Genomic DNA, 416,472 nt, shown 5'->3' with positions numbered 1-416,472 from the left:
GATATATTATTGGTTATTACAGCCAATTACGACCACATCAATATAATGGCGGATTAACACCGAATGAATCAGAACGATTATATTGGTTAACCTCTAAAACCGTGGCTAGTATTTGTTGACCACTACACAATACCCTAGTACATACATATTGGCTTAATCTTGAGGAGGAGCAGGAAGCAGCAATTTATGTGTTATTAAGCGGTACTATTCGCTCTTGGCGCAAGTTTGTTGAAGTGTTAGCCCACATGAATATCGAAGGTAAAAAACAAAGTTCAGATAATGCGCTTATAAATAACCTACAGCGAATAAATAAAATTTTAGATGGAAAACAGCAAATAGAATTTAATCAATGGATTGCTCAGTTAGCGAGTGTAAATTATTTAGATAATATGGGTATGATCCCTTCAACTCCATTCACCATTTATGATTTCCAACATAGAAAGCAAAAGAAAAGAGTATTAAAAATTTAATTTGGAGCTGCCGACAATAGCCAAATGTTATTGTCGGCACTAACTGAATACTACTTTACTGGTGTCGGTTGCTGCACCGCGCAGCGAAAACCATTGAGTGAGATATATCCATCTTGAGCTATGGCTTGGCCTGCTCGAGATGTTGTTAACCCCCCTCCTCTCATGACTTTTTTAGATCCTCTCGATGGCCCTTGAGGGTCGAGTTCAGGGGAGCGTTGATAATAATCTTCGCTATACCAGTCATTCATCCATTCCTTTACATTTCCTGCCATATCATACAAACCTAATGGATTTGGCGGATACAATTTAATTTGATTTAAATCTATAGAGCTACCAATATTCCATTCATCTTTTGTGTAATCAACATACCTTCCATCAACCAAATGCTGGTCACCTTTACGCTGAAGGTAACCGTTATTGGTTGCATAGTATAGATGCTTCCCACGATTTCTTGCCGCATATTCCCATTGTGCTTCTGTGGGTAAGTCAATCGGGTAATCTGTTAACTCACCCAGCCATAAACAATAATCCTTTGCCTCTTGCCATGCTTTAGTCGGTGTCGCTAGATCTTTAAACTTATCGTCAGAAAGGTCATGTTTTTCTCTCATTCCTGCTTTAACAACTGGGCGTTCATATGCTTTTTGAAAAGCATCAAAACCGTGATAAGTCGTTTCATGATTAGCTAAAGAGTAGTCACTTAAGGTCACTTTATGTATAAAATTAGCGCCAGTTTCAACATTCGACAAAGCGGTATTACACTTAGCATCTGGCGACCAATCCATTCTATCCGTAGAAATGGGGTTACAAGGTGCTTTAAATGCGCCCATCATGAAGGTTCCACCTTTGATAAACACCATGCTTTCTAGAGATTCAACAGCAACATCGATGATTTGATGTTGAAGTTTGGTATCTGCATCAGGGTAGAGCTTTTTTACTTTCGCTTCTATTTGAGTGATTTTTTCAGCTGGTACCGTTTTACTGGTTACTGAAGCGGTTGTCTCTCCAGTGCATGCTGTTAATACACATGCGCTTATTAATAGGCTCAGGTATTTTCTATACATTGCGCAATCAAATCCTTTCTGTACTCATTCTGTAAGGTAATGCATGTAACTTCGTTAAAATTCTTCTATTTTGATTTGCTACATTAAAACAACACTAAACTCATTATTCATTTAACTTAATGAATTAAAGTCAAATCTGTAATGATACATCACTACACGAGCAGGCAATAATTTGCCCGAAAAACAGTATATAAATATGTCTTTTAGAATTATGTTGAGCCAATTATTGCCCAGCAGTAATTAGGAGTACCCTTACCTATCTTAACTTATCAGTAGCCCCCCATAACAGCTTTATAGGCAGTAATAAGGATTAATAAATAATGCAAAAAGTAAAAATAGGTTACCGGTGGCTGTTATGTTTATGCCTGTTGTGCGCCTCACAAACACAGGCACAAACAACATACCCTGCGCCAAGCTCCATGTCTGTTGAAGATGCCTATCAATTAGGCGATTTACTCGTCGACCAATATAAAATAAAACAAGGGCAACCTTATTTGAAATACGCGGCAGATAAGGGGAATGCAAAAGCTGCTTTAGCTTATTCATGGACCTTTAGAACGAATATTATGGCCCAAACCCCTCAAGAACATGAATATGCTGTTAAAGCCGCGAAACTAGGAAGCGAAAAAGCTAAATTTGTTCTGTCGACAGATACAAATATTTATGGTGATAGAGAGGAATATCGTACGCCTTTAGTTAAAGAATTAAAAGTTAGAGCAGAACAAGGAGATGGTAACGCAATGAATATGTTATCCTTCTTATACCCTGATGAGTCTAATGACTGGTTGAAGAAAGCTGCTGACCATGAAAACTCAAAGGCACAGGCAAGCCTAGCAAGTATGTATGCTGGCGGAGATGGCTGGTTTTTCATACCTGGCAATCGAGAAAAAGAAGTAAAACGACTATACAATGCCTCTGCTGAACAGGGAAACTTTAGGGGAATGGAAGGTTATGCTTCTATAATTTATGATGAAGGCAATAAAAAAGAAGCGTTAGATATTTGGATAAAGATGGCAAATACTGGAGATGCTGGTTCTATAATATTTCTTGCTGCACGGTACCTACATTCATTACCACAAATCACTTACCCTGAAAAAGACGAAGTGCTTGGAGCTGCTTACTCAAAAATATATCTTGATTCAATGGGTACAGACAAAGAGCATGACCTTTATGATATTTATAAAGAACAATACCTTGAAACAATGAGTCATTTATCTGATGCCCAGAAAAAACAAGTCAACGACTTTGCTAAAGAGTTCTTAAGTAAACATACGGTGAGAGTACTTCGCTAATCTTGTATAGCCCTTATATTCATTGCCTTAAACGCTCCCTCTAATGGGAGCGTTTTTTATCGGTGAAAACAAAATACGTAAACTGTAACTTGAATATGTATCTACGATTTATCCAGAAAATTTAAGCCTTCAGGCCAATTATTGCCCAGCTGGTTATAGGTGTATTCTCAGCGAGGTGAAAAACCTCAAACTCGCGTTTTTTATGGAAGAGAGTAATAAAACATCCAGAATTTAAACTAAATATTTTTAGTTAACTTTGATTAGAATATCTCATCCAAAATTCTGTTAATACGATATGAATGAGCATTTACTCTGACTAATAATGGGGCATTTACGAGTTAGCAGAAAAGTTAACTCATTTGTGATTAGCCAACAGCCTATAGATATTCTGATATCCAGAAATGGTATATTCAACCTTCCTCAAACCAAGGCTAAAGATTATTTCTAGTATTTTTACTCTTTCCCCACCCTATCATGTGTTGCTGACGTTTGTTGTTGCCCTTTCTTACTCAAGTAGGCATGGATATAAAGAATGATTCCAATCCTCTTTATCATTTAAGAGTGATCTACTGCCAACTATGATAGAATTTCTATCAATAACTTAATAATGCAAGATATAACCACTATTTTTCTTGCGACCAATTTTAGTACCCCTGGTTGTACCCCAAGGGACACAAAGAACAAATAAAGAGCATATAAATCAAATGAGTAGTAACAGTATCCAGTGGTTTCCAGGGCACATGCACAAAGCCCGCAAAGAAATTGAAGAAGCGATGCCGAAAGTTGATGTGATCATCGAAGTTTTAGATGCTCGTATCCCATTTAGTAGTGAAAACCCACTGATCAAATCGTTCCGCAATACCAATGACGGTAAGCCTGTTGTTAAAGTTTTGAACAAGCGTGATTTGGCCGATCCTGAGATGACTCAACTTTGGATTGATCACCTTGAAAAAGAGCAAGGCGTTAAAGCCATTGCTGTCACCACTGAAAACTTAAACGAAGTTAATCAGATCATGGATTTATGCCGCAAGCTTGCACCTCACCGTGAGGAAGCAGGTAAAAAAATTCGCACCATGATTATGGGGATTCCTAACGTTGGGAAATCAACTATTATCAATACACTTGCAGGCAGAACTGTCGCAATCACAGGAAATCAACCTGCTGTAACACGCCAACAGCAACGTATTAACCTCGATAACGGTGTACTGCTTTCTGATACGCCGGGAATTCTTTGGCCAAAAGTAGAAAACCCACATAGTGGTTTCCGCCTTGCTGCAACGGGGGCAATTAAAGATACCGCGATGGATTATATCGACGTGGCTTTCTTTACCATTGAATATCTGATCAAAGCATACCCAGATATGATCAAGGCACGTTATAACCTTGATGATGACCTACCTGAATCTGAAATTGAGCTAATGGAAGAGATCGGGCGCAAACGAGGTTGTTTAAAAGGTGGTGGTCGTGTTGATCTGCACAAAGCCTCTGTCATTCTTATCAATGAATTGCGTAACGGTACACTGGGGAATATTACTCTAGAGCATCCAGATATGATCACTGAAGAGCTGATCAATGTGGCAGTAGAAGCTGAACGTAAAGCTGAACAAAAGATCAAAAAGAAAGAAGAACGACGTAAACGCTATCTAAAAAATAAACGTTAATCGACTTCAAAATATAACTAGCCATCTTACTCTGAGTGCCATATCGCTATAGTAAGGTGGCTTTTTAGTAAATGTAATCCAAACTCTTCATTAGAAACCAATTTTTTTTATATTATTTTGATAAAAATGCGCTTTTGTTTGTTCTTTTTTTGCATAGAACAACAATTACAACACTAATCATTATTTAAACTCCCCCCTGTTCCGCAACAGTAAAACCAGTTCTAATTCTTTAAAAATAAATATATTAATCAGATAAAGTACGATTTTGAGTTCAGTTTAATGATCACTACTCTAACGATTATTTTTTGGCATTAATCAATGTAATGAAATGCCCTGTTTCACATTAGTTTTTCTCATTTTACTAATGTTAGGTTAGGGTCAATAATCGCCGAGTTTTCTAATAAAACACTTTTTTAAACAGCTCTGTCTTGTTATCTCCAGTGATCATTCCTTGATTTCTGGTTTTTCGTTTTCTAAACGTATTTACCTTAAATAAAGACAGGTTATTTCAAACATTTCACTTGGAGACCAAGGTAGTGCAAGACATCACTACTTGTCGCAAAAGCGGCGGCATTTTTGTGCCTGTTGCTGGACTAACTGTATTCGCAATCGCATCAGGCTACCTAATGAGCTTGGTTCCGTTATCATTAGCAAATTTTAAAATTGATAGCAGTTATGCAAGTTGGTTAGCAAGCATCTATTACATTGGTCTTCTTATTGGCTCAATGATGATCGAGCCAATTATTGCGAAGATTGGTCACCGTGTGGCTTTTATTACTTTTTTAGCTTTGCTAGCAGTAACTGTTGCGGTTTTGCCAATTTTTCCAAATAAAGAAGTATGGCTATTTGCACGCCTCGTTGCTGGTATGGCTGTTGCAGGTATTTTCGTTGTTGTTGAATCATGGCTACTTATTGGTGATAACGCGAAAGAGCGAGCAAAACGTCTTGGTTTTTACATGACCTCACTCTATGGTGGCACCACTGTTGGTCAATTAGCAGTAGGCATGTTTGGTGTTAAAGGGTTTATTCCTTTTATCGTTATTCTAGTGCTATTGCTAATCGCAATTTTACCGCCTCTGTTTGTAAAACAAGGTCAACCTAGCAGTGATTCACACCAAGTGTTATCAATAAAGCAAATTGCACGTTTGAGTAAACCTGCAATTATTGGTTGTATAACGTCAGGTGTTGTAATGGGCAGTATCTACGGTTTAATGCCTTTAGCATTAAAACAAAATGCTCTAACAACAGATCAAGTAGGCGTGTTGATGGCTGCAATCATTCTTGGTGGTATGGTTATTCAACCTGTCGTTAGCAAACTTTCAATTAAAATGAGCAAAACGCTATTGCTTGCTTTAATGTCTTTGCTTGGTGTTTTTGCTATGGGTATTACTTACCTATCATCAGACTATGTCGTTCTGATCACGGCATTGGCGTTGTTAGGCATGTCTGCTTTTGCGCTTTACCCAATTGCAATTACATTGGCGTGTGACAACTTGGATTCTTCATATATTGTTGCTGCAACACAAGTTATGCTGTTTAGTTACAGCATTGGTTCAGCACTGGGTCCAATTGGTGCTAACAGCTTTATGGCAGAGCAAAATGGAATAATGGATTTCTTCTTCATTGTTCTACTTGCAACGGCAATTTACATGCTAGTAGCAAGTTTACAACGTAAGCCTCAAGTTCTGGCAAGTTAAAACAAAAGCGCGATACTATTAATATGTATCGCGCTTTTAACTTTTGGCTGACTCTTGTTTAACTGATGTTCTTTACTAAAGCTGCAGCGCCATACACACCAGCACTATCCCCTAGCTCTGGTTTTACAATCAAGGTATTAAGCTCTGTATTAAACAAGTGCGGTAAAATTTGTGTTTCTATATCTTGGTATAACGCGTCAATATTACCGACACCACCACCAATCACGATGATCTCAGGATCAAGTACGTTAATAATTCGTGCGACCGCTAAACCAAAATACTCACGTAAACGTGTTATTGTTTTCACTGCTTCATGATTATTCTGTTTGGCTTGCTCGACGATCTCAGGCAAAGATAACGCTTGCGATGAAAGCTCGTAATAATAACGCTCTAATCCTTTCCCAGAAATAACCGTTTCCACACAACCTTGCTTACCGCAATAACAATCCGCGCCATTATGCTCAAGAACATTATGCCCCCACTCACCAGCAATACCATGGCAGCCGTATAAACATTTACCGTCTACCACTATGCCAGACCCTACGCCCGTTCCCATAATGATGCCAAATACAATTTGAGCATCAGGTTTGATACGTTTGACGACCCCAAAATGTGTTTCTGCTAAAGCAAAACAATTGGCATCGTTAGCAATAATTGCATGGATTCCAAGCATTTCATTAAGATCTTTATCAAGAGGCTGACCATTTAATGCCGTTGTATTGCAGTTTTTCATAACGCCATGAATCGGATCAAGCGTACCTGGTGTTCCAAAACCAACCGCGTAAGGGTAATGTCCAACTATTTTTGCGCACCGCTCAATCAGTACCTTTATTTGACCAAGTATATGTTGATAACCTTTAATACTTTCTGTCTCAATGCGCTCACGAATAATGGGTTGATCTGAGTTACGATCTATCACAATACATTCGATTTTTGTACCACCTAAATCAACACCCCAGTAATAACGATCCATCTGATTCTCCGACTAAATTTACAGAGAAAGTATAACGGTATTTATCTTTACTTCTCTGTACTTGGTCACTATTTAAGAAATATTATTGTTATACATTGTGCGCTACTAAAATTAGCATTTTATGCGATGATCATTAGAAAAACAGTCATAATATTTTATTTTAAGCCCAAGCCACATTTTGTTTCACTTTTTCTCTTGCGGCAAATAATAACTCACCTAAAGTGACAAGCATTACTAACGTCTACGCAAATTTGCGTGAATCAGTGAAGTACACGATGAGTAAATTCCGTCCTTATATCGATATACCACTATTAATATCGATTTTAATTCTTATCACATTCAGTTCTTTGAGTGTATGGAGTGCAAGTAGCTTTAGTGAGCCAATTATAGAGCGTCATCTTATTCGTGCAGGAATTGCGATTATCGCATTATTGTTTATGTCATCTATTTCACCTGCCGCTTATGAGCGAAGTGCTCCATATTTGTTTTTTATTACTGTACTTTTACTTGTTGGTGTCTTTGTTCTTGGTGATAGCACCAATGGCTCGCAACGCTGGTTAGCATTAGGACCAATACGTTTTCAACCGTCAGAACTTGTAAAAATAGCGGTCCCAATCATGATGGCTTGGATCCTTGTCAGTGATGCGGGTCGACCTAGTATTAAAAAGATCATGATTTGTTTGATAGTAACTGCGATTCCAGCGGGATTGATTTTTATTCAGCCAGATCTAGATGGTGCTATCTTCACGGTAATGTACGCTCTATTTGTTCTATATTTTGCGGGGATGTCATGGAAGTTAATTTCATCTGTGATAGCCATTATTGGTGTCAGTCTTCCATTGGCGTGGTATTTCGTAATGGAGACCTACCAGAAAAAACGTATTCTTCAATTTTTAAATCCTGAATCAGATCCATTAGGCTCTGGCTATCAAATCATTCAATCCAAAATTGCGATTGGATCTGGTGGGATTTCTGGCAAAGGTTGGATGGATGCAACACAAGGTCATCTTGGTTTCATTCCAGAGAGTCATACCGATTTTATCTTCTCAACATTTGCAGAAGAATGGGGATACATTGGTAGCTTCACTATTTTAGCTATCTATACGTTTATGACTTTTAGAGTGTTATGGCTGGCGAATCAGTCAGAATCAACGTTTGCACGATTAGTCAGTGGCTCATTTGCTTTAAGTTTCTTTCTTTATAGTTTTATTAATATTGGTATGGTGAGCGGTGTATTACCTGTTATGGGAAGTCCATTACCTTTCTTTAGCTATGGTGGTTCAGCGATTATTACTCAAGGTGCTATTTTCGGTATTATTATGGCGCTTTGTTTAAGAAAGAAATCTATTTGCGCACCTAACATCTAATACCTAATAGATTGAGTCAAAAAAAGCGCCTTTCGGCGCTTTTTATTTATAGGTTATTTTCCATTGCGCAGCAATCTGGACGCTCAGCAGCATCTTCTGTGGCAATCTTTAATGCTGGTGAGTAAATCTCTACACGACGATTTTCTGCTCGACCTTTCGCGGTATCATTAGTCGCAATAGGGTTTGCTTCACCCATCCCTTTCGCTGTAATTTGGCTAGCGTCAGCAACATACTGAGAAAGCAAATCCGCTACATTTTTCGCACGCTTTTCAGATAATTTCTGGTTATAAGCTGCACTACCTGTATTTGATGTATAGCCCGTCACTTCAGCTGTTGCACTCGGGTAACGTGTTAAACGTTGAATCATTGGTTGAAGGCGTTGCTTATCTTTTTCAGTTAAATGCTTACCATCAACACCATAAGCAATCGTAACCGTTGAAGGCTCTACTGTTACTGTTGCAGCTTGAACTGGCGGTGCAGTATCAACAACTGGTGCAACAACGGCAGGCGCTGCTCCCCAGCTATATACAAGGCTCAAACCATAAAACTGTGTATCAAAGTTATAAGCTAGATTCGTGTTACGAGGCTTAGACTGAATATCGTGGTAAAGCTGGTACTCTAAACGGGTAGATAGATGGTTAGTCAATTTATACTCAACACCGACACCAGCCGTACCAAGTAAATGATCATCAAGGTCTTTAACGCCATAGCCATGGAAGTCAGCGAGCATGTAACTGCCACCTAACTTACCAAACACGCCCCATTGATCATTGAGGTTCCATGTCATTTTAGCTGTAAGATCAATAGCATGTTGCTTAATCTTATTATTTTCAAACTTAGCTTCACCTAACCATGTATAACCCGTTTCAACCGCAAACCAAGGTGTAAAGTTGTAACCTGCAAATACACCAGCCGCGACATCATCTTTATTAAGATTTATGCCAGTTATATCTTGATAGTTCTGTTGAAAATTTGAATAGTGAGCACCACCGAGTCGTGTGCCAACATAAAAAGGATTAACAGTAGCAGCAGATACAGCGGTTGATACAACTAATGCAAGCGGTAGTAATGCAATATATTTTTTAGACATGTGAAATTCTTATTATTGTTCAATTATTACTCTAACATACCCGATGAGAGGTAAATGTTTCCTGTAGGGAATAATATTCCATATTTATAATTTCAACTAGGTTATTCAGAGATAAATTAGTTCATAAAGATAATTTTAATATTCTTTATTCAATATAAAGCAAAAAAGGTTAATAAATAGTAATCGCAATACCTATTTCATTAGCAAGTTGTTGCAATTGCTCATTCGAATCTAACTTTATAGACCAATTAATCCCGCAACCAACAGCACTAACAACATTAGCGCCAGAAATAAGTGTTAGCTCATCAACTTGTGCTTGAAGGTTAATCCTGCAATTTCCATCAATTCTCACAACGACTTCTCGTTGAGTCGCGATAATTCGACCTTGTTCAAAATTTATTATCATCGGTTATTTTATTTCTTCTTTTTATTAATAATGACGGCCATTGTTAATCGGCTAGTACAAATTAATCGCTGTCTTTCATCTCTTATTTCGATTTGCCAAACTTGTGTGGTTGCGCCTAAATGAAGAGCACTAGCACGGCCAGTTACAACCCCCTCTCTTATTGCACGAATATGATTTGCATTAATATCTAAGCCAACGCAGTACTTATCATGATCTACACACAAATTTGCGGCTACTGACCCTAATGTTTCAGCTAAAACGACTGAGGCTCCACCATGTAACATACCCAGTGGCTGGTGTGTTCTGTGATCAACTGGCATTGTTGCCGAGAGTGATTCTTCGTCAAAAGTTGAGTAGGTAATACCTAAATGTTTAATTAATGTATTTTCTGAGGTTTTATTAAGGCTTGCTAAACTAAACTCTCTTTTCCAAATAGTCATTCGACTCTCATACCATTAAACTACGATAAAGTAATAGTTTAACATTGATTTTAAATTTTATTACAAACATAAAAAAAGCGCCTTGCGGCGCTTTTTTATAACTCAAAAGAGTTAATTACTGAACTACAGCTTCTGCAACTTCAGCTTGGATTTCAAAACCAGGAGTAGTTACATCTACACGACGGTTCTGAGCACGACCTTCAGCAGTGTCGTTTGAAGCTACTGGATCTAGCTCACCACGGCCTTCGCCTTTAACACGGCTTGCATCGATGTTGAAGTGCTTCATTAGATATACCGCTACAGTCTTAGCACGCTCTTCAGAAAGCTTCTGGTTGTAAGCTTCTGAGCCACGGCTATCAGTGTGACCGATAACAACTAGTTCTGCGTTAGGGAAGTTAACTAGACGCTGAGCGATAGGCTCAAGACGTGCTTGGTCTTCTGTAGTTAGTGTGTCGCTGTCGAATGCGAAAGGCATTGTTACAGAAATTGGCTCAACTTGAACAGTTGCAGCTTCAACAACTTCTTCAACTACTGGTACAACAACTGGTGCAGGAGCGCCCCAACCGTAAACTAGGCTCATACCGTAGTAGTGAGTATCCCAACTTACCTTCGTATCAGTACCAGTCGGCTTAGTTTCCATATCGTGGTAGTACTGGTATTCAGCACGTGCAGATAGGTTATCAGTGAAGTGGTATTCAGCACCTAGACCTGCAGTTGCAATTAGGCTGTCATCACGATCGGTTTCTGTTTGAGTTGGAAGGCCTTTAGCACGAGTGAACTGCCATGCACCACCAACTTTAGTGTATAGATCTACTTTATCAGTTGCTTGGTAAGTGAACTTACCTACAAGGTCGATAACTTGTTGTTCTACTTTACCTTTGTCATGATGCTTGTCACCTTTTAGAGTCACTTCACCTAACCAAGTGTAACCACCCTCAATTGCAAACCATGGTGTTACGTTGTAACCCATAAATAGACCTGCAGCGAAATCATCACGATCAATACGGAACTCAGAACTTGGATTACCGTAAGTAAAGCCACCATTAACTGCTGTCTTTGAATCGAAGTCAGCGTAATGAGTGCCGCCAGCACGAACGCCAGCGTAGAATGGGTTTTCAGTTGCTGCGTTCACTGCACCAGAAATTAAAAGTGCAAGAGGTAAAATCGCAAAACGTGCTTTAGACATGTTTTTTATCCTTTATTTTATGAATATTGCCACTACAGGTGCTTTTTTAGATGCTTAAACTCACAAATACAAACATAGTTTTTATTTTTGCGTATCACCTCAAAAAAACAGGGGTTAATTTACCAAACATAAAAATAAAAAGCTATAATAAAAAAATTTCTTGTAACATTTAACTTTTTTAAATGGTTGTATTTAAAAGATTCATGAATATTGCCCATCAAAATACTGCTTTTATAAAATAAAATAATTATCACATTTTAACAACAAACCCTATCGTACTTATGATTGTGTAATTTTATTTTCCAGCTATTGACTCGGTTTTTATATCCACTTTTCATTCATATTTCTGCTTAATTAAACAAAGCGGCTATTTTGCGAGCAAAAAAATAAGTGCGATTGTTCTAACTTTTGATCTAACTTTATATTTCTCTCGTAACTGTATCCTTGTAAAATACAATTGGCTTAACATCCTTAATTAAAGCCATACAATTTTTAACCTTATAACCACTATTGAATTTCACATTTAAGCCTAATCATTATGAATATTTCAGAGCGCCACTCTTCAGAAGGCATTAGCCATTCAACTGTTGGTATTATTGGTGGAGGGGTCGCGGGTGCTACGATTGCACTTCGTCTTGCTGAATTGGGAATTTCAATAAATCTATTCGAAGAAGGGATAAGTCTCGTTAACGGCCCACCTATTTGCCATCTTCATGCGGGCGGCAATTTATATCGTGAGATCTCTAGTCAACAGTGTCTCAACCTATTAGAGCAATCGATTGATACGCTCAGAGTGTTCAAACATACCGCGAACATTCGCCCAACTGTTATCGCTGTGCCCATTGACGATAACGGCTCGGCATTAGATTTAATACCTCGCTTAGATTTACTAAAAACCACTTACGAACAATTGGTGAAACGAGATAGTAAGAATAAAGTGCTAGGTGAGCCTAGTGATTACTTCACTCTCTATTCGCAGCAAGATATAGAAAAGTTAAAGCTCTTAGATAATCCAACATACCCAGTCACACCTGATGATTGGATGATCCCTGTCGCCAAATCGCTTCAATTAGATCAATTCAAATACCCTATCGTAATGGTACAAGAGTATGGTTTAAGTGTATTTCGAATTGCAGCAACCGCATCCCTAGCACTGAAGCAGATGGAGAACTGTCATGTATTACTTTCAAGTAAAGTGTGTGGGGTTGAATTTGACCAAGTCACTCAGCGATGGTTAATCACTTATGAAACTCAGGATAATCATAAGCAACAATGTACTGTTGATTACTTGATCAATGCTTGTGGCTATCGTTCTGGCACAATCGATGATCTTGCTCATATTCCACGAGAGCGAATGGTAGAATTTAAAGCCGCTTATGTAACACGCTGGGAGAAATGTGAGGGGCATTGGCCAGAAGTGATTATTCATGGTGAGCGTGGTACGCCAAAAGGCATGGCTCAACTCACACCTTACCCTAATGGCTACTTCCAATTACATGGAATGACAAAAGACATTACTCTATTTGAAAATGGGTTAGTAACCTCTGATCATTCCTCTGCTCAACCAAAACTTAATGACGCTTTTAAAGAAAAATTAAACCGTCAATGGTCTGAAGAAGAAGTGATTGAGCGTACAGAAAAAGCGATAAAACATGTCGCACAATATGTTGATACATTTAAAAGTGCTGTTGTAGGCGGAAAACCATTATTTGGCGCTCAGCAAATCCCAGGGACTGATGCAACGCTTCGTGCTGCAGATATATCGTTCTCTGGTGACAACTATGCGCGTTCTGAAATTGTAAAAGCTTCATCAGCACTATCAGCAGCCGATGCTATTGTGAATGAACTCATCACAAAAGGAATCATCAATTCGTATCATGATGATGTAACTACAAGAGAGCAGCTTTTTTCAACAACCTTGCAGTTAGATAAACAAGAAATAGTTTCGAATGCGGAAAAAATTGCCATTCAGCGCGGTTTTCCTGCTTCACTTGCTCAACCTATAGGTTAATAGCTAAATTATAAAAAGCCGCAATGCCTCATTTTATAGTGTCACTTCACTGTAAAAGATCAACATTGCGGCCTTTTTGAGGCTATTCCTAGCACTCAGAAAGAACCTTGATAAAGGTTAACCCATTACGCATTAATTTTCTTATTAAGCGTAGCTAACGACTGTTTTAACTGACTTTCTTGTGCTTTTAACGTATTAAGCTTCTGTTGAAAATCCGCGTAATTATCACAATCTTTTTGTGATACCCAGTTCCAGCTATTACCGGATTTAAACTCTGCACATGCTTTTTTTGCTTTTTTTATATCAGGGCTAAGAGCCACTATTTGCCTTTGAACTACAGCTAAATCATGCTGTGTCTTTGATTTTTGTTCAAACAACACATTTGAATTATCGATCACTTCTTTTTGTTGCTTGGTTTTAGTTTTTAGCGCTACCACTTCTTTATTAAGTTTCTTTTTGGTCACGACCAGTTTTTGGGTTGTCTCTTGCTGCTTTTGAATATTAGTTAATTGCTGTGTTAATTGCTCAAGCTGAACCTTTTGTTGATCTAACTGCAAATTTAGTGCATCTAACTTTTGATTAGAGCTTTCAACAAGTAACGCTTTCTCATCTGTTAACTGTTTAACTGATAACTTTTCTTTATTGAGTTCGTCAACTACTGACTGATAGTCACTTTTTAACGTACTATATGCCGTCGTCACAGGCACATTATTGTAATGCTGTATACCTGCGCCCAATGCCCCGCCAGCTAATAACCCAAGAAGTAACGACAATTTCCAGTTACGTTTTGTAGTTTTTCCTGTAGTACTACTCGACATATTTTTTTCTCCTAAACATACAGCAACAGCACATTTTTAATTTTTGTTATTATCTAAATGCGTAATTTAACATTTAATATGTAATCAATTGTCATATTTATAGCAAGGTTTCGAACAACCTCACTTCGTACAGTTTAATTTAAGACTTTATCTATAAATCTAGATTGCCGTCTCAGAAATAATAATGTGTATTACAAATAATAGTTTGTAATGTTAGCCACATTTTGATTGCCATAAGCACTAGTGTTTAAAGTAGGAACAAAATGTTGTCCTCGATTTACACTGATGTATGTCTATATGGTGCGCACTATGATTACACCACTACTTTTTCTCACTGTTTCTGCTTTTTCAACGCCTCTGCTTGAAAATTCAGTTTATATCCAAAACAATTCGGCTTGTACGTTACGTATAAAAGAAGAGCGACATCAAGATAAGATTATTTTGGCGTTATCATCTAACTACCATAGTAAATTTGATATTAAAATATATCATTTCAATGACTTATCCGCACCATCTCGAGGTAAATTAACTCAAGAGCCGATCTTTAATAAAACTAAAGCAGATATAAAGTACTTAGTCGATCATAACCTTTTCAAACGTATTGATAGTAAAAATGTCATCTACAGCACGACTATCGCGAATGATAATGTCAGCCCAAAATTATTCATCGATACTTTTCGCTCTCACGGCAACCGCTCGCGGATTTATATAGAAGGACTAGAGCAACCGCTCTCTTTTGTTGCTGATCATAAACAAGCACAAGCTTTCTATAATTGCGCTGATAGCTATACAACAAAGGCGGATGTTGTAGTTAAAAAAACGACATCATTATCGAGACTTAACAACAACTAAATATACTTAAAACACATTAAATTGTTAATGCTTGTATCATCTCGAAGAAATTTTAGAGTGACAACACACTATTTCAATATGAAACCGTATTGATATTTTCCATTATCACAAGTGTCTAATACCTTAATTATTACTAATTATAATTTAGAGGTTAGGCGATGATAAACATATTGACTGCTGCTGAAGTTTCCTCAAGAAAACATCTTAATTATATAAATAAACCGCTCTCACCTATCGCAGCATTAGTCATGCTGACACTTTCATTTTCTGCACAATCAACCCCTGAATTAATGAAAGCTAAAGCCTTAGATTTACAGCACCTTAATGACAAGAACAGTGTTATTGATAATATAGAATTCCCTGTCAGAGAATACCTTGTTAGTGAGAAGCTTGATGGCATTAGAGCTTATTGGAATGGCACACAACTTACGACAAAATCAGGTAGACAAATCCATGCTCCTCATTGGTTTATAAAAAACTTACCCGCAATAGCGCTTGATGGTGAACTGTGGCTACAACGTGGTAAATTCCAAGCTCTGACTAAAATAGTCATGGATCACGTCCCTAATGACAAGGCATGGCGTAACGTCAAGTATATGGTGTTTGATTTACCTACATCAGATTTACCTTTTGAACAACGCTACAACAGCTTAGTTAAACTTATCCAGACTCACAGTACAGTGCCAAACAACGTGCTCTATCTAGTTGAGCATAAACGTATTAACGAAATCAGTATTCTTACGCAATGGCTTGATATTATCGTTAATAACCATGGTGAAGGCTTAATGCTTCAGCATATCAATAACTACTATGTCGCAGGCAGAACAAATAAGTTACTAAAACTCAAACAACATCAAGATGCTGAAGCAATTGTTATTGGTTACGAAAAGGGAAATGGAAAATATCAGGGATTAATGGGATCTATTTGGGTAAAAACAATCAATAATAAAACCTTTAAGATAGGAACAGGCTTTACTGAACAACAACGCAAAAACCCTCCCCCCCTTGGCACTACCATTCAGTTTCGTTACAACGGGTATACCGAACGAGGTATTCCACGGTTTGCACGTTTTAGCCGGGTAAGATTATCGCCAGACACATAGCAACATAAAAGACCATAATTTACATCAATGATAAGCATAATTAACTACCATTTGTAAACAATAGGTCTTTTTTCCAATAAATTCGCTGTATTGTTTTGTTTACTGTTATATCAACGAGAAAGCTCAAGCAAGTTGCTGTCTATTCGTTACACTTAAATTATCCAGTTCAAGCCGTTATAACGATTCACTTCTTAGCAGAAAATAATAAAGAGGTGATAAAACACAAGGAGCTTGGGATGAATAGACAGACACAACCCATGCATCGTTATATAGATCACCGTGGTCATTTAGTCACCCCTCTTCCTGAGTGGGCTAATGATACATTGCTACAGCAATTTTACCGCGATATGGTTTTAGTTCGTCACTATGATAAAAAAGCAATTGCCTTACAAAGAACAGGAAAGTTAGGGACTTATCCTTCACACCTTGGCGCGGAAGCCATTGGTATCGCGATTGGTTCTGCTATGCAATCTACCGATGTGCTTGCCCCTTATTACCGTGATATGCCCGCACTATGGGCGCGGGGTATAAGTATGTTGCAGAACTTGCAATACTGGGGCGGCGATGAATTAGGTAGCAATTTCCCCTCAACATCCCCTGATATTTCACATAATGACGATATGCCATTTTGCGTGCCAATTTCAACACAATGCACTCATGCTGTCGGTATAGCAGCAGCAATGAAAATCAAAGGATTACATAGAGCAACCGTTGCCACTTGTGGTGATGGAGCAACCTCAAAAGGTGACTTCTTAGAATCTCTCAATTGCGCTGGTGTTTGGAATATCCCCTTAGTATTTGTAATCAACAATAATCAGTGGGCGATCTCTGTACCACTGCATTTGCAATGTCATGCCGAACACTTAGTCGATAAAGCCAAAGGCGCAGGAATCAAAGGTATCATGGTTGATGGCAATGATATTGTTGCCATGTACGATGCCCTTCTACAAAGTTTAGATCAGGCACGAAAAGGTAAAGGTGCGACATTAATAGAAGCGATAAGTTATCGACTTTGTGATCATACGACTGCTGACGACGCCTCTCGTTATCGTGAAGATGAAGAAGTCAAACAAGCATGGCAATTCGATCCTATTGCTCGATTAAAGACCTATTTAATCAATCAAAATTTATGGTCAGAAACCGAAGAGTCACAATGGTTAGCCATTTGCCATCAGCGTATTAACCAAGCCGTTGAACAATACCTTGCTCTCACTGTACAAGCGCCAGAATCAGCATTCGATTATCTTTACGAGAAAGCCGATCCCGATCTGCACTATCAACGCGACGCACTTATCAGTAAAGCGATGCGAATGGAGAAGCAAAATTCAGGAGGGAATAATGGCTGACATTACATTAATAGAAGCAGTTAACCTCGCCCTTCACTATGAAATGCAACACGATCCTAATGTCGTTATTTTGGGTGAAGACATTGGTGAAAATGGTGGCGTTTTTCGTGCCACACTCGGTTTAAAACAAGCTTTTGGTTGTAAACGTGTGATTGATACACCACTGGCAGAATCGTTAATTGCTGGTGTCACTGTTGGTATGGCATCACAGGGTCTCCGACCTATTGCTGAATTTCAATTTCAAGGCTTTATTTTTCCAGCAATGGAGCACCTAGTATGCCATGCAGCAAGACTAAGAAATCGTACTCGCGGCCGCTTAACCTGCCCTGCTGTGTTTAGAGCCCCTTTCGGTGGAGGCATTCATGCACCAGAGCATCATTCTGAAAGTATCGAAGCAATGTTTGCCCACATTCCGGGCTTAAAAGTTGTGATCCCCTCTTCACCGCAACGTGCTTATGGATTACTGCTCGCCGCGATTCGCAGTAACGATCCGATCTTATTCTTTGAACCCAAACGGATTTACCGAACCGTTAAATCACATGTCGAAAATAACGGTCTCGCTTTACCGCTTGAGCAATGTTTTACGTTGAGAAAAGGAATAGATATTACCCTAGTGACTTGGGGCGCTTGTGTGGTCGAATCACTTCAAGCAGCAGAAACCTTATCTCATCATGGCATAGAACTTGAAGTGATTGACTTAGCCAGTATCAAACCTATCGATATGGCGACCATTACAGCATCACTCGAAAAAACAGGCCGCTTATTAGTGGTGCATGAGGCAGCAAAAACCTGCGGTGTTGGTGCAGAGATCATTACAAGAGTAGCTGAAAGCGCGATGTGCTTACTGAAAGCACCGCCTAAACGCCTAACAGGGTTTGATACCATCATGCCTTATTATCGTAATGAAGATTATTTTATGATCCAACACGATGACATTGTAAATGCCGCTCGTGAACTCATGGAGGGTTGGCAATGAAAGCATTCACATTACCCGATCTTGGTGAAGGTCTGGCTGAATCAGAAATTGTGCAATGGCATATTAATATTGGCGATACTGTGAAAACCGATCAAGTGGTCGTCACTGTAGAGACAGCAAAAGCAACGGTTGATGTTCCTGCACCTTATAGTGGAAAAATTGTCCATCGTTATGGTAACGAAGGCGATGTTATTAATATTGGTCAATGCTTGCTAGAAATCGATGAGTTACTCGCGAATACTGCGAGCGTACTGCCAGAAAAAATCAGTCCAAGCTCTGCAAATCACAGATCCTCTTCGGCTACGGTTGTAGGCAACATCTCCCAGCTTGATAAACATGTTGATGTTGATCCGATCTGTGATGATGCAAATCAAACCGTTAATTTACACTCGATTGCTAATCAACATCATCCATTAATTGCGACCCCTTCAGCACGGTTATTGGCACAGAAGTTAGGTGTCAATATTAAAGAAATTACCGGATCTGGGGCTAATCACTTAATTATTGATAATGATGTCTATCTTGCTTACCAACAACAAATACCAGGGACTGAAATATTAAGAGGATCGCGCCGTAATATGGCAAAGAATATGACGCGATCGCACCATGATGTCGCTTCAGTCACTCTGACTGAAGAAGCACATTTATATCACTGGCAAAAAGATGACGACATAACGGTCAATCTAGTTAAAGCTATTAATAACGCCTGTCATATAGAGCCTGCGCTTAATGCATGGTTTGATGCGGAAACAATGACAAGGTGTTTACATAAAACTGTTAATATTGGTATTGCTGTCGATAGCAGCCATGGCCTGTATGTGCCTGTGTTACATCATGCAGAACAATATCATCAGGAAGGGATCAGACGCTGGATTGATCGTACCGCTGCCAGTATTCGCAGCCGAAAAATAGATCGTCATCAATTACAAAAAGCAACCATCACACTTTCTAACTACGGCGCTATTGCCGGTATTTTTGCCACTCCCGTTGTGACACCACCGCAAGTTGCCATTATTGGTGCTGGACGGATCATGGATAAAGTGATCATGGAAGACGAACGTGTAAAAACCATAAAAGTACTGCCTCTTTCTATTACCTTTGATCATCGAGCATGTACGGGAGGAGAAGCCGCGCGATTTATTAAGGCACTAGTCAATAGCTTAGAAAGTCCACCTTGTGACAACATTGAATCTTCATAACGTGATAACACTTACTTGGAATAAAGTTACTAACATATTGTTACATCAAACAATAACAAAATATTGCATGGTATAAACAACAGCTTATGATAGTAATTACCTTTCATTTTGCAGTCATATAAAAACTATGCGCTATTCATTTTTTACAGCAAGTCTTATCACGCTTCTCTTTTCAAGCTCACTTATGGCAATGCCTGATGGTGATGCCACCCAAGGTGAAATAAAAACGCCGAGCTGCCGTTTTTGTCACGGTAGCAATGGCATTGCACCACGCCCAGATTACCCGAATCTAAAAGGCCAAAATGCAGAGTATTTATATAACTCAATGCAAGCATATTTAAATGACAGCCGCACTGGGGGGATGTCGTCAATGATGAAAGCCCAACTTAAAAATTTATCTGATCAAGATATCGCCGATATCTCTGAATACTATTCACAAATGAAATAATCGCGCTCAACGTCAGTCGTCCTTCAATCTGAGTAGAACGACTGATTACTTATTAATCATACAAATCAATTGCCGTGTTTTATAACGGAAAAAACATCATAGGCAGACTATCTTTGTGGTAAGTTGAGATTAAAGCCTAGAATGAGAAACTAAAAATGAAAATCTTCAGTAACTTTGAAAGTGGAAGTATTAACGTTGTTAAAGCGGATAGCAAAGACGACATTCAGTTAACTATTCCTAACGATAATAACTCTGAACTTCATCAATGGTTCCACTTCCGTTTAGAAACAGAAGCTCAACAACCGCATAACTTTACAATCCTAGATCTGGCAAATTCAGCCTACCCTGAAGGCTGGAAAGGCTATGATGTCGTTGCTTCTTACGATCGTGAAGAATGGTTCCGCATTCCAGCTGAATTTGATGGCGATAAATTAACCTTCAGCGTGATCCCTGAAAATGAATCAATGTATTTTGCTTACTTTGCACCATACAGCTATGACCGCCATCAAGATCTTCTTCACCTTGCACAAAGCCACTACAACTGCCGTTTAGAAACATTAGGCCACACACTTGATAACCGAGATATGAGTCTATTGGTTATTGGTGATGAATCAACCGCTGAAAATAAAAAGAAAATATGGGTGATTGCACGTCAGCACCCAGGCGAGACAATGGCTGAATGGTTTGCTGAAGGTCTTATTCAACGTTTACTGGATGAAACCGATACTGTCGGTCGTGCTTTACTTGAAAAAGCCGTTTTCTACATTGTGCCTAACATGAACCCAGATGGTAGTGCGCGTGGTCACCTTCGCCTAAACGCGATTGGTGTAAACCTTAACCGTGAATGGCAAACACCATCACTAGAAAACAGTCCAGAAGTTTTCTACGTGCGTGAAAAAATGTTTGAAACAGGTGTGGATCTCTTCCTTGATATTCATGGTGATGAAGCGATTCCTTATAACTTCGTTGCGGGTTCAGAAGGGATTCCATCTTATGATGCTCGCTTTGAAAACCTTGAAAATATGTTCAAGCAAGCACTGCTAACAATTACACCAGAGTTCCAAGTTGAACATGGTTACGATAAAGATAAGCCCGGTGAAGCAAACCTAACAGTCGGCTCTAACTGGGTAGCAGAAGAGTTTAAATGTCTTTCTTACACCATTGAAATGCCATTTAAAGATCACAACAACCAACCAGACAGCTTATACGGTTGGTCACCAGAGCGAAGTGTGGCATTTGGTAGCGACACACTCGCAGCGGTGTTAGTCGTCATGGATCACTTACGCTAATAACTCGTCAGTAATAAATACATAAAGCGGTCACCTTGATCTGACCGCTTTATTACTTATTTTGCTAACATCGGATAAGTAAAGAAAATCAAATGCGTCAAATTAAACATAAAGTGTACTAACACAGCTACCCATAAACGCCCTGTCAGATAGAAAGCCAAGCCGTAACATAAACCGGCAAGACCTGCGAACACAACTAGCAACATGCCACCAGCTATATGTGCAAATCCAAACAGTAAGCTAGCAACAACAAGCCCGATTACCCAACCGAAACGCTTCGATAAACCTTGTTGGATAAAACCGCGAAAAAGTGCTTCTTCTGCTACACAAGTAAACAACAAGTTGTTTAATACAAATAACCACAACCAATGTGGTGTCGAAAAAGAAAACTTTAACGCTCCTAACCCCGCAGCAATAGGTAATAACGACAAGCATCCCATCACAACTAAAGCGAGTACTTTAAAATTGCAAGTTTTGTTACTCCCTAACAATGCTGGATAAGCCAATAACAAACCAAAGAAAACCAACGGTTTATCCAAATTTAAATACATAGTAAACGGTGTGCTATCAAGGCTAGCGTACACCTTATCTAGTACTTGTAGATTATCAAAACCGGGGATCGCGTGAGCAAAAAGCGCTAAAGACCAAATCAACATGAAGCTTAACCCAGCATAACGCCACTTCCCTTCTTGCTTCGCGGTGAAATACGCCACACAAAAACCAATCGCAACACCAGCGATAGCAATGATTGATAACCGCTCTTGAAATACCGCAGCAAGTAAAGCTAAAGTAACTAATACAGCAGTCAATAGTGTTTTACGATAAAACCCACTAACGACAGCGCATGCTAGTAAACCCCATATCCAAACTGTTGGTTCCATTTACTATTTCCATTCATAATAAGAGTTATTAACATCTAAATTATCAGAAAACATATCATACCCTGAAGAAATATTTGCTAACATCTTAATTTGAAAAGAAAATTAATGTTTTTTGATTTATTATTCGGTTATCTCATCCGTACCGTTCATCAAACGAGATCCACAATCAATGGCAAAAAATAAACCTATTATACACCTACACTCATACGGCATTTTCACCACTTGGGATGCAGACTCAAAAAAGCTACCGAAGATCAAAGAGTTTACCTTAGACATTCCAGCTGAAATTGATATTGAATTTGGCTTTACCGTTAATATAAAAAAAGCCAAAGGCGAAAAGGTTCATTACTGCATTTACCACCCCAACATCACTAATGACGACGGTGAAGTCTTAGAACCATTCGATGGGTATGTTTATGTTGGTAATAATGATTGGGATTTTTACCTTGGCGATACAATTTGGGCTCCCATCAGCAATAAAGTTGGCCCGTGGCGTATGACATTAGAAATGAATAACAACATAATTGCGGAAAAAACCTTCAATGTTTTCAATAATGATGAAGGGCAATTTTGGAAGCGTCGTGGACTTTAACCATTTTTGAAACAAAACTATTTCATTATTGGAATCTAACCTTGCTTCCTAATAATATTTTTTGAAACAAAGTTGTCACATAGTCGCTTTAACTTAGTCAGCAAATAACTAAGCCCCTAAAGGATACACATGACTAAGTCACTTCTTGCACTTTCATTAATTTTAAGTTCTGCGGCAGTATCTACATCGGCTATGGCTGCAGAACACATCGCCGTATCAGGTTCAACTTCTGTTACAGAGGTAATGGAAGTGTTAGGTGAAACCTACCATAAGAGCCACCCTGACGTATTTATTGACATCAACGGTACGGGTTCAACTGCAGGCATTAAGTCTTCAATCGAAGGTGTAAATGATCTAGGTATGGCTTCACGTAACCTATCAGCAGAAGAGAAAAAAGCAGGATTGGTTGAAACGGAAATTGCTCGTGACGGTATTGCTGTTGTTGTTAACCCAAAAAACCCGGTTAACAACCTAACAAAATCGCAAATCGAGCAATTATTTAAAGGTGATGTTACCCAATGGTCTCAAGTCGGTGGTAATAGTGACCCTGTAGTTGTAACAACACGTGAAAATGGTTCTGGTACTCGAGGTGCGTTTGAAGAGTTAATGGAACTAACCACAAAAATTAACGGCGTTAAAGTGTCGACTATCAGCCAACGCGCACAAGTTGCGAGTGGTAATGGTATTGAAAAAACAGTCGTTGCGAATAACAAAGATGCGATAGGTTTTGTGTCATTAGGTTCTATTGATAACTCGTTAAAAGCAGTTGAGGTAGACGGCCATAAAGCTTCTGTTGCAGATGTACTGAATAAGACTTACCCACTTTCACGTCCCTTCTTGGTGCTAAACCAACCGGGTAAACTAAAACCTGCAGCTAAAGAGTTCCTAGCTTGGATCATGTCGCCAGAAGGACAAAAAATCATTAAAGATAAAGGCTATATTGCAATGTCTTAATATATTTAAAAATCCACATTCCTTCTGTGGTAATGAATGAACTTTCCTCCCAGAGTACGTCAGTACTTTGGGTTGAAATATCCTCTCCAGCTGTATTTCCTGCCTCATTTTCTCCTATTCTTATCCTGATCCACAGACACCCAACAGTTCATCAAAAAGTTTGCGAAACCAGTGAACACAAGTGTTCGTAGCTATATTCATAAGGATTATTACTTCTATAAAAAATATACTCGTAAATTCATTATCGCTATCAAGAACAAATAGGGCGAAAATAAGACAGCTTCCCTTAAAAATAAAAAGAGAGAAAAGTTAACAATGAATATCGCTCAACTCCCCACACCAGCTTTGATCGTTGATTTCGACAAAATGAAAAACAATATACACGAAATGCAACAACGTATTAATGCTCTACAGTTAAATCTCAGACCGCACACTAAAGCACATAAAAGCCCCACTATAGCGAAAATGCAGATTGATGCAGGAGCACAAGGAATATGTACTGCGAAACTTGGGGAAGCCGAAGTTATGGCTGCCGGGGGAATTAACGATATTCTAATAACAACCCCTATAGCCGGAAAAAATAAGATTCAACGTTTAGTCAAACTTTATCAACAATATCCCGACTATCGCTTTATTCAGGTAATTGATCATAAGCAACATATCATCGATATCTCAGAAGCAGCAACAGATGCGGGAATTTGTATTGAATTAATGATTGAAGTAGAAAGTGGTCAACAACGTTGTGGCGTGGAGATAGGTGATGACTTAATTTCATTAATAGAAACAATTAACTGTTCTGATGGTGTAAGTTATGTTGGGTTGCAGGCATACAGTGGTCACTTGCAGCATATAAAAGGTTATCAAGAGCGAAATACTCAAGCAAGAACAGTCGTCGAAGATCTCTTTAATTACATTAATAACGTATTAACACCTAAAGGGCTGGCACCGGAGATTGTGAGTGGTGGTGGAACGGGCACATATGAAGCCTATCAAGGGCTAGGGTTTAGTGAAATTCAAGCAGGCTCTTACTTGTTTATGGATACTACTTATCAAGATATTGGTGATGAAAATGATCAGTATCAAAATAACCAATTTGATGTCACTCTAAAAGTATTAAGTACTGTTATTAGCCACCCTACCCCACAGCGAGCGATCATTGATGCAGGTATGAAATGTCTTTCTATTGATCTTGGCATGCCTAAAGTAGAAAGTGACGACATGCTTAGTTACAAATCGGGAGGAGATGAACATGGTATTATTCACCTCATTAATAACCATGAACCACTACAAATAGGCCAACAACTCATATTGCTTCCAAGCCATTGCGATACAACGCTAAACAATTTCAACACCTTGTATGCCGTAAGAGGAAGTGAAGTCATAGATCAATTCCCAATTATTGGCCGTGGTCGTTCTGATTAAACCTCTATTTAAATATCATAAAACGCAGCGTTTCACTCACGCTGCGTTGTGAGCAGAAAGGTAGCGCTAAAGTATGCTGTTAACGTAAATGTCTTTTACTGTACCTTTATTATCTGAAAACGATTTTACGCTCCCCCTCTATCTATGAAGTCAGTATCGAAGTTACCAATTGAAATTGGATACTCACAGCTCCACCAATGTTTAAAGGGAACATTTACATATCTATTATGTGTTTCCCTTTATATCCAACACTTTTCCAGACTTTTAACGAAAAGCTCACCCAAACCTTGTCATGTTTCTGCTAGTGTAAAAAACACAATTCGATTAAAATCGAAAACAGTATATCGATAAATTAATCATTTAGTTATCAAGGATAAAAGGAAGAACACATGGGTCTTTTTAATGCACTGTTAGGCAACGCTGGTGAAATGAGTATCGCTGATGCGACTGAGGAGCTATCAACCATCCTTGGTCCAAACGAAAATATTGAACTCGCATACAAACTTGTTCGCGATATGATCATTTTAACGGACTACCGCCTGATCCTTATTGATAAACAAGGTATTACAGGTAAAAAAGTAGAGTACCGTTCTATTGCTTACAAATCGATCACCATGTATGCCGTAGAAACAAAAGGCCACTTCGATTTAGATGCAGAATTAAAATTATGGATTTCTGGTCAACATGAACCACTGACTCTTGAGTTTAATGGCAAAACTAATGTCTACGCAATGCAAGGATTACTCGCGGCAAAAGTTGCCGGTAAATAACAGAACATAAGTAAAAAGCCTGCACTAATCAAAATAGATGCAGGCTTTATTATTAATTATCGTGACACACTAACTAGAGCATCTGCCAAGTGGTCGATATGCTTTTCTTGTAAGCCGGCAATATTTATTCGACCATCTCCTACCGCATAAATACCATATTGCTCACGTAGCGTTAAAATCTGCTCAGGCGTTAAACCTGTTACAGAGAACATACCTTTATGCTGTTCAATAAAATCAAACTGCTCACTACCACGTTGACGTATCGCTTGTGTTAGCCCTTGGCGTAGCGTCAAGATACGGCTATGCATGGTATCTAATTCATCTTTCCAGATATTTGTCAGTTTCTGATCATTTAAAATATCAGCAACTAAAGCCGCACCATGATCTGGTGGCATGGTATAACTTGAACGCGCTAAAGTAAGAATACGTCCTTTCGCTTTTTGTGCTTCTTGCTGACTATTACTAATAATAATCGCAGCACCCGTTCGTTCACGGTACAAACCAAAATTCTTTGAACAAGAAGTCGCGACAACCATCTCTTCTGTATTGTCAGCCATATACTTAAGGCCAGCACCATCTTGTTCTAAGCCATCGCCAAAACCAAGATATGCCATATCGACAAACGGCATAAAACCATTTTTGTTTGCCAATGCCGTAATCGCTTGCCAATCGGCAAAACTAATATCAGCACCTGTCGGGTTATGGCAACAACCATGTAATAACACCACATCTTTAGGGCCTGCTTTAGCCAGTTCGTTGAGCATCGCCTCGCTATTTACTTGCTTGGTTTCAGGATCGAAATACGGATAGAACTTCACCTTTAAACCTGCTGCTTCCATTACAGGTTTATGATTAACGTAGCTCGGATTGGTTAACCAAACGGTTGTATCAGGTTGTGCAACTTGAATAAGATCAGCAAGCATACGTAACGCACCGCTCGCGCCCGGTGTTTGCACCGCTGCAGCGCGAGAATGTGCCGATGTTCCTGAAAGTAAAAGATCCATCATCGACTGATTGAAGACTTCACTACCCGCTAACCCCACGTATGATTTTGTTGTTTGTGTCTTAATTAAGCGTTTCTCAGCAAGTTGAATCGCTTGCATGATCGGTGTTTCACCAAGGCTATTGCGGTAAACACCAATACCTAAATCTATTTTGTTGACACGCGGATCTTCTCGATATGCGATCGATAAGGAAAGAATAGGATCCAATTGGGCTGGAGAGAGCGATTTAAACATCAAATTAATTCCATTTATATAACAATGAAATTAAGTTATCACTTCATTTAATTAACGTCATTAGAAATAATGAAATCAAACATTAATTAATTGATTAAGTTAAGCATTATAACTTAATCAATTATCGTGTGTTGCATGTCTTACTTTAACATTTGGCTAGTTAAGTAACGCTTTCAACGAAGGGGCTTTTTCAAGGATCTGGTACAAACGCTCACTATGTTCTTTTAATAACTGACATGAGAGTTCAACATTACGCGATAATACTGCTTTCATCAGCGCTTCATGCTCACCATTGTCATGATATTGTTTCTCAGGTGATAAGTTCGCGCTTAATAAGAAATGTCGATAGCGTTCTTGCTGATCATAAACATTTGAGATCATATCAAGTATAAACTCAGAGCCTTCGCACGCAACAAGCGATAGATGAAACTCTTTGTGGCGTAGTTCCCATTCATCATAATCAAACAATACTGACTCAGGATCTAACCGGTTAAGCTTATGAAAAGCGGTTAAAACCTGTAATTCCCATGCTTCATCCCCCTTTTTAATCGCATCTTTTAACGCAACATGACCAAGCGCTAAACGTGCCTTCAAAATCCCACGTAACTCATCAAGTGAAACATCGGCAACCCAAAAACCTTTCTGCGGCTCCATCTTGACGTACTTCTGCCAAGTTAATTGCACCATCGCTTCTCTTAAAGGAGTACCGCCAACTTGATAGCGTTCTTTTAATTCACTCAATATCAGCTTCTGGCCAGCCTCAAACTCACCACATAAGATATCATGCCTAATCTGGCACATTACTCTATCGCTTATGGTTGCAAAATTATCTTTAGTCATACCAACCATCTAATCTTAATCATAAATAACACAATACAAATTCGGAATAATCCTATCACTTACATCTTACCGAATATTAAACATATCCACATTACGAAACATGGGATCCCCCCTGTTTTCAATGAAAACTTAATACAGTAATAATGAATAATAATTCAAACTTTATTCTATTCACAAAATAATGCTAGAACACTTTACCATTAAATAAGAGAAGTAATTATTCCTGACGTTTACTTTTTTTGTTCTAAAGATAGAAACTCACAATAGAGTCTGTATTTTTCACAATATAAATTAACAAGTTAACAAATCAATATTCACACAAATAAATTCTGCAATAGCATACAAGAAGGTTAAAAATACATATAAATGCGCTAAATGGCCAGTTTATTACCATAATGTTTAGAAATGACGGCTCTTCTTCATTTTATGCGCGGTATAGCGGTATTAATTTGAACACCACAATATAATCTTGCCCATTAATACCTAATTTCTCTTTTAAAACGATGACTTACCGAGCATATTCAATTATTAGCATCTTTATTATTAATGTACTTATGTTTAATTGGCACCCACAGCATAGTGTCTTTAGCTTTGCGCTTATTTTTTGGTCACTTCTGCCTCTGTTTAGTTTACATATTATTATTAAGCACTATGAATATTTTCATAACAAAACGCTCATCACTGTCCAATCATATTCTGCATGGTTGTTATTCTTTACATGGATTTCGATAACTTTTCTTTCTATTACAACACCTTATATTTTAAACATTATTAGCACATCACACCAATACTATATTTCATTTTACATTTTTTCCCCTGTTGTAATGTTATTTCTGGCGACAATAACCGGTCTATTCGCCAGCTTTTTAACATGGATTGTTAATCATCTCGCCATTAATGACCAAATATAACCACTAGGCATACATGCGCATATTGTATTCATTCATTATACAATTATTCCTAATTCGTAAATTGCTTAAAAATGCAAATTAAACAATCGGAATTTGGAATTAATTTCGCTTCACAAAATTACCGTTAGTCACTACCATAAAAATCGATTTTTGGACGTGGTAATTAAAAATATCGATATTTACCATGCTTTATAGCATTAGATGTTTTTATCTCATTACTGCTTAACTGATAGATTTTGAGGTCTACAATGGCTAGCTCCACCAACGCTTCTCCCGCTAAAATTGGCGTTTTCAGTTTCGTCATGATTACCGCTGCGGTTGTTATGAGTGTTCGTACACTCCCTATGACAGCGCAGCCAGGAATGATGACGATCTTTTTAACATTAGCTGCTGCAATCTGCTTTATGATTCCAACAGCACTTGTCTCCGCTGAACTTGCAACAGCATTCCCAGAAGATGGTGGTATCTTCATCTGGGTTCGCGAAGCATTTGGTGAACGTATGGGATTTATTGCAGTCTGGATGCAATGGATTCAAATGGTTTTTGGCATGACATCCATATTGATGATTGTCGGTGCAATTTTTGCCTATGCTTTTGACCCAGCGTTAGCACAAAATAAAATGTACATTCTTGCTGTTATATTAGTGGTTTACTGGGCATGTACATTGGGTAATATGCGAGGTGTTAAAACACTGGGTTGGGTATCCACTCTGTGTGTAATTTTAGGTGTATTCTTACCTTTCTTTGTACTTGTAGCTTGTGCTATCGCTTACCTTGTTGGTGGTCACCCAATTGTTACTGACCTTTCATTAACAACTGCAAACCTTATTCCTGATTTATCAAATAAGGGGACTTGGGCACTATTCATTGGCTTCGTATTCGTTGTTATGGGTATGGAAGTGTCAGCATCTAACGTTTCTCACGTTAAAAATGCTGAACGTAACTACCCTATCGCAGTGTTCTTAGTTGCATTATTTGTGGTTATCGTTTCTGTTGTAGGTTCTTTTGCAATCTTCATCGGTATTCCAACTAAGCACATTTCAATGACAGCAGGTCTTATTCAAGCATTCCAAACTTACTTTGATATGTGGGGGCTAGGCTGGTTAACACCTATCATGGCTATATGTATGGCTATCGGTCTTGCAGGTCAAGTTAACTCTTGGGTTTTAGGCCCCGTTCGTGGTCTTCAAGCAACAGCAAACGCTGGTGCACTACCTAAAGTACTTCAAAAGACAAATAAAGAAGGTGTACCTGTTAACCTTATTTACTTACAAGCTATCCTAATCTCAATCGTGGGTGTGCTTATTTGTGTGATGCCTAACGTAGATTCTTTCTACTTTATGCTTCTAGGTCTAACATCTCTTGTATATATCGTTGCTTACTTACTGATGTTCTCTGCTGCGATTTACCTACGCTATAAGCGTCCAGACGCACAACGTAGCTTTACAGTTCCTGGCGGTAACATTGGTATGTGGATCTGTTCAGGTTTAGGTATTGCTACATGTTTACTTGCAGGTTACTTCGGCTTCCAAGCACCATCAAGCTACGACGGTACTGCAAACAGTTACTTTAACTTCCAATTCTTTGGTTTAGTTATCATGATTATTATTCCAATTATTGTTTACGCTTGGGGTAAATATTCAAACCGAGCTAAAGCGGATAATGCAACGCCAGTAACTCACACAAACTAAGTCTTATTTATCATCAAATAAAAAGACAAAACAAATAAACAGGAGAAGTAGTTGTTCCCTATTCTACTTCTGCTTCTCCTGATGGTTGCACTTTATTTACAGCCCAGTTTTAAACCATTATTTGTTAAAACTAATTTAATTTTCTTTCTGACATATTTTTCACCGAACAGATAAATATAAACAGAAATAGTATTTCTATATAAAGATAAAATAGGTTTTATTATGAGCGAAAAAATGAATGTGGACGCACTTTTCCTAGGTCCTAAATCAGAAAACCAAGTATTCTTCAAAGAAATGATGGATTACGCAATTAGCGAACACATGCATTGGCGCTCAGACTTCCACCCAGAAGATGCACCTATGCTAAACCCTGTAATGCAACACCAACCAGATTTCCGCGATACACTTTATCGCACAGAAGGTATCTTACAGGGATTATCTGCACGCCTTAAAACTAAATCAGTGCCTTGGTTCTCTCCTCGCTATTTAGGCCACATGAACGCAGATACACTAATGGTATCAAACCTTGCATACGTGATGACCATGCTTTACAACCCAAACAACTGTGCACATGAAGCCTCTCCTGTGACGACAGAGCTTGAGTTAGAAGCAGGTCATGACCTATGCCGCATGTTTGGTTACGATGTAAATAAATCATGGGCGCACATTACTTCTGGCGGTACTGTTGCTAACTACGAAGGTGTTTGGGTTGCTCGTAACCTTAAAACAATGCCTCTAGCAATCGCTGCATGCGACAAGTCAAAAGACCTTGTTGAAGGCATGACTGAGCATCAACTTTTAAACATGAAATCTAAAGATATTTTAGATCTTACTGATGAGTTGAAAAAACGCGGTATCTTTGAAGAAGTTCGTGCATTAACAGCACGTGGTGTCGGTGTTGATGCCGGTAAACTTGGTAAATTCCTTGTTCCACGTTCTAAGCACTATTCATGGATGAAAGCAATGGACGTACTTGGCCTAGGTCAAGAGCACATTGTGCCACTAGACGTTGATGGTAACTACCGTACAGACGTTGAAAAAATGCGTGAAGTAACCTTCAAATTAATGGAAGAAGGTACACCTATCTTAGGTATGGTATCTGTTGTGGGTACTACCGAGGAAGGTTCTATCGATGCAGTTCATGAAGTGATAAAACTTCGTAAAGAGTGTGAAGAGAAATACGGTTCATCTTTCTACATTCACGTTGATGCTGCTTACGGTGGCTATGTACGTTCTATGTTCCTTGATGACAACAACGAATTCATGGAATACGACGCTTTAATCGAACGTTATCGTAGCGATGACATCATTCCTGAAGGTGTTATCTGGCCAAAACGTGAAGTGTATGATGCATTCCACGCCATGTCAGAAGCTGACTCTATCACTGTTGATCCACATAAAGTGGGCTTCATCCAGTACGCAGCTGGCGCAGTGGCAATGAAAGACAAGCGTATTGTTGACTTGATTTCATACCATGCCGCTTACGTATTCGAAGAAGCGGGTGACGAGAACGAAGCGGATAAGCAAGTTGTTCTAGGTTCATCAATCATGGAAGGTTCAAAAGCAGGTGCAACTGCTGCTGCAGTATGGGCTGCTCATCGCCTAGTACCACTAACTGTAAGTGGTTACGGTCATGTGATTGGCCGTGGTATCGTGACGGCTGACTGGTTTGCGAAGAAACTCGCAACGGCTGAACCATTTGTTATTGACGGTCGTCGCTTTGAGGTTCGCCCTCTAATGCACCCTGACTTCCACATGGTCGACTTTACTTTCAAAGAAATCGGCAATGATAGTCTTGAAGCACACAACCACCTAAACCAACGTATTTACGAACTATGCTCTTACGCAACAGGCCGTACTTACACTAAAGACTTCCTAACTTCTTCTACTTCTCTATCAGAAGAAGAATACGGTCAAACTCCTCGTCTATACGCTGAGAGCCGTGGCTTTAGTGAAGACGAATGGAATACTGTAGGTTCTGTTTACATTCTTCGTTCAGCGGTAATGACTCACTTCCTACGTGATGAAATTCGTTTCAATAATTACTGGAATAACCTTCGTGATGTATTCACAAGTCTTCTAAGTGAAATTATTGATGAAGAAAATAAACAAAAACTAGCACATACTGCTGCTTAAAAAGGAAAATAAACGCCAGTCTTTAAAGACTGGCGTTCTTCTATATACGATGAAAGATATTAATATCTCGATTAATTATCGCCGTCTTTTTGTTATTGATGGCTAGTTAATTACGTCCTAATAACAATCTTATTAGGTATTTTTTCAGGATACACGTCATGAATAAAAAAGCTATTGGTGCGACACTGCTTATTTCTGGCACAATGCTCGGCGCAGGAATGCTTGCACTTCCGCTAATTTCTGCAGGCTTAGGTATTTATAATGCAATAATCTTATTAACCGTTTTATGGGCGGTAATGACTTATACCGGATTAATGTTATTAGAAGTATGTCTTAATTACCCAACCGGTACAGGTTTTGAAGCGATTGCTTATGATCTGTTTGGTAAACCTGGTAAATGGGTAATAAATCTATCATTATTATTGCTACTTTATGCTTTATCTTGTGCCTATATTGCAGGCGCATCCTCTATTTACAAGAGTGATTTAACCGATTATTTTCATATTTCGGTCCCCTCTCATATCATTGCGATTATATTTACGTTAATAATTGCAACCATTGTATTTATTAGCACCAAAGCTGTTGATATGGCTAACCGCGTTTTATTTAGTACTAACATTGTTATCTTTTTTACACTTGTTATTACTATTATTCCATTCATTCATGGTCGGTTTTTAGTCAATATCCACGATTCATCCAAATATGCCTTAGCTGCTATTCCTGTTTTCATTACTGCCTTTGGTTTTCATGGCAGTGTTCCAAGCATGGTGAAATATATTGGCCGTGAAAATCCTAAAACATTACGGAATGTATTTATCGCTGGCGGTTTAATTCCTCTGGTCGTTTACATTGTTTGGGAAGTAACCATGCTCGGCTCGTTACCTCGATTTGGTAACCATAGTTTTCAATATATTGCACAGCATGGCTCAAATGTTGGGGTAATGCTTCAACAAATGCAGATATTCATTCAAGAAAATAGCATAATTTATCTAATTGGTGCTTTCTCATCCATCGCAATGTTCACTTCTTATCTATGTGTTTCATTGGGACTATTTGATTCATTGGCAAGTACCTTTAAACATGGTAATAATACCAAAGATAGATTAATTACTGCGGTACTATGCTACTTGCCACCCTTGGTTTTCACTCTTGTGTACCCGAATGGCTTTGTTCCTGCTTTAGGTGCCGCTGCAATTTTCTTGACTATATTAGCGATTCTATTTCCTGTTCTTGCCCTTAGAAAACTTCGTGGTAAACAACATCAAATTGAATATAATGTCGCAACAAATAATATCGTATTATTTGTTGTGGGATTAATTGGCCTACAAGTCATAATAAACCAGATACTGACATTGAATAATGCCGTACCTATTTTTAATTAAACGTAAATAAAATGATTATTGGAGAACACATGAATCATTTGAATTTAATTCAAGAGCTTAAAGATCGCGGTCTGATCGCTCAAATTACGGATGAAGAAGCTTTAAGCGAACGTTTAGCAAAAGGTCCGATTACATTATATTGCGGCTTTGATCCAACGGCTGATAGTTTACACCTAGGTCATCTGGTTCCTCTACTTTGCCTTAAGCGCTTCCAAGAAGCGGGTCATAATCCAGTAGCTTTGGTTGGCGGCGCTACTGGTATGATTGGAGATCCAAGCTTCAAAGCGACTGAGCGTTCACTTAACACTTTAGATACAGTTGCAGGTTGGGTGACAAAAATCCAACGCCAAGTTTCTCCTTTCTTGGATTTTGACAATGCAACAAACCCTGCCCGTATGGTAAATAACCATGACTGGTTCGGTAATATGGATGTTCTAACATTCTTACGTGATATTGGTAAACACTTCTCTGTAAACCAAATGATCAGCAAAGAATCTGTTAAGCAACGAATTAACCGTGATGAAGTAGGTATCTCTTTTACTGAGTTCGCATACAGCTTGCTGCAATCTTACGACTTCGCAAGTATGAACAAAGAAATGGGGATGGAACTACAAATCGGTGGTTCTGATCAATGGGGTAACATCACGGCAGGTATCGACCTTACTCGTCGTATGAACCAGCAGCAAGTGTTCGGTATGACAGTACCGCTAATCACAAAATCTGATGGTACTAAATTTGGTAAAACTGAAGGTGGTGCGGTTTGGTTAGATCCAACAAAAACAAGCCCATATAAGTTCTACCAATTCTGGATGAACACTGCAGATGCTGACGTATATCGTTTCCTACGCTTTTTCACTTTCCTTTCTGAAGAAGAAATTCAACAGATTGAAGAAGCCGATCGTAACAGTGGCAAAGCACCTGAAGCACAACGTATTCTTGCTGAGCAAGCAACGCGTTTAGTTCACGGTCAAGAGCAATTAGAAGCGGCACAGAACATTACTCGCTGCCTATTTGAAAACGATTTAGTGCACTTATCTGAATCTGATTTTGCTCAACTAGCGCAAGATGGTATGCCAAGTGCTGAAGCTGAAAATGGCGATGATTTACAACAAGTGCTAGTTAAATCTGGTCTTGCAAGTTCTCGTGGTCAAGCAAAAACACACATCAGCTCAAATGCAATCATGGTTAATGGCGAGAAAGTAAGCGAACCATTCTATGAGTTTACAGACGCTGACAAACTCTTTGGTCGCTACACTCTGATCCGCCGTGGTAAAAAGAACTACAGCCTGATCGTTTGGGGCTAATGAGTATTAAGTTAGCTGATAGCATCAGCTAACTTATCGATTTATGCCAAATAAGCGTTATGTAGATTCACAATCGGTTCGCTCCCGCATTCATGTGAAGCTATGTCTTATTTGGCATTTTCATTGCCGTAATCCTGTTCAAACTTCTCTCATTTCACTTACTTTCCTCTTTTTTATCTCTACTTTTATTGATTTAGCCCCCCATCATCTCGCCATTATTCCTATTAGAGTACTGTGTATTCCTCCTATTTAGTGGTTAGAAGCAATATGACAACAATTAATCAAAAACGCCTTATTTCTCATTTTATTGATCTCATCAAAATCGATAGCGAATCAAAAAACGAAAAGGCGATTTCACAAGCCTTAGCAGAACAACTCGGACAGTTAGGTTTCAGCGTTGCTAAATTACCTGTGCCTGAAAACATTTCTAATGGTTTTAACCTTTATGCCAAGCTTGAGGGTGAACTTGAAGATAGTATTGTTCTAAGCTGCCACATGGACACCGTAACGCCAGGCAATAGTATTGAACCGATTATTGAAGATGGGGTTATTCGTTCAAAAGGCGACACCATTCTTGGTGGTGATGATAAATCGGGAATTGCTGCCATCATCGAAGCGGTACGTACCATCAAAGAAAACAACAAAGCCCATAAAACAATAGAGCTGGCTTTTACTGTCCATGAAGAAGGTGGATTACAAGGCTCGAAGCATTTTGATATGTCATATATCACTGCAGATAAAGCTATTGTGCTTGATTCAGGCGGTGCTATTGGTGCGATTGTAACGAGTGCTCCCGGACAGCAAAGCTTAAAAGTGACTATTAAAGGTAAACCCGCTCACGCAGGACTTGCACCTGAAGAAGGTATTAATGCACTAACAGTCGCGTCTGATGCTGTGATGAATATGAAATTAGCGCGTATAGATCATGAAACAACCGCTAACATTGGCATTGTCTCTGGTGGTCAAGCAACGAATATCGTGATGCCTGAATTGTATCTTGCCGCTGAAGCGCGTTCACTTAACGATGATAAGCTTGCTACACAAGTTCAGCATATGGTTGATGTATTCAACACAACAGCAAACAAGCATAACGCGCAAATAGATATTCAATCTACACGCTCTTATAACGCCTACTCTATTGCTGATAATGACCCACATGTTATTGATATCATGGCTAGCTTTAAAGAAATGGGAATAGCACCATTTACCAAGTCTACCGGTGGCGGTAGTGATGCAAATATCTTTAATGAGAAAGGATTAAAAACTGTTAATTTATCAACCGGTATGAGCAAAGTACACACTACGGAAGAATTTATTACCGTCGAAGATATGACCAATATAACTGAGTTTTTATTTACTTACTTGACACAAAAATAATATTTCTATTAATAGCTTCTATCATTTTAGATAGAGGCTATTTAATTCCTAAAGAAATACCCTTCCCTCATTCAGCTTTTATTCAGTGTTTATTAATGCTCTCTCTGTATGATGTTGTAATAATTATAGTGTGATGAGGAATAAACCATGAAACAGACAATGAATAATGCCATCGACAAAGACATTTTTATTACCGCACTAAATGAATGTTACCGTCGACTGAATGATGCAAATCTAACCGTTAAAGATCTATCGAAAGAAGGCTTCACCTTACTCTTTAAATCTGCATACAAAGCAGTCACTACCAAATAAAGCAGGCTTAACTTCGTAAAAAAGCACTTTTGCCTGCTATTAATGAGTAATATTTTGAAGCAATTAGCCGCGATAGTAACGTTGAGGTACAAACGGCATTTTCTCGATTGTCATCGGTAATTTTTTACCGCGTACTTCAGCGTAAATTGTTTCACCAAGCTGATTTGATTCAGGTTGAATATACCCCATTGCGACAGGAATACCTTTTGTTGGGCCAAATGTTCCACTCGTTACAATGCCAATTTCATTATCTTCAGCATCAAACAACTTAGTCCCTTCTCGTACAGGCGCTTTTGATTGCCCCACTAACCCAACACGTTTTCTTGGAGCCTGTTTAGTTTGTAGTTGCTCTAAAATAATATCAGCGCCGGGGAAACCACCTTCACGTTCACCACCAGCACGACGACTTGGCGTAATTGCCCACATTAAGCTGGCTTCAAATGGCGTTGTTGTAGGGTCAAGATCATGCCCGTATAAACATAATCCGCACTCTAATCGTAGTGAATCTCTCGCACCAAGACCAATCCATTCCACCTCATTAAATGCCAGTAACGCGCGAGCTAACTCTTCGGCTTTATCATTCGGCACAGAAATTTCATAGCCATCTTCACCCGTATAACCTGAACGGCTAACATAACATTCAACATCTAATAACGTCACTTTAGCCGCATCCATAAACACCATATCGCTAACCACAGGGGTTAATTCAGCGAGTACCATCGCAGCTTTAGGGCCTTGTAAGGCAAGTAGTGCGCGATCTTCAATCACTTCTAATTCAACACCATCTGTTAAATTAGCTTTTAAATGGGCAATATCTTGTTCTTTACAGGCCGCATTCACGACAAGAAAAAGATGATCACCAAAATTTGTCACCATTAGATCATCTTCAATACCGCCATTTTCATTGGTAAATACGGCATAACGCTGTTTACCTTCAGGTAAATCAACAATATCAACAGGTACTAAGGTTTCTAATAATGCCGCGGCATGTTGCCCTTTTAAGCGTACTTGCCCCATGTGTGATACATCGAACAACCCAGCAGAATCACGACAATGTATATGCTCTTTTTTTACTCCTAAGCCATATTGCACAGGCATATCATAGCCAGCAAATGGCACCATTTTCGCTCCCATTTCAATGTGTAAGCCATGTAATGGGGTCTGCTTAAGTTGTTGAGACATAGTTGCACTCCGTTATCTAGTTGGTATCCATGTAAATGGTAACGTAATTGTAAAACTGGTTGATGCTATAAACCGTTCGATGACACTAAGATGCCGTCACCCAAAGAATTAATGCATCTTCTTCACTAACAGATGTCAGCATGTGGCCCATTGTCGCGTCGTAATAGGCTGAATCCCCTTCGACTAAATGAATCGGCTCATAAAACTCAGAGAAAAAAGTGATTTCACCTTTTAATACCAGTAAGAACTCCTCGCCGTCATGGCGGATCCACTCGCTATAATCATCAAACGATCGTGCACGCACGTGCGATTTAAACGGCATCATCTTTTTATTTGTTAATTGCGTAGCAAGCAGTTCATGTTCATAGGTTGAAGTGGGATGAGGTCGACCTTCACCATAGCGCGTAATATCACGTCTACCCGAGGCGGTGATGGTTTTCGGTGGTTCAAAAAGTTGTGGGATGTCGATAGCCAAGCCTGTAGCGAGTTTCTGCATCGCTTGAAACGTCGGAGATATTTGCTCATTTTCAATCTTTGACAAGGTTGAGCGTGCAAGTCCTGTACGCTTACTGGCTTCTTCAAGGGTTAGACCTAAAGAAACACGAATTTCTTTTAGCCTCTCACCTAACTTTAAAGGCGCAATATGCTCTGCGGCTTGAGTTTTTTCGATCCGCATCGATGGATAAACATCGTGGATATATTCATCTGTCATATCACTTCCTTCTTCAGCTCAGCCGCCACAACTCTCGACCTCCATCATAGTTTCTTATAGGAAACTTAATAAAACTCACATCACAAAGTCATGATCTTTTTAAAAAAATGTTACCTATGAGGCATACATTATCGTTAAATCCATTTATAAATAGGTAATATTATGGATTTAGTGATGAAAATCAGCGTTTATTAACTAAATTTAAACTTAGTATAACCATGTTAGAAACAAATAAACATGACAAATAGCAAACGTTTGCGTAGAATCGCACAATAGATATTGAAAACGTGTTCCACTATAAGAAACTTTTATCAAATAACCATATAACCGGTGGGTTAAGGAGTACAAACATGGAATCAACATTAAAGTTTACCAGTAGCCACGAATGGATCCGTGATAACGGTGATGGAACAGTGACAGTTGGTATTTCTGATCATGCGCAAGGTTTATTAGGCGATGTGGTATTTGTTGATTTACCTGAAGTTGGTGATACAACAGATGCTGGTGATGCCTTCTCTTTAGTGGAATCAGTAAAAGCCGCTTCTGACATTTACGCCCCTATCACAGGTGAAATTGTTGCGATTAATGAAGATTTAGAAGACAGCCCTGAACTGGTTAATGAAGAACCTTATGAAGGCGGCTGGATTGCAACCATCAAACTTAGCGATTCTGATGAATTGGCAACATTAATTGATGCTGAAACCTATCTTGCTTCAATTGAAGAAGACTAAATTATAAAAACAAAGATCGGGTACAGCACTCGATCTTTGTTGCTTTGCCATTTACAGCATTACCGATGAATACCCCTAAAGCCAGACACTGGTAATTAGGACAACGTTCAGGAAAGAACCATGACCAATACTACTTTTCTTCAAGCCCTCAGTGACGATAACGATTTTTCACATCGCCATAATGGCCCTAATGCACTCGAGCAACAGCGAATGTTAGAAACTATAGGTGTTGGTAGTATTGACCAGCTTATAGCGCAAACTGTTCCTGCTTCCATTCGTTTAACAGAGCCGATGACATTACCACAGGCACAAAGTGAAGCGGCAATGCTGGCAGATCTTAAGCAGATCGCTGGCAAAAATATCATCAATAAAAGTTATATTGGTCAGGGTTATTACAACACGTTTACCCCAAATGTTATTCTTCGCAATGTATTAGAAAATCCAGGTTGGTATACCGCTTATACCCCTTACCAACCAGAAATATCTCAAGGCCGTTTAGAATCTCTGCTTAACTATCAGCAAATGATCATGGATCTAACCGCCATGGAGCTGGCTAATGCATCACTGCTGGATGAAGCTACTGCCGCAGCAGAAGCCATGACGCTATGTAAACGCGCGGGCAAAAACAAAAGCAATGCGTTTTTCATCTCAACCGATCTTCACCCACAAACTATTGATGTTGTCATTACACGTGCAAAATACGTTGGCTTTGAAATCATTACAGGTAGTGCAGAAGATCTCGCGAAACACGATGTATTCGGTGCTTTACTGCAATACCCTGCCAGCAACGGCGAATTACAAGATCTAACCGACATCATTGATGCGGCACATGAGAAGAAAACACTCGTCGCGGTAGCATCTGATCTACTGGCATTAACGGTATTAAAAGCACCGGGTGAAATGGGCGCAGATGTGGTTATTGGTAGTGCGCAACGCTTTGGTGTGCCAATGGGCTTTGGTGGTCCACATGCTGGCTTTATGGCAACCAAAGATAAACACAAGCGTACGATGCCAGGTCGTGTCATTGGTGTATCTAAAGATGCCAAAGGCAATCAAGCACTGCGCATGGCAATGCAAACCCGTGAACAACATATTCGCCGTGAAAAAGCGACATCTAACATTTGTACAGCGCAAGCACTGCTTGCCAACATGGCAGCGTTTTATGCCCTGTACCATGGTCCTGAAGGCTTGAAGAAAATTGGTCGTCGTGTTCACCACTTTACTGCCGTTTTAGCTGCTGGCTTACGCAATAATGGTTTTGAACTAGAAAACCAACACTTCTTCGATACGCTAACAATCAAAACAGGATCTCAAACTGACGCGCTATATCAAAAAGCGCTTGATGCCGGTATCAACCTTCGTAAATACAGCGATAAGTTGGGTATCAGTATTGATGAAACCACCCTTGCAGAAGATATCGAGCAGCTACTTAGCTTATTTACCAATCAAGATCTTAAAGTGTCGATGTTCAGTGATGACATTGCCGCAGATGAATTCGCTGCTATTCCACCTGCGTGTCGCCGAAGCAGTGCATACTTAACCCACTCTGTGTTTAACCGCTACCATAGCGAAACACAAATGATGCGTTACATGAAGCAGCTAGAAAACAAAGACTACTCATTAACTCACGGCATGATCCCATTGGGTAGCTGTACCATGAAGCTAAATGCAGTAGCCGAAATGATCCCAGTTACTTGGCCTGAATTTGGACAACTGCACCCATTTGCGCCACAAACACAAACATTAGGCTATCAAGAATTAGCTAAAAACCTCTCTGAAATGCTGTGCTCAATCACAGGTTATGATGCGTTCTCGCTACAACCAAATTCTGGTGCACAAGGTGAATATGCAGGTCTAATCGCTATTCAGCGTTACCATGAAGCCAATGGCGATAGCCACCGTAATGTTTGTTTGATCCCAAGCTCTGCGCACGGTACTAACCCAGCGTCTGCGGCGATGGTTTCGATGAAAGTGGTTGTGGTTGGCTGTGATGAGTTAGGTAATATCGATATTGATGATCTAAAAGCCAAAATCGAAAAACACCGTGATGCACTGTCATGTATCATGATCACCTACCCGTCTACCCATGGCGTGTATGAAGAAGCAGTACAAGAAGTGTGTGATCTTGTCCATGAAGCTGGCGGTCAGGTTTACCTTGATGGTGCTAACATGAACGCGCAAGTAGGTTTAACTAGCCCAGGCTTTATTGGTTCAGATGTTTCTCACTTAAACCTACACAAAACCTTCTGTATTCCTCACGGTGGCGGCGGCCCAGGTATGGGACCTATTGGTGTTAAATCGCACCTTACACCGTTCTTACCGGGACATGTTGAAGATACAAATAGCGATGAACTGCAATATGCCGTATCTGCGGCAGCATTAGGTTCAGCGTCTATTTTACCTATCTCTTACGCTTACATTGCGATGATGGGAGAACAAGGTTTAACCCAAGCCACTGAACTTGCTATCTTAAATGCAAACTACGTGATGGAACGTCTTCGCCCACACTACCCTGTTTTATACCGTGGTACTGAAGGTCGTATTGCACACGAATGCATTATAGATTTACGCCCGATCAAAGATGCCTCTGGCATTTCAGAAGAAGATATCGCAAAACGATTAATGGATTATGGCTTCCATGCGCCAACCATGTCGTTCCCTGTTGCTGGTACATTAATGATTGAACCAACCGAATCTGAAGACATTACAGAGCTGGATCGCTTCTGTGACGCGATGATTGCGATTAAAGAAGAAATCAACCTTGTTCAGTCTGGCGAGTGGCCATTAGACGATAATCCACTGGTTAACGCACCACACAGCCAAGTTGATATGATGGAATCAGAGTGGAACCACACTTATAGCCGTGAAGTCGCTTGTTTCCCATCAGCACACACCAAAGCAGCGAAATACTGGCCAAGTGTTAACCGTGTTGATAACGTATTTGGCGATCGTAATCTTGTGTGCTCTTGCCCGAGTATTGAAAACTATATTGAAGACTAGAGCTTATTTGAAATAACGAATTACGTTCGTTAACTTATTACAAAATTAAAAAGCGAACCCACAAGGTTCGCTTTTTTTGAATGGGACAAATATACAGGGTGATCGATATTGTTCGGGTGAATATTTATTAATTTACGTCTATCAATACCGTTCTGAAATAGCAAAAGCCTTTAATATAAAGTTATAATTCGTGCCGTTCCCTCAAGCTTTATGCACTAATCCATCCAATTAAAATTAATATTAGCCCAACAATCCACTTTAAGTTTATTCCTTGTAATACAGGAATAGAGGGAATAACCGTGGTATTTTGAATAGATGACAATTTAAACTCCCAAGCTTTTTGAAATTCAGGATTGGTTACTATCTTATAAAGATCTCTTCTGCTTCTATATCTTATAATGAAAATAGCGTCCCATTCTTCTTCAGTAGTTGGTTGTGAAAAAGTAGAGAGTGGTTTTGATACGAGAACGGGGTGACAGCCATGCTTAAATAAAAGAGGGAAAACAACCTTAGCGTAATTTCTATCTATACTTTCAAGTGCTCCCATATCCTTACTTTCTAGATCTTTTTTGTCCTTAATAAGGTTGAGCATGTAAAACGCTTTTCCATTGTCAGTTCTAGCAAACAAATCAACGGCATTGGGGTTAACCGTGGTTTTAGGTTGATCTTCTACACGTTGCCCACTTACTGCTTTATATAAATCTTTTCCTTCCTTTTCGGTAAGTGGTGAAATCCACCACCCGTCATACCAGCAAGCAAAGCACAGAAATATAACTATCAGAATTATATATAGTATCATTGGAGTTTAATCATTATTTGAGAGATTTTTAAATTCTAGTACGAGACAATGAGCTATACCATCAATTCTCATCAGATTGTACTCGTTACCAGACATTATGCTCAGACAGCTCACCATGTAAGGCTATTTTAGAGTTCTAACAAATTAAGGCTTCTAGCAAACGTTGAGACAAAAACCAGTTAGGCTATCTGCTTTATTTAGACTGGTAGTATTAAGAAAAATAGGGTAACGGCTGCCATAAACAGTGCAAAATACACGGCTACACATAAGCGAAAATACCGTGTTTTGTCAGCCGATTTAATGGGCTTTGTTATGTAATTTTTATACTCTGACTTGGAAAAGATACCTCTAATACTAAACAATCCTCGTCGCAAATAAACGGGCCATGTACTTCTCCGGGTGGACGACTTGCAAAATGCCCTGCTTCCAACCACTGATCAAATGCCATATCATAAAGCCTACCGGAGATGATAAATATTTCCTCTGGATAATCATGTGATTTACCACCAAACTCTTTTGTATCTGCACCTGCCTTAAAACGAGTAAGTCGAGTGTAATCTCCTGATATTTCATCTATAGCAAGCGTTAATTGCTCAAGCATACCTGAACTATCTTCAATCGGTTCCCACTTGCTCTTATTTGATTCGGCCAATACATTCCAATATGTTGCTGTGCTTTTAGACATACTCCATTCCTTTATCTACATCAGTGTATTGATAAGTATTCTTACTTTTATACAAAAATATACTCATAAAATACCTTCATCATACTCGATATAATCTTTATATATTATGAGATTGATAGCATTTTTTTACACCTAATGATTCATGAGAGGATGAGTCTGATAAATAAGCTAGCCCAAATAGCTAACTCATGTGCCACAGAAATCATTTTCGGGAAAATTAGTACATCATGAATAACTGCAGGAATGAAAAGTCACTTAACGTTGTGGCCAGTATTTATTATGTCGGACATGAATGTTATTAGGAGTAACGAATATTATGTTCCCTGATAAAAAAGAAATGAAACTGAATTTGCAGCGGCTCATATTGAATAAAAAACAAACGCAAAAGTTTGCTTTATCGATCCAAGTTTTAAATTGTAATAACCCCTACTACCACCGCCACTAGGTAATTAATCACAGTTTGTCATTTTTTAATTTACGATACATTGTACATTGACAATGCCATTGATAGCCTTTTTTTCTCATATAATAAAGGGAAGTAACATTATGAGATATATAAGAATTATCAGTTGTGCTTTAGCAGTAATGCTTTTGTCTGGCTGTGTATCTAAAAAAGCAATGGATATTCCGTCTGACTTTTGGCAAACGGGAGGAGATAAAAATATCGCAGTTGCATTTGTCCAACCACCAGAAATGCAGGCGCATCGATCAGGTGCTGAAGGTTTACTTGATCTTGCTATCAACGAAATGGTGACTGATAGTGTTGAAACTCATATTCAATCACTAACGCATGATAAGTTTGAAGTAGGCAAGTCAAAAGTGGCGAAATTGATAGAGAACCGGGGAAGCCACAGCGTAATTATCCCAGAATATTATAAAGCGACCGAGGAACATAAACTTCCAAAAGATGAACTTAAAAAAGGTTACTTCGATTACGATGTTTCTGTCGTGAAGGATCAGTATCAAGCAACACATCTACTTGTTATCCAAATCATGGCTGCGGGCACGCTGCGTGATTACTACGGCTTTATTCCCCTTTCAAAACCTCGTGGCTATGTGAATGCGGAGGTCACGCTGGTTGATCTGGGAAACAATAAGATCGTAATGGAGCATCGAATTTTAGAAGAAGTACTGTTACCAGAAGATGTTGATTGGGATGATTCAGATAATCAATACCCGGAAATTACGAAGGTTGTCAATCTTGCGTTGGAAAGAGCGGCAAATCGACTACCGGAACTATTATAATTAAAGCCATTGAAAAAAGCCTATTGGGTAAATGCCGTTCACATAAGTGTGAACGGCATTTGTTGATTGTACCGCATTATGTTCCCTCGTAGATGTCATTACGAGGGAACATAACGAGATAAATACCAACCGATTCTGTAAGCCTGCTATCAATGCACGACCGCCTTCGAATTTTAGACACTAATCATATCGCCCCGCGGGTGATGGGAGAATACTCATCACCAAGTAAAAAACAATATTCAATAACTTATATTATTATTCAACTAAAATGTTTAGTTTTTTTGCCATACCAATATGCGTACTGTTGCTTTTATTGGTCTTATTTTATTGAAATATTTAACTAATTTAGAATCTTTTGAAGAAAATGAGAATGCTCTAGTGGTATCCAATGAAAAAAGATACTTTTTTGTACTTTTTTTAGCGCTTTTTGTTACATATCAAACATTTAGTTTTCATTCTAATTAGGTATTAATAATTCATCCTAATTCAGGATATTACAAGAGCAAACAAGAATGAAAATGAAAATGCTATCACTAGTCATTAGTGGCCTATTAAGCACAGGCGTTCTTGCTTCAGAGCATACATTAACCACCATAGCCGCAGATACGTTCGAAACCATCAATCAAATGCAGGAGATGGCATATAATCCAGAGAATGTCATAGAAAGAGGTGGTATACGGTACCTACAATTCAATGGAAAAGAGTACCAGTTAAACCATGAGAATGCACCGATATTCCCATTAAGCAACGCTAATGATGATTACAGTAGCGCGTTCCCATTCGTAGGCCCTGACTGGGAGTATATTTCATATAACGGTGGCTTTTATTTACTGCACCGCGAATGGGGGGTAATAAATCCTGATGGCAGCGGATGCTTTGCAGAATATGTACCTGCAGCGCGTGGCTCTCAAACTGATGACGGAAGTTATGAGTGGGAAACGGCAGAAGTACAACGAGTATTAACGTCTGAATGCAGTGATTCGTCAATACCTGTTATTACAGGATTTAAAGTGGCTTCAGTTTCTGATGTTGGTATGCAGCTAGCTTGGGATCAGACTGTCGAAGGCAACAGTTATAAAATCGAATTAACAGCAAATAAGCCGGGCGAGTCTTCAATAACATATCAATACAGTGCTAACAATTCAGGTTTTTATATACCAGAACTTGCACCCAATACTGAATACTCAGTAAAGTTAATTGAGTGTAATCAGCATGGGTGTGACGATAAGACGATTAGTGTCAAAACGTTACCGCTACGATTAAGTTACAATGATAGCCGTAATGGTATTAATCATTTGGCTGGCAATTTGAGTGCAAATGTTGCTATTGCACAAACACATACAAGCGTTGCTCCTTACGGGAATGATGAAATAAACCATCCTAATCTAATAATGGATCGAGAAGGCTTATTATTAGTAACACCTAAAGCGAGAAATATTCATCAATTATGGGTTGAAGTAGTTGTTGATGGAGTAACTATGGGGCGCCACCTCATGAACCCACCAAGCGCACTCCCTGATACAGATCAGCGCGATAACGGCAAAAGCAAAGTCATATTCTCACACCACGCATGGAGCCTACCATTAAGCTGGGAATGGATGAAACCTGGCTTGTCACTTAAATTTAGCGACAATCGCAACCGTGAGGGAGAAATAACGGAAAATCTTTTCGTTTTTGGTGGTGCACCTGAGCTAGTTCTTCAAAATATTGATATAGGTATGCTGGTTGAACCGCGCGACCAATATGAGATGATTGATGACATGGCACAGTTAGCTACTGATTATTTCCAAAAGATACCTGTATCTAAGATGGTTATGGCAGACTATACACCATTACATCTACGTAAAGTCACCATGCCTAACGGAAAGGTCTACACCAAAGCTAGTGAATATGAAAATGCCGGAATTTATGCTGGTGATATGCGTGAGTATATTGGCAAGAATCTGATTTCTTTAGGTATTAACAATGCAAACTTTGGCATAGTAGATACTGCTGGAGGTGATGCAAGTTGGCCTCGCCCATTTAGCCATATTACTGCCCACAACAATCGCGGACGCTACTTATCGAAAGATCCAGACACCGGAGTCATCACTTCTAATGTCGTCAACCATGGATTGAGCGGCGGTGGTGGCATAGTTACATTAAGTTCAACACGTGGCAATGAATGGTCTCATGAATTAGGCCATAACTATAATAGAGGCCACCATCCTCAAAACGCATCTATTCACGATATGGAGTCTGGTTGGGGCTGGGATGCACGATACCAACGTTTTATTGGAAATATTCATTGGTCAGATGATCCGATAACAATGACGAATGAAAATAGCGGAGAAAGTGTGCCGCCATTTGCAAATGAATTCCGCTTTATGCGTGAGGCTATGGGAGGTGGCGAGCATCCATTAACTGGCCTAATAAGCCATTATACTTTGGAGCACCCAATTGCAACTCGCATGACTCAGGATTGGTTTAATCAGTCTAACAACCTTGATCTAAATAGCTCCACAGGCTTTGTTCAATGGGATCATGAAAGTCAGCGATATACTGATTCAGAAACCAACTTTAATAAGCCAAGTCAACAAGGTGTGCCTGTAATTACTGTCTTAGGTATCTATGACCCAACAGAAAAAAATCCAAGTCAAATATACCCATTGATTTACTCAAACTACGGTAATTTATTCGAGCTACCAGAGCCCTCTACAACACCTTCTCAACTTGAAGGATGGGTTTCAACTGTCGAGTTAAATGAAGAGGATCGAAATAATACAGAGTGGCAAACAATTAAAATAGACAATAACTGGTTACCATTATGTCAGTTTAGTTATACTAACATGAACGGGCAGACTGCGAATTTTGTCGGCTTTGAAAATAGCGAAACAGGCATATGCCAAGTTTCTTCAGATATGTATTGGTCTGTAAACAATGAGCGCGAAGTACCAGTGTCGGCTTTCAATGACTACATGTTACTGGCCACGAAAGGCGAAACAGAAGGCTATGTAACCTACACTCCAACAATGGAACTGGGTGAAAAAACATTGTGTACATTAGATAAACCAGGAACATCCCACGATGGTGCTGGATTTATAGAAAACGATAAATGTATGCAAATTGATGGCGTAAAACATAATAATGGAGCTAATTGGTCATACGTAAATCACCAAGGCGGAATAAAACAATACAGCTTTACATCACAAAAGCAGTGCCAACTTATTGTTGAGACTGAAAATGGTGATGCCACTAAAATTGCATTGAACGGCCACCGCTATAACAATAATGAAAGCAACAAACTACACCTCAATTTACCAGCAGATAATCACCCAACACGTATCTCCATTGAGTGCGCATCAACTTCTGGTACAAAAACAGTGTTAGATTCACAATCGACACTTCGAAACCCTGCAGCAGATGACCTAAAAGGACCTGTAATTATAGGGCAAGAGCACGGGTACGAAGCTCTTGAATCGAATATTCCATCAAGCTGGTTTGCTCATACTAACGGCTTTGATCCTAGCACTTTGTCAGTAAGAGATCGTACCTCATTAGCGACAATGCGTGTAGGAAGTGAAAAGCCGTATCTTTGTAGATTTCCGTTAGCAATTAATGGTGTTGAACAAACAGTACATGGCTACGTTGAAGATTTTGGTAATGGAGATTATCAGTGCACAGGTGGTTCAGAAATTTCAGTGGCAAGTAATCAAGGCGAAATGCCATTGCAATCAATGCTGAACCAATTTGAGTGGATGTCTTTAAACAACCCTGCACAAGTAGGTCAATCAGTTAAAGCTGTTGAAGGAAGTCATGCAAATTTATGTAGCGTAAACACAAGTGGTTTTTATGGCGCAGGCTTCATTAATGCAGGTGGACAATGTACTCAAGTTCCAGGGATTAAGTGGTCTAACGGCAAGCATTGGACTTTTTCTAACGGCTTCGGTCAATATAGCTACCGTTAATAAATAACTAACCACATAAAGACACAATAATAGAAAACCCCTAGTCTTATTGATTAAATGACTAGGGGTTTTAATTAGTTGCAATGTGCCTGATTTTTATTCTTGGCGTCCCCTTAAAGAGCGATTCCACTGAATTTTCACTCAGAATCGATGACAGACGCTTTCTGAGCTCTGGAGTGTATTTTCTTATTGTGGCATGGAAGTATTTAACCAAGAGCTGCCAGCCTTGTGCCCTTAGAATAGAGTGAAAAAGTCACAAAAGGTTAATGGAGTAATCGCTAGAACGCCAAATCATTGTATTTCCTCATGACATAGTATTGGTCACGACACAGCCGCAGGTATACGTTCATGTTCAACGATTATTGAAGTTGTAGCCGATTTTGATGAAATTAAAGGTTTCCTTAAACACCTACAAACAGATCAAAAAAGAACTTAAACCAAACCTTTGAACTAACCACTGATGTATAACTCACGTTCAAGTTGTACATCGCGAATATATAGTTAGTTATTAATCAACACTAACGAGTCCAAAATCCCCTGCCCGCTATGTATTCCGCCCTCATTTTCACTCGCGGGCTTACTGCGTATTAAGTATCCAGCATAACCGTTATTTTCAGTAACAGGCTTGCCTTGATAATGCGCAGTAAAAAGCCCCACTTCACTAACAAGGTCGCTAACTAAGGTTTGCTTGCCATCTCGAACGGCAATGGTTGGGGTGTCGCGTTCATGTGGGTACAAGCGCTGCATTAACGTCCACGCATTGTATTCTTCTGGCTTTAGTCGTTGCAAAATAGCACTAATATCCTCTCCAAATACGCAGTGACCGCCACCTTCCCCTTGGTTCTTCAATACCCACTCTTTTTTATTCGCACTCTGATAAAACCATTCAATACTTTCTGCGGTGATCGCCTTCATCTCTGCCAAAACGCTTTTCACTAAATGGGCTTCATTAAGGGACAATCCCCATTGAATATAAGCTTCGGCTGGCATTTGCGTTAATAGCATTTGCATAGATTTGCTCGTCGCTAATTGTTGACTGATGGTGGCATTCATCGCCACGTAATGCTTTTCAATAAACAAGCGAGTTTGGCTCAATGTGTGACAACAAATGTCTTCATCCAACTCTGGCGCGCAGTAATCTGAATATTGGTAACCCGCGCGTAAATACACGGTATCAATAGCGCCAACACCATCAAGGATTAAACGCTGGTTATCACCACTTGAAAGTTGAGTGCTCAATTGTTCGAATGTACGCCTAACGGTACGAACGCCCAACTTATGTAATGCCACCTCCAATAGGTGTTGGTCATACACATTGTCTTCTCCTTTTTGGACGATCATTAAGAATGTTGGCTTTTGATCAGGATTTTTGCTTACACCATTCTTGTCAGAATCAGCAAAATGAGCTTGAACCTTTTTTGCTGCTGTTGCGATGCCTAGGGCTAATTGTTCCAATCCTTGGTTATCGGCAGGTGTTGCTGAATCATCTTCTAGCCACTCTCGGTAAACCTCGTTCCATTGGTTTTCAACAAAACGATGCAGCTCGAAAGCACGTTGACCGAAAGGGCCCATTCCCGCCGCTATGCCATTAAATTCAATAACTTTCGCCCCGTATTGTCGGTCATCCATAAAATCTGTTCTCATTAATAACAGCGGCTGACGAGCAGGTTGCTTAGGGGCGGTTTTATCGCCATGAGCTTGTTGATGGAGCTCCATTAAGCGACCAAAGAACGGGTCGGCTTTCGCCATCTCACTCAATGAGGTTTGCAGAAAACGATGATCTTCAGAAACGTTGCTCACCAATTTAGCAATCAATGGCGTGACCTTACGTAGGTGGTCATACGTTGAACGTTCCATTGTCATCGGCGCAATACTAAAGGGAACATGCCTTGCGGTATTGTCAGCCTGACGAAATGCTACGCCGTGCATGATTTCCCACTCAAGGATGTCTTCAATCACTTGCTCAGATACAAATTGTGTTTGATCAGTATCATTAGATTCGATGTGCGTTGTGTGGTTTTTCATAATGTTCTTGCTCGTCATAATTAAATATTTATGCTGCACTGGCGGCGGTTAAACCAAGCGTGCTGTTTTGAGTGTCATGTTCTTCTTGCGCTTTTTGACTTAGGTACAAATCTCGATAGTCGCCATCTTGAGCAATCAGTTCTTGATGTGTGCCTCTTTGTACGACCTTGCCGCTGTTCATCATCAAAATCTGATCAGCGTTTTGAATGGTAGATAACCGGTGTGCCACAGCAATAACCGTTCTGCCGCCCTGGATATTATCAAGCGCCTGTTTAACCGCTTCTTCCGATTCACTGTCGATATTCGCCGTGGCTTCATCGAGTAGAAATATTTTCGGATCGTGGGAAATCGCCCGAGCTAACGCCAATAACTGCCTTTCCCCAACGGAAAGCGAGGCACCGCCATTACCTGGTTTGTGTTCAAAACCATCAGGTAGACGATGAATGAATCGGTCTGCTTGCACCAATTGGGCTGCATGAATCGCTCTCTCACGGCTTTTCGCCAATGTGTTTGCACTTGTTTTATCAATGGTAAGAACATCGTGAGATAAGTTAATGTTATCTTCAATTGAACCACTAAAGATGGTTGGATCTTGCGATACCAAGCCAAACAACTTACGCAATTGTGCTTCTGGAAGAGTTCGAAGCGATTGCCCGCCAATGAAAATGTCACCCTGCTGTTGTTGATAAAAACGCATTAACAGATTGATTACGGAGCTTTTCCCGCTTCCGGTATGGCCGACAATTGCGGTGAACTCACCACTTTTTGCTGTAAAGCTAACGTCTTTAAGCACGGGGTTATCTTCTTCGTACCCCATAGTGACATTGCGAAACTCAATATCGTGACTATCATTGAACTCTACCTCTGGCATCACTTGATGATGAACCTCAGACTCATCGTCTAGTAGCTCAAAAATACGTTTTGACGATACCGTAGCAACCTGCAATTTATGCAGTTCCATCGATAACTGTCGGAACGGGTCAAAGAATCGCTCAACATAGTTTAAGAAAGCGTATAAGGTGCCCACTTCCACAACGGTCGACATTGAAGCCCCTGCAAACCAGGCAACAATACCCGCTACGGTCAGCGTCCCAATCAAACGGGTCAATGGCAACAACATCAAACTATCAATAGCTACCGATTTGGTTCTGAAGTTAAACCAGCTTTGATTTTCTTTCTCAAACTTGGTTTGAAAGCGTTTCTGCTGGCGAAACGCTTGAATCAACGCCATTCCCTGTAACGACTCATTGATTTGGCCATTGATGTTGCTGACTTGAACTCGAATGCCATCAAATACTGGCGTTGAAATCTTGCGATATAGATGCATGGTCACAAGTAATATGGGGATCAACACCAAGCTTAATAACATCAAACGCCAGTCTAAAAACGCCATAGCAATAAAAGTGGCTAAAATACGTAAGGATCCTTGAACCACGGTAGGTAGCGTCGACACGAACATATTTCGCAATGACTCAGTGTCGTTAGTAATGTAAGAGACCAGCTTCCCCGTCGGCAGCTTGTCGAATGTCGCAATGGGAAAGTTCAGCACATGGCGAAATAACTGCTCGCGCACATCTTTGACCACAAGCAATGCGCCGTGTTTAAAAGCGACCGCCTGAAAATACCCGAACACCGCAGCTAAAATGTAAAAAAACATAACCAGCCCAATCAAAAAGATAAGCTGTTGCCATTCAAATTGCTGAGGCACGATTACGTCATCAAGGACACTTTTTGCCAACCAAGGAATTGTCATTTCTGCACTGACCGCTAGCCCCAACATGACAAATGCAAAACCAAAACGAGCTTTGTGCGGCAATGCAAACGCTAACAAACGGCGATAAAGCGTATTATTTCCCATGGTAGATCTCCTTCAGAGCAGGATCGTTGTTAACGTTAAAAGTACTGCTTGAACGTGCATGCAATGCTTCTGCGCTCACCAACGGGCCTTTCTCCCCTAACTGACTTTGACGCTGATAAACCATGGAATACCAACCTTGGTTTGCCAATAATTGATGATGAGAACCGCGTTCCTCCACCTGACCATCGTTTAATACTAAGATTTGGTCAGCTTCAATAAGGTTGGTCAGGCGCTGGGTGACAAGCAGCATCGTTTTGTGAGAATAATACGATTGTAAATTTTGACGAACTTGCGCCTCTGTTTTTATATCTAATGCGCTGAAAGGATCATCTAACAACAAGATATCAGTGTCCGACAGGAGTGCTCTAGCAAGTGTTAATCGCTGCTTTTGGCCCCCCGATAGATTCGTACCGCCTTCTCTAAGTCGGGTATCAAAACCCTCGGGCATCGCTTCAATTTCTGCTCGAATAGAAGCCATGTCTGCCACATGCTTTATTTCAGCCAACGACGCATTCGGTTTTGACAGGGCAATGTTCTCTGCGATCGTGCCGGAAAATAAATACGGCTTTTGAGGAACCCAAGCCATTTTGCTGCGCAAAGCATCAAAGGTGAGGCTGTCACTTTGCATGCCTGAAACATGAATACTGGATGGCTGCTCAAGTTTAAATTGACGCAAAGCCAGATGCAGAAGCGTACTTTTGCCACTACCTGTTGGCCCAGTAATGCCCACTAATCCACCTGATGGCACTTCAAACTTTACGCTCTCCAAAACTCTTCGATTTGATTGCTCATAGCTAAATTCTCGGATATCAAATGACATACTTGAATCCGAATCTTTGGCTAATGTTAGATCCCCCTCAACCACTTCCGAGTGTTCCGCAAACAAATGCTCCAACCGACGCCAAGAGGTCTTACCCCGTTGAAAGACATTGAATTGCCAACCAAACTGCATAAATGGACCCAGCAGTTGACCAAGGTACAAAGTAAAAGTCGTAAAGAGACCGACAGTGATACTACCCTGTTCGATTAACCATGCGCCGTATCCAAGAGCGATCACAAACGACAATCCGTAAACCAATTGTATTGTTGGAGTGAACGCTGCATCGACTTTCGCTACAGTCAGATTGGCATCGACCGTTTGGTCTAAGGTTTGTCCAAAGCGTTGTTCTTGACGACCAGAAATACCGTGTGTACGAACCGCACGAATGCCCGATACCGTTTCACGCGTCTCTTCCGTTAAATCAGAAAATGCAGACTGTGCCTTTCCAAAAGCTTTATGTAGCTGCACTCCATAACGACGAGTGATCAGCACTAACAACGGAAAGGGAAGCAGCGCAATGGCGGTCAGTTCACCACTGACAACAAAAATCATCCCTAAAATGACGGTTATACCTGCGATGAAAGAGTCCGCTAACGTCATAATTCCCATGCCCATAGTCTCTTCAACAGCGTTAAGATCATTGGTTGCATGCGCCATTAAATCACCAGCACTGCGGCGAGCATAAAAAGCAGGAGGAAGTTGTGAGAACTTTTGAAACAATTCACTGCGCATTACACGAGTAATCGCAATAGACGCCCCATATAACTTGCTTTGCCACACAAAGCGCAGACCATACATTGCCGCACCCGAAACAATGATTCCACCGACGTAGATAACTAGGTTGTGTGCATCTAATGTTCCTTGATTAATGCCGTCGACTACTCGACCGATCAGCCATGAAGGCACCAAATTGATCAAAGCAACCAACTGCAAAGCGATAAGGGCAATGAGATAGTGCCGGCCATACATTTTGATGTAGCCTTTTAATTTCCAAAGCATATTCATAATTGATTAGCTGGCTCTTTATTGTCTTGAAATTGCATCGAATATCTTTGCATTGATAACGCGGCATCAGCCCGAGAAGGCATTTCACAATTGATATGACGTTTTTGGGCTAAATACTCATCAAAGTTTTCTTCATTTCCTGCCTCTAGCTGTTTTTGCTCAAGTAAAGAGTTGTATGCCAGCATTTGTAATTGTGTCATTTCATCGTCAGAGAGCGTATCGCTCAAATATCCTTGTTGGTGCTCGTCTGAATAGCTTTTCATTAACGTTGTGAAGTTTAGGTTTTCTTGCTCCATAACCGCTAAAATCTGTGCTGAAGGCGTTAACTGGCTGGCATCAAACTTGGCTTGTTCACGCATCACGGCTTTCTCATAGCCATTAGTATTCTGCCCGCCATCCATGATGGTCGCCATTTTGGCTAACAGGTTCATTAGTGGTTTCGCCAAATCCGTCAGTAGCACCTCACCATTCAAGGTAGGCAACATCAAATTCGGCTTTCTGCCCTGTGTCGCGACCAACTCTTGCCTTTGCATAATCAAGGTTCTTTCCTGCTTACTTATTTCAGGGCTAGGCGATAATGCGCTGTAAAGTAGAAATAGATCGATGAATTGACTTTGAAGTTCATCAATACCAAGCGGTAACAAAGGATTATTGTCCAAACTGCGTAATTCTATGTATTCCACCCCGTAATGACACATGGCCACCAATGGGCGCATTTGTGCATTGACAATTTTAGGACGTATGGAACCGTATAATTCATTTTCGAGTTGAAGAACCGAACCATTCAACTGTTGATGCTCTGCTAAGTATGAATATTGCACACTGGGTTGAGTTAATGCTTTGCATAGTCCGATCAGATAATCCTGTTTGCTATTAAAGCTGATCGGGAATCGAGATTGCTCACTACTTCCGTACCCTAAGTTACTTAAGCGCAACGATGTCGCCCAAGGTAAGTAATCTGTCGTGCTATCTAACTGCAGTAACTGATAAGGCTTATCTCGCAGATAGCTCTTGTCGGCTGCGGGTGAAGCACCAAACAAATATGGAATGATCCAACCATTGCGTAGAACATTGCGGATCAGATGAAAATATCGCTCAGAAATAAAATCTTCTAGCGGCAATTGACTTTCTGTATTTGCATGAAGCATCTGCCAGAAAGGTTTTGGTAACGAAAAATTGTAATGAATGCCTGAAATAAGCTGCATTCTTTTTCCATAACGGTTTGCTAAGCCTTCTCGATAACGCATCTTCGCCATACCCACATTGGATGTGCCATAATTTGCTATCGCAATATCACTATCTAAAGGTAGAGACGGAGGCATACTTGCCGCCCACATTGATTCACCTTCCGGCAAATGTGTAGCTACAAAGTGGTGTAACGAAGCCAATTTTTTAAATGTTTCCTTTCTACCGGTCACCGCAGGCGTCACTAGTTCCAACTGTGCTTCTGAAAAATCGGTCGTGATGTATGGGTGAGTCAGTGCGGAACCTAGCGATTTCGGATGGGGCCGGTGCGAAAGCTGAGCACTTGGTGTCACTCGAAGCATTTCACGCTCTATACCACGACGAACACCTTGCAGTGTATCTTGCACATCATCACTTGCTATAAATACCAACAGCGACTCATCAACCAGAGTCTCTATATCAATTGGGGTGGCTTTATTTTTCATTTGTCTTATTCAATAAAAGTGTTATTCACTCTGTGAAGACGCAATAAAACCAAAAAAGACGCAAAAATATTCGCTATTTTTATAATTAATTTTTGACGAAAATGTGGATGGGAAAGGCAAGGAAAAAACGCTGTTGTTAGGCAAGGTAATGAGGCAGTCACAAGTGCATCATAGTAAAAATCATGCAGTTGTACGCCCCAGTATTCAAGAAATCATCTAGAGTGTGGTCACCTGGGCTGATTGATGAACACCGTCATTCATCGCGCTTGTTTTGCAGAACTCTACGCACTTTGGATCAGGGTCAAAATCGACAATTCCCTCACCTCCTGCTTCGATGTTGCAGCAATCCATTAAGATCTCTTTTAGCTTTACGCGACCTCGTTGAATGCGACTCTTCGTTGCTGAAAGTGATAGCCCTAATTGTTCAGCAACAGCCTGCTGCGACAATCCATCAAGCTCTGCAAGAATCATCACTTGCCGGTATTTCTCGGGCAAGCAATCAAACATTGGACGTAAACACTGCGCCACCGCTTGCAGGTTAATTAGCTCTGCCGACATTTCTTCTGCCACTTGATTGTCAAGCAGCTCTTCGTGAATTTGTTGAGTCCGATAAAAATCCATAATCGTATTATGCGTAATGCGATACAACCAATTGTGGAGCTTATCTCTCGATTCTAGTTGTTCAATCTTTTGACTGGCCTTGATGTAAACGTCCTGCAAAATGTCATCAGCTAAATCAAGATCTCCCGTCTTTTTCACTATGTAACTTCTTAGTTGATCTTTGTGTATGAGCCACTCTGCTAACATAGCGTTTCCTCTATTATCGATACCTACTCACTATATTTCGATAATAATCGAAATATAGTGAGTAGGTAAAGCGCAAAGATCTAACAATTCAAGCAACCATTCCCTGTCACATTTAAGGCATCCCATGTCCGCGCAAATGAAAGCAACAAAATGAGCTACTTTTTCAGGCTTACGTTTCTTGTCGCCACGGTCACTCTCAATACCTCGCTAGTTTTAGGCGCAATATCTACTCCACTCAGCCCTGATAGTGATAGAATCTGCATATCAGAATTACCGAGAAACTCTATGTTTATCCATCACGTTAACGACATTGACTGGCTGGTGATCACAGCTTTTGAAGAATTCAAAACTATGTTTATCGAAGAAGCCGGTAAAATACCTTATTGCTTCTCTACCACCAGCGAATTAAGCCTGATTGATCAAGCCAAGCGGACTTATGGGTATTTGCCTGTACTCCGCGGTGTTATCACCGATACAGGTACATTTCAAAGCAAAGATAACGAAGAAGGTTTGAACCCACAACTTGCTTGCCTCGTTGAAGGACGCGGTCGAGTGTTCATCTATCACGGTGGCTTTGTCGCTTTTGTGGATGACGAGCAAACCTTTATAACCCGAATAGACTGAAAATTGATCAGTAATTACTCATCGAAAAATTGGCATCCCTCCCCGCTCATCCGTCAGCATTTCATTTATTAACAGCAGCCTATAAATATTGCCCGATTAAATACAGCAAAAAGGCTAAGTGTATTGCACTTAGCCTTTTTCATACGCTGAATAAGCGCTTTATTCTTCGAAACTAAAACCTACTTTCGAATTAACTACTTTGCCCATTCAATGCCAGTGCCATACGTTGATGAGTGCGGTAATTGGGAATCGAAATAAATTGATTCTGAATCGGTTTAGCGCGAGGGCTATCGTAACCGTAAATATCAGGACGTATCGCTAACTGACCATTCGGTGTTACCCATGCCGTTAAGTAAGCCACATCAAGATTCACATGTGTATCCAAGCCAATCTCACGGTGGTTGTTGGTATTAATCATATCGTCAACAGAAGGCAAGTTAGGCATATTTTGGTAAGACAAAATAAGTGTCGCCATTTTACGTGGTTGTTGTACACGCATACAGCCAGAGCTTAAATCGCGATGACGACGATTAAACAATGGATACTCTGATTGCGCTTCATCATGCATATACACAGAGAATGAATCAGGCATCAAAAATGCAACTCGTCCAAGCGCATTTTCAGGGCCAGGATCTTGACGAAACTCATGAGTAAATGTTTTTGGATTTACCGTTGCCCAGTCAATAGAACTCGGTGGCACAACAGAGCGATCACTCCAGCTATTAATCACATCCATACGACTATTCGTTAAGAAATTAGGATTTGCTTTAGCCGATGGAATCGTATTCTGCACTTTAATGGTTTCAGGTACATACCAGTATGGGTTTATCACAACCGTATTAATGTATGACTGAAACAAATTGGTTGGACGTTTTGGCATCCCATCAATAATTTTCGACTCAAAAACTGGCTTTTGATTATCGTATAGCGTCATTTTGTAATCAGGAATATTCACAATAATTTGTGGACCATCCCCTTCTAATTGGGCAAAACGCTCACGTTGTAAGTTTAATGCAGCAAGACGTACCAAACTTGAATAAGGGCGTGTTAATTGACTCATAACGTCAGGCCCGATAATGCCGTCCATCTTCAAGCCATAGTTTCCTTCAAAAGCTTTGATCGCTTGGTTAATCACACCAGTATTGGTAATTGTTGCTTGAGCCACAACTTGTTGATACTCAGGCTGAGTTAAATAACCCAGATTCCAAAGCACCGTTGCAACTTTGTCGCCATAAGGGATCGGCTCACCAATGCTAATAACCTTATCGAAGTGAACAACACTTGAATCCAGTGGGTTAGCTGGCAAACTTAATAAATGGTTAATCACCCCCATTGTTGGAACAAACTGCGAAGAAGGAATAAGAGAATTGATTTTTTGAACCGTTAATGGGAAATATTTCTGCGCCATTGTTAACGACAAAGGCGTTAATTTTACTGGCTGTGAATTGTATAACGGTCGAGGATCTTGCATTAACTGGTGCACATAATCCACGTACACCAAATAGGTATCCGTTAATAGTAAATCAAAGCCACGCTCATCTTGCCTTGTCTCTAATTTCTTCAACTCTTGTAGGCGCTGCTTCATACCAGGTAGTGTATCTGAATCTGCCAACGCTTGTAATTGCGGCATGATCGCACTGACAAGCGCAGGGTTTAACCAAAATGGCATGAAGTTATTATCAGCATATAGTGCATCTAAGATGTTATCGTTACACACTTTTACGGTTGATTGCGGACATAAAGACGCAGTGCTATTTATCTTAACACCATCTAACACATGCCAATCTAAATCTGGTTGCGCCACATTATTAGCAGCGAAAGCCGAGCCACAAGTCAATAAAGCCGAAACCGCCATTACCGAACCAATGAATGTATTTATTTTTTTTCGACTAAACTTCATCCAACATTCCTTAACTAAAACTAAGGAAGTAAAATTTTACCTCCTTAGCATTTAAATCATTCTCATTAAAAAGTGACAAAGATTTCAAAGTAACTAATAGTGAGTAATTTATGCTAAAAAACGATAAGTGGAAATAACACTTTCGGAATATTAAATTTTAACCTGAACTTTGTTCGATTGCGGTTGATAAAAAATGATGCAATAAAGATCATTAATTGTTTGTTTTGTTAAAATAAATTTCTCAAAAGTGCCAGTGAATCATTATTTACAAATAGTAAATAAAAGCGAAATAAATTGAACGATATTCGGTAATTTAAAACTAAATGCAAACCAATAATAGAAATGAACTGATTCTTTTTTTGTGCTCATGAATGCCGCTAGTTATTCTAGCTCATTTTTGCCCCATTATCATTCAGAGCAAATACTCATTAATATCGCATTAACGTGATTTTGGATTAGTTTTATTTACTGTATATATCAACAGTTATAATGAACGTGTTGATTTTATCACTTAATTTCCGTATTTAATAAGAAATATTTCTTATTCAAAACAGAGGTGTAGCTATACTAATTGATAATTAAAAAATTTAATATTTCACTTTATATTTAATAAGATTGATTAAATACATTTCTTACTTTTTACACCCTCTTTTAAATCCGTAAATGTAAAAAATTGCTACCAAGTTCATAATATGTAACGATTATATCGAGTATGGTAAAGGTATTTTATGAGTATATTTTTGCGCGAAAGTAAGAATGCTTATTAATATACTGTTAAGGCCACACAGGAAGATTATGCTAAATCGAATTATCGCAATTTTTGTAAGTGCTATTTTTATCTCTACAGTTGCACAGGGGAAAGAAGTGACTGATAAAACCGAAATAGGAAGCTCTGCGACAGAGTGGCGCCACATGTATTTCATTGGAATATCTAAAGGAAGCCCAAATGAAATAGATTTATCGGAGGGGCAAGTGCAAGGCTTGCTGTCTATGGTAAATGTTGGCCCTGCAATTTCTAATGGAGCAGCCATTAAGCCGGAATACCTTATCAATTCAAAAGGCACGACACCCTGGCTTGCTATGTTCGCATTAGTGCACGCCAAGCAGCCTTCTGCGCTTCCAATAATTGCAGAAGGGAAATCACGGATTCATATACCCACACAATTTATTAGTGGTACTTTTAATAGCCATAACAATTGGCCTCCCGAGATGCTTGCTAAATATGATATGAAATTAGAGGGGTATAATACGTTTGTAATACCTTTTCTAATCCACTCTAGCGCAAATCCAGTCAGTAATTTATCTCAATCAATGAAGGCGCCAGATGGCAGTCTAGAAATATTTAATGTTAATGAGTTTTCGGAGAAATCACCTGAGGAGCTTCTAGTTAAAATATCAGACATAGTGAAATTCATTAAAGAAAGTAGGCCTGATATTGCGCAAGCGGTGCAGCCTTAACAAGTCAAAGCACGCAGATAAGGATCGTATTTCAATGAAACAACAAACCCTGTTTTCAGATAATATATTTGTATCATACAGTCAATTTTACATTGAGTGTGAAGACCCAGATGATTCACTGCTACCTAGTAATCCTTTTCATAAACAACAAAATGGACTCTGTGGAGCTGCTCAGAGCGAAAGATTATTTTTTACAGCGGCTCCTACAGACTCATTAATCAACCTTGAAATCGAACTACTTGACTCAAAGCCAGAGGTAGATGAAAACTTCGATGAGATTGTTGAGGTGTCATTTACACGAGGTGCTAAAGATATACTTTTATGTGAATGGGCTCATGAAGAGGAATATCCATTAAATATACCAGAAGGAATCTATCGAGTACGTTATAACATAAAAGGTTTTGAGCTCGATTATGATTATGAAAATATAGAAGAGCCGGAAGATGACGAAGAACTATTACCTCCTCTCGACGGCCAAAAATACTTAATTCAGTTTTGGCCAAGTGATTTCAAAAGTGATCAAATACTTAAGAAGACTTCTGAATATGCTGCTTATTGGCATAATGTCGCAAAAGAGAAAAGCGTATAACCAACTGATATTTTAAAATTATTTGGAGTTACCCTTACTTTTTAGAGCAAAGTGCATAACAAACTTTTGTCCAAAAACGAGTTAGCTATTACGCTAACTCATTGTGAGCACTAAGCGACTTGCCATTACACTCACTTTAAAGAGAATATCTAGTAAATACTAAGAAAAATACCAACAACCTCCCCCTCTAAGCTGACAATTACCTGACATAACACCACAAAAATAGCGACTTTTGTCATAACCCTGTAAAAAGTAAGTTATTCTCACTGCAAATGATTGCTTTTAATTTATTAACAATCTAACATCTTCTGCAATATTTATTCATATATTGAAAAAGGGTTTTACATGAAGAAGTTATGTTTAGCAGCAATGGTAGCTACAGTACTTGTTGGCTGTAACGCAGGTGACGAAGTTGTAGAACACGGCGGTATCGACATCAATAATTTATCTCAAACCCAAAAACAAGATTACGCAAAGTTAACTGCCGATGCATTAGCAGTCATCGCGCAAGCGGCTGATAATTGTTCAAATGGAATGGCTGTTGGCGAGACAAAACAATGTGACCTTAGCGCCAGCAATACAACGACAAACATTATTGTAGCAAAAGGCCAAATTGACGTTGAACAACAGGAAAATCAAACTGTTATTGTTCATACAACAAAAGCAATGGAGTTTACCTCTCCAAATGCAGTGACAAACGGTGAAGTCATTTCACTTAATTTCAGTGAAAACCTTGATAAAGATTACAACATGACCCTTAAAACGCTACCTGGCGGAAATAACGTTACCTTTAAGGGAATGCTCATTAATACCGCTGACAGCGATGCAAAATATTGGTCTACTGAATCAACAACTGGACTAGCTCTTAAATATGATGCCAATATCAAGCTTCCATCCCTTATCAGCGGTAATGCCGTAATTACTGGTAAAGATAACCAGACATTTAATTGGTCTGCTGATAGTAATGGCGATATTACCGCTCAATAGAGTTACGCCTAGCATTCATTAACCAGCACTATAATCTAGTGCTGTTTTTTTACATTTAACCAATTGTTTATTAAACAATAAATTTCTTCCAGCTACGATAGCAGAAATAAGCAGTAACCTTTACTTTTCTAGGTTCAGTTAACATCATTTAATATCTGAGCAGTTCTGTTAGACAAGTGTCATGAAAATTATTTGAAAACAACCATTACTGTCATCTCTTTGTCAAAACCAAGTCATTAACACTGCGAATGATTGCTTTCAATTTATTAACAACCTACCCTCTCTCACAGTATTTATACATATATTGATAAAAGGTCTTGTATGAAGAAGCTATGTTTAGCGGCAATAGTAACAACAACATTATTAGGTTGTAATGTTGGTGATGAAGTTGTAAATCACGGCGGGATTGATGTTGATAACTTGAGCCATGCTGATTTACAAAACTATGCAGACGTAACTGCAGATGCCTTAACTGTTGTAGCAAAAGCAGCAAAGGACTGTGCTGAGAATCTACCGGTTGGTAATTCTAATGAATGTTATATTCCTGAAATTCAGGGAAATATTGATATTGCTGTTACAAAAGGCCGTATCAAGGTAGAAAAACAAACTGACAGAGTTGTTATTCATACCATTGAAGCGATGCAGTTTACCACCCACAACGCGATTGCAAATGGCGAAATTATTTCATTATCTCTGGATAAAAACACTGATGATGATTACATCATGGCGATGAATAATAGTAATCAAATCACATTTAAAGGTATGTTGGTTAATACTGCGGACAACGATACTACATACTGGTCTACCGAATCTACATCGCCACTGACTTACCGATACAATATCAATGAAGTTCATCCTTATATCACAAATGGTAGCGCGATTATTTCAGGTAAAGGTAACCAGTACTTTACTTGGTCTGCTGATGCAGATGGCGACATTTCTGTTATTCGATAAATGAATGATCGCCCAGCACGTCATTATACATTGGTCTATGCTGGACGATTAATAGAATCTTATTCATTACTATAATGAATCACGCTCTATTTTAAATTAGCTGTAACACTTGTTTAATTAACGTCACCCCTTCTGGGGTAAACGATAGAATAAACGCCGCGCAGTTAAGTATGATCATTGCCCATAATATGGCTTTAAATGGCTGTTTTTGAGATTTATGGCGCAATATCTTTTGTGCCCATAACGCACCAGGCCATCCCCCCACTAAGGCTAATATATGCAAGCTTGCTTCTTTGGTTCGCCATTTATCTAACTTAGCCGCACGTTTATCATGTGCATACACCGCAAACGTCACAACGCTTAATACTAAATATCCAATCAGTACTTGATAAGGGGTATTAAAAAGCGCCACTGATATCGCAACAAAAGCCAAAAAGATAACACTAAACCACTGTGACTTTGAAAAAGGTGCGGTGTATTTATCTAAACCTGAATGTGCTTTGGTCAATGTCACTGTTGTTGCTGACATGCGCCCTTTTTTATCTTTACTTATACGAAATGTTACGGCCTCATTGATACGAGGACGACACTGTTTATCCGGCAAGGCAGAGACATGAAAAAAAACATCTTGCTCGCCGTTATCTGGTGCAATAAATCCAAAACCTTTTTGTTGATTCCAGCTAATAATCTTTCCCGGTTGGGCCATGTTTGTTCCTAGCTTAAAAAATGTCGTCTATCGCGACGATAGACGTTGTTTTAAATGTTGATGGGCTGAATCAGAGATATCGCTACCCCATGCTTGACGCGCTAACCTATCGGCCGCCACTAATGTTGAACCTGAACCAAAAAACGGATCGGCAATAACATCACCTTCAACACTACTTTGCTCTATTAATATCTCTAATAGTGGGACGGGCTTTTCTGTCGGATAACCACGATAAACACGCTTACATTCCAATACATCTGGAATCGATAAGTTATTCAGTTTTCGCTTACCTTTTTCGAAAAACAAAATAAATTCATAACGTGCTCGATAATGGTATCCCATCCCTATCGCGACTTTATCCCACACGATGGGTTTCCAAAACTTAAACCCCACCTGCTCTGCAATCGGTTTAATGTGAAACATTGTTTCTTGATCACAGAACAAATAGAAATGACTGTTTGGTTTTAAAACGCGATAGGCTTGCGTCAATAAACTTTCAAATCGTTCATTGGGGAAAATATCAAACCATTGGTTACTCGATCCTTTACTTTGTTTTAATCGCGTTGTTGTTCCCACTGAGCGGTGTTTTTCAAGCGACTCATAAGGTGGATCGGTGATCATCAAGTCAATACTTTGATCGGGCAAAGCTGTTAACCACTCAATCGCATCTTTTTGGAAAATTTGCATCAACAAACCTAATCTAATATGTGGGAGGAGAAACACGCAAAATAATGTCCGTCATAATACGTTAAATAACAAAAAACTCATAAAAATGTGATCTAGAATTAAATGTGTGCATATTCTTAAAGGTAATATCGTCTAATTCCAATATGGAATAATTAAATCACCAAGGATAAGGAACAGTGATGAGTAAACGCGCTTTGGTTGTCGAAGGTGGGGCAATGCGTGGCATTTTTGCCACTGGTGTATTAGATGCTTTTATTGAACGTAGTTACAACCCATTTGATTTTACTATCGGCGTATCAGCAGGCTCTGTAGTACTCATGGGATATCTGTGTGAAAGTTATCAACGTAACTATAAAGTTATTACCGAATACGCACGTAGTAAGGAGTTCATTAATTACAGACGTTTTGTTAAAGGTGGTAACTTAATTGATATTGATTGGTTATGGAACACCAGTATCAGTCATCTTCCTTTAGAGCTACACAAATATGAGAATCGTAATGTCCCACTTTACGCCACAACAACGGTGGTCGATACGGGTGAGCCTAACTACGTTGAAGTAACACGTAACAACTTAAATGAAGTGATGACTGCAACATGCGCCCTACCGATCATTTACCGTCAATTTCCACAAGTTGACGGTATTGAAATGAGCGATGGCGGTATTGCCGATCCTATCCCAGTGATCGAGGCTTACAATAAGGGCGCACGTGATATCACAGTTATTCTATCTCATGCTCAAGGTTTGTTTGCTAAAAATCGACAAGTGCCATGGTTAACACGTCGCTTATTCCGAACAAATCCCGTGTTTGGGCAAGAGTTTTTAACCAAAGAGTCTCGCTATAATAAGGCATTGTATTTTATTCATAATCCGCCAAAGGATTGCAAAATCACCGCCATTGCACCTGATAAAACGTTTATGATCAAAAGATTAACTAAAGATATCAGTAAATTAGATCAAGGTTATCAACAAGGTAGAGAAGCAGGATTAAGGCTGATCAATAATGACCTTCAATTTAAGCCATGATATTTAATGACTTTTTTACTACAAATAGCATCACTATTACGTATACTGCCCGATTCAATTTACACCACGGTTAGTTTTAGATGATTATTTTTACCACCAATGTTGGCGATATTACGATTGAGCTGAACAAGCAAAAAGCGCCTGTTACGGTTAAGAACTTCTTAAAATATTGCCAAGACGGTTTTTACAACGGCACTATTTTTCACCGAGTGATCAAAGGCTTTATGATCCAAGGTGGTGGTTACACTGTGAAAATGAAAGAAAAACCAACCCGCGCCCCCATTGTTAATGAAGCAAACCGTGGTCTGAAAAATGTGATAGGTACTATCGCAATGGCAAGAACAGATGCCCCGCATTCAGCAACGGCTGAGTTTTTTATTAATGTTGCTGACAATGATTTTCTTGATCACACAGCAACAACAAATGCGGGCTGGGGATACACTGTTTTTGGCGAAGTAACTGCTGGAATGGACGTAGTAAACAAAATTTCAAAAGTAAAAACATTATCTGTTCGCGATCATGACGATGTCCCTCGTGATCCGATTGTGATTGAAAAAGTCACTATCATTGAATAGTAAAAAGCCCGTATACGTTTAACTCGCTATGATCGAGTTAGCGTAATACGGGCTTTATCGTTAACTGTAAAGGCTTAAATATCGCTACAAACCTAATGTAAGTTTTCTTGCTTCTCGCCTAGCTTGCGGCGTTAATATACCAATATTCGATATAAGAAAATGATCAACGAAAGGGAAATCGGTTTCACTGTAATTTCGCAATACTAACCCTATCGCTTGCTGCACCTCATAATCACTATCATCGGCTAATAGCAGTACTGTCTCGCACAGTAAGTCGACATTGGTATGCTGTTTGTGATGACAATGCGCCAATAATGACGCTCGTTTCAACCATTTATTATCAGACTCTCGCCATTCAATTAGTTTTGATTCAAATTCGCGATGCCCTAACACAACAGGACTGATTAACTGCTCAACTAAGCGATCAGCAATATCAACCCCATCAACAGTTTCCAGCATTTCTTGATAAGTATGAAAAGCATGTTCATTTCTAAATGCATGGTAATACTCACCAGCATCAAGTGCTAAATAACGCTCTTCACGATAAACACCGGACCATAGCCAAAGCAGTAAGCGACGATAATTTTCTGCATTATCAATTTTTGTATGTGCTCTCGCATCTTTAAAAATTTCACTTCGTTGCTCGGCATTAACCCCATAGCAAGGCTGATTTACCCTAAGTGTTTGTTTCATATTGGCAGCAACCGCTTTATCTGCAACTTTGGCTAAGTGCTGCTGTATATAAATAACCATAGGTATAACAAGTGACATTGGGCGAATCTTTCCTTTTGCACTGTGTAATGACGCTATGACACTACACATTATGGCCAATTGGCTGACTTTTTATTATATAAACGAACCAAATGGAACGCTGTTCGCTTAACTGTTTCATATTCACTCTAAACAATCAATTTATAAAACACTTTATAATCCCAAGCGATTCGAAACCGTTTTATTTTAGGTTATCAATAGCAAACTAGTTATCAGCACAATCTTCCATTTTTTGTATACAGATTAATTGAGCAGCGTGCAAAACTAAAAAGTGTAAACATCTAATAACACTTCTATCTTTTTTACAGAAATTAACTAATTCATTACAATTAATGATTTTCAACCCCGCCAATGCGTGATAAATATGTTAATTATGTAAACTCAATCAGTTTAAATAACTTTTTATTTTATGATTTATAGTCAAAGATTTTCATATTTCTCATAGTGAAAAGGATATTTAAGACTAAATATTTATAACAATTATGACTCACTACAATCATTAACAGGATGTTTTATGGACACATCAACTTCTCCAACCGCTAATCGTGGAAACTGGAGTTCACGAATTGGCTTTGTTATGGCCGCAGCAGGATCTGCTGTTGGTTTAGGAAACATTTGGAAGTTTCCTTATACTGCTGGCGACAATGGTGGCGGCGCGTTTGTTGCTATTTACTTGTTTTTCGTTATTTTCATTGGCTTTAGCGTCATGCTAACTGAATTTGCAGTGGGACGTAAAACAGGTTTGTCTGCCGTTGGCGCATTTAAAACCACCGATCGTCGTTGGACGTTTGTTGGCATCATGGGGGTATTAAGTGGCCTACTTATCATGGGGTTTTACCCTGTTGTTGGTGGTTGGGCCATTGCTTATATCTATAAAATTTCAACCGGATTATTAAGTACGCCAACGGCTATTAACGATAGTTTTGGTAGCTTTATTTCTGATCCTATACAACCGCTTTTCTGGATGGGACTTTACCTTTTATTTAATATTTTTGTCGTTATCCGAGGCGTTTCAGGTGGTATAGAAAAAGCAGGTAAAGTGTTAATGCCACTGCTTTTCATTATCTTAATCATTGTGTCTATCAAAGGCCTTACCTTACCTGGCTCAATGGCGGGCTTAGAGTTTTTATTCAAGCCTGATTTTTCAAAAATTGATAGTTCTGTTGTGCTTGCTGCACTGGGACAGGCGTTCTTCTCACTAAGTTTAGGTATGGGCTGTATGCTGACATACGGCAGTTACTTACGCAGAAAAGAGAATATCGTACAAACCACCGCTATGGTTACGGCGATGGATACGGGGGTAGCATTACTCGCCGGTATCGCTATGTTCCCTGCAATGTTTGCGTTCAGCATGGAACCTTCTGCAGGGCCAGGTTTGGTATTTGTCGTTGTTCCGCAATTGTTTGCTGAAATGGGTGGCATCGGCTTCTTACTTGCAATTTTATTCTTCGTTGCTTTAAGTGTGGCGGCATTAACCTCGTCAGTGTCATTACTGGAAGTGGTCGTTGCCTACTTAATTGACGAGAAAGGTTTTAGCCGTGTGACTGCGGTGATCAGCGCAAGTATTGTGATGGCGCTACTTTGTATTCTTGCTTCGCTATCTATTGGTGGCTTTGGTCCTAAGCTATTCGACACTGGCGCATTTGATGTCTTTGACTTACTTACTGACAAAATCTTCCTTGCTGTTGGTGGTATGTTGGTGTGTCTATTTGCGGGCTGGCGTTTAGATCGAAGTGAGCTAAAAAAAGAAATTACCAATAACGGAAAAGTGTCATTCCCACTGTTCAACCTTTGGTATGTATTGATTAAATATATCATTCCAGTGGCTATCGCTATTGTTGCAATTTCAGGTGTGAAAGCTGGATTTGATAGTGATAAAGGCGACATCATGTTATTAGGTTTAGCGATTATTGCACTGTGTGGGGTTTTCTCTAAAAAGCTGTAAATCTATTCGCTACAATCATGACAATATAACAATGAAAGGTTTGTCACTAACAATGACAAACCTTTTTTTTCTTATCGGTATACATTTATTACAAATGAAATCTGGCCATACTTGTATATTTTTATAAATTTGTATTCTCGTATTGAGACCCTTCATAATAATTCGTACACTGAGAGCGTTTAAATAATTAACTGCCATGCATACGGTTTTACTGTAATAAGCTCAATCATAAATCATATTTTTCCTCATTTTCTTATGAATGCGCGACTACACAGCTAATAACAAAATGCCAATACTAACTAGGTGAACTATGTTCAAACGCTTCGAAGGTTTCACGAACGCTTTTCCAAAGCAAGAGCCCACACAACCCCCCCAAGGTATTTTTGCATTTTGTCGCTATTACACTCGTGGATTTGAAAAGCCGTTAGCTTGCATGGCGTTACTTAGTGCTATTGTTGCAATTATTGAGGTTGTGCTATTTGGTTTTATGGGTAAGTTAGTCGATTGGCTAGCAGCAAGTGATCCTAAAACATTCTTAGCTGAAAACGGGACAACCTTAATTTGGTTATCCGTGGTCGTGCTTATCGTAATGCCACTATTAGTCTTGATCTCATCATTGCTATCACACCAAACGTTACTGGGTAACTACCCAATGTCCATTCGTTGGCAAGCTCACCGTTATCTGCTCAAACAAAGCCTGTCGTTTTACCAAGATGACTTTGCCGGACGTATTGCAACTAAAGTCATGCAAACTTCTCTTGCAGTAAGAGAAACGGTAATGAAAACGGCTGATGTTTTCGTTTACGTCTCTGTTTACTTTACTTCGATGTTAGTGATCCTTGCTCAAGCGGATTGGCTATTGATGTTACCTATGTTGGCTTGGTTAATCGCTTATATTGGTATTCAAATTCACTTTATTCCTAAGCTAAAGAAGGTCGCAGCAGAGCAAGCTGATGCCCGCTCGACCATGACAGGACGAATTGTTGACAGTTATACCAATATTGCAACAGTCAAACTGTTCTCCCACAGTAAATATGAAACCGATTATGCCGAAAAAGGGATGAAGGGCTTCCTTGCAACGGTTCATCATCAAATGCGCTTGGTTACCGGATTTGATATTTGCGTTCAATTAGCTAACTACTTATTACTTTTTTCTATTTCTGTCCTCTCTATTTACCTGTGGATGAACAGTGCAATTCAAGTAGGTTCGATTGCAATTGCGATTAGTTTAGCGCTGCGTATTAATGGCATGTCGATGTGGATCATGTGGGAAGTGGGTGCGCTATTTGAAAATATGGGTACCGTTGTCGACGGTATGAAAACGCTGTCTAAGCCAGTTGAAATTGAAGATGAGCCTAACGCTAAGCCATTAGCTGTGCAAAATGGTGGCATTGAATTTGATAACGTAAGCTTTAACTATGGCGAAAATAAAGATGTTATCAACCATCTCTCGTTGAATATTAAACCTGGTGAAAAAGTTGGCTTAGTCGGTCGATCTGGCGCAGGCAAATCAACCTTAGTTAACTTGCTATTACGTTTTCATAATTTAGAAGGCGGAAATATTCGCATAGATGGGCAAGACATTGCGAAAGTTACGCAAGATTCATTACGCAGTAAAATTGGCATGGTAACGCAAGATACGTCTTTGCTTCATCGCTCTATTAAAGACAACATTCTTTATGGTGATCCTGAAGCCAGTGAAGAGCAGTTGCTTTCCGCAACTAAACAAGCACATGCCCATGAGTTTATCGAAACATTGACAGACCCGTTTGGTAATATTGGTTACGATGCTCAGGTGGGTGAACGTGGTGTTAAACTCTCAGGAGGACAACGTCAGCGTATTGCTATCTCCCGCGTATTACTGAAAAATGCGCCAATCTTAATCTTAGATGAAGCAACCTCAGCGTTGGATTCTGAAGTGGAAGCGGCGATTCAGGAAAGTTTGGTTGAATTAATGGAAGGCAAAACAGTTATCGCGATTGCCCACCGTTTATCGACTATTGCAGCGATGGATCGTCTTATCGTATTAGATAAAGGCCAGGTTATTGAGCAAGGTACACACCAAGAGCTCATCAATCAGAAAGGTATTTATGCTCAGTTATGGGCACATCAAACTGGTGGCTTCATTGGCGAAGAAAATCATCACCTTGCCACTGAAAGTTAACTATTAACTTAGCCTATGTGTGATTGATGTTAAAAGAGGTCGCTTAGCGACCTCTTTTTTATAATAAGATTATCCGTATTCAATAGCACTGCCCCTTTCATACAACTCTTCCCTTGATTCACGTTGAAACGCCTAACAACAACATTCCTCATGAAGATAAACCACCAAAAAACAAAAGCTTAATTGAGTTACACGTTGTTACATAAGAATATTTGTTGATTATTTAATTAGCTATTATCATCCCGCTCCCTTTACAAATTTTAAATCCATTTTCCTTTTCTGAGCTTATATGGTTAATAGTCAATCAATTCTAATTGTCGATGACAGTGTAATTATTCAGCAAACGACTAAATTAATTCTGTTGAAAGCGAAATTTGAAGCACAACGAATTTATTTTGCATCAAATGCACAAGATGCAATAAAGCTTTGCCAACGCAATGTATTCGATATCATTTTTATTGATTTTAATTTAGGTCTTGGCAGCACAGGCCTTCAGTTACTTGAGCGCCTCCACCACAATCAATTGATCACTCATCATCCTTTGATTTTTATTGTTACTGCAGATGATTCAGAATCAATTTTGATGGGATTTTCTGAATACCAACCTACAGACTATTTAATTAAGCCTTTTCGTTTAGAAACACTGACAACGCGAATAAATCTCCATTTTAATAAGCATAAGTTTGAAGATGCTGTATTTAACACTTACCAATCAAAGGGTTGGTTAGGTGTACAAGAGTTTATTGAAAACTATTCTTATTGTGATAAATATTGGTCGAGTGTAACAGCCTTGGCTAAACGATTATTGCTAAATAAAGTGACGACAAGTTATAACGATATTGACGTCATGTTAAATAGTTTACTTCAACAAAATGACTATGTGCCTGCTAAATTATTATTAGCGCAATTATGGTTAGAGCAAAATAAATTTGACCAGCTGACTCCGTTGCTTACATCAATTAATTCTTCTAGCCCACAACAACACCTGACACTATTAGATCTTAAAGCTCGCTCTGCATTAAAACAGAACCGTATAAGCATAGGCTATGAATTTTGGTTAGCGGCGCATAAAGTAAGCCGTAATAATCTCTACCGCTTGTTTGGTTTAATATGGATTGAGTTTTGTCTTCAACACGACACTGAGATCGAACGTCATATCAGAGAAGCCTGTTTTTCACTGCGTTTTTCCATTTGGGATAAACCTCAAAACTACGCATTTTTAGTGTGGGTACAGCTACAACAATACAACAAAAAGCACCAGTCGATAGAGAAACTATGGTGCTCTATTAATCAGCAGCAGAAGATCACTAAGCACGATCGCGCCTATATCTATTTATTACAGGCATATCAGGCCGCTGAAAATGATTCTAATTTGATTGCGTATCGTGAATTTATGAATGCATTAAATTATGTAGAGCACCATGAATATAATGAATTACCAAGCGAATTTCTTATTATTGCGCTAAGTACAGCCATTAAGCTTTCAATGCATACTCATATAATTAAATTTGTAAAGCAGTTGACCAACATTTTCAATTTACAACCTAATGAACCACATAATGTCATTAAGCAGATGTGGCTAAAAGCGCAGACGGCTAAAATTAATGAGAGCAAGTGTGCTGAGTATAGTTATACCTTACAGTTGGTAAAACAAAAACAATTTGTGACGGCTGGACAGTTACTTTTTACATTATGGCCGATGTACCGTTTTGATATCACTTTGGCACGCTGCATAGTGGAACTATTTGCTCGTGGACACCTCGATTTATATGTTAGTGAAAAAAATACTGTCAACGAAGCAAGGTGGGTATTTGAGTCACAAGATATTAAACCTGAATGGTATAAAACATTAAAAACGAAACATACCGTACTCAACCAGCGCCTTTACTAAACGTTAATGAGAATTAAGTCATGCGTCACTTTACTTTACTAATAATTTTATTTATTAGCTCATTAACCTGGGCTGATGACAATGTTCAAAAAACAACATTAAAAGTTGGATACCTTTCATTAGATTGGTCACCGTTATCCTCACTCAATAAAAAGCAAGAAGTCGTAGGGCTATTACCTGACTATATGTCAATTATCAGCCATAACGCTGGGTACACTATTGAAAATATTGTTTATGATACGCCGACTGAAATTCTAACAGCATTAGCACGCGATGAGCTTGATGTTGCCATAGGGGTAAGCAACAGTGCAGAAAGAGAAAAGTTTTTTGCATTTAGTGAGCCTCTATTGGCTTTTCCTTACGCAATGCTTAGCTATTCGTCTTCTAATATTCTCTTAAATTTTGATGACAAGATAATCGCCATTGAAGAGAACAGTGTTCTTAGTGGTTTATTACCTCAAGTTAACGAAAGTATTACCACGATTTCAATGACTGATTCAAAAACCGCTCTCAATTCTGTTAAAAGAGGCGTGGCTGACGCTTACATCGGCAATTCAATTCTTTTAAATAAGCTACTAAAAAGTAATGATCCATCGATCCCATTTGAAGTAACAATACTTGAACAATTACCTTTAGAGCAGTTGCATCTTGCAAGTTCAATAAAAAATAGTGCCATTATCAAACAACTCAATAGCACTATCGTTGCCCTATCTAAAACAGAAATAAATTGGCTTCACAATAAATGGCTGACAAGTAATCAAATTGCTCTACTCAAGGATCCGAGTAAGATTAAACTTACTGGCGATGAAAGTCATTTTCTTGAGTCTTTAGCTACGCTAAAAATTGGTTACCAATTTGATGATAATCGTCTAAAAGATGAAGATATTCTATATCTGCAAGTTGAAGATATCGCTCAAAAAATGAGTTCAGGGCTCGGTATTAATTATGAGTTTATCCATATTAATGACTACTCCCAAGCTAAAGCGTTGCTTGCACAAGGGGATATACATATTCTTAGCGCCGTTGCCACGTCATCATTACGGAAAAAAGAACTGCTTTTTAGCATGCCTTATGGGCAAGAAGGCTGGGTTATTGTAAATAAAATATCAAAACGAAATAGCTACGGAATTACACCTAAAAATAGTATTGGTGTTATTAAATCAAGTTTTGTTAAAAACCTTGCTTTAAACTTATACCCAGATAATAAAACTATTAGTTTTGATTCAAGAAATGACATGCTTGCTGCATTGATTAATGATCAAATCGATTATGCTGTTATTTCACTTAGCCAAGCGCATGTGTTGTTACAAAATGAATACCTTGGCCAATTAAAAATTGTCCCTAGCAAGTTGGATAACCACCAACGTTCAATTAATTTTGCAGTAGATAATAACAATCTTCAGCTAAGAAATATCATTAATAAAGTGATAATGACATTGCCACCAGAAGATCTAACGAATAGTTTTAGAAAGTGGCATTCTATAACCATAAAATCTGACGTTAATTACAGCCAAATCATTGGCTGGGCGATCATCGTTACAACGGTAATTTTTAGTATTATTACTGTAATTATCTATTGGAATCGTCGTTTAAGTCGAGAGATCACACAACGGAAAAATGCCGAACAAAAGCTAACTTATCTAACGAATAATTTTGATGGTGTTTTGATTCAACACTTACAATACAGTGCAAACCCATTTGATATTGAATTTTTATTCATTAGCGAAAAAATCAATCTATTCATTGATTGTGATGCATCTAAACTATACGAAGATCCGGCTTTATTAATTGATATTTTGAAACAGCGTGAAGACTTCGAATCTCTTTATTTAACAATGCAACAGGCAGTTTCTATTGGCTATTGGAGTACTAATTTACAAATTCATTCCAACACGCTTAAACCGCGCTGGATAGAACTACGTTGCCAAATATCGGAAGTTGAAAACGGTTGGCAGTGGAATACTATTATTCTAGATATTTCGCAAACCAAAGAACAACAAGTAGCACTAATGGAAGCTAACGAGAAATCACTGGCTGCGACTGAATCTAAATCACGCTTCTTGGCCATGATGAGCCACGAGATCCGCACGCCAATCAGCGGAATTCTAAGTTTATTAGAGCTAATGGAACCACATGCGAAAACTAATGAATTACGCCAAATTCATCATAATTTGTCACAATCAGGGCGTAACTTGCTCAACATTGTCAATGATGTATTAGATTTTTCGAAAATTGAAGCTGGTAAGCTCAGTATTAACCCAAGTGAAAATAATATTTCGGATCTTATTCATGAATTAGTACAGCCCCACTCTATTCATGCACAGCAAAAAGAAATTACATTCACCTTGTGGCTCGATCCTTCCATCGCACACTGTTTGCTGTTTGATGAAGTACGTTTAACGCAAATTCTTAATAATCTTATTAACAATGCGATTAAGTTTACCGTGCAAGGAAACATTCATCTGGCTGTTGATATGATCCAAGAATCAGCATCAGAACAAAAGCTGACATTCTCTATCACTGATACGGGGATTGGTATTAAACCTAAAGATTTAGAGCGTTTATTTCAACCATTTGTTCAAGTTGAGCAAAACAGTAACCGTCGCTTTAGTGGTACAGGGCTAGGTTTATCCATTTGCCACCAATTAGCCCAACTAATGGGGGGTGAAATTGTAGCGAAAAGTGACATTAATGTTGGCACTACATTTAGTGTTACGATCCCCTTCACTGTTGTTGAAAAGAAATCTGTCAAGCCGTTACATAAACATTGTGGCTTTTTGGGCGATATTGACGAGCAGTTTTTAGAGTTATATTTACAATCATGGCATTGCTCATACACAAAAATTGCAATTGCAAATAAAGCTAAATTACCAGCATTCATTCTAACGAATAAAATCAATACGATTATCGTGAAAGACACATGGCTTACTGATCACAATATTGATGCAGCATGGTTTAAGGCTAATTTACCGTCAATAAACGTTATTACAATTAGCTCTCCGAGCCATTTTTTCACTCAAAGCACCTCGGAAGGTTATATCATTTCTTGTAATCCATTATTGCCGAATCTGTTCTATCAAGCGCTAGCAAAACAGACCTGTAAAAATACCCTATTCCCTGATATAACCACCACAGAAAAGCGTGTATACACCTATGAGCAGGCTGTTGCAAAAGGGCGTTACATTCTGGTTGCAGAAGATCACCCTATTAACCAGCAGATCCTTAAACAACAACTAGAGCAACTTAACTATGCCGTTGATATTGTAGATAACGGTCAAAAAGCACTAGATGCATTAAGCAAGAATTCATATGATCTATTACTAACAGATTGCCATATGCCAGAGCTTGATGGTTTTGAGCTGGTTAAAGCCATTCGTAAACAAGAACAGATAAAAGCTGCTAAGCCTCTTCCTGTATTGGCGTTAACAGCAGATGCGCTATCTAACGAACAATTTTTTAAAGAGATTGGATTTGATGCGTATTTAATTAAGCCAATAACATTAGATGAATTAAATACCGTATTAAACCAATGGCTACCGAGTAGAAATTGTGACAATGTCACGTCAACATATGAGCACCTCGTGCCTAATACGTTAACGGATAGTGAAAGCACAACGGATTTAGTTAATATTAACGAGCTTATTGATATCTTCGGTGATAGTGAAACAGCCTATACATTGCTCGATCAGTATCTTGCATCATGTATTAAAGACCAGCATGAATTGAATATGGCTATTAACGAAAATAATATTGAATTAGTAGGCTTAATTATTCATCGAATTAAAGGTGCAGCTCGCGTCATGACGTTCCACCAGCTTGATGCACTTTGCATCGATGTGGAAAAGGATATTCAACAGCATAGAATAGAGACTTTACAGCACCATTATGAATCATTAATAGCTTTAGTTGGTCAACTCACTCAACAAATCGATAATTTAAAAGGTAACTAAAATGCGCATACTATTGATAGAAGATCATGATTTTCAGCGCCAAGTGCTAACAACGCAGTTAGCTCGTATTATCGATCCTGTTAATGATGAAATTCATTGCGCGGTTAACGGTGCCGAAGCATTAAAAATTATGCAGCAATATCAACCACAGTTATTGTTGTGTGATTTAAATATGCCGGAAATGGATGGCATCAGTTTTCTTGGTCATATTGCAAAACAGCAGTTTAAGGGCGCTATTATAATCACCAGCGCCTTGAAACAAGATATCTTAGCCAGTGTTGAGAAAATGTGTCTTAACTATAAACTTAATTTATTAGGCACATTGGCTAAACCTACCTGTTTAAAGCAAATTAGTGCTTTAATTGAAACAGCAAAGCAAACTAATGCATTACCTGAACGCCTACCGTCTTGTGATATAAAATTGGATGAAGCCTTTATCGATCTCGCCTTTAAACAATACTGGTTTGTGCCTTACTTTCAGCCTATCGTATCGCTTGAAACAGGTGAATGGGTTGCTTGTGAAGCGTTAATACGTTTAGTGCATCCTGAATATGGTACGGTTCCGGCTTACCAGTTTATTGATCAAATCATGGCGCACAATAAAGAAAAGCAATTAGCAATTTACATTATTCATTACGTAATTTGTTATCGTTCATATTTCCATAATCGAAAAATTGCGATAAATATTTCATCTAAAACATTGGCTGATCCACATTTCATCAACTGCGTACTGAAATTAAAAGAACAATATTACGATTTAAATCAATGGTTATATTTTGAACTAACAGAGTCCGATATATTTGAATCAGTCGGTGAAGCCATTGAGTCTGCATCACGCTTGAGTATGCACGAGTTTGTTTTATCCATTGATGATTTTGGTACTGGCTATTCGTCACTTAAGCAGTTAGAAACATTAACGTTTAATTCCCTTAAACTTGATCTTGGCTTTATTCAGGCATTACCAACAAGCATTACGGCACAAGCCATTGTGGAATCATGCTTACTACTCACTAAACGCTTAGATTTAATCACTATTGCTGAAGGCGTTGAAAACCTTGCTTTATGGAAGCAATTACAGCAAATGCACTGTCAACAAGCACAGGGATATTTTATATCTCCCCCTTTGCCATATGACAGTATTGAGCAATGGTATCAACAGTGGCAACAAAAAAGCGCCTCGCTTGCTATTACTCACGCTGAATAAAAAAAAGAGTTAGTGTTTTAGAACGCTAACTCTTCTTATGCCCACTTAAAAATTACAATGTTGCCATCTCAGCTTTTCGCGTTTTAGAGGTCACACAAAAATTACCACGGCGAGTTCGACATTTTGAGCACCTTTCACACTCAACACCGATGCGATCCCCCTCTTTCCAACGTTTGATCAGTTGTGGCTCCGTCAGGAGCGGACGTGAAAACGCAAACAATTCAATATTTGTATTATCAGCAAGCGCTTCAATTGCACAGTAATTACTTAAACCACCAACGGTCATAACTGGCACTTTAACGTCTTCACTTATCACACGGCCATATTCGCTAAAGTAACCTTCAGCTTGAATCTCATGACCATCATGCACTTCACCAACCATAGTATCGGCTTTACCATGAATATTGCCTGAGATGATAATGGCATCAACACCAATCGCTTCCAGTTTTTTACAAATAACACGCGTTTCTTCAAAAGTTAAGCCACCTTCAAAAAATTCTGTTGCGGTTAATTTCACTAGAATCGGAAAATCTTTACCGACTAACTTTCTGATCGCATCGTAAATTTCAATTAAGAAACGCATACGATTTTCAAGGCTACCGCCGTACTGATCTTCACGTTGGTTATAGTAAGGGCTTAAAAACTGATTAATTAAATAAGTGTGCGCCGCATGAATTTCTACACCGTCAAAACCTGATTGTTGAGCACGTAAGCTTGCTTGTGCAAATGCATTAACGATGTAATCAATTTCTTCTTGTGTCATTGCTTTACCCAATGTTTGGGTACTTTTTTCACACACTGCACTGGGCGAAAAAATAACACGTTCGCCAAGATTATAGGTTGTTTTCGTGCCACCATAGGCTAACTGCATGACAATTTTTGAATCATATTGATGTACAAGCTCTGTTAGCTTTTTATATTCCTCAATAAAAGAATCGTTATACATCCCCATCATGCCCGCATTCGGCTTTTCTTCTTCTACAATATTGGCATAACCCGTGACAATTAAGCCAACCTCACCTTTGGCAAGCTCTTCATAGATAGCATAAAGCTTATCTGTCATATGCCCTTCTTCTGTCGCCATATTTTCCCACGTTGCACTGCGTACAAAGCGGTTTTTTAACGTCATCGAACCAATGTGAGTTGCAGAAAACAAATTACTCAAGGTGAAGCCTCTTACATCTTTTTATGATTTATCATCAGATTGAAGAACAAAAAAGAACAGCGATACGATTAAGGTATCGGTTCTTTTTTCTAATATCTGTCAACTTTGAACAGATGAAGGGGATAGTACTGATAAAGGAAGGTGAAAACTTTAATCTGGATTAAGTTAAAGGCAGTTCTGTAGCACGTAAAAGTAATAATTTGGCTTAAAAACGCAATATATCCAAATACCCTGTGTGTATAGAGCACAGCCTTGCTAGCGATTTAGTGCATCATAATGCTTTTACTTAACCGTTAGTTGCAAATGTCTGGGTTAAATGATGTCTTTTCAATACTAGCAACCCATTGCTGTAACTGCTGGTCTGTAAATAACGGTGCCTTAAATGTATGGATATAATGCATCATTGCACTTACTGATTTAACTACATTATCAGGCATCTCGGTTTTAAAAGTACAATCACCAACAAAGACCACTGTGGAATGAAATGCCGTTTCATCAACACCCAATAAATATTGAAGTGTCTTAGTATGTTTAGCATTTTGATGTAACGGGTTTTTAAATACTGATGAGCGATTATACGATGCTTGTTGCCATACTGGTTGATAGGTCCCACCAAAAATCCACCCTTTAATATTTATCGTTTCCACGACAAAAATACCGTATAGAGAAACAACAATATGGTCAATTTGCGATGTACCATTTTCAGTAGGCAAGGTTACATTAGTTAATACTTTGTAATGTTTTGCTGGCAAAAGTTTTAGACGGTAATGAACAATTAATTCACCGGCTCGACCTTTAAACCACGGTGATTTTACTAAAAACAGAATAAAAACAACCGGAATAATCCAACATAAAGGCTGTAGCGCATTAAATATTATTGATGTCATATCCATGAATTAGGTTATCCATTCCAGTAAGAACGATTACGCCTCTGTCTAACATTATTTAAGTGAAAAAATTAACGTTTTTAGAGATAAAATACTAAGTCAAAAATATGTCAGTATATTTACTGTTTTTAAAGGTCAAAAATGTAACGTTTTAATACACATGAAATTATATTGAAAAATACACATGACGTTACATATATAGCTATTATACAAATCATGAAATACAACTATTTGAGTATCGTTTGATTTTTACTTCTATTACTACAAATGGAATTTAATTATACCGCTGTTCCATAGTAAAACATTTGCATTATGAATGCGTAAAAGGCATGTTATTAGGCTTTGATTAAAATCGAGTTTCGTGGAGTTATATCAGTGTTTAAGCGTTCTACCTCACTTGTTGCACTTACTTTTTCTATTTTTAGTATTTCTAATGCTTTTGCTGACACCACTCAACATAATACTTATCAAGCTGTCCCATCAAAAAATGAGTTGATCACTCAAACTGATTTTGGCAATCAAACCTATGTCTTTCACTTTAGCAATGACTCACATCAACTCACCCGTATCGACTTTCTCGACCATATGCCTACTAACCAAAGTGTATGTAAAAGTTGGAAATATGTTTCAGCGCTAAGTAATTACAATGTTGCTAAACAAACCTTATTACGAGTTTCTACTAGCTTCGATCCAACCAATAATACCTGTACTGCTTATGCTTACGCCAGTAATAATGGCGCACAAATGTCGCAAGTTCTCGACCTATTTCAAACCAAAAACTACGTTGACATCGCAGGTTTCAACTTATCAGCTGATGGTTTTACCGCAGCAGTAAACGCATTGTAATCAAAGCGTTAATATCAACAAGAGATCCAAGTACTATTTAGTGACACTTAAATAATCATGTTCTTGGATCTTTACTCTCCTATACGTTTCACGACCATTTCTCCCCTTGTACTTAATCTAAAACTGATACGACAATAAATGGTAATAAATCTCATTATCTTTCATTACTGGATCCTTATCTCTCAATAAAAAATATTTATAACGATAATAGTTATCATTATTATTTTTAAAATTTTTTAAGGATAGCCATTTTGAAAACGCCCATTATAACGTTGCTTTCTCTTACTGTTGGTTTAACAGTTTCCAATATCGCTTTAGCAAGCACCTACCCCATCACAGTAACGGATGTTGCGGGTAGACAAGTTACCTTTGATCATCAACCTCAAAACATTGCACTTTCAACCAGTCGAATTTTTCCATTGCTAGAAATTATTTATCAAAAAGAAGCAGCAAAGCACCTTGTTGCAGCAAGAGATGATATGCGAGTTTCAGCGCCTAGCATGTATGCCAGTTATATTAAGCAATACCCCTCACTAAAAAATGTTCCGACTATTGGTCTTATTAAATCTGGTGAATTTGATGTTGAACGTTTTATTAACTTAAAACCTAAACCTGATCTTTTTATCGTTGACCTATCAAATATTAAATTGGCAGAAGATAAAGGCTTATTGAAAAAACTCAATGATGCTGGCATTAAAGTATTAACTGTCGATTTCCGTGAAAAGCCACTCAAAAACACAGTTAAATCAGTACAGGTTATCGCTGATGCTGTTAACCGTTCAAAGCAAGGCGATGCATTCGCCAAATACTATACAAATCACTTGAATGCGATAAAAGATACACTTGCACAGCACCCTAACGCACCAACTCCGCGAGTGTTTATTGAACGAGCTGCGGGTTACAGTGATTCATGCTGCCGTACTTTCGCTAATGGTAATATGGGCGCTTACATCCCAATGCTTAAGGCTGAAAATATTGCGATAGCGCCACTTGATGGTTCTGAAACTGGGCAGATGTCACCAGAGACAGTCATCACCTCACAGCCTAATGTTTATATTATGCAAACGACCGGTTGGATCACCAATGATGGTCAGGCAACAAGTGGTATTCCACTCGGTTACTCACCTAACCTCGCCGCAATTAAAAAAGCGACAACTGGTTTGATGAATCGACCATGGCTACAAGCACTAACTGCTTACCAACAAAAGAATGTTTATTCGATTTATATGCCATTTTACAACTCGCCTTATAACTTAGTGGCGATTGAGTATTTTGCAAAATGGTTACACCCTTCACTTTTTTCAAAGCTACAACCAGAAAAGACATTTGAAGAGATGAACCTTAAGTTTGGTAATCGTCATCTAAGTGGTCAGTTTGGTCAAAATAACGTTAAGGCAATGAGTCAGTGAACAGCATTACAGTCGAATTGAGAGCTCACCATATTCGTTCTCGTAATAAAAGAATTGCACTGATCAGCCTTGCCATTTTAAGTGTGTTATTTGTCATTATTGATGTTCTTATTGGCTCACAAGGTCTCTCTTTTTCACAAGTGATCCAAGCGATTTTTACACCAAGCCAAAGTGCTATCGCCAGTCGAGTCATTGTGTGGGATATACGCATGCCAATGTCACTCATGGCCCCTTTTATTGGGGGAGCATTAGCCTTGGCTGGCGCACAAATGCAAACAACATTGCATAACCCGCTAGCCGATCCTTATACCTTTGGTGTTTCAGCGGCGGCAGGATTCGGGGCGTCTTTAGTTATCACTAATGTCGTTGCTCTGCCCTTTATCCCTGCACAATATCAAATCGCTGTAATGGCGTTCATTATGTGTTTACTAACGACGTTATTGATAGCGGGGATTTCGTCGATAAAGCGTATTTCAATTGAAGGTGTGATGTTATTTGGTGTTGCCGTTATGTTTGCATACGATAGTTTGCTGATCATGATGCAATACATTGCCAGCGAAACCCAATTGCAAACATTAGTCTTCTGGCAGATGGGCTCGCTAGATCGCGGTAGCTGGGAAAAAATTGTTTTCTTACTGATTTTGTTACCCATTGTATTAATCATTATGATGAAAGATGCTTGGCGATTATCTTCATTAAAAATGGGACAAGAACGTGCAGAATCGATGGGAATTAATGTCAAACGTCTACGTATGAAGACCTTAGTGTTAGTTTCAATTATTACTTCTATCTCGGTTTCATTTGTTGGCGCAGTCGGATTTGTAGGTTTAGTGGCTCCGCATATTGCACGGATGGTTTTAGGTGAAGATCAACGCTTCTTCTTGCCCGCATCATTCTTAGTTGGAGCGGTATTATTAGAGTTAGCCTCTATTGCGAGTAAAGCAATTATGCCAGGGATCATTTTGCCTCTTACTGTTGTAATGTCGATTGTTGGGATCCCTTTCTTTATCTTTCTTGTGATTAAAAAAGGGGGACGCTAGCATGAGCCTTGATATCAATCATGTCACAGTGACATTTGGTAAACAGTCGGTCTTGAATGACTTAACATTGCCCACTATTCACTGCGGCGAAATGGTAGCCTTGATAGGAAAAAACGGTGCAGGTAAATCGACACTCTTGCGCCAAATGACTGCGCTGCTTAAACAATATCCTGAACAAATTCGATACCTTAAACAACCGCTTTCATTAAAGGATATAGGCTATTTACCGCAAGAGCATCGTATCCACGCTAACGTTACGGTACTCGAGTTATTGATCACGACAATGAACATTCACTCAACGTCTTTGATCGCGAAAAAAGAAAGTGCAGAGCAAGGGTTATTCTTATTAAAAGATATGGGGATTTTACATCTCGCTAATAAACAATGTTTTGCACTCTCTGGTGGTGAAAGCCAAATGGTAGGACTTGCCCAAGCGTTAATAAACACCCCTAAAGTATTGCTGTTAGATGAGCCAACTTCAGCACTTGATATGCAAAACCAATTGCGATTACTCAATTATGTTCGCTCCTATACTAAACGCACAGGGGCATGTGTAATTATGGTGATCCACGATCTTAACTTGGCGCTTCAATATGCCGACCATATTGCTGTACTACATAACGGCAAATTATTTGATTATGGCTCGCCTAAAACAACAGTAACGAGTGAGCTTATTTCTGCGGTATTTAATGTTGATTCGCATATCATTATGGTTGATCACACCCCTATTGTAGTCTTGAAAACAACGCATTAAATAATAATAACAACTAAAAAGCCCGTAACAGAACAATGTGCGTCTGTTACGGGCAAGTATTTGATGACTTATGATATGGGCTAAATATTAGTTTGTTGATACCACGATTTTCTTACCTAATGACATCGCAAGATTATTATCATAATAAGCGGCTTCATTAATAAAGTGAGGGTACGCTTCATAATCCCCTTCCCAGAAAATCTCTGTACCATCGAACAAGGTGAAAATAGGGTCGCCTGAGCGCAGTGGTTCAAAATCATTATCTTGAACAGATTGATGAACCATACCAATTCGCTCCCCTTGTTCATCTACTGGAAGCTTGAGGGTTTCTTCATAACGGTAAGCGTCATAACTTGCAGGTAAGTCAGGCACTTCATTAGTGTTATTTAAATGAACAAAATCCAAAATATGTTTTGTCATCGCTTCCATCCAATCTAATACATCCTGACGGATAACCGATTGTGGTTGCGGCCCTATTTCAACGATCACACCTTGCTTGGCAATTGAGCAAAGAAATAAATGCTCATTAACAGAGGTATGATCTTCAAATACCACCACTGCTTTTGGCATTTTAGACTTAACATACGCCCCTAACTGACGATTAAATAGATCAGACTGAAGTAAGATTAACGAAGGTCCCATATTACTGGTGGTATTATGCAGATCGATAATAAAATCAGTATTTGCCTTTCCTTTTGGTCCAATTTGCTGATTAATTGCTTTAGCGCGAGTCTGTTCATAACTCGTCAGCTCATTATTCACGAGATCATCAATACCAAATTGGCGATTCAAATCATGATCAACATATCGCTTATTTTCACCGTATGCTTTTGGGTTAGCAAAGACAGTGTCGACAGAAAAACTCTCACGCGCTAATTGTAGGGGATCACTTTGCCACTTTTTGAGTAAGTAAATACCACTAAATTCATTACCGTGAGTACCACCAACAACTGCAACTTTATTTATCTTACTCATCCTTGACCTTCCTAATATCCAAACCTTTTTATCAGTGTACTGATAATATACATCGATACCAGTCTATTTTATCAACCAAAAAGCTATAGATTAGAATTTAATAGGTCGTGTTTGCGCTAATTTAAGATACGAATGCAGCTCGCCATTTTTGTACTCGATGGCGGAATGGATATTAGCGTGACGGTTAGCAAAGACAGTAAAGCGATAGGTATTTTCTGCTTTTTTAATTTCTATTTCGATCGCTCCATCTACTAGCTCCCAATAGCCAGTGGTGTGTAGACGATTGAATAGCGTGTATTCATCAAGCGTTCCGTCATCATGTAACCTTAACTCTGTTATGTACCCTGCACTACAAGTTTTTAACCATACCTGCTCCACAATTTCATTGTGTTCAAAATTGCGTTTGGTTTCTAACCATAGATTCATTTGTTGTTGCTGTTCAACAGCTAATGGCAGGAGATCGTCTAAAGTGAATAAACGTACGCGCTCTGTTTCACGATAAAACAACTGTAAAAGTTGAAGTGTTTTTTTCTCAAACATCCCTGCCACCCAATAATAAATAAATGCAATAAAGTATTTACACAGCTATTGATAGCAAAGATATTCGGTTTGGTATCACAATGTCACTTCTTTACAGCAACTTATGCCGCAAAGGTCACATTAATATTGGTTAAAAATTCACTTTACCTCTGAGGTTTTTGGTTTTCCCTCGCTGGGTTTTCTTATCGACACGACGTACCTGTGAGTTTTTCGTAGGACGTGTCGCTTTACGCGCTTTTTGTGTTGTCATAACACTTTGAATAAGTGTTTTTAGACGTGCTAACGCTTCATCACGGTTCATCTCTTGGGTACGATGTTGTTGACTTTTAATAACAATGACACCCTCTTTTGTGATACGGCTATCAGATAGTTTTAAAAGGCGTTCTTTGTAAAAGCCAGGTAAGGATGAACGATTGATATCAAACCGCAAATGGATTGCGCTCGACACTTTGTTGACGTTCTGACCACCAGCACCTTGAGCTCGGATAGCGGTAAGCTCTATTTCCCAATCGGCAAGTTGGACTGAATTTGAAATAACTAACATGTATTTACTCTCTGCATTTCTTACGTCAATTTTACCATAGAGAGCGTTAAATCGTTATATAGCAATATGGAAAGAAATAGTTATGCCTTCTTCATACTCAGAGCCACAACAAGGATCTAAATACTGTAATAGAAGCCAGTTAAGTATATCTCTGTATGCCGTGATCTTCTTGGCAAGTTTGTACTACTACACTAGTTTTTTATCATCAACACAACTACCCTCAAACGTCATTATTTAGCAGAAATAGTATACTTACATGGAGCTCATTATTCGTCTTTTATCTGATTTAGGACACGATCTTCGTCCTTGGTTAGATGATATTTCAACCGCGATTGTCGCTTGTTCATTGGTTGTTTTCGGTGGGGATTTTAATCGTTTTTTACGCAGGCATTTGTCCCATTACAATTTTATTATTAGGACTATTGTATTTATTCTCGTCAATGCCTTCGGTTATGGCTTTTTAATTATCAATTTATCACCTTGGGTATATCGTGAGCTGTTAAATCTTCCTAATTATTTGTCAGTTTGTATTATAAGCATCTTTTTTATCTTTATTGGCTGTTGGGCACAACGAAATAAACATATATAAAAAAAGCGACCATAACGGTCGCTTTTTTTAAATTCATTAACAACTAGTACTGTGAATTAGTCACGACTTCTTCACCGAAAACACCATTTTTAGCAATTGGTCGGTTACTTGAGTTGGCAGCTCGCATAATACGAATGCCTTCTGCTCCCGCTTTGCGAGCTGAAATAATATCACCGTCAGAATCACCATAATATAACTTAATATTATTTTCTTTTATGTAAGGCGTTTTAGTAAATTCTGTTTTACTTGATCCTGCAAATATCACCTTATGCATATTTTTAATACCAAATACATCTTTTAAATATTGCGTGGTAATTTCACATTTTGACGCTGTACGACCTGTAATAAAGTAAATTTGATCGCCACGTTTTTGGTGCATAGCAATCAACTCTTTACCTATTTGCTTTGGTAAACTAAATTTCTCCCACTCACAGTTCATTTTATCCCAGAACTTCTGCTCATGCAGGTATGAAAAACTATTTGGAGAAAACTCCTGCTTACCACGATAGAAACCCGGTGTACTGAATAATACCGTGTCATCAATGTCAAAGCCGACAGCCATTGGTGGCTTACCTTTTAATTTTTCAGCAATTTGCTTAACTGAGATCCAATGGACGTCTTTTGGTTGCCCCATTTCCATTATTTGGATCGTACTATAACCAGGATCAGTCGCCGGTACTTTAGGATCCGCAAAAGCCGCTGTAGAAAGTGTAGATAAAGCAAATAATGAGCTAACGGCTAATAATGTAATTTTTTTATTCATAATAAGATCTCTGTTCATTCGTTATGAATAATTTACAACAAAAGTATTCATAATTATGCGCAATACATCACAATGATATTTTCAAATAATGAAAAATAAGATCTATATTTTATATAACAATTTAATTAACTCACTTTCTTCTATTGAATTTTTTATTTAAAAATAAACATTTCTATAATATTTAACAATTTGATTCAGGTTACATTCATACTCTATATCATTTAATTGGTGATAATTAATACGCTATCTAACGTATAGAGATAAAATGAAAAAACTAATTTTACCGCTTATGGTGACAGTACTATTAGCTGGCTGTAATGAAACAACAGTAGTTAATAATAAAGACTTTAGCCCTGAGCAAAAAGCGCAAATTGAAAAGATTGCCAGCCAATATATTATTGAGCACCCTGAAGTTTTAGTAAAAGCATCAGAAACACTGCAAAAGCAACAGATGGAAAAGCAGGTACAATCAGCGAAGCAAACTGTTGTCGCTTATGCTGACCAACTTATTAAAGATGCTAAAACACCATATGTTGGCCCTAAAGATGCCAAAGTAAACGTTATTGAGTTTTTTGATTACCAATGCATGTTCTGCTCAAAAATTTCACCTATCGTGAAACAACTTGAAGCTGAAAACCCCGATGTAAAATTCATTTTCAAAGAAACGCCAATCTTTGCATCACGTTGGGAAGCTTCAAAATATGCGGCAGATATGGGTAACTGGATTTTTGCCCATAAAGGCAGTGACCTTTACAGTAAATACCATAATGCCGTATTTGCCTCAGGTAAAGATGAAGGCAAATTAACCAAACAAGATGTTAATGATATTGCAACTAAGTTGGGCATTGATATTAGTAAGTTTGATGCAAACAATAGTTTTGAAGGCAACTTCCAGCTATTTAGTAAATTAGGTTTTCAAGGAACACCGGCATTAATTGTTATGCCAACAGATAATGTAACCACAGACAATGTTCACATTATTAATGGCTACGATCCTCAGGGGCTTAAAGATGCCATTGCGGAAGTAAAGAGCAACGCTAAATAATTCAGTACGTTATTAAGCGAGTATCAAGCCAGTCAGGAAGACTGGCTTTTTACTATAAAAAACCTACGTAAACACGAAACTCAAGCCTATAAATATAATCTAGTAATACTGAAACATCTTTTGTACATCACGATAATCATTTGTTTGCGTTAATGACAGCATTAATAGAATACGGGCTTTTTGGGGATTTAGAGTTCCGGATGCAACAAAACCATATTTAGTGTCATCGATTTCTGCCGCAAGTGTTGTCGCGCCAGTAGGTACACGAGAACTCCGAACGACCATGATCCCGTCTTTACTTGCTTTAGCGAGTTGTTCGAAAATACCTTTATAAATATTACCATTACCAACACCAGCACTCACAATACCATCAAATTTTGCATCAATTAGCGCTTTAACAGGTAAGTCAGAGGCGTTGGAATAGTTATAAACGATCCCGACTTTAGGTAAGGTTTTCACTTTCGATATATCAAACCTAGAATCTTTCGTATTATGACGCTCTGGACTGCGTTGATACACCGCATCGCCATTATGGATATAACCTAACTCACCAAAATTAGGTGATTTAAATGTATCGACAGCTGTTGTACTGGTCTTAGTGACATCACGCGCATCCAAAATCACATCATTCATCGCCATTAACACACCGCGGCCTTTTGAATCAGTGTCAGCAGCGGTGATCACAGCATTGTATAAGTTAACAGGTCCATCAGCACTCATCGCGGTTGATGGGCGCATTGCACCCACTAATACAACAGGCTTATCACTCTTCACGGTTAAATTTAAAAAGTATGCTGTTTCTTCCATGGTGTCAGTACCATGTGTAATAACAATACCGTCAACATCGTCTTTCGCTAAGAGTTCATTGACACGTTTAGCTAACGTAAGCCATACCTGATCATTCATGTCTTGCGAACCAATATTCGCAACTTGCTCGCCACTGATATCGGCAATTTTTGTCATTTCCGGTACAGCATTAATAAGGGCATCAATACCGACTTGTCCTGACGTATACGCACTGCCTGTTGCCGATTGCCCTGCACCAGCTATTGTTCCACCCGTTGCTAATATCTTAATATTAGGCAGTTCAGTACCTTGAGCAAAAGAGGATGATTGAAAACTTAAACCAGCAACCAAGATACCTAAGCAAACTAAATTCTTTTTCATTAATACTTCTCTCGATATTTATTACAAAATATTTATAAATTGAGAGTAGTTATTAATAGAAATCATTTTTGCGCAGAGAATCACCCTTCATATAAATGATAATTCGATATTCATCACACAAAGGAATAACGCAATACAAGCATTAACATTAATAAGACGTAATATTTTAATCCATCACATCAGAACAACATATTAATTATATTAATAACAAATTTTTAAGCACCAATAGCTGAGAATGGATCAACTTTAAAATAGTGGCTCTGACAACAATCTGCTAATTGAGCATCGACATAATGCTCAATCATTTCAAGAGATTCTGCTTCCCAAACACATTGAAACGTTTGATTATCAACATAAACTAAAGCAAGGTGTAATTGTAAATTAGATGGTAAATTGCACCCCATATACTGCGACTTAATGAAAAATTGCTCTTCATTTGTCATTTTATGTTCACTGGTAAAGAACATCACTGACCCTCCTTAACCGTTAAATTAACAATAAGTATAGGTCAGCTTTTTACATAATTAATTATGGGCGATATCTTTAACTGCACGTAAATAGGCTTTTTCAGATTCTATATACTCTAAAGACTTTTTGGCTCTTAACCATTCAGGATACAATAAATCTCTTTTTATCAATAAGTTATTTATAAAGGATTGTTGTTGTTCTGACGCCGGGTATTTTGTCTTAATACGTTGAATTTCAAACATCACATGAACTTTATTACTAACAATTTCTTTATAACTTTGAAAATCAAACTTTTGCAATTGCGGCCAAGTATCATAAAAAGCACTTAGACACTTTTGCTCTATGAGCGATAATTCATCGTCCATAATTTTGTACCACGCATAGGACTGTCCTAAGCGCTCATACATTACGCGTTCTCTTTCAGTATAATAAATCGGTGTTGTGTTATCCCTAACCTGTTGATCGATACTTCCCATCACATTCGACTGAGGTTGATATTTCACAAAACTACCTGTGGTTACTTTATTGTTCCTATTATTCAAATAATGCTAGATATTTTTGTCAATATAATGACAATTTATCTCAATCCGTATTAATTAGTTTATATAAAAGATGGATAAAGACTCATAGCTTTAGCAATAAATGACCACTATACATCATGTTAGATATTCCCCCTTTTTTGCACAGTAGTCTTATTTAACCTTCGATTATGTTTAGTTTGTAATCACTCTATGGTGGCATTTTAAACAGCAATGAAAGCGGCGTGTAAATTTTCATCGAAAAAACACAACACGCTAGGTTTTATAAGGGCTGGGAACAATTTTAAGGTATCCTATAGACTCCTTTTTTGCTTGGCGTTAATAACGACAAGCGAGCAAACGCTCATTACTCAGACTTAATTTATGCTTTACGATCAGAAAAGTCACATCCGCTACCCGAAAGGATTTTTTGCGATGTGGACAGTTTATAGTTTCACAGGTGCAGCTATTCTCGCCTCTATCATCTTCTCGCTGCTATTATTCCTTTCCATTGATGATGATCCATTAATGAAGTTTCTCTTTGGTGGATTGGCGGTTATTTTCGAACTAGGAAAATTCTTCGCATGGTACGAAGTTGGGGAACGTAAAGCACGTCGTAACTATACTGGCACACTATCTGCTTTTACTTTTTACGCCGTTCTTGCCGCAATTTCGATTGGTGGATCTATTGGCGGTATTAACAGCGCAACGAATAAAGCACAAAGTGAAGTTAACGTTCAAAAAAGCAAAATCAATGCATTCAACATGCAGATTGAAGCCATTGAAAAACAAATTGATCTCAATAACGTCGCAGCAGAAAAATACATCCAGATGGAGCGCATTGCCTCTGGTGTTGCACGCATTCAAAAACAAAATGATGAATTACGTAAGCAACAACAAAAGCTTGCAATGGAACGTGATAGCATTCCTGTCGTTAGCCAAGGCTCGGTTTTAGGATTGATTGATAGTCTTGCAGAATCGTTACATGTAACCCCTCAAGCCGCACAGTTAGGTTTAGTGGTGTTTCTATCAGTATTATTAGATTTCTTTGCTGCATTCTTTGTAGGGTTAATAGGTGAAGAGAATCGTTTTCGTCATCAGTATCGCCATAACAAAGTGTTAGAAATGGCAGGATACAATGAATTTGACCAACCTAAACTGCTAGAACATTTTGACCCTTCAACGATTGGAACATCAGAAGTTAATGTACATGAGCAAGAGCCAGAAGAAATTATTGTCGAACCTGAACAGCCTAAAACCCCTTATGAATTAACCGTTGATGCGCTTAGTCATAACAAAGTAAATTGCAGTAAACGCGCTGTAAGTAAGTTTTTAAATATTTCAACCGATGAGGTTGATAGTATTTTCAAACAGCTATTGGATGAAGGTATTGTGAGTAAAAAGCCTAACAATCATTACCAATGGCATGGACTTACAACCACGACGAGTTAACGCATCACTGTGATAGATTAACCAAAATACCAGCCCGAAATAAGCAATTATTTCGGGCTTTTTTTGACTCAATATAATAATAGATTCTTACTTTGTTACACTTCTTATCAGTTAGTTTTCTAAAAGCAGAAAATGATCACATAATGTATTTTTAATTACAGCTTACCCAATTATTCCTCTGTAGAATCCAGTCACATTTATTTTCAATGTCTTAGCCATGATCCGTATTAAAGATTATAAGAAGCTGTTATCTCGTACTATTATCGCAACAAGTATTCTAGCACTTGTTGGTTGTGCTCAACCGTTATCACTAGAAAAGCAAGCAAGCTATTCCAATGTTGATAATTTCAACACTAGCTTGTACCAAAGCTCTTTGCCTTATACCAGCATTCATCCTGATAAAACAGGCTTCTACCCTCTTGGTGATGGTCAAGCCGCATTACTTGCACGTTTGGCTATTATTGAACATGCACAAAAAACACTGGATGTTCAGTACTATATTTACCGTGATGATGCGACAAGTGGGTTGATGACATGGTATTTATATCAAGCTGCTGAGCGTGGCGTTCGTGTGCGCTTATTACTTGATGATATGCAAAATCGTGACGATCAAGCATTAGCAAGCCTCTCTGCTCATCCTAATGTTGAAGTACGCTTATTTAACCCATTTTCAAACCGTACTATTAAGCCATTAAGTTTCTTAACTGACTTTGATCGGTTAAATCGCCGTATGCACAATAAAGCCATTATTGCAGATGGTGTGTTTGCCATTACCGGAGGACGTAATATCGGCGACGAGTATTTCTCTGCCAATAGTGACGTAGAATTCGGAGACTTCGACCTCATTATGCTGGGTAAAGTGATCCCACAATTCGCACGTCAATTTGATGAATACTGGAACAGTAAACCAGCAACACCGATTGAAGCCTTAGTCTCATCAGCACATAAGCCTACAAAAGAACAACTGGCACAGTGGAAAGATGCTCAGCTTAAGTACATGTCATCAGACTATGCAAGTTCGCTAAAAAACCACCCAATGGTACAGCAGTTAATGGAAGAGACATTACCGCTATACTGGACAGATGCAGAACTGCTTTACGATACACCGTATAAAATTGCGAATAGTAAAGATGATTTATTGCTACATAAGCTATCAGAGATGATCGCGAAAGCAGAGCATGATTTCTTTTTAGTTTCACCGTATTTTGTCCCAACAGAAGAAGGGGCTAAAGTGCTAGCTAAAGCGGCAAAGAACGGCAAAAACATCACTATTGTTACCAACTCATTAGCTTCTAATGACGTTTTCGCTGTACATGGCTGGTATGCCAAATACCGTAAAATCATGCTAGAAGGTGGTGTTAAGCTATACGAAGTAAAAGTAGAACCCGGCCATAAAACAAAACACAAATGGCTAAGTCGCTCTCGTACAAGTTTGCATGCGAAAACGTTTATTATTGATAAATCGAAAATTTTCGTCGGTTCATTTAACTTTGATCCACGCTCTGCATACTTAAATACAGAGTTAGGCGTGATTGTTGATTCACCTAAATTCTCAGGTGAAGTTTACAACACGATCAATAACTCACTTGTTAAAGATGCTTACCGTTTAGCATTGGACGAAAATGGTGAGATCATATGGAATGATGATACAACGGGCAAGCAGTATACATCAGAGCCAGACAGTAGCATTTGGCTTAAAATGGGCGCTTGGGCGGCCGGTGTATTACCAATAGAGAAACAGTTATAAGTCGGTAAGATAACCATTAAATAGTGACAAAAAAGGCGCTCATTGAGCGCCTTTTTTATGCTTAATTTTTCAATTAGCCTTTATTGCGAAGTGTCGTTTTTTTCACTGCATTTTTTTCGATGTAATCGATGATCATGCCGGCAATATCTTTACCTGTCGCTTTCTCAATACCTTCAAGGCCTGGTGAAGAGTTAACTTCCATAACAAGTGGACCACGCTCTGAACGTAACAGGTCAACACCAGCAACACCTAATCCCATAATTTTTGCAGCTGCAACGGCTGTTTTACGTTCTTCAGGTGTGATCTTAACCAGTGCTGCGCTACCACCGCGGTGTAGGTTTGAACGGAACTCGCCTTCTGCACCTTGGCGTTTCATTGCTGCAATCACTTTATCGCCAATAACGAAACAACGGATATCTGCACCGCCTGCTTCCTTAATGTATTCTTGAACCATGATATTCGCTTTAAGACCCATGAAAGCTTCAATAACACTTTCAGCAGCTTTACGTGTTTCAGCAAGAACAACACCAATGCCTTGTGTGCCTTCTAATAGCTTAATAACGACTGGCGCACCACCAACCATATCAAGTAAATCTTTAACGTCATCAGGCTTACTTGCAAAACCTGTCACAGGCATACCAATACACTTACGTGATAGTAGTTGCATTGAACGTAACTTATCACGTGAGCGGCTTATCGCTACAGATTCATTAACGGTATATACACCCATCATTTCAAACTGACGCAAAACAGCAGTACCGTAAAATGTTACTGATGCACCTATACGTGGAATAATCGCGTCAAAATCCACTAAATCTTCACCTTTAAAGTGAATCTGAGGTTTTTGCGAGTTAATGTTCATATAACAACGCAGTGCATCGATCACTTTAATTTCATGGCCACGTTGTTCAGCGGCTTCAATCAAACGAGCTGTCGAATACAGTGAACGATTGCGAGATAAAATTCCAATTTTCATGACAACTAGCCTTGATTTTTAATAAGATAAGATGCTTCTGGATCAACAATAATACGATCATGCATAGCTGTACGCCCTAGTAGCATACGGAAAGCCATATTATCACGACTGGTTAGCGAAATTTCAATCGGCCACTGTTGACCATTAAAATCAATTGTAGAAACGATAAAGTAGCGCAGTTGCTCATCACCACCTGAGTTTCTTACAACGCGTTTATCAGCCACTTTAGCTTCACAAATTTGTTCTACGTCGGTGTTGTTATGGATTGGGTGAATCCAAAACTTCACCCAATCTTCACCGTCACGGGTAAATTCTTCAATTTTGAAAGTATGTAGGCACGAACTACGTGCACCAGTATCAATTTTTACATGAATATTATTGATACCCAGATCAGGTAATGTAGCAACTTCACGCCACCCAACAAGAAACTTATTATTTTTATTCACTATTGTATCTTTATTAACCATATTAGATGTCCAATATACTATAAAAGCATTAAACCCAATACCTTGAAATGATACTACTACAGTATAGAGAACATTAACCAGACCCTCTGGTATAAATTTTACATTGAAGAAATGTAAAATTTATAGCTAACAGCAGGGAAACAAATTGCTTATTTTCATTAAGCTAAGATTTTTCGCTCAGGACACCTCGGCGTATTTGGTCAAGTTCAATTGATTCGAACAAAGCTTGAAAATTACCTTCACCGAATCCTTGATTTCCTTTGCGTTGAATAATCTCAAAAAATACGGGACCAATCACAGTTCCCGTGAAAATTTGCAACAAAATACCATGTTCATCGCTATCGATCAGTATTTTGTCATGCTGCAACAATGCAATATTTTCATCGTGACAATCAATCCTTTTATTGACCAGTTCGTAATAAGTCTCTGGTGTATCCATGAAGATAACACCTAATTGACGAAGTTTTTTCACAGATGAAAGAATGTCATTAGTACTTAAAGCGATATGCTGAATCCCTTCTCCATTATATTGTTTTAAGTATTCTGCAATTTGAGAATGTTCATCGCTTGATTCATTGATAGGAATGCGGATTTTGCCACAAGGTGATGTCATTGCGCGAGATTTTAAACCAGTCAGTTTCCCTTTAATATCAAAATATTTAATTTCTTGAAAATTAGCAATTTTTTCATAAAAATCAGACCACTTATCCATGTGTCCAATTGCAACATTATGCGTAAGGTGATCAATCGTTAATAACCCTGTATCTATAGCGGCTAAACGCTGTTGTGCGTCTGGGTAATACTCAAAATCCACTTCATAAATATCTCGTTCGCCATAACGATCGACAAAATATAATAATGCACCACCAATACCTTCAATAGCGGGAATGTTGAGTTCCATAAGCCCAACATTATTTTCGCACCTCGTTGCACCATGCTTGATAGCATAGTCTAACGCCTTATTAACCTCTTTCACCCGAAATGCCATCGCATTAACGCTTGCGCCATGCTGCAATGCAAACGAACTTGCTTGCGAAGCTAACTCGCCATTAACTATGAAGTTTATGTCCCCCTGACGGTAAAGCCACACCATTTTATGTTTATGTTTCGCTATTTCCGCAAAGCCCATTTGTCTAAATAATTTTTTAAGCTTAGTGATCCCAACTTTTGTTGGAGCAGTGTATTCAACAAATTCAAAACCATCAGTGCCTAATGGATTACATACTTTTGACATACAGTGACTCCTATAAAACTTATTGTTAACTCTTTAAGCTTTAGCAGCACTTCAAAATAACGGGCAGTTTTATCTTTCGTCATTGTTCATTTAATTTATTCTTCATTGTAACGTACTGTTTCCATAATATTTACATACACAAATAAGCCTCATGTTTCAGCTGTAAACGTTTATTTGTTCTATATTTAGGGTTTAAAGTGAATTTTACTAGTTAGGCAAAATCATGCATAAGCGAGACACTTTTCAGCTTCCTCGAAAAACGTCAGGTGTTTATCCTATTCATTCTACTTTGCCACTATTTAAAATTATTCGCGCTCACGTATTACAGAGCTTCTCTTTTTGTGAAAACTATCAAAAAGGCATTGTAAAAGATGATGATCCTGAATTTCTTCATCAATATCGCGTTACCATGCGCCGTATACGCGCCATACTTAGTCTCCATCAATCACTTTTCATTCCAGAACAACTAAAAGAAACTAATTTAGCTATCAAAAGTTTAATGCAGCCCACTAATTTACAACGCGATCTCGATGTTTATCTCATGCAAATGGAGCATTACTTTTACTTAGTCGAACATAAGCATCATCAAGGACTGGCACGCTTTTTTGACGATCTGCAGCACCAACGCCAAAAAGCCTATAAGAAAAATAAGCATTGGTTAAAAAGCGAAGAATATAAAACGCAATATAAGCTCATCTGTATACAGTTAAAGCAGCTATCGCCTCTCATGGAAGATCTATCTACACCACCACAAGAAATGATAAACACGCTATTCGTGAACTTAAACAATCGTATTATCACCTCAATGAAGGCTATTGATTCAAAAACGTCTGACGCGCAACTTCATCGCTTGAGAATCAAATATAAAAAATTACGTTATGGTTTGGAGTACTACCACCCATTAACAGAACAGTTATCACTTCGTTTGAAATTAAAAACAGTGAAGTTTCTACAAGCCAAATTAGGTGACTTCAATGACAGCTCGGTACAAATTGACTTTCTTAATCATTATTTAGAGCAATACAAAACAACGGGGAGACGTGCGAAGGCGATTGGTTTATTACTTCAAAAAGCACAACAACGGCACCTAGAAAATAAGCAGCAATTGATTAATGAAGTCATCCTATGTAGTCAAAATACTGCTTATTAATCATTATGATAGTAGCTTGATAATATCATCTTCTAAAGCAAATGGTTTTGTGGTGGGTGCATAGCGTTTCATTGGTTCACCCTCTCTTGAAATCAAAAACTTGGTGAAATTCCATTTAATATCATTGCCTAGCAGACCAGGTAATTGTTTTACGAGGTAAGAAAATACAGGTTCAGCATCACGCCCTTTTACATCCACCTTACTAAACATCGGAAATGTCACGCCATAATTGATTAGACACTCCTGTTTAATTTGGCTTTCAGTTCCAGGCTCTTGTCCACCAAACTGATTACATGGAAAACCAAGTATTACTAATCCTTGATCACGATACTTTTCATATAATGCCTGTAATGCTTCATATTGAGGTGTAAAACCACACTTACTAGCAGTATTTACAACGAGTATAACCTTCCCTTCAAAAGCACTTAATGAAAGCGCTTCCCCTGAAAGTGCTTTAACCTCGAAGTCATAAATTTTTGTCATTCTCATTCCTATTTATTATTACTCGCTAATTGTCCATGTTATTCTGTGGACGTCCTTTTGTACGAAGTTAATAGCATGACAGATCTCAAACACTTATTTTTTTCTCTTGGCCTTGAACAACTTGATTTATCAGAAAAAGAGAAAAACATTATTAATGCTTTTATTCATGAATCAACACCTCGATTTAATGATATTTGCCACCAACGACAAGATAAAGAGCCTTTAGCGTTACTATTAGGCTATATGACGCAACAACATCACATTGCCTCGTCTCGTTGGACTGAACAACAGACCGCCTATCATCAAATGCAATCGGTATTTCAATCAACCGTAGGGGTTGAACACGCTAGCAAATTTATTAATCAAGATGTCGATGAATATATTCTGATCACTCTACTATGGTTGCTTGTTCAAGGGGCAAATAAAATTGATTATAGTTATGCTAATGAACAAGCAGAGACGCTGTTAGATCACATTAGTGAAGAGATAAAACAGTCGAATGACAGTAAAAAAGATGAACAGCTTCGACAACGGTTACTGCAAGCATACTATCAAGGAAAAAAAACGACGCAGCAAAGCCTTTTCACAAAACTAAAGCGTATGTTCAGGTTATCGCAACAACAATAGGAAATGACAGCATAACTTATCGCGATAATACGCGAACCAAAACGTAAATAGACTGTCACCTAATAATCTAAATATTTTGCTAACTCGATGAAATAGAGTCGTTATTTTACCGTTCTATTTTATCACCAAGACCATAGTATAAAATTTATACGCTCATGATCGTTGCAATGACATGCGCATTGTTAAAACGGAGTTCTAGATTGAAAAAGATATATCTCAATACTTATTTCGTCTGTGCCATGCTCGGCGCATTACTCAGTATCACTTTTTCCAGTCAAACCTTTGCGGCTACTGAGATTACAACTGGGTGGGTAACAAACCCACAGCATCCCCCTGTGCAAGTTAGGTTAGTGCTAACGGGTGAAAAAGACACAGCTAACCATACAGTTCAAGGACTGCTAGAAGTTAAACTTGATAAAGATTGGAAAACCTATTGGCGATCGCCTGGTGAAGGTGGTGTCGCACCATCTATAAACTGGGATATGTCTAGTAATGTTGAAAGTGTTGACTGGCAGTGGCCGATGCCAAAACGTTATGAGTTCTTAGGTGTTGAAACGCTGGGCTATAAACATGATGTTATTTTCCCACTTTCAATTCATGTAAAAGACATGAATAAGCCTGTATTCCTTGCAGGTAAATTAACCATGTCTTCCTGTACCAGTATTTGTGTACTGACTGACTATGAATTAGCACTTGATTTTAACCCTGAAAAACTCAGCTTATCGACTGACGCGATGTTTTTATACAACAAGGGTTATAGCCAAGTACCTAAATCGTCTCAAGCAGTAACATTGGATACTGTCTCTTATAACAAGGACAAAAAAGCAATTACGGTGGTTGCAACAAATAAGGCTGGCTGGATAAAACCAGATGTGTTGATTGACGGACATAATAAAGCCGTTAAAGACACCTCTTTTTTAGCGCCGAATGTTACGATTAAAGATAAAACACTGTATGCGGTATTACCGGTGACCAGTTGGTTTGGTACACCAAAGCTTGTTGGTGAACCACTTCAAATCACAATCGGTGATAATAATCTCGCTGTTGAGATCCCAGCAACAGCAACAGATACCCCAGTGATTGTGCCAAGTTCTAATAGTAACTTATTAGAAATAATTGGCATTGCGCTATTGGGCGGTTTAATTCTTAATATCATGCCATGCGTATTACCGGTATTAGGCATGAAGTTAAGTAGCGTTGTTTCAGCGAAAGGCTTAGAAAAACGCCAAATCCGTACCCAATTTATCGCTTCTGCTGCAGGTATTATCACCTCATTTTGGCTATTGGCTGGCTTTTTAGCATTAATGAAATTATCAGGCCAAGCGTTGGGCTGGGGAATCCAATTCCAGAGCCCTTGGTTTATTGGTGCCATGATTGCGATCACCGTCCTGTTTGGTGCAAATATGTTAGGCTTATTTGAAATTCGCTTATCAAGTAACACCAATACTTGGATGGCAACCAAAGGGGATAACTCACACCTTGGGCACTTTATTCAAGGAATGTTTGCCACCCTTCTTGCAACGCCATGTAGTGCCCCATTCTTAGGCACAGCTGTCGCGTTCGCATTAGGTGCTAATTATGTGACACTTTTTGCCATCTTCACCGCGTTAGCGATTGGTATGGCTGCACCATGGTTGCTCATTGCTCTCTTCCCACAACTGGCAAACGCATTGCCAAAACCTGGTCTATGGATGGATAGGGTTAAAACGCTGTTTGGTTTGATGATGCTGGCAACCAGTATCTGGCTATTAAGCTTAATGACTAGCTTCTTTTCTGCAGCGGTTGTTTGGGTGATTGGTCTACTGATCATGCTTGTTATCTTATGGCAATTAGGTCGTAAGAAAGGACGTAAAGCCGTTATCATCACAACAGCAGTTCTTTTACTGGGTGTTGCAGGTAGCCTTATCGTGGGTAGCTTAACCTCAAACCATTGGGCGAAGCCGCTAGCTGATGACCACCATTGGCAAACGCTAAACGTTGATAACATTGCAAAACAAGTCGCTGAAGGAAAAACAGTCTTTGTTGATGTTACAGCTGAATGGTGTATCACATGTAAAGCCAATAAAGTCGGTGTATTACTGCAAGAGCCCGTATATTCAGCCTTATCTGCTGATAACATCGTGTTAATGCGCGGTGATTGGACAAAACCTTCTGACTACGTCACAGGCTTCTTACAGTCACATGGACGTTTTGGTGTACCATTTAATATTGTATATGGTCCTAATGCGCCTCAAGGTATCCCATTGCCCGTAATTTTAACAAGTGACGAAGTGCTTAACGCAATTAAAAAAGCAAGTAAGGAATAAAGGAATAACATACATGACAAGGACGTCTGCCAAAGGATGGCTTAAAAACATACTTATCACTGCTATATTAGTAACAGCAATAAGTATTGTGGTTGATATCTGGCGAAATAAAGATTTAACGGTTTCTGTTGATAACCATTCGGTAGAAAAAACTATAAACCAGCATGATATTGATTGGCTAACTCTCAGTTATCAACAGCCTGTTGTACTCTATTTATGGGCAACATGGTGTCCAAGTTGCCGCTTTGTAAGTCCATCAATCAATTGGCTGCAGCAATATCAAAGTGATCTGAATATAAAGGTATTTAGTGTTGCTATTCGCTCTGGAGATGACCGTTCATTACGAGCATACATGAACAGTAAAGAATATCGCTTTCCTGTCATTAATGACCAAAATGGTTCTATTAGCCAACAATTAGGGATAAGTGCTACACCTACTATTCTTATTGTTAAAAATGGCGAAGTCTTTAATTCTACGACAGGTGTGACGACTCCTGTTGGTTTATTCGCTAGAGTAATGGCCGCAACATATTTATAAATAAAAAGCCCAGCTAGAGTAGCTGGGCTTTTTACCATCTAATTGTCATTGTGGTTTCGGCATACGTCTAATTTGCCAAAAATGTCGCTTCCAATAAGGATTATCTAAGCGTGAAATCATCACACCTTTTGATTGTGACGCGTGCATAAATTCTGAATTGCCTAAATATATTCCAACATGGCGTGTATTACGCCCCGTTCGGAAAAAGACTAAATCCCCTTCTTTTGCACTGTTACGTGAAACTTTACGTCCCTTTTTCACCAATTGTAATGTTGTTCTTGGCAACATCATTTGGTAAACGCTGGAATAACCTACTTGCACAAACGCTGAGCAATCAATGCCTTTCTTTGTTGTTCCACCAAGACGATAAGGTGTTCCTTTCCATGAATGGTAAACACCATCAAACATACCTGTATCTACAGAAGCGTTCTTTTTCAAACCTTCTTCCAACATATCATTGCTAACAGCAATTTTTTTGCCTACTGACGTTGTTTCAGCAGCCTTATTGTTTGATGTTTTATCATTTACAGAGTCAGTCGAAGAACACCCAATCATTGACACAAGCGCCAATGCAAATAATGCGTGTTTATTATATTTAAATCCGTTCTTCAAAATTTAGCCTGTACTGATCGTTTGATAATACTTTTATTGATTATGGCTTAAAATAATACCAATAATAAGGACAAAGTGCACACTATCAGAATAAATTTGACCTATTCCAAACAATAACAATTCTAATATCTTAAAATTAGATACAAACATTAAACGTATACGCTCAACAATATGACCTCAATACAATTTCATAATTATAATCCCCATTATGAGCAAGAATTGTCTCAGCTTTACTATGACGCTATTACAAAAATTGCGCCTGCTTATTATCATCCACAACAAGTCAAAATATGGGCTGATTATCCGCGCAAACACCCAAACGAATTTGCTAAATTATTAACACAAGGTGCTGTAATAATGGCAATTAACAATGAAGGGAGTGTCATGGGGTTCGGTCAACTTCATCCGAAAAATTATATTGCTTTACTCTATACCCGGCCTGAGTTTAATCGCTTGGGTGTCGCGAGTGCTATTTATAGTAAGCTCGAACAAATAGCACATATAAGCCATCAAACAACACTGAGTGTTACAGCCAGCAAACTCTCTCTACCCTTGTTTAGCAAGCTAGGTTTTGAATTAATCGATACAGAAATTGCTATCCGTGACGACATTACGTTCGAACGCTACAACATGGTAAAATTATTGTAGGGAAGGAAAAAAAAAGCTTACTGTTAAGTAAGCTCAAAAATTTATACAACAGAAGAGATAAAAACTACGTCTATAACGTATTGATTATCTATATATAATTTTTACTTTTATCCTATTTAAGATCCAGTCATTTACTTATCTATAAATACATATGCGATTATCTTCACGCCTAGATTGAAAATGTAACTGTTAATGTTATTAACAAGCAATATATCATCTGACCAGATACCGTATATTTTTATAAATCGTGATAACACACTATAAAATGTTAATTATTTGTAAAGCCACACTATCACAATAATAACTATTTAGGTAATGTATAAAGATGTAGTCATGCGACATAACTTAAACAGCATAAGGAGTATATGTGCTGGCTTTAATTCGAATTACCATCGCAACCCTTTTTATTATCATTACAACCTGTTGTGCACTACTTTACTGTCTAATAAACCGACCTCGTGCACCTAAACATGTCTACACCTTTTGCCGCTGGTTTAACCAATTGCAAAAAATTACAGGTGTTCGTGTTGAGCAACGTGGACTCAGTAACAGCGCCAATATTGCTAATGCCGTCTATATATCCAATCACCAAAGTGTTTATGACTTTGTTACGACCCCTGGTATGTTGCAACCAAATACCGTGTCACTAGGGAAAAAAAGCTTATTATGGATCCCTTTCTTCGGGCAGCTTTACTGGATCACGGGCAATATACTGATTGATCGTGAGAATAAAGCCAAAGCGCGTAATACCATTCAGCAAGTTGCTGATGCTATCCACCAGCGAAATTTATCTGTCTGGGTTTACCCAGAAGGCACGCGAAGCAAAGGACGTGGATTGCTGCCTTTTAAGACAGGAGCTTTTAGAATGGCGATAGAAGCAGGTGTACCTATTATTCCTGTCGTGATCAGTACGACACACAATAAGATTGATTTAAATAAACTTGATAACGGTACTGTTATAGCTGAAATGCTAGCCCCAATCGACACTCAAACATTTAAATCGACTGACGCAAGACAGTTAGCTGAAAAATGCCATCAACTTATGGCAGAAAAGATCGCCCAACTTGATAATGAATTATCGAAAGATTCTTATTTGGCGAGTGAAGAGACATCAAAAGAGAATAAAGCCTAAAATAATTACACCCAATGAGTTTCATTGGGTGTAAATTATATCAACAATCTAAAGCTTAGATGTAAAGCTTAGATGTAAAGCTTAGCAACATCGCTAGGCTCAACTTCCACACCTTCAAGACTTTCGTTCCAGTTCAAACCAACAAGAACACCGTCTTCAGCTAATGTGATCATCCAATCTTCTAAGAAAATATCTAGTGGCAATTCACTTGGTTGGAACTCAGCCCACTCATCAGCACATTGCGCTTTCGCATCTTCTTCATTTGACCAGAATGGCATTACTTCCGAATCTTCAAACTCAGATGAAGCAACAGATAGCCAATCACCTTCTTCATTACGAAGGCTCCAAACAATACGTGTATTTTGTGTTTCTTCAACAAACATTAATTTGTTAGCTTGGATATCTGACGTTAATTTAGTCATCTATTTTCTCTCAGTTGTAAACCTAAATGGCAAGCAACCATAGCTTATATCACCACAGCACTCTAACCCATGAAGTTTAACAAAAAACAGAATAAACAGTGATTAAATATTGTTTATATTTTTATGCTATATAGAGATAAAATAATATTGACATATACCTATTCGATGGCAAAATGTCGCGATTATCGTCTAGGTTCATTCTGTTCCACCCGATATGGCAAAGTCTTGCCAACACATTACATCAAACATTTACACTTACTGTTAGGTCAATCAATGCAATCTCGTCGTGCTGGAAATATGCTGGCGGCATTTTCTTTTGTGCTTTGGGGAATTCTCCCACTGTATTATCAGTTCTTGCCACAAGCCAATATTAATGAATTACTCGCACTAAGACTTATTTTTTCAGTGCCTGTTATGTTATTAGTCATAGTACTACTTAAACGGCCTTTACCTAACGTTACGGAACTGTTGGCAGATAAGAAATCGTTCTTCATGTGCGGTGTTGCTGGCTGTATTATGAGTGTATCTTGGTATGCTTTTACCTGGGCGATTACCCACGGTGAAGTGCTTGCCGCAAGTCTTGGTTATTTTATTAACCCATTATTTGCTATTGCCTTAGGTATGTTTTTCTTAAGAGAAAAGCTCACAAAAGCTCAAGTAATCGCTGTGGTTCTGGCTATCTTAGGTATTGCTTATCAAGTCTGGCAGTACGGGGAGTTACCTTGGTTGTCTCTTCTTATGGGCAGCTTTTTTGCTATCTATGGATTAACCAAAAAGTATATAAGATATGATGCATTAACCTCGGTGACTATTGAAGCCGCTATCCTTACCCCCTTTGCTGTAATTTATATGCTGTGGCTTTACTTCTCTGGTGATAGTGTGTCGTTAACATCAGGTACGACTACATTCCTATTATATGTAGGCTCTGCGCCAGTTACAGTCGCACCCTTAATCTTCTTCGCTTTAGCACTGAATCGTACTAGCTTAACAATGGTTGGATTAATGCAATATATCGAGCCAACATTACAGTTCTTATTAGCCGTGTTCTTGTTTGGTGAGGTCTTTGATCATACTAAAGCGATCAGTTTTAGCCTTATTTGGGCAGGTTTGATCTTTTGTACACTTGAAGCATTACCCAACTTATTCGATAAAAAGCGTAACGTTACCCTGCCTCACTCGTAATTGTCTTAAATGTAAACACCGTGCGTTGTACGGTGTTTTTGTTTATCCTTCAATTATTGTCCAAATAAGAACGTTTTATCATGTCATCAAACCCACCTTCAGAGCTACAGCAACTACAAGAACAACTCCGTCACTTTGCAATACAGCGCAATTGGGATCAGTTCCATACCCCTAAAAACTTAGTAATGGCCTTAAGTGGTGAAGTGGGTGAATTAACAGAAATTTTCCAATGGTTAACCCCCGAGCAAAGCCAACACCTTTCAGTTGAAAAAAAACGGCAATTAGAAGAAGAACTTGCGGATGTGATGATGTACTTGGTTCGATTAGCGGATAAGTGCGATGTGGATATTTTAGAGGCTTGCCAGAGAAAGATAATAAAAAATGCTGATAAATACCCTATTGAGAAATGTTATGGATCAGCGAAAAAATATAATGAGTTATAACAGCGTTCAGTAAGAACAAAAAAGCTGGCGATTATAGCCAGCCTTTTTCATTTACTTGCCAACTATTTTTGGCCAACACCGCGATTTTCTTTTTTCGCTAAAGCAATTTTACCAAAGCCTAGCTTACGAAAATAACTATCACGATAGTCACGGGCAGCTTTACTTGAATTTGAAACTGCTTCAACTTGCAATTCCATTTTTAGAAATGACGTTAAGTCGATACCTTCTGCAGCAGCTACCGCTTCATGAATATTACGGTATTGATCAAATGAAAAAATAAGCTCTTTTTCTTCATTTTTGTAGGTATAGATAATAGTGCGTGACATAACGTCCCCAGTAGAGCATAAAAATGGATACGAAATTTACCGTATATCCTTTTAAGATGGAAGCTTAAACAACGCGGTATTATTTAATAAATCCGTCACCATTAAACTATACCTCGATAGCTGCTACCTGCTTGGTTGTCAGATCATTATTTATATCGTTATTAGAAACAAAGTCTTGTAATAATTCATTAGCAAAAACATCTTGTTGCGACATTGGTCGATAGTAATAAAAACCTTGAATATAGCGTACCCCCACAGATTGAATAAATTCAACTTCTTTAAGATGCTCTACCCCTTCAACAACAATCTCAGCATTGGTGATCTTACCGAGTTGTACAGCTAAGCTAAACAGGTCTTTACCTCGCTGTGTTTCTAGATTCAGTACCAGTGTTCGATCAATTTTTACTTTATCAAAATCAAAACGCGATAAATAAGCCAGTGATGAATAGCCAGTACCAAAATCGTCTAATGCTACGGCAATGCCTAATTGATGTAATTGATCGATGACTTTCGCAACATCGGCTTCATTTTGCACCAATAACTCTTCAGTGATCTCAATTTCAATTTGAGAGAATGACAGTGAGCTCTCTTCAATATGTGTTTTAATCGTTTGGACAAAATTTTTCTTTAAGACAGTATCTGGTGAGATATTTATCGATAATCTAATGTTCTCATTCACTTTCGCAAATCGTTCGCCAGCACGTAATGCTTTGTCAAAAACCCAATAATCTAAATCTGGCATTAACCCTAATTGATTAAAGGCGGCTAAAAACGTCGGCGGTAAAATCTTTCCATCCTTATCATGATAACGAATAAGTGTTTCAAAACTAATGATCTTATTCGTATTCACATCAACCTGAGGTTGAAAATAGAGTAAAAACTCCCCTTCAGCTTGTAGCCGTTCGATCTCTTTTTGTGCTTTTAAATTTCGATGTAAAGACGGTATAAAACTGGTTAAACGTGTTTTAACTTCAATCTCATCACTGGTAAATAAGCGATTGGAGAAGACATCGGACACACCAATACCAAGGTTACGCTTATCCATTAGTTTAAAGAATGGGTAATAGATCGCGACACCAATTAGGATGATAACAGCCTGTAATATTGCGCCAGAAATAGCCCCTCCTGTTGCAACATAGCCGCTTAATAAAGGCGGCATTAACCAGCTTTGGATTTCACTTAATGGTGGCACAATTCCCCAATACATCGCCCCATAAGCCACCACAAAACCAATTGCAGGTGCAATCAGAAAAGGAATAATCATGATTGGATTAAATATAACAGGCACGCCATAGAGCACCGGCTCATTGACGTTAAAAAGACACAAGATAAGGGACGCTTTTGCTAATACTTTATAGCCTTCACTTTTTGCAAATAACAGCATACAAATAACTAAGCTCAATAAGTTGCCGCTACCACCAATGCCCGTAAAGAAATCATAAAAATTGGTGCTGATAATATTAAGATCTGCACCAAAATTATGCCATGCTGAAATATTCACCATAGTGATATCGTAAAGTTCAGCTTTGTACATATGAAGTACATTATGGCCATTGATCCCTACGGACCAAAACGCCCCGCGTAATAACTCATAAATAAGGCCATCAACAAAAGAGGTAGGATCAAGCGAGGGTAATAATGAAGATGAAATGCTTACCGAATTAACAACAAAGTAAATAAGCTGACTGGATGTTATCAATGCACCAATGGAGACTATCGCACCTAGTAGCATGTTTGCAGAGCTGTCGATGACAGAATCACGATCACTGCCTCTAAAAACACGAAATTTCTTTAATCGAGAAATCAGTCCACAAGTAATATATGCCGTTAATAACGACAACGGAAAACTATTAGGTAATGGCATAATTTGCGATAAAAAGCCCCATTGGTAGGACACCACAAAATACACAGTTAATGCACTGGCTATTGAGACCCCTTTAGGGATACGTTTTACAGAAGAGAGGTATGTAACAAGATAAAAGTTGATCAATATAGGAAACATCAAACCCGTTGATTCACCTACATACCTTATGGTACCAGTTAATGAGTCATAGCCGTAGTGCTCACAGAATACCGCTATAAGTTCACAGAACGTCGAGATTAATGCCAGCGGTAAGGCCATGATAAAGACATTCGAAACAGCAACAAGATATTTATTCGACGAGAGCTCTGACATTACTCTGTAAACAGTCATAACTATTTTCTTATTTAATTATGATAAATACTATCAGCTCGATGCTGCCTGTATTTCACTACTCAATACCAACATTCGTGTTAATAACATCAACTAATCATCACGAACAACGCTAACTAATTATTTTATTTCAGTAAATTATACTATCAATCATATCAGTTTATTATACATGAAAATTTATAAAATACTGTGCTACCTATCACTTCACACAAAACATGTAAGAGATTGTTAATAAAGTATACTTCGAACACTATTTAAAGCTGCATATCAAAGAAATAAGAGATAAATACCGTTATGTAACCACAGGAGTAATAATTAAAATGTGACATGTTTTAAACGTATTCTCGTTAATAGGGCATGGGTAAAATCATACACTGCCTTTTCCCATACTTATACACAGAAACAGTGGATAACTTTACTAACGCTGTGAAAAAACACACTTTTCGTGTATTTTTTATACAGGTGGGATTTTTAAATAATCAGTAAGTTACGATAGTAAGTCAAAATTATCATGTAATTCTCATTATGATTATTTTTTAGTTAAATAGTGGATAACTTGATTCTCACTACCACGCCATACCAAAGCAGGATCTCGTTGAGATTCTTCGTATTTTCCATCAACAAGAACATCGATAAGATCAACAATTTGCTGTTGCTGCTCAGTTAACTCAGCGAACGTGTACCCCGTCCATAACCAAATATCTTTACCAATACATTCACTACGGACACGTTTTACCAACTTTAAAATATCAGGCACGTTGTTTGGGTGTAACGGATCACCTCCAGATAAAGACAAACCACGGCGTTTAATTCTAGTATCGTTCAAATCATTAATGATCTGATCTTCCATCTCTTGGCTAAAAAAGTGCCCTGCATCTAGTCGCCATGTACTCTGGTTATAACAACCTCGACACTGATGAATACAGCCAGAAACAAATAAACTTGCACGAGTGCCCGGTCCATTAACAATATCGACAGGGTAATAGTTGTGATAATTCATATTGGTCACCTACACTCTCTAGTAATTTATTAAATAATAATCTTAAAAAGAAAAAGTGCCCTCTCAGGCACTTTTATCTTGTTACACTATGCACTCAAATAGAAATTACATGTGTTTAACACGACGCTTCACTTCTTCTTGTTTACCGAAGTTAAACGGGCGTGCGTCAGGGCTACCTAAGTAACCGCATACACGGCGTGTTACTGATACCTTAGATGGCTCGTGGTTACCACACTTAGGACATGTAAAGCCTTTACTTGTACAGTCAAACTCACCCGTAAAGCCACACTCATAACACTCATCAATGGGTGTATTAGTACCGTAATAAGGAACACGCGAATAGCTGTAATCCCATACATCTTCTAGTGCTTCAAGGTTATGCTGAATATTTGGGTATTCACCGTAACAGATGAAGCCACCATTCGCGATATCAGGGTAAGCCATCTCAAAGTCAATTTTATCGTATGGGTTTACTTTCTTTTCAACATCTAGGTGGAAGCTATTTGTGTAGTAGCCTTTGTCCGTCACACCTGCAACAACACCAAATTCTTTAGTATCGATTGCACAAAAACGACTACATAGGTTTTCACTTGGCGTACTGTATAAGCTAAAGCCATACCCCGTTTCTTTCTTCCATGCATCTGTTGCATCGCGTAAACGCTGAACAATGGCAACCGCTTTTTGGCGAAGCTCTTCACTGTCGTATACATGCGTATCATTGCCATATAGTGCATTCACTGTTTCATGAATACCAATATAGCCAAGCGAAATTGAAGCACGACCATTTTTGAAGATTTCTGATACGTCATCATCTTCTTTAAGGCGTACACCACATGCTCCTTCCATATATAAAATAGGGGCTACACGTGCTTTCACTCCATCAAGACGGGAGATACGTGCATCAAGTGCACGACGAGATAAGGCCAAACGCTCATCTAATAAAGTAAAGAAACGCGCTTCATCCCCTTTTGCTTCTAATGCAATACGTGGAAGGTTAATACTTACAACACCAAGGTTATTGCGGCCTTCGTGGATCAACTCACCATTTTCTTCATACGGACCAAGGAAACTACGACAACCCATCGGCGTTTTGAATGAACCCGTTACTTCAACTAACTTGTCATAGTTCAAAATGTCTGGGTACATGCGCTTAGAAGCACACTCTAACGCCAATTGCTTAATATCGTAGTTCGCGTCATCTTGTTTATGGTTTAACCCATCTTTAATGGCAAACACAAGCTTAGGGAATACTGCCGTCTTATGATTTTTACCCAAACCTGAAATACGGTTCTTCAAAATAGATTGTTGAATTAAGCGTGATTCCCACGACGTACCTAAACCAAAACCGAAAGTAACAAACGGTGTTTGCCCATTTGCGGTATGTAATGTGTTTACTTCATATTCTAGTGATTGGAATGCGTCATAACATTCTTTTTCAGTACGCGCATTAGCAAAAGCAACTGGGTCTTCAATGCCCCACTCTTTTGCTACTTCTAAATGCTTTTTATAACTAACAGTAACATAAGGTGCTAATACTTCATCAATACGGTTGATGGTTGTTCCACCGTAGATGTGGCTTGCTACTTGTGCAATGATCTGAGCTGTAACTGCTGTTGCGGTAGAAATAGATTTAGGAGTATCAATCTCTGCGTTACCCATTTTAAAACCATGGGTCAACATGCCGTTTAAATCAATCAGCATACAGTTAAACATAGGGAAGAAAGGAGAATAATCCAGATCATGGAAGTGAATATCACCACACTCATGTGCTTTAACAATGTCACGCGGCAACAAATGTTGAGTCGCGTAGTGTTTAGCAACAATACCAGCCAATAAATCACGCTGCGTTGGGATCACTTTACTGTCTTTATTCGCGTTCTCATTAAGTAAAGATGCATTGCTTTGCTCAATCAAACCACGAATTTCATTATTTAGGCGGCTTTTCTTTTCACGTGCAATATCGCGATCATGGCGATATTCAATATAGGCACGGGCAACTGTTTTGTGAGGACCAATCATCAATTGATTCTCTACAGCGTCCTGGATAGCGTGAATATCTACTTCTTCAGCATGCTGGAATTGAGCTAATGTCGCTTCAGCAACAGACATTGCATCCACTTCACTCATATTCATGTCATTGATTGACTGAGCTGCACCCATTACCGCTTCTTTAATGCGTTGCATTTCGAAAGGTACACGGCAGCCATCACGCTTAATCACAACAAGTTTCACACTAGGCTCCTAAATATACAATATTCATTACAGTGTCACGTAAACACAAAATATAGGCATTCGGTATACACGCAACAACAAGATGTGGGTATTAGGCGAGATTTTCAAAAAACAAACATTGATCCAAATCAATTTGTTTTAAAGAGAGATTACGATACGAACGATGCATCTGATGCGTCACAAAATTCTTTATAAAAGCAAATTTACATATACGCTTGTCAATAAAATTATTTGGTATTTAAGTAAAAATAATGAGAAAAAATTCTTGATTTTTTGCTGAATGAAGTAGACTGATTAAACACTTTTACCAGGCTGATTTGAATATTTAATGGATGGCTTAACACTTACACAGCGTATCAATAAAGTAACCTATAAAAACCTTCGTATTGGTTTTTTATGGTCATCTAAGATATCTCTGATGATCTTATCTTTAATGTTAGTCACATTATGGCTCAATCATTTCACTAATGACTCTGATATATCATTTTTGTTAACAGCCCAGTTTACTTGGCAAATGATACTTTCTGGTTTCGGGATCATTTATTTTAATCGCAGCACTGAACCTGCAAATTATCGCTTAGTGAGTGCCTTTTATAGCTTCACCTATGGTTTGAGTTGGGGAGCAACTATCTTAATCTTAGGCCTGTATGCACAATTCACTTTACTCTCTGAAGTATTAGCCAACCTGACAACTATGGTGGCATTACTTGGATTTTATACCTACCGAAATGCCTTATATTTAGCGATTACACCAATACTTGCTTTGAGTACTTGGATAACAATCAAAGATGAGCACTTAACATTACTGTTTTCGTTTGAAAAGTTTATGATCACTCTCATCATCATTGAATCTGGACGCCGTGTGCTATATCGCTGGTTCAGTAATCGTATTCAACAAGAACATGAGAATAAACGTTTACTAAAAGAGTTAAATCAACTCGCTTCTCGTGACCAATTAACCCAAATTAAAAATCGCCGTTTTTTCCAAATAGAACTTGAGAAGCAAATTAAAAATAGCCAACGCTTACATATCCCTTTGTCTCTAATTTTAATTGATATTGATCACTTTAAAGCATTTAACGACAGTCAAGGCCATATTGCGGGGGATGAGTGTTTAAAATTAGTTGCAAAAGTGATTGATGCAAGCTTGCTTCGAGGCACAGATAGTGTTTCTCGTTTCGGTGGAGAAGAATTTGCGGTTTTGTTACCAAATACCAACCTTGATGGCGCTATTTTAGTCGCCCAACGTATTCAGGAAAACTTAACTAAAGTAGCGATTGATCATCCCGCCTCACAAACCAGTCATATCGTGACAATCAGCCAAGGTATAACGACTTATGAGGAAAGCCAACGTTCAACGCAATTTATAGAAAAAGCAGATCACAATTTATATGATGCAAAAAAATCAGGACGAAATTGTTATATCGCTGCTTAGTAAATACCGCACTTTGAGCTATGTATAATAACCATCTGTGGCTATTTTGGTCATATTGCGTCAACGGCTTGCCGACATTTAGATACTCGTATCGACATTACACTTTTATAGTGTTCTGCTTGCGCTTTGATATACACAGCGCAGCCAGCACGATCATGAGATATCCATGCCTTTTCTGGCTCAAGCGCTACCTTTTTCCCTTCAGGAAAGACATAGTTCAAAATAACATTGCCATTAGGTTGAATCGCAAAACTATAAAATCGATCTAAATGCTCTAAATAGCCTACTGTTAAAAATAATACAGGTAGAAAAGAGCACTTAAACACAATGCTTTTAACGGTTAATGACTTAAATTTCATGTATGCTTCTACACGCAGCACAACATAGACCAATACAATAGATAAAGCAGCAAACCACGCAAGGATCTTAAATTTCCCCCACGAAACTTCGGGTTCAAGCAGTAGTATTTCCACCTTAGATTCCTTTCTAAAACAAAGCTGACAGTAAGATGCCACAAAAGTTATAACTCATGATTTTTGTTTGAGATAACACACTGCATACGATATTAAGAATAGCTTTCAAGTGGTGTGATAACTAACTCCAGAAAACTATGTTTACCAAGAATAGTGAAACTGAATTTTCATCATAAATATTATAATAAGGCTAAAAAATTAACCTAAAATAAGGAGAACATAATCCCGTATTTATTCTTTTTTGCGATTCAATTCATACTCGCTAATATTTGTCATGCACACTCATTAACGTTAATGACGTGGAATTTTCAATGGCTAGCAGATCATCCCAAAAACGACATACAACGAACAGCAAAAGACTACCAAGTATTAAAGCAAATTTTTCTTACTCACCAACCCGATATTCTCGCCTTTCAAGAAGTCGATAGTGCCTCAAGCCTTCATCGCATTGTTCCTAAAGACCAGTATCAAATATACATATCATCAAGAGTCAAAAACAAAGACGACGTTTTTAATGGGATCAACCAATTCACTGGTTTTGCCGTTAAAAAACACCTTACCGTTAAAGAACACCCAGATATAACCACGTTGAGCTCTCCCGCTATAGCATTAGGAAACAAGCCGTATTACCCACAAAAGTTACGTTATGGTTCAGCAATTAAAGTCAATCTTAATCAGCATGATATTATCGTTGTGAATGTACACTTAAAATCAGGTTGCTTTACTCCTAAACAGCTAAAGAACAACCGTAAAAAATCCTGTCGCACACTGAATTTACAACGAACATTAATCCAACAATGGATAGAACAGCAAGAAGTGAAAAGGCAGCCTTTTATCTTAGTTGGCGATTTTAATCATCGTATATCTCTTAATACAACAAATAACAAAACTTACTTTTTCTCCAATAATAATCAGCAAGGTTCTTTAAAATGGCTTACTCATAATGTTAAAGGTAACTGTTTAACAAAAAGAAGAAAGAAGAATAAAACCTATTATCGTCGTTATAAAGAATTAATTGACCATGGTTTTAGTAGTGAACATTTTACTATCTCATCTATCCAGCAGGTACCTTATTCCTTCAAGCAAGTATCAACTTACCAATTGAGTGATCACTGTCCAGTTATCTTTAGCCTCAGTTTTACACCGTTTATTTCTTCATGACTTATTAAGTTGTAAACTACAGTCAAAGAAAAGCCCACTTACCGACACCCTACGAGAAAGTGTTAAATAAGTGGGTATTGTTCATCAAATTTTATTCTGTCGCGTAATTGGAGCCATTGTAGTAACGTACATCAGGCACAATATTATGTTTATTCAACAAGCGGTACATTGTTGCTCTTGAAACACCAAGATCTTTTGCAGCTGATGCTACTTGACCACGGTGAGTTTCTAATACAGCAACCAGTACGTCTTTTTCTGCCTCATCTTTAATATTACGTAAACTTTGCTTCATATTAATTTTCTTAGGTAAGTCGAAGTGTTCAACACCCACTTCATTACCATCTGTTAATAACGAAACGCGTTTAACTTGATTTATTAGCTCTCGTACATTACCCGGCCAGTTATAACGGAGAAGTAACTGCTTTGCTTCTTCATTATACTGAGTTGCAATGGTGTTATATTCGCTTGAATACTTATGTAAGAAATATTCAGCTAAAGCAATAATATCAGCACCTCTTTCACGTAACGTTGGTACTGAAATATGGAAAACATTAAGTCGGTAAAATAACTCTTTACTGAATGTTTCATTCGCAATTGCTTGTTCTAAATTAGCACTAGAGCAGGCAATAACACGAACATCACACTCTCTGGTATCTTCTAAAGAGTCATTAGTCGGTTTTTGTAAATAAGCGAGAAGCTTCTGTTGCAAGTTTTTAGACAGTTCTTCAATACCATTAAGTAAAACCGTACCCGCTTTTATCGTGTTTTCAGATACATGTTCACCGTCTGAATTTAAAAAGGCTATTTGCTCATCATCGTCCATAACTGATGCGCAATTGATCATAGTAAAACTGTCATTTCTTCGTTTACTTAAATTATGGATAGAATTCGCAATAAGATCTTTTCCGGTTCCTTGCTCACCGCTAATAAAAATATTAACGTCTGTCATTGCAACACGCCGAACCATATCTCTCAAATGCTTAATTGATTTAGATTCACCAAATAAACCGACATCTTGCTGAGCATCTGTCCAAGAATTAGATTCAATTTCTAACATGCCTAATTGATGGCCGACAGTTTCCAATAGATGCGTCGATGGAATGGGAATTGAAAAATAATCAACACAATAATTATTTATAAATTGACAAATAGCATCCATACCAAGCTGTTCTTTCTTAATTACAGCAATCCATTTTACTTGCTTGGTTTTATTTGCCCTTAAAGAAATGCTATTTAAACTAAAATCATTATTACTAAGATCGACAATACAAATGCAAGGACTATATTCTTCCAAGATGGCATCAGCAGTACGAAGGTCATAACAACAATGTGTTTTCCATCCAGTTTGTTCTAATAACGCAATCCAAGGTTCATAAGTACAGCCAATAGCAACGAGTTTAGCTTTGAACGTTTTCTTATCACACTGTGCTAGCATTGAAGCCACCTTTATAATATCGTTGATTCCCCTCTTTTTTATAATATAGGCAACAAATGAATAATATGCCTCGTATTAATACCGCTAAATAAATAAAATATATACTATTTATTTTGCATACCAAAATGCAAAAAATACATTATTATATCTAATTCATCATCTTATTTATTAATTATAACTGTTTTTATGATGTTATATTTTTATCTGATTCTTTTTTTGACAAATAAATACAAGAGATAAATCCATTTTAAATATCTAATTAATTATGTTGTATTGTATAACTATATTTACATTCTTATTATAATAAGAAATTAAACAGCCATGACGGCAACCACATAAATTTCATTTTTGTTGTATCAGGCTCACCAGATCCATAAACATTAACTGGGTTATTTTGACTATCTATTGCCTGTTCATTCCCTACGATTTGGTATCCATTCTTTGCTCGTGAACGAATACTCTCCTCAATTTCAGCGACAAGCTGATCGTTGCCACGACAAAAAAGTCCCATTTCAGTATTATAGTGATTAGAACGGTTATCAATATTGTACGTCCCCACCATCACTTCATTTTGAGCATCACCATTGCGTTTATAAATTTGTGTTTTGGAATGCATTCCCCACCGTGCATTTTCCACCGCTTTACTCACTGATGCCGTTTCATTTAGCCATTCGCCAGCATGGAGATAGATATGCATTCCCTTAGCTTGCCAATCATAAACATGACTATAGAGTTGTGCCGCTACATAAGTGGCATCGGTTGAGGATAAAGAATTGGTGTATAACGTCATATCGATATTTTTATCGAGTAATATTTGCATTAAATGCTCTGATTTTCGATTATTCAGTAAATAAGGAGAGGCCAATATTAAACTGTTATCGACTGTCATCACTTTATCGAAAATAGTTTTACGTAAAAAACGATAATTATCACTATACGGATCTTTAAATCGCGTCCAGAATGATCCTCCTGGTGCGTCTGAAGTAAATGTCGTTTCAGGACATAAATACGTCTTTTTCTCCATTAAAATCGGTCTTGCGATGGCTTCTATTCTTGCTCTTGTCGCCTCTTCAATTTCTGTGTGAGCAAGAAAGGCTTGAACGGCTTCCTGTTTACGCTCGTATTTTTGCAATTCAATACGATTGTTAGGTACTTCAGGAGAGTGATAACGTTCACTGATATCATGTTCAAAAAACGCATTAAAAGAATCTTGCATCGCTTTAACAATAGACCCTGATACATGCAGATCGCGATCAAGAAAGTTATATTGTTCTGAAAGATCAAAATAATCATTTTCGATATTTCGTCCACCCGTTACCGCTTCTTTACCATCAACCACCAACAATTTACGATGATTACGAAAGTTTATCGTAGAAATATAATACAGCGGTGCGGCATTATAATAACGAACATCAATACCATGATCTTTCAAACCATCGGCGTAGTATTCATCAAACTCAAATACGGTGGCAGACTTATCAATTAATACCCGTACTTTTACTCCTCGCTTTGCTGCTGACACTAATTCTTGCACGATTATTTTCCCACTCATATCGGGCGAGAAAATAAAGTATTCCACCTCTATCGTTTTATGAGCACGTCGGATCATATCAATACGGGTTTGTAATGCTGCAATACCGCTATTAAGTACTGTTATGTCATTGCGCCCTACACCGCTATCCGGCTGATAAATATCAACTTGATGAAACGGGTAAGGATTCGATGACGAAAGATCATGATAGCTCTCAAAATCTTCATCCCAATAAACCCAATTACACCCAGAGAGTAGTAATGATAATGACACAGTGGTTGCAATAGAACGGTAAGTAAACAACACAGGCTCCTTGTGCTATATAGATAAATCCCTTTATTATTTCATCTTGCATGAGAACTTAATAAAACCCCATAAAATTGTAATAATCAGTAGGATAAAACAAGATCTCTGTTCTATTTTGATTTATTCTTACAATCAATCGACATAACTACCAAGGTAATACACCCATGTCTACGCCATTAGATGCAACAGCAATTGAAACAATCCAAGGTTTTGATGCCGAAAAGCGTTACAAGCATTTAGTTAAAGAAGTTGTCGCTAACCGTGAAATTTGGATCCTTATCGATGAACACGGTTGTGTAATGCTTAATACCGACGATGAAGACTGTGTACCAGTATGGCCAAATAAAGAGTTTGCAGAAGCATGGGCAACTGGTGAGTGGGATAATTGTAAAGCAGAAGCTATTTCATTAAACAAATGGCATAGCCGTTGGACACATGGCCTTGAAGATGACGAACTGGCAATCGTTGTATTTCCAATTCAAGATCAAGAGGGTTTAGTGATCTACCCTGACGAGTTAGATTACGAGCTAAAGAACCAAGCAAAAAAACAGCGTTAATCGCTGGACGAATTTACAATACTAAGGTCAGAGTTATTCTGGCCTTTTTTATAGGAGAAAAACGTAAATGGACGCACTACTTCAAACCATTAAACAAAATCCAACCATCGTTGAATTTGCACACGTTATGGCAGTGATCACTGAACATTACGATTACCAAGCCACCACATTTTACAATGGTTTAAAAGACGATACGTTAAAGAATGATGTAGGAACAAATGAAGGTTCATGCAAGATTTTTGCTTTTGCGCAATTAAATCAACTATCAGAACAAGAAACGCTAGCTTGTTTTGGTCAATATTACCGTCAAGATGTGTTAGAACATCCTGAAAACAACGACCACCAAAATATTCGTCATTTTATTAAATACGGTTGGTCTGGCATTCAGTTTGATACATTCCCGTTAACAGCTAAAGCTTAATCACAAACAAGCCATCACGATAATTACTCTCTATCAACTTAGAACAATACGATGATGGCTTGCTTAATATAATAATTGAAAAATTAACTTAACGGCTTATTACAATGACTACATTTCTGCGGCGGCTTCATAAAAAATGGTGAGCGAGTTGCCTGCCCACAGCTATCACAAAACTTGGTAGAACGAATAGTCAACAATGTTAATGGCACCAATAACACTAGAATCGCAACTAACCATACCGTTGGTGGTTGCATATAAATAATGAACCCGCCAATCACGACGTTACTAAACACGGTATAAATTGGCCATAATTTACGCTTTTTTGCTACATCCTTACCGCGTTGAAATATCATTACACTACCCACAACCAGTGCAACCCAAATAACGATAAAGCCAATTAATAGATTTTCCTGCATTACTTACTATCCCTACGATTAAACACTATAAAATTTCACATTGAACAAACTTCAAACAACAAAAGTAACTTATCCCCCTCATTGAAAGTATAATTAACCTCTCAATAAGTATGGTTTTATGACCCTTCTCACAATGTTGGATTATCGTTAAAAAAAATAAACATTTTTATTACCACTTTTCAAAATAAAGTATTATCTTTAGCGCCAGAACAGGACGTTCAGGAATAAATCACAGACTTAGCTGCCATTTGCTAGTGCGCTGTGCTAAAGGAGTAAAAAATGGTTGTTCACACTGTCGCTCGTACTCATCGTCTACTACCTTCTGCGGTTAGCAATGACACAATTGCTGATGCGATGTTTCAACATTCAAAAAATAGTCATAATTTTAAGCTCATTAATAAAACGAGTGTATTATTCAATTCACCGCATTCTATCAAAGAGCTACAGCAAATTCCTAGCTGGCGTCAGCATAATATTACACAGCCTTATAATCAGTTAGAGAAGTTATACCAGCACGCGTACCCAGCTCAACAAGAGCTAAATATGCTATTAGAATCCGCCGCACTCGCTAGCCATTCTCAGGCTTTTTTACCTGGAATTAAAAACCAAAAACGTGCTGAGAAGAAAATAGCCACAGAGTTACTCGGTAACGTAAATAAGCTAACCGATGTTGTACGAGGAAGTGTTGTCGCAACAAACATTAGCGATTTAGTGAAAGCTTATTACTACCTAGCTCAATATAGCGATATTGTTAGAGTGAAGAACCGTTTTGATTCCCCTGCAGTATCTGGCTATCGCGATATCAAAGTGTTAATTCGGTTAAGCAATAGTGGGCTTATCGCTGAAATTCAACTACACCTTGAAGCCATTGCAGAAATTAAAAATGGTGAAGAGCATGATATCTATGAAGCCATTCAAAACATCGAGCGTATTTCGATAATTAAACGTCGAGCGCTAGATGATATTGAAAAAATGCAAATCAAACGCTTACAGGAAAAATCCCAGGCACTATATGCAAAAGCGTGGCAAGCTTATACTCAGCATTTCAATCTAGCCAGCTAATAAAACAACATACAACAATGTGATCAGAACCGCATTTTTATGCGGTTTTTTTATCGTTTTATGAATATTGACACAGAGTTTACCTCCCATTCAGGCTATATTGCTAACATCAGATCAGAAAGTAAAACCAAGCGCCGACAAACTACACAACACTTTTAAATACTCTTTTTGTGTGTTTGATATTGAAGGACAATATCGTTGGGAGTTGCTTAATGGATGTAAAATCTGTTCTACGTACAAGCTTTATTCTGTTCTGTATGCTTAGCCGTTCTGTGGTTGCAGCACCCGCTGTTGCGCCTGCATACACAATCTCTGACCAACCATCACCAACCCGTTTATCTCAAGCAAGCCGGAAGTCATTTCAACGTGATTTAAGTGGTTTATATAGCATTCAATCTTGGAAAAATAATAACATTGCACAACCGTATGATGACTTTACTACCTTGTACCAAGCATCAACTCAAGCACAAGTTGAATTAGCACATCTTATGCGTAGCATTAGCCTAGTTTCATCAACTGAAGTATTAGTTCCTGCCGTTAAGTCAATGGCACGCGCACAACATAAAATTGAAACAGAGCTAAATGGTCAAACGAATAAAATTACGGATATCGCGCGTGCTTCTCTCGTTGCTAACGATGTTTCATCGTTAGTGCAATCTTTTGAACTACTAAGCAAAGAAGCGACCATTGTAGGTGTTAAAAACCGCTTTAAAAAACCAACAGCTTCTGGTTACCGTGATTTGAATGTATTAGTTGAACTGCCACAAAGTAAAATCATTGCCGAAGTACAACTTCACTTAAAAGATATTTCTGATGTGAAAAATGGTAAAGAGCATGATATTTACGAACAAATTCAGAAAATTGAACGTTTAGCTCTGCATCAAAAACGCCCCCTGACAGAGTTTGAAGAGAAAAAAATTAAAAAACTACGTCAAGAGTCATTACATTTATACCAAGCCGCTTGGCAGCAATACTTACAACCTAACAGCATTGCCGTCTAACTCACTTTCTATTCACTTCAACGCCCTACTCACTAGGGCGTTTTTGTATTTATCACTTGAATCGCAGATTTTTAATCATTCAAAAGCGCTACCTTTAAAAACAAACAGCAACACATAACTCTATGTGTGTAATTTGTCATTGGCTAACCGATAACAATAAGTAAAGCCCATCACGATAGTTCGTAATGGGCTTTTTGTATATTTATTAGAAATAAAGCATTAAGAATTTGAATTTATAATATTTTTAAGCAATACCTATAAAAACCTATTGTTTAAACGCAGGTAGACTTATGACTATCAAAAAGACAATTACACTTCTTATCACTCACTTACTTGCCGGTGCATTCGGTGTTGCCCTAGGGATCTATTTACTGCCTATTTTGACTGCGCCAACGGCACCAACACAATCTGAAGTCTCTCGCATTTCGAAGCAAGCCCAGTATTCTGGTGAGTTCACAAAAGGATTAGCTGGTAGCGACTTTCTCCATTGGGGCGAAGGTAAAGTTTCAATCTCACCAACAAAAATAACCTTAATGGGAAAACTCACACCAGGGCCTGATTATAAACTATACCTATCACCTAAATTTGTAGAAACCGAAACAGAATTTAACCAAGAAAAAGCCAATATGGTGTTGGTAGGAAACGTGAAAACCTTTGATAATTTCGTTGTCAATGTGCCTCAGAACATTAATATCACTGAATACGATACAGTGATCGTGTGGTGTGAATCTTTTGGTCAATTTATTACTTCAGCTAAATACCAATAAGATTGAACACAGCTACACTTTAGACGCGAATAACCTCTTATGGGTTGAATACAATAGTCTTAATATCCTCCACTCCAAATATTATTTTTAACTAACACTTGCTGAGCTTTTATTTTTAATACGAACAAAAAAGCGATCGTTAGATCGCTTTTTACTATCAATAAATCATAAGATTAATTAGAGCTAGATAAAGCAACCTTCGCGCCTAATGCCATTAACACCACACCCATGACTTTTTCAATATACTGCTGAGCTGATAAGAAAGCATTTTTAATGTAACTGCGGTTTAAGAAAATTGCGACCAGAGAAAACCAAACAAAACAGGTAAATGACACAATCGCACCATAGGTAATTTGAATAGCGATAGGTGTCGACGCACTAACTAACTGAGTGAATAAACTCAAGAAGAATAACGTTGCTTTAGGGTTTAACATATTGTTTAAAAAACCCATTTTAAAAGCTGCAATAGCACTAACATCCTTCTTTTTAAGATCACTATTCTCTAATGTTGTCTTCGCTGTGCTTTTTAGACTTTTATAACCAATATAAAGCAGATAGGCCGCACCAAGGTATTTAACGATAGAAAAGAGAACAATAGATTGAGAAAGCAATACGCCAATCCCTGCTAAGGTATAAAAAATATGTACCCAAATCGCAGCAGCAACACCTAATGCAGTGAGAATACCAGAACGCGTTGAATGAACGAGACTATTTCTAACCACAATCAGAAAGTCAGGTCCCGGTGTAATAATGGTTAAAACCGTGATAGTAACAACGGCTATTAATTCTGTTAGGTAGGTCGTAAATAATTCCATTTCAGTCTCCTTTTCTTTTCACTCTCCACAATAGTTAAAAACAATTAAAAAACAAACAATTTATTAACAACCTAATATACAGATCAAAATCAAAATACCTTACTTCCCTTTGTGCTACCTTACGCTTTCAATAAATAGAGACAACACCATGACCAAACCAGATATTCTCACAACTATTAAAGATTTCACTGCTATAGAGCAGGCACTTGATTACTTTGAGATTAGCTACGACAGCCAATTTATCAATGCCAATCGTGAGGCGTTAGTAAAGCGCTTTGGTGGTTATTTGATCATGGAAAAGCCTGATGATTGGTTTTCAGGCCGCCGAGCATTGAAAAATGCTTACTGTCGTGTACAACGTTCATTATTAGATAAATCAACAAGACAAGCTTGTCGCGGATGTACCAGTTGTCAACGTCGATAATAAACAAAAAGCCCATCACGTTTGTAATGGGCTTCATATGCAATATATTATTTTAATATGATGATACCTAGCCGGTTGGGATTCATCCTTTCACTATTGCTATCTTACTTTTTCTTCTTTACCTTGCCTTGTACTGCTTTAAATCTTGGATTTGATTTACAAATAACATAAAGGCGTCCACGGCGCTTAACGACTTGGCAATCCTTACTTCGCTGCTTTGCACTTTTTAATGAGCTTAATACCTGCATCGTTATTCCCCTTTTAGCCCTGTCATCGCAAACTGTTTATTAAATCGAGCAACACGCCCATCACGTTTCGTCATCTTCTGCTTACCAGTGTAAAACGGATGAGAGTGCATAGAAACATCTAACGTAACATAAGGATATGTTTCTCCCTCTAGTTCAACCGTTCTTGACGTTTGTATTGTTGAACCAACCATTATGTACTTATCTGCACCTGTGTCATGAAAAGCCACCGTTCGATATTCTGGGTGTATACCTTCTTTCATTATTACTCTCCCTCGCTGCCTTTTGGTTATGTTATAACATAACAATAAGCAAGATCAACAAAGATGATAATAGTTATCAGTAAGATTCATATCGAGATGCGGATAATGACTGAAACCACTTTTTTATACCGATCATTTTATAAAGCAGAAGATCTCTTTCTTATTCATCAAAATGAGAATGGGTTAGAACATGATCTTGTTGCTAATTACATTCAATCAAGTTTAAGCCTTGCGACTTGGTATAGAAAAGAATCTGATTTTGCGAATCCATTATTAGAAGAACTTTTTCTTCGCTGCCTCTTTTACAACCTTTTGAATACCATTAATGACGCACTTTAACAGCTTCATGATTAACATAAAAAACACAGAAAAAGAGAAACTTAAACATTAATCTGAATAACCAATGTAATAGCGATTAATTTTCCAACCTGATATTGCAAAATTAGCTATAATTAGGGGTGTCACAAATTTTCTCTTTAGTTAAAATATCGAAATAATATGGCTGATTATCATGCCATTGTTGGGCTTTTTTGCCCTTTTAAACATCATCATTCAGGAATGTACATTCATGAACCAACCAGTAGACACTGTTGATAAAACTGAGCGAGATAATTCAACGAATGATATGCAACTTGCACAGTTTAATATTGCACGCATCTTTAGCATCATTCTTAATGTGGTATTAATCCTCGCACAAATTAAGTTATTAAAAACACACGACGTTACCATTAAAACATACGGACTTTTTCTGCTATGTAACGTAAGCATTTTATTTAGTCTCTTTGCACCACGTTTAACAAGCTTTAAATTAAAACAAATTCTCAAATACGCTTATATGCCAACGGTTATTGCTGTATTTATTTTTATTGGTCAAGTCACTAACTAAATACTGATTAAGTACCGAGCATGAAGTGTTAAAAATAATGATTTCGATTATGCTAACACTTCATTAATTATTCTAATTCAGCTATCCCAATACTTCGTTACAAATAACCACTCAATAACAGAGTCATTCATTGTTTTATTAAAACATTCAAAAATGTATCACTCATCACAATCTTCTCTCTTACCTCCAGTAATGTTGCGCGATATGATAGCCCTACTAAACGTTATATCTGTTCCTTTCTCATTTAAGTTCATTCATGCATGGAGCAAAAATGAATATAGGTATTTATATTTACGACAATGCAGAAGTTCTCGACTTTTCTGGGCCTTTTGAAGTTTTTAGTACCGCTAAGCGCTTACATGCAAAAGATTGGGATATATTTCTCATTGCTGAAACGTCCGCTCCAGTGACTGCACGAGGCGGTTTCCAAGTTCTGCCACATTACAGCTTTAATGATCACCCGCATATAGATGTTCTCATTGTTGTCGGTGGTATTCACACTGAAGAAATGAATAAAGCAGAAGTATTAGCATGGATAAAGCATATTGATTCATCAGCAACACACGTTGTTTCTGTTTGTACTGGCGTTTTTTTACTGGCGAAAGCCCAGTTGTTTACTCAGTTGTTTGTTACCACCCATTGGGAAGACATTCCAACTTTAATCGAAACCTTCCCTGATCTAAATGTCATAGATAACAAGAGATGGGTTTGTGATGGAAAATATATAACATCCGGAGGTATATCAGCAGGGATAGATATGAGCTTATACCTCGTATCAAAATTACACAGCTTAGTGCTTGCAGAACAAGTGGCACATCAAATGGAATACCATTGGCAACAATACCCTTAAAATGATTTACAATAAATGCCAACAAGCAGGACGCCATGACGATCATATCAACCGTTAAAGATGCCCTTTCAGAAATAGGCTATCCCGCCAAAGCGATAAAAACCAGTCAGGTTCGGGCCCTTTCTGCTGCGCTTTTTAAACAATTAGAAATACAAGATATTGATTCAACTTTATCAGTGTGTGAAACATTGCTAAAACAGCGTGATTGGGCTTGTAGTATTATTGCTTACGATTGGGCATTTAAAATGAAGAAGCAATATACTCCTGAAACCTTTACAACCTTCCAACATTGGTTATTTACTTACGTAACTGACTGGAACGATTGTGATGATTTTTGTACCCATGCTTTTGGTGAATTGCTACTGAAGTATAAATCACTATTTCCTAAAATTTTGCCGTGGGTAAACCATGATAACTTTGCTGTTCGCCGCGCTACGGCAGTGATCCTGATTTATCCAATGAACAAAAAGGACTACAGCGACTTATTCCCATTAACCGTGGCGAATTTACTCCAGAATGATGAGCACTACTTGGTGCAAAAAGGATACGGTTGGATGCTAAAAGTACTGTCTAAACACGAACCTGAAACTGTGATTAAATACTTAATTCAGCACCGCAGCGCGATGACCCGTACGGCTTTTCGCTATGCATTAGAAAAGCTGGATAAAACCACGCAACAAAAATTAATGGCACTGTAAGACTACGAGCTCAATTGTTTTTTAAACGCTACATAAGAGGTTTTCTGAGCATTAATGCGAGCCTGGTTATGATGTACTAAGACCTCCCTTGCTCCAGCTCCCATCGCCAGTTCTTTTAACACTCGCTCTTCAATATCAGTGAGACCACCGTCTACTTTTTCCAATTGATGCATCACAATACGTGGGCTTAACACAAACTTGTTGTGACCTAATACTTCACGGACAGCATATTGCAGCAGCTTTTCTGCACATGCAAAATCACCGACAAACGAGCGTTTATGATCAAACGGATTAATTACTGTAATATTTGAACCTGATAAATGTTTTGCGTTATCTCCTACCGCTAGTACATTCTTTTTCTTACCTTCAATCGCAATATAAGGAGATAAAGCCACCCTTTCACCCGCCCCAAATACCTCAACAGATAACTGCTTAACACTCAACTCAACCAAAAGATCGCGTTTGAATTTTTGTAAAAACGACATTGCCTTGCTCTATCCTTAAATCCACGCAGCTAAAAGTGATGCTTAATGGGAGTGTCTAATTCAGGTTTCGTCACGATCATCGCATAATAGCCAAAACTAAGATCGTTTTTTCTCCCCACTAAAATGACGCGATCATTCAATGATAATTTACTCGCGACTTCAGAGGGAATATCACAAATACTATTATTCATAAATTGTGTAAACTCTTCTGGCTCAATACACCAATCCATGTTTCTATCTTGTGAAAGATCTTTAATAACAACAGTTTGGTACGCAATATTAATAGGAAGGGCAGAAATTACACTAGGGATCATTTTTATATAAAACATATAAATCAATAGTGGTGCAAGGACAAAAAAACAAAATACGGGTGCAATACTGAAAATCTTATTTCCTTTACTTGTGATACGAGTAAAAACGATTTTTCTAAAGGTATCATGCGTGACAAGAAAATAAACGAACAGCAAAAAAAGAATAATACAGGAACATATTGTCATCATTAACAACATCTTATAAGCATCTGCATACACCAATGTAGACGGCGTCAAAACCAGAAATAATAACCCACTGAAAATAAGAAATAGGTAATATCCCAATGATACGAATAACGACAACATTAGCTATTCACCATTTCTTTTCTAGGTGAACTTACATTCATTAAATTACCCACCAGCATAAAACTGGCACCTAAGAAAAGAGTCCAATCAATCCCTTCTTCATAAACATAAAAACCTACGAACGCAATTAATGGCAAGCGTAAAAAGTCCATCATAACCACTAAGGTTACATCGGCAGATTGCATGGCTTTGGTCATACAGAAATGGGCTAATAGTGCTGAAACAGACACTAAAACAATCCAACCCCAGGCAAAGATATTGGGTGATTGCCAACCTTGGTAAGCCAGTATTAACCCAAACGGAAGTTGTACTAAACACATGAAAAACAAAATAGTTAACGGCTTATCTGAAGTAGAAAGCGATTTAGTTGAAGCATGAGATACGGCATAACACATCGCCGCCCCTAGCACGATTAACGAAGCACTATTAATGATTTTAATACCGGGCTGAACAATAATCACTACCCCAGTAAAACCTAGCACTAAAGAAAAAAAACGCTTTGAGGTAAAGCGTTCATTTAAGAACAATGTGGCAATAATTGCAGTCCAAATAGGTACGGTAAACTCAATAGCAAAAACTTCTGCCAAGGGTAATAATGTTAACCCTAATAACCAGCCATATTGACCTGCAAAGTGGAATACATTGCGAAATACGTGTAACCGCAAGCGTTGCGTCTGAAATAAATATTTATCTCGATAATATAAGATAATCGCGCTAATAATACCTAATCCAATTATACTACGCAGTGCCATTAACTGCGCGGTAGTGATATCACCAGATAACTCTCTTGCACCAATAGCAATTAAACAAAACGAGCAAAGTGCACCCATCATCCATAATATTGACAGCATCACTGCTAACCCTTTTTTAATACTTCTGATATTAATGATTTAAAAGTCTAAACCAAGTCCATAACCCCAAATCAGATATAAATAATACGCACCAACTATAAAGCAATATAACGCCCTTTAATTCATGTGGTTTATTATTAAAGGCTCTAATTTTTCAACAACAGATGGAGCCCTATTAATATCCATTTCAAACCAACCATCAGTCCCCATCTGATATAACTGACTTATCTGTAACTCTTTACATTTTTTATTGTAAGTGCCGATAACGTTAAATATTCCAAAATCAGTGTTAATTCGACTTATATTAAATTTTTGCATTAATTCAACTTAATAATAAATTCCTCATCTTATAACTTCTTATCTTGTCTTTCTTTTCCAATACAAATAAAGGCGAAGTACGACACATCTTCATGTAACAAAAAAAACCATTACCATTTTCGTTATCGACGATTATGCAATTACAAAACGTATGTTTGCATAACTCAATAAAGACAGAATAAATTATCAAGAATATGCTTATCTCAATGCTTAAATATTGATTTTAAAGGGGTGAGATGATGAAAAAGGCGCTTAAAATAAATACTGTCTATATCAATATGGAAACAATTGTTGCTTTTGATCTTGACTATAAAATTGATGGTAATCGTGCTTTGTATCTAATGACCAATAGCAATGAGCTACCTTTTCTAGAAATTGAAGTCGCAGAAGATGGGCTGGCAGAATCTACCGACTATCAAGCACAAAAAGTAACGAATCGAGAATATAATCGTATCAAGAATGAACTCATGGCATACATGGGGTTATAAATCATTAGGTGCAATTATCTATGTAAGACTCGCAGCGCTTTATTCATCCAGATTTTATCGATAAAGCGTTGTTTCACTGTTTTCTTTCGTCAATAAAAGCCACTCAGAACTATGGGGAGTAGCGCTAAGTGGCAATCCTCTTCATAAAAAGAGGCAAGTGAAACCATTATATTTTTACTGGTATCTTTATTATTTTAAGATCGACTTAAGAAAACTATTCATTAAACGTAAGGATATGTTTTATAACGCACTCCCATCATCTGCTCCATGCAATGCACAACCTGACAGCTATAACCAAACTCATTGTCATACCAAATATACAAAACGGCACGATTATCTTGTGCAATGGTCGCAACACCATCAACCACTCCCGAATAACGCGAACCAACTAAATCTGTCGAGACAACTTCTGTCGAGTCAGTAAAATCAATTTGTGCAGATAACGTTGAAGAGAGCGCCATTTCTCGTAAATAAGCGTTCAACGCTTCTTTATCGGTACTTTGCTCTAATTGAAGATTCATTACCGCCATTGATACATTTGGGGTTGGAACACGAATCGCGTTGCCTGTTAATTTACCTGCCATTTCAGGCATGGCTTTTGCCACTGCTTTAGCAGCACCGGTTGATGTCAGCACCATGTTCAATGAAGCAGCACGGCCACGACGATCTCCGGTGTGGAAATTATCTATCAGATTTTGGTCATTAGTAAATGAATGTACTGTTTCAATATGACCAAACAATACACCAAACTTATCATGTACTGCCTTTAATACCGGAGTAATCGCATTTGTCGTGCAACTTGCAGCAGAAATTATCGTGTCTTCACGGTCAATAACATCTTCATTTACACCGAATACAACGTTCTTTATTTCTCCTTTACCTGGGGCGGTCAACAACACCTTTTTGGCACCTCTACAAACAAGGTGCTGGCTAAGCCCTTCAGTATCGCGCCACACACCTGTATTATCAACAACTAAGGCGTCCTTAATACCGAAAGTGGAGTAATCGACATCTTGCGGTTTATTGGCATAAATCACTTGAATGTAGTTACCATTCACAATGATGACTTTACGTTCATGATCGATGACTATACTGCCATTAAACTGACCATGCACAGAGTCTCGACGTAATAAACTGGCGCGTTTTTCTAAGTCACCGTCTTTTCCACCCCGCACCACAATAGCACGTAATCTTAATGGATAACCGGGCCCACTCTTTTCAACTAATAATCGAGTTAATAAACGACCTATACGACCAAAACCATACAGCACCACATCACGAGGCTCTGTCATTGGATCATCTTCAAGTGAATCTTTCAATGCTGTTTGCAAGAAATCATCCAGCCCATGTGTATCTACATTACTCTCCCAAAATGTATATGCGAGGCGCCCGACATCAATACGACAAGGTGACAAATCCATCTTAATAAGATGCTGAATAATTGGTTGCGTTTGTTCAACTGTAAGTGAACAACCAATGTAACGCTTGGCAACACGGTGAGCTTTGATGATGTCGATTGTTGTCGCATTAACTAATGTTTTACCAAAAAGTATAACTTCAACACCTTTTTGACGGTACAGTTGGCCTAAAACAGGAGCAATAGATTCGGCGTAAGTTTGACTCGTTTGCCATTCTCGGAAGTGCTTTTCTGGACTCATTTTTTCTCAGGACCTTTTCACGTTAAGTTTTTGCTTTCATGGCGATTGTAGGGGAGCCACTTAGCATTAAGAGTGCATTTCAAGTCATGGTCTTTAGTGCCACTTTAAAGACTCGAAAGCACAGCATTTCAAGCTGTAGTTTTTATATGATTGCGTTTAAGATGAGATTAGCTGTTCAGCTAGGAAAAATAAGTGTCACTCATGATTGATAACGAGTAAAAGCAATGGAGAGCTTAAATCGTTACACATGGCGTCAATAAGGCTGCGACACATTAAAAATGGGAATGTTTCATCCCCCATTTTTAACTTATTTAATTTACAGATAATTAAATCGCAACCCAATCAAGTATCAATAACACGAAGACATTACACATTGAAAAGTAAGGCCTCTCATTAAAAATTACTCAATCGTTAAAGTATCTGATCAAGGGCATTGAAAAAACGTTCGATTTCTTCTTCGGTATTATAATGCATTAAACCGACACGTAAGATCCCACCCTTTTTTGTTATTTTAAGTGCATCTGTCAACATATCAGCGTAAAGATGACCACTCCAGGTGTAAATCTCCTGCTCTCCTAAATGAGCGGCTACCTCTGTTGGGTTCAACTCACCAAAGCGCAGTGCAAACGTTGCCGTTCTATTACTAATACTAGGCTCGCCAAACAATTCAATTGAAGGGTAGTCTTTCAAACGTGTCAGGAACTTGCTCGCGAGAAAGTTCTCGTAATTTCCAATGTTCTCATAACCACTCTCTAATTGTTCTCGTAAACACCTTCCGTGGCCTAAAGACGCTAAGTAATCAATTGTCGAAGAGAATGCCGATAACGCCTCAAAATTTAGCGTTCCTGTTTCCCAGCAATTCGGTGAGTATGAAGGGGCTGGCTCCACCTTATAAGGAGAGTAATACTCTAACGCCTGTTGGCGACCGTACAAGACACCAAGGTGAGGGCCGAAGAACTTGTAGGCAGAGCCTGCAACAAAGTCAGCGCCTAAAGAAGCAACGTTAATGATTTTATGGGGTAAAAGATGCACGGCATCAATATAAACGACACTGCCATTTGCTTTACCAAGACGGGTTATTTTCTCAATATCGACTAACGTACCCGAAAGATTACTCGCTGCAGTCACAGCAATAAGTCGGGTTTTATCATTTAGTAGGCGTTCAAACGCTTCAAGGTCAAGTTGGCAAGTATTATCCAAGATAGGAATATAATGAACTTTTACCCCTTTATCTTGAGCAGCCATCGCCCATGATGAGCGATTTGAACCATGATCTGCAGTACTCAGTATGATCTCATCACCTTCTTTCCAATCGTTACTTATCGCACGGCTAAAATGGAAAGTCATCGAGGTCATATTAGCCCCAAAGATAATTTCTTCTTTTTTCTCTGCGCCAAAAAGTGCTGCCGCTTTCTCACGACATGTATCGACAAGCTCTACCGTTTTACGACTGACAGAAAAATGACCGCCGAGGTTAGTATTACCCTGCTTAAGATAATTACCATAACTCTCTATCACGCTAAGCGGTTGTTGTGCACCTCCTGGACCATCAAAATAGATAGCTTGACGACCATCAACCTCACAATTTAACGCTGGAAATTGTTTACGTAGAAGATCTACATGCTGACTAAGCGGTAAAGACGAAGACATCTCTTACTCCTTTTTGCCCTTCAATATTGGATAATGTTTCAGATATGTAATGATAAAAGCGTTCGTCATTGAGTATTACAAATTGGTTTTCTTCAAGCACTGTATTCATATGTGGATGCTGCTCTACTGGAGAAGCAAAGATTTGCGTATATCCGCCTGAGATATTTTTTCTTTGAACACAGAAAATACCAACATACCGAAAGCCATCTTGGTGTATTCCTTCTGGCGCAGGTGCACTTGCAGCATCATGGTCGCAAGTAACACGAATTTGGTGAACATCCACAACTGAGTGATCATCTATAGCCCCTGTGCGTTCCATAAATGATTTCAAAAGATGCTGAAATTCAACGGTATTTACCATGTCTTGTGATATATCAGAAAAGTCTCGCTCAACGTCACCGAGCACCCGGTTAACTTGAGATGACTGTTTAAATTTTGAATGGGGAAGTTTAATGATGCTTCCATTTTCAAACTGAAAACGCGCGTAAGCACGAAATCGATGATCGCTGTTGATGTACTTGTCAGGGGGGAGCAAGTCAAAGAATGGAGCAACTTTCGCTGCTACCTTTGACGGTACTTGGAAAGCTTCGATTAAGAATTTATTTTCTATCTCCATTAAACACCCTCGCCTCTATCCATGTTAATAACTCGTTAACTAACATTATAATATATTGCTAAAGTGTTTAATTTCAATCAAATAAGCCAAAAAGAACATAAATTCCAAAACCTAAATCCAGAAAAGAATAAAATTAAAACATTAATCTAATACAAGACAGAGAATCAGTGGTTTAATCCATTAATTATCAAAAAAAAAGAAGGCAGGTTACATTTATTCGGTTATGTCAATATTTTAATAAGCCGGAGAAAATATTCCATCATCAGCTGTGAATACATAAACCTATACGTAAAATAATCACAATAAAAAATTAAATTCAGAACTAAGCACAATATAATCAGTTGATAGGAAGGTTAACGCCTATTTATACATATTGCTCCTGCCGCTAAATGACAATGTGTTCTTTTCTAGTTAACAATCGTTTTCCTTTTTATTGCTCTAAAAATAACTTGACAGTTAAATAACACTTTTAATTTATATCTATTTAAAATTTAACCATTGTAATTATGAATTCTGCTATTCATAGTTGTCTTACTTAGATTCCTTTTTTCGATTTACACCGTTAGAGTATTACTATGAAAAAACGCTGGATTGTCGTTGCAACCCTAAGTGCTATTGCTGCCTTAGGTATTTATGCAGTTAAAGCTCCCTCTTCTGATGAACACCATTTCACCATGCTGACTGCTAAAAATGCGACGATTGAGAAACAAGCCATTGCGGTAGGACAAATCATGCCAGCTCAAGCGGTAAAGATTAAATCTCAAATAGAAGGGATAGTAGATAAAATTTATGTCAATCTAGGTGACAAAGTAGAGGCAGGCTCTCCCGTTATAAAGCTTCGTCCAAACCCTACACCGCAAGATCTGACTCGTGTTAATGCTGACTTATTAAAAAGCAAAGCCGATTTGGAATCAGCCAAAATAAAATTAGCGAATTTAAAACGTTTAGCGGCACAAAAAATTATTCCCGCTAATTTCGATGCCTATATTCAAGCACAAGCAGATGTGAAATCGAGAACCGCTGAGTTAAAACAAAAACAACAAGAATCTGATCTAATGAGTAAAGGCGAATCAGATGCAGGCTCCACCAAACTCACCTCTATTATTTATGCGCCGATTAACGGTACGGTATTAGATGTCAAAGTCGATGTCGGTGAACCGATCACTTCAACGGAATCAAACCAAGCAGCAACAGAAATTATGACCATGGCTGATATGAAAAATATCATCTTTAAAGGTTCGGTGAGTGAGCATGATGCAGCCCAACTAACAGAGGGAATGCCTGTTGAATTAACCCTTGCGCCTTATCCTGATCTAAAAATAGCGGGAAAACTCACGAAAGTTGCGGTGCAATCAGAAAAACTAAACAACGATAGTAATAATAATCAACAAGCACAAAGCTTTGACAATGGTTTTGCGGTTGAAGTCAGTGACATTCAGTTTCCTAAAGATATTACTTTACGCTCAGGCTTTACGGCTACTGCACATATCACATTGAAAAAAGCGACAGACGTAATGACGGTACCTGAACGCGCTCTGCATTTTAAAGGTAATGATCCTTTTGTACTTATCGCCGATGACTCAACGAAAGGCTATAAAGAGATTCCCGTGAAGCTAGGCTTATCAGACGGTATTAATGTTGAAGTCTTATCAGGCATTAAACCTAAACAAAGTATCATCGATGCTAGCATGGTCGAGGGCTTATAATGACAGCTTTATGGCGTAACACACTATTGAGTCTTTCACTGGGTTTGGTATGCACTCAAAGCTTCGCATTAACGATTGATCAAGCATGGAAAGCGGCAAAACAAACCAATCCTGATTACCGTATTAAACAGCTTGAAGAAAGTCAGAGTCAATACGGTGTATCACTAAGCAAAAGTGCATTACTTCCTAGCCTTCAAGGGAGTGCAACAACGGGCTGGACTAAAGATGGTGGCAACAGTAATGGCTACAATATTTCACTTAATCAATCGATTTGGAATAGTCAAAACTGGGCTGCATTGAATCAATCACAAGTAGATGTAGTTATTGCAAAAATCGCGATTACGCAAGCGAAAAACACACTGGCAGAAGAGCTTATCCAAGCTTATTTCGCTTTAGCACAAGCTCAACGTTCGCTCACCATTGCAGAGCAACAACGTAAAGATAGTCAACAACTTCTCTCACTGACAGAACAGCGCTACAAATCCGGATTGATTATGTCAACAGGAATTGACGATGCTAAAGCGCATGTCATTGGCACTGAGACCACTGTATTGCAACGACAATCAGATCTCGTTGAAAAACAGTCTGAACTCGCTATCGTGATCAATCAAACACCTGATCGCGTCAATGAAATCGACAGCCAAAATCTTCACCAACCAGCACTGGCCGTCAATGATGAAAAAGCATGGTTAAACAAAGCAAAAGATAACAGCCCTGAATTATTGATTGCGAAACAAAATGTAAAACGTCAGCAACTCGCGGTAGATCAAGCACAAGCGGGATACTACCCTACTGTTAACGGCTCTGTTGGCTACAGTAATAACTTTGACAATAATAGCGAAGGGATGAGTGCAAACCTTGGTGTTTCAGTGCCGATTGATCTTAATGGCGCGATTAAAACCAAAGTTTCACAATCTAAGCTCGAGTTACAAATAGCTAAACAGCAATTAAGAAAAGTCGAACTTAATCTCGAAAATAATGTGAAAACACGCTTTAACCAACTTGATCTGGATTGGAAACGCGTTGAAATGGGCGTAGAAAAAGTCAAGTCCGATGAAAAAGCACTTAAAACTAAAGAAATTTTATTTAATTCTGGCGCTGATGGTACAACAGCATTAGACGTTATCAACGTTCAAGATACGGTATATCAAAGTAAAGAAGACTTACAGCAACTTCTCTATCAATACTGGTTAAACCGAATTGAATTGCTAAAGCTAACAGGTCAACTCAATGACCAAACAATTACTCAGCTTTCTCAGGCCTTAATGCCATGATCACACTGCTTAGCCAAACCGTTCAAACACTGCTTACCCATAGGTTGAGAAGTGCATTGGCCATTATTGCGATAGTCTGGGGGATTGTTTCAGTTTTAGTCTTAGTCGCATTAGGCGAAGGGTTTTATCGTGAAAACTTAAAATCTTTTTCTATGCTGATGAGCGATACACAGAAAGTCTCTTTTGCACAAACGAGCAAACCGTGGCAAGGATACCCTGCGAGAAGAAAGATCACGACAACGGAAAAGCAGCTAAGTGCTTTGTCTGAGGTGCCTCAAATAAAACAAGTCTCTATTTTATATTCGAATGCCAAAGCACAAGTCACCGATATTGACGGCACTCAATTAAAAGGGAATGTCTTTGGTATTGATAATCACTTTCTGGCGCTTAATAACACACGTTTAGTGCTAGGCTCTCGTAAAATATCACCGAGTGATTTAGCCAACCATACTCGTATTGCCATTATAGGCTGGCGTCTCGCGAAACGCGGAAACATTCGTTTGAACGACAACATCAACATCAATGGTGTGCCGTTTCAAGTGATCGGTATTTCAAAAAAGACAGAAAGTAGCGGGCTTACCAGAATTAAACGTGCCGCCTTAATTCCAAGTACAACATTTAATGACTTATGGCTAAGTAATCCTACCGATCTGTTAGTGCAACCAGAGAAAGATATTTCAGGCATGGCATTACGTACAGCAATGCAAAGCTTTTTCGCTAAACAGTACCAATTTGATCCTAAAGACAAACAGGCTATACGAATGCCAGATTACAGCCGCTTTGCCGATTTCTACACCAGTCTGTTACGAGGTATCCAGCTATTTTTAGGCGCTAGCGGTGCAATGACACTCGCGGTAGGTGCATTAGGTGTTGCTAATATCATGTTTTTATCTGTAGCAGAAAGAACCCGCGAAATAGGCGTAAGGCTTGCCATTGGTGCGACCCCTACTCATATTTTGATGCAGTTTATGGTAGAAGGTGCTGTATTGGTGACAGTGGGAGCTATCACCGGTATTGCCGTTTCTGCCATCATCATTCAAAGCTTAAATCTTCTCTCATTACCCGATTGGCTCGGTCACCCAGTAATGACGTCAACATCTATCGTTTTAACACTCATGATCACAGCAGTACTTGCCTTATTAGCTGCATTTTTTCCAGCACGTAGGGCTGCACACTTAACGCCAGTGATAGCATTAAGTGCGAGGGCCTAACAATGTTTCCTGTTAAACAAATTTTCCATGAAATGTCAGCCGAGAAACTTCGCTTAAGTCTTACTTTTCTTGCCATTGTTTGGTCGACAGTCTGTATTAGTACCATGCTCGCAGCTGGTGAGGGTTTACGCCAAGGGTTAATTCGCAGTTCAACCAGTGGAAACGGCAATCTCATTTATGTATCAACCGGTGTCGCATCCATTAATTATGGTAATTTTTACAAAGGAAAATCACTTGATTTAGCCATTGAAGATCAAAAGCTTATTAAAGCATTACCAACAGTAAAAATGGTTTCAGCAACCGCAACATGGGAAGAAAGTGCGCATTATAAAGATCGCCAAGCCTTTATGTTTCCGCTTGCGGTTGAAAACAATTATAAAAAACTCAATGATTTAACATTAATGGCAGGTAGCCGCTGGTTTAACCCTCTTGATACAAAAGAACAGCGAAAAGTCGCTATTTTAGGGAAAACAACAGCAGCGCTATTATTTAACAAAGCTGCGTTTAGCTGGGATAAAGACGTAAAACTCGACAGCGATCCTGTTGGTAAACAATTTAAAATTGGTGATGAAGATTTCACCGTAATTGGTGTACTAAAAGATGATCGTAACATTGAGTCGGGGTCTTCCTCTGAATACAGCATATTGGTGCCGTTGGCGACATGGCAACGCTTTTATCCCAATTCTCCAATCCAAGGTATTAATGTAGAACCTCAACCCAACGCCAACCGTGAACAATTGGCCAAAACTATACGGCAAGTAATTGCACGAAAATACAACGCGGATATTGCTGATGAACAGTTAATTCAAACGGATGACATGCTGCTACAGCAAGAAACCATGCGTTCATTTTTACTCGGGCTACAGAGTTTCTTAGGCATTATTGGCTTTGTAACATTAGGCGTTGCGGGAATAGGTATTGCAAATGTCATGTACGCCAGTGTAAAACGCGCAACACGTGATATTGGGGTTCGGATGGCAGTAGGAGCAACGCCTAGCCATATTCGTTTACATTATATTGTGCAAGCTATGATGACGATGGCTATGGGTGGTTTTATCGGGTTATTAATGACGCTAGGCCTTGTCAGCATCATTGACGCAATCCCTATTTCAGATTCGGGTTTTTATGCTCGCTTGGGCAGCCCTAAACCTGAGTTGTCACTGTCCGTTATGTTAATCGTAATTTCTGCATTAATTCTGGTTGGTATTCTTGCAGCTTGGTTCCCTGCGAATAAAGCCGCAAGTATTACGCCATTAGAGGCATTACAAAGTGAATAAAATGACAAATACATTGGGTACCTCCCCGGCACACACAGCTTTAGTTGAGCTTAATCATATTTGTAAGTTCTATGGCGAAGAAAATAATTTAGTTAAAGCATTAGATAATGTCTCTCTCACTATTCATTCTGGTGAGTTTTTATCAATACTTGGCCCTTCAGGCTCTGGTAAATCTACCCTGATGAACATGCTAGGTTGTTTAGATAAGCCGACATCTGGCGAATATTTGCTGGATAATAACGATGTATCATCAATGACAAGCCACCAACTTGCAAAAATCAGAAACCACAAAATTGGTTTTGTTTTTCAAAGTTTTAACTTATTAGAATATGCCATTGCATTAGATAATGTTGCGCTACCTCTCGTGTACCGAGGCGTAAAAACAAAAGAACGTCGAGCAAAAGCGGCAGATTTATTAGCCCAAGTAGGACTCGCCGATCGTATTCACCATAAACCGAATCAATTATCGGGTGGTCAAAAGCAACGTGTGGCAATTGCGAGGGCTTTGGTTAACGATCCACAAATTATCCTTGCGGATGAACCAACAGGTGCATTGGACTCTAAATCAGGCGCAGAGATTGAAGCACTTTTTAATGACTTGCACCAACAAGGAAGAACCTTAATTGTCGTCACTCACGATGTCAGCCTAGCGGAAAGAACGCCACGCATTATCACTATCAAAGATGGACAAATAGTTTCTGATAAAAAGACAGGCTATAAACCGCCTTTAGCATCGGCAGTTATTTAATCTTAAATATAAAATAGCGGGCATTTTGCTCGCTATTTTATAATTTTCGTTCTAAACCGTATTTTCTTCTTATTTTTCAATAGTACATTGATATTGATAATCACCATTTGTTTCACCTGAACTTTTTTGTACTGATTTCTTTAAACATTTAGCATTTTTAATAGAAAGCTGTTTTAGTTTTTTATTATCAATATCATCGAGACCAATGAAAGGCTGTAACGTATCCACTAACTGTTGGGCTAATTCTTCTTTAATCGTGCGTTGCTCTGTCACTTCTTTATAATCACACTGCATTTCGTGCTGATGAGTATCGCAATGTATATCATCAACAATAACCCACGCTTTACCCATGCCATGCTCTACATATACGATTTTCGCCAATACGTTAAACAAAGACTGATCATTTGCCATTGCATGTGAACTAACTAATAACCCCACCAGCAACAGAGTTTTTCTCATGTATCTTTCCTCTTTTAATGTGGGTTAACTTTACCACATCAAAAAAGCGAAACTTTATATCCAGTAAAATTTAACACTACTCAAACATTTATCGCTAAACTCATGTTCACTTTTGCTTAGTTGTTTGTAAGAGATCTCTTACAAACAACTAAGACAATCACACTTAAATTTGAATATAGTGTCCATGTGATTTTTATAATCATTTGTTTTTAAACAAATAAGATCAATACATACAAATAATTAATCGATACAACAAAGAAAATTTCCCTCTCTATATCTATATTCTATTCCTACTTTTACCTATTATTAATGGTGTCAGAGGGAACTGGCGACAGGAACAGGATTGGAACCAAGGACGTTGGTGATCTCAGGATGAGATGTGATGAACTAGGATGGTTTATCAAACAAGGACTGTGATGGAGACTACTGGAAGTAGTAAAGGTAAATAGGATATTTACCGGTCAGGATGACACAAGGACACTTCAAGAAGAAGTAAAGGACACCTCTAAGGAAAGAGATGAGAGTTATAACAGGATGTTATGACGGGTTATGGAAGCCATAGGAACAACTTCAGGAAGAAGAAAAAAGGATTATGCTGAAGGATTACAGCAATCAAAGGAATGATGCAAGGAGCACGATAGTAGCAGGATGGCTGCAAGTAAGACCTAAGGGCGCAACGAAAGTTGCGCCCTCTCTTTTTTAATACTATGTAAAATAATGCTGCCTAAACCACTATTCGGCAAGTGTGTCTATGTTGAGCTGATTAAACTCAGTGATACGCCCTTTTCCTTGCATCTTTGATTGATACATCGCCATATCCGCACAATGTAAGACACTATCAATCCCCGTCACATCTTGAGGTTCAATATAGTAACAGCCGATACTCGCACCAATATTAATACTATAGCCTTTGATATTAATTGACTGGGAAATATTGTTAATAATACGCTCTCCTATATTTAAAATAGGTTCACGACTATTAACCGGATTGAGTACAGCTACAAATTCATCTCCAGCTAAGCGCGTAACAATATCGTTTTGACGAACACTCATCATTAATTTCTTCGCGACAATTTGAAGTACTTTATCGCCAATATCATGGCCGTAAGAGTCATTTACAAATTTAAAGCCGTCTAAATCAATAAACAGTACAGCCATTACATCGCTACGAGGTAAAGTAAGCGCTTCTACTAGATAATGGTGTAAGAATTCACGATTAGGTAAATGTGTTAATGCATCATGCTGAGCAATATACGCTAAACGTTGTGCTTCTTTTACTGAGCTGATATCGGAAGCCAACACAACAATTTGGCTCTCATTACTTTCAGTATCAATCAGTTGATTTATTTTTAAATGTAAAGATGTCGTAACACCTCTCTTACGATTAAAGAACGAACATTCTCCTTGCCATTGCTGATCTAAAGACAACGACATTAGAATTTCTTTTCTCATCAGTAGTGTTTCGGTTTCAATTAATACCGAACGGTAATATTTACCAATAATGGTTCCGTGCTCTTGACCAATCAATTCACAAAAAGCGAGATTCACCATCTCAATATAACCTTGGCCATTGAGTAATAAAATCGCTTCACGGCTATTTTCAAAAATCTTAGCCGCTAACTGTTGTTGCCGCTCTGCAACACTCCGTTCCGTCACATCTTCTAGCGCAAATAAAGTCTGGTTTTTATGCTGTAGCGGATGACTCACTACTTGATATATTGCCGTTCCCTTTATGCCAACCGTTTTAACTAAATCATGACTAAACTGCTTATTGCCCTGTAGTGTTTGATCTAATTGATCTTGAAATTTTTCAAGATCAACCGGTTTAATCACATCACAAATATGTTGGGATTGCAGAACTTGTGGTGAATCGTGAAATAGTTTCGAGCTGCTATCATTGGCTAATATTATATGTCCAGAATGATCAACAACTAACAGCGCATGCTGTACTGTACTAATCACATCGTCGGCAAATTCTTTCTCATATTCTAATTGAGAAATAGTCTGTTTAATTTTTAATTCACGCTGATTCAGTTTTATGATCATCGTATTAAAACAATCGATCAATTCACTTAGCTCATCTTTCGAACTTGTAGGATGCTGTACAACTTCAGTTTGATTAAAGTGAATCACATTAATCATCGCATCATTTAATTGACGGATAGGACTGATCATCCAATGCCGTAATCGACGGATAACGAAACTACTAAATAAAATTAAAATCACTAATAAATACAAGCTAATTTCTATCTGAGATGATTTAAGGGCATGTAATCTATCAAGAGACACAACAATGCGCATTTTTGCAAGCTCTGTGTTCTCTATATAGATAGGGATCTGCATATATAAATACTGTTTACTAAAAACATGCCCTTGCGCTTTAACTATGACCTCTTCTGCATCATTTGCTGGTAAATGCCTATTATCGGTATTGTTAAATCCAGCAAAAACGACATCGTTCGCAGTTAACACAGAAACAGATACGATCATTGGATCGGCTGAAAATGCCGATAAAATCTCTTGCCCGGTTGTCGCGTCGTCAAACTGAATAGCGGCAGTTAAATTCGTACCAATACCCGTACTTAATATCGTAATTCGATTTACTAAATTTTGCTTTTCACTCTCTATATATTTATAAGAGCTTAACGTTTGAAATAAGATAAAAAGTACAACAACAAAAAAGACTAACGGCAAATATAGACGTTGATTAAGAGAGAGAGAATTCATCCAATTATTGCGCATGATTTTCCCCTCCCTGCTGCTGGCTATTGAGAGAAGGAAGTATAGCTATTTTCAATAATTTTGAACTTATTGTTAACTCAGCTTTTTTGGCACTCGATATAGCAATAACAGGGCGGATTTTATTATTGACTGAACGTAATTCAATCATCCCTCCTTTTGCTAAAAAGGAATTACCAGTACCAATCGTCAGCACCCCTTCTTTAATTGGTATTTGAGTTAAACCCAGTTCTTTTTGCCTAGAAATATAAGCAATTTGGCACTGCGCAAGCTGACTAATGCTCGTTAACGTAACAATCTTGTTATTTTTAGCTTTCAGCAATCGGCTTAATGTTAACGCGATATTATCAGTACCTAAAGTGCAATAAGTTAATGTTCTGTCGTCTTGAGGCCAAGTAACAAACTGAGAAAAACGGTAAATATAGACAGCAGATATTTCATAGTCAGCAACGCTATCTGCATTGGCTTTATTTGCAAAAGTATAGATACAAATAAGTACAACAGCAGTAAAACACAGAAAGTACAAACGGCAGAAATGGTAAGGCTTTGCAAGCAGCCCTACCATCTTATTCAACACAACTTTACCTGGAGTGAAATAGTTACTCTGCATTCCGCCTCATTACAATTTTGTCCATGAAAAACGTAAAAACGCTGTTTCTTCTAATGGTACTTTATTCGGTAAATCTTCATATGTTGAACTACCTAAACCATCAACCACAAACTCAACCAGTGGCCAATCTTGATTGTATTGCCACGCAACACGCACATCCATTGTCGTTATTGCAGGCGGCTGATAAAAATCAAGAGATGATGATACCGAGCTCTTATGTTTTAGCCAGCCATCTATTTGCCATTGTGAGTTAATCGTCCACATCATTTGTAACGAAACGTAATGTTTTGGCTGAAGATTATACAAAACTTTGTAACCGCCATTATCATAGCTATTACATGTCATATATTCTGTACTGCATTCAGCCTGAGTATCAATATAACTGTATGATGTATTGATATTTATATCATTTGCTGGCTGCCAAAACAGTGACAATTCAGCACCGTAACTTTGTGCATCAATAGCATCAACTAATTTAAACTCGTGAACGGCTAATTGACCAGGTTGTGTCGAACCATCAACACATTCACCGTAGCGACAATACCATGACCCATTATCAAGCATCCGCAAATTTTCATAGTGACTTAGGAAAATCGTTGTATCGAACGATAATGTATCTGAGAGTTTCCCTCTATATCCTGCATCCCATGTAACAACCGATTCATTATCCATATCAGAATTACCCGCCGTCAACGCAAGCATAGGATATTGGGCATAACAATTTTGCTGTGAAACATCACAATTAGGCAAGGGTGCAACTACAAATCCTAATCGATATAAATCAGTCGTCGAATCAACCGAGGAAGGTGTTACAACAGCTCGACCAACGCCCGCCCAGAATTGATGATCATCAGAAGCGCGATACAACAATCTCGCTTGAGGCTGAATCTCAGTCGTATTATTTCGAGTGAAATGTTCAACTTTTCCTCCTATGCTAGAGGTGAACTTATCTGTTAGCCGAGTTTCTAATTGCGAGAAAACATTATAAATTTGCTCGCGTTCTATTTGCTTCGAACTAGTACGACGATATGGCTCCATACCAAGGTAAAAGTCTGCTTTTTTCTCAGGAACTTTTATTTTGGTATAACGCGCACCTAAGCCTAATGTCAGCTCATTATTTTGATTTATTTGCTTGATTGCTAACACATCTGTATTAAATGTATCGTATTCACCATTCGCGGAGGGTTCTGTTCTTGAGTTACTATCAACCCACAATGTTGCTTCATACTGCGTATCATCAACCGTTTTACCTAGGTTTAAATTAGTATAAAAACCACGAGAATAATCTTCTAGCCCTACTTTATAGCCAACGACAGCACTCATTGGATCATTAGGGTAAAAGGGGGTCTCTAAAATTTCATAACGATACCAATCAGAATGTTCAGACTTGGTATGATAACCGCCTAACTGAAATGTTAAAAATCGATCATCTTCAACATAATCCGTACGAAATGAAATATCATAACTATTCCATTCATCATCATTGAAAGTGTAATAGTCAGATTGAACACCTTTCATTGATAATCTTGCTGTTGTCACATCATTAATTTGAAAACCGTTACGATAACTAACTTCTTTATAATTATATTCACCTACAGCGACTTCAAGAAATTGTCCCAACGTTTCATTACTATTTTTAGTAATGATATTAATGACGCCGTTAGTTGCATTCCCCCCCCACATTGTCCCGGCAGAACCGCGTAATATTTCAATGCGATCAATGTCATCTAAAATAGCATCAATAGTGTGCCAAAAAGTCCCTGACATTAAAGGACTAAATACACTACGACCATCAACCATGACTAATAATTTGTTAAATAATGCCTCGTTTAAACCACGTAAGGATACTTGCCAATTAAATTCACTGATTTTAGTTACCTGTACTCCTGGCGCTAAAGTTAAGGCTTCAGCTATAGAACGAACACCACTGCGCTTAATTTGCTCATTGGTAATAACATAAATAGCAGCAGGCACATCACTTAACGATTGCTCTTTCTTTGCAGCCGTAGTAACTGTCACACTTTGCGTTGTGAGGTCATCTAAATCCATCGACATCAAGTCATCAATTTCAGATGCTAATGAAACATTGCCGTAGCTAGAAAAACAAAGTACTGAAAATAAAATAGATGGTTTGATTAAGTAATTTTTCATAATTATTAGAAAGTAAAAATCTCAAACTAATTCTAGCAAAGTAGTTCTGTTTTTTAATAATTACAATTTATAAACTTCAAATAGCCAGCAAAATACCCTAATGGAATAATTGATGGTAAAAAATATTCTTTTTCATTTATAATGTAACAATTAGATAAATATATAGCTAACATAGCGATATCCAAGAAGTTAAATATACATTTATTATCATAACAATTAATAATTCACTATTAATTTGATTCCAAAAAGGAATTATTTTTTTCTTAACGAAATGTAAATAATCCGATCAAGTTAACACTAAGTTCATGATTTATTAACATTACTAACATTGGTGAAACCGGATTATCTCTAAGATTATTTTTTATTAGCCATTATCCGCAATAAATAAAGGTGATATCTAGAAATTCGACACTGATTGAATATTATAATTAATAATTCACTCAATTAAAAAGGAGCTTTGCAGCTCCTTTTCTATGGCTTAGAAATGATAGTCATCAGCTATTAGTGATCATGCTTTTCAACTAAATCTTGTTCTACTTCATCATTAAACACTTTAGGTGGTGGCGTCCAACCACGTTCTGACTTCGTATGCTTGTCAGTCCGCTCTTGTTTCATTACATCACTTAATGTTGACTCTAATTGGTTAAACAATTCCACATAAGAGGTATTAAAACGATCTTCTTCTGTACTTTCTAACCATGTTTGATAAAGCTTCTCTTTACTTCGGGCTTCAGTTTCAACAAATGTAGCCTTTTGCTGCTCAGCTCTGAATGGATGCACCCCTAAATTTTTCAACGCTTCTGTGCCCAAGGCTAGTGCAGAGCGGTATGTTTCACTGATCACGTAATCAGCACCAGCGCAACGTAACGAATAATGATGACCTCGATCATAAGCACGTGCTAATACCCGTACTTGAGGATATGTTTGCTTAATATAATGAACAAGCTCTGTGGCTCGTTCTTTATCATCAATGGCAACAATAAACAGTTTTGCATCTTCAATACCTGCGGTATGAAGCAAATCATGTCGCGTCGCATCACCAAAGAAACTCTTAATATTAATTTGGCGCATGTTGTCAATTTGCGTTACAGAGTGGTCAAGCACGACTGTTTGCACCCCATTAGATGCCAATAGTCGGTTTACAATCTGACCAAAACGGCCAATACCCGCAATGATGACTTTCCCTTGCTCATCTATTTCATCAGCTTCACGCTCGTTTTTAGCCTCGCAGAAACGAGGTAAAATCACACGATCATATAAAATAAATAGACCTGGTGTTAAAAACATAGATAGCGCAACCACCAGTGAGAGTGTTTGGCTCATTGACTCAGGTAGAACGTTGTTTTGTACGGTATAGCTTAATAATACAAAACCAAATTCACCCGCTTGCGCCAAACTTAACGCAAAGAGCCAACGGTCGCTGCCTTTTACCTTGAAAATAAAAGAAAGTACCAACAGAACAATAAACTTAACCAACATCGCACCAATGGTTAAGCCAATTACTGTGCCAAATTGATCAAACAGTACGTTGAAATCAATACCTGCACCAACAGTAATAAAGAAAAGCCCTAATAGTAACCCTTTGAAAGGCTCGATATTAGATTCAAGTTCATGTCTAAATTCACTATTGGCAAGTACCACGCCAGCAAGGAAAGTACCGAGTGCTGGCGATAAACCAATTAGACTCATTAAGGCTGCAATACCAATAACTAACATCAATGCTGTTGCGGTAAAAATTTCACGCAAGCCCGATGAAGCAACAAAACGGAATAACGGACGGCTTAAATAATGACCACCAACTACAACACCAGCGATCGCTAAAATAATTACAATCGCATAAGCCCAACCGGGAAGACTCGCTACTAGGCTAAGATCATCATGATGTTCAGCAGCTTTTGTCACAACGGCTTGTGACTTTGCCACTAATTCAGGTACTGCCAGTAAAGGGATCAAAGCTAACATTGGGATGACGGCAATATCTTGAAACAGCAATACTGAAAATGCGCTTTTTCCACCTTCTGTTTTACTTAGCCCTTTTTCACTGAATGTTTGCAGTACAATCGCAGTAGAAGAAAGTGAAAAGATAAGACCAATAGCAAGGGCGTAAGACCAAGCAATATCAAATAAATGTGCAATACCCATCACGGTTAAAGCGGTAACAACCACTTGTAGACCACCTAAGCCTAATAAGCGATGACGCATACCCCACAACATTTTAGGCTCAAGTTCTAAACCGACAACAAACAGCATCATAACGACACCAAACTCAGCAAAATGCTGAATCGTCGTGGTTTCGCTACCAACTAAACCAATAACGGGGCCAATAACCACACCTGCGATTAAATAACCCAGTACTGAACCTAGCCCTAATCGCTTAGCAAGCGGAACAGCAATAACGGCGGCCACCAAATAGATGAAAGCCTGCAAAAAATATCCAGTCATAGTCGTCTCTTCTATTTAATGACTAATTCTAGGCTGTGATTCATTTTTGATAATTTACTCGCAACCTCATAGTTGAATTTATTATCTTGAATCGCAATCAGAACACGTTTCCAATCTTTAATGTGCTGTTCAATACGGTTTTCTTCATTCGCCATGCCCGCACCAAAAAGTGCAAATGGCGCTAGAAAATCCATACCCGTTAGCTCTGCCATTTGCTCTAGAGGTTGTAATAACTCACGAATGGTATAATGGTTAAAACCTTCTTTACGATAACTTGATTCAGGGCCTCCGGCTGTCAAAGCACAAACAAATTTTTTACCAACCAGTTCATTCCCTTCACTGCCATATGCAAACCCGTACTCAAGCACTAAATCTTGCCATTCTTTTAATAACGATGGGGTGGAATACCAATAGAGTGGAAACATAAACACAACAACGTCATGTTCACGAAGGCGCTGTTGTTCTTTATCTATATCAATACGATAGGTTGGATATTCGGCATATAAGTCAACGCACGTTACATTGGCTATAGTTTTAGATGCATTAAATAAGGGTACATTGATCTCTGAACGATTTGGCGAAGGATGGGCAAATAGGATCAGAATTTTAGGTTGAGACTCAGGCATGATTTTCCTGTTTTAATAATATTTCGTTCCACGACGACGATGTGACAACTAACCGCTTCTAAAGTTCCGCACTATGTATACAAACAACAAGTTACATCCCTAAAAAGAATAACGATTATACCTGAAATTACACAATCAACTTTAGTTAAATATTTATTGATATCTATAGATTATTTTCGTGAATAATCTGAAATTTCATCAATACGGCTAGGTGGTACACCAAAATATCGCTTAAATTCTCGGCTAAATTGAGCAGCACTTTCATATCCTACTCGTTGAGACGCAAGGCTGGCTGAAAGACCTTCTTGTAAAATATAGTTTTTAGCATGATTCAGCCGAATTTTTTTGATGTACTGTAAAGGAGGATCCGTGACAACTTGTTTAAAAACTTTGTGAAAAACTGAGACGCTCATCCCAGCCATTGCAGCTAGTTCATTAACATGTAATTTTTGCGCAAAATTCTTTTGCACATGGCCGATCACGGCCGAAATTTTAGCTAAAGAACTGTCTTGCTCGCAGTAGTGTGCCAATAAATAGCCTTTCTCACTTTGCAATAAGTAATAGAAAAACTGGCGGAGAATTGAGGGGCCAAGTACCTTAGCATCAAGAGGATTATGCAAAACATTAAGCAACTCCAACATACAAAGATACATTGACTCAGTCATTGGTGCAGGGGAAACACCACAGCGTGTGTCTAACTCTCCCCAATTTTTAGATTCTAATTCCATATCAGAAACTAACTGGCTGATCACATTAATATCAATATCAATATTGATCCCCATTAATGGTTCTTGCTGAGAGGCAAATGTTTCACATGTTATAGGATAAGATGTCGACACAATAAGACATTGTTCAACGTCATAACCAAACTGATGTTGATTTAAATGCCCTATTTTACTTCCCTGAAAAATAACAACTATTCCTTGTTCATACATTTGTGGCGTCAGCTTATGGTAACGATCAATGCGAAATAATCGCACACCAGTTAGCAACGTATGCACCCGATTAGTTTGGTCTGATATTTTGTAATATTCACATAATTGACTAGCAACTATAGCTAGCTCTCTTTTAAGCTCAGCTCTCATTGTACATCCATCAAACCTGTTCATTAACGATCGACATAACAGTCATTGTTTTGCCATTCTACACCTATTTACCTTATAACTAACATATCAAGCAAGGTGGCTAAAATAGAAATAGGCAAGAAATAAAGAGAATTATGTATTTAGTTTATCCTACGTTCGCTTCTACACTAGAGATCTCAACACAATAATTAGAATATCAATATCACAACGATATAACGGAGCCTACAATGGATAAGTTTACCTACCAAAACCCTACAAGCATTCATTTTGGTCAAGGTCAAATCGCGGCAATTAGCCAAGCTATTCCTAAAGATAAAAAAGTATTGGTTATTTACGGTGGCGGTTCTATCAAATCAAATGGTGTTTATGACCAAGTAACAGCAGCGTTGGACGGATTTAACTGGGGAGAATTCTCAGGCGTTGAGCCTAATCCACAATATGACACACTGATGAAGGCCGTCGAACTAGTTAAAACAGAAGGTTATGATTACCTATTAGCGGTAGGTGGTGGTTCAGTTGTTGATGGTACTAAATTTGTTGCCGCTGCTGCCTGTTATCAGGGAGAAGATCCTTGGAACATTTTACTTAAGCAAGAGCCTGTCACTAAGGTTGTTCCTCTTGGTTGTGTATTAACCTTACCTGCAACGGGTTCTGAAAGTAATGGTGGTTCTGTAGTTTCGCGTGGTAAAGACAAGTTATTCTTTGGCTCGCCACTCGTAAAACCTGCATTTGCTATTTTAGATCCACAAACAACATTGAGTTTATCTTCTCGCCAAGTAGCAAACGGGGTTGTTGATGCCTTTGTTCATACAATGGAGCAGTACTTAACTTATCCGGTGAATGCAAAAGTCCAAGATCGTTTTGCTGAAGGTTTACTGCATACCTTAGTTGAAGAAGGGCCAAAAGCATTAGCCACACCCGATGATCTTGCCGTTCGAGCCAATATTATGTGGTCTGCCACTCAAGCACTCAATGGTTTAATTGGTGTTGGCGTTCCATCAGATTGGACAACACATATGATTGGCCATGAATTAACAGGTAATTACGGTATTGATCATGCTCGTACGCTAAGCATTGTATTACCTGCTGTTATGAAAGTACGTCGTAAAGAAAAAGAAGCAAAATTATTGCAATATGCTGAGCGTATCTTTGGTTTAACAACAGGTACAGCAGATCAACGTATTGACGCTGCGATTGAAAAAACCATCGCCTTTTTCAAACAAATGGGTGTACCAACAACACTTACTGACGTTGATTTAGGAGAAAAAGATATCGATGTTCTTATCGAAAGCCTTAAAAAACATGGCATGATCGCATTAAGTGAACATCACGATATTACGCCAGAGATAAGTCGTAAAATCTTAATGACGGCATTATAAGTTTATATTGTAATACGCTAACAATTTGAAAAAAGGGAGCATTAGCTCCCTTTATTATTTTTGTAATCACTAAACCGAAATAGTAAAACGCTGGCGAGTAACATCACCCCAGTAGCTATCGTGATAAATATCTTCAACATACTGTTCATTTGTGTACGCACCGATAGCACGACGCCAAAAAGCAATCGCATGAACTGCGCCTTCAATTTGCTTACTTTCCCATTCACCTGGCATCATTGAAAACAAGCTATGTGCGAAACGTTGACCTGCTTTATTTTTACGAAAGACAGGCACAACATAGAAATCACATACCTCATAATGACTGTTACCATGGTCAGCAATCGCTGCTAATCCCGCTGGCACACCATCAAAATATAAAAGAAAGCCAAGTACATTACCTTCTATTGGCGTATCAAGCGCAAATTTACCATCATTATCAGGCACTTTTTTCGTCAGTGGTGAAAACTCAGCTTCATATGCCTGAGTTAAGTTTAAATAAATGGTTATGTTTGAAGCATTAACTTGTACTAATTCCACTGCAGCGACCTTCTTTATCTATTTTATTAATATTTCTATAAGATCATTGATCGGTTTTTGAACAACGTGCAAAATCTATGTCAATTTGACCAAATATAAGCAAAAGCAATAAAGACTTCTGCTTATTTTGCTCATCGGTTATTTAAATTTTCAGGCAGTAAAACAGTATTCACTTGGCGTGACTTAGAGCCTTTTGCTTGCATCACCTGAGAAGCCAAGTTATAGCTTATTTCAGCCGCTTGGATCGTACTGCCATTTTGAGTTATTTTAGCCTTATCTTTTAACACCATCATGTTATTTGTTGGTGTATAAATGCCGTAAAGCGACTCTCCATCCACCACCTTTCCATCTTCCATTACACGATGAAAGTAAGCGGGTTTACCATAAACTTCCACACTCTTTAGTGCTTTTGTTTTGCTGTCCAGCTTTATCACGGCCTTGTCCGCTTTAATCTGAACGCCACCCTGTGTGATATCAACCTTTCCAGTTAAGGTTGTGATATTATTGATAACATCAACATCTTGTGTAATTGCTGCCAAATGGATAGGGAGCTGTGTATCTGCTTTTTCAGCCCATGTCGATGAACTCAGTAACAACATACATCCAGCCACAAATAGCTTTAATTTCATACTTAGTTTCTTCTACTCTATTATTTACGTCTTCTTTGCTTATTATACCTTGAAAATCAGCAAATAGCGGCAAAGCGATGAATAATTTGAAATGGCGTTTTTTATTTCATCAAAACGGTCACTAATACCAAGTTTAGCCTTACCTGTATCACATAGTTCAAAATTAGTACTATCTACAGGCTAAATACCAGTTTATAGATTATCTTACTGCACATATTTATATTGAAGAACTATACAACTTCAAACTCTAAACGATATAAAACATTTATCAATCAGTTAATTAAACTACGTATCTTCTAACAACTAAGATTTGACATGTCGTTAACACACCTACCGCGATGCGTGTTATTAATAAAGAAATACATCGTATTGGAGTGCTAAATGATCATCAGACAGAAGCTATATATCGCATTGGGCATAGTGTTAACGCTGATTGCAGGCTTTGACCATAACCAACCACTCGCCATCTTTGCTGGTATCATTATTGCGACTTCTGCCTTTTTACTCGCAGAATTAAAACCCTAGTCTTAATTACCATATATCCTCAAGATTATTTGCACTGAATTCACTTTGTGCAAACAAAGGGCACTGTTATAATATAACATTACTTTAGTCTTCTTTGATGCTTAAACATAGTGCCAAGCTTGTAAATATGGAGATTGCATTTTCTATGCGTTGGATTTCTTTTCCTGCAATATTACTTTCGTCTTTAACCTTGTTTTCAACCGCTAGCCAAGCACATCCACACTCATGGATTGATATGAAAACCTATATCCAAGGTGATAAAAAACAAATCACAGGATTTAAAATGGTATGGACTTTTGATGCTATGACAACAGCATATATGCTGGACGGTGAAGATATGTCGCCGGAAAGCAAAACAGAAACACTTGCTCGTGTTGGTGATTCTGTAATGAAAAATATGATGAATGAGCATTATTTTACTTACTTTTATAATGACCAAGAACCAATCAAATATAAAATTGCTACCGATGGAGTATTAACAAAAGATCGCGCTAAAGCGACACTCACATTTGAACTTCCACTGTCTAAACCTCAGCCACTAACCAAAGATTCATTACGACTACTTATTTTTGAACCAAGTTACTATGTTGATATGTCTTGGAAAGCAAAAAACGACATCATCTTATCGCCAGAGTTAAGCAAAGTCTGTACTTTTGACCTCGTTGAGCCTAACCCAAGTCCAGAGCAAATGCTTTATGCCCAATCATTACCACCTGATGCCGATCCCGATAATGCACTTGGTCAACTATTTACTCAAACAGTAAAACTGCATTGCCAATCAGCCGACTAACTCTTATTAAAGGATTTCCATGGAGCACCATCATTCCGAGCAACATGCTCATACGAACAAAGGAAACTATTGGTTAGGCGCAACCCTTGTAGCCACTTTTTTAATTATTGTCGGTTATTTACTTTGGCACAATTGGCCAACGTTAATGCTTAGCACCATAAAATGGCAACGTGAAATAAACGGTCAATTGAGTGACTTGCTTTATGATGCAAAAGAAAACCCCGCTGCTATCTATTCGCTGGCTGGCGTCAGCTTTTTATATGGTGTATTTCATTCATTAGGCCCTGGACACGGCAAAATGATTGTAACGACCTATCTAGCAACAAACCCAGCTAAAGTAAAAGCAAGCTTAATCATGACGGTTATCTCTGCTTTTTTACAAGCCTTAGTTGCTATAGTGCTAGTTACCGTTCTACTGGTGTTTTTTAATTCATCGATGCGTGAAATTAATAGCGCAGCAGACCGATTCATCACACTTAGCTTCGTGGCCATGTTATTACTGGGTGTAATTGTTGCTTACCGAGCTTTAAAACAAAGCTGGCAATTATACAAACAGAAAACCCATAAACATGACCATACTCATCATAACCATAACCATAGCCATAGCCATAGCCATAGCCATAGCCATAGCAGTGATTGTGGTTGTGGGCATAAACACTTTGCTGATGCTGATAGTATTAATCAAGCAACCAATACGCGTGAATATATTGCAATTATCGCCAGTATTGGTATTCGTCCATGTACAGGTGCGATATTAGCACTACTTTTTGCCAATATGGTTGATATGTACTGGTTAGGTGTAGTGAGCGCTTTACTGATGGCTGTGGGAACGGCGCTGACGACTTCAACGATCGCTACAATGACACTTTCGGGTAAAAAGCTGGTAACAAAATATCTTGCGTACTCTGATCACCAGCATTCATTTGCCCCATTAGTATTTAAGCTATTTGGGGGCTTATTGCTCATCGGCCTTGGTTTACTGCTACTTAATAGTCAAAGCTATGGGATGTCGCCTGTACTCTAAATAAATCTTTTCTATGCTAGCGTTGCGATAGTTCAGTTAACGCTAGCATAGCTTGCTCGGCATGATTTTCATTGACGAAAATATGATCATGATAAAACCCTGCCATCACATTGGCACTAATTCCATGCTTCGCAAGCTCTGATGCTACAGTAGCCGTTAAACCAACAGCTTCCAAACTGGAATGTACTTTTAATGTAATACAGCGATACACATTATTGATTTCAATATTATGCTGGACTGCACTTTCATAACTTAAAATGAATGTCATTCCTTCTTCTTCACAAAATGTCGCTAATGGTGACATAGAAGCAATAGCATCTAGATTAGTATTTTCTGTGCAACAAAAAATATAACGCGTAAGGCTTAATTCTGGTTGTAAATTCATCAGAAGCTCAGTTAAATCAGTGATACCAGCCATTTTTCTTTTTCCCTAAAATCAATCCAAGACAATATTAAGTACAAGCTAGCTATTGGATAAAGCCAGCTTATACCCGTTTAATATTTTACGTTCAGCAATCGTTGATAGAATGAACATCATTACATAACCTAAACATAATGCGACAATAATAGCGACAACATTTGCAGTAAATATCGATAATAAATAATAACTTGCTATTAGCGTGATGATACCACTAAGACGAATGAGTAAGCTTAATGTGAATTTCCCATGGGCTTTTATATAGGCTAATTGGTAAGCATTTAGCATCATAAAAATAAAGAACATAGAAAAATGAAATAATACAATAACGGCACCATGATACTGAGGGGGAAAAACAAAACCTATAATTTCACGCCCACCGATAAGCATGATGAGGAAAAATGTCACACTCACCATTGCTGCGAGACGAAAAATCCAACGCCTTATTGCTTTGACTTGTTGGTGATCACCGTGCTTAATACATAAGGTTAACTCAGGCAAAACAAAACGATAAATGGGAAAGACAAATAACATCGTCATATAAGTGAATATCGGACGAACAACGACTTGGAAATCGCCAAGTTCATCTAAGCTAAAGTGCGTGATAGTCAATAAAACCGTAATATAAATCATCAATATACTCGCCCCTGCTTCTAATGAGGCAGTGAAGCTTTTGCGAACATAGTTACGCATATTAGGATCAAGTTGAACCGATTTTATTGGTTTCGTCGCAATTTGTTTACGTCGCTTCCAATACATAAAATGGGCAGCAACAAGCGATGAAAATGCCATGCTATAAAACAATGAGGCAAGTGGTGTAAAGTGCAATACGTAGTAACAAATAACAAAGCCCGCTACATTCGTAACAGGCTCTATCCAAGTCACTTTATTAGACACATCATACAAACGGTACATGGCTATCAAGTTGGTAAAATAAACCTTCATTCCCATGCTAAAAATCACACCAACCATTTCGAAATAGCCAACGTTGATGTGTAATTCGTGTTTAATGTATGGAAGTACAACTCCCCAAGTTAAGAGAACAATCGTGATCAAGCAAAACCGGAAGATATTGATAATGTCACGATCATTATTCGTTTGGCTGTAAGTCACAACCATAGAAGAGCGAAAACCCGTCATTAATATTAATGATAGAGATACAATATCTATCACACTATTAAACAGCGCTAAGTCGTCTTTATTAACCCACTGAGCGAGCCAAATCTTGAATAAAAAACCAATAGAAATACTGGCTAGTGTCGCGGCAGCGCCTGCTTTAAAAGCCGTTTTCAATCGAGATAAAGCATCTTCACTTGATGGCGGGGCAATATTTTGCTTTTCCATATATATAAACAATAAATCATCAGACTGATTATAATACGTTATTTATCTTTAAATATCTCTCGTAAATATAATAATCCATTAATCCTTTATTGGTTATATTTCTTTAGGTGATGAGTATAATGACTCAAAAATATTTAATTCTGATTCAAGTTCTGACAACAATAATGAAACATTTGCAACATCACCATTATTAACACAGATTTTAATTTTATCACGAATAGTTTTAATTTTATTTCTACTAATAGTAATTAACGACATTTCTTGAAGTCCAACGTAAGATAATACAATTGTAATATGTAAAAGACATTGTCCACCCCAACGATATTTGTTTGTTAGGACAATGACATTTCTTTATTTGAGCTTGAATAATACTTTAAAATGTGATGCATGTCACACTACTGCAGGGGATGGGTCACATATTAGCCGAGTAAACTATTTAACGCTTAGAAAAGACAGTTATTGATTACTTCACTTTCTGCTTATATACGGCTTAAACGTCAAAAAAGCAGTATCTAAACGGTTTAAAAGGCGATTTTCCATATTATTAAATATGTAATGGGAATTGGTAGAGATTTATAATAACCCAATATTACATGTGGTATAGGTACCAGAAATCGAAATAATACAGATACAAATTGCTATAAGTTACAGTCATTCTTTATTAAAGTCATTTTGTTAATAATTAACTCTCTTCATCATTTTTTAATTGACTCATCACATAGCAAAACTTATGGTAAAACAACAGAGCGGATATCGTATAATGGTATTACCTGAGCTTCCCAAGCTCAAGACACGGGTTCGATTCCCGTTATCCGCTCCAGTCTTTATCAAGGCCTGCATTCTAATTTTAACGAACTGATTCTCTTATCTATAACGTTAATATTTTGATTATTATTAATCATCTGACTTTCCTCATGATACACACAAAATTCTGCCCACTTGAATCTCTTTATTTAACTGCGTAAAGTTGCCTCCCTTACTACGACTAACTGAGATAAATAATGAATAATTGGATTATATTAGCCTTTCTTAGCATATTCATTATCGGCTGTGCTCACTCACTATCAGAAGGCACATCGATTCAAGCTCATGGCAATGTTGAAATGAGCCGCAGTATTAAGTAATTATAAAAATAAAGACCAACATGTTTTGTTGGTCTTTATGTTTAATCTCCCAACGCCACACCAAAATGTTCATCACAGGATACGTTGCTTGGGTTACCACCCGAATCATAACCACAATAATCAAGCTCTAATATATTGTATTCTTGGCGTGTTTCTTCTAATAACTGCACAAACTCTTCTTTTGTTACCTTACGCTCTCGATAGTAACTCGCATATGTTGATGATCCCATAAAGAAACCTTGAGCAGTACGCACTCGCGTATCGTTCGGTGGTAGTGTCGTTAGCTGATTTTGGGTAAAACTCCCATCGGGTAAACGCACTTGATACAGTACAGTATCATCACCAATCAATGTTGTTGTGGTACTTAGCGTCATGCCAAAAGCTTCAAATGGTCCAGATAAATTACCATCACAATCTGACGCGCTTTGATCAGCACTAAAGACTTTTTCATTACCGTTATCACCGCATATACCAGAGCCAACAACATCTTCAACAGAATCACATTCAGATGAATTTTTAGCTGGATACAAAAACACATTACGCTGTTTAATACTGTTGCCAATGACTTCTAAATGGATAAATCCGCGATAGTGATCGTAACGATATGGCCAACTCGCAGAAACATTGGGATCACCATCTGCCCCTAAAAAGGTATATTCGCCAACCCACCAGCCTTCTTCACGTTGCCAAGGAACAAAATCGAGTAAATTAACACTTTCTAAGTCGCATTCAGGTTCTGGAGCCGATTGAGTCAAGATCTCAGACTCAGACTCAGACTCAGACTCAGACAAGTTATCATCTACCGCTTGCACTTCAACTGATTCTGATTGTACTGGTTCTGGCGTTGTATTAACTTTTACCGCATTTGCATTATCACTGTTACAAGCCATCATTGAACCACACGCTATCAACGTTAAAAATATTCGCCAAGCCATAAACTACAACCTATTAATCATCTCTTAATAGAACAATGTAGTTTGCAAATGTATGGTGCTATTACTCAGTTATAAGATTTCATCAATTTTGCTAAAAACCTCGCCAATAAGCTCATTTTTTATTTATCAAAAACTTCCTTTATATGACTATTTTTCAATCAGTTAAACGATTTAAAGTAGGCACTCTTACTTTGAACGTCTAATATTGAATATGTTGTAAATTGCATGGAAGCGATAGATGAAAACATCATTATTAACTAACGAATTAATTGTAGCGGGATTACAATTTCAACCGACCTATAAAAATGGGATCAGTAATCATTTACCAATGACTTTAGTTGCACTTGATCAAATGGGTGCTAACGACGAGCGTATATTACTTTTTTATCATCAATATATATCACAGCTTGAAAACGTCGCTCGTAATGAGCCCTTTATTAAACAAGCGGATAAAATTGAGCAACGTATTAAAAATGATGGCGTTGAAGCAACACTCATCGCCTATATGCCAAGGTTAATTGCTAGTTTTAATGCGCAAGCTTTCCAATGCATGATACGGTTATCTTATGCGATAAAAAGCCAGCAGCAACGTGAGATCGCTTATGCATTAGCCTATTGGGAACAAAGCTATCAACTTATTACTCCATTATCGATAACAGAGAAATACAACGCAGAGCAGCAGTTAGAGCAACTGGTGTATGCTTTTTCAAATAGCTCATTCCAAACCAATAATGCTAGTCAGCGTATTTTTGAGGTGGCACAGCATCCTAACTATCTAAAGCTTGCTCCCGTCCCTGTTGATATAACAATAGAAAAAGTATTGCAGCTAGTTGTTGAGTATTACCGTAAAACAAGTGACTCCACCTTCTTATATGGTATTACTGCCGTTCACGCTTTTATCGAACTGTTACAATATTTCCCAGATCAACAAACAGCATTACAATGGTTTTGGCAAAGTTATACAGCCGCTTTTGCGACGGTAGGAAAAAACCTTCCGCAATCTCGTGATGTATTACCGCCTCCCCCTCACCTAAGTTGGCTTGAAACGATCACACGTGGAGCTTTAAGTAACAATGATCACACGATAACGTTGATATACAGCTGTAGTGAGCTTTATAAGCGCTATCCATTGGCAGAATTAAAGTATATTGCGAATCAATGTATAGCCAATGAAAGCCTTTAATATTAAGTAATATCCAGCCATATGATGATGTTTATATGGCTATTTTCTATGCAGTCCGTTTGTGAAACTTTCATTTATTTAACGTAATCTTATACGATACAAAGCTAGCCATTTCAAAAATAAAGCATCAGAGGTAGAGTATTACCCTGTAGAGTTAAATTTAGATCTACGTTATTTTATAAACAGCTTACGCTTTTTTACTATGTGGTAATTAACAAATGAAAATTGAACAAGACGTTATTGAAACGCTAGAAGAGTTAAAAACCTTTATTATCTCAATTGAAAATGGTGGTTTAGGCTTAAAAGATGTAGAAGGCATTGGCTTAGCTAAAAATAACGCTGATGGTCGCCCTTTCATCGCTGTTTTTGATAAGAATCAGCAGTTGATTTATGGACGCTGGTTAAGCCAAGATGTTTATGATAATGGTAAAGATATTGTTCGTAACGGTGTGAAACATCACTAATTAAATACTTTAGGATCTGATCTTTATCATATTGTTATTGCGTTAGATCCTAAATACTGACCATAAGACATCTTACCTATCGTTTTAGTATTTTCGGTTTAGATCTATATTGAAAATAATTAGGCATAAATAGTTTAGGCTCTGTGGTTTTGTCGAGTACTTTTACAATGTAAGCAGTAAGGATATGCCGACCAATCTTTAACGTATCTTCTGTTAACGATAATGGGATTTTTGAATGTATTTTTACTCGCTGCAGATCTGAACGATATTGAGCATTCACTGCAACAATACTTGCTTCATGCCTTGTTTTACAAATAATACAAACATAACAATCAAACTTACCTGCACGCCCCCAGCCACTTAGAAATATATTCTTGGCGGTCACATAATACATATATAGGTATGCTCACACAGCCGTAATAATAAGCACACATTAATGCAATCAAATGCTTATGTCATATGCTATTTTGTTACTACTTAGAACCTATATTAAATGACTTTTTTGTTTATATTATCAATTTGTTAGTATCGATAATTACAGAAATAATCAAGCCCCTATATATTTGACAAAATCATCTTAATACAGAGGCTCAGTTGATACTTATTCCGGTTTTCTTTCACCGGTCATAAATGCATGAAGAATTTCTGGTGTTAGCTCACCCGCCTCTTCTAATCGCTTTAATTCAGCAACAATTTTCTTCTGCTCATCAAGCTCGGGAATAGGGAGCTCTGGCTCTTTTTCGTAATCATCAGGTATAGATAAATTTAAATCATGCATAGGAAAACCCTAACTTTTAAATAGTATATTATTTGCTGATTATACACGTAAATGTTTCACGATAGCATCTTGTTTACCGTTTCACATGCATAGCCAAATGACCTTTAATCTGCATAACTACTTCCACGTTGTTTGCCGCAGTCACCGGCATAAAAGATGCGGCAAAATAGATCATTGGTGATCGATTAATGCCGCACTCATCATCGTTCTATTAAATCAATTTACTTACAATGACTGTTGGTGCTTTTCAATCAACATATCCATCGCTTCTTGAGCACGTTGCTGGGCATGAATCATGGTATCTTCATGTAACATTGGCTCTACTACTTCGTAGTAACATTTTATCTTTGGCTCCGTCCCTGAAGGCCTAACAATAACGCGAGCCCCACCTTGTAAGTGATAGATCAATACATCGCTAACGGGTAATTCAATACCTTCAACTGTACCATCACTAAATGTTCTCAACGATTGCTTATAATCTTCTGTGCATACAATCGGTAACCCTGCAATCTCTGTTGGTGGTTGATGGCGTAATGTATCACCGATAGGCGCAGCGGTTGGATCCAATGCAATGCTACGTTGCGCATTAATATACAAACCATGCTCACGATAGATAGCTTCTAATTGATCCCAAATAGTCTGCCCTTTAGCATGCAACTCTGCGGTTAATTGTGCAAACGCAACTAATGCAGATAAACCATCTTTGTCCCACACCTTACTACCAATGGTGTAGCCCAATGCTTCTTCGTATGCGAACAGGAATTGATGCTCTTCTGTTTGTTGTGCCATCGCTACATTAGTTAGCCACTTAAAGCCCGTTAACGTTTGGTAATAACGCGCTCCAAGAGTCGTCGCAATCTTGCCAAGTAAGCTTGAAGATACAATTGTATTCCCCACTAGGTTTTGATTGGCATGTGCATGGCTTAATAAGTAATAGCCGAATAATGTACCAACCTGATCCCCTGTTAGCATTTGGTATTCACCGTCGTCACGACGTACAGCAACAGCAAAGCGATCTGCATCTGGATCATTGGCACAAGCTAATACTGCATCGTGTTTTTTTGCTTCCGCAATAACAAGATCCATCGCGCCAGTTTCTTCAGGGTTAGGGAATTTGACCGTAGGGAAAGTACCATCAGGCTCTCTTTGCGCTGCAACACTGTAAACATGGTCAAATCCAGCATCAGCTAATAATGTTTCTGCCATTTCAGCACCAACACCATGCATTGCCGTATAAGCGATGTTAATTGATTGCGGATTGGTGCGATTTATCAATAACGGATTGGTATTCATCGTTTGGCGATAAGCTTGGTAGTAGTCTTCATCTAGCCAAACGAGTAGCCCTTTATCTTCAGCCTCTTCTAGCGGTAAATACGACAATTCATGTTTTGTCGCTTTATCAATTTCATCGGCGATTCCAGCATCTTGCGGCGGAATAATCTGTGCACCATTTTCCCAGTAAACTTTAAAGCCATTGTATTGCGGAGGATTATGGCTGGCAGTAACAACAACAGCAGCAGCGGTATGAAGATGTTTCACGCCAAATGCAACAACTGGCGTTGGTGCCACTTTTACCGTTAAATAGACTTTAATGCCTTGTGCGGTTAATACTGATGCTGTGTCATGTGCAAATTGTTGTGAATCAGGACGCCCATCATAACCAATAACAACACCTTTACTGGCCGCTTCAGGGACTGAACGTAACAGATATTGCCCCAATCCTGCCGCTGTTTCTTGAATGACTAAGCGGTTCATTCGATTAGGCCCAGCACCAACAACTCCGCGTAATCCTGCTGTACCAAAAGCTAATCGACCGTTAAAACGATCCGTTAACTCTGCTTGATTATTGTCTTGGATAAGCTGTTCTAATTCATTTCGTGTTTTTGGGTCAGGATCGCGTTCCAACCAACGAGCGATATCACTATTCATTATTATTGTCCTGCTATGTTGATGATTTTCTGAATCACAATCGAATTGATATGTTCAAGAACTTGCATCATTAAGTACTACATCATGCTATCAATAAACCACAAATGATAAACATTCGCATTATATACCATGCTATTTTTATCATATTTACATCTGTGTGTTTAATTATTGCACACGCAAACGATAGCGTGAATATTGCGCAGTACTCTATGATTTAGCGATAAAAATAATATGCTGATGCGCTGCAATTACGAAGGTTAAAAAACGCGTATAAAAAAACCGATAACGCTAAGAGCCTACTTGCTTTAGCTATATCGGTTTTTAATCTCTGAACCTATTTAATCAGTAAGATATTCTTACCACATCAAATCATCTGGAATAACGAAGTCTGCGTACGGATCATCTTCATCTGCAATACTGTCAGCCACTGTATTATTTAATACAATAGATTCTTCATCACGTTGTGCAATCTTATCTGCGACAGAAGCGGGGATTACTTCATAGCCATCAAGGTAACGTGCAATCGCTAAACGACCATTTACTAGCTGATTTTGCATTACTTTATCAACATAGATCTTTTTAACCGTTGAACCATCAGTAAAATTGTAACCGATATCACCACTCTGACGATCCAAGCGATTCATTTCAATAAGCTGTTTAATTTGAGCAGCCAGCTCTTTCGCTTTGATCTCTTCATCACGAACGCGATTAAGCTCTTTATCTTTTTCTAGCTGTGCTATGCGATTTGCTTCAACAGCAGCTTTTGCTTCTTTCGCTTGAGTACGAGATTTTTTAGTGGTTTTACCCGCCTTTTTAAGCTTCTTCTTATCTATAAGCCCTGCTTTTAGCATCTGCTCTTGTAGACTTAGCTTTGCCATTGAAACTCCGTAACATTCATTATTATTTATCAGTGTAGACACACTAATTTATAGCCGTATTATCACGTTTAGCGCTAAAACAGGTCAAGCTTAAACAATAAAATTACTTGCAGACTTTAAATCCATTCTTAATGGCTAAAGAATCGATTATTCATCTAACAAATCACAGTTAACAATTTAATAAAAAAGTAGAGTTCAGCATTATTTCCCGCTTTGTCTCTTCCTTAGTCATTAAACTCGCGATACCTCACCATCATCTAATTAATTGAGTTATTCTCAAAATTTCGTCTCGCGTCGTTTAAAGATGCCTTACAATTTTTTCATTCATCATAAAAAATACTTACACTCAACTTATCGCCTTTTGTTTATGTAAAGATCACTGTTGAAAGTTATACACCGAGCCTAAATTAAGTATCTGAGTCAGTTCATCTAATGCGGTGCGAGATTCTACCAGTAAATTGGGATCAGCTAAATCAGCTTCAACTAAACGATCACGATAATGCTTATCAACCCACTGGTTTAAAACAGAAAATTTATCATCTGACATTAACACCTCAGGATTTACAGCTTGCAGTTCTTGTTCATTAAGCACGACACGTAGTCGTAAGCATGCTGGTCCTCCACCATTTGCCATACTCTGCTTCAAATCAAAGATCATCACTTTATCAATGCCTTGCTGACTCGTTACTAATTGCTCTACATAGCGTTTAACTTGGCTATTTTCTTCACACTCTTGCGGTAAAACCAGCACAGTCTCCCCATTGGGTAATGACAATAATTGCGAATTAAATAAATAGCTGGAGATTGTACTGTCAATCGACACACTCGAAGTAGGCACTTCAATGATCTTAAAGTCCTCACCCATTTTTTGTTTTAACTCTGCATACACTTTCGTTTGATCAACATACGCTTGCTCGTGACAAAACAATAAATCTCTATTACCAACAGCAATCACATCATTATGGAATACACCTTGGTCAATCACAGCAGGATTTTGCTGAGCAATCACAACTTGCTGCTCATCTAATTGGTGTAACCGTGCTATAGCTTGACAAGCCTCAAAGGTTTGCCTTGCTGGATATTTCTTTGGTTGAATAAAACGACTATCAAAAGCATGACGACCGTGAACAAAAAACTCAACGCCAGCTTCACCATATTCACGACAAAAGCGGGTGTGATTGGCCGCCCCTTCATCACCAAAATGATTCACTGAAGGTAAAGCGCTATGGTGATGGAAATGTTGTTCACTCGAAAACATCGCTTTTAAAATCTTCCCTGTTGTCACATGCTCGATTGAACGGTGAAACTGATTAACTAAATTAGCTGGGGTGAAATGTACCCGCTTATCAACAGTATCAGCAGATGGTGATACTGTGGCTGCATTGGCTGTCCACATACTGGAAGCTGAATAGCAAGATGCTAGTAACTTGGGATTATGTTTTGCTACCTGCTGGATAATATTTTTATCTGAGCCAGAAAAGCCCAAACTACGGAGCGTAGCAATATCTGGTCTTTCTTGTGGTGCAATGATCCCTTGTACTAAGCCTAAATCAGCAAGGGTTTTCATTTTTGCCAGCCCTTGTTTCGCTGCTTGCTTAGGATTAGACGCTTTGGCGCTGTTCTTAGCTGACGCAAGATTACCGTAAGCTAAACCGCTATAATTATGCGTCGGGCCCACTAAACCATCAAAATTCGCTTCAAATGCTTTCATTTTCCATCCATGTCATCCGCTAAATACATAGCAATTAACATAACAAAATTTTTACATTTACCGCAACAAAACACGTTTATGTCTAATTAGTCATTATTTATAGATTATTATTTTATATCGTTCGTAAGTTTCCTTTATATAGGCTTGTTTTCTGCACTTATTGTAAATTAAATGAATAACTACGCAGTTTTAGGTAAAAAAAAGCAGCCACTAAGGGCTGCTTTTATATTCTATTTTTCTATTTAGTGACCGCTATCTATCTTAAATGCATTGTGATCAAACAGTGAATTCATAATATCAACAGAAGAAGCCCCATCCACTAACCCAAGATCATGGGCCGGATGAATATTATCTAAGACAATATTTTGCGTCTTACCGTCATCTGTTGTGATATCAAGATTAACATTACCTTTATCATCAACACCTGCACTTACATGATCCAATAAGTTATCCATATCTGACTTACCACTATCATCATTGCCAAGCAATTCTCGGATATCAATCTTATCTTTACCAAGCTCAAAATCAGCAATAGTATCGGTATTATTGCTATTAGATAGCGATGTTTCATGCCAAGTAAAGAGATCATCACCAGCACCGCCAGATAAGATGTCATTTCCAGTACCCGCGAGTAAATTGTCGTCACCATCGAAACCAAATAAAGACTCACCTTGGCTATCTGCGATTAAGTCATTGCTCTCTTCATTACCAAAGTTCTTACTAAGCTCAAGGCTGCCGTTATTCAATAACGTTGTCACTTTATCCGTTGCAGTCATCTCACTAGATGTACTACCAAATAAGTCATGGTTAGACACACCATCTAGAATGATATTCTGCACTACCTTATCTTGATCGTTAGAGATCTGAATTAAGGTACTCCCATCTTGCTCAGTGAGATTCAGACGATTATTCAAATCCGCTAATGAGTGAATATCTTTCGTGTCTAATGCATCACCTAGGCTGATAGTATCGATACCAACTTCAAAGTCCATGATCTTATCTGTCGCGGGGGCATTTGCCGTACCGAAATCACTTTCTGACCATAGGAAGGTATCTTTCACCCCATCACCATGACCGCCTAGCTCCCCACCCCATAGAATGTCATCACCAGCACCACCAACAAGGATATCAGAGCCTAAACCACCAACCAGTACATCATCACCATCACCACCGTAAAGCGTTGCTGCTGCAGTACTGTCGATGATCAGATTATCGCCACTCACATTTGAATTGTGACCAATAACGTTATTTGTTTGCGATAAATCATCTACAACGATATTGATATTTACAGGTGCAGATTCTGCATAAGAGCCATCAGATTCAGTCGAAACCGCGACAACATTAATTGAGTGCGTACCTTGGTCAAGATCTTTGATATACAAGCCATCAACCTTGTCAGCTGGCACTTCCCAATGACCATTACCAAGATCTTTACCAATAACATTACCGTCTTTATCAACAACCTGACCTGAACCTAAATTCGTTAACTTAACGGTTAAGGTTTCAGATGCATCTGCGGATGCCGCAGCAATTAAGCCAATCAGTGGCAACATGGTACCAACAGAGCTTCTTATCGCTGCTGTTTGTAAATGTTCCGGACTGATACTTAATGATGGCGCATCTGCTTTAGGAGCTACATTAATTTCAACTTTATTAGTTGCAGCTTGGTTACCGCCAGAGCCTGTATTGCCGCCATCGTTAGTCGTAATGGTTAACTCATCTTTACCACTGTAATTTTCATCACCGGTATAACTTACCCCACTATTAAGTACGGCATTAATATCATCCATTGAACCTTCAAGCGTGACATTACCGACTCCATTTTGAACCACTTTCACTGGGCTGTTATCTGGCAATGTAATCGTTAATGAACCATGAGCCACACTTAGCTGTACCGACATACCAGTATTATTGGCTAGTTCATTAAAGTCGACGTCTGATACTTGTAATCCAGTGATAACAGTAGCAACGTCTTCATCTGCCGCAATACTGGTTGGTACATGGTTAACAGGCGCATCGTTAACCGGTGTCACCGTGATATCAACCGTATCGATATCCGTTAATACGCCACCTGCACCAGCGTTACCGTTATCGCTGGTAGTCATGGTTAACTGATCTTTACCTGCATAATTCTCATCACCGGTATATTTAATACCGTCAGCAAGTAATGTGTTGATCTTATTGATATCACCACTGATAACTAACTTACCGTCACCATTATCAACAATATTCAAACCTTGCGTATCAGTTGCAATAATCGCTAACTGGCCATGACCTACTGCTAACGTCACCGTCATGTCACCTGATGCGCCATTTTCCTTCGCATCTACATCACTGATCTTAAGACCACTGATCACATGGCTGCTGTCTTCATCAACAGTAAATGCATCAGGTACCGTGTTCACTGGCGCATCGTTAACAGGCGTCACCGTGATATCCACGCTATCAGTATCGGTTAGAGCACCACCTGCACCAGAATTGCCGTTATCGTTGGTTGTCATGGTTAAGCTATCAGTACCGTTAAAGTCTTTATCACCAACGTAATTGATGCCTTTATCCAATAGCTGATTGATCTTAGTAATATCACCTTCAATGGTTAATGTGCCATCACCATTACCTTTGATCACCAGACCTGTTGTATCGACACCATCAGCAATACTTAATTGACCATGCTGTACACTTAACGTCACCGTCATGTTCATTACTGCATCATGATCATGACTATCTACATCAGTCACTTGCAGGTTCTTGATCACGAGTATTGCATCTTCTTCAACTGTTAGCGGATCCGTTGGCATATGGTTTACAGGTGCATCGTTATCAGGCGTCACATCAACGTGGATTGTTTTATCCACCGCAACGCTATCTGTACCAACAACACCGTTATCCACCGCACGAATATCGAAATCTAGATCACCCGTCCAAACCTTACCGTCAATCACAGTTTGGTTGTTCGCATCACCTGGGTGGAAGGTCAATGTATCAAGCTCAGAGCCATCAACTTTAATGACCCATGAACCATCTGCTTGTTTTTCACAGCTGCCTTTTACACCATCCGGTAATGTAAATGAACTTGAACCAGGCACATTAGTAATGGTGATTTGTAGTGATTCCGCCCCATTTTCATGCACATTTGAATTTGGGTTCTTAACGGTGTTTTCGTCATCATAAGCTTTAATGCCTAAATCCAACGTGATTGAACCATTTTCATCACCAGATGCATTTGGGTTTACATCTGTATCGACTTTATCAGCAACTGGCTGAACATCAATAGTGATGGTTTTACGGTTTTCAGCTGGCTTGTCTAAGGTTTCTTCTTTTGAATACACCACAATATCGATATTAACTGTACCGCTGAAATCTTTCGGTGGCACAATTTTCACGCTACTTAAATCAAATGATTCCCCCGAACCGCTAAGTGTCCAAACACCACTACCATTATTGGTTGCGCCTTGAACAATAAAGCCATCCGGTACATTTTCTAACTTAATAGAAACAATATGCTCAGAGCCATCGCTGTCTTGTAGTGTTCCACCAACACCACTTAATGAAATAGCGGTATCTTCATTACCGACAATCGGTGTCTCAGTACCATGCCATTTAACTTCGTCATTAACAGCAACGACATCAAAACTCACTGTGTTATCAAATGTCTTTGATGCTGATACTTCTTTGCCACCAGCCGTTTCATCATAAACAGTGGTATCAACAACCGTGGTTTTCACATCAATATCAACCTTGCCGCTAAAATCAGGCGCTGGACGGAAATGAATATTCCCCATCTGGCTAGCATCAATGGTGATAGATGAACCTAGTACATTGCCATTTGCATCAATAAACACACCATCGGCACTGTCTTTAAGCGTTAATGTCACAGACTCAACGCTCTCTTTACCGTCAGTTAGCTCTGTGCTGACATCTTTTAGTGCTACAGATAGATCGAGCTTGATATCTCCATCTTCATAAGCAACATCTTTATAAACTTGCTCTGTTTTATCATCAGAAGACGAGATCGGCTGCTTATCACCGTTTAAGCCTTCAGTTTCAACCACGTTGATTTCAACCGATTTAGGTCCATCCACTTCAGGTGCAATTTGCACTGAAATCGTGTCAGTTTGTGTTTTGTAATCACCACTTTCGGTATCGGTAGTCACAAACTTCACATCTAGCTTAAAGTCACCGGCAAAATCTTTCGGCAAGTTAATGTGAATGCTAGATAAGTCCACTTCACCATTCGCAGATACCGGTACTTTCAGTACATACTCACCTGTTACGTGATTATAATCAGCTCCAGAAATCGAAGCCCCATCTGGTAGATTTTTAGCATCAATAACAATGGTTAACTCATCATTCAATTGATGACCGTCAGCGGTACTCACTTTTAGGATGTGATCGGTAATTTGTTTACCTAAATCTACCGTGTGATCTTCTGTACCCGTTACAACGTGATCTTCAATGATGATGTCTGCAGCTTTTTCATCATGACTTTCAGTATTCTTACTAAAATCAAGCGTAATAGTGTCTTTCTTAACCACTAATGCACTTGGATCACCATCGTCACTTAAATCTTGAACCATAGCGCTAATTTGTAGCACTAGAGTCTCTTTAAAGCCTTCTGGTGCTTTGATCTGCAAGTTGCCTAATTGCGACTGAGGAATCGTCCAACTACCATCACCATTGTTAATACCACCAACAATCACAAAACCTTCAGGAATAGGTTCTAGTACGACTTGCTGAATAACTTCAGAGCTGGAATTATCGTCATTAACCCAAGTGATTTTGCCATCTGAGTCAGCACCATTAGAGAGATCAATTACACCATCACTGTCACAGCTAATATTGGTAACAGTTTTGCCGTCATCACTTACAACTAACTGACCATCGCTTTCCACAACAGCTTCAATATCAACGGTTAAAGTACCTGTAATATCTTTCGTTACCGTCTCTTTATCACCATCAACATCCGTCTCTGATACCGTTACTGTAGACGTTAACGTGATATCTTTATCCGAATCTTCTGGCGCATGCAGTGTTAACTTAGTGCCATTCAATAACTGTTGTAATTGGCTATCAGTAAAGGTGATTTTTCCTGATGCATCGGCAACTAATAACGTATCACCCAAGAACAACTGGTAACCTTGTGGTAAACCGTTTAATGCAACAGCCGTAATATGTTCTTTCGGATCGGTAAACTCAGGTGGTAACCAATCAATTTGAATCGGTTGATCTTCAAAACCCTTAGAAACCGTACCGTAATCTGTCGCATCAATCTCAGGCGTAACATGAATAACCAATTCGCCATTAAACGCCTTACTCGCACCATCGTTTTCAGTCACCACGACTCGTACATCAAGCGTAATGTCTTCTGTGCTATTTTCAGGTGGTACGATTTTTACATCATTTAACGTTGTCAGATTAACCTGATAAATAGGCTGACCGTTTTTATCTTCACCAGCATAAACCAGTGTTTGAAGGTTACCGTTCTGATCGTACAGTTTTGCCCCTTCTGGAATACCAGAAACCACAATACTTAAGGTTTCAGAACCATCAGTTTTACCATCAACCGTGTGCTCACCTGATACCACTTTAAAATCAAACTTCGCGCTACCGTCTTCTTTGATCGTGGTTTGTAAGCCAATTTTACCGTTATCTAAACGGGTCCAATCAGAATTTTCTGATTCAATTCTCGCCTGATCAACCACACCGGTTAATGCAATATCAATCGATTGTGGGCCAACAACTTTCTCGCTAGTTTCCGTTGTCACATTACCATTAGCATCAGTAATGGTTGCAACATCTCGGATCACACCGTTGACTGAGATACTAAAGTCAACGTTGCTATCTAATGGCGGCTGAAGTGATAGACCGTTCAAGTCTTCATATTTAATTTCATACACACCATCAGCATTTGGCGTCAGAAGTTGATCATTTAAGTACAATACCGCACCTTCAGGAAGTGCTGAGATTTGTAGGAATAAATGCTCAGAGTTATCGGTATTATCATCTAACGACACAAAGTTAATGTGCGTTGATAGATCAATGCGCTCATCTTCTTTCGATTCAACACGCGTTACTTTTAACGTGCCATCATCAGCTTGAGGATTTACATTGATAACAATTTCTTTCGCAGTCGATTCTGCTGTCTGATGGCCATTAACAAAGTTATCAAGCTCTTTACTTTCAGCTGTGATAGACAGTTTAATATCACCACTAAAGTTATCAGCAGGGTTCACCTCAACAGACTTCATTTGCTCAGCATCTACTTTGTAAATACCTGACCCTGGTGATGTTTCAACTAATGTTTGACCATCAATTTCTAATGTACATTTATCTTGGTACTCTTTTGGTACCGTAATGTAGTAGAACAATGCTTCAGAGCCATCGGTATCTTGCAGATCAGCAACAACACTTAGCTGAACATTAGAACCATCTTCATCAACAACATAATGTTCAACAGAGCTTGCACTCCATGTTGGCGTATCTGCAATACCCTGAACATCAATCGAGAACTCACCATTCATTACTGGGTGGTTACCACCATCAGTGGTATTCACTTGTGCACTAACATCAAATTTAATACCGTTTGCAGAGGTCGAGAAATCTTCTGCAGGAACAAAAGTCACGCCTTGTAGGGTGTAATTCTCACCGCTAGCATCTGCTGTAAATGCACTTGCAGGAATAGTGATTGAACCATCGCTATTAACAGCTAAAGGCTGACCGTTAAACATAAAGACGCCATGCGCTTCGCCTTGCGGGTGAATAGTCACAGTGCCAATGTGCTCACCACGATCATTATCACCAACATTGATGCTCATATTGATCGCAATACCATCACGATTTACATCAACATTATCGTTAGGATCGGTTGAGTGACGACCGTCTTCTTCCTGACCAATGCTGTTTTGCAAGCTTAAGGTTGCATCTTTATCCGACACTTCAAGCGTGATCGTACCTTGTGCCTTATCACCGTCGCCATCGGTTACTTCAAAGCCAATATTTTTAAGGATCTCTTCTTGGTTATGATCCAAATTATCGTTCGCAGCAAAGTAAGTATCACCATTAGGTTTGATCATAAGATCACCTAACTTTTGACCATTCTCTGTTACTTCATAAATACGATAACCGCCAGACTCTGGCAATGTTGATAAATCAATATGCTGCCCATCAACAATCAATGCTGTGACTTGTGCACCATCCGCACCGGTACTCACAATCACATTTTCCAGTGTCGTCGTGCTGTGCTCAACCGTATTTAGCGTTACATCATGTACAGATGGAATATCATCTTTAATTGATACATCAATATTGACTGTACCGCTGGTATCACCATCTTTATCAACGGCATAAACAGGAAATTCAATCTTAAACTCATCTTCACCTTGAGTGGGATGATCTATTGTCCCTTCCAGCTTAAATATATAACGACCATTAGGTAACAAGGCATAGGTGAAGACAACTTGTCCATTCGCTATCCCTTGATAAGTACCCACACCTGTCTGCTCAAGAACAACGTCGTGGCCTTCTGACTTAATGGTATTTTGAGCATTAAACGCTTCTACATCGACCTTAAAGTTAGACACATAGTCACTGCCTTGATCGACTTGAATATCACCCAGTGCTGTTACGCCATCTTTTGATGTATGTGAACCACCCGCTAATGCATCTTCATCAACACTGATAGCTGGAGCAGAAATAATGATAGGTGCGGCACCATCATTAATGGTGATTTGCGCATTTACATTATTGGCAAGGTTATCACCGTCAGTGTCTTTGACTTGGACCGGCACATCGATAACAATCTTATCGCCATCAACACTTACAAAACCTGAGGTTTCACTACCATGATGATCTAAAGGCGCATGTTGAGTAATGGAAACTTTCACGTCTACATCATGGCCATTAGCTGCCTGTACTGCTGAAACCGCAACCGTTAGAACGACTTGACCATTAGCAGTACCGATTAGCTGACCATCGTGATAGCTAAAGCTAATTTTTGAACCAGATGCTGTTAACTCTGACTGCAACTCATCAATTAATGCCGAAAGATGTGTACTATCGATTGAAACCTTAGTTGGATCTAAACGGTCAACGCCAGCTTTCACTGCAATGTCAACAGCACCTGAAACTGGGTAACCTTGTTCACCTGCTGTCGGTTGTAAATCGCCTTCAGTAATAACGATAGAGCCAGTTTCGCCACCTTTTGCATCCTCACCATCATGAATATTGATCGTGATCTGACCCGGCTTGCTGTTATCACCGTCATAGTCTTGAGCAACGACATCTAGCTTAATAATTTCATTATCAGCATTCTTGTCATCGACCTGATCAATCGGTTGTTTTTGTTCAACAACGTAATGACCATTAACATCAATCTTGATTTCCATCACAATTTGAGATGGATTGTCTTTTAATACTACGGTGATTGTAGAGCCGTCAGCACTTAACGAATACGTCGTTTCATGACCATTACTGGTTAAACCATCCAACGATGATTGGTTACCTTTAAAGTACACTTTCGCGACTTGGTCACTGCCCGTATCGATATCAATAGTGCCAGATGCTGTTGCTGTGCCTGATACCCCTTCTTCCAAGGTTGCTGTTGAATCATGACCAAACGAAGGCTTCTGACCATCTTTAATCGTAATGTTCACATCAACGGGTTTGTCTAACGCGTCACCATCGGTATCTTGCATTTGAACAGGTACATCAATAGTGATCTTACCGCCGGTAACATCAACATAGGTGCCGTTTGATTTTATGTGATCAAGAGGCAAAGCCTGATGAATGGCCAAATCAACAGTCACATCACCATTCGCTGATGAAGACGGCGTCATGCTAATACTTACCGCTTCTTGACCACTTGTTGTCACACCCGTAATAGTGATTACACCATTAGCATCAGTGTGAACAGTGAAAGTCAGTGCTTCACCATTTGACGTTAAGCTATTGAGCTCTTTTACTAAATCTACTTGTGCGCTATCAGCAATCTTCAAGCTATTAGCAACTAATGCATCATCTGTGGCATTAACTGTAAAATACGTATCTGCTGAAACAGGGTAACCCTTACCAGCTTTAGGATCTTCAAGATCACCTTCTGTAATCGTGATGTTTGCTACAACACCCTCACCGGTAGGGTTTAGACCATCTTTAATATGGATCTCTAATTGACCCGTATTACTGATATCACCGTCTTTATCTGTTGCAGTAACAGCCAGATTAATATCAACGGTATCGCCTTTGCTGTTGTCTTGCTCAATTGGCAGATGTTGATGAACCGTGTAACTACCATCGACATTGATTTCAATCGTCATTACCGCTGCGCCATCATTCGCGCCACCGTCAATCACAACTTTAATTTCATTACCATCAACCACATAACGGGTTGCTTGGTTATTAGATACAATCCCTTCAAGTGATGGCTGAGACTGCGCAAAATCAATATGTGCAATATCATCAGAGCCCACATTTAGCGGGATTTTACCTGTTGCGGTTGCACCATTTTCTGTTTCAGTGATCGTTGTACCTTTATCGATACCAAATTCAGGGTTCGCACCATCAACAATCGTGATATCCACATTGGCAGGTTTGTCTAACCAATCACCATCGGTATCTTTCGCCTGTACAGGGACTTTAATCGAGATGTCATCACCATCGACAGTGACAAAACCTGAACTGTTACCTGAAGCCTGATGATCCAGTGGTTGTTCTTGGATGATTTTGACTTCGACATTAACGTTTTGACCCGCTTGCGTTGGGGTTAATTCAACACGTACAGCAACCGTATCAGTACCTGCGATGGTACCGACCAAGTTACCATTGGCATCAATCGTAAAGGTTAATGGTTTGCCGCCGGATGTAAGCTCTGCGTTGAGCTCTTTAATTAAATCCGCTTGCTGCGTCGCATCAATGGCAACGGTGGTTGGATCGAGGCGATCTTCACCCGCAACCAGCGTAAGCTCACCGGTTTTCTCTACCGGATAAGTGGTATCTGCGCCACCTGTGCTTGTGCCGCTGCCATCCACATCACGGTCACCTTCGGTGATAGTGATATCAATGTTTTCACCACCTGCCGCATCTGTACCATCTTTTATCGTGATGTTGAGTTCACCACTAGCCGTATCACCGTCTTTATCTGTCGCGGTAACATCAAGCTTAATATCAGCAATATCGACACTGTTTTGGTCAACTGGCCCAGTTACTTTAACGGTATAGGTACCGTCATTAGCGATCGTCACTACCATCACAGGATTAGAATCTGCATCAACCACGGTTAATACATTGCCATTAACAGTAAACGTGGTTTGCTGACCGTTGCTAGTAATGTTGGCTAGGCCCTCTTGGGTCGCATTAAAGTGGATGGTCTGAATATCATCAGAGCCGACATTTAACGGGATCTGACCCTGCATCACTTTATCAGCGTCGGTGGTTTCATTGATGATGATACCTTTATCGGTACCAAATTCAGGGTTCGCACCATCAACAATCGTGATATCCACATTGGCAGGTTTGTCTAACCAATCACCATCGGTATCTTTCGCCTGTACAGGGACTTTAATCGAGATGTCATCACCATCGACAGTCACAAAACCTGAACTGTTACCTGAAGCCTGATGATCCAGTGGTTGTTCTTGAATGATTTTAACTTCGACGTTAACGTTTTGACCCGCTTGCGTTGGGGTTAATTCAACACGTACGGCAACCGTATCAGTACCTGCGATGGTACCGACCAAATTACCATTGGCATCAATCGTAAAGGTTAATGGTTTGCCGCCGGATGTAAGCTCAGCGTTGAGCTCTTTAATTAAATCCGCTTGCTGCGTCGCATCAATGGCAACGGTGGTTGGATCGAGGCGATCTTCACCCGCAACCAGCGTTAACTCACCGGTTTTCTCTACCGGATAAGTGGTATCTGCGCCACCTGTGCTTGTGCCGCTACCATCCACATCACGGTCACCTTCGGTGATTGTGATATCAATGTTTTCACCACCTGCCGCATCTGTACCATCTTTTATCGTGATGTTGAGTTCACCACTAGCCGTATCACCATCTTTATCTGTCGCGGTAACATCAAGCTTAATATCAGCAATATCGACACTGTTTTGGTCAACAGGCCCGGTTACTTTAACGGTATAGGTACCGTCATTAGCGATCGTCACTACCATCACAGGATTAGAGTCTGCATCAACCACGGTTAATACATTGCCATTAACAGTAAACGTGGTTTGCTGACCGTTGCTAGTAATGTTGGCTAGGCCCTCTTGGGTCGCATTAAAGTGGATGGTCTGAATATCATCAGAGCCGACATTTAACGGGATCTGACCCTGCATCACTTTATCAGCGTCGGTGGTTTCATTGATGATGATACCTTTATCGGTACCAAATTCAGGGTTCGCCCCATCAACAATCGTGATATCCACATTGGCAGGTTTGTCTAACCAATCACCATCGGTATCTTTAACTTGGACTGGAACATCAATAACAATTTTGTCATCAACGCTTTTAATTAAGCCATCGGTGCCATTGTCATTATGATCAAGTGGCTTAAATTGCGTAATAGACACGTTAATATCAACATCATGCCCATTTACCGCTTGAACCGCGCTCACAGTTACCGTTAATACCGTTTCACCACCCGCAGTACCTGTAATTAATCCCGTTTTAGCATCATAGCTAAAGTTAATTGCCGTACCATTTGCTGTTGTAAGTTCAGTAGTTAACTCATGGATTAACGCATTAACTTGTGTCTGGTCAACGGTCACTGTTGTCGGATCAAGACGATCAACCCCCGCAGCAATAGCTATTGTTGTATTACCACTTACTGGGTAACCTTGCTCATTACCTTCAGGTGTTAAATCACCTTCTGTAATAGTAATAGCTCCTTGCTCATTACCTGATGCATTGGCACCATCATGAATAGTAATCTCAATATTACCTGGCTTGCTTACGTCACCATCTCTATCTTCTGCCACAACAGATAAAGCAATGTTCTCATTATCAGCTGCAGTATCATCGACCTGATCGATAGGTTGTTTTTGCGTTACAACGTAATGACCATTGATATCAATAGTCACTTCCATTACCACTTGCGATGGATCACTCGCTAATACCACCGTCACCGTAGTGCCATCAGCACTCAGTGAATAAGTTGTAGCATGACCATTACTGGTTAAACCATTAAGGGAGTCTTGGTTCGCCTCAAACGTAACCTTAACGACCTGATCACTACCGCTATCAACCGCAATATTCCCCATACCGGTTGCAATGCCATCCTTACCTTCATTTAAGGTCGCTTTGCTATCCACACCAAAAGCAGGGATTTCGCCATCGACAACGGTAATATCAACGGTTGCAGGATCTTTTAACCAATCACCATCGGTATCTTTCACCTGAATAGGTAAATCGATAACAACTTGATCATTATGGTTAGCGACTAGACCATCGATCTCATTACCATTGTGATCTAATGGTCCGTACTGAGTCATGGTAACTTTTACATCAACATCTTTACCATTCGCTGCTTGAAGGGCTGTCAATGTTACGCTAACAACAGTTGCACCATTTGCGCTTCCGGTTAATACGCCCGTTGCTACATCATAAGTAAATGTTAATGGCTTACCGTCAGAACTAAGCTCTGTTGTAAGCTCATTTTTTAAAGCCTCGAGTTGTTTCTCATCAATCGTAATCGAGCTTGGGTCTAATCGGTCAGCACCAGCGGTAATCGTTAAAGAAGTACTTGCTGAAACGGGATACCCGACTTCATTACCTTCTGGGGTTAAATCCCCTTCTGTAATCGTAATACTTGCAGACTCACCGCCACCGGCAATTGCACCGTCTTCTACTTGAATATTTAATTGGCCTTGTGCGGTATCGCCGTCTTTATCTGTTGCTGTGACGTTTAATTCTATTTTCGCAATATTAAGACTATCTTGGTCCAGCTCGCCTTCTACAATAACTTTGTAGCTACCATCATTAGCGATAGTAACAGTCATTACAGGCTTGCCTTCAGCATCAACGACGTTAATGGTATTACCTGAAACAGAAAAAGTAACAGGTTTGCCATCACTCGTAATATTCGCTAAGCCTGGTTGTTCAGCATCAAAGTGAATGTGAGATATTTCGTCTGAGCCAATATTAAGGGGGATTTTCCCATCGACAACTTTACCTAGATCATCGGTCTCATTAATTGGATTTTCTGTTCCAAGATCAATACCAAAAACAGGATTGTCACCATCATTGATCGTGATATCTACTTGCGCAGGTTTTTCAAGAAGATCACCATCAGTGTCTTTTGCTTGAATAGGAAGATTGATTGAAATGTTACTGTCATTCACAGTAACAAAACCTTGTGAATTTCCAGAAGGATTATGATCAAGTGGTAATTCTTGAATGATTTGAATTTCGACGTTAACGTTTTGACCCACTTGCGTTGGGATTAATTCAACTCGTACGGCAACTGTATCAGTACCCGCAATGGTACCGACTAAGTTACCATTAGCGTCAATCGTAAAGGTTAATGGTTTGCCACCAGATGTAAGCTCTGCGTTTAGCTCTTTAATTAAATCCGCTTGCTGCGTCGCATCAATGGCAACGGTGGTTGGATCGAGGCGATCTTCCCCCGCAACCAGCGTAAGCTCACCGGTTTTTTCTACTGGGTAAGTGGTATCTGCGCCACCCGTGCTTGTACCGCTCCCATCAACGTCAATATCACCTTCCGTTAATGTAATAGAAACGCGTTCCCCACCCGCAGCATCAGTGCCATCATTTATGGTGATATTTAACTCACCTTGAGCGGTATCACCGTCTTTATCTGTCGCAGTAACATCTAATTTAATATTCGCGATATCGTCACTGTTTTGGTCAATAGGCCCAGTCACTTTTACAGTGTAGGTACCATCATTCGCAATGGTCACCACCATCACAGGTTGCGAAAATGAATCTAAAACAGTTAAAACATTACCATCAACGGTAAACGTTGTTTCTCGACCATTACTTGTAATTGCCGTTAAGCCTGCTTGTTCAGCATTAAAATGAATGGTTGCGATTGCATCAGAACCAACATCAAGTGGAACCTTTCCGTCAATAACCTGATCAGCTTGAGTACCTTCATTAATTGTCACGCCGGTATCAGTACCAAATTCGGGATTTGCACCGTCGATAACACCAATCTCAACATTAATTGGCTTATCTAATGCATTACCACTGCTATCTGTGGCTTGAATAGCAACATCAATATTGATTTGATCGCCATCACGATTGACTAAGCCAGAAACATTATCACCAGAGTGGTCAAGTGGCTGATTAATCGTTGTGGTTACTGTCACCGTTACATCACGCCCATTTTCTGACGTTGCTTCTAATGCAATAGACATAACAGGTTGACCATCGAGAGTACCGATGATCATATTCGTTACTTTATCGTAGACAAAAGTAACAGCCTGACCGCCTGATGTGATCTCACTGTTTAATTCATTTAAAACATTATTGATGGTGAGAGGATCAAATACAAACGATGAAGTCTCAAGAGGAAGCGTTGCCGCTTCTACAAAAATAGATGTCGAAGAAACAACAGGATAGGTATTATCACTGAGATCACCCTCAGTAATAAGTAATGAGCCTAGTTCGCCACCATCAGGAACTAAAATAGCCCGTGGATCTAGGTTATCTATATTTCGACTTGGATCATAAGCCGTATCGAAGCCAGCTTCAGCTAAAAGTGCATCGTTATCGTAATTAATCGTTATAAAACTTGCAGCAGAAGATGATCCATTAAGGCCTACATTACCTGCAGATTCATTACCAGCCGCAGGTGCTTCAAAAAGTTGAGTAGGATCCAGACCGTTTAAAATCGCAGCTTGAATTGCATCAATGTCGTCAGAAGCGAAAGTTGTATGTTCCGCTCCCTCATGATTAAACGCGATTTTGTTATTAAGATCCGTTGCTTTAACACCTACAGGCGTTGTTACTACGCAAGTTGGGCATGTCTGATTAATGACTTGCTCAACGCCATTATTGTTAATAATAAATTTAGCGTTACCATTAGTAACAACGATTTCATCAGGTTGAAGAGTATGCTCATCAATAATTGGCTGAACTTTATCACCAGCCTTAAGAATAAAGCCGTCTCCATTCACAAGCTTGATCATGCCTAAATTCTTATTATCAATGGTAGTCATACTCTCTTAACCTTTTTTGTTTATTCAATTTGATAGTAACGATCCCAGTCATACAGAACATGTTACGCACCACCAATTGATGTTTTTATAATCGATAGAGGTTTTCTATTAAAAACGGTATTTTTTTAATTGATTTAAAAAAACATATCGTCAATAATTTGACGACATATTTAGCTAAAAATTCTTATTATTCAACTATGATTTTGCAAGCTTTTGTAACATACTTCATAGAAATATCAATAATAAATACCAATTAAGAACAAATAAGAGCGAAAAAATGCCCTGCAAACTTAATGATACTAGTGTTGATAGCATACAGTAAATAGTATAAAAACTGTAATGCGAACGACCATTTTAAATAACAAAATACATGGACGTCGGTCAGCATTTCCCTTTAGTGAGCATCTAACGCGGACAACTAATGAACAAGAAAAACACTTCTATTTCAGCAGACAACCTAGAGTATGTGGATGATAAATCAGCAGCATTGTTGCTTAATACCCCTAAAAGCGCGCGTGTTATTCTGTGGGTAATGATCTTATTCTTTGTCACGGCTTTCATTTGGGCTTACTTTGCCAAGTTAGATAAAGTGACCACCGGTAGCGGAAAAGTTATTCCGTCATCTCAACTTCAAGTCGTTCAAAACCTGGAAGGTGGTATTGTCAAAAAAGTGCTTGTTAAAGAAGGTGAACAAGTAAAGAAAGGTCAAACACTATTATTAATTGATGACACGCAATTTAAATCCGATTTTAAAGAAAAAACACAAAGCTTAGCTTCTATGCAAGCAGACTCCCAACGTTTAAATGCGTTACTTGCGAGCGTTACAGTGAGCAACAAAGCCGATAATACGCATTGGCGAAATAGTGTCACGATTGAACGTAAACCACCTGTTTTTGATGATACATTTAAAAAAGCACATTCAGCATTAGTTCGTCGGCAGCTCAATCAATTTACAGACAAATTAAATAACCTACAAAACCAGCTTTCTGTTGCTTCTGAGCAAGCATCGCAAAAAGAAAGAGAGTTGGCTGAAACACAATCTCGAGTCAGCAACTTACGTAACAGCTACAATATTGCTCTAAAAGAATACAATATTACGAAACCATTAGCTGAGGAAGGTGTTGTACCACGGATAGAATTACTGAAGTTACAACGGTCACTCAACGATACGAAACGTGATTTAAACTCTGCAAAAATGCAAATCCCTGTCACGCAAGCAGCGATTCAAGAAGCTGGCTTTAAGTACATTGATATTGCATTACAGTTCCGTTCAGATATTCAAGCACAACTAAATGAAACCAGTGACAAATTAGGGAGCTTAAGTGAAACCCAAATTGGTTTAGAAGATCGTGTTAAACGAACAACCGTGGTTTCACCAGTAACTGGCACAATTCAAAAAATATATGTCAATACTGTAGGTGGTGTTATTCAACCAGGCATGCCACTTGTGGAAATTGTTCCAACGGAAGATACCTTGCTAATAGAAGCTAAAATAGCACCGCAAGATATTGGCTTTCTACGACCAAATCTACCTGCAATTATTAAGTTTAGTGCCTATGATTTTACTAGCTATGGTGGTTTACATGGAACATTGGAAACAATCAGTGCAGATACAATCCAAGATAAAGAAGGCAATAGTTTCTATCAAGTCAGAATTCGTACTGATGCGAGTAGTTTAAAGGGACCTAATGGCGAAGCTTTACCGATTATACCCGGTATGACAGCCACCGTTGATATCATTACAGGAAAACGCTCTGTACTTGACTACCTTCTTAAACCAATACTCAAAGCGCGACATACCGCGTTAAGAGAATAATGAAGTGACTATGAAATATAAATTAAAAAAAATTACTCTTCTCATCGGTCTTCAATGTATGGCTGCGCCTGTAATGGCGCAATCATTGGAACAAGCTGTAGCTGAAACGCTCTCAAGTAATCCAGAGATTAAAAGTGCCTACAATGAGTTCCAAAGTAAGCATCAATTGATCAATGCTTCAAAAGGTGACTACCTACCAAGTGTCGATCTTGAAGCGGGTGTTGGCTATGACGATTACAAAGCGAAAAGCCCTTCTGGTGAATATAAACCTCGTAATGCGAAAATCAACATTCGACAGCTAATCTGGGATGGCTCGATTACGTACAACGATATTCAACGTAATAAGTCAGAAACAGAAGCAGAGCGTTATCAATTACTGTCTGATGCACAAGACAAAGCATTAAAAAGCACAGAAGCATATCTAAATGTGCTTCATGCTCAAGATGTACTCGCTTTGTCTGAATCAAACCTTAAAGTTCATCAAAAAATGTATTCAGACATTAAAAAACGTGCAGACTCAGGTATTGGATCAACAGCTGACTTAGCACAAGTCGAAGGCCGTTTAGCCAGTTCTAATACAAATCTACTGGCAGCACAAAGCAATTTGCAAGACAAGATCACCCAGTTTGTGCGTATCGTTGGCCAGTATCCTAAAGATCTTGTAAAGCCTGAAGTTGACGTGAACTACCTACCAAAATCATTAGATGATGCATTAGAAAAAGCGAAGAAAAATAACCCTGTGGTACACGTTGCCTCAAATGACATTGACGCTGCTGAATATCAGTACAAGCAAGCAAAAGGTACGTTCTACCCATCATTTAGTATAGAAGCATCACAAGAATGGGGAGATGACTTAAATGGCTCTGAAGGTAAAACTGATGAGCTAAAAGCCATGCTAAAAATGCGCTATAACCTGTATAACGGTGGCAGTGATGTAGCAAAATCTCGTCGTGCTGCATACCAAATTAACAAATCTAAAGACATTCGTGATCGTGCTCACCACATGTTAGAAGAAGGTACTCGCCTATCTTGGAGCGCACTAGATTTAGCGAAAAAACAAAAACTGTTCTTGCAAGAGCACGTTGATGCCTCTGCACGTACCGTTATCGCATATGAAAAACAGTTTAAGATTGGTCAGCGTACATTACTGGATGTACTCAACACCGAAAACGAATTATTTGAAGCACGTAAAGCTTATTTAGCAGCTGAATATGATGGTATTTTAGCAAAATACCGTGTTCTTAATGCAACCGGTCTAATCCTTGATGAGATGCGCGTTGAGATCCCAGAAACTTGGGCAAAGTCTGTTAAATAAAAGGATTAAAAATGAAATACGTAATCACGGTTTTACTGTCTTTTTCTTTACTTGGTTGTTCACTCTCTGTACCGCAGCCTCCTATTGCAAAGCAAACAAAAGATCTGTTTGACGCAGATAGTGATGGTGTGATCAATCAGCGTGACCGCTGTGCTGATACGCCTATAGATGCCGTCGTAGATAACGATGGCTGTCCTACATATGTTAAAAATTCAGAAGAGAATAATATTCACGTATTATTTGCTAATGACTCTGCAGAAATCCCTGAAAGCTATATGGAAAACATTAGCAATATGAGTGAATTTTTAGCCAAATACCCAAAAACACACATTGAACTAAAAGGGTATGCGAGTCCAGTTGGTAACGCGGCATACAATGTTGCGTTATCAAAGCGCCGTGCTGCAGCTATTCGACAAGCACTGATCACTGAAGGGGTTGCACCGTCTCGCATTAAAACTATTGGTTTTGGTGATAGCGATCCTGTGAAAGCGTCAGATGTTGAAGAAAGTAACACACTTAGCCGTCGCGTTGTCGCTCAAGTTGTTGGATCTCAAGGTAACGTTGTGAAAGAATGGAGTATCTATACTGTTCGTGAAAATTAATAAATAGAATCCACGTTGAATAAAATAATCTTCTGGGCTCTGTGTTTAGTCGTGGCAGTGAATGTATTCGCTGCCACGAACAAGCAACAGATCGCAAAAATAGAACACTTTTACGGAGAAAGAGCTGGGAAACGAGCGACTGCGTGGCGAGCACTCATCCAAAATTCACAACACTTAAGTGAACAGCAAAAACTGAAAGCTGTTAATAACTTTTTCAATCAATTTGTTTTTATCAGTGATGAGAAGTTATGGGGTAAAGAAGATTACTGGGCCACACCTTATGAATTTGTAGGTGCAGGTGCCGGTGATTGTGAAGATTTTAGTATCGCCAAATACCAAGCATTAAGAGAACTGGGTATTCCAGATAAAAAGCTGCGATTAATTTACGTAAAAGCTTTAGAACTGAATCAATTCCACATGGTTGTCGCTTACTACCCTACTCCCTCCTCTGTACCTCTAATTTTAGATAACTTAAAAGGTGAAATTTCACCTGCAACACAACGAAAAGATTTACTACCGATTTACAGCTTTAATGGTAGCAAGTTGTGGCTAATGAAAAATAGAGGGCAAAGTCAAGTCGCAGGAAAAGCGTCACGTCTTAGCCTATGGAACGACCTCCGTGATCGTTCCAATAAAATAATACTACACCGCCCTAAAAATACTTATTAACGAGTGAACATCAATGACACTTTATCGACAGCTTTTACTATGGATGCTGGTTGTATTTTTCGCATTTATCAGTGCGGTCTTTGCAATCCAATTCAGTACTACAAAAGACTATCTTGTTCACCAGCAATCAACAGAGTTAACTAATGCAATAAGCTCTGTTGGTTTTGCCCTGTCTCCTTACCTTGAAAATAAAGACATGGTTGCTGCAGAATCAGTGATAAGCGCAACGTTTGACTCAAGTTTTTACAGTGAAGTTAAACTGGAGCTCTTAGATTCCGACAAGAAAATCGTTCGTCAGTATCCTCAGAAGGTTGCTGGTGTACCTAGCTGGTTCCAAAGCCTCATTAATATTGAACCGATAACGCAATCAACAACACTTGCAAGTGGTTGGATGCAACTTGCAAACCTTACAGTAACAAGTAGCCCAGCTACAGCTTACCAACAATTGTGGAAAGCTACCGTGCAGCTCATGCTAGGTTTCGTTATATGTTCAGTTTTAGGTGCAATCGTTTTATCGCTTGTTCTCAATAAAGTATTACAACCGTTAAAACAGATCCAAAATAGTGCAAAAGAGATGGCATCACAGCATTTCACATCTTCTCTTCCAATGCCTCTCACCCGCGATCTAGCTGATGTGGTTACCGCTTTTAACTCAATGAACCAACAACTTCAAAGTCACTTTGAACAGCAAGCACAAGAGGCAGACAACCTTCGTATTCGTGCTTATCAAGACCCTGTATCAGGTTTGGCTAACCGTAGTTATCTCCTATCAAAAATTAACACCTGGCTATCTCATAAACCAAGTGGCGGTATGGCGTTATTGAAAGCAGATGATATTGAAGATAGCTATACTCAATCCGGCTATGAAGCTGGTGACCAATTAGTTCAAAAAGTTTCTTCTCGCTTAAAAGAACTGTCGAATGACGATGTAACCATTGCACGTCTAAACCAATCAGAGTTTGCTTTAATATCTCCTAACGCGACCAAAGAAGAACTTATCGAAACTGGTCGAAAAATGCTTAACATGACTTCAGAACTTAATTCAGATCCATTAGGCATAGCACCATTACATGCTGCTGTCGGCATTGTGATTTGTTCAGACAATGAAACAATCTCTACATTATTAGCCAGTGCTGATAATGCGTTAAACAAAGCACGACAAGAGCCTAAAGAACCACTCGCGCTGATTGAATCTCATGAGAAGAAAGAAACGGCATCATTAGGTAAGCAACAATGGAAAGCACTGGTTGATGAAGCTATCGCCAATAAGCTTATCCACTTCACATTCCAAAAAGCGATCAATGTTGGCAATAAAATACTGCATAAAGAAGCTTTCGCTTACATTCAAAAAGACAACCAGCGCTTTAATGCCGGTCAATTTTTATCTGCGATAGAACAACTCAATGAAGGTGCTAATTTTGACCGCTACATCGTTGATGCATTATTTAGCGATATAGAGAGAAATCCAACCTCTGTTCCTATTGCGATTAACATTACACAAAGCAGTATTAACGATACGGGTTTCATTCGTTGGTTAAACAGCAAGCTCCAAAGTTCACAGCAAATTAAAGATCGTGTTTTATTCGAATTACCTGAAATTTGCTTTATTAAGCAAATTGACAATGTATCTTTACTGTGTGAAATCATTCATCAAAATGGCTTCCGCTTTGGTATTGATAATTACGGGCATAACTTTAGCTCAGCTGGTTATTTAAATCGTCTCCGCCCAAATTACGTTAAATTAGATTTTGCTTATACTTCACAACTCGATGATCAGATAAAAACGGATGTACTTCAATCTATCACACGTACGGCCAATAACCTTTCTGTCACCACAATTGCAACACGCGTAGAAACGGCTGAGCAAAAAGATAAATTAGCTGCGATGGATATCCTCGGGTTCCAAGGTTTTGTTACTGATCAATTGAATCACGAGAATTAAAATGAAAGATCCTTTACTTCAGTCACTCGTATATGTCAGCCGTTTTTATGGTCAAGCAAATTCACCAGATGCTCTCGTGGCAGATTTACCATTAACTGATGGTTTACTTTCTCCTTTTCTTCTTCCTCGCGCAGCAGAAAAAGCAGGACTGCAAGCCAAAGAAACAAAAATGGAATTGAAGAGTATCTCTTCTCTTCTATTTCCTGTCATCGCTCTACTTAAAGGTGGAGACGCATGTGTCGTTTTAAGTATTGATAAAGAAAAAGGTGAAGCCGAAGTTGTCCTGCCACAAAATGAAGGTAGTGAACAATGGATCAAATTGAATGAATTAAATGCGCAATACACGGGCCGGTTATTTTTAGTCAAAAAGCGCTTCCGCTACGATGAACGCTCGCCTGAAATTTTAAAAACGCGTGATGGCCACTGGTTTTGGAGTACCTTATGGGAATCTCGTAATATTTACCGTGATGTATTGATAGCCTCAATTCTTATCAATATATTTGCCATCGCCGCTCCCCTTTTCACTCGCTTAGTGTATGACAAAATTGTACCTAATTTAGCGTTTGATTCATTATGGGTGCTAGCCATTGGTATTACGGTTATTTTTGTCTTCGATTTGATATTAAAATTGCTGAGAAGCTATTTCATCGATCTTGCTGGTAAAAAATCAGATATATTAATATCAGCAAAAATATTTAGCCGTGTCATGGGTATACGTATGGAAGCAAAACCAGCTTCTGTTGGTGCGTTTGCTCGCCACTTACAAGAGTTTGAATCTATTCGAGAGTTCTTTACCTCGGCAACCGTATCTTCATTAATCGATTTACCTTTTGCTCTGCTATTCCTACTGATCATCTACATAATGGCAGGGCCTTTAGCATTAGTACCTTTGATTGCTGTACTCATATTAGTGGCGTATAGCTTCTTTATCCAACGCCCACTTCGAAAAAGTATTGAAGAAGGCTCACGTCTTTCTTCGCAAAAACATGCCAACCTCATCGAAAGCCTATCAGGTTTAGAAACAGTTAAAATGTTTGGCGCACAAAGCCAATTCCAATACCGTTGGGAAGAAGCTGTCGCGCATATGTCTAACTGGAGTTTAAAATCACGTCGTTTAACAGACTCTGTACAAAATACCGCAGGTTTCTTACAGCAGTTCGTTTCTGTCGCAATGATTGTGGTAGGCGTGTATTTAATTGCCAATGGCGACCTCACTATGGGTGGTTTGATAGCCTCAACCATGTTAAGTGGACGTGCGGTTGGTCCAATGGTACAACTTGCCCTGCTTTCTACCCGTTATAACCAAGCAAAATCAGCAATGACGGTAATTGAACAATTGATGGCTATGCCACTAGAGCAAGAAGACGGCAAACGTTACATTCATCGCCCTGTTATTCGCGGAAAAATTGAATTTGATAATGTATCCTTTGCTTACCCCAATGCAACACATGCCGCGCTAAAAAATATTAACCTCACCATTAATCCTGGTGAAAAAGTGGCAATTATTGGTCGTATTGGTTCTGGTAAAACAAGCTTAGAACGTTTGTTAATGGGGCTATATAGACCAACAGAAGGTTCTGTTTTAATTGATGATACTGATATTAATCAACTTCATCATATTGATATCCGTAGGAATATTGGCTGTGTTCCACAAGATATCACATTATTCTTTGGCTCGATTCGTGACAATATTACATTGGGGCGCCCGTTAGCCAGTGATAATGAAATATTATTAGCAGCAGAGCGTGCTGGCGTGACAGCCTTTACCCAACACGATGCCGCAGGTTTAGAAAAACAAATTGGTGAAGGTGGTCATGCTATTTCCGGTGGTCAACGACAAGCAATTGCGATTGCGCGTGCATTCTTATCTAACCCACCCGTTATGATTATGGATGAACCAACGAGCAGTATGGATAACCGCTCTGAAATGTATATAAAACGTCAACTGACTAATATGACCCCAGAAGAAACACTGATTTTAATCACTCATAAAACCAGTATGCTTGATATTGTTGATCGACTTATTGTTATGGAGCAAGGACGCATTGTCGCCGATGGTCCAAAAGATGCCGTGTTGAAGTCACTCCGTGAAGGTAATGTAAGCCAGCCAAAATCAGAGCAATAATAACCGTCATCTTGTTTAATTAAATCACACATCAACGCCGATATCTTAATATAATAAAAAAGATATCGGCGTTTTTATTTATTAACAATTACTTAGTTGAAATTTCCCATACCGCAATACTGCCAGAAATTTCATTACCAATAATCACTAACGGCTTTTGAGTTGGGCTATTTTTTGCTTCCACAAATGTCATGCCTTCAGGTGCCAAATCACCCGTGATCGCTTCGCCTTCTACAACACCACGATTAATGAAATAATCGACATAATGCGCTTTACGTGGTTCTGTAATATCATAAACAACTACCCCACCCATGCGCTCTAAACCAACAAAAGCATATGTCTTGTCACCCACTTTTCCGACGGTTAACGCTTCAGGTTCAGCACCTTTAGCGTCAGAACGCGCATCACCTGCATTTTCATCTTCATCATTATTAAATGCTTTACCGTGAATTTTAGCGGTGAGTTGTCCAATCTCATCACCCGAATCAAAAATCATCTTGCCTTGACTATCTAAAATAGAAAAAGAACGTCCGCCAAAGGTATATAGCTCTTCATACTTACCATCGCCATCTTTATCACCTAACTGAGGATTAACTTTAAGACGACCTATATCCGATTCATCATTTTTTAAATAATTAAAATTATCAGCAAGCGTTAATTTTTTTGCGCGAATATCATTAACAAAAGACACACAGCCCTTTTTCTTGTCAAAATCTACTCCGCCTTGTGCTTTACATGATTCCTTATCTTTCGCATCAAAGAAATATTCGCGACCATCACCTTCATTTGCAATCACAACAAAGTTCTTTCCATCTACACTATAACTTGCGAGAGTGTCAGGCTGGAACATGCCATAGAGTCCGGAATAAGTCTTCATATTAATGCCGCCATCTTTATCAGATGCATCCATTTTATATTTAGACCAATCTTTGAAACCTAGGCCTTTTAAAGTGAGTTTATTTGTCGCTAAATCAACAATAGCGATACCATTATTTTCCTGCAACGACACATAAGCAGTTTTACTGTCTTTCGACACAGCTACATATTCAGGCTCTATGTCTTGGGCGACTGTTGTTATAATTTTCGAGCCCTTAATGGTTTGACCGCTAGGATTAGAAAAAACCATCCCTTGTTTTTCTAGTTCTGATTGTCTGCCATTAAAAGAAGTAAAGTCGAGTAATTCTGCTTTATCTGCCACTTTGCCATTATTAATACTAATAATACCAATAGAGCCTTCAGGATCGGTTAAGTAATCCCCTGATGGTTCACCCTCATTGGCGACGACAACTTTGGTTTCATCCGGTGTAAATGTCACCATATCTGGTAGATAACCCACTTCGACATTCTTAATAAATGCAGGTATGTCTTTACTTATGTCATAAAAAGCAATGACGCCTTTTTCACCTGTTTTATTAGCAGCCATAGCAACAGCAGCTAATCCTGATTTTTCAGCAATCGCAATACTATTCGCATTTCCTGCTGTATATTTATTTAAATCAATCGTATAGCTAGATTTTAAATTACTACCATTAACCACCCCTTCAGATGTTCGTTTGAGTTTTTTTAAGGGGGTATTAGCAATATCAACAATTTCTACCGTCGATGTCGAACCAGATCCATTAATTGCAAATATTCGTTTTTTGTTATTCTGGTACGCAACAATTTCAGCTGCACCTTCTGGCGATTCAGCATTAAGCAATGCACGTCCAATTAAATGTATATCAAATTGACTTTCAGCCTGAGCGTTAGAAAAAGGTATAGATAAAGACGAAATCAATAGCCCAGCAAATAATGGTTTTTTCACAGTTGATCCTTAACATTAATAAAAAACCACTACACTTTGGCAAACAAAAATGAAAATTTTACTACAATGGAAGGATGTTTTTATGACGAAGAGTAAAGGTGCAATATTCTCTAACATAATACTTATACTATTAAGTCATTAATTTAGTTATTAATTTTCTGACTAGCATGTAACTTAATAAAGGAATTATCATTAATACATTGCGCTATTTCATTGATTTAACTAAAATTCACTCATCGGATGAGTTAATTTATGCGACACAAAGCACGAAAAAGTTTGTGAAGATGTAATATCTCGCTAAAATACGTGCCCCCCTACAAGTGGGTTATATCAACGAAGGTTATGCTCTATGAAAGAAAAAGTAGTCGATTTTATCAAACGTAAGCGTGAAGACTTAGCGCATCACCAGTTTGAGTTTAAAGACTGGCTATCACCAACAATCCGAGATTACTGGGTTGAGTTCTTAAACAAAGCAAACAATAGCCAAATTGCTTCATGGGTTAAAGATCATAGCTTGGTTTCTGTCGCCAATGACAATGCTATAGAAGTTGAAAAGCCAGAACCTATTGAGATGCACCCTGAAGCTCAAAAGCTAATGAATACCTTAACTGCAACATTAGGTGAAGAAATTCATGTTGGGGAATGGTTAACAGTCGAGCAGTCACGTATTAACCATTTTGCTGATGTAACTGAAGATCACCAATGGATACATACTGATCCAGAGCGCGCACAAACAGAATCACCTTTTAAAACAACTATTGCTCATGGATTTTTAACACTGTCATTATTATCAGTATTAACAGATAGTGTCGATCCTAAAGATCAAAAATTTCCTACAGCCAAAATGACCGTGAATTATGGATTAAACCAAGTGCGCTTTCCATATCCTGTAAAATCAGGCGTAAATGTGCGTGCTCGTACTAAAATTCAATCCGTCACGCCAATTAAACGCGGCTTGGAAATTGTGCAAGAAATTACAGTTGAAATTGAAGGATGTCGTCGTCCTGGCTGTGTTGCTGAATCAGTTGTTCGCCTCTATTTCTAACAAATAAGAATAATAAGTCGCAAAGCCGAACATAATGTTCGGCTTTTTTATATAAAAATTAGCCTCGGAATAACGGTCATAATATGAACTCCATAAGCAACCTAACTTTCCATTAATGGCTCTTTATCGTAAATTTTTGCATGGTATGGTGAGAAGCTATCTCTACTATCGGTATATTAAAATGAAAAAGTGGTTTAAATTTCTTCCTCTTATTCTACTTGTGGGTTACTTCATCACTTATGATGTTGTTACACAGGTTGAAAGTACAACGCCCTCTGCACAAACCAGCCAGCAATAAATTTTCATCACGATTAGAGGCATGGTTTCAGCCATGCACTCATTTCAACTTTTTTAATTATTTGCTTTTCAGGTCAGTATTCTTTAACTACGCTTTATAGGGACAGGTTAGAAAATTAACATTTATGTTATCAACCTTACCTTTCAACAATAGCTATATGTTCTGACAACCTGCAATGTTATCCTAATTTTAAGCAATAAAACGCATTAAAATTCTCTATAGAGAAACATAAATATCATTCCCAAATCATATATTCTTCCAGTTTATAATATGTGATTTGGTTTTTTTTTAACTATTACTTTTGTTACATTTAGCGATTTAAGCCAAACTTCACCTCCTTGTACAATAGAAACAGAATCTTCCTCTGCTTTACCTCAATAACGTTACCCTGTAAATTCACTATATTGTCTAGTCATTGTCAGGTCTGTTAAATGTCCGTAACAACACGTGTTTTTATTTCTCAATCAACACAACCTTGGTTTAACCTTGCTGTTGAAGACGCTATTTTCCGAAATATGCCAGCCAATCAGCAGGTTCTCTTTTTATGGCGCAATGCGGATACAGTTGTGATTGGTCGAGCTCAAAATCCATGGAAAGAATGTAACACTAGGAAAATGGAGCAGGATGAGATCACCCTCGCTCGTCGTCAAAGTGGTGGCGGTGCAGTCTTTCATGATTTGGGTAATACTAATTTCACTTTTATGGCAGGAAAACCAAAATATGATAAAAACGTCTCAACAGAGATCGTTTTATCAGCCTTAAAACAACTTGGAATAAACGCAGCAGCAACAGGTCGAAACGATCTCGTTGTATCAACAAAAGACGGTGATCGAAAGTTTTCAGGTTCTGCATATAGAGAGACAATGGATCGTGGGTTTCATCATGGCACTCTTCTTCTAAGTGCAGATCTGACACGTTTAGCTAACTATCTAAATCCTGATAAAAAGAAACTAGAGGCTAAAGGGATCACATCCGTCAGATCTCGCGTTATCAACCTAAATGAACTTCTTCCAAATATAGACCATAAAAGTGTATGTAAAGCGATTACAGCCTCTTTTTTTGCCCACTATGGTGAATGTGTAGATATTGAGTATATCTCACCAGAAAACCTGCCAGACTTACCTGGATTTAAAGAAAAATACCAACAACAAGCAAGTTGGAACTGGAACTTTGGCAATACGCCCCAGTTTATGCATTCTCTTGATGAGCGCTTTTCTTGGGGAGGCGTTGAACTTCATTTAGATGTTAAAAAAGGTCATATCATTTCTGTAAAAATGTTCACAGATAGCTTAGATCCTACACCTATTGAGCTAGTTGAAAAAACACTCTTTGGTCTTGAATATAATGCAGCCACTATAAGTAACGCCATATCAGAATTAACAGTAGAGCAGGAGCAATATAAAAACGAGCTGTTCGATATTAATACATGGCTTAAACAGGTTATTATCTAGTCATTAATAGCGGCTTTATTCTTTCATTAAATTTAGATATTTGCCGCTTATTAATTATCTTCCCAATTAACCAAGTAGCCTTGATTATATATCCCCTACTATAAGAAGGTGTATAGCTGATATTGCTAATAATAGATATATTTAAAAATAAAGAGGTAATGTGCAGCAACAACATCGCCTCTTTAATTTTTTAAATTTATCGCTTCAAAATTAACTAGTTATTGTCATCACAGCTATCACAACAAGGATTTAATATTCGTTCTTGGCAGTTAAAAGGTTCAATGTGAATAATGATATCAACCACTTCATCTAACACTTCGAGTAAATGCATTTTAAAATTTTCTGCAATCGTATGCGCTTTATCTACACTCATTTCAGGATCGACAAGTAAATGAAAATCTAACAAAATTGTACTGCCAGTACGACGACTACGAATGGCATGTACTTCTTTGATATCCCTTTCCTCTGCCGCGTATGCTTGAATTTTATTTTCAATTTCAGCGTCAGCTTTCGCTTCTGTAATTTCAAGTACCGCAGGCCATAAAATTTCAGCCGCTGCTTTTAAAATCATAGCCGTAACAATTAGCGCGGCAATTTGATCTAAATAATGCAGTTCAGGTACAAAATAATTAGCAATAACAGCAATAGCGACAGGAAGAGAGCTAAGAGCATCAGAGCGGTGGTGCCATGCATTGGCATATAATGCCCGACTATTAATTTCTTTTGCTTTCACTGCAGTCCAGCGATACAGCACTTCTTTGACGACAATTGAGGTAACTGCAGCTGCAAACGCCAGCATACCAGGATGACTATGTGATTGTTCACTAATAGACGTCAGTGATTCCCAGCCAATACCAATACCAACAAGAGCGAGTAATATACCAATAAATATATTGGTTAACGTTTCAAAACGCCCATGACCATAAGGGTGTTCTTTATCGGCAGGCGCCGTCCAATAACGCGATCCAATAAGTATTGCAGTATCTGTGACTAGATCAGAAAAACTATGTACACCATCAGCAATAAGTGCCTGACTTCCCGTCATTTTACCAATAGTAATTTTGATAAATGCGAGGCTAATATTGGCGATCGATCCTATCCATGTAACTTTTTGTATAACTTTTACTGCTGTTTTAGGCATAATTAACCAATTAAGTAACTATTATAAACCAACACATAATAGCGAATTTTGTTCATGAATGAGACAAATTTTCTTTAATCATACTAAGTTAAACACTCAATTGTTCACTTACTTTGATTTAGATAATGACAATTAATCAGCGTAAAAATAAATTAAATATTAGTTATCAATTGATTCTCTTAAAGTATTGTTTTCACTATGCCTAATTAACAAAATTATACATGTAACACACCGAATAATTCGCCCACAAACATTCCATAAACATATATTTTGACAAAAAACAACCTATTTACCATGCCTTTTTGAAATATTAATGAAACTATTCTTTGTTATATTTTATAAATCATATGATAAAAAATGTTGATAAAAGTAATAATTACCTTAAATATCATTTCAGATCACACTATCTATAAAAAATTTCAGGACTATATTTCATAATTTAGTTTTTTGTACATAATGAACATGTGAGTCAATATTTTATATTGATCAACATAAAGGACGTTTTATGAGAAATCTGGCAGATTTTATATATCAAATGGAAAGTGAATTGCAAAATTTCACTACTTGGGTACACGATTCAAGAGGACACTATAAAAAACTGCATATTTCTGATATTGATTGCAAAAATATAAGCTTAAGTGATTTTTTAGAAAATCAACTTAATGTTATTGTTGAAATTATCACAGACGATGGCACCAATTGCGCCTATTTACTGTTACCTGAAATCAACGTTGCAACCACTATCAACTTCGATAACGGAGATGTTATCTCTATTATCGATGCAAAAGCAGCATAAACACAGAAACAAATTAAACACGAACGATTAAGAAATACTACGGCTAGGCTTTCTTATTATTCACTCTAAAAAACAGATCATTTGATCTGTTTTTTTTTACCTGAACATTTTGCATCTTATTGTAAGAAGATTATTACATCTATATTCTTTTACCAAATTATTTATTGCGTTATTTGAGATTGGTCTCATCTTATCCATTAATTAGAATTTTCAGCATTTACAACTTTAAATAGATAAATTCTTAGCATTAATATCATCAATAACTTTCATTTCTCCCGTAGCACACGCTTGCATCCCATCATCCCATCCCATATTAAAGCGAGAGTCTGAACCATCTAATGTCGAGTCTTTCTTAAAACCAGCATTCGAATGACCTCTCTGAGCCAATACAGACTTGCAACCTTGGTTATAACCATAATAATAAATGCTATCGTGTTGAACATTACTGACATACTGTTCAGGTAAGAAACGTACTCCGTTATTAGCAGTATGAGTACAACCGAGCATCATAAGTGCGACAAATACTACAGTGATATTATTTTTCATTGAACGTCTCCTGTTAAATAATACTTCAGCAAATCAAGTTTGGCTCACTATCCAATAAATTGTTAATCGATTGTTGGTATTTTCACATGTCACATCACATTTAACGCAAAAAAAAGCTGCCCTTAAGACTCGCTTAAGGACAGCTTTACAACTCTACATTTTCCGATTAAGGCTCTTCAGCTATTGGTTTCGGTTGGTAATGTTCAGGTTTTAAGCCTAAATACTCTGGTAATAATGTACCGACAGAGATTGAAGACCAAGTACCCGTTAAGATACCGATAAACATCGCAATAGAAAATCCTTGTAGTGACGAACCGCCTAATAACCATAGTGAGCTTATAGTCATCAATGTGGTACCAGATGTCACCATAGTACGAGAGAACGTTGCAACAATCGCTTCATTGTTTGTCGTTTCAATATCTTGCTTAGGTTTCGCAATCAATAATTCACGAATGCGGTCAGCAATAACAATTGAGTCATTTAGCGAGTAACCTAGGATCGCTAGGATCGCAGCAAGTACTGTTAAATTAAATTCCATTTGCGTCATAGCAAAGAAACCAACAGCAAGAATAACGTCGTGTAATAACGCTAGTAATGCACCTGCAGCAAGACGCCATTCAAAACGGTAACTTAGATAACCTAAAATACATAGCATTGTTACTAATAGCGCTAAACCACCTTGCTCGGCCAACTCAGCACCAACTTGGGGACCAACAATACTGGTATTTAACACCTGTATATTGGCATGGAGCGGCGCAAGAACTTTTGTAATTTCTGGATAGTCAACACCTTTAGCTGGCGCTGCATAACGTAAAATCCAACGGCCCGGTTCATCTGCAGCAATAACAACAACATCTTGATTAAAGCCTGCATCCATTAATGGCTCAATTTCACTGTTTGTGATTTGGCTGTCCATTTGAATTTCACTAACAACACCGCCAGTAAAATCTAAACCCCAGTTAAGACCTCTTACACAAATAAAAGTAATAGAGATAACCATTAAGGCGATAGAGACAATACCTGTCATGTAACGCAATTTGGTTAAGTTTTTAATAATCCAATTTTTCATTGCGTTAAACCCTTACATTTCGACGCGAATCACGACCCCAAACCAAGTTAATAATGGCTCGAGAAGCGAAAATACCAGTAAACATACTTGTTAATAGACCAAGACCTAACGTCAATGCGAAGCCTTGAATTGGACCATTACCAATAGAGTAAAGCACAACAGCTGTGATCATTGTTGTGAAGTTAGCATCGAAAATAGTACCAAATGCACTGCTAAAACCACGGTCAATAGCTTGAGCCATGCTTCGACCATCACGGATCATATCGCGAATACGTTCAAATATAAGTACGTTGGTATCTACCGCCATACCGACGGTTAACACTAAACCAGCGATACCAGGTAAAGTTAATACCGCACCTGGAATCAACGCCAATAGACCAAATAGCATGATCATATTTGTAATAAGTGCAATGTTAGCAACCCAACCAAGACGACGGTACCACACAGCCATAAATAGCAGTGTTACCCCCATACCTAGAGCAAGTGCAGCGAAACCATTTTTGATGTTTTCAGCACCCAATGTTGGACCAATAGTACGCTCTTCAACAATTGTTACAGGCGCAGTAAGCGAACCTGCACGTAGAAGTAAAGCAAGTTGCTGTGCATCTTCTAGTGAACCAGCCCCCGTAATACGGAAGCGACTACCTAATTGTGTTTGAATCGTTGCAACACTGATGATCTTATTAGTTTGTACCGTCTGACCTTGGGCATTACGGCTATATTCACTGTAAGACGTCGCCATTGGTTTACCCACATTCATACGTGAGAAATCAGACATGATCTTACCGCCAGCACTGTCCAGCGTAATATTTACTTCAGGCGTACCGTTTTCACCGAAACTTGCACGCGCATCAACAATGTGATCACCTGTAAGTACAGGCTTACGGCTAACACGAATAGGATTACCATTCTTATCAGGTAGAATCATTGTGCTACCTGTGCCTTCTTCTTTCACAGCATAGAAAGCAAGGCTTGCTGTTGCACCGATAACATTTTTCGCTGCCGCTGGATCTTGAACACCAGGAAGTTCAATACGAATACGGTTTTCACCTTGACGCTGAACAGATGCTTCCGTGATACCAAGCTCTTCAATACGACTACGCATTGTTTGTAAGTTCTGCTGAACGGTTAGGTTACGCAAATCTGTTTTCTCTTTCTCACTAATTGTAAGAAGAAGATTATCAGCAGAACCATTGGTAGCTTGCCATTGTGGGTACTGTTCCCGAATAAACTGGCGAACCTTATTATTTGCCGCCTCACTAGGCAAACGAACAATAACTTCATCCATACCTTTTAATTCAGCACGACCGCCACGAATATCTTCCTTACGGAAATTAACGCGTAAGTCATCCATTAATTGCTGAGCATGGTTTTTGTAAACTTGCTTAACATCAACATCTAAAAGAAATTGAACACCACCGCGAAGGTCAAGACCTAGCTTAATTGGTTCAAAGCCCATGTCTTGTAGCCACATTGGAGCTGCTGGTTCTAATGCTAACGTTAAACGTTTTTCACTTTTCAACAGTGTATCTAACGCCGCTTTAGTATCCGTTTGCTGTTTAGTGTTATCTAATACAACAATTGTTTTATCAGGCTTTTGTTCAATTTTTAGCGGTACAATATCATGTTCTTTTAACACCTTTTGAATTTCAAAAGGTGTCGGCATTGGACCGCCTTTATTGCTGATTTGTACAGCTTCATTGTCGCCATACCACGTTGGAATAGCGCTTAATAACATTATTAAAACTGTCACAATTAACACAACATATTTCCATGCTGCGTAATGATTCAGAATCTGTTTAGTATTCTTTTTTCTCATTATATTTAGCCATGTACCTTGCAACAGACAGCCTGTCGCAGTCGATAGAACACCTATAATTATACCTTTATCACAAGAGTTTGTTAAAGATACTCATAAATATGACCACTTTTAAAGGATCAATATAATTACAGATACGATAAATAGAACTTAATAATCAGACAATTATTAATATATTTTGAAAGGCTATTACTATTAGCTGAATCGTAATTTTCAACTAATAAATAATATTTTAGACAACTTGTAGTTGTTCGCCATATTGAGAGTAGATCAGATTTGTATCTTTCCAACCTGAAATACGTGATGAAGATGATTTAATTTTGAGTATCCACTCAACCGTTGGTGACAGAGGCTCTTGATAACCGAGGGTAAGTGGTACAGCAACAAGGATAGGAAGCTCAAATGCTAATCGATATTCAGGCGAGACTTCTTCAGGGTTAAGATGAAGCGCATTTAATAAACGGCTCGATGTCCCTAAAGCAATATTGTAATCGCTAAATTCAATACGATGTTGCTTATTCTTATCACTGCTTTTATTTGGCTTAGAAATTGGGAAATTCCAGACAAATTTTGAATTATTAACAGAAACAGGTAAACCAATACTGTTATTGCTTTGTATTAATTGGTGCTCATTACCAGAAGAATGTTTAACTATTTGATTTTTATTACAATTAAGTGGTGCAACATCCGCATTAAGATTGACAGAGTGCGATTGCACAACCATTTCATTGCATTGATTAACTGTATTATGCGCGACATACTGTTGAACATTTTCGTTGATATGTGTAGATGCCGAAGCTAATGACGCAGCCCCTAAGCAAATACTTAATATCAAAAAACGAACAAAGGTCAGAAACATAATACCTAAAAATAGTGAACAAAAATAAGGTCATTGCAATGATAAGCGTCGATACTCATGGTGACAAGGAAATTATTCACAAAATCTTGTTATATTTTAATTTCTAGCGCTAAAACCAAATAGTTTCCTTCTTTGTTACTGATACTAATAAGTATTAAATAACAATAAGATATGGATATTTATTGAAAAGCACGTATTAAAAAACCGCAAAGCAAACTCTACGGTTATAAATTTTTATGCTGTTAATAACGCTTATAATCCGATAAAAATACCAGCAAGCGCCGCACTCATTAAGTTAGCTAATGTTGCCGCTAAAACGGCTTTAATACCTAATTTTGCAACATCACCACGACGCTCAGGTGCCATAACACCAATTGAACCAATTTGAATAGCAATAGAACCAATATTCGCAAAACCACATAATGCAAAAGTGATGATCACTTGGGTATGTTCAGATAACGTTTGTTTAACCGCTGCGAAGTCCATAAAGGCAACAAATTCATTTAGAATTAGCTTCTCACCAATAAAAGTACCTGCTTTCATCATTTCTGTCGCCGGTACACCGATAACAAAAGCGAGTGGCGAGAAAATATATCCTAAAATAGCTTGCATAGTTAGTGGCGTTGTAGCAAACCAATGCGATACCGAATCAAGACCAATCGTTGCCGTAATGCTTGCTAACCAATGCCCTACCCCTTCAAGGCCAGCATTCGCCATTGCGATCACACTAACAAAAGCAATAAGCATAGTACCAATCGCAACAGCTACTTTCATACCGTTCATTGCACCAGCAGCTAATGCATCAATAGCATTACTGTGCTCACTTTTTGCCATTTCGACCTCAGTTTGTTCCATTGGCGTTTCTTGTTCTGGTACAAGAATTTTAGCCATTAGTAAACCACCGGGTGCCGCCATAAAACTTGCTGCAATCAGATACTTAAGTTCAACACCTAATCCTGCATAGCCACCTAATACAGAACCCGCAACTGACGCCATACCACAGGTCATTACCACGAAAAGTTCAGAGCGTGTCATTTTTGCAAGGAATGGACGAATAAGAAGAGGAGACTCACCTTGAGAAAGGAAGATATTACCTGTCGCAACCAAAGACTCTGCGCGACTGGTGCCTAATAGTTTTTGGATACCACCACCTAAAACTTTAATTACCCATTGCATAATACCGAAGTAATAAAGGAGAGAAATTAAAGCACTGATGAATATAACAAGAGGAAGAACACGAATAGCAAAAACAAAACCGCTTTTTTGGATATTAGCTAAATCACCGAAGACGAAATTGATACCAACATCAGCGAAACTAAGAAGACCAGCTACACCGTCACTCATTGCACCTAGCATCTTCTGACCAATGGGCACATATAGTACAAGAGCGGCAAAGCTCGCTTGTAAGAATAAAGCACCGCCAACGGTTCTCCAATTGATCGCCTTTCTATTATCAGAAAGCGCCACTGCGCATAGAACCAGTACTACGATACCAGCTAATGTAATTAACAACTGCATTATTTCGTCCTGCTGTTTTTTAAATGGGTGTCGAATAATGAAGGTATTGCTGTTTGCTGCCATTGAGTAACAATTACTTTTGGGGAAAAAGTAAAAAAGGTAGGATTAACGTAATACAACGCTAAAAATATGAATGTGTTCGCCCAATAATACAACATACGAGTCACCTAAATTAACAAGCTACAAATAACGCCGGTCCAACTCCGTGGGTCGTTCACTTATCCCTGGTGACAGCTTGTAAAATAAGGTGGCTGAACTTAACTGTTCTGACCGAGGCGAGAGTATATAGAGATCTTGCTCACAATAACAATATCATTTTTCATAATTAGCATACTTCAAGGCCAAGTGAATACTATATAAGCAAATAATACCTTATATAAATCCTTTAACGCATAACTGTTGATTTATCGTACAGCGCACTCAATTGATAACAAAAAAGCCGAACACGATAAATGTTCGGCTTTTGGGAATATATTATTAGTGAGCAATGTTTACTTTGTAAGTGCTTCATTTAGCCATTGGTCGAAATGCGATTTCGGCATTGCGCCATTTAGCATATCAACCATCTTGCCTTCTTTAAACACCATGATTGTTGGAATACTACGGATACGATATTGAGCAGCGAGTGCTTGTTGTGCTTCAGTATCAATCTTCACACAACGTATTTGGCCATCACGCTCTTGAGATACGTCTGAAAATACAGGAGCAAATCCTACGCATGGATTACACCACGGTGCCCAGAAATCAACAACGACAGGCTTATCACTTTCTAATAGTGTAGAGAAATTATCGCTAGTACCTTCAATTGGCATGCCGTCGAATAATTTTTCCTTACATGAGCCGCAGCTTGCTTCATCATTTACGCGCTCAGAAGGTAAACGGTTCAGTGCTTTACAGTGTGGACAGCGTGTTGTGATTGTAGTCATTGTTATCATCCATCTTTAAACTTTATCTGTATTTACTGTAACGCTTACAGATAAAAAAGCAATATGATTCAACTTATTAGAGCAATAGCCTAAAACTATCAAAAGCCGAATGTCGCAAAAAAGATTGATAAAAAACTATTATATCGAACGCATACAAATGGGATGCAAACATCGCATCCCATTCAGTGTCACTTATTATTAGTTAATTATGATTACACTGCTTATTCTGGAACTCCCACAACTACAGTGACAATGTCACAATACGATTAGCGTTAATAACTTAACTGGTAATTAATGTAATAACCCTAACTCACGGGCTTCGGCAATGGTAAGCCCGCTCGCTTGAATATCACGGAGAAGCTCTATACGTCGTCTTGCTGCCGCTTGTTGTTTTTTACTCTCAGCAATATTGGTTGCCGACTCATCCTTGTGATCCCACTTAGATGATACGGAAGAAATTTCTGAAAAATCGATAGAGTTAATAGACACAACAACCTCCTAAAGTAACCTGTGTCATTATGATTTACTTAGTATCAGAGGTAATTAGAGGAGTTAAGCTGATAAATTTAACTTTGTGATCAAATCGATGTTCATGTAATAAAATTACAAAAACAACTGAAAATGACTAGTCAATAACGAATAACAAGCGTAGTAATAGAAGTTCTTGGCAAATAAAAAACGTTTAATATTTAGACATATTTGACCCAAGCTATTTATATATAAGCTTTAATTAATAAGGCATGAATATAACAACATTTTGTGTATATCTATTTATCAATAAAATGCGTCAACATTTTTGATTTAAGCTTATGATAGAAAAAATAACTGTTTTCTGTCAGTATGTTATGTCGCACTTTACACACTCACATTTAGTAATTTAACATTACATTATTCATACTATAGTTATGAGTATAAAAAGCGTAGCGTAATAAAAAAATTTAAAGGTTTTTATTATGAATACTCAATTATCTGAACTTGCACAACCTGGTGCTATTTCTAACCCTAATACTTTCGCTGAATACCTCACCTTTATTTTCAAAGAAAATATTGAAAATGATGACGTAACAAAAATCTTTGCCAAAATTCAAATTATTGAAAAATCCATCGCGCAAAAAGATCCTTCAGCTAACCTTTCTTTAACCATTGGTATTTCAAATAAAGGTTGGCCTACCGTTTTTCCTGATGTTCAAGCGCCATCTTTATTGCATGATTTCATTGCTATGACTGACGGCGAACGTAGTTTCCCAAGTACACCGGGAGATATTTTCATCATGATAAAATCTGAACGTATGGATATTAATTTTCAAGCTGCGAAATACATTGCCGCAGCGCTTCAACCTGTCGCTAATTTAATTGAAGATATTCAAGGCTTTAAATATCTAGACAACCGCGACATGATCGACTTTGTTGATGGAACTGAAAACCCAAAAAATGAAGCTCGTTTTAATGCCGTATTAGTTGATAATGACCGTGATATCCATCAAGGCGGGACTTACTTAACCGTACAACGCTATGTAGATCGTCAAGGCTTATGGGATAAACAAACCACAGAATACCAAGAGCAAGTTATTGGTCGTACCAAGCTTGATGATATTGAACTTGATGATGATCAAAAACCCGCTTGGGCGCACAATAATAAGAGTAAAGTTATTATTGATGACCAAGAAATTAAAATGCTACGTCAGAACCGTCCATTTGGTAATGCTATGGAACATGGCACTATGTTTGTCGGGTTTGCCGCCTCACCTGAAATTCTAGATATCTCATTGAAGCAAATGATTTATGCTGATGAAAATGGTAACTACGATCGCTTACTGGATTTTGTGGAAGCAAAAACAGGTACTCACTACTTTGTACCTTCACAAACACTAATGAATACTTTCGCCGGTTAATCTATCGCCTCAGCAATGTGCCTACAAATGAAAATTTGTGGGCATTTTTTTATTAAAAATCATAAAGAAATAAAAATGTAATTTATTTTTAACTTAACCAATTGAAAAATAACAAATACATTTTATTTTACAGAATATTTTCTTGATTCCTCACACGTTCTGTTGTCCCCTATACACTTAATAATTAATTCTATCTTTTTATTTATATATACGAAGAGTATTTCTGGGGGCAAGAATGCGCAAAACCCTTTTAACCCGAGTATCACTAGCAAGTCTTATTGCTACCGTTGCGGGTTGTTCATCAACACCACCGCCGCCAGCTCCAAAAGTTGAAAAAAGTTTCAAAACGATAGCTAGCCAATTTATGACTTCTGATGCAACACGTAGCCAAGGTACAGTTGTTGATAAAGGTATGTTTTACCCTAAAGAAACCTTCTCTCTAAGTTATCGTTACTGCTCTGCAAGTGCCGAACAAGCGAAACAAGATATTGATCAGTTTTATCAATTAGCAAAAAAAACATGTAAAGCTAACTCTGGCACCATGATCAACCAAGATACTGATGCCTGGTGTGTGAGTCACCCTAATACGCCTGATGAAACACCTATTTTCTCAGCACGAATTACGTCAACAGATCTATGGGCTGATGTTTGTCCTACAGGGCCATTTGTTACAATGCGTGTCATTGAAAATAAAGACGTCAATGAAGCCGCTTGGATTGATGGCGCTAAACTTCTTGGTTATCAACCCTATTCTGTACATAGAAAAATTGTCCCATCAAACCAATCTCAAGCAGCACTGTTTAATGAGAAAGAAACACCAGCACCGGAACAAGAACCTTGGACTGAAGAAACCGGCTTTATTGCGACACACGTAGGTGAAACTGTGTGTATGTATAAGAAGACCAAAGACGAAGCTTATGGTGTGACCTACAAAGGTAAAATCCAAAGTGTAAATGACAACCGCGTTAGTGTATTAGCGACTGAAAAGTTAAAAGGCGATATTCGTATTGCACCTGAAATTGATCCACTACCTTGGTATAAAGAAGCGGTAATTGAAGCAGATGCACGTTCTTGGTTTATTTGTCAGTAAATAGTATTACTCTCTTTAAAAAATAACAAAGCCCAGCATAATCTCATCGTTATGCTGGGCTCTTTATTTATCTTACGCATGAATAGCATAAAATCATTAACTGTAAGTCTCAAAAAAGTCTAACGTATCGTCTAATGCCTGATTACGTAAGCAATCTTTTTCCATTAACAATTCATGTCGAGCATGTGGGATCACTTTCATTTCACACTCTGCACATTTTGCGTAAAAAAGATGATGAGAATTATTATCTACAACGGTATCGTCGCCTGCCTGCAACAATAAAATGGGCGTATGGATATGTCCCACATCCCGAATACAGCTTTTCGCGGCAGCTAATGCTTGCCATACCCATCGTGCACTAGGACCACCAACACGCAGTTCTGGGTGGCACTGATACAAATGCTTCGCCCAAACGTAACGTATTTGACTTTGGCATTGATCATTTTTTTCAAAAGGTGCTTCGTGATACGGCTTATATCCAAACACATAAGACGGCTGTGTTTGATAATGCTCGATAATTTTAGCGATTGAAGATGCGACTAATTTAAGGGGGACAGGAAGATTGATACCAAACATAGGTGCATTAAGAACAACGGCATTAAAATGAGTCTGATAATGCTCTAAATATAAGGTTGCTACCGCACCACCCATTGAATGAGCTAATAAAAACCGTTGTCTGTATGTTTGTTTTCCAACGACATTTGTAATAAATGAATGAAGATCTGACACATAATCATCAAAACAAATCACATGTCCAAGTTCACTATCGTTAGTTAATCGTCCTGATGCGCCTTGACCGCGATGATCGTAGGCATACACGTCATAACCTTTACGAGATAACTCATAACATAACTCCTGATATTTCCAGAAGCTCTCATTACGCCCATTAACAATGACCACACAACGTTCATTTTGAGGATGTCGAATACTTATCCATCGGATCGGTATTCCATCAACACCTTTAAATTCGCCTTGCTCCCTCTTCTGCCACATATAATGGACTTCACTCGCCATTAATTGTGTAAAAACCGACTCCTTGGTAACAAAATCCCTCTCACAATTTTGTTTAACCATGACAACTTCTTATAATTATTATACAAACTTACATAAATCGCTGACTTCTTCTCCCACTAAATGGGATGCATTACAATGAGGTTCATCAATATCAATATAACGACCCACAGTGTTTAAAAAATACTTACCTGATTGATAACCAAGCCTATAATCTTCTTCTAAAGATGGCATATCACTACCAATCATTTTTGATTTTAGTGCTTTTTGCGGATGAATCTCATAAATAGTAACATCATCAGGTGGATTACTAAGAAACTCTTGTGTTTTTCTATAGTTATCTTCGTGCTCTAACAACATCTCAATCATACCTGCGGCTTTTGATTGGCCTAACGCACGACGAATATTACTCATCCAACAATGATCAAATGATGTATCAATAGGCACAGTGCGGATCACCACAATATGACGATAACCGCGCTCATAAGCTTCTTGAACAGGAATGGGGGCAGATAAGCCACCATCAACCCAATATTCATTTTGTGAGTAAATGGGTTGTCGATTTAAAACAGGGATCGCGCATGAAGCTTTTAATGCCAAAGACCAATTATCCGTATTTAAATTAAAATACGCCGCTTGATGACTCACCGTATTACTTGCTGATGCGAGTACAGTTCGATTACGCATATTCTGTCGGCCTTGATGCCAATCAAGCTCAAAACGTGTCTGGGTTTGCTGCATTAACCAATCAAGATCAAGCCCTTCACGACCAAACAAAAAACGATATACGTCAAAGAAATGGTGATTCGTTGTTGCTTCTGTGATCACCTTAAAAGCATGTTTCTTTTGACCACAGATATAAGACGCTAAATTAAGCGATCCTGCAGACGTACCAATCATTAGTGAGAACGGATTAAAATCCTGATCTAAAAATGAATCCAATACCCCTGCGGTGAAAATCCCTCTTTGGCCTCCACCTTCCGTGACAAGTGCTATCTTAGATACGTCCTGAGGCTTATGGGACAATGCGTCATAATTTTGTACCGCATAAGATACATGCTTACCTGTCATGTTACTCTCTCAAGATTACTGCATACTTTGATGCATATTCATCATACAAATATCGCAAGGCATACTATCAAATAGGGGTCTAATGTCTAATAAAAAACGATCAATATTTGATTGTAAAAATATACGCTCTAATTTCTAAACATTAACAGCTTGAACTTTAGGTTTTATGTGATTATACAAGTTAATATTATCAGAGAATATTTAACTCGTTATTCAACATTACCTCATATAAGGCTTAAATAACGCATGAACATTCACTCTTGCTTTAAGCTTGGCTGCCAACAAATATAAACCACCCAATTTACGGTGTAAAAAAATAGCATCTGCTGGCGGTGTATGCCAATAACCACTATTCATACTCAAGGCACTACCGGCATCGCGAATGCGTTTCCCCATCTCTGTTACACCAAAATCATACACACCATCAAAGGCTAATGGCTCACAAGCTTCTACACACAAATTCACGACTGCTTGTTGTGCGACATCTTCAATGTGCTGATGGAAAAAGCCTATTTGTTTTAACGCGTTAAGCATAGATCCCCGATCATTTTTCACCGCACCAGTCATCAATTGGCGATAGCCTTCAGAGACGTGCTCGGGATATTCACGCGTGGCGCCGAAATCAAGCAAGATAAACTGATTCGTTGTGAGGTTATAACGATAGTTAGCAAAATTCGGGTCGGTTTGCACCAATCGAAATTCAAACACTTCTTTGAACAATAAGGTAAAGGCTAATGCCATCACCTCATCACGTACCGCTTGGGGTTGCTTAGCCAGTTGCTCTATTTCTATGCCTTCGACAAAACTCATCGCAAGGATCGTTTCACATGTTAAATCATCGTATATATCAGGGATCAAAAAGCGGGCATCATCAGAAAGTAACTGGCGAAACTGTTTAAGATATTGTGCTTCTTTCTGATAATTAGCTTCGGCATGTAACTGTTTTTTCGCCTCGTCTAATAACTCTGACACATCAATAGACTTAGGGATCAATCCTGATACATTTAGTAAGGTTGAAACATTATGTACATCGCTATCAATACTTTCTCCAATACCTGGATACTGTATCTTTAAAGCAATATCTCGACCGTCTTTGGTTTTTGCTCTATGAACTTGTCCTATTGATGCTGCAGCAACAGGGTAAAACGAAAACTGAGCAAATTTGTCTTGCCAATCTTCCCCCCAGTTAGCAATGAGCACATGATTCAATTGGCTAATAGGCATAGGTTTAGCATCAGCTTGCAAACGAGATAGCAGTTCAGTTAATTCTTTCGGGAGTAAATCACCAGCATCCATCGATAAAAGTTGACCTACTTTCATCGCAGCACCGCGTAACTGTGCTAATTGGTCAGCCACACGTTGAGCATTTTTCGGCGTTAAGAGCAACTCACTGGCTTTGGGACGATGTCCTGACGCTAACTGTTTCACCCCTTCAGCAACCATGCCCGTTGCGACTCTTGACGCCAGTGAGCCTAATTTCGATAGTCGTGATAATCGCCCTTTAGGCACTTTTGAATACTGATGTGGATCTTTCATGCTTAAACCTTATCTTACGATGATGTGTAACAACGTCATTACTGGCGATTAAACACGCCTTTTCTTTATAGTGAATTAATATGGCGTAAATAATACTCGGCTTGCTCTACAATAACAGATTGCTCATTATCATCTAATTTATCCCAATGACTAAATAGCATACCTACACGAGGATTGTTTGCTAATAACCCTCTATGTTTATCCATAAAACGCCAATATAAACTATTAAATGGACAAGCATTCAGCCCTGTTTTCTTTTTAACCTCATACTGGCATGATGAGCAATAATCGCTCATTTTATTAATGTATGCCCCACTTGAAGCATAAGGCTTTGTTGCAACCACACCACCATCGGCAAACAGCGCCATACCTAGCGTGTTGGGCTTTTCTACCCACTCAACCGCATCAATATAAATACCTAAATACCACTGTTCGACTTCACTCGGCGCAATCCCCGTTAATAAACAAAAATTACCCGTGACCATTAAACGCTGAATATGATGAGCGTAGCTATAATCAAGCGACTGTTTAATCGCATGACGCATACACTGCATATTGGTTTTTGCATCCCAGAAAAAATCAGGTAACGAAGCGCTAGCTTCTAGCGTATTCTCTTTTCCGTAATGGGGCATATTGACCCAATAAATAGCACGAATAAATTCACGCCAGCCTAGTATCTGGCGAACAAACCCTTCAACTTGGGCAATATCAATTTTTGAATCTGGCTGAGAGTAAGCATCAATAGCCGCTTGGATCACTTGCATGGGATGCAACATTTTCGCATTCAAAGCAAAAGATAAACGAGAATGGTATAAGCTCCATGCCGACTCACTTTTGGTGGTCATTGCATCTTGAAAGCGTCCAAAAAAAGGCAATAAATCACGGCAAAAATAACTCAGTAGCGCTAGTGATTGTTTACGGTTTGTTGGCCAAAGTAGCTGCTCACAAGATTGACCGATTGTGTTGATATCGTGTTTTTCGAGTCGTTTAGAAATAACACTAACATCATTACTAAACATTAACGGTTGAGGAATCGCTTCAATATCAACAGCCTTTAATTTATTTCGATTTGCGCCATCATAATTCCATTTACCACCTTGAGGCTTTCCTTCAACCATTAATACATCAAATCGTTTCCGCATAGCGCGATAAAAATGCTCCATACGGTGATGTTTGTTTGGTGTTATATACTGCTCAAGTTCGGCCAATGTCAGTAAGAAATGCTCGCTATCACATGCTTGAACGGTTACATCAGGAATCTTTAATGTTGCTAACTGTTGCGATAATCGGTATTCGTCTGGTTGTTGATATTCAAATGCTTGGCAATGATATTGCTGACAAAGTGAAATAATTAAATCAGGTAAATCATGATAGGTATGAGTATCGTCTAATGTTAAATGTAAAACCTCATGTCCTGCTTGTTGTAGCGCAATCGCGAAATTTTCCATCGCAGCAAAAAATGCACAGATCTTTTGATGGTGGTGAGTAACATAGTTGGTTTCTTGCTTTAGCTCTGCAATAACATACAGCACATGTTCATTGGGTTGTTGATACCAATGATGACTCGCATTGAGTTGATCGCCTAAAATAAAACGAAGAGTTGTATAGCGCGATTGCATGATTATCCTCTACCACTCATTGGCCAATCATCAATATTTACGCTGTCTAAGGCGTTAAGGTTTTCATCCCCTCGCCAATGGCGAATAAAATGCTGATTAGGATCAAATATTCGTGTTTGTTTTTCTAAGTCAAACCAACGTTTTTCACGACTGTCTGTTCCCACCCCTGCAATATATTGCCAATTGCCCCAGTTTGCCGCGACATCATGATCAATCAGCTGTTGTTCAAAATAAGCTGCACCGTAGCGCCAATCAACGGATAGCTCATTAACCAAACAACTTGCAACTATTTGGCGCCCACGATTAGACATATAGCCCGTTTGGTTTAACTGTTTCATAAACGCATTAACAATAGGATATGGTGTTGAGCCCTCACACCATTGTTTAAAACGAGTTGGATAAAAACTGCTTAATAAACGTTTATTTTGCACGCCACTGAAACGATACAGATCTCGCCCAACAGCATGCGCATGCCATTGAAAAAACTCACGCCATAACAACTCAAAGAAGATCCAGTAGGTTGATGAATTTTTCTCTTTGTATTTTTCATAATCTAGCAAGGTAGCCATAATCATTTTGGCGGATAGTGCACCACACGCTAACCACGGTGAAAATTTGGTTGAGTTATCCCAACCCTCTATGGCATTACGCGTCTCTTTATAACTAGACGGTAAACGAGAAGAAAAGTATTGCTGTAAATGCATCATTGCTGCATTTTCACCACCATGCCACTCCACCTGATCATTATCTAAAATGGGAACATTTCGAATATCTAAATATCCAGAACAATATACATTGGGTTGTGGCGGTAAATAATCAGGCACAGGTAGGGACGAAAAAACAGTGACGCTTTGCTCTATCTGTTTACGAAATTTTGAAAATCTATTTGGCATATCTGAAAGAGGAAACGGCAGTTGATTTTGTGAATACAACGTATGCGTATCAACTTCTACAAATTGAAAATGGGGGTAACATTGTTTTAGGTAATGCCATTGCTGTTGTTCATACCAGCCGCAGTGACGACTCCGATAGATAAGGTTAATACCGTATTGTTCTATTAATTTAGGCATAAAAACCATAGGATCGGCTTGCATCACTAATAAACGCTGACCCAATGTGGCTAAATTAGATTGCAGTGCTTGTAGCGATTGCAGCAGGAAGCGATGGCGAATGGCTCCCACCGAGACAAGTTGATAACGATTAAATTGCTGCTTTTGTGGCTCCATAAAATAAATACACAGCAAGTTGTCACAATACTCGTAAGCTTGATGAAGTATAGGGTTATCGTGTAAACGTAGATCATTGGTAAACCAATAAAGAGCTTTTACCGCCATAAATTATATGCCTTATTTTTTATCGACTCTTCATTTACGATACGAATAGGCATAACGATCGATTTTTATTCTTGCTGTCAAGAAATTTAGGCAATAAAAAAGCCAGTATTATTAACAAGAAAGGTAATAATACTGGCTGAAAATGTAATTAGTCGTTAATCAAATTCTGGCTGATTACGGTTTTTAAAATTCACCAATAATCCCATCACCAGTACCACAACCGTCACTATTAAAATAGACTGGAATACGTGGTGATATTGCGCAGCAGAAGTAATTAAATCAATGGCATCACCTTTTGGTGTATTGGTTGATGTTAACTCAGCAATGTTTGCTGCTAAATAGTTTGCTACCGAACCACCCATTAACATGTAAATACCCGCAACCGTACCTGTTGCTCCTTGCGGATTCATACGCGTAATTGCAGCTAACGCGACAGGGTCAATAAATAGCTCAGCAATACCAATGAAAAACAAACCAATAAATAGCCATAGGAATGTTGTATGACCTGTTGCCATTGCTAACTTAGAAGACAACGTAATCAAACTAAAGCCCGCAGTTAAGAGAAACAAACCCATGTTTAATTTAGTTAATGTACGAACAGAGATCTGACGTGTCGATAATACTTTCCACAACCATGTCACCGCAGCACCACCCACAATAACGGCTACAGGATTCACCGATTGGAAGAAAGCTGTTGGAATATGGTAACCAAAAATATCAGTATCAATATTACGCTCGATGAATAAGCTGATTGAACTGCCACCTTGCTGATCAAATGCCCAAAACACCATACCAAAAATCATAAAGTACATAATTGAGTGAAGTTTCTTGCGATCTTCAGCATCACTCTTACGGTATAAACGCAGCATTTGTAGTGCTGAAAATGCAAGGATCACGGCAAGAATGTAACCGGCTAATAAATCTTTAAGTACAAATACAAGACCTATCGCGGCAGCAACGACACCGAGAATGATTAAGAACCAGTGACTAATACCTGCTGTTTTTTGTGTTAACGCCGCTTTATTGGCTTTTTGTACATGGGCAAAGTTTTTACGGCCCGTACTAAAAATGATTAAGCCAATAAACATACCAATACCTGCAAGAGCAAAGCCCACATGCCATCCCCAACGGCTTGCAGCATACCCACAGAAAATTGGCGCTAAAGCAGAACCAATGTTACCGCCTATATAGGATATAGAAAATCCTGATTCACGTGCGCTTTCATGACCTTTATATAACTCACCCAATAAACAGCTTGAGTTAGTTTTAAAAAAGCCATAACCACAAATAATTAATGCTAACGCAGAATACAAGGTCGTATGATCGTTACTCGGAATACTTAATACAATGTGGCCAGCAACCATCAGTGAGCCACCAATAACAACAGCCCAGTAATTACCCAAATAACGGTCTGCTAAATAACCCCCTAAAATGGGTGTCACATAAACTAAAGATGTATATGCACCATATAGAGCATAAGCATGTTCATCTGACATTAAGAGTTTTTGGGTTAAAAATAGAATTAATAGCGAACGCATGCCGTAGTAGCTAAAAAATTCCCACATTTGTATTGCGATGAGGTGAAAAAGCCCTTTAGGCTGAGAGGATAATTGCATATTGATTCCTGTAAAAAGGCCCGTTTAGCTAACGGTTGTCATTCTTATGGGTGTGTTTATACCTAGGGTATTTAAGAATGAAAATACACTGAACTTCTCTAAGCTCAAGCATATTCTTACCCCATATTTAGTATCTTACTTTTCATAGTTTTAGACATTTAATCATTGCTTCACTAGAAATAGATTATTCCATTTACAAGCAGTAAACAAACATCATTCCATTTTTAGTTCTAACAAAGCATCAATTTTGAAAAAAACTAAGTATTCATAAGGTTATGTTAAAAACACGTCACTAAACTAAAATCTTCAGTAGAGCTATATAACAAAAATCACAACATTAATGTAACAAAAAAGCCGTAACAATCGCTGCTACGGCTTTAATAAAAGAAACAGTTAGAACACGTTATAGCGTTAAATCTAACTCATTATGAATTAATACGATGCATTGAGAAGCAAATAACATCTTAGGACCTAAGCTAATCTTCTGTGCGCCTAAGCGTTTTAAGCTATTATAACTTTTCTTCGGCATTGGCATGTGATCGGTTAATAAGAAACAAGGGTTCGCAGCAAGTTCAATATCGCGAACAAAATCCCCTTTCTTATCTAACATGTATAATTGGTAGTCTTCAGCAAGTTCAACTATCAGCTTTTCAAAACTGATCGTACGAACTGTGATCCCCGGTTCTACATTACGACATTGCTCTTTACCCATGCCTAATGATTTATCAAGCGCATGAGTAATCTTATCTAACCATGCTTGCTCATGAAAACCCGTTAAATTAGTAATATCATTTGAATTAAAGCTAATGGTACGAGAAAAGTCTTGCGTACTTTCAAGCACTAAATGCACCATAATATCTTCGCGGTGAGACTGCGCCACAAAAATAGCATTCATTAAAACGTGAGCCAAAATTTCAGTGTGAGCATCTTGACCCACAGATGCTAATAGCATTTTACTGTCGGTGGGTGCAGAACGGGCTCTTAATACGAAAGCACGCATAGTTAATATCCTAGAAGTTGAAAGTGACACCAGCATCGCTACACATAGGTATATACCAATCATATACCTACAGCGAGCGCAGTATTATCCCCGCTTTTCATCAATATGTAACCCCCATTGATCAGATTCCTATTTTTAAGCGTATTAAGTTAATCAATCAATGACGACTAGGTAATATGAACACTATCACTCGATTACCCTCCCACACACTTGGCTATCTAGGTCTTATTCCTTTTGCCCTAAGTGCACTCGCTATCAGCCTTGAGATACGTATTTTTAACACTTCCGCTTTGCTCATTTTCGTCAGTTACAGTGCCATTATTCTTAGTTTTCTTTCTGGTGTTATGTGGGGAAACAGCCTGAATCACAAGGAAAATTCAACCAGTCGGTTTGCTTTACTCTTGAGTAACTTTTTTGCGCTACTCGCTTGGTTTTCGCTATTACATTCTACAGATCACTACACTTGGGCTCTTGTTGCATTAATGCTGGGGTTTATCTGTATTCGTATCGCCGAGATAAAATTTAACTCCGCTCATCAAGATGAGTATTATCAACAATTACGTAATCGTCTAACTACTTTTGTTTGCGGATTACATGCGGTTGTATTTGCAATCACATAACCAGGGAATATGAAAAATGGAAAAGATGATCATCTTTTATGATGGAAGTTGCCCACTTTGCGTCGCTGAAATGAAACAACTTCGACAACTTAATAAACATCAAAAATTACAATTTGAAGATATTCTTGCGCCTGATTTTATCCAACGCTTTCCTGATATATCAAAAGAAAAAGCCAGCACTGTTTTACACGGTTTACTCTCATCTCAAATAGGCGCAGAACAACAGCTTTTACTTGGTCTTGATGTCACTTATAAAGCATGGAACCTGGTTGGTAAAAAGAAATGGTTAAAGATACTCAGGCTTCCTGTGATACGTATCGTTGCAGATAAAGCATACTTATTTTTTGCCAGAAACCGTTATCATATTTCCTATTTATTAACCGGAAAATCCCGTTGTAATAGCTGTTCAATTGATTAATAGACGTCAGCTAAGCTAAATGTTTAACACTATGCTCAATCACGATCTTACTTTTCTATTAGGTTATTTATCTTTTGATAAATCAGTGGAATGAGCCCAATACGACATGCATAACTTAACATCACGGTTGACTATATTCAGCCGCAACTCTTTATTAATATACGCTAGAGTTTTAGTTCTTGTACTAAGTACAAAAAACAATTATTCCCAAAAAAATTAAAATCAATACAAGCCTAACATTTAGAATAAAACGCCATCAATCAGACTACACACAGTCATAAAAATGACAATTTTAATTCTTTTAAGTGATACCTCTAATTTTTGTATTTATTTACGTGCATATATATAAAACACTATTTACACTCGCCGCACTTTCTAACACCTCATTTTCTGAGACAACAATGCAACTATCACTGAAACAAAAGCTGATCAGCGCGAGCTTGTCTGCTGTTGTCCTTATGGCAACAGTATTAACTTGGCTTGCTGCCAGTAATTTACAACAACAAACAAATGAAAATATCTTAGATCGCGTACAAAGCGTAGCAACCACAGCTACCAGCGGTATTGAAGATTGGATTAATATCCGTCGCAGTATTACCTCTTCAGTAAAAGAACCCTATCAAAAAGCAGATCTTGTGCCTTTCCTTCAACAAGCACGCGATGCTGGCGGTTTTGACGATATTTACTACGGCACCGTTGCAGGACAAATGCTGCGTTCACACCCAGAACGTAACCGTGCTGATTACGATCCTCGTACTCGCCCTTGGTACGGTGATGCCGTTAACAGCAATAAACAAGTGATCACCACCGCTTATCAAGACGCTATTACTAACGCCCTTTTAGTGACGATTGCCGAGCCTATTCGACATAGCGGCGCACTTGCCGGTGTTATCGGTGCCGACGTATTAATTGATCAACTCATTAACGATGTGATCAGTTTGAACGTTGGTGATAATGCTCATGCTATGTTAATCGATAAAAAGAATGGAACTTTCCTTGCTCATTCTGATAAGTCACTGTTATTGAAACCGATTGCTAATTATAGCAATCAGTTAAACATGGGTAACATTGAACAAAGTGCCAATACAAACCGCTTAGAGCAGATCTCAATCAAAGGGGTAGATAAGCTATTTTACTTTGCAAATATCCCAAATAGTGATTGGATATTTGGCCTTGAAATGGATAAATCGACAGAAGAAGCCAGCTACTATTCACTATTAACAGAGTTAATCATCACCGCTATTGTGATCACTTTGATCGTGGTTATGGCGGTAGCGTGGTTAGTAAACTATCTTCTTCGCGATCTTAACCGTGTATCTAAAGCACTGGCTGAAATTGCAAATGGTGAAGGTGATTTAACACAACGTTTAGAACCAAGAAGCCAAGACGAAGTGGGTAAGCTTGCACTAAATTTCAACCAGTTTGTCGGTAACATGCACCAAATGGTGACTCGATTACGTCATGTTTCAGAATCACTTAATCATCAATCTCATATAACCGCTTCACAAGCCGAAGAGCGCAGCACTCGTATTCAGCATCAGCAAGATGAAATTAATATGGTCGCAACAGCAATCAATGAAATGGCAGCCGCCACACAAGAGATTGCTGCCAACGCAGAAAACACAGCAAGAACATCAGAGCAAACGGTAACCGCTTCTAATCACGGTGCAACACAGGTCAACCAAAGCCAACAATCCATCAGCACATTAGCGCAAGAAGTGGATACGGCAACATCTGTGATCAGTGAGCTAAATCACCATGCTCAAAGCATTACAACTATCCTATCTACAATTCAAGGGATTGCTGAACAAACCAACTTATTGGCATTAAATGCCGCGATTGAAGCAGCCCGAGCTGGTGAGCAAGGTCGAGGGTTTGCTGTTGTTGCAGATGAGGTACGTGTACTTAGCCAACGGACGCATGCATCAACTCAAGAAATTCAACAAATGATAGAGACCCTACAAAAAACCACAGGTCAAGCTGTGAATATCATGGAGGATAGTCGTCATCTCTCTGAAACCAGTGTTGATGATGCCAATGCAGCAGCAGTAAGCTTGTCACAAATTACGACTGCCGTAACCACGATCAATGATATGGCAACACAAATTGCTTCCGCCGCTGAAGAGCAATCTTCCGTAACATCTGAGATCACCCGTAATACAGAGGGAATTCGTGATGTTTCTAATGAACTTGCTGTAGAAGCCAATGAAGCCGCCAAACAGGCAGCTGAGCTATCAAATTTATCTCATGAACTACAACAAGAAATCAGTCGCTTTAAACTCTAAACATACCGTTATAACAACGAAAAACTAACGACAAAAGCTAGCATATAACATGCTAGCTTTTGTTCTATATACCGCTAACTACTATGCCAATATTTCCATTTCTCTTCACACTTTGTTTCAGTATTAACACCATGCGGCATGGGGTAACCCAACAGATCGCTATAAAGATGAATATGAAAAACACTTAAGCGCAAGCTGCCCTATTGCTAGTGATAACATGAAACATTTCGTCTATTTTGCTAAAGACAGACAAGCCATTAAATCTCATCCTTTACTCAACAAACCTCGTTTTGTAGGCGCACAAATCATGTATTCATGGTCTGACTTAGAACCTCAAAAAGACGTTTAAGATTTCTCTATCATTTTTGATGATTATGAATACCTAAAAAAGCACGGTAAAAAACTGTTTATTCAACTTCAAGATGCAACCTTCTATTCTGAAAATAAAGCCGTACCTAAATACCTTCTCACTATTAGTGCAAGCATTAGGACGCCAGTTTGACGAAAAATGGAAGGGATAAACTTACAAAAAACCGCTATTGGTGTATCAGTAAAAACCGATCCAAGCTTTAATGAAAAAGACTATATAACAGGTATCAAAGCAAACATGCTGACCTTGAAACAGGCGTTTCCTTCCTCAACAACCATGCAATATGCCAACTTTGTTAACGGTGAATGGCTTCCTTGGGAAGACAAAGGTTACCTGAAAAGTATTTATCGATATGGCGAAAAAATGGGTGTGGGATTAGGTGCACCTGATCTCATGGTTAAGCGTCGAGGACAACTAAACCATGCTTTAGCTATGATGCATGAAAATAAGTATTCCGTCACTTTAGGGATTGCCATTCAAGACGGTAATTACATAGGGCAAACAAACACAACTGCAGTAGTTGAAAATGAAACAACATCGTACCGATGCTGCACTCATTTAGTCAGCACTTCCTAAAAGTAAAATACATGTTCTGGGGATACCAAGAACCCTACTTTACAGAAGATGTTGTTACTTGCTTAAACGCTTAACTTAACACATCAGGTTAATAGCAAAAACAGCATTTATTGCTGGCTTTGTTAACTTAAAACGAACATATAAATTATTGCACAGACTAATAATAAATAAGTAATAATTCTATAAATAATAACTTTAATAATAATTTATTGTTATTGTATATGATCTTAAAAACCGTCCAAACTGAGGTCCGGTATCATTACGGGGATTAAAATCCTTAATCGGCTTTACTATTACTTGATACTTTAAATGATTAAGCTCATATAAATTATCATTATATATATGACCAAACTGAATTGGATCAAACCCATTACGATAAAAATGAACATCAACTGCATCACGGTTAATTTCATCAAATACTTCATTTGGCGTCATTGTATATGTCGCATACATCGTATTCGGTTCAGGAGAAATTCCTGCTTGTCCAGTACTAATATCACTATGTGTATACTGTAGAGCAGCATCTAGATCTCGCATACTTGAAGTCTCACCGGGAGTCATATCACCAACATCATTATTCAATTCACTATCAACAAATCCACATGTATTTTGAACAATATGTAACTGTATATAATCTGTATCAATTATTGAGGTATTATTATTTGTCGTTCTTTTGGTATGTATCGGAATACTATAAATTGTACTTACAGGACTGATAGGAACTTCAAATTGAATCTTGGTTAATTTAATATCGTAACTTGCTTTATAACCATCAAGCCTTCCATTACCTGTTTTAAAACTAAAACCAGCTCGAACATTGTTTTCGACATTTTTTTGTATCATAATCACAATTATTTATATTTCCCCAACTCTACCCCTTTCGCTTAATTCTCATACGGTTATATGTATTCACAATTGTTGCTTGGATATCTTTAAATTTATATGTTGGCACACCTAGTTATGCTCTCTAGCTAAAGATAGGCCATTCCAAACATGATTCTTACCAGTATCAAACTCACCGTTATAACCATCAAGATTGACATCAACAATAACAGTACGTCCCGGATTTACATAAATATGTTGTTCATTATCCTGTGAAAAAGAAGAAATTAAAGATAAACACAGAATCCTTTTATTCATTAATTAATACCAATATAAATATAGCGTTTTAAAGATTAAATTTTATTAAAATATTCTAATATTAAAAATATAAGATAATTTAACAATCTCGATATACAACAACCACAGTTTATATTGTAATAAAAAATTAATATAGAGAATAACAAGATACCATTCAATTCCAAAAAGGAAACAGACTATCTTTATCATTAAAATAACTATAAAGATGAATACTTTACTTATTGATAAAAAAAGGCTTAAGCTATTAAAATATAGCTTAAGCCTTTTTAAAACCAATATCATGATTAAAAATAATCAATTATTACATTATATGATCGAGTAAAAGCACCAAACTGAGCAGCCGTGTTATCATGAGGATCAAATTCATCAATTGGACTTGGTATAACTTGATATTCCAAGTTGTTTAATTCAAATATATCATCATATACTTGACCTAAATTAACACGAACATTATTCGGTCTAAATAAGAACACATTTACAGCCTTGTCATTAAAATTACTCGCTATATTCTCTTCAATACGATAATTTGCCAACATTGTATTTTCCGTATTCGATAAGCCAGCATTAACAGCGGTTCCAACTTCATTATTTTCAGAAATACAGGTTAAATCAAGGTCCACTGGAGTTCTCGGTCCATCGATACCGGGTGTAATATCGCCAACATTAATATCTATATCAGCGTTATTAGCTCCAAACGTACAGGTATTTTGTATAATATGTACAGTGATTCTATCAGCAGTGCCGACATTAATAGGTCTATCAGCATTATTTCTTTGCACTCGATGGAAAATAGAAAATCTTTCTTGTTGAGTGGTAGCATTAGCGGGTACAACTATACGTACCTGATTTACTCTAGTTCGAAGGTTAACTCTCCAATTATTGCGCAAAACCCGATTTCTGAGGTGAAACCCCAAACGTTGACTTCCTCCTCCACAAAATCTATGCAATATATTACCCGATAAATTATGGCCAGGAAACGCACCAGGAAGTGGATTACCGCCAAGGTTACAATTCCAATTTGTTCCACCACCATTAAATAACAAGCGAAATGTTGATGCAGTTCCTACCATACTAAGAGTTATATTACCTCTAGTTTCAGATCGTGAGTATTCGTCACTAGTACCGACTCGTTCATGAGCCCAAAAGAACTCACTGTTAACTAATTGATTATTTAAAGTAATTCCATCTAGCACAACTGGAACTACAACGTCTCTACCTGGATTAACAAAAACATCAATATCATTAGCATATACATTAAAAGTACTGGTAACAATTAGGAACAACATGATTCCTTTAATTTTAATCATTCTGATAGCCTAATATGTATTCTATAATTAAAACGTTTAATTAGTATTTAATATCCTAATTTCCCTTGAAAATGACTGACTGTTCCGTAATCATTAATAGCGTCAAATTCAAATTTTGAGATTGTTGCTACATAATTGTTTTTAATAAATACTGAACTTTCAGGTGGAAAAACACCTAACTGCTGTTTCATCTCATTGTTTAGTTTTATTTCTTTACCATTAAATTTAACGTTAACTACTGCTAGATAAAAAGGTGTTGGATTCGTAATTTTTATATTTCCATTAGATTTAACAATTGATAATAATTTCTCAGCATTAGCCCTTTTACCTAAAAGAACTTTAGGTCTATAAATTAGTTTTACTCTTGTTTTTAAAGCTAGTGTTATTCTACTTTTTTTAGACTTATCAACAGGTGGTATTTCTTGTAAATTGAGCCAGTACAGAGATTCATTATTAAGAGATGACGATTTATGTGTATTTAGCAGTCTAACAACTTGTGTTTCACCTTTGTTAAATTTAAAAAAGTTAGGCATAGGGATAAAGTTAACGTTTTTATCTTTTTTATTTTCGTTCTCTATCCATATTTGAGCAGCGTATGTTTTATCTGCTATATTCTCTATCTTAATTTCAACGCTTTTATCGCCTTCATTAACAATATATCTTGTTGCGTTTAATTGTAATGCAGCAAACGAATTGCTACTGTAAAAAAGTATAAATAGCCCAATATGTAAAATATATTTTAATGTCATGAATCAACCTAAGTAAAATACGATTAATAATAAGTTAAAGTAATTCTTAACTTGCTTGTAAACTCCCCTGCATTTAAATCTGTATAATTACCGTTACCCGTGTAAATCAGTGTAGCAGTAACATCATGGATAAATTCTGTTTCATTACCGATAGGAACAGGGTAGTTTTGATCAAATACCAAGTTACTGCCTTCAACTAAGAGTTTTATACCAAGTTCATCTTTACTCGTAGAAAGTATTCCATCAGAACTTCCTAATGTATCAATAGGGTCATATTTGATATTAATGCCGTCAATAATTTCAGGCCTAGCGCAATGAATCACAACTGGCACTGTTTCTGTTATAATACCCGTTATTACCTGCCCCGTATCAACAGTTTCAAAATCAACGGTTTCATCATTATTACTATTAACAGTACAACCTGGACTAATAATATTACCGCTAATATTTACAGTTACTTCAGCTATATGTGCCATTACGTAATTAGATGATAAAAGTAATACTGCAAAAGCAATTTTATTCACACTCATATAAATACCATTTAATAAGTCTTAGTAATTACCCATTGATAATGTATTCTCTACTACTGCCAAAATCATCGAGTGCATAAATTGTAATTTTTGAACTAGATTTAACCTTTATCCCAGATAGATCTATTGAACTTTTTGGAGAAAATAATCCTAATTTTTTATCAACGGATTTATTAAAATGAATCAATTTACCATCCACTATTACTTTACTAATAGCAAAATAATATGATGTTGGGTTAATTATCTTATAACCATGATTCACTTTTTCTATTTTTATTTCTTTTTCTGCTTCCAAACGAGTCTTTTGTAATGATGTTGGTCTGTATATCAACTTCACTTTTGTTTGAAGCGCTATTTGCATAAAGCTATCAGGAGTATCTTTTGGCCGAGGTGGCATTTCAAGAACATTAATAAAAAAGAGTGACTCTTGATCCTTTCTTATATTATTTCCAATCTTTTTTAATCTTATAATTTGTCGACCATTTTTTACTATTTTAAACATTGAAGGAAGCACAATAAAATTAACACTATCCGTATTTATTTCATTCAGATTATCTATCCATACTTGGCCGCCATAGTTAACATCACTATCATTGACAATTTTTACGGTAATATCACCTTGTCCTTCATTATAAATATAACGCGTTTTGTTCATTTTAAGCCCAGCATATACACTGCTAGAAAGTAGCATACAACTTACTAAACAAAATGATATTAAGTAATTTTTCATTAAAACCTCAACATTATTGGCAATATATATCTTTAACTTCATTAAGATCTGGCTTAATTTTCGAAATGTCCACATTACAAGTTTGAGTATTTGTTTTGATATGTAGGTAATGTGAAGGTGAGTCAAGCGTTGCCATTAACACCCCTTGTGTTGCAATAAAACCAACATAAACATTATCGTCCGTTGTTACCTGTGAACCTAATGGTAATTCAGTTCCATTCTTATCAAACACACGAAGTAAGTATCTTTGCACTTTCTTATAATCAAATTTACGAACAATTATTGCTTTATCAGTCGGAATTACATTATATGACGTTTTATTTAACTCAATATCATGAGATATATCTTTACTATTTAAATTAATACGATTCTGTGTATAAGTTGAAAGCGGAATAATAATGTTTCCAAAGTTATCAGCTTTACGACCGTTAACTTTAGCTTTATCTATCCCTTTTGTATTCACAATTGCTATAGTTTGCGAGCGACGGCTTGAATAAGCAATACCAGCCCCTTCTGCAGCAGCAACTGAGCCCGAGATAGATCCGCCAACAGACGTTGAGTTATTACTCGTTGAAGCATTAAAACCGATAGCAACAGGATTCAAGTTGGCATTTGTACTAAATGACGCAGAACGTTCAGACTTCGAAGCACTTGCACTTACAGAATGAGAAATATTATCACTGCTGTTGAATGACGTATTGGTACTAACGGTAGTCCCAGATGTTTTAGAATAAGTCACTGATGAATTAGTGAATATATCTCGTTCTTTATAAGATAATGGAATACTTAAACTTAGAGTCGTTGAATAGTCCTCACCAAGAGATTCAGACGATGTTATTGAACCACTAATACTTGCAGTCACACCATTCTCAAATGCTGTTGAGAATGATACGTTGCCACCATATTCGCTAGCGATTATCCCTCGATAATTACTGTACCAGCCAGAAGCAGATAGATATGAATGATCAAAACTATGCGTAAGAATTGTTTCAAATCGATTTCTTAATGACTCACTGCCATACTCATCATAAGAATCAGGATCAAAGCCATTAAAATCAACATAACCAGTACTGTGGTATTCATACGCTACAAATTGAACATGTGTACGTTCTGTAATATCTTTCACATAACGTAAACTTGTGTTGATCCCTTCTAGACTTCTTTTTTGACTTTTATCCGTTTTGTTATATTCGCTTCTAGAGCCATTGACATTAAAAGAAATTGCACCGAAATAGCTTAAAGGAACTCCAGCTCCTATACCTAAGCTTTGGTACTTATCATGTAAAACCACAGCTGTATTTAACGTTGCATACCTAAACCCACGATCTAAAGAAGCAAATATAAATGGATTTTTAATATAGTTATCAAAATCACCTTTGCGTCCCGTTGCTATATTATAATCGTAGTCACCTTCAGCAAGCAGATTTGGTAACGTTGACATTGGATATATTTTTTTAGTAATTTTTCCAGTGTCACTTTTTACCTCCACAACAATATCTTTACTTCCAATAGGGTTAATATTACTAAAAGAGTAATGACCTGCAGGGATATCACGAGAAAGTAATATATATTTACCTTGCTTAATGGTAATTGTTGAGCTGGAATCAGCAAATCCTTCGATAATCGGTGCATAACCTCTCGTTTTATGAGGTTCCATTGAGCTATCAGAGTATAATGTTAAGCCGACAAAACTAAAATCATTGAGTACAGATGATCGGGTATATGTTTTACCAATAGAGAAAGCACTTTTTATTGGTTTTATCGCTGTTGACACAAGATATTCTGAAGATCTTATACCTGTTTTATTAGTACCACTCGCCTGTGTTGTAAATACCCAGCGATCATAGTTCATCTGTAAATCAAAATTCACAAATGCTGAAGATGTATCTTTACCATGATCCCGATAATAGTGATGACTTGCATTTGCATTGTAATTTAGAATAAAACCATTAGCACCATAGTCCCAGCTATACTCATTATCTTCTAATAAAATAAGTTGTGGTAATTGAAGCGATAAAGATTGCGTAGAAAAATCAAATATAGCTGAAGCTTTCGGTATTTTTTCTAAATTATAGCAATGATCTGTTGGATTGAAAGCGTCGATCATTTTCTCATAATTAATAGGTAGATCTAACGTTTCTAATAAAGTTAATGGCAAACAAATAGATTCTTTATCATCATCTTTTATCACTAAAACATGACGACCATAACTTTTATTATTTAGATAAAAATCAACCAAATATTTTCCAGGAACATTGCTACTTGAATAGTCTAAAAAATCTGATCTTACATTTTTGCCACCATTCATAAATGAAGTATCAAACTCAGTTTGTGCCAAGCACAAAGAAGAGTTCATAACAGCTAAAATAGTAATCACATTTTTTATATGCATGCGTATCTCCATCGCATTTCAACCACGAATTAAATCCATCTTAATTTGTAATCATTGGTCTCTAATAATTAATAGAGTTCTTGTGATATTATGCTTACTGTAATGTTCACATATAAGTTATTAATAATATAATTACTATTAATAAGAGTAATTGAGAAGCACTTATAAAGTACTTCTCCAATTTATTAACGATAGCCGACAACAAATTTAGCTTGCGATTTTACGTTACCAGCTGTTACTGCTGGTTCTGTACTCGCATCATCAGTAGATTTTACCATTTGTGCTTTAAATTGATATCTTGTAGGTGTGTGAATAGCATCAGTACCTGGAGCTATTTTCTCAAAATGAACACGTGAATCAGTTGATGTAATTTGAGTGCCATCGTCTCCTTTCATTAATCTTACGGCAACTTTTTGTGCTTTTGATGCATTTGGCGCCAAATTAGCCAAGTTATTATCAGCATCCCATCCATTAACAGGTACCCAAAGAACTGTCACATCATGAGCTGCAGTGAAACAATCAGAACCATCATTTTTTTTTGCTGAAACAATATCAAAAACGACTTCTTCGGCATTACCAGCTTCTACTTCATCAACAGTAGCTGTCTTTAAATTCACAACGTTAGAAGCATTCGTTGTACCATCACTGTCTTGAATAACAAAATTACATGTTGCTTTCGTTACTTCTCCTTGAAATATAACATCACCTTGATTTGCCAAGGCTGATACTGAAAAAAAAGCAGTAGATAGTAAGATAGTAGAAGCTAATGTAGTCTTTTTATCCATTTTCATATTATATCCTTATCAATATTCGTTGTTCAAAAATGCATTTAAAGTATTACCTTTAAATATTTCATTTTTCACATTAAATTTATTTCCAACAAAATAAATTAGTTAACACCAGCGTGTTTAATTAAAATAAAAGCGATCAATTAACATAAGGGCAATTAATTAACACCAGAGCGATTAATTAACACCAGAGCGATTAATTAACACCAGAGCGATTAATTAACACCAGAGCGATTAATTAACATCAGATCAGTTACCTTTTAAAGTGAATAATTAAAAACCATATTTTTTGTAGGTCTTTATTATAACAACCAGCTATCATAAATCAACCAAACATACCTTTAATGAATAATTCATCATTGTAATATGATATCAACCTCAATATTTCTGCAACAATGTAAATAACAATGCAATCAATAGCGTTAGGTTAATATGTGATTTTTAATATATATACCTCCGACACTCATTATATTTAGTTAATACATACGTAAAAACAATCATCTAATATTCACGATTTACTAAAATCACACTTAAATATAATATTTTGACCATTAATTATTATTTAATATGGAAAATAAAACGGCTTATTTATAGATGAACTAGCTACATTAATGGGCATTATCATAGGTATACTAATTTCAATATGACTCAAAAATAGATGTTTCTCTAAGTGAAAACGAATTAGGATCTGGCATAAATTCTGAATCAACAGTACTCGTATCACCACCAAAATAATCTCGTCCCCAGCTTACGACTTCTCCATTATCTTTTAGTGCAGCAAAAGCAAATAATGTTGCTTGAATATGAATTACGCCAGACTTTAAGCGTGAAACTAAATTAGCATTTTCTGTAGGTTCAGTTACACCATCAGTTGATGTAATTAAACCGCCGCCATGATTATATCCCCATACCACGACAGAACCGTCACTTTTAATAGCGGCAAATGCTTCCCTATTACCCACAATATCTTTAACACCTGAAATCAATTCAGAACTCACACTACTTGAGTCACCACCTGCAGATACATCTCCCCAAGTGACGACTGAACCATCATTTTTAATTGCGGCAAATGCATCTGTTGTACTAGAGATTGCTTTAATATCAGTTAAGTTTACACCTGTATTATTTTTGCCGCCGCAGCTTTCATCACCCCAAACAATAACGCTTCCATCTTGTTTTAAGGCTGCAAAAGCAGATGACGTGGAGAAAATATCAACAACACCAGAAGATAAATGATGTTCGAGCCCATTAATATCCGCCCCCCCATCTGTATTACCCCATACCTGCACCGAGCCATCTTTCATTACTGCAGCATATGCAGAGTCGGTTGTATGAACAGATACAATATCATCACCGTTAAGAGGCGTACCAGTTGCGGAACTAAAAGTAATCTCATTCGCTGACGTCTCTCCACCTGACCAAGTGAAGATTCTCCCCGTTGAAGTCACTGCGGTAAAACCAGGACGTCTTTTCCAAATTGAGTCCTGCTTTCCTGAATCATAAACTTTCACAACATCATTAAGTTTTAATACTGTCGGGTTTGCACTAACATCCCAAGACACAAGGTCGTCACCTTTTAGTGCAGCGAAAGCATTTTCAGCAGAAAAAATTACGTCAATACCTTCAGGGACCTCTTCTTCAACGACTTTGGTATAGCTTCCGTCATGATTAGGGTCATACCATGTATAAACTTTACCAAATGGTATCTCACCAGTGTCATCATAAAAATCTAAACCCGTTACACAAGCAAATGCAAAACGTGATGCGACACAATCTTTAATATAATAAAGTTTATTAGTACCGAAATTTGGATCATATATCCCCATCTCGCCACCATGCCGAATATCTCCCCATGCATTGACAGGAGCTTTCACCCAACCATCAGCATCGTATTCAGGTACATAAACATAAGCCATTTGCGTTGCAACGAGTTTGTATTCGGCTCCTGGTCTTGGCATATATTGGTCTTTAGCGCCTAATGTTTCAGCTCCCCAACCAATAAAATCTGATGAAGAAATAAAAGGATCTAAAGAAGGGCTTTTAGACGCTATGAATGAATAATGATTGCTATGGATCTGATTGACAGTGGCTATAGAGTAAATTGAATACTCAGAACTAGATTTTTGTCCATACTCATCAACACCAACAACCTCTAATTTAACTGCGTGATTTATATCTTCTGGTTGTAATGTATAAGATTCATCAGTCCCGACCACTTTTCCATTAATGATCCATTGATATTCATAACTATCGCAATGCCTTTCACAATATAAAGAAGAAGTTAGTTCGGCACCAGGTTCATAACTCGCCCCACCTAAATCAAGACCTATATATGTTAATGTTGGCTTTTCAGGTGGTACAACATTAACAATTATATTGCCTGTTTGTTTTTTATTCGGGTTATTTGGATCAGCCATGGTATAAGATAAAATATCTTGCCCGTACTTATTTTCAGACGGATTATAGGTAAATTCACTTCCGTTAATTGAAACTGAGCCTAACTTTTCGTTAGTAATTTCTTGGATCTTATTGATGGATGAACCATCACCCAAAGAAAATGTTTTTGATTCACCCGCATCAACATACAGAATAATATCTTTCGTGACGGGAGCAGGTAAAGAGAGATCGATAACAACCTTTCCTTTGAATGTCTGGCCCGTATCATTATTCGTCATTGTGTAAAATATAATATCTTCACCTGATTTTCCGGCGATAGATTTATAGGTAAAACGACTACCAGAAAAGCTAATTGTACCTAATTTTTCACCATAAATTGTGTCTATTGAAATATTAGATGGGCCAGAATTCAATGAGATTATTTTCTCGGTTCCAGTAACCATAGAAACAAAATAGTCTTTTGTAATTGGCACCAAAGGTTCAGGTTTATCGTTAATTACATTAATGGAAATGGTACCTGATACAACCTTACCGTTACTATCTGTCGTAACATAAGAAAGTATGTCTTCACCATCAGCATTAATATTGGGTGTATAGGTAATTTGATTCCCATTTGTAGATATACGACCTAGCGATCCCCCTGATAATGAATCAATAACAGTACCTTTACTTCCAAGACTAAATGATTGAGTTGCAGACGACGCCATATAAATAATGAGATCTCGCGTATGAACTTCAATAATATCAGGTGTAATTGGTGAGCCAGAAGAAGGCTCATTAGTTATTTTGATATAGCCTATCGTCGACGATGTACCATCAAAAACATTGTAAGGTATAACCTGCTCACCAATAAATCCATTAGGAATATAAGTTAAGTTATGATTCGATAATTCATATGTACTAGGGCTTTTAATTTGAAAGTTTTTTCCAATGCTAACAATTAAATGCTTCTGTTCTGTATCAAGGTCTGAAAATAAATTATTAAGATTTAGTGTTATCGCTTTTTGATTAAAGGTAATAATTTCATAATCTTTAGTAATTGGTGGTAAAAACTCAGAAGTATCGTTGCCATTGTTCGAAGGTTTTTCCTGATCGAGAAAACCATCATCTTCGCCACCACACGCTGTTAATAATATAACTAAAGGTATACACGACTTTTTCATAGTACGCTCTTCCTTGTACTTTTAAAATACCCAACTTACGCCCATAGAAACTAATTGATGATCGGTATGCCCTATATCATTATTTCCCATTGATTCCGTACGTTGATATTCCAACTTAATATTCAATCGTGAATTTATATAATAGCGAATACCTGCGCCATATACGGGTGAAAAACCTGTAGCAGTACCTTCTCTTAAACCTTTACTTTTACCTGACCATGCAGCAACACCTGCACTCAAAAATGGGTAGAAATCATTTAAATAATTGCCAATAATTCCTTTTAAAACTAATTGTTGAAAGTTACCTTTAATATTTCCTAATGGATATGATGCATTTCCCTCACCAAAGTATTGGTACGCAACTTCAGTTGATAAATACCGATTAAATTGATAACCAACATGCGTGCCAAACGCCCAATGATCTTGATCAACAGATAAAGCATGTTCATCTCCAGCGTTGGTATAACTTCCTTTGCCGATATCTAGTCCTACAAACCAATTATTAGAAACATTATTGGTATCAGCAAATGCAGTAGGAAAAAATAAAATTAAAGATGAGTATAAAATCATCGGTCCATATATTTTCAAGTTATTCATAATAATCCTTTTAATTTATGAACTAATATAACTCTCACCTAGAAAATACTATATTTGCGAATAAAAACAAGTTGCATATCAATAATAATCTTATGTCAACATCTTTAATAGAAGCAATCTCAAACTTATGGTAATAATATGAAAATAACTGTTTATTCAATAAAAATTCAGTTTTTCACTTATTATTAATTAATCAATGAATAGTCGGTGAAATTAGATTTTATTTATTTGTAATTTTGAATTTACGTAACATTTTATTAATGTTTTTATAGTGTAGGCATATAAATGAAAATTGTACATTTAAATAAAGAAAATTAGACATTATTTAAAAAAAACAATAAAATTCACATACTAATATGGTTACTTAAAAATAATGGATGAATAACAAACATTACCCATTATTAATGTTATAACGTAACAATAAATCAACATTATGATAATATATTTTTATTCTTATTATTTGTTAATAAATAATTTAAAAGCACAAACATAAATTAAGAATAACATGTGATAAAGCATTGTTATTTTTAATGAAATAAAAGTATAAATGTAACAATCCCACATCAATAAATCATCCTGATAAATGACTCTCTCCATAATAAAATACAGAACATTTAAATTAACAGGCGAGCAATAAAACGCTTCATAAGAGTAATATTTAACTTCCTTATTAATAAATCACCTATTTTATAAATTTGTTGCTTTTAAAAATGAGTTTCATATACAAACAAGTTAGATCAATGTAATAGAAATGATAACAAACAGAGCGTAAGCATATTTATCTATTTTTAATTTTCACAACAACTTATCCAAGGTTTCTAATATGAAAAAAGTAATAATTCATAGCTATTGAGTGATATTCCTCACAATAAGACAAATGATGCACAGTGACGATTTTTTGCTTGTGAACCAATATATTCATATTGCCGTAGAAATTTTTCCTTAATCAAGCAAGGAAGAGGTTTTATATGAAAAAAACAACACTTACATTACTTACAACTGCGGCATTAATCTTAAACGGTTGTGACAGCGATTCGCATGATGAAAATGAGACAAAACAAGCTGAAATGCCTACTTCACAGTTAAGGGTCACGCATGCAAGTGCGGATGCTCCGCTTGTTTCTATTTTAATGGATGGTGATGTAGTTAGTGGCTTATCTAACGTTGATTATCAGCAAGGTAGCCCATTACTTACTGTTAATTCAGGCAGTCATGATCTGATTGTGCGTGGACTTCTTGCAAACGATGCGACCGCTGATGTGATCACAGCAAACGCAGTAAACCTTGCACCAGATATGCAGTATGACGTCTTTGCTGTAAATAATGTGAATGCTATAGAGCCTGTGATTCTTTCTCGGTCTAATGAAGCCCCTGATGACCAATCTATTCGCGTCGATGTGTTACATGGACACCCCAACGTTGGTGGTGTTGATATTCACGTAACGACCGATCCTAGTATCAGTGCAGATACAATTGCGGTTTCCGATCTCACCTTTAAAGAAGACGATGCAAATCTCCCCGTTACACTTCCCGCTGGTGAATACCGAATAAGGATCACGTTAGCAGGTAACAGTACTGATGCCGATGTAGTATACGACAGTGGCAACATCGCATTAGATGGTGGTAGCGATTTAATGGTCACAGCAGTACCCAATGTAAGCGGTGGTGCCGTTTCTCCTGTCAATCTTCTTGTTGCAGACGGATCAACCGTTAATGTACTGAGAAACACTGGCGAAAACTCAACGGTGCGTGTTGGTCATGCCGTCGCTGATTTAGGTGATGTCGATATAAGAGCCAGTGGCAATGTTGTGTCTGGACTTGATTCGATAAGCTATGAAACAATTAAAAGCCTTGATTTAGCGCCGAACACTTACGATTTAACGGTTACTCCTTCTGGATCAACAACACCTGAAGCCATTAAAGCTCCAGGCACCCCTTTTGCAGCAGGCTCTGAAACAACCATTTTTGCCGTCGGACAATTTGCCGCTCAATCTATAGAACCTGTTATCATTGAAGATGATTTAAGAAGTGTTGCGACATATGCAAAACTAAGAGTCGTTCATGCTAATCCAATAGCTGGCACAGTGGATATTCACGCAGCCCCTACCGGTACAGGATTCTCAGCCGATACTGCGGTATTACAAAATGTGAATTTCAAAGACTCTGCTGTACTTAACGTGGGTGAAGGTAATTACGATTTCGCCGTGGCAGAAGCAGGGACTACCAATGTATTGCTAACAGCGACCAATGTAGCGCTTGCGGGAGGTAACGTGGCAACCGCATTTGCAACTGAAAACGCCATTGCGTTAAACGTCGACAAATAACAACCTTAAAAAACATAACAAAAAGTCCGCAATCTTTTACTACTAGGCGCTAGTAATAAGTTAATTGCGGACTTTTTCATTGGCATTACGCTATCAAAAGCATTGCCTTATACTTACAACGCTGAATTAAACTAATCGTCAATACCGCAATCAGTGCAACTTAGCAGTACGATTTCGTGTTCAAATACACCGACATCGCTACCATCAGCAAAAAGCTCAGCAATTTCTTCTGCTACTTCTTGTTCATCTTCAGCTTTAACTTGATGCGCTAACTCTTCTTCAGAATAACCGTAGAAATTAAGCAATAAATAATCACGAGCTTCATCTTTTGTACAAGTTACGTTCACCGACACTTCAGGCTCAACGTTATCTTGCGCAATAATCGCAGACGCTTGTGCAATAACATCTTCTTTCATCGCTGCGGTTAACCAACCAAGATCAATGCTTACTGTATTTTTTTTACAGTTAAAACATGGCAGTTTCTGAAAGTAATATTGAAAGTCAGTCATAGATAATTTCTTCTTTAAATGTTGTTTTGCAAGATTATGAGCGTTTTCTAGCAAAATACTAGCGTAACAGGCCATGAATACGTTATATCGTGAGTAGTATGATGAAGTATTAGGCGCGAAATAACCGCTTAATTCATTACTCTACGTCCAAGCCAGATCTTTTCGCTATTTCAGTTTCAAAGCCATCGATACTTTTTTGATTCTTTTTGAGCCAGTATTGCTCTATTCCTTCGACACCTTGCTTTTTTGACCAATTCGCCAAGTCATCACGATCCCCCTCATAGCTAAAATACGGAACCGACATGCCACAAGACGACTGAACAAAATCAATATCTAAGATAAATATTTGTCTAGAAGCGACACTTTCTGGAAATAGCTGCACAAACTGACCCCATTCCTCATCTTTAGTATGTAAGACTTTTGCCTTCCCATATACTCGAAAAATGAGCGGAGCTCCTTCAAATGCACAGAACATGAGTGTCATTCGTGCGTTTTTAATAACATGCGATGCAGACTCATTACCGCTACCTGTTAAATTTAACCACGCTATTTGCTTTGAATTGATGACTCTCAATGAATCACCACCTTTAGGTGACAAATTCACATTACCGCTATCAGCGGCAGTACCAACAAAATAGATTTTTTGCTTTTCGATAAACTCTACATGTTTATCTGATAATTCAGAAAATTGTTTACCCAAAATAGTCACCTTCATATTAAGTATTCAATACTAGAGATCGCGCCAAGTTTAAAACAAACTAGTTGGCTATCCGTTGAGATACAAAGTACATCCTATTATCTGCCGATGAGATCACCTAATTTCATTCAAAATATACTCTAACCCCATCGTCTCACCTTGTTTATCATAAGCATCAGATAAACAATTCATAAAGCCGTGTTTATAAGGCATGATTTGAGTCGTTACATTTACTCGATGAAGAAGTACTGTATTCATGGTTAAAACGTCAAAAGAGGCTTCTTTTTTCGGAAAAATAACCGCTGTTGGTACTTTCGGCTCAATATCCACGTGATTACGTATTTGTGAAGGATAAAAGCAAAGAATACTTTTACAATCAGATGCGACTAATTCGGATATTCGCCAAGCAGCATTTGCGCCTGCGCTAAAACCTATCAGTACATCAGGCTTATCTTTTAATACTGACTCACAAACTAAAGATAAGTAATCATCATGCCCACAAGCTTTAATAAATTGCTCATACGCAGCTTTTTCACTAGAAAACTCAAAGCGAACACCTTGGTAAGGGTCAACGATTTTTACACTGTCAGTATGTTGAGCAATAAATGAGGCCATCTTATCTGTGGTTTCACATAAACCAAAAATATCGGTGACAATAATAACCTTCATAAATGCTCCTTTATATAATTAACCCATAGCAGATACTAATAAATATGTTATTAATACTGAAGTGAGTAACAAATAAACTTAGAAACCAAGCGTGAAACAATAGAGAAAAGAGCAACTATTGCATTAAAAACAAAAAGCCAGCCTCAGAGGCTGACTTTGCAATCTCTTATTAAAATTAGTGCTTACAAATACTTCTCTATTGGCAATAACTGTAACAATTCTGATTTCATACGATCCCATTGTTTAGTGTTCGGTTCACTGTCCCATGTTTCGTTACCCGAATGCCAATACACATCGCCATCATCCAGACTTAAATGCCAACTGTTAGTGTCTTGCATTGCGCCCTCTAAGGTCGTAGCCAGCTCTGTGGCAATCTTAGGGTTTTCTATCACCAAGAGCGACTCAGTATTAAGATAGGTAGAACGTAAATTGAAGTTAAATGAGCCAATCGTCGCTATTTGATGGTCAAATACCGCTGATTTAGCGTGTAAACCGTATACCGCATTCGGTGCACATTTGTCGTTATCTTGAATAACAATCTTGCATAACTTAGCGTCAGGCTTTAATTCATATAAATCCATGCCACTTTCAAGCATCTCTTGCCGTCTACCAGCATAACCAGAATGATTCGTCACAAGATCATTTGATGCCATTGAGTTTGTCAGTGCTTTGATCTCCACGCCCTTTTGCGTGAGCTGCTGTAAACCTGCTAGTTGTTTATCATCAAAGACTAAATATGCCGATTCAATAATGATGTCATTTTTTGTATTTTTCGCCAGTGTAGATAAATACTGCGCCGTTGCTTTTGGCTGATCACTATTATCAACATCATCTGGAATTGGCTTATCTGCAATATATGTGGCTTTGGCTCCAGTCATCTTCTTTAACTGCGTTGATAAGTACGTCATGGCTGCATTTTGGCTTTGAGGCAATGCCGGATAGTTTTTATATTCAGGTACAGGGATACTGTTAAGCATTAACTGTGGTAGTGGTTTAGCTTTATCCCTTAATAAATCAACTGAATATGCCCACTCACTATTCCAATAATCATTAAAGCTGTGTTGAACATCCGCGACAACTTTTCCACTTGCTAATACATCACGATCACGCAAGTTCAGTTCATGGGAAAGGTCAAAATACTCATCACCAATATTACGTCCACCAACAACAGTAAAAGCACCATCAACAGTGAAAGATTTATTATGCATACGACGATTTAAACGTGAAAAATCCCCTACAAAGCTTATCCATTTGCCTGCATTACGGGTAGGGATCGGATTAAAAATGCGGATCTCGATATTAGGGTGTGCATCGAGTTTTGTTAGCAGTGCTTCACGATCGTTTAGGTTAATATCATCAAGCAACACACGAACATAAACACCACGATCAGCGGCTGCGACTAAACGACTCGCTAAATAACGACCAGAACTATCTGAATTCCAAATATAGTATTGAATATCTATTGTATGCTCGGCAGCTTCAACCAATGCTAGACGTTGAGCCAATGCACCCCTGCCCGTATTTTGCACCAGAACTGCGCTTGGTGTTTGTGGCGTTATAAATGGATTGTGGCTATCGTTTAATGTCGATAACGCACTGGTTAATTTCGGTGTTAGTGGCGCATCAAGATGCTCTGCTTGTTTAGGCAGTGAGGAACAACCTGTCAGAATAGTGATAAAGATAACACTTGCACCTATCACTTTATTTATTGGCATGTATAACAATATCCTTATTCTGTAAGCCGCGATTCATTCGCTTTTGATTTAATTTTACACCCGCATTGCCATTATTTAATAATAGCCAGCAACAAGCTAGTTATCTAAACAGTCAATCAAATACCGTTAAGCCAACCACACTCATTTCACCATAATCTATTTCATTCATTGTTAACTTTTCGTCATCGGACACTAAAAATATTTGGTTTGTACTATGTGTTACCAAAAGGATTTCGACGAGTACGTGATTATGGTTTGCTGTGTGGTCGTAATCAGAAATAGCGTCATCGAATTAACGCTTCAGGAGTAAAGAGGATTTTATTATCAATCAGCGTGTTAAAATTATTGATTCACACCAAGGATAACGCTCGATTTCTTTTTGGCATCCCCCGTCATGATATTTCCATACTTACTTATATAAGGTGGCTTGGGTTTGTCCAACACTTCGGATAGGTGTCAGCTACGCGACACATACCCTTATCTGTTAGCCCTTTACAACAAAGGAAACCATGGGCTTATGTCCTTTAAGCGATGTCCTTTATAGTGTTTAGAGTTAGCGATTGCCTGATAAGATCTAGTTAAACTCACTATTACTGGAATAATGAGCAAACAAAATAGCCACTGAATTGGATCGGCAAAGCCTAGTACAATTGCCAATAAATTAGCAGAGCACAATACTAAAAGGATCCAATTACATCTAATCATTACTCTCTTGAATCTGCAGTACCCTTCCCAATCATAAATAACCCAGTCATTTGAGAACTCTCCACATTGAGAACACTTTTGGCTAAGAGGAATCGACTCAGACTCTGCATTGCAATTAGAGCAACGTCCTTTCATGAATACATGTACCTTTTCGTGAGGGCTAACGCCCAATTAAGGTGTGAACCACGCAATGACCAAGCTGCTATATGGCACTGCAACACCAAAACCAACCCATGGCAAAAAATGCCAAGCGGAATGAATCCCTCTTGAACAGTTTGTTGAACGAATCCGCTGCGCGGTAGAATGAAAACTAAACCTCAATTACGTTAAATACACCTTTCCAAAGGAGTATTTAACATGAATAAAGCACAGCAACATCGTTCAGATTATCTTTATGAACAACACCTTACCCATCTCACCTTGCAAGGTAAACGCCCCGCTACGATTGATGCTTATAGTCGTGCTCTACGTCGCATTACTCACCAATTGGATAAATCACCAGACACATTAACTACCGACGATCTGAAGCGGTATTTTACACAATTGAATATCAATAATGATCAGGTGACATTTCGTCCAAAACCAAACGATGAAAACACGCACGTTGCCCTCACCGAATAAAACGGTACGTATAAAAGCCCAACCCTTTTGCCCCTACTGCCAACATGTCATGCAATTAACGGGAATAGATAATCGATGTTAAATAATAAGGATAATGGCATTCACGCTTTAGAATTAAAGAGGATTTTATTATAAATCAGGATATTAATATTATTGGTTCACACCAAGGATAACGCTCGACTTCTTTTTGGCATCCCCCTTCATGATATTTCCAATATTTACTTATATAAGGTAGCTTGGGCTTGTCCAACACTTCGGATAGGTGTCGGCTACGCGACACATATCCTTATCTGTTAAATGCGATCTTGTTGATTTAGAAATACATCTTCTGTGCGCTTTGATACAGTATCAACGATAAACTCCGCCAAACTATCCACCGAGTTCAGGCGAGTAGGACCAAGGTTATTATTCTTGATTATGAATTTAAGTTCCGTTTTATTAAACCCAACAACTAAAGACAGAGCCTCCTTTCGAGAAAGAGACTTGATTGTTTGAAAGACATTAAACTCACGAGCTTTAGAAGAAATCTCTTCTTCTTTTTGCACGTTTTTTCCACTTTTCGTATTATCAGCGCTCGCAAGAAGGTTACTTACTAATTGAGGGTTATTAATACATAATTCCGATAACGCACCCAAAACTTTACCAAATGACTCGATATCTTTAACTGTTATTTTACTCACAACAAGCCTCCACTCTCTCCACAAACTCCTCCGTCAGGTTATAAATAATACCTCTAGTATCACGGAAGTCAGCCTTAGATTTAGCCGTATTAGAGGTCAAAAAAGGTTTTGAATCAATAGGAGCTTCTGCCACGGAGATTCGTTGAGGAAACTCAGTTTCAAAGACATCTTCCGACAACTCTCCTGAACGGAGTTCTCGCATTGTAGATTTGTGTAAGTTTGTACGATAGTCAACCTTCGTAAAAATAACTCCAGCGAGTTCAATATTACAAGAGCGCTTCCGGCGCTTAAATGAGTCAATTCGGTTTAAGATTAGGCTTATACCAATCTTAGACAAGATATCCGGCACTGTTGGTACTACATAGCAGTCACTGATGTTAATCCCATTTAAAGTAATAGCTCCCAGATTTGGGGGACAATCAATAATGATGTAATCGTAGTCATCTTTAATATCTTCGATAGCATTACCTAAAACGTCCACATGACTGACGTAGGCTTTGTTGTCCATATCAGGAATACTGTCTTGAATATCGACTAAGAACATGCTTGAAGGAAGCAAATCAAGCCCTTCGATTCCACCGGCATTGAAATAAACTGCTTCGTCGATGTTGAATTCAGAAAGGTCTTCCAACATGTCATTAAATAAATGGTACAGTGTTTGCCCGTTATCGTGACAATCTTGCCATTCATTTTGGGAGATTAAGGAAACCGTAGCATTTGTTTGAGGGTCTAAGTCAATGACGAGTACCCTTTCACCATCTTCAGCTAAAGCTGCTGCTATGTTTACAGCGGTTGTAGTCTTTCCTACACCGCCCTTTAGATTTATAAAACTTACGATTTTTGTCATTGCTATTTCTCTATATTTTCAATGAGATAACAGTGTAACGTGAAAGCAAGGATAAGGAATTGATCTATTTCACGCTAAGCATTTAACAGTATATTAATAAGCATTCTTACTTTTACGCTATATTAATACAGCAAATTCTCATCATTCTAATAAATAAAAACCCTTATTTTTACTAACTTAGTCGCAAAAAACCACTTTCAGTTAATTTATTGCCCTCGATAAAAGTAAGAACTGTTTTTAGCCCGTCGGATTAAAATCACAACCAAGAATACAGCCCTATATATCAACACCTAATGAAATTGAGATCATTAGGAAATTGAGCATTGTCTTATCATCTAAACGAAAAAAAGCTCTGACTTTCACCAGAGCTTTAAACATGTCTATTTATACTTACTTAAGTTGTAGTGGCAAAAGCAATTACAGTAGACGGTTTCCGTTGGCATCGATGATGACTTCACCATCTTCCTTGATTAGTGGTCCTTTCGGCCAGTTTTCAAGCACATCTAATACCGCTTCACTAGGGCGACACAGTTTTACACCTTTCGCTGTACATACGATTGGGCGATTCACCAATACAGGGTGTTCTAGCATGGCTTCTAAAATCACGTCGTCTGATACACTTTCATCTAATAAACCGAGCTCTTTGGCTGGTGATTTACTGGTACGCAGTGCTGTACGTGGGGTTAGATTTGCCGCTGCAAATAACGCTTGAAGCTGAGGTTTCGTCCACCCTTCTTGAATGTATTCAATCACGACTGGCTCATAGCCTGCATCTTGGATAATTTGCAGCACATTTCTTGAGGTACCGCACTCTGGATTATGGTGAATAACAACCATGTTTTTACTCTCCGTGTACTTTTGAAATAGTGTTTGATGGCATTTCGTTTTCATCAAACCAATGGCGAGTACGGTTGGCAAACCATACTAAAGACAACATAACGGGTACTTCCACCAGCACGCCAACAACGGTGGCAAGAGCGGCACCTGAGTGTAAACCAAACAGTGAAATCGCAACGGCTACCGCTAATTCAAAGAAGTTAGAGGTACCAATCATACAAGCGGGTGCTGCAATGTTATGAGCTAACTTCATGCGTTTTGCAGCCCAGTAAGCAATGGCAAAAATCGCGTAAGTTTGAATTAACAATGGAATCGCAATTAATACAATCGCTTCAGGGTTAGCGATAATTGTTTCAGCTTGGAAACCAAACAATAAAACCACTGTTGATAACAAACCAATGATTGACCAAGGTTTTAGCTTGGCTAATAGGCTATCTAAACGAGAATGGTCGTTTGATTTATCTAACGCTTTACGAGTAATGGCACCCGCCACTAATGGGATCACCACATAAAGTACTACTGATAACACTAGGGTATCCCAAGGCACAGTAATGTCTGTCACACCTAGCAAGAATGCAGCAATCGGTGCGAAAGCAAAGATCATGATCAGATCGTTAACGGATACTTGTACCAAGGTGTAGTTCGCATCACCTTTGGTCATTTGGCTCCACACAAATACCATTGCGGTACAAGGTGCAACGCCCAATAAGATCATACCTGCGATGTATTGAGAAGCGGTTTCTGGATCAACCCAAGAGGCGAAGAAAACTTTGAAGAATAGCCAACCTAGAAACGCCATAGAAAATGGTTTTACTAACCAGTTAATCACCAGTGTTAGCACTAGGCCTTTCGGTTTTTTACCCACATCTTTGATCGATGAGAAATCAATCTGCATCATCATTGGGAAGATCATTAACCAAATTAATACCGCAATAACAATATTAACATGCGCGTATTCAAGCGATGCTACTACGCTAAATAATTGTGGAATTGCACTGCCAAGAATAAGACCGGCAATAATGGCAGCCCCAACCCATACGGTTAAGTAACGTTCAAACAGTCCCATTTTATTAGCCTTCTTTTTGGTTTACACGTTGCATTAATTGCTCTGCACTTTCGACACGCTCTGAATAACGATCGACTAAGAAATCACTGTTATCGCGGGTTAGTAGCGTAAATTTCACTAGCTCTTCCATCACATCAACAATGCGGTTGTAATAACCTGATGGCTTCATACGATCGTTATCGTCAAATTCTAAAAACGCTTTTGCGACAGAAGATTGGTTAGGGATAGTCACCATACGCATCCAACGACCCAGCACACGAAGTTGATTCACCACGTTAAATGACTGTGAACCACCACACACTTGCATTACCGCCAGTGTTTTCCCTTGAGTTGGACGAACAGCCCCCATAGATAATGGGATCCAATCAATTTGTGCTTTCATAATCCCTGTCATCGAACCGTGTCGCTCTGGTGAGCACCACACTTGCCCTTCTGACCAGATCACAAGATCTCTTAACTCTGCGACTTTGGGGTGCGTTGGATCTTCTGCATCTGGTAGTGGTAATCCTTGTGGATCAAAAATACGGACTTCTGCGCCCATTTTTACTAATAATCGCGCTGATTCTTCAATCACTAACTTGCTAAAAGAACGCTTACGTAATGATCCGTAAAGCAACAGAATACGCGGTTTATGGGTTGATTTTGGCGCAACTAAATCTTCTGACGTCGTAACATTGAACTGGTTTTCATCAAGATTTGGTAACGATAAGTCTTTAATTTCCATGTTGTGGCCTATGTATAAATAGTCTTTAACTCTGTCACTAATCGATATGTAATTAGCAACTAGAACAATCTGATTCGAGTCGAGATAAACAGTCTTCTAAATATTGATGACTGTTTTGTGACGATGTTGAAACTATCTCGCTCATCCAAGGTGGTATTGCAGGATTCAGTCGGTAATACACCCATTTAGCTCGGCGCTCATCGACCAACAACCCAGTACGACGTAATTCTGCTAAATGACGAGACACTTTAGGCTGGCTAATATCTAATGCTTGTTGTAAATCACACACACAAAGCTCCCCTTTCAAACTAAGGAGCATAAGTACTTTAAGGCGAGTGTCATCCGCCATGGCTTTGAAGAAAGATAGTGTTTCCATAAATTCACATGCGATTTTTCATATATATGATTTTTAATATATGTAGATCTACTTTTAATGTCAACAGTGAACGAAATGTGAAAAAGGGTTTATTTGATGTATTTAAATCTTCAGAGAGGGAAAGGTGATTGTAGAGAAGTTAAAAGTGGGATATCAGACGATAACCATACCCCACCAATAGGCAGTGGTAAGCGGTTTACTCTATCGTATTACATTGTTTTTCTATGTAATTATAGCTATGCCCAGCATCTAAACAGCGATCAATGGTCACGAATTCATGAAACGTTTTTACCGCATAAGCAAAGGCTAATAGCAGCGTCACTCTTATCGTGACATCAAGCCAACTCCCCCTTCCCCAGAGTGCTTTATTCTTTGATTTCATAATCCTTTATCCTTTTCTATAGCAGCTGTATAGCGTTCTAGTGATACCTATAACAACACCAAGCATCTATGGTTTATTGGCAGGCGTTCGTTTGGCTTTTTGATTTAACCAATGGTCACTGTCTATCTGGGTATTCTTTCTTAGTGGTGTTTTTCTCTGGCTTGTTTTCTTCGCAGGCTCTATCGCATCAGGTTGGCGAGGTTTTTTTGTCCCTTGTTTTTTTATCGGCTTTTCTTCGATGAAATCATCTTCAATAATACTGTCGTCTTCTTCATTTTCACTCTCTAGCATTGATTGATAAGTGTTCAAACGCGTTTTAAGATGAGAGAAATAACTGCCATGTGATTTCTTTTTTCGTTTTCTTATAAAGAGTAAATTAAAGATAAGAAACAAAATCATGAAGGGAACAAACCACAGTACATCGCTAAACATTAAGTTCTCCTCCTTTAAATTTAAACAAAGTCATTTGCATTACATCTATTATAACGCAATATTTTCATAAACTTAGAAAAAATTAAAAACGACTCTAATGTTTAATCAGGCTGAACGTTTATTAACATATGAATAACTCATATTATAGATAAACGGCATAGTGAGATGTTAAAATCATTAATTGTTGTTCGTTAGCATTCATTCTATTGAGCATTGCTGCATCCTAATTTAGACACAACATCATCAAGATTAACAAACTGAGAATACTCATGAAATTGATAACGACACAAAGCATTATTTTAAGTCTTTTTTTACTGGTAGGTTGCGTAACTGAAAGTGTGAGAGTTGTACCCAAAAAAGTCAGTGTAAATGCAGGCATTGGCTTTAACCCGTGCGGGAGTGAAGTAGAAGGTTATCAATTCTCACCGCAAGGCATGATCACGATTTCTTGCGTAAACGGGATGGTCTATTCTGTCCGCAATCAACAAGAGTTAAAAAAATTAAAAGAAAATGTTATCAAGTGTCAAGAAAATGGCATTAATGATTATTCGGTTTGTTTAACTGTTAAAAGAAATAAGGTTAAAGATTAAATATATTCTAAAATTTAAATGTAGATTTGCAGTCAAGATTAATTAATTTTCTTTTAATTTTGAAAAACACCCATATTTTTCTTTATTTTAAAAAACACCTAAAAAGTCAAAAAACTGGCACATTTAACATCAAATACTAATATATATTCGCTTTTAATGAATATAAACCCTACCACAATGCATAAATCACATTTTTGGTAACTTTAATTCTATTCCTAACTCTAACTTTATTAATTAAATTGTATATGCTACCGCTAAATTAAACTATTAGGGTTATGCCATGCTATTAAATAAAAAACATTATTTATTAATATCACTTTTTTCATTACCTGCTTTCGCTCAACCCCTTAATTTAAGTAATAATTTAAGTGATAATTCTTCTAATGCAGCAACGAATACGAATAATGTTATTTTGGGCCAAGGTGCTTCTGTTGCGCAAAGTAACAATTCTGTTGCAATTGGTTACGCATCATCAGCAAAAGGGGAATCGAGTGTTGCTGAAGGTTATTCATCAAGTGCTAATGGTAATGCTGCGATAGCTATGGGGATTGCGGCAAAAAGCCAAGGTAACCAATCTGCCTCTTTTGGCTCTAATGCACAAACATACGGCAATAGTTCCTCTTCATTTGGCTCTGGAGCAATCGCAAAAGGCGTTCAAACCGAGGCTTTTGGCTCTACAGCCAATGCTGATGGCAATGCTTCTATTGCCTTTGGCTCTAGTGCTAAAGCCACTGGGTATTCAACGACGTCGTTGGGTACCAGTAGTGTCGCGAAAGGTACATATGCAATGGCTATGGGTACAAGTAGCCATGCTGACGGTAACTATTCAATGGCACTGGGGACTAAAGCGTCAGCGGGTGAAAAAGATATTACTATTGGTAACTATGCGACTGCATCAGGTAAAGCAGGCTCTATTGCGATAGGCAATCAATCTGTTTCTACTGATGGCCAAGTATCATTTGGTAGCGATAAGATCCAACGTCGTTTAGAGCATGTACAAGCAGGTATAGCACAAACAGATGCGGTTAACGTAAGTCAGCTACACCAAGGTATTTCACAAGCAAATAAGTATACTGATACTCAAGTATCATCAACATTAAACCAAGCAAAGAGTTATACCAATACTTCAGCGGCTAACACTTTACACCAAGCTAATGGATATACCGATAATAAAACAGCCGAAGCGGTTAAACAGGCTAACCATTATGCAGATATTGACGCTAATAATGCCGTAAATAAGGCTGACCATTATGCAGATCAAAATGCTACAGCAACACTCAATAAAGCTAATAGTTATACCGATCAACGTTTTGGTGAACTTAGCCAAGATATTAACAAAGTACATAACGAAGCCAATGCGGGTATTGCAAGTGCTATGGCGATGAGTGCAATCCCTTTCCGTCAAGGTTATCACTATACCATCGGCCTAGGTACGGCAAATTACGATAACCAATCTGCAATTGCATTAGGCGGTAAATTTGATGTTGGACAACGAGGTATCATTACTGTTGCTGCATCTGACGACTCAGAGCATGATACGGGAGTTTCTGCTGGTGTCGGTATTGGTTTCTAGGTTAGGCCATCCATACCGAATACCTCGTTAAATGTAACCACGTTCATCCTTTGACGCAATTTACTCGGATGTGCGTGGTTGCCACCACCAGTGATAAAACCGCCTTATTACTGATTTAACATCTTGTAATATTAAATACAATGATGGCACTAATAGTAAGGTCACAACGGTGGCAAATAAAATCCCAAAGGCTAATGATGTTGCCATCGGGATCACGATCTGTGCTTGTAAGCTATCTTCTAATAAAATAGGCGCGAGACCAAAAAAGGTCGTTAATGACGTTAATACAATCGCCCTAAATCGTGCACACCCCGCATCAATAACCGCTTGTTGTAAGTCAACGCCTTGCTTTAATGCTCGATTAATAAAGGTAACTAACACTAACGAGTCATTGACCACAACCCCAGCTAACGCCAAAATTCCAAACACACTGAGTAAATTAAGGGTAAGCCCAGCAATATAGTGCCCAGCTATTGCGCCGATAATACCGAATGGGATCACAGACATAATAATCAATGGCTGGCTATAAGATCGCAGCGGAATCGCCATTAAAGCGAATATAGTGAGAAGAGCCAGTAAAGCATCACGAATTAAACTACCTTTGGTATTTTTTTCATCTTTTGCTCGACCATCTAACGCTATCTTAATATCAGGGTATTGCTGTTGTAATGTATCGAGTTTATTTGTCAGAATATCATTATAGATCTCAGACGGTGATGTTTGTGCTTTATCAACATTGGCAGACACAATCACAGATCGTTTTCGATCAACCCGATTGATGCTGGTATAAGAAGATTCAATATTAGCCGTGGCAACCTCAGTAAAAGGGACAAACTTGCCACTTGGTAATCTCACCTTCATATTCTCCAAATATCCAATCGTACTGCGTTCTTGTTGCGGATAACGCACCATGACTTTAACCTCTTCATTATTACGCAAAACACGCTGTGCTTCGTAACCAAAAAAAGCATGACGAACTTGGTTGGCTAATGCTGATAATGATAAGCCTAATGCTTCCCCTACTGCGGTTAATTGTAATTTCACTTCTGGTATTGGTGATGAGAGATCATCTTTAATATTTAACGTGCCATCATACTCAGATAACAGTTGTTGCATTGCTTTCGATGCGGCAGCAAGTTGCGTTAAATTTTCGCCTTTTAAACTAAACTGTAAATCACTTTGCTTACGATCAATCGAGGCATCATAGGTAATATTTTTCACTCCGACCAAAGGTGGCATTTGTGCTTGCCATTGTTTTAATATTTCAAAGCTACTGATCGGTAACGTTTCTGTTTTATGGAGCTCGGCTAAGATAAATAAATCTTGCCGATTCGCCATATTCATAAAAGTGTGTTTTACCACATTCACACCCAGCTCTTGATATATTTTGGCATCTGCTTGATACAATGCATCTTCTATTTGAGCCGCAACACGCGCGTTATTTTCATCAGAAGAAGACACATCCATATCTACATTTACTTGAATATAATCAGATGGAAGATTAGGAAAAAAGACCCATCGTAATTGGCCACTTACCACAAGTGCGATAGCAAGCATTAAGATGCCAGAAAACGTCGCTAAGACACTATAGCGATGCCTCGTACACAGGGTAATAAATCGACGATAGTTATAATTTATAAACCGATCGACTGCATTGTTAAAACGCAATTTTAAGCGTGAAAGTAAATGAGGTGTCTTGCTCCGCGGCGTTAAACGCATACGCGCTAAATGTGCAGGAAGGATAAGTTTTGACTCTATCAAAGAAAAGCTTAAACACAGCAATACAATCCATGCGATAGCTTTGAAAAACTCAGTGCGAGGCGCATCCGAAATCAACATGGGGATAAACGCCGCCATGGTCGTTAAGACGCCAAATGTTGCAGGAATAGCGACTTTCTTCGCCCCAGCTATAACGTTATCAATGCCTTGCCCTTTGTCTTCAATTTCACTGTAAACACTTTCTCCCACCACTATTGCATCATCAACAACTATCCCTAGCACTAAAATAAAACCAAACAGCGAGATAAGATTAATTGATACCGCAATAAACGGCGTTGGCATAAACAAAAGCGTACCAAGGAAACAAAATGGGATCCCTAATATGACCCAAAACGCAACGCGTATATCAAGAAAAAGAGCAAGAATAACAAAGACTAATATGCCACCATATAGCATATTGGAAAGCATCATATTCAAACGCCCTTCCAAATAATGTGACATATCTCCCCAGGTGTCGAGATAGACACCCGAAGGTAATTGAGCTTGCTTTTTGGCTATATACTCACTGACTTGATGTGAGATTTTAGTCGCATCTTCATCCGTTAAGTTTCGTACTTGAATAACTGCGGCTCGTTGGCGATTAAAACGATTTAAAACCCTATTTTCAACAAAACCGTCTGAAACAGTGGCGACATCTGATAATAATAATCGGCTACCGTCTGAGCGCGTGCGTAAAACAATCGATGAAAACGCATCACCGCTATACAGTTGACCGTTAGTTCGAACCAATAAATCACCATCTTTAGCTTTAATGATGCCACCGGGTAAATCTATAGATCGCTGTTGAACAACATTCGCGACTTGCTCAAAGGTTAAACCATACTTTCTTAGCGCATTTTCAGAGACATCTATCGCTATTTCATAATCTTTTACGCCTGAAACGACAACGTCAGAAGCACTGCTTTCGAGTAAAATATCGTCTCGAACTTGTTTGGCATATTCTTTTAATTGTCTTTCATTGAGATTGCCATAAAGCGAAATGAACATGACATTACTGGTAAATTCAGCCCGCTTGATCAATGGCGTTTCCATATTGACTGGAAACGTCGTAATGGCATCAATTTGTTGTTTGACATCATCTAGCACTTTCTCAAGATCGGCTCCCGTATCAAGCTCTAAAGTCAATGAAGCCAAGCCTTGAGAAGCGACAGATTCAATCCGCTTGATGTTTTTTACATTATCGAGCGATTGTTCAATTTTAATGTTGATGCTTTGTTCTATATCTTCAGGAGACGCGCCAGGATAACTTGCTGTGATCATAATGCGATTCAAAGCAAAAGCGGGGAAAATTTCTTTATTGATTAAACTAATAGAAAATAAGCCACCTAAAATAACAAGCAACATGAGTAGATTGGCAGCAACATGATTATGGGTAAACCAAGCAATTAATCCTTTTTCTTTCATCGCTATTCTCCCTTATTCACGACGTTAGGATTTACCACTTTTTTATCGGCAGCCATTAGTGGTGAAATATCAGGGGAATAACTTTTACTCATCACCGTTGTAACTTCAGTACCATCAATTAAGCTATCAGGGCTTATTAAGGAAACTAACTCTCCATCTTTTAGTCCCCCGATAATATAAGCATTTTCTTTATCTGAACGGACTACATGCACCTTTCGAGTTGTGGTTTTATTATCCGCATCAACCACAATGACCTGCTCAGAACGAACAACGTGGCGCGGTAACTTAATCACATCACTGACTTTTCGCCCTTGGATCTTTGTTGTTACGAATGTACCAAATTGCAAAATAGGTAATGAAAAAGAAGATGTGTTATTAACGAGGGATGTATGACGGTTATAAGGGTCGTTGACTTCTGCGACGAGATAAATCATTCGATTATCTTTATCAATTACACCTTCATTACGTACTAACTGTGCCGCCCAATGAATCACTTTCACTTCGTTATATTGAGATTCTAAGGTGATCTTTGTGGTTTCAAGACGAGGTAAATCAAGATAAGCCATCGATTGCGGCGTGATAGGTAAACGAATTTCAGCCGTTTGAGTACCATACAACTCGCCAATTAACTTACCTTTCGTTACATAACTACCGATATTGATTTCTTTCGCTGTCACTAAACTATCAAAAGGAGCACGTATTTCTGTTTTAGTCAGATTACGTTTAGCACGCTCTACAGCCGCTTGTGCAAACTTTACATTGGCTTCTTCTTGTTTGCGTTGCGGTTCACGTAAACCAAGAGAGGTTTGTTTATTCACAGATACATCATGTAAGATCTTTTTAGCGACTTTCCCTCGCGCAATTTCTTCTTTTAATTTCGCTTGTGCTTGTGCCAATGTCGCTTCAGCTTGAGCAAGATCGGCATGATAGTCGCTATCATCTAAACGTGCTAATAACTCTCCTTTTGCAACGAACTTGCCCACAGCAAAATCAGGAGAAATGTATTTGACCGAACCGACGACTTCAGAGACAACTTCTGCTTTTTGCTTGGGTTCAACAATTCCATATGAACCTACGGTAAGTTGCACATCTTGTTTTTGTATTTTAATGACTTCTAAAACAGGAGGCTGCACTGTAACTTTTTGCTGCTCTGGCCGTTTCTTGGTGTTTATCAACAACACTGATGCCACAATAAATATCGCGATAATAACCACAGGTAGTAATCGTCTTACCATTACATGCATGCTTTTAATCCCTAATCAGCGCATTTCAATAATCAGATCTTGTTTCAATTGTAGAGCATAGATGAATGCTCAAAAGTAGAAACGTAATATTAATCCGTACGTAATAGAGTGTGAGTTTGTTCACTATGTCATTCATATTTTTGAACATTTACACATTCCACCGTCAATTATGTGATCTATCATCACTACTTTATCTGCCACACACCGAAGTTTTAAAACGATTAATCCAAGTAATAAAAGGTTGAACTTTACGCATTACAGCCCCTTGAAAATCACTTTCCTGCCCTTATTTCTTGTTTAGAGACACCATTTGAATAAACCAATTTACGTTTATTAAAGGTGTAAATCGTCAATATTGAGATAGCAGCTAAACTTTTTTAGTGTTGGTTAACTTGTGAAATCAATCAGTTACACGCCAACCATAAAAAAGATTAGAAAAACTTATTAAAAAGTATTGACCGAATAACTCCGGAAGCATATATTAATTACACGAACTGCCAAATGGAGTTCAGGATACTAATGAGATTCGCCTTATTAGGGAAACCCTTATTAGTTTTGTTTTTACGGATCTTAGACAGATCCACTTAGTGATAAACGACAACTTTATATACCTTCTGTCGACACTAAGACTATTGCTTATTATTGAGGATAGTTATTATGCGTAATGTAGATTTCACTCCCCTATACCGCCACGCTATTGGTTTTGATCGCTTATTCAACCTCGTTGAAGCAAGCAACAACAAAGCACAGGCAACCGGATACCCTCCGTACAATATCGAGCAAACTGACGAGAATAATTACCGCATTACAATGGCGGTGGCTGGTTTCTCTGAGGATCGCTTAGATCTTACTCAAAATGAAAATATGCTTGTTGTAACAGGAACTAAGGCTCCTGAAGAAAACAAAAATTTTATCTATCAAGGTATTGCTGAGCGTAACTTTGAACGTAAATTCCAACTTGCAGATTACGTAAAAGTTGTTGGTGCAAACTTAGAGAATGGTTTACTTCATATCGATTTAGAACGTGAAGTACCTGAAGCAATGCAACCACGTAAAATTTCTATCGGTAAAGCAGCAACACTGCCAACTGAAGAATAATTTCAACGCTATTAATTAGCCTTGAGTAGATAACATATTTAGAGCTATCACCTTTTTTCGACCTAAATTCGACAGGTTGATAGCTCACTATATTCATCCCCTATCGGGAAATCATATTTAAATTGCATTGATCTTTGGCTTGAAGTCATTACTTCAACCAACAACATTCTTATCCTCAATAAAATATCGAACATAGTTCAGATAAGAATAACTAATCAATGCGATACAATGAGGAAAAGATTTATGAGTAAAATTATCGGTATTGACTTAGGTACAACTAACTCTTGTGTTTCTGTATTAGACGGCGACATGCCACGTGTTATTGAAAATGCGGAAGGTGAACGTACTACAGCTTCTGTGATCGCATATACAGATGGTGAAACCTTAGTTGGTCAACCTGCAAAACGTCAGGCAGTAACCAACCCTGAAAATACGTTATTTGCTATTAAGCGTTTAATTGGTCGTCGTTTTGAAGACGAAGAAATTCAACGTGATCTTTCTGTTATGCCATACAAAATTGTTAAAGCTGACAACGGCGATGCATGGGTAGAAGCAAAAGGGCAAAAAATGGCGGCACCTCAGGTTTCTGCTGAAGTTCTGAAAAAAATGAAGAAAACAGCAGAAGAATACTTAGGTGAAAAAGTGACTGCTGCGGTAATTACAGTTCCTGCTTACTTTAATGATGCACAGCGTCAAGCAACTAAAGATGCAGGCCGTATTGCAGGGCTTGAAGTTAAACGTATTATCAATGAGCCAACAGCAGCAGCGCTTGCTTATGGTTTAGATAAAAAAGGTGGCGATCGCACTATCGCAGTGTACGACTTAGGTGGTGGTACCTTTGATATTTCTATTATCGAAATTGATAACGTTGATGGCGAGCAAACCTTTGAAGTGTTAGCAACCAATGGTGATACACACCTTGGTGGTGAAGATTTCGATACTCGTATGATCAACTACCTTGTTGATGAATTTAAGAAAGATCAAGGTATTGATTTACGCAATGATCCACTTGCAATGCAACGTGTAAAAGAAGCCGCTGAAAAAGCAAAAATTGAGCTTTCTTCTGCACAACAAACAGATGTGAATCTACCTTATGTGACTGCGGACGCTACTGGTCCTAAGCACATGAATATTAAGATCACACGTGCAAAATTGGAATCACTGGTTGATGAGCTAGTACAAGGTACTTTAAGCCCTGTAAAATCAGCACTTAAAGACGCTAACTTGAATGTAAGTGATATCACTGACGTTATCTTAGTGGGTGGTCAAACACGTATGCCACTAGTACAGAAAACCGTTGCTGATTTCTTTGGTAAAGAGCCACGTAAAGATGTAAACCCTGATGAAGCAGTTGCTATGGGCGCTGCAATTCAAGGTGGTGTATTAGCGGGTGATGTGAAAGATGTGCTTCTTCTTGATGTAACACCATTATCCTTTGGTATTGAAACCATGGGTGGTGTGATGACAGCATTGATTAATAAGAACACTACGATCCCAACCAAAGCTGAACAAGTGTTCTCAACGGCGGAAGATAACCAAAGTGCGGTCACCATTCACGTACTACAAGGTGAACGTAAGCAAGCGATGCACAATAAGTCACTTGGTCAATTCAACCTTGAAGGTATTCAAGCAGCACCTCGTGGTATGCCACAAATTGAAGTGACATTCGACTTAGATGCTGATGGTATATTGAATGTATCAGCAACCGATAAGGCGACAGGCAAAGCACAAAAAATCACGATTCAAGCATCAGGTGGTTTAACTGAGGCTGAGATTGAGAAAATGGTTCAAGAAGCTGAAGCGAACAAAGACGCTGATATGCAATTTGAACAACTGGTCACAGCGCGTAACCAAGCTGACCACATGATCCACAGCACACGCAAACAGTTAACTGAAGCAGGCGATAATTTACCAGCAACAGATAAAGAAAGCGTTGAAGCAGCTATCTCTGCACTTGAGAGTGTGAAATCTGGCGATGATAAAGACGCCATTGAAAAACACACTCAAGCATTGATGACTGCAGCACAAAAGCTGATGGAGCATGCCCAAACTCAAGCGAACACTCAGCAACAAGCTGATGCTCAGAGCAATGCAAAAGACGACGATGTTGTAGATGCAGAGTTTGAAGAAGTGAAGTAATTACTCACGATAGTTTGCTATCATTGATAGCAATCAATCGCAACGAATAGAGACGGGCGAAGAGATCAACATCTCTCGCCCTTTTCTACAATAACAACAGACAAAATGTAAATCTAATTTGGCTAACTATCTGTGCCTTTAATCGTTGATTACGCTTAAATCAGCTATCGTTTTTAGGTATGATTAGCAAAGAATATTCCAGATAGTTATCTCAGTTGAGATAAGAGGTGTTACTAATGTCAAAACGTGATTTTTATGAAGTTCTAGGTGTCGCTAAAACGGCATCAGAAAAGGAAATTAAAAAAGCGTACAAAAAGCTCGCAATGAAGTTTCACCCAGACAAAAATCCGGATGATCCAACGGCTGCAGACAAATTTAAAGAAGTAAAAGCAGCTTACGAAATTTTAACCGACAAAGAAAAGCGCACAGCCTACGATCAATTTGGTCATGCTGCGTTTGATAACCCAGGTATGGGCGGTGGACATCATGGTGGCGGTCATCACGGTGGTTTCCAAGGTGGCGGTTACGGTGATTTTGAAGATATTTTTGGTGGCGCATTTGGTGATATGTTCTCAAATGCTCGCGGTGGTCGTGGAGGATTTGGTAGCCGTCATTCCACTCGTCCACAAAAAGGCGAAGATCTTCAATACACCATGGAAATTGATTTAGAAGATGCAATTAGCGGTGCATCTCGTGTTATTGATTTACCCGTATTTGAAGGCACAAGCCAAGTAAATAAAAAGCTGAATATCAAAATCCCTGCAGGCATTGAAGATGGCGGTCGAATTCGCTTAAGTGGTAAAGGTCACCCTGGCATCAACGGTGGCCCGCAAGGTGATGTATTTATTCAAATGAATATTCGCCCTCATCCACGTTACACGCGCGAAGGTAATAATTTACATTGTAAAGCGACTACCGACTTTGTGACTGCTGCATTAGGTGGCAAGATTGAAGTAAATACCTTAAATGGTGCGATTAGCCTTAAGATCCCTGAAGGGACACAAACCGGTCGTAAATTCCGCCTAAAAGGCAAAGGAGTCACAGATCGTAAAGGCAACACTGGCGATTTAATTGTTCAATTAGTCATTGAAACACCACAAAACCTAAGTGAACGTCAAAAAGAACTACTTGCCGAATTTGCTGCTGCATAAACATCATTATCGTTCAGGTTTCCATAATGATTCAGCTGGTAGGATAGAAGTAGACAAGATACGAGGGCTATAACCAATACGGGGAACGCATGACTTGCTGAGAAGGCAGGGCTTAAGCACCATGATTGGTTATAGCTATCAACAGTATTCAGGTCACTCGCTCAGGACATCATTATGGATAATGCGGTCCGTGACCAAAGTCATCGTAAAGCTGAATAGAACGGAAAAGCACTCACCATTGCCGTGGTAGTGATGGATAGACTCAACGGGCAGTAATTACCTGCTGAAGTCAGTATCCAATCTAATCGCTTTTTTATATCGCGCTTTTTGTGAATAACTGTAAATTTAAAACCCTTATGACAACTATTAAACAGCTTTCCTTAGCAGTAGCAATCGCTGCATTATTTTCCTCCAGTACAGTATTTGCCACGCCTAGCAACGATGCGGCGAACACCATGCCTGATAGTGATTACTATGCGGCAACACAATACAAAGAAGCAAAAGCTCCACTCAATAACTTTGGTGCTATCGACGTAAAAGTCAATATCCCAGAAAATGTGCAAGTGCCTCCTGCTCCAGCAGAAGCCGGCGGTGCGAATGGGATCCCACAAACTATGGTACAGAAGTGGGCTCAGACAGGCGTATTCCCACCTAGTCTTAAAGCACGGGCGTTCATTTTAATCGATGCCAACACTGGACAAATTATTGCATCCAACAATGGCAACATGCGTATGGCCCCAGCCAGCACCACGAAGTTAATGCTAATGTACATTGTTGAGCAAAAACTGGCTGACGGTGTAATCTCACTTGACTCAAAAGTACTCGTACCAGAAGTCGCGTGGCGCACTGGTGGTTCAAGAATGTTCTTGAAGCCCGGTTCTTATGTGTCAGTGAAAGATCTTATTCAGGGTGTGATTGTTGAATCGGGGAACGATGCCGCTGTAACACTGGCTAATTACGTCGCGGGATCGCAATCTTCATTCGTTTCGATGATGAACGCGACGGCAGTGAAGTTAGGTATGCACAATACCCACTTCACCACTGTTATGGGTCTGCCAGCACCAGCACATTTCTCAACCGCTTATGATCTTGGTCTTCTCGGAGAGCACATCATGAACGACTACCCTCAATACTTTCATTTTTTCAGTCAGAAGTATTTTGAATACAATCATATCCGCCAACCAAATTTCAATCGCTTATTGTTCACTTATCAATATGCGACGGGTATGAAAACGGGTAGTACAGAAGCCGCTGGGTACTCTCTGGTAAGCTCTGCTCAAATGCCAGATAACCCAATGAAGTTGGTTGCGGTTGTTCTGGGCACGCAATCACTGAATGATGTCGCAGCGCAAAGCAAAGGGCTATTCAATTATGGCTTCCGCTTCTTCAAGCAAGACACTTTATATGCAGCAAACAGCAAACTTTCTGAACAACACGTTTGGGGAGGACAACAAGATAAAGTCTCTTTAGGTCTTGAGAAGCCATTAACCTTGGTTCTTCCTTCAAGTGTTGATGAAAAAGGTCTGAAAACTGATCTCCAATTTGACCATGACATCAAAGCACCGGTTGATAAGGGTGAAAAGTTAGGTGAAATGACTGTCACTTATAATGGCAAAGTTATTAAAACCGAACCACTTGTCGCGCTCAACAGTGTTCAGCAAGGCGGCTGGTTCACCCGAATCTGGGCTAGTATCTCAATGTACACCCATAACTTGCTAGCATCTCACGGGCTGTAGACTCAGAAAATTAGGCGGGGTTTGGATTATAGAACAAACACTCGGTGGTAAATAAAAACGACGTTGTGATAATTGTCTTTTTATTTTCCCATGACGGAAGTACACTCCCGTCTTAATAGCCATCATACTAATAAAGCCAATATTTTAGTCGAAATGAATAAGGTATTGGCTTTTTGTTTGGATAATCATTATGCCTACTTTTAAATCGAAATATCCCTTAGCAAGGCTAGCGAGTATTGTGTTATTAAGCTTATCAACAACAGTATTTGCTAGCATCTCGGACATCAACCGCGCAGTAGAAAACAGCCGTCATTTAGAACCAGGTGAAACTTTTGTACTCGATCAACCTTGTAAATTATTTAATAACTACGAGCATAAAATCTATCACTGTACAGCCATGATTGGCCCATTATCACTGATTAAAGATCAACAATTAGATGCCATTAAGAGTGATAACGAGCTACTTTATCGTGATGTTGCTTTTGTGAGAAAAGAAGATGGTCAACCCGTGTTCCGTCTACTTCCTCGAGCAGCGAAAACGCCAGAACAAACACCGCCAATATCATCAAATGAGTCATCAGAACAATCAGCAAAAAAACAATTATCACACGTTGGTTTTCTTGCTAAGTAGCAATTAACGCAGCACTTACAATAAACATTGTTTCATTGTATTCTTTTTCTTGAGTGATTATGCGTTAAAAGCAACTCATTATTTTAAATCGCAGTTAGATATTTTTTCTAACTGCGTATTTTTAATCCGCTTATAGAAATTAGTTATGTGTTTCACCCTCAACAAATTAAAATGCTCACCTATTATTATGTTCTATAAGAGCTTGATATATTCAACATGATTGAAGCAAAAATTGAAAACTGGGGACTCAAACGTGTTGAGCGTTATTTACCCATAACTCAGGGTCTCTTTAAAACAATAAATGATAAAAAACTGTGTCAGTTATGTGTTGTGCTTTCTTTTTTTATTGGATTCATCACAACCTTTTTTATCGTTTCTTTCGAAATCTATTTAGAGTTACTCGGAGAAAACTGGTTAGCCTTAGATAACCTACTAAGACTCGTTGTTATTAACATTGTCTTTATCAGCTTAGAATTATTTTTACTATTTGAGGTTGGATTTATTACCACCGCAATTCTCATCAATCGTGCGTCAGCTAAATACCAGTTTTGTGACAGAATGAAAGCATCATTAGTGCGTGCGGTTATGGAGCTGTCAGAGCCCGTTGAGAATATTCATGGAATAAAACCTTATAAACAGTTTAGTAAATTTCGCTATATCAAAGTTGCCTTGTATACCGGTAAAGACATACTCAGTAATTTTATTATCAAGGCATTACTACAAAAATCACTATCACGTAGTAGCGTGCGTGTTTACATTCCGTTGGTTTCTACCTTAATTACGGGGTTTTGGGACGCATGGGTACAACAAAAAGCCCTTAGCGAAGTGCGATTACGTATTTCGGCACGCGTGTACGTACTTAACCAGTTAGCAGAACTTGAAGCTAAAGAGATGAGCCAAGCTTACATTATTGCTTTACTCCGTTTAATTGCGGTAAGACAGAGCTATAAACAAGAATGTGATATCAATTTAGAGTTCTTCTATGAGCAACTTCATAAAAAGAAACAATGTGAAATAACAGAGCTTGAGTCTGTTGATTTGTTACTAGCAAGCGTAGATGCGTTAACGGTTAATGAAAAAGCAGAACTGACTGTTATGACCGAGTATTTGTTCTATTTCAGACGCTCACCGAATCGTATTGAAAAACAGTTATTAAGCAAACTTGGGGTACTTAAAGCGACCAAGCGCAACCCTCTACTTTGCTAAACACAGCACAATAAAAGCCGCCTTTCATATATTCCATGATTTAATATATTAAAGGCGGCTTTGCTTTTCATATGTCAACTAGATATCCGCACTCAAAAACAACCTGCAAACCATCAGATTCAAATTCTCAGAAAGCGTTGGGTATTTTCATGGATTAGTGTCGCCATTACATCCCGTGATAATTGATGATGCTCTGCTAATACGTCAATCACTTGATTGATCATATTTGGCTCCCCCTCCACACCATTGTATTTACACGGCGAATCAGACTCCACCAACAGCATATCAAGCGGAATTTTCTTAACAAACTCTAAGTAATAAGGATCGACAAAGATCCAAGGACTTACTGAAATGAAATGCGCTTGTTGATGAAGTAAGGCGAGGTCTTCGTCACTGCCTTCATACCAATGGAACAACGCCCCTTTGATTTGATAGGTATTTAAAATAGGCAGCGCATAATGAATATCATCTTCTACCACATGCAAATTGACAGGTAGTTTTAGCTCTGCTGCAATCTTAACAAAACGGGCTAAGCGTTCACTTCCGCGCTGTTTAATAAGGTGTTTTTCTTGCTTTGTTTTCTCGTCTAAGTAGAAAAAAGGAATGCCGATTTCACCAATACCAGATAATAAATGACGATGTTGGTATATCAGATCAATAACAGCTTGGATCTCTTGTTCACTGACATCTTTCTCAGGGTGAATACCAAGAAAGAGATAAATCTGCTCTGAATATTGTTGTTTTAAGCGTATCAACTCTAACGCACTTGCCTTAGTCATAGATACGGCACCTATTTTGCCGTTTTGCTTAAAAAACCGTTCCCTATCGACCGCTAATACACCTTCTAAATGGCAGTGAATATCAATTAACACAGTAGTATTCCCAATCGAGATAAGACAAACAATAAAAAATAATAACGCTTACTATTCAAAATCTTAACATAATTAAAGTTAGTCTCTAGCTTAATTAATCTTTTATTACGCATACTGCGTATACGATATAAATATAATTATTGGAGTTATATACATGTTTTCTTGGTTTAAAAATAATCCCGCTAAAAAATTAAAGAAACGCCACTCAATGCTACTTGAAGAAGCCATGCATGCTCAAAGGAATGGCGATATCAGAACCTATTCCCGCTTAACAGCAGAAGCTGATGAACTATTCCAGCAAATCAAGCACCTCAATCAATCTGAAACCTGAGCTTTGCATAAACGGCTTGTTAATTTCAGTAAAAAAAAAGCCTCCAATAACCTTTATACTCTATGAGTTAAAGCTATTGGAGGCTTTCTTGCTTAACTAAAAATAAGCTTATTTCGCTGCTGGCTGTACCTGCGCTGGTGTTGCATCTTTTAATTCAATTTTATGATTGGAAGGCGCGGTTGTTTGCTGCGTAAGTTGCTGAAATTGTTTTTGCATTTCCATCATTTGCTGCTGTTGTTTTGCCATTAAGTTAGACATATTCATTTGCATACCCCCCATATCATTCCATGAGTTTGCAAATACATTATTCATTTCAATTTGTTGTTGCTGCAACTGTTTAAAGAATGCTTTATCTACTTTGGCGTTATCACCTTTGGATTGAAATTGAACAATCTCATAATTCATTGGGCCCTGTGGAGTCTGCACTGTCCCTTTAGTAACCGTTTTTTCACCATTATCGGTTTTTACCGTTTTTGTCGTTTGGTTTGGTTGTACATTAGCTGATGCACTATCTACATTCTTCAAATCAACTGTTTGAATCCAACCCGTTTGACCATTACTTGGATCACCGACTTTTGACCAACCCTCATTTTTATAGATAGTGATCAAAGGTACATCTGTTTTTATCGTTTCAATTACCTTAGCTGATACATTAGGCTCTTGATATAGCTTGATAGTTTCAGTGGTATTATTAGCAGCCCACACAGCAGTACTCATACATGCTACAGCGGCAATACCTGCAAATGCTAGAATAGAACGTTTCATAAAATATCCTCTATGCACAGTGACATAATTTAAAAGGTCAAAAATACTGGTTGACCACGCATAACCTGTAACAGATATATTATGTCTCTTAAATTAATCGAAGATGAACAAGACCTCAAATAATTAAATTCATTCAAGGTAAATTATTTTACAATTTTGCTTTCTTATTCTCATACATTTTTTTATCTATAACATTCATTACCTTAATAAGTTCACCTTGATAACTTTCAGTACCATAACTAAATAGTCAGTCACTAAAATCATAACTTATTTTTCATTAATAAAATTAATTATGTATTTAATTCCCAAGGCATTATTTTTTCAGTAATGAAAACAAATTCACTCCACCATAACGGATAGCTGAGCCCTCCGAATAAAAAGTTGAACACAACAATGAAGATGATTTTTTAACTTTTATATCGTTATGATTATAATTCGCACGCCTAAATCTACATAAATCAATGATAATTAAGATTTTTTTGTTAGACAATAGTTATTGATAAATCGCTTATTATATAAACCACTAAATTCACCAATTAATGAGATATGCTGATATTGCTTTTTCTCTCTATAAAGGCAAGTAATATCTTTTCAACTGTATAATAAATAGTTTCTGTGTTTATAATTACGTCAAATTACATGATATCAAAATAGAGAGTATTATCCTTTTATTTTCATTCAGTAATCTTTGCTGTGAATCTTCACTCACATCAGTCGCTAAACTATGATGGTTAAGGTAAGTTATAAAATCGGATGAAAGAATATTATTCGACATCACTTCTTTATACGTCATACCTAATTAATCAACATTAATATGAAAAATCAGCTCATGCTTCAAGTTTTCATTGATAAAAACAATTTGATGTCCTTTATTTCGAACGCATAGAAAACCAGTTAAGACAGAAAAAAGATAATCAATATCGAAATTTACTAATATATTAATTGTGAATTTTTATTTATAAACGTTTGGTATAAATTACGATAGTGTTATTATAATGAATTATTAACATAAATTATCTATGCAATGGATTCGGTATGATAAAGAATGCAACGAATGCATCACAAGGGATGTTACTTTTTAAGCTGTCCACACTACAAAGCTTTGCGATTGGTACGCTTAAAGTCCGTGAAATCGTACCCTATACAAATTTAAGTGTTATCCCAAAATCTCACCCAACCGTACTTGGCACCACTACATTACGTGGCGACACTGTCCCTGTTATTGATATGGCCAAAGCAATTGGTTATCCCGCTATCAGCCTTGAAGAGCGCCAACGTTGCTTTATTATCATTACAGATTGTCGTCGTAAGTTAGTTGGATTTTTAGTCAGAGGTATTGAACGGATCACCGAGTGTAACTGGCAAAATATTGAAGCACCTCCCCAACATTTAGGTAGCGATATTTTTGTCACTGGTGTTATGCGCGATGCCGATAAGTTGATTCAACTACTAGATGTTGAATTGCTTCTCTCTAAAATATTTCCAGATGACCCTTCAACGTTATTGCCTACTCTTACCGATATTGAACGTGAGATTTTACGTCCGTTAAAAATCTTATTAGTTGATGACTCAGCCGTCGCCAGAAAACAATTAACTCAAGCACTTGATAGTATCAGTGTGCCCTACTTTGTTGCCAAAAATGGGCAAGATGCTTTTAATATGATGCAAACGGCTGCGCAAGCAAACGATCCGTTCCATATTTTGGTTAGTGATATCGAAATGCCAGGGTTAGATGGGTATGAGCTGGCATTCAATGTCAAAAACACCGATGCGCTCGTCTCAACCTATATTATTTTACACACCTCCCTTTCAAGTGAAATAAGTGTGTCTCAAGCACACCAAGTTGGTGCTCAAGAAGCACTGACAAAATTTGAAGCAAATGAATTAATACATGCGATGCTTCGGGGGGCGGAGCAGCATTTAGCATTAAGTAGCTAAAATGAAAAAAGCGAGAAATCACCCGTCATATTAGCGGTAATTTCTCGCTTTTATAATGTATTATTACATTAGATTAACGAATAAAACGGTTATAGATAAACAGAATAATAAATGCACCCAAGGTAGCGGTAATAATGCTACCAATGTTTACACCTGTTGCATGACCTAAACCAATAAATTTACCCACAAAACCACCAACAAATGCACCGCCAATACCCAATGCCATTGTTACAATCCAACCACCGCCATCTTTACCAGGCATTAAAAACTTTGCCAATGCACCAGCAATTAAACCAAGAATAATCCAAGATAAAATACCCATTAAGAGCCCCTATACTTTTAAAAATAGTAAATACTTATAATTGGTAAGTGTAGACAGGTATCGGCTAACGAAGTTCAATTCTTTGTCAGGAAGTTTATAAAATCATAAGAAACTTATATACCAAATATGATTAGATTAACTTTGAGGGCATAAGATCGTTTAAATTACTCTCACCTAAAATCACTCTTTTTATTCATTCACTATAGTGTAATATGCGCGCTATTCGATGACTATAGATAGATATTATAAGGCAATAATACATATGAAATACGATTGGATTCTTTTTGATGCTGATGAGACCCTGTTCTATTTTGATGCTTTTAAAGGGCTACAGCTCATGTTTTCTCGTTATGATATCGCCTTTAGTGACGCTGACTTCAAACAATATGAATTAATTAACCGCCCGCTATGGGTGCAATATCAAAATGGCGATATTTCAGCCAGTGAACTTCAGCAAACACGTTTTCGGGAGTGGGCAAAAAAACTAAAAACAACAGAACAACAGCTTAATGATGATTACATGCAAGCAATGGCTGATATTTGCGAAGTATTACCGGGGACAACATCACTGATTCGATCTCTTAATGGTCGAGTTAAATTAGGCATCATTACTAATGGCTTTACTGCACTGCAAAAAATCCGCTTAGAAAAAACAGGACTAGCCGATTATTTTGATCTGCTCGTTATTTCAGAGCAGGTCGGCGTCGCTAAACCCGATCGCCGTATATTTGATTATAGTCTTGAAAAAATGGGCAACCCTGCACCTACTTCTGTACTTATGGTCGGTGATAACCCGCAATCAGATATCTTAGGCGGTATCAATGCAGGTTTAGACACATGCTGGTTTAATCATCAAAATCAATTATTGCCAGATACTATAAAGCCAACCTATCAAGTTTCAACACTGGCTGAACTTGAAAAAATATTAGCTTAAAAACAACAGGTTAAATCTAATAACGGATATGTATCGCGAATTTTTATTCTATATTCGCGATACATACATTATACATTCCGTATTAAATACGAACAATTACCGAATATCACTTTACAATCATCTTAAATAGCTTTAGTTTTAGGTCAATTATTTCATTCGAGCGCATCACTTATGTATTCAGTTAAGCACAACAATTTAGCAGTATCTTCTACTGTATTTGTTATGAATACTATTGCGCTTGTCTCTGTTGTCGTCGTCGTCAAATAACGCTGACGTTTAAGCTTATTCGTCAGTTACTATTGCTGGCGGATATGTTAACTCTCCTTTTTATCTTCCAGCCAAACTGACCATTCATGTAGAAGGTACGCCGTTTGAAGAGAAGAGAACTTGCCGCCATTGGATTTATGACTTTTGCCTTATTTTTAGGGGCAGGAAACCTTATTTTCCCCCCTATGATGGCACAACAAGCCGGTGAAAACTGGTTAATTGCCATAGTAGGCTTCCTACTAACCGCCGTTGGTTTACCCGCCTTAACACTGATCGTTTTAGGTCGACTGTCATCTGCAGATAAACTCACTGCCTCATTACCACATTGGATGGATCGTACTTTCTGGTTTTTAGTATTAACGACTCTGGGGCCAGCCTTTGTTCTACCTCGAGCGGTAACTGTGGCGTATGAAATGGGTGTTAAACCTTTCTACCACGGTAACGGGTTAATGCTGTTTTCAGTGCTATTTTGCTTATTAACCTTAATTTTGGCACTGAAGCCCGGTAAATTAGTTAGCTATATTGGTAAAGTAATGACGCCTGCATTAATCGTGATGCTAGCGGTCTTAGTGATTGCCGCTTTGATTAACCCATTAGGCTCTCCGACAGATGCCATTGCTGTTTATAAAGCAGCACCGACGGTTAACGGTATGATCCAAGGTTATATGACATTAGATGCTATTGCAGCGGTCGCATTTGGTTGGGTGATTATTCAAACCATTCGTAGTACGGGTATTAGCTGTAATAAAGCGATTTCTTACTACACATTACGTATTGCTGGTATCTACGCATTACTGATGTCTTTGTGTTATTTAGCTATGGGTTATTTAGGTGCAACGTCCTCTTCGATTGCTCCCAACTCAACCAATGGCGGTGAAATTCTAACACGCTATGCTGCTGGTGAGTTTGGTACATTTGGACAAATTTTATTAGCAACTATCACTTTAATGGCTTGTTTAACCACAACTATTGGCTTAACCAATGCAAATAGCGAATACTACAAAAATACTTATAACATCCCTTTTAAAATCAGTGCTGTTGTGATCATGAGCTTAACAACCATTATCTCTAATGTTGGCTTAGAAACGATTATTGAAGTCAGCCTACCTGCTATTTTGATTTTATGCCCTATCGCTGTATCACTCATCATCGCCATTATTTTTATGCCGAACACTGTGAGTAACGAAAAGCGTAAATTCTCGATGAGCCAAACACTGATCGTCATTATCGCCACGTTATTTGGCAGTATTGATGCACTAAACATTTTGGGTAAAATACCTTCCGCTATGCATCAAGATCTAACTGCATGGTTACCTTTGTTTAATGCTCATGCGTCATGGCTACTCCCTGTTCTAGTAACCATTTGTATCAGTAAAGTGACCCATATTATTCAACGTAATCGAAATACAGTTGCTACCTACTGATACTAAAATTGAAGCTATGCCATTGGTATAGCTTCAATATCAGCGTTACCACTGCTTTCAATTATTATATCGAAGCATAAAAATACAAAACCTGGCACTAACACTCACATATTTAACTATCAATATGATTTTATTTAGTTAATTGCTTTTACTTAGTCGCAATAAAACGCATACCATAAAAAAATCGTTTACAACTCTATATTTTCTTTATATGTTGTAAGCGTTAATTCAATCACAAAACAGAAGTTGTTAAGTTATGTATTCAGCACTTTGCGAACATAAAACACGAAAAAACTTAGCATCGAGCCAATTTACTAATTGGAGCGAGGCTTCTGTTGTTGATATAAAACATACAACACGAATTATTACCGCTATTATCCTAGTGATTATTCGCTAGGCTGGCGGGCAAGCTTCCGTCAGCCGAGCTGGCGGAGGATACTATCAAGTCAAATATCTTCTTTCAGCAAACCTGCGGAATACGATTTCAATCATGGACGTTTAACGCATTGCGCATTAATCGCGATGGTTGTCTATAACTTCAAAAATGCAGGAACTACATTTGAAAACACAAGACATCTTCGTACTCGGTCTCACAACATTTGCCCTCTTTCTTGGTGCAGGTAACTTGATCTTTCCACCAGCAATGGGATTAGATGCCGGGACTTCTCTGACCTCCGCAATGGCCGGATTTTTAATTACTGCCGTAGGCTTACCCGCATTTACTATTATTGTGCTAGGTCGAATTGGTAATACCACTAATTTAACCAAGGCTTTACCTAAGTGGCTAGGTACAACTTTTTGGGTATTACTTTTTACCGCTATTGGCCCTGCATTTGGTATGCCTCGCGCCGTTACTGTTGCTTATGAAATGGGTATTCAACCATTTTTTACTCATGACCATTTAGTTGCTTTTTCTATCATTTTTTCTGCCGCTACCCTATTTCTTGCATTTAAACCAGGAAACCTTGTGACTTACATTGGTAAGATCATGACGCCTGCACTGATTATTTTACTATGTGGATTAGGCTTAGCAGCATTTCTTAGCCCTCTCGGTACACCTGCTGCTCCATCTGGTGATTACCAAGTCGGTGCTGTTACAAGTGGTTTGATCCAAGGTTACATGACGATGGACGCCATTGCTGCTGTCGGTTTCGGCTGGGTTATCATTCATGCAATAAAAGCTAAGGGTGTTACAACACAACAAGGTATTGCATCAACTTCTATTAAAGTCGCATTAATTTACGCCACGTTAATGGCGTCTTGTTACATCATTATGGGCTACGTAGGCGCAACATCATCAACGATTGCTGAACATGGTGTTAATGGTAGCGTGATCTTAACTCGTTACGTTGCTGGGGAATTTGGTCATTATGGTCAATGGTTATTAGCCGCTATTATCTTAATGGCATGTTTAACCACCACGGTGGGTTTAACCAATGCATGTGCTGAGTATTATCAAGATACGTTTAAAGCTTCGTTTGGTTTCACAGCAACAGTCATTGTTGTGCTAACAGGGGTTATCGCAAACTTTGGTTTAAACGATATTCTGAAAGTAAGTTTACCTGCCATCCTTGTACTTTGTCCGGTTGCCATCGCATTAGTATTAGCATCATTGGCGGCTTCAACATTTACCGTTTCACGCCTTACACACAGTGCGGTTCTGATCACAGCGACGCTTTTCGGTACTATTGATGCGATTAATATCTTAGGTAAGATGCCAAAAGATCTCGGTGACTTTTTCAGCGATACATTACCGCTTTACAACGCACATGCAGGTTGGTTATTACCGTCTTTATTCATGTTAATTACGACGGCGATGATTGGGCGTACAGCAAGTGCAGAGAAAAAATTTGGGCGTGTTGACTACCGATTAAAAACGGCAAATAACGATTAATAAAAAACGGCGATATTGGGGTATCGCCGTTTTTTTACTGTTGTTTTTACTATACAAGCAAAAAGCTAGGCTTCACTTTAAGCGCTAGCAATGAAAGTATTACAATTCATTCCACATTGCGGCACCCGGCGCCCATACTTCCACTCTATTTTTCTCTAAATTACAACGAAAGTTAATATCACCACGATGTGCCGGCTTTATATGATCGACAAACACCCAGCCTCGATTACTTTCAGATTGATTATCAACATCATTAGCAATAATGGTTTCAGCAGTATATTGCGTTTTATTCGTTACCAAAATTTGGCACTGCTCGATATCATTGGTAGAAGGTGGAGTAAAAGGAGTTGCTGTCATATCACAGCCAGAAAGCAGTAGAGCAAGCAGTAAGATTTTAGTTTTCATCGTAGACTATTCATAGCATCAAAATGTGTCACTAATTGCAGGCGAAAAATGAATATCAACGATATGCCATTAGCGAAGTTGCGCGGAATTGTATAGATAAAAAAACAAATTGGTAGTGTTAATTAACCTCCATCATCATTCTTTTGAAGACAGTCACTCTCATAAAGCATTACGTTAATTCCTTGTAAAAATAACGCTTAACGAATACATATGATAATTTAACATTGCTGAAATTAATTATCGAAGCAATATCCTATTAAGAAGCTATTAAGCCACTGATAAAACAATGAAGAGTTGCCAATAAAAAGCCCAAATCATTAGCCATTGTGTCATGTCCTATCGAAAAAAAACAATCTAACGCAACTTGCTTAGTTGCATCAATTAGCAACAGGCTAATGAATATTGCACCTTATTCGAGATACACAATTTAGAGAATGTCTTTATTCATAGGAATGGCGTAAAGAATGATGATATTGGCGCTCAAACGAAAATGAGCAAAGCTTAATCATGCTACTTTTTGCTCTGTCTTTATAAACACTAAAAGTAGATCAAATGAAAAAATACTGGACACCACTAACACTCGTTTGTGCACTACTTGTGCTAACTTCTGGTTCTCTCCTATTTTTAGATATTAATTCGAAAAATATTGTTCTTATGCATGAATGGATTGGTATCTTAATGGTCATTGCCGTTCTCGGGCATGCTTTCTTATATAAGAACTCAATTATCAAGCACTTATCACGTAAGAATAACATTGTCATGATGGCGGCTATTTTATTACTGGGTATCGCAATGATCCAAAGTGATAAAGAAGTCGAACAGTCTAACAATGTCTCTGTCGCCTTGTTTGATTCTATCGATAATGCTCCAATTACGTTGATGTCAGAGCTAACTCATCAACCCATTAATAACTTAGTAGATAAAATAAAATTGGCTGGTTTTACGATTGATGATCCTAAGCAGTCCATTGTACAAATAGCACAATTAAATCATCAGCAACCTGAAGACATCATTTCTGTTATTTATAAAAAGTAAGCAATAATGCCCTGTTTATCAGGGCTTCAATCAAAGCCGATACTTAACCTCACTGTGTTATTTAAAATTTAGAGTCACTATTTATATCATCGATAAAACGATGAAATGTTGCCAAGAAAAAATCCAAATCATTAGAAATAATATCATGTCCTGTTGCTGAAAATGCCAATCTAACGCAACCTTCTTTTTCTGCTTCTTGCTTAGCAACATCAACAATCAACTGACTAACAAACTCTGCGCCATCGCCTAAATAGGTATTATAAAAATTTAATACCGGCTTTTGGTGATAAGAAAAGTCCGTAAATTCCAGTTGAGTTACCTCCAGCAGCTCAGAGTCAACAACGGGATTTATTGGCTTTAAAAGAGAAAGTTCTTGCTGAACAAATTGCTTAATATCTTTTGGAAGGCGCGCTTCAATTTTCTCAAAAATAAAGCTAATTGGCGAATCAACAGCCACCAAGGCTTTAACTAAATCAGGGTATTTATAGTTAAAATATCGACCGTAAAGTCCACCCAAGGACGGACCAAGTAAGATGGCGTTTTTAATATCTAACTCTATAAGTAAACTATGCAACTCCTGAGATACAACCTCTGGTGTCCTTACCTTTGTATTGAGTGGACTTCTGCCATAACCACCTCGATTAAATAAAAGTACACTGTAACGCTTTGCTAACTCATCTTGTAACCATCGGTTATCTTCAATGGTAACGTTAGCTCCCGTATTAATCACTACACAATCTTTAGCACTGTGATGCTTTATATAGCGATACTCAATACCTGTAGCACTTATCATCATCTCACCTCATTTCTTTAACTTGTAAACTATTGATGAAACGATTAGTTATAGCAAAATTAAACACAGAGGATGTGAATTGAGAGGAAGGTAAATAAGGGGCATTACATTTTAATGCATACTTTTGTGCGCATCTTTATAAAAAACCACAGGCACTTTTCATGAACCTGTGGTTTTAAATGTCTACTGAACCGTAATAACTATTGATGTTGTTGAAGTTGCTCAGTCAGCCAATTTAACCACGCATCCATCCCTTCACCCGTTTTAGCTGAAAGTTTTATGACCTGAATATTGGGATTCACTTTTCGTGCATTAGCAATACAATCTTCAATGTTGATATCAACATACGGCAATAGGTCGACCTTGTTGATCAGCATTAAGTCAGCGGCAGCAAACATATTAGGGTATTTAAGCGGCTTATCTTCCCCTTCAGTAACAGACAAAATCGCGACTTTGCATGCCTCACCTAAATCAAAACTCGCAGGGCACACCAAGTTACCGACATTTTCGATAAACAAGAAACCTGGCTCATTCATTGCTAATTGATGATAAGCATCGTGCACCATTTGTGCATCTAAATGGCAGCCTTTTCCTGTATTAACTTGAATAGCGGGCACTTGGGTAGCACGAATACGATCCGCATCGTTAGAGGTTTGCTGATCCCCTTCGATCACCGCACATGGATACTGCTGTTTTAGCTGCATCAGGGTTTCAGTAAGCAAGGTCGTTTTACCAGAGCCTGGGCTTGATACTAGATTCAGCACAAGCTGTTTATTGGCTTTGAAATGCTCGCGATTATGTTCAGCCAGTTTATTGTTGTTACCTAGAATATCCATCTCTAACGTCAGAAGTTGACGTTGAGAAACCCCAGCCACATGCACTTCAGCTTCGCCTTTACCGTAGTGCAAATCACCTTTATCTAAGGTTTCAGGCTGATGATGGTCATGGCTATCATGAGCATGGTTGTGATGTACGTGCGATGCATGGTCATGGTGAGAATGTTGATGATGTGGGTGGCTGTGTTCATGGTGCGATGTTGCAGGTAACGTGTAATGCACATGATGATGAACATCACCTTGATGATAGTAGTGATGATGGATCACAACAGGCTGTTCATTACTCGCTTTATGAACATTGGAGTGCGCGTGATCATGGTGATGGTCATTGTGATCACTATGCCCATGATGATCGTGGTTATGAGAACCATGATGATGGTGATCGACACCTTCTACATGGCTATCTCCGCAGCCGCATACATTACACATTACTCTACCTCAATATTTTTAATCATTAATTCGTCACCGGTTTCAACTTTAAGCTGATAACCTTGGCAATGAGGGCAGCAGACACCACGCTCATCCATTTCGATATAGCGCTGACACTCCATACACCAAACTTGAGCTTGTACAGACTCAATGGCTAACTTCGCGCCTTCTGCAATCGTTCCTCGTGTTGCAAATTCAAATCCTGTTGCCAATGCATGGGGCTCTATACACGATAATGTCCCAATCGATAATGTCACTCGAGTTACACGATGAAAGCCTTGCTTTTTCGCCTGTTCAACCACGGTATCTACCGTATTCATACTCAGTGATAATTCATGCATGACGAGATCTCTTCATTCTTATTTTTGATGTATGGCAAACCACAACTGACCTGCTGAAATAGATGCATCATTAGCAGGGAGTGATTCACCACAAAAAAGGGATAAACTGTGCGTGCTGGCTTTTTCAAACACTTCATCAACTAATACACGGTTTTGAAATACCCCACCGCCTAAAACAATCGGTAATGGCTTATACGTTTGTCCTATGGTGACGATGACGTTCGCAATGGCACTAATAAAACTGTGCGCCAAACAATTTCGCCATGCTGGGCGATAATCATCGGCAACTAAACTTAACAGTGGTAATGCATATTCCAAAAGTGGTTGCCAATCAATCACGCCATTAGCATCAACAGCAAAAGAAATAGGTTGATGGCATCGATCTTTCATTGCCGCTTGTTCGAGTTTCAACCCGCACTCACCTTCATAATCAACGCGATCAACTAAACCTAACAAACTTGCCCACGCATCAATTAAACGTCCCATCGATGAGGTATAAGGCGATTGACTACCTGTTAGCCATAATTGGTATAAATTATTGAAATAAATATCACTCCACGCTTTAAAGGCTGATAACTGCATCGCTTTAATCGCATCGACTGAGTAACATTCCAATAAAAGGGCAAACAACAAACGAGCTGGCTCTTTTATCGCTTTTTCGCCTCCAATTAAGCGAAATTGACGTAAATGTCCGACACGTTGATAACTTTGTGGCATAGAAAGTAAGACTTCACCGCCCCACACGGTGTGATCGTCACCCCACCCAGTACCATCAAAGGTAAAACCTAAAACCTGCTCCGTTAAATTATGCTCAGCCATCACAGCTAATACATGGGCATGGTGGTGCTGCACCTTTAAAAGTGGCGCGGCTAAATTGGCTTTGGCTTGGTATTTTTCAGCAAATTGAGAGGAATGATAGTTAGGGTGTTTATCACACACCACTTGCTGTGGCTTAACATTATAAAGCGTCGTTAAATGGTTAACCGTTTCTTGATAACGTAACTCGGTATCGAGATCGTCTAAATCACCAATATAAGGGGATATTAGCCATTGCTGAGGTAATGCTAACCCTATGGTTGATTTTTGCTCAGCACCTAAAGCAACGGTGATGTTACCTGTACTTTGTTCACTACCTGTACCGAAATGACTCACAGGCGCATAGCCTCTTGCCATACGTAGCACACGGATCTTTCCGCCAGCATAATGTACCAAGCTATCATCGCACGCACTCACAATCGGACGATTATGATCTAAAACACCACTGATTTTCCCTGAAAATTGAGTACAGACTTGAGCTAACTCAGTGGCAATAGGCATACCTGATAAGTTCGCACTGGTCATAACAAGTGTACTTGTCGCATCGATTGCTTTTAATTCATCAAACAACAAATAATGCAATGGCGTATACGGCAGCATGATTCCAAGATACGGTACATTCGGAGCAACATTTTCAGCTAATACGCCATCTGTTCGTGTCACTTCTTCTGCCACAATATCTAACCGCTTATTCATAAGAACAATAGGTCTCGCTTGCGCTGCTAATGCTCTCCATTCCGCATCACAACCTTCAACGAATTGTTGAGCAATGTCATCACTTGCCGCCATGATGGCTAACGGTTTTGACTGCCGATGCTTAAGCTTACGTAAACTCGCCACGGCTTGAGCGTTCGTGGCATCACACACTAAATGAAAACCACCGATGCCTTTAACTGCAACAATTTCGCCGTCTTTAATCTGTTGCGCAAGCTGCTCAATCGCTGTTTGTTTGGTTGCAACAAGTGGTAATTCTGCGCTCGATTTTACTCGCTGCTGTGCATCATAAAGCGTTACCCAAGGGCCGCAGCAGTCACAACTAATGGGCTGAGCATGATAACGACGATCGACTGGATTTTGATATGCCTCGGCACAATCAGAACACAACGAAAAATCCTGCATACTGGTTGCTGCACGATCATAAGGTAGCGCTTTTATAATGCTGTAACGTGGACCGCAATGAGTACAGTTGGTAAATGGGTATTGAAAGTATCGAGAATCTGGATTGGAAATATCCCGCTTACAAGCATCACAAAGCCCTTGATCTGGTGAAATAGATACCGTTGTGCTGTCACCGCACTGACTTTGCTCTATATCAAAAGTATTCGGCTTTTCCAATTCAGACCATAGCGATAAAGTGCGAATTGCCACATCATCAATGCGACTTAAAGGAGGCGCTTGGTCAATTAACTGCGAAGTGAAAATAGCTAATGTATCAAGAGAGCCTTGCACATCAATTTTCACCCCTTCTGAATCATTGATCACCGAACCAACTAGCGTATGTTGTGTCGCTAGTTGGTAGACAAAGGGGCGGAAACCGACCCCCTGTACAATGCCGGTAATATGAATATATTGTCGTGCAATGTTGTCTGTCACGCTAACTGCCCTGAATTAAGACAGCATTAAGATGCCACCAAATGCCGCCATAACGACACCTAGGACATTAGTAACACGGCGATTAGCAGCTGAAGACGCGATAGCTTTACCTAATACCACACCACACGCGTGTAGAATTGCCGTTGCAAGTACGAAACCGATAAAGAACTCAACAGCCGTAGCGCCTAAAGGCATTTCCATACCGTGAGCCATACCGTGGAATAATGCAAATGCCATTACTGCACCTGTCGCTACTTTTGCAGAGATACGACCACCCGCTAATAGCATGCCACCCATCGCAATCACAGACACTGCAATAGCTAGCTCAACACCTGGGATCACAACACCTGATACACCTAATGCAGCACCTACAATCATGATTGAGATGAAAGCAAGAGGTAAACGTGAAATCGCTTTCCCCCCCATCATTGCTGCTAATAGACCCACACCCACCATAACACTTAGGTGATCCATGCCAGTAAATGGGTGAACAAAACCACTCATGAACGCAGAAGCGTGAGGACCAATGTGACCAGGGTGTGCTAAAGCAAGAGGAGAAAAAGAAGTAGTTAGCAAGCCCAACATTAGATGTTTCATTTTCATATTAATATCTTCTTAATAAAAGTAACCGGAAATCCGGAGGGTTATAAAACACTTCACGCGATAACTAAGCGTAAAGTACGATGAAAGCACGAGATCAAATCATGCCAAAAATACGTTCTGGGTGAGCATAAGCATCGGCTCGACCACGGCGACAATGCCCTAATAACGTCATATTTAAACGATCCGCTAAATCGACAGCCATTTTTGTTGCAGAAGATACGGCAAGTAACACTTCAACACCGGCTGAGGCCGCCTTTTGTACCATTTCAAAACTAGCGCGACTGGTAACTAACACAGCACCGCCAGATAAACGCTGTTGATGGATATAACCAATTAATTTATCTAACGCGATGTGGCGACCAACATCTTCAAATGTTGCGAGTAATTGCCCATTGGCATCGATGTATGCTGCCGCGTGTGCTGCACCTGTGAGTTGATTAAGTGCTTGGTGTTGAAGTAATTGCTGTAACGCTTGTTCTAAATGACTTAAATCAAACTCAACTGTCATCGGCAATGGCATTAGCATCCGACATACGGTTTCCAATTTTTCTTCACCACAAATACCACAGCCCGTTAAACCCGCTAATGAACGACGTTTCTGCTTTAAACGCTCAGCACAACGATTTGCAACTGTAATATCAAGATTGATCCCATTGTCATGATGGGTAATCAGTATATCGTGAATATCACGGTGATGATCGATAATTCCCTCAGACAATGAAAAGCCTATCGCAAACGGCTCTAAATCATGAGGAGTACACATCATCACGGTGTACGCAACGCCATTAAACGCAAGAGCAACAGGCGTTTCTTCAATAATGAAATCCATCTCTCTAAAATCGCTTTCTCCTTTGCGATAGCGAATGATCGGACGCTGACAAGCATCACTAACGGCATCGGTTGATTGCACCTCAAGAGTGGTCAAAATAGTGATCCTATAATTAAATAAAAATGTAGGCTGGTATAAAACGCATCAGATACCACCTCGAAAATCTTGGCTATTAATCCCCATTTTCTGCATTCGAGATAACAAGGTTGTCCGTTTCAGTCCTAATTGGTTTGCCGCACCATTCGGCCCTGCGACCACACCATGACAAGCCTTTAATGCTTTAATCACGTCTGCTTTACTAATAATGGGTTTAACTACGTCACCTTTCACTGTTGATTCTGGCGTATTGATAACACCAGTAGCTTCAGGGGTAACCAATCCGACAGAAGGCGCATTCTCGGTTGGTACACAGGCAGAATGAGACGCTGTTTTTAGCTCATGAACAGGAACATTAAGCACATTACCACGCGTTAAAATCACAGAGCGTTCAACAAAGTTACGCAATTCACGAACGTTGCCCGGCCATGGAAATGCGCTCATAACCGCTAAATCTTCTGCTGCAATTACGGTGATCGTTTTGGCCATTTTTTGGGCTAATTCACGGGTAAAATGTTTAACCAATAATGGGATATCTTCGGCACGTTCACGTAATGGCGGAATTTGGATAGGAAAAACATTCAAACGGTAATAAAGATCATTACGAAATTTCTTTTCTTCTACACGGCGTAATAAATCAACATTCGTGGCGACAACAATTCGCACATCAACACTGATTAATGCGTTCTTACCCACACGTTCTATTTCATTTTCTTGTAATGCACGTAATAATTTAGGCTGAAGCTCTAACGGCATATCACCAATTTCATCTAAAAATAACGTACCTTTATGCGCTTGCTCAAAACGACCAACACGCTGGCTAATCGCGCCAGTAAAGGCGCCACGTTCATGACCAAACAATTCACTTTCAAATAAACCAGCAGGAATGGCGGCACAATTCATCTTCACCATATCCGTTTTGCTGCGTAGGCTTAACTTATGAATAGCACGAGCAATTAATTCTTTTCCCGTACCCGACTCGCCTAAAATCAACACCGTACTGTCACAACAAGCAACAAGGGCAACTTGTTCAAGGACTTTATTCATCACTTCACTTTGACTAATAATATCGTCAAAAATAACGTGCTCACCCATTCCTTCATCGATGTTTACAAACTTAGTTATAGGTCGATTTGGAATGCTCGCTTGATGTGTTTTTATACTATGCATTGCTAACGCAACACGCGCAGCTATCTGTTTAAATAACTCAAGATCCGTATTTTGATATGGCGCTTCAATAGGCTTCATAAAACTGATATAACCCACTGCAATGCCTCTAAATATGAGTGGCATAACACAAGCAGTTTTAACACTACGAGGAAAGTACGGGCTATTATTATCAGCCTGCATTTTCTTAATATCTATCGCATTTAAAAATACAGGCTGTTTATTCTTAATTGCATTTTTAATTAGTTTATCATTGGTAAAGAAATGACATTGATAATCAATTTCATTATTAATAAAACAAGCAGAGTGTTGATTGTAATGCCCATCTTGTAATTGAATAATCGATAGATCAGTCATACCAAAATGCTGATATAAAAAGCGTAATAATGAACCTATCAATTCTTTTTTTGTACTTTGACTTATAACAGTATTCGTCACATCAACCAGAACCTGAAAATTGTTTTTTTCAGTTGTTAGTTTTTCAGTAAATGTTGATGCCGTTTGGTGCTCTATAATATGTTCAATCATTGCTGAAATCATATTATTAAATAATTTGAATTGCTTCTCGCTCTCACTATCATCAGGCATAGTTAGATTAATATATTCAATCGCACCTAAAGGTTGATTACAAATAGATAGCGGTATTTTGCAATAATTAAAAACCGAGTCATACGCAGGATGACTTTCTAGCTGAGGAAAAGTTTGATATAGCGTTTCACCATCCATCTGATGGCAATAATCACGCATGGTAGCGCCATGCAATCCAATACTTGAGCCAGTGTAATCAAATTGCTGACATTGTTTATCTTGATCAAGGTAGTAAAGGCTTGGTTGACTATCAAGATCATTTTTTAAAAGTAGATTCACACGTTCAACATTGATAAATAATAGATCTTCATTGTTAAGAAAATCCATTACGCCTGAAATATCATTGATTGATAATAAGGCTTTAGAAAAAGTCATCAAATCACTTTCAAAGCGTTCCATGTTGGCATTAACTCTTGCTGATAATGTCGCTCGAATAGAGAGTAATAATTCAAGCATTTATTATACAATTCTCAACCATTTTAGTAACCAAGTATTGATATCAATCAATAAACAATAAATATAAATGCAAACTAATGATGAAAAACAGAGTAAATGCTAATTATTTGAGCGATATGAATGACTAGTAGCAATATACAGCAAAGCAATGAAATATAAGGTTTCCAAATTTAAAATATACAATATTCTATCTTGGAAACCTTATTTTCATTAATGGTTTATTTGAATAATAAAATAAACAAATACACTCATTTTTTGTTATTAAGCATTAACAACATGGCTCTTCAAGCGTGCTTTCAAATTACTGTACTCTGTTTGTACGTAATTTTCCGCCCATGACTGATCTTCAATATTTTCTACCTTAACGGCACAATATTTAAATTCAGGTGTGCTTGAAATCGGATCCACATGCTCAATGGTTAATTCATTACATGCACCAATCCACCATTGGTAAGTCATGTATACCACGCCTTTATTTACACGCTCATTATAGTTTGCACGTGAAATTACTTTACCGCGACGTGATGAAACCCAAACCAATTGTTGATCGTCAATACCTAACTGACGTGCATCATCCGGGTGCATCTGCACATAACCCGGTTCATCTTCCAATGTCTGTAATGCAGAACAGTTACCCGTCATTGAACGACAAGAGTAATGGCCTACTTCACGCACAGTAGATAATACTAACGGGTATTGGGCATCTGGTTGCTCTAATGGCGCACGCCATTCCGCAGCAATGAACTGACCTTTACCTGATGGTGTACTGAATTTATTACCTTCAAACAAGAAAGGTGTACCCGGATGATCCTCAGTTGGACATGGCCACTGTACAGATTTTAACCCTTCCATCTTCTCGTACGTTGCACCTGTATATAGTGGTGCAAGGTGACGCATCTCATCCCAAATTTCTTGGGTATTTTGATAAGACATTGGGTAACCCATACGGGTTGCTAATAAACTGAAAATTTCCCAGTCAGGTTTCACGTCTCCCGGTGGTGTAATCGCTTTATAGAAGCGTTGGAAACCACGGTCGGCGCTACTGTATACACCTTCATGCTCACCCCAGCTTGTCGCAGGGAAAATCACATCAGCAAATTCTGCTGTTTGTGTCATGAAGATATCTTGAACAATCACCAATTCCATCTTGCGCATGGTTTCACGCATCGCTGCAAGATCGGCTTCAGTTTGTGCTGGATCTTCACCGAAAACATAAAATGCTTTACAGATCCCTTCCTCAACTTTGTGACCAATTTCTGTTAAGCGGTAACCCGGCTTACCAGATAATTGTACACCCCAAGCCGCTTCAAATTTTGCACGAATGTCGGCATCTTCTACTGACTGATAACCTGGGAACTGGTGTGGCAACATACCCATATCACAGGTACCTTGTACGTTGTTTTGTCCACGAACAGGACCACAACCTACACCTTCACGACCAAAGTTACCGGTTAATAATGCAAGACCGGCTAAACCACGCACAACATCAACAGCTTGTCCGTATTGGGTAACACCCATACCCCAAAGGATCATCGCTTCAGGTGCTGCCGCATAAGTACGTGCCGCTAAACGAATATCTTCCGCTTTTAAGCCTGTTGTTGTTTCAACACTTTCAGGTGTATAACGAGATACAAGTTCACGGAACGCATCAAAGCCTTCAGTGTTATTTGCAACGTACTCTTTGTCGTATAAGTTTTCTTCAATAATGACATTCGCTAACGCATTAACCAGTGCCATGTTTGAACCGTTCTTCAACGCTAACCATTGATCAGCGACACGTGCAGATTCGATCTTACGTGGGTCGCAAACAATGATCTTCGCACCATTAGCGCGAGCCTTAAGAATGTGCCTTGCTACAACTGGGTGAGAATCAGCCGCGTTGTAACCGAATATGAGTAAACATTTTGTTTTTTGAATTTCGGGAATGGCGTTACTCATTGCGCCATTACCTACTGTTGTCTCCAGACCGGAGACTGATGGAGCGTGTCACACCCTGGCGCAGTGATCGACGTTATTCGTCCCTATCACCGCACGTGCGAGCTTCTGCATCACATAGTTAGCTTCGTTACCTGGACCGCGCGCAGAACCCGTTGTCATGATCGCGTCAGGGCCATATTGCTTCTTGATTGCCATTAGCTTTTCGCCGGCAAAATCAATAGCTTCTTCCCATGAAACCGCTTCTAACGCGGCATCGCGTGTACGGCGGATCATCGGTTGCTTCAAGCGTGGAGTTAATAAATTGGTGTCGTTAAGGAAATCCCAGCCATAGTAACCTTTTAAACACAGTTGACCTTCGTTGGTACGGCCATCTGCAGGCTCTGCTGCAATTACTTTGTTATTTTCGACAACCAATTTTAGTTTGCACCCAGTACCACAGTAGGGACAAACAACAATTGATTTTTTCATACTAACCTTAGGTTGTAATAATAAACGTCAATAGCATTGTGATTAAACAATCACCTTAGCAACCTGTTGCTACTACAGCGCTCATTGCCGCTGCTTCACGTTTTTGTTGGCTCGTTTCAGTCAACGTCTCAGGCTCAATGATTCGAATCGCACCAGTAGGACAAACTTGAACACAAGAAGGACCCGACTCTTGGTGATGACATAAATCACATTTTAATGCTTGGGTTTGCGGTACTTTGCGCGTAAACAACGCAGCACCTTTTGTCTCTTCAACCATCGTTGTCACCACATTCATTGCACCGTAGGGGCATGCAATAACGCAGGTTTTACAACCGATACAACGAGATTGAATCACTTTGACAAAACCATCTTCTAATACGATGGCGTTATTGGGACAAACCTGAGCACACGGCGCATCATCACATTGACGACACATTACAGGCGTAGTTACATGGGCATTTTTCACGACGGTTAAACGTGGTGAAAAATCCGATGGTGCCATTCCTGCTACCGTATTTTCTGCTTGATGCGATAACGCACAAGCGATTTCACAAGTTCGGCATCCAATACACAAATTTGGATCTGCAAAAACAAATCGGTTCATGGTGTATCCCTTGTTGATGTCGATACATCGCAATACATATCCGCATTGCGATACCTTATAAGCATGAGCTATGCCAGTTTTTACACCTTGAACAGCAAAAACGCAAACTATTAATATTTAAGACAAAAAAATAAAGCCTGATCGAAATCAGGCTTTATTTATAGCAATGAACATGTCTGATATGTATCGATAACCATCATCGACACACTTCGTCACATCTCATCGACACCTTATCGACAGGCCAACGATTAAGCATCGTCACTGTCGCAGTTTACTGCTAACAGTGGGTGAATCCGCCCGAGCCTTGCCAAGTTGGTAATTGTTGATAAATTTGCTCAACACCTTGTTGTACCATTTCCGTTAAAGGGAATGAAAAAGCAACAATCGCAGGCTGTATACCAATGAAGATCACTTCTGGTACAAAGGTCTTTAATTCATCTATTAAGAAATTCAACGGCAAACTGTGGGTCGACACCACATACATATCAACGATAGTCTCAGGATCAATAATTCGTACTTCCCCTGCTTCTTCACCAATATCTGCAGCATCAACCACCAGCACCCGTTTCGGCATTGCTTTACGAATAAGGTGTAAGCAATCCTCAGGCATAGAGCCGCCTTCCAGCACGCTCCAATCCGCAATCGGATTCTCTTTCATCATCTTTGCGAGTAATGGACCAGCACCATCGTCTGCCATCATGCTGTTACCAACCGTCAATACAATATTGCTGACCGACAGATCAACATCGTCATTCGACACCGTTACGCCCATGACAGAAGAGAGGTTAATTTCCTCTAGCACAATTACTGTCCTCCTCGGATCATCATGTACATGGTTGGTTCGCGATGAATATCCCCTAAGGCTTCAATAAATCCATCGGTTAACAGCTTTGACTTCTCGCTTTGAGTCGCACTATCAATACCATCAAACGCCAGTGCCAACATGTTTAAATGCTCGGGATAAATCGTGATTTCACCAAACACTAAAAAGCCTTTCATTTTACGAAATGCTTCACCGCTTTGGTCTAATCCACTGATCCATTCAAGGTACTCATGACCTGAACATTTCAATACCGCATCTAAGCAATCGACCACACCAAGATGGTGACCAATTGCCAAGCTGTAGTACATAATTTGCTTGGCTTCTTCTGGTACATCGTAGCTTTCATCAACAAACTTGCGACCCAAGCTGTAGAAATACACATTCTGCTCAAGGTGACGAGATTGCGTTAACTCTTCAGGTAAATCGGCAATCTTGCTATTAGGCATTTTCGCCTCCACAGCACGCTTTTTGCTCTGCCCCGCACGCAGGTTGTCCCGTTAATGCAGCCATGGTTTTGCTCAGCAGAATATTCACGATTTCGGTTAAACGTGGATCGTCTTTTTCCGCTAAGTAAGCAGCAATCTTGCTATCAACGTTATCCGCACTACAGGTTGCCAATACATCCATCACTTCATCTGCAATACGTTGGCCTTGAACATAACCGGCAAGTAAGCGGGCTTGACGCTCAATCATCACCTTAATATCCAGTGGAATTTCAGTATGTTTAAGGCTCGCTTTTTGCTCATCAGGATTGTGCGTTTTCGCTTTCAGTTTCTGATCAAGTAAACCTAAAGCTACCGCAAAACCATAAATCGTTGCCGCAGGTGTTGGAGGACAGCCCGGAATGTAGACATCAACAGGTACAATCTTGTCAGTACCGCCCCAGACACAATATAAGTCGTGGAAAATACCGCCATCACAACCACACGCGCCGTAAGAAATCACAATCTTAGGATCAGGTGCTGCTTCATAAGCACGAAGCGCGGGTGCACGCATTGCGCGAGTCACAGCCCCCGTAAATAGAAGAATATCGGCATGGCGAGGCGATGCAACAACCTTAATACCAAAACGCTCAGTATCAAATACAGGGGTTGTGGCTGCGAAAATTTCGATTTCACAGGCGTTACAACCACCACAGTCAACACGGTAAACATACGCCGAGCGACGAATCTGCTTAATAAGCGCGTCTTTTAATTTCTGGCTATTAGGCGGTAATGGAACAGGAACAGTTTGGGTATGAGCTGTACCATTTAGCTGTTTAATACCTTTCACATTTCCTCCTCAAGGTAACGTAGATGGCTAACGTTTTCGCTATCTAGCATATTGTTACTGCGACGACATTCAGGACAGGTTTCTAATTGTTGGCGACGTAACTCTAATTGATCCGCTGAAACACCCGTTTGTGCCAAGGTGTCTAGCACATAGTCCAATAGCTTTTTCGCTACAAACGGACGCTCACATTGGCGACAATTCGCCAGTTGGAACACCGCATGTTCATACAGATCTTCTTTACGGGTTACCGCTAACTCAAAGTTCTGCGACAGCTTAATGGCTTTCGTTGGGCAGACTTCTTCACAGCGACCACAGTAAATGCATCGCGCCATCGACAATTCCCAACGGCGTGTACCGGCTTTTTCGTCAGTTTCCATCACTAACGCATTGGCAGGACAAGCACGCATACAGGCAGCACAAGACAGACACTGATCCGCATCTAGCTCTGGCTTACCACGGAAGTCTTCATTCACTTCCAATGGTGCAAATGGGTATTTGGTTGTGACTTCACCGGTTTTTAAGACGGTCTTTAATAACTTAAACACAACGCCTCCTACAGCTTAAACGGTGAATTTTTACGGTCGATGCTGTACTGCTCAATCGCTTTATAAGGAATAGTTTTGCTACGCTTCTTCTTGGTATCAACAATGGTGACACGGTCAGTACATGAGTAACATGGATCTAAACTACCGATAATTAGCGGCGCATCAGCAACGGTGTTACCTCGTAACATGTAGCGTAACGTCGGCCAGTTCGCATACGTTGCTGCACGACAACGCCAGCGGAATAGTTTTTGGTTATCCCCTGTCATGCTCCAGTGCACGTTTTCACCACGCGGCGCTTCAGTAAAGCCCAACGCAAACTTATTCGGTACGTAGTTAAAACCTTCAGTGAGAATTGCACCCGGTGGTAGGTGATCAAGGCCGTATTCAACAATATTTAGTGAATCAAATACTTCACGGATACGAACCATCACACGTGATTGCACATCACCGCCGTCCATGGTTTGTAATTCCATTGGAACATCACCGTAAGACTCTAAAGATTGTCCATGAATAATACGTACATCACGCTTAAAGCCGCTAGCACGAATAAGTGGACCAACAGGGCTGTAATCACGAGCAACTTGCTTCGACAAAATACCTACACCTGCAATACGGCTTTCGATATTAGGTGTTGCTAGAAGCACTTCCACCAGCTCAGAAAAGGTTTTGCGTACTTCTTTGACCATCGCTATACCTTTTAAGCGTTGATCTTTAAGAAAATCTCGACGTACACCACCAATCAAGTTCATACCGTAAGTTTTACGGGCACCTGTTAGTAACTCAGCAAGCTCCATAGTCTTTTCACGGACACGGAAGAACTGCATGAAACCTGAGTCAAAACCAACAAAGTGGCTAGATAAACCAATGTTTAGTAAGTGACTGTGTAGACGTTCAACTTCAAGTAAAACAGTGCGGATCATCTTGGCGCGGAATGGCACATCAACCGATAATGCATTTTCAATCGTGTTGCTGTAACCGACACTATGAGTAAAGCCACAAATACCACAAACACGATCCGTTAACTGCGCAACCTCGTGGTAACCCATGCGTGTTTCTGCCAGTTTTTCCATCCCACGGTGAACGTAGAACATGCGGTAGTCCGCATCAACAATGTCTTCACCATCAACGAATAAACGGAAGTGACCCGGTTCATCAGAGGTAATGTGTAATGGACCAACAGGTACAATACGGTTGCTGTCATCACCTAACTGGTTATCAAAGTTATAGGTTTCTGTTTCGGTTGTTGGCTGTGGACGCTGACGGTAATCCATCGCATCTTTACGTAGTGGGTGGAGATCTTCAGGCCAATCATCAGGAAGGACTAAACGACGTTCATCAGGTAAACCTACTGGACGTAAGCCGTACATATCACGTACTTCACGCTCGCCCCACACGGCAGCAGGAATGGTTGGCGTAATAGAAATAAACTCTTGGCTATTGGCATCAACCAGTACTTTTACCGTTACCCAACTTTTAACTTCCCCTTCCATAGAAAGCGCGTGATAAACCGCAAAGTGACCATTTAAGGTACGCTCGTCATTACCGAATGTAACGGTCAGCCAACCGCCTTGATCGTAATAAAGCCACTTCATCACTTCGACCAAAGAGGTCATTTTTACCGTGATGGTCACTTGATTATCTGTTTGCCACTCTTCATCAATAATGGCTGATGGAAAGAAATGATTCACACCATCGACATACTGTTTGCCAATCCGATTTGATTGCGGTTTAGTGGCATATTGTTCAAATGTATTGTTTGTCATTACTGTTTCTTACCAACCAAAAATTAAAAAGATAAGTGCCAACACGGCCACTAAAAATACAGGGAAAATAGCACGGTGGATTTTCATAAAGCGGAAACGCGCCATGGTGTTTTCCGCAATACCTGCAATGAAGAAAACCACAAAAAGCTTGATGAATAAGATCACGGTTGCTGAAAATAAGCTGCCGAAACCTAATGATTGGGCTTTACCCCAAGGAATGAAAATCGCAAGGAAGAACTGAGCGACAACGAGCTGTTTTAGACCTAGGCCTAATTTCACCATCGCTAAACCAGCACCTGAGTATTCAGTCACAGGGCCTTCTTGTAGCTCTTGCTCTGCTTCTGCACTATCGAACGGTAATTTACCCATCTCAATAAACAGTGCAAATGCACACACAAGACCTGCCAAGATAATCGCTAATGGCGAATGCCAGCTGTCATTTGCCATCGCATGGCTAATATAACCAAGATCGGTTGTACCCATTGCTAATGCAACAACTACAATCGACAGGATCAGCATTGGCTCAACCAAGATACCAAGAGTCAATTCTCGGCTACTACCTAAGCCACCAAACATACTGTTTGAATCAATACCTGATAACGCAAAGAAGAAACGGAAAATAGCCAATAAGTAAATATCGGTAATAATATCGCCCGAAATAGGGAAAGGTGACACTTGCGTCACGGTTGGCAATGCCATACCGATCAACATCATAGTGATCACCATTACCCAAGGCGTGATCCAGAAAATAAAGCCTGCATTTGACGGTGATACCGACTGGCGCTGCAATAACTTATAAATATCTCGGTAGTCTTGGAGTACTCCCGGCCCTTTACGAGAATGAATTTTAGCGCGAATAACACGGGAAAATCCGGTGGCTAAAGGGGCAAGCAGTAGCATCAATAAAGCCTGAACAACAGCTAGCGTGATCCAACTAGCAGAAGGCATTTCAAGTGGGGACATTAGCAACTCACTCCTGAAATGAAAGGAAAGAACAACACCACAAATAGCGCAGCCGCGCAGCACATAATGCAGACTTTTCGACCATCAAGTTGACTACCGTCAGCTACCGCAAATAAATGTGGTAAGACATGACGATCAATCAAAGATTGCTTTGGACGGTTGTCATAAATAAGGCTAAACATATGACGCATTGGACGCGTAATACCTTCGGCAGAAACTGTCATACGCTGCTCATATTGGTAACCACACGCCCAAGGATCACCTTGTTGACGACGTACCAAACGACGTTGACGGAACACATAAAGCAATATCGCTGGAACCAGTGCTAATAGCGCTAGCATAATCGCAATTACAGGGGTAGAGAGGATCGCTTGATCAGCCACTGCTGGATAAACCGCACTGCCTGTTGCAACAGAAACAGGGCCAAGATGAAGAATTGAAGATGCAATATCAGAAAAATAAGGTGCAATCCAAGGCGAGCCCACACCTAATACAATACATAATATCGCTAACATCGTTGTTGCTGTTGTCATGCCAGCGCCCACTTCACGAGTATTCGCCGCTTGTCCTGTTTTCGGTGCACCAGTAAAGCAGATACCGTAAACCTTCACAAAACACATACAAGCTAATGCACCTGTTAGTGCCAGCATTACCATACCGAACGGGCCAAACAACATATTTGCTGCGGTTCCTACTTTACCCATGCTAAATAGTGATTGATAAATAAACCACTCAGACACAAAACCGTTAAACGGTGGCAACGCACAAATCGCTAAGGTACCAATTAAGAACGCAATGGCTGTTTTTGGCATGGTCTTACCCAAACCGCCCATCTTATCCATGTCTTTGGTATGCATACGGTACACAATAGAACCTGAGCCTAAACACAATAAGCCTTTGAAGATCGCATGGTTTAATAAGTGGTATAAACCACCCAGTAAGCCCAATAGCGCAAGTACTGGATGATGGCTTGCGATACCAATCATACTGACACCGACACCAATTAAGATGATGCCAATATTTTCAATCGTGTGGTAAGCCAATAGACGCTTAATATCATGTTCTGCTAACGCATACATTACGCCTAAAACAGACGATACCGCACCGAAGATAAGAACAAGGAAGCCCCACCATAACTGGGTTGCGCCAAGGAAAATAATACTGAATTTTAAGATGCCATAGATACCAATCTTCACCATCACACATGAGATCAAGGTAGAGCAGTACGAAGGCGAAATAGGATAGGCTTTAATTAACCAACCGTGTAAACCAACACCCGCTGATTTAATACCGAAACCAACTAACGCTAATAGGAAGGTTAATGATGCAAAGCCAGCACTTATTGGTGTAGTAGTGAACGCACTAAAGTCATAGCTATGGGCATTTATCGATAGGATCAAAAATGCAGCCATGATCAAAAAGCTAGCAATATGATCGACAATAAAGTAATTCAAACCAGCCTTACGACTTGCCAAACTACCATCGCTGATCACAATCAACCATGATGCGATTGAGACCACTTCCATAAACACCATAAAAGTGATCACATTGGCTGAAATCACTAATACCGTCATTGCCGCAGCAAAGATGTTAAATAGGATATTGATTTTCCAACCCGATTTACCCAGATATTCTTTTAAATAATTAATCGAATAAATAGACGCCGCCATGGTCACTATGGATATTACCACCACCATTAAGGCTGAAAGCATATCCATATTCACCATACAGCGCGTCGCCAGTGCAAAATCGGCTGAGTCATAATGACCCACAATGGTAGACACACCCGCTAAAACACCAAACACGCCACCAAATGCACTAATCACACCCGCCAAACGTAAACTATCACGTTCATCCTTACGACCAAGCCAAGAAATAAGGGCTGCTACACCGTAGCTGATCACAGCAAATAAAACTAAAACTAACGGATTCATTTGTTCATAGCTCCTGATTTCACAGAAACGGCACTGTCAGCCGCGCTTTCACGTTTACTGTGGCGTGCTTTCATCACTTTACTCTCATCAATCAACACAATTGCTTGAGTAGGACAGACTTGTGCACAGGCAGGCCCTTGTTCACGAAAACCACATAAATCACATTTCACTGCGATACTTTTCACGCCCGGTTCCCATGCCAAAATATCTTGACCAAAAGTGCTAGGAATTGACGTTGATGGGTTACTAGAACGAGGAGTAGAAGGGATATAGGTATCGTAACTGTTTGCCATCGCAATTGGTCGACTACCATCAAAAGCGATAGCACCAAACGGACACGCGACTGCACATAATGTACAACCAACACAAAGCGACTCGTTAAGAACAACACGATCTGCTTGTTTAGAAATAGCTTGTACCGGACATACAGCCGCACAAGGCGCGTCTTCACAGTGACGACACATAACAGGTGCCGTAGCATTGTCATGCTTAACCACGGTAAGACGAGGATGGCTTTGCAGTCCGACTTTTTTATGTTCTTCGGAGCACGCTGCCATGCAAGTGCCACAACCGATACATTTGTCGGGATCTGCAACAACAAAGCTTTTCATGATCTTTCCAGTTAATTGCAAAAAGCATCACAAAAAGCAATAATCATACCAATAAGGTATTTTTGTGTTTTATTAGCTAAAGATCATTCACTTATACCTAGCGCGCTCTCCTACTCTTCACTTTTTATTACTACTAAAAGGAAATAAACATAGGATGTTCGCCTATCGACACTGCTGTCGACACCTTATTTCGACAGTAGTGTCGACACAAAACCACAAACAAGAAAAAACTGTTTTATAATTGAGCTTCATGCGATGGACATTTACCACCTAACTTTATGAATATGACTAATGATTAAGAAAAAACACCTTCATTCAACCATGCCCTTCTATCTGCTTTTTATTGCAGGTATTGTTGATGCTATTGGCTTTATCCATCTGAAAAATGGCCTGTTTATCTCTTTTATGAGTGGTAACACAACCCATGTGGGCATACTGTTAACCTCAGGCAATACACCACAAGCGTGGCACTACATTGGGGTTATTGTATTATTTGTTTTAGGTGCTGCCGTCGGCGAAGCTATCGCGATAGCTAACAAACCTTTTTATCGCAGTATGATCATGGCGCTAGTCACATTAGTGCTATCAGCAACATTGTTTGTTGAGCCTATCGCTAAACCAATTGTGACCAATTTCTTCTTAAGCTTTGCTATGGGTATTCAAAATATCGCACTGCGATTAACCATTGAAAAATCAACCGCACTCACTTACGTAACAGGTTTTTTGGTTAATACTGGACGTTCTATTGCCATGCTATTAATGGGTGAAGGCGATCGTAGCACGTTTTTTCGCCATTTCAGCTTATGGTTATCCATCTTTCTTGGCGCAATTGCAGGAACACAAGTGATGGATTACTCCTTCAAATATGCATTACTTCTCCCGATCATCTTAAGCTTAATTGCAACAGGCATTTTATTCTGGACCCATGAAATTGCGGATGATTAATAGTTACAGTAACCAATAAAACGAAAAAGCCGACGTGATGTCGGCTTTTTTGTATCTCAAAACCCTTGACCTGTCTAAAGCTTCATAGTTTATAGTTCGCCTATCAATAAAGGGGAAAGCTGCCATGTACCGTATTTCTGAGTTAGCGCAAAAGGTGGGATTAAGTCGTTCCACATTACTTTATTACGAAAAGCTTAAACTGATCACTGGCACACGCTTAAGCAATGGTTATCGTGGCTATACCGACAAAGATGTGCAACGGGTAAAACTGTTACAGCAACTGCAAGCAGGCGGGCTTTCATTGAAAGAGTGCCAATCCTGTTTAGATGCCCAAATAGATCGAGATCTGCTACTTCAACGGCTAAATATTCTTGATGAAGAAATCGCCCAAAAACAGAAAGCCCGTGATTTGCTTTCTGCCATGCTGGGTATGAATTCGATGAAAGAATGGCATCAATCAATGGAATCAGCAGCACCCTCGGCTCACTTAGAGTGGCTAATGAAGCAAGGTTTCACTGAAAAACAAGCCTTACGATTAAAATGGCTATCAAAAGACATGAACGAACATGAGCAATACATGGCAGACTTTGAAGCGATCTTTGATGATTTAGCACGACTTAGCCCTAGTTGTGATGATGACTCACTAAAAGCACTTGAAACATTGCCCATTAAATCTGGTGAAGTGTTAGATATCGGCTGTGGTAAAGGTGTTGTTACTACCTTATTAGCTAAACATGGCGATTTTCATATCACTGCGTTAGATAACGATGAATATAACTTAAGTTGTTTAAACGAAGCAGCTATTGAAAACGGGCTTGAACATCGCATCACTACTGTTTGCGCAAGTATGACCACAATGCCTTTTGAAGGGCAACGTTTTGATATGCTGTGGGCTGAAGGCAGTGCTTACATCATGGGGGTTGAGCAAGCACTTAAACAATGGAAACCATTTATTAAGGCTCATGGTTATTTGGTTATCAGTGACTTGGTTTGGTTAGCCGATAATCCAAGCCAAGAAGCAGTCGATTTCTGGCTGCAAAACTATCCAGATATGACCACCAGCGAACAGCGAGTCAAACAAATGCAGCAAGCAGGTTTTGAAGTGATTAAACACTTTACCCAAAGTGATCAGTCATGGACAAACTACCTAGCACCATTACAAAACAAGATCGCTCAATTGGATAATCAACATTTCACGTCCAATGCCATTAAAGATATTCAGAACGAAATCCATATTCATGAGCACTATTTAGGTCAATACGGCTATCAATTATTTGTATTAAAGAAAAAAGGTTAAACATGATCATTCGAGTAGAAAAAGATTCAGACATTACTGTGATTGAAACGCTAACTTACAGTGCATTTAAAGATCATCCTCATCATGAACCGGGCTCAGAACCAACCGAGCACTTAATCGTTAACCGCCTACGAGATTCTAACGCCTTAACACTATCGTTAGTCGCAGAAGTAAACAATCAAGTTATTGGTCATATCGCTTTCTCCCCAGTACTGATCAATGGTGAAGCTACAAACTGGTACGGTTTAGCACCTGTATCAGTATTGCCAGAACAACAAGGAAAAGGGATTGGTAAAGCGTTAATTAACGAAGGATTAGCCCAGTTAAAAGAACATGGTGCAGAGGGATTCGTACTATTAGGTGAGCCTGAATATTATGGTCGATTTGGTTTTAAAGCCCAACCAGAATTAACCCTAACAGGTGTGCCAGCTGAATACTTCTTAGCCCTGCCTGTTAAAGATTCAATTCCGACAGGTGAAGTAAGCTATCACCCAGCATTTTTTGAATAATGCATTTAAAAGCCGGCGTAGTGTCGGCTAATTATATATGGTTGAAAAATATCATTACTAATAACCTTGTTTTTTCAAGTTTATTAAAAACCCTTAGCAACCTCATCTTAAAACGAATTTCTACTTTTTAGCAATCCACCTTATCATCCAATTATGAATAATGATAAATGCTATAAAAGTCGATTAATAAGAAAATAAATTCCAGAAAATGCGTTTCTTATTAATGAAACAGACAAAAATATAAAGCATAATTTTTGGTTATGGATTACCTAAAGTTGTGTTTATATATCATTACAATAAAGATCAATAATGTACGCACAACTTAAAGAAAGATACTTTAAAATAGTCAGTTTCTTATCAAATTTTATATTTAATTACTGATAATAATTTTAGATTATCAAATTTTTCTATCATTAATTTAAGTGGCTCACTCTTTTTATATCTTTATTAAAAATGCATATAGAAACAGGATACTCAATGAATAATTCAACACTAATGAAACGCTACGACTATCTGGATAATATCAAGTGGGTTTTGACGATATTAGTGATTTTGCACCATTGTGCATCCACGGCAGGTCTGGATCCTATTGGTTACAATTTGCCCCATGTCAAAGAATCAATGCAATATCAATATGAGATTTTAGGCACATTCCAGGGCATCAACCAGTCATTTTTTATGTCACTGTTTTTCTTTATATCAGCCTACTTCGTGATCCCTTCTTTTGAACGTAAAGGGGCTGGAAAGTTTATGTTGGATAAACTAAAACGCCTCGGGATCCCTACACTAATCACCTTATTTTTGATCGAAACACGTGGATCGATTGAGTCTGCTGTATCAAGCATTAAAGGCTTTTTCCTTACCGGAAATATTGGATTAGGCGTCACCTGGTTCTGTTGGACCTTGATTGTATTTAGCGCGGTATTTGCATTGTTCCAAGTTGTCAGTACTGGGAATCAGAAGGTTGACACTGATAAACCTTTTCCGGCGCTTTGGAAGATCTTGCTGTTTGCCATTATGATAATTCCGGTCAATTTCGTTGGCTTATATCTGATGGAAACACTAGGTAGCAATTTCTTAGGCTTTCACCTTCTTAAATATTTCCCGATGTATATCAGCATGTTTTACTTTGGTATCTTAGCTTATAGGTATCAGTGGCTCGATAAGTTAGAACGTAAACACGCTTTTTTAGGAATTCTAATGTGGGTAGCGGGATTATTCATCTATACGATAGCTTCTAGCTATGGTCTGAATAGTGAGATGCTTAATATGGTTTATGTGGCAATACGTGGATTCACTGTGATAGGGATGTCGATGTTTCTACTCTATAACTTCAAAATGCTATTCAATACCAAGGGACGATGGAGCTCTATGTTGACCCGTATCGCTTTTGCTGCCTATGTGGTGCAGAATATCCCAATGCGGTTTACCGCAGACTTTTATCAGTCTTTTATGACCCAAACACCCTTAATCAACTTTGTGGTCATTGCTATCCCCTCTGTGATCGGTTCTTTTGCTATTGGCTATCTTATCTGCAAGACCCCCGTTCTAAAACGTATTTTCTGATCTAGCTAAACGTGTGACTCTCATCTCGGTGATAGAGTCACAGCTAGTCGAGCTTATTGGATATAGCATTTGGACTGGTAGTAATAGCTACGCACCACTTATCACTACTAGTCTCGATGTGTCGTTTACTGTATACATAACTCATTCTGGTAGACTCAGCGGAATCTCCAGCGAATAGAGGTTGCATATTTCTAGTAACCAAACTCTCCAGATATGACCAATAGAGAACAATACATTTAAAAGCCGGCGTAATACCGGCTATTTATGTATATACTCTCCACCATAAGAAAACGTCTTTATTATTTAATACTTCTGTAAAAATATACTTGGTAAAAAAACATCACCAATAACCTTTGTTTTTTTAAGCTTATTAAATATTTTCACGACCTCATTTAAAAAACCACTAATTAATTTTCTTATCAAGAATAATTAGAAATGTAAAACATAATATTTCGTTATGGGTTATATAAATGCTTGTTTATATATCATGACAATAGATAATAATAAAATACAGCCAACTTAAAAACGATAACCAAATTAAATCAGTCACTTAAAATTGATTTATTAACATTTATTTGCTGATTATCTTTCAAATATATCTATTTACATGACATTTTCCCACATTTTTAAAAAGGTTTTTATATGAAAAAGTTATGCCTATTCGTACTCATTTCAACAATATTAGTGGGTTGTGGCGGTGGCGGCGGTAATGACGATAATAATAGCGGTGGCGGTGGTGGTGGTGGTACAGACAAAGCTACTCCACTTGATCTTGGTAATTTAACATCTGATGTTAAAAAGCAATACGCACAAGTTAACTATGATACTTTTTTAGTTATTACTGAAAGCGCCCTAAACTGTGCAAAAGATCTTAACATTGGCGAAACCGATAATACTTGTGCAGTTATCGATAGTGGCAATCATAATGAAGGGTTGAGTATTGAAGAGATATCAGGGACTTTATCTGTTCAAAAGCAAGCTGATAAGATTCAGATAAGCACGATTAAAGACATACAATTTCATGCACCTTTAATTAATCAAAACACAAATACTTTTAAGCTCAATCAAAATAATATTGCTAACACACAAAAAGAAACAAATTTTATTAAAATACCAGAGGCAACAGATCAAGAAGCCAATATTCAAGAAGTCGAATCCGACCAAGTGTATTTAGGTGGTACTTTTACCTTCTCAAATGATAATGGTATCAAAACCGTTGACGCTTTTGCTCATGAATTCTATGGTTTAATTTATAGTCATAATACCAACACAGATGAAAGTCATTTTGTCAGTAGCATAAGTCGATTAGTGGGTAAAAATAATGCTATGGTCGACTGGAGTACAGATGAAAACGGTGTAATTAGACCAATCTAATTTCATTGAACGGAGAAACTAAGCCAAACTTAAAAAGTTAAGTTTGGCTTTTATTTAAAACTGATTAGCGTTCTTAAATATCTAAACGCCTATTGAGAGTGTATTTAGACAGCATCTTTAAGTTGTATTTTCTTACCTAAACGGCTGCTTTCCAACGCCAACTCTATTAACTTAATATTTAAAAGCGCATCTTCTGCTTTAACTGGACATGTCACACCTTGGCGAATGGCTTTAGCCACTTGGTGATAATATTCCTGATAACACCCTTTCACTGTTGGCACAGGCGTACAACTTTGCTCATCATAAAAGTTGCCATACTGAGACGGTGATTCTGCTAACCAATCTTCATTTACAGGCATAACACCAGAAACTAAGTATTGCTCTTGCGGATCAATACTCAGCTTTTCATAACAGCCACCAGTACCTTTAATAGTAAAACGCTTATTTTCGCCAGCACTTATCATGTCGCCATGAAGCACAACAAGGTGAGTTGAGTAATGTAAAAGTAAGTGGAAGTAATCAACATTATTAGAGCCTTTACGCGTGACTCTACAATCTGCCGTGATCGCGTCTGGTAATCCAAACAAGGTGATCGATTGATCCAGCAGATGTGATCCTAAATCAAATAATATGCCGCCACCATCTGCGGCTTGCTCTTTCCAACGTTCGCGAACCACAGGACGAAAGCGATCGAAGTGAGATTCAAAATGTTTTAACTCTCCAAAACGTTTTTCATCGATCATTTTTTTCACGGTAAGAAAGTCACCATCCCAACGTCGATTGTGGTAAATACTCAGCATTAGCCCCTTTTCTTTTGCTAATGCGATCAGTACTTCTCCATCTTCAACCTTGGTGACAAATGGCTTTTCAATAATGACGTGTTTACCATTCTCTAAGGCTGCTTTCGCTAACTGAAAGTGGACATCATTTGGCGCGGTAATGATCACTAATTCAGCATCGGAGGAGGTTATCAGCGCTTCTGCACTATCAAAATGTTGAATTAATGGCCAATCTTCTTGAAGTTGTTGTTGCTTACTTGTGCTTATCGCCGTTAGCTCAAACTCTTTTAGGCTTGTAATAAATGGAATATGAAAGGTTTGAGCTGAAAAACCATAACCAATAACCGCTGTTTTGATCGCTGAGCACGCCATGTTCATTTCTCCATACCGAATAATTGGCAATTGAATAATATCGTTTCATTTGTACAAACACTGACAAACTCAAATACCAGCCAGTCATCTATCTGTGTGAGAAACTTATCATCATGGAGCAATGTAGGAAATGCAACTTACACATTTTTTGTTGTTTTAAGTGGTAAAAACAGGAAAACATAGAGCTGTATTTCACTTTAATAGTCAAATATTGCTATTTAGCGCATCTGAATAACTGTACCGTTATCAGTTAGGCCATGAGTGACAAAAACGTCACCTTGATTTGAGATCAATACCGCCTCAATCCCTGCCTGACGATTAAGATAAGCAAGCGCATCATCAATGGATGATAAAAAACCAGCAGTGCTCCATATTTCACCATCAACAGAGAGCTTTGAAATAATCGTCACACTCGCGATATTGGTTGAGATAGGCTTGCCCGTTTGCCCATCAAGAAGGTGATGGTATCGCTGCCCATGGTATTCAAAATAACGTTCATTAATGCCAGACGTTACCATTGAATAATCTCTTAAAGGCACAACTCGGCAGATATCGCCACGCGAAGCTGCCAGCGGGTTTTGAATACCGACATTCCATGTTTGTGAAGCATTCTCAGGCGAGTAACCAATGGTCAGTACATTACCACCAAGGTTAATAAAGCCATGCTCGACCCCGTTAGCGGTAAGAAAATCTTTGATCCGATCAGCAAAATATCCCTTAGCGATAGCGCCTAAATCTATCTGCATACCCGTTTGAGAAAGGTATACCGACTGATAGTCATCATCTAGGATAATGTTTGATGGATCGACAAGCTGTAATTTTTCCGCAAGCTCCACATCGGTGGGTAACTTGGCATCTTTAAAACCGATATGCCATGTTTTAACCAGTGGCCCAATCGCCACATTAAACGGATTTTGAGGATCGACACTGATCGCTTTTGATTTCTTAATCAGCGCATAAAGATCCGGCTTTACACGGACAGCTCGAATGCCTGCGTAGTTATTGACGCGCATCAGTTCAGATTGCGTCTGATTAACCGTAAAACGTTGAGTAAATTCTTGAAGTTGCAGATAACATTCTTTGATCAATGCTTCACCACGTTCATGATGAACCACAAGATCAATAAAGGTTCCCATCATAGGAAAACGCGTTTTATAACTTGCCATTAACTCTGTTCTCGTTAAATAGTAAAAAGGGAAGCACATGGCTTCCCTTTGTACCCAAGTAACTTCAAGATGCTTGGGTATATATCTAATTAAACGCGGTTAGATACGCTATCACCCGCTATACGACCATAAGTGAAGATATCAATCAACGCATTACCACCTAAACGGTTACCAGCATGAATACCACCAGTCACCTCACCGGCTGCATATAGCCCAGAGATTGGTGTCCCCGTTTTATCCAATACACACGCTTGAGTATTGATCTTCAAGCCACCCATTGTATGGTGAACTGAAGGCTTACGTGGCGTTGCATAGAACGGTGCTTTTTCCACTTTTAAGCCAAGTGCGCCTTTGTGGAATTCAGGATCACGCCCTTCATCAACGTAGCTGTTATAACGGCGAATCGTTTCTGTTAACGCTTCGGTCGGTACATTAATTTTTTGCGCTAATTCTTCAATGGAATCTGCTTTGATAATAATACCTTCTTCGATCTCACGCTCAATGGTTTCATCTGTGGTGTTCGCTGCTGTTTGACGGATAGCTTCATCAGCAATCATATAAATCACACCACCATTGTCGAAGAAAGAACGAGAAAGCACGTCTCGACTTTCACATTCATCGACAAAGCGCTTGCCTTGGTTGTTAACAAAGACAAAGTTTTCAGGTGGAACAATAAGACCCGTTAATAACGCACCAGATTTAGGATCACCAATCGGCATTAACTGAACATATTCCATGCCCACTAAATCAGCACCGACTTTTTCACCGATTTCAATACCATCACCAATAAGCGCAGGTGAGTTGGTTGTTTTAATATCGTCGGCAATCTCGTTCCAGTAGTTGTTGTATTTTTGCAGCATTTTGGTGTTAGCACCAAAACCACCAGACGCCAGTACAACACCACAATGAGTGGTTAGCACATATTTTGTACCGTCTGAATGCGTTGCTTTAATACCGACCACTTTTCCATCATCAACAATCAATTCCTCAGCTCGCGCATCCGTAATGATATGACCACCTTGGGCAATTACTTGCTTTTGCAGTTTTTCGACAAACTCAACACCTTTAGGGCGATTAGGTTTGTGCGCTCGACGCCATAGCGCACCAACAGCGATATCCACCATGCCACGGTTAAAGTCGATGCCTTTTTCCGTTAACCAATCAATCGATTCCATTGCACGACTTGTTAACGTCTGTACTAAATCGTATTGACCATGAATTGGTTCGCCATCAAGGTTAGTACGTTTACCACCTAGGTATGTCTGAATTAGGTGCAGTTCAACGGAATCAAACAGGTAATTTTTGCCACTTTCAGTATCAAGGAAATAGTTAGCTAGTTGATCTTTCAGTTTACGGAAATCTGCAAGATATTCTTCTGCAATGTCTGATTCAGGTGTATCGGCAATTGCTTTAAGATAATCCACTTCACCAGCAATCGCAGGGAAATCTTTTACCCACTTAGGCTCTGCTGCATTCACCCAACCGCCTGTACGTACAGTGTTACCACCAACAGCAGGGAATTTTTCTAGCAAGATAACAGACTTACCATTATCTAAAGCAGTAAGCGCTGCACTTAAACCTGCACCACCGCCACCGACAACAACAACATCGACAGTTTTTTCGATAACTTCCGTAGACCATTCAACCGCTTCACGTGCTTTACAACGAAGCGCTTCCGAGTTACCACCCGCTAAATCAACAGCATCAGATACACCGTCAATAACCGCTTGGCTACTCACTGTCGCACCAGAAATCACATCAATATTTAGCGTTTGGCCTTCCATAATTTGTTGTGGAATACGTTCAAACGCAGGGTTAGCAATACCGTCTGACTCTTTTGATGAATCAACGATAATATCGAGGATCTTGTCTTCAGAGAACGTCACCGTTACAGGTAATTTGCCATTATGACCGTAGCCATAAGCGGTGTACTCACCAGGCTCAAAGGTGATCTCAACGTTTTGTAATTCTTTAATACGCTGGTGCTTTAATGCCTCAGCTTTACTATCAACAATCATGTAATCCATGATTTCCCAAAGTGGTGTTGGGATCTTCAGTTGATGTTGTTGCTCAATATCAGCGAACTCGGCACATTCTTCACCATTGATCGCTTTAGTCGCCCATGTTGGCTCAACAAGGAAACCTTTACCCACACTCACCATGTCGTAACCTTGTGCTAACGCTTGATCAGCATCTGAACGCTGAGCGATACCACCAACACCTATTACAGGGATTTTGGCAACATTGTCAGATTTAAGCGCATGGTATTTACGAATAAGTAGTTCTTTATCTTCAGGGTTTACAATCGAATTTCGAGTATAGTTACCCATCGAAAAGTGGAAATAATCAAGACCACTCGCAGCCAACTTATCAAGCAAGTACATGGTATCTTCAAAACGAATACCAGGCTCTTCAATTTCTTCAGGAGAGAAACGGTAACCAATAATGAAATCATCGCGTTGGTGATCAGCGACAACTCTTTTCGCTTCATTTAAAACAGCAAGAGGGAATGTCGTACGTTTTTCAATATCACCGCCCCACTTATCATTTCGACGGTTTGAGTGTGGAGAGAAAAACTGTTGAAGGATGTATGTATTAGCGCCATGGATCTCAACACCATCAAAGCCCGCAACAATTGCACGATGAACAGCATTAGCAAAAGCATCAATCATGAAGCCAATCTGCTCTTTCGTCATTTCAAGTGGTGTTTCTGCATTATCGCGAAGCGCAGCGACAGGACTCGCCGATATAGGTTGATGGCCACCATTGTATTCGCCATTTGCCATACGGCCGGCATGGTAGATCTGAAGAATAGCCTTTGAGCCTTTCTCTTTAATTGCCGATGCTAACTTCTTAAGCCCAGCAATCTTACTGTCGGTATTGATACCTAATGCACCGGGAAATGCTCTACCGTAATTTTCAACAAACGCACTTTCAACAATGACTGCGCCAGCATCGCCAGAGCGAGCGGCATAATAGTCGATCATTTCTTGTGTAACACCACCATCAAAAAATGCAGATTGAATGGTCATTGGTGCCATAACAATGCGGTTTTTGAATTTGGCTTGTGATAAGCCTAATTGAATTTCATCTGTTAATTTATTCACTGATTCATATTCCAATAATAATTAATACTTATATTAAAAATCACTAAATAAGCAGTTAAATTTAAGTAGCTTTTAAAATAAGAACTAAGGCAATTAACTAATATTGAATGAAATTACTACAGCGGTAATTCTCAGTAAAATGATACATCTGCATTTAGTCTATGCATAAAGCACATAAAACCATTAACATTTAAATAAATTCTCTTTCTATTAACATTTAAATTTAAACAAGCAAACAAAATAAGAGAAAAATTTACTTAGTATGAGCAGTTATGAAAAAATAAACATCGTTGAAAATGGATAATATAACTACTATCAACAGCTTAATTTTCACGAAATTGACTAATAATAAAAATAATCAAAAAATGATAAAACGGAGAGTGGTTATCCTACTCCTCAGAAAAAATTGCCGTATTAAAATAGAAATCATTCCTATTTTTCTTTAATCTTTATTTGCAAAATTGAATTTCATTATTGGTTGGATTTATGCCTTTGATGACAGTGAATAAAACCAATAATAAAAAAGCTGGCATTAAGTCAGCTTCTATTGAAAACGTTGTATGTTAATCAATGAACTTATTATTCTTAGCCCAACGAGTGATCACCTCTTTTGCTAATGGCGCAGGGCCAAAGAAACGTTCTTGATCGCTAATATCAGCAACAAAACGCCCTTTTTTGAAGAACAAGAACATTTCAAGCATATCATAGCCAAGCTCACTGAATAGTTTGATTGGGCGAACAAGTAATTGGAAAACAAACCATGGCACAGTCCATGTTGATAACTTCTTACCAGTCACTTCACTAATTAATTGCACCAATTCCGCTTGGCTTTTAGCACCATCACTCCAACCTACATCAATCGATTTATTATTGATTTCATCACCTTCAAATGCGGCAGCTTTAGCAAGATAATCAGCTAAATCATCAGTCAAAATGTACGACCACTTGGTCGTTGTATCGCCAATTGCGTAAAAACGACCCGCTTTAAAGCCATCCGCAATGTAATCAGACGTTTGATCTAAAAACGCTGGTGCACGCACAAATACATAAGGAATGCCGACTTGCTTAATCACATCTTCTGCAACTTTTTTAGCATGAAAATGTGGCACGCTTTGCGCTTCATCGCTATTAACAATACTCAAGAAAACAAAGCGTTCAATGTTTGCTCGTGCTGCTGCTTCTGCGAGATTTTTATTGCCTTGGAAATCGGCATCAAGGCTCTCTTTCATATAACCGTTAGCAGAGCTAATCACAACATCCACACCTTGTAATGCAGCATCTAAAGAAGCAGGATCCATCATGTCAGCCTGTACCCACTCTAGCTCTGAAAATTCACCTTTTGGTGCACCACGGCGTGACATCGCTTTAATATCGACGTTTGAATGCTGCATTAAACTACGTAAAATTTTACGACCTAGGAAACCTGTGGCACCAACAACAAGTACTTTCTTCTTTTGAGTTTGCATAATCATTTTCTCGTTAATCTCTGACGTTGAAGCCATGTTATATAATTCTATATTTGGATTAAATACTATAAAATGGAAATGATTGATTCAAAAATGGGATAATTATGAAATCACTCGATGATATGGCGTTATTTGTAGAAGTCGCCAACGTAATGAGCTTTCGCCAAGCCGCAGAGATTACTGGAGTGCCTAATTCCACCCTTTCAAGACGCATCAGTGCATTAGAAAAAGCCATTGGGCTGCGTTTGCTCCACCGTACAACACGAAAAATTGAACTCACAGAGGCCGGTCAACTGTATTACGAGCGTTGTCGTCGTATTGTTGAAGAAGCCAAACTCGCCCATCAACAATTGAGTGATATAGCAGAAAATCCTAGTGGTACGGTTCGCGTGTCTGCCCCTATTGATTTTGCGACCCACTTCATTGCGCCATTACTACCCGAATTTTCAAAACAATATCCCGATATTGAATTGGAATTTGATTTATCTTCACGGCGTGTGGATATGACATCGGAATATTTCGACGTAGCAATTCGAGCAGGTGAAAGTGAAAGCTCAAGCTTAATTGCTCGTAAACTCGCTAACTTCCATCACTATGTTTATGGTTCTCCCGCTTATTTGGCACAATATGGCGAACCACAATCACCAGACGAACTTGCTCAACATCAGTGTTTTAGTATCGTAAAGTCAGCCCATTGGGCATTACATAGCAAAGATAAATCGGCAGATATTAAGGTAAACAGTAAGCTATTTGTAAATAGTATTGGCATGATCAAGCAATTAATAGTGCTCAATATGGGATTGGGATTACTTCCACAAGAAATGATCACAGCTGAGTTAGCGCAAGGAACATTACAACGCATATTACCGGACTGGCAAAGTTCTCCTGTGCCGATATACGCCATAACCGAAACACGGTTACTACCCGCCAAGACTCGCTGTTTTATTAACTTTATTCAAAGTAAACTTGAATAGGTAAACTTAAGCGATTCATCAAGCAATATTAAGCTCAATTACTCTTCTTCCATTAAGATTTTCATCATCTGCTGATGGTGATTCAGGAAGTTTCGAGTGATCTCATAATGCTCGGTATCCTCATACGTTGTTTCATCGATGCCACTATCACTGAACTGATAGATTTTAGCTCTTGGGTAGGCCAATAAAATCGGTGAGTGAGTAGCAATAATAAATTGCGAACCTGCTTCAACTAAGCGATGCATTTCTGAAAGCGCAGCCATTTGTCTAGCAGGTGAGAGAGCAGCTTCGGGCTCATCCATAATGTATAAACCATTACCGCGTAACTTATTAGAGATCGTTGCCATGAAAGATTCACCATGAGATTGATGGTGTAGTGATTGCCCACCATAACCTTGCAACGGTGGCGGCATAAGCTGATCTAAATAAGTGGCAACATTATAAAAACTCTCAGCCCTTAAAAAATAGAAGTCTTTCGGGCGTTTAAAACTTTTCACGGTTTTAATGTAGCGATCTAACTCAGAATGCGTTTGCGCGGTAGCAAAACCGGTATTCTTGTTCCCCCCTTCCGCATTAAGCCCCATCGCGACTGCAATCGCTTCAATTAGCGTAGATTTTCCTGAACCATTTTCACCGACAAAAAAAGTAACATCAGGATGAAATTCAATGACATCTAACGCTTTGAGGGCTGGAATACAAAACGGAAATTGATCGTAATTATCAATTTTTTCGCGCTTTAAAGCGATTTCTCGTAGGTAAGGTTTTTCTTCAAAACTCATAAATCTCAAACAGTGTTATTTATTTCTAAAATAGTTTAACCATGTTATCCATTATCACATTGAAATAAAATGAGCGAGAAAGTTAGTACCCACTCAATTTATATCAACCATGAATAACGGACCTATTCCGCTTGAGATGGTGCTGCTTCTGTTGCAGATGCGGGTGTTGAAGAGGTTGGAGTATCAACTAAGGGTGCTGCCGCATCTTGCTGAATTTGCGTTGCTGTTGGTGAGTCAGCATGCGTTTGTGATTCTACAACTGGCGCTGCATTGGTAGATTCTGGCGTTGAAGATGTTGGAGTATCGATTAAAGGTGCTGCTAAAGGTGTAGCTGAATCTTGTTGGGTTTGTGCCTCTGTAGGCTGTTCCGTTACAACAGGAGCGCTTGATGCGACATCGACGCCAGAGCATGACATCCCTAAGCTGGTTAATTTTTCAGCAAAAGATTTCGCTTTTTCTTCACAGTAACCGACCTCATGTTTCGCATCCCATAATACAGCAGTGCCTTCCGGCTTAGTATAGCGAACTTCACACGGTACTTTGCTATTTGGATTAGCATAAACAACTTCGATGACACGCTCAGAATGATCACTTTTACACACATACCTATCTTGTGCATGTGCTTGAAAAGCGAGAATAGATAGCGCAACCAATAATAGTGATTTCATCATATAACTCCCCAAAATATACGTTATAAAAGAGATAACAATCTTATCTTATTCGCTAAACAATGACTTGAAGCTGAATATTTAACGCGATAGATGATTTAACCTTTACTATTCAAACAGTATAAGGGCTTTGACAATAAACATAGAATTAAATTTATCATTATGTGATTGGGTATTGCATACATTTAAGAGCAATAACCGTAATAGGCAGACAATAAAAAAGGCTCATTACGAGCCTTTAATTTTGATGACAAGAAATGCAATCGCATGAAATTATTGATGCGCTGCTTTCTTCTCAACCACTTTTTCAAAATGGAAAAATGCTTCTTTAATACATTCTTCTAAATTTACGTTATGCGCTTTAGCACTCACTTTATGGAATACTTCAGTATCCATTTTCAAATCAACAGCATAGCCTGTATCTTCTTTGATGATATCCACATGAAGATGTTTAAATTCAGGATCGATAACCATCATCTTTTCAATATAATCAGATACTACTGCTTTGATTGAATCAGTTAGTTCCATATGTTCACATTTGATTTTTAAGCTCATGATACACCTCAGTAATTCTCTTAAATATCTGACACTGAATGTAAGCCTAAAAATAAAAAAAGTCTCATCCTAAAAAAGTAATATTAATACTCAAAAAATGACTTCGCTTCACCTTTATTCTTCAGGTAATACCCAATCAGGACGCGGAAAATGACAGGTATAGCCATTAGGTCGGTGAAGTAAATAATCTTGGTGTTCTGGCTCTGCTTGCCAAAAATCACTTGCTGGCACGACTTCTGTTACTACCGTTCCCGGCCAAATGCCAGAAGCATTGATACGCTTAATCAAATCTTGGGCCGTGTTTTTTTGCGCCTCTGAAGTATAGAAAATCGCAGAGCGATAAGAAGTACCGATATCATTACCTTGGCGATTGGTCGTTGTTGGATCATGAATTTGAAAGAAGTACGCCAAAATATTTTCAAAACTGGTTTGGTCATCATCAAAAGTTATTTCAATCGCTTCAGCATGAGTACCATGATTGGGATAAGTTGCATTTGCCACATCACCGCCCGTATAGCCAACGCGGGTTGTTATCACCCCAGTTTGACGACGAATAAGATCTTGCATCCCCCAGAAACAGCCGCCAGCAAGTATCGCTTTTTGTTGTGCCATCGTTAACTCCTTCGCTTTCTTAAATCCTAATTCAATATATACCCTATCAATAAATCGTCAGGGATGAACAGTATTTGTGATTGAAAAACAGCTAAAAACTTATTTCAACGCCCTCAAGAAAAGTCTTCATTTAGCAATAGATTCTGCCTTCATATACCTAATTGACTGATGATCACGGTAAAGAACAAGTATACCTATTAATATAAAATCAAATAGCGAGTTGATAAAATCAGGGACGATTCATTGGATATTTTAATTTATAGTTTAATTGCCGCAGCATTACTTCCTTACATAGCCAAAATACCTCTCGCCGTCGCAATGCATAAAGTGGGAGGCTACGATAATAACCATCCCCGAGACCAACAAGCAAAATTGCATGGTTTTGGTGCGCGAGCATTAGCAGCACATCAAAATGCCTTTGAATCACTGATTATTTTTTCCATGGCCGTTTTGTTAGCAATCGCAACAGGCACCACAAATGAAAAAATTCAGTTATTGGCACTTCTCCACATTAGCTTTAGAGTTGTCTACCACATACTGTATCTAATAAATCTCGGTGTTTTGCGTTCCATCGCTTGGACGATAGCAATCGGCTGCTCATTTATCATTATGGGACAGTGCCTGTCGAGTTAATCAAAAGTAAGACATAAAAGTAGATTGAAGGTGCAACTTGATAAATGCACTTGATAAAAAGCATTAGCGTAACTATAAATTTATATGCAAGTGTCTAGGTTCATCATAACCATTGCCCCTCATTCCAAATATGTGACTAGAGGGGCTTTTTATATCAATTAAATACAACCCATTTTTATATCTGTGCACCATATCCTATGTGTAATTGGATATATTTTGATATTTTGCATGCGATTTTTTGATATTAATTTAACGATGACAGATTTTATTGAATTTCATTGATAACACATTCTTTGTTATTGATCTGATATCGGTTGGAATGGAGATTTACGATGAATCACTGGACAGACTTTTTCCCTTATGTCGCTATGGCGATTAAAGTTATTGCGTTAATGGTTGCTGGATATTTTGCGATCAAGTGGCACTTCGACCAAGACAGAAAACTGAAGAATAAAGAAAAACAAGAACAACAAATTAAGACGCAAGATTAGAGGATCTTACAGCGTAAATACTGCCAGGTTCCTTTTTACTTTATACATTTATAGATAGCAGTATTTGTATTCTTTTCATTGTAATATCTAGAGAGTCATTAATATGACTCTCCAAATACAATACCTTTTGAATAATCATTTAGTGGAGAAGCCACTCCAAAACATAATTAAAACACTACCTTATTTCTTTAGCGTTTCTTTTAAAAGCGCCGCTCCTGCCAGCCCAACTATCGGCAATGCATCAATAGAGCCACCGCGCCTATCACCTCTATCATCATCTGTTGCATAAGCCCAAAACTCATCACGAGCAGCTTCATGTTCTGATGTTATACACGAGTAAGCATCTAATTGATGAATTTCACTTAACACGTCAAGATCTGGCTCTTCAATGGATGATATGTAATGTTGCTGGAGGAACTCTTCATTCTTATTTTTAGGTGGTACCCAAGTAAAGCCCAAAATCAAACAACCTATAGCCTGATGAAAATAGGCACTATGAGTCCAAGCTGTCATCGTAGAAAGTCGACGAGGACAAAATGCGACTTTATGTTCCTGTTGGAATTGAGCCTCATAACTATCCCATAACTCATAATCTTTATCATGAATATCATACAGCGTTAAATGTGAAGGGAGACTCTGAGACTTTATAATCGCATAGGATATTGGAAATTCTTCATCTTCAATACTCTCTATCGTGACATTTTTTGTTTCAACCCCTGATGCTGGATAAGCAATAACATCTGTTTTATTTACTCTCTGACCATCATTATTAATAGGCCCCTTACCATCAGGATAATAAACGTTTAAGTTTACTGGGCGCCCATCGAAGTAATCAAGATACAGTGAAGTGAAAGATAGCGTTGGCTGTCTATATACTCCTCCTATCACCCCTCTTCCACCACGGGCAACCTCATTACACTCTTGATCCCAATCATCCGCAGTGCCGTAAGCTGGAGAGTAAATGTCATTAAATTTACTTGAGTCCAATACAAATGATCTTGGATTAACATCAATATCCATTTGCTCAAACATTTGTATAAAGTCATCGCAATATTTTACAGCGATGGCGTTGGACGCAAAAAAATAATTGTAAGTATCAGTACGATGTTGACCTACAGGAGGACTGTTTTTTTCCAATTTATCTCTTTGGTTTTTAACCATCAGTTTAAAGTAATCAGAATATTGCTTTTTATAATTTTTCATTTCTGATTTTAACAAGTAATACGTATTTTGAGATAAAATGTCTTTGTGATGCAGTAAAACATCCCTTAAAAAAGTCATATGTAACGAAGCGAAAACACCATATAATGGAAACAAAACATATTCATAGCCTTTTTGTTGAAACTCTGGGCCCTCTCTTATGAAGTCATCATTTATCGCAATAATAAGAGACGTTATCTCCTCAGGAGAAGCGCCTTTGACAAATTTTAAATAATTTTTTAGAGAGAGATTCATACCTGCTACTACTGTACTTAATCTTGAAAAAACCTCTTCATCTAATTTTTCATCAATTAATTCTTCTACTTTGTCTTTTATTTGCCCCCAAACATCTTGTTTCGGTGACGGCCACAATAAACGCACGAGAAATGACACAACACCGCCAACTTCAGGAATAAAATTCAAAGCAAAGCCCAGTGAATTTTTGAAGATTTCAATCACATCTGAACCTGAAAAGTCGGGATAGTTAATAGTGTAACCTTTATCACTACTTAACTCGTTATTGCCGCCTAAACTACGAGCAATGCTATTGCCTGATAACAGAGACATCGCAACTAATGCTGATAATTTTTTTAACGCTAATCTTCTATCATTCATAAATACATCTTAATAATAAATACTATGCCTGATAACTCTGTGGCTAACTGCAATTACTCGTACCTTAAGCCATGAAGTCATAAATACTCGCAACATTCTGCCATTGATAATACCCTGTCAGAAAATTGCAATGTTAACGTTCAGTAAAAAACCATGAAGAAGTAATAAAAAATAAGAACCTAGTATTACTAGGTTGTTGCGACTTATATCAAAAGAAACATTCCCATAACTCTTTTATTACGTATGGGAATAAGAAATAGGGCACTACCTATATAACAGCGAAAGTCACGCATTAAATTACATGTAACTATTGAAATAAATAAAGGGGCTAGTGTTGCAGATTGTGATTATAGATTTACTGAAAGCACTACCTCCTATTAAGAAGAATCAGTTTCAATCTCAGTTATAATTGATGCAATAATTTCCAAATAGGCTGCATCTTGCTGCCTATCTTCCCTTTCTTATTGCATCACCAAACTAATCACAAATAATGCTTATTTATTTCGGCACTATGTCTTGTGTCTTTACATCTAAAATAAAATTGATTACGAGGGAGTATAAATATTACGTTTCGATCTCCAACCAATAAATCATCGTTAAAATATGAAGTTATTCACTTGTAGATATATCTATTTTTAGTAGTGTCATAATGAAACACTTATAAATAACAATTATCAGAGAATTAAATGCATAGAAATGTAGACACAGGAAAATTACTAGAAGTACAATACAGCGAATACCGAAAAAGTAGCGCTATGGTTTGAGCCATCGCGCAGTAAAAAATAATTACAATATATTTTAAAATAGGTAGTAGTCATGAGTAGTCTAGATAAAGCAAAATACGAACATTGGAAAGACACACATAACTTTGATAACTGTAAATTAAACCGTAAAGAATACGGTGTGTTCTTGAGCAATTATCTAGTTGGTGAAACTAATGGCTTTGTACTTAATTTAAACGGATCTTGGGGGGCAGGTAAAACTGAATTTCTAAAGCGGTTTTATACTCATTTATTAGAAGAAAAGCACCCTGTGATCTACATTGATGCTTGGGAAAGTGATTTTTCAAAAGAACCACTAACTGTAATAACTAGTGAGTTATTAACACAGCTTGAATCATTTAATAACGGGATAGGAAGTCAAGAGAATACCAAACGTCTTAAACAATTTCTAAGCAAAGCTATAAAAGCAACCGCTGTCGGAGTTGCTGGTTATGCATCAAAAAAATATTTAGATGATTCTACTGTTGGTTCAAATGCAATGATGAAATATTTTGATGAAAGCCCTACAGACTTTATGAAACAATTAACATCCGAATATTCTCAACAAATAGAAGCAATTCAAAAAATTAGAGAATGTTTATCTCAACTAGCTAAAGTCTTAAAATCTAATTACGGTGCTGAAATTCCAGTCGTAGTATTAGTTGATGAACTAGATCGATGTCGCCCAACATATGCAATTGAGATGCTTGAAGTTATTAAACATTTTTTCAAAACTGAAAATTTCGTGTTTTTAATTGCAACTGATACAGATCAATTATCTCATTCAATCAATGCTGTTTACGGGTATAACTTTGACTCTAAACAGTATTTGAAAAAGTTTTTTGATAGAAAAGCGTCACTACCATCGCCAAATATAGAGCAGTACTTAAATGCCCTAAGCATCAATTATGATGAATATAATAGATTAAATCTTTTCCCTAAAATATATAATAACTCAATTAAAGATACTATTAATAAAATTATTGGTTTATTAGCTACTGGATATGACTTGCATATAAGAGATATTGATCAATTAGTTAATAAGTTCCAATCATGCCTACGCTCCGCAATAAATACATATGATAGAACAAACAACAAACAATATATAAATTTTGTTTCACTACTTGTTGGACTAATTGAATACGAAAAAACACCAGAAATATATAACCAACGAACAAAAAACCTCTCTCCCCCAGCTAAATTATTAGGCTTCGACGTTGAAATATCAGAAAACTTTTCACTTTTAGAGCTTATTGATAAATCAATGCGTTCGATCACTTATACAAAAAGAGTTGAAAATAATCGTTATCAACAACCTACAACAGTCTATACGTTACCTGAAAGAAGTATATATTCTAGTGAAATTGAAACAGCTCAAACATCTGAATACAGAAGCTTTATTATGGAAATAATGGATAATATTCAATATGGATATGGATATATAAATAACACTAAATATTGGATTTGGGACGATATGAAAAAAGTTATAGAATTAGCTGGAACGATTGAATAATTGAATAATTTATTTTTCGCGGCACATTATAGTGCCGCATATTTTTCAATTTAAATATTAACTCAACTATTGATGGTAATTTTTATCAAATATAAAGAAAAATATAAGAATTAAAAATAGTGAACTTATATAGAATTATTAAATTAAAGTAGTTATATATTATTACTAGGTAAATTTTGAACCGCACATGCCATATTTGCTTTAAATATGGTATCACCATTCTTCAGTTCTACTCCACAAAGTGTCGAACGAAACATAAAACAAAATATAAGTATTGTTAAACATACAATTGCGCATAGAGTTACGCTTGTGAATTTTTTCACCATATAGTTGCCTCGTAGTATTACAGAGGCTAATATGTGAATTGACTAGAGACACCCACTAGCCCTGTTAGTTATGGAAATAGCTTTCGGTTTTTTTGTTTATTTAATTCTTGTAATTTTCGCCATTAAAATATTAATTGCATGATTATATGGCTTAACTCTAACACAAAACTCCAATGTAAACATTGAACAAGTTTTCTTATGAGTTCTCATTTAACTCTTACAAATCAAAGCCCCACAAATAGATTTAACTATTTAGATGCGGCTCTCTTCTACTGTTTTTTGATTCACGGTCTTTAACAGATTTAGCTAAATTGAGGATACGAACGAAAAGTATGCCTATTAAATCTATAAAATCCTATCACTCGTACTCTCCCCCAGAGAGTGGTAAAATCCTCGCCCCATTTTGCGATAGATTAAGCCATGTACGATTCCCTTTTTACTCCATTTCGCTCATCGATTGAGGCTATCGCCTTACCTGAACGTTTTACTTATCCTTTTTGTTATAAGCCACATCCACTGAGTGTGTTAGCTGCAAAAGAGTTGCAACAACACCTAGAAACACAAACCGAATGGCAACACGATTTTGGTTTAGATGGCTTAAATGAAGACAGTGATAATCACGCTATTGGTAACATGTTCGGTGTGTTGGTGGTACAAAACGAGCAAGGTGACATCGGCTATCTATCGGCATTTTCAGGCACTATCGCAGGGCAAACACAGTTACCCCAATTTGTGCCGCCTGTGTTTGATGCGCTTAATACCGATCCTGAGATCCAAGCGATTAAACACGCGCTTATAGCACTAGAATCTGACATTGAATCTATTGCGTCTTCGCCTCAGTTCATTGCGCTGCAACAGCAATATACTCAAGCGAAAACGCAAGCTGAACAAGAATCTGAAGCCTTTCGTTTACAGATGATTGAACAGCGAAAACAGCGTAAATTACAACGCAAAGCTGCCGAGCAAAGTGAGGATGAAAACGTTAAAACTGAAGTATTTCATCGCCTAGCCCGTGAAAGTGCTTACGATAAACATCAGCAAAAAGCCTTGCGCCAACAGTGGCAAAAAACGCTGCAATCACTGAGTGAACAGCTTGAAGCTGATACCACTGCGCTTGCTGAACTGAAAGCTAAGCAAGCTAAATTAGCAGCACAGTTAGAACAAAGTATTCATAGCCAATACCGCTTTGTGAACCAATTTGGGGAATATAAAGATCTCAATCAGTTGTTTGATGAGCCATTACAAGGTGCGGGCGATTGCGCTATCGTCAAACTGCTGCAGTATGCGTTTAACCACCAATTAAAACCGTTAACAATGGCAAATTTCTGGTGGGGTAAGTCCCCCGTGCCACAAATGCTAAAACATACTTATTTTTATGAAGCCTCAAAAAACAAATGTGAGTCTATTTTAGCCCATATGTTGTCTGGTATTGAGATAGACGAGAACCCACTAGAGCAAAACCCAGCCGAAGGCAAAGAGCTAAGTATTGTTTATCAAGACGATGCGATGGTGATTGTTAATAAACCTGCAGAGTTCTTATCTGTACCCGGTAAAACCATTACCGATTCAGTATATAGCCGAATGCAAGCCATGTTCCCAGATAGCGATAGCCCGTTGATTGTCCATCGTTTAGATATGTCGACCTCTGGTTTAATGGTGATTGCTTTAACCAAAGATGCTCACAAAGCACTGCAAAAACAGTTTATTGAGCGCACAGTCGAAAAACGTTACGTTGCCCTATTAGAAGGTAACAGTGACAGTGATAGCGGACTGATTGATTTTCCAATCCGGGTGGATTTAGACGATCGCCCTCGTCAAATCGTGTGTTACCAATACGGCAAGCCTGCACAAACCACATGGAACGTGCTTGAGCGTAAAAACGGCAGAACCAAGGTCTATTACTACCCAAAAACAGGTCGTACACACCAGCTTCGTGTCCATTCCGCCCATGTTAAAGGGATGAACATGCCTATTGTCGGTGATGATTTATACGGGCAAAAAGGCGATCGTTTATGCCTACATGCTCAATACTTGGCATTCAACCATCCGATAACTAACGAGCGCGTGGTGTTTGAAGTTGCTGAAGATTTTTAAAGCCTAAATAACACCGCTAAACGACAATGGCTGACGCATTTTTCGTTATGTATCAGCCTACTTTCTTTCTTGATGAGCCCATGTGTTGGCGTGTGCGCCTACAACGTTCAGAGCAATACTTCACTTCATCCCAACATTGTTGCCACTTCTTGCGCCAAGTAAACGGCCGTTGACAAACCGCACACACCTTAGCGGGTAAATTGGATTTTTTGTGCATCACTTGTTCTTATTTAATAAACACAGTGCTAGTACGTTTAAAACCCTTTATTGGCTGTTATTTCCTATAAAAATCATCCTTTCACTTCTTGATGCAACCAATCACGAAACACTTGTACTTTAGCCATCAAGGTACAACGATTTTTGTCAAATTATGGCAAATGCGCGAAACCGAAAAAGACACACTGCATGTTGATACCAACGATCTTACTAATTGGAAAGTGATTGAGGGGCGTGAAACATGCCCGTTATTTCGCAACCCATTTGAATCGGTCCGTTTACAGACAGTCGCTGCGGTTAATGTTGTGTGTGATTTATCACTCGATGCCACAGAGATTTTAGTGGTTATTGGCTCAGTCAAACGTGACGGGATCAATCAAACTTTGTTAATAAAATTGCGTAATGATGTATTACGCTTTTTTAACGAATTTTGCAGTAACCATCATGTCACCAGCACCATCAAGTTTACAGTCTAGTTGGTGGTCTTTACCTTCAGCAATACGTTTAATAACCGCTTTCGTTCCAATTTTTAGCACCAGTGAACTGCCTTTGACTTTCAGATCTTTAATTAGCGTGACCTTATCGCCCTCTTGCAATAATGTGCCGTTAACATCTTTCACTACTATGGTTTCTTCCTCTGCAACTTCAGCAGGGTTCCATTCATAGGCACATTCAGGACACACTAGGTTCGCTTGATCTTGATACACATATTCAGATTGGCAGTTTGGGCACGGCGGTAAAGACATAATCACAACTTCTTTAATCAATTAACAATAATACGCATTATGTTAATAGTTATAGCTAGCTAATACGAGTTTAATAACCCGTAATATCAAGTAAGTTAAAATAGCGACTAACATTGATTGTTACGGGTAACTTCAACACTCACTTTAATCATCGTTAGATTTATTACTGATCCCACGCTTTTAGGATAATACGCTCATCACCATCACGACGCACCCAGCCATCTTTTTCCATTCTATTTGCTAATGGGATTGAGTATTTTCGGCTTAATTCTGTCCGATCTTTAATATCTCCCATCGATATGCGATCTTGGGGTTGATGTTCAGCTATCACGGCTTTAACTAAATCAAGATATAAACCCATATCGAAGTAAATGGTGTCATCCAAAGCGGTAATATATTTTTGATGGCTGAGCTGTCTAAGCCACTTTTTACCACCAGCAACCGTTACTTTATTCAGTTCTAGTCCTGCTTTACCTAGCTCGCGTATTTGTTGCAGAATCTCTTGTGCCACAGGAGGTAATTCATCTTCGTTATCACCTTGCCCTAAGCACCATTTACCATAACTAACATGTACTTTTTCTTGCAGCTTTAATTGCTGCATTAAGATATCAATCACTGCTTCATTAATACGTAGACGTGTTGCTATTTCGGCAGATGACATTGAGATCCCATCAGACAGTAACGTCTGAATTTGCATAACATTGTCAGCTAACCAGCTATCTTCAAAACAATAAGGCGTTAAATAAGTTTGGCCTTGTGCCGATTCAAAACCTGCTTCGGTCGTTTCAAAGTAACCTTGTAGAGCGAGTAACATCTCACGTTGTGATTCAGGCTTTAAAAGTACCGGTAAATTATCTAATGCTTGGTATAAACGGCGTTTTTGATAACCCATAACAGGTGTTGACCACACAATTTCAGCACCGTGTTGTAGCCCACAGCCACCTTTTTGGATCATTGCTAATCGTTGTCCAAAAATCATTGGGATGGGCTTTTCAAAGGTTAGTCGTGCTAATTGAGTATTCGGAATATAACTTAACAATGCTGAGCCATGCCAAGTCCCCATGGCAACTTCAACATGGCGTTGTTTACGTTGCTTGAGTTTGTCTGACGTCTTATTGATACGAACGATGCACTGACTATGTAATGGTGGGGTTATTGTCTCAGATGTTAATAAGTGCCCTCGCCCTACTTCTTTACGGCTGATCCCTTTAACATTCACAGCGACACGGCAGGTGGCAGATAATTGCTGATGTTGTTGATGATAAGCTTGCAGAGAACGAACCGTTCCCATGATGTTACTAGGAAAGCAGCGAACCTTATCGCCAATACTCAATGTTCCCTGTGCCAATGTACCTGTAAGTACGGTGCCCATGCCATTTACGACAAATGAACGATCGATATACATTATTGGGGCTACGACCTGATCATCTGCAATATCCGTCGATGCTTTACGATCAATATTAGCTTTAACCGCCTCAATCAGTCGATCACGTAACGCCGGAATGTTGTCATTTTTTAAGGCTGATACACTGATAATTTCAGGTAATAAGCCCGTCATCTCCATCACATTGTCTAGCGCTTGATCTTCTACCGCACTGAGTTGCTCTGCCGTGACTTTATCGCGCTTGTTAATACACACGACGATATCTTCTATTCCCATCGCATGTGCAACTTGTAAGTGTGAGGTGGTCATCGGCATCCACCCTTCATCTGCCGCTATAACCAGCAATAGCACGTTAAGGTGCCATACACCTGATACCATATTACGTAGATAACGTTCATGTCCCGGGACATCCACAACCCCAATGGTATTATTGTTATCATCTTTAAAATAGGCAAAACCCAAATCTTGTGTCATACCTAATTGTTGTTCATGTGGACGCGCAGTGACGATACCTGTGAGTGCTTCAATTAAAGCGGTTTTACCGTGATCAACATGACCTGCCAAACCGATAACGGCTTGATATTTTTCTACATTATGAGGCTGTGAGACCATTACTACGACCTAATTGAAGTGAATAATATTTGTATTGAGATAAGATATTAATTGTTGCGTATGTTGAGACATGAATACACAGCTATTACTTTATAAACGTTTATCATCAAATTCTTAAGGTGATAGTAATAAACTTTCGGATATTAGTAATTGACTAGTATCAATTTGTATAACAAACAAATATTAGGCTTGTTTTTTAATGAAGTGTTTTTGCTTTTATCTGTATGATATTTATTCATACTCTTTATTATTTTCTATTAACAAGCAATAAAAAGCCCTGCTGATTGCAGGGCTTCGTTATATTTTTAAATTTCTATCTGATCACGTTATTGTCTTTCATATTCGTGATTAATATATCCGTTAATTCATCAATGATATTATTCATGTTACTTGGATCAACAGATTCTGATGATGTTGACCAAATCGGGATATGACTTTGCGTATCAAATAAGGTGAACTCAACGTTTACAAATTCGTAAGAAACAGAGTAACTATCATCGTAAATATAACTATAAGACGTATTGTAGTAGCTGTTAAAACTAATACCTCGGTTATAGCCATAACCGGTATTACCCGGATATCTCACTTCTTTATCTTCAATATTTATCAATTTTGCGACAAAAACGGTTTGGGTATTATGTTTTTTCACATAAGCCGCAATATCACCTTTAGACGGTAATTCATTAGGAAAAATTTGCGAACTCGGGATCGCATCCACCCCATGAGCTTGTAATTGTTTGACCATATCATCTTCAAAGATCCGTCTTACACGTAAGTTGTCAGACATAGCAACAACCATCGTGCTTTTTATTGGAAACTTTGTATATGACGAGTCCACCCAAGATGACGTAATATTACTTGACGCACACGCTGTTAATAGACTGCTTAATAATAAAATAAATAGATAACGCATAATACATCCCTTCACTTATGTTCTAAAATTAAAAATAGTACAGGGAAAGGAGAAATCAATAATGAGGAAGTGTATCGTCATTATTTTATTATTAATGAGTTGCAGCTCTGATAATGATTTAAAAAACAATGAAATTGCAAATAACGAAAAAAACTCTCAAAATGATAATAAAGATTTGCCTTTTGAAAAAGAAACAATAAATAATTTGTCATTTGATAATAATAAAAAATTTACAATTAAAGAGTTTATTTCCATCATTGAACATCCTATTTATAGCAGTCATGATAAACAAGAGGCTATCAATAAGTTAAAAGAGCTCGCCAATAGCGATTCTGATGCCGCATACTATTTAGGTCACCTGTATGAATTTGGAGAATGGGTTGAGTTATCTGAAGAAAAGGCGCGTTTTTACTATAAAATCTCCATTTCAAATGATAATCATACTTTCTCTCAATACTCTTTGGCATTAATGTTAATTGATGGCAGAGGAGGAGATGTTGACTTAAATTATGCAGAAGAGCTACTTCTACAAACAAATGCTAAAGGGCATGCTCCATCAACGTACACATTAGGTTACTTGTATTTTATTAAAAATAACTTTAAACGTTGCATTGAAATCTTCTCAGTTGATGACTTCGAAAGGAATGAATACAGTGACTACCTTCTTGCAATATCTTTGATTAATACTCGTTCTGAAATTGAAAGAGCCATTGATTTAATTGAAAGATCAGCCAAAAAAGGACATGGCTATTCACATTTTACATTAGGCGAAATTTATCAAAGTGGACTTTATAACAAGAAGAAAGACATCGCTAAAAGTCATAAACACTATCAAATAGCAGCAAAACAAAATATACCTAATGCTCACTTTAAATCAATCACCCTAAGTATCGATAATCCTTTTCTAATTAAAAACAATGAATATGATTTAGTTAAAGCACTTGAGAAAGAGGATAATAAAGGCAATCCAGATGCTAGTTTTTATTTGGCTCGTATCTACGACCAAGGCACTATCATTCAACAAAATTATAAAAAAGCTTTATTTTGGTATATTAAATCAGCCAATTTAGGAAATAATACTGCTATGTATAACTTGGCAAGTATGTATGCAAATGGCGATGGTACAAGTGAATCCATTGAAAAAGCCCAATATTGGCTAAATAAAGCCGCCCGAAATGGTAATAAAAAAGCGATTGAAGTAATCAATAGTATTAACTAAGTACACACATAGTTAAAAATTATCAAAGACATAAGATGAAATAAAAAATCCATATTTAGAAAATATGGATTTTTTTATTCGCTTAATATTACGTTAGTTTTTAATCATCAACTCTTATAGCAAACTCCATTACCGCTCTTTCTCCGGGCGCGACGGTTCCTACATTACCAATTATCGCGCCAGTGCTTCCATCACTAATAATATTGATTGAACCTTTGTCTATATTAGGAATTCCCCCAACCACTTTAAACGTTGTAAAAGCTGGCGTCGCGTCAGTTAATACAACTTCGTGTGCATCTTCTATTGCAATATTCTCAGCAGTTAAGCGGTAAAGTATGCACTCACCGGGCGCAACAGAGAACGAATTTAATGAATAAGCACTTCCTGCATCAACTATACCATCGCAGCCGGCATCCTTAGCCTGCTCTTTGATAATTCGCATACTTATGTTGGCAACAGTTGTGGAGTCAACCATTAAAATATCCCCACAGCTTACTGTTGCCGAAATCGACGAGTTATTGACTGTGTTTAATGGGACATTTGAATCAACTGTGACTTTTAAGAAAATAGTGACTTCCGTTAAAGGGGCAAAGTCCACTGTGGAATCAATCTTAGTATCATTACCATCGAACTCACCGTTACCATTGCTATCTAAATATATCATTGATGTAAAACCGGGCTCTGAATCCAATAGAGAGAATGAAACGCCTGTGTATGATTCTGCTGTATTGTTATCAATAATATGTTTATAGATGGTTGCTCGCCCTGGTTGGGTAACGCCAGATTGATTTGGTGTACCGATGACTAAACATTGGTCTCCTCCACCTCCTGGACCAACAATATTAATTAACTCAACGGAAACCGCAGTGAAAACGGTATCTTCAGCACCAGTAGAAGGGGAACTCACCTTAAAATAGAGGTTTTCAGTTGAGATACCTACCGTTTGGTCAATAGAAACTAGCGCTCTGATTTCAATGCTTTCATCAGGTAAGAGAAGAGGAATATTTGTTATTGGTGTGCCATTCGTGTCTGTATACACAACGGTAAAACCACTTGTTAATACCTTTGAAGAGAAAGGAATAACATTACTAAAATCTAATACATATGTATCTGCAACAGTCGAGGTATTGGTAATAAATATCGTAAACGTTGTGGATGTAGACGGGTTAGCTGTATTCGTAACGACAGCAGCCCCCTCGACACCGGCTCCATACCCACAGCCGTCATTCACATTATCACAGTTATTCTGTGTCGTTGATGATGTTTCAGAAGGATAATTTATTGTAATGTCGACAGTGCTTTGAGCAATCGTTGTTAATTGGTTACCCACTGTATCCGACTGAGAAGTATCACTCGAAGAAGTTGCTTGTAGTGCTACAAAATAGGGCCCACCACCAAATGACCCCGGTGGTAATGTCGCTGTAACGATAACTTTAGCACCACATTGGCTACCAGCCGCTGTAATCAAATAAGAAGGACAGGTTGAGCCAGCGGCAGGAATAACACCAGTATCGACTTTACTGTCACCGTCGTTATCGAGTAAAGGTACTACACCGTTACCGGCATAGATCATAAAACTTGTACCCGCAGGGAACGTGGATGAAGGTAAGAGTTCAAGATTAAATGTATCTTCATCATTACCTAAGTTCCAGATATAGCTTGTAAATGACACTCTAGAACCTTGCGCTGCATTGGCAACAGTCATTAGTTCATAGTTAATATTATCGGTTGCATTACAAGCCGTATCATTGGCACCACATCCCCCTGTATTCGCAACAACTGCATGAAGTGGTGTGATAGTAAATGGGACGGTATTGGTTTTATATTTATGTTGCTCGCTTGCTCCCACAATACCGTCATTGTCTTCATCGTAGCCAAACGTTACTTGGTTCGTTAATCTAGAGGCAACTAAGCCAGAATCTATCATTACCTCAAAACTTATCGTCGCCCTTTGATTTGAAGATAAGCCATCTAGAGTAAACGAAACTTTATCTTGCGAAAGACAAGATGGAGCACCTGCTATACATGATGTGAATGATAAATCACTATCCCCTTCGCTGACACTGCCACTAGATATATCACCAATTATGCCGCTGCTCAGGCTCCAAGTTACGTTCCCATTGAATCTCATTCCAACTGGAAGCTCATCACTTAGCATAATGCCGTTTGTCTGAGTCAATGACATATCGGTTAAACCGACATTACTATAAGACAATGTCACCACATATGGACCACTTGGAGAAGCCCCCTCATTTTGATTCATAGATTTAGTCATTTCTATGATCGGTAAATTTGTTACTGTCACTGTATCTATATTAATCGCAGAACTCGCACCACCAGAAAGCACCGTTGTCGCGTTATTAGCAAATGACTGACTTGTTGCAGTAAAAGAAACGGTACCCGTATCTCCATTTGATGCACTCGGTGAAATAGCACCCAAAAGAACAACATGATAGCTTTCACCCGGCGCCAAAGGACCAATAGAAGATATTATTCCTAAGGACTCATCTTCTATACCATCATTATTTTCATCAGGATAAATAGCAATGCTCGTCATTGCTGTGCTAGAAAGAGACGTGGATAATGTAAAAGAATCTTCATCATTACCCGTATTGGTAATAATGTGATTAAATCTTACTGTACCAGAGGGGGCAACAAACTTAGTCTGATCAGCGCTAACCGTTACAGAAACAACGGGCTGAACGAATGTTTCAACTATATTAGAAGCTGTTGAACGAGTAATGTTATTGCTGTCTTTATAGGTCGCACCTACTTGGTTTTTAATAATCGTACCAGACTCGGTCAATGCATAACTAAGAGGACTCACAAAAAGATAAAATATTACAATTAGACCAAAGAAGTACCTTATATAATGCATATGACGTCCTCTGTAAAAATTAGTCAGATTGTTTTACTTCATACATCATTTCAACTGGATTAGAATCAGTGCCAAGTAAAAGAATTTGAACACGCCGATTAACAAAATTGGCATCTCTATCATTCGTTTTCAGGTATTTGTTACTAACCCCTGATGAAGTTACTACTATTCGAGTTCTCATAACGCCACTATCAATTAGATATCTCGCCACCGATAAGGCTCTATTTTGTGATAATTTATTGTTGTAATTTTTACTGCCTTCAGGATCAGCTGATCCAATTAACGCAACTTTCAACTCAATATTACTAAGCAATGTTTGCGCCACTTTATCTAACTTTAACTTATCACCATAATCTAATTGAAAATCATCAAAATCAAAATTAATCACACTGGGCCATTCGTAGTAAACACTATATAAATCTGAATCTAATTGAGATAAATCACCATAGTCGACGAATATCTCTTCTTCCTTAACACAACCGCTTTGAATTAGGAGAAAAGAAGAAAGAACTGATAGAAATAATAACTTCTTCATTCAGGTATTACCTCATTATTCACTTAGCCAACCAAACAGACTCTCATCAAGAGCGAACATAATATCGAAATAAAATCCATCTAAGTTATAACCCTGAGGGTCTAAGTCACTATCAGCAAATCCCATAAAATTATATCCAACGCCAAGACGAATATTTCTATAAATTATATAATTTGCTCCTATACCAACTGAATAACGTCGACTATCAAACCAGTCAGTTCCTAATATTCCGCCATGAACATCGAAATCCCAACGTGTACTAAAGTTATAAATTAATCTCGCATCAAGTATGGTGGATACAGAGTTATAATAATCATCGTAATATGAAAAATCTTCTAATTTAACTCCCAACCTACCAGATAATATCCAATCATTTGACCACTCAAGATTTTGATGAGCAGAAAAGATATGGGCTTCTCTTTTGTTTTCATTATCCTCAACTTTCCATTCATAGGATGTTAGAAGGTGATAATTATTCTTTAATCTTGGTCTGTAAGCAGCAGCGATACTTAAATGGTTATCCCAAGTATTCTTTGTCTCTTTTTTATCTACGTATCGATACTCTTCCCTTACTAAACCGCTCCAATCCTGATTTAAGCGTGTGATCCACGCACCAAGGAAACCGTAATAGTTTTCCTGATCACCACGTCTAAATTCCATTCTCCCTGTTGTTTTAAAATTAGGGTTACGTATATCAGCTACCCCCAAAGAAACGGCAAAACCTGACTCTTTATCCCCTTTTAAAACCTCTACATACTCAACAGATGGGTCAACGCTGATACCTGGAATAACTTCAAACTGTCCACGGTAACCGTTAGCCAGTTCCATCATTTTTCCGTTGCTAACGCCACGTTGCCTAAATTCGTTAAATGTACTGCCTCCATGCAGCCAATCTATATCAATACCAGCTGTAAACTGACTTGTTGTTCCACTACCTAAATTATTAATACCCGTTAGTGAATCAATGTATTCATATTGACTATAAACGCTTGCCTGTTTGTGTAATTGCCAATCTGCTTTTATATTAAAACGCTGTTTGCTCTTATGACCGAAGCTTCGTTCATATTCAGAATCAATACGACCGGGCTTATTAAATAAATCAAATGTTCGACCTAATCCTAAAATAGCCGTTGTATAACTTTCCGTTTGTTCTTCTGTTTTATTTTTTATATATCGACTACCTAATGTCGTTGTCCACTTAGAACCCAAAATTTTTGAATCGATATTTACTGCCACAGACTGTTGATAATCTTTAGTCGATAATTTTTCTGAGTGGCTAGCATTAATATTTAAATTCATTAATCCAGATAATTTTTGTCTATGAAGTAATTTAAACTCCTGCCTTCCAGCTACTACTGGTGCTGCAGAATTAGAGAAATCATCATCTGCATATGAGTATTCTAATTCAGAGAAACTGCCAGGGCTCCAATCGCGTTTTAATTTTAATTTATAAGCCATTGCATTTGAGACTTTTTTAGTCTCATCGATTGATGATATTGAACCAAGCATTTCATCCTCAGACAGCCTATCGTGTGATAAGGATGCGACGGATGCTTTGATCTCAGTTTTATTATTTATATTATAATTTACCCAAATACCTCCTAAGTGATAACCAGTAGAATCACTGCTGTTATATTCATAACTAAAGCCCGAATCAAAGTATGAATTAAACTTATAAAACCCGCGCGTACCAGCGACTTCATACTTTTCCCCGTCACCATCTAAATCATAAGCAATACGAATTTTAACTGGATTAAAATCCTCATCAAACATCGGGATGACCCTATTGAATCTGATAGCACCTGTAAAATAATCAATTGTGTAATCAAAATAACGTTTGAGAGATGTCTCTTTTATTATAAGACCCGGGTTATCTCTACTGTAAGTAATAAGGGAAACAATGTCAGAGTGACGAACTAATCGACCATCAGTTAAGGTATAATCCATTGCTGTACCATTACCGGGTACTTCCTCGACCTTATGCAAATCTTCTGCTTGTGAGGCATATAATTGAAGGCGAACGGGACCTTTATCAAATACGCCACTAAAACCATTAAGTATTTGGCTTGTTCTGGCTAAATCATATTCATATACACCGTCAGATGTACTGAAGTCACCCCACATTGCATAACTGCGATCTCTTTCGAGTTTAACGAATAATTTTGAATCACTTCTTGCATCATAACCCCTGATACTTGCGTCACCGGGAGCAGGATAGTAACTATCAGGTGAAATTTCTCTTTGTAACGCTACATCTTCTTTTGCCGAGTCATAGCTTAATGTTAAGTGTAAATCTCCTTTAATATTACCTTTCATGAAAATAGCGGCTCTTTCATCGTCAGAATAATGTTGATTTTCAAAACCCTCTTTTTGTGAAGACGGTACTAAACCTGAAAATTTACCATATTTACCAGTATAACTAAGTATACCGTTAACAAATAAAGGTCGACTTGCTGCGACTTGATAAATATCTACAACATCTTCAAGCGCATTGAGCTCTGCTTTAACTTTTATTTTTCCTGATTCGTTACTACTACGCAGATAGATCGTTTTTACCCCATTAATTACTCGAACCTGATGACCATTAATAGACGCTTGGATATCTGGTTCTAACCAAGGCAATCCCATATCATTATTTAACGTTACAAAGTAAATACCCCGCGCTAAATTTCCAAACTCATCGGTTAATTTTAATGTTATTGGTATTGCAGATCGTCCACCATCAGCCTGTAATGATGTTTCATCTAAAATTAATTCTATATTTTTCGCTGATTTAGGGTGACGAAATTCCTTTTCTAACAATATCCTTTCATTACCAAAACTATCCATTGTTTTTATTTGGGCAAGGTTTGTTCCATCAGTAAGTTCTACCCCATACCAAGCTAATATTTGGGCCCTTTCCTTTTTATTGATAATACGTTCACCAAGTTGGGTGTCATCAACTAGATCACCATTAATGTATAAGCTAGGGTTAACATCACCTCTAATTACAACAATAAAACGACCATCATAACTATATTCGCCTTTTGGCCAATACCATGTACCTTCTTTTGCTTCAGACTGAGTAATCGTTTTTACTTCTTCCTGAGGTAGAGGTACTTTATCTTCTATAAGATTATCAATGTTTAATTTATCGTCATCTAAAATACGATCATATAATGTTTCTTTTGGTTTATTCTCAATATTATTTTCAATCAACTTTTGGCGTAAATTAATTAAATTTTCTTGATTGTGACTAAAACCAATTCTTACTCCAACAACATCATTAGAGACTGGATAAATATATGATTTCTTTTTTATATTACGTGGCAGTTTATTGATGAAATTTTCAGCTTCTATCTGATTGCCTTCAAATGTTTGCAGGGCATAACCTTTAAATGAAGACAATTTTGATACACTCTCGTTTTTATTATCACCCTTATTTTTAGGCCCACTGACAACACCAGATACTAAATCTGACGTGTTTACCTTTTTCGACGTTGTCTTTTTATTACCATTACTTTTTATTTGTTCTTCAAATAACCAGTCGCCATTAATATTTTCATTTCGCTTCTTAAGTTCCTCATAAATTTCTTCTTGATTATCTGTAGGGCATGGGCTAACAAAATCTGCCTTGTGCATTTCACCCCCCATGAGATCAATGAATTGAGAAAATGGTACTCCAGCATTTCTACTTCCATTTACTGATAGTTCAATATCATCTGGTAATGTTTCTCTATCAACTTTTAGTACGTGATTTCCGGGGTTAATACCAAACATTGAATACTGACCATTTTCATCTGTGATAACATAATCACCCGTTTCTAAATATATTTTTACTCCACCAATCGGCCAGATATCACTTTTCATTAACTTATTACATTTGGCATTAATAAATACACGACCAAAAATGATACCACTGTCGGACATCACGCCTGTTTGAGAAGGGATGATCTGATAATTATCGACATTTGATGTGATTAGTCCTCCACCAGCCATCGAAGAGGCTTCGGCATAGGCGTAATTAATTCCATCAGAATCAATCGCACCTGCAGATAACTGTAAGACGTAATCAAGCGTATATACACCATAAGTAGGCTCAAAGTTTACCCCTTTGAGCTCTCCAATAGAGAATGTGTAAGTGTCTTTATTTTCATTCGCTATTGGATCATCTATCTTAACCTCGTTTAAACGAGCACTGCCTTCTATATATTTAAATCCATAAGGAATCTTATCAATAATTTTAGCATTATAGAGTGAGCCGTCAGGTAAGGTATTATTTACTATTATTGTATATTTAACAAAGCTACCAACTTCAGCTGTTTTTTTATCTGCCGTTTTACTTAACGTTAATTTTCTATCGACAATTCCTGGATCAATCGGAATATCGAATTGATTTACTAATGTACGACCTCTAATTTCAAAGATACCTGAATCAGCAATATTTTCATTACCAAAAGGACCATAAGACTCAGGCTTAACATTAAAAATATTAAATGTATTAATATCTGTATAATTAGAAGGCCACGTAAATCCTGTAGGAGGATCCACAGAAATAAAATAATATTCATTATCGGACTTAGTTAATTTAGGATATAATGCAATACCATTTTCATTCGTCCTCACTGACGCAATAGGAGCCTTATAATTATCAACATTAGGCGCTCTTACTTTAGCATCAGGGGCGGAACCATTTGTTGTTTGATAAAAATGTACATCTACATTTTCTACAGGTTTAAATGTCGTTGTATCAAACACAGTGAACTCTGGGCTTATTTTAGCGGTGGTATCCAAAATAATTTTTGCAGAGCCACGACGCATAACATCTAAGTAAAGTACGTCATCCGTTTCTGATTTAATTTCACAATTTTCCGCCGTAGTCCCCTGAAGAAAATCTGCGTTAAAATTAACCAATGCTGTTATTCCTGACACTAAGTCTGAGAGCGCCGAAAAACCAGAACCAGCTCCTGAAGGAACCACACTACTATTGACATCATCCAGGCAGTGATCTTGTTTAACACGAAGAAAATCTTCATCAATTAACGATGCATGAAGCGGTATAATACTTCTAAATATGCCTGTATTGGCACCTGTTTCAGCAAACATCCAATGAAAAGAATCTTTACCTTTTTCAGTTCTTACCATGATTGGATAGTGAGAACTTTCTGGACCAATAATATCGATAACCGAACGATGCATATTGGCTTCTACTAATTCAATACGCGCACTAATTGCATCAAGCTTTACATGAAATTCTTCCGTTTCTTTAACAAAATAAAAATCGTTATCAATATAGTGATCATCATCAGAGTGTCTCACTAAAACATTTTGACTCGCTGCAAACAATTCAGGGTTAAACAATTGAAATCTAATCACTTGATTATTATCAGGGTCATTCGAAAATGAAGAGCTATCATCAAACAAGGTATTACAAACTTTACTGCTTTGAGTCACAATGTTTTCAGAATCAGAGATCTCAGCTTCTGCTCTAGAGTAAACTTGAAGAGGGCTCAAATCACCACGTGGTAAAATAGTATTCGCTTCTAGATAGTAGCTAAAGTGTCCCGACTGCCCAGGTTTAAGGTGATCTGGTGATACAAGAAAACCTATCTTTTCTACATTACCGTCACCATCCCAAGTACCGTAATCATGCCAGTCTAAGGTTTCATTTTCTTGTTCTAGTAAGAACGTATTATTAATCCCAACAACGACAAGTCCTCCATTAAACACGCCGTTTGAATTAGGCATAGTGAAATTAATAGGTGCATGATCTCTTAGTGGAGTCCCGTCATCATTAAGTTTATCTTGCTTTAACCGAACATTGGCGGGAAGTGTTACCGTAATTAATACACCGGTCACATATGATGAAAGTAATTGACCCGCTTCATTTTTGGTAAAAACGAGATAACCGTCAGAGGATACATCAGGTAATTTATTCCCAATACTATTATAATGAACGATATATTCCATATCGCCAAGTGGACCAACATGTTGAGAACAAATAGGATTATTATGAATAGTTAGATTAATTACTGAACCATCTACAACAACAACCTTTATATTACTAAACTCTGATTTATTATTATTACCAAGTGAAACAATATTACCACTTAAGTTATAAAAATCTCCTTCGACAGCATGACTTGGAATCGATATTACGTAAAGTAACGCTGTTATTTCATCAACACCAAGAATAGACGTTATATAATTGCCATCACTGTCTTTTTTTAATTCATTTTCGCCAGCATCAAGAATACCATTGCCATCAAAGTCATTATATATTTTAACTTCACCTGAATTAAATGAGTATATATCGCCATTATCTCCTGGAGAGTTAATTACATTAACCTTATAACTATCTTTTGTATTACTGGTATTTCTAATCGTAATAGGTATATTAATCGTTGTTCCTGCTGCTGCTAACCTTTGGCTATTTTCATCTTCAACATCACTAAAGTCAGTTATTAATTCGAAATCATAAACACGCGCAACAGTAATTGTCGAAAAATTAGAAATAACCGAAATGTTTGTTCCAGATTCTGGATCAAAATATGTTATCTGCGATTGATGCGTGATTCTTGTCCCTGCAGGAGTAAGAGCAGAGACATAGAAACTATTGCAACATAGAATGAAGATAACTAATAACTTAAAAATAGTTACCACATAATAGGATGCCATTGCGATCTCCAAGGGAAAAAGAAAAGGGCTTATTAAACGAATTAGCAATACGCTTAATAAGCCCCCCTACAATTGTAGGGAGGACTTTATTAATGTGATTTAATCAACGGTTACTGAGAAGTGACTGATAACTTTATCACCAGGCTCAAGTGTTCCGATGGTGTAAGTAACACCAGAACCACTAACTCCTTGAGTTATGGTACCTGCTGTATGGCTTGTAGCATCAGGGTTACATAGAGGACCTAAGTTATCTGACGTTAATGAATATGTACCAGCACCAAATAACACAGGAGTAGTTATTGAGTTACGACATGACTTAAGCTCACCAACATTTGCACCTGTGAGATCGAGGAACGTGGTGTATTCGGTTAACTCGTCCGTTACAACTACATTAAGTGCATCATCTGTACCTTCATTCACTGCAACAAGCTTCCAAATAATACATTGACCAGGCTCGACAAGCGTAGAATGTCTTTGTTGGAATCCACCATCGCTATCTGGAATCGAGTCGCAATTTGCGTCAAGATCTACATATTTGTACAAGCGTAGCTGACCTGCAATAACTTCTGAGTTATCTTCAGCCTGTGCGGTAATAGTTGGAGCAGAAACGACGACAGCAGTAAGTGTTGTCTTATTCACAGTACCCGCAGTTGCATTAGTTGGGGCAAATACCGTATTCAATAGAGGAATACTTTCACCCGGTTCTAACTGGATATTTGGCTGTAAATCAGTACCGTCACTTGCGTCACATTGCACTTCAACAGCGATTGGAGCACCACCATCCATTGGCACAACATTAATGGTTCTATCACCTGTATCACACAAGTTACCAATCTCAATAGGTTGGCCCGTATCGTTATCTAATATAGTTAACGTATTATCAAAGCCATCTGCTGCTTTATCGTTAGCAGAATCTAATGTGATGTATTCTCTTGTGTTACCAGTGTTAGATAGGAAGTGTTCATATGCAATACCACCACCAGCTTCAATTTGGTTTGACAGTGTAGTAGGCGTGTAATCAATGCTCGCAATCGTACGAATATCAATTGCTTCTACTTTAATGTCTGTCGCACCAGAACCTGCTGAGGTTACTTGGATATAAATAATGTAATCATTATCGCCATCACTATTTGCATCTATTGCACTTGCTTGCTCACCAGCAGCAAACGGTAACGCGGAATCATTTGCTTGTGCACGAGCATAGATTGGATCCAGTGGAACGGTTATTTCTGCCGTTAATACTTGTGTGCCATTGGCTGGAATAGGAGGTGTGGTCGTAATGACAGTATTAGTACCAAGAACATCTACAGTACCATCTGAATCGGTATCGATACCTGCATCTTTAAACACAATAGTCCAGTTTGTTGGCATATCCGCAAGCCAAGCTGTACCAGCTACGTCATAACTACCGCCAGTGGTTAGTGTGAATGAATCAGGACTGCCTCCTTCGTTCGTAATATATACTGTCGTTGTCAACGTTTGACCAAGTTCTGCATCATTAAATACAGTGGCGATATCAGCAGGATCTAATGTGCCATCTGTTACATCGACAGGATCCACATTGGTTGTAGGATTTGGCGTAATTTGTTGGTTTGCCACATCAACCGTTGGTGGTGATACCGTAGTCAAACTTTCAGTTTTCGATGCTGAAATTGTTGGATCATTTGTAGACGTAATGGTTGTTGTTGCATTAAATGGTGCAGTTGAATTATGAGCATCTGGTGGTAAGCGAACAACAACACGTATTAGCATTTCATTACAGTTCAACGTTATTCCATCTTCAGTTCTTGCTGCATCGGCAAGTAAACCTGAATTTAAACACGTTGCGGATGGGACAGGTCCAGTATCAGGAATACTATTGCTGTTGTTATCGACTAACTGAGCAGTACCTGTTGCATTCCAATAACTAAACGTTGTGCCAGCAGGGAAACTGTTACCTGGGTCACCTGGTGCTGGTGTGGTAACATCGAACATATCAATTTTGTTACCGTTGTTCGCCACTTTGTTATAAAGGAAGAACTCGCTGCCAGTCGGTGCTGTCGTGATAGTTTGAGTATCATCAACAGTGTTATCGTCATCACCACCTAAACCACTTGTACTTGTTGTCCCCGTATCGGACACATCAACACCTGTGGTTGTTTCTGTGACGACTTCTGTTGGATTTGAAGTACTTGGTGGAGGACTTGTTGGATCAGCACACTCACCTGTATCTACTGTATCACCATCACCGTTTAAATCTGAACAGGCATATGCACTGTTTCGAACGACCACATCACCATCAACTATCGCTGGTGAATAAGCAACATAGAAGGTCATTGACACAGAGGTGAAAGAGGGTAATTCGGCATCGACAGCGTATAAACCCGGAATATTATCATCTATTGCATCACCATCAGAGTTGACATCAGTACCGCCTGCAATAAGGCTCTCACCACTTGCCTCTGTTGAACCATCTTGGTCTAAGTCGACGCCATGACTCGTTTCGTCAACAATATTTGCAGCATAAGTGGTCGTTGTATCACCATATGCAGCAAAGAGACCATCAGATATCGGGTTATATTGTGTCAATGTCGCTTGGCCTTGAATAATGGCAGTATTAGCTGGCTGACCATCAAAAATAGTCACATTATCAGCGTTTGTATTACCATTGTTCGCTACCGTTACAACATACTCAATTAACTCTACTGGATGGTCAGTGGTTGCATCATTATCCAGATCCAAGCCAAATGAACTTTCTGTATAACCTAGACCCGTTAAGTGAGTTGACGCCTTATTGATATCAATTACAGCATTATTAGTTACTGTAATTACATCGGCGTTAGTACCGTTAGCAGAGTCATTATTTGTACCTACATCAGTTACAGAATCTGTAACTGGAGTACTAACTGCACCCCCAGCATTATGCGCTTCAGCCGTTAAGGTAATCCCTAAGGTATCACTCATATTCGCTGTTGCAGGTACACCCACACCAACGATCAAGTTCATTGTTTCACCAGCGAGTAATGTAATGGTATCGCCGCTTGTGAATTCTGTTTCACCTGCATCTGGTGTACCATTTGTGTTAGCGTCATCAAACAGTTTTAATGTCACTGAATCTATGGTGTCGGTACGACCATCTCCTGCAGGTAAACCATCAGCAAAGGTCAATGTATAAACATCTTGACCATTACCGGTGTTAGTCACCACGTGAGGGATGTAAATGGTAGAACCTGGAGCTGCAGATACATCGTTATCTGTTTCGATTGTTGCACTATAGATTTGTTGTACCGTTACAACTGATTCGTTCGAAGAGGCTCTGTATGTATTACCAGCGGCATCTTCATACGTTACGGTTGCTAAGTTTTTAATATCAGTTCCGGCTGCCGTGGCTGCAAGGGCTTGACTAGACAAAGCACCTGCACCTACTGATATTAAACCCGCAGCAAACCACGTCATTATGGGTTTTAGTTGCGTATTCATGTAGTATTTACCTTTTAGGTGTTAATTGATCTTCGTATTACTTAGCTAATCCCTTGCATCCGCACGGGCCTCAACTTTGATTATTTAACCTCGATACGATAGGTGTATATCTGTTGCTCTGATGCTTTAATTGGACTTTCAGGAATCCAACGCACATCGGTATATTTCTCTGGTGGTATAATGACCTCCACTTTTTTACCATCTTTCATTATTTCGCGTTTAACGGGCTCAGTTTCGAAAGTGCTACCACCATCAATACTGACCAAGAATTTAGATGCAATAATGGTTTTACCGGTATTACCTACATATTGAGTATTTTCAGGGATTGGACCGGTAATAACTAAACCAGATAATGATTGATCACTATGATTTTTATAAACCAGTTGATATTCAACTGTATCTTTAGGTGAAACTTCATCAGCAGACTTTAATAACTCTTTACCATTTTTATCAACTTCTATTAAATAGGCATTCATTTGACTTGTTAGCGGTTGATTAGCAGAAGCAGAAAACGCAAGTGCTAAATTAAGTAAAAAAATTAATATTAAGTTTTTCATACTTACTCCATTTAAATATAAAAGACACAATGTCAGGAAAGCATCATGCTAATCGCATGCCAATAAATAAATCATTATTTTTCAGTTAATTAAATTAAAGTTAATATAATGGCTTCGCATATTGAGAATAATTACATTATTTTTATATATAAAATAACCTCCTGAAAAAAATTAATAGCTATATATAAATAATATTAGATAAACTGAATTTATTAATACCATTTTTAAGAAAAAATAATATTATTATTCAATAGAAACTTTGTATTTTAATGTGCCTATTTGTCCTGGTAATAAGTCGCCTGTAAGCGTCCACTGAATTTCACCTTGATATCCAACGGTATTAGTGCCGTGTGTTGTATTTACGACACAACTTAATTCAGAAGAAGAACAATTTACTGGTTCTGAGAGTTTCGTAAATGGTGGTGTATTCTCATAAATTACGATATCTCTTATTGGGCCTGTACCACTATTTCTATAAGTTATCTCATATTCAAGAATATCTCCGGGCTCACCATTATTAATTAATAATGGTGAGTTATCTTTCGATATATTATTAACTGTTAAAGATAAACTTAACTGACCAGAGCCTGCATACGTTATTTTAGTCGTATCTTCTACCACAACTTGTTTAGTTAATTGAGGAGAAACACCTGCTAATTCAACACTTGCATTTATTTTGTATGCATACTGAGTATTAAAATACGCATTCGCAGGAACAAAAACACGACTAATTAAACATACATCAGTCAAACCTGTATAAAGTATTGCTGAATTTAAAATAACTTTATTATCGATATTATTTATATTTCCATCACAATTTGTATCGTAATAAAGAGTAATATTCCAACCACTAGAGTCTGTGTACCTACTGTCTTTCTCAATGGTAAATGTAACATTCGCAGATGTTGCTAATTTAAAACGATGAGGGAATAAAACGGCTTTGTTTGGTTCAGTCTCTTTAAATAGATTTTCAGTCAACGATGGCATTGCGACTTTACCAAAATTTAGCCCTGCTACATCATCACCCGCAAAAGCATTCACTGACATTTGTCCATCTTGATTACTTGTACTAGTAACTTGACTTACACCTGTAATATTGGCTTCACTCACCGCAATCCATCTTGATTGAGGCACCACATTTAAAATTAAATTCTTACCTGAATAATCTACACCCAATACAAAACGGTAATATCCATCTCCGCGAGTCGTTTTGGTTGATATGATGTCACCAGTTGTAATACCTGCAACTCCACTGTCATTAAACGTTACCGTTACATCAAAATCACTGAGGCCACTTTCACCACTATCTTTAATGCCATCATGAGCCGTACCACTTGAAACACCATTATCATCAAATATGAATCCACTTAATACGATACGATTAAGTAATTCAAAGACGTGATCTTCTACTTCGCCATCATTCGCCTCTCCCGTCGGCGTATTACAATTTGATGGTGCAGAGCAGAACCTAATTCGCATCGTCGTTTCACCGCTATACCCATTAGCACTCGCGGCATCAAGATCAATAGAAACAGAATTGGCACCAGCATTAAAATAACTATCATTAACAATCTGCTCATTTGCATCGTCAAAGTCATAATCACGATTTAAGTCAACCCAAACATTCACATAGCCAGCCCCGACAAGAGGAACATCGATATTAGTTGGTGTTTCAACAATAATTGGTGAAGGAATAGAAAGCTCTTCATCATCCAATGCATGATAATTATCCCCCGTTGCCTGAGCGCTTACTTTCGCTTCAAACTCTGGATCGATATTTGTCCCTAATAAGAAGTCTCCAATACCATCAGGCACATTTGAGTTGTCTGTGTTATTTATATTATCAACGTATAAATGAGATGCGGTCGGGTATTGACTATCTCCATCACTGAAATCTTTTGACTGATAACACCCTGCAACATCAGAATTTACTTGGGAACTGGTATTCAATTCTTTTTGGAATGTCACAGCAGCGGTAGGCACATTAATTCTATAAACAGCTGATATATCTGAACTATCTATTGTATTATCATTATTCGTGTCATGATTACCACCATTGGTAAATACATACAAATTGGTCATATTATCCATCACCAACGCTTGTGTTTGTAAGTTACCACTTCCATCCACTGTCGGTGACGCCAATCCATTGAACTGTAATGAGGTTCGACTTACATCTCCTGATGTTGTTATTTGATATAAATACCCTGCCACAATATCTACGGCATAAATATGATGACGAATACTATCAACCGCAATATCATCGCCAGCAGAGATCCCTGTAATACCTCCCGTGAAGTTGAAATCAATGACTGACATCTCTTGTGTTGCAACATCGATCCTTATTATCGAGTGCCAAGCAGGGTTCCATACATATAAGTATTGGTTATCAGAAGACATCGCACCGGCAGTAGGACTAGCAAGAGCAGCTGTACTGAAAGGATTCCCTTTAGAAATAGCAACAGAGTTGCCATCAGATAGCTGAATATCAATATTGCTATCACCGTAAACATAACCTAAATCAACGACATTTGTAGCCGAGCGATCGGTAACAAAAAGATGCAACTCTTGCGTAGTCGTATTCTCAAACACGCCGTAAATGTAGCCATTGCTTGTATCAAAACCTATGGCATTAAGCCCAGAAATATTTGACTGATTAATCACCGTTAATGGTGATTCTATTGCTGTGGTATCTAAAGGATTATTAGCCAAGTTGAGTCGCTCAAAAATGTAATTTGAGCTAACAAAACGCGTTTGAAGTGCTGTGTCACAGGTACTATTACTTGATAAGGCATAAAACAGGAATCTATAGTCCTCTACTTCGCCAATATCCACAGTACTATCGATTCGATCACACGCACTTGAGTCACATACTCGAATCCTAAAGAAGGAATACCCATACGTAACATTGCTAGGAACTGAGACACTAAAGTTATTTATTCCATTATTAGCATTAGTACTGCTTATAACTTTCTCGCCAGAATCATCCCAATCACCATCACGATTAAAGTCAAACCAACCATATAGGTGAATAGGATTTGCTTGCGCCACAGTATCTGCATTGACGGTGACAGTCACATTAATGACTTCGCCAGCTGCGGCAAAAGGTACACCATCAATTTCAGAGACAGAGAAGGTGACGCCATCCTCATCATCCAAATTGGTAGCATCATCAGCAAGTGCTATAGGATTTTGATAACTGCCTAAATCTGTATCCCATTGAGCCCCTAATCGTAAATCAATTTCTCCATTATCGTCATCATCAGACTGAACATGTGCAGCGCCATTATTCGAATAAGTCGTTGTATAGTCACCGACTCCTGTTGATGCAGAAATATCCGGAGCGTCACCAAGATCGGGGCCCAACACAACTGGAGCTTTAGTAAAGCATGCTTTTTGTAGGTTCCATGCCGCTCCCGTACTACCAGAGAATCCGAATCGCACTTTATCTTGATTATTAAAGTGACTGACAAAATCAAAAGTAACGTTTCCTATCTCAACACCATCTAAATAATACCGGAAGTTATTCGTTGCAGGATCCCAATAAAACTGTGTGATGTGGTATCTGCCATCTTCTAGTTCACCGGTTAATGCTCCAGTCGCAGTAGGGCCACCAACCGCAACAGGATCCATCAATGTAATAGCATCATTACCCGAACTTAAATCACCATTTAGATAGACCGCGGTATGATCAATATAATTTGGCGTACCGCCAGCAGTACTCAGATCGTCATTGTAGCCATTACCTGCATTATCATAAGTGTCAAATTCAAAAATAACCGATGGACTTATTGGACCATCACCTCCAGGGCCAACACCTAGTAATCCCCCCCATGAACCGACGGCGTTGAAACCACGGGAATCCGTTGTCATGATAAAAGTCATGCCATCGGCACCGGCTTCTATTGTTCCAGTACCAGCATTACAGCCGCTGTTACATGATCTGTCTCCTAGGTAAACTGCCAATTCAAAATATTGCGGAACACCAAGATCAATGAGGTCGTAACTCCACAGATAACCACGCTGACTTATTGTTTCTTCGGTAATAATGTACTCGTTAGTTGCCGCATCGAGTTTAGCGTCCCCTCTTTCTTCAACCATGGGTGCTACACATATACTAGGCTGTACTGTTGTAACTACTGTTGGAGTTTCTGTGTCGCTATCATTTGAAGAAACAGTATCTTGTATTTTCGCAGAAAGCACCTCGCCCACAAGAGAAGCTGGCGATGTTGTTTTCGTAATAAACCTTAATGTCGCATAGTCATCAAAACCGACACCAACATTACCGAGATTTAATTGTTTAGTTGATTCATCATAAATACCTGGCGCCAATTCAGTTTGGCCATCACCTTGATAAGCTTTTATGAAAATATAATCATCAGGAATTGTCATTTGTAAGATAACATCACGCACAATAAATGAACTGTGGTTTCTGACAGACACAACAAGATTAAAAGGAATACCATTAGTGACTGTTTGACCAGGATCAAGTGCCAACTCTACTTCAATATCCCCTGTAGGCATCAAAGAAATGGCATGATCTTCAACCTCACCTGAAGCAGATAATAAACCTGTTGGCATGTCACAGTCTGAGCTGGTCACACAGGTTCTTAAACGGATGAAACTATCAACAGGCTGAACATGTGCAGGAACAGGGAGCGTTAATTGCACTGAACTTGCTGATGTTGAAATGGTAGAAGTAGATAGGGTTTCGTCAGAGAAGGTACCATCACCGTCAAAATCGATCCAAGCATAGATATGGCCAGAAGACGAAGCAGGCGTAACGGGAATATTAAAGGACAATGCGTTCAATGAACTATCAGCACTAGAAGAATCAAGATACCCATAAAATGTTGGCTTTGTTAACGCATGCTCATCATCTGAACCTGCATTATCATCACCGTCTGCACTCGTCGATGCAGCAGCTTCAGTTTCATGGTCGGAACTTCCACTACCAATTTGCGGTAAACCACCATTTGTTACGTCATGCATTGGCCCACCAGAAGCAAATAATGTGGCGTAACTATCTGGTGCATCAGCAAAGTCAGTTAAGAATTGAGCATTACGGCACATTGCAGCATCACTACCTATATTAGGATTTAATGCCGCGATATTATCTTTAACTAAGTATCCTGTAATCGACGTTGCAGAAGAGCTTGAAACAGGAAAACGCCAGATTTCTTCATTATTGTGGTCATACATATAAAGTACGCCCTGTGCATCAAAGAAAAGGCCTGTGACATTGCTTGGGGTATTTGAAGTAATTAACGACGATGTAACCGTATAATTAGAGAAATTAAAGGTTAAACGGTAAGCATCGTTATTATTACCCACAGCAAAGGCAACGTTACTATTGGTTGGATGAAATGCGATATCTTGGAAATTGATCGCACTCGATAAACTAGTGGTCCCTACCACTGACAAATAATTAGCACTTTTTGAATCAACATTAATGAAGCGAACATTTGACTGATCATCGATTACAACCAATATATCATCGTCACTGATATCACCTGCAACGTAATCCCTTGCAGAATCTAACCCAACATTCACGCTGAATATTTTATAACCAACCGAATCAACCGCAACTACGTGTTGAGTCGCTATATCTATACCAAATATTCTGTTCTGTTGAACACTAAAGCCAAACGCATCGTAATCATTATTACTTGAACTTGTTGCCGTTACAGATGCAGTAACGGGATACAATTTAGCAAAATAGCTATTTGCACCTGAAGAGAAACGATATGGGTTAACAAATGCCTCTGAAGGACAAGTTGAAAAAGCATTACCTAACAATTTATCGCCAAAATTAATCTCTTGATCTGAGGTAACAGTGCCTAATTCAACTTTGTTAGGCGAGGTTGAAATAAAGCCGCTACTGTCTCCTATCTCGCTAGAAGGAGAAGGAGGACAGGCTGACGTACCACTGGATGAGGTTTCATACACATCATAATCATTACCGAATGTAATATCGAAACTGTAAAGCCCATTGGCATCGGTTGATTCGTATTGACACGTATTAGTCGTTTTATCATGTAAGGTAATCAATACATTACTGATACCTGACTCTGCCCCACCACTCGGTGATTGGTCAGAGTTAACATCACTATAAACTTTTCCAGAAACAGTTAGTTGCTCACCAATAGTAATTGGATAATCTTCTACTTCTCCGTCAGTGGCAACAAGGTGACTAGGTGTAATATTGCCTTCTGGATATTGACACTCATCTTCAACAGAGCAAACCCTAAAACGTAAATAACTTGCTCCTAAACTTACAAAACATACGATTAACTGGTCAGTTAAAGTAACTTCTCTCACTCTTGATCCAGAAGAGAAGTCTTCTGTATGACGGAACCAGTTATCACTAGTATTGAATTCACCGTCTCTGTCAAAATCTATCCATGCATTGATATACGCTGTTGATAAAAAGTCATTGTCAGCGGTGACGGTAAACGTTATATCTTGTCTTGTACATTTAGGTAAATAGAAAGGACCGGCATATCCATCATCACTGCTGTCAGTAAATGAAGTCGTTGTACCATTATCGGCGTTCCAAATACTTCCTAATTTGATGTTAACCTGACCATCACCATCACTATCCGCTTTACGGTGCATAGGAACAGGGTCGCCATCTTGTGTCCATATCGAGGCATAATCACCCTGTGTTTTGGTGTAAGTATTAGTATCTGTGGCATCACCAAAGTCATATTCACTACTTTGGATGTTCATCCTTTTATCTTCAACTTCCCCATCATCAAGGTGGCCAGTAGCATTTAAACTACCACCTGATGGACATGAATCGGTTGAACATATTCTTGAACGAATAAATACATCACCCGTCGAATTGTAAAGTGGCACTCTGTAATTAAGAAAATATTTGTTGTAAGTGTCACTTGTTGTAGGTAACGCTCTTTGTTCAGCAAAAAGGACTTCGTCAGTGTCAAATGTCCCACTTTGATCCCAATCAATCCACGTTTTCATGATATAAGCAGTGGCAGGGTGACCGGAGTTAGTATCTATACCAGCAGTAAATGTTAGCTTAATCGCATCCCCTGCATAAACATTGGTAACTTCAGGTAAAGAGTTATCCGCTAATATTTGCTGAATTGAAATGCCATCTTCGTCATCTGTACCATTAGTATCATCCGCTGTTGCTGTAGCATTTTGCAGAGTTCCGCTGTCATCATCCCAATTGGTACCAAGACGAAAATCAACCACTCCATCTACATCAGTATCTGAAATTTTATGTGAAGGGCCACCACTACCGCTTGTTGTTTGATAATTACCTGCGCCAGTACCTGCACTGGTATCAGGAGCATCACCAAAATCTAATTTAGGTCCTTCAATTGAAATTTTATAATCTTCAACCTCACCACTTAATGCTCTGCCTTTCGGTACTTGGCAATCATAGGACTCCTCACCAATAATACCTCCTAAACAATTTCTTACCCTTAAATATGTTTCACCTAATACTGCTGTTTCTGGAACTGAAACAGCAACATTAATTGTTCTAATCGCTCCTTGCCCTGATTCTGTTAGTGAATGAGATATCGTACCGTAGTTAGTTAAGTCACCAGTGAAGTCATTATTGTTATCCCAATCAATAAACAACGCCCAATCAACTTCGCTCGCAGTAAAATAATTTAGCCTGTAAGTAATAGAAACATTAATTGTCTCACCCGCAACAAAAGTTGCTGGTAATGTCACACCATCTTCATCATCATTACCACAGCCACCAAAAGAAATGCCTGTAGCCCCACCGACCACTGCAGAATTATCATCGACATCAGCATTAGCATTACCTGTCATATACTCCTCAGAGTCCCAACAAGAGCCTAAAGTAAGAGCCGGTTCAGAATAATCATTTGACATAGAGGATCTGAAATGGTGCATAGGGCCATTTGACTCATCTGCAAAGTCCGCAACATTGGCATCAAATGGGGCATCACCTAAATCAAATGGTGAGCGTAAACTAATTTTATAATCTTCAATTTCTCCAGCAGGCTGCACGCCCGTCGAAGTTAAAATTTTCTGCCCCAGTGAATCGGTTGTATAAGTACATGATGAGTCGCAAATACGGACTCTCATATAAGTTTGAAGGGTATCTACATTATGTGAGTAAAATGGAATAGTGAATGCCTGAGAAACGGTATGTGGGCTTGAAGCGCTATCTAAGTCAGCAACGAGAACCGTTGTAAAATCACCTGTTTTTGTAAAATCGATACCAACTTCTAAGTGTTTATCTGTATCGGTATTTTCAAAGTGTACATCAACATAAAAAGTATAAGTATCACCTATCCATAAAGTTTGAGACACCCCAGGGTTATCCAAAACAAGAGTGTCTCCAGTACTATGTCTGTGTATTCGAATACTGCCTTCATTTTCATCACTTGTTGTACAATTATTGAGATAGCCTAAACTCATGTCATCTGAATTAGCTAAACTATTTGGAGAAGATTCATCTTCTGCATCCCAACATGGACCAATACGTATATCCTGAACACCGTCATTATTTTCATCTTTAAATTGGTGGGCAGGACCATTTGAGGACAACATCGTTGCATAAGATGGCCATACAGTGGAATTATATTGTTGATCTGGCGCATCCCCCAAATCAACAGGCTCATACCCATCTAAAACATCAAAGACAGTGATAAACATATGATAAGGATCATCTATGTCACCTTTTCCATCACCATGATAACTGTTTCCCGTATCTTCGGCTCGTGGGTAATCGTCACCCTCATCATAAGCGGTATAGTTTGGCCAGTATTTGATGGTACTTCGATTAATATTACTTTCAGTATTATTTTGACTATCAAGCATTGAATGGTCATCGTAAAACTCTATCGGATTCCCAGCGTTAGCACAGTTATTTTCCCATTTAGTGAAATCATGCCACCATTCATTATGGGAACCTTCCCCATTAAAGCTCCACCCCACATGACGACCAGCAACAAGTGCGCGAACAGAACCGTTTACATTTATCTCATGAGAAATACGATTATTTGAACATTTCACCGTTCCCCTTGGTATTGGCCCTTCTATGTCGTGACCGCCTCCCATTGTGCTATCCCAAGACCAATTAAGATTTGCCATCGTACAATAATCAGTATCCATTGCTTGGTATTCAAAAATATAGAACGACCACGGTATCGTTTCACCCGCGGGTATATCACGCCCTTCGTTAAAAAAACAAAACTTCCAGCGCATATCACCGTGATTTGAATGTCCTGCCATTGATGGCAAGACGCCACCAAAAAGCAAAAACATTAATGAAACAATACGTAGACAATTCTTCAGCATGTTTAAATATCCATAATAAAGTTATGCACGTGATGCTGTGTTATAACAAAGTTGACTTTTTTATTTTTATTTTTATTTCTCTATCTTTAATATAACTGAGTAGATAAAAATAAAAGAATCAAATTTAAGAAAAAAGGCGTTAATGAAAACAACAAAAAAGAACAAAAAAATAAACAATTATTAAATTTGATAAAATTATTAAATTTAATAATTAAAAATAGTTTTCAATAAAGAGTCTTAATATTAATCTTCAATTTTAACGCGATATGATATTTCTCCACGTTGGCCTGGAAGTAGTTGCCCTGTTAATATCCAAGATATATCACCTTGATAACCGGTTTGATTAGCACCATGGACTGTATCAACATTACAAGGTAAAAGGGTACTGCATGTAATCGGCTCACTTAATTCAGTAAATGGCGGTGTTGTTTCAAAAATAACAATGTCACTAATTGGCCCCGTCCCTACATTAGAATACGTAACAACATATTCTAAAATATCATTCGGTGTACCTTGATTACTTAATACGTTTTGATTATCTGTTGTTATATTATTTACGGTTAAAGATAGCTTTAATTCACCAGATCCCGAATAAGTAACTTTAATCGTGTCAGATACAACTGCTTGCTTTATCAACTGTGTCATAAAGGGAGAATTTTGAGCATAATCCACATCAGCCGTTATTTGATATTGATACTGTTGATCATTGGTTGCTGTCGATGGAATATTTACTCGACTAATTATACATATTTCTGTTGTTCCCGATACTGATTGAGCCCCACCTAAATTTATTTTTGGATCGGTCTCATCAATATTTAGATCACAGTCTTGATCATGATAAAGTAATACAACCCAGCCACTGGTAGCACTGTAGCGATTATCAGGTATAACGTTAAATGTTATATCTGCTTCTGTATTTAAATTAAATTTATGAGGAATTAATAACGGCTTTCCAGGTTCTGAAGTCTTGGTATGGCTTTCAGTTAAACGTGGCACTGTGACTTTACCAAAGTTTAGCCCTGTAATGTCATCACCTGCACTCGCGTTGATTGCCATTTCATTGTCAAACACACTCGAGCTTGAAACCTGTGAAATAGCACTAACGTCAGCCTCACTAATATCCACCCATTTAGATTGAGATTTAATATTTAGCAGTAAATCTTTATCGGCGTAATCAACACCTAGTATAAATTTATAGTATCCGTCACCACGTGTTGATTTCGCAGATATGACATCGCCGGCACTCACACCTGTAACACCAGAATCATTAAATGTGACTGTGACATCAAAGTCTTTAAGTCCTATTTCTGAGCTTGCTTTAATACCATCATGTGCAGTTGCTATATTTACACCGTTATCTTCAAACACATAACCACTAAGTACTATTCTGTTTAAGAGCTCAAATAAGTGATCCTCAACCTCTCCATCTAAGGCCTCTCCGTGTGGAGTATCACAGTTATTTGCTGTCGAGCAGAAGCGAATACGCATGGTTGTATCACCACTGTATCCAAATGCGCTTGCCGCATCGAGCTCTAACTGTAATGAATGTGTACCTGTCGTTAAGAAGGTGTCATCGTGTAAATGCTCATTAGGATCATCGAAATCAAAATCATTATTTAGATCAACCCAGATATTAATGTAGCCATTACCAACAACAGGGATACTCACCGCGGTCGGTGTTTCGACAATAATTGGTGAAGGAATGGCTAAGTCTTCATCATCATACCCATGGGTGTCATCCCCTGTTGCTAAAGCATGCACTTTCGCATTAAGTTCAGGATCCAATGATGTACCCAGTAAGAAGTCGCCTACCCCATCAGGTGTCACCGTTCCATCATTATTATTTTTGCTATCGATATAAAGGTGCGATGCTTGAGTATATTGACTATCGCCATCACTAAAGTCTTTTGATTGATAGCAACCTGCAATATCTGCTTTTTCAATACTTGTTGCTGTTGTCTGTTTTAAGAAACTGACTTCTTTGGTTGGTATATTAATGCGATACAATGCTGACTGACCCATCACATCAATGATGTTGTCATTATTTGAGTCATGATTGCCACCACTTGTCATGACATATAAATTGGTTGTCGTGTCCATTAGGAGACCCTCAACCTTCAAATTGCCATTACCATCTACTTGTGGGCCTGCAAGCCCATTAAACGTTAACGAATACGAAGTAACTAATCCGTTTGTTGGGTGAATCTCGTAGAACTTGCCGGCTTCTATATCCACAAAATAAATATTATGGTTAGTATCATCAACAGCTAAATCTCCGCCTCCCGAAAGCGCTGTGACGCCATTCGGTAATTGAAGTGGCATAACGCTAAATGATTGTGTCGATGTATCTATTTTAATGATCGAAGTAAGATCTTGATGCCAAACAAAGAGATATTGATTATCAGAAGAAATATCTCCAGCAGATGGCGCGGGAATAGATAGTGATGTGTTTAATATTTGTCCTTCATCCAGCGATACAGTAGACCCATCACTTTTATTGATATCAACATTACTCTCAGCATATATATAACCAAGATCAACCACACTTGTTGCGTCACGGTCAGTCACAAATAGATGAATATTATTTGTATCTGCATTAACAAATGTACCGTAAATAAAGCCTGTGACAGCATCAAATCCGATCGCATCAATATTCGATACGTTTGTTTGGTTGATAATAGTTATAGGATCAACAATGCCATTCATACTTATCGGCGTATTTGCCAAATCAATATTTTCTAACCGTTTCGACGCCGATACCTCTTGGGTATGAATCGTCAAATTACACGTCGCATTCTCATTCAGCTCATAAAATAGGAAACGATAATCCTCGACTTCACCTTTATTCGCAGTCCCGTATGTTTTATTACAAACGGTACTGTCACACAGCCTTACACGAAGAAAACTATAACCAAATGTCACATCAGACGGGATAGTAACAGGGAAAACATTCGTCCCATTTACTGCTGAAGATGTACTTATTACTTGCTCATTCGCATCATCCCAGTCACCATCTCTATTAAAGTCTAACCAACCATAGAGGTGGATAGGTTGGCCTGCTGCGGCAGTATCTGCTTGAACATCAATACTGATATTAAGAGTGTCACCACCTTTCGCATGCATTAATGAGAAGGTAACACCATCTTCATCATCATAGTTATTTTCATCATCCGCCGTTGCTGTTGGGTTTTGTCCATCACCTAAATCTGTGTCCCACATGTTTCCTAAACGTAAATCAATTTGTCCATTATCATCATCATCAGACTGTACATGAATCGCGCCATTGTTTTCATAAGTCGTTGTATAGTCTCCGACTCCAGTGCCAGAGGTAAGATCAGGAGCATCACCAAGATCAGGCCCGAGTACATCTGGCGGCTCTGTAAAACAAGCTTTTTGTAAATTCCATGCCGCCCCCGTACTACCCGAGAAACCAAAACGTACCATGTTAGTATTAAAATGTGAGCGCAGATCATAGTTAATATCACCAATGACCTCACCATCAACATAGTATTTTAAGTTATTCGTACTTGGCTCCCAATAGAACTGTGTTAGATGATAACGTCCATCTTCGAGTTCACCGCTAGGCGCCGTTGCTGTTGGTCCACCGACAGCTTTTGGCGCCATCAATGTCGACGCCGTTGAAGGTGTTCTCAAATCACCATCTAAATATACTGCAGTGTGATCGATAAATTGTCGCCCGGTACTACTGTTACTGAGTTCATCAGTAAAGCCATTCCCTAAATTATCATAGGTATCAAATTCAACGACGACTGATGGAGATATAGGCCCAGTTCCTCCACCGCTCGCACCAACACCAACACCCAGTAATCCCCCCCAAGAGCCCGACGCATTAAAGCCTCTATCATCTGAAGTGATAATAAATGTCATACCATCAGCACCTGCTTCTATCGAGCCAGTTCCTTGATTACAGTTTTGGTTACAGGAACGATCCCCTAAATAAACAGCAAGTTCGAAATAAAGGCTTTTATTTAAATCCATCAGGTCGTAACTCCACAAATAACCTCGCTGGCTAGTCTGTGGTAACGTAATAATATATTCGTTAGTGGTCTCATCTAAGAAAGAAGCGTCTTTTTCATAGACTCTTGGAGCGATACAAATATCAGGCGCAACGGAAGTTACAACTGAAGGAGTAACGCTGAAAGTATCATCTTCACCGTTACCAAACCCATTATTGAAAGTAGCATCACTGTCTCTTACGTCTGATGACTCTATTTCACTATTGATTATTGATGGTGAGAGATTTTTAGATGCAAGTCTTATTGTCGCGTAGTCACTAAAACCAAGCCCAACAGCACCTAAGTCCAACATCCCCGTAGCATGATCATAACGACCATCCGCTAGAGGTGTTTCACCATCTCCTTCATACGCCCGAACAAATATATAGTCATCAGGAATGTCCAATAACACATTCGTGTTGAAGGCTATTGCAGGTCCATAATTTCTTGCTTGGACAACAACATTAAATGGAATACCTTCTGTAACTGTACTACCTGGGTCTAAATCTAAGGTTAACTCTAAATCCGCCACAGGTTTGAGTGAAATAAGATGATCTTCTACTTCTCCATCAGGCGCACCACCATTAGGCTGATTACAATCTCTAAAGTTAGTACATACCCTTAAACGAAGATAAGTATCAATGGGTTGAACATCACTCGGTACTGAGAAATCTAAATCAACATTACCACTTTGTGAAAAGTTGAATGACTCTCTTTCATCAGAGTCGAAACTACCGCTTCCATCAAAATCAATCCAACCATAGATATACCCAGCCCCTGCAGACATTACAGGGACTTGCAGTGTTAACGTATCGGTATCGGATAGATAAGCAACGATCTCTGGCTGTGTGAAACCATCTTCATCATTGGTGTCTGTTGTATCATCAATATCGGCATTATCATTGGTGATTGCATCTAATTCAGGATCCACCAGCGAGCCAATCTTAGGTAAACCTGCGCTCATCTCATGCCTTGGACCATTTTGTTGCATGCGTGTCGAATAACGATTCTGCGGTGCATCGCCAAAATCAATATCAAAATTAGCATAACGACATAAAGCACTATCACCATTACCAGTACCCGTTGCTATCGTACTGACTTTTCCACCCACGACGTTAGGTGAAGCTGGTGTGCTGATATCAAACCGATAGTACTCGCCTGAGCTTTCAATATAGGCAAACATAATTCCATCACGATCAAAATAAATACCGTCAGCTCCAGCTGAGATATTCGTCTGACCATGATCAGTGACTGTAAACGTTGCATTGACGGTATTTAAGGTAAATTCTAATAAACGACCATTCTGTATTTGTTCAATTGCCCAATATGTTGAGGACGTTGGGTGAAGAGCAATATCGCCTAAGTTATAGCCTGAGTTATTTGACACACCCACGTAATTTAGAAAATCTAATGTGGAAGAATTTATATTAATGAAATGGAAGGCACCGTTACTGTCCGTTAATACCAAAATATCATCGTCACTGACATCTCCCCCTGTAATAGATACTCCGCTTATCTCTGGTATCGTAAAACGAGATGCGATATATCCACTGGCGTTGATCATCATTAATTGTTGCCCATTACCTTCAACTCCCCATAGAAAACTCTGGTAGGGGCTATAAGCCAAACTAACGATAGGATCAACGCCTGACTGATATTTAATAGAGGCTTCAGCCGCAACAATATCGACTTCATATAAATCAGAAATTGCTTTCGTCATCAGATAGCCAACTTTAGGACATTGTTCAAATGGAAAAAGTGTCACACGATCGGCAAAATTAGAGTTGGGTAAATTACCGTAGGCAAAACCTAAATCAATAACATTTGGGCTAGTTGAATAATGGTCGACTGGGTCTACGATTTGTTTATTTTCAACCGCCCCCGTTGAAGTATTAATTTGTCCATTACTTGGGCCATTGGCATTATCACAGGAGATAGAGGTAAACATTGCTGTTTCATATATTTTATACTCTTTGCCAAATAATAAATCGAATTGATAATAGCCAAGAGGATCATTAACAGTATCGCCTGTCACATCGGTATTTCCATCCGATGTCATCATAGTTTCACAGGTTCCATCTGTTTGGTTATAGAGCGTAACATTGACTGCACCAATACCTAGTTCATCATCATGTTTTACTCCATCATCTGTTGTACCGTTATTATTACCATCATCATTAAAGACAAATCCAGAAACACGTTGAACGGCTGGTATATCTGCATATCGACAGACAGCGCCATCTGAAAGACTACCATCACCGGTACCACTCTGATCTCCTTCACCAATAAATCCACCTAATGGCGTATTTGGGTCGCTAATATCAAAACGCCATAATTGCGGTGTGTGTGAATTGGTATTTGCGTATAAATAGCCATTTTTATCAAAATATAAGGCCTGAGGTGCTTCACCTTCCCCAGGGAAGTTTGTGTTACCAAATTCTGTAATCGTCGCTGAGCCTGACAATGTATTTATGTTTAGACGAACTAACTTATTTGGTGAACCATCACTCAATGCCCAGATTTCCCCCGTCGTTGGATGAACAGCAATGTCACCAATAATTGTGCCAATATCACCAGAGGAAGTACCTAGTTGTTGAAGGTAGGTTAATGAAGAAGGGTTTAAATCGAACAGTGAAACAATAGCGTTTTTAACGACAACTAAAACATCATCATTGGTAACAGTAGCAATACTTGCTGTTGGTAAGTTTAATGCAAGTTGCATTATCCTATCGCCATTAGCATCAATTGCGACCAAATCACCTGAAATCTGGGTATCGACAGCGAAAATCATTTGCTGTCGCACACTATAACCCATAGATGCCATAGCTGTAGTGCCGTCAATAAATGTTGTCAACTCGCCAGTGGAAAGATCGAGAGTAAATACATCTGTTTCTGTAGACGTATTGTCTGAATAATATGCGGTTGTTGAACATACTGAATGAGGAGCAGGTATCACTCTATCACCAAAGTTTTGGTTAAGAGAGTTACCATAAGCCTGACCTAAATCGATGACATTGGCTGTTGTAGATAAATGGTTTGGAGGATCGGCTATTTCGCTATTTTCTAATGCGCCCAGTGTGGTATTAATACTGCCGCTTGATGGTGGACCCGTTGCGCAGTTTAATGTGGTAACACCATAGGTTTCATATATCTGGTATTCTTTTTGATATTCTAATGCAAATTCATAGTAACCAATATCTTGTGAATCTATACTGCCATCACCATTAGCATCCGTGTCGCCTACAGCCGTTTCAACAACAGTACACAGATTGTCTGTCACATTATATAACGTTACCCCAACTCCGCTAATACCTTGCTCGGTACTATCCATAGACCCATTTTGAATTTCGAAACCACTGACTAATGTCGTATTATCATCATGGAAAACATAACCCGATACTTTTTGTACCTTTGGTACTTCCGCATAACGACACAAGGTACCATCATTATAATCAGTCGAGGCGCTAGGTACGGCAAAAGTTCCTATAAAGCCACCTTTTAAATCTGGGTTTAATGAATCTGAAAGATCGTATCGCCAAACTTGATATTCCCAAGGTGTGGTGGTTTCAGCTCCAGAAACGATAAACAAAGCCCCTGTTTTATCAATAAACTGTGCATCAGGCGCATTAATGTTGTTGGGGAAGTCAATCTCTCCTAGATCGGTTATCGATGTTTGTCCTATCGTAGCTGTTGATGTGAGATCAGTAGCAATATTTAGTTTTAATAAATGGCGATTAGTATCTACCGCAAAAATGGTACCGTCAGGGTGAATAACCAGATCATTGATATCATATCCAATATCATTTTGCGCACCGCTACCATTGTTATCGATGCGTGTTAAATAACTTTCTCGGGCTGGATTAACGTCATATAACATCACTTTTCTGACCGAATTGATGCCAGAACTTAAATGATTACGCGTTACTGCGATCAAAATATCATCGTTCGTCACCGCCAAAGCAGAAACAATTGGTGCATCAACATCAAAGCGCAATACAGGCTCACCGGCGCTGTTTAAAGCAACGATATCGTTATTTCCGTTTTGCAATATAGAGAAGAGTAAGTTTTGTCTTACGCTATATCCAATTGCTCGGTAGATAAAAGAACCAGAGGTATTAACATCGCTCAGCTGGCCATTAGCATAATTAATATTATGTAAGTTAGTATCGAAACCGTAACCTGTTGCAAAATACAACGTTTCATCACATGTGAGAGCGTTAGAAAAACTAATATCAGCAAAGTTCATACCTTCGATACTAGAAGTTAGTGATGGTATATGAAGTATATTAGTCGAGCTTGATAAGTAACCTGTTGGATCTTTGATTTGCACATTACTTAATGCACCAGTCACCGTATCTACACTACCACCAGATGGTGCTGACGCACTACAATCAATGGTGCCAACACCTGCTGTTTCATACAGTTTATATTCCTTATTAGGCTCAGCTTTAAAGAAATAGTAACCAGCACTATCTATATTACCGTCATTATCAATATCTTGCGTACCATCAGAAGTATCTATCTGAGAACAAGAATTGCCAGCAACATCAAATAACGTCACCGTTATATTTCCAATCCCTACTTCTGCGGTATCTTTCACGGCATTGTGTTTCAACATACCATTCGGATCAGTTGTTAACGTATCTTCAAATACGAAACCCGATATTTTATTGAGTTTAGGCACTTCGACAAATCGACATAAGGCCCCGTCGTGGTAACTCGCTGTTGGTGATATTTTTTGAAAGCGCCCTATAAACTCACCGTTCAAATTCGGGGCATTGGAGTCTGAAATATCATAACGCCAAATTTGATAGTAATAAGGACTCTGAGATACCACTCCTGACACGACATAAAGCGAGCCACTACTATCCATGAAATGTGCATCTGGCGCTTCAATCGTCGCTGGATAATTCGTCGTACCGACTTCCGTGACTGTCGTCTGCCCTAAAGAGCTCGAACTTAAATCAAGGTTTATATTTAATTTCAGCAGCTTAAGCGAATCGTCAATAGCAAAAACACTACCATCAGGATGAATAGCAATATCGCCAATAGTGTAGCCGATATCATTTGTTGCTCCGTCACCATTAGTATCAATACGAGACAGATATGTGCTTCTTGCCGGATTTAAATCATACAGCAATATTTTACGTACAGAATTGATACCTGAACTTAAAAAATCTCTAGTAATGGCAATGAGTATATCGTCATTTGTAATCGCTATTGCCGACAAAGAAGGTGCATCCACACCAAACCTAAGAACGGGCTCACCTAGGCTGTTAATCGCGATAATATCATTCGAACCTTGCTGCATGATCGAGAACAACATATTTTGTCTAGTGCTGTAGCCAAGTCCACGATACATAGCGACTTCTGATAGCGTTACATCTGTAAAATTACCCGTGGTTAAATTCACATTGTGTAAATCAGTATCCGTGCCTGAGCCAATTGCAAAATATGGTGTATTGTCACATGTTAACCCTTGTGTGAAAGGAACATCTGCGAAGTTTTGATTATCAATATTTGTCGTTATCAGTGGAATATGAATAACATTCGGGGAACTAGAAAGGTAACCTGTAGGATCGGCTATTTCAGCACCAGACACAACTCCTGTTGCAGCATCTTGAATACCTGCAGATGGCTCACCTAAACTACAATCGATAGAACTCGCATTCGCTGTTTCAAATATTTTATATTCTTTGCCGTGCTTACCATCAAAGTAATAGTAACCAAGAGGGTCTGTAATACCATCACCATTAATATCGCTTGAACCATCTGACGTATTTACCTGATAACATATATTTTCCGCAACATCTAACAATGTGATGGTCACACCGCCAATACCAACTTCTCCTCCATCCATTTGTCCATTATGTTTTTGGAATCCATTGACACCTGCGGTCTTTGTATCGGTAAAAACATAACCCGATATTTCTTTATTTGGCTCGACACCATTATAACGACAAGAGGCTCCATCTATATTGTCATTGGCTGAAAATGTATCAGTGCCCATTAACTCTGCACTTAATGATGGGCTATTCAAGTTAGTAATATCTAACCGGAAAGTTTGATGCGCACTAGCCCCCTCCATGACAACAAATAGATAACCAAACTTATCAAAATATAAGGCCCCCGGATTAGTACCATCACTACCATTCGGTAAGTCCGTTTCACCAACATCGATAATAGACTGTGCATTAACCCCCGTGCTATCTAATACCAGCTTATAAAGGTGTGGACGGTCATCATAAGAAAGCATCCACAACGACCCATCTGTCGGATGAACAGCAATATCACCAACATTAATGCCGATATTACCGGAGCGTATACCGACTTCGGTTAGATAAGATGATGAATTAGGGTTCACGTCGAAAAAGCGTAATTGCCGACCTAGCGCATTATTAGTAACAAGCACCAAAATATCGTCATCAGTCACCGTCGCGACTGTAGTTTGAGTCGGTACATCAGCATTAGATATTCTTGCCACCGTATCACCTTGTGAATTGATAGCAATGAGATCATTGTAATTGGCAGCCACCCCCCATATTCTTTGTTGTCGCACACTGTATCCCATGGCGTGAACGGTCGCAGCTGAAGAGCTGTTTATGTTGGTACGCTCACCAGAAATTAAATCTATTTGACTGTAATTTGTCGCTGTTGGGGAATTATTTGAAAGATAAGCGGTAATACTACAGGTATCAAATGGTTGACTTGCAGCAAAGTTACCAAAATTATTGTTAGTGCTATCGTTATCGACTGTTCCAAGAACAATTTTATTCGGCGTTATTGAACCATAACCAGAAGGATCAGCGACATCATTATTCACCACTGAACCCGTCGATTTATCCACACTTCCAAATGATGGCGGTCCCGTTGAGCAATCTATTGTTCCAGCATCCGCTGTTTCATAAATTTCATATTCGTGACCTTTACCTACAGTGAACTGATAATAACCTGAACCGTCAGTTGTTGTTTGTTGACAGACTTCATCAGTTAAATCATAGAGAGTGATAGTCACACCCGATATGCCGGGCTCACCAGCATCTTTTGACCCATTCTGCCTTGAAACGCCATCAATATCTTGGGTCAATTGGTCTTCATAAACATAACCAGAAATTTGTCTAGGTGGAGGTACACTCGCATAACGACATAATGCGCCATCGGTAGAAACATCATCTATCGATACCGTTGATGTCCCCACTAAAACTGCCGTCGACGATGGGTTGCTGGCTTGGAAACACACCATATCCATGGTTGACGTTCCATTACCATTACCACCATTTACAGCCCCACTTAATCCATATAAATTATCGTCGACATCGATAAACAAAGAATCAAAATCTCGATTAAAGCTGTTAGAGAGGCTACCCACGCTTGATGTGGTAAAAGTCCCCGTCGTAAAGTTAATCGTTATTCTATTGACTTGTCCATTAACAAAAACAGCATAAATTTCCCCCGTGCGAGAAATCGCTATATCATGAAATATATTTGATGAACTAGAGTTCTGGCTACCAATACGTTGTAAATAATTTTCAGAGGCTGGATTAACATCGTATAGGTAAATCGTTGTTGACGTATTGTCACTTACCGTGAGTATTAATACATCATCATTGGTGACATCCCCCCCAGTTATTTCACCAGAAGCAATTGAAACACTGCTGAGGTTTGCGATGACCGTTCCGCTAGCGTCTAAAGCCTGAATCGTATTTGTCGTATTGTTTACGCCCCAAATCACCTGTTGACGCATACTAAAGCCTAAGGCAGAAAAAGGGTCGTCAATCGGTGATGGCGATATCAATCCCGTTTGCATACCTAATAGCCCCCATTGATTATTCGGAGCATTATTAAGGGCTGTATATGCTTTAACTGGGCATGATGAGAATAGGTTTGATACTATTTTGTCAGCAAAATTGACATTCGATTGTTCACTTGTCACGGTGCCAAGAGAAATTGTATTTGTTGATGTAGAAATATATCCGCTTAGATCAGAAATAGAATTATTACTTACAGAGCCATCAAGCGTACTAACAGTACCAAATGTTGGTGGCCCACTACTACAATCAGGCGCGGAGGTGAGTTGTCCGGCCTCAAAAACAGTGTATTCATGCCCATTAGTTACTGTTTTACTCCAGTAACCGATATCGACATCAAAAGAGCCATCGCTTGTTGACACCGTATAACAACTTCTATTTCCGTTACTCGGATCATATTCATAGATGAGAACATTTACGCCAGCTATACCGTTTTCATTACTCTCTTTTGTACCATTGTCAGCAACACCACCACCATTGCCATCATCCTCAAAAACATAACCAGAAAGCTGACTATATGTATCAGTAGTGACTATGGCAGAAGTTTCTGCATATCGGCACCGAGCACCATCGTTAACCGTTGCAGTTACACCGTTTCCAACTAGCTGTGCATTTAAGTTTGGTGAAGCGGGTGAGGAAATGTCAATCCTCCACAATTCCCCTGTACCATTAATACTCGCATATAGTGATCCATTATCATCAAAATAAAGCGCCCCCGGACCATCACTATTTCCTCCTCGAGGAATATTATCTATTGAGCCCATCGGGGTTTTTGATGCCGTATAATTATTCAGATTAACGTCGATCCTAAAGAGCGTCATGTTATACCATCGAATAGTCCAAATTGATTTATCTATTGGATTTATAGCAATATCACCAAGATCAATAGGACCAAGTGTGTCGCTCATACCTAGCTGAGTTTTATAGGTTGGAGAGTTTGGGTTTACATCAAAGAAATGAACACGACGGCCATTATGTTGAGAATCCATCATGATCAATATATCATCGTCAGTTACATCACCCGCTAAATATTGAATTTGATTATTAGGGTTGTTTGCTGCCCAGAAAATACCAGGTACGTCAAACCTAAAGATTTCACTTCCTGAACGATCAATTGCAATAATATCGCCAGCATTCATACCCCATAAAATATTCTGCCTAACACTGTGACCGACACCAGTAATAACTATATCCTGAGTATTATTTACTACAGTTTCGGTACCATTTAATAGGCTAATTTCATACATATCTGATGGGGCATTTTTAAACAGATACGCTTCTGAAGAACAGACTCCAAATGTAAATTGATATGCCTTATCGGCAAAATTTTGATTCGATAAATCATCATTGACCGTACCTAATTCAATCACATTAGGTGACGTCGATATATAGCCAGAGGGATCTCTTATTTGAGCATTTGTGATAGTTGTTCCATCAATAACCGTGCCTTGAGAAGGAGGGCCAGCCCCACAATTGGGTGCGACAGTCAGAGGTGCTGTCTCATAAAGAAAATAGGCATCGCCCGGGGTAATTTCAAATTCAAAGTACCCTTTATCTAAATCATCAACAACGCCATCATTATTTTGATCGGTATTGCCATTAGACGTTTGAACAAACAAACAACTATTCTGAGTTTGATTATAAAGTGTTACGCCAATACCACTGATACCAGCTTCAAAACCGTCTTTTATGGTATTGTTTTCAATACCACCACCGAATCCATCATCGTTAAAAACATACCCAGAAATGCTGGTTGGCTCTACTGTAATTAAATAATCTTCAACCTCACCGTCACTGACACTGCCAGTATCTATCATCGTATTTTGGCAGCCTGCAGTTTGAGAACATACCCTTACACGCATATACGTGTTTCCACTAAGGGCATTATTGGGGACGTTGACAGAAAAAGTATTGGTACCTATTAGGCTAGAGGCGTTACCTGTATCACCCGCTGAAAAAATCACTTCTGAGCTGTTATCAAACACGCCATTTTGATTCCAATCTACCCAACCTTTAACATAAACGCCTGATAAATTCGTTTGGGGATCACGAGATACTTTCACATCAACAGACATCGTTTGCCCTGCCTTGAATATCGCAGGGAAGGTCACGCCATCTTCATCATCAGCGCCATCTTCATCATCGGCGTTGGCTGTCGCACTTTGTAATGTACCTAAATCGTTATCCCAAATATCCCCTAAGATTAAATCAACCTGCCCATCATTATCATAGTCATACTTTCTATGAGCAGGACCACCATTTGCCGCGGTCGTCTGATAATTCCCCGTACCTGTTCCACTATTTGGATCAGGCGCATCACCAAGGTCATTTTCAAACGCGTGAACAACGGCTTCACCCAGTGTTGAGAAGAGCATTCTAACATTGTGCTCCTCACACATATTAACGGCGCCAAAGTTCCACTGAACAGCAATACCATTATCGGTATTTACATTCGTATTCAACTCATTGTTTAATGTATAAGGACTACTCTTCAACAAATTTTTAGGACTGCCATAATGTCCTGAGAAGTAATTGACCCAAGACGTATCTAATTTCAGATACCCCATAAATTGGTCACTATTAGAATAATTTTTTGTTACACCAACAACATTATATTGACCGGAACCATCAGGTTGATAGTTGGCTGCATTATAAGGGACAGCAAACGCACCCCCATTATCTCCACCACTTAAATACGTATCAAAGCCAACAGAGACTAAAATATTATTTGTATTAGAACCGTTAGCTGACTCAAGCAAAAATTTCGTATCATAGAAAAGCTCACCAGCAACATAACTAATACGTGTTGTTACACGAATATCATTGCCATCGTAATTATTATTACTATTTCTATCCCAGTACCGAGTAGACCATACAGTGAAAGGATCTAGTGCTGCCCCTGAACCTGTCACGTCGGTTATAGTAAAGCCTCTCATTTTACTCGCCCCACAGCTAACTCCTGATGATGAGACCCCATCAGATAACCACAAGAAAGGAGCTGTAGAGCCACAACTTATATTGTTGTAAGCATAGCTTTGCCTCTGTCCGTCTTTTTGTAATGCAACTCCCCCTGTCACCAGATGTTTTAAGACTAATGGCGAGCTTGAGATAACAGTATTGGTAATTGGACTGCCATGACTAGCGTTTGGTGTTGCATCAGAAAGCGGTGAGAGATCACAAGAATAGATGGAAAGTACTTGAATTTTTTGGTCTTCAACCTCACCATCATCAGCACTACCGGTTGGGGAGTTACATGAAGTGTCACTAGAACAGGTTCTAACACGGATGAATGTATTTCCAACCATTGCTCCCGTTGGTATTGTAAAAGCGTATGCTTGACTATTTGCAACAGCTGAGGGTCTATCGACTATTTTTTCACTATTTTCCCAAACACCATTTTGATTCCAATCAGCCCAAGCATAAACTTGTAAACCGTTTAACCCTGAATCGAAGTCTTTCGTCGTTGTAATCGTAATATATTCAGTTTGCCCTGCTCGTACTGAACTATTTAAAGCAATACCGTCTTCATCATCAGAGCCATTATTATCGTCTGCTGTTGCATCGGCATTTTGTAACGTCCCATTATCAGTATCCCAACTGGTACCCAACATTAAATCTACTGTACCATCATTATCAATATCCTTTTTAAGATGAGAAGCTCCTGAATTTGCAGATAAAGTTTGGTAATCGTTAGTTCCTGTGCCTGATGTCGTATCGGGTGCATCACCATAATCAGCACTCTCTACAATAGTAATTTTGTAATCTTCAACCTCACCAGAAAGGTAGGGAGCGTTTGGAGACATTAATGGCTGAGTACACTGACTAGCAGCATCTTCAATACAAATTCTTACTCGGAGATAAACATCACCTGTTAGCGCAGATTCAGGAATTGCAAGTGAGTGGAGCCCTGTGTTGTTAGAAGGATAAACATCAAATCTCGGGTAACTTAATAAAACCATCTCATCGGAAAAATCGTTATCTTTATCGTAATCGATCCAAACAGCGGCGATACCATAGTCTGTATTCACACCAGGGGCATCACTGTCGTAAGACCAATTAACGATGAACTCTATATTGCCTCCTTTTTCAAAGGTTGTACCGGATGGGAAAGTAACACCATCATCTGTATCATTACCAGAACAGGTCCCATTAAGAGTATAACCAACTTGATTATCATCGGAGGTCGCCGAACTATTTAAGGTTACGCCATCGCTTATCCAATCATCACCATCCCAACACGACCCTAATCGTAAATCAGTAACACCATCGTTATCTTGATCATACAATTTGTGAGAGGGACCACCATTATTTGGATCTGTCACATAAGGAGATGGCGCATCAGATAAGTCCCAAAGCTCATACCCTGACAATGTATCAAAAACAGTGATGAACATATGATAAGGATCATCTATGTCGTCTTTTCCATCACCGTGATAATTGTTTCCGGTATCTTCGGCTCGTGGGTAATCGTCACCCTCATCATAAGCGGTATAGTTTGGCCAGTATTTGATGGTATTTCGATTAATATTAGCCTCAGAGTAATCTTGACTATCAATCATCGAATGATCATCGAAAAACTCAATCGGATTCCCAGCGTTAGCACAGTTGTTTTCCCATTTAGTGAAATCATGCCACCATTCATTATGGGAACCTTCCCCATTAAAGCTCCACCCCACATGACGACCAGCAACAAGTGCGCGAACAGAACCGTTTACATTTATCTCATGAGAAATACGATTATTTGAACATTTCACCGTTCCCCTTGGTATTGGCCCTTCTATGTCGTGACCGCCTCCCATTGTGCTATCCCAAGACCAATTAAGATTTGCCATCGTACAATAATCAGTATCCATTGCTTGGTATTCAAAAATATAGAACGACCACGGTATCGTTTCACCCGCGGGAATATCACGCCCTTCGTTAAAAAAACAAAACTTCCAGCGCATATCACCGTGATTTGAATGCCCAGCTTCAACTGGAGACGAAAAAATCAAAGCAAAAAGAGAAAAAAGCAATAGTATTGTTGGTAATAATTTTACCGACATCGATTTCTCCTCTAAATATGAGACCAATAAATAACTTATATTTAGTACGCAAAAAAAATGCCAGCAATTAACTATTTGAAATTAAATGAAAATAAAAAAAGATTATTCTCAATTTTAGTAAGATTCTTATTTCGCAAATTTGTTGTAGAATTTTTTGATGTGAACAAAATTTTAATAGAGCATTAAAACCTGAGGAAAGTATGAATAGAATGGATTGCTATTGTAAAACTTAAAGCTATTAACAATAAATATAAAAAGGAGACTAGATTAGATTTATACGCCTTCAAAAAAATCACCTGAAGGCATATTAATAAGAACATTCACAATGTATATATCATGCTTCGTGGGCACGAATTTCACGCAAATAGCGATAAATAGTATGGATAGAGATATCTAATCCTTTCGCTGCAATTTGGGCACTATCTTTTAGATCAAAAATGCCTAATTCATGCAAACGAGTCACTATCTCGCGGCTTTTTTTCGATGGTGGAATATTGCTATCATTCACCACTTGCTCTCGCACATTCTCAATTGAACTGTGCATCATTTCATCATTATTTCTTGCGAACGTTTCAGATGTTACTCCAAACTCAAAATGCGAATGGATATTCGGTAACAAACTTTGCATCATCGACTGAAACGGTGCGTCTAAATTAGAATTTACGCATAACATACCAATTGCTTTATTTTGTTTATTTCGAATAATGGTTGTTAACGAGCGTAATGTTTTACCATCAGGACTTTTGGTAATGTAAGCATCAGAAACATCTTTACCTTCATTCAGCTTCACTAACGCAATATTCGTGATTGGTGCACCAACTTCACGCCCTGTAATATGACCATTCGCAATTTTAATGATTGATGGATTATTTGCATCCAAACAATGTAGTAGCACTTCTGTATGCTCTCCCCACATTGCCGCAATACCATCAACGATATTCTCCATCGCACGGAGGATATCGTAATCGCTTTCGGTTAATTCATTCACGCTTGATCCCCTATTTGAACATAACGTTCCCAATGACTTCATTGCTATTATTGTATCAATAATAATACATTCAGAGTATCTACGTTTTTCTTTTTAAATGAAAATAAAGAAGCATTCAGAAAAACAGTACGGCTTTCCACAAATAGAAAAAGCCATTGCGTAATCATGTTGCGATAAACATGATTACTCGCAATGGCGCTTATAATTCTTGTTACTTATGCCGACATAATATCAATGATTGTTGCATCAGTATTTACCATACCAAATCGAACCATCTTACCGACATTACGAATAGTTGTTTCAACATCTTCAGCAACAATGCCTTGAGATTGTGCTTCATGATTTTCAATCGCCATTAAAAAGCTCATTACCGCAGAGTTTGTTGAGCTTTTAACTTTCATAGCACACGTGGATTTCGCGCCATCACAATACATACCTGTAGTATCACTTAGGGTATTTTGAATCGCTGAACACATTTGCTCAAAATTACCACCGGCTAAATAAACCATGCCCATTGCAGCTGCTGAGCTTGTTACCGCATTACCACAGAACGGTGATAGTGGCGGATAGAATGATTTCATATAAATAGCGCCAAGGTGGCTCATGATTAACGCGCGCGCTAGTTGCTCTTCAGAAGAGCCATAATGTTTAGCGATTCCAACTATCGGCATCGTTGCCGCAATACCTTGGTTACCACTACCATAATTACTCATTGCTGGCAGAGTTGCGCCACCCATACGAGCATCAGATGCCGCAGCGGTACGCATGACGACATTGTTAATTAAACCATCGCCAAATAGACCTTTCGCAATACTTTTTTGAATCGTTCTGCCTACCTGTAATCCATAGGCATGTTTTAAACCTTCATCTGATAACGCACTATTTAAATCACGCGCTTCGAGAATAAATTTAATCTCTTCAAAATCAACGCTGGTAGCAAACTCATAAATACCTTTGATTGAGATATCGACACCTTCACACACAGACGCCGTTGATTTTGGTTTCTCACTCGTATTGACATCAGAAGACGCATCAAACACAACTTTGCCGTTCAGCATTTTTTTCACAACTTGTGTATGACCGCCGCTAATTTCAACTATCGCAACATCGTCACCCACTTTTGCTTCAACACAACAGTAAATAAATTCTTCAACGTCTTTACGACCTGCTTTAATTTTACCGTTATCAATCAGCTGCTGTGCTTTCTCGACATCTTCTGCCTTAATATTTACAAGTACTTCTAAACCACCATTAGGGTTACCACCAATAGCACCAGCAGCAGAAGCAATAGGTAAACCAATACGGCCAGTACCAGGAACAAAAACACCCATAGAGTTTTTAAACAGGTTATCAGAAACCTTAACGTCTAGTTCTTCAGGCTCTCGTCCAAGCAATTCAGCGGCAACAGCTGATGCATATGCGGCTGAGATCGGCTCTGTACAACCAAACGCAGGTTTAACAACTGTATTAATGATATCTTTGTATTGCTGCCATTGTGTATTCATAAGTAACCCCTAACGGTTTTATTTTTATTGTTTAATGCAGATCTAATTATTTACGGTGTGCAATCGCTTCAATTTCTACAAGTGCACCCATTGGTAAATCTTTCACTGCAAAACAGCTACGTGCAGGGCACTCTGTTTTAAAGAAATCAGCATAAACCGCATTAAAAGCAGCAAAGTCTTCAATATTTGCTAAGTAACATGTTGTTTTTAAAACTGTATCCATGTCACCACCGCCCGCTTCAAGAACTGAACGTAAGTTAACTAATGACTGGCGAGATTGTTCTGCAATACCACCATCTACAATGCCACCTTTCTCTTTACATACTGGAAGCTGACCCGATGTAAAGATCAAATCGCCAAATGCATTACCGTGTGAATATGGACCAATTGCGTCTGGTGCTGATTTAGATGTGATTACTTTTGTCATGATTTTTATCTCGCTATCGAAAATTCAAATTTAGTTTAACCTTTAAAAATCAAAACTTGCAATTTTTTTTGCACCTAATATCAAGATCAATACTTCCAAAAATGAAACAACCTACACAACACACTGTTTCAAAAGAGATAAACGAAAAATAGTATCAAAAAACCGCCACTATATGAAAATATATTAATAGCTTGATAGTAAAAATGATTGAATAAAATATTGCATTAAAATATATTTGCAGACAAATAAGGCAGCAAAAAAAGATAATCACTCAGCTTAATTGCAAATTTTTTTTCATTTAACGACACAGAACAAATAGGCGCCGCATGAAAAAACAACTTATACAAGCAGGTTTAAAGGCAATCTTCCCGCTCTGCGTAGGGGCATTCCCATTTTCATTTATTGTGGGGGCAATCAGTATTAACGCAGGTATGGACGTTCTACAAAGTACGTTATGGTCACTGACTGTTTTTGCAGGCTCAGCACAGATGGTTGCGCTTGGTCTGGTGCAATCCTCTACTGAATTAATAGTGATTGCGTTAACCACCTTTGTTATCAACTTACGCCACATTCTCTATAGCGCGTCACTGTCTGAATATGTAAAAGAATACTCCATGCCAACACGCGCACTAATGGCATACGGCTTAACCGATGAGGTATACGCAGCAACCGTGGGTGAGATGAAACATGAAAAACCAGGGCGTCATTGGTTTTATTTAGCAGCAATGTTTGGTTTTTGGGTGAACTGGGTTGTTGCTGATTTCTCTGGTGCCATGATTGGTTCGTATTTTCCTCACATCGCCGATTACGGTTTAGATTTTGCAATGGTTGCCGCCTTCATTGCCATCGTTATCCCACAAGTTAAAAATCGTGAATGTATTGTTGCCGCAGTGGTCGCAACAGTCACAGGGATCTTACTTTCAGGCCTTCCTTACTCACTCGGTTTAGTTATAGCAGCAGTCGTTGGTGTGTACGCAGGCTACAAAATGGATTTATCAACTGAGCATATGGAAGCCGAGCTGAAAGAAGAAGTTCGTCACGAAATGGAAAAAGAAGATAAAAAGCAAATAAATATTCAACCAATTAACGCAACTGCTGAATAATAAGGGCTACTATTATGGATTCTCATACACATATCGTTTTAAGTAATGAATTTGTAATTTACTTATCATTAGTCATGGCGGTAGCCACTTTTGTTATCCGTTTCGCGGTTATTGGTATGGCAGGACGCTTCAATATGTCTGAGCGTTTTAAAAAGACATTACGCTTTGTTCCTGTAACAGTATTGCCAGCAATCATTGCAGTAGAAATTCTAGGTAAAGGTTCAAACTTTGCCTTTAACCTTGAAAACCCGAAAGTACTCGCAGCGATTGTTTGTACCATCGTAAGCCTACGCTTTGGACTTATCTGGGTCGTAATTAGTGGCTTAATCTCATTAGTGATATTCCAAAATTACCTAGAGCCAATTACCCAGTTTTTAACGCATTTCATGGCGTAACCATTAAAACTGATACACAAAAAAATCCCGAGTTTAACTCGGGATTTTTTTTAACTGACGTTCATCCAATAACAATTTTTTGATTCGGTTGCCTGTTTACATCAGTTCAACATGTAGCACAGTAGAAAAAATATGATATTAAAGACAATTCTTTATCATCCTTTCAAAACTAAATATCACCAGTGAACGTAAGCACCTTGAGATAACTGATTTATATAAAAGTAGAGAAGCATAAACTTATCTATTCTAAATGTATTTATATAAAGAAATCATTAATAGTAATGAACAGTTAATTTTTAATACCATAAAACAAAACAGCCCAAGATATAATAGTTATATTATTTCTTAGGCTGAATGTTATTCTCATAATCTATAGAAAGTATGAGTTATAATTTATCGTTTTTAGATGAAACGAATTTTTACTGCTTTTAGCTTATTGCTTGAATCGTCTAGAGAAAACTCAACCATACTACCAGATGAAGGCTGTGAATGACTGCATACTTGAGATGCGTCAAAACGAATATCGCCACCAAGATCGCTTGTAATTAAGCCAATCTTTTCTACTGGGTTGAAGCTACGAATAATACCTGTTTGTGAAGTCATAGTTATATTTCCTTTCAGCCCAAACAGCGCTTTAAATTAGCGGTTTTGTTTGTGGCTATCAATTTGAGTTCGAATAGTTAAAACCACCAATTAATAATAATTGCGGTAATTATCGTTTTACTCATTGACCTACTACTTCTGAGCTAAAAGATCACCCTTCTTTTAGCCGATCATTGCGCCTATCGTTTGCAACAATAACGAATAACAATGTTAGAAATGACGTTTTGACACATGAGGTCCGAGTAACAGACGAGACAGACATTAAACGCTAAATTTTATTCTGTAAATATTTTTATGTCTTTTTTTTGTAAAAAACTGTGGGTAACCACTGAATAAAAACCTTACTCATTGTTTTTTAAATAAAAAAATATCGTTTTTTATTTATTATAAAAACCATAAAACGGTCAAAAAACAAACGACAACAGAGGAAAAAACCTATAATAAAACAATCTTCAATTATAAATAACACACTCTCATCTAAAATAAGTCGATAATAATATAAATAATCGTCTATTTTTTAATCTGCATAAATGAAAGGAATAATTACGATATAAAATGACTAGGTTTCTTATATAAGCAAGGGTAAAGTATGCTTAAAGAGACCGAAGGTTATAAGGAACTTCGATGAAAGGTATTCTATCTATTCAATCACATGTAGTGTATGGTCACGCAGGAAATAGCTCTGCTGTTTTTCCTATGCAACGTATGGGATTTGAAGTATGGCCGCTTAATACTGTGCAATTTTCTAATCACACCCAATATAAAGAAGGTTGGACGGGCAAAGCTTTCTCTGGTGATGATATTAGTGAGCTTGTTGCAGGTATTGAAAGCATTGATCAATTAAAGAACTGCGAAGCTGTATTGACAGGCTATCAAGGTAGTGCAGCGCAATGTCTTGCTATTATCGATACTGTGAAAAAAGTTAAACAGCAAAATCCTAATGCGATTTATATCTGTGATCCTGTAATGGGTGACCCAGAAAAAGGCTGTATTGTTGCCGATGGTATTGCTGAATACCTAATTAATGATGTAATGCCTATTGCTGATGCTATCGTACCGAATCAATTTGAACTAAGCCAATTTGTCGGTATGGAAATCCATAACCTTGCTGATGCTGTTACTGCATGTCAAAAAGCCTTAACAATGGGCCCAAAAATGGTACTGGTTAAGCACTTACACAGTATATCTGATGATAAGTTTACGATGATGTTAGCAACGCAAAAGGGTTGTTTCCTTGCACAGCGTCCGCATCTTAAGTTTGATAAACAGCCAGTAGGTGTCGGTGATTTGATCTCATCATTATTTACTGCAGGGCTATTGAAAGACTGGACACCAGAACAGGCTTTTGAACATGCGCACAATGCCTGCTACGCAGTGTTAAAAGAAACACATAAACGTGGCGAATGGGAATTACAAACCATTGCAGCACAAGATGAAATTGTATCACCAAGTGAAATTTTTCCGATTAGCGAAATTAACTAAGTGAACACTAACAATCTTAATTAAAAAAGCAGCTTAATTGCTGCTTTTTTATTGTCGGAAATAGTACTTATTGCACCTCACCATAAGCATTGAATGTTACCCGCCTAACAATGCTCAAGGTAGTCGCTACCGAAATTACGCCAGAAATAAAAATCGCTACCATAATCACTAGTTGGTATTTCACTGCCACCAGCGGTGCCGCTCCACCTAAAATTTGTCCCGTCATCATTCCAGGTAAACTGACAATCCCTAATGTCATCATCGCGGCTAATTGGGGAGTTAATGCTGCTTTTACTGCTGTCTGTATAAACGGCAAGGCAGGATCAGGAGCGCCTAATGACAAGTAATACTGATATTCATGATGGTTATCTTTTAATAGGCTCCCCCAGCGAGATAAGGCTAATACATTTGCCATTAAGCTATTACCAAGCAGCATTCCCGCAATTGGGATCATATACTGTGCTTGCCACCAAGGGTCGACTTGAATCACCCCTATCAGCATGACAGGCAAAGCAACCAATAATGCAGCACACTGCCCTGTTATTACCGCAGGCAACACACGCTTTACATTCACCTCTGCCCGTTTACAAATCGTATAGCTTGCCACTAATGCCATGATTGTTAGCCACAGCATATTTATTGCCACACTCTGCAAACCAAACAAGGTATGAAGATAAATACCCACAACAGATAACTGAAGTGTCATGCGTAATACGCCATTAATTAAAGTGCGATTTAACCCTAATTGCCAACGCTGAAACAAGAACATGGGGATAAGTAATAACAGGTAGAAGCCCGCCATCGCTAACCAATGAATATCCAAAGTACTATTGATTGATTCAGACATTACACTCATCCTTACTTAACGACATAGCATGCACATGTGTTGCACTTGCTAACCAAACAGGATCATGTGATACAGAAACACAAATAATTGTTAGCTCAGAAAGCAATTGAATAATTCGATCTCGCCCTGAAGGATCAAGGGCGGATGTGGGCTCATCCATCAACCACACATTGCGCTGCATTAATATGCTTCTAGCGATGGCTACACGCTGCTTTTCGCCCCCAGAAAGGGTATCAATAGGCTTGTCTAATAACACCGTAATACCCGCTTGTGATAAAGCAGATAAACACAACTCATCGCTAGGTACAGGAAAATGAGTAATGGCTTTTAAACGCCAAGGAAGATGTAAGACATCACGTACACATTCTCCGCCCATAACGGCTTGTTGTGGCAAGTAACAAATGTTTTGACGCCAAAAGTTGAATGCTTTTACATCAATCAATTGTTTATTGAAGGTAACAGTACCTAACTGAGGAGCTTTAAGCCCAGCAATCACTTGTAGCAAGCTGCTCTTACCACAACCAGAAACGCCAGATATTGCAAGGTGTTGCCCTTGTTTTATACAAGCAGAAAGCGAGCAATCACTATGCGATTCAAAGCCTGAACGCAATTGATTAAAGGCTAATATATCAATGTGATTTTGAGATGATTCTGATTGCATCCATTGCACCCAAAATACTAAAAACGAACGTTAAGTGTATTGAAGCAAGATAGCTGACTCAAACAGTTTCGTTCAAAATAAAATAACGAAAGACGAAATAGTGGTAAGTAGAGAGATATAGTAGAGATTCTTAGATACGTAATGTTGAATAACAGATACAAAAATGCCGACATAATGTCGGCATTTTTTAAACTTTTAACGTAGAAAAGAATTAAGCTTTTTCAACGTTAGCAGCTTGAGGGCCTTTTTGACCTTGTTCGATATCAAAAGCAACCTTTTGACCTTCAGCAAGAGTCTTGAAACCTTCGCCTGTGATAGCACGGAAGTGAACGAATACGTCAGCGCCGCCGTTGTCTTGAGTGATGAAACCGAAACCTTTTTCTTCGTTAAACCACTTAACGATACCAGTTGATTTAGACATGAGAGTCTCCAATATTTTTTAAATAATTCGCAAAAATGCGTATGTAGCCAGAAAAGAATTATTTACGTTATAGCTTATGAGTGGAAAGCTTCATGACACTGGTATAGCGTTACAGCGAAGATTTTCTAAAACATAATGTTACATATAAATAGGTCTGACTTACAGGCCGAGGACTATAGTAATGATATTTAGGGAATTGTATAGCTTTATTTTTTAAATAATTTATTTTTTAATATTATGGGTAATAAAAACAATAGATATCATTAGGTTAAACACGAATAAACCAGTTAATATTCTATTAATATTTCGTGAAAACCGCATTTTCATTGTCTTTTTTAGACGATTCCAAAAAATAAAAAGCACCCTACCGCTTTTATTAATCACCTGTAGGGCGCCTACTTTATTTACCTAAAACCGCAAAGGTTTATTTTTGTACGCGATCTAGCGTAACAACTTCATAACTTAACGGTACAAGGTTAGGACGACTTTGCTGGATATAATCAATCACAGCTTGAGCATCTGTATTACAGCGCATATTGGCGGCTTTACAGTTTGGCGCAGCTCCTTGGTAATTCACTTGGTACTTGTCGCCTACTTTTTCAATGTTCTTAACCTTAAAGCCTGTTAACTTGCCATCAACATAGGCTAAATCGACACGTCCAGAGTGATCCTTTTGCGCTTGATAAACAGGTGTCCAACCATCATTACCCGTTGCGTTATAATTATTTACTGCAACATTGTAGGTTTTATTATCTTGAATTGGCGTCCAAATTGGGTTCTTTTCTGTGCCAGTCATCACCTCAACATTATTAAGCTTGCCTGCTTTATTTGCTGCTGTTTCGGTAAAGCTATAACGAATATGACCGCCATAAGGGAATTTACCCGCATGAGCGCCTTCAGGCAGCGTTGCAGAAACCGTTTGTTGTAATAACTGTTTAATCACAGCACCTTTAAGTGGTACTACAGACATAAAGTTTGAGAACGGTAAAAGCTCTAATGACACATTACCTTCACGGTATTCACCCGCCTCAATATTGGTACGAATGCCGCCCGCTCCGATCAAGGCAAAGTCCACTTTCATGCCCGTTACTTTTTGAACTTGAGGCTCATTCGCCCAGTAATATTGGCCTTCAGCTATAATAGGCGCGACATCTGAGCCATGCTTATCTGTGCCACGATCGCCAGGACGTCGTTCATGTTTAATTTCTACCGGCACTTGAGCAATAGTTTTACCGTACGCTTTATCTACTGCTGGTTTGTATTTAGTATCAATACGTTGGCGTAATAAAACATCTTCATCTGTGATCGTGATTTTTTCATGATTGTCGATGAATTTTTCAACGATTGCCGTTTGTACAGGGGTAAACATATCGCTTTGTTTACGATCGGCATGATGGTAGAACTCATCGTTACTCAATAAGGTATTGTGACCTGCACACTTCACCACGTCACCGTTCGCATCAAAGCTTACATTTACTCGGCCAATCGCTTGAGCATACTCACCCGCCTGAACAACACATGTTTCCGTTGTACCATTTGGGTTCTTCACCATTTGGGCATATATACCATTATTGTTTAAACCCAAGTCAGCAAAGTCACCTAATAACGTATGTGAGTGACCGCCAACAATAAGATCAATACCGTTAACTTTTGACGCAACATCAAGATCTACTGCATTACCGATATGCGTGAGCGCAATAATATTATCAATCCCCTTGCTCTTTAGCATATCGACGGTGGCTTGTGCCGTTTTCACCATATCGTAAAATTTCACATCACCCGTATTAGGTGCAATATTTGCCATGTTATCTAAGGCAATACCAAATACCGCAACAAGATTTTTATCTTTAGGTAAGTGGTTAATATCTTTAACGACTGTCTTGTTATTGCCATCAAAAGCAAAAATTTGGTAAGGGCGTAAGTTAGTTTGATCTTTCAAATCAGCATCTTGGCTAGCATCTACGTTAGCTGCAAGCACAGGGAAATTAACACTACCGATAAAAGCATTTAATTTTTTATTATTTAAATCAAATTCATGGTTACCTAATGCCATTGCATCTAAGCCCATTTTGCTTAGCATGTCAGCATTCATTGCCCCATGGTTTAGCTTAAAGTAAGCACTACCTTGCCAAGCATCTCCACCGTGTAAGAATAGTAAGCTTTGATTATCTTTTTTAGCTTCAGCTTTATATTCTTTCGCCATCGTTTGCAGGCGAGGATAGCCACCAAACTCGTTATAAACTTTGGTATCGTCAGCTTTAAAACTCGATTTTACGGGGTCAAAATTAGAGTGGGTATCATTAATATGTGCGACCGTTAGCGTAAAAGGTTGGTGTTGAACGATAGGCGTTGTTGCACACCCTGAAATAGCTAAAGTGATAGAAAGTGCGATAAGAGGTTTGCTAAACATACGAGATCCTTACTCTATTGTAATCGTTTGCGCGAGCAGCATACTCCACATTTAAAACCTTTTCAGCAATAGAACTCAAAATAATATTCTTTCAAACCAACTTTTTATTTTGAATATATAAAAAATGGCTTCTATGCTTACCTTCCAGTTGAAAGTACATAAGAAGCCATCTAAATAACAAAGTTATTGCAATTGTTGACCTTTGTATTCACCCGTCAACGTTTTAAGGTAAGCGATGATTTATCAATATCACCTTGACTTATAATCATCGACATCGCCTCCTAAATTACCTGTAGCTCACTATTTAATGATTTCTAGATCACTTCTAGGCACACAGCAACATGCTAGCACTTTTCCTTCAGCACGCTCTTGCGATGAAAGTGCTGGAACCTCTGGTTGTTCTACCTCTCCAGATTTCACTGTGACCTTACAAACCCCACAAAAACCAGCACGACAGCTATAATCCATCTTAATACCAGCCGTTTCTGCTTGCTCTAATAACGTCGCTTGGTTATTCCCTTGGAAAAGCTGTCCATCAATTGATAATTCGACCGTCTTTTTTTCTTCGAGTGCATGACGTACAGGCCCAAACGCTTCTTGGTGATAACGAGAAGCTGCCATGCCCATATTGAGCAATAACTTTTTCGCCGACGACATAAAGGCATCAGGACCACAAACAAATACCTGACGTTTATCTAAATCACTCATCATGGCTAAATGACCAATGCTTAGTCGTCCAGATTCACCTTGCCAGTCGCGTTTGGGTTGCGTTAATACGATACGTAAATCAAGAGAAGGATGCTTCTCTTCTATTGCGCGTAATTCCTCTAAATAAGGAATATCAGCTTCAGTACGGCATTGATGATAAAACACTACATCACGCACTAAATCATGATCGGATAAATATCGTAGCATCGACATCATTGGCGTTACACCACTCCCCCCCGAGAGCAATAATAATTTATCCGTATGTACCCCTAGGTGAAAATCACCACTCGGCGATTCAGACACCAATGTATCACCGACTTGAAAATGCTCATGTAACCAATTAGAGATGCGACCGTCATTAACTCGTTTTACTGATATTGCATAACGCCCAGGACGTGATGGGCTAGAAGATAATGTATAGCGACGAGAAATATATTCACCATTCACTTCTAACTGAATCGGTAAATGTTGCCCCGGTAAATAAGTCGGTAACGCTTGGTTTTCTTGATGAGATTCTAGCCAAAATGTAGTGAAATCTTGCGCGATATCTTCACGCTCGACACACGTAAGCTGTAATTTTTGTTCACTATTATCTGGATATATTTCTTTCGGTTTCGTTTCTAATATTTCAATGGTGTCACCAACAGAAATAATACCTTCATTAAGTGCCACAAGATTTTGTCCGAAATAGACATTACCCGTTTCATCTGCGCGGAATTTTGCCATCGTAACCAACGGCTCTTTACTTTCGCTAAACGTTGCTGATTTAGGATTGACCGTAGTTAAAATGCATCGAGCACAAGGTTTGACCGCTTCAAACTCTACTTCACCAATCCGAATACGTTTCCAACCGTCTTCTGCGAACGCTTCCGTATTACTCACCACTAAATTGGTTCTAAACTGATCCATGGTGTGGTGTTCACTACTACGCGCATTAAGCGCTTGGAGCGAGGCTTCACTAATCACTAATAACGGATAACCATCAGCAAAACTCACATTTTGACTAATTTTAGGACGAAGACGATTTGATTGCTCACCCGTAAACAACAACTGAACGGGTTGCCCTAGCACATCACTAAACCATGAATTCGCTTGCTCCGTCGTGGTATAGGCGATGAATGTATCTCCCCACACAGTTGAGGACGCTTCAGCCATATCAAATTGAGCATACATCAATACTAAACAGGCTTTATCTTCGTAACTCAATACAATGCCATCGGCAATTAGTGCCGCTTTCACTTTTACCATCTTGGGAGATTTACGTGCCGTGATCATATCGCCTGATAGGGTCGCAACCATGAAACGACGATCAAAACTGATCCCCTGTTTTTCGACCCAAACTTTGGATTGGCTGATGCCTGCTATTGATTTTACGGGAAAGACATTTAATTGGGATAATTGTGGTGTATCTGAAAGTGTGCTCACTACTCTCTCCATGACAATATGTATTGGCAGCAATAGTGTAACACTGTATTAACAGGGCTAAAAAAGAAATCTATCGAACATTTTTGGCTATTTACGCATTAAAAATGAATATTTACTTTACAAGTTTTAATCTACTTTCTATCTGCTTATTTTATTCCTTTATGCTAAATTTCCTATATCTATCATATCATTCTTATACCACTGATTAAGGTTCACTATGCCGCTACTTCATTCTTTTTGGCGCTACATCAAACATTACTTTCCCAATACGGGGCTGCGCCATATTCATACTTCATTAGCCGCTTTAGTGATCTTACAGATCTTAAATAGTAATTTAGTGCACATGACCCATGCCGGTGAAATCGAAAGTGGCGTTTTCTCTACCCTCTTCTTATGGGTACATATTATTCTTGGCATATTGACCGTTGTCGTCACACTCGCAATGATTAGCTACATGTTAGTTAAACAATCATTTCGTCAATTTTTCCCTTACCTTTTTGGTGACAATGCCGTTTTATTCGATGACTTAAGACAACTACGCCACGGTAAATTACCCGAGCCAAGAGAAAAAGGCTTAGGGAATATTATTCAAGGATTAGGTATTGGCGCGTTGATCTTAATTGAAGCCGCAGCACTGATATGGCTGGCGCTGTGGTTAAGTCACTCACCTTATGCTAACGATGTGAGAGAGATCCATAAATCTCTGACAGGTTTAATTGAAGCATACTTAATTGGTCATGGTGGTATGGCACTGCTTCACTTCTTTATTGAACGTAAAAAATTCGCTTAATTTTAAACCCACTTTATAAATAAAAAGCATAGCCCAGTAATGTTTGCATCCCATGATAGGGCAAATATTACTAGGCTATGATATTTAGCAGCACCGATACAAAATATCATGTTAGTCAATAACTCAAACCACTGCGCTATTTAAAATCAGATACTTGTTAAACCCTATCAACAATCTAATTACGTCAGTGATGTCACTAACGCCTTACCAACACCGTGAGCACTAGTCGGGTTTTGGCCAGTAATCACTCGTTTATCAACGATAACCAGTTCTTGCCAAGGCTGTACTTTACTAAAGCGCGCCGCCTTTCTTGAAAGCGCTTCTTCCAGTAAGAATGGAATATGCGTAATCGTACCGAAATCGATTTCTTCTTCACGTGTAAAGCCCGTTACCGATATAGATGCAAGTAGGCTGTCACCATTACTTAATGTAATAGGAAGCAATGCCGCTGGGCCATGACATACCGCCGCTATAACGCCACCGTTTTCGTAATGTTTTGCAGCTAATTGCGCAAAATCAGTATTGGTGGAAAGATCAGATAAAAGACCAAAGCCACCTGGATAAAATACCGCATCGTACTCATCAATATTCACTTGCGAGACGGGGATCGTATTATTGATTCGGTTCTGAAAATTATCATCCGCCAACACAATGCGGTTTACCTCATCACCTTCGATATCCGTACCATAAAGTGGCGCTTTACCCCCTTTAATCGATGCGATGTCATAGTCAAAACCAGCGGCAGTCAGCTCATGAATAACGTGCGTTATCTCTGGTGAGTAAGTGCCATTCGCTTGGTCAGTATCGCCCAGAGTTGCATGATTCGTTACAGGGATCAGGATCCTTTTCATTGTCTTTTCCTTCAATGATTGAGTTCAAAAACATGTTAATTCAATTCAATATGGCTGATAATATAGAAAATTGGCAAATCATTGTTGTTAAATAGCAAAGATAAAGGTCTATGAATAGTTTCGATGGGATCATTGAATTCGTTGCAGTCGCTGAAAGCCATGGCTTTTCCTCTGCGGCTAAACAGCTCGGTTGCAGCACAAGCCACGTTAGCCGACAAGTCTCAAGGTTAGAAGAGAGATTAGGTGTCGCCTTATTAGCTCGCTCAACCCGACAGGTCAATGTAACCGATGCTGGACAATTGTATTATCAACAATGCAGAGGACTGGTAAATGGGTTACAACAAGCCAGCGAAAGCGTAAACACACAGCAAATTACACTGAGTGGAACATTACGTGTCAGCGCTGCCGGTGCATTTGCCGAAGAGCATGTCGCTCCAGCGCTAATGGCATTCGCGAAGTCTTACCCTGATCTTACTATCGAGATGGATTTTAACTCTCGTATGGTGAATTTTATCGAAGATGGTATCGACTTTGCGATCCGTTATGGGGCACTAAAAGATTCAGGTTTAGTCGCGAGAAAACTCGTTGATCGCCCTATGGCTGCGGTTGCCAGCCAAGACTATTTAGCCCGTTATGGAGAGCCTACTCACCCTAGCCAATTGAAACAACATAGCTGTATTATTGCCAATAATGACCACTGGCTCTTTGAAAAAGATGGCAACACAATTAATACCCGTGTTCACGGTCGATGGAAAAGCAATAACTCTAATGCTGTTATCTCGGCATGCGAAGAAGGGCTAGGCATCGCGTACATGCCTAAAAGTAGCCTAGCGAAAGGGTTAGATTCAGGTTCGCTTATTCCGATACTGCAAGATTTTTGGGGTAAAGGTAATAGCAGTTGGATCGTATATCAAAACCAACGTTTTCTTCCTGTCCGTGCTCGCTTAGCAATAGACTATTTAATTCATTATTTCTCTGATTGGGATTCACTACATAAATAAACCCTTAGCCATTGCTTTCATCTTTTGGGTAGATTGGCTCTATTTTCTTGGGAATTACTTACTCAATAACAATCTAAATCAGTAAGTAAACATAACGTTTTTATTTCAAATAACTCTATAGCACGTTGAGAGACAACATGACTGAATTCGAAAAAATGCTTGCCGGTGAAGACTTTGACGGCGGCGCAGACTGTATTAACCAGATTCGTCAAAATGCTTCGAACTTATTACAGACCATTAACCAAAGTACAGATGACTGTCAGCGTCATGAACTATTTCAACAGCTAATGGGAAAGATTTCTGCATCGAGTCACATCCGCTCCCCCTTTTATTGTGAGTTCGGTAAAACGATCTCGATTGGGGAAAAGACCTTCATCAATATGAACGTAACAATGTTGGATGGCGCTAAAATTATTATTGGCAATAACGTAATGATTGGCCCGAACACCCAGCTTTACTGTGCTAGCCATGATCTAAACTATCTCAATCGCCGTAACTGGGAAACCATTTGTGATCCTATTACGATTGAGGACGATGTATGGATTGGGGGCAATGTTGTGATCAATAAAGGTGTGACCATTGGTGCGCGTTCTGTAATTGCAGCTAACTCAGTGGTTAATACCGATGTACCACCTGACTCTCTATATGGTGGAACACCTGCTAAATTAATCAGAATTATTCATGAGAACCAATAGGCGATCAGGGTTTAGCAATAATCTTATGCATGCTGCATAGCCACATAACATAACGAGTTTGTCTAATATGTGAGTTAGCCTAATAGCTAACTCACATATGGACAGAAACTGCTTAGATTAATTGCTCTACTTTCGTCAGTAGATATTAGAAAAAGTATGGATAGAAGCAGGTTGCAGCGCTTTGTTAGGTTTTCTATGATAGTGAGTAAGTTTCTTCATAACCATTTTCTCGCCCACTGTGTTTCACAATTAAAGAAGACGACTCAAGTCCTTTGTTAATGAGTAGTTGAGTAATTTTCTTACTGCTAACCCCTCTCAATAGTGGCCGTAACCGCTTATTCTCCCGTCCATTTTTCGAAACTGCTTCGAATAAATCTTTGAAAACCCATGAATCTTTGAGATCATCTTCAAATAAGTCCCTTAGAATTTGTGCATAATGAGACTTAAACGAAAGATCTTCTAAGAATTCTTCTAGTTCTTCTTCTATTCTTCGTATTTTTTGATTAATTATAAACGCCCCAAATCCAGCATAAATACCTATTCCAAAGGTCAGCAAATACCACATTAATGTGAACTGTTTAGATTTAGCCTTTTGCTGCTCATATTGATAAGCCAACCCCTTATATCTGAGATATTCTTTCATTTTGGACTCATATTTTTTTAGAGCCGCTGATTCCTCTGCTGTCAGTGTAGGTTTGTCTTTCTTTTCACTATCTTTTGAGACCTTTAACTGCGCATTCTTCACAAGGTCACTTTCTATAGGCTGAGATACAGAAACAGGAGTTTCCCCCACTTCAGGTGTAAAGCTTGAGGTTAATTCTTTTGGTAGATCTTTACCCAAGAAAATAGCTCCTGTAGAAATTGCCGCTAGAATTAAAGCTATATTTTTATATGATTTCAGCTTATTTGTTGCACTGTAGAGAATTTCCTTCTCTGACTTTTCCACTTTCTTTTCTAATACTCTTTGCTCTCTAGCAACAGCATTCATTTCTTTGATGCTTAGCTCAAATTGTTTAATTACTGCTGGAAGGTTTCTTAAAGAGGCTTGTTCTTGCAAAACATCTCTAGCTTTATTTATACGAGCCATATCATCGGTATCTCCACCTTTATCAGGGTGAAGCTTCGATGCTAATTTTTTAAATGCTTCGTCAACTTTATCACCAGTGATATCTCCTTCGATATCAAGTAAAAGCGTTGCTTCTTGAATATCCATTCAATCCTCGTTTTGAGCCTAACAATGTATTAATAATCATTTTTGCTTTCACATAGCATGGTGACTAAAAATTTAGACAATTTTACTTTGATTGCGCATATGATGTCATTATGTTAGTGATATTTTTTTGCTTACAAAACAAGGTTACAAAGACAAAGGTTAAAGGTACAAATAAAACTAATCCAAAATATCGTTAATACGATATGAATGAGTATTAGGTCTAACTGATAAAGGGGCAAAAATAAGTTAGGACACTAAAATTTAAGCCTGTGATGACTCATATTATTCGAGTGAAAAGACTTTCGTTTAGTTAAATATAACAATGCAATTTGGTTACAAACCAACAGTAATAAATAAACGATGAAGGTTTTATACTGCAAAAATAAAAAAGCAGAGCACATAGGCTCTGCTTTTATATTATCTGTCGAATACGCGGTTATTTTACTTTAACTGCCCAGCCACATTGCTGTGGGTAGATACGACGGATAATTGTCTTATTTCGCTTTTTCAATAGGATGTGGCAGGTTTCAATTAATAAACCAAATGCCATCGCAAAATACACATATCCTTTATTCAAATGAATCGCAAAACCTTCAGCCATTAACATACCACCTAACATTACTAAGAATAGTAGTGCTAATGTTTTCAAGCCCGGATAGCGCAATACATAATCGTTGATCTTCTCAGCACACAGTACCATCACAACTGCTGACGCTAAAATCGCAGCAACCATCAGTGGGACTTCACTTGTCATACCTACCGCTGTGATCACAGAGTCCATAGAGAACACCGCATCCACCGCTACGATTTGCAGCAAGACTAAAGCAATACCTGCTCGCACTTTGCTGGCTTCTTGGTGATGAGCACCAGAGAAACACATCCACAATTCTTTTAAGCTTTTCGCTAATAAGAATGCACCACCACCAATCATGATCAAATCACGACCAGAGAACGGAGAATCAGCAATAGAGAATAATGGTTGAGTTAATGACATTACCCAACTGATTGAGAACACAAGACCAATACGCGCAGCAACTGCTAGTGCAATACCTAGGTTACGGGCTAATTTGCGTTGATGTTCTGGTAATCGCTCACATAGTACTGAAATAAATACAATATTATCGACACCTAATACCACTTCTAAGGCAAATAAGGTCGCAAATATCATCATTGCTTCAGGTTGAAGGAAAAGATCTAGCATTGAATAGACTCCTTAACAAAGGAGTTTAGGAAAAGAGAACAACTCGTGGGGTCGTCCATATGTATTTTATACCTCTTAAAATTAAAGTCGCGCTATTCAACCACAACCATTGCGAATAACAATTGAGATATTGTAACAACATGTAAGCGACGCCTACCGTATGACTCATCCAGGGTGGCGATTAATGGTAGTAGTAAAATACACGGTAAAAATAATCTTGAATTCTTCCTCTCAAAATGGAAACTCTATATTTTACTTTTTGTTAAATATAGAGCGATAATGAAACATAATTTCTGGTTATTAATTGCATTTGTAAGCATTTTTTCAACATCTACTCAGGCCAAGTTCTCGTCGACACGCTACATTCAGTGAGTAATGGCTTACAAAAGCTGCAAAACAGCATTCAACAGTCGAAACGTCAGCTCACAGAAAGAAAAGAAAACCGAGAGTGCCTCGAAAAGGGATGGAACAACATCAAAGATGATGACGATGAAGAAAACTACTGGAATAACTATCTCGCTCAACAAGCACGTGAACGTAAACAACGTGCAGAACAACATAAATTTGTCGATAATTTAACGTCTGATCTTAATAAAGCTATCCGTGATGCCGCCAATACCCATTAATCACGGAAATATGTGGTAAGGATAACCATGAAAAAAGCATTGCTCATTATTACAACCTGTTTACTTGCCGCTGGGTGTTCATCAAACCAAGTTGAATGTCTCTATAACTGCAAGCCCACTTATCCCAATCATAGCGGGAATATAAGCACTGGTAATGTGAATAATGAGCAAGCCATGCAGGCCTTATTGGCTTATCTTGGTGTACAAGTGAAAAAGCAATGGGGCGATGACGAATACCTGCAAGCAGGAAAACACCGTTATGTGAAATACTTTGATGGTTATCGTACACGTGCGCACATTGATTTTGATAACGGGAAAATTTACGTTTCAACGGTTGCTCAATACGCCCCCGAAGCCACACTGAAAAAAGCGATTGAAGAAACCTTGCTGATGCCAGCCGATCCTTCTCAAGTGGATTTATTCAGTGACAAATCGATTCCACTTAACGGTAAGCCTTTCTTACTGGGGCAAGTTAAAGATCATGATAACCAAGATATTCAATGGCCTTGGCGCGCTGGGCGTTTTGCTGATTATCTGATTGAAAATAAGCTGCACACCAAGCCACTCAAACGAGGCACAGCTTACTATGTTGAAATAGATATGGTGAGTGATCACCTTGAGCAACGTGAATACCAATATGCGGATTTAATTAAGCGAGCTTCTCGCCAATACGGTATTTCAGAAGATCTTATCTATGCGGTGGTAAAAACTGAAAGTAGTTTTAACCCGTTTGCTGTCAGCCACGCAGGGGCTTACGGTTTAATGCAAGTGATCCCGAAAACAGCGGGGGCGGATGTATTTAAACTGGTGAAGAACAAACCGGGGATACCAACCAAAGACTACCTGTTTGATCCGGCTAACAACATTGATACGGGGACCGCTTATTTGCACATTTTACAAACCCGCTATTTAAGGGATGTGCGAAATCCTACCACTAAGCATTACAGTATGATTTCCGCTTATAACAGTGGTGCAGGTGGCGTGTTATCAACCTTTGATTCCGATAGACAGCGAGCCATGGATAAGCTCAATCAATTGCAACCCAATCAAGCCTATTGGGCGCTCACAAATAAGCACCCAAAACTTGAAGCGCGCCGATACTTAGAAAAAGTGCTGAACTTCCAAAAAGAATTTCAAAATTTATAACCGCCTATAGCACTAACAAAGCCCTATCATCGACCATCGAGATAGGGCTTTGTGTTTTGTATCGTTAGGCTTGGATGGCTTGGCGAGTAAATCCGTTATTTTTCGCTAATAAGTCTGCGGCTGTTTGAGCATCAACACCAGCTAAGATCATCACAATCGCGGTTTTACAATGATCATTACAGGCAGTTAATGCGCGTTCTGCTTCTTCACGGCTACATTCGGTTGCTTGCATCACAATGTTTTTCTGGCGTTCAACCAGCTTAGCGTTGGTTGCTTCCACATCCACCATTAAATTGCCATACACTTTACCAACCCGGATCATCGCCCCTGTTGTCAGCATATTTAACACTAACTTTTGTGCTGTGCCTGCTTTCATACGTGATGATCCCGTTACAACCTCTGCCCCAACCACTGGCGTGATAGCGACATCGGCAACAACAGCCATTGGGCTTTGTGGGTTACAACTAATAGACGCGACCATCGCATTTTGTGCTTTGGCATATTCCATCGCACCTATCACATAAGGAGTACGTCCACTGGCTGCAATGCCCACTAACACATCTTTTGAATTAAAGTTCAGATCAATCAGATCTTGTGCGCCCATTTCACGATTGTCTTCTGCGTTTTCTACCGCTTTTAAAATCGCTTTATGGCCACCAGCTATTAAGCCAACAACCTGCTCTGGCTTGCTACCATAGGTTGGCGGGCACTCACTGGCATCTAAAATACCTAATCGACCTGATGTACCTGCACCTACGTAAATTAAACGTCCACCTTGTTGAAAAGCCGCTGCAATAGCATCAACGACAATGGCGATTTCAGGTAATACTTGTTCAACCGCTAACGCGACTTTTTTATCTTCATTGTTGATCACCTTTAGCATCTCAACCGTGGATAACATATCGATATTTTGGCTTGCCGTATTGCGACTTTCTGTGACGAGTTGGGTCAGATCAATCTTCAAGGTTTTCATCCTAGTTTTATTCGTTCTTTATTCATCATATTCAACAAGCGTATCAGGCTCTAGATTCTTGTTCGCGATTAACATAACGCTGTAAATATCACGGTAACTCAGTGTTTTTCAGGCTATTATCAAGATAAATGCTCGAACTGTTATGACTATGACTGCACTTGATAAAATCGCCAACCTACAATCACAATTCTCCCCTAATGGTCAAAAGATTGCGACCTTGGTTTTAGCACAACCTGAATTAGTGGTTTCACTGTCATCACAAGAGCTTGCGAAAGCGGCCAATGTTAGTCAATCGAGTATTGTAAAATTTACTCAGCGTATTGGTTTTAAAGGATTTCCTGCCTTTAAAATGGCGATCAGTGAAGAATTAGCAAGGCACAATACCATCGGCGGTAATGTGCTAAATCAATTATCGACTCAACCAGAGCCCAATAACACGCTTGCGAGTAGCTTAAGTAAAATGGCGCAACAAAAAGCCAATGCCATTATTGATACAACCAAAGCGATTGATACTCAATTACTGACCGATATTGCAGCAAGATTAAGCCAAGCCCAACGGATTCAACTCGTCGGACTGGGAGCAAATGCCATTATTACCCGTGATTTTAATGATAAATTGCTAGCCTTAGGTTTACCTGTTATTCACAGTAAAGATCATGCATTGCAAAGTACCATCGCCAACACACTAACAGAGCAAGACGTGCTTTTTGTGATCAGCAATAATAGTGAACAACCTATTTTACAACTTACAGCCCATGCCGCTAAGCTTCATGGCGCTGCCATTATTGTCATAAGCACACCCGACGATTTACTGCTTAATTCCCTTGCTGACATGAAGCTCAATATAATTTGTGAGCCACCACTGCATAGCATTGCGAATCAGCATTTCAATTTACACCTTGCAGCACAACAAACGCTGACCGACATCATTTGCATTGCCTTACAACAAGAGCTAAATCGCTGAATTTATTTTTTGTTACCTCTAACGGCGTAATATAAGGGAACCCTATTTTTGCTATACTGTCTGACTATATTATTTGGGCAGTATATCTTTGCCAGCAATCTGCAATGCCGATTAATCATCGCTTTTTCGCAAGATGCCAGCATGCTGCACGCCTTCATTAGAGAAAATCTGACCAATTATGACGCAATCACACATTCCAGCTGAGACGGACTCATCCTCTGAAAAACAGGATAATCCGGTTCAGCCACCAAAGAAAAACAAACTAAAACAAGTGGCGAAGTGGACTTCTATTGCCATACTCACCCCTATCATTGCCGCAACTGGGGTACTCGCTTATGGGGTTAAGATCGATTTAGCTGACCACCGGCATGATATCAACCAATGGTTAAGTTCTACTTTAGATCGTGAAACAACCATTGGTGGTGACATGTCACTGACCCTATCATTTAGCCCTGAAATTGAGTTAAGCGATGTCACCGTTGCCAATACTAAAGCAATGAAATGGGAGCCGATGCTGAAATCAGGCTACATTGGTGCAAAAATTTCTGTTTTGCCTCTTTTATCTCATACCCTAAAGATTGACTATCTGGATCTCAAAGATATTTCATTACACCTATCAAAAGATAATCAAGGCAAAGCGAACTGGGTGTTTGCCGAGCAAACCAGTGAAAAACCGAAAGAAACCACTCAATCAACACCGTTTAAACTGGCACTGAGCAATAATATTCGAGCGGAAAAAGTATCGGTTGATTATTTAGATCAACATACCGGACAGTATGCCAACGTATATTTAGATCAATTATCGTTAACCAAACCGGATAAATGGCTATTACAAGCGAAAGGTAATGCCATGGGCAATGAATATGATGTTTCACTGGCCGGTGATTTAGAATCCCTGATCAATGAGCAGCAAGGTAAATTAGACGCAACAGGCAGCTTTGCTGGGGCGAAACTCAATATTGATGCAGATATTCATCCATTCCACAGTAGTACGCCGTCAACAGCCAACGTAAAACTTGATTGGGTTGATACCGCGCAGCTTGAATCCCTGCTTGATATTGATTTGCGTCATGCCGCACCAATGTCACTAACAACCCAAATTACGGCGTCTAGCAAAGGCATTTCACTGGCTGATATCGCGCTAACGAGCCCTATCACGTCTGCTAAAGGTTTCCTTGATATTTCATTGGCTCAAAACGCCAAAGATCTTAATCATATTAACGGTAAGCTAAATATTCCGTTAATCGATCTGCGTCCATGGTTACAACCCCAGCCTCCGGTTATGTACGGTGTCGGTTATGCAGCGGCAGCCCCTCAACAATCGCCCCTACAAAAAGCGCTAGATCAATGGCTGGTTAAAACAGAAACCCACCTTGATCTATCCGTTGATGAGATCAAAGGCTTAGGTACACCTGTTAATAATATCTCGCTTAAAGTGGAAGGCGATAAAGGTAAACTTCACGCCCCAATGACTGCCAATATTGCCGATGTGCCATTTCGTGGCACGGCTGATATTGATGCTACCCAATGGACATCAACCGTTGATGTGAAATTAGGCGCTAAAGACTCCCAATTAGGTGAAATGGCAGGTTGGATCTCAGGGATCCCACATGCCAAAGGGCATCTTGATAAGGCTCAACTACAACTGACGACTCAAGGCACTAAACTTCAAGACTGGATTGATAATAGCCAGCTCGCGCTGAATATTGATAAAGCGCATATTGATTGGGGTGCCAAAGCCTCTTTTGCCATTGATAAAGCCGCACTAACCTCTGGTATGGAGCAACCCTTTAGCTCTGACATCCAAGGTAAGATCATGGATATCCCTGTTAAGATCACAGCTAAAGCAGGCACACTATCCGATATTATTAACCACCATAATTGGATGCCATCACTGCACTTTTCCAGCCCTGTTGTTGACATAAAAGCACAAGGCGAATTTGTAAAAACTAATTGGCAAAAAGGCAGTTGGTTAAACCTAACCGTACACAGCAAGGATGTAGGCAAACTAAGCCCATGGCTGGGTACACGTGCATCGATGCATGGCAAAATCGATTTCAAAGGAAAACTCACCAATACCGGTGATTGGCTAACATTAAATATCCCCACGATGGCGTTAATGCAAAGCCAAGGTAAGGTCGATTTTAAATGGAAGCAAAATACTAAAACGCCATTTTTAACCCTTAATGCGCAATTTAATACCCTAAATTTCAATCAGCTAGGGCAATTTGTTGATCGCAAAAAAGTACCAACCGTTGAGCAAACAGTGCCAACTCAAGGTGTCAATCTTGATATGCCGTTACTTAGCAATAAAGTCGTGATTGCCGATGCTGATGTCAAACTTGGCATCAATAAAATGCTGTGGGCAAATCAACAAATTGATGACACCCAATTTAGTGGTCAATTACGTGACGGTAAATTAAAACCCGCCCCTTTTAGTGCTCGCTATGCGGGAAGTTTGTATCAAGGTGATATTTCACTGGATATCAATAATAACGCTATCCAATCTCAACTCCATCTAGGGGTGGATAAGCCGAATGTTGGTCAAATATTAAAACAGTTCAATGTAACCAATGATCTTGGTATGACACTCGACAGCGCTAAATTATCTTTGTCGTTATCAGGTCGTACTGTGCTTGAGTTAATGGAACAGGCTAAAGTCGAGGCACAATTAAACGGCGGTAAACTGCGTGTTGCAGATACTTACACAGGCAAAGCCTTTAATGTCGCACTTCGTCAGGGTAAGTTTATTACAGGTCCTGATACCGCAACTCACTTAACTATTTCAGGCCAAGCTGCAAATAAGCCCGTTAACATTGAGATTGATTCTGTATCACTGAAACAAGCCAATGATGGACGTAAATCGGTGCCTGTTACCTTAACGGCTAATGTGGGTGATATTGCACTTAATGCAGAATCGAATGTATCGCTACCGATTAATCCACAAAAGTTAAATTTAACCTTTAAGGCAACAACGCCTAACTTAGATCGCTTTAATGCGTTTACCGGTCTTGAGCTACCACCGTATGGCCCTGTGACGGTTGCTGCATCCCTTTCAACCGATAAAGTCGGCTACCATTTACGTAATATGCTGGTTCAGGTTGGGAGCAGTAAATTACAAGGTAAAGGTGATTTCTTACCACCAATGAAAGGCCAAGATCGCCCTACCGTATCATTAGATCTTCGCGCGCCGTTCATTCAAATTAACGATTTTAAAGTTAAAAATTGGCAAGCATGGCTACCTAAAGACAGCAAAGAGAAAACAACACCAGCAAAAACAGTCGATAAACCCGTACCTGTTCTTAGCCCTGAAGGTTTAAATAAACTAAATGCTAATTTCAAACTCAATGTCGGTGAAGTACGCTCAGGTAAAGACTGGTTAGGTGCCGGAAAATTAGACTGGACATTACATAATGGTTTACTGAGTTTAAACCCGCTGCACATTAAATTACCAGGCGGAAATATTGATATTAAAGGCTCGGTTAAAGCACAAAAAGCGCTGTTTGATATCCATCTTAATGGATTAGTGAAGAACTTTGACTACGGTATTATTGCTCGTCGAATCGATCCAAAAACCGATATGAACGGTAAGATCAGCTTTGAATTTAATCTTAATAGTCTAGCCAATACTCCAGATAGCCTAATGAATAACGCTAACGGTTTTATCGGTTTTGCGGCTTGGCCTAAAGCTTTCCAAGCTAACTTAATAGATTTATGGGCGGTAAGTTTAGCCGATGCTGTATTACCTAAATTTGTGACTAAAGATCATTCCGTATTAAATTGCGTAGCCGGTGGCTTTAATGTCAAAAATGGCAACATGACGCAACGTGATTTATTACTTGATACTTCCCGTATTCAAGTCCATGGTGCTTTTAATGCAAGTTATAAAAATCGTGATTTTAATCTGTATTTATCGCCAAAATCGAAAAAAGCTCAGATTTTCAGCTTACAAACACCGGTTGATGTTCATGGTACCTTTAATAAATTCCATTTTGATGTACCACTGTCCGCTATTATAAAAACATCAGTGCGCTTTACGACTAGCCCTGTAGTAGCACCATTGCAATGGCTATTTGAAAAGCCCATCGCAGCCAATGGTTCTGCTGAATGTGAACGCATTTGGCAAGGTAAGTAATCATCAAAACTAAAAAGACCCAGATAACTGGGTCTTTTTTTACTCACTACGCCATCATTTTATTTATCGCCTAAATATTTGCTTTTATAGGTTGAGGCTTTAGCAAAGATAAAAAGAGGAAACAGAATCAAGACCAATCCTAGCGAGTATTCAATCTTACTATTTTCGAGTAATTGATAAGTGCATAAAATAATAATTGAAAAGACAAATAAAATGTTAACTTTATGTATCAATGGATACTTTTTAGATAAGTAAGCATAAGCGCGGATCATGAAAAACTCGATAATATTTGTCGTCAGTAAGATAATTTGATTATAAAAAATTGCTTTTTTAAAAATAAGTACCAAATAGATTTTATTCCTACTAACAATCCAAACTATGATTTCCATTCAAAATTAGCGTCACAAATCAATCACTACAGATGATAGTTCGTTATTTTTTTGGCGTTTTTTTTCATGTAAATAGTAACTAAAAAAACTTTTGCCCTATCGACAATTCCGTTCAAAAAATAAACATTTATATAAAATACATCTTATGAGCTAATTTGTTGTTCTAGATTAAGCCTTAACGATCTCTATTTTGTTGTAATAAAGACAACAGATAATCAAAACGACATATAGATATTCTATTTATGCAATCAAATATCGACGCTGCACTGCTAAATATTGCCCTTAACCTCAGTACTCGACTGGCCAGTGATCATCATTACCAATCTTTAATTGATGGTGTAGAACAAGTCTTTCCTTGTGATGCTTGCGCTCTATTTGTTCTTGATCAACACGGTTTTCTTACCCCTGTCGCCGTTAAAGGGTTATCGTCTGCCGTATTAGGGCGACGTTTTTTACCAAGCTCTCACCCTCGCTTAGCTAAAATTATGGCGAGTAAAACACCTGTACGCTTTGACGCTGACTCGCCCCTTCCCGATCCGTTTGATGGCTTATTAATTAATGTTGATACAGAAATAAACGTTCACGACTGCTTAGGGTGTAGTTTGTATGTTGATGAACAATTAGTGGGGGTTTTGAGCTTAGATTCTTTGGCGGTGGGTGCATTTGATGATATCGATAACCTTGCGATAGAAACATTTGCTGCTCTTGCTGCTGCTACTGTCCGTAATATTGCCCAATTCAATGCACTGAAATTACAGAATAAAAAACAAAAGTCACTCAATGAAACCTTGATCCAACAAGCACGATCTCAACACAACGAGATGATTGGATTTAGCTCCGAGATGGATGCACTCAAAACCAATATATCAACGGTTGCCCAATCCAATTATGCTGTGTTGATCAGTGGTGAAACAGGTACGGGTAAAGAGCTTGTCGCACACGCTATTCATGCTCAGTCCCATCGTGCAGATAAAGCTATGATCTATGTAAATTGTGCCGCACTACCAGAAAACCTCGCAGAGAGTGAGTTATTTGGACATGTCAAAGGCGCATTTACAGGCGCGAATAGCCATCGAGCCGGCAAATTTGAACTTGCTGACAGTGGTACCCTTTTTTTAGATGAAATAGGTGAATTACCACTGTCGCTACAAGCAAAATTACTTCGCGTATTACAGCAAGGTGACGTACAACGTGTCGGGAGTGATCGTCATCATCATGTTGATGTTCGCATTATTGCCGCTACTAATCGTCATTTAGAGCAGGAAATAGAAAACGGTAATTTTAGAGCCGATTTGTACCATCGTCTTAATGTCTTCCCAATATTTGTCCCACCACTGCGCCAGCGACTGAGCGACATTCCTGTGCTTGCAGGCTATTTATTAGAAAAAGTACGCCAACAATTTAATGTACCCAATCTCCATATTCACCCTAAAACACTTGCTCTACTTGAGAAGCAATTATGGCCGGGTAATATTCGAGAATTAGAACACAGCTTAACGCGTGCGGCATTACGAGCAATTCAACATGGTGAGCAAACAATCACAGAGCACTATTTTGATAACGCCGCCACAATCGATGATGTAAAAAACACATCATCACTTTTCCCACAACAATCACAACCGATGCGTGAATTGGTTGAAGATTATCAAAAGCATTTGATCAGCCATAGTTATAACAAAATGGATAAAAACTGGTCAAAAACCGCGCAATTCTTGCAAATGGATCGTGGCAATCTTTACCGGATGGGTAAAAAATTTAATATCCATTAATCAGACCTAATGTTTTCTGATGTAATAATAACAACAGTGATCGATGTTTTTATTACATCAACATCTAAATAATATTTAATTTTTCATTAAAATTCAATAATTTAAACATGGCACGGTTAGTGCTATCAGTATTAGTAATACGACAACCTTGTCATTTATAACTATATAAACTAATGCTGGAGATTTTCCATGTTCTGTATTCAATGTGAACAAACGATTCAAACCTCACAGGTAAAAGGCTGCGCATTTGCTGCTGGTATGTGTGGTAAAACAGCAGAAGTTTCAGATCTACAAGATGTACTTGTTTATACCCTACAGGGGGTATCTTATTGGGCAGAGTTGGCTAAACGTTTTGACATTATTAATGATGAAATTAATCAATGGGCACCACGTGCATTTTTCGCCACACTAACGAATGTTAACTTTGATCCTGCCCGTGTCATTGAACTTGCAGAGCAAGCGCAAAGTTATAAGGCTCAATTAAAAGATCTTGTTATCACAGCTTCAACATTACAAGCAGAAGCTTTACCTGTATTACCCGCTGTTGCTCAATTTGAATTACCACTATCAGCGGCTGAAATTCTGGCTATTGCTCCGCAAGTTGCCGTTAACCGGGGTCACGATACCCTACATGAAGATGTGATTGGTCTACGTTTATTATGCTTGTATGGCTTAAAAGGTGCAGCGGCATATTTAGAGCATGCACGTGTTTTAGGGCAAACCAATGATAATGTTTACGCAGAATACCATCAAATCATGGCGTGGTTAGGTACAGATCCTACCGATCTTAATCAATTATTAGATTGTTCAATGCGTATTGGCTTGATGAATTACACCATAATGGAAATGCTCGATACCGGCGAGACAACAACTTTTGGTCACCCTGAGCCAACGCAAGTAAACGTAAAACCTGTACAAGGTAAATGCATTTTAGTTTCTGGTCATGATTTACATGATTTAGAAAAAATCCTTCAGCAAACAGAAGGTAAAGGTATTAACGTTTATACAAACGGCGAAATGCTACCTGCTCATAGTTACCCAGAACTAAAAAAGTATCCGCATTTAGTCGGTAACTTCGGTAGTGCTTGGCAAAATCAACAAAAAGAGTTTGCCAACTTCCCTGGTGCTATTGTGATGACGTCAAACTGCTTACTTAACCCTAATGTCGGTCAATATGCTGATCGTTTATTTACCCGTAGTATTGTTGGCTGGCCTGGCGTTGAACATATTGACGGTGATGATTTTAGCCAAGCGATTGATTGTGCACTCGCATTAGAAGGTTTCAAACATAATGAAATCGAACATATGATCACGATTGGTTTTGGCCGCAATGCGCTTATGAGTGCAGCACCTGCTGTAATTGATGAAGTAAAAAAAGGTAATATTAGTCACTTTTTCCTTGTTGGTGGTTGTGACGGCGATAAGTCGGAACGCAGTTACTACACCGATTTTACTGCTCAAGCGCCTGAAGACTCGGTAATTCTAACGCTTGCATGTGGCAAATACCGCTTTAATAAAAACCAATTTGGTAACATTAATGGTATTCCTCGCCTACTTGATGTTGGCCAATGCAATGATGCGTATTCTGCTATTCAACTTGCTTTGGCATTGGCTAAAGAGTTTGACTGTGGCATCAATGAGCTACCACTCACTCTGGTATTGTCTTGGTTTGAACAAAAAGCCATTGTGATTTTACTAACGCTATTTGCGCTAGGTGTTAAAGGCATTTATACCGGCCCAACCGCCCCTGCCTTTTTGACCGATAACCTACTTGCAATTATCCAAGATAAATTTGACATGCGCCCAATCACAACCGTTGAAAACGATCTAAAAACAATCCTTAACGCGTAACATTTTTACCTCCCCCTCATTGATATAGATATCAATGAGGGGGCGTTTTTTATCTTATAAGAGCTTATATATGTTAGCTAACTGGACAAACACCCATCCCATTAATTTGTATTGATAGATGGCAGGAAACAGACGATGCCGTCAGCATAAAATGAGCCACTAACAAAAGAAGAAATCGAACAAGGCTATATTCTTGCTTGTTCTTCTACAATTATTGCGAATGCTGAAGTTAGTTTTACATAAAAAATGTCTGTGGAAATAAACCACAGGCATACCTTTAAATTAGCGGAATAAATTTAATGTCTATTAAAACAATCGTTTTTAGTTATAGTTTTAATAACTAAAATAATGGTATCAATAAATTCAACCTTATTCGTTTATTTATACTCAATGCTACAGATAAATAATCGATTATAATAACGATGAATAATTTTCAATCATCACCCCCTTCACCTTAAACCTATACACATTTATACATACTTTTATAAAATCTTACACAAAATAGTTCACTTTATAACCAAAATGGGGTTATTTATTTGTATAACACATTTTTTACCCGTATTTTATTTAGCAGAGCAATCTTCATGTTTTATTTGGAATGAAGCACTTTATTACAGTGTCTATACGGGTTAGTCAGATTCTAAAACTATGAAATAATTATTTCTGAGCTATCTAAATAAAACAAAAAATAAATGTACTTGTACTCCTAACACCCAAACCAATTAATTGGCTGGCTTTACAGGTAAAGCAATACAGGAAATTCAATGTTTACTTATTATGTCGTTCTCGCGATCTATTTTTGCATTATTTTTGCTATAGGTATTTTCGCAGCAAGAAAGACGGAAGGTAATTCAGATTATGTTCTTGGTGGTCGTAGTTTAAGCCCTGGTGTGACTGCACTCGGGGCTGGTGCATCTGATATGAGTGGTTGGCTATTACTCGGCCTTCCCGGTGCAGTTTTTGTTTCAGGCTTAGATCAAATTTGGTTACCTATTGGTTTAACCATTGGTGCATGGTTAAACTGGCGCTTTGTAGCAAAAAAGTTACGTATTTATACCGAAAACGTCGGCGATGCGATAACTATTCCCTCTTATTTTGATACGCGATTTGGTAGTGGTAACCGCACCCTTCGCTTTATGACTGCTGTCGTTATACTCACGTTCTTTACTCTTTATGCTGCTGCGGGTTTTGTTAGTGGTGCTTTCTTAATTCAAACTTTATTTGATATTCCTTACACTACCGCAGTTTGGATTGGAGCCATATTCTTAATGGTTTATACCGCGATAGGTGGATTCTTAGCCGTTAACTGGGTCGATTTTTTCCAAGGTTCATTGATGTTCTTTGCACTCATCATTACGCCAGTCGTAACTTGGTATAACCTGGATCCAGCCATTGCACCTGATGTATTACCGACCCATTATTTTTCCGTTATTAGTGAAAATACGAGCGCTATTGGCGTGTTCTCATTACTGGCATGGGGATTAGGTTACTTTGGGCAACCACACATTCTGGTTCGCTTTATGGCAATTGGGGATGTCAAAGGTATGAGTATTGCTCGTAAAATTTGTATGAGTTGGATGATTGTCTCTTTAGTTGGCGCATTTGCAGTTGGTATTACTGGCGCAATGTACTACTCTGGCGCCGCTCATCACTTTGATAATGAAATGATATTCTTAGAGCTTGCGAAAGGCTTATTCCCAACATGGATCGCTGCAATCCTTATTGCCGCTGTATTGTCTGCCGTAATGAGTTCTGTTGCGGCTCAGTTATTAGCCTCATCGAGTGCGATAACAGAAGATATCACTCACTTTTTCAGCATCAAACTGAGCGAGAAATCACAAGTTGTCCTTGGACGTTTATCTGTTGTTGCTGTTTCGTTAGTCGCGATGATTTTTGCTAGTAACCCACAAAGCACGATTTTATCTATTGTTGGACACGCTTGGGCTGGCATGGGTGCTGCGTTTGGACCTGTTGTATTATTCTCGCTATTTTGGCGTCGTTGTAGCGCCCACGGTGCTATCGCATGTATGGTTGTTGGTGCAGGAGTCGTTATTGCTTGGATAGCTGCACATGCTGCTTGGCCGAACTCAACCTTATTTAGCGTCTATGAAATCATACCCGCCTTTATTTTATCATCAGCAGCACTGGTTATTGTCAGCCTTAAAGGTGAACAACCGAGTGAAAAGACACTACGTCATTTCGATGAAGTGAATGAACATTGTGAAAAACTCAAATTGGAGCCGCAAAAATAATCAAACGTGATTTATCACGATAAAAAAGCCGCATATGTTCAACTCAACAGAGTCAATATATGCGGCTTTTATTTTACATTGATAAGCGGCAACAAGAGATAAAGTAATTATCGCCTTAATGCATTTAGCTTAGTTTGCGCAATACCAAAGACAGTATCATTTGGATATATGCCTTGCTCTGCATCCGTCCCCGTTTGTTTACCGGTGAAGATCTCAATGGCTTGAGAAACATGGTCAATCGCCCAAATATGGAACTCACCTTTTTCTACTGCTTCTACAATATCTTTGCGTAACATTAAGTTATGTACGTTAGATTGTGGAATGATCACCCCTTGATTAGCGGTTCTTCCTTTGATCGCACATACATCAAAGAAACCTTCAATCTTCTCATTCACCCCGCCAATCGGCTGCGCTTCACCAAATTGGTTCATCGAACCTGTGATGGCGATATCCTGACGTAGCGGTAAACCAGAGAAAGCCGAAACAATCGCACATACTTCAGCCATTGATGCACTGTCCCCATCTACACCACCGTAAGATTGCTCAAAGGTAAGATGTGTTGTTAATGGGATCTTCGCTGTTTTACCAAATACTGATGCTAGATATGCCGAGAGAATCATCACACCTTTCGAGTGAATACTTCCGCCCAGTTCAGCACTACGTTCAATATCAAATACTTCACCACTACCGTACGCTGTAGTTGCAGTTATTCGGCTTGGTGCCCCAAATCGATAATCAGACGTTGCTATCACAGATAATGCATTAACCTGTCCGATGGCTTGATGATCAACATCGATGAGAGTCGTCCCTGTAACAAAGCTTTGCATCACATGATCTTTTAAGCGACTCACACGCTGCTCTTGATTTTGTAATGCCTGCTCAACATGGCTACTGCGGATCATGGTCGCGTTAGATGATTTCGCAACGTAATTAGTCTCACGTAGTAAGTTCGCAATATCAGCAGAATGTAATGACAGCTTATGCTGATCATCCGCTTGGCGAGAGCTGTATTCAATGATCCTTGCTATCGCTTTTCGATCACAATGGAGCATATCGCCATCATGAACGATACTGGCAATAAAGCGAGCATATTGCTCTTCAGAGGTATCTGTTCGCGGCATATCATCTTCAAAATCTGCTGTGACACGAAATAGCTCTTTAAACTCTGGATCGTAATGTTGTAGTAACTGATAGGTTTGATAATCACCAAACAAAATCAATTTTACATTCAATGGGATCGGCTCTGGCTCTAATGAAATGGTGCCAGACAATGTCACTTCTCGCTCAAGTGAACTTAAATTCAACTTTTGCGCACGCAGTGCACGTTTTAAACCATCCCAAACATAAGGGCGCTCTAAAACTTTTACCGCATCCATCATTAACACGCCACCATTAGCGCGGTGTAAACTACCTGCACGGATCAAAGAGAAATCAGTAAAGACGGTTCCTTTGAACGTCGCATTTTCAACATAGCCAAAAATAGAGTGGTAGTTTGGGCTCTCTTCAACCTCGATAGGAAACTTACGATCAACATCTTGATGAACAAGTACATTGATTTGGTAACGTCGCGGCATTTTCTTGTCTAACGATGCATAAGCTAATGCGACTTGCTCTTCACTTTCTTCTAAGAAAATATCAATATTTTCTAGAATATCGTTATACATTGCTGATAAGTAAGCTTTAATCTCAGGCAGCTTACTGTATTTCGCTTTCAGATCTTTAATGCAATGCGCAGTCACATCTTTGGCAATATCCTCATCAAGCTTTTGCTGCTTATCCGAGTACTTTTCTTCCCATTCCGTTAACTGACGAACAATACCACGCAGCTCAACTTCAAGATCATTGATCGTCTCTTCAAACGTTTGTTGTTCTTTATCACTTAATTCAGCAAATGAATCTTCGGTATGCGGCTCTTCACCATTCATCGCCACCAGCTGATAATCACCTTGGGTAGTAATGGTTAAGCCAACACCTCGCTCTTCTGCGCCCTTTTTCATTGTCATTAACGCATTTTCTTGTTTCTGCGCTAATTGTGTTTTTAACTTTTCAGCTCGGCTAATATAAAGCTCATTATCAAATGCCATTGGAAACGCTTTTACTAAGCGCTTCATGAGCTGTTCAATATCTTTTTTAAATGCACTACCTTGACCTGCAGGTAGCTTTAGCACCTTAGGGCAACGGGTATCATCAAAGTTTGAAACATAACACCAGTCATACAATGTATTGGCGTTACCATTAGGATCGTGACGATTTAAGTAGCGCATCACCATGGTGCGTTTACCTAATCCATTACGACCTATCGCATAGATATTGTAACCTTTTTCCTTAATCGACATCGCAAACTCAACCGCTTGTTGTGCTCGCTCTTGTCCTACTATTTCATCTAATGGTGTAAGGTGTTTGGTTGACTTACACTCATCACTCAATCCGTTTAGCGCTGATACGCGATACAGCTTGTCACTGGTTAGAGGTTTAACTGACATAATCGATCCCTCTCGTTACGACGTCTACCTTCAGTCTACTAATAAAATATTGATTTTTTAGAGACTTAAGCTATAAAAAGTGGCGTTAGTCTCATTTTTTAATGTTTAGCGCTGAAAAATTAGGCACAAAAAAAGCCTAACATTGCTAGTATCACTTTTAATATAGTAATACTCAGTAAGTTAGGCTTTTTTATTGCGTAATGTAACGCGATTACAAGGTTGCCATGGCTCCTTTACCTACCCCTTCGTAGGCAACAACATCAAGGCAATCAGCAGCAGATAAACTTGGTTTAACCTTTTCAGCAATATAACTGGCAAGTAATTCAACAGTGGTATCGGTGGCTAACATTTCTGTTTCTGAACGAGCAATCGCCAGTTCAAACTCACCTTGTGGTGCGGTGTAGCGGAAACCATAGTGGGTTTCATCCGATACCGATTTGGCACACTCACTTAAATTCAGTTCGTTGACACTGCATACATCTTCTTCTGAGCCTAAGTAAATATCTTGCCAACGCTTCGCCCATTGCTTCTCTAGTTCAGCATTGCGCTCGCCATTAACAATAAGCTCAATCGGAGAACGGTGACCGTGTGCAATGCGTTGACAGTTACCATCATGTTTTTTCAAACCGTGACTGTAATGATAAAAAGCACCTTGAATGGCTTCGTGACGAAGTGTTATTTCAAGACCTTGTACATTCTTAGGTAGATTGTCTTTTAGCACGTGGTAAACATGCTCAGTCACGCTTTCAATCGTTACTGTCTCTGCATCAATAAAGCAGAAAGCCTGCTCAGGACAATGTAAGTGAATACTTTTATCTTCTCGCAGAAGATCGACTGTCGCATAGCCCGTTTTAGTCGCGGCAGTGTGAATTGCTGGAGATTTAGCAGGCACAATTAAACGGTGATCAACATATTGATCAACTAATTGTTTGATCTGTTTCTTAACACGACTGAAATCAAGCACCATGCTCATTTCATTTAACTCGCCCGACATCACCACATCAAGAATCCAACTTTCGCCAACCATACCGCGATCGGTACATAGGTATGACGCATCAATTACAGTGAGATCTCTGACAAATAGCTTCAAAGTGAAGTCCTTATTGATAATGGTTGTCGTTTCTAGGGGAATGCATTATACGCTGCTGACGCAATGAGTAAACAAGCAAAATCAGTAAATACAAGATATAAAAAAGCAGCGATGATTATCATCACTGCTCTCATTAATACCCGTCTTTTAAGAAGAACTAGAAACGGTAGTTCGCTGAGATGTAGAACGTCGTAATACTCTTTAGATCAGATTGAGTATTTGGATATACGATTTCTGTAGGATCAACTTTTGAACCAGACCAATAATTCTGATCTTTACGTTGACTCGCGGTGTGACGGGCACCAATTTCTGTCGTGAAATGGTCAGAAATTCGCCAAGCAACACCCGCTTGAATACCAAGCACAGGGTTTGATTGCTTATAAGAACCATATTTTTCGCTGGTTGTTTCAGCAATCATATAACCCACATGCGCACCCACAAATGGGTTAATCGCTTTATCTGCTCGGAAGATATAATCTGCACTTAATAAATGAAGAGTGACGTCAGTATCGGCGATCTTTTTATTATCAAACTCAGATTCACCACTCATTTTCTGGTAACTATAGTAAATTCTTCCATTACCACCAGCAGTATAAAAACCGATATCAGCGCCAGCAAAACCGCTTGCGTCAGGTGAAGGTGCAGACACCTTATCTGAAGAAGACGTTGCATGAACAAGAGAAAAGCTCATATCAGCCATTCCACCTGTTAACCCTACGAAATAGTGCATTGTGTCATCAAATTTTGGCACTTCATCTTCAATTGGTGATAAGCCATTTTCAGGTGTGGCAACCACAGGCTCTAAAACTAGCGGCTCACTCGGGGTATAAGCTGAATTTTCTGTTGATAATTCTTCTGCGGCAAAAGTTGTTGAAGAAAAAAGAGCACTAAGTAATACGCTCGCAAGCAATGTCTTATTCATAAACCGATCTGTTTCATCCTGTTTCATTGTATTTAAGCGTTAAGCCTACGAAGGGCTAAAACTTATCATCATTCCAATAGTGATGTGATTATATACTGAAACGAAAACAAAACTCGATCTTGTTATGAAATTAACACCGTAATAAGTGGTGGCAATATTCTACGCACCACTTACAATATTTTGCTGCAACTATTCTTCTTTTAACCAATTTAATGCATCGATTGAGTTATCAAAATAACGCACTTCACCGGATAAAAACCAATTCCCTACTTTTGCGCCAACTTCTTGCCAATGTTTATTGCCATATAACGCTACTTTACGAAATTGCTTACCATGTTTTAAGCCTAGCTTTAGATCATCCCAAGCTGCATGTATATCCCAACCATCACACTCAGTACCATCAAAATACACATCAACAATGGGTTTATCGACATCGGCTAATGCATCATCAATTTCAGGTGTAATTAGCTGATAATCTTGATGGGTTAATTTACCAGTCGCTTTTAATTCAACAAAAAACTCATCACCGTTGTTATCAATTTCGATTTTAATTCCATGAGACTTTGTCATTTCATTATCTCCTCGATCAGTATTTAACATTATTGGTATGTTGATAAGACTTTATAACAGAACCAATTTTACGATAGTGGCAATGGTGCAAGATTACTCTGCATGCTTACAGGTTGACATAATTTGAGAGATTTTCATCCCAATACGGCGTTTCACCAATATAATGCTTAAAAAAACTAATAGCAGCGACGATCTTTTTAGGCAGATGCTTACGGCTTGGGTACACCGCATAAAAGTGCATGCCCTGATTGGCTTCCCAATCATTAAGTAATTGAATCAGCTTTCCGGTTTTGAATTCATCCGTTAAAAGATACGTTGCAAGATAGGCAATCCCCCAACCAGACACACATGCATCACGAACCGCTTCCGCTAAATCAACCCGATAATTTCCTGATACTGTGACACATAAGCCTTCTTGATCGCGTAAAAATGACCAGGTGCCGTGATTTATTTGTCTATTTTGATAAACCAGACAGTTGTGATCCTGCAAATCACTAGGATGATTAGGTGCTGGGTGGTGAATAAGATATTCAGGAGATGCCGCAACAATAAAACGGGTATCCGCTAATCGTTGCGCTACGTAACCTTCAGGAATATTTTCGATATTGGTGATCCATAAATCCAGCCCTTCATCGACCATATTTGCACGATGATCAAATAAGCTGACTTCAACATGAAGATCAGGAAATTGTCGGCGAAGATGCTCTATTGCAGGGATAATATGCATTGTGCCAAAAGATTGAGATAAGCCTAAGCGTAAAGTACCTGATACCTCATCACGAATATTTGCCATCATCGCATCAGCATCTAACACCGCTGAGACTAACTGCTCACAATATTTCGCGTATTCAATACCTTCATCGGTCAAAGTAAAGCTACGTGTTGTTCGCTGCACTAATTTCACCTGCAGCTCTGCTTCTAATAAACCCAGCTGTTTACTTACATGCGATGTTGATACCCCGAGTTTTTGCGCAGCAATAGTGAAATTGCCACTTTTTACAAGAGTATGAAATATTGTCATTTGTCCGGCGCGATCTTGAAGCACTACAATTACCTATCTGTTTTAAGTCCTTAATAGTTTACTGCAGAACCTAGCTATACCGTCAGCATTCCTGTTTGGAATAACAATTATTACCCACTGGTAAAAGTAATTTTCATTACTGTGCAATTATCATTATTTCAGAAACAATTATAATACAGCCTCATTTACGAATTAGATTGGAGTGTGGTTGTGAGTTGGTTATTTCTTCTATTAGGTGTTTTGGCTGAGGCTACATCACATGTCGCATTAAAAGCGACAGACAGTTTTACCAATCCACTACCAAGTGCCGTTGTTATTCTCGGCCATATCACTGCCTTTCTCTTTCTAGCTCAAGCAATGAAAAATATTCCAGTAGGTGTTGTCCATGCTTCGTGGACAGGTCTTGCTATTGCACTTGTTACAGTAATTTCAAGTGTTATTTATAAACAACACATCGATATTAAAGTATGGATTGGGATGGCAATTATTGCAGTAGGTGTTGCTGTAATTAATTTAGCAGGTGTTTCGCACCACCACTAAATATCCTTATGTAGCCATTATGAGAGGTTATAATGAACCAACAACGTGCTGAAAACTTATACTACTACTTACGTAATCAAAATAGTTCTCAAAAAGAGATCAATGTTGTTATTAAACAATTAAATCAAAACTATGGTATTAATTTATCAGAGCTTGATCGCCGTTATCGTTCGCGTATTGGTTACTCACCAAATCGATACGACATTAATACCTATGGTACCGCAGGTTCTCGTACCATGAATCAAACTCGTGGTATGCAAAAAACACATTAATCCTTACTTTCCTCAAATCGTCACTAATAACAATATTAGTGACGATGTACTCATAGCGACTTTATATACCCATGATCATTGAAGGTGTTGTTTTCGTTAAGATAGGGAACATGCTCAGCAGCCATGAAAATCACACTAACTCTTCAACAGAAACGATGCATATTTCAAAACTAAACGAGACTTCAAAGCAGTAATAGAGCTGTTTTACTGTGACTCTTCTAGAGATCACAGGCTCATTGGCAGCTCGAATAAATGATAACTTTCAGCTTCTAAAACAAACACTTTGAAGCTTTTCAAGCATATACCACTATTAATGATTTCTATTTTTGCATCGCGAAATGTTTACCTGGCATTTTATTGACTATACTGTTCAGTAAATGATCACTAATAGGTTAAAAATAATGAATAGTCAAATGAAACAGCTACTCTACTCGATACCGCTATTTGTAGCGTATAATGTACATGCAGTAACTACGGAGAATAACTCTTTAGCTCAACCACAGTCTGTCTCGCAACCTAGTGTACAAGAGGATGCTACAAGTACATCAGGTAGTAATGTTATTATAAATAAGACAGAATCACAGCTACCAAATGATCAATATAATAATACTGTTGTTGGCTCATCCCCTGTTATTACAGGTTCACATAACGTTGGACTTGGCACTAATGTCAACGTTGGTAATTATTCTCTTGCTGTTGGCGATTACAGTCACGCTAAAGATAATTCAGAGTCTATTGGTACTAGCACGAACTCACTTAATAATGGCGTTGCTATTGGTACTCAGGCTTATGCTAATGATGGGCTTGCTATCGGTACTAAGGCGTATGCGACAAATAACAGTATTGCTATTGGTAATAACAGCAAAGCAGAAGAAAAGAATACGGTGAGCTTTGGTGGTGAAGTCGTCAACCGAAAAATCGTTAACGGGAAAATACAAGTAACAAATACAGATCTAACGCGTCGTCTTACTAATGTTAGCGCAGGTATTAATGCTACTGACGCAGTCAATGTTAGCCAATTAACTAAGGCAAAGGATGCCTTACAAGGTGAAATAAGCCACAATAGTGAAAATATTAGCAATAACACTAATAACATTAAAAACAATACCAGTGATATAAAAAACAATGCTGGTGATATAAAAAACAATACGGCTAATATCCACCAAAACACACAAGCTATTGATGTTAATAAAAATTCAATTGCCAATAATGAGACGAATATTCGTTCAAATACGCAATCAATTACAAATAACAAAACGAGCATTAGTAATAATGCCAATAATATCACTAACAATAGCCAAGCCATTACGACCAATAAAACGGAAATAGCAGATAACAGCAGTGGCATAAAACAAAATACTGTCGGTGTTAACAACAACAAAATAGCTATAGGTAACAATAGCCAAACCATTACAACAAACAGTACAGAAATTCATACAAATGCAAATAATATTAGTCAGTTACATCAAGAGTCTGTGAACTACACCAACAGCCATGTGCTCGAATATTACAACCGTTCGAAACAGTATACGGATGAAAAGTCGCAGCAAACATTGCAGAGTGCTAATAACTATACAGATCAACGTATAAATCAACTCTCAAATACTTTTAATGAGAAATTAGAAGGTTTACAACATAGAGAAGATGCGGGAGTTGCATCTGCTATGGCAATGGCAGCTATCACAGTTAAACCAAACCGCAAATATAATATTGGTATGGGACTTGGTTACTATGGCGATCAAGATGCTATTGCATTAGCCGCTAAAATTAATACCTCGCCTGATACTATTATGACGTTAGATACATCATATAACTCTAATCATAATGTGGGCGTTGCTGCTGGTATGACATTTGGTTTTAACTAATTGAAGAAATTACCTTATCACAAACTTAGTTAATCAAATGCTACAGATAAAAAAAAACCGACATTCGTGTCGGTTTTTTTATAAATTTTCTAAAAAATCACTTCAGACGTTCAATAACCCATGGCATTAATTGGTCATAGGCATACCAGCAACCCGCCGCAATAATTGCAGTCCAAATCAATCGCGATACCCATTTAGAGCGCTGCATATGACGAGAAGGATCAGGCTCACCACAGTGAGGACAAAAATGTGCACGACGAGACACAATACCTTCACAAGCAGGACAATCCGTTAAACGTTTAGGTCTCGTTGCTACCCCTGCTTGACTCGATGATTTTGCAGTTAACGACGACTTTTTTGTAGATTGAGATCGCTGCTCTGCACGCATTGAAAGCATAACATCACCGTTATCATCATCTACTGCCGAAAAATCTGTTGTTTTCACGTTGTTCACCATTAAATCAATTACTACGATAATGATACTAAATAACTATCCAATAAGCATTCTTACTCGATAGATAATGTTCTAAGTTTCATTTTATCGTCATATATAATGTTTTTTTGTAATTAATGTGTTGTTTAATATCGATTAATTGTGATATTTGTATAACTTAATTCATTACTATTCGACAATATCCATACATACTTGCAATACTGTAACTACACCTTTACTACCCTATAACCAAGAAGAATAGGTAAATACAGCAACTACTCGTTTCATTGATTACTGATCGTATTTTCATCAATATAATGGACTATAATATGAAAAAATCGCTTATCAAAACAACGTTATTTGTTATTTAAGCATTATTTAATAACAAAAATAATCGAAAGAGATGACTCACCACCATTAACTCTATCTACCAAAGAATCTCGCTTTGATTTTCTCGAACAAAAAGTGCGCTTCGTTCAAAGAACGCACTGCTATATTCAACGGCTTAGTTAAGCTCAAAAAATGCTGTATATCCGGAATATCATTGCAAGGTTGCCGAGAACAGCCAAGGAAAGCCAATTGCTGATGATTTAGTCCCGATAAAAAGCTTGATTCTATCAACAAACGTTGAAAGCGCCCCCACTGCGTGAAATTATTTGACAACACCACAGAAGGAGAAAAAAAGTGATAAAACAGCGCATTTCTTGCTGTCAAATTTGGATAACTTTGTTGATGTAAACACTCTGGATCAAACAAAAAGAGCGTTCCAGCCTTACCAATTACTCTTGTTAATTCATAATCTTCAGTTTTTTGATGGTGCAACTCCCCTACTTGCCCCTGATACTGATGCCGATGAGAACCAGCAACAAACGCAAATGCTCCTGACTCTACATCATCAAGATAACAAGCTAATTTTAATGATCTTGGAATAGACTTAGATTGATAATATTCAGTGCAATACCATTCATCACGATGTAGTGGATGAAAATTGTCTTTAAACGGAAGACTTTGCCAGCCTTTCGCTTCTTGCAAACAAACATCTTTCCCTAGATATTCAACAATAAGACTATTAATTAATGGCATTAAGGGCAATTGGCAAAAATAAGAATCTAATGTTAATAGTTGTTCGACCATTAATCGTTTTCTATCCGTTTGCGCATACCCTGTCCATGAGTTAAAAGCAGGGCGCTCCAATTGAGATTGAAAGATCCTTTGCATTTTAACTAATTCATCTTTTGTAATACATTCCGGTAGTACAACAGCACCGTTATGTTTTAACTCGCTCAGTAAAGCTAGAAGTTGTGACATCTGTTAATACCTGAATAAAGTCAGACGCTAATTTTTCACAACCATACTGGTAGTAAAAATCAGAAGACGGTTTTTTTACGCTTAATTTATTACGCTCAAACAATTGATATAAATGTCTTAGTTGATCTAAATAGATCGCTGGCTCTTCTATTGACACTTCATAAAGTTGTGTGGCGTGTCGTCTTAAAAAATCTGATGTTTCACCATCGGGTAATTCAGCTAAAATCGGCTTGCCACTTGCCACATAATCTATCGCTTTAGTCGCTAAATGCGTATCCGCTATACCTTTATCTGGTTTACCTTTTTGAATAAATAACACATCACATTGCGATAAAATATCGTGTAACTTTTCTTTTGGTTGAGCACCTATCATTACAACCTTATCGGTTAATTTATACTCGCGTATCAACTGCATCATTTCATCTTGAACATCACCTACATTGATAAGGCGAATAGGAAAATCACACTGCGCTAATTGCTTAAATAGGCCTTTTGCGCTGCGCCTAAAACCATCCCATGTCCCGCTATAACCAAGGGTCAACACCTTATGATTATCGGAAACATGATCAAGGATTTGATCATAACTATTAGGGATATAACGAACACTATGTTGGGGGTATAAAGATTGATAAGTGTGATAATCAGCCATCGACGTCACTATTAAAGCACTCGCTTGCTGCATTATTTTTTGTTCAGATTTAACGTCATTTTCATCGGAAAAATAACTCGCTTGCGACCACGCATCACGAAAATCTAACACCAAAGGAACATTGAGCCATTTTGAGAGCAGCCTACCAATTAAAGCGCTACTAAAAGGAGGGCAAGAAACAACAATCACATCCGGTTTAATCGATTTACTTTTTTGCCATGCTTTATAAAGAGCAGGGAATATCCAGCCCCAATGCATATCAATCAACCAATACTTTTTAGCAATATCACCATCTCTTTCTGGTGAGCGCCAATGTCTTAAACGATAACATTGTTTGTGAATAATTGTTGGCCATTTCCAACACCAATCAATATTCCATGAAGATACAGGAACGATATCTGCGAGAAGTTCTATCTTATTTTTATTATCAACATTAGCAAACCGATGATCTCGGGCTTCACGAAAGACCACCACTAGATGTCCTAAACGCGTTAAAGACTCACTAAATCGTCGACTTCTGTTTGCACCAACATTTAATAACGGTGGGGAAAAGTAACTAAAATAAAATATATTCATTCATTCCCCCTTAACATCCTAATGACTTTGCCAGGATTACCTGCAAACAATACATTTGGCGGCACATCTTTAGTGACGACACATCCAGAAGCAACAACTGAGCCACGTCCAATAGTGACAGGCTTTACAATATTGACACCAGTACAGATCCATACATCGTCTTCAATCACTAAATCAGCCATTACTGGCGGTTCATACCTGTCTAAACCCGGGCTATGACCGCTATGAGCATTAATGCTCGTTCTTCCTGCAATCATAACGTTATCGCCGATAAGTACTTTCCTTCCAACTGAAATTCCGGTTTGCCAACCAATATAGCAATTTTCACCTATTCTTATTTCGCAACAACCACTATCAGGATGGCCGTGAATACTCAGGGCTCCGTTTAGACAAGTATTATTACCAATATAAATTTTTATCGGCCCTTGAATTAAAGGGAAGCCATTTTCTAAACTCAACCCAGGGCTGTAATGTTCTAACCGTGCCTGTAACATAGGAAGATATAGAAAAATGTTCAATAAGCGTTGGAAAGTGAAACTCGCTAATCGATAAAGAACATAAATAGGCCGATATATCCATGCTAAATCAGGCAGTTGACCATAAACGAACCATTTTGAAACTCGGTATAACAATCGGCTTAATGGCGTGTTTTGTTGTTTGATATAAGCACGAATTCGATGCGTTATTAACATTAATCACCACCTTTACGACTTATTTAAAGCACTTTATTGTCCAATCAAAGATGAATACAATGCGTGATTTTGGGCGATTTGTATTGCGATATCATATTTTTGTTCTACCTTTCTTCTCGCAGCTAAACCAACACATTCAAGCAATTTATTTTGGCTATAAAGAAACTGAAGCAATTTTTGTACCTGATCTCTTTGTTCAAAACACACATACCAACCCTGCTGTTTATCGGTAAAAATCTCGGCAAGCCCACCGATAGGTTCAGCGATAACTGGTCGCCCTACTGCCATTGCTTCAACGGCGACATATCCGAAAGCTTCCTGCCAACAAGATGGCATTAATACAATATGTGCGTGTTGTAAATCCTGCTCAATTTTTGCTGAACGCCCATGGTAATAAATCGAATTTTCTCGATAGGCTGTGAGCTTCACCTGCTCAGACAGTTCTCCATCCCCATAAATATCTAATTGTGCAATCGTTGCTAATTCTGGTTGAGAAAAGAGATCTAATAAGTAGTGGATTCCTTTTTCTGCACTCAAACTTCCGATATAAAAACAACGTAATTTATTCGTAATTGGCGGTAATTTTTTATAGTTAAATCGCGATAAATTTATACCATTATTAATCAGCACTATTTTTTCAGAGGGCATAAACGCTTCTAACCATCGCTGAATAAAAGGTGAAATCGCACAAAGACGAGTAATTGGCATACCAAGAACCCATTGCTTCCATCGACGCCATCCTGTTATCTCAACGTGTTTTGGTGGTGAATTATGCATGGTAAGCACAATTTTCGAACAAAAAATGCGGGCAATAAATGTATAAAGGTGACCAATACCATAAAAATGGAAATGGATAAGATGAGGACGATAACGTAGTAGTAAAGCAAATAATTGGGCGGAATTTGCAAAAGCGGAATAGGTATAGTTTTTTGATTTTAAGACAGAATAAGCGTCATCTGAAATAGATCGTGCGAATAAAATGAAGTGTTTGTTTGAATCCGGTAGCTGAATTAAAAAATCCAAAAAACTACTACCTTTTTTTAAATCAATATCACAAATTAAGACTATGTTTTTCATCTTTTGTCTCACGATAAAAAGGTAGTCTTTAAAGCATATCTGAGAATATATTATTCTTTTCTTAAAAAGGAGAATTTTCGCGAAAGGTAAACAAACGGCTACCATTGCAGTAGCCAAATTCCGATAAAAGTAATGCTGAACCGTTAATTAACACCCATTTGATGTTTATATTTGGTCACTGATTTCTCACAGAAATCTCGCTCATCATCATCGTCAATATTGTTAATAAGTTCAGCAAATGCCTCATAGCCAACCTTACCGTTTTTTACTTTCCATACGGTATAAGCTGCCTGCTTATCTAATTCAATACGTGTTCTTTCACCATCAGACAGTAACGTAAGGTTATACATCAATTATGCTCGCTTTAATTATATTGATTCATTTTACCTAAAAACAAAAGTGATCAAAATAGCCATGCATCATAATCATTTGGGTTTTCTTACGGCAAAATTTGCGTAATCAACTATCAAAAAAGAAGTCCACCCTCTCTTTTTCAACAGAATTAGTAAACAACTTACTATTTTATCTAAAACAGCCTAAATTATGTGATATTGATCGCGAGAATAATCATCCTGCTCTCATAAACTGCTTCCATTGAAACGCAACAATAACCTTTGTTAATTATTAAAATCTAGGAGCAATATATGGCTACCCCACATATTAACGCAGAGCTTGGCGATTTTGCAGAAACAGTACTAATGCCTGGTGATCCTCTACGTGCTCAGTATATTGCTGAAACTTACCTAGATGATGTTAAGCGTGTTTGTGACGTACGTAGTATGTATGGCTACACTGGTACCTATAAAGGTCAACGTATTTCAGTTATGGGGCATGGTATGGGTATCCCTTCATGCTCTATTTATGTCCACGAATTAATTAAAGACTTTGGTGTTAAAAATATTATCCGTATTGGTAGCTGTGGCGCTGTCCATGATGATGTAAAACTGATGGATGTGATCATCGGTATGGGCGCCTCAACAGATTCGAAAGTTAACCGTATTCGCTTCTCAGATCATGACTTTGCAGCAATTGCGGATTATCACTTATTAGAAACTGCTGTCAATCAAGCACGAGCACAGAAAGTACCTGTTCGTGTCGGTAATGTTTTCTCTGCTGATTTATTCTACAGTCCAGAAAGCGATCTTTTCGATAAAATGGAAAAGCTCGGTATCCTTGGCGTAGATATGGAGGCCGCTGGTATTTACGGCGTTGCTGCAGAGTTAGGTGCAAAAGCACTGACTATTTTAACGGTTTCTGATCATATCAAACGTGGTGAAAAGCTCAGTGCAGAAGATCGTCAAACGTCATTTAATGAAATGATGAATATCGCACTAGAAACAGCAATTTCGTTATAAATACTCCATAAGCGGGAGGCATTCTTCCCCGATATGTTGACCGCTTATTTCTATACAAAGATAAAAACTAAAGGGATGTTAGTTTAATCAATACCTTCAATTAATAGAAACCAGCTCGATAATGTAAAATGTGGCGTCTTACACAATCATAGGTAACATATTATTGAAACGTATTGTTCTCTGACAGTGCTGAGTACTATTTACTCAGCCCCTTCTCACAAATCCCACGCCTGCTTAGTAACAACCTTGATAATATATTTATACTCATTGTTAAGACCCCTCAAAAATAAGGTTTGATTATGTCGACATCTCTTACAACAGCAAACCCCATTGAGCAGTTACCTTTGGCTTTTAATGGCCATCAGTTTAATCACTGTAAGACATTGAGTTGTAAGAACTTTGGTTCACATAATCCAAATGACTATGTGCTACAACAGGCAAACAAAAATCGTCCGATATTGGTATGCCGTGAATGTGGTGCTTTTCCTCCTTTATTGAATAACCAAGATATTGTAGAAGAAGCGCTACGTTACCAAACCCAACAAAGCGGCGATCTTCCTAAATGCACAAATAACGCCTGTGAAAATAACGTTTTTTCAGCATTAACACATAGACATTTATATCACGCATTTGGCTTTAGTGGTGACAGGCAACGTTATCGTTGTAAAGCATGCGACCAAACATTTGTTGATCGTTGGTCTGGTAGTAATAATAAACATCTTATACAACAAAAACTCTTAGGGTTATTATTTACTGGTTATCCCGTGCGAGATATTTGTCGTCGCTTAGAGATAAATCCAAAAACATTTTATGATCAATTAAACCACATCGCAGCAAGGTGTCGCCGCCAACTTGCTCTATTTGATGAACGCTTGTTTAAGCACCAACATAAAGTACAACTGGCTTCCAATATAAAAGCGTTGCAAGAGAAAAGTATGAACGGTGTACTATGGGTTGCCAGTGCAGAAGCGCAGTCAGGGTATGTTGTTGCTCAGCATATTAATTATCAACAAGAAACCGTGGAATCAACACAAGAGCACCATGATGCTTATCAAGATAACGCTCGCTATATGGCGCTCTCTACACCACATCAAACGCTGACAGAAACATTTATCCCACAAGGAATATTAGCGCGAGTAGATACAACCTATAGGAAAATTTTTAGTCGCTCCAATATGGAAAATCCATTGACTGATGGCAGGCTCATTAATTACCCAACAAAAGGAACATTGATCCACCCTCAATACACCGTATATAGCCACTACCTTTATTTAAAGCAAATGTTCCAACATAGCGACTATCTTGCGGTTTTTATGCCTCAAGAAACACTACTTCGCTCTGCCTGTATTTCAGTTTTTATTGAGCATATTAAAAAGAAACGAATTGATCCTGTTTATGTTCTTGAAGATGAACAATGGCTACACGGCGATAAGCCAGACAATGTCGATATTGTTCTACTAGGTTGGTGGCAAGATAGGTGGGCTTTTACTCATTTAGAGAACGCAAGTAAAGGGATCTGCCATCTTGGTGGAGAAACCTCGAAAGATAAACAATGGCTAGAACACGCAACATACCGTGCTATTTCATCTTATCAAAACCGTTTTCAAGACCAATTTAGCCAACTGATCAACGAGCCAAGACGTAAACTTCGCCCTGCAGGATTATTGCCCTTGCTTGATATTTATCGCGCTTGGCATAACCTTTGTCGCCAAGATAAATACAGATTAACTCCTGCGCAACGATTAGGGCTTGCCTCTTCACCCATAACATTAGAACAGTTACTGAGCTAGCAGCAGACATAAAAAAGGCTCAATATTGCCATCACTGATGCCATTTTATTGAGCCTAATTAGGATGTTTATAATCTTATTTTTCAGCTGCAACTACTGATATTTCAACCAATAAAGCATCACGTGCCATGCTGGCTTCCACACAAGCACGCGCAGGTGCATGACCTTCAGGAACCCAGTTATCCCACACTGCATTCATTTCTGCGAACATACTCATATCTTTAATGTAAATCGTTGCAGAAAGCATATGCTCTTTATCACTTCCCGCTTGTAGTAATAACGCTTCAACTTTATCTAACATTGTCTGTGTTTGCTCTGTAATATCTTTTGTTGCATCAGCACAAACTTGACCACACAGATAAATAGTTCCGTTATGTTTTACAATACGGCTCATTCGAGCACCCGTTTCCAAACGTTCAATCATGATATTTCCTGTTCACTAGAAAGTAAGAGGTCATTGTAACTTTTTTTGCATAAAAGTCGTCATAGTTCGGTAAGAAAATAAAATTATTTGCACATAATGCAGTTTACACCGTAAATTTCAGCTATTTGCCTAACGAATCTTCAATTCTCGCTTTCCAAATCGCCATTGCTAATGCTGGCTTGCGTAGCACTTCAGGTGTTGGGATCCAGCCATGCTTGATCTTAGCAAACACATCAAAACGCTCTGCTGTGCCAGACATTGCTTCTGCTATGACTTTACCTGCAATATTGGTTAAACCAACGCCATGACCGGTGTATCCATGAGCAACATAAATATCATTCCCCAAGTGATCAATTTGAGGCATGTAAGAACGAGTGACCGCAAATAAGCCGCCCCAGTGGTACTCCATTTTCACATCTTTTAGCTGTGGGAATACCGTGATCATACGTTGACGTAGACGCTCCGCTGAATCACTGTATTCACCATTAAATGGGTGATTTACACCGCCAAATAAAATACGACCATCAGGTGTCGGACGGTAATAATCAAGACTGTTATTTAAGTCTGACATTGCCATCATATTGGAAATAGGCTGACGATCACCTAATTGCTCTGTTACTGCAATATAAGAAGCAACGGGCAAAACGACACTTTGTGCTTTACGGTTTAACCCGTCTAAATATGCATTACACGCCAATAACACTTGTTTCGCTTTTACACGACCTTTTGGGGTATGAATAATATGTGGATTGCCTTTTTCAATTTTAGTCGCAGGGGTATTTTCAAATACCGAAGCACCTAATGACATTGCAGCACTGGCTAAACCTAAGGTGTAATTTAATGGGTGCATATGTGCACTGTTTGAATCAAACAACCCACCAAGGTAACGATCGGTATGCGCTACTTGCTGAATTTGTTCTTTTTCCCACCAGCTTGCACTTGGGTAATCATAACGAGTCTGCTTTAAGTCATACCAAGATTTTAATTCTTCTTCTTGGCTCTTTTTCAATGCCAGCTCGATATAGCCTTGTTGAAAATCACAGTCGATGTTGAATGTTTCAATACGCTCGCGTGCAATATCAACTGCCTCACAAGAGAGATCCCATAATTGTTTTCCCCATTCAGGGCCATAGGTCTCATCGACTTCACGCAGCCCCAAACAGTAACCAACGAGACACTGCCCACCATTACGGCCAGATCCCCCCCATGCTAAACGCTGAGATTCAAGAACGACAACCGAAAAACCTTTCTGACGTAATTCGATGGCAGCATTCAAACCTGTCATACCCCCACCAATAATACACACATCAGCTTCTATCTGTTGTTCGAGTGCTGGTTGCTCAGGTAATGCATTAATTGTTGCTTGGTAATAACTATCAATATATTGACTACGCATGGACATTCCAATTGCCTATAGATAAGAACAGAGAAAAAATCGCGCGGATAATGTCACGCTATTAATGCAACAACAAGGGATTTATTACTGTGATAGTGGTCATATATCACGCCGATTAACTTTGACATGCTTAATGTTAACTCTATTATCCGCTACTCACTGACTTACCTGGTCATTTAGGGAAATAGAAATGAAAAAAGTTTTTAAAGGGGTGACAACACTAGCATTCGCACTTTCAGCATTTAATGTTTCGGCAAATGATGCTGTGCTTAATATTTACAACTGGGCTGAATATATGCCAACAGATGTAATTCAAGCATTTGAGAAAGAATACAATGTCACCGTCAACTATTCGACTTTCGATAATAACGAAGCGATGTATACCAAATTAAAACTGCTGGATAACAAAGGTTATGATGTGGTTTTTGCTTCAACCTATTTTATTGAAAAGATGGCGCGTGAAGGCATGTTAGCCAAAATAGACAAATCCAAAATGCATCACTTAAAAGATGTTTATCCTGGTTTGTTAGGCCAACAATTTGATCCTAAAAACGATTACTCACTTCCGTATGTTTGGGGTGTGACAGGGATCTCTTATAACTCAGATAGTATTAAAAACGATCAGGTAACGGGCTGGAATGATTTATGGAATACTGATTTCCAACGCCAAGTCATGCTATTAGACGATGTTCGTGATGTATTTGGTATGGCATTAAAAGCACAGGGCCATAGCATTAACAGCACAAACGAAGCTGAAATTAAACAAGCATACGAGAAACTGCGCGACTTACGTCCTAACGTTGTTGTCTATAACTCAGACGCACCACATGTCCCTTATGTGACGGGTGAAGCGATGCTCGGGATGCAATGGAACGGTAATGCTTATTTAGCAAAACAAGAAATGCCAGAGCTAAAATTTGTTTATCCTAAAGAAGGATCGATTCTGTGGATGGATAACTTTATTGTGCCAGAAGGCAGCGTAAATAAAGATTTAGCCTTTAAGTTTATTGATTTCTTTATGCGTCCAGAAAACCAAGCAAAATTGGTTGAAGAGCTAGGTTTCCCTGCGCCAAATAAGCAAGCAAAGTCATTCTTACCTAAAGAATTACAAAACGATCCAATGATCTTCCCAACAGATGAGGAAGTAAATAAAGGTGAGTTTACTAATGATGTTGGTAGTGCTGTCAATATTTACCAAAAATACTGGCAGATGCTGAAGAGCTAAAATAAAAAAGAGCAACACACTGTGTTGCTCTTTTAGTTCAAATAATATTAATTAAATTCTATTCCAGTACTTGTTACAAAATAACTAAGTTCACCAAAATCATTAATTGTCAGCTCCTTAGAATACAGAGAAACAATATCCTCACCACTAGAATTTATTGATACATAAATATCAGTTAACGTAATAATCTTTCTCTGACTATCAGCAATTGCTTCGAGTTGAAGAGCTCCCAAATCATTAATATGCCAAGAGAACTCTTGACCTAATGAATTAACGGCAATTTGATTTTTAGAAAAACTATAATCCTCACCGCCAATATTAAGTGACTTATCGTTCAAGTATGATTCATGGAATACTAGTTCAGAAACTAAATTAGGATCGGTACATGACACAACAGCATTGTGGTAAAGATCTTCGCTAGCAATTGAGCCATTACCAATAGAACAATAGTTCGCCATAGAATCTGACAATTTAGCTATTGCTGACCATACATCATAACTGTATGTACCATCCGCTAATTTCACTTGCGAATAAACAACTATGTTATAAGTACCATCTCTACCTAAATCAGTAACTTGATATTCAAACACTGAATCTACGGCTTGTCCGATTGGGGCAACATAAGCGCCATTCTGACTATAAGTTGCAATAGAGTCTGCCGAGATAACATGAATATCACCGCGCGGAGACACAACCTTCAGAACTTTTCCATAATTAGAAGCGAATAAATCAAACTCATCACTTAAATTATTACACTGCTGAATTACTTCAGAGTAAGCACTTGGGTAGTTAGCTGAAATAGCGTCAACTGATGACGTAATACTATCGCCACATGCTGTAGCGGTATCATTAACATCAGAAATTGCCATTACACGCTCAATATCATTACTCGCTATTTCATTAAAGAAGACAGTATCTTCAACATTTGCAGGTGAACGTTTCACTTTAACAAGCTTACCATCCAATTCGGTAACAAGCGTTTTATTGATATTTTCAATGGTGTATTGATTAACCCAACCATATTTAGCGTTTTCATCTTCTAACTTAATATTCAATGAAATCATGCTTTCATTGTTTGTATATTGCCAAGCTGAATCAGCTGATAACGGTATTTCATTTAAAGTATAAGTACTAGTTTCACTATCATAAGCTTGATCAAATAATTTAACTAAACCAACTTCATTAATCTGAACTAATAGCCCCTGTATATCAAATCCATAATCAAGCGAGTTGTTTGATTCAATTTGATCACCACTTTGACTGAAATCAGCAACGATTAAATCAGATAAAACATACTGTTGTTCCTGATAACTAATGATAGAATTACACGCTATAACACCATTAACTGTTGCATTATCATAACAATGTTCAGATTCTAAATAGTAATATTCGCTGACAGCTAGCTCTGATATTAAAGCTTTAGCACCTGGTGAGAATTGCTCTGTGTAGTCCCACATTTCAGGTATGTACAACTTTTGACTTCTTAAGAAATAAGTAATATTTGTTCTTGATAAGTCAACTTCTTTACCAGAAATCACATCACTATATAGCTGATTCTCTTGCTCATAAGTAACAGAGCCATCACCATTATCAACAATATTTGCGCTGTTTGAATCGACTGAAATAGTGCCATCTGCTGATAATATATATGTCGGATTAAAATCTCGTTCAGCAAAATAATTTAGGCTACTTTGATTCGTTAACTCAGCCTTATTTACTGATAACTTTGAACCATCAAATAAATACGTTAATTTTTCAGAAGAATTATATCCATCTATTCCATACTCAATAAAAGTTGAATTTTCTTGCAAGAAATCACTTGCATTATTTCCTGTCTCTATAGGTGTCTGAGTTAACTCTTCATACTCTTTTAAACGTAGTTCTACATCAGCTTTGAAAGATGAAATATCGCTACCAAATGACTCATTATTACTTGTATAGCCCAGTAATGATTTCGTCTGCTCTTTAAAGCCCCAAACAGGATTACCTTCTAAATCGTATTCAGTATAATTGCCGACAGTTTTAATCAACAGCTCACCGTAACCGATATAATGTGTACCTGAATCTTTAATATTCCGATCGGCACGTCCCGGATCGCCAGATTTATTAATATAGGTTAGATCATAATTATAAGACTGAACACATACTTCCTGTAGCCCCTGAGGCCCCTGAATAATATCTTTACCTACATAAGTAATTTCTTCAGATACTTGTTGTGGGTCATCTTTTAATGGAGCCCATGGCGTAACGCGAATACTCTCAACTTGTTGTGGTTCATTTAGCTTAGCTAATTTACTAAAACCATCCGTTGATAGATTCAAACCATACCATTGATTATTTATCTCTTGGAAACCATAGTATTTTCCTTTCTCATCACCGACGCCAAGATACTCATACTCTTCAGCAACTAAAGGATTTGAGAAATCATCCAACTGACTCATATCATACAATTGAACCAGTGATTGATTTACACTTAGGCCTTCTGTTTCCTGCCAATTATCAACAACCTTTTGATCTGTTATTAACTGATGAAAATAACTCGGGTACTCAGAATCAAGTCCTGTTCGGATAACCTGATAAAGCTTACTATTCTTCAAATCAGTATTACTATCGCTCTGATCTTGAGGAAGCGACGCTAAACATTGACCATATGTATCTGGAGTCACTAACGCTATCAATGGTTCGTTATCAACAATATCGTCATACCCATCGTTATCATCATCGGGATCAACATTGTTAGCTAAACCATCTTTATCGGTATCAACAGATTCAAATGGATTATCAGGGTATTCATCCAAACGATCTGGTATGCCATCACCATCTGTATCTTTATTATATTCAAGATATTCTTCCCTTAATAAATCCATTTCAGATTTAAATACGACAGGGCTTTGACCTATAGTTTCAACACCTTTGGTATAACCTTGTAAAGTCTTGGTTTGTTCTGTGTAACCGTCAATATAACTACCATCTACGTTGGCTTCGGTATATTCACCGACAGTTTTAACTAAGACCTCACCATTGCCAATATAATTAACCCCAGAAGCTGTAATATGTAGGTCTTTACGTGATTCATCTTCTGATTTATTAATATAAGTCAGATCATACGCGTAAGATTGGACACACACTTCTTGCGGGCCATCAGGACCTTCAATAATTTCTTTTCCGGTATAAGTAATATCTTGTGATATTTCTTGCGGATCATCAATTGATGGAGCCCATGGCGTAACACGGGTACTAATAACTGTTTGTGTTTCATTTAATGCAGAAGATTTATTAAACCCAGCATTCGTTAAGTTCAAACCATACCAACGATTTTCAATATCTTGGAATCCAAAATATCGACCTTCATTATCACCAGTACCCATATACTCATATTCTTGTGCAAGTAATGGATCGACTTCAAGAGATGAGTTATCTGCACGATAAGAGTCAACGGTAGATTGGATAACGGTTAGTCCTGGAATGCCTTGCCAGTCATTCAACTCACCAACTTCAGAAATCAACTGCAGTGTATTGAGAGGAATTTCGCTATCTAAAGGCATTTCTGAAACGTGGTACAACGAGCTGTCTTTCAGATCAGATGATGTACCTGCAAATGCTTGCGGAAGAGAGCTTAAACACTCACCAAATGTAGAAGGTGTTGTTAAGGCGACTAATGGATCAGTATCAACAGCATCTTCGTAACCATCGTTGTCATCATCCAGATCAGCATTATTACCAATACCGTCACCATCGGTATCTACCGATTCATTATTATCTAATGGGAAAGCATCATCAGAGTCAGCGACACCATCGCCGTCGTCATCGGTATCTTTGTTGTTACCAATACCATCGCTATCGGTATCAACTGTTTCTGAGTTATCAGCAGGGAACGCATCAGCGTTATCACCGACACCGTCACCATCAGTATCTGCTGTTTCTGATTTATCTTCAGGGAACGCATCAGCGTTATCACCAACACCGTCACCGTCGGTATCAACTGTTTCTGAGTCATCAGCAGGGAACGCATCAGCGTTATCGCCTACACCATCACCATCGGTATCTACTGTTTCTGATTTATCTTCAGGGAACGCATCAGCGTTATCACCAACACCGTCACCGTCGGTATCAACTGTTTCTGAGTCATCAGCAGGGAACGCATCAGCGTTATCGCCTACACCGTCACCATCGGTATCTACTGTTTCTGATTTATCTTCAGGGAACGCATCAGCGTTATCACCGACGCCATCACCATCGGTATCTGTTGTTTCTGATTTATCTTTAGGGAACGCATCAGCGTTATCGCCTACACCGTCACCATCGGTATCTACTGTTTCTGATTTATCTTCAGGGAACGCATCAGCGTTATCACCAACACCGTCACCATCGGTATCTACCGTCTCTGACTTATCTTCAGGGAACGCATCAGCGTTATCACCGACACCATCACCATCGGTATCTGTTGTTTCTGATTTATCTTTAGGGAACGCATCAGCGTTATCGCCTACACCGTCACCATCGGTATCTACTGTTTCTGAGTCATCAGCAGGGAACGCATCAGCGTTATCACCAACACCGTCACCATCGGTATCAAGTGTTTCTGATTTATCTTCAGGGAACGCATCAGCGTTATCACCGACGCCATCACCATCGGTATCTGTTGTTTCTGATTTATCTTTAGGGAACGCATCAGCGTTATCGCCTACACCGTCACCATCGGTATCTACTGTTTCTGAGTCATCAGCAGGGAACGCATCAGCGTTATCACCAACACCGTCACCATCGGTATCAAGTGTTTCTGATTTATCTTCAGGGAAGGCATCTGCGTTATCACCAACACCGTCACCATCGGTATCTGTTGTTTCTGATTTATCTTCAGGGAAGGCATCTGCGTTATCACCAACACCGTCACCATCGGTATCTACCGTCTCTGACTTATCTTCAGGGAACGCATCAGCGTTATCACCAACACCGTCACCATCGGTATCTGTTGTTTCTGAGTCATCAGCAGGGAACGCATCAGCGTTATCGCCTACACCGTCACCATCGGTATCTACTGTTTCTGATTTATCTTCAGGGAACGCATCAGCGTTATCACCGACGCCATCACCATCGGTATCAAGTGTTTCTAATTCATCTTCAGGGAACGCATCAGCGTTATCGCCTACACCGTCACCATCGGTATCTAGTGTTTCTGATTTATCAGCTGGGAACGCATCAGCGTTATCACCGACACCATCACCATCGGTATCAAGTGTTTCTGATTTATCTTCAGGGAAGGCATCTGCGTTATCGCCTACACCGTCACCATCGGTATCAAGTGTTTCTGATTTATCTTCAGGGAAGGCATCAGCATTGTCACCAACACCATCACCATCGGTATCTACCGTCTCTGACTTATCGTCTGGGAACACATCAGCGTTATCACCGACACCGTCGCCATCGGTATCAAGTGTTTCTGATTTATCTTCAGGGAAGGCATCTGCGTTATCACCAACACCGTCACCATCGGTATCAAGTGTTTCTGATTTATCTTCAGGGAAGGCATCTGCGTTATCACCAACACCGTCACCATCGGTATCTGTTGTTTCTGATTTATCTTCAGGGAAGGCATCTGCGTTATCACCAACACCGTCACCATCGGTATCTGTCGTTTCTGACTTATCAGCTGGGAACGCATCGGCGTTATCGCCTACACCGTCACCATCGGTATCAAGTGTTTCTGATTTATCTTCAGGGAACGCATCAGCGTTATCACCAACACCATCACCATCGGTATCAAGTGTTTCTGACTTATCGGCTGGGAACGCATCAGCGTTATCACCGACGCCATCACCATCGGTATCTACCGTCTCTGATTTATCATCTGGGAAGGCATCTGCGTTATCACCAACACCGTCACCATCGGTATCTACTGTTTCTGACTTATCAGCTGGAAACGCATCAGCGTTATCACCAACACCATCACCATCGGTATCAAGTGTTTCTGATTTATCTTCTGGGAACGCATCATTGCTATCTAAGACACCGTCATTATCATCATCAGTATCTTCGTTATTACCAATACCATCGCTATCGGTATCTACTGATTCTGTGCTATCGAGCGGGAACACATCATCAGCATCAGCGATACCATCATTATCGTCATCAGTATCTTTGTTGTTACCAATGCTATCGCCATCAG

324 protein-coding genes, 1 tRNA gene and 3 pseudogenes are annotated in these 416,472 nt (G+C 38.6%); 145 read left to right on the top strand and 183 right to left on the bottom strand.

The window, feature by feature from the left end:
- The first annotated feature begins 245 nt into the window (after positions 1–245).
- Positions 246–470, top strand: coding sequence for a hypothetical protein (locus C9J42_RS06360; RefSeq protein ID WP_146144297.1), 225 nt, complete (start codon positions 246–248; stop codon positions 468–470).
- Between the two features lie 50 nt (positions 471–520).
- Here C9J42_RS06360 and C9J42_RS06355 read toward each other — a convergent pair whose 3' ends face one another.
- Positions 521–1,531 carry an SUMF1/EgtB/PvdO family nonheme iron enzyme gene (locus C9J42_RS06355; RefSeq protein ID WP_107288181.1) on the bottom strand — a complete coding sequence of 337 codons (1,011 nt, stop codon included), beginning with the start codon at positions 1,529–1,531 and terminating at the stop codon, positions 521–523.
- A gap of 320 nt (positions 1,532–1,851) precedes the next feature.
- Between C9J42_RS06355 and C9J42_RS06350 the strand changes: the two genes are divergently transcribed.
- From C9J42_RS06350 to C9J42_RS06340, 3 genes are all read left to right on the top strand, one after another.
- Entirely contained in the window at positions 1,852–2,823 is a 972-nt protein-coding gene (locus tag C9J42_RS06350; protein WP_107208440.1) for a tetratricopeptide repeat protein, read from the top strand.
- A gap of 704 nt (positions 2,824–3,527) precedes the next feature.
- Positions 3,528–4,484: a ribosome biogenesis GTPase YlqF gene (gene ylqF / locus C9J42_RS06345; RefSeq protein WP_107261856.1), complete on the top strand. Its 957-nt coding sequence runs from the start codon at positions 3,528–3,530 to the stop codon at positions 4,482–4,484.
- A gap of 536 nt (positions 4,485–5,020) precedes the next feature.
- Positions 5,021–6,181: an MFS transporter gene (locus C9J42_RS06340; protein WP_107261854.1), complete on the top strand. Its 1,161-nt coding sequence runs from the start codon at positions 5,021–5,023 to the stop codon at positions 6,179–6,181.
- Positions 6,182–6,239: 58 nt separating this feature from the next.
- Here the strand turns inward: C9J42_RS06340 and C9J42_RS06335 are convergent, their stop codons facing one another.
- Positions 6,240–7,154 carry an ROK family protein gene (locus tag C9J42_RS06335; RefSeq protein WP_107208437.1) on the bottom strand — a complete coding sequence of 305 codons (915 nt, stop codon included), beginning with the start codon at positions 7,152–7,154 and terminating at the stop codon, positions 6,240–6,242.
- 275 nt (positions 7,155–7,429) lie between these two features.
- Here C9J42_RS06335 and rodA point away from each other — a divergent pair, with 275 nt between their 5' ends.
- A complete protein-coding gene (gene rodA / locus C9J42_RS06330; protein ID WP_107208436.1) occupies positions 7,430–8,521 on the top strand; it encodes a rod shape-determining protein RodA in 1,092 nt (363 codons plus the stop codon).
- 46 nt (positions 8,522–8,567) lie between these two features.
- Here the strand turns inward: rodA and C9J42_RS06325 are convergent, their stop codons facing one another.
- The 4 genes from C9J42_RS06325 to C9J42_RS06310 form a co-directional block, all read right to left on the bottom strand.
- Positions 8,568–9,611 (bottom strand): outer membrane beta-barrel protein, encoded by a 1,044-nt coding sequence (locus C9J42_RS06325; RefSeq protein WP_107208435.1) that lies wholly within the window; start codon positions 9,609–9,611, stop codon positions 8,568–8,570.
- 169 nt (positions 9,612–9,780) lie between these two features.
- Positions 9,781–10,017, bottom strand: a complete 237-nt coding sequence (locus tag C9J42_RS06320) for a DUF3389 domain-containing protein (protein WP_107261852.1) — start codon at positions 10,015–10,017, stop codon at positions 9,781–9,783.
- A gap of 8 nt (positions 10,018–10,025) precedes the next feature.
- Positions 10,026–10,457 carry a hotdog fold thioesterase gene (locus C9J42_RS06315; protein WP_107261850.1) on the bottom strand — a complete coding sequence of 144 codons (432 nt, stop codon included), beginning with the start codon at positions 10,455–10,457 and terminating at the stop codon, positions 10,026–10,028.
- A gap of 115 nt (positions 10,458–10,572) precedes the next feature.
- Positions 10,573–11,643 carry an OmpA family protein gene (locus C9J42_RS06310; RefSeq protein WP_107208432.1) on the bottom strand — a complete coding sequence of 357 codons (1,071 nt, stop codon included), beginning with the start codon at positions 11,641–11,643 and terminating at the stop codon, positions 10,573–10,575.
- 538 nt (positions 11,644–12,181) lie between these two features.
- Between C9J42_RS06310 and C9J42_RS06305 the strand changes: the two genes are divergently transcribed.
- Positions 12,182–13,654, top strand: coding sequence for an FAD-dependent oxidoreductase (locus C9J42_RS06305; RefSeq protein WP_107292815.1), 1,473 nt, complete (start codon positions 12,182–12,184; stop codon positions 13,652–13,654).
- A 125-nt stretch (positions 13,655–13,779) separates the two neighbouring features.
- On the opposite strand, the gene C9J42_RS06300 is transcribed toward C9J42_RS06305, so the two are convergent.
- Positions 13,780–14,472, bottom strand: a complete 693-nt coding sequence (locus C9J42_RS06300) for a hypothetical protein (RefSeq protein WP_107292814.1) — start codon at positions 14,470–14,472, stop codon at positions 13,780–13,782.
- A gap of 309 nt (positions 14,473–14,781) precedes the next feature.
- Between C9J42_RS06300 and C9J42_RS06295 the strand changes: the two genes are divergently transcribed.
- From C9J42_RS06295 to C9J42_RS06265, 7 genes are all read left to right on the top strand, one after another.
- Complete coding sequence (locus C9J42_RS06295; protein ID WP_107208429.1) at positions 14,782–15,324, top strand: hypothetical protein; 543 nt, start codon at positions 14,782–14,784, stop codon at positions 15,322–15,324.
- Positions 15,325–15,482: 158 nt separating this feature from the next.
- The gene (locus C9J42_RS06290) at positions 15,483–16,427 is read left to right on the top strand and encodes a DNA ligase (protein WP_107247945.1); all 945 of its coding nucleotides are present in this window, start codon (positions 15,483–15,485) and stop codon (positions 16,425–16,427) included.
- Between the two features lie 236 nt (positions 16,428–16,663).
- Complete coding sequence (gene pdhA, locus C9J42_RS06285; RefSeq protein WP_107291288.1) at positions 16,664–17,773, top strand: pyruvate dehydrogenase (acetyl-transferring) E1 component subunit alpha; 1,110 nt, start codon at positions 16,664–16,666, stop codon at positions 17,771–17,773.
- Positions 17,766–18,749 carry an alpha-ketoacid dehydrogenase subunit beta gene (locus C9J42_RS06280; RefSeq protein WP_107208426.1) on the top strand — a complete coding sequence of 328 codons (984 nt, stop codon included), beginning with the start codon at positions 17,766–17,768 and terminating at the stop codon, positions 18,747–18,749. Before pdhA ends, C9J42_RS06280 begins: the two co-directional genes overlap by 8 nt.
- A complete protein-coding gene (locus C9J42_RS06275; RefSeq protein WP_107247943.1) occupies positions 18,746–19,948 on the top strand; it encodes a dihydrolipoamide acetyltransferase family protein in 1,203 nt (400 codons plus the stop codon). Before C9J42_RS06280 ends, C9J42_RS06275 begins: the two co-directional genes overlap by 4 nt.
- Before the next feature lie 127 nt (positions 19,949–20,075).
- Positions 20,076–20,396 carry a cytochrome c gene (locus C9J42_RS06270; RefSeq protein WP_107208424.1) on the top strand — a complete coding sequence of 107 codons (321 nt, stop codon included), beginning with the start codon at positions 20,076–20,078 and terminating at the stop codon, positions 20,394–20,396.
- A 155-nt stretch (positions 20,397–20,551) separates the two neighbouring features.
- Entirely contained in the window at positions 20,552–21,685 is a 1,134-nt protein-coding gene (locus C9J42_RS06265; protein WP_107301793.1) for a M14-type cytosolic carboxypeptidase, read from the top strand.
- A 56-nt stretch (positions 21,686–21,741) separates the two neighbouring features.
- On the opposite strand, the gene C9J42_RS06260 is transcribed toward C9J42_RS06265, so the two are convergent.
- Positions 21,742–22,566, bottom strand: coding sequence for a CPBP family intramembrane glutamic endopeptidase (locus tag C9J42_RS06260; RefSeq protein ID WP_107288037.1), 825 nt, complete (start codon positions 22,564–22,566; stop codon positions 21,742–21,744).
- A 169-nt stretch (positions 22,567–22,735) separates the two neighbouring features.
- On the opposite strand from C9J42_RS06260, the gene C9J42_RS06255 reads away from it, so the two are divergent.
- From C9J42_RS06255 to C9J42_RS06240, 4 genes are all read left to right on the top strand, one after another.
- Positions 22,736–23,158: a DUF3859 domain-containing protein gene (locus tag C9J42_RS06255; RefSeq protein ID WP_107208421.1), complete on the top strand. Its 423-nt coding sequence runs from the start codon at positions 22,736–22,738 to the stop codon at positions 23,156–23,158.
- 129 nt (positions 23,159–23,287) lie between these two features.
- Positions 23,288–24,112: a phosphate ABC transporter substrate-binding protein gene (locus tag C9J42_RS06250; RefSeq protein WP_105062077.1), complete on the top strand. Its 825-nt coding sequence runs from the start codon at positions 23,288–23,290 to the stop codon at positions 24,110–24,112.
- A 315-nt stretch (positions 24,113–24,427) separates the two neighbouring features.
- Positions 24,428–25,534 carry a DSD1 family PLP-dependent enzyme gene (locus C9J42_RS06245; RefSeq protein WP_107301792.1) on the top strand — a complete coding sequence of 369 codons (1,107 nt, stop codon included), beginning with the start codon at positions 24,428–24,430 and terminating at the stop codon, positions 25,532–25,534.
- Positions 25,535–25,923: 389 nt separating this feature from the next.
- Positions 25,924–26,304: a PH domain-containing protein gene (locus C9J42_RS06240; protein ID WP_107208419.1), complete on the top strand. Its 381-nt coding sequence runs from the start codon at positions 25,924–25,926 to the stop codon at positions 26,302–26,304.
- A 56-nt stretch (positions 26,305–26,360) separates the two neighbouring features.
- Here the strand turns inward: C9J42_RS06240 and C9J42_RS06235 are convergent, their stop codons facing one another.
- A complete protein-coding gene (locus C9J42_RS06235) occupies positions 26,361–27,542 on the bottom strand; it encodes an amino acid aminotransferase (RefSeq protein ID WP_107246064.1) in 1,182 nt (393 codons plus the stop codon).
- 156 nt (positions 27,543–27,698) lie between these two features.
- Entirely contained in the window at positions 27,699–28,391 is a 693-nt protein-coding gene (locus C9J42_RS06230) for an FCD domain-containing protein (protein ID WP_107208417.1), read from the bottom strand.
- Positions 28,392–29,541: 1,150 nt separating this feature from the next.
- Between C9J42_RS06230 and C9J42_RS06225 the strand changes: the two genes are divergently transcribed.
- From C9J42_RS06225 to C9J42_RS21605, 6 genes are all read left to right on the top strand, one after another.
- A complete protein-coding gene (locus tag C9J42_RS06225; protein WP_107301791.1) occupies positions 29,542–30,984 on the top strand; it encodes an APC family permease in 1,443 nt (480 codons plus the stop codon).
- A 222-nt stretch (positions 30,985–31,206) separates the two neighbouring features.
- Positions 31,207–33,120 (top strand): pyridoxal-dependent decarboxylase, encoded by a 1,914-nt coding sequence (locus C9J42_RS06220; RefSeq protein ID WP_107208415.1) that lies wholly within the window; start codon positions 31,207–31,209, stop codon positions 33,118–33,120.
- A gap of 158 nt (positions 33,121–33,278) precedes the next feature.
- Entirely contained in the window at positions 33,279–34,502 is a 1,224-nt protein-coding gene (locus C9J42_RS06215) for an amino acid permease (protein WP_107208414.1), read from the top strand.
- Positions 34,503–34,531: 29 nt separating this feature from the next.
- Positions 34,532–35,806: a tyrosine--tRNA ligase gene (tyrS, locus tag C9J42_RS06210; RefSeq protein WP_107208413.1), complete on the top strand. Its 1,275-nt coding sequence runs from the start codon at positions 34,532–34,534 to the stop codon at positions 35,804–35,806.
- Positions 35,807–36,073: 267 nt separating this feature from the next.
- Positions 36,074–37,183, top strand: a complete 1,110-nt coding sequence (locus tag C9J42_RS06205; protein ID WP_107261835.1) for a M20/M25/M40 family metallo-hydrolase — start codon at positions 36,074–36,076, stop codon at positions 37,181–37,183.
- Positions 37,184–37,330: 147 nt separating this feature from the next.
- Positions 37,331–37,495, top strand: a complete 165-nt coding sequence (locus C9J42_RS21605; protein ID WP_199187161.1) for a hypothetical protein — start codon at positions 37,331–37,333, stop codon at positions 37,493–37,495.
- 63 nt (positions 37,496–37,558) lie between these two features.
- On the opposite strand, the gene gcvT is transcribed toward C9J42_RS21605, so the two are convergent.
- Together gcvT and C9J42_RS06195 are read right to left on the bottom strand one after the other, a co-directional pair.
- The gene (gcvT, locus tag C9J42_RS06200; protein ID WP_107301790.1) at positions 37,559–38,677 is read right to left on the bottom strand and encodes a glycine cleavage system aminomethyltransferase GcvT; all 1,119 of its coding nucleotides are present in this window, start codon (positions 38,675–38,677) and stop codon (positions 37,559–37,561) included.
- Between the two features lie 85 nt (positions 38,678–38,762).
- Positions 38,763–39,389, bottom strand: coding sequence for a helix-turn-helix domain-containing protein (locus C9J42_RS06195; RefSeq protein ID WP_005365619.1), 627 nt, complete (start codon positions 39,387–39,389; stop codon positions 38,763–38,765).
- Between the two features lie 350 nt (positions 39,390–39,739).
- Between C9J42_RS06195 and gcvH the strand changes: the two genes are divergently transcribed.
- The gene (gene gcvH / locus C9J42_RS06190) at positions 39,740–40,120 is read left to right on the top strand and encodes a glycine cleavage system protein GcvH (protein WP_107208410.1); all 381 of its coding nucleotides are present in this window, start codon (positions 39,740–39,742) and stop codon (positions 40,118–40,120) included.
- A 120-nt stretch (positions 40,121–40,240) separates the two neighbouring features.
- Positions 40,241–43,120 carry an aminomethyl-transferring glycine dehydrogenase gene (gcvP, locus tag C9J42_RS06185; RefSeq protein WP_107301789.1) on the top strand — a complete coding sequence of 960 codons (2,880 nt, stop codon included), beginning with the start codon at positions 40,241–40,243 and terminating at the stop codon, positions 43,118–43,120.
- 208 nt (positions 43,121–43,328) lie between these two features.
- On the opposite strand, the gene C9J42_RS06180 is transcribed toward gcvP, so the two are convergent.
- Entirely contained in the window at positions 43,329–43,919 is a 591-nt protein-coding gene (locus tag C9J42_RS06180) for a hypothetical protein (RefSeq protein WP_107301788.1), read from the bottom strand.
- A 310-nt stretch (positions 43,920–44,229) separates the two neighbouring features.
- Positions 44,230–44,604, bottom strand: coding sequence for a cupin domain-containing protein (locus C9J42_RS06175; protein WP_107301787.1), 375 nt, complete (start codon positions 44,602–44,604; stop codon positions 44,230–44,232).
- A 546-nt stretch (positions 44,605–45,150) separates the two neighbouring features.
- Here C9J42_RS06175 and C9J42_RS06170 point away from each other — a divergent pair.
- Complete coding sequence (locus C9J42_RS06170; RefSeq protein WP_107301786.1) at positions 45,151–45,849, top strand: cytidine deaminase; 699 nt, start codon at positions 45,151–45,153, stop codon at positions 45,847–45,849.
- Positions 45,850–46,361: 512 nt separating this feature from the next.
- Positions 46,362–49,796, top strand: a complete 3,435-nt coding sequence (locus C9J42_RS06165; RefSeq protein WP_107301785.1) for a M66 family metalloprotease — start codon at positions 46,362–46,364, stop codon at positions 49,794–49,796.
- 501 nt (positions 49,797–50,297) lie between these two features.
- Here C9J42_RS06165 and C9J42_RS06160 read toward each other — a convergent pair.
- From C9J42_RS06160 to sigZ, 5 genes are all read right to left on the bottom strand, one after another.
- A complete protein-coding gene (locus C9J42_RS06160) occupies positions 50,298–51,821 on the bottom strand; it encodes a glutathione synthase (RefSeq protein ID WP_107292799.1) in 1,524 nt (507 codons plus the stop codon).
- Between the two features lie 28 nt (positions 51,822–51,849).
- Positions 51,850–53,679 carry an ABC transporter ATP-binding protein gene (locus C9J42_RS06155; RefSeq protein ID WP_107301784.1) on the bottom strand — a complete coding sequence of 610 codons (1,830 nt, stop codon included), beginning with the start codon at positions 53,677–53,679 and terminating at the stop codon, positions 51,850–51,852.
- Positions 53,669–55,504 (bottom strand): ABC transporter ATP-binding protein, encoded by a 1,836-nt coding sequence (locus C9J42_RS06150; RefSeq protein ID WP_107301783.1) that lies wholly within the window; start codon positions 55,502–55,504, stop codon positions 53,669–53,671. The genes C9J42_RS06155 and C9J42_RS06150 overlap by 11 nt, the downstream gene beginning before the upstream one ends.
- Positions 55,501–57,174, bottom strand: coding sequence for a glutamate--cysteine ligase (gene gshA, locus C9J42_RS06145; RefSeq protein WP_107208402.1), 1,674 nt, complete (start codon positions 57,172–57,174; stop codon positions 55,501–55,503). Before gshA ends, C9J42_RS06150 begins: the two co-directional genes overlap by 4 nt.
- A 216-nt stretch (positions 57,175–57,390) precedes the next feature.
- Positions 57,391–57,981 carry an RNA polymerase sigma factor SigZ gene (gene sigZ, locus C9J42_RS06140; RefSeq protein WP_107208401.1) on the bottom strand — a complete coding sequence of 197 codons (591 nt, stop codon included), beginning with the start codon at positions 57,979–57,981 and terminating at the stop codon, positions 57,391–57,393.
- Between the two features lie 285 nt (positions 57,982–58,266).
- On the opposite strand from sigZ, the gene C9J42_RS06135 reads away from it, so the two are divergent.
- The gene (locus tag C9J42_RS06135; protein WP_107208400.1) at positions 58,267–58,605 is read left to right on the top strand and encodes a cytosolic protein; all 339 of its coding nucleotides are present in this window, start codon (positions 58,267–58,269) and stop codon (positions 58,603–58,605) included.
- Between the two features lie 190 nt (positions 58,606–58,795).
- Here C9J42_RS06135 and C9J42_RS06130 read toward each other — a convergent pair whose 3' ends face one another.
- Positions 58,796–60,505, bottom strand: a complete 1,710-nt coding sequence (locus C9J42_RS06130; protein ID WP_107208399.1) for a L,D-transpeptidase family protein — start codon at positions 60,503–60,505, stop codon at positions 58,796–58,798.
- Positions 60,506–61,300: 795 nt separating this feature from the next.
- Here C9J42_RS06130 and C9J42_RS06125 point away from each other — a divergent pair.
- From C9J42_RS06125 to C9J42_RS06110, 4 genes are all read left to right on the top strand, one after another.
- The gene (locus C9J42_RS06125; protein WP_107246082.1) at positions 61,301–61,963 is read left to right on the top strand and encodes a hypothetical protein; all 663 of its coding nucleotides are present in this window, start codon (positions 61,301–61,303) and stop codon (positions 61,961–61,963) included.
- Positions 61,964–61,997: 34 nt separating this feature from the next.
- The gene (locus C9J42_RS06120) at positions 61,998–62,552 is read left to right on the top strand and encodes a hypothetical protein (RefSeq protein WP_107301782.1); all 555 of its coding nucleotides are present in this window, start codon (positions 61,998–62,000) and stop codon (positions 62,550–62,552) included.
- 345 nt (positions 62,553–62,897) lie between these two features.
- Positions 62,898–63,539 (top strand): hypothetical protein, encoded by a 642-nt coding sequence (locus tag C9J42_RS06115; RefSeq protein WP_107301781.1) that lies wholly within the window; start codon positions 62,898–62,900, stop codon positions 63,537–63,539.
- Positions 63,540–63,860: 321 nt separating this feature from the next.
- The gene (locus tag C9J42_RS06110) at positions 63,861–64,493 is read left to right on the top strand and encodes a hypothetical protein (protein WP_107207609.1); all 633 of its coding nucleotides are present in this window, start codon (positions 63,861–63,863) and stop codon (positions 64,491–64,493) included.
- A 91-nt stretch (positions 64,494–64,584) separates the two neighbouring features.
- Here the strand turns inward: C9J42_RS06110 and C9J42_RS06105 are convergent, their stop codons facing one another.
- Both C9J42_RS06105 and C9J42_RS06100 read right to left on the bottom strand, forming a co-directional pair.
- Positions 64,585–65,199 (bottom strand): cold shock and DUF1294 domain-containing protein, encoded by a 615-nt coding sequence (locus tag C9J42_RS06105; protein WP_107207608.1) that lies wholly within the window; start codon positions 65,197–65,199, stop codon positions 64,585–64,587.
- 27 nt (positions 65,200–65,226) lie between these two features.
- Entirely contained in the window at positions 65,227–65,886 is a 660-nt protein-coding gene (locus tag C9J42_RS06100; RefSeq protein ID WP_107207607.1) for a site-specific DNA-methyltransferase, read from the bottom strand.
- Positions 65,887–66,065: 179 nt separating this feature from the next.
- Between C9J42_RS06100 and C9J42_RS06095 the strand changes: the two genes are divergently transcribed.
- Together C9J42_RS06095 and C9J42_RS06090 are read left to right on the top strand one after the other, a co-directional pair.
- Complete coding sequence (locus C9J42_RS06095; protein WP_107207606.1) at positions 66,066–66,911, top strand: patatin family protein; 846 nt, start codon at positions 66,066–66,068, stop codon at positions 66,909–66,911.
- Positions 66,912–66,991: 80 nt separating this feature from the next.
- Positions 66,992–67,486, top strand: coding sequence for a peptidylprolyl isomerase (locus C9J42_RS06090; RefSeq protein WP_107301780.1), 495 nt, complete (start codon positions 66,992–66,994; stop codon positions 67,484–67,486).
- 84 nt (positions 67,487–67,570) lie between these two features.
- On the opposite strand, the gene C9J42_RS06085 is transcribed toward C9J42_RS06090, so the two are convergent.
- The gene (locus C9J42_RS06085; protein WP_107301779.1) at positions 67,571–68,257 is read right to left on the bottom strand and encodes a DNA alkylation repair protein; all 687 of its coding nucleotides are present in this window, start codon (positions 68,255–68,257) and stop codon (positions 67,571–67,573) included.
- A gap of 514 nt (positions 68,258–68,771) precedes the next feature.
- Between C9J42_RS06085 and C9J42_RS06080 the strand changes: the two genes are divergently transcribed.
- The 5 genes from C9J42_RS06080 (at position 68,772) to C9J42_RS06060 (ending at position 79,411) form a co-directional block, all read left to right on the top strand.
- Positions 68,772–70,202, top strand: a complete 1,431-nt coding sequence (locus C9J42_RS06080) for a sodium-dependent transporter (RefSeq protein WP_107207603.1) — start codon at positions 68,772–68,774, stop codon at positions 70,200–70,202.
- 310 nt (positions 70,203–70,512) lie between these two features.
- Entirely contained in the window at positions 70,513–72,366 is a 1,854-nt protein-coding gene (locus tag C9J42_RS06075; protein WP_107301778.1) for an ABC transporter ATP-binding protein, read from the top strand.
- 289 nt (positions 72,367–72,655) lie between these two features.
- Positions 72,656–74,257 carry a response regulator gene (locus C9J42_RS06070; protein WP_107207601.1) on the top strand — a complete coding sequence of 534 codons (1,602 nt, stop codon included), beginning with the start codon at positions 72,656–72,658 and terminating at the stop codon, positions 74,255–74,257.
- A 20-nt stretch (positions 74,258–74,277) separates the two neighbouring features.
- Positions 74,278–78,207 (top strand): transporter substrate-binding domain-containing protein, encoded by a 3,930-nt coding sequence (locus tag C9J42_RS06065; protein WP_107207600.1) that lies wholly within the window; start codon positions 74,278–74,280, stop codon positions 78,205–78,207.
- 1 nt (position 78,208) lies between these two features.
- Entirely contained in the window at positions 78,209–79,411 is a 1,203-nt protein-coding gene (locus tag C9J42_RS06060; protein ID WP_107301777.1) for an EAL domain-containing protein, read from the top strand.
- A gap of 52 nt (positions 79,412–79,463) precedes the next feature.
- Here the strand turns inward: C9J42_RS06060 and C9J42_RS06055 are convergent, their stop codons facing one another.
- Positions 79,464–80,576 carry an NADH:flavin oxidoreductase gene (locus C9J42_RS06055; RefSeq protein WP_107301776.1) on the bottom strand — a complete coding sequence of 371 codons (1,113 nt, stop codon included), beginning with the start codon at positions 80,574–80,576 and terminating at the stop codon, positions 79,464–79,466.
- A 293-nt stretch (positions 80,577–80,869) separates the two neighbouring features.
- The gene (locus C9J42_RS06050) at positions 80,870–81,469 is read right to left on the bottom strand and encodes a nuclease-related domain-containing protein (protein WP_107301775.1); all 600 of its coding nucleotides are present in this window, start codon (positions 81,467–81,469) and stop codon (positions 80,870–80,872) included.
- A gap of 369 nt (positions 81,470–81,838) precedes the next feature.
- Between C9J42_RS06050 and C9J42_RS06045 the strand changes: the two genes are divergently transcribed.
- The 4 genes from C9J42_RS06045 (at position 81,839) to C9J42_RS06030 (ending at position 85,512) form a co-directional block, all read left to right on the top strand.
- Positions 81,839–82,309: a hypothetical protein gene (locus C9J42_RS06045; RefSeq protein ID WP_107287946.1), complete on the top strand. Its 471-nt coding sequence runs from the start codon at positions 81,839–81,841 to the stop codon at positions 82,307–82,309.
- A gap of 251 nt (positions 82,310–82,560) precedes the next feature.
- On the top strand, positions 82,561–83,718 hold the full coding sequence (locus C9J42_RS06040) for an ABC transporter substrate-binding protein (protein ID WP_107301774.1): 1,158 nt from the start codon (positions 82,561–82,563) through the stop codon (positions 83,716–83,718).
- Entirely contained in the window at positions 83,715–84,758 is a 1,044-nt protein-coding gene (locus C9J42_RS06035; RefSeq protein ID WP_045084223.1) for an iron ABC transporter permease, read from the top strand. Before C9J42_RS06040 ends, C9J42_RS06035 begins: the two co-directional genes overlap by 4 nt.
- A 1-nt stretch (position 84,759) precedes the next feature.
- Positions 84,760–85,512, top strand: a complete 753-nt coding sequence (locus C9J42_RS06030) for an ABC transporter ATP-binding protein (protein WP_107207593.1) — start codon at positions 84,760–84,762, stop codon at positions 85,510–85,512.
- A gap of 87 nt (positions 85,513–85,599) precedes the next feature.
- Here the strand turns inward: C9J42_RS06030 and C9J42_RS06025 are convergent, their stop codons facing one another.
- From C9J42_RS06025 to arfB, 3 genes are all read right to left on the bottom strand, one after another.
- Positions 85,600–86,487 carry an aspartoacylase gene (locus C9J42_RS06025; RefSeq protein ID WP_107207592.1) on the bottom strand — a complete coding sequence of 296 codons (888 nt, stop codon included), beginning with the start codon at positions 86,485–86,487 and terminating at the stop codon, positions 85,600–85,602.
- Positions 86,488–86,577: 90 nt separating this feature from the next.
- Positions 86,578–87,027, bottom strand: coding sequence for a hypothetical protein (locus tag C9J42_RS06020; RefSeq protein WP_107207591.1), 450 nt, complete (start codon positions 87,025–87,027; stop codon positions 86,578–86,580).
- A gap of 130 nt (positions 87,028–87,157) precedes the next feature.
- Positions 87,158–87,571: an alternative ribosome rescue aminoacyl-tRNA hydrolase ArfB gene (gene arfB / locus C9J42_RS06015; RefSeq protein ID WP_107207590.1), complete on the bottom strand. Its 414-nt coding sequence runs from the start codon at positions 87,569–87,571 to the stop codon at positions 87,158–87,160.
- 256 nt (positions 87,572–87,827) lie between these two features.
- Between arfB and C9J42_RS06010 the strand changes: the two genes are divergently transcribed.
- Positions 87,828–88,160, top strand: coding sequence for a DUF3392 domain-containing protein (locus tag C9J42_RS06010; RefSeq protein WP_107207589.1), 333 nt, complete (start codon positions 87,828–87,830; stop codon positions 88,158–88,160).
- Between the two features lie 43 nt (positions 88,161–88,203).
- Here the strand turns inward: C9J42_RS06010 and aphA are convergent, their stop codons facing one another.
- Complete coding sequence (gene aphA / locus C9J42_RS06005) at positions 88,204–88,923, bottom strand: acid phosphatase AphA (protein WP_107207588.1); 720 nt, start codon at positions 88,921–88,923, stop codon at positions 88,204–88,206.
- 265 nt (positions 88,924–89,188) lie between these two features.
- Between aphA and C9J42_RS06000 the strand changes: the two genes are divergently transcribed.
- Complete coding sequence (locus C9J42_RS06000; protein WP_107207587.1) at positions 89,189–89,968, top strand: thioredoxin domain-containing protein; 780 nt, start codon at positions 89,189–89,191, stop codon at positions 89,966–89,968.
- A gap of 99 nt (positions 89,969–90,067) precedes the next feature.
- On the opposite strand, the gene ansB is transcribed toward C9J42_RS06000, so the two are convergent.
- The 3 genes from ansB to C9J42_RS05985 all read right to left on the bottom strand — a co-directional run bounded on the left by ansB (position 90,068) and on the right by C9J42_RS05985 (position 92,106).
- The gene (gene ansB, locus C9J42_RS05995) at positions 90,068–91,135 is read right to left on the bottom strand and encodes an L-asparaginase 2 (protein ID WP_107207586.1); all 1,068 of its coding nucleotides are present in this window, start codon (positions 91,133–91,135) and stop codon (positions 90,068–90,070) included.
- Positions 91,136–91,350: 215 nt separating this feature from the next.
- The gene (locus tag C9J42_RS05990; protein WP_107207585.1) at positions 91,351–91,602 is read right to left on the bottom strand and encodes a hypothetical protein; all 252 of its coding nucleotides are present in this window, start codon (positions 91,600–91,602) and stop codon (positions 91,351–91,353) included.
- A gap of 57 nt (positions 91,603–91,659) precedes the next feature.
- Positions 91,660–92,106 (bottom strand): hypothetical protein, encoded by a 447-nt coding sequence (locus tag C9J42_RS05985; RefSeq protein ID WP_233217771.1) that lies wholly within the window; start codon positions 92,104–92,106, stop codon positions 91,660–91,662.
- A 450-nt stretch (positions 92,107–92,556) separates the two neighbouring features.
- Here C9J42_RS05985 and C9J42_RS05980 point away from each other — a divergent pair, with 450 nt between their 5' ends.
- Both C9J42_RS05980 and C9J42_RS05975 read left to right on the top strand, forming a co-directional pair.
- Complete coding sequence (locus C9J42_RS05980) at positions 92,557–93,573, top strand: Preprotein translocase subunit SecY (RefSeq protein WP_107207584.1); 1,017 nt, start codon at positions 92,557–92,559, stop codon at positions 93,571–93,573.
- Positions 93,574–93,790: 217 nt separating this feature from the next.
- Positions 93,791–95,320 carry a phospholipase D family protein gene (locus C9J42_RS05975; protein ID WP_107207583.1) on the top strand — a complete coding sequence of 510 codons (1,530 nt, stop codon included), beginning with the start codon at positions 93,791–93,793 and terminating at the stop codon, positions 95,318–95,320.
- Between the two features lie 73 nt (positions 95,321–95,393).
- Here C9J42_RS05975 and rimK read toward each other — a convergent pair whose 3' ends face one another.
- The 3 genes from rimK to hppD form a co-directional block, all read right to left on the bottom strand.
- Positions 95,394–96,296 carry a 30S ribosomal protein S6--L-glutamate ligase gene (gene rimK, locus C9J42_RS05970; protein ID WP_107207582.1) on the bottom strand — a complete coding sequence of 301 codons (903 nt, stop codon included), beginning with the start codon at positions 96,294–96,296 and terminating at the stop codon, positions 95,394–95,396.
- 5 nt (positions 96,297–96,301) lie between these two features.
- Positions 96,302–96,763, bottom strand: coding sequence for an ATP-dependent zinc protease (locus C9J42_RS05965; RefSeq protein ID WP_107207581.1), 462 nt, complete (start codon positions 96,761–96,763; stop codon positions 96,302–96,304).
- Positions 96,764–96,926: 163 nt separating this feature from the next.
- Positions 96,927–97,997, bottom strand: coding sequence for a 4-hydroxyphenylpyruvate dioxygenase (gene hppD / locus C9J42_RS05960; RefSeq protein ID WP_107301773.1), 1,071 nt, complete (start codon positions 97,995–97,997; stop codon positions 96,927–96,929).
- A 223-nt stretch (positions 97,998–98,220) separates the two neighbouring features.
- Here hppD and C9J42_RS05955 point away from each other — a divergent pair, with 223 nt between their 5' ends.
- Positions 98,221–99,147 carry a CHAD domain-containing protein gene (locus tag C9J42_RS05955; protein ID WP_107287939.1) on the top strand — a complete coding sequence of 309 codons (927 nt, stop codon included), beginning with the start codon at positions 98,221–98,223 and terminating at the stop codon, positions 99,145–99,147.
- Positions 99,148–99,150: 3 nt separating this feature from the next.
- Here the strand turns inward: C9J42_RS05955 and C9J42_RS05950 are convergent, their stop codons facing one another.
- Positions 99,151–99,630 carry a glutathione peroxidase gene (locus tag C9J42_RS05950; RefSeq protein ID WP_107207578.1) on the bottom strand — a complete coding sequence of 160 codons (480 nt, stop codon included), beginning with the start codon at positions 99,628–99,630 and terminating at the stop codon, positions 99,151–99,153.
- Positions 99,631–99,705: 75 nt separating this feature from the next.
- Between C9J42_RS05950 and C9J42_RS05945 the strand changes: the two genes are divergently transcribed.
- From C9J42_RS05945 to C9J42_RS05935, 3 genes are all read left to right on the top strand, one after another.
- On the top strand, positions 99,706–100,257 hold the full coding sequence (locus C9J42_RS05945) for a hypothetical protein (RefSeq protein WP_107287938.1): 552 nt from the start codon (positions 99,706–99,708) through the stop codon (positions 100,255–100,257).
- A gap of 200 nt (positions 100,258–100,457) precedes the next feature.
- Entirely contained in the window at positions 100,458–102,563 is a 2,106-nt protein-coding gene (locus C9J42_RS05940; protein WP_107261109.1) for a protein-disulfide reductase DsbD, read from the top strand.
- A 13-nt stretch (positions 102,564–102,576) separates the two neighbouring features.
- Entirely contained in the window at positions 102,577–103,101 is a 525-nt protein-coding gene (locus C9J42_RS05935) for a protein disulfide oxidoreductase (protein WP_107294379.1), read from the top strand.
- Positions 103,102–103,146: 45 nt separating this feature from the next.
- On the opposite strand, the gene C9J42_RS05930 is transcribed toward C9J42_RS05935, so the two are convergent.
- Complete coding sequence (locus C9J42_RS05930) at positions 103,147–103,656, bottom strand: NlpC/P60 family protein (RefSeq protein WP_107246257.1); 510 nt, start codon at positions 103,654–103,656, stop codon at positions 103,147–103,149.
- 276 nt (positions 103,657–103,932) lie between these two features.
- Here C9J42_RS05930 and C9J42_RS05925 point away from each other — a divergent pair, with 276 nt between their 5' ends.
- Both C9J42_RS05925 and C9J42_RS05920 read left to right on the top strand, forming a co-directional pair.
- A complete protein-coding gene (locus tag C9J42_RS05925) occupies positions 103,933–104,361 on the top strand; it encodes a GNAT family N-acetyltransferase (protein ID WP_233217772.1) in 429 nt (142 codons plus the stop codon).
- 367 nt (positions 104,362–104,728) lie between these two features.
- Complete coding sequence (locus C9J42_RS05920; RefSeq protein ID WP_107301772.1) at positions 104,729–105,493, top strand: 1-acylglycerol-3-phosphate O-acyltransferase; 765 nt, start codon at positions 104,729–104,731, stop codon at positions 105,491–105,493.
- Positions 105,494–105,561: 68 nt separating this feature from the next.
- Here C9J42_RS05920 and C9J42_RS05915 read toward each other — a convergent pair whose 3' ends face one another.
- Entirely contained in the window at positions 105,562–105,915 is a 354-nt protein-coding gene (locus C9J42_RS05915; RefSeq protein ID WP_006644976.1) for a DUF2750 domain-containing protein, read from the bottom strand.
- A gap of 273 nt (positions 105,916–106,188) precedes the next feature.
- Between C9J42_RS05915 and rarD the strand changes: the two genes are divergently transcribed.
- Both rarD and C9J42_RS05905 read left to right on the top strand, forming a co-directional pair.
- A complete protein-coding gene (rarD, locus tag C9J42_RS05910) occupies positions 106,189–107,097 on the top strand; it encodes an EamA family transporter RarD (RefSeq protein WP_107246258.1) in 909 nt (302 codons plus the stop codon).
- A gap of 80 nt (positions 107,098–107,177) precedes the next feature.
- Positions 107,178–107,540 carry a nucleotide pyrophosphohydrolase gene (locus C9J42_RS05905; protein WP_107246127.1) on the top strand — a complete coding sequence of 121 codons (363 nt, stop codon included), beginning with the start codon at positions 107,178–107,180 and terminating at the stop codon, positions 107,538–107,540.
- Positions 107,541–107,602: 62 nt separating this feature from the next.
- On the opposite strand, the gene C9J42_RS05900 is transcribed toward C9J42_RS05905, so the two are convergent.
- From C9J42_RS05900 to nrdD, 4 genes are all read right to left on the bottom strand, one after another.
- Positions 107,603–107,866 carry a DUF2960 family protein gene (locus C9J42_RS05900; RefSeq protein WP_045084205.1) on the bottom strand — a complete coding sequence of 88 codons (264 nt, stop codon included), beginning with the start codon at positions 107,864–107,866 and terminating at the stop codon, positions 107,603–107,605.
- Positions 107,867–107,972: 106 nt separating this feature from the next.
- A complete protein-coding gene (locus C9J42_RS05895; protein ID WP_107287934.1) occupies positions 107,973–110,060 on the bottom strand; it encodes an EAL domain-containing protein in 2,088 nt (695 codons plus the stop codon).
- Positions 110,061–110,589: 529 nt separating this feature from the next.
- Positions 110,590–111,060: an anaerobic ribonucleoside-triphosphate reductase-activating protein gene (gene nrdG, locus C9J42_RS05890; protein WP_107207570.1), complete on the bottom strand. Its 471-nt coding sequence runs from the start codon at positions 111,058–111,060 to the stop codon at positions 110,590–110,592.
- Positions 111,061–111,165: 105 nt separating this feature from the next.
- A complete protein-coding gene (nrdD, locus tag C9J42_RS05885; protein WP_107207569.1) occupies positions 111,166–113,292 on the bottom strand; it encodes an anaerobic ribonucleoside-triphosphate reductase in 2,127 nt (708 codons plus the stop codon).
- A 328-nt stretch (positions 113,293–113,620) separates the two neighbouring features.
- Here nrdD and C9J42_RS05880 point away from each other — a divergent pair, with 328 nt between their 5' ends.
- On the top strand, positions 113,621–114,727 hold the full coding sequence (locus C9J42_RS05880; RefSeq protein ID WP_107207568.1) for a diguanylate cyclase: 1,107 nt from the start codon (positions 113,621–113,623) through the stop codon (positions 114,725–114,727).
- 50 nt (positions 114,728–114,777) lie between these two features.
- Here C9J42_RS05880 and C9J42_RS05875 read toward each other — a convergent pair whose 3' ends face one another.
- Positions 114,778–115,200, bottom strand: a complete 423-nt coding sequence (locus C9J42_RS05875; protein WP_107207567.1) for a hypothetical protein — start codon at positions 115,198–115,200, stop codon at positions 114,778–114,780.
- A 294-nt stretch (positions 115,201–115,494) separates the two neighbouring features.
- On the opposite strand from C9J42_RS05875, the gene C9J42_RS05870 reads away from it, so the two are divergent.
- Complete coding sequence (locus C9J42_RS05870) at positions 115,495–116,361, top strand: endonuclease/exonuclease/phosphatase family protein (RefSeq protein WP_107287933.1); 867 nt, start codon at positions 115,495–115,497, stop codon at positions 116,359–116,361.
- A 91-nt stretch (positions 116,362–116,452) separates the two neighbouring features.
- Here the strand turns inward: C9J42_RS05870 and C9J42_RS05865 are convergent, their stop codons facing one another.
- Both C9J42_RS05865 and C9J42_RS05860 read right to left on the bottom strand, forming a co-directional pair.
- A complete protein-coding gene (locus tag C9J42_RS05865) occupies positions 116,453–117,796 on the bottom strand; it encodes a sigma-54 dependent transcriptional regulator (RefSeq protein WP_107207565.1) in 1,344 nt (447 codons plus the stop codon).
- A gap of 298 nt (positions 117,797–118,094) precedes the next feature.
- A complete protein-coding gene (locus C9J42_RS05860; RefSeq protein ID WP_233219385.1) occupies positions 118,095–119,633 on the bottom strand; it encodes a phospholipase D family protein in 1,539 nt (512 codons plus the stop codon).
- A gap of 164 nt (positions 119,634–119,797) precedes the next feature.
- On the opposite strand from C9J42_RS05860, the gene C9J42_RS05855 reads away from it, so the two are divergent.
- Together C9J42_RS05855 and C9J42_RS05850 are read left to right on the top strand one after the other, a co-directional pair.
- The gene (locus tag C9J42_RS05855) at positions 119,798–120,190 is read left to right on the top strand and encodes a DUF2750 domain-containing protein (protein WP_005365846.1); all 393 of its coding nucleotides are present in this window, start codon (positions 119,798–119,800) and stop codon (positions 120,188–120,190) included.
- A gap of 67 nt (positions 120,191–120,257) precedes the next feature.
- On the top strand, positions 120,258–120,611 hold the full coding sequence (locus C9J42_RS05850) for a HopJ type III effector protein (RefSeq protein ID WP_107287932.1): 354 nt from the start codon (positions 120,258–120,260) through the stop codon (positions 120,609–120,611).
- 83 nt (positions 120,612–120,694) lie between these two features.
- Here C9J42_RS05850 and C9J42_RS05845 read toward each other — a convergent pair whose 3' ends face one another.
- A complete protein-coding gene (locus C9J42_RS05845; RefSeq protein WP_107207562.1) occupies positions 120,695–121,027 on the bottom strand; it encodes a hypothetical protein in 333 nt (110 codons plus the stop codon).
- A gap of 279 nt (positions 121,028–121,306) precedes the next feature.
- Here C9J42_RS05845 and C9J42_RS05840 point away from each other — a divergent pair, with 279 nt between their 5' ends.
- The 3 genes from C9J42_RS05840 to C9J42_RS05830 all read left to right on the top strand — a co-directional run bounded on the left by C9J42_RS05840 (position 121,307) and on the right by C9J42_RS05830 (position 123,857).
- Positions 121,307–122,089, top strand: coding sequence for a phosphoribosylglycinamide formyltransferase (locus tag C9J42_RS05840; RefSeq protein WP_107207561.1), 783 nt, complete (start codon positions 121,307–121,309; stop codon positions 122,087–122,089).
- Positions 122,090–122,301: 212 nt separating this feature from the next.
- Complete coding sequence (locus tag C9J42_RS05835; RefSeq protein WP_107287931.1) at positions 122,302–123,090, top strand: phosphoribosylglycinamide formyltransferase; 789 nt, start codon at positions 122,302–122,304, stop codon at positions 123,088–123,090.
- Positions 123,091–123,380: 290 nt separating this feature from the next.
- Positions 123,381–123,857, top strand: a complete 477-nt coding sequence (locus C9J42_RS05830; RefSeq protein ID WP_107287930.1) for a DM13 domain-containing protein — start codon at positions 123,381–123,383, stop codon at positions 123,855–123,857.
- Between the two features lie 173 nt (positions 123,858–124,030).
- On the opposite strand, the gene C9J42_RS05825 is transcribed toward C9J42_RS05830, so the two are convergent.
- The gene (locus tag C9J42_RS05825; RefSeq protein WP_107246135.1) at positions 124,031–124,672 is read right to left on the bottom strand and encodes a LysE family translocator; all 642 of its coding nucleotides are present in this window, start codon (positions 124,670–124,672) and stop codon (positions 124,031–124,033) included.
- 148 nt (positions 124,673–124,820) lie between these two features.
- Here C9J42_RS05825 and C9J42_RS05820 point away from each other — a divergent pair, with 148 nt between their 5' ends.
- A complete protein-coding gene (locus C9J42_RS05820; RefSeq protein WP_107207557.1) occupies positions 124,821–125,096 on the top strand; it encodes a nitrogenase-stabilizing/protective protein NifW in 276 nt (91 codons plus the stop codon).
- A 104-nt stretch (positions 125,097–125,200) separates the two neighbouring features.
- On the opposite strand, the gene ykgO is transcribed toward C9J42_RS05820, so the two are convergent.
- Together ykgO and C9J42_RS05810 are read right to left on the bottom strand one after the other, a co-directional pair.
- A complete protein-coding gene (gene ykgO / locus C9J42_RS05815; protein ID WP_023934641.1) occupies positions 125,201–125,344 on the bottom strand; it encodes a type B 50S ribosomal protein L36 in 144 nt (47 codons plus the stop codon).
- A gap of 2 nt (positions 125,345–125,346) precedes the next feature.
- Positions 125,347–125,604, bottom strand: coding sequence for a type B 50S ribosomal protein L31 (locus C9J42_RS05810; protein WP_005365865.1), 258 nt, complete (start codon positions 125,602–125,604; stop codon positions 125,347–125,349).
- A 105-nt stretch (positions 125,605–125,709) separates the two neighbouring features.
- On the opposite strand from C9J42_RS05810, the gene C9J42_RS05805 reads away from it, so the two are divergent.
- The 4 genes from C9J42_RS05805 (at position 125,710) to C9J42_RS05790 (ending at position 128,038) form a co-directional block, all read left to right on the top strand.
- On the top strand, positions 125,710–125,943 hold the full coding sequence (locus C9J42_RS05805; RefSeq protein WP_233217779.1) for a hypothetical protein: 234 nt from the start codon (positions 125,710–125,712) through the stop codon (positions 125,941–125,943).
- 229 nt (positions 125,944–126,172) lie between these two features.
- Positions 126,173–126,490, top strand: coding sequence for a fumarate hydratase (locus tag C9J42_RS05800; RefSeq protein ID WP_107207556.1), 318 nt, complete (start codon positions 126,173–126,175; stop codon positions 126,488–126,490).
- Between the two features lie 271 nt (positions 126,491–126,761).
- Positions 126,762–127,340 carry a DJ-1/PfpI family protein gene (locus tag C9J42_RS05795; protein ID WP_107301771.1) on the top strand — a complete coding sequence of 193 codons (579 nt, stop codon included), beginning with the start codon at positions 126,762–126,764 and terminating at the stop codon, positions 127,338–127,340.
- An 11-nt stretch (positions 127,341–127,351) separates the two neighbouring features.
- A complete protein-coding gene (locus C9J42_RS05790; protein ID WP_304591247.1) occupies positions 127,352–128,038 on the top strand; it encodes a DNA alkylation repair protein in 687 nt (228 codons plus the stop codon).
- Between the two features lie 2 nt (positions 128,039–128,040).
- On the opposite strand, the gene C9J42_RS05785 is transcribed toward C9J42_RS05790, so the two are convergent.
- The 4 genes from C9J42_RS05785 to C9J42_RS05770 form a co-directional block, all read right to left on the bottom strand.
- The gene (locus tag C9J42_RS05785) at positions 128,041–128,523 is read right to left on the bottom strand and encodes a rod shape-determining protein (protein ID WP_107301769.1); all 483 of its coding nucleotides are present in this window, start codon (positions 128,521–128,523) and stop codon (positions 128,041–128,043) included.
- 29 nt (positions 128,524–128,552) lie between these two features.
- Complete coding sequence (locus C9J42_RS21700) at positions 128,553–128,852, bottom strand: hypothetical protein (RefSeq protein ID WP_233220728.1); 300 nt, start codon at positions 128,850–128,852, stop codon at positions 128,553–128,555.
- A gap of 287 nt (positions 128,853–129,139) precedes the next feature.
- Positions 129,140–129,991: a DMT family transporter gene (locus C9J42_RS05775; RefSeq protein ID WP_107301767.1), complete on the bottom strand. Its 852-nt coding sequence runs from the start codon at positions 129,989–129,991 to the stop codon at positions 129,140–129,142.
- A 117-nt stretch (positions 129,992–130,108) separates the two neighbouring features.
- Positions 130,109–130,309 (bottom strand): hypothetical protein, encoded by a 201-nt coding sequence (locus C9J42_RS05770; RefSeq protein WP_107301766.1) that lies wholly within the window; start codon positions 130,307–130,309, stop codon positions 130,109–130,111.
- A 236-nt stretch (positions 130,310–130,545) separates the two neighbouring features.
- On the opposite strand from C9J42_RS05770, the gene C9J42_RS05765 reads away from it, so the two are divergent.
- Positions 130,546–130,797 (top strand): hypothetical protein, encoded by a 252-nt coding sequence (locus C9J42_RS05765; RefSeq protein ID WP_233220727.1) that lies wholly within the window; start codon positions 130,546–130,548, stop codon positions 130,795–130,797.
- 221 nt (positions 130,798–131,018) lie between these two features.
- Here the strand turns inward: C9J42_RS05765 and C9J42_RS05760 are convergent, their stop codons facing one another.
- From C9J42_RS05760 to C9J42_RS05750, 3 genes are all read right to left on the bottom strand, one after another.
- Positions 131,019–132,455: a glyceraldehyde-3-phosphate dehydrogenase gene (locus C9J42_RS05760; protein ID WP_107246146.1), complete on the bottom strand. Its 1,437-nt coding sequence runs from the start codon at positions 132,453–132,455 to the stop codon at positions 131,019–131,021.
- Between the two features lie 411 nt (positions 132,456–132,866).
- A complete protein-coding gene (locus C9J42_RS05755) occupies positions 132,867–134,105 on the bottom strand; it encodes a cysteine desulfurase-like protein (RefSeq protein ID WP_107291150.1) in 1,239 nt (412 codons plus the stop codon).
- On the bottom strand, positions 134,083–134,721 hold the full coding sequence (locus tag C9J42_RS05750) for a 2OG-Fe dioxygenase family protein (RefSeq protein ID WP_107207547.1): 639 nt from the start codon (positions 134,719–134,721) through the stop codon (positions 134,083–134,085). The genes C9J42_RS05755 and C9J42_RS05750 overlap by 23 nt, the downstream gene beginning before the upstream one ends.
- Before the next feature lie 575 nt (positions 134,722–135,296).
- Here C9J42_RS05750 and C9J42_RS05745 point away from each other — a divergent pair.
- The 5 genes from C9J42_RS05745 to C9J42_RS05725 are packed head-to-tail and all read left to right on the top strand — an operon-like array spanning position 135,297 to position 140,937.
- Complete coding sequence (locus tag C9J42_RS05745; RefSeq protein ID WP_107207546.1) at positions 135,297–136,427, top strand: efflux RND transporter periplasmic adaptor subunit; 1,131 nt, start codon at positions 135,297–135,299, stop codon at positions 136,425–136,427.
- Positions 136,427–137,701 carry a TolC family protein gene (locus C9J42_RS05740; protein ID WP_107301764.1) on the top strand — a complete coding sequence of 425 codons (1,275 nt, stop codon included), beginning with the start codon at positions 136,427–136,429 and terminating at the stop codon, positions 137,699–137,701. The genes C9J42_RS05745 and C9J42_RS05740 overlap by 1 nt, the downstream gene beginning before the upstream one ends.
- The gene (locus tag C9J42_RS05735) at positions 137,698–138,912 is read left to right on the top strand and encodes an ABC transporter permease (RefSeq protein ID WP_107301763.1); all 1,215 of its coding nucleotides are present in this window, start codon (positions 137,698–137,700) and stop codon (positions 138,910–138,912) included. The genes C9J42_RS05740 and C9J42_RS05735 overlap by 4 nt, the downstream gene beginning before the upstream one ends.
- A gap of 2 nt (positions 138,913–138,914) precedes the next feature.
- The gene (locus C9J42_RS05730; protein WP_107301762.1) at positions 138,915–140,189 is read left to right on the top strand and encodes an ABC transporter permease; all 1,275 of its coding nucleotides are present in this window, start codon (positions 138,915–138,917) and stop codon (positions 140,187–140,189) included.
- Position 140,190: 1 nt separating this feature from the next.
- The gene (locus tag C9J42_RS05725; protein WP_233220726.1) at positions 140,191–140,937 is read left to right on the top strand and encodes an ABC transporter ATP-binding protein; all 747 of its coding nucleotides are present in this window, start codon (positions 140,191–140,193) and stop codon (positions 140,935–140,937) included.
- Positions 140,938–141,006: 69 nt separating this feature from the next.
- Here the strand turns inward: C9J42_RS05725 and C9J42_RS05720 are convergent, their stop codons facing one another.
- The 7 genes from C9J42_RS05720 to C9J42_RS05685 form a co-directional block, all read right to left on the bottom strand.
- Positions 141,007–141,396 carry a hypothetical protein gene (locus tag C9J42_RS05720; RefSeq protein WP_107301760.1) on the bottom strand — a complete coding sequence of 130 codons (390 nt, stop codon included), beginning with the start codon at positions 141,394–141,396 and terminating at the stop codon, positions 141,007–141,009.
- A 732-nt stretch (positions 141,397–142,128) separates the two neighbouring features.
- Complete coding sequence (locus tag C9J42_RS05710) at positions 142,129–144,138, bottom strand: diguanylate cyclase domain-containing protein (RefSeq protein WP_107246151.1); 2,010 nt, start codon at positions 144,136–144,138, stop codon at positions 142,129–142,131.
- Positions 144,128–144,700, bottom strand: a complete 573-nt coding sequence (locus C9J42_RS05705) for a YfiR family protein (RefSeq protein ID WP_233217780.1) — start codon at positions 144,698–144,700, stop codon at positions 144,128–144,130. The genes C9J42_RS05710 and C9J42_RS05705 overlap by 11 nt, the downstream gene beginning before the upstream one ends.
- Before the next feature lie 54 nt (positions 144,701–144,754).
- Complete coding sequence (locus C9J42_RS05700; RefSeq protein ID WP_233217765.1) at positions 144,755–146,896, bottom strand: TonB-dependent siderophore receptor; 2,142 nt, start codon at positions 146,894–146,896, stop codon at positions 144,755–144,757.
- A gap of 501 nt (positions 146,897–147,397) precedes the next feature.
- Complete coding sequence (locus C9J42_RS05695; RefSeq protein ID WP_107207538.1) at positions 147,398–149,338, bottom strand: monovalent cation:proton antiporter-2 (CPA2) family protein; 1,941 nt, start codon at positions 149,336–149,338, stop codon at positions 147,398–147,400.
- An 11-nt stretch (positions 149,339–149,349) separates the two neighbouring features.
- Positions 149,350–149,964: an NAD(P)H-dependent oxidoreductase gene (locus C9J42_RS05690; RefSeq protein ID WP_107207537.1), complete on the bottom strand. Its 615-nt coding sequence runs from the start codon at positions 149,962–149,964 to the stop codon at positions 149,350–149,352.
- 170 nt (positions 149,965–150,134) lie between these two features.
- Positions 150,135–151,049: an AraC family transcriptional regulator gene (locus tag C9J42_RS05685; RefSeq protein WP_107246153.1), complete on the bottom strand. Its 915-nt coding sequence runs from the start codon at positions 151,047–151,049 to the stop codon at positions 150,135–150,137.
- A 227-nt stretch (positions 151,050–151,276) separates the two neighbouring features.
- On the opposite strand from C9J42_RS05685, the gene C9J42_RS05680 reads away from it, so the two are divergent.
- Positions 151,277–152,428 carry an iron-containing alcohol dehydrogenase gene (locus C9J42_RS05680; protein ID WP_107292689.1) on the top strand — a complete coding sequence of 384 codons (1,152 nt, stop codon included), beginning with the start codon at positions 151,277–151,279 and terminating at the stop codon, positions 152,426–152,428.
- A gap of 69 nt (positions 152,429–152,497) precedes the next feature.
- Here the strand turns inward: C9J42_RS05680 and C9J42_RS05675 are convergent, their stop codons facing one another.
- Together C9J42_RS05675 and lptA are read right to left on the bottom strand one after the other, a co-directional pair.
- Entirely contained in the window at positions 152,498–152,965 is a 468-nt protein-coding gene (locus C9J42_RS05675) for a GNAT family N-acetyltransferase (RefSeq protein WP_107207534.1), read from the bottom strand.
- A 131-nt stretch (positions 152,966–153,096) separates the two neighbouring features.
- Positions 153,097–153,594, bottom strand: a complete 498-nt coding sequence (gene lptA / locus C9J42_RS05670) for a lipopolysaccharide transport periplasmic protein LptA (protein ID WP_107207533.1) — start codon at positions 153,592–153,594, stop codon at positions 153,097–153,099.
- Positions 153,595–153,975: 381 nt separating this feature from the next.
- On the opposite strand from lptA, the gene C9J42_RS21600 reads away from it, so the two are divergent.
- The 3 genes from C9J42_RS21600 to C9J42_RS05660 all read left to right on the top strand — a co-directional run bounded on the left by C9J42_RS21600 (position 153,976) and on the right by C9J42_RS05660 (position 155,933).
- Positions 153,976–154,119: a hypothetical protein gene (locus C9J42_RS21600; RefSeq protein ID WP_199187177.1), complete on the top strand. Its 144-nt coding sequence runs from the start codon at positions 153,976–153,978 to the stop codon at positions 154,117–154,119.
- 145 nt (positions 154,120–154,264) lie between these two features.
- Positions 154,265–154,909 carry a DUF1007 family protein gene (locus C9J42_RS05665; RefSeq protein WP_233217767.1) on the top strand — a complete coding sequence of 215 codons (645 nt, stop codon included), beginning with the start codon at positions 154,265–154,267 and terminating at the stop codon, positions 154,907–154,909.
- A 19-nt stretch (positions 154,910–154,928) separates the two neighbouring features.
- Positions 154,929–155,933, top strand: a complete 1,005-nt coding sequence (locus tag C9J42_RS05660) for a nickel/cobalt transporter (RefSeq protein WP_107301759.1) — start codon at positions 154,929–154,931, stop codon at positions 155,931–155,933.
- 16 nt (positions 155,934–155,949) lie between these two features.
- Here C9J42_RS05660 and C9J42_RS05655 read toward each other — a convergent pair whose 3' ends face one another.
- The gene (locus C9J42_RS05655) at positions 155,950–156,351 is read right to left on the bottom strand and encodes an ACT domain-containing protein (protein ID WP_107207531.1); all 402 of its coding nucleotides are present in this window, start codon (positions 156,349–156,351) and stop codon (positions 155,950–155,952) included.
- Positions 156,352–156,396: 45 nt separating this feature from the next.
- Complete coding sequence (locus C9J42_RS05650) at positions 156,397–157,695, bottom strand: lipopolysaccharide biosynthesis protein (protein WP_107294369.1); 1,299 nt, start codon at positions 157,693–157,695, stop codon at positions 156,397–156,399.
- A gap of 746 nt (positions 157,696–158,441) precedes the next feature.
- Between C9J42_RS05650 and C9J42_RS05645 the strand changes: the two genes are divergently transcribed.
- Positions 158,442–158,515: transfer RNA gene (locus tag C9J42_RS05645), tRNA-Gly, on the top strand.
- 181 nt (positions 158,516–158,696) lie between these two features.
- Complete coding sequence (locus tag C9J42_RS21785) at positions 158,697–158,819, top strand: hypothetical protein (RefSeq protein ID WP_255418313.1); 123 nt, start codon at positions 158,697–158,699, stop codon at positions 158,817–158,819.
- A 41-nt stretch (positions 158,820–158,860) separates the two neighbouring features.
- On the opposite strand, the gene C9J42_RS05640 is transcribed toward C9J42_RS21785, so the two are convergent.
- Complete coding sequence (locus C9J42_RS05640; protein WP_107301758.1) at positions 158,861–159,754, bottom strand: hypothetical protein; 894 nt, start codon at positions 159,752–159,754, stop codon at positions 158,861–158,863.
- Positions 159,755–159,992: 238 nt separating this feature from the next.
- Here C9J42_RS05640 and C9J42_RS05635 point away from each other — a divergent pair, with 238 nt between their 5' ends.
- A complete protein-coding gene (locus tag C9J42_RS05635) occupies positions 159,993–160,937 on the top strand; it encodes a questin oxidase family protein (protein ID WP_107301757.1) in 945 nt (314 codons plus the stop codon).
- Positions 160,938–161,155: 218 nt separating this feature from the next.
- A complete protein-coding gene (locus C9J42_RS05630) occupies positions 161,156–161,401 on the top strand; it encodes a hypothetical protein (protein ID WP_005365946.1) in 246 nt (81 codons plus the stop codon).
- Positions 161,402–161,477: 76 nt separating this feature from the next.
- Here the strand turns inward: C9J42_RS05630 and C9J42_RS05625 are convergent, their stop codons facing one another.
- The 6 genes from C9J42_RS05625 to C9J42_RS05600 form a co-directional block, all read right to left on the bottom strand.
- Positions 161,478–161,795 carry a hypothetical protein gene (locus C9J42_RS05625; RefSeq protein ID WP_107207527.1) on the bottom strand — a complete coding sequence of 106 codons (318 nt, stop codon included), beginning with the start codon at positions 161,793–161,795 and terminating at the stop codon, positions 161,478–161,480.
- 207 nt (positions 161,796–162,002) lie between these two features.
- Complete coding sequence (locus C9J42_RS05620; protein WP_005365948.1) at positions 162,003–162,179, bottom strand: ATPase; 177 nt, start codon at positions 162,177–162,179, stop codon at positions 162,003–162,005.
- Between the two features lie 225 nt (positions 162,180–162,404).
- Positions 162,405–164,108 carry a phospho-sugar mutase gene (locus C9J42_RS05615; protein ID WP_107301756.1) on the bottom strand — a complete coding sequence of 568 codons (1,704 nt, stop codon included), beginning with the start codon at positions 164,106–164,108 and terminating at the stop codon, positions 162,405–162,407.
- A 356-nt stretch (positions 164,109–164,464) separates the two neighbouring features.
- Positions 164,465–164,986, bottom strand: coding sequence for a DUF2058 domain-containing protein (locus C9J42_RS05610; protein ID WP_107207525.1), 522 nt, complete (start codon positions 164,984–164,986; stop codon positions 164,465–164,467).
- A gap of 376 nt (positions 164,987–165,362) precedes the next feature.
- Positions 165,363–166,697, bottom strand: coding sequence for an N-succinylarginine dihydrolase (gene astB, locus C9J42_RS05605; RefSeq protein WP_107301755.1), 1,335 nt, complete (start codon positions 166,695–166,697; stop codon positions 165,363–165,365).
- A 242-nt stretch (positions 166,698–166,939) separates the two neighbouring features.
- On the bottom strand, positions 166,940–181,870 hold the full coding sequence (locus C9J42_RS05600; RefSeq protein ID WP_107301754.1) for a retention module-containing protein: 14,931 nt from the start codon (positions 181,868–181,870) through the stop codon (positions 166,940–166,942).
- A 421-nt stretch (positions 181,871–182,291) separates the two neighbouring features.
- On the opposite strand from C9J42_RS05600, the gene C9J42_RS05595 reads away from it, so the two are divergent.
- Genes C9J42_RS05595 through C9J42_RS05570 form a run of 6 tightly spaced genes read left to right on the top strand, consistent with a single transcriptional unit; the run spans position 182,292 to position 190,339 of the window.
- Positions 182,292–183,686 carry an HlyD family type I secretion periplasmic adaptor subunit gene (locus C9J42_RS05595; RefSeq protein ID WP_107206652.1) on the top strand — a complete coding sequence of 465 codons (1,395 nt, stop codon included), beginning with the start codon at positions 182,292–182,294 and terminating at the stop codon, positions 183,684–183,686.
- Between the two features lie 10 nt (positions 183,687–183,696).
- On the top strand, positions 183,697–185,001 hold the full coding sequence (locus C9J42_RS05590; RefSeq protein WP_369917486.1) for a TolC family outer membrane protein: 1,305 nt from the start codon (positions 183,697–183,699) through the stop codon (positions 184,999–185,001).
- An 11-nt stretch (positions 185,002–185,012) separates the two neighbouring features.
- Positions 185,013–185,603, top strand: a complete 591-nt coding sequence (locus C9J42_RS05585; protein ID WP_107287546.1) for an OmpA family protein — start codon at positions 185,013–185,015, stop codon at positions 185,601–185,603.
- Positions 185,604–185,618: 15 nt separating this feature from the next.
- Complete coding sequence (locus tag C9J42_RS05580) at positions 185,619–186,272, top strand: transglutaminase-like cysteine peptidase (protein ID WP_107287545.1); 654 nt, start codon at positions 185,619–185,621, stop codon at positions 186,270–186,272.
- 13 nt (positions 186,273–186,285) lie between these two features.
- Positions 186,286–188,214 carry an EAL domain-containing protein gene (locus C9J42_RS05575; protein ID WP_107206656.1) on the top strand — a complete coding sequence of 643 codons (1,929 nt, stop codon included), beginning with the start codon at positions 186,286–186,288 and terminating at the stop codon, positions 188,212–188,214.
- 1 nt (position 188,215) lies between these two features.
- Positions 188,216–190,339 (top strand): type I secretion system permease/ATPase, encoded by a 2,124-nt coding sequence (locus C9J42_RS05570; protein WP_107206657.1) that lies wholly within the window; start codon positions 188,216–188,218, stop codon positions 190,337–190,339.
- 88 nt (positions 190,340–190,427) lie between these two features.
- Here C9J42_RS05570 and C9J42_RS05565 read toward each other — a convergent pair whose 3' ends face one another.
- The gene (locus C9J42_RS05565) at positions 190,428–192,143 is read right to left on the bottom strand and encodes a choice-of-anchor I family protein (protein ID WP_107301753.1); all 1,716 of its coding nucleotides are present in this window, start codon (positions 192,141–192,143) and stop codon (positions 190,428–190,430) included.
- Positions 192,144–192,492: 349 nt separating this feature from the next.
- On the opposite strand from C9J42_RS05565, the gene C9J42_RS05560 reads away from it, so the two are divergent.
- Together C9J42_RS05560 and C9J42_RS05555 are read left to right on the top strand one after the other, a co-directional pair.
- Positions 192,493–193,188: a MaoC family dehydratase gene (locus tag C9J42_RS05560; RefSeq protein ID WP_107206659.1), complete on the top strand. Its 696-nt coding sequence runs from the start codon at positions 192,493–192,495 to the stop codon at positions 193,186–193,188.
- A 729-nt stretch (positions 193,189–193,917) separates the two neighbouring features.
- Positions 193,918–194,937, top strand: a complete 1,020-nt coding sequence (locus C9J42_RS05555; RefSeq protein ID WP_107206660.1) for a lipoate--protein ligase — start codon at positions 193,918–193,920, stop codon at positions 194,935–194,937.
- A 214-nt stretch (positions 194,938–195,151) separates the two neighbouring features.
- On the opposite strand, the gene C9J42_RS05550 is transcribed toward C9J42_RS05555, so the two are convergent.
- On the bottom strand, positions 195,152–196,078 hold the full coding sequence (locus C9J42_RS05550) for a cation diffusion facilitator family transporter (RefSeq protein WP_107206661.1): 927 nt from the start codon (positions 196,076–196,078) through the stop codon (positions 195,152–195,154).
- Between the two features lie 505 nt (positions 196,079–196,583).
- Here C9J42_RS05550 and C9J42_RS05545 point away from each other — a divergent pair.
- Complete coding sequence (locus C9J42_RS05545; protein ID WP_107206662.1) at positions 196,584–196,874, top strand: hypothetical protein; 291 nt, start codon at positions 196,584–196,586, stop codon at positions 196,872–196,874.
- A gap of 225 nt (positions 196,875–197,099) precedes the next feature.
- Here C9J42_RS05545 and C9J42_RS05540 read toward each other — a convergent pair whose 3' ends face one another.
- The 7 genes from C9J42_RS05540 to C9J42_RS05510 all read right to left on the bottom strand — a co-directional run bounded on the left by C9J42_RS05540 (position 197,100) and on the right by C9J42_RS05510 (position 204,100).
- A complete protein-coding gene (locus C9J42_RS05540; RefSeq protein ID WP_107206663.1) occupies positions 197,100–197,420 on the bottom strand; it encodes a hypothetical protein in 321 nt (106 codons plus the stop codon).
- Between the two features lie 166 nt (positions 197,421–197,586).
- Positions 197,587–198,489: a protein translocase subunit SecF gene (secF, locus tag C9J42_RS05535; RefSeq protein WP_107206664.1), complete on the bottom strand. Its 903-nt coding sequence runs from the start codon at positions 198,487–198,489 to the stop codon at positions 197,587–197,589.
- A 4-nt stretch (positions 198,490–198,493) separates the two neighbouring features.
- Entirely contained in the window at positions 198,494–200,308 is a 1,815-nt protein-coding gene (gene secD, locus C9J42_RS05530; RefSeq protein ID WP_107206665.1) for a protein translocase subunit SecD, read from the bottom strand.
- Between the two features lie 232 nt (positions 200,309–200,540).
- The gene (locus C9J42_RS05525; protein ID WP_107301752.1) at positions 200,541–201,167 is read right to left on the bottom strand and encodes a hypothetical protein; all 627 of its coding nucleotides are present in this window, start codon (positions 201,165–201,167) and stop codon (positions 200,541–200,543) included.
- Between the two features lie 252 nt (positions 201,168–201,419).
- The gene (locus C9J42_RS05520) at positions 201,420–202,685 is read right to left on the bottom strand and encodes a NupC/NupG family nucleoside CNT transporter (protein WP_107206667.1); all 1,266 of its coding nucleotides are present in this window, start codon (positions 202,683–202,685) and stop codon (positions 201,420–201,422) included.
- 491 nt (positions 202,686–203,176) lie between these two features.
- Entirely contained in the window at positions 203,177–203,611 is a 435-nt protein-coding gene (gene trxC, locus C9J42_RS05515; protein WP_107206668.1) for a thioredoxin TrxC, read from the bottom strand.
- Between the two features lie 291 nt (positions 203,612–203,902).
- Positions 203,903–204,100, bottom strand: a complete 198-nt coding sequence (locus C9J42_RS05510; protein WP_107206669.1) for a hypothetical protein — start codon at positions 204,098–204,100, stop codon at positions 203,903–203,905.
- A 464-nt stretch (positions 204,101–204,564) separates the two neighbouring features.
- On the opposite strand from C9J42_RS05510, the gene C9J42_RS05505 reads away from it, so the two are divergent.
- Positions 204,565–205,503, top strand: coding sequence for a Dyp-type peroxidase (locus C9J42_RS05505; RefSeq protein ID WP_107206670.1), 939 nt, complete (start codon positions 204,565–204,567; stop codon positions 205,501–205,503).
- A gap of 235 nt (positions 205,504–205,738) precedes the next feature.
- Positions 205,739–206,593: a hypothetical protein gene (locus C9J42_RS05500; protein ID WP_107206671.1), complete on the top strand. Its 855-nt coding sequence runs from the start codon at positions 205,739–205,741 to the stop codon at positions 206,591–206,593.
- 96 nt (positions 206,594–206,689) lie between these two features.
- Here C9J42_RS05500 and C9J42_RS05495 read toward each other — a convergent pair whose 3' ends face one another.
- The 7 genes from C9J42_RS05495 to trmY form a co-directional block, all read right to left on the bottom strand.
- Positions 206,690–207,607 carry an alpha/beta fold hydrolase gene (locus tag C9J42_RS05495; protein WP_107301751.1) on the bottom strand — a complete coding sequence of 306 codons (918 nt, stop codon included), beginning with the start codon at positions 207,605–207,607 and terminating at the stop codon, positions 206,690–206,692.
- A gap of 78 nt (positions 207,608–207,685) precedes the next feature.
- Complete coding sequence (locus C9J42_RS05490) at positions 207,686–208,675, bottom strand: patatin family protein (protein ID WP_107206673.1); 990 nt, start codon at positions 208,673–208,675, stop codon at positions 207,686–207,688.
- A 219-nt stretch (positions 208,676–208,894) separates the two neighbouring features.
- Complete coding sequence (locus C9J42_RS05485) at positions 208,895–210,211, bottom strand: AarF/ABC1/UbiB kinase family protein (protein ID WP_107261880.1); 1,317 nt, start codon at positions 210,209–210,211, stop codon at positions 208,895–208,897.
- A 65-nt stretch (positions 210,212–210,276) separates the two neighbouring features.
- A complete protein-coding gene (locus tag C9J42_RS05480; protein ID WP_199189216.1) occupies positions 210,277–211,830 on the bottom strand; it encodes a cryptochrome/photolyase family protein in 1,554 nt (517 codons plus the stop codon).
- A 2-nt stretch (positions 211,831–211,832) separates the two neighbouring features.
- Positions 211,833–213,164 carry a DASH family cryptochrome gene (locus C9J42_RS05475; protein WP_107206676.1) on the bottom strand — a complete coding sequence of 444 codons (1,332 nt, stop codon included), beginning with the start codon at positions 213,162–213,164 and terminating at the stop codon, positions 211,833–211,835.
- 155 nt (positions 213,165–213,319) lie between these two features.
- The gene (locus C9J42_RS05470; RefSeq protein WP_107206677.1) at positions 213,320–214,780 is read right to left on the bottom strand and encodes a peptide MFS transporter; all 1,461 of its coding nucleotides are present in this window, start codon (positions 214,778–214,780) and stop codon (positions 213,320–213,322) included.
- A gap of 403 nt (positions 214,781–215,183) precedes the next feature.
- Positions 215,184–215,780: a tRNA (pseudouridine(54)-N(1))-methyltransferase TrmY gene (trmY, locus tag C9J42_RS05465; protein WP_107206678.1), complete on the bottom strand. Its 597-nt coding sequence runs from the start codon at positions 215,778–215,780 to the stop codon at positions 215,184–215,186.
- A gap of 176 nt (positions 215,781–215,956) precedes the next feature.
- On the opposite strand from trmY, the gene C9J42_RS05460 reads away from it, so the two are divergent.
- The 5 genes from C9J42_RS05460 to C9J42_RS21695 all read left to right on the top strand — a co-directional run bounded on the left by C9J42_RS05460 (position 215,957) and on the right by C9J42_RS21695 (position 220,049).
- Positions 215,957–216,400 (top strand): DUF3429 domain-containing protein, encoded by a 444-nt coding sequence (locus C9J42_RS05460; RefSeq protein WP_107246185.1) that lies wholly within the window; start codon positions 215,957–215,959, stop codon positions 216,398–216,400.
- Between the two features lie 16 nt (positions 216,401–216,416).
- The gene (locus C9J42_RS05455) at positions 216,417–216,818 is read left to right on the top strand and encodes a thiol-disulfide oxidoreductase DCC family protein (RefSeq protein ID WP_107206680.1); all 402 of its coding nucleotides are present in this window, start codon (positions 216,417–216,419) and stop codon (positions 216,816–216,818) included.
- Between the two features lie 401 nt (positions 216,819–217,219).
- The gene (locus tag C9J42_RS05450) at positions 217,220–219,103 is read left to right on the top strand and encodes a methyl-accepting chemotaxis protein (RefSeq protein WP_107246187.1); all 1,884 of its coding nucleotides are present in this window, start codon (positions 217,220–217,222) and stop codon (positions 219,101–219,103) included.
- Between the two features lie 217 nt (positions 219,104–219,320).
- A complete protein-coding gene (locus tag C9J42_RS21780) occupies positions 219,321–219,452 on the top strand; it encodes a hypothetical protein (RefSeq protein WP_255418312.1) in 132 nt (43 codons plus the stop codon).
- 159 nt (positions 219,453–219,611) lie between these two features.
- Positions 219,612–220,049, top strand: coding sequence for a hypothetical protein (locus tag C9J42_RS21695; protein ID WP_233220302.1), 438 nt, complete (start codon positions 219,612–219,614; stop codon positions 220,047–220,049).
- A gap of 195 nt (positions 220,050–220,244) precedes the next feature.
- Here the strand turns inward: C9J42_RS21695 and C9J42_RS05440 are convergent, their stop codons facing one another.
- The 10 genes from C9J42_RS05440 to C9J42_RS05395 form a co-directional block, all read right to left on the bottom strand.
- Complete coding sequence (locus C9J42_RS05440) at positions 220,245–220,898, bottom strand: hypothetical protein (RefSeq protein WP_146144296.1); 654 nt, start codon at positions 220,896–220,898, stop codon at positions 220,245–220,247.
- A 105-nt stretch (positions 220,899–221,003) separates the two neighbouring features.
- Entirely contained in the window at positions 221,004–221,189 is a 186-nt protein-coding gene (locus C9J42_RS05435; protein ID WP_107246190.1) for a hypothetical protein, read from the bottom strand.
- Between the two features lie 284 nt (positions 221,190–221,473).
- A complete protein-coding gene (locus C9J42_RS05430; RefSeq protein WP_107301750.1) occupies positions 221,474–222,496 on the bottom strand; it encodes a hypothetical protein in 1,023 nt (340 codons plus the stop codon).
- 47 nt (positions 222,497–222,543) lie between these two features.
- Positions 222,544–223,245 (bottom strand): fimbria/pilus periplasmic chaperone, encoded by a 702-nt coding sequence (locus tag C9J42_RS05425; protein WP_107301749.1) that lies wholly within the window; start codon positions 223,243–223,245, stop codon positions 222,544–222,546.
- Between the two features lie 23 nt (positions 223,246–223,268).
- Complete coding sequence (locus C9J42_RS05420; RefSeq protein ID WP_107206686.1) at positions 223,269–223,775, bottom strand: fimbrial protein; 507 nt, start codon at positions 223,773–223,775, stop codon at positions 223,269–223,271.
- A gap of 28 nt (positions 223,776–223,803) precedes the next feature.
- On the bottom strand, positions 223,804–224,505 hold the full coding sequence (locus C9J42_RS05415; RefSeq protein WP_158259284.1) for a fimbria/pilus periplasmic chaperone: 702 nt from the start codon (positions 224,503–224,505) through the stop codon (positions 223,804–223,806).
- A 13-nt stretch (positions 224,506–224,518) separates the two neighbouring features.
- Positions 224,519–226,897, bottom strand: a complete 2,379-nt coding sequence (locus tag C9J42_RS05410) for a fimbria/pilus outer membrane usher protein (RefSeq protein WP_158260202.1) — start codon at positions 226,895–226,897, stop codon at positions 224,519–224,521.
- Between the two features lie 185 nt (positions 226,898–227,082).
- Positions 227,083–227,688 (bottom strand): fimbrial protein, encoded by a 606-nt coding sequence (locus C9J42_RS05405; RefSeq protein WP_107262182.1) that lies wholly within the window; start codon positions 227,686–227,688, stop codon positions 227,083–227,085.
- Between the two features lie 635 nt (positions 227,689–228,323).
- Entirely contained in the window at positions 228,324–231,245 is a 2,922-nt protein-coding gene (locus C9J42_RS05400; protein ID WP_107262180.1) for an Ig-like domain-containing protein, read from the bottom strand.
- A gap of 21 nt (positions 231,246–231,266) precedes the next feature.
- Positions 231,267–231,842, bottom strand: coding sequence for an outer membrane beta-barrel protein (locus C9J42_RS05395; protein WP_107291478.1), 576 nt, complete (start codon positions 231,840–231,842; stop codon positions 231,267–231,269).
- Between the two features lie 968 nt (positions 231,843–232,810).
- Between C9J42_RS05395 and C9J42_RS05390 the strand changes: the two genes are divergently transcribed.
- Positions 232,811–234,166: a DUF4397 domain-containing protein gene (locus C9J42_RS05390; RefSeq protein WP_107206692.1), complete on the top strand. Its 1,356-nt coding sequence runs from the start codon at positions 232,811–232,813 to the stop codon at positions 234,164–234,166.
- A 131-nt stretch (positions 234,167–234,297) separates the two neighbouring features.
- Here the strand turns inward: C9J42_RS05390 and C9J42_RS05385 are convergent, their stop codons facing one another.
- The 4 genes from C9J42_RS05385 to C9J42_RS05370 all read right to left on the bottom strand — a co-directional run bounded on the left by C9J42_RS05385 (position 234,298) and on the right by C9J42_RS05370 (position 237,756).
- Complete coding sequence (locus C9J42_RS05385; protein WP_107290612.1) at positions 234,298–234,675, bottom strand: hypothetical protein; 378 nt, start codon at positions 234,673–234,675, stop codon at positions 234,298–234,300.
- Between the two features lie 136 nt (positions 234,676–234,811).
- Positions 234,812–235,375 (bottom strand): pyridoxamine 5'-phosphate oxidase family protein, encoded by a 564-nt coding sequence (locus C9J42_RS05380; protein WP_369918800.1) that lies wholly within the window; start codon positions 235,373–235,375, stop codon positions 234,812–234,814.
- A gap of 111 nt (positions 235,376–235,486) precedes the next feature.
- Positions 235,487–236,041: a dienelactone hydrolase family protein gene (locus C9J42_RS05375; protein WP_107301747.1), complete on the bottom strand. Its 555-nt coding sequence runs from the start codon at positions 236,039–236,041 to the stop codon at positions 235,487–235,489.
- Positions 236,042–236,223: 182 nt separating this feature from the next.
- Entirely contained in the window at positions 236,224–237,756 is a 1,533-nt protein-coding gene (locus tag C9J42_RS05370) for a phospholipase D family protein (RefSeq protein ID WP_107301746.1), read from the bottom strand.
- A gap of 1,062 nt (positions 237,757–238,818) precedes the next feature.
- Here C9J42_RS05370 and C9J42_RS05365 point away from each other — a divergent pair.
- Positions 238,819–239,007, top strand: a pseudogene (locus C9J42_RS05365) (phage integrase N-terminal SAM-like domain-containing protein); the annotation flags it as partial.
- A 368-nt stretch (positions 239,008–239,375) separates the two neighbouring features.
- On the opposite strand, the gene C9J42_RS05360 reads toward C9J42_RS05365, so the two are convergent.
- The 8 genes from C9J42_RS05360 to C9J42_RS05325 form a co-directional block, all read right to left on the bottom strand.
- Positions 239,376–239,762, bottom strand: coding sequence for a hypothetical protein (locus tag C9J42_RS05360; RefSeq protein ID WP_107301745.1), 387 nt, complete (start codon positions 239,760–239,762; stop codon positions 239,376–239,378).
- Positions 239,755–240,609 (bottom strand): ParA family protein, encoded by an 855-nt coding sequence (locus C9J42_RS05355; RefSeq protein ID WP_025793462.1) that lies wholly within the window; start codon positions 240,607–240,609, stop codon positions 239,755–239,757. The genes C9J42_RS05360 and C9J42_RS05355 overlap by 8 nt, the downstream gene beginning before the upstream one ends.
- Before the next feature lie 417 nt (positions 240,610–241,026).
- Positions 241,027–241,446, bottom strand: coding sequence for an arsenate reductase (glutaredoxin) (gene arsC / locus C9J42_RS05350; RefSeq protein WP_105062586.1), 420 nt, complete (start codon positions 241,444–241,446; stop codon positions 241,027–241,029).
- 4 nt (positions 241,447–241,450) lie between these two features.
- Positions 241,451–242,512, bottom strand: a complete 1,062-nt coding sequence (arsB, locus tag C9J42_RS05345) for an ACR3 family arsenite efflux transporter (RefSeq protein ID WP_107301744.1) — start codon at positions 242,510–242,512, stop codon at positions 241,451–241,453.
- Between the two features lie 4 nt (positions 242,513–242,516).
- Positions 242,517–243,236, bottom strand: coding sequence for an arsenical resistance protein ArsH (gene arsH, locus C9J42_RS05340; RefSeq protein ID WP_045185791.1), 720 nt, complete (start codon positions 243,234–243,236; stop codon positions 242,517–242,519).
- 52 nt (positions 243,237–243,288) lie between these two features.
- On the bottom strand, positions 243,289–243,612 hold the full coding sequence (locus C9J42_RS05335) for a metalloregulator ArsR/SmtB family transcription factor (RefSeq protein WP_107206700.1): 324 nt from the start codon (positions 243,610–243,612) through the stop codon (positions 243,289–243,291).
- Between the two features lie 196 nt (positions 243,613–243,808).
- A complete protein-coding gene (locus tag C9J42_RS05330) occupies positions 243,809–243,994 on the bottom strand; it encodes a hypothetical protein (RefSeq protein WP_107292864.1) in 186 nt (61 codons plus the stop codon).
- A 66-nt stretch (positions 243,995–244,060) separates the two neighbouring features.
- On the bottom strand, positions 244,061–244,426 hold the full coding sequence (locus C9J42_RS05325; RefSeq protein ID WP_107206702.1) for a hypothetical protein: 366 nt from the start codon (positions 244,424–244,426) through the stop codon (positions 244,061–244,063).
- 269 nt (positions 244,427–244,695) lie between these two features.
- Here C9J42_RS05325 and C9J42_RS05320 point away from each other — a divergent pair, with 269 nt between their 5' ends.
- Positions 244,696–245,016 (top strand): hypothetical protein, encoded by a 321-nt coding sequence (locus tag C9J42_RS05320; protein WP_107206703.1) that lies wholly within the window; start codon positions 244,696–244,698, stop codon positions 245,014–245,016.
- Positions 245,017–245,296: 280 nt separating this feature from the next.
- A complete protein-coding gene (locus tag C9J42_RS05315) occupies positions 245,297–246,589 on the top strand; it encodes a YadA-like family protein (RefSeq protein ID WP_107206704.1) in 1,293 nt (430 codons plus the stop codon).
- Positions 246,590–246,649: 60 nt separating this feature from the next.
- On the opposite strand, the gene C9J42_RS05310 is transcribed toward C9J42_RS05315, so the two are convergent.
- Positions 246,650–249,772 (bottom strand): efflux RND transporter permease subunit, encoded by a 3,123-nt coding sequence (locus C9J42_RS05310; protein ID WP_107246218.1) that lies wholly within the window; start codon positions 249,770–249,772, stop codon positions 246,650–246,652.
- Between the two features lie 2 nt (positions 249,773–249,774).
- Entirely contained in the window at positions 249,775–251,016 is a 1,242-nt protein-coding gene (locus tag C9J42_RS05305) for an efflux RND transporter periplasmic adaptor subunit (protein ID WP_107287528.1), read from the bottom strand.
- Positions 251,017–251,673: 657 nt separating this feature from the next.
- Here C9J42_RS05305 and C9J42_RS05300 point away from each other — a divergent pair.
- The 6 genes from C9J42_RS05300 to C9J42_RS05275 all read left to right on the top strand — a co-directional run bounded on the left by C9J42_RS05300 (position 251,674) and on the right by C9J42_RS05275 (position 258,977).
- On the top strand, positions 251,674–252,114 hold the full coding sequence (locus C9J42_RS05300; RefSeq protein WP_107206707.1) for an Hsp20 family protein: 441 nt from the start codon (positions 251,674–251,676) through the stop codon (positions 252,112–252,114).
- A gap of 243 nt (positions 252,115–252,357) precedes the next feature.
- The gene (gene dnaK / locus C9J42_RS05295) at positions 252,358–254,253 is read left to right on the top strand and encodes a molecular chaperone DnaK (protein ID WP_107206708.1); all 1,896 of its coding nucleotides are present in this window, start codon (positions 252,358–252,360) and stop codon (positions 254,251–254,253) included.
- Between the two features lie 236 nt (positions 254,254–254,489).
- A complete protein-coding gene (locus C9J42_RS05290; RefSeq protein ID WP_107206709.1) occupies positions 254,490–255,404 on the top strand; it encodes a DnaJ C-terminal domain-containing protein in 915 nt (304 codons plus the stop codon).
- A 356-nt stretch (positions 255,405–255,760) separates the two neighbouring features.
- Entirely contained in the window at positions 255,761–257,140 is a 1,380-nt protein-coding gene (locus C9J42_RS05285; protein WP_107206799.1) for a D-alanyl-D-alanine carboxypeptidase family protein, read from the top strand.
- Between the two features lie 190 nt (positions 257,141–257,330).
- Complete coding sequence (locus C9J42_RS05280) at positions 257,331–257,771, top strand: hypothetical protein (RefSeq protein WP_107206710.1); 441 nt, start codon at positions 257,331–257,333, stop codon at positions 257,769–257,771.
- 216 nt (positions 257,772–257,987) lie between these two features.
- A complete protein-coding gene (locus tag C9J42_RS05275; RefSeq protein WP_107206711.1) occupies positions 257,988–258,977 on the top strand; it encodes a hypothetical protein in 990 nt (329 codons plus the stop codon).
- 119 nt (positions 258,978–259,096) lie between these two features.
- Here the strand turns inward: C9J42_RS05275 and C9J42_RS05270 are convergent, their stop codons facing one another.
- Positions 259,097–259,849 (bottom strand): TatD family hydrolase, encoded by a 753-nt coding sequence (locus C9J42_RS05270; RefSeq protein ID WP_107301743.1) that lies wholly within the window; start codon positions 259,847–259,849, stop codon positions 259,097–259,099.
- 154 nt (positions 259,850–260,003) lie between these two features.
- Between C9J42_RS05270 and C9J42_RS05265 the strand changes: the two genes are divergently transcribed.
- On the top strand, positions 260,004–260,180 hold the full coding sequence (locus tag C9J42_RS05265) for a DUF6435 family protein (RefSeq protein WP_006644842.1): 177 nt from the start codon (positions 260,004–260,006) through the stop codon (positions 260,178–260,180).
- 108 nt (positions 260,181–260,288) lie between these two features.
- On the opposite strand, the gene C9J42_RS05260 is transcribed toward C9J42_RS05265, so the two are convergent.
- Positions 260,289–260,945 carry an SH3 domain-containing protein gene (locus C9J42_RS05260; RefSeq protein ID WP_107206713.1) on the bottom strand — a complete coding sequence of 219 codons (657 nt, stop codon included), beginning with the start codon at positions 260,943–260,945 and terminating at the stop codon, positions 260,289–260,291.
- A 1,035-nt stretch (positions 260,946–261,980) separates the two neighbouring features.
- Here C9J42_RS05260 and C9J42_RS05255 point away from each other — a divergent pair.
- Positions 261,981–262,883, top strand: coding sequence for a chemotaxis protein (locus C9J42_RS05255; RefSeq protein WP_107246225.1), 903 nt, complete (start codon positions 261,981–261,983; stop codon positions 262,881–262,883).
- 73 nt (positions 262,884–262,956) lie between these two features.
- Here the strand turns inward: C9J42_RS05255 and C9J42_RS05250 are convergent, their stop codons facing one another.
- Positions 262,957–263,205 (bottom strand): GlsB/YeaQ/YmgE family stress response membrane protein, encoded by a 249-nt coding sequence (locus C9J42_RS05250; protein WP_105062604.1) that lies wholly within the window; start codon positions 263,203–263,205, stop codon positions 262,957–262,959.
- Between the two features lie 262 nt (positions 263,206–263,467).
- Here C9J42_RS05250 and yjjG point away from each other — a divergent pair, with 262 nt between their 5' ends.
- From yjjG to brnQ (C9J42_RS05235), 3 genes are all read left to right on the top strand, one after another.
- A complete protein-coding gene (yjjG, locus tag C9J42_RS05245; RefSeq protein ID WP_107206715.1) occupies positions 263,468–264,139 on the top strand; it encodes a pyrimidine 5'-nucleotidase in 672 nt (223 codons plus the stop codon).
- 371 nt (positions 264,140–264,510) lie between these two features.
- Positions 264,511–265,830 carry a branched-chain amino acid transport system II carrier protein gene (gene brnQ, locus C9J42_RS05240; protein WP_107301742.1) on the top strand — a complete coding sequence of 440 codons (1,320 nt, stop codon included), beginning with the start codon at positions 264,511–264,513 and terminating at the stop codon, positions 265,828–265,830.
- 559 nt (positions 265,831–266,389) lie between these two features.
- A complete protein-coding gene (brnQ, locus tag C9J42_RS05235; protein WP_107301741.1) occupies positions 266,390–267,724 on the top strand; it encodes a branched-chain amino acid transport system II carrier protein in 1,335 nt (444 codons plus the stop codon).
- A 99-nt stretch (positions 267,725–267,823) separates the two neighbouring features.
- Here the strand turns inward: brnQ (C9J42_RS05235) and C9J42_RS05230 are convergent, their stop codons facing one another.
- A complete protein-coding gene (locus C9J42_RS05230) occupies positions 267,824–268,129 on the bottom strand; it encodes a hypothetical protein (RefSeq protein ID WP_107206718.1) in 306 nt (101 codons plus the stop codon).
- A 552-nt stretch (positions 268,130–268,681) separates the two neighbouring features.
- Here C9J42_RS05230 and C9J42_RS05225 point away from each other — a divergent pair.
- On the top strand, positions 268,682–269,164 hold the full coding sequence (locus C9J42_RS05225) for a hypothetical protein (RefSeq protein WP_107287524.1): 483 nt from the start codon (positions 268,682–268,684) through the stop codon (positions 269,162–269,164).
- 61 nt (positions 269,165–269,225) lie between these two features.
- On the opposite strand, the gene C9J42_RS05220 is transcribed toward C9J42_RS05225, so the two are convergent.
- The 17 genes from C9J42_RS05220 to C9J42_RS05140 form a co-directional block, all read right to left on the bottom strand.
- Positions 269,226–269,960, bottom strand: a complete 735-nt coding sequence (locus C9J42_RS05220) for an alpha/beta fold hydrolase (protein ID WP_107246230.1) — start codon at positions 269,958–269,960, stop codon at positions 269,226–269,228.
- A 197-nt stretch (positions 269,961–270,157) separates the two neighbouring features.
- Positions 270,158–271,222 (bottom strand): hydrogenase nickel incorporation protein HypB, encoded by a 1,065-nt coding sequence (gene hypB, locus C9J42_RS05215; RefSeq protein ID WP_107301740.1) that lies wholly within the window; start codon positions 271,220–271,222, stop codon positions 270,158–270,160.
- Positions 271,222–271,563 carry a hydrogenase maturation nickel metallochaperone HypA gene (gene hypA / locus C9J42_RS05210; RefSeq protein ID WP_045128683.1) on the bottom strand — a complete coding sequence of 114 codons (342 nt, stop codon included), beginning with the start codon at positions 271,561–271,563 and terminating at the stop codon, positions 271,222–271,224. Before hypA ends, hypB begins: the two co-directional genes overlap by 1 nt.
- An 18-nt stretch (positions 271,564–271,581) precedes the next feature.
- Entirely contained in the window at positions 271,582–273,972 is a 2,391-nt protein-coding gene (hypF, locus tag C9J42_RS05205) for a carbamoyltransferase HypF (RefSeq protein WP_107301739.1), read from the bottom strand.
- A 15-nt stretch (positions 273,973–273,987) separates the two neighbouring features.
- A complete protein-coding gene (locus C9J42_RS05200; RefSeq protein WP_107246235.1) occupies positions 273,988–274,575 on the bottom strand; it encodes a HupE/UreJ family protein in 588 nt (195 codons plus the stop codon).
- 94 nt (positions 274,576–274,669) lie between these two features.
- Positions 274,670–275,500 (bottom strand): formate dehydrogenase accessory sulfurtransferase FdhD, encoded by an 831-nt coding sequence (gene fdhD / locus C9J42_RS05195; RefSeq protein ID WP_107206724.1) that lies wholly within the window; start codon positions 275,498–275,500, stop codon positions 274,670–274,672.
- Between the two features lie 48 nt (positions 275,501–275,548).
- A complete protein-coding gene (locus C9J42_RS05190) occupies positions 275,549–277,711 on the bottom strand; it encodes a sigma 54-interacting transcriptional regulator (RefSeq protein WP_107301738.1) in 2,163 nt (720 codons plus the stop codon).
- Positions 277,712–277,972: 261 nt separating this feature from the next.
- Positions 277,973–280,117 carry a formate dehydrogenase subunit alpha gene (fdhF, locus tag C9J42_RS05185; protein WP_107206726.1) on the bottom strand — a complete coding sequence of 715 codons (2,145 nt, stop codon included), beginning with the start codon at positions 280,115–280,117 and terminating at the stop codon, positions 277,973–277,975.
- Positions 280,118–280,172: 55 nt separating this feature from the next.
- On the bottom strand, positions 280,173–280,721 hold the full coding sequence (locus tag C9J42_RS05180) for a 4Fe-4S binding protein (RefSeq protein WP_107246240.1): 549 nt from the start codon (positions 280,719–280,721) through the stop codon (positions 280,173–280,175).
- Between the two features lie 277 nt (positions 280,722–280,998).
- Positions 280,999–281,493 carry a hydrogenase maturation peptidase HycI gene (gene hycI, locus C9J42_RS05175; RefSeq protein WP_107206800.1) on the bottom strand — a complete coding sequence of 165 codons (495 nt, stop codon included), beginning with the start codon at positions 281,491–281,493 and terminating at the stop codon, positions 280,999–281,001.
- A gap of 32 nt (positions 281,494–281,525) precedes the next feature.
- Positions 281,526–281,990, bottom strand: coding sequence for a formate hydrogenlyase maturation HycH family protein (locus C9J42_RS05170; RefSeq protein WP_107246242.1), 465 nt, complete (start codon positions 281,988–281,990; stop codon positions 281,526–281,528).
- Entirely contained in the window at positions 281,983–282,816 is an 834-nt protein-coding gene (locus tag C9J42_RS05165) for an NADH-quinone oxidoreductase subunit B family protein (RefSeq protein WP_107206728.1), read from the bottom strand. Before C9J42_RS05165 ends, C9J42_RS05170 begins: the two co-directional genes overlap by 8 nt.
- Positions 282,813–283,361, bottom strand: a complete 549-nt coding sequence (locus C9J42_RS05160) for a formate hydrogenlyase complex iron-sulfur subunit (protein ID WP_045132255.1) — start codon at positions 283,359–283,361, stop codon at positions 282,813–282,815. Before C9J42_RS05160 ends, C9J42_RS05165 begins: the two co-directional genes overlap by 4 nt.
- An 8-nt stretch (positions 283,362–283,369) precedes the next feature.
- Positions 283,370–285,124, bottom strand: coding sequence for an NADH-quinone oxidoreductase subunit C (locus C9J42_RS05155; RefSeq protein WP_005366168.1), 1,755 nt, complete (start codon positions 285,122–285,124; stop codon positions 283,370–283,372).
- Positions 285,125–285,133: 9 nt separating this feature from the next.
- Positions 285,134–286,087, bottom strand: a complete 954-nt coding sequence (locus C9J42_RS05150) for a respiratory chain complex I subunit 1 family protein (RefSeq protein ID WP_107206730.1) — start codon at positions 286,085–286,087, stop codon at positions 285,134–285,136.
- Positions 286,087–288,021, bottom strand: coding sequence for a proton-conducting transporter membrane subunit (locus tag C9J42_RS05145; RefSeq protein ID WP_107206731.1), 1,935 nt, complete (start codon positions 288,019–288,021; stop codon positions 286,087–286,089). The genes C9J42_RS05150 and C9J42_RS05145 overlap by 1 nt, the downstream gene beginning before the upstream one ends.
- Positions 288,018–288,632, bottom strand: coding sequence for a 4Fe-4S dicluster domain-containing protein (locus C9J42_RS05140; protein ID WP_045083233.1), 615 nt, complete (start codon positions 288,630–288,632; stop codon positions 288,018–288,020). Before C9J42_RS05140 ends, C9J42_RS05145 begins: the two co-directional genes overlap by 4 nt.
- Positions 288,633–288,923: 291 nt before the next feature.
- Between C9J42_RS05140 and C9J42_RS05135 the strand changes: the two genes are divergently transcribed.
- From C9J42_RS05135 to C9J42_RS05115, 5 genes are all read left to right on the top strand, one after another.
- On the top strand, positions 288,924–289,577 hold the full coding sequence (locus C9J42_RS05135; RefSeq protein ID WP_107206732.1) for a YoaK family protein: 654 nt from the start codon (positions 288,924–288,926) through the stop codon (positions 289,575–289,577).
- Positions 289,578–289,701: 124 nt separating this feature from the next.
- Positions 289,702–290,874 (top strand): MerR family transcriptional regulator, encoded by a 1,173-nt coding sequence (locus C9J42_RS05130; protein WP_107301737.1) that lies wholly within the window; start codon positions 289,702–289,704, stop codon positions 290,872–290,874.
- Positions 290,875–290,876: 2 nt separating this feature from the next.
- Positions 290,877–291,383, top strand: coding sequence for a GNAT family N-acetyltransferase (locus C9J42_RS05125; protein WP_107287518.1), 507 nt, complete (start codon positions 290,877–290,879; stop codon positions 291,381–291,383).
- Between the two features lie 477 nt (positions 291,384–291,860).
- A complete protein-coding gene (locus tag C9J42_RS05120; RefSeq protein WP_107206735.1) occupies positions 291,861–292,949 on the top strand; it encodes an acyltransferase in 1,089 nt (362 codons plus the stop codon).
- 642 nt (positions 292,950–293,591) lie between these two features.
- Positions 293,592–294,323, top strand: a complete 732-nt coding sequence (locus tag C9J42_RS05115) for a hypothetical protein (protein WP_107301736.1) — start codon at positions 293,592–293,594, stop codon at positions 294,321–294,323.
- Positions 294,324–294,427: 104 nt separating this feature from the next.
- Here the strand turns inward: C9J42_RS05115 and C9J42_RS05110 are convergent, their stop codons facing one another.
- From C9J42_RS05110 to C9J42_RS05095, 4 genes are all read right to left on the bottom strand, one after another.
- Positions 294,428–295,474 carry an oxidoreductase gene (locus C9J42_RS05110; RefSeq protein WP_107301735.1) on the bottom strand — a complete coding sequence of 349 codons (1,047 nt, stop codon included), beginning with the start codon at positions 295,472–295,474 and terminating at the stop codon, positions 294,428–294,430.
- Between the two features lie 218 nt (positions 295,475–295,692).
- Positions 295,693–296,640, bottom strand: a complete 948-nt coding sequence (locus C9J42_RS05105) for an FAD:protein FMN transferase (RefSeq protein ID WP_107246249.1) — start codon at positions 296,638–296,640, stop codon at positions 295,693–295,695.
- A gap of 89 nt (positions 296,641–296,729) precedes the next feature.
- Positions 296,730–299,747: a flavocytochrome c gene (locus C9J42_RS05100; RefSeq protein WP_107301734.1), complete on the bottom strand. Its 3,018-nt coding sequence runs from the start codon at positions 299,745–299,747 to the stop codon at positions 296,730–296,732.
- Positions 299,748–300,310: 563 nt separating this feature from the next.
- Positions 300,311–301,213: an SDR family oxidoreductase gene (locus C9J42_RS05095; protein WP_233217686.1), complete on the bottom strand. Its 903-nt coding sequence runs from the start codon at positions 301,211–301,213 to the stop codon at positions 300,311–300,313.
- Between the two features lie 104 nt (positions 301,214–301,317).
- On the opposite strand from C9J42_RS05095, the gene C9J42_RS05090 reads away from it, so the two are divergent.
- On the top strand, positions 301,318–302,187 hold the full coding sequence (locus C9J42_RS05090; RefSeq protein ID WP_107261221.1) for a LysR family transcriptional regulator: 870 nt from the start codon (positions 301,318–301,320) through the stop codon (positions 302,185–302,187).
- 38 nt (positions 302,188–302,225) lie between these two features.
- On the opposite strand, the gene C9J42_RS05085 is transcribed toward C9J42_RS05090, so the two are convergent.
- From C9J42_RS05085 to msrA, 4 genes are all read right to left on the bottom strand, one after another.
- Positions 302,226–302,966: an AAA family ATPase gene (locus C9J42_RS05085; RefSeq protein ID WP_107206742.1), complete on the bottom strand. Its 741-nt coding sequence runs from the start codon at positions 302,964–302,966 to the stop codon at positions 302,226–302,228.
- Positions 302,967–303,088: 122 nt separating this feature from the next.
- Complete coding sequence (locus C9J42_RS05080) at positions 303,089–303,637, bottom strand: hypothetical protein (RefSeq protein WP_233217708.1); 549 nt, start codon at positions 303,635–303,637, stop codon at positions 303,089–303,091.
- 270 nt (positions 303,638–303,907) lie between these two features.
- Entirely contained in the window at positions 303,908–304,189 is a 282-nt protein-coding gene (locus C9J42_RS05075) for an HPF/RaiA family ribosome-associated protein (RefSeq protein ID WP_107246254.1), read from the bottom strand.
- 114 nt (positions 304,190–304,303) lie between these two features.
- Positions 304,304–304,801 carry a peptide-methionine (S)-S-oxide reductase MsrA gene (msrA, locus tag C9J42_RS05070; protein ID WP_005366207.1) on the bottom strand — a complete coding sequence of 166 codons (498 nt, stop codon included), beginning with the start codon at positions 304,799–304,801 and terminating at the stop codon, positions 304,304–304,306.
- 243 nt (positions 304,802–305,044) lie between these two features.
- Between msrA and C9J42_RS05065 the strand changes: the two genes are divergently transcribed.
- Both C9J42_RS05065 and C9J42_RS21595 read left to right on the top strand, forming a co-directional pair.
- A complete protein-coding gene (locus tag C9J42_RS05065; RefSeq protein WP_107246255.1) occupies positions 305,045–305,434 on the top strand; it encodes an MAPEG family protein in 390 nt (129 codons plus the stop codon).
- Between the two features lie 332 nt (positions 305,435–305,766).
- On the top strand, positions 305,767–305,925 hold the full coding sequence (locus tag C9J42_RS21595) for a hypothetical protein (RefSeq protein ID WP_005366214.1): 159 nt from the start codon (positions 305,767–305,769) through the stop codon (positions 305,923–305,925).
- A 180-nt stretch (positions 305,926–306,105) separates the two neighbouring features.
- Here C9J42_RS21595 and C9J42_RS05060 read toward each other — a convergent pair whose 3' ends face one another.
- Positions 306,106–307,740, bottom strand: coding sequence for an insecticidal delta-endotoxin Cry8Ea1 family protein (locus tag C9J42_RS05060; RefSeq protein ID WP_233220725.1), 1,635 nt, complete (start codon positions 307,738–307,740; stop codon positions 306,106–306,108).
- A gap of 816 nt (positions 307,741–308,556) precedes the next feature.
- Here C9J42_RS05060 and C9J42_RS05055 point away from each other — a divergent pair.
- The gene (locus C9J42_RS05055; RefSeq protein ID WP_107301733.1) at positions 308,557–310,014 is read left to right on the top strand and encodes a P-loop NTPase fold protein; all 1,458 of its coding nucleotides are present in this window, start codon (positions 308,557–308,559) and stop codon (positions 310,012–310,014) included.
- A 152-nt stretch (positions 310,015–310,166) separates the two neighbouring features.
- Here the strand turns inward: C9J42_RS05055 and C9J42_RS21830 are convergent, their stop codons facing one another.
- Positions 310,167–310,340: a Hok/Gef family protein gene (locus C9J42_RS21830; protein ID WP_107301732.1), complete on the bottom strand. Its 174-nt coding sequence runs from the start codon at positions 310,338–310,340 to the stop codon at positions 310,167–310,169.
- A gap of 420 nt (positions 310,341–310,760) precedes the next feature.
- On the opposite strand from C9J42_RS21830, the gene C9J42_RS05045 reads away from it, so the two are divergent.
- Positions 310,761–312,434, top strand: coding sequence for an RluA family pseudouridine synthase (locus C9J42_RS05045; protein WP_107301731.1), 1,674 nt, complete (start codon positions 310,761–310,763; stop codon positions 312,432–312,434).
- 52 nt (positions 312,435–312,486) lie between these two features.
- Here the strand turns inward: C9J42_RS05045 and C9J42_RS05040 are convergent, their stop codons facing one another.
- The gene (locus C9J42_RS05040; RefSeq protein ID WP_107292557.1) at positions 312,487–312,651 is read right to left on the bottom strand and encodes a DUF2256 domain-containing protein; all 165 of its coding nucleotides are present in this window, start codon (positions 312,649–312,651) and stop codon (positions 312,487–312,489) included.
- Positions 312,652–312,742: 91 nt separating this feature from the next.
- Here C9J42_RS05040 and C9J42_RS05035 point away from each other — a divergent pair, with 91 nt between their 5' ends.
- Positions 312,743–313,126, top strand: a complete 384-nt coding sequence (locus C9J42_RS05035; protein ID WP_233217715.1) for a hypothetical protein — start codon at positions 312,743–312,745, stop codon at positions 313,124–313,126.
- Here the strand turns inward: C9J42_RS05035 and C9J42_RS05030 are convergent.
- The 3 genes from C9J42_RS05030 to C9J42_RS05020 all read right to left on the bottom strand — a co-directional run bounded on the left by C9J42_RS05030 (position 313,061) and on the right by C9J42_RS05020 (position 316,179).
- Positions 313,061–313,396: a zinc ribbon domain-containing protein YjdM gene (locus C9J42_RS05030; RefSeq protein WP_107206750.1), complete on the bottom strand. Its 336-nt coding sequence runs from the start codon at positions 313,394–313,396 to the stop codon at positions 313,061–313,063. The genes C9J42_RS05035 and C9J42_RS05030 overlap by 66 nt on opposite strands.
- A 163-nt stretch (positions 313,397–313,559) precedes the next feature.
- Positions 313,560–315,392, bottom strand: a complete 1,833-nt coding sequence (gene selB, locus C9J42_RS05025) for a selenocysteine-specific translation elongation factor (RefSeq protein ID WP_107301730.1) — start codon at positions 315,390–315,392, stop codon at positions 313,560–313,562.
- Between the two features lie 313 nt (positions 315,393–315,705).
- A complete protein-coding gene (locus tag C9J42_RS05020) occupies positions 315,706–316,179 on the bottom strand; it encodes a hypothetical protein (RefSeq protein WP_233218485.1) in 474 nt (157 codons plus the stop codon).
- A gap of 187 nt (positions 316,180–316,366) precedes the next feature.
- Between C9J42_RS05020 and C9J42_RS05015 the strand changes: the two genes are divergently transcribed.
- Positions 316,367–317,524 (top strand): tetratricopeptide repeat protein, encoded by a 1,158-nt coding sequence (locus C9J42_RS05015; protein WP_107301729.1) that lies wholly within the window; start codon positions 316,367–316,369, stop codon positions 317,522–317,524.
- A gap of 100 nt (positions 317,525–317,624) precedes the next feature.
- On the opposite strand, the gene C9J42_RS05010 is transcribed toward C9J42_RS05015, so the two are convergent.
- The 10 genes from C9J42_RS05010 to C9J42_RS04965 form a co-directional block, all read right to left on the bottom strand.
- Positions 317,625–320,402, bottom strand: a complete 2,778-nt coding sequence (locus C9J42_RS05010) for a hypothetical protein (RefSeq protein WP_107301728.1) — start codon at positions 320,400–320,402, stop codon at positions 317,625–317,627.
- A gap of 19 nt (positions 320,403–320,421) precedes the next feature.
- Positions 320,422–320,937 (bottom strand): OmpA family protein, encoded by a 516-nt coding sequence (locus C9J42_RS05005; protein ID WP_107206755.1) that lies wholly within the window; start codon positions 320,935–320,937, stop codon positions 320,422–320,424.
- Between the two features lie 15 nt (positions 320,938–320,952).
- Positions 320,953–327,594 (bottom strand): DUF11 domain-containing protein, encoded by a 6,642-nt coding sequence (locus C9J42_RS05000; RefSeq protein ID WP_107206756.1) that lies wholly within the window; start codon positions 327,592–327,594, stop codon positions 320,953–320,955.
- Positions 327,595–327,693: 99 nt separating this feature from the next.
- Entirely contained in the window at positions 327,694–331,053 is a 3,360-nt protein-coding gene (locus tag C9J42_RS04995) for a hypothetical protein (protein WP_233217690.1), read from the bottom strand.
- Positions 331,054–331,133: 80 nt separating this feature from the next.
- On the bottom strand, positions 331,134–331,610 hold the full coding sequence (locus C9J42_RS04990) for a hypothetical protein (RefSeq protein WP_107206757.1): 477 nt from the start codon (positions 331,608–331,610) through the stop codon (positions 331,134–331,136).
- A gap of 243 nt (positions 331,611–331,853) precedes the next feature.
- The gene (locus C9J42_RS04985) at positions 331,854–339,320 is read right to left on the bottom strand and encodes a GEVED domain-containing protein (RefSeq protein ID WP_369917487.1); all 7,467 of its coding nucleotides are present in this window, start codon (positions 339,318–339,320) and stop codon (positions 331,854–331,856) included.
- A gap of 1,842 nt (positions 339,321–341,162) precedes the next feature.
- The gene (locus C9J42_RS04980; RefSeq protein ID WP_107301726.1) at positions 341,163–357,788 is read right to left on the bottom strand and encodes a GEVED domain-containing protein; all 16,626 of its coding nucleotides are present in this window, start codon (positions 357,786–357,788) and stop codon (positions 341,163–341,165) included.
- Positions 357,789–358,122: 334 nt separating this feature from the next.
- Positions 358,123–358,776, bottom strand: coding sequence for a transcriptional regulator (locus C9J42_RS04975; protein WP_107287499.1), 654 nt, complete (start codon positions 358,774–358,776; stop codon positions 358,123–358,125).
- A gap of 215 nt (positions 358,777–358,991) precedes the next feature.
- Entirely contained in the window at positions 358,992–360,281 is a 1,290-nt protein-coding gene (locus C9J42_RS04970; RefSeq protein WP_107206760.1) for a serine dehydratase subunit alpha family protein, read from the bottom strand.
- Positions 360,282–360,327: 46 nt separating this feature from the next.
- On the bottom strand, positions 360,328–360,708 hold the full coding sequence (locus tag C9J42_RS04965; protein ID WP_008989716.1) for a RidA family protein: 381 nt from the start codon (positions 360,706–360,708) through the stop codon (positions 360,328–360,330).
- A 326-nt stretch (positions 360,709–361,034) separates the two neighbouring features.
- Between C9J42_RS04965 and C9J42_RS04960 the strand changes: the two genes are divergently transcribed.
- Positions 361,035–361,811 carry an AzlC family ABC transporter permease gene (locus C9J42_RS04960; protein ID WP_107206761.1) on the top strand — a complete coding sequence of 259 codons (777 nt, stop codon included), beginning with the start codon at positions 361,035–361,037 and terminating at the stop codon, positions 361,809–361,811.
- Between the two features lie 14 nt (positions 361,812–361,825).
- Positions 361,826–362,206, top strand: a complete 381-nt coding sequence (locus tag C9J42_RS04955) for an AzlD domain-containing protein (RefSeq protein WP_107206762.1) — start codon at positions 361,826–361,828, stop codon at positions 362,204–362,206.
- Between the two features lie 402 nt (positions 362,207–362,608).
- Here C9J42_RS04955 and C9J42_RS04950 read toward each other — a convergent pair whose 3' ends face one another.
- Positions 362,609–362,809 carry a hypothetical protein gene (locus C9J42_RS04950; RefSeq protein WP_006644747.1) on the bottom strand — a complete coding sequence of 67 codons (201 nt, stop codon included), beginning with the start codon at positions 362,807–362,809 and terminating at the stop codon, positions 362,609–362,611.
- A gap of 624 nt (positions 362,810–363,433) precedes the next feature.
- Between C9J42_RS04950 and pdxY the strand changes: the two genes are divergently transcribed.
- Positions 363,434–364,291, top strand: coding sequence for a pyridoxal kinase PdxY (pdxY, locus tag C9J42_RS04945; protein WP_107206763.1), 858 nt, complete (start codon positions 363,434–363,436; stop codon positions 364,289–364,291).
- Between the two features lie 67 nt (positions 364,292–364,358).
- On the opposite strand, the gene C9J42_RS04940 is transcribed toward pdxY, so the two are convergent.
- The 5 genes from C9J42_RS04940 to C9J42_RS04920 form a co-directional block, all read right to left on the bottom strand.
- Entirely contained in the window at positions 364,359–365,138 is a 780-nt protein-coding gene (locus tag C9J42_RS04940; protein WP_233217691.1) for an ABC transporter permease, read from the bottom strand.
- Entirely contained in the window at positions 365,131–365,799 is a 669-nt protein-coding gene (locus C9J42_RS04935) for an ATP-binding cassette domain-containing protein (RefSeq protein WP_107246427.1), read from the bottom strand. The genes C9J42_RS04940 and C9J42_RS04935 overlap by 8 nt, the downstream gene beginning before the upstream one ends.
- A 211-nt stretch (positions 365,800–366,010) precedes the next feature.
- Positions 366,011–366,220 carry a cold-shock protein gene (locus tag C9J42_RS04930; protein WP_006644751.1) on the bottom strand — a complete coding sequence of 70 codons (210 nt, stop codon included), beginning with the start codon at positions 366,218–366,220 and terminating at the stop codon, positions 366,011–366,013.
- 424 nt (positions 366,221–366,644) lie between these two features.
- On the bottom strand, positions 366,645–368,630 hold the full coding sequence (locus tag C9J42_RS04925; RefSeq protein ID WP_107206765.1) for a bifunctional UDP-sugar hydrolase/5'-nucleotidase: 1,986 nt from the start codon (positions 368,628–368,630) through the stop codon (positions 366,645–366,647).
- A gap of 300 nt (positions 368,631–368,930) precedes the next feature.
- A complete protein-coding gene (locus C9J42_RS04920; protein ID WP_199189318.1) occupies positions 368,931–370,775 on the bottom strand; it encodes a hybrid-cluster NAD(P)-dependent oxidoreductase in 1,845 nt (614 codons plus the stop codon).
- 205 nt (positions 370,776–370,980) lie between these two features.
- Between C9J42_RS04920 and C9J42_RS04915 the strand changes: the two genes are divergently transcribed.
- A complete protein-coding gene (locus C9J42_RS04915) occupies positions 370,981–371,553 on the top strand; it encodes a cytochrome b/b6 domain-containing protein (protein WP_107206767.1) in 573 nt (190 codons plus the stop codon).
- Between the two features lie 179 nt (positions 371,554–371,732).
- Here the strand turns inward: C9J42_RS04915 and C9J42_RS04910 are convergent, their stop codons facing one another.
- Entirely contained in the window at positions 371,733–372,404 is a 672-nt protein-coding gene (locus C9J42_RS04910) for a type 1 glutamine amidotransferase domain-containing protein (RefSeq protein WP_107206768.1), read from the bottom strand.
- Between the two features lie 110 nt (positions 372,405–372,514).
- Between C9J42_RS04910 and C9J42_RS04905 the strand changes: the two genes are divergently transcribed.
- Both C9J42_RS04905 and C9J42_RS04900 read left to right on the top strand, forming a co-directional pair.
- Entirely contained in the window at positions 372,515–373,405 is an 891-nt protein-coding gene (locus C9J42_RS04905; protein ID WP_107301724.1) for a LysR family transcriptional regulator, read from the top strand.
- Positions 373,406–373,542: 137 nt separating this feature from the next.
- The gene (locus C9J42_RS04900) at positions 373,543–374,100 is read left to right on the top strand and encodes a sugar O-acetyltransferase (RefSeq protein WP_107292567.1); all 558 of its coding nucleotides are present in this window, start codon (positions 373,543–373,545) and stop codon (positions 374,098–374,100) included.
- Between the two features lie 193 nt (positions 374,101–374,293).
- Here C9J42_RS04900 and C9J42_RS04895 read toward each other — a convergent pair whose 3' ends face one another.
- Positions 374,294–375,313: a J domain-containing protein gene (locus C9J42_RS04895; protein ID WP_107301723.1), complete on the bottom strand. Its 1,020-nt coding sequence runs from the start codon at positions 375,311–375,313 to the stop codon at positions 374,294–374,296.
- 436 nt (positions 375,314–375,749) lie between these two features.
- Positions 375,750–376,514, bottom strand: a complete 765-nt coding sequence (locus C9J42_RS04890) for a TerC family protein (RefSeq protein ID WP_045083054.1) — start codon at positions 376,512–376,514, stop codon at positions 375,750–375,752.
- Positions 376,515–376,882: 368 nt separating this feature from the next.
- Between C9J42_RS04890 and C9J42_RS04885 the strand changes: the two genes are divergently transcribed.
- Positions 376,883–377,140, top strand: a complete 258-nt coding sequence (locus tag C9J42_RS04885) for a hypothetical protein (RefSeq protein WP_107301722.1) — start codon at positions 376,883–376,885, stop codon at positions 377,138–377,140.
- A gap of 27 nt (positions 377,141–377,167) precedes the next feature.
- The gene (gene mltC / locus C9J42_RS04880; RefSeq protein ID WP_107246442.1) at positions 377,168–378,286 is read left to right on the top strand and encodes a membrane-bound lytic murein transglycosylase MltC; all 1,119 of its coding nucleotides are present in this window, start codon (positions 377,168–377,170) and stop codon (positions 378,284–378,286) included.
- A 64-nt stretch (positions 378,287–378,350) separates the two neighbouring features.
- On the opposite strand, the gene murQ is transcribed toward mltC, so the two are convergent.
- The gene (murQ, locus tag C9J42_RS04875) at positions 378,351–379,250 is read right to left on the bottom strand and encodes an N-acetylmuramic acid 6-phosphate etherase (protein WP_107294394.1); all 900 of its coding nucleotides are present in this window, start codon (positions 379,248–379,250) and stop codon (positions 378,351–378,353) included.
- 151 nt (positions 379,251–379,401) lie between these two features.
- On the opposite strand from murQ, the gene C9J42_RS04870 reads away from it, so the two are divergent.
- From C9J42_RS04870 to putP, 5 genes are all read left to right on the top strand, one after another.
- Positions 379,402–380,223 (top strand): MurR/RpiR family transcriptional regulator, encoded by an 822-nt coding sequence (locus tag C9J42_RS04870; RefSeq protein WP_233220724.1) that lies wholly within the window; start codon positions 379,402–379,404, stop codon positions 380,221–380,223.
- Between the two features lie 178 nt (positions 380,224–380,401).
- Positions 380,402–384,358 carry an AsmA family protein gene (locus tag C9J42_RS04865; RefSeq protein WP_107301720.1) on the top strand — a complete coding sequence of 1,319 codons (3,957 nt, stop codon included), beginning with the start codon at positions 380,402–380,404 and terminating at the stop codon, positions 384,356–384,358.
- Positions 384,359–384,989: 631 nt separating this feature from the next.
- Entirely contained in the window at positions 384,990–386,516 is a 1,527-nt protein-coding gene (gene norR, locus C9J42_RS04855; RefSeq protein ID WP_107301719.1) for a nitric oxide reductase transcriptional regulator NorR, read from the top strand.
- 189 nt (positions 386,517–386,705) lie between these two features.
- Entirely contained in the window at positions 386,706–388,367 is a 1,662-nt protein-coding gene (hcp, locus tag C9J42_RS04850; RefSeq protein ID WP_107301718.1) for a hydroxylamine reductase, read from the top strand.
- A 764-nt stretch (positions 388,368–389,131) separates the two neighbouring features.
- The gene (putP, locus tag C9J42_RS04845) at positions 389,132–390,619 is read left to right on the top strand and encodes a sodium/proline symporter PutP (RefSeq protein WP_107206780.1); all 1,488 of its coding nucleotides are present in this window, start codon (positions 389,132–389,134) and stop codon (positions 390,617–390,619) included.
- Positions 390,620–390,726: 107 nt separating this feature from the next.
- On the opposite strand, the gene C9J42_RS04840 is transcribed toward putP, so the two are convergent.
- The 5 genes from C9J42_RS04840 to C9J42_RS04820 all read right to left on the bottom strand — a co-directional run bounded on the left by C9J42_RS04840 (position 390,727) and on the right by C9J42_RS04820 (position 396,729).
- Positions 390,727–393,102 (bottom strand): Lon protease family protein, encoded by a 2,376-nt coding sequence (locus C9J42_RS04840; protein WP_107206781.1) that lies wholly within the window; start codon positions 393,100–393,102, stop codon positions 390,727–390,729.
- 211 nt (positions 393,103–393,313) lie between these two features.
- A complete protein-coding gene (locus C9J42_RS04835; protein WP_107261936.1) occupies positions 393,314–394,192 on the bottom strand; it encodes a 6-carboxytetrahydropterin synthase in 879 nt (292 codons plus the stop codon).
- Between the two features lie 157 nt (positions 394,193–394,349).
- Entirely contained in the window at positions 394,350–395,114 is a 765-nt protein-coding gene (locus tag C9J42_RS04830) for an outer membrane beta-barrel protein (RefSeq protein ID WP_233217693.1), read from the bottom strand.
- A 189-nt stretch (positions 395,115–395,303) separates the two neighbouring features.
- Positions 395,304–395,684: an STAS/SEC14 domain-containing protein gene (locus C9J42_RS04825; protein ID WP_045083064.1), complete on the bottom strand. Its 381-nt coding sequence runs from the start codon at positions 395,682–395,684 to the stop codon at positions 395,304–395,306.
- A 106-nt stretch (positions 395,685–395,790) separates the two neighbouring features.
- Positions 395,791–396,729: a LysR family transcriptional regulator gene (locus C9J42_RS04820; RefSeq protein ID WP_107206785.1), complete on the bottom strand. Its 939-nt coding sequence runs from the start codon at positions 396,727–396,729 to the stop codon at positions 395,791–395,793.
- Positions 396,730–396,915: 186 nt separating this feature from the next.
- Here C9J42_RS04820 and C9J42_RS04815 point away from each other — a divergent pair, with 186 nt between their 5' ends.
- The 4 genes and pseudogenes from C9J42_RS04815 to C9J42_RS04800 all read left to right on the top strand — a co-directional run bounded on the left by C9J42_RS04815 (position 396,916) and on the right by C9J42_RS04800 (position 399,382).
- Positions 396,916–397,245: a multidrug efflux SMR transporter gene (locus C9J42_RS04815; RefSeq protein ID WP_107206786.1), complete on the top strand. Its 330-nt coding sequence runs from the start codon at positions 396,916–396,918 to the stop codon at positions 397,243–397,245.
- A gap of 32 nt (positions 397,246–397,277) precedes the next feature.
- Positions 397,278–397,517, top strand: a complete 240-nt coding sequence (locus C9J42_RS04810; RefSeq protein WP_107206787.1) for a hypothetical protein — start codon at positions 397,278–397,280, stop codon at positions 397,515–397,517.
- Positions 397,518–397,662: 145 nt separating this feature from the next.
- Positions 397,663–397,804: pseudogene (locus C9J42_RS21690) on the top strand (IS630 family transposase); the annotation flags it as partial.
- Positions 397,805–397,918: 114 nt separating this feature from the next.
- Positions 397,919–399,382: a YadA-like family protein gene (locus tag C9J42_RS04800; protein WP_158260186.1), complete on the top strand. Its 1,464-nt coding sequence runs from the start codon at positions 397,919–397,921 to the stop codon at positions 399,380–399,382.
- 97 nt (positions 399,383–399,479) lie between these two features.
- On the opposite strand, the gene C9J42_RS04795 is transcribed toward C9J42_RS04800, so the two are convergent.
- The 6 genes from C9J42_RS04795 to C9J42_RS04770 all read right to left on the bottom strand — a co-directional run bounded on the left by C9J42_RS04795 (position 399,480) and on the right by C9J42_RS04770 (position 404,467).
- The gene (locus C9J42_RS04795) at positions 399,480–399,827 is read right to left on the bottom strand and encodes a hypothetical protein (protein ID WP_233220723.1); all 348 of its coding nucleotides are present in this window, start codon (positions 399,825–399,827) and stop codon (positions 399,480–399,482) included.
- 411 nt (positions 399,828–400,238) lie between these two features.
- Positions 400,239–401,123 carry a phytanoyl-CoA dioxygenase family protein gene (locus C9J42_RS04790; RefSeq protein WP_107206790.1) on the bottom strand — a complete coding sequence of 295 codons (885 nt, stop codon included), beginning with the start codon at positions 401,121–401,123 and terminating at the stop codon, positions 400,239–400,241.
- The gene (locus C9J42_RS04785) at positions 401,083–402,348 is read right to left on the bottom strand and encodes a glycosyltransferase (RefSeq protein WP_107301716.1); all 1,266 of its coding nucleotides are present in this window, start codon (positions 402,346–402,348) and stop codon (positions 401,083–401,085) included. Before C9J42_RS04785 ends, C9J42_RS04790 begins: the two co-directional genes overlap by 41 nt.
- Positions 402,345–403,040: an acyltransferase gene (locus C9J42_RS04780; protein ID WP_107206792.1), complete on the bottom strand. Its 696-nt coding sequence runs from the start codon at positions 403,038–403,040 to the stop codon at positions 402,345–402,347. Before C9J42_RS04780 ends, C9J42_RS04785 begins: the two co-directional genes overlap by 4 nt.
- 33 nt (positions 403,041–403,073) lie before the next feature.
- A complete protein-coding gene (locus C9J42_RS04775) occupies positions 403,074–404,222 on the bottom strand; it encodes a glycosyltransferase family 4 protein (RefSeq protein WP_233220722.1) in 1,149 nt (382 codons plus the stop codon).
- A gap of 38 nt (positions 404,223–404,260) precedes the next feature.
- Positions 404,261–404,467, bottom strand: coding sequence for a DUF3283 family protein (locus C9J42_RS04770; protein WP_045083072.1), 207 nt, complete (start codon positions 404,465–404,467; stop codon positions 404,261–404,263).
- 294 nt (positions 404,468–404,761) lie between these two features.
- Between C9J42_RS04770 and deoD the strand changes: the two genes are divergently transcribed.
- Positions 404,762–405,472 carry a purine-nucleoside phosphorylase gene (gene deoD / locus C9J42_RS04765; RefSeq protein ID WP_107206794.1) on the top strand — a complete coding sequence of 237 codons (711 nt, stop codon included), beginning with the start codon at positions 404,762–404,764 and terminating at the stop codon, positions 405,470–405,472.
- A 299-nt stretch (positions 405,473–405,771) separates the two neighbouring features.
- Complete coding sequence (locus C9J42_RS04760; RefSeq protein ID WP_107292574.1) at positions 405,772–407,262, top strand: lactate dehydrogenase; 1,491 nt, start codon at positions 405,772–405,774, stop codon at positions 407,260–407,262.
- A 75-nt stretch (positions 407,263–407,337) separates the two neighbouring features.
- Here C9J42_RS04760 and C9J42_RS04755 read toward each other — a convergent pair whose 3' ends face one another.
- Both C9J42_RS04755 and C9J42_RS04750 read right to left on the bottom strand, forming a co-directional pair.
- Entirely contained in the window at positions 407,338–407,685 is a 348-nt protein-coding gene (locus C9J42_RS04755; protein ID WP_005366374.1) for a RidA family protein, read from the bottom strand.
- 121 nt (positions 407,686–407,806) lie between these two features.
- Entirely contained in the window at positions 407,807–409,081 is a 1,275-nt protein-coding gene (locus C9J42_RS04750; RefSeq protein ID WP_369974368.1) for an NAD(P)/FAD-dependent oxidoreductase, read from the bottom strand.
- A 190-nt stretch (positions 409,082–409,271) separates the two neighbouring features.
- Between C9J42_RS04750 and C9J42_RS04745 the strand changes: the two genes are divergently transcribed.
- Positions 409,272–410,306: a PotD/PotF family extracellular solute-binding protein gene (locus C9J42_RS04745; RefSeq protein ID WP_107206798.1), complete on the top strand. Its 1,035-nt coding sequence runs from the start codon at positions 409,272–409,274 to the stop codon at positions 410,304–410,306.
- Positions 410,307–410,353: 47 nt separating this feature from the next.
- On the opposite strand, the pseudogene C9J42_RS21495 reads toward C9J42_RS04745, so the two are convergent.
- A pseudogene (locus C9J42_RS21495) lies at positions 410,354–416,472 on the bottom strand (hypothetical protein); the annotation flags it as partial.

The organism is Photobacterium sp. GB-56 (genome assembly GCF_003026105.1).
GTDB lineage: Bacteria > Pseudomonadota > Gammaproteobacteria > Enterobacterales > Vibrionaceae > Photobacterium.
Note: the sequence above shows the minus strand (reverse complement) of the source record. Positions and strands in the feature narration are given on the sequence as shown.

Excerpts from the sequence above, each read along its gene's own strand:
- C9J42_RS06360 (WP_146144297.1), top strand. The coding sequence starts at position 246 with ATGAATATCGAAGGTAAAAAACAAAGTTCAGATAATGCGCTTATAAAT.
- C9J42_RS06355 (WP_107288181.1), bottom strand. The coding sequence starts at position 1,531 with ATGTATAGAAAATACCTGAGCCTATTAATAAGCGCATGTGTATTAACA.
- C9J42_RS06350 (WP_107208440.1), top strand. The coding sequence starts at position 1,852 with ATGCAAAAAGTAAAAATAGGTTACCGGTGGCTGTTATGTTTATGCCTG.
- ylqF (WP_107261856.1), top strand. The coding sequence starts at position 3,528 with ATGAGTAGTAACAGTATCCAGTGGTTTCCAGGGCACATGCACAAAGCC.
- C9J42_RS06335 (WP_107208437.1), bottom strand. The coding sequence starts at position 7,154 with ATGGATCGTTATTACTGGGGTGTTGATTTAGGTGGTACAAAAATCGAA.
- rodA (WP_107208436.1), top strand. The coding sequence starts at position 7,430 with ATGAGTAAATTCCGTCCTTATATCGATATACCACTATTAATATCGATT.
- C9J42_RS06325 (WP_107208435.1), bottom strand. The coding sequence starts at position 9,611 with ATGTCTAAAAAATATATTGCATTACTACCGCTTGCATTAGTTGTATCA.
- C9J42_RS06320 (WP_107261852.1), bottom strand. The coding sequence starts at position 10,017 with ATGATAATAAATTTTGAACAAGGTCGAATTATCGCGACTCAACGAGAA.
- C9J42_RS06315 (WP_107261850.1), bottom strand. The coding sequence starts at position 10,457 with ATGACTATTTGGAAAAGAGAGTTTAGTTTAGCAAGCCTTAATAAAACC.
- C9J42_RS06310 (WP_107208432.1), bottom strand. The coding sequence starts at position 11,643 with ATGTCTAAAGCACGTTTTGCGATTTTACCTCTTGCACTTTTAATTTCT.
- C9J42_RS06305 (WP_107292815.1), top strand. The coding sequence starts at position 12,182 with ATGAATATTTCAGAGCGCCACTCTTCAGAAGGCATTAGCCATTCAACT.
- C9J42_RS06300 (WP_107292814.1), bottom strand. The coding sequence starts at position 14,472 with ATGTCGAGTAGTACTACAGGAAAAACTACAAAACGTAACTGGAAATTG.
- C9J42_RS06295 (WP_107208429.1), top strand. The coding sequence starts at position 14,782 with ATGATTACACCACTACTTTTTCTCACTGTTTCTGCTTTTTCAACGCCT.
- C9J42_RS06290 (WP_107247945.1), top strand. The coding sequence starts at position 15,483 with ATGATAAACATATTGACTGCTGCTGAAGTTTCCTCAAGAAAACATCTT.
- pdhA (WP_107291288.1), top strand. The coding sequence starts at position 16,664 with ATGAATAGACAGACACAACCCATGCATCGTTATATAGATCACCGTGGT.
- C9J42_RS06280 (WP_107208426.1), top strand. The coding sequence starts at position 17,766 with ATGGCTGACATTACATTAATAGAAGCAGTTAACCTCGCCCTTCACTAT.
- C9J42_RS06275 (WP_107247943.1), top strand. The coding sequence starts at position 18,746 with ATGAAAGCATTCACATTACCCGATCTTGGTGAAGGTCTGGCTGAATCA.
- C9J42_RS06270 (WP_107208424.1), top strand. The coding sequence starts at position 20,076 with ATGCGCTATTCATTTTTTACAGCAAGTCTTATCACGCTTCTCTTTTCA.
- C9J42_RS06265 (WP_107301793.1), top strand. The coding sequence starts at position 20,552 with ATGAAAATCTTCAGTAACTTTGAAAGTGGAAGTATTAACGTTGTTAAA.
- C9J42_RS06260 (WP_107288037.1), bottom strand. The coding sequence starts at position 22,566 with ATGGAACCAACAGTTTGGATATGGGGTTTACTAGCATGCGCTGTCGTT.
- C9J42_RS06255 (WP_107208421.1), top strand. The coding sequence starts at position 22,736 with ATGGCAAAAAATAAACCTATTATACACCTACACTCATACGGCATTTTC.
- C9J42_RS06250 (WP_105062077.1), top strand. The coding sequence starts at position 23,288 with ATGACTAAGTCACTTCTTGCACTTTCATTAATTTTAAGTTCTGCGGCA.
- C9J42_RS06245 (WP_107301792.1), top strand. The coding sequence starts at position 24,428 with ATGAATATCGCTCAACTCCCCACACCAGCTTTGATCGTTGATTTCGAC.
- C9J42_RS06240 (WP_107208419.1), top strand. The coding sequence starts at position 25,924 with ATGGGTCTTTTTAATGCACTGTTAGGCAACGCTGGTGAAATGAGTATC.
- C9J42_RS06235 (WP_107246064.1), bottom strand. The coding sequence starts at position 27,542 with ATGTTTAAATCGCTCTCTCCAGCCCAATTGGATCCTATTCTTTCCTTA.
- C9J42_RS06230 (WP_107208417.1), bottom strand. The coding sequence starts at position 28,391 with ATGGTTGGTATGACTAAAGATAATTTTGCAACCATAAGCGATAGAGTA.
- C9J42_RS06225 (WP_107301791.1), top strand. The coding sequence starts at position 29,542 with ATGGCTAGCTCCACCAACGCTTCTCCCGCTAAAATTGGCGTTTTCAGT.
- C9J42_RS06220 (WP_107208415.1), top strand. The coding sequence starts at position 31,207 with ATGAGCGAAAAAATGAATGTGGACGCACTTTTCCTAGGTCCTAAATCA.
- C9J42_RS06215 (WP_107208414.1), top strand. The coding sequence starts at position 33,279 with ATGAATAAAAAAGCTATTGGTGCGACACTGCTTATTTCTGGCACAATG.
- tyrS (WP_107208413.1), top strand. The coding sequence starts at position 34,532 with ATGAATCATTTGAATTTAATTCAAGAGCTTAAAGATCGCGGTCTGATC.
- C9J42_RS06205 (WP_107261835.1), top strand. The coding sequence starts at position 36,074 with ATGACAACAATTAATCAAAAACGCCTTATTTCTCATTTTATTGATCTC.
- C9J42_RS21605 (WP_199187161.1), top strand. The coding sequence starts at position 37,331 with ATGAAACAGACAATGAATAATGCCATCGACAAAGACATTTTTATTACC.
- gcvT (WP_107301790.1), bottom strand. The coding sequence starts at position 38,677 with ATGTCTCAACAACTTAAGCAGACCCCATTACATGGCTTACACATTGAA.
- C9J42_RS06195 (WP_005365619.1), bottom strand. The coding sequence starts at position 39,389 with ATGACAGATGAATATATCCACGATGTTTATCCATCGATGCGGATCGAA.
- gcvH (WP_107208410.1), top strand. The coding sequence starts at position 39,740 with ATGGAATCAACATTAAAGTTTACCAGTAGCCACGAATGGATCCGTGAT.
- gcvP (WP_107301789.1), top strand. The coding sequence starts at position 40,241 with ATGACCAATACTACTTTTCTTCAAGCCCTCAGTGACGATAACGATTTT.
- C9J42_RS06180 (WP_107301788.1), bottom strand. The coding sequence starts at position 43,919 with ATGATACTATATATAATTCTGATAGTTATATTTCTGTGCTTTGCTTGC.
- C9J42_RS06175 (WP_107301787.1), bottom strand. The coding sequence starts at position 44,604 with ATGTCTAAAAGCACAGCAACATATTGGAATGTATTGGCCGAATCAAAT.
- C9J42_RS06170 (WP_107301786.1), top strand. The coding sequence starts at position 45,151 with ATGAGATATATAAGAATTATCAGTTGTGCTTTAGCAGTAATGCTTTTG.
- C9J42_RS06165 (WP_107301785.1), top strand. The coding sequence starts at position 46,362 with ATGAAAATGAAAATGCTATCACTAGTCATTAGTGGCCTATTAAGCACA.
- C9J42_RS06160 (WP_107292799.1), bottom strand. The coding sequence starts at position 51,821 with ATGAAAAACCACACAACGCACATCGAATCTAATGATACTGATCAAACA.
- C9J42_RS06155 (WP_107301784.1), bottom strand. The coding sequence starts at position 53,679 with ATGGGAAATAATACGCTTTATCGCCGTTTGTTAGCGTTTGCATTGCCG.
- C9J42_RS06150 (WP_107301783.1), bottom strand. The coding sequence starts at position 55,504 with ATGAATATGCTTTGGAAATTAAAAGGCTACATCAAAATGTATGGCCGG.
- gshA (WP_107208402.1), bottom strand. The coding sequence starts at position 57,174 with ATGAAAAATAAAGCCACCCCAATTGATATAGAGACTCTGGTTGATGAG.
- sigZ (WP_107208401.1), bottom strand. The coding sequence starts at position 57,981 with ATGTTAGCAGAGTGGCTCATACACAAAGATCAACTAAGAAGTTACATA.
- C9J42_RS06135 (WP_107208400.1), top strand. The coding sequence starts at position 58,267 with ATGTTTATCCATCACGTTAACGACATTGACTGGCTGGTGATCACAGCT.
- C9J42_RS06130 (WP_107208399.1), bottom strand. The coding sequence starts at position 60,505 with ATGAAGTTTAGTCGAAAAAAAATAAATACATTCATTGGTTCGGTAATG.
- C9J42_RS06125 (WP_107246082.1), top strand. The coding sequence starts at position 61,301 with ATGCTAAATCGAATTATCGCAATTTTTGTAAGTGCTATTTTTATCTCT.
- C9J42_RS06120 (WP_107301782.1), top strand. The coding sequence starts at position 61,998 with ATGAAACAACAAACCCTGTTTTCAGATAATATATTTGTATCATACAGT.
- C9J42_RS06115 (WP_107301781.1), top strand. The coding sequence starts at position 62,898 with ATGAAGAAGTTATGTTTAGCAGCAATGGTAGCTACAGTACTTGTTGGC.
- C9J42_RS06110 (WP_107207609.1), top strand. The coding sequence starts at position 63,861 with ATGAAGAAGCTATGTTTAGCGGCAATAGTAACAACAACATTATTAGGT.
- C9J42_RS06105 (WP_107207608.1), bottom strand. The coding sequence starts at position 65,199 with ATGGCCCAACCGGGAAAGATTATTAGCTGGAATCAACAAAAAGGTTTT.
- C9J42_RS06100 (WP_107207607.1), bottom strand. The coding sequence starts at position 65,886 with ATGCAAATTTTCCAAAAAGATGCGATTGAGTGGTTAACAGCTTTGCCC.
- C9J42_RS06095 (WP_107207606.1), top strand. The coding sequence starts at position 66,066 with ATGAGTAAACGCGCTTTGGTTGTCGAAGGTGGGGCAATGCGTGGCATT.
- C9J42_RS06090 (WP_107301780.1), top strand. The coding sequence starts at position 66,992 with ATGATTATTTTTACCACCAATGTTGGCGATATTACGATTGAGCTGAAC.
- C9J42_RS06085 (WP_107301779.1), bottom strand. The coding sequence starts at position 68,257 with ATGTCACTTGTTATACCTATGGTTATTTATATACAGCAGCACTTAGCC.
- C9J42_RS06080 (WP_107207603.1), top strand. The coding sequence starts at position 68,772 with ATGGACACATCAACTTCTCCAACCGCTAATCGTGGAAACTGGAGTTCA.
- C9J42_RS06075 (WP_107301778.1), top strand. The coding sequence starts at position 70,513 with ATGTTCAAACGCTTCGAAGGTTTCACGAACGCTTTTCCAAAGCAAGAG.
- C9J42_RS06070 (WP_107207601.1), top strand. The coding sequence starts at position 72,656 with ATGGTTAATAGTCAATCAATTCTAATTGTCGATGACAGTGTAATTATT.
- C9J42_RS06065 (WP_107207600.1), top strand. The coding sequence starts at position 74,278 with ATGCGTCACTTTACTTTACTAATAATTTTATTTATTAGCTCATTAACC.
- C9J42_RS06060 (WP_107301777.1), top strand. The coding sequence starts at position 78,209 with ATGCGCATACTATTGATAGAAGATCATGATTTTCAGCGCCAAGTGCTA.
- C9J42_RS06050 (WP_107301775.1), bottom strand. The coding sequence starts at position 81,469 with ATGGATATGACATCAATAATATTTAATGCGCTACAGCCTTTATGTTGG.
- C9J42_RS06030 (WP_107207593.1), top strand. The coding sequence starts at position 84,760 with ATGAGCCTTGATATCAATCATGTCACAGTGACATTTGGTAAACAGTCG.
- C9J42_RS06025 (WP_107207592.1), bottom strand. The coding sequence starts at position 86,487 with ATGAGTAAGATAAATAAAGTTGCAGTTGTTGGTGGTACTCACGGTAAT.
- C9J42_RS06020 (WP_107207591.1), bottom strand. The coding sequence starts at position 87,027 with ATGTTTGAGAAAAAAACACTTCAACTTTTACAGTTGTTTTATCGTGAA.
- arfB (WP_107207590.1), bottom strand. The coding sequence starts at position 87,571 with ATGTTAGTTATTTCAAATTCAGTCCAACTTGCCGATTGGGAAATAGAG.
- C9J42_RS06010 (WP_107207589.1), top strand. The coding sequence starts at position 87,828 with ATGGAGCTCATTATTCGTCTTTTATCTGATTTAGGACACGATCTTCGT.
- aphA (WP_107207588.1), bottom strand. The coding sequence starts at position 88,923 with ATGAATAAAAAAATTACATTATTAGCCGTTAGCTCATTATTTGCTTTA.
- C9J42_RS06000 (WP_107207587.1), top strand. The coding sequence starts at position 89,189 with ATGAAAAAACTAATTTTACCGCTTATGGTGACAGTACTATTAGCTGGC.
- ansB (WP_107207586.1), bottom strand. The coding sequence starts at position 91,135 with ATGAAAAAGAATTTAGTTTGCTTAGGTATCTTGGTTGCTGGTTTAAGT.
- C9J42_RS05990 (WP_107207585.1), bottom strand. The coding sequence starts at position 91,602 with ATGTTCTTTACCAGTGAACATAAAATGACAAATGAAGAGCAATTTTTC.
- C9J42_RS05980 (WP_107207584.1), top strand. The coding sequence starts at position 92,557 with ATGTGGACAGTTTATAGTTTCACAGGTGCAGCTATTCTCGCCTCTATC.
- C9J42_RS05975 (WP_107207583.1), top strand. The coding sequence starts at position 93,791 with ATGATCCGTATTAAAGATTATAAGAAGCTGTTATCTCGTACTATTATC.
- rimK (WP_107207582.1), bottom strand. The coding sequence starts at position 96,296 with ATGAAAATTGGAATTTTATCTCGCAATCGTTCACTGTATTCGACAGCT.
- C9J42_RS05965 (WP_107207581.1), bottom strand. The coding sequence starts at position 96,763 with ATGGTTAATAAAGATACAATAGTGAATAAAAATAATAAGTTTCTTGTT.
- hppD (WP_107301773.1), bottom strand. The coding sequence starts at position 97,997 with ATGTCAAAAGTATGTAATCCATTAGGCACTGATGGTTTTGAATTTGTT.
- C9J42_RS05955 (WP_107287939.1), top strand. The coding sequence starts at position 98,221 with ATGCATAAGCGAGACACTTTTCAGCTTCCTCGAAAAACGTCAGGTGTT.
- C9J42_RS05950 (WP_107207578.1), bottom strand. The coding sequence starts at position 99,630 with ATGACAAAAATTTATGACTTCGAGGTTAAAGCACTTTCAGGGGAAGCG.
- C9J42_RS05945 (WP_107287938.1), top strand. The coding sequence starts at position 99,706 with ATGACAGATCTCAAACACTTATTTTTTTCTCTTGGCCTTGAACAACTT.
- C9J42_RS05935 (WP_107294379.1), top strand. The coding sequence starts at position 102,577 with ATGACAAGGACGTCTGCCAAAGGATGGCTTAAAAACATACTTATCACT.
- C9J42_RS05930 (WP_107246257.1), bottom strand. The coding sequence starts at position 103,656 with ATGATTGGGTGTTCTTCGACTGACTCTGTAAATGATAAAACATCAAAC.
- C9J42_RS05915 (WP_006644976.1), bottom strand. The coding sequence starts at position 105,915 with ATGACTAAATTAACGTCAGATATCCAAGCTAACAAATTAATGTTTGTT.
- rarD (WP_107246258.1), top strand. The coding sequence starts at position 106,189 with ATGCAATCTCGTCGTGCTGGAAATATGCTGGCGGCATTTTCTTTTGTG.
- C9J42_RS05905 (WP_107246127.1), top strand. The coding sequence starts at position 107,178 with ATGTCATCAAACCCACCTTCAGAGCTACAGCAACTACAAGAACAACTC.
- C9J42_RS05900 (WP_045084205.1), bottom strand. The coding sequence starts at position 107,866 with ATGTCACGCACTATTATCTATACCTACAAAAATGAAGAAAAAGAGCTT.
- C9J42_RS05895 (WP_107287934.1), bottom strand. The coding sequence starts at position 110,060 with ATGACTGTTTACAGAGTAATGTCAGAGCTCTCGTCGAATAAATATCTT.
- nrdG (WP_107207570.1), bottom strand. The coding sequence starts at position 111,060 with ATGAATTATCACAACTATTACCCTGTCGATATTGTTAATGGACCGGGC.
- C9J42_RS05880 (WP_107207568.1), top strand. The coding sequence starts at position 113,621 with ATGGATGGCTTAACACTTACACAGCGTATCAATAAAGTAACCTATAAA.
- C9J42_RS05870 (WP_107287933.1), top strand. The coding sequence starts at position 115,495 with ATGACGTGGAATTTTCAATGGCTAGCAGATCATCCCAAAAACGACATA.
- C9J42_RS05865 (WP_107207565.1), bottom strand. The coding sequence starts at position 117,796 with ATGCTAGCACAGTGTGATAAGAAAACGTTCAAAGCTAAACTCGTTGCT.
- C9J42_RS05855 (WP_005365846.1), top strand. The coding sequence starts at position 119,798 with ATGTCTACGCCATTAGATGCAACAGCAATTGAAACAATCCAAGGTTTT.
- C9J42_RS05850 (WP_107287932.1), top strand. The coding sequence starts at position 120,258 with ATGGACGCACTACTTCAAACCATTAAACAAAATCCAACCATCGTTGAA.
- C9J42_RS05845 (WP_107207562.1), bottom strand. The coding sequence starts at position 121,027 with ATGCAGGAAAATCTATTAATTGGCTTTATCGTTATTTGGGTTGCACTG.
- C9J42_RS05840 (WP_107207561.1), top strand. The coding sequence starts at position 121,307 with ATGGTTGTTCACACTGTCGCTCGTACTCATCGTCTACTACCTTCTGCG.
- C9J42_RS05835 (WP_107287931.1), top strand. The coding sequence starts at position 122,302 with ATGGATGTAAAATCTGTTCTACGTACAAGCTTTATTCTGTTCTGTATG.
- C9J42_RS05830 (WP_107287930.1), top strand. The coding sequence starts at position 123,381 with ATGACTATCAAAAAGACAATTACACTTCTTATCACTCACTTACTTGCC.
- C9J42_RS05825 (WP_107246135.1), bottom strand. The coding sequence starts at position 124,672 with ATGGAATTATTTACGACCTACCTAACAGAATTAATAGCCGTTGTTACT.
- C9J42_RS05820 (WP_107207557.1), top strand. The coding sequence starts at position 124,821 with ATGACCAAACCAGATATTCTCACAACTATTAAAGATTTCACTGCTATA.
- ykgO (WP_023934641.1), bottom strand. The coding sequence starts at position 125,344 with ATGCAGGTATTAAGCTCATTAAAAAGTGCAAAGCAGCGAAGTAAGGAT.
- C9J42_RS05810 (WP_005365865.1), bottom strand. The coding sequence starts at position 125,604 with ATGAAAGAAGGTATACACCCAGAATATCGAACGGTGGCTTTTCATGAC.
- C9J42_RS05805 (WP_233217779.1), top strand. The coding sequence starts at position 125,710 with ATGACTGAAACCACTTTTTTATACCGATCATTTTATAAAGCAGAAGAT.
- C9J42_RS05800 (WP_107207556.1), top strand. The coding sequence starts at position 126,173 with ATGAACCAACCAGTAGACACTGTTGATAAAACTGAGCGAGATAATTCA.
- C9J42_RS05795 (WP_107301771.1), top strand. The coding sequence starts at position 126,762 with ATGAATATAGGTATTTATATTTACGACAATGCAGAAGTTCTCGACTTT.
- C9J42_RS05785 (WP_107301769.1), bottom strand. The coding sequence starts at position 128,523 with ATGTCGTTTTTACAAAAATTCAAACGCGATCTTTTGGTTGAGTTGAGT.
- C9J42_RS21700 (WP_233220728.1), bottom strand. The coding sequence starts at position 128,852 with ATGTTTTATATAAAAATGATCCCTAGTGTAATTTCTGCCCTTCCTATT.
- C9J42_RS05775 (WP_107301767.1), bottom strand. The coding sequence starts at position 129,991 with ATGCTGTCAATATTATGGATGATGGGTGCACTTTGCTCGTTTTGTTTA.
- C9J42_RS05770 (WP_107301766.1), bottom strand. The coding sequence starts at position 130,309 with ATGCAAAAATTTAATATAAGTCGAATTAACACTGATTTTGGAATATTT.
- C9J42_RS05765 (WP_233220727.1), top strand. The coding sequence starts at position 130,546 with ATGATGAAAAAGGCGCTTAAAATAAATACTGTCTATATCAATATGGAA.
- C9J42_RS05760 (WP_107246146.1), bottom strand. The coding sequence starts at position 132,455 with ATGAGTCCAGAAAAGCACTTCCGAGAATGGCAAACGAGTCAAACTTAC.
- C9J42_RS05755 (WP_107291150.1), bottom strand. The coding sequence starts at position 134,105 with ATGTCTTCGTCTTTACCGCTTAGTCAGCATGTAGATCTTCTACGTAAA.
- C9J42_RS05750 (WP_107207547.1), bottom strand. The coding sequence starts at position 134,721 with ATGGAGATAGAAAATAAATTCTTAATCGAAGCTTTCCAAGTACCGTCA.
- C9J42_RS05745 (WP_107207546.1), top strand. The coding sequence starts at position 135,297 with ATGAAAAAACGCTGGATTGTCGTTGCAACCCTAAGTGCTATTGCTGCC.
- C9J42_RS05740 (WP_107301764.1), top strand. The coding sequence starts at position 136,427 with ATGACAGCTTTATGGCGTAACACACTATTGAGTCTTTCACTGGGTTTG.
- C9J42_RS05735 (WP_107301763.1), top strand. The coding sequence starts at position 137,698 with ATGATCACACTGCTTAGCCAAACCGTTCAAACACTGCTTACCCATAGG.
- C9J42_RS05730 (WP_107301762.1), top strand. The coding sequence starts at position 138,915 with ATGTTTCCTGTTAAACAAATTTTCCATGAAATGTCAGCCGAGAAACTT.
- C9J42_RS05725 (WP_233220726.1), top strand. The coding sequence starts at position 140,191 with ATGACAAATACATTGGGTACCTCCCCGGCACACACAGCTTTAGTTGAG.
- C9J42_RS05720 (WP_107301760.1), bottom strand. The coding sequence starts at position 141,396 with ATGAGAAAAACTCTGTTGCTGGTGGGGTTATTAGTTAGTTCACATGCA.
- C9J42_RS05710 (WP_107246151.1), bottom strand. The coding sequence starts at position 144,138 with ATGCGCAATAATTGGATGAATTCTCTCTCTCTTAATCAACGTCTATAT.
- C9J42_RS05705 (WP_233217780.1), bottom strand. The coding sequence starts at position 144,700 with ATGGTAGGGCTGCTTGCAAAGCCTTACCATTTCTGCCGTTTGTACTTT.
- C9J42_RS05700 (WP_233217765.1), bottom strand. The coding sequence starts at position 146,896 with ATGAAAAATTACTTAATCAAACCATCTATTTTATTTTCAGTACTTTGT.
- C9J42_RS05695 (WP_107207538.1), bottom strand. The coding sequence starts at position 149,338 with ATGACTGGATATTTTTTGCAGGCTTTCATCTATTTGGTGGCCGCCGTT.
- C9J42_RS05690 (WP_107207537.1), bottom strand. The coding sequence starts at position 149,964 with ATGCCTGAGTCTCAACCTAAAATTCTGATCCTATTTGCCCATCCTTCG.
- C9J42_RS05685 (WP_107246153.1), bottom strand. The coding sequence starts at position 151,049 with ATGAGAGCTGAGCTTAAAAGAGAGCTAGCTATAGTTGCTAGTCAATTA.
- C9J42_RS05680 (WP_107292689.1), top strand. The coding sequence starts at position 151,277 with ATGGATAAGTTTACCTACCAAAACCCTACAAGCATTCATTTTGGTCAA.
- lptA (WP_107207533.1), bottom strand. The coding sequence starts at position 153,594 with ATGAAATTAAAGCTATTTGTGGCTGGATGTATGTTGTTACTGAGTTCA.
- C9J42_RS21600 (WP_199187177.1), top strand. The coding sequence starts at position 153,976 with ATGATCATCAGACAGAAGCTATATATCGCATTGGGCATAGTGTTAACG.
- C9J42_RS05665 (WP_233217767.1), top strand. The coding sequence starts at position 154,265 with ATGCGTTGGATTTCTTTTCCTGCAATATTACTTTCGTCTTTAACCTTG.
- C9J42_RS05660 (WP_107301759.1), top strand. The coding sequence starts at position 154,929 with ATGGAGCACCATCATTCCGAGCAACATGCTCATACGAACAAAGGAAAC.
- C9J42_RS05655 (WP_107207531.1), bottom strand. The coding sequence starts at position 156,351 with ATGGCTGGTATCACTGATTTAACTGAGCTTCTGATGAATTTACAACCA.
- C9J42_RS05650 (WP_107294369.1), bottom strand. The coding sequence starts at position 157,695 with ATGGAAAAGCAAAATATTGCCCCGCCATCAAGTGAAGATGCTTTATCT.
- C9J42_RS21785 (WP_255418313.1), top strand. The coding sequence starts at position 158,697 with ATGAATAATTGGATTATATTAGCCTTTCTTAGCATATTCATTATCGGC.
- C9J42_RS05640 (WP_107301758.1), bottom strand. The coding sequence starts at position 159,754 with ATGGCTTGGCGAATATTTTTAACGTTGATAGCGTGTGGTTCAATGATG.
- C9J42_RS05635 (WP_107301757.1), top strand. The coding sequence starts at position 159,993 with ATGAAAACATCATTATTAACTAACGAATTAATTGTAGCGGGATTACAA.
- C9J42_RS05630 (WP_005365946.1), top strand. The coding sequence starts at position 161,156 with ATGAAAATTGAACAAGACGTTATTGAAACGCTAGAAGAGTTAAAAACC.
- C9J42_RS05625 (WP_107207527.1), bottom strand. The coding sequence starts at position 161,795 with ATGTATTATGTGACCGCCAAGAATATATTTCTAAGTGGCTGGGGGCGT.
- C9J42_RS05620 (WP_005365948.1), bottom strand. The coding sequence starts at position 162,179 with ATGCATGATTTAAATTTATCTATACCTGATGATTACGAAAAAGAGCCA.
- C9J42_RS05615 (WP_107301756.1), bottom strand. The coding sequence starts at position 164,108 with ATGAATAGTGATATCGCTCGTTGGTTGGAACGCGATCCTGACCCAAAA.
- C9J42_RS05610 (WP_107207525.1), bottom strand. The coding sequence starts at position 164,986 with ATGGCAAAGCTAAGTCTACAAGAGCAGATGCTAAAAGCAGGGCTTATA.
- astB (WP_107301755.1), bottom strand. The coding sequence starts at position 166,697 with ATGAAAGCATTTGAAGCGAATTTTGATGGTTTAGTGGGCCCGACGCAT.
- C9J42_RS05600 (WP_107301754.1), bottom strand. The coding sequence starts at position 181,870 with ATGACTACCATTGATAATAAGAATTTAGGCATGATCAAGCTTGTGAAT.
- C9J42_RS05595 (WP_107206652.1), top strand. The coding sequence starts at position 182,292 with ATGAACAAGAAAAACACTTCTATTTCAGCAGACAACCTAGAGTATGTG.
- C9J42_RS05590 (WP_369917486.1), top strand. The coding sequence starts at position 183,697 with ATGAAATATAAATTAAAAAAAATTACTCTTCTCATCGGTCTTCAATGT.
- C9J42_RS05585 (WP_107287546.1), top strand. The coding sequence starts at position 185,013 with ATGAAATACGTAATCACGGTTTTACTGTCTTTTTCTTTACTTGGTTGT.
- C9J42_RS05575 (WP_107206656.1), top strand. The coding sequence starts at position 186,286 with ATGACACTTTATCGACAGCTTTTACTATGGATGCTGGTTGTATTTTTC.
- C9J42_RS05570 (WP_107206657.1), top strand. The coding sequence starts at position 188,216 with ATGAAAGATCCTTTACTTCAGTCACTCGTATATGTCAGCCGTTTTTAT.
- C9J42_RS05560 (WP_107206659.1), top strand. The coding sequence starts at position 192,493 with ATGAAAGAAAAAGTAGTCGATTTTATCAAACGTAAGCGTGAAGACTTA.
- C9J42_RS05555 (WP_107206660.1), top strand. The coding sequence starts at position 193,918 with ATGTCCGTAACAACACGTGTTTTTATTTCTCAATCAACACAACCTTGG.
- C9J42_RS05550 (WP_107206661.1), bottom strand. The coding sequence starts at position 196,078 with ATGCCTAAAACAGCAGTAAAAGTTATACAAAAAGTTACATGGATAGGA.
- C9J42_RS05545 (WP_107206662.1), top strand. The coding sequence starts at position 196,584 with ATGAGAAATCTGGCAGATTTTATATATCAAATGGAAAGTGAATTGCAA.
- C9J42_RS05540 (WP_107206663.1), bottom strand. The coding sequence starts at position 197,420 with ATGAAAAATAATATCACTGTAGTATTTGTCGCACTTATGATGCTCGGT.
- secF (WP_107206664.1), bottom strand. The coding sequence starts at position 198,489 with ATGAAAAATTGGATTATTAAAAACTTAACCAAATTGCGTTACATGACA.
- secD (WP_107206665.1), bottom strand. The coding sequence starts at position 200,308 with ATGAGAAAAAAGAATACTAAACAGATTCTGAATCATTACGCAGCATGG.
- C9J42_RS05525 (WP_107301752.1), bottom strand. The coding sequence starts at position 201,167 with ATGTTTCTGACCTTTGTTCGTTTTTTGATATTAAGTATTTGCTTAGGG.
- C9J42_RS05520 (WP_107206667.1), bottom strand. The coding sequence starts at position 202,685 with ATGCAGTTGTTAATTACATTAGCTGGTATCGTAGTACTGGTTCTATGC.
- trxC (WP_107206668.1), bottom strand. The coding sequence starts at position 203,611 with ATGACTACAATCACAACACGCTGTCCACACTGTAAAGCACTGAACCGT.
- C9J42_RS05505 (WP_107206670.1), top strand. The coding sequence starts at position 204,565 with ATGAATACTCAATTATCTGAACTTGCACAACCTGGTGCTATTTCTAAC.
- C9J42_RS05500 (WP_107206671.1), top strand. The coding sequence starts at position 205,739 with ATGCGCAAAACCCTTTTAACCCGAGTATCACTAGCAAGTCTTATTGCT.
- C9J42_RS05495 (WP_107301751.1), bottom strand. The coding sequence starts at position 207,607 with ATGGCGAGTGAAGTCCATTATATGTGGCAGAAGAGGGAGCAAGGCGAA.
- C9J42_RS05490 (WP_107206673.1), bottom strand. The coding sequence starts at position 208,675 with ATGACAGGTAAGCATGTATCTTATGCGGTACAAAATTATGACGCATTG.
- C9J42_RS05485 (WP_107261880.1), bottom strand. The coding sequence starts at position 210,211 with ATGAAAGATCCACATCAGTATTCAAAAGTGCCTAAAGGGCGATTATCA.
- C9J42_RS05480 (WP_199189216.1), bottom strand. The coding sequence starts at position 211,830 with ATGCAATCGCGCTATACAACTCTTCGTTTTATTTTAGGCGATCAACTC.
- C9J42_RS05475 (WP_107206676.1), bottom strand. The coding sequence starts at position 213,164 with ATGGCGGTAAAAGCTCTTTATTGGTTTACCAATGATCTACGTTTACAC.
- C9J42_RS05470 (WP_107206677.1), bottom strand. The coding sequence starts at position 214,780 with ATGCAATTATCCTCTCAGCCTAAAGGGCTTTTTCACCTCATCGCAATA.
- trmY (WP_107206678.1), bottom strand. The coding sequence starts at position 215,780 with ATGCGTGCTTTCGTATTAAGAGCCCGTTCTGCACCCACCGACAGTAAA.
- C9J42_RS05460 (WP_107246185.1), top strand. The coding sequence starts at position 215,957 with ATGAACACTATCACTCGATTACCCTCCCACACACTTGGCTATCTAGGT.
- C9J42_RS05455 (WP_107206680.1), top strand. The coding sequence starts at position 216,417 with ATGGAAAAGATGATCATCTTTTATGATGGAAGTTGCCCACTTTGCGTC.
- C9J42_RS05450 (WP_107246187.1), top strand. The coding sequence starts at position 217,220 with ATGCAACTATCACTGAAACAAAAGCTGATCAGCGCGAGCTTGTCTGCT.
- C9J42_RS21780 (WP_255418312.1), top strand. The coding sequence starts at position 219,321 with ATGAAACATTTCGTCTATTTTGCTAAAGACAGACAAGCCATTAAATCT.
- C9J42_RS21695 (WP_233220302.1), top strand. The coding sequence starts at position 219,612 with ATGGAAGGGATAAACTTACAAAAAACCGCTATTGGTGTATCAGTAAAA.
- C9J42_RS05435 (WP_107246190.1), bottom strand. The coding sequence starts at position 221,189 with ATGAATAAAAGGATTCTGTGTTTATCTTTAATTTCTTCTTTTTCACAG.
- C9J42_RS05430 (WP_107301750.1), bottom strand. The coding sequence starts at position 222,496 with ATGATTAAAATTAAAGGAATCATGTTGTTCCTAATTGTTACCAGTACT.
- C9J42_RS05425 (WP_107301749.1), bottom strand. The coding sequence starts at position 223,245 with ATGACATTAAAATATATTTTACATATTGGGCTATTTATACTTTTTTAC.
- C9J42_RS05420 (WP_107206686.1), bottom strand. The coding sequence starts at position 223,775 with ATGAGTGTGAATAAAATTGCTTTTGCAGTATTACTTTTATCATCTAAT.
- C9J42_RS05415 (WP_158259284.1), bottom strand. The coding sequence starts at position 224,505 with ATGAAAAATTACTTAATATCATTTTGTTTAGTAAGTTGTATGCTACTT.
- C9J42_RS05410 (WP_158260202.1), bottom strand. The coding sequence starts at position 226,897 with ATGCATATAAAAAATGTGATTACTATTTTAGCTGTTATGAACTCTTCT.
- C9J42_RS05405 (WP_107262182.1), bottom strand. The coding sequence starts at position 227,688 with ATGAAAATGGATAAAAAGACTACATTAGCTTCTACTATCTTACTATCT.
- C9J42_RS05400 (WP_107262180.1), bottom strand. The coding sequence starts at position 231,245 with ATGAAAAAGTCGTGTATACCTTTAGTTATATTATTAACAGCGTGTGGT.
- C9J42_RS05395 (WP_107291478.1), bottom strand. The coding sequence starts at position 231,842 with ATGAATAACTTGAAAATATATGGACCGATGATTTTATACTCATCTTTA.
- C9J42_RS05390 (WP_107206692.1), top strand. The coding sequence starts at position 232,811 with ATGAAAAAAACAACACTTACATTACTTACAACTGCGGCATTAATCTTA.
- C9J42_RS05385 (WP_107290612.1), bottom strand. The coding sequence starts at position 234,675 with ATGACTGACTTTCAATATTACTTTCAGAAACTGCCATGTTTTAACTGT.
- C9J42_RS05375 (WP_107301747.1), bottom strand. The coding sequence starts at position 236,041 with ATGAAGGTTATTATTGTCACCGATATTTTTGGTTTATGTGAAACCACA.
- C9J42_RS05370 (WP_107301746.1), bottom strand. The coding sequence starts at position 237,756 with ATGCCAATAAATAAAGTGATAGGTGCAAGTGTTATCTTTATCACTATT.
- C9J42_RS05355 (WP_025793462.1), bottom strand. The coding sequence starts at position 240,609 with ATGACAAAAATCGTAAGTTTTATAAATCTAAAGGGCGGTGTAGGAAAG.
- arsC (WP_105062586.1), bottom strand. The coding sequence starts at position 241,446 with ATGGTTGTTATTCACCATAATCCAGAGTGCGGTACCTCAAGAAATGTG.
- arsB (WP_107301744.1), bottom strand. The coding sequence starts at position 242,512 with ATGGGACTGTTTGAACGTTACTTAACCGTATGGGTTGGGGCTGCCATT.
- arsH (WP_045185791.1), bottom strand. The coding sequence starts at position 243,236 with ATGGAAATTAAAGACTTATCGTTACCAAATCTTGATGAAAACCAGTTC.
- C9J42_RS05335 (WP_107206700.1), bottom strand. The coding sequence starts at position 243,612 with ATGGAAACACTATCTTTCTTCAAAGCCATGGCGGATGACACTCGCCTT.
- C9J42_RS05330 (WP_107292864.1), bottom strand. The coding sequence starts at position 243,994 with ATGAAATCAAAGAATAAAGCACTCTGGGGAAGGGGGAGTTGGCTTGAT.
- C9J42_RS05325 (WP_107206702.1), bottom strand. The coding sequence starts at position 244,426 with ATGTTTAGCGATGTACTGTGGTTTGTTCCCTTCATGATTTTGTTTCTT.
- C9J42_RS05320 (WP_107206703.1), top strand. The coding sequence starts at position 244,696 with ATGAAATTGATAACGACACAAAGCATTATTTTAAGTCTTTTTTTACTG.
- C9J42_RS05315 (WP_107206704.1), top strand. The coding sequence starts at position 245,297 with ATGCTATTAAATAAAAAACATTATTTATTAATATCACTTTTTTCATTA.
- C9J42_RS05310 (WP_107246218.1), bottom strand. The coding sequence starts at position 249,772 with ATGAAAGAAAAAGGATTAATTGCTTGGTTTACCCATAATCATGTTGCT.
- C9J42_RS05305 (WP_107287528.1), bottom strand. The coding sequence starts at position 251,016 with ATGCATGTAATGGTAAGACGATTACTACCTGTGGTTATTATCGCGATA.
- C9J42_RS05300 (WP_107206707.1), top strand. The coding sequence starts at position 251,674 with ATGCGTAATGTAGATTTCACTCCCCTATACCGCCACGCTATTGGTTTT.
- dnaK (WP_107206708.1), top strand. The coding sequence starts at position 252,358 with ATGAGTAAAATTATCGGTATTGACTTAGGTACAACTAACTCTTGTGTT.
- C9J42_RS05290 (WP_107206709.1), top strand. The coding sequence starts at position 254,490 with ATGTCAAAACGTGATTTTTATGAAGTTCTAGGTGTCGCTAAAACGGCA.
- C9J42_RS05285 (WP_107206799.1), top strand. The coding sequence starts at position 255,761 with ATGACAACTATTAAACAGCTTTCCTTAGCAGTAGCAATCGCTGCATTA.
- C9J42_RS05280 (WP_107206710.1), top strand. The coding sequence starts at position 257,331 with ATGCCTACTTTTAAATCGAAATATCCCTTAGCAAGGCTAGCGAGTATT.
- C9J42_RS05275 (WP_107206711.1), top strand. The coding sequence starts at position 257,988 with ATGATTGAAGCAAAAATTGAAAACTGGGGACTCAAACGTGTTGAGCGT.
- C9J42_RS05265 (WP_006644842.1), top strand. The coding sequence starts at position 260,004 with ATGTTTTCTTGGTTTAAAAATAATCCCGCTAAAAAATTAAAGAAACGC.
- C9J42_RS05260 (WP_107206713.1), bottom strand. The coding sequence starts at position 260,945 with ATGAAACGTTCTATTCTAGCATTTGCAGGTATTGCCGCTGTAGCATGT.
- C9J42_RS05255 (WP_107246225.1), top strand. The coding sequence starts at position 261,981 with ATGATAAAGAATGCAACGAATGCATCACAAGGGATGTTACTTTTTAAG.
- C9J42_RS05250 (WP_105062604.1), bottom strand. The coding sequence starts at position 263,205 with ATGGGTATTTTATCTTGGATTATTCTTGGTTTAATTGCTGGTGCATTG.
- yjjG (WP_107206715.1), top strand. The coding sequence starts at position 263,468 with ATGAAATACGATTGGATTCTTTTTGATGCTGATGAGACCCTGTTCTAT.
- C9J42_RS05230 (WP_107206718.1), bottom strand. The coding sequence starts at position 268,129 with ATGAAAACTAAAATCTTACTGCTTGCTCTACTGCTTTCTGGCTGTGAT.
- C9J42_RS05225 (WP_107287524.1), top strand. The coding sequence starts at position 268,682 with ATGAAAAAATACTGGACACCACTAACACTCGTTTGTGCACTACTTGTG.
- C9J42_RS05220 (WP_107246230.1), bottom strand. The coding sequence starts at position 269,960 with ATGATGATAAGTGCTACAGGTATTGAGTATCGCTATATAAAGCATCAC.
- hypB (WP_107301740.1), bottom strand. The coding sequence starts at position 271,222 with ATGTGTAATGTATGCGGCTGCGGAGATAGCCATGTAGAAGGTGTCGAT.
- hypA (WP_045128683.1), bottom strand. The coding sequence starts at position 271,563 with ATGCATGAATTATCACTGAGTATGAATACGGTAGATACCGTGGTTGAA.
- C9J42_RS05200 (WP_107246235.1), bottom strand. The coding sequence starts at position 274,575 with ATGAAAATGAAACATCTAATGTTGGGCTTGCTAACTACTTCTTTTTCT.
- C9J42_RS05190 (WP_107301738.1), bottom strand. The coding sequence starts at position 277,711 with ATGCTTGAATTATTACTCTCTATTCGAGCGACATTATCAGCAAGAGTT.
- C9J42_RS05180 (WP_107246240.1), bottom strand. The coding sequence starts at position 280,721 with ATGAACCGATTTGTTTTTGCAGATCCAAATTTGTGTATTGGATGCCGA.
- hycI (WP_107206800.1), bottom strand. The coding sequence starts at position 281,493 with ATGGGCGTAACGGTGTCGAATGACGATGTTGATCTGTCGGTCAGCAAT.
- C9J42_RS05170 (WP_107246242.1), bottom strand. The coding sequence starts at position 281,990 with ATGCCTAATAGCAAGATTGCCGATTTACCTGAAGAGTTAACGCAATCT.
- C9J42_RS05155 (WP_005366168.1), bottom strand. The coding sequence starts at position 285,124 with ATGACAAACAATACATTTGAACAATATGCCACTAAACCGCAATCAAAT.
- C9J42_RS05150 (WP_107206730.1), bottom strand. The coding sequence starts at position 286,087 with ATGTCCCCACTTGAAATGCCTTCTGCTAGTTGGATCACGCTAGCTGTT.
- C9J42_RS05145 (WP_107206731.1), bottom strand. The coding sequence starts at position 288,021 with ATGAATCCGTTAGTTTTAGTTTTATTTGCTGTGATCAGCTACGGTGTA.
- C9J42_RS05140 (WP_045083233.1), bottom strand. The coding sequence starts at position 288,632 with ATGAAAAGCTTTGTTGTTGCAGATCCCGACAAATGTATCGGTTGTGGC.
- C9J42_RS05135 (WP_107206732.1), top strand. The coding sequence starts at position 288,924 with ATGATTAAGAAAAAACACCTTCATTCAACCATGCCCTTCTATCTGCTT.
- C9J42_RS05130 (WP_107301737.1), top strand. The coding sequence starts at position 289,702 with ATGTACCGTATTTCTGAGTTAGCGCAAAAGGTGGGATTAAGTCGTTCC.
- C9J42_RS05125 (WP_107287518.1), top strand. The coding sequence starts at position 290,877 with ATGATCATTCGAGTAGAAAAAGATTCAGACATTACTGTGATTGAAACG.
- C9J42_RS05120 (WP_107206735.1), top strand. The coding sequence starts at position 291,861 with ATGAATAATTCAACACTAATGAAACGCTACGACTATCTGGATAATATC.
- C9J42_RS05115 (WP_107301736.1), top strand. The coding sequence starts at position 293,592 with ATGAAAAAGTTATGCCTATTCGTACTCATTTCAACAATATTAGTGGGT.
- C9J42_RS05110 (WP_107301735.1), bottom strand. The coding sequence starts at position 295,474 with ATGGCGTGCTCAGCGATCAAAACAGCGGTTATTGGTTATGGTTTTTCA.
- C9J42_RS05105 (WP_107246249.1), bottom strand. The coding sequence starts at position 296,640 with ATGGCAAGTTATAAAACGCGTTTTCCTATGATGGGAACCTTTATTGAT.
- C9J42_RS05095 (WP_233217686.1), bottom strand. The coding sequence starts at position 301,213 with ATGCAAACTCAAAAGAAGAAAGTACTTGTTGTTGGTGCCACAGGTTTC.
- C9J42_RS05090 (WP_107261221.1), top strand. The coding sequence starts at position 301,318 with ATGAAATCACTCGATGATATGGCGTTATTTGTAGAAGTCGCCAACGTA.
- C9J42_RS05085 (WP_107206742.1), bottom strand. The coding sequence starts at position 302,966 with ATGAGTTTTGAAGAAAAACCTTACCTACGAGAAATCGCTTTAAAGCGC.
- C9J42_RS05080 (WP_233217708.1), bottom strand. The coding sequence starts at position 303,637 with ATGATGAAATCACTATTATTGGTTGCGCTATCTATTCTCGCTTTTCAA.
- C9J42_RS05075 (WP_107246254.1), bottom strand. The coding sequence starts at position 304,189 with ATGAGCTTAAAAATCAAATGTGAACATATGGAACTAACTGATTCAATC.
- msrA (WP_005366207.1), bottom strand. The coding sequence starts at position 304,801 with ATGGCACAACAAAAAGCGATACTTGCTGGCGGCTGTTTCTGGGGGATG.
- C9J42_RS21595 (WP_005366214.1), top strand. The coding sequence starts at position 305,767 with ATGAATCACTGGACAGACTTTTTCCCTTATGTCGCTATGGCGATTAAA.
- C9J42_RS05060 (WP_233220725.1), bottom strand. The coding sequence starts at position 307,740 with ATGAATGATAGAAGATTAGCGTTAAAAAAATTATCAGCATTAGTTGCG.
- C9J42_RS05055 (WP_107301733.1), top strand. The coding sequence starts at position 308,557 with ATGAGTAGTCTAGATAAAGCAAAATACGAACATTGGAAAGACACACAT.
- C9J42_RS21830 (WP_107301732.1), bottom strand. The coding sequence starts at position 310,340 with ATGGTGAAAAAATTCACAAGCGTAACTCTATGCGCAATTGTATGTTTA.
- C9J42_RS05045 (WP_107301731.1), top strand. The coding sequence starts at position 310,761 with ATGTACGATTCCCTTTTTACTCCATTTCGCTCATCGATTGAGGCTATC.
- C9J42_RS05040 (WP_107292557.1), bottom strand. The coding sequence starts at position 312,651 with ATGCACAAAAAATCCAATTTACCCGCTAAGGTGTGTGCGGTTTGTCAA.
- C9J42_RS05035 (WP_233217715.1), top strand. The coding sequence starts at position 312,743 with ATGCAACCAATCACGAAACACTTGTACTTTAGCCATCAAGGTACAACG.
- C9J42_RS05030 (WP_107206750.1), bottom strand. The coding sequence starts at position 313,396 with ATGTCTTTACCGCCGTGCCCAAACTGCCAATCTGAATATGTGTATCAA.
- selB (WP_107301730.1), bottom strand. The coding sequence starts at position 315,392 with ATGGTCTCACAGCCTCATAATGTAGAAAAATATCAAGCCGTTATCGGT.
- C9J42_RS05020 (WP_233218485.1), bottom strand. The coding sequence starts at position 316,179 with ATGTCTGACAACTTACGTGTAAGACGGATCTTTGAAGATGATATGGTC.
- C9J42_RS05015 (WP_107301729.1), top strand. The coding sequence starts at position 316,367 with ATGAGGAAGTGTATCGTCATTATTTTATTATTAATGAGTTGCAGCTCT.
- C9J42_RS05010 (WP_107301728.1), bottom strand. The coding sequence starts at position 320,402 with ATGCATTATATAAGGTACTTCTTTGGTCTAATTGTAATATTTTATCTT.
- C9J42_RS05005 (WP_107206755.1), bottom strand. The coding sequence starts at position 320,937 with ATGAAGAAGTTATTATTTCTATCAGTTCTTTCTTCTTTTCTCCTAATT.
- C9J42_RS05000 (WP_107206756.1), bottom strand. The coding sequence starts at position 327,594 with ATGGCATCCTATTATGTGGTAACTATTTTTAAGTTATTAGTTATCTTC.
- C9J42_RS04995 (WP_233217690.1), bottom strand. The coding sequence starts at position 331,053 with ATGAATACGCAACTAAAACCCATAATGACGTGGTTTGCTGCGGGTTTA.
- C9J42_RS04990 (WP_107206757.1), bottom strand. The coding sequence starts at position 331,610 with ATGAAAAACTTAATATTAATTTTTTTACTTAATTTAGCACTTGCGTTT.
- C9J42_RS04980 (WP_107301726.1), bottom strand. The coding sequence starts at position 357,788 with ATGTCGGTAAAATTATTACCAACAATACTATTGCTTTTTTCTCTTTTT.
- C9J42_RS04970 (WP_107206760.1), bottom strand. The coding sequence starts at position 360,281 with ATGAATACACAATGGCAGCAATACAAAGATATCATTAATACAGTTGTT.
- C9J42_RS04965 (WP_008989716.1), bottom strand. The coding sequence starts at position 360,708 with ATGACAAAAGTAATCACATCTAAATCAGCACCAGACGCAATTGGTCCA.
- C9J42_RS04960 (WP_107206761.1), top strand. The coding sequence starts at position 361,035 with ATGAAAAAACAACTTATACAAGCAGGTTTAAAGGCAATCTTCCCGCTC.
- C9J42_RS04955 (WP_107206762.1), top strand. The coding sequence starts at position 361,826 with ATGGATTCTCATACACATATCGTTTTAAGTAATGAATTTGTAATTTAC.
- C9J42_RS04950 (WP_006644747.1), bottom strand. The coding sequence starts at position 362,809 with ATGACTTCACAAACAGGTATTATTCGTAGCTTCAACCCAGTAGAAAAG.
- pdxY (WP_107206763.1), top strand. The coding sequence starts at position 363,434 with ATGAAAGGTATTCTATCTATTCAATCACATGTAGTGTATGGTCACGCA.
- C9J42_RS04940 (WP_233217691.1), bottom strand. The coding sequence starts at position 365,138 with ATGTCTGAATCAATCAATAGTACTTTGGATATTCATTGGTTAGCGATG.
- C9J42_RS04935 (WP_107246427.1), bottom strand. The coding sequence starts at position 365,799 with ATGCAATCAGAATCATCTCAAAATCACATTGATATATTAGCCTTTAAT.
- C9J42_RS04930 (WP_006644751.1), bottom strand. The coding sequence starts at position 366,220 with ATGTCTAAATCAACTGGTATCGTTAAGTGGTTTAACGAAGAAAAAGGT.
- C9J42_RS04925 (WP_107206765.1), bottom strand. The coding sequence starts at position 368,630 with ATGTTTAGCAAACCTCTTATCGCACTTTCTATCACTTTAGCTATTTCA.
- C9J42_RS04920 (WP_199189318.1), bottom strand. The coding sequence starts at position 370,775 with ATGGAGAGAGTAGTGAGCACACTTTCAGATACACCACAATTATCCCAA.
- C9J42_RS04915 (WP_107206767.1), top strand. The coding sequence starts at position 370,981 with ATGCCGCTACTTCATTCTTTTTGGCGCTACATCAAACATTACTTTCCC.
- C9J42_RS04910 (WP_107206768.1), bottom strand. The coding sequence starts at position 372,404 with ATGAAAAGGATCCTGATCCCTGTAACGAATCATGCAACTCTGGGCGAT.
- C9J42_RS04905 (WP_107301724.1), top strand. The coding sequence starts at position 372,515 with ATGAATAGTTTCGATGGGATCATTGAATTCGTTGCAGTCGCTGAAAGC.
- C9J42_RS04900 (WP_107292567.1), top strand. The coding sequence starts at position 373,543 with ATGACTGAATTCGAAAAAATGCTTGCCGGTGAAGACTTTGACGGCGGC.
- C9J42_RS04895 (WP_107301723.1), bottom strand. The coding sequence starts at position 375,313 with ATGGATATTCAAGAAGCAACGCTTTTACTTGATATCGAAGGAGATATC.
- C9J42_RS04890 (WP_045083054.1), bottom strand. The coding sequence starts at position 376,514 with ATGCTAGATCTTTTCCTTCAACCTGAAGCAATGATGATATTTGCGACC.
- mltC (WP_107246442.1), top strand. The coding sequence starts at position 377,168 with ATGAAAAAAGCATTGCTCATTATTACAACCTGTTTACTTGCCGCTGGG.
- C9J42_RS04870 (WP_233220724.1), top strand. The coding sequence starts at position 379,402 with ATGACTATGACTGCACTTGATAAAATCGCCAACCTACAATCACAATTC.
- C9J42_RS04865 (WP_107301720.1), top strand. The coding sequence starts at position 380,402 with ATGACGCAATCACACATTCCAGCTGAGACGGACTCATCCTCTGAAAAA.
- norR (WP_107301719.1), top strand. The coding sequence starts at position 384,990 with ATGCAATCAAATATCGACGCTGCACTGCTAAATATTGCCCTTAACCTC.
- hcp (WP_107301718.1), top strand. The coding sequence starts at position 386,706 with ATGTTCTGTATTCAATGTGAACAAACGATTCAAACCTCACAGGTAAAA.
- putP (WP_107206780.1), top strand. The coding sequence starts at position 389,132 with ATGTTTACTTATTATGTCGTTCTCGCGATCTATTTTTGCATTATTTTT.
- C9J42_RS04840 (WP_107206781.1), bottom strand. The coding sequence starts at position 393,102 with ATGTCAGTTAAACCTCTAACCAGTGACAAGCTGTATCGCGTATCAGCG.
- C9J42_RS04830 (WP_233217693.1), bottom strand. The coding sequence starts at position 395,114 with ATGAATAAGACATTGCTTGCGAGCGTATTACTTAGTGCTCTTTTTTCT.
- C9J42_RS04825 (WP_045083064.1), bottom strand. The coding sequence starts at position 395,684 with ATGACAAAGTCTCATGGAATTAAAATCGAAATTGATAACAACGGTGAT.
- C9J42_RS04810 (WP_107206787.1), top strand. The coding sequence starts at position 397,278 with ATGAACCAACAACGTGCTGAAAACTTATACTACTACTTACGTAATCAA.
- C9J42_RS04800 (WP_158260186.1), top strand. The coding sequence starts at position 397,919 with ATGAATAGTCAAATGAAACAGCTACTCTACTCGATACCGCTATTTGTA.
- C9J42_RS04790 (WP_107206790.1), bottom strand. The coding sequence starts at position 401,123 with ATGTCACAACTTCTAGCTTTACTGAGCGAGTTAAAACATAACGGTGCT.
- C9J42_RS04785 (WP_107301716.1), bottom strand. The coding sequence starts at position 402,348 with ATGAATATATTTTATTTTAGTTACTTTTCCCCACCGTTATTAAATGTT.
- C9J42_RS04780 (WP_107206792.1), bottom strand. The coding sequence starts at position 403,040 with ATGTTAATAACGCATCGAATTCGTGCTTATATCAAACAACAAAACACG.
- C9J42_RS04775 (WP_233220722.1), bottom strand. The coding sequence starts at position 404,222 with ATGGTAGCCGTTTGTTTACCTTTCGCGAAAATTCTCCTTTTTAAGAAA.
- C9J42_RS04770 (WP_045083072.1), bottom strand. The coding sequence starts at position 404,467 with ATGTATAACCTTACGTTACTGTCTGATGGTGAAAGAACACGTATTGAA.
- deoD (WP_107206794.1), top strand. The coding sequence starts at position 404,762 with ATGGCTACCCCACATATTAACGCAGAGCTTGGCGATTTTGCAGAAACA.
- C9J42_RS04760 (WP_107292574.1), top strand. The coding sequence starts at position 405,772 with ATGTCGACATCTCTTACAACAGCAAACCCCATTGAGCAGTTACCTTTG.
- C9J42_RS04755 (WP_005366374.1), bottom strand. The coding sequence starts at position 407,685 with ATGATTGAACGTTTGGAAACGGGTGCTCGAATGAGCCGTATTGTAAAA.
- C9J42_RS04750 (WP_369974368.1), bottom strand. The coding sequence starts at position 409,081 with ATGCGTAGTCAATATATTGATAGTTATTACCAAGCAACAATTAATGCA.
- C9J42_RS04745 (WP_107206798.1), top strand. The coding sequence starts at position 409,272 with ATGAAAAAAGTTTTTAAAGGGGTGACAACACTAGCATTCGCACTTTCA.